The organism is Pediococcus inopinatus (assembly GCF_002982135.1).
Taxonomy (GTDB): domain Bacteria; phylum Bacillota; class Bacilli; order Lactobacillales; family Lactobacillaceae; genus Pediococcus; species Pediococcus inopinatus.
Map to the genome: position 1 here is coordinate 1,036,074 of NZ_CP019981.1, position 461,373 is coordinate 1,497,446.

Sequence of the window (461,373 nt, forward strand, 5' to 3'; positions counted from 1 at the left end):
TACGTAATCTCAGGTGGATTAACAGTTACTTGCGTAGTCTCGTCTTTTGGATCTGTCACTTTTGGTTTGATTGTATAAGTCCCACTCACAAAATCATCATCACTAAATACGTAATTTGGATTTGCGGCAGTAAGCTTATCTTTGCTACCTTCGTTCAAGACCACTTCGTAATTACCAACATCTGACGGAATTCCAACTACAACCTCACCAGTATCTTTATTGATAAACGTGAAATCATCATTTGTGATATTTCCTGGATTTACAACATCTTTTCCAGGCGTCACCACAAATGTAGGTGTTGGATTACCATAAATTGCAGTTGCATCACTAATGACAAATTGTTTGTTTTGATCCCCCAAAGCTGTTTCAACAGGTTTAATGACATAAGTTCCGGCTACAAAGTCGCCATCGGTAAGATCATAATTTGGATTAGCAGCAGATACTTTAGCTTTACCACTGTCGTTCAAACTAACTTGATAATCACCGACATTTGTTGGAACCCCGTCAGTCTCTTTACCTGTGGCTTTATCTACAAAGACAAAGTCAGCGTTTGTTAAGTTGCCTGGTTTCTTAAGATCTGACCCAATTGTGATACTAAAGTCTGGTGAACTTGCGCCATAATTTGATGAAGCGTCATTTACTTTAATTTGTGCATCTTCATTACCAGTCGTTGATGCTGGGGTAATTGTGAACCGGCCATCTACTGGTTTAATCGCGTAGTTAGCGTTATTGCCAACTGTGACGGTTACGAAGTAGCCACCTACATCTTCACCAGCTTCGCGGCTGACTGTGTAGTTCAAAGTATCATTACCAACTAATTGACTCTTGTCATAGTTTGCGGTGAATGTTGGATCATCAGTCCCGTAAACTTTTGTATCACCATTGGCGGTCACTGTAATCTGTTTTTGATTAACTGTAATCGTACCTGCGGTAACATCATCAATTGTGAAGTTCTTGTTGACCGCTTCTAACTTCTTGATGCCATCCGCATTTAACGTAACTTGATACTTACCTGCCGCGAGATATTTACCATCATTCGTGTATTTTGCATCCGTAATCGTAAAGTCCGCATTAGTTAAACCGGCATCCTTGGTTGTCAAATTCTTGCCAACTGTGACACTCAACGTTGGTGTGGTATCACCGTAGGTTATGGTCTTGTCATCCGTTTTTACAGATGCATCTTCATTACCAGTCGTTGATGCTGGGGTAATTGTGAATCGACCTGCTACTGGTTTAATCGCGTAGTTAGCGTTATTGCCAACTGTGACGGTTACGAAGTAGCCACCTACATCTTCACCAGCTTCGCGGCTGACTGTGTAGTTCAAAGTATCATTACCAACTAATTGACTCTTGTCATAGTTTGCGGTGAATGTTGGATCATCAGTCCCGTAAACTTTTGTATCACCATTGGCGGTCACTGTAATCTGTTTTTGATTAACTGTAATCGTACCTGTAATTAACCCAAACGTGTAATCTGGATTTGCGTCCTGTAATTTCTTTAAACCATCAGCATTTAAACTAACTGTATGCGTACCAGCATTGAGATTACCATCGGCTACTGTAACATCATCGGCAGTTAGCTCAACGGTTTTAACACCACTATCAGTTTGAATATCGAAAGAATAACTTGGTGTATCACCATAAATTATATCTGGAGCGGAAAGTGCAATTGTACTATACGTAACTGTGTCAGTGTCCGTTGTTTCTGGATCAGCACCGCTGGCAGTGATTGAAGCACTACTTTGCGTGAATGCACGACCATCTTGTACATTAGGTGTAACCGCGATAACATCACCAGTTACAATATCCGGCAAACTCGTCCCATACGTGCCAGTCAACTTTTCGCCACCGTTTACGGTATAGGTAAACGTGTTGTTTTCCGCACTGTTACCAACTGCTGTCACGTTAACATCCTGAGCTAATGGAGTTAGCACGAAAGATGGATTGAAGGTTTCATCCAATGCCGTGCTAATTGTCCCATCATCAGAAACTCTGAGTGCCAAATCATCAGAGGTTATAATAGCGCCATCAACAGATCCTAACGGAATATACGTCTTATCATCGACATATTTAATTGCTGAATCAACTGGTGTTGCATCATATCCAGCCGGAATTCCAGTGTAGGTAATTTGTTCAGGAACTTCTGCTGATGTTCCTGTAGCTGGAATAGCTGGCGTATACGTGACCGTTCCTGTTCCAACAGTTTTGTACGTGCCATTGTCATTAGCTACAAGAAAATCTGTCTTTAACGTATATGGCTGCATTTCATAGTAAATGACGATTGTTGGGATTCCGTCACCGGCCTTATAAGTCCCGCTGAGAGAATCCCCATATTTTAGACCAGCATAGGTCAGTAAAACAGCATCATTAATTTCATTAACAAGAGTGCCATCGTTGGCCATTCCCTCCATGTAATGGATGTTAAAGCTTGCTGGTGGAGTGGCAATCGTGTAATTATCATCTGTGTGTCCATTTAGTCGAACACTTCCAATAATCTTTCCGGTATTCTTCTCGATTACCTGAACATCCACATATTGAGCATCAGCTTCGTAGGTCACATTTGCCACGTTGTTATCAGCAATTTCACTAACGACAATTGTATTCGTATCTGAATGAATCATATATCCATCTTGTGCGTTAGGAGTAATCGCAACAGTATCACCATAGTGGATACCGGTTAAAGCTGTGCCATAAGATCCCGTCTGAGCATCCCCACCATTTACGGTGTAAGTAAACCCAGTTCCAACTTTATTACCCGTTGCATTTACAGTTACTGGTTCTTCATCAGCACTGTACGTAATGGTAATGTCACCATTAGTTGGATCTACACCATCGAAATTGGTTCCAGCGTTGTCCATCTTGATTGGCAAATAATTTCCATCCGAATCTTTAGCAAGGGTAACATCCGCGCTTGAAGGTGTGTATCCTGTGATTAAAGGAATCACAACTTCTGGTAAAGCGTCCATTAACGAGTAATGTAAGATGCCATCTGCATCTTCGGTTACGCTATAAGTTAACGTCTGGTCAACATCTTGTGGCGTTTGATCACCAGCACCCTCAAAATGGATTGTTCGGTTAAACGCTTTGAAAGCATCCCCTGTAATTGTTAACGCATCTGAAACAACATTAATATCGTAATTTTTATTAACTGCATTTGCTGCATCAAACGTAACGGTGACAGTTTTACTCCCAGGATATGTTAAGCCTTTGGTGCTTATCGTATACGCTAGAGTTTCACCTTCAACGGCGCCAGAAACAGCAACAGTTGGGCTATGCGTAATTGGGTTAGCTTCATCGTACTCATACGTACCACCAGTAACCGTAATTGTGACTGGTTGTTTCTTAATGGTATAAGTGGCTGTTTTACCACTAATATCGCCTAAACTGAAGTTACTAAATGCCTTGGCAATCGTATTAACTCCTTGTTCAGTTAATACAATTGTGTATTCACCAGCATCTTTTGCATTATTTTCAATTGTATAATCGCCAGTTCCAAGTGTGACATCTTTCGGAACCGCAATTCCATCAGCGGAATCAATCAAACTAACAGTTGGTGCATCACTAATTATTTTACCGTCATAAAATTTTGATCCATCATTGACGTTAATTGAAGCCGTGGCGGGTGTAATTATATACGTTCCAGTCGCCGCTGCTAACCCTGGTAAGTAGTAATTGGTGTTCACGCTAAGAAGATTTGTAACGCCAATTGCGCTTAGTTGACTGGTATATGAACCAACCCCAGTTAAATCAGCTGTTCCTGTCGTTGGTGTAAAAACGAAATCAACATTTAGGGTCTTAGATGACCAAATAAGCTGAATTTCTTTTCCATTGCTTAAAGTAGCATAAACATCAGGCCAAGCATTGATTGCCTTGCTGTCATAAACCTTTGTCCCATTTTCAATCCTAATATTGGTAACAGTAGCAGGCGTAATTGTGAAAGTTCCAGTTTTACCAACTGTAATGTCATAGTTTGCGTTTGTTCCGGCGGTTACAGTGATATCGTAAGTACCAGCATCTTCGCCAGAAACTCTAGCTATTGTATAGTCAAGGGTATCTCCAGCAACAATTGGAACGTCCGTTGAAGCAGTTAATTCTGGATCGTCTGCTCCAAAAATTTTGCCGCTATTATTAGCTGTTAGTGTAACTTTCATTTTGTTAATCGTGTAAGTCGATGTTAATTTGGTCAAATCATTCAGCGTGTAATTGCTATTGACCTTTGTGATTTTGTCAATTCCAGCTTGGGTTAGTTGATAGGTATAAGTACCGGCTCCTTTTAAGTCAGCAGTTCCCGTGACTGGTGTAACTGTGTAATCGCCTTGTTCAAGAGCAACTTTAACGGGTGCATCTATGGTTAAATCTGGTACTGTTACACCATCATAAGTTTTTGAACCACCATTTAAAGTTACTGAGCCTGCAGCAGGAGTGATTTCAAACGAACCTGTTGGCTCACCAAATATAACCTTGTAGTTAGTACCGGTTGCAGCGGTAATGGCGGCTTGAATATTTTTTTCACCAGCCGTACTCAACTGAACTTGATAGGTGTCAACATCGGTACCACCGCTGGCTAACTGAATATCATCATTGGTTAACGTGTACTTAACACCAGTTGGCAAAGTAACACTGTAGTGACTAGCGTCAGGCTTTTGTTGTGAGCCATTGTATATTTCGCTTTCACTACCACTTAAGGTAACTGTTGTATCTGCTGGGGTAATTGTTAATTGTGCTGTATCAGTTGCATCAATATTGTAATTATCATTTACAGCACTATCCGTTAAGACAATAGAAACTGTCTGTGATCCAGCATCTGTTCTGGCATTGTTCGTTAGACTGTAACCAAGTTGCTCATCACCAATTACACCCGTAATGGTAACGTTACTATTTGGAAGTGAGTGACTGCTGCCATCATATTGAGATCCACCATCTTCAACCGTAATGATAGCTTTAGCTTTATCAATAGTGAAAGTTGATTCAGTTGGTGTACCAAAAGTAACAGTATAGTTAGTGCCAGTTTTGGCAGTAATTGCTGCTTGAATGTCTGTTTTACCTTTATCACTTAGGACAACATCATATGTGCCATGATCCTTGCCACCACTGACCAATTGAATGTCATCATTGGTTAAGGTGTACTTAACACCAGTTGGCAAAGTGACACTATAGTGACTTGCATCGGGCTTTTGTTGTGCGCCATTGTACGTTTCATTTTCACTACCACTTAAGGTAACTTTCGTATCTGCTGGGGTAATCGTAAACGTTCCCGTTGCGTCACCATACTTAACGGTATAGTTTGTCCCAGTGGCTTTCGTGACTGCGGCTTCAATATTCGTCTTACCCGTTTCACTTAAAACGACACCATATGTTCCTTCATTAATGCCACCACTAGCTAATTCAACGTCTGCATCAGTTAAAGTGTACGTAACACCGGTTGGCAAAGTGACACTGTAGTGACTAGCGTCAGGCTTTTGTTGTGCGCCATTGTACGTTTCAGTTTCACCACCACTTAAGGTAACTGTCGTATCCGCTGCGGTAATCGTATACGTTCCATCATAAACAGGAGTAATAGCAAAGTTCGTTGCAGCAGCTAATTTGGCCTTACCTGCAGCACTAAATTGAATAGAATACGTACCAACATCTTTAGGATTAGTAACCACAACACCGTCTTGTAAATACTCAAAGTCTGCAGCATCCCAGGTAATTTTGTCTTTAGGATTAGTTCCTGTATTCGGCACTATTGCACTTGTGTCATCCGTATCAGTCCGTGAAAAGTCAACAGTCGGCACATAAGAAATCGGTTGTCCATCATAGGCCTTTGTGGCCGTATCATCTGACTCGATGGTTGCGTTCACTGGTGCAGCCGTAATAGTAAAGTCTCCATCCGTCACTGATGACACTTGATATTCGGGATTTTTACTATTTATCATGCCAGTATTGACTAGAATACTACCAGGGTAGACTCCTACGTCTGGAGAAGTATAGTAAATGTTAGAACTATTTATGCCTGAAGTGTCAAGCTTGAAAATGTTACCAGCACCATCCGTAAAGATAAGATACCCAATGTTGACCGGGTCGTCAGGAAAGTCATCATTACCATAATCATAGTCCATACCGTTGTAAACTTTAGTGCCCGTAACTGTTAAATTAATATTCGTCTTGTAATATAATGTGATTTCCGTAACGGCAGCACCAGCTGCGTCTGTCACAACTACGTTACCGTCCGCATCTGGTTTTGAGAAAGTAATTGTCTTGGCAGGACTGTTCTTAGCATCTGCTGCGTTAAATGTGTAACCAGTAGCGGTTGGAGCATCAACTGTTGCTGTGTAGTCACCGTTTAGCGAACTATCAGGTGCAAGTGTATTGCCAAAGTAATCTTGATAATGAACGACAATTGACGTCTGATTTACTGTGTACGTCACCACATCGGCATTATCTGCTGCAGAATCGGTTGCTGTAAATGAAGCATGACTTTGTGTTGCAGCATATCCAGCTACCGTTCCCGGAGTCACGACAACTGCATCACCAACATTGATTCCAGTGAGTGCAGTGCCATAGGTTCCAGTCTGTGACTCGCCACCATTGACGGTGTAAGTGAAAGTTCCACTTTGGTTTGAGCTGACGGTTACTTGTGCGGCTACTTCGGGTACTGTAACGGCGGGATTACCGTTATCATCAACAACCTGACCACCTTGTACCTCATAATGACTCCATTTAGGCGCACTATCACTAGTAGTCTTAATTCCCACAGCAAACTCTGTAATTCCTTCTGCAGGTATAGCAATGACCTTTGTAAAACTGTAGCTTCCATCTTCATTTGGGGAACCAGTTGTACTAGCTTTTAAATATAACCACTCGGAGTAGCACTATTTGGATTAGTTCTCCCAATATACAAACCAGTCACATCAGTACGATCATCTAAAAAAGCAATGGCATTATTCGTAGCTGCGGTTGGGACTCCACCAACAACTCCGTTAACCGCAACAATAACTCCATCTTTGGCATAAATTACCGTATACCCATCCGGAATTGTATGTCCATTAAAAGTCGAAGAGGCTGCAGCAATCGTGATTGTCTGTGCCACTCCTGTTTTAGCATAGACTTCTGCTGCTTCTTTTTTTGCTTGATTAAGCTCGGCTGAAGTTGGGTTAACCAAGGTAGCTGAACTCGTAACAGAACTGCTACTTGCAACATCAGTTTCCAAACCATTTAAACTTGCGCTACTGCTATTCTCAGAACTGTTACTTGCTGCACTTGAATTGTTAGTTTCAGCAACACCACTCGTTGCACTATCTGCCAAACTCGTTGTTGATGCACTCGCGCTAGAGATAGCTGCAGAAGAACTTGCTTTGCTATTTTCTGAAGCAATTGAATTCTCACTGTCAGCAGATGAGCTTACGGCATCTGCTGAATTTGCAATACTCGAAGTACTTTTCTGGTTTTTATTAGTTATTTCGCTCGATGTATTATTTGAAGCTAAGTTTGCAGAACTGCTAGTGGAACTTGCAGAACTCGAAGTTGAACTAACTGCACTACTTGCGCTGCTACTACTTGCAGAACTTACCGTGCTACTTTCACTAGCAGCACTAGAAGTTGCACTGCTGGCAGCCGCTTTACTACCAGAACTCGCTGAAGAAGCGGCACTGCTTGCGACCTCAGTTGTCGGCACTTCTGCTGTAGTGTCCGCATAAGCCATTGGATGACCGAAGAAAATACCCGTACCAAAAAACAGGACGGTTATCCCGGCAAACAACCAACTTTTTCGTACTTTATACATTTTAAAATGCTCTTTAGATTGCCCCATATCTTGTAATAGTTTCAAACGTTTCAATTTTCTTTGACGATTGTTCATATCGCACATCTCCTATTTATAAAGGATATTAATTAACCCTAAATGTAACCAATTTCATTATAGCACCATTAAACCCGAAGTAGTATATAACACTTGACGAAAAATTAAAATTATTCATTTTTTGACTAAAAATTACAGCATTCTGTGAAAATTATATTTTTATAGTTATATTTGAAGCTGTATTTCATAAAAATACCGTTTACTTTCTGAAACCTCATACATAATTGTTTAAAAATAGTGTATGTAAACGAATAAAGAACCACAATCGCGAAAATTAATTTCAGCCATAATTAACGGCCATTTTAAATTGTATTTTTTAAGATTAAAATCAAGAAGTTGAATCGGATTAGTAAGCATTTTTGAAGACACAAAAAAACAGCTAGCTTTCTTAAGCTAACTGTTTCATTTCGGCATTTTTAACTATTTTTCTAATTGATATAACTGTATAATACGTTCCTGAATCTCATCACGAACTTCGCGAAAAACATTCAAAACGGCTTCTTTATCGCCTGTTGCTTGGGCCGGATCTTGTAATGGCCAATGAAGTTTTCTCACGGAAGGCGGTGTGATTGGACAGCGATCGCGGGCGTCCCCACACAGGGTGACGACCAAATCGGCATGCATTAAATAATCCATATCAATCAACTTCGAAGTTTGCTTAGAGATATCAATCCCCTTCTCGGCCATGACCTGAACTGCTAATGGATTTAAACCATGTTTTTCAATTCCGGCGCTTTCTACTTGCCAATCTGATCCTAGTATCTGTTTGGCAAACCCCTCTGCCATTTGGCTACGGCATGAATTGCCAGTACATAAGAAGTATATTTTACGCATTCATTAATCCCTCCTAAGATACAAAAAAGGAAACTCAGACTTGAGTTTCCTTTATTATACCTTATTTATTTCTTTGAAGCAGTCTTACGACGTTTTGCGTCTTTTTCACGTTCATTCGTATTCAAAATTTGTTTACGAAGACGAACATGTTCTGGCGTAATTTCACAGTACTCATCTTCATCGATGAATTCTAGTGATTCTTCAAGTGTCATATGCGTTGGTGTTTTAATTTTAGCCATATCATCAGAACCAGCAGCACGAACGTTGGTTAAGTTCTTACCACGGGTGATATTAACTGAAATATCGTTTTCACGACTGTTTTGACCAACAATCATACCTTCATAAACATCTAAACCGGGATCTACGAAGATCGTTCCACGGTGTTCAACACCCATGATGGCATATGTTGTAACTTTACCAGTATTAATTGAAACCAAAGCCCCATTACGACGGCCAGGATTCCAGTTTCTGATAACTGGTAAGTATTGTGAGAATGTATGGTTCATAATTCCGTATCCACGAGTCATTGATAGGAAGTAAGTTGAGTAACCAATCAAGCCACGAGAAGGAGCTAAGAATGTCAAACGTGTCTGTCCATTATCTGTGGATTCCATGTTCTTCATTTCGCCTTTTCGTTGTGACAAGCTATCAATAATTGAGCCAGTATATTCATCGGGAGTATCAATTTGAACGGATTCGTATGGTTCGCAAAGCTTGCCATCAACTTCCTTATAGATAACTTCTGGACGTGAAGCTTGTAATTCATAGCCTTCACGACGTAAAGTTTCAATCAAGATTGATAAATGTAATTCCCCACGGCCTGAAACAACCCAAGCACCAGGATCATCAGTATCTTCAACTCGTAATGAAACATCTGTATGCAATTCCAACTTCAATCGTTGTTCCAACTGACGAGAAGTCACAAACTTACCTTCACGTCCGGCAAATGGTGAATCATTAGTTCTGAAAGTCATCTGCAAGGTTGGTTCGTCAATACGAAGTAATGGTAAAGCTTCTTGATGAGCTGGATCAGTCACAGTTTCACCGACGAAAATATCTTCCATCCCTGAAACGGCAATCAAATCACCAGCTTTAGCTTCGTTAATTTCCAAACGTTGCAAACCAAAGAAACCAAATAACTTCGTAACCCGGAAGTTCTTAGTGGAGCCATCAAGCTTTAAAACTGTAACTTGGTCTCCAACTTTGATTGTGCCCCGGAAAATACGGCCAATACCCACACGACCAACGAAATCATTGTAATCCAATAAAGCAACTTGGAATTGTAATGGTTCCTCACTGTTATCAACAGGTGCTGGAATCGTTTTAACAATTGTGTCAAATAAAGGTTTCATAGTATGCTCTTGATCAGCAGGATCATCTGAGTAACTAGAAGTTCCGTTTAAAGCACTAGCGTAAACAACTGGGAAATCAAGTTGTTCTTCATCAGCGCCTAATTCGATAAAGAGATCTAACACTTCATCAACAACTTCAGAAGGACGTGCACCTGGGCGATCAATTTTATTGATCACAACAATTGGTGTTAAATGTTGTTCAAGGGCTTTTTTAAGAACAAAACGTGTTTGTGGCATTGTTCCTTCGAGCGCATCAACAACCAACAACACACCATCAACCATGCGCATAATCCGTTCAACTTCACCACCAAAATCCGCATGTCCTGGGGTGTCCAAAATATTAATTTGTCTGTCGCCATACTTAACGGCTGTATTCTTAGAAAGAATCGTAATGCCTCGCTCACGTTCGATCACATTAGTATCCATAGCCCGATCTGCAATCTGGGTATGTTCATCCAATGTATCTGATTGTTTAAGCATTTCGTTCACCAAAGTTGTCTTACCGTGGTCAACATGGGCAATAATTGCGATGTTTCGAATATCATCTCGTCGTTTCAAAAGTGTTTCTCCTTTTCCTGGTGTCTCCATAAAAAAACTGCAACTAGCTGTCACAGTCAGACTACCTAATCATATTGATTATATCTTTTTGTGTATTTCTGGTTGATACTAATACATCATTTGATGATAGCATATCAACCGGTGTGCCGTCAACCTTTGTTACCGAAAGTTCAAGCGTTTCGCTCAATATTTTTCCAGCTGCAAAATCCCATGGCATCAAATGGGAAATGTAACCGTTTTGCTTTCCAGTCAATACCTGAATAAATTCGATTCCGGCACTTCCGATAATTCTCACACCGGAACTAGCCTCATCGATGGCCTGCAAATGATAACGATCATGAACCAGCATTGGACCGCTTACCCCTAACAAACCTTCTCGTAAAGTAAGATTATCCGGAGTTCTCAATTTTTGGGTATCGGTAAACACGCCGATTTCTGGTCCCCCACCATAAATAATGTCATGCATCACATCCATAATGTAGCCCAAGATCCCCTTGCCGTCAATATACAAAGCAATCATAATGGCGAAATTATCGCGCTGTTTGACAAAATTCAGGGTGCCATCCAGGGGATCAATTATCCACACGTGCCCCTTCATGTCTTGAACCACATCGCCTGAGCCCTCTTCGCCTAAGATTCGCGCTTCTGGATCAAACTGGCGAATAAAGTTCACCAACTTTTTTTCATTGCTCTTATCAATATTTGTCACTAAGTCCTTACGGCTTGATTTTTCAGAAATGGCTAACGGATCTTGCATCTCCTTTAATACATCCATCCGAACCTCTTCAAGCCAACCACGAATGACCCGGTCGGTCTCTTGTACTTTTTTCATTTTAATCACCTATTTGTTAATGGTCCAACCCTTTTTTTGTTGGAAGTTTGTGCTGTTTTGATGGCTACATAAATGTCAAACCCTGAAGATTCCAAAAATTTCTTGGTTAATTGTTTTTCTTCAGATTTACTTTTCACGACTTTTTTAAAATCATGATATTGATCGAGTAAAAGCTGCCGATCAATCCCATTTAAGTAGGCTGTTTCAACGGCCGTATACAACGTCACAACCGTAGTTATTTCTTCGATCTGCCATTCTGGCTCTAATGGGTACGCATAATTTTCGCTCATTACCGGCTCTGCCTCTCGTGAATCTAGATTATTTCCATTCTACCGCAAAATAGACCAATTTAAAAACATTCTTCCCCTTTTAATGCTTATTAAGTATGGTAAAATTATTTTGAAGAAACATTTGGAGGTTTTAATAGTGATTAAAATGAATGATATTACCCGCGATGGGAATCCCGTTTTACGTAAACGGGCTGAAAAAGCTACTTTTCCGCTCTCTGCGGATCACAAAGAACTTGGCAACAAAATGATGGAATATTTGATTAATAGTCAAGATCCAGAAATTGCCGAAAAATATAAACTACGAGCTGGCGTTGGACTGGCGGCACCTCAAGTTGGTGTTTCCTTGCAAATGGCCGCCGTTCTTGTACCAGGTGCCAAGGATAAGCCTCCTTTGTTCAAAGAGATTCTTGTTAATCCAGTAATCGTTAGTGAATCTGTCCAGATTGCTGCTTTGGAAGAAGGAGAAGGTTGCCTGTCTGTAGATAAAGAAATTCCCGGATACGTGCCTAGACACGATCGCATCACCATTAAATACCAAACAGTCGATGGTGAAAATAAAAAGATCCGCTTAAAAGATTATCCAGCCATTGTTTGTCAACACGAAATTGATCATTTAAAAGGCACCCTTTTCTACGATCACATCAATCAAAAAGAACCACTTAAAATTGATGATGATGCTGTCCTGATCGGTTAAATTAAAAATAGCTTTAAAACTGAAAATCTCAGTTTTAAGGCTATTTTTTATTCTACCCGATGTAAATCTTCAATATATTCTCTAGTTGGGTCATTAATCACATTGGCCACATCAACATGCAAATTCTCTTGGTATAACCAAATGTCCGTGACGCAAAATACCGGAAATTCGTAGTCACTGTGGATATCATGTTCTTGAGCATATTTTTCAACTAATTCATTAATTTGATGGCGCAAATCTTTTAACTGATCTTTTTGTAATACCGTTTTGCCAAATGAAAATTCAAAAGCTAGCACCCCACGTCCCCAAATATCTGCCACTAACTTGGGCGTTGCTTCAGGTTGTCCGGGCTGAATCATTTTTTTGGCCATTAACATGGCCGCCACACTGACCATGGCAGAGCTGACATTTCTTTGACTAGTCGCTTGTAACATTGTCAGCGCGCGTTTGCGTTTAGAGCGACGCATCGCTACCCAGATTAATAATCCGATCACGATGATAATAAGTAAACCAATCAATATGTTCATAATCAGGCTCCCTTAATTTGTTACCCTCATTTTAGCATAAGTTTAATTCAAACAACGTAATGTCGCCCACCAATTCTATACTTATGAAGGCCAATATGATAGAATTAGCTTGATAGTTATTAGTGACACCTGCATTTAAACAACAGGCCAGCGAAATATTAAACTTTTTTAAAGGAGCACACAAAAATGGTTTTTAAAGTGTTATTTCAGACAGCAGTAGAAGCAACTCCAAAACGTGAAACAACTGAGTCAATCTATCTTGAAGTTCCAACTAAAGAAGATGCCATTCAGCTAGTTGAAACGCACACAGATTATCATATTGAATTTGTAGAACCACTTGAAGGCAAATCTTTGGAGTACGAACAACAAAACCCAGATTACAAGTTAACAACCTTCTAGAACCATTCAAAAAGGATTCATGAGTAGCCAGCTACTTATGAATCCTTTTTTGTGCAATAAAAAAAGGCTCAGACAAAATGTGGGTCTACACTTTCTGGTATTGGTGAATAACTGATACCAGTTTTTATTTTGAAAATTAAAAGGACATCTGTCCTCTTTGTGCTACGATTTAATCGCCAAACAAAATCGAAAAGAGGAAAAACAGATGTCCCTAACTAATTCTATCTTAAGCTTGTTTGAAATGACAGACCCAAATATAACCGTAACTGGTGTTACCAAGAAACGTTGCCCGAATGGACAACGAATTCATGTCGTTCACGCCAACCTTTCTTATCAGCTTGTGAAATGTCCCCATTGTGGCCATAAAAGTCTAATTAAAAACGGTACCCACGTTAGTCATCTAAGGTTGGGAACCTTATCAGGCGGACGTTATGAAATGCAGCTAAGACGACAAAGATATCAATGCCAACATTGTTTAAAAACCTGTGGAGCTAAAACTAACCTCGTTAGACGTAATGAAACTTTTACCCACAATGTTAAACATCAGTTCATTGTGCTAGCTCGTGACATGCTGACCAGTAAAGAAATCGCTAAAATTTGTGGCATTTCACCAAGTAGTGTTCAACGTATTTTAAATGCAAATATTCACTTGGCTTACCGTGTTAAGCAACTTCCGCCAAATCTTTGTTTCGATGAATTTCGGTCCTGTAATCATCTAATGTCCTTTAACTGTTGCGATGCCGTTAGTCATCGCCGCATTGTGACCCTCAAAGATCGTCTCAGTAAGGATATCATTGATTACTTTGAAGCTCGTTATTCAGTTCAAGAACGTGCGAAAGTTCAAACAATTACTATTGATATGAACGCCGAATATGCTAGCTTTATTCATCGTTTATTCCCGAATGCTGTCACGATTATTGACCGTTTCCACATTATTCAGCTTGCTGGTCGCGCACTAGACAATGAACGTACACGCATTATCCGTACTTTTCAAGATAAGCATTCACGCATTTACCGCATTCTTAAATCTCAATGGCGTTTATTTCATTTGGCGGAAGAGAAAATCAATGACACTAAGCTTATCTATTTACGAGGCATTAACGAGTATATGACCCAACAGAACGCCATCGACCTTGCCTTAGATGAATTTCCAGAATTCAAAACTGTGTATCAAACTTATCAAGGCATTCTAACTGCTATCCACCAAAAGAATGCCACGGAATTTAAAAATTTGATTACCAACTACCAAGTAGCTGGTAATCAAATGGACGTCACCATTTCAACCTTCGTTAAGAACGGCTCAGCAGTGCTCAACAGTTGTCGTTATCCGTATTCTAACGGTCCTATTGAAGGACTTAATCGCAAAATCAAGGTATTAAAGCGTAGCTGTTTTGGTTTTCGAAATATTCATAACTTCTTCATTCGTATCAGTTTAATTCATGAGTAAACAAAAAGCACATTCACCGAAGTGAACATGCCTTCAAAAATCTCTACCAATACAGTTTGACAGAGACCCCAAAATGTCTGAGTCTTTACTTGATTTCAATTTATTTAACAGTACCAGCAAAGCTTGGTGCAAAGTAGCTACTGATTGTTTCAATATCTACGTTTTGTCCAGGTTGTGGTGCAGCTACATATTGGTTGTTACCAATGTAGATGGCCACGTGATAAGTTGCGCCCTTAGCACCCCAGAATAAGAGATCACCAGGTTGAGCAGCTGAAACAGATTTTTGAGTTACTGAGCTTTCAAGTGAAACTGTGTAATGAGGTAAACTTACCCCTTCAGCATGTTCAAAGACATAAGCAACTAATCCAGAACAATCCATACCGCTTAAGCTAGAACCACCCCATACGTATGGAATGTTTGCATTAGCAAGTTTAACAGCCAAGCTAACAACTGAACCAGATGTTAATGCTGAACTAGCTGTATTGCTTGTTGAAGTTGAAGCACTGCTTGCTGCAGGTTTGCTACTAGTTGAAGCTGATGAAGTAGCTGCAGAATATGCTGGTTTAGCAACTGAAGCTGTGCTTACTGGCTTAGCAGCTGAACTTGCAGCTACGCTAGTACTTACTGTTGAAGCAACAGATTGTACAGGAGCACTTGATACAGCACCACTTGGTGTTGTAGAAGAAGCTGCACTAGATGAAGCTTGTGAAACAGAATTTGAGCTCTCTGAAGCTACGCTAGAAACAGCTGATGATGAAGCTACACTGCTACTTGCTGAACTAACAGCTGTTGTGCTGCTAGCTGAAGTAGTTGCTTGAGAACTGCTTTGTGTAGAAGAAACGCTGTCACTTGCTGCTGATGTAGAACTTGAAACAGCAGTCTCAGCCTTGCTTGAACTAGAAACTGAAGCTGATGATGGTGTACTTTCTACAGAGCTTGCTGCTGAAGAACTTGCAGTAGTTGCTGATGTAGCTGCACTGTATTGAACAGTAGCTGCAGAACTTGAAGCCTTAGCTGCTGTGCTCCCTGCAACAGGAACCTTTAGTGTTTGACCAACCAAAATCAAATTACTGCTAAGGTTGTTAGCATTCTTAATTGATGCAACTGAAACGCCCTTATCTTGAGCAATTTGCCAGAGGCTGTCACCAGATTTAACGGTAACTTTTATGTATTCTTGCGAACTGGCTTTAACTGCTTTGTGATCAGTTGTTCCAGGAATCTCAACTTTTTGACCAACTAAAATGATATGCGATTTTTGATTAATCTTGTTTAATGTTTCGATACTTTTAATTGAAACATTATACTTTTGCGAAATACCCCAAACTGTATCGTTTTGAGCGACCTTAACAGAATCAGCATTAACACTTTGTGTAGCTCCAGCAACAAACAAACCAGCTGCTCCAGCAACACCTGCGAGAACTATTTTTGTTTTTGTAGAATTACCAATTGACTTAACCATAAGCACAACTCCTTCAAGTTAGTTTCTAAATCATTAAATATTTGTTTTTATACATTCAGAAAAATCTTATTCGAATTACTAGGTGTATTGTAGCATGATATTCTAAAAAAAAATAGCCTTTTTATGCGCATATTTCTTAGTTGTTTTTGGAAGCAACACATGAAAGCTTACCACCAAAGTTGTTAAGGTATCCGTTTTCCTTAAAAAAATCTTAAACTTTTTTTCGGCTTAGTCCTAAACAGAACGCCTGTTTCGTTCACTGTTACAAACACATTACAGATTTCTGGGATTGTTACAGATAGTTGTAACATTGCCAAATTTATTCGCTAAACTATAAAGAACATTTTATGTATAAATATTCCTTTTTAGACGATATTATGTGTATAAATTCATTAACTAGCATGCGCTAATTTAGCCGATTTTTAGGATTGAGCTATTATTTATCCCTCATCCCAGTTACGCTGAACCTCTTTAAAAGCGGTCAGTTTATCTGGTGCCTTCGTAATAGCCCGACCCACAACGATGTAATTGGCACCATATGTATGCGCTTGGCTAGGTGACACCACTCGTTTCTGATCTTGATGATCTTGACCTGGCAGCCGAATACCAGGGGTCACACACAAAAAGTCACGACCAACTGCTTGATGGATTGCATTCACTTCGGTTGCGGCACAAATAACTCCGTCGACACCATTGTTTTTAGCCAACTTTGCCAAATCAAGGACTGACTCTTCCAAACTAAGCCCAATATGTAGTTCCTCATGCAAATCCGTTTCAGATATTGAAGTGAGTTGAGTGACCGCTAATAGCTTTGGAGTTTGTCCAGTGGTCGTTCCGGCAATTAGCCCATCGTGAGCAGCCCGAATCATTTTGGAGCCCCCGGCTGCATGAATCGTCACCATATCGATGCCTAATTGACTTAAAATCTTCATTGCCTGAAACACAGTATTGGGAATATCGTGTAGTTTCAAATCTAAGAAAATCTGACATCCCCGCCTTTTTAATTGCGTTAAAATCTGGGTGCCTTCTCGATAGAATAGTTCCATGCCCACTTTTACGAACAATTGCTGAGAGGTGGAAAATTGATCGACAAACGCTAGTGCCTCTTGACCGGTTTGAAAATCTAAAGCGATAATTATTGGACTCATGCTGATAACCCCTTTCATTTCAAAGATCCTCATCCAGACAAAACGACCAGAAACTTTTCCAATTTCCATGTGCTCTGCTAGATTAATTAAGGACCGAAATTGCAATTTTTATTAAGCCTAAACATTTCTACGGTACCTGTCAACCACTCAAAACGATTTACGAAAAGCCTTGTAATTTATTTTAAAGACGTGCATAATCAACTCTTGAAAAAATAAAGATTGGCAGCGATCAATCATTTTGGAGGAATTATTATGGAATCTACTTTTGAGCACCAAAGCACAACAACTTATCAAAAACAGGTGGTGGCTTCAACAGCCTCTGGTTTTGTCCTTGAAAACATGGACATTATGTTCTTATCATTCACCTTATCCTCCATCATTAGCGAGTTACATATTTCTAGTACCGTAGCTGGCTGGATTGGGACGATCACTAACTTTGGCATGTTAGTTGGTGGCGTAATATTTGGAATTTTAGCAGATCGTATCGGGAGAATTAAGACTTTCTCCCATACGATCTTTATTTTTGCCCTGGCAACTGCAGCGATGTATTTTGCTAACAACCTAACTTTAATCTACGTTTGCCGGTTTCTTGCTGGCATCGGTGCTGGGGGCGAATATGGGATTGGCATGGCCATCATTGCCGAAAGCTTTCCTCGTCATCAAGTTGGTAAAATTACTTCCATTGCGTCCATTGGTGGCCAGGTAGGCGCGCTAGTAGCTGCCTTTTTGGCCGCCTGGATTCTTCCAAGTTTTGGTTGGCATGCCCTTTTTCTCTTCGGCATTGTCCCCGTCATTTTAACCTACTTTGTTAGACGACACTTGAAAGAAAGTCCTAGTTTTCTTAAAACCCTACCAACCAAGAAAACTACCCATAATGGCCTTGGACATGCCTTGAAAATTCTTTTTAACTCACCACAAGCAACCCGCCAAACATTTAGCTTAATGATCATGACCATTGTTCAAATTGCAGGCTACTTCGGTCTCATGACTTGGTTACCCTCAATTATGCAAACTCGGCTACATTTAACGGTCGGTAGTTCTTCTTTATGGATGATCTCAACGATTGTTGGTATGAGTTTAGGCATGGCCGCATTTGGGCTTCTTCTAGATAAATTTGGTCCTCGGCTAACTTTTGGCATTTTTCTCCTTATGGCTGCGGTGTCCGTATACTTACTCTTAGCAGCGCAAAATATGCAGACCTTAGTTCTATTTGGAACCATCGTCGGTTTCTTCTCAAACGGGATGTTCGGCGGCTATGGAGCAGTCATCAGCCAGCTGTATCCCACCGAAATACGGGCTACCGCCAATAACATCATTATGAATGTCGGCCGTTGCGTTGGCGGCTTCTCATCTGTATTGATTGGGATCTTGCTTGATCACTTCTCAATCACCATTGTTATTTTGATGTTATCTATCTTGTACATCATCAGTTTCATCAGCATGTTATCCATCAAAAATCTTAAAAAACTAAACTAATCAGTGAGCACAAAAATAAGCCATTAGGATTAATTTCCCAATGGCTTATTTTTATTGTAAAACTATGCTTTTTCTGTTTGTTTCTTTGCTGGTCGCCAAATTCCAAGAATAACTCCCGCAATGATCGCGCCAATTACAACTGACAAAATGTAGAAGTACCAGTGTGAGGCTAATGGCGTTACCCAGAGGCCACCATGAGGCGCTGGAACACTAACCCGCCAAAATTGCGTCAATCCACCACCAATAGCGGCACCAATGACACTAGAAACAATTACATGAAGCGGATCGGCTGTCGCAAATGGGATTGCACCTTCTGTAATGAAGGAAATTCCCAGTACCCAGTTTGAAATACCGGCTTGCCGTTCTTGTTCCGTAAACTTCTTTGGCCATAAAGTGGTCGCAATTGCTGTAGCTAGTGGTGGAACCATCCCACCAACCATAACAGCTGCCATCAATTTACCATTACCAGTTGACGTATACGCTGCAATTGCAAAGGTATAAGCGGCCTTATTGAAAGGACCGCCCATATCGATTGCCATCATTCCGGCAATAATCGTCCCCAGAAGAACTGCATTCCCGGTTCCCATTCCGTTTAACACATGTGTAATCCACGCGTTAACTGCCGCAAATACGGGATTTATGATGAAGAACATCGCTACCCCAACAATGAGTAAACTCAGAATTGGATATAGCAGCATCGGTTTGAGACCTTCCAAACTCTTGGGAACATTCTTGAAGACTTTCTTTAACCAATTGATCACAATACCAGCTAAGAAACCAGCTAATAATCCACCGATAAATCCGGAAACACTAGTCGTTTTCAAAACATTAGCTGCGGCGGTATTGGCCATAAATCCACCAACAACCCCAGGCATTAACGCTGGTAAATCACCAATTGATTCCGCAATATATCCAGCTAAAATTGGAACTAAGAAAGCAAATGCCCAATTTCCCAATTGATTAAAGAATGTGAAGTACATACTTCCTGAACCAACAAAGCGTTCCAAAATGAATGAGAATGCCATGATAATCCCGCCACCCACAACGAAAGGTAACATGTGGGAAACACCGTTCATCAAATCTTTATATATTTCGTTCCAGAGGCCGCCTTTTTGTTCACCATCATCAGAAGCTGGTTCATCACCCGCCGCTGCATGATAGATTGAGGCATCCCCTGCTTCAATTTTATCCAATAATTCATCTGATTTGTTAATGCCATCAATTACTGGCCGATTTAAAAGCTTCTTACCATTGAAACGACCCATTTCAACTTTTTTATCAGCTGTAATGACTACTCCGTCAGCACGCGCAATGTCGTCTGCCGTTAAAAGATGTTTGACCCCTTCAGAGCCATTTGTTTCTACTTTAATTTCAATATTTTTTTCTTTAGCCGATTTAATCAAAGCTGCTTCGGCCATATACGTATGTGCAATTCCATTTGGACAAGCCGAAACGGCCACGATGTATGGACGTTTACCGGTTGTTTCAACCTCAGTCGCCTTCTTTTCGGCTTCTGCTTTTGCATCTGCTGCTTCCTCAGCTTCTTTTGCTGATTGCGCATCTGCAAACAATTGTTGCACCTCATCTGGCGTTTTAGCTTGTTTTAGGCTCGCTACCAAATCTGGATTAATTAATAAACTTGATAATGCGGCTAACGCCTGCAAATGAGTATTATTAGCCCCTTCTGGAGCCGCAATCATAAAGAACAATTGAACCGGTTGACCATCCAAAGCATCAAAATCAAGGCCTTGTTCACTCTTGGCAAATAACACCGTTGCGCGTTTGACAGCTTTATCTTTGGCATGGGGCATCGCAATGCCGTCCCCAATTCCGGTCGTTGACTCTGCTTCTCGTTTGATAATATCGGCTTTGTAGAGTGATTCATCATCAATCACGCCTTGTTCAAAGTACTTATGGACCATTTCATCAATTGCGTCATTTTTATTCTGCGCCTTCAAATCCATGATCATAACATCTTTAAGCAGTAATTCACGGATATCCATGTGTGTCCTTCCCTTCTAAAAGTTCTCTATTTTAATTTGTGGTAAAATTTCTTCAATTTTTGCTTTCGTGGCAATATCAGCTGAAAAAGCTGTGGCGCTTCCTGACGCAAGCCCATAGCGGAAACTTTCCACTGGATCATGTGTCGCATCTAACGTTCCGGTAAAGCCAGCAAGCATTGAATCACCAGCGCCAACTGAGTTTTGAACAGTGCCTTTAGGAGCCGCGCTTCGATAACAGCCATTTGGTGTGACCAACATGCCGCCATCTCCAGCCATCGAAATCATCACATTTTGAGCACCCATCTTAATAAGCTCTTGCCCATAATGTTTAATTTCAGCTAAACTATTCAACTCAACGCCAAATAAGTCCGCTAATTCATGATTATTAGGCTTTACCACAACTGGATGGGTCGCCAATGTTTTCTTGAGCGCTTCTCCAGTTGTATCCACAGCATATTCAGCCTGGCACGCCTTTACCTTTTGAATTAAGTCAAAATAAAAGGTTTCTGGCAAACTGCTTGGAACACTACCAGAAAAAATAACCATATCGCCCGCTTTTAAATCATCGAATTGATCCACAAAAGCTTGTTTTTCAGACGTTGTGATTTCTGGGCCTGGCGCATTTAACTCGGTTTCCTGATCGGCCTTCAGTTTGACATTTATGCGGGTATCGGCTGCAATTTTGGTAAAATTCGCATCCACCTTTAATCGTTGCAAACTTTGGCTGACAAACTCTCCGGTAAAACCGCCTAAAAATCCCCAAGCCTGATTGGCATAACCTAACTCACTTAAAATTCTAGAAACGTTAATCCCTTTGCCCCCTGGAAATTTATAACTAGTTTTCAACCGATTAACTTCGCCCAGTTCCAATTGTGGAAGCTGAACCACATAATCAATTGAAGGGTTTAGGGTCACTGTATAAATCATTTTTCCGCCTCCATAATTTGTTTTAAATGTTCAAAATCTTTTAAAATATCTTGATCATCTTCATCTGTCAAAAGCACCCCAGCCTCTAAATCAGCCACTTTTGCAAACGAGACTTCGTTCAGCTTACTAGCATCCGCTAGAAAGTAACTAACTTCACTTTGGGCCAAAACAGCCCGTTTTACGGCCGCTTCATTTGGATCCGGGGTGGTAATTCCAAATTTTGGATGCACACCGTTGACGCCCATAAAAACCCGATTAAATCGAAATTTTTTGATGGTTTCAACGACATCTGCACCAATGATAGCTTTAGTTGTGTTTTTTAACTCACCACCAACTAGATACGTTTTAACATTAATATCTGCCAGTTCAGAAGCCAGCTGAACGCCGTTTGTCACAACTAGCACAGAATCCAAATTGCTCATAAATGGAATCATTGCTTCGGTAGACGTTCCCGCATCTATGTACACAACCTCACCCGCTCTAATTTGTTGAACGGCCAATTTTGCAATTTGGCGTTTTGCATGAACGTTTTTGGTTGATTTTTCGACCACACCCGGTTCAGATTGCAACGTCGATATTGCCTTAGCTCCGCCGTGCACCCGCACTAGTTTACCTTGGTCTTCTAATTCCTGTAAATCCCGTCTAATTGTTGAGGTTGAGCTATCTAAATCTTTGACAAGATCTTGTAACTTGATAACGCCATCCCTAGCTAACTGTGCTAAGATCTTTGCTTGTCTTTCTTCTGTAAGCACTTTCAACACACCCATCTTTGATAATATACCACCAAAATCATTCAAATTCAACCACAAAAGGTCATCATTTAAAATTATTCATCAATTTCTGAGTCAATACTTTGTTTTAAGTTCTTAGCACGTCGTTTTCGAATATTCACACCCAAAACTTCAATGAAAAAGGCGACAATCGGGATCCCCACAATTAATCCCCATGTGCCAAATAATTCACCACTCACAATCAGAGTTACAAAGGTGACAAAAATTGGTAAAGCCGTCGCGTTTGCCATCAGCCGTGGATGAAGAAAATACGATTCAAAACCATGGATCAAAACCACCAGAATTAAAACTTCTAAGACCGTCACAAACCCATTTACTGAAAAGCCAATTACTGATAACGGAATCAACGAAATCAAGACTCCTGCCACCGGGATTAACCCCAGAATAAAGACAACTAATCCTAAAACTAGCAGACTTGGCATACCAATAATCCAAAGACCAATTGTCATTAAAACGGTATTGATAGAGCAAATCACTAATTGTGTTTCAATGACTGTTCCAAAAATATGAATGAACATTGCGGCCAATTTATAGATATTATTAAAGAAATGTTTATAACGGCTATTCAAAAATGCGTGTCCAAAAATACGCAGATGATTATAAGTCAAATTAAAAATAAAGCTAAGAAAAATCGCGATCAGCACGTGTTCTATTCCTTGCCCGATGTGACCTAATTTGACCAATCCGGTAATGGCAAGGTTAGAGCCATGTTTCAATATCGAAGAATTGTGAATCGCTTTTTGCGCCCAAGTATACGCTTGTTTATCAAATACGGGATGCTTATTAATGGTCGTTTCTATCAACTTCGGCAATCCGCTGAATTGATCTGCCAGTAACGGTGCCGCTACCACGACAATGGTGACAAACAAGCCAATCACAACTATGTACAATAAAACCGTCGCTACGGCCTGATTCAGGGGCAATAATTTTCTGATCTTTTTTGTTCCCACGTGTCCGAGAAACGAAAAAATTATGACAAATAAAATTAAAGAAAGAAATGGTTTTAATAAAAATAAGACGATGATAATTCCTAATAAAGTGCCATATAATTCGACATCTTCGCGTTTCAAAAAATGAATAATATGTTCCAAAATACATCCCTCCAACCAGCGTTTGTTATTAACATAGCATGAAATCCAACAGAATTAAACCGTCGCTTAATTTGTTTAAGCTAAAAAAATAACATCCTTTCTTTCACCAGTTCGCTTTAAAAACGCTGATTATAGAAAAGATGTTTTAAATTCGTTTTTGGTAATGCTAGTTCACTAATCCTTAATGGAACTTCTAAACAGTGGCTCCAAAGGTTCATTATTAAAGATCATCTTAATGGCATTCCCCACCAAGGGACCAACTGACATTTCAACTAATTTATCAAATTGTTTTTCTTCACCAATTCGAATTGTATCAGTCACAACGACTTTTTCTAATTGAGAGTTTTGCAAAATTTCTGGTGCTTGTTTGGAGAAAATAGCATGGGTTGCACATCCATACACTTTTGTCGCGCCCGCATTTTTTAATGCCGTTGCCGAAATTGTAATTCGCGTTCCTGTATCAATCATATCATCTACGACGACACAGGTCTTGCCTGCAACCTCACCAATTATTTCGGTTGGAATTTCATCGAGTGATTCGCTCGACTCCACATTACGATTATCAATAATGGCGATTGGCGTTCCCAACAAGTCTGCCATTGTCCGTGCTCGAGAAACCCCTGCATGATCAGGGGAAACAACGACCAAGTTTTCTGTAATATTATGATCTGTAAAGTAGCTTGCCAGTAATGGTGCAGCTACTAAATGATCAACTGGAACATCGAAGAAGCCTTGGATTTGGGCAGCATGAAGATCAATTGTGACCACGCGTGTAATTTTATCCATTTCCAATAAATCTGCAATCAACTTAGCCGTAATTGGCTCTCTTGAACGGGCCTTACGATCCTGCCGTGAATACCCATAGTAAGGAATAACGACTGTAATTTGGCTGGCACTAGCTCGCCTAAGCGCATCTACCATAATCATCAATTCGAGTAACATATCATTTACCGGATCCGAAATGGACTGGATAACGTAAACTTGTGCGCCACGAATACTTTCGTCAATATTTACTTGAATTCCACCATCACTAAAATGTTTGACGGTTGCCTTACCTAAGGGAACTCCCACCTCTTGAGCAATCTTTTCAGCTAATGGGTAGTTCGAATTTAGCGCAAAAATTTTCATTCGTTGTTTAGCAGTTTCTGCTGTCATGACATCCTCCATTAAAAACTCTCAAATTAATCTCATTACTATTATTGCAGTCCTCGTTTAAAAGCGCAATACCCTAAGCTGGCATAAAACTTTGAGGTGTAATGCCGTTCATGCCAATCATCGGGTCTATTGCTTGGCTTTGTACCTTAGCTAGCGTTAAGACACCTTCTGTTTCTGTCGTCTGTTTTTCAGGCGTCATAACAGACTTTTCATTATCTTTGTCAATCGCCGGAGCCGGATTTTTTTCAGTTTGTTCGCCTTCAAAAACTGTTATTAATCGTTTTTTTAAGGTCGTTTTTCGATTGGCGGCCAGATTTTGAACACATCTTTCAAAAGCCTGTAGATCACCTAAAAGAATTAAAAGAGACTCAGCCCGCGAAACGGCTGTATATAACAAATTCCGCTGCAGCATACGGGAATATTGCTGAACCATTGGTAAAATCACCATTTTAAACTCACTACCTTGCGATTTATGAATCGATGTACAGTAAGCTAAAGTAATCTGAATCCAATCTTTTCGCCCATAAGTGACTTCAGTTTCATCAAAGTCGATAACCAATTTGTCCTGTTTGTCAGTGTTCCCTTTATCTTTTGCTAAAATTATCCCCTTAACAATCCCCATGTCCCCATTAAAAACATTATTCTCTGGAACATTAACTAGTTGTAAGACTTTATCCCCAATTCGAAAAAGTTGCCCGCGAAACTCTACTTCTTTCGTTCGCTCATTTTTCTTAGGATTTAAGATTTGTTGTAAAGAACTATTTAAACGGTCAATCCCCGCAATTCCGCGATACATTGGTGCCAAAACCTGAATATCTTGGGAAGTAAAGCCTTTTTCTTCAGCTTTTTTTACAACTTGCGTAATCACGCTATCAACCTGATTAGTTGGACACGCTATAAAAGAACGATCCTTTTGATTTTGACTAAAGTCATCTGGTAAACGTCCCTCTTTAATCGCATGTGCTAAGGGAATTATCGAAGACTGATCATCCTGGCGATAAATTTTCGATAATTCAATTTTAGGAATTACTTGGCTTTGGAGCAAGTCGTTGAATATTTGACCGGCACCAACAGATGGTAATTGATCCTTATCACCCACCAGAATAACTTTCATATTATTTGGAATGGCCCGGACAAGGGTTTTAAATAAATACGTATCCACCATGGACATTTCGTCCACTATCAACAAACCGCCCTCTAAATCTTTCGTTTCTTTATCTGGATCGTTCTCGCGACCCGTTAATCCCAATAATCGATGAATGGTTCCAGCAGGTAGTCCAGTCACTTCACTCATCCGTTTGGCTGCCCGACCAGTGGGCGCTGCTAATAAAATTGGAAACGGCGTATCATGATAGTCATTGACATCTAACGATAACTCATTCAACGCCGCATACGTTTTAACAATTCCATTAATAATGGTCGTTTTCCCTGTCCCCGGGCCACCCGTCAGCAAAAACATCTTGGCTTGCATAGCCTCTCTTAAGGCCTGCCGTTGTGAGTCATCATACGTGATCTTAAATTGTTTCTCTGCTAAATCAATGGCACCATCAATTTCGTCGTCTTCAAAATGATGGGTTTCTTTTGCATCTTGTAATCTCTTAAGATGCTCAGAGATTCGCCATTCCGCCTCATATAGCGCCCGTAAATAAATCCGATTCTCATCACCAACAATTTTACTGTCCTTCGCCAACACTAACAATTCATCAGCAACTTTTTGAGGATCAACCGCTGCATTGCGGCTATTCTCTAATAAGGACAAAGTAGCTTTCAACAAGGATTGGGCATCCGTATATGTATCCCCATTTGAATTGCTCAAGTCACTTAAAGAAGTTAAAATGGCCCCGCCAATTCTTGCGGGCGCGTCAAACTCAATGCCGGTAGCTTCAGCAATTTGATCTGCCTTTTTAAATCCAATCCCATCAATATCTTCAATAAGTTGATACGGATTCTTGTGGATAATATCTAGTGTCTGTTCTCGATATTTGTTATAAATACTAGCAGCTAACTGACTTCCGAACCCATAGCCATTAAGCCCAATAATGATTTGTTCCATACCATTATTTTCATTGAGTTTAGTCACTAATTCAGTTTTCAGCGCATCTTTTAGTTTTAGCGGGTCCAATACCTTCGGATCGCGGATAATTTTATTGATGGCATCCGTGCCGAGAAGGGCAACAACCCGCTCGGCTGTTTTTTTGCCGACGCCTTTAAAATCAGAACCAGATAAATAGGTCACCAGCCCCTCTTTAGTCGTTGGCGTTGCATTTTCATAATTGGTTGCTTGAAACTGCATCCCGTATTTGGGATGGGTCACTGATTTGCCAACAAATCGATAGGCTTGTTCTTCTTTAATATCACCAAAACTGCCAGTTACCACAATTTCATCTTCATGCCAGTCAATATTGGTTTCACTAATTTTTACTAAGACAACTTTATAAAAACTATCTGGGCTTTCAAAAAAAATTGCAGAGACTTTTCCGACCACAAATTGTTCTGTGGGTTTCCCTGTAGCTTTAGCATCTTCATCAAATAAGTTAAGCGACTCGTTTTGCATTACTTATCATCCTTTGACTCGTTACGAGTTTGAATAAATTTTTCAATATCTACTAATCGTTGTTGACCCTTTTCAAAATAAGCGGGATCTAATTTTTGGGCTTGTTTAAAGTATTCCGTTTCATCTTCATCTAAAACAAGTGCAATAATGCCCCGCTCAAACTGATATTTACCGTTTTTAGGATCAGCTTTCAGGGCCTCATCATAATAAGTCGCGGCATGCTTGAAATCACCCATCGCCAAGAATATCTCTCCAATTAACCCATTAATCGTGGGATCTTGCTTGTGCTTATCTTGAGCGGTGAGCGCAAACACGAGCGCATTTTTATAATCATCTTGTGCCATATAGGTTTGGGCAATCATCAAATAAGCAGAACTTTTAAGTTCAGTATCTTCTACCACCTTGAATTGGGCGAATGCTTTTTGAAACTCGCCCGCTTCATAATATGCGTTGCCCAGTCCATAATGTAGCAAGTTCTTGGCTTTATCATTTTTTTGAAAGAGACCAAGGGCCTTCATATATAATTCCTCAGCTTGTTCAAAATTGTTAGAAGTCGTTAGAAAAGCACCTAGGTTATAATACCGATGAAAATCATTAGGGTCACTATCAATAGCTTTTACCAGCGCTGAAGCGGCTTCTTGAGCGTTTTGTTTTGCTTGTTTTCTTTGTGAATCTTCCTTTTCAGTCATGTTTTCCCTCAAATCATATCTGTGGCATCTGGTTGACGTTTAATATAACTAGTATCATTCCATTTTATTAATGAAAAAGTCCGTCCCACATCGTTAGTTTCTAGAATCGTTGTGCTTGTGTTTGACAATCCGCCCCGTTTTCTTAAATCGTGGAGATCAGTCCCCAAAAGCGTGTTAACTAACGCATTCAAAGCAGCTCCATGACTCACAATTAAGATATTATCAGTTGGATTTCGATAAATATCTGTAATGCGTTTAATGGTAGGGGTCATCCGCTGAATCAATTGTGGAAACGACTCCCCTTGAATTGTGCTGGGATCATAATGATCAGGATGATTGCGAAAATCATCAAATTCTTGCGGATACCTTTTTTGAACGTCCGTAAACTTCATGCCTTCCATTTTTCCTAAGTTGAACTCCCGGAGGCGACTTGCGATGGTCAACGGAATTGGATAACCTTGAAGTTCATCCATATCATGTTGCAACGTATTTCCAGTCACACGAGCTCGGCGCACAGGACTCACATACATGTGCTGAAACGTAATTGGACTTAAGTGATGCGCTAATGCGTCAATTTCTAAATAACTGTCTTTGAGTAGTGGTGAATCGCCTCTTGCGCCTTGATAACGGCCTTCTAGGTTCCACTGTGTTTTTCCATGGCGAATAAAATATAATTTGGTCACGTTTATCTTCCTTCTCATCTCTATAGCTAAAACTATTATGCCAGTGTCAGGAGAAAAATTCAAAAAATAGTAAAAGAAAAGTGAGCGAAGTGAGACGCCTAAGTCAAAAGATATAAGCACATTGGAGGCGGGATCGCATCCCGTTGGAAGTGTGCTTATATCTTTGGGGTTGTCTCATGCAGCTGTCCTAAAAAGTGAGCGGAATGAGACGCATAAGCCTAAATATATAAGGACATTGGAGGCGGGATCGCATCCCGTCGGAAGTGTGCTTATATTTTTGGCTTGTCTCATGCAGCTGTCCTAAAATCAGCCATTAAACTATTTTTTTTAGAATTAAAAAGCGCCAGTCGTCCAAACGAATTCGGATAACCAACGCCTATGCAAATTTAATGTTTAGATATACTGTAACTCACGGTCCTTGCTGTAAGCAGCATCAATAATTCCGCCGCCCAAGCACTCCTCGCCGTCATACAAAACAACGGCCTGACCAGGTGTGATTGCACGCGCAGGATCGTCAAAATCAACGGTCATCTGTGTGCGGTCTTCATTGAAATGAACGGTAACGTCCACATCCATTGCGCGGTAACGGAACTTAGCTGTACAACGGAATGAATCGCCACGATCAGCAATATCGTTTACGAAATGTAAATCAGATGCAACCAAACGATCAGCATATAAATGCTCATTATGGTAACCCTGACCAACATACAAGATATTCTTCTTTAAATCCTTGCCAATTACAAACCAAGGATCATTGTTCTGACTGCCGCCACCAATGCCAAGGCCACGACGCTGACCAATGGTGTAATACATTAAGCCAGCATGATCGCCCTTAACTTCACCATCAACAGTCATCATCTTACCCGCTTTTGCAGGTAAGTAATTGCCAAGAAACTCCTTGAAATTCTTCTCGCCAATAAAACAGATTCCAACAGAATCCTTCTTATTTGCTACGGCCAATCCAGCCTTCTCAGCAATCTTACGAACCTTAGCTTTTACCATACCACCCAATGGGAACATAACATGGTCTAATTGCTCATGAGTTAATTGATTTAAGAAATATGTTTGGTCCTTATTCATATCCTCTGAACGCAATAAATGCTGGTTACCCTGAGCATCACGCTCAAGTTTTGCATAATGTCCAGTTGCTACATAATCTGCACCCAAACTAATTGAATAGTCTAAAAAGGCTTTGAATTTAATTTCATTATTGCAAATTACGTCTGGGTTTGGAGTCCGACCCTTCTTGTACTCATCCAAAAAGTACGTGAACACACGATCCCAGTACTCTTTTTCAAAATTAACTGAGTAATAAGGAATCCCAATTTTTGCAGCCACTTTCGCTACATCCTTATAATCCTCAGTTGCCGTACAAAAACCATTTTCGTCAGTGTCATCCCAATTCTTCATGAACACACCAACGACATCGTAGCCCTGTTGCTTGAGCAAATAAGCTACTACTGATGAATCAACACCACCACTCATGCCGACAACGACACGGGTCTTGCTATTGTCTGTCATCAAAAATCACCATCATTTCTATCAGATTCTGGAGAATCTACGATTGAAGGTCGCAACATCCAGTAACGCTTATTATATCAAAGTAAGCAAATTGAGCAAGTATTTAGCCAGCTAATCGATTTTTTATTATAAAAAGCAAAAAATAGTAACCCAGTTTATGAGTTACTATCTTATTTATGCGCCAAATTAAGCTTTAACAAAAATCTGCCGTTCAACCATATCATCCAAAATGTAATGATATTGTTCTACTAAGGGTTTGTCGTTTTCTTTGTTGAAAATATTAACCCGTTTTAACCCATTAGCAGTTGTGACTGACATTTTAAAACCACTTAAATCTTTAGCAAACGTCACTTTTAATTTATTACCTTGTTTATATGGTGAAGTTGGATCTAAGGATCGCTCATAAATAAAGTTTCCCCCATTTGATACAGTAAAACCGACATCCCGTAAAGTATATTTCTTTACCTCAGGACTCATTTGATACGTATCACTATCGCCATCAACTTTTACTTCTGTCGTAAATGCCATTATTTTACAGCCTCCTTTGATTTCAAACGCTGAATAATTTGAACCAGATTACTTATCAAATAATCTACGTCATCGCTCGTATTATATTTCCCGAAACTTATCCGGATTGATTCACCGATTCGTGGAGAATCCTCGCCAAACATTGCAATCAGCACATGCGAAGGCTCTAAGCTCCCAGCTGTACAAGCAGACCCGCCTGATACTGCGATCCCATTTAAGTCGAGATTAGTCTGCATCACATATGTTGAAACACCTTTAATCCAAATATTAAAAACATGCTGCAAATTATTAGGATCAAGCGACCCATTAATTTCAAAATCAACGTTAGCATCGGTTAGTCCCTTAATAATTTGTTGTTTAAAACCCATGTATTTTTGTTGCATCGCTGCTTTAACATCAGGAGTTAATAAAGAAACAGCTTTTGCAAATCCAGCGATTCCAGGCACATTTTCAGTTCCCGCACGTCGTTTGTCTTCTTGTTCGCCGCCTTTTAAAAAGCTTGGAAAGTTCACACCGTCACGTTTGTACAAGAAACCGAGAAACTTTGGTCCATTCAGTTTATGGGCAGATGTTGATAATAAATCAATATGGTCGCGTTTAACATCAATATCCAACAAGCCATAAGTCTGAACCGCATCTGTATGAAACCAAGCCTGGTGGTCCTTTAGAATCTCACCAATCTCGTGGATTGGCATATGACTGCCAACTTCATTATTTCCCATCATAATTGTCACTAAAATGGTGTCATCCCGCAAAGCCGCCTTAAAATCATCTAAGCTAATTAGACCATTTTTATCAACTGGCAAATAGGTTACCTCATAACCCGTTTTTTCTAAAGCAGCCAGGGTCTTTAAAACTGCAGGATGTTCAATCGCGGTCGTGATAATATGTTTGCCTAAATTCTTGCGTGCAATCGCCGTTTCCATAATCGCAGTATTATCACTTTCAGTCCCACCGCTAGTAAAAATAATTTCGTCTTCATTAGCATTGATACTGTCTGCAATAATTTGCCGACTTTGGTCTAAAGTCATTCGTGCTTTGCGTCCAAACGCATGGGTACTTGAAGCATTACCGAAATCGTGACTCATTTCTTCAGTCATTTTCTCGACCACTTCAGGAGCCATCGGCGTAGTTGCGGCATTATCAAAATAAACTTGTTTCATGCTAATTCCACTCTCCTTTATGTCTCAACTAAAAATCAATGATCGACTTTTTTACTTATTAAACAATGCCAATAACATTTTTGCGGACTGTTTGCCAGCTTCAATAATAAAGTCGTCAAATGAGACTCCCGCATTTTCGTCACCAACATCAGACATTGCGCGGATAACTACAAAAGGTACCTTAAATTGATGGGCGACTTGTCCAATCGCACTACCTTCCATTTCACAACAAAGTGCATCAGGAAAGTTCTTTAAAATTTCTTGAATTTTTTCAGAACTACTAATAAACTGATCCCCAGTTACAATCAGACCTGTTTTGATATTTAGGCCTGTTTTTTCGCCCGCTAGTGACAATTCACTAATCAAATTTTGGTCTGCATCAAAGCGTGCAGGTTGACCTGGTAATTGGCCTAATTCATAACCAAAGGCTCTTGCATCCACGTCATGGTAAAGGGTTTGGGTTGAAATAACCACATCGCCTACTGATAAACCACTACCAATCCCACCAGCTGAGCCAGAATGAATTAAGGCATCAACTTTAAAATTCGTTACTAATAAAGCGGCTGTAATGCCGGCCTCCACTTTACCAATTCCGGAACGCACCAAGACAACTTCATTATTGTTAATCGTGCCCTCATAAAAAATAATGCCATTAATTTCTGTTTCTTTTTCAATGTCTAACGCGCTGTGCAAACTCTTAATTTCTTCTTCCATTGCACAAATTACACCATACTTCATTATTCATCCTCATTTCACAAAAAATAGTATTAAATAAACAATTACAATTGCCACAACCAGCGCGAAAATAATCCAATTCAGTTTTCTTCCGAGATTACGACTTTTACGTTCCGCGGTATTTCGCACATTTGGTTCTACAACCGTTTCTTCATCGATATTTTCATCATGTGTCCGGGCATACTCTTTTTCTACTTGGACCCGTTTTCGATCCCGTTGGCTAAACTTTTCTTCCTCTGCTTGCTTTTGGCGCTGATAATCTTCACGTGTGAGATTTTCTTGTTGTTCGTCATCCTTCACAGACTTCACCTACTTATTCAAACTTTGCCAATAGTAAATGGCCAAAACGGTTTTTGCATCTTCAATAGAACCATCCGCAACGCCTGCCAATGCTTCTTTTAACGAAAGCTCAAGTAATTGCAAGTTTTCATCTTTATCTTGTGGCAATTCAGTTTTTACAGGTTCTAAATTCGTAGCCATATAAAGCGTCATGTATTCATCTGCAAAACCAGGAGTTGAATAAAAACCTGAAATTCGTTTAAGCTCACCAGCTTGATAACGAGTTTCTTCATTTAATTCTCGAACAGCTGTGACCTCGGTAGTTTCACCAGATTCAACTTTTCCAGCCGGAATTTCGATTGTAACTTTTTTTATTGGTGCCCGCCATTGTTTTTCAAAAAGGGCTTTATTTTCATCTGTAATTGCTAGAACTGCAATTGCATCTTGATGCAAAACAACATCTCGATTAGCTAAATCGCCATTTGGTAATTTCACCGTCTGTTGATAAACATCAATAATTTCTCCGTTATATCGGGGCTCATTTTTTACAACTTTCTCTTCTAATTCCATAAATAACTTCTCTTTCGCTTAATTATTCTACTGACGATTCCGAATCAGTATCAAGGGGAAGCACACTAACTTTGACTGCTTGTAATCCCTTAGCACCTTGAACAACTAGTAAACTAACCTCATCGCCTTCGTGCAAATAACGGAACCCTTCACCTTCAATGGCTGAATAGTGGACGAACACTTCTGTACCATCGTCCAAATTAATGAATCCAAAACCCTTGTCTTTATCAAAACTTTTAACTGTGCCGTGTTCCATACGAAACCTCCCATTAGCCTAATTTTAAAATCTAGGCTACGACCTACTCCTTCTAACATCATACTGATTATTTTGAAAAAAGTAAATTGATTACCGTGCACATTTACTAAAACTGAACAAAAAATCCGATCAAAATTCTGTCAGAGTCAAACTCAAACAAAATTTAAATCGGATTTTTTTTGAACAACCTATTCTTCTAGGCCTGTTTCAATACTTTCTGGATAATTCTCACGAACAATTTTAGCACAACGTGCACAAAGTTCAGGATAGGCATCATCGGCTCCAACATCCGTCTTTGTCATTCGACAACGGGCACAAACAGAACCTTCTGCAACAAGGACCTTAACGGCCATTCCTTTGAATTGTTCAGCATCATCAGGAGCATCTTTCAAGTCATGAATTTCTAATTTTGACACAATCAGAATTAAACGCACATTTGTATTTAATTCATCCAAAAGCTTCTTTGTGTCGGCGTCAGCATACAGATTAACTTGTGCTTCCATTGATTTCCCAATCATCTTACTATCCCGTGCTTCTTCTAACGCTTTTAACACATTAGAACGGACAGTTTTGAATTGTTCCCAATCCTCAAAAATCTGATCTTGATTATCGAATTTTTGAACAACTGGCATTTCTGATAATTGAGCAAAGTCTTCAGGTTCTTTCAAGTACTCCCAGATTTCTTCCATGGTATGTGGCAAGATTGGGGTTAACAGTTTTGTTAAACCAACCAAGATTTCATAGAAAACTGTTTGCATTGATCGCCGTGATTGACTCTTTTCAGGATCAATATACACAACATCCTTAGCAAAATCGAGATAAAAAGCAGACAGATCAGTAATCACAAAGTTCATAACCCGTTTGTAAATATTTAAGGAGTCATAAGCTTCATAATCATCCAGTAAAGCTTGAACCAATTTATTATACTTAATCAACATGTATTGGTCTGCAGATTCTAAATCTTTAAAGGTTACTTTATCAGTTGCTGGTTCATAATCTGTCGTGTTGGCAAGTAAGTAGCGTAACGTATTCCGCAACTTCTTATAACTATCAGAAGTCTTGACAAAGTTATCCATCGAAACGCGTACATCTGACGAAGAATCCACAGAAGCAACCCACCAACGAACAATCTCAGCACCCATTCGTTTAATCACTTCACTTGGCACAATTGTATTGCCAAGTGACTTACTCATCTTATGGCCTTGACCATCAAGGGTAAATCCTTGGGAAACAACTTGCTTGTATGGTGCATGACCCGAAACGGCCACACTAGTAATCAAACTAGAGTTAAACCATCCCCGATACTGATCAGATCCTTCTAAATACAGATCAGCTGGATAAGTAAGGTAATCACGTTCTGCCAGCACACCTTGATGTGACGAACCAGAATCGAACCAAACATCCATAATATCAGTTTCTTTAGTGAATGTGCCCTTTGGTGAATGCTCACTAGTAAACCCTTCTGGAAGAAGATCCTTAGCATCCCAATCAAACCAGATATCAGATCCATGTTCTTCGAATAAATCGGCAACATGATTAATCGTCTCTTGGGTCATGATTGCTTCACCATCTTCGCCATAGAAAATTGGCAATGGCACACCCCAAACACGCTGACGTGAGATAACCCAATCGCCACGATCACGAATCATGTTGTAAAGACGCTTCTTACCCCAATCTGGTGAGAATTTTACATCATCAATGGCACTTAAAATTTGGTCTCGAATTTTATCAACAGAAGCAAACCACTGTGGTGTTGCTCGGAAAATCACTGGCTTCTTAGTCCGCCAATCGAAAGGATAGCTATGCTTGTATGGCATGTAATCTAGTAAAAGATTAGCATCTTTCAGTTTATCTAATGCGATTTGGTTCGCATCTTCATAGAAGACACCTTCGAAATCTTTACCGGCTTCTTCAGTCATGTAGCCCTGATCATTGACTGGTACTAGAATATCTAGTCCGTATTCTTTACCAACTCGGAAATCATCTTCCCCAAATCCAGGAGCAGTATGAACTAATCCAGTTCCGGCATCTAATGTGACAAAGTCGCCTAACATAACAACCAATTTACGATCTGGGTAGAAAGGATGTTGGGTAAGAACCCGATCTAGCTCCTTACCTTTAACAGTTTTAAGAACTTTGACGTTTTCCCAGCCAAATTTTTCAACCACATTATCAACTAATTCAGATGCAATCACAAACTTACGATCATCACCTGCTGGTTGTACAACTGAATAATCAAAACTAGCATCAATTGTTACCCCTTCAGAAGCTGGAATTGTCCACGGCGTGGTTGTCCAAACAACCAAATACGTATCAGTATCTAAAACACCTTTGCCATCAACCACTTGTTCAGCAAAGAATGCTGATGGCGAAGTTACATCATGATATTCAACTTCCGCTTCTGCCATCGCAGATTCAGAGGACCATGACCAAAATACCGGCTTCTTACCTTTAAAAATCAGGCCCTTTTCAGCCATTTTCCCAAAGGTACGGATTTCTTGCGCTTCAAATTCTGGTTTCAAAGTCAAATAAGGATTATCCCATTCGCCAGCTACACCCAAGCGTTTGAAGTCTTCTCTTTGCATATCAACTTGCTTTAAGGCATATTCACGACAAAGTTTGCGGAATTCACTTGTCGACATCTTCTTGCGATCATAGCCTTCTTTGGTCAATTGTTGTTCGATTGGCAAACCATGAGTATCCCATCCTGGCACATAAGGAGCACGGTAGCCAGACATCGATTTATACCGGACAATGATATCTTTAGAAATCTTATTCATTGCGTGACCCATGTGGATATTTCCATTTGCATATGGAGGTCCATCATGTAAAACAAACGAAGGCTTGCCCTCATTTAATTTTTGCCGTGTTTCATAAATCTTGTTTTCTGCCCAAACCTCTTCACGCTTGGCTTCATTAACAGGTAAATTTCCCCGCATTTTAAACTTTGTTTTCCCTAAATTAAGGGTTTCTTTTATACGCATAAGTTTGTCACTCCTCTATTTTTTTGAATATAAAAAGACCTCGTCACAAGGGACGAAGTCTTCGTGGTACCACCCAATTTTAAAAACCTTAACAGTTTTTCTTAATTAAATAACGGCTTTTCAACCGATCGCATCTACAAAAATCGATTCGATAACTCAGAGATGATATCGTAAAGTAGTTCCTGGCTAGCCTCTCATCAATTCGCTAGCTCGCTGACAGGAACCCACTTTCAATGTGTTCTCTTCATAGAAAAATTATTTATTTTTAGCACTGACATGTAAGCCAGAATTCTGATGAGAAGACGTAATTTCTTCATCAGGGAAAACAACGACTGTCTCTCTCTGAGAACGGTCCGTTTCTTCCGATTTTTCATCAGATTCTTCAGCTTTGTCTTTATCTTTTGACTCGGTAGACGTTTGTGGATTCTCAACCAAAGAATTACTTTCAGTAGTTGGCTCTACAGCAGGTGTAATGTCACCAGCGTCTTCCTCATCAACTGAGTTTACACTTGCAGCTTTAATCTTGTCAAGCGTTCCTGTATGCAACATTGCCTCTTTTAAATCACTAACTTGCACGTCTTGGTCCTCTTTTAAGATACTATCCCACTCACTACCATTAATCATCTGAAGTTGTGAATCAACCAAAACCTGCACTCTTTGGCGATACAAGCGCGCGTTCTTTCTCAATTCATTGGTAGCCATAATTAATTTTTTCGCTTTTTCAGCTTGCTCATCAATTACAGCCTCGGCACTAACTTTTGCTTTCTGAACAGCTCCATCTGCTTCTTTTTGGGCTTCTTCCATAGTTAGTTCCGCTTCTCGTTTTGAGCTGCTCTTGACTTTATCAGCCGCATCCTGAGCTACTAAAATAGATTTATTGAGTGCTTCTTTCATATCATCAAAATATTCAAGCTTTGTTTCTGCATTCTCAACTTGCTTTTCCAAATTTGAAATTTTATCTAGAGCCTGCCGATATTCAATGGCAACATGTTGTATGAATTCATCAACTTCAATTGGATTATATCCGCGCATTTTATTCGAAAATTGTTTATTCTGAATATCAACTGGATCTAAAGTCATACTGATTCCTCCATTATTTTTTCTTTTTGCTACTTATGATTGAAAGCAAAACTCGAATTTTGTCTTTCTTAGTTTTACCTTCAATACTATCAAGACGAATTCGACCATAACCACGAACCGATAATAAATCATTTTCAACCAGTTCAAAGTCTGGACGTTGATGCAGTTTCCAGTTCAACTGCACTTTTCGTTCTTCAATCAGTTCCTTGGCATGATTTCGTGAAATATGAAAACCTTCCGCCACGATTGCATCAACTCTAACTGAAGCAACAGTTGTGGTTCCAGATTCCCAATCATTATCTGGTTCAATAGCTTCATTTAACTCTTTTTCGATTAAACGAACCTTAATATTTCCAATTTTTCCAACCTGAGAGAGGAAAAAATCAACCATTTCTGACTTCACAAAAAACTGCCAATCTTCACCATTAGAAATAATATCACCAAACGTATTTCTTTCGATCCCCATGTTTGCGATCGTTCCAAGTACATTTCGATGGTGAATTCTGGCAAATTTAATAGGATACTGAATTTCCAATAACGTGACATTAAAATCTTGTTGTTCAGGAACAAAATAGTCCGGAAAAATGAGTGAACGACTCATTTCGGCACCCGGATATCCCCCAAAACTCTGAATCTTAATTTCATCTAGACGATTTACTAAAGTCGTTAAGATAAACTTCTCTCGTGGATTAAGAAAATTGGTTAAGATAAAACGATTTTGATCACGGACTTCCTGAATCCATCCTGTCGCTTCTTCAACAAATGGAGCTTCTTCAGAACGAAAATGTTGCATAATATTGTCCATTTTTAACTTACCTCTTAGAAAGTACCTAATCTAAATATATCCTCATTAAGGAGCATTCAAATTTATCCCTAATAGAAAAAACTACTAAGCGCAGCAATTCCATATTGTGCCATTTCAAGTAACAGAATAGCCACAATTGGAGAAAAGTCCAATCCAAAAAACGGAGGAATAAATCGGAATATTTTTAGATATGGCATACATAACTTTATTAGCCATTGTCCTAACTTGGTCTGATAAGCTCCTGGAAACCATGACATTAAGACAAAGACAAAAATCAATAACATATATAACTGAATAAGTTTACTTAAAATTGTAAATATAAAGACCAAATGTTTACTCCTTATTTAGATCGTTTTTGCTTAGATCTCCATTTTGAATATTTGTATACAAACTACCATTTATTTCGAAACTATTTGGGGTGCACAAAAAGATTTGTGTTCCCACTTCTTCGATTGAGCCATCGATGGCAAATAATGTACCTGAAAGGAAATCAACAATCCGCTTCGTTTGACTATCATCAATTCGTTCAAAATTTAAAATTACGGCTTGCCCTGAGATTAATTGTTTAGCCGCCTCTTTGGCATCACTAAAAATACGTGGCTCAAATAACGCAATTTGACTTTTAGAACCCGAAATATTGTCCATTGTTTCCACCCTATTATCTGTCGTTGTTGCCACATTGAGATCAGGATCTTCATCTGACGCATGATCTGGATCGTCTATGCCAAACAACTTATTAAATCGATCGCTTAATGCCATACAGAACGCCTCCTAAATTGACGCTGTATCAAAGAACTGGGACAAAACAGCTGTCTTGTTCCCAGTTCCAAATTACTATTTAATTACTTGCGACGACGTTTGAAAAATGGAGGTGTGTCCATACCTTTATCATCGTCATTATCAGAATCATTAAAAACGTTGAAATCTTTCTTTTCAATATCTTTAAATTCGCTATCATCCTCGACAGATGTTGGACGTACACCATTTGAATTAGATTGACGTAACTGCCAGTCTCCAAACGGATCGTCTTTTTTAGTTTCTTTCTCTTCTTGTTTTGGTGCCGCATTGTTAGTCGTTGGTTCACTGAACGATGGTGTTGATACCGTAGAGTTTGTGCTTGCGGGTGTATCAAAACTTGTTCTTGGTGTTGCTCGATGAAGTGGACGCTCGTTCTTCTTATCAATTCCAGTTGCGATAATTGTAACTCGAACTTCATCTTTCATGTTTTCGTCAATTGATGTACCGAAGATGATATTAACGTCATCAGTAGCAGCTTTGGCAACAATTTCTGAAGCAGCTTGTGCTTCAAATAAGGAAAGATCTGGTCCACCAGTAATATTTAACAGAACTTGTTCTGCACCATCGATTGAAACTTCTAATAATGGTGAAGAAATAGCTTTCTTAGTTGCTTCTTCAGTCCGGTTTTCACCGTTTGCAGAACCAATTCCCATTAGAGCTGAGCCTTGATTAGACATAACTGTTTTAACATCGGCAAAATCAAGGTTGACATAACCTGGAGAGGTAATTAAATCAGAAATTCCTTGAACACCTTGGCGAAGAACGTTATCTGCTTCACCAAATGCTTCCATCATTGGAGTCTTCTTATCGACCATTTCTAATAAACGATTATTAGCAATAATGATTAAAGTGTCCACTTGCTCCTTCATTTTGGCAACCCCTTCGGCCGCAAAACGAGCTCGCTTAGGTCCTTCGAAACTGAATGGTCGTGTTACAACTCCAACAGTTAAAGCACCTGTTTCTTTAGCAATCTTAGAAACTAATGGTGCAGCACCAGTACCGGTACCACCACCCATTCCGGCAGTTACAAACACCATGTCGGCGCCTTCAAGTGCAGAAGAAATAGTTTGTTCACTTTCTTGTGCCGCTTTACTCCCAACTTCAGGAGTTGAACCAGCACCTAGTCCTTTAGTTAATTTCGGTCCTAATTGAATTTTAGTATCTGCTTTAGATTGTTTCAAAGCTTGGACATCAGTGTTTGCGACGATAAATTCAACGCCCTTTACACCTTCAGCAATCATCCGATTAACGGCATTACTACCTCCGCCACCGACACCAATTACCTTGATATTTGCGCCAGCATTTTGTTCATCATCCATTGTAAATTCCATCCCGTTTTCCTCCATTATTTTAAAAGTTAATCAAAGAATTCGCTAAACCAACGTTTCAAACTAGCAAACATGTTGCTAAAAGAAAAAGATGTCTCTTTCTTTGGTTTGGTTTTTTTAACTCGTTTAGGAGCTGACTGCGTATTAGGCTCTGACTCTGCTTGGTCAACATCCTCTGTATCATCAAACGTCTGTTGCTCAGGTACTGGCCGTGTGCCCGAAACCATTGCACTTTTAGCCAAGAAATCCACTTCACTCAAGGAAGCTTCATAATTAAGTAATGCAAACGCCTGTGAGAAAGCCGGGTGTCTCAATCCCATTGGTTCTGGAACATATATTTTTACATTTGTTCCAAAAATGTCGGCTGCTAAACTCTGAATTCCAGGAATTGCAGCTGCGCCTCCGGTAATTACAACACCACCTGGCATATCTAATGCATCAATGCTGTCAAGATGATTATAAGCGTTGGTTAAGATTTGTTCTAGTCTTGCTTCAATAACTTCCGCTAAATACTTCTCAGTGACCTGGGTAGGTGCTGATTGCCCCACCACTTCCACTGGAAAGCCATCATCACTGGCACCTTCAGCAAAAGCATAACCATATTCACGTTTAAGCTTTTCAGCATTACTCAGTGAGGTATTTAAAACAACGGAAATATCTTTTGTAACAAACTGACCGCCTTCTTGATCAACATATGTATACTTCAAATGATGGTCATGAATAATTGCCGTTGTCGTTTGGCCCGCGCCCAAATCAATTAAGACAGTTCCGAAATCCTGCTCACCGTCGTTTAGAACGGTTTTTCCTAATGCTAACGGATTCAAGACGAGATCTGTCAAATGTAATCCGGCTTGCTGAATTGCCCGTTTTGTGTTGTGAATAATGGTCTTAGGACCGGTTAAAACAGTTCCGTTCATTTCTAGACGAACGCCAACCATTCCCCGAGGATCCTTAATGCCATCAAAACCATCAACAACAAATTCATCAGGCAAAACATCGATTACTTCTTGTTCTGGAGGCAGACTGTGTACAGAAGCCGCATTAGCCATGTTAACCACATCTTGATTCGTGATTTCCCGAGACGTCTCTGCAATCGCAATCATACCACGACAAGGCTCAATTTTTAATAAATTTGCTGGAATTCCAGCGACTACTTCGTGAATCTTTAAATTTGCTTTATTTTCTGCAACTGATATTGCTCTCTTGATAGCTGCTGACGCCTTGTCAATATCGACAATCACGCCACGATTCATTCCATCAGAGCGTTCGCTTCCCACTCCAATAACACTCATTTGCCCATTTACATGTTCAGCGACAATGACTTTTATTGAGGTGGTCCCTATATCAAGTCCAACATAAATCCCTGAATTATCCATAATAAAGGAACCTCCTAAACATACCCTATTTTAGACTCTTGTATATACTCTCAAGTTTACCATAACTTCAATACATTTAAATAGTGCATTCTTTTAAAAAAATGAGAAAATATGCTAAAAAATCGAATTAAATTCCATTATTTCTCATTTTTATTAATTTGTTGCCTGCACTGTACTTGTAGAACTGCTAGAAACGCTTACTGAACTAGAACTATTTGTCGACGAAGAATTTGCAGTTGAATTCGAACTACTTGGAACCGTAGAAGAAGAACTACTTGAACTAGTGACCAAACCAGAACTGCTAGAGGCTGTCTTACTAGTTAACTCTGAAGACTTGTTTTTAAAGGGATAGGAATACGCACCCACTTCTAAATCAATAATGCCTTTTTGTTTCATATCTGCTGCCATTTGTGGATAATATTTCATTTTAGCTGCAAACGTGGATAAAATTGCGTAAACCTCGTTCCCATCGTTCATATACAAATGGATGCGGTTCGGATTGTTTTTGCTTGGCACATAATCAATTTCAGAAATTCCATTCCGCACAACAGCTGGTAATTGTTTAAACTGAGTTAGCAAAGCATTCAAAACCTTTGTTGTATGAAAATTTTTAAAGATCGGATAATCTCCAGACGGTTGTGTTTTTGATTTTTTAACAACCTTCCCGTTATCTAAAATTGTGTAATATTTTTTATTTCGAAGCACAACTCCGGCAATCATATTTTCTTTGACGGTAATCTTAAGTTTATTTACTCCTTGGCGGCTAATTTTGTAACTCATCAGTTCAGGATTCTTTTTATAGACTTGCTCTGATTTGTCTCGATTGCCTAACAAATATGGAAAAATCCAATCGTTATGATGAACATTTCCAATTTTTTGAATTTCTTCTTTGGAAAAATGGGTATTTCCGGCTACCTTAACTGTCTGAACACGACTCAGTGGTGAACTCAAATAGCCTGCTCCGATCAGAATAAGTAATAATCCGCTAAATAAATAAATTCGTTTTTTGCGTGAATTTAGAAACTTAGGCGAAGATGAATGCTTTTCTTTAGATTTCTTTTCGGTTATCTTTTCAGCTGCTTTTTGTTTTTGTTGAGCTTTTTCCCACGGTGTTAAGTCACGATTAACTTGAGGAGTTTTCGTTTTCTTTTTTCCAAACACGATCGCCACCCCGTTTTCTATTTTTTAACCACAGATTCAAGCACGTTTAAAAGATCTTCGGCAGCATGTGGACGACCCATTTTTCTTGCAGCATCACCCATTTGTTGTCTTAAACTTTGATCATTCATTAATGCGTCAGTCGCTTTTAACAAAGTTTTACCAGTCAGCTCTGATTCTGGTAAAAGCTTTGCTGCCCCTTTTCTAACCAAACTATTTGCATTCTTGGTTTGGTGATCATTGGTTACATAGGGACTTGGCACTAATATTGAAGGAATCCCCAAAGCCGTAATTTCCGCCAAACTAGTTGCCCCAGCACGCCCGAGGATGGCTTCAAAATCTGGCAATAATCTTGGCATTTCTGAAATATATGGTCGCACAACACAATTTTTACCAAGTGTTTCAGGATCAAGCTGCGCCATGATTTTTTTATAGTGCACATTTCCAGTCACAAACAAAACCTGGTAATCCCTTTTCTTTAGCTCGGGGAGTGCCGCAACCATTGCAGAATTAATTTTTTCTGCCCCGCGACTGCCACCGAAAATTAATAACGTTGGAACATCGCTTTTTAAGCCATATTCAGAAAGGGCACTATTAGGTTGCATTTGAGCAACTTGAGTGGCTCTTGGATTTCCTGTAAAAACAACTTTTTTGGCCGGAAAATCTTTACGAGCATCTTCAAACGAAATGCCAATTTTTGTCACAAAATGACTGAGAAATTTGTTGGTCACACCCACCACACTATTTTGCTCGTGAATAACCGTTGGAATATGTTGAAGACTCGCAGCAAAGACCACTGCTCCACTGACGTACCCACCGGTTCCAACCACAACATCTGGACGAAAATCTTTTATCATTTTGTGTGCATCACCAACACTCTTCAAAAACAAACCAATTGTTTTGAGGTTTTCTAAGGACAGTGACCGCTTAAACCCTTGGATTCGAATTGTTTTAAATTCAATGTTTTGTTCAGGGACAATCCGACTTTCTAGTCCCTTTTCGGTCCCCACATATAATATTTCGGAATTGGGCTCACGTTTTTTCAAAGCTTCAATAAGGGCCAAAGCTGGATAAATATGGCCACCGGTTCCACCACCTGAAATCATTAAACGCATAATTAAGCCTTCTTTCCGTTTTGGAGCTTATTAACCGCGTTGATAAATTCATCACCACGAATTTCGAAATTTTTGTACTGATCCCAACTTGCATTTGCCGGCGACAACAATACGATATCACCGGGATTACTCAATTGATACGCAAGTGGTACCGCGTCAGCCACTTTATTGGCAGATTTTATCACTGGTACCTCAGCTTTTTTGGCAGCATCTGCTAATAAATGAGCTGTTTCGCCAATCAGAACTATGGCTTTTACATGATCTTTAAAATCGGGTACCAACTTTTCAAACGTGTATCCTCTGTCTAAACCACCCGCAATCAAAACGATCGGCTGTTTGAAAGAACGCAATGCCACCTGAGTCGCTTCAATATCGGTTGCTTTTGAATCATTATAAAAGACACGTTTTTCAAAAGTGGTGACATATTGCACACGATGTTTCACACCTGAGAATGTTTTCAAAACTTCGATAATCGCTTCAGTAGAACAGCCACTTACTTTAGCAACTGCAATGGCTGCTAATGCATTCTCAATATTTTGAACTCCTGGCACTTTAATATCTTCAGCGGCCATAATTTTTTCGTCGCGAAAATACAAAAATTCACCGCGTTGGTAAGCACCTTTTTCGCTCAAATCTTTTCGTGAGAATGGTACAACCTGAGCCTTCGTCTGCTTACTTAATTGTTGCCATTCAGGATTATCCCAATTGATGACAAAATAATCATCGGCCGTTTGGTTTTTGGTGATGTGCATTTTGTCACGAACATAATTTTCGCGACTTCCATGCCAATCTAAATGGTTAGAAAAAATATTTGTAATTACTGCGATATGTGGTTTCAGGGCTGTCACACTTGCTAACATAAAGCTGGATAGTTCCGTCACCATTGTATCTTCTGCATGCAACTTTTGAACAACTGTTGTTGCAGGAATCCCAATGTTACCAGCAAGAAAAGCGTGCCCAGCTTGACGGTCTTTATCTAACATTAACTGAATAAGCGTGGTTGTGGTGGTCTTTCCATTACTTCCAGTAATTCCAATCATTTCACCACTCAAAGCTTGATAGGCAAGCTCTGGTTCTGAAATAATGGGAATTTCTTTTTCAAGGGCGCCCTTCACAATCGGATTAGTATATGGGATCCCGGGATTTTTTACAATAAGCTCAAACCCCTCATCCAAAAGTGTCAACGGGTGTCCCCCTGTAACAACCTTAATACCATTTTCTAATAATTCCTGTGCATCAGGATTCTCATCAAACGGTTTTGCATCGTTTACTGTCACTAAAGCTCCTAATTTTTGTAAGAGCTTTGCTGCACTTACACCACTTTTGGCCAACCCTAATACTAAGACCTTTTTATCCCGATAATTCGTAATATCTTTCATGATTTTTCCCTTCACCTAAACTTTAATTATCCTAAAATACCGATTAACGCAATTGCAGCACCAATTAGTCCAACAACCCAGAAAACAATATCAACTTTCCACTCGCTCCAACCCATCATTTCAAAATGATGATGAATGGGACTCATCTTAAAAATTCGATGGCCAGTTAACTTGAATGACAATACCTGGAGAATAACGCTCGCCGTTTCACACACAAACACGATTCCAATTAGTAATAAAGCCAATTCATGATGCACTAAAATTGAAACGGCAGCTAATGCGCCACCTAAGGCAAGTGAGCCCATATCACCCATAAATATTTTGGCCGGTTTATGATTAAAAATTAAAAATCCGACCAGCCCGCCAATCACCGCTAAACAAAAGATTAGAACATCAAATTGATGTTGCACCCCAGCAATAATTGCATAGGCACCAAAGGCAATAATAGCCAGTCCACTGACCAAGCCATCTAAACCATCAGACAAGTTGACGGCGTTGGAAAAGCCCACTAACCAAAAAGCTACAAAAATAACGAACCAGGCTCCCATATGCCAAGTGCCCAAGAAAGGAACATTTAGTGATTGGGAAAAACCTTCATTTTGGTAGACAAGGAAGAAAATAACTGCTCCCACGATTTGTCCAAGAAATTTTTGCCAAGCTTTCAGGCCTTCGTTTTGTTTCTTCATTAACTTAATACTATCATCCCAAAAGCCTAAAATTCCATACATAATCAGAATGAAGATTAGGATCAATCCCGTAGCATTCATTTGATGAGTAACAAGATCAAATAAAAGGCTACTTAAACTAATAGCAATAATAAAAATCAAACCACCCATTGTTGGGGTGCCAGACTTCTTTTCATGCCATTTAGGACCCTCTTCGCGAATCATTTGTCCCTCGTTACGATTACGAAAATAATTAATAAATGATGGCATGGCAACTACAGTAATTAAAAAGCTAACAACCGCCGTCCCAATTTGCGCTATCCAATTCATAATAAACTCCATTCTTTTTACTTTTGTTTTAGTTTAACTGTGAGTGTTTGACCGCTTTGAATAACCGCGCCACTCTTCATTGATTGTGATTTTACAAACCCAGTCCCAGAAAATTTCGCTTGTATTCCTACTAGATCGGTTAACTTAAGGACATCGTTTCGTGACCATCCAGATAGATTAGGCATTTTCATCTGACCACTTGTCATTAAAATAACTCGCTGGCCTGCCAGCATTTCTGTATTTGCTAGAGGTGACTGCTGGGTAACAATACTGCCTGTTCCGACAACCGTTGCCGCAATATTTTGTTTACCTAAATCTTTAGCAGCAGTATCAGCCGATTCACCAACCATGTTGGCAATCTTAACTTTCCCAGATACCTGATTTTTGGCAGTTGAGGCATTCTCACCAAGTGCTTGTTTCATAACTGGGCCAAAAATTTCATTTAAGAGCTGGGTGGCCGTTTTGGTGGCTGGCAATGTTGGCTGTTTCATGGTGATGTACATAATATACTTCGGATTATCGGCAGGTACCATCCCCACAACAGAATACAAATAACTATCGTTACCATTCAAGTACGTGCCACCGGAACCAACAACTTGTGCTGTACCAGTTTTAGCAGCAACTTTATAGCCCGAAATTTTGAATTCCTGACCAATTCCATAACTCTTATAAACAACGTCTTCCATCAGTTTTCGAACCTTTTTGGCCGTCGAACTTTTAACTGGTTTTCCAAGACTCTTAGTTTTCATTCGATACGTCACTTTACCAGTTTGACTATCCACAATTTTTTTGATGTATTGTGGTTTGACCATTTTACCGTTATTAGCAATCGCCGTAAATCCTTGGAGCATCTGCATATCAGTCACATCAATTCCCTGACCAAACGCCGTGTCTGCTTGATCAATTGGATAGGTAAATTGCATGCTTCCACTAGCTTCTCCGGACAGCCCTGAATTAGTACTCTTTAAAAAGTTAAACTTCTTAATATACTTTTTCCACGTTTTTGCTCCCATTTTTCGTTCCAAATGGGCCATTGCCACATTACTAGAACGTGCGAATCCTTCTTCATAGGTAATTAATCCCCAACCTGACGTCTGCCAATCAGGTACCACTTGAGTTCCAATTTTATATGTTCCTGACTTATATTTTTCCTTTGCATTGAAGTGACCACTATCAATCGCGGCAGCAGTTGTAAAGACCTTCATTGTTGATCCAGGTTCAAAAGTATCCTGTACCAAGGAATTGCTCCAAGCCTTGCTTATTCCACTTTTAGTTGTGGGATTAAATGATGGTCGTTGGGAAGTCGCCAAAATGGCTCCTGTTTTTGCGTTAATAATTGTCGCTGTCATTGACTTGGCATGAACCTGAGACTGAACCTTCGTCATTTCGGATTCTAACAACGTTTGAAGCCTTGTATCTAAAGTAGTATAAATGTTTTTTCCATCTACAGCCGCTTTTTTCTCTTGAGAAGACGGCAGTTGATAACCAAACTTATCTTTTTGAATGGAACGCTCACCATCTGTTCCGGTTAACTTTTTGTTAAATGCACTTTCAATTCCCATGACACCCTTTAATTGAGTTACATCGGAATTCTTTTTCTGTACTTGAGAGGTAATTCCGATCAAATTAGACGCAAAAGTCCCATTCGGATACAGACGTGCCTCGGATTGAACAAAATTAATTCCCGTTAACTTATATGATTCAATTTTTTCTTTTGTTGCAACAGAGATATTTTTCCCTGCAGTACCGAATTCAACCTGAAAAGTATTTTTATTACTAGGATTCAGAGCCTTCAAAGCTTTTGTCTCACTAATTGGTAAATATTTTGCGAGAATTTTAGCCGTTTTTTCTTTATTAGTCACATAGAGTGCCTTTTTATTTGCACCAACCTGTGTTTTGTTCAAAACAGCATAAACTGAATACGTACTGGTATCTTCTGCAATTGGCTGCCCAGAAGCATCCAATATTGACCCCCGTTGCGCTTTCAAGACTTTATTATCCGTATACAAACGGCGGGCCTGCGAACTCAAATTAATGTGTTCTACAGTCCCGCCAATTGCAATATAGGAAAAACGTAGAATTAAAATTACGAATAAGGCAATCGCTATGAAAAAAAGCCATTGACCGAACGCTCTTCGATTTTGGCTTGATTTGTTGTTGTCCTTTTTTGAACGTTTTTCTTTGTTGTTCATTTATTAACATTCCTTATATTCTGAGTTGTCAGGCTTAAACCATATTGTTTTGCAATTTTGTCCAAGCGTGAGCGACTGGAGAGTTGGTTCACTTCCTGCTTGAGATTACTATTGCTGGAAGTTACCTTTGTCACCTGTCCTTGTGAACTAGAAAGTTCATGTTCAGCACTTGATAATGATATTTTACCAGAAATCACAAAAATCATTAAGCCTGTCAAGATTATACCGCAGAATGTCATTAAAATTTTCTCAAATTTTGAAAATGGTAAAAAATTCGGAATAACGACTGCTTTTGCTTTATGTAAAGTGCCTTCTTTTATATCCGGTATTCGTCGTTTAACCGGTTTGGTAGCTGGAAATGCTTCTGCTAAATTATTTTGTGCCATTATAAATCAGTCCCTATTTTATTTTTTCAATAACTCGGAGTCTTGCGCTATGTGCGCGATGATTATTTTCTAATTCGTCCTTACTAGGTAAAATGGGTTTGCGTGTTGCCAATTTAAAATGTGGTTCGAGTTCTTTAGGAATAACGGGTAGTCCCTGTGGAAGATCCGGAAGATTTGCATTTTCTTTAAAAATGTTTTTGACCAGTCGGTCTTCTAAAGATTGGAATGTAATCACACTAATTCGGCCACCAACCTCTAATATATCTAAAGCCTGTTCTAGCGAAGTTTCTAAAACGCCTAACTCATTGTTAACAGCAATTCGAACAGCCTGGAAAACTCGTTTTGCTGGATGACCACCGGTTCTTCGTGCGGCAGCAGGAATTGCTTTTTTTATGATTTCAACTAATTGTCCAGTCGTTTGAATGGGTGCTACTTCACGCTCCCGTTCAATTTCACGTGCAACTTGTTTTGAATAGCGTTCTTCCCCGTAACGGAAAAAGATTCTGACCAATGCTTCATATGACCACTGGTTCACCACCGTTTGCGCCGTTAATTCCGCGGATTGATCCATGCGCATGTCCAGTGGCGCATCGTGTTGATAACTAAACCCTCGCTTAGCGTCATCCAACTGTGGTGATGAAACACCTAAATCATAGACAATGCCATCAACCTTTTGAATTCCTTGTTCTTCCAAATCTTTTTTAATATTTTTAAAGTTATCTTCAATGAACGTAACCTGATGACTATCCAAATATTTCTTTAAATGAGTTTGATTGTATTCAATTGCTGCAATATCTTGATCAAACGCATATAAATGACCCTTTTGACTCAGTTGGCTCAAAATCAGTTGACTATGACCACCGCCGCCAAGCGTACAATCCACATAAACACCGTCTGGATTAAGATTTAATTCATCAATTGCTTGGTTTAATAAAACAGTTGTATGTTGAAACTCACTCATTTTTCTACTCCTATAAGCCAAAATCAATTAAATTTTCAGCAATATCATCAAAATTCTCTTCCGTATCCGCCGTTACCGCATTCCATTGTGCTTCATCCCAAATTTCGAATCGGCTTGAAACACCAACCAACACACACTTCTTAGTAAGTTTTGCATGTTCACGTAACTGTTTAGGAATATTAATACGACCTTGTTTATCAAAATTACATTGCGTTGCATCTGCGAACAAGAATCGGACAAAGGCCCGGTTATTTCGCTTATTTAACGGCAATGCTTTTAATTTGTCTTGAACCCTTTGCCACTCTTCAAGTGGATAGCCAAACAAACAACCGTCCAACCCACGAGTGATCACAAAATCAGATCCTAAATCTTCTCTAAATTTGGCCGGAACAATTAGTCGTCCCTTAGTGTCAAGTGAATGCTGATATTCGCCCATGAACATACTAATTGCCCCTTTCCTTCTCAATCACAAACTTAGTTTACCACTTTGTCCCACTACCTACCACCAATTTATAAAACATTTTTAAAATGCTTACAAATTATTATAAAAGTGATAATTTAATCACTTTATTTTCCACTCCGGATTCTTTATAAACACTAGTATATCAGTATTTTAAATCGATTTCATTAATTAGTGGAAGGATGGTGGGGATTATTTTTAGTTTTTGTTTAATTTGTCTTAAAATCCACTGAAATCCTGACAGCTTCATAAAAAAATTTGAATTGTTAAAACTTACACGTTAGAATAGTGAGTAATATTTCGGAAAGTGGTGCACCTATGAAAAAAAAGAAAAGTACATTTCAAAAAGTTACAATGGTCGTTGTTTGGATCATGATTATTAGTATGGTTGGTTCAGTTGTTTTAACTGCCCTATCATCCTTAAATCTCTTGGGATAAAAAAGGAACTCCAATTGTTAATTGGCGTTTCTTTTTTATTATTGTGGTAATTCACTCTTTAAGTTTCTTAAACAGCCGGACACCATAGTTCACAACATTCTAATAAAACAAAAATAGCTATGACTTAATAGGATTATCCTCCTAAATCGTCATAGCTATTTTTCTACTTTATCAAACTTTACTCTTTTTTGGTAAACACCTGTCGTGGCTTGCTACCCTCCTGGGGGCCAACCACGCCATTTGCTTCCAACTGATCTACAATTCTTGCAGCGCGGTTATAACCAATCCTAAAACGACGTTGCAACATTGACGTACTAGCTTTCTGCATTTCAGTCACTAAAGCAACCGCTTGATCATATAACTCATCTTTTTCATCATTATTTGATTGATCATCAGCTGCCGCTTCTTCATCCGTTACAACTAACGCTTCATCGTAAGACACCTTTTGTTGATTTTTGACATATTCAACGACAGTTTTCACATCTTTATCCGAAATAAAAGCACCCTGAACTCGTTCTGGTTTACTTTTACCCATAGGATAGTAAAGCATATCTCCACGGCCTAAAAGCTTCTCAGCCCCATTTGAATCAATAATGGTCCGCGAATCTGTTCCACTCGCTACCGCAAAAGCGATTCGTGAAGGAACATTAGCTTTAATTAGTCCAGTTACCACATCCACAGATGGTCGCTGGGTGGCGATGATCATGTGAATTCCAGCCGCCCGAGCCAATTGAGCCAATCTGATAATTGCGTCTTCCACAGCATTTTGTGCCACCATCATCAAATCCGCTAGTTCATCAACAACCACAACAATATATGGCAAATGAGGACGATTCTTACCGTCTTTTTTATTTTCTTCACTGATATATTGATTATAAGTTTTAATATTTCGTTGATTGCTTTCTGCAAACAAGTCATAGCGATGCTGCATTTCAGCAACAACTTTATGTAAAGCTCTCGCTGCCTTTTTAGGCTCAGTGACCACTGGCGTCAAAAGATGCGGAATATCTTTATAAACACCCAACTCAACTTTTTTCGGATCAATTAAAATAAATTTCACTTGGTCTGGTCTGGCATTCATCAACAAACTTGTAATAATGACATTAATCATGACAGATTTCCCACTACCCGTCGCTCCCGCAATTAGTAAATGTTGCATTTTGACCAAGTCTGCTAAAACCAAATTTCCAGAAACGTCTCTTCCAATTGGCACTTGGAGAATTGCGTCTGGATGCTCCGTTTGTGCTTCAACGACATCTCGAAAAGAAACCGTTGAAACTTCCGTGTTGGGTACTTCAATACCAATTAAAGATTTTCCCGGAATTGGCGCCTCAATTCGAATATCTTTTGCAGCCAATGCCAAAGCGATATCATCTGAAAGCCCCACAATTTTACTTACTTTCACACCAATATCGGGGTGTAACTCGTATTCAGTCACTGATGGCCCTAAATTAACACTTTTAACTGTGGCTTTGACACCAAAGCTAGTCAACGTTTGCTGCAAAATTTTGGTGTTTTTTTGAATTGTCTTATATTCTTGGCTCTGATCTGTCTTAGGAATAGTTGTTAAAAGTTCCGTAGATGGCAACTGATAATTAGGATTTTCAAGCTCTTCAGTATTTTGAAAAGCAGATTCTGTGTGAGTTACCTTTTCAGGCCGTTCTTTGGTTTGCGCTTGCTCGTGTTCTGAAGCAATTCTGATTGCAGGCTGTCCGGCTGGGTTTGATTTTTTCATCTGATCATCCATCAAATCTTTGCCCGTAACAGTTGCTTCCACATCTTTTTTCAAAGATACTTGTTTTTCTTCCTTTTGTCCGGTGGAATTACCCTTTTCTCTTTGCTGCCACTTCAGTTTTAGTTGTTGTCCAAAACGCTCACTAGCCTCTCGAATTGAAATGATTAGCTTTCTGAGCGCGACAGCCGTCGTCTGAAGAACTTTATCCATTGGGATTCCAAAGAAGATTGCTGCGCCAAGAATAACCACTAACCACCCTAAAATAAGGCTACCAATTTCAGAAAAACAAAACTCCGTTGCAGAATACAGAATACTTCCGATCATGCCACCACCAACTGGCTCGCCAATCGAAGCATACTTAAATGCATCCGAGAGTGATTGCCAAGTTGTAGCGATAAAATGATTGTGTTGATTCATTTGTTCAAAAAAACGTGTTGTAATTATTAATAGTGCGCCAACATAAACCAAGGCAGTTCCAACCAAAAATCGTAAACGTCCTTTTAGCTTTGGTTCTTTGCCAGTAAACAACAAAATTGCCCCATACAAGCCAAACACTAAAATCAAAATTTGGAAGGCATCCCCGACAAACAAGCGAAAAACATTCGCAAATAAAACACCAATGTATCCCAAAGAAAAATATCCTAATAAAGCTAATAAAACAAAAATTCCGCCATAGAAGTGTTTGGATTGCAGAAAATGCTGCCAATTACTTTTCTTAGTGCGTTTTCGCTTTCGTTTGGTTGTGGTTTTTCTTTTCGTTGCCATTATGTGTCCTCCTTTCAACAAATTTATAAATCGCTCAAATAACTTTATTTAAGCTTGTCATTTTCATAGCGATGGACTCGTTGAAGCCCAGGAAAGGCTTGTTGACGGAGTGCTTCATAAATCACAATTGCCACACTATTAGATAAGTTAAGCGCCCGAATATGGTCATCATCTTGTGGAATTCGGATGGCTTTTTCAGGATATTGACGCATAAAAGGCTCTGGTAAACCCGTCGTTTCTTTACCGAACAAAAAATAATGATCCTGATCATTATCTGTATAGTCCACATCGGTATAATCGTGATCCGCAAATTTGGAAACTAGATAAAGATAATTCAAATCTGGCACGGAAGCAATGAATTCCGGTAAATTTTCATGATAGACAAGTTCAACATCTTTCCAGTAATCAAGCCCAGCTCGCTTAAGATGTTTGTCATCAACAGAGAAACCAAGGGGTTTGATCAGGTGTAAAACAGTATCCGTCCCTGCACAAGTTCGGGCAATATTACCCGTATTTGCAGGCATTAAAGGTTCAAAAAGTACTATATGATTTGTCATTTTTATTCTCACTCTCATAAATTAAATTAAATCGTTATCTAAAAGCTATCATACTGCTACAATTTTTTTCAAACAACAAAAAAAGCGTAGACACTCGGTGTAGGCACGGCGAGCTTCTACGTTAGGTGAAGTACAACTTGCTGACCACCAACGATTTCTCGATGTTGATTAGCAACCGATTTCTTATAAATGTTAACACCATAACTAAAGATGTGCAACCTCTACTGGGCCTAGTGTTCAAGCAATCGTGCCCTTCAACAAAGTTACATCCACCGTAATATGATCTAAATGGGAGTCTTTTGCGTGCTGAATCATTTCTGGACTTGCTCCCCAATGCAAAGGCGTCATTTGGATCAGATCCGGCAACAAAGATTCCGCAAAATTAAACGTGTAGGTAAGTCGTTTAGCCTGTGAATTAGCAAAATGCTTTTCAAATAACTGGACAACCTGATCATTTTGATAGTCAGCATGTTGACTTTTTTCGTCATACAACAAATGGCGTAATTCACCTAAGTAATTGGAATTAGGCACGATTTTTAGAACTTGCCCACCAGGTTTCAAAACACGCTGAAATTCGGCATAGGCAGATGGTGAAAATAAATCCAAAATGGTAGTAAATTTATCTTCAGTAAATGGCAGGTTTGCCAAGTCAGCAATACAAAAAAACGCCTCACTATCCAGTTGAGTGGCTAGATTAATGCCCGCCGTTGAAATGTCAAACCCAATTGCTGTTGCATCATCTACCATCGAGAGTGTTTTTTTCAACGGAGTTCCCTCGCCAGACCCAACATCCAAAATAACTTCTTTTTTCGTCAAATGTTGTGCAAACTCTCGACAAATTGGATCAAACAACCCCGCCGTTAATACCCGTCTTCTTGAGGCTAACATCGCGTCATCATATTCACTTGAGACAGCATGATTCAAAAAATATAGCGTCCCCTTTTTTGAAATGTCGATTGCATGTTGATTTGGACAGACAATACTCCCCGAATCCACGTGATCATAAGTTTCATGACAAACGGGACAGCGGAATAAGGTTAAATTATTTTCAATAAACTGAATGCCTTTTTCTCTTTTTTTCAACTTTTAATCATCCTCATTAAAATTATTCATAAATCCACGTAGTTAAGCATAACATGGCAGCGTTTAGGGTAGTATCCAAAAAACAAAAAATCCCAAGTCTATCTAAGAAATTCTCTTAGTACACTTAGGATTGATAATTTAACCTAATCGGATTTTTCGTAGCCACCATTTTGCTGCTTGTACCAATGGAATAGATGCGTTAACAGGACTTTAGAAACTGCATAAACCGGGATTCCAAAGATAACTCCTAGTACGCCGAACATCCTTCCAGATGCCAGTAAAACGATCAGAATTGTGACCGGATGAATAGCCAAATTGGTTCCCAAAATTAATGGAGAAAGGATTCGTCCTTCAATTGTTTGTTCAATCGCAAATACTATCAGGACCTTAACAAGCATCCAAGGCGATATGAACGCCGCCAATACAAGAGACGGAATCATGGCCAAGAATGAGCCAAGATACGGAATTAAGTTCAAAACGCCCGCTGCAATCCCCAAAGTTAAAGCAAATTTTAAGCCAATTACTAAATACCCAATAAAAAACATAATTGCTACGCAAAAAGCCACAATCAATTGTCCACGGATATAACCACTCACTTTGCCGTTAACTTCATCAAGAATCTGAATAAACCCAGTTCTTTTTCGAATCGGTAAAAAATGAGCTAAGTACTTGGGCAACCGATGACCATCTTTTAAGAGATAAAACAAAATAAATGGCATGGTAATCAGACCAACGACAATTTTTGTAACAGAACTAATCACACCGCCTACCGATGTAAATGTATGATTAGCGGCATTACTAAACCAGCTGGAAAAAGAACTTACCGCCGATTTACTTAATTCTTCGAGTTCTTTTTGAAACTGCCCAAAACGGGGATCATTCAACCACTTATCCATCTGATTAACCAAATGATTCCAATAATCTGGCCAGTTTTTCAAAAAATCGGTTGCTTGATTTCGAATAACTGGAATCAAGGAAACCACAGCTAAAACGATGAGTAACACCACAATCACAAATAAACCAGTAATCGTCCATACCCGGTTAACATGATACTTTCGTTCTAGACGATCAACAAGCGGATTAAATAAATAGAATAATACACCTGCTAACACAACCGGAAAACCTACAATATCGACAAAATCACTGATTGGTTGGAAAAACCAAGTGACTTTTGAAAATACGAAAATAATTAATAAAAATAGTAACACAATCATGAGATTAACAATAAGTCGGTTATTTAAAACTAGTTTTGTGAACCATGAGCGCCACGAATCCTTTTCTGTCTTCAAAAAATCACCACTCAATCATTTAAATGTATAAATTATTTTATCGCCAACTGTAAATCCAGGAAATTTCTCAGGCGACAGATAAATTGCGCTTTCAAGAGGCGTTTCGGGAATTGCGGAAAAACAAAGTGTGACGTGACCCACTCCCTGCAAATTTGCATTAACCAATTTACCACAGAAGGTAACTGTATAAGTATGGTTGCGAATACTAATTTGTGAACCACGTCTTAAATTAAATTCAGGATGACGCACATCAAATTTTTGAATCACAGCAACATCCTTAAGATTGTTCGTTGCCTCTGGACCGAATAAAATGGCGATTGGATCACTTTCTACAATAGCATTTGGCCCTATTTCTGTAACCTCAGATGTAATCATCATAAATACCACTCCTCAAATGAATTCTTGCTTACATTGTAGCATAGCAAGCTTCATCAAATAAAGAAAATGGAAGCGTGCACAGAGATATCCATATTTGTGCTATAATTTTACCTTAGAGAATAGAAGGAGGTTTTTATTTTGAAAGAATCATTTTTCGTTGGTACTTATACAAAAAAAACAAGTCATGGTGTTTATAAAATGTCTTTAGACACCGAAACAAACGCATTAAGCCAAGCTGATTTAGTGGCTGAGATTGGCAATCCGACTTATCTAGCAAAATCTAAACATAATTTTCTCTACACAGTCGATCAAAAAAATGCAGATGGTGGAGTTGCTGTCATCGACCTTAACACCAAACCTGCAATAGTTGTTCAACATGCTGTAACTCCCGGAAATTCACCGGCTTATGTGGCAGTTGATGAGCATCGACAACTTCTTTACAGTTCAAATTACCATTTAGCAACTGTGACTGTTTATAAAATTGCAGCCGATGGTACCCTCAGCCAAACAGATGTGGTTACCCATTCTGGTAAAGGGCCAAAACCGGAACAAGCTGATGGTGCCCATGTCCATTTTAGCGATTTGACACCTGACAATCGATTAGTAGTTTGTGATTTAGGAACCGATGAAGTATATACGTATGACGTTTCTGACGAAGGAAAGCTCACTGAAGTGACCCGCTATAAAACCAAAGCTGGCTTTGGCCCTCGCCACATTGTTTTTTCAAAACATGGCTCAACTGCGTATCTAGCTGGAGAACTCGGCAGTGCTGTTGAGGTTTTAACTTATGACCAACAAAACGGCAAATTCTCACATTTGCAAACAATCAGCACGATTCCTTCCACTTGGGACGCACATAACGGGGCAGCTGCAATCAAAATTAGTCAAGATGATAAATTTCTGTACGTCTCTAATCGTGGTTACAATTCCTTGGCAGTTTTTGCAATCAGCTCAGATGGTTCTTTGAAACTAATTCAAAATATTTCTGTTGAAGGCGATTTTCCGCGTGACTTTGCCTTAGATCCAACGGAAAAATTCATCGTTTGTGCTAACCAAAATACCGATAATTTAACCCTGTTCTCTCGATCAAAAGAAAACGGAAAACTTACCTTATTGGAAAAAGATGTTGCTTTACCCGAAGGCGTTTGTGTTGTGTTTGAATAACTAAATTTTGATAACAGACGGGAGTTATTTATGATAATTAAAGAAGTAGCCTTAGAAAATTTCACGAATGTTCCTAAAGCCATTCATGCTGGCGCCAATCGGATTGAGCTTTGCGATAATCTCGCTGTCGGAGGGACTACGGTCAGCAAAGGCGTTATGGCAGAAACCCAAAAATATGCCAATGAACATCACATCCCCGTAATGGCGATGATCCGCCCCCGTGGTGGAGACTTCGTTTATACGGACACGGAACTAAAGATTATGGAAACTGACGTATTTCAGGCACAAGAACTTGGTATGGATGGCGTTGTCTTTGGAGCTTTAAATGCAGATGGTAGTTTGGATACTGATGCTCTTGAAATGCTGATTGCGGCCGCCGGTGGCATGCAAATTACCTTTCATATGGCGTTTGATGCCATTCCAAAAGCAAAACAAGCCGAATCCATTGACTGGCTTGCTGATGCTGGAATCGATCGGATTTTAACCCATGGGGGCGCCTTAGACACGCCTCTCGCCAGTCATTATGCTGATCTAAAGCAAACCATTGCAAACGCCCATCAACGTTTAATTATATTACCAGGTGGTGGCATTACATCAGATAATTTAACTGAAGTTACTAACGAGTTAGGCGTTTTTGAAGCTCATGGTAGTAAAATAGTCGGTAAACTTGAAAATTAAAAATAGCGGAATAGCTGACAACCAAATTGGTTGAGACTGTTCCGCTATTTTTTTATTTTATAAATAGTTGTAAGAAATATTGAGCAATGTTGAAATAAATTAAAACACTTGTAAGATCACTGAGAGTTGAAATAAACGGACCACTCGCCACAGCCGGATCCACGCCTAATTTTTCCATGCCAATTGGAATTAAGCTACCAGCCAAATTGGCTACAAAAATTGCGCTTGCCATTGCAGTGCCAACCACTGCGCCAAGCAAAAAGTTTTGTTTCCAAACACCAACCATGATAAACACACAAACACCAGTTATCACGCCAATTATAATTCCCGTTGCTATTTCATTTAAAATTAAACGGGCAATTTTTAAGTGGTTATTAGTAGCTAATCGGCGCACTGCCACAGCCAAACTTTGTGTCCCCGCGTTACCAGCCGTCCCTGTAATTAAGGATATGAAAATAGCCAATACACTAACTTGAGAAAGCAATCCTTCAAAATGATTGATCAAGGTTGCTGTTAACATTCCTAAAAAAAGTAAAGTAATTAACCACGGTAATCGTTTTAACGCCGTTTGGAATGGGTTACGCGAAATGGTCTCTGTGTCAACACCAGCCAAATGAGAATAATCTTCGGCAGATTCTTCATCAATAACATCAATAATATCATCAACCGTAATAATTCCAACAATCTCTTCAGAAGCATCCACAACAGGAATAGCCACGAAATTATAATCACGAACCTGTTCGGCAATCGCTTCTTGATCTTCATTAACGTCTACTGCCAAAACCCGGGTTGCCATGACATCAGCCACTTTTTCATCATCAGAATGCGTAATTAAATCTCGAACAGATAAAACACCCACTAACTTATTTGCTTCATCCGTCACATATATATAAGCAATAACTTCGGCTTCCTGCGCTTCTTGCTTAACATGCTGCATGGCCGTGTCCACAGTTTGATTCTTGTCTACTTTAATAAACTCCGTAGTCATTATGGAACCGGCCGTTTCGTCTTCATAATGAATGAGTTCACGAACTTGGTCAGCTTCATCTGATGGCAATAAACCGATATATTTTTTGCGTTTTATTGGTCGAATATCTGTAAAAATATCCACCACGTTATCCATATACATTTCAGATAATAACCGTGATACATATGCATCAGACATTTCATCAAGATACTTCCCCATTTCTCCGGGGTCTTCTTCCGTATCATCAAAAACATTTGCTAATTCCTCTGGAGATAAAAATGTATAAATTAATTTTCTTTGTGCAAAATCAAATTCAGCAAATAATTGACTTTGTTCATATCCATGGAGTCCTAGAAAAAGTTTTCGAAAATTTTTCCGATTTCTTTTGTTTAACGCAGTTGTTAATTGATTATTAAGTTGTTCTAATCCTTCTGTCATACCTGATTCTCCTCAGCCTCATAGCTTACGAGTTTCCTGTTCCAAATACGCCGCTAAGTCTTTTGGTAAAGGAGCCATGACCTTAACTTGACGATTTGTAAATGGGTTAAAAAAAGAAATGGAGGCACAATGTAACGCTTGACGTTGCATATAACCACTGCAGCTCCCACCGTACAACACATCACCAACTAACGGATGGCCGAGTGCTGAAAAATGAACCCGAATCTGATGCGTTCTTCCCGTATGTAACTGCACACGCAATAATGAAGCATCACGCAAAGCTTTAACTACCCAATATTCTGTAACTGAACGGCGCCCATCAGATTCCGCAGAAACCTGGCGTCGAATAAAAGATCCTGGATCACGCGAAATTGGCAGGTCAATTAAACCATGTTTTTGCGGGAGATGTCCCATTACAACTGCTGTATAGATTTTTTTTATCTGATGTTCCTTTAATTCTCTATCCAAAACAGAATGTGCAAAATGATGCTTAGCAAAAATAACCAATCCAGAAGTATCCCGATCTAACCTAGTCACGACATGAGTAACTTGGCTTTCATATTTTTGTCGTTGATAATAACCCTTCACGCGGTTTACAAGGGTATCGTTTGAATAGACATGTGATGGGACAGTCGCCATATAGGCTGGTTTATTAACAACCAAAAAATGATCATCTTCGTAACAAATTTCAATTGGCTCACTGGAAACGGCCACATGATCATTCGTAATTTCAGGTGGTAACGTTAAGGTCAATTCATCCCCAGTCACCACTTCTTCTGAGGCCCGAACTTCATTTTGATTAAGTTCAATATTGCCCCCATGAAATTTGACATCTTTTAGTAGCGTCCGGGAAACCCCTTTTTGATATAAAAAGGTCCAGATCTTCTCCGGACTTTCGACTTTTACCTGCCAACTAATCTTCATTTCCGTCACCAATAAACGCGTTATGAACACGATTCCAGAATCCAATATGCCGATATTTCGCAAAATTAATTTTTTGTTTACCAATACGATATTCAATTTGTTCAATTGGTGAATTCACGACATCCACCTGATCAGCCGTAAAATTAAAATTACCGCCATGCGCTGGTCGAATGGTTACCCATTCATCTGGAGCCATAATAACAGATGCGCCCAAGGTTCTAAAAACTCGATTATTTATTGATGCAATTTCTGCCATCTGTAAAACTTCTAGTTGCGGATGTATAACCGCACCACCAATGGATCGGTTATAGGCTGTGGATCCAGTCGGTGTTGAAATACAAAGTCCATCCCCTCGAAAACGTTCAAACAATTGATCCTTAATATAAACATCGGCAACCAATGTGGACGATATCTTCTTAATTGTAGACTCATTTACCGCCTGATATTGCCTTGGCTTAGACTCCCCGACTAGGGTGACATCAATGTCTAAAATGGGATAACCAACGGACTCACCTGTATCTGCTTTAATCGCTTTGATTAAGTCATCTAACTCATAATCTTGCCAATCAGTATAAAAACCTAGGTGGCCTGTATGGACCCCAATAAAGCGGACATGTGCTAACTGAGCTTTATAATGCTGAAAAGCGGAAAGTAAGGTGCCATCTCCACCAACTGTAATGACAATATCTGGATGCCTATTATCAATACCAATTTGGTTTTCTTTTAATTTTTTTGTTAGTTGATCAGCAACGCTTTTAGAATTATTTGCTTTCGTATTATAAACTGCTACTTTCATCTGATATCAGTCCTTATGTGAGCCGTAATTATTATGATCCGAACGTTCTCTGGAAAATAATTTTTGAGCTTCTTGAATTTCTTCTCGAATTTCCGACATTTCTTCATCCAAGGAAAAGGCCGCCTCTGACGCTCTTTGCAGCCGATCACTTAATTCTTTAGGAAATTCGCCTTGATATTTGTAGTTTAAAGAATGTTCAATCGTGGCCCAAAAATTCATTGCCAAAGTCCGAATCTGAATTTCAGCCAAAATCTTTTTTTCTCCGGATATTAACTGGACTGGATACTCCACTACAATGTGATAAGATCGGTAACCACTTGGTTTTTCGTTGTTAATGTAGTCACGTTCCTCAATAATTGTCAGATCGGTTCGCTTACGAAGCAAATCAACAACTTGATAAATATCTTCAACAAACTGACACATAACCCGGACGCCCGCAATATCTTGCATGTCTTGTTCAAGCCGATCTTCGCGGACCTGACGGCGAACCATTTTTTCTTTAATGCTAGAAACGGGTTTAACTCTTCCAGTTACAAATTCAATTGGACTTTGTTGATCATCATTTTGAAATTGTTTTCGAATTCCCCGTAGTTTTATTTTTAATTCATCAACGGTTTGTTTGTATGGTAATAAGAATTGTTCCCAATTATCAATCACGTAAATTGCCTCACTTTTTTAAAACGCTAACTCTAATTTTAGCATAAAACCTACACTTATTCTTCTCAAACGCTATTCCATTTATTCCATCTTATTCTTGATTCGCTTTCCTTTACCTTAAACGGTTAAATGCGCTAAGATACAGCTGAATCAAAGTTTAATAAAACATTTTATTTGATATTTTTTCAAAGTTTGGTAAAGTCTATATTGTTGTCCTACAAAATATAACTTAAAAAAATAATTAATTTTGAATTTTTGATGGAGGAGAGTTTAATGCTTGATGTCTATTTATTCGTGACACCATGGGGCGAAAAGTGCATGCAATCTGAAAAGGTCATGATGGATTTTGTCCATAATGTTGATCAAAAAGTCAGTTTTCAGATCATCCCCATGCTGAATATGCAAATTGTTCAAGATTACTTGCATAATAATAATAATAAAACTTATGACTCATACAATGAATTGTCAGCTGACATGTACAATATGATTTTAGATTACAAGGCGGCCCTTTTTCAATGTAAGAGACACGGCCGAAATTTTTTGAAATTAATTCAACAAGAAATTAATGGCAATCAACTTTCGTATTCTAAACAACTGGGCTCTAAAATTGCTGAACAAGCTAACCTAGACCTTGAGATGTTTGAAACCGACCGGCGTTCTCAATTAGCCAAAGATGCCTTTAAGGCCGATCAAAAAACCGCTTCGGAAATGAACGTCAATATCTCCCCAGCCGCTGTTATCTTTAATGACGACGATGATAATTGTGGTATTCTCGTGGAAGATTTCAATAATGAAACTTTGCAACAGATTTGCCAAGATGACGAGTGTCCGCTTTCTTCTGCCATCAGTTTTTCACATGCATCAGTTTCATTTCCCCACGTTCTATAATTTTTCTCTATAGATTTAAATAAAGAGTTTCTTAACCATCGCGGTACCTGCCGTTGTTGTTAAGAAGCTCTTTATTTTTTTATAGTAAGGCTTCGAATTCATTCAAGCGCTTTTCAAACACAGCAAACGCGTCTTCTAAATATTGTTTTTCAGCCATATTAACCCCGGCTTTTTTCATCACATTCAAAGGAAAATCAGAACTACCTGACTTCAAATAGTTTAAATAGTTTTCCCTTGCATGTGGTTCTTTTGATGAAATACCGTTAGCCAAAGTTGATGCAGCCGCAAAACCAGTTGCATATTGATAAACATAAAAATTATAGTAAAAGTGCGGGATCCGAGTCCATTCTGATTTAATTTGTGAATCATTTATCACATCATTCCCATAATAACGATGATTTAATTTACCGTAATAATCCGACATCATTTCTGCAGTTAGGGCTTCTCCGCGGGCATCTGTCTCATGAATAAATTGTTCAAATTCGGCAAATTGTGTTTGTCGATAAACTGTCCCTTTAAATCCATCTAGATAATGGTTCAGCACGAACAACTTAATTTGTGGATCATCATACTTATCTAAAAGATACTGTGTCAAAATATTTTCATTAGTTGTCGACGCAATTTCAGCAACAAAAATCGGATAATCACCATATTGATAAGGTTGATTATGGGTTGTGTAGTAGCTGTGCATACTGTGTCCCATCTCATGGACCAATGTAAATAAATTGTCCAAATCATTGTGCCAGTTAAGTAGCATGAACGGATTGGTCCCATACACACCTGAAGAATAAGCACCACTTCTTTTACCTTCATTTTCAACAACATCAATCCACCGGTTCTTAAACGCGTCCTCCACGTGGCCCACATAATCACTACCCATAATTTGAAGGGCTGCTTTAGCTTCTTTTTGTGCTTCCTGATACGTGTAGCTTAAAGGCGATTTTCCTGTAATCGGTGTGTATAAATCATACATATGTAATTCTTTTAAATTAAGAATCTTCTTCCGTAAACCGACATACCTATGAAGTAAATCCAAATGATCATGCACCTCAGTTATCAAATTAGAATAAACCGATTCTGGAATTGCATTTGCACTCATAGCAGCCTGACGGGCATCTTTATACCCTCTAATTTGTGCTTTGAAATTATGAACCTTGACTTCTCCGGCAAGTGTCATGGCAAACGTATTTTTAAACTGCTCATACACTGCGTAAAGCTGTTCAAAGGCTTCTTTACGAACAGACTGCTCAGTTGACTGCAGCAGGGTTGAATACACGCCTTGAGACAATTGGACCGCTTCTCCGGCCTCATCTTTTACGAACGGAAACTTGAGATCAGAATTATCTAAGATTCCAAAAACATTAGAAGAAACTTCAAAAACGGATCCTGCACCAGCCAAAATGGCTTCTTCTTTTGTTGTAAGAACATGATTTTTCTTTAAGTTAAGTACTTCAAAGTAATGCTGATAAGGTTTTAGTTCTGTATTATTTTCTTGATATTTTTCCAGAGTAGCTTTAGGGATTGCTAAAATTTCTGGTTCAAACCAAGCTAATTTTGCAGACACCTTGGCCACTAAACTAGTGACTTGATCTTTTAGTGCTTGATTTTGATTATTTGAAGTATCTTGATCATTTTTTAGTTCTGCATAAACATAAATACGTTCCAGTTGGCTTTCAATTTCAAGCTCGCTTCGAATAGCTGTTAGCAAACTATTGCTGTCCTTGTCCAGACCACCAGCAAGCTTCACTAGCTCATTTACCCGTGGATGTAACTCGGCGATAGCCTTATTAACAGCCTCTTTATTTTTAAAAATTGTTGAAAGATCCCAAGTTAATTCAATTGGTACTTCACTACGTTTTGGTAATTGCTTAATTTCCGACATTTAATTTTCCTCCCATTTTAAATTAACCTTACTTTAACATACTCAAGCCGGTAAGAAATGTAATTTTTGGTTCAAATCATTGTACCAATAAGGTAATTTTTTAATTTGATAGTGTTCATGCTCAATTTGCATAATTCCATTTGAAAGTAAGTCATCTAAAAAATGTTGAAAATTCATTTCAACATCGAATTTCGAGCGAGAAATATTTGGAAATTGTAACTTGTATTCACTAGTTGAATTCTCAAACCATGAAAACAGCATTCGATATGAAAATAGTTGACTTCGTTTAGCTTCCATCAATCTAATTAAAAACCGTACTTTCACCTCGATAGGTATCATGGTTCCCGTTGGAAAATCAAAATCTTCGCCATGAACAAACCACGGACACCCCGCTAAATTTAAATGATGCATGTAGCAATACCTCTGTGCCTTCGCCAACCGCGGATCCGTGTATCTACCCAATAATCTCCTTTGTAATTCGAAAGCTTCTCGATTGGCATTATAATGATTTTCACGAGTCCACCTTCGGGTTTGATGAAATAACTCATTAAAAGTAGTTTTACTAGGCGAAAAGGCGTGGTCAGCCCACTTAATTTTTCCAAACAAATCTTGTGTAAGATGATGTTTAACTATAAATTGCTCAGTTTGCGGATTATAGAAAGAGAGAAATAGATTAAGTGATTTTTGAAAATAAGCGAATTTAGATATTTTTTCTAATGTTAGTTTTCTCGCCAAATAAGTTGGCCCCAAAATCCACCAAACTTTATATCCATGCTCATAATAGCCACGCGTTCTTGCGGAAAGCTTTTCCAAAGAAATGGGGCTACATTGAAACTCAATTGCCGTCCAATGGTGATTCCAATTCACTAAAATATCTGGTCTTTGTTGTAACTCCGGTAAATAAGCTTCTAATTTAACCGCCAGATGATTTTTTCGACACCAATCAAATATTTGTGTTTTTCCTTCTAAATGAGCCTTGGTTTCTCCCTCGCTGAAAACTTCACAATTCGATCCTGCGTGATGGGCAAAATGCGACAACCGCATTTGACCATGCCTTAAAATCACAGCCTCCCCACATCCAGGACAAGTATATTTACTATTACGCCTTGCATCAACTGCCAGCACGCTTTGATTATTCTTATTTGCAACAAACATTTTGCCATCTCCCCCTACTTTTAAAATACGTAAGAAGCTGGTAAAACTTTTTCAAAACAAAAAAACTGATCTAAGCTTAAAAGCTAAGACCAGTATATTTACTTAAAATAGTGGCGCGTAAGTTCAAGGGCGCTCTGACTCATGATTTCTTTACCATGTTCATGCAAAACATCTGCTGTAACCTCAGAAGCATCCGCATATTCATAGGCAATTGCAAGTTCATTTTTGACAGTTTCCGGACTAGATTCGTCAACGAAAAAGATCAAATCTAAATAATACTCATCCCTATATTTAAACAGATTAGATGCTGCACTCTCGAGTCGCAAAACCCGAGCAATCTCAGGCATGCTTTCAAAGTTTGGTAATTTCAAAACAAACTCTTGCGTATTCGTATCTGGATCATTAAGATAGGGATCCAAATCAGCTGGACTAGAATCCTTTGTGGACTCTACCTTCTTTTTGCTTTCGTCATCATGTTGCATTAACTGATGCTTAATGAACTCAGAAACATCATCTTCATTGTTAATATTAAATGTATTACTATCAGCATTTACCTTTGAATTACCCTTCATATCAGAATTTTTACTAATAAAAAGTTCTAACCCATTTTGATTAGGTAACACCTGGAAAGTCACAGCATCATTTTCTTGAAATTGATGATCCGTATCGACCTCTTGTAAAATGCTGTAGAAAAAATCTTCTATCTGCTTATGACTGCCTAACAAATCAAGAACGGTAATGCCACGCTCGCTTAGATCCTCATTACCAATTACAACTCGAATTGTGTCATCATTAATTCGTTCCATTTCCATGGGTCGCACCTCCAGCTTCTCGTTACTTTTATCTGCTGTGTGTCACAACAGAATCTAACTAAAAAAATAGATTCATGGATATTATCCCACAAATCTAACTTTTTGCAATTAACCTGCCCTTAATTCTAAAGATCAGCTAAACGTTGTGCTTCGCGAAGCTCGTATGCCCGAACATCCCGTGGTAAGAATCGACGAATCTCATCTTCATTGTACCCAACTTGAAGACGTTTCTCATCTAAAATAATTGGTCTTCTTAGTAAGCCAGGATTTTTTTGAATTAAATCAAAAAGTTTCTGTAATGGTAATTCATCAAGATTTACGTTTAGTTTTTGAAATACTTTAGAACGTTTTGAAATAATTTCTTCCGTTCCATTTTCTGTCATTCTCAGAATGGATTTAATTTCATCCATTGTCAATGGTTCGGAAAAAATATTACGTTCCTGAAATGGAATGTTATTCTCTTTGAGCCATGCACGCGCTTTTCTGCAAGATGTACAACTCGGTGAAGTATATAAAGTAACCATATTTTTTCCTCCTTAACAAATCGAACCAAATTAAGCTTTTAATAAGCAAGTTCAATCTCTTTACATAAACTATTATAACCCGCCGCGCTTTATAAATCTATAGTTTCTACAAACTTTTTTCTTACTTTTTGTAAATTACTATTGAACACTATCGGATATTCTGTGGATGTAGTATGAATCTATGGACACGATTTAGTATAATGCCATTATAGGAAGGATCGTGTTCTGATGTCTAAACAGAAATACTCAGTTGATTTCAAAAAAATGATCGTTAAACTCTACCAGGATGGCACCTCGGTAGTTGAGCTTACAAATGAATATGGTATTGCAAATGTCACTATTTACAAATGGATCAATTTATACAAAGAGGACAAAGAAACTGGTGCCTCGAAAGCTGATATTTTAGCGCTACAGAAGCGTCTTAATCGGCTTGAAAGTGAGAATGATATCTTAAAAAAAGCCTTAACCATATTCGCCAAAAAGTAAGCTCGGAAGATTGGCAAGCCGCAATCAAACCAAATCTAAAGCAACATCGCATTAAGGAGATCTGTCAGGTACTACAAGTCCCTCGTTCCACGTATTATGATCAACAGAATCATTATATCTCACCACAAGCAGAACATCGAAAGACGCTCTGCCAAGCGATCAAGCGCATTTATTATAATCACCGTCGGGTCTATGGCGCTCCTAAGATTTTAAAGGAATTGAAAAAAGAGGGACTAGCCGCAAGCATCAAGTTAGTTCAGCGTTTAATGCGCCAAATGGAACTTAAATCGATCACCCTAAAGAAGTGGCATTACCAACAAGCAAATAATATCGACGAAGCGAATTATCCGAACCTGCTCGCTCAGGATTTTAGCACGACAGCACCAAATCAAAAATGGTGTGCCGATATCACTTACGTTCACACCAAAGCTGATGGCTGGTGTTATTTATCAAGCATCCAGGATCTGTATTCACGTAAAATCATTGCCCACAAGTTGAGTCGTCACATGACTGCCGATCTAGTGCTCGACACTTTAAAACAAGCTTTTGAAACCAGAAAAGTAACAGACCAGTTGATCATTCATACCGATTTAGGCAGTCAATACCGCAGCACCACCTTTGAAGAACTTCTACGACAACGCCATATCCAGCACTCTTATAGCAAGCGCGGTTGTCCATATGACAATTCAGTTCTGGAGTCATTCCATGCCAGCTTAAAAAAAGAGGAAGTTTATCAGACCCATTACCAAAATTTTGATGAAGCAAATGTGGCTTTATTTAGCTACATTGAGAGCTTTTACAACAATGATCGGATTCATAGTGCCATTGATTATTTAACCCCGAATGAAAAGGAAGAATTAGTCGCTTAAATTATACATAAACGTGTCCGGATTCTTGACTCAGATCCACTGTTTCATACCTAGTTAATATATAACATATTAATCTTTAACGTTAATTTATTCAATAAGTCTTCTTAATTAAATTCTTATTGAAGACAATAATTATACATAATAACAAAAAGCACATAAAAGAACGGTCAAATCGTTTAAATGTAAACTATACCAATTTGCAAATTAGGCGGCTAAATCTGATATGTTCGGAGTTTATGTGCACGTTCCACTTGAACACTTGTTCCCGCACTAGTTTGGGCTTCTTGCACTAATGTGTCTAAGCTACCTTCTTGGGGAAGATGCGTTAAGAGAAGGCGTTTGGAATGTGCTAGTTTTGCTAAGTCTCCAGACTCAGCTGACGTCATGTGCCATTTTTTTCCTGTTTTGTCTGCATAAAAATTTGTGTCTGTCATCAACATATCGGCATTTTGCGCAAAACTTACTAAACCAGAAAAATAAGCTGTATCAGAAGTAAAAACGAGCACTTTCTGCGAAACTTTTTCAACAAGTTTAATTGCAAAAGCCGGAACCGGATGCTGTGTTTTCATAAAAGTTAATTCGAAAGGCCCTAAATCTAAGGTCTGATCTTCACTATAAGCCTTTCCAACCGTTGAGTTTGGCCAGGTTAATGCACCAAAATTTAACGGATCCTGAGTATGTCCATAGATTGGTAAAACTGCTTCCTTTTTTGAACCGTTCTTCAACTGCCAATAATACTGAAGAACACCAACATCCGCCGTATGGTCATGGTGATAATGAGATAACAAAACAGCGTCCAATTGTAAGGGATCAAGAACCTTTTCCAGCGTCAGTAAAGCTTCACTTCCACAGTCTAAGAGGAGATTATAGCCTCCAGATTGGATCAAATATGAACTAGTCCCAACATTGTTCCAAGGATACCCACCATAATAACCTAACACCGTTAATTTCAATTTATACGCCCCTCTCGTTTACTTTTAGATTATGCTTTTCACCTGCGTCCCGCAAGTAATTAACCGTTTCCTATACTTAATTTAACATATCAGGCTCAAAAAAGAAAACCTTTTCATATTTTTTTGCTAACAAGGTATAATGAAAGTGTAAGTTAAGTATTGATGCTTAAATAATTAAGTATGACATAAGAGGAGGGAATTATAATGCTTAAAACAATTTCATCAACTTTCGGAAGCTGGCCGGTTCTTAACCAAATCGAAAAAAATAATCCAGAACATAAATTTATTACCCTTTCTAGTTCAGCAATCAAAAATGATTTTCAATTATTAGACATTTCCGATAAACCATCCGTTTTTGCTAATCCACTAATTTATAATGTGTCATTTCACGTTGGCGATTTCAGTTGGAACGGATTTTATCGTTTTGCATTTATGACCCTTTCAAAAGAGGAAATTAAAGTACTCGATGCTAAAGTCATGAGATTTACGGCATCCGGGCATCTTCCATTAGGTTTAAATGATTTATTTTTGTTACAACCTGACAAAAAACCAAATGCACGCGTTTTACTAACCATTTGGCAATTGGACTCTGACTACTCATTTTGGCGGCGGTCCAAGAGCTACGAACCTTTTAAGATATACAGTGATAGTGGCGCTTATAACTATCACGATACAAATTACAGTGCCTACCAGCTGCATAGTTTGCAACCATAGTACCTTTAGTTTGTATAAAATCATAAAAACACTCCGTAAACTCGAGCTTTTTTAGGGTCTCTGTCAAACTGTATTGGTAGAGATTTTTGAAGGCATGTTCACTTCGGTGAATGTGCTTTTTGTTTACTCATGAATTAAACTGATACGAATGAAGAAGTTATGAATATTTCGAAAACCAAAACAGCTACGCTTTAATACCTTGATTTTGCGATTAAGTCCTTCAATAGGACCGTTAGAATACGGATAACGACAACTGTTGAGCACTGCTGAGCCGTTCTTAACGAAGGTTGAAATGGTGACGTCCATTTGATTACCAGCTACTTGGTAGTTGGTAATCAAATTTTTAAATCCCGTGGCATTCTTTTGGTGGATAGCAGTTAGAATGCCTTGATAAGTTTGATACACAGTTTTGAATTCTGGAAATTCATCTAAGGCAAGGTCGATGGCGTTCTGTTGGGTCATATACTCGTTAATGCCTCGTAAATAGATAAGCTTAGTGTCATTGATTTTCTCTTCTGCCAAATGAAATAAACGCCATTGAGATTTAAGGATGCGGTAAATGCGTGAATGCTTATCTTGAAAAGTACGGATAATGCGTGTACGTACATTGTCTAGTGCACGACCAGCAAGCTGAATAATGTGGAAACGGTCAATAATCGTGACAGCGTTCGGGAATAAACGATGAATAAAGCTGGCATATTCGGCGTTCATATCAATAGTAATTGTTTGAACTTTCGCACGTTCTTGAACTGAATAACGAGCTTCAAAGTAATCAATGATATCCTTACTGAGACGATCTTCGAGGGTCACAATGCGGCGATGACTAACGGCATCGCAACAGTTAAAGGACATTAGATGATTACAGGAACGAAATTCATCGAAACAAAGATTTGGTGGAAGTTGCTTAACACGGTAAGCCAAGTGAATATTTGCATTTAAAATACGTTGCACACTACTTGGTGAAATGCCACAAATTTTAGCGATTTCTTTACTGGTCAGCATGTCACGAGCTAGCACAATGACCTGATGTTTAACATTGTGGGTAAAAGTTTCATTACGTCTAACGAGGTTAGTTTTAGCTCCACAGGTTTTTAAACAATGTTGGCATTGATATCTTTGTCTTCTTAGCTGCATTTCATAACGTCCGCCTGATAAGGTTCCCAACCTTAGATGACTAACGTGGGTACCGTTTTTAATTAGACTTTTATGGCCACAATGGGGACATTTCACAAGCTGATAAGAAAGGTTGGCGTGAACGACATGAATTCGTTGTCCATTCGGGCAACGTTTCTTGGTAACACCAGTTACGGTTATATTTGGGTCTGTCATTTCAAACAAGCTTAAGATAGAATTAGTTAGGGACATCTGTTTTTCCTCTTTTCGATTTTGTTTGGTGATTAAATCGTAGCACAAAGAGGACAGATGTCCTTTTAATTTTCAAAATAAAAACTGGTATCAGTTATTCACCAATACCAGAAAGTGTAGACCCCTTTTTTAAAAAGTCCAAGTGTCCGAAGTGTTTTTATTTATTTTACTTTTAAGGTCATCGCATTGATTGCTACGATAATTGTGCTTAATGACATAATAGCTGCCCCAACCATCGGGTCAAGCATAAACCCAATGGGAGCTAAAACTCCTGCAGCAAGTGGCAATGCAATCAAATTATATCCTGCGCCCCACCATAAATTTTGCATCATTTTTTTATGTGTGTTTTTAGCTAATTTAATGAAACTAACAATATCCATCGGGTCGCTCTTCACTAATATAATATCAGCTGATTCAATGGCGACATCTGTTCCAGAACCAATAGCAATTCCAATATTGGCCTTTGCTAAACTTGGCGCGTCGTTTACGCCATCTCCTACCATCATCACTTGATCTCCTCGTCCCTGATACTCACCAATTATTTTTTGTTTATCTTCTGGATGCAACTGTGCACGATAAGTGGTGATTCCTAGCTGATCCGCTACTACTTTCGCGGTTTCTTCATTATCTCCAGTCAACATAACCGGTTCACTACGCATATCCTTGAATGTTTGAATTGCCTGCTTCGCACTAGGCTTAATCAGATCTCCTTCAGCAACCATTCCCACAACAACCTCTTCAGAAATTAGATAGGCGACTGAATTTCCTTCACTAGCCCACTTTTTAAATGAATCTACGTTGTAACTTAACTTCTGTTCTTCCAAATACATTGCAGAAACAATTTTATAAGTTTGACCTTCAACTGTCCCCTGTAACCCAACGCCAGTCAGCTGGGTCGCATTTTGAGCCTGCGCTACAGTTAATTTCTGTTGCTTTGCTTCATTTAAAATACCAATTGCCATTGGATGACTAGATCCATTTTCTAAACTAGCCATAATTTGAAGCATCTGATTGTCACTTAAATCATTTTGATAACTCTCAAAATGACGAACCTTAAATAATCCTTCAGTTAAAGTGCCAGTTTTGTCCATCAGAACGTACTTAATTTTTTTAATTGATTCCATCGCATCTCGATTGCGTATTAGAAGGCCATGATTGGCCGCCAGTGCCGTGCTACGAGCAGTGACTAGTGGAACTGCTAAACCTAATGAATGTGGACAGGCGATGATTAGAACCGTCACAGTAATGGACAGACCAACAGATAACCCATTAAAAGCGGTCCACACTGTAAAAGCAATAATTCCGATGATTAAAGCTGCATAGAATAGCCATCCTGCTACACGGTCTGCTGTATTTTCAATTTTAGATTTATTTTGTTGGGCGTCGGCAACCATCTTTTGTACTTGCGCAAGATAACTCGTTTCGCCTGTCCCGGTGACTTTAAACTCAAATGTACCATCACCATTAATTGAACCGCCAATGACTTTATCCTTCGCAACTTTTTCGACCTGTTTTGCCTCGCCCGTAACCATTGCTTCATTTATCGTGGATTTCCCTGAAATGATAACCCCGTCTGCAGGAACTTTTTCTCCAGCACGAACCTGTAAAGTTTCTCCATTTTGAATATCCATAATCTTGACATCGCGCAGTTTCTCATTTTCGACAAGATGGGCTTTATCTGGCAATAGCTTTCCTAAGGCATCCACGGCACTACCGGCTCGGCTAACTGTATTCATTTCAATCCAGTGACCTAAAAGCATAATTACGATTAGCGTAGATAATTCCCAAAAGAAACTCTCTTTTTGTGGTTGAATATTCAAAATATCGTTTGCGATAAAAGCATATATACTATATATATATGAAACCGAAATTCCTAAAGCGATCAGCATCATCATTGCCGGTTTACGCTCTTGCAACTCACCTTTTGCACCACTGAAAAATGGTTTTCCTCCATAGAAAAATAAAATCGTAGCTAACCCTGCGACAATCCAGTTGGATCCAGTAAAACTAAATTGAAAAGGTAAATCCATTCCCATCATTGGACTCATTAAAATGATTGGAATCGTCAAAATAAGTGACACCCAGAATTTTTGTTTTAAATTACCCATATGCATCATATGTCCACCATGATTCATGGTATCGTGATCCATATTCATATCCATCATATCGTCATTCATTTTGTTAACTCCTCCTCTGGTATACAGTTACATGCTACTTGGTCAGGTGCCGTTTGCAATTTATCATTAAGAACCTTTTGAAGATTCTGGATATCGGTTTTACTTAATTGAATCTCTTGAATAAGTTGCGCTAAAACTTTTCCGTTCTTCATAGCACACATATTTTGAAAAAGTCTATTTGCTTCTTGTTGCATAGCGTTCCGCTCAGATATTGCACACTGATAAGTATTTGTGTGTCCATCTTTTGTTGCTGTCAACATTCCTTTTTGCACTAACCGACCAATTAAAGTCTTGACCGTTGATGCCTTCCATGGACGTTTTCTAACTAATAATTGAATGATTTCACTGCTAGTTGCTTTTCCTAAGGTCCAAACAATTCGCATTACTTCCCATTCGGAAGTAGTAATAGCTAAATCCTCGGTCATAATATCTCCTTCGTTTACAAATGTAATCTACAAATATAAGATTACATTTGTAAACAAAAAATGTCAAGGCCGTTGTTCATAAATACTTATTTATTTGTGCTATGATTAATTCATTACAATATACAAAGAAAGGTTCAATATGAAAATAAAAATTAGTCGCCCGCTTATTATAAATATGATTCTCGATTTATTATTTGGTATCTTTTTTATTTATTACTTGCAAAGCGATACGGTTAGCTCGTCTTCCGGATATCGCTGGCTGATTACTGCATTTGCTGCTTATGATTTTACGGATATCATTATGAGTATTAGGAAAATAATTCTTGAAAATAAAAAAAATAAGAAGTAGAATTCAGTGCTTGAATTCTACTTCTTTTTCTTTTGTATCGTCTGTACATGCTTGGTTAATAAAATTATTTCTAAACAAAAAAACGATTTCTCCCATTAAAACAGGAAAAATCGTTTTACAACGTATGGTCTAAACCAAGGCGGTAACCGGATTTGAACCGGTGATGAAGGTTTTGCAGACCTCTGCCTTACCACTTGGCTATACCGCCATTACTTTCAGTTGCAAAATTACCAACGCTTAACAGATTATCACAGCGACGGCTTTTTGTAAAGGTATGGTTTGACCAAAGATTACCTATCAGAGCCTTCTTTTAGTTGTCCTTACCTGGTTTACTTGCCTTTTTGATTTTGAGCATACTTTATAAAAAATAATCAAACCTGCTACAATTGTTACCCAGAATATCCATAATGCTATCGAAATTTTATTAAAAAATAATTCCGATTATAAAAGCAAGTGAAACTGCAAAATATGCATTACGAAAAATAAAGCAGGCCAACCGAAAAATCCTAATACCAGAATACCAACTATAATTCCACTGACCATAAAAATGCACTTCTTTCGATTTCATTTTTTATATCTTAATTATACAACTAAGTACTGATGTAAAGGCATTTTAGGTCGATAGAAGAAGAAAAAACGAAATTAAATTACTACCAACATGTGCAAAAATTACGTAACTTACTTTTTTCTCGTTGCAATAAATGAATTGAAGCCACAGGCTCATAACTCACTAAATATACTGAATGTAGTATTGATTATTTAACACCAAATAACAAAAAAGTTAGCCGCTTAAATTAGACATAAACGTGTCCAGATTCTTGACTTAAGCCCATTTATTATACAGCTATAGCAACTGAATATTTTGAAAAGCCCTTAATGTATCAAATCAATCTCTTGCGGAATATAACCAATTACTTGGTTGTGAAAAAATAATTCATTTTAATTTAGTTCCGTAAAACTTTTACTCAGAAAACTAATGTCGCCTTCACAGGAACACGCTATCAATCCCGCAAGTTTTCAGTAATGTCGATTCCACGCTTCCGATTCACCAACAATTATGACGTTTTCTCATCCCTCAACATTTAAATTAAGATCTTTATAAAATGATCTTATCACCATTTGACTTTTTTAATTAAGATATCCAAAACTTTTTTCTCACGCTTACCACTTCGAAAACTTCTTCCTGCTGCTAACTTTATAGGATGAAAATTCAGAAAATTTTGATTCACACAGTGTTTCGTAACTGGAAAAGCATCTTGATCGGTATTCAGGAAACACTTGTATCCCAGTTTTACTATCGAATTTTAATGATGTTATTTGTCCATGAACTAGGATACAAACGTAATAGTTCTTTGCTGTCCCGCTGTCACTTTCAAAACACTGTATACGCTGGATTTCTCCAAGCATTTATCATTGGTCTACCTTCTCGCTCGAGACTCCTGATCATTGCCTGGAAGTTATTGGCATCATCTATGGAATTGGCTATGACGCCAATTAATAATGGTTCACTGTATCGTAATACTAATGAGTCGTCCGCACTTTTTATGGGAGTATCACCTATTCATTACCGTGCGGTATAGACCGCAATTTAAAATTATCCATCACTTCTTGCAAGATGTGGGCGTTTTTTAATCAATTTCATAAAAACTATTCCTATATTCGCATATTATAAGGAATCATTCGAAAAGGATTTAAATCGAAAACATTTTACAAAAAAATGGACACTTATTAAGTCCTTCTACGGAAAAATAAATGTATCATTTTAAAAGTCGCACTTAAAGACTCCAAAATAACATTGCTGACACAAAAGTATATTAAAAAATTCAAAATGTTCACAAAATAGCCACTATTTCAAATTAAGTGAAAATAACAAACATGATGGTGGTATTATGGTCGGTAGTTCTAACTTTTTAAAGGAAGGTGATTTCATTGGTTGAAAGATTAACTGGAGTTGTGGCTTTATTGTTGGCAATATGGCAATTCTATTCTGTTTACAGGACATTTAGGCACTTAAAGCAGCATGGCGGAAAGGAGACCTCTTCATTTATTTTAGTATCCTTATGGAGCGCTGCTTTCTTTGGCCTCATTATGGTTTTTATTGGTTTTATGCTGATGCTAAAGCAATTTTAAATTAATTTAAAATTGCTTGTGAATCTTTATGTGGAAGAGTGTATAACGCGGTTGATGAAGGTAGTGAGCGTCTTAAGAGCACGTTATTTTTGTTGGTGTGTTTTCGAAGTCTATGTAATCGTTTGCATTCAAAGACTTTTACTGTTTTTAGTAATAATAATCTCGATTTTACTATAATTAGTACAGGAGATAAATATTATGAAAAGCTTAGATAAAGTTTCTAAACTGGGTGTAGAATTATCAGAAAATGATTTGAAGACTATCGAAGGTAGAACGAGCTACAAAAATAAATGGTGGTATAAGACTCTTACCGCAATCAGAAAAGTAGCCGAAGAAGGATCCGACCTTTGGCAATTAAAATTTCCGTAGAATTCTGAAGTTGGTAATTTAAAAAAAGACTTTGAGGCGATGAATTGGTTTGTTACTAACAATTTATCGCCTTTTATTTGAATGAATGGTAGTGAAATTATAAACATGATTAAATTTAAAAGGACTCAGGACAGTGAGTACACTGGATTTAAGTCAAGAATCTGGACACGTTTATGTATAATTTAAGCAACTAATTTTTCTTTTTCATTTGGGGTTAAATAATCGATGCTGCTATGAGTCCAATTGCTATTATAAAAGCCCTCAATGTAGCTAAATAAGGCATAAGTTGCTGCTTTAAAGTTTTGATAATGATGCTGATAAACTTCTTTCTTCTTAAGACTGGCATGAAATGATTCTAAAACTGAGTTGTCATATGGACAACCAAGCCTGCTATAAGAATGGCGGATACCACGTTCCGTCAGCAGTTCTTCAAAGCTGGTGCTTCGATATTGGCTCCCTAAATCGGTATGCACAATCAGCTTATCCGTGATTGTTCTAGTTTCAAAAGCTTGTTGTAAAGTATCGTTCACAAGATTGGCAGTCATATGGCGACTCAGTTTGTGGGCAATAATCTTACGTGAATATAGGTCTTGAATGCTTGATAAATAACACCAGCCATCAGCTTTGGTGTGAATATAAGTAATATCAGCCCACCACTTCTGATTGGGAGCTGTTTTACTAAAATCTTGTGAAAGAATATTTGGATAATCAAAGTTATCAAGGTCATTTGCCTGTTGGTAATGCCATTTTTTACGCGTAATTAATTTGAGTTCCATTCTTCGCATCAAACGTTGCACTAATTTAATACTGACGCTTTTACCTTCTTTATGGAGTTCTTTTAGAATTTTAGGATTCCATCCTGATAGAGTTTGACAATCATTTTCTTGAAATCAACTGAGTATTTCTGCTTTGGTCATAAAAACACGATCCTTCCTATAATGGAATTATACTAAATCGTGTCCATGAATTCATACTACATTCAATCCTACTTGAAAAACCAACGTTAACTCCAAAGTGTGCCTAGGATTGAAATTATCCACAATGGTACCAATAATCGCACCAAACATAATTACAGGCAATGTTTGTAAAATTGTCATGATTCCCATATATGAAGCTGATTTTGTAATTGCATAAACAATCATTGGGATCGCAAGGTAATAAAAGTTTTGACCAATACTGTTTAATCCATAAAAGAATATAAATGATTTCTTATTCATTTTTCGACATTTTAAGTTTATCGGATTTGATATGTCTTAACTTTTGAATAAACAACGCGATTAACATTAGAATTACAACCACGCCTCTAAAACTGGCCAACCAAGTCCAAAGGGTTAATATCCCTAATGATTTTAAAAACGGCCAAAGCAGACATCCCAAAAGTGCGAAAAACAATCCTCCTCTCATATTGTTTTTCAGTGCATATGCATTAGGCTGTATAGTTGAAGTTGCAATCATTATTACCAATAAAAAGAGTGACAATCCAACACTATTACTAAGCTTATATTTAGAAAGAACAAATATTAATAACATATACATTCCAAAGAAAATACCATGGAAAACAAATGCACCATACCGTTTTTCTTCATCAATTTTTTGTGCTCTAATCCAACCCTGTAAATCAACGAATGGACTACACATCAGAAGAGCACCTGCATAAAATGACCACGATACATCTTGGCTTTTTCCAAAAAAGTGTTCAACTGTATTGCCTGGTCCTTTGGGAATCAATATGATAATTACCGCGAGAAACACGAATACAATCAACCACTGAACCACATTACTATACAATACAACGTTAAACAGATTATGATATACACTTAAGACAAAAACTGTTCCACATACCATTGTGATAAAAGTAGCCACGGTTGAAGAAATTCCAACTAACGTCCCCATTTGATAAATGGCCTGTAAATTTATTATAATCGAAAAAAACTGAACTATTAGTACAAAATATAACAATAAACGATTTTTTTCTAACATTTTCTTTAGCTCTATTAAGTTTTTAAATAATAACCCAAATACGGGAACTGCAATGGTGTTGAAAAAAGCCCACACTGCAAATGGTACAATGCCTTTTCCTTGTATTAAGGTGTAAGTAAGTAGAAAGGAAACTCCCCACGCCCAACTTGCTGCTGAACTCAATCCTAAGCTAATCGTTCGTCCCATAATCATTCATCTCCAATTCAACTTTTTTTTATCATGAGTAGCTAAGTCTTCTAATTCTGCAGTCCTTCTTTTCATCTCGTATTCTCCAAGAACCATGAAATAGTCAAATGAATCACAATACGCTCTTTTCTTTGAACGTGAAATCGAATAAGGTGCATCATCTTCGATAAATTCAATTCCTAATGAAACACAAGAACGGAGGTTTTCTAACATCAAATAAAAATCCTCTTTTTTGATATGTCCCATTTTTACTAATGCTCGTTTGGGTAAGTCTTTTCCAACGTAATTGTCTAGTACTGCTTCTAAACAGATTGCAACCCCGCCACATTGGGAGGAATATCCAAGAATCTTTGATGAAAATTCACTATCATTACCACCATCTAAAAATGGACTACCAGAAGTATCTAAACACTTATAATATCTGTTTTCAAAAATTTCGGAACCACGAAAATCAAAAAAATTAAACGTTGTGTCTAGTTTCACCCCTAAAATTTTTAAACGCTCTTGCAAATTCTTAAATCTAATAAGAAAAACCGACAAATTATGGACCTGACAATACTCGATTAGTTCATTAGTTGTTAAAGCTTGGTTAAAATATGCAAATTTTAAAAATTCGATAGATTTCTTTGGTAACTTCAATGTTTTTGTTAAATAAGTTAGTGGATCACTTTCCATTCGAATCTTGTAAAGCACTTCTTTGTAATCACCAAAGTCTAGTAAAATATTCTTCCATATCGCAAAGTCATTGACACTAATCTTGTAGTTAGGTTTTATATTATTTATGATTTTATCTAGAATTAACAAAACGTTTATTTCTATGTCCTCTGGACTATTTGCACCAACGATTTCAAAACAATATTGTGAAAACTCTCTTCGTTTTTTATTACGTCGAAAAACTTTTATGTTTGAGCATATTTTTTTTGATTTTCTATAGTACCTTGCATAATAGAAACGCAATATAGACAAAGTCGAGTCAGACGTTAGCGCGATATCTTTCCTTTTTTGACTTTTGATTTCATATATTTTGCCCTTAGCTGCTTTTGCAAACTGGCTAAGTTCACTGTACATAAAAGGAGAGGTCTTAATCATTTCAAAACCACAAGATCTAGCAATACTTTCCAACATATATAAGATTTCTAAATATTTCGTATAATGTTTTTCATCTATGTCATAAGTGCCACGTGGATAATTTAAAATAGCATTTCTAGTGTTTTTTCTCATATGATTTATCTCTTAATCTTTCCAGTAATCGTAGATTCAAAAGCATTTACAAATTTAATTTTTTTCGGTCGATAGTAGGCCGTAAGAGTGCTGTTTATATATTGAACAATACTGTTGTGGTAGTCTGCATTTGCAATAACTTCAAGATTAAAATTTTCTCCGTAGATAACATCTGGAATTCTTTTTGCATACGCTGCTTCTACATGTTCGTCTTCCAAAATAATTTTTTCAATTTCAAATGGATTAATCTTCACCCCCCCTTTATTGATGGTAAGAGTTTTTCGTGAAAGAACATGGAGATCTCCATCGTCGTCAATATACCCTAGATCACCGGTATTGATCCAATGGTCCTCCTGATCTAAAGTTGTTGGATAATATCCATTCATAATTCTGGGCGACGAAATTAATATTTCTCCAATACCATCTATGCTTTTGTTCTTAATTATCACTTGAATATTGTTTAAAGGCTTTCCGACAGAGTCCATCCTATTAAAATCTCTTCCATAGTATAAAGTACAAACTGCCGTGGTTTCCACCATGCCATAAGCATTTGCAATTGAAGTGTTTCGTAGGGTTGACAACAAACGTTTAGTATTGTGCACGTTTAATATTTCACCACCACTAATAATGCACCGTAAATTTCTTAATGGGCGAATTGTCGTACTATATTGCCGTACAATTTTATTCAGCATTGTCGGTACTCCAACAGTCATTGTGGCATTATAGTAGTCTAATTCATCAAAGAAATGTTCATATTCCATTTTCCTTTTCAGTATAATTTTTCCCTTAGAGAATAGTACAATAAGCGCACTCCAAAACGATTGAATAAAAGAAATATGAGTATACATCAAAAGACAATCTAGATTAGAAACTTCTAGAGCCTCCATCATAGTTGAAAAAAGTTGCTCTAATGCCACTTTTTTTAGAACTGCTGCCTTTGATCGACCAGTAGTACCAGAGGTGAAAAATATCATAGGACAGTTCACTAATTGCGCAGAGTACTTTTTATTGATGAGATTGCTTTCCTTTAAATTAGAATATAAGTCATCGATATAAATGATAGGTACTTTTAGTCTGCCACTTTCTAGTTCTTTGTTATCTGTAATAATAAGATCCACGTCTGCTAATGAACATAAATATTCTCTATTTTCTGCTGGCAACTTAGGATGAATTGGCACAACAACCTTATTCGATGCTAATAGATTAAGTATTACATTTAAAACTTGTTCAGTATTTTCACCAATCACGGCAACACGCCTTTGCTTTATTGTAAGCATATTCATTGGAAAAATTTCGCTTTGTTTATTATCAGATAATAATCTTTCAATCTCTTTTTCTAGCTGCATTTTTTTGCCTTCTCCTCAAAATTATGGATTCTCCACATGATCTATAAGAAATTTATTAAAATTTAATTTATAGGGACAATAATCACTAAAACTCAAGATTATTCCTTTTCTTCGAAATTTATCCCGTAACTTTTCAGTTGTGTAAGTTGTGCATCCTTGAATCATCCTTTTTTTTAAGTCAATCACTGTGCCTCCTCTCATTAACGAATCGTGAAGAAGCTTAGTACTACCTTCGAAGAAAACAAGAATACTGTTGAAATTCGGAACTTTTTGACCTTTATAATAATAGTAGTAATAAATATCCTGCTTTCCAGACCAAAAATGATTAAATTTATTAATAGCTTCGCCTCCAACACCTAGTCCTTCAGAAATGGCATTAATGATTAAAGAGGAACGCTGTACTGAATCAAGTCGTATCTTGCTTCTTTTAATCACCCTTGCTGGAATCCCGGCAACCAATGAATCTTTTGCCACATTATGGGTAACTATTGCATTGGCGGCTACAGTAACTCCATTTTGAATAGTGATATTTGGCATAACCATAGCTCTCGTTAAGATAGAAACATTTTTCCCTACCACAACCCCGTGTTGCTCAGCATAATATCCTTCAGTAATCGGCTGACCATTTCCTGCACCGTGCGTATAAATTGCTGTTTCCACACCGAGGCCTCCATACCCTTTAAGTACTACTTTGGAGCTCAAGTTAATGGTCGACCGTGGCCCAATAAATTGATGATCCCCAATGAACAGATTCCCCTGGCTTTGATTCCATCCACCTTCTCCAATTTTCACTTGTTCATTACACCAAAGTTCCTTACCAATTTGAATATTGTTGGCACGAAAAATGCATTGTCGACTAATTTTGGAACGCTTTCCGACTTCAAACAAATAGTTACAAAAAACTATTGTTTCAGCGTAAAACAAACAGTTCTCACCCACTCTAATCTTATTTGCAGTAATTGTGACGTGCCTTCCAATAACCGTATAAGCACCAATATTAATATGTTGTGCAGTAATTCGACAACCAATACACAAAATAACTTTCTTACCGACTTGAGCTCCGTGTATACGTAACCAAATTTTATAGAGAACAGAATAAATATAATCGCTTGCGTTAATTGTTCCTTTTACTTTCATAAGCCAAACCTCTTTACAAAAAAATAGGTACAACATTACTAGTAATGCCATTATCACCAACCGTGTAAACCACTGCATCGTATAATTTTCTTGGTGTATTCTTACTGTAAGAAAAAGAAAATACACTTGGTTCAGTGGGATTATCTATAGCCAAGATTTTATATCTTTCTCCTTCAATGACCCCACAGCCGATTACTGTTTCTGAAGAGGATGATTCCTTATGATTAAGCACAGCTGTCACTTGTATTACTTCATCATGATTCCTAACCTCTCTTTTAATAGTCAAAGATGAAGTATGAGATTCAAAATCAGTAACGGTACCACAGTCATGACACTTATAGCATGTTCTTAGTAGTTTTGTCGGAACAATTTCAAAGCGCTCTTGATATAGTTTTTTCCCACAGTACGGACATTTTTTTTTATTTAAATACATATGATCATACATCTTCGCATCTTCGTGATAGTATTCCGAAAACTGATAGTTTCCAGCATTTGTCTCTTTTACTAATTCAGATGCTACCCTGACAAAAATACTTTTTTTTCGTCGACGCAACTGGAACAAGTTTTCCTTGAGAACTCTCATGTCAAGTTTGTGAATATTTTGAATATTGACAGATCTTAATGCAGAAATATTTTGCTCTCGAAAATTATAAATATAATTTGAAATTTTACGAGCAGTAATTCCGTACCATCTCAAGTTGCTAAGGGAATTGATTATTAAAAAGTTTTTTTCAATTTCCCTCCTAGCTTTGACTAATAGATTGATTCGATCCAGATTGTCTTGAACAGCCCTTTGAATTTTTTCTGGTTTCCGCGTATATAAAGTAAATTCTGGATCTCCTACAATATGGTATGTCCGTGCATCAAATTGGTATACATCTGCCATAAGATTTAATTTCTTTACTGCTTCACCAACTGTACATCCAGAAGTAAACAATTGTTCGAAAAATATATTTTCAATACTATTACCATCTCTAATTAAATTATTACCAATAGTTACAGCAGCATATCCGTTTTTAAATCCTTCAGAAATACTATCACCGAGAGAATATGCTCCACGACCAAGTGTAAACGAAGTACAAGAATTGATTAGCGCTACTTTGCATCGTATTTCATTTGCATAGACAAAGTCCTTCTTTCCGCTGTAATACTCCGGATGCCTTTTCCAGTGAGGAATGTATCCGATTTTATTTTCCTCTTTAGCGGGAAAATTATTTGCACATATGTATCCGTTATAAATGAAGTTGTGTTCTTCTCTTCCATGTCCTTGAAAAGAAAATATATCCATATTGTTTCCATATGGAAACTTTCCAACTGTGGCGTCAAAAAAGTCAAAGTGTTTACTCTCTTTCATACCACTATTGTGAGCAATTAAATAATTACTACAATGTTTCATCTTAGGGTAAGCAATTAACTTAAAGATTTGGAAACTTAGATCAATCCTATTCTCATAGCTGATTACACCATAAGCTGTTAAGTCAGAGCACATGGTGTCAGTTAAAATATCCATTTCCTGAAGATCAGAATCCGACATATTTGAGCCATTAACCACAAAGGTAACATATTTTTTATTTCGTAAGCACTCCGAAAATTCATCAGATTTCAAGTCTGACAACCGAGATACACTAATAAATTTTGACCTTTTATAATAACTGTATGCCTCCGAAATTTCCTTTATGTCCTCTTCTGCTCCAATGTTGACCATTAGAGAGTCTGTTCGAATTAAACTTTTTTTTTCCTGAAATTTACTATCACTTTCATCGATGATTTGAAAGTCCCCTTCTTGACAAATTCTTGTAAATTTAGCGTTAACTAAAGACCCCTTCAAAATTGCAAGATCCCCAGCTTTAAGTGCCTTGAGATAGTTATGGAAATTCTGTGTAAGTAATGCATTCATTTAATCACGGTTCCCTTCTAGTTTGATCCATTAACCATTAATTCTAGTTCCTTTTGACTCTTCTTAATTTCCGAAAATGTTTGAGCTCCTGTGGTTTCCAAAATAAACATGTTTTTAGAACTATGTTTATTTAAAAATTCAATTGCGTCAATAACATCACGGTCCTGATACTCAAAATTAATTCCAAACTCAGTTGCATTAAAATTACGAAATGATACATGAGAAAACAATAATCTTTTCCCCATCACCTTAGCGTATTCTAACGGCGTACTTTTCGCTTTCCATGCCGATTTAAAATCTAGTACAAAGCCCCAATTTTTGAAATTTAAAATTGATCGGAAATTGCAAGAACAAGTTAGCCACCCCGCAGGCGAAGTTGCGGGGCAAGTCAGAATATCTATTGAAGGTCAAGATAATAGCTACGCACTACATGATTTACGAATACGTGCTGCTTCAATTTGAAAAGCTTCTTTTGGGGTTTGATACTTCAAGATACGTCGCGGTAATTGGTTAAGACGACTTTCAACCATTGAAACCGTCTTGGGACCAATCGTATCTAATGAGTGTCCCTTAGGTAAATATCGTCTAATCATGCGGTTATGAGTTTCATTGGTTGCTCTTTCAAAGGAACTATACGGATGGGCATAATAGATGTCAGCTACGCCGTCTAAGACTGCATTCAAGGCTGTGAACTCCGTTCCGTTGTCAGCAGTAACAGATTTAATAAGATCACCAAATTCAGCACAAATTCCCTTAAGTGCATACGATACCGAATCAGCATCTTTGCCTTCAATCAAGCGAACAATATCATAACGAGTTTTACGTTCCGTGAAGGTCAATAATACACTTTCATGTCCACTTCGTTTACCAACTACAGTATCAATCTCAAAGTGGCCAAATTCCTTGCGTTTGTCGACCCTTTTAGGACGTTCCTCAATACTTTTACCAGCTAAACGTCGATGCTTGTTTGACCAGTGATGTTTAGTACGACGGTTAGCCTTCTCCACCAAATCAAGATTACGGATCTCTAACAATTGCGCATCGATATAGTTGTAGAGAGTTTTCGTACAAACCATCTCCGTGCGCTTAAACAGATGTTGTTGGTGGGCGAAGCCGACTGCTGCATCAGGTGACCAATCATCTTGGTGGAAATGATCATCAAAGTAAGCCAGAAAGTTAGTAACAAATTTAAATTTTAGAGGTCGATGACAGCGTTGTCGATTCGTTTGATACCGAACTTGGGCCGTATCAGGCGCATAAACGCTAAAGTACTGTTCTTTACCATTGAGTTTCTTTACCTGTTGAATGCGGCCACGCTTAAGCTCATTATTAATAGTTTGATGACAGACACCAATTTCAGCGGCAATTTAACGAGCAGATTTGCCTGCAGAAAGTAAGCCAGCAATTCTGCCTCGCTCAATTTGAGTTAAATGATGACCCTTTACGTGAGATGTGATAAGCTGTTCTTGCACCAAGACGAAAACCTCTTTCATTGTTTAGTGTGGGAACTTCAATGATACCTGATTTTTTCGTCTTGGTGTCTTTTATTTGGCCACTTTTAAAAGGTGGCTAACTTGATTATAAAATTCGCGTTAGGAATAAAAGTATACGTATCGGCTAATTTTTCACCTGCCGTCGGTACGTGCGCTTTTTCACTGTTAGCTATGGGGGTCGCTGAATCATAATCATTAACTCCCGTGGTATCATTAGTTGAACTAGTGTTAGCCGAAGTTGCGGCTCGCTTCATCACTTTAGGAGTCGTCAAACTTGTCTTAACCTGACTTGTCGAGCTACTCGTAGCTACTTCCGAAGTTGCTTGTTTAGTAACACTACTCGCACTATCAGTTTCATTGCTTGTGGATGAAGACTGTCCTCTCTGATTAGCATTGCTAACACGTGCTTCACTGACCACTGAGGTTGTCTTTTTGGAGGTAACAGCAGCCGTACTTGTCACTTGAGGAGCAGCAGTACTTGATGTTTCTTTGACCGAACTTGAACTAGCCTTTACCGCCGTATTTGGTGTAACCGTATCGGCATGTACAAAAACGGGTTGTGAAAGACCCAATATACCTGCAGTACCAACTACTACTAACGCCGCAACCCAGTTACGGCCAACCTTATAAAGTTTGTAATGTTCCTTTTCTTCATTCATAATTTAACCTCCCTAGCATAATTAAAGTGTCCCATAAAATCGCTTACATTTTTTATAGGGTCATAATAGCACCATTTATTTTCCTTTGCAATACTTTCTTCATATTTTCGTAATATTTCTGTCATTTTAAATTCTAAATTAATTCAAAAACAGAGTCAGAAAGATTTTTCTAACTCTGCTTCATTATATAAGGGAACATAATTTAGATTTATCGTTGCCTTTGTAGCTTTTTTTGTGTCGTATCCTTAACAGTGTCCACGAAACTTTCATAATTAGTACCCAATTGATCTTGTAACCAATTAATTTGATTATGTGGTGGGATCGTAAAGAAACGTCCACGTTCTTCTCGAATGTTCTGTTTAATTTGATTGAAAGTTGTTGTATCAGTATCTATTTGACCCAGTGTACCTAAAAAGGCATCCTCAACAGTTTGCATAAATGCATTTTGATCTAACTGATCATTATTAAATAAAACCGGTTGTCGATTTAAGTCATTGTTCATAGCAATCATTGCATCGTCATCTGTGCCTACATCATAGGCATTATCTGCATCAATGTCCTGTAATTGCGATTCCAGTACTTCATTATAGTCAAAACTGACATCCGCTAAATTCAATCCCAAATGAGGAGTTTCTACTGGAATATCACCCATTGTCATATCGCTTTTAAACGTATGATTCAAGAACATCCATCGCGAAGGAATTAGATATTTTCTTAAAACATTGTAAATCGGTGATGGTTTAACTCGGCGATGATGCTTATCCCGTCTTGTTGTAGCCCTTAGCACCAGCATTTCACCATCTTTGAAATCCATCAATTCATTAGGCTCAAAAATACTTTGACCGATTCGTTGATCCGACAAGTTTCCACGATTTAAGTTCTGTAAATCTCCCGAAAGGTTTTTCACATTAACCGTGCGTTTCCCCACAATTTTACTGATCATTTCTGCGGTTGTCGTTGAGTTGGTCAGAATGTAAAAAATATTTGCACAATTTGACTGAATTGTAGCCGCACCTTCTTTACCATAATTATCAGAAAGTTGTTCCAAGTTTTGAACAATAATTTCAAACAAAATATTTTGTCCAAGCCCAATAGATACTTTAGTAGGCATATTTGGAATTGGAGGCAAATTACCAAACTCATCTAGTAGGAAGTGAATACGATTAAACGTTTTACGACCGCTACTCAACGCCATATCATAGTTTAAATTAAAGGTTTGATCAACCAGAAACGAAACTAATACATTATAGGCCGGATTATGAGGTGGCGTAACTAGGAACAATGCAGTTGGCTGTTCGGAATATTCACACTCTACATTAGAAACTTCAACTCTAACCTGCGTCTTAGCACGCAAAACTAAAGGATTAACTCCGACCAGAATTGGTTTCCCTGTGTACTGATCTCTTACAGGCTTTGATGACAACCCACGTTTTTTATACGACTTGTGGCAGACCACCGTAACAAATTCACTACGCATTTCGGCAGGATTATTACGATTATCAAAGGTTATTCTGACTACAAATTCATCTGGACATTTATTTTCAATTGGATAAACTACGTAACCTTGACGATCAATTTTAACCTGTCGGCTTTCAATTTCTTTACCCTCATTTGTTAAGACATGAACCTTAGCAATCTTTGACAGATAAGGGTTTTGTTTAGGATCATTGCCACCAATTCGCACCCTAAATTGACGCGGAAATCCAATTGTATTTAAATCAATGGAATTCATACTAGTTAGTTGAGCAATATTATCTTGTTGGTAAATTTGCAACCCTTCCAACGCTGACGAATAGATTGATCCAGCCGTTTCTTTACCAGCAAAATTAGACTGCTGAAAAGCATTAAAAGCCATCTTTCGAAATGCTGCATAGGGCATTTTTTGGAAGTTTTCAAAGTATAAAGACAATTTAGATTTTTGTTCCGTTGCCAATTGCGGATCATCGACAATTTCATTATCTGCATTGACCATGACTTGATCCCCACCCATTTCATTAAGCATCAGCTGGGCGTTTCTCAACGTGACTTTTTTCCAAGAATCACTACGTTGAGCAATATCCATTAGTGCCAAAATCAGCGCATTTAACAAACTAATTGAGCTTTTAATCCAAAAGTCGTCATTGCCACCACTTTGGTGACCCGGTTTTGTATAGATGGCATTACTTACTGAGTTAATGTATTGCTGTGCTTTATCGTAGTAACCTCGTTTGGCAAAATCTACAGCAACCGCTAATGGATTATAGGACATTGAACTATTCATATCCTGTAAATTTAAAACTTGCACATTATAGTTACGCTTTCGTAACGCCACATATGCCATCTGAAAAAGCTCACCTTTCGGATCATTAATGACCATGGAAGATTTTTTTCCAGCTCTCGATAAAATGTCTGCCAAAGGATTTACAAACATCTCACCTTTACCAGATCGAGTAATCCCAATAACCAAGCTGTTAACTGTTGATTGATCAATATAATATTTACCTGAGGTTCCTTTAGAGACCAAATCCAAAGTAGTTAATTTACCAAATCTTGAAATTAATTTCGTACTTAAATCTTGAATATTGTTTGGATCCATTTTATCCATCAAGTCCAGACCTGCCGGAGTATGATTGGTCACATGACTAATTGGGACACCACCATATCCCGGGAAACTTTTATTTCGATCAGGGATTGCCTGATATTCACGCCTGATCTCATGTGGGCTTGCCAACGTTGCTTTCCCATATTCATGATAATTAATATGATGATATTTTCGCCAAATTCGGAAATCAATCCAAACCGTCAATCCAACACCAATCGCCAACATACCACGATAAATGGTTTGATACCTTTTAAGTGAATAAGTATCATGAAAAATCTTCATTGTAAATACATCATTAGTTGTCGGTGGCTTAATCCAATGACTAAGTTTAATCCCTGGAGCTAGCCATGGTAGAATCGTATGCAGCATATGAACTGTCCACATTGTAGCTACCCAGGTTAACAACGCACCAATGCCAAAGAAAACCAACAGCATGAACGGACTAGCCAACTCAAAAATACCGCGGTTTTCACTTTTTCCAATTTTATCTTTTCTCATTTCAACACTCCCATCTTCTGATATTCGTGTTAAAAATAGGCAATAAAGTTGAGAACAGAAAAAAATAGAAAGTAGAATAAAAAAACAGCTAGCATTTCAGCTAACTGTTTTAAATTTCACATTAAAGAAATTAATGAACAACTATTTTTTTATATCATTTTTCCAAGAGGTTTTCCATGATTGATTATCTACATAATTATGAACATTTCGTACCTGCTCCAATTCAACTACCACATTATTCTGTGCTTCATTATTTTCTTGAATCACAATTCCTTCATCATTATGGCCCATAACTAAACCGGTGTATGACTCCACTTCTTCATTCCTAAGAGCTAGCAGTTGTACATGGACTATGCGTTTTCTTTTCCATGCTGACAACAATAATGAACTAACCGTCTTCTGATCTTGTTTAGGAAGCAATTTTTCTTCAACCTCCGCCTTCATTTTCTTTAAAGCACTCGTATGATCAGAAAGAAAAAAGCCTCCCCATTTCAACATGCCACGATCTTTATAATCATGTTCAAAAAAATTTTCAGTTACCGACTCATCAACTCGTTCAATTATCATTACTAATCTCCTACTCTTCGAATTCCATTTCTGCCATTGAATCCTCAATATCCAATAAAGCGTCACTATTTTCGAAATATTCAATCCAATTTTCTCGTTTCTTATAAGCATCTTTTTTTAAGACACCTTTTATTTGTTCATACAAATTGTCGACCATTTTATCGTACATTCGATCAACGTCATGTTTGATCACCGCCTCATCTTTTTTCTTAGCCTTGGCACGCTCATCATTTTTTTCGTTTTCATGACCCAAAACTTTCTCATAAAAAAGTTCACTTATTCTTGAATTATGTTCTATGTAATCCTGAAATTCATTTACATTCATATTATCTACCTGTCCTTTCTCTAACGTCTTCATTATACGAACACACGTTTGCATAAGTCAATCAAAATTAACAAAAAATTTCTAAAATAAATGGGGTTTATCTAATCCTTATAAAAATTCGTTTTAAGGCACAACACTTTAATTAAGCGTATTTATACTAAAATGATTTTAAAATCTCTTCCTCGTCACTCTTTATCGTGCCATTTTATATTCGATTTGCTATATTGAAGTATTTAACTTCCCCTCTGAACTGAAATTTGAAAAATAAAACCTTACCAAAAGTTGTATTTTGCCCAGATAAATACAAATCTGCCTGTTGGTTATTTTTCTTGAAAGAAAATGATCCCATGATTTTCGGACTCATTATCATTTTTTTATTGTTGGTTATATCGCAGAACACAACAAATAATTAATCGAATCTGACTTTCTTCCGCTGTTTCCAAATAAACTGGAGCATGCGGGACCTTAACAACTGGTCCAATGCACGAGTGAAACTCATCATTTTACCAACGGAAAAATACTGTAACCAGTCTCGCATCTTTTGATAAATTTAAAAGAATATTTTGTCCGTTGATACTTCTCGACTACGCTTAGTAATATGTTTAAGTTCTTGCCTAATTCTCATCTTGGATTCTGTTGCCGGTCGTGCATAGGCCCACCACGTCCAGCTTCCAATAAGAAACCTAAGAACTTTAGTCGTAAGGGATAACCAACTCGCGTCTTCTTTTGGTTGACCGTTACTTTCAACCGACTTTCCAGAAAACTTTTCAAATTGAACACTCCTTAATTCATTTCGTTGTTAGTGGAAAAATAATCAAACAGATTTTCACCGGCCTCTATCAAATCTAGTATATGTTGTGAATCTAAAACACAAATATTCTTTGAATTCAAAAAATAAATAAATTCTAATAAATTATCCTTTAGATTATTATCTACAGTTACAACCGTATTCGTTCCATTCTTTAACTCAATTTTTAAGGTGAAGTAATCACCTGTAAAGTCAAAGGGACTTAATCTTTTTTTCGATTTATAAATAACAGCTACCTCATTTATTTCTTCATATTTGATGGTCGTAACCTCTCCTTTTTCCAAACCAATTAATTGTGCCGCCTTGATCAAACTATTCTTATGAAAACTATTTAAAATTAGACTCTTATCGGTGACTATCCAGTATGAATTAAAGCAAGTTGGTAATACGAATACCAGTCCAATTAAAAAGACAATCGCAAATAGCCAAAACGGCTGGTAACCAAAACCAGTTAATAGCTCGCTAACAAAGAAAATAACTAATATTACTAAGAGTACCCTAGTCAAAGAAATTCTATTTCCAATTCTAAAAGGTATAATTTTTTTCCAACCTTCTTTAAAGTTTTAACACTTTCATTACCTTCAATCTGGTTAATTTTTGTCAACAAATCAAGGCTGGGAAATATAGTGCCATTTCTTAAGTCCGCAACATTTTCAGGAGAAATATGCAACTTTTTTGCTAGTTCTATGTTATCCACCTTAGATTGTATAAATGCATTTCGACTATCAAACTGTTCTAACTTCATTATACTAGTGCCCCCATTCTGACATTGGCTTACGTTTTGTATCCGAGAGTGTCAAATTTTATGTGTAAATAGAAAAGCCTCTCGTCTTTTTCTTTAAAACATAGATTCTAAAGTGTCTTGAACTAAGTTGAACCCTTTATGCGATCGTTGACCAAACTTATCATTATAATCAAGAATTACGGTCATCAAAGTTCTTTCCAACGATTCTTCGTTTGGAAATTGTTCTCGTTTCTTCGTTTGTCGTTTAAATTTTTTGTTAAATGATTCGATAAGATTAGTGCTGTAAATACTAGACCGGATGGCCGGTGGAAAATCAAAACATACTAGTATTTTTTGATTCTTTAATAACTCTTGCGTAATTTTTGGATATCTTTTACGCCAACGATCAATAAAGTTGGCTAAGCTATGCTCAGCCATTCGTTTATTAGCTGCTTTATGAATTAACTTAAAGTCATTTAACACAGTCTGGCGGTCGTGAACGCGTACATGATGCGAAATATTACGACTTACATGAACTAAACATTGCTGAATTACTGCGGTTGGATAATATTTACCAACCGCGGTTTCTAGGCCAACTAATCCATCAGCGACAAACAGTAAGGTTTGTTGAACCCCACGATGTTTCAAATCTGCCAACACTTCAGACCAAACTGAACTAGACTCTGTGGGAGCTATTTTATAAGATAGAATTTCTTTATACCCATTAGGCTGAATGCCAATTGCAATATGAACTGCTTCTTTGGCAACTGTATCACGTCGTAGGGGGAGATAAGTGGCATCCAAATAAATGACGGCATATCGTTCTGATAGAGTTCGGTTCTTAAAAGCCGTAACCTGTTCATTGACTACCTTAGTCAGATTAGAAACGGTTTGTGGCGTGTAATAGGAACCATACATCTTTTCCATCAAATCTGCGATTTCATGAGTAGTAATTCCCTTTTGATAAAGCTGAATGACAGTTTGTTCTAACTGGTCTGTTCTACGTTGATAGGCCGGTAAAGTATGGTTAACAAATTCTCCGTTCCGATCACGTGGAATCGTAAGATTCAATTCGCCATATTTTGTATTAAAGGTTCTCATATAGTGTCCATTACGTGAATTTCCAGAATTGAAGCCATTTCTATCATATGGTTCATAACCTAAGAATGCAGAAAGTTCATTTTGTAAAAGCTCATTAATGGCTATTTCCAGCTGATCTTTGAAAATGATATCTAGGTCTTGATGCTGTGCTAGTGCTGTGACGATTTCTTTGGTAAACTGATTCATGGGGAAAGCCTCCTGTGATATTTGTTTAGACGCTAACTATCATAAGGGAGAGGCTTCCCTTTTTCAATTCCCAATGAATCATTTACACATAATTATTTAAACCCTCTTGTATCCGTTTACATTATACACTTATATTACAATTAATTTCTATACTTATATAAATTTTATGATATTTAAATAACTATTTTTTGAACGATATTAACCGTCCCCCTTAGAAATTTTTTAGCAAATATCTATCTGAAACTCTGTCATAGCATCCGATGGATTCCCATTGTTTTTAATAAATCTTCCTTTTTATCAGCAAGTTAGCGCTTTTAATTTTGTTAGATATTTACCTTCATGCTTAACCTAGTTAGATGAGAACAGCAAGAATTATTAACTAAAAGAATATTTTGTACTTAGCAAACCTTTCGCGAATTTTATAATCAAGTTAGCCACCTTTTAAAAGTGGCCAAATAAAAGACACCAAGACGAAAAAATCAGGTATCATTGAAGTTCCCACACTAAACAATGAAAGAGGTTTTCGTCTTGGTGCAAGAACAGCTTATCACATCTCACGTAAAGGGTCATCATTTAACTCAAATTGAGCGAGGCAGAATTGCTGGCTTACTTTCTGCAGGCAAATCTGCTCGTCAAATTGCCGCTGAAATTGGTGTCTGTCATCAAACTATTAATAATGAGCTTAAGCGTGGCCGCATTCAACAGGTAAAGAAACTCAATGGTAAAGAACAGTACTTTAGCGTTTATGCGCCTGATACGGCCCAAGTTCGGTATCAAACGAATCGACAACGCTGTCATCGACCTCTAAAATTTAAATTTGTTACTAACTTTCTGGCTTACTTTGATGATCATTTCCACCAAGATGATTGGTCACCTGATGCAGCAGTCGGCTTCGCCCACCAACAACATCTGTTTAAGCGCACGGAGATGGTTTGTACGAAAACTCTCTACAACTATATCGATGCGCAATTGTTAGAGATCCGTAATCTTGATTTGGTGGAGAAGGCTAACCGTCGTACTAAACATCACTGGTCAAACAAGCATCGACGTTTAGCTGGTAAAAGTATTGAGGAACGTCCTAAAAGGGTCGACAAACGCAAGGAATTTGGCCACTTTGAGATTGATACTGTAGTTGGTAAACGAAGTGGACATGAAAGTGTATTATTGACCTTCACGGAACGTAAAACTCGTTATGATATTGTTCGCTTGATTGAAGGCAAAGATGCTGATTCGGTATCGTATGCACTTAAGGGAATTTGTGCTGAATTTGGTGATCTTATTAAATCTGTTACTGCTGACAACGGAACGGAGTTCACAGCCTTGAATGCAGTCTTAGACGGCGTAGCTGACATCTATTATGCCCATCCGTATAGTTCCTTTGAAAGAGCAACCAATGAAACTCATAACCGCATGATTAGACGATATTTACCTAAGGGACACTCATTAGATACGATTGGTTTCAATGGTTGAAAGTCGTCTTAACCAATTACCGCGACGTATCTTGAAGTATCAAACCCCAAAAGAAGCTTTTCAAATTGAAGCAGCACGTATTCGTAAATCATGTAGTGCGTAGCTATTATCTTGACCTTCAATAGATATTCTGACTTGCCCCGCAACTTCGCCTGCGGGGTGGCTAACTTGTTCTTGCAATTTCCGTTAGCAAACCTTTGAAAATAAAATCAAAAAAAGCACTCGATTACAGATTTCCTAATTGTTCATTCATCACTAGCAATTAGAAAGACTGTACCCAGTGCTTTCATTTAAAATAATATTAGTTTTCGTCGTTATATTTTGAAGCTCGGCTTTGATAAGTTACCTTTTGTGTATTAATATCGAGAACTTCACCTTCCTTAATAAAATGAGGCACCCTTTCCTGGTTGGTGATGTTCTGCAGAAAGCACCTTGATTAACTTTCCGATTTGTTAAAATGTCCTACCTGCTTTAAGATTAATTGCTTCAATCATATTATTTCTCTTCGTGTATCTCGAGTTTAACTACTAACAACCTCATTTACCAATCGCTCAGGTTCAGGACTCATATGGCCGATTTTCCTTCGTTTCAGATTCTATATTTCGTTTAACACAAAAACGGCTAAAGCAAAACATCACCTTAAGAAAGTATTTTGGCATAATTAAAAAAAACTGGTAACTGAAGTGAACCCATAAAATTGGACAAATATTTATGCTGCTTTTTGAACGGCGAGTTCTCGGTATTTTACCGGAGACTTGCCATTTAATTTTGTTTTGATTCGACGATTATTATAAAAGCCTATCCATTCGGTCATTGCTTGGATTAAGCTAGCTTTATCTTCAAAATGTTCATCCATCATTTCAGCCTTCATAATGTGAAAGAAAGACTCCATCGCCGCATTATCAAGACAAGTTGCTTTACGTGACATGCTTTGATAAACGTGATGTTTCTTTAAAACCTGCTGCCAGTGTCGATGTTGATACTGAAAGCCTTGGTCAGTATGGACCGTTGTCCGGTAATTTAGTTTTGGTAGTTTTTCTAAAGCCTCCTTAAGTGGTTTAATTGCGAATTTAACTGTTGGATGTTCACTAATATTGAATGCTAGAATTTCTCCAGAAAACAAATCAAGAACTGGTTCGAGATAAACTCGTTCGTTCATTCCCATGCTTCCATATCTGAATTCACTAACGTCTGCGACGAGCTTTTGATAAGGTCTATCGGTTTTGAAGCGTCGCTTTAAGCGATTAGTGGCAATTTTACCCACTAAACCTTTATATGAATTATATTTTTTGGTTTGTCGATTAAAGGCATGACACAACCACCCGTGTTCCTGCATAATTCGTAAAACGCGTTTATGATTAACTTTAAATCCTAAATCATGTAATGCAGTTGTAAGTCTTCGGTAACCGTATTTTTTGGTGTATTTTGGATCTTTTTGGCGAATCTCGTCTATTGCTTGAATAATCTGGTCATCATCAAATTTACGTCTCTTATGACTCTGAGTGTAGTAATAAGTGCTGCGTGGAATTTGGATTACTTTAAGAATCAGCTTGATAGAAGTTTGGAATAGTTGCCTTAACTCGATGGCTATTTCTGAGATTTCTTTTGTACTGATTTTTTCCGAGTTAAGGCCTCTAATTTTTTTAGGTAGGTGTTCTCAATCTTTAACATTTCATTTTCTTTTTGAAGCTGTTTTAAATCCTCTTTGGCTGTATAATTGTCCTTTTGGACAATGGGTTTGCGGCTTTTATTCTTGTGTTTCACCATGTTCTTGGCGTTGCCTCGCTTTCGCTCTAGACCCACAATTCCTAATGCTTTAAACCGGCTTTCCCATTGCCAAATAGTACTCGGCGAGGATAAGTTAAAATGTAAGGCAGTTACTGGAAGCGAGGCCTGATTTTGTTTTCTCCAGTTTAATACATTGACTTTGAACTGGCTAGCATATTCTAAATCCATTGCTTTGCGTTTAAGACCGTTAAGGCCAAATTTCTCATATCTTTGAATCCAATTTAAAACTGTGGCACTACTACCAATCCTGTATTTATGTGCTAATGAATTAACGGTCAGACCACCCAAATATCCAGTTACTACTTTCACTTTGAAATCAAAATTAAATTTAACCATAAAAGAACCCCCAAGATTAGATTTTATCTGTCCAATCTTGGGGGTTCACTTCAAACTTACCAAGCTTTCTAATTTTTAAAATGATTTTTCCACTTTTTCGGCTTCTTGTGCAATAATCTCGCGGTTCTTCACCATACTCTCAGGATTGCGATGTGAATTGCCCTCACAATAGAGACCCTTGATAATCTTTCACACTTGTATTTTCACCAGAGGAGGTACTACGCGCCCCGATATGCTTTTGGTCTTCCAGACCTGCCCATCCATCGGTGGTCAGCTATTTGTTCTGTTTTCTGCGGTTTTTGCCCTGCTTCCACCTCCAATATCAATTACCAGTTATTACTGTTCAGTCCTTCGTTCATTTCGTGGACTACTATGACCTCGGCTGACTCCTGTATTACTCAATCTGTCATCACTGAAAGCCTTGTCTTTGTGGAACATAACGTTCCTCTTGTCGGAAACGTGTAATACAGGTCTCCCCGGGTAAGAACGCTAACTTTCGTACCATCTCACCATTGGCTTTACCATCATAACTTCGAGTAGTAGCGGACTTCAGTTTGTTTGGCAACCTTATCCTGTCATTTCGGCCTTATAGCCACTTCTTGTTCATCGGTGCAGTACTTCGCCTGAGGCTTCCTTCAGATTCCACTTCACAGTGGACACCTTGCCATTGACTCATGGTTCTGACTACTACGGCCATAGCGGACTTTCACCACCTAGTTAGCGTCCATGCCAGGCACGCCAACAAAAACAAATCATACGTATGTATGGTTTGTTTTTTTATTCGTGCGCAGTCGTGCCTTCCCTACCGATCCGGACTGCTCAAGCATCTCATTCGACGCATATCCCTGACGTCTCACAAGCTGTTTTCAGTTACTTCGAGCCATAACTCTAAGCTCTCGGCAACTGCTTGGCGGTCGCAAAAGTTCCCTCTTCAACTCTAAAACCACTTTGGTTAAATTTTTCTTCTGTCGTCCATTCCATAAAAGCTTCCGCTTCTCATTTGACAACCCACAGTTTTCCTAGCTCACTTCGCTTGCAGTCAACTAGGGGTTGAATCCAATGATTCACTTCAGCTCAGTCTTTCCCGAACAGAATAAAAACTCAACCAAAGGAGTTGTTGAGAAAAAAGTTTCGGGTAACACAGATAGCAACGAATACATAAATAAAATTAGGAGTGATGGATTTGAACAAAATATCAAGAACAGAAATTAAATTACCATGTTTTCAGGAAACGATTAATGTGTCAGATAATTATAGAGACTATAAAGAGAATTCACAAATTTTAATTATCGATCAGAACGCTTGTTGGATAAAAAACAAGAAAAAACGAACTCAACAAAGTTTTAATTTTGAAGACTTAAAAACTGACTTTCAACTTTGTGATTACAGTGACGGTTATACAACCACTTGGAGTTTCGACAATAAAAAAGTTTTATCAGCTCTTGGTTTCCAACTAACTATTACAAAAATTAAGAAATGAGGAATTTACTATACGAAAAGCTCTGCAAAGAATCGGTACAAAATAACTAACAAAGCAAATTATTTAACCTAAAAAAGTAGTGTTGACATTCTCATTAATCAAGAATTTCGACACTACCTATTTACTTTAGAATTCATCCTTGCTTCTGTGCTTTGCTCTATTTTTCTAAATACTTAGCTTGAAAGTCTTTAACAGTTTTAGTTGATACTTCCGTCTTGTTAGAAGGAATAGCTGTACCATTAATGACTACAGCAGTGGTATTTGGGATTTGAATCTTACCATCTTTCATGTAATCCACTAGCTGGCTCGTTGTCGCAGATTTTAGATTAGCATTCATAGTCATTGTTACTTTCTTACCCACTAAAGTTGTTGGATTTTTTGCAGTCCATGTAATTTGAGTTGTTTTACCACTTGTTGATTTAGTAACCGTACCATTCGCCGTAATATCTGCTCCAGTACTATCACTCACTTTAAGATTTGAATAGCTCTGAAGATTTTCAAAGTTTTCACGAACTGCAACTGAACTAACAACATCAGAACCATTATGATCACCAACTGTTACTTCAGATTTATAAAAATAATCTTTAGTAAGGTCAGCAATTGTAGCTGTGTTGCCCCATGTCTCGTTATCAGTAGAAACTGTCTTAGTTACACCAGTATCAACCTTAGGGGGAATATGGGTGATAACCTTATTAGAAGTTACTGGTTGCTTATTAATATTCCAACTACCAGTATTAGGAATATCAAGTTTAGTCGTATTCCCACCATTAGGCTTTACACTAGTTTGAACATCGTAATTTTTCCCATAAAAGGTACTATCCTTTAGTGCAGTTGCTGTTGCAGATAATTTCACATTATTCCCAGATGTTTTATTTGTGAAATACTTTGTAGTAACGTCTGTAGAAGTTCCTGCAAGAACTACTTTAACGCCAGTTACTTTAACACGAGAATCGACATTATCAGTGAAATCGGCGTTTGAATAATAGTTTTCTGGAATTTCCTTATTAATAAACTGTTTTACAGAATATGTGTAAGGCTCCACTGAAGAACTCAGCGTGTTATCTGTTACATTGTTTTGATCTGAGTCACTAACACTTTTTGTTGGTGGGGTTGGTGCTGATGGCAATGGCTTTGCAGCGGAATATCCAAAGTACCAGAGCAAATTACTCTGCGCCCTTGTATCAGTAGATTTACCGTCTGCCGTGGGACGTGCTTGCCCATAAGTAAACTCAGTAGCCGATTGTGAATTATACAGTACTGTAAATTCCGCAAACTTATCACTATTTGATGAAAGCGTGGAATCACCGTTCGAAGCACCCAGCGCTGATCCCTTTGAACTGAACTTTTCGGACCCATCGCTACCCTTTGTGTAGCTTAACCAATTTCCATTCTTACCATTTGGTTCTTTACTTGTAGGTACATAGATCTTAGCAATATTAGAAACGGTACTACTTGCCAGTGAAATCCATTGACCATTATCAATATCATTAAATGTGTAGAATCCACTAGTTTTAACCGGTGTCATCGTGCCGCTCTTAACAACTTCTAATTTCATTTTTACATCTAGAATCCCGCTTGCTTGGAAGCCGATACCATTGTCAGACACGGCCAAAATTGGTTTTACTTTGCCCATTTCCGTTGCCATTTTATAGTCCATCATTGTTTCACGCAAGTCGACTTTCTGTGAACCAACGTATCCAACATTGCTAACGGTCCAACCAGCCTTGCCTTTGAGTCCTGTCGATAAAACCATGCCATTAGGAAATCGCTTTAATTCTTCGGCATTTTCCGTGCTACCCCATTTATTCATATAGGCAAGTGCCCCGTCATAAGCAGATACTGCCATTTTTTTAGCCCCAAAAATCTTGGCAGTTGACTTTCCAGCACCATTCCATTGTGCAATAAAGTTATATTTTGCATCTGCCATCATACCCGGCTTAATAGTTGTGGCATTCGGTGCAGTAGTAATGGAGGCTGCCCTGGCTTTATTAGTAAAAGCTGCTAAACTACCCACTAAACTGCTGGTGACCAAAGCTATAACTGTCAATAATACTAATGGTTTTTTCAAGAAACCGGTAAGTTTTGAATTTTTAGAAACATCCATCCTAGTTTCCCCCTCTCTTCTTGCTTCGCCAAAGAGTCACACCAGCAAGCACAATAATTACCGCCCCAATGGCTGCGATCCATGGATGATTTTGAATCATCTGTTTAGTCTGTGGTAATAGTCCTTCTTTTGTTGGTTGTGCAACCTTTGCCTGTTTAGTAACAGTTGGCGTAGGTGTTTTTACAACAGGTTTAAGATTAGCAGGCTTCAATGTTTCAACGTTCACCGTATCAGTTGAAGTTTTCTTTCCATTAATAAGACTATAGCCTTGATTAGGGATCTTGCTAAGATCAATTTGTTTGTTTACCTTTACTTTGACACGCATATCTAGCGTTTGACCAAACCAATCTGAAGCATTGTTAGCTTTCCAATTTGTGGTGTTGGTCTTAGAATCAAAGGCGGCTTTGCCTTCGTCAGTAATATCAACTGTTTGACTATTACCATCAGCGCCAGTTTTATTAAAGAAAACTTTTGTCTTTAAAAATTGAAAGTTGCTATTTAATGGATCAACTAATTCTAACGATTTGCTTGCTTCTTGGTTATTAACCTGGAAAAACAAATCAAACGTAACCACTGAACCACGATTAGCAAACTTACTTTTTACTAATTTAGTAGATTTAGGTAAACTAAAATCCTTACTTAAATCAGTACTGCTAGAACTAGTGGCAACAGAAGATGAACTTGAACTAGCTGTCGTTGCACTAGACGTGCTCGCAAATACTGGTGTCATAAACATCATCGCACTAAGTACGGTTGTAACTCCAGTTGCCAGCCTTCTTCGCATTCCTTTCTTCATTTAATTCACCTCCAATTACTTGCTTGAGCTAGATGTACTTACTGTTTTAGCTGAGCTTGAACTACTTGAACTGCTCGACGCATTTGAGCTAGAATCACTGGACTTGCTTGTTGAACTTGAGCTTGTTGAGCCCGAACTCGAACTAGATGTCGTTGATTGTTCAATATACTTTTGTGCATTATTAGAAATCTTAGGCACTGTAACAGTAACGGTCGGTGTCGTATAGATCTTATCGTTAATGTTCAACGTTGCTTTATTTGGAACAGTTGGGATTCCATCTTTAAGATAGTCCATCAACTTAGCAGTGTTTTGTAATTTACCAGTCACAACAACACTCCAAGTTTTGTTAGCCCATACCGTTGGATCTTTAGGAACCAATGAGTAACTTTCTTTGGTTTTATCAATCTTGATGGTAAATTGATCAGATTCATCTTTGCCTGAGGCTGTAGATCCATCAACGACCTTGACGCTTTCAAGATTGATTACGTCTTCCAAATCATCATCAGATTCAATTTTGCTTAACTTGGTATTAGAACCTGCGTTGTTAGTAATCACATACTGATAATCCTTGTTAAAGTCTACCTGTGTACTTGCCACTAACTTTCCTGAAGCATCAACAATTTTCTTGTCAGTACTTGGTTTAACCGTCTTTGGTGGAATGATTACAGGAGTTGGAGTTGGCTTATCCGTGTCATTCCAAAATTGATGAGCAGTATTAGGAATCTTGATAACCCCATTTGCGTCAGCATACTTGGTTAAGTCAGCTGTTCCATCTGGATCCATTTGAGCAGTTACCATAACAGCATAGCTTTGGCCGAATGTATCAGACGCATTTTTAAAGGTAAACTTAAATCCATTATCCTGTTTATCTGTAGTACCACTGCTTGTAACATCCGTTGCATCTGTTTTAAGATTTAATCCTTTGAGATCATCTGATGAGGAAATAGTTTTATTGAGATGATAAATTTTAACATCTTTATAAGTGATCCCATCTGGTAAATTATCTAAGAAACCAGCTGTTGTCATCTTTTCATTATTAGGAAATGTAAAATACATTGGATACGTAACTGCATTACCATAACTTGAATGTAATTGATTAACCAAATTAATAGTCTTTCCATCAGAATCGGCTGTTGTAGTTACCGCCTTATCATCTGATGAGGTTCCCCAACCGTCATCCGTTGCACCAGTTGCAGCATTTGCTACTTGTGCAACAACAATTGTAGATAATGAACCTGCCAACATGATGAAACCGGTAATCCGATTACGTAATTTTGTTGTTTTACTGATATTTTTCATTCTATTCACTCCTCCGTGGAAACAAGCTTCGTTGATATTGACTGGCCTGTCTCCAACTAATTTTTTTAATTAACTTTCCACGAATTACATAACGCATAGAACCTGTCCAGTTGCACGTTGTTAATGTTATAACCGGATGTTGATTTGTTTCTTTGGTATTAAAGATCACCTGAATATCTGTGGGTGGAATAACATGAGTACTGATTTTTCGATAAACGAAAATTTGTTTTCCATTGGTTACATAGATATTTTCTCCATTACTCATATGAGTGATTGGTGAAAACAAAGTATAATTATCATCCATATTATGCCCGCACAAGGCATAGTTACTTTTTCCCATTACATCTGCTTCATTGTATGGAGATGGCGCATTACTGTCCTTCAACGTTCCAGCGCCAACTGCCAATACTCGGTTAGAATTACCATGATTAATAGGTAACAAGATGTCTCTCGATGGGATTGCAATGTATCCAGCTAGGTACAACGGATAATGATTGGCATGAGCATATTTCCAAATTTGGTAAGGACTAGAAAGTTTATCTTTTTCATTGCCATACGCCAATCTCTTACTCTGCTTTGGACTTGGTTTATGAATATGCCATTTTTGTTTATTTACAACATTGGTACTTTCATGACGCACCACTGCATTACCAATCTTTCGCCAATTACTTCCAGCTACAATCAAACCAATGCCGATAATAATTAGAAAAATCGCAAATATTCTTCTTCTCACTCTATATTGCCTCGCCTCCATGATGATCCAATATTAAAACATGCAATTCATAGTTCTTTATTACTTTTTTGATCAGTCAAAACTCCCCTTTCTTAAATAACTGACGTAAGAATAAGTAAAAATAATTTTTTGGCAAAAAAATAGAAGATCAAGTCTTATGATCTTTTATTTTGCAAATTACTGTCTTTATTTAGCTAAGCAGCACATTCAACATATAAAGCGAGCACCTTTCATTAATGATTAATCTATTTTTGATTTATATTTTGACTTCTTGATAATTTCGAGTAAGTACTTTTCCCATCAGGATTAAGCTATTACCTTGAATAGGATCAATCATGCCGGTTAATGTTTGAACGTTCATATCTTCTTGCTCTTTATTCGACAATTCACGCCATCTCTTTTGAGAATTTTTCTCCAACAAAGTATGGAAAGTAAGAGCTTCATCTAAATTACTCGTATTTTGAATTTTTGGATGAAGTTTAATCTGCCACAAGTTTCTCATCGCTTTTTGCTGGCTCCAGTATGAATTAACATACAACTTTTGTTTTGATGACAGCTGTAGATATAGCTTCTCAAGATCATGTTCAAATTGCTGCTCTTCTTTTAATATTTTAATTGGCATCACTGGAACCTCCGTTCTGTTCACTGCTTGAAGAATTGGTCTTCTTGGCAGATTTCTCGAGTTTTTGAATCTGTTTGTTGGCCTTTGTTAAATCTTCACTTTGTTTTTCGTATTTTTGTTCTGAAGCAGAAGCAGTAGCCTCCGCGTCCGTTCGTTTTGAAGATTCCGTTTTAATTTTACTTTGTAATTGATTATTTCGAGAATGTTCACTTGACTGGTTAGCCTCAATCTTCGCCATACGGATATTATTTTGATCGTTATTATGCACAATGATCCCAGTTCCGCCGCCCACTAGTAATACAAGACCGGCAAGCCCACCAATTAACCAATTTTTTAATCCTTTGTTCTTGCCATGATCAGATTTTTCTTCCGCGTTTTTTTCAGAGGCTGACCCAATTTGCTTAGCAATAGCCAACTGAAGTAGACTCGCCATTTGTTCTTGTTCAGGGGATTTTTGTGCACTGCTTTGCTGTGAAGCCAAAAGTAATTTGGAAATGTCAGCACTATGATCATTGGCCTTGAGTTCAGCATTTTCGCTCTTCAAACGAGCTAATTCAGTAATCGTGGTCGCATCTTTTGCACGTAACTGCCGGTTCTCTTCACTCAACGCGCTATTTTCCTTGAATTTAGCATCAATATCTTTTCCATTATTCTCTGCACGTCGTTTAGCGGCTAATGATTCGTTAGCATTGCTATGTTCATTAACTAACTGAGTCGTAAAACTATCTAAAGAATCTGATAGTTTTTTAAATAATTCACCACCATAATTTGTTCCCTTTGTCTGTCCAGAAAGCGCCAAATCTTCAACATCGGTTTCTTGTGCTTTTTCCAAATCGGCGGCAAAGCTCTTTTGTGATTTCTCCAATGCTTCTGTCTGTTTATTAATTTCTGCATCGATTTCCGTATTGGTCTTATTGGCAATATCCGTCGTTATAGATTTTTCAGCCGCAGCCATATTTTGTTCTGCACTAGTTTTAATTTGGGTCAAAATATCGTTATGTCGCTTATTTTCTGCCGTAATTTTTTTATCACGTTCACTGTCAAGGTCGCTTTGCTTGTCTTTTAGCATTTGTTTCCTGACCGTTTTCATTTTGGTCAAAACTTGATCATGGACTTGGTTGCGACCATCATTTTTTTTAATAAATTCAGCCAACTGCTCATTTAAATAGTTTTGTTGATGTTGACGCAACACCAAGATCTCTCGTTTGAGGTTCGCATTAAGGTGTTTTTCTTTTTTAATCAAGAATTGATTAAACTCAATCTTTTTTTGATTCTGACGGTAAGCAACATATTGATCGTTTTCTGGAGAAACAGATTCCATATCAGATGTTGTAAATTTAGGAAAAGCAATCTGATAATTATTTTCAACTTGATTATTAACATCTTGCCCAAGTGTGACAATATTACCTTTTGCTTCGTTAGCATGTATCATTTCACGCGAAACACTCGATGTAGGATTGCCATCTTTTTTAGTAATGATATTTTTTGTTCTTGAATTTTTTTCACTTGTCTTTTTTACAAATGGAGACTTGGGAAGTTTTGAAGCTCCTTTTTGAGTACCATTTTTATCTGTGCCTAGATTCAATCCCTTTCCTAAACTCAATGAGGGTACTGAGGTCGACACTTTCCCTTTTCCCACCTCAAATTCACTAGGAATTTGTGCAACTGATTGATCGTCCACACCCAATTTTTGCTCATAGGCATTTTGTAAAAAACGTGCGAATTCAACCTTATCTTTATATTCCGTATTTTCTAATTCGTGCTCATTAAACAAAGCATCAATAATGATTTTGGTCAAATTTTGATAGTCAACGCCAATTGTAAAATTGTGGATCGTAAATTCATCAGAATTATCCATTCGATGAACCACGACTTCTGGGATAACAAATGAAGTTACTTTTGGTGCTACCTGTAATTCATAAATTCTTTGGAACAAAATATTGGCCTGCATCAAATCTAGTTTTGGTAGTGTTTCTTGAATACTAAGCTCATTTTTATCGGCCAATATTTTTTCTGCATCTTGCAGTGTGCTGCTACTTACGTTTTCTAAATTATCGATTTGAAGAACTATTAGTTCGTCAGGAAAAACATCTTTATTTTTCTTAAACTTATCGAAAAGTTTCATTCTACGTTCACTCCTTATTTTTTTGACTGAAATTTACCTTCTCAAAATATTCAATTGCTGTGAGTTCACAAACTTATAGAAAATTAGGTAAAGAAAAAGCTTCAATCATCAAGATTGAAGCTCTCGTAAATGCAACTAGAAACTCTTAGTGCTTTGTGCACTTAAGAAAGATAGTACCGAAACGGCTGCATATGCAACTAATACCGCAGTACCAGCGGCAAGCCAACCGTCTTTGGCCTTACGTTTTGCACCTTCACCACCGGTTGAATGTGCAGCAGACCAGATTATTACCATCAATCCAGCGGCAGCAGAAACTAGCAACTTGCCTGGTCCGTCCCAGCCCTTAAATAGTGTTGCAAAGTTACTTAATGGATTACTAGCTAGCAACGCACCAGATTGCAGTTCTGCGGTCTTACTAATAAAAGTGCTTAAAAAAACCATCCCAAAATTTGTGATTCGCGATTCCCCCTATCAATTAAATTTATCAATAGTACATCACTATTAATCGTTCTTAATTTATTTAATAGGGTTCTGATCACCAAGTTTTAGAAACTAGTTTTCAGTGCTTTGATTCTTGTCCTCATTCGACTCGTTAATTCGCTTAATTTGTGTCAAACTTTCTTTAAGATTTAAAGGTTCTAATCCAAATGTTTTACACACTGCCTCCCCAATCTTTTCGTAATTTTTATTTTTCAAACTATTCTTTTTTTCTTTTAATGCAGCTACTTTTTCTTCAGCCTTTTTTAGTTGTTGATCAATATTCATATTTTCATCATTCTCCTAAATTAAACGTTCATCGCCTTTTACTCTGATTTAGAGGATCAAAATGCAATCTACTAACCCCTTTTTCTAATGATGAATCTGGACGTTTGTTGTTTAAATTCATTTCAGTAAATAACTTATTTGTAGCGTCCATTACATCCGAAAAAGACAGATCTTTTGCATAATGATTCTCAGGCTTGCTCACATACTGTTGCCAATATTTATTAACACGCGGGCTATGTTTAATCCTTTCTAATCTTGTCATAATTTGTTTAGATGTAAAATTAGTATTTCTTTTTTTACAAGTGGCCTGAAATGCAACGAATAAGCTCTTATAATCGATCTTCATTTTTTTTTGAATCAAAGTTATATCATAAAAATCTTTTGACCTACTATTATTTTCACTTCTACTTAAAATAGTTTGTAACTTTTCCGCTATCACTTGCTCTATAGGATATGCCAATATTTTCAGACTACGATTATCAAACATTAACTTATGTTCATGTACGATTGGAGAAGGCACGATTGCATCCCCAGTAGTAATATCCATTTTAAATGGAATTCTGGTTTTTCCAATAAAGGCACCTCCTCGTATTCTAAATCCAGGATATTCTGCTTCTTCACGAGTGTCATCTATTTTAAAATCCGAGAAAATAATTCCTTCTTCACTAGTTCCAGATAACGTGTTTTGAATAAAGCTCATCACTTCTTTTTCACTGTTCTTCTTATGAATCAAAGTAGTATCAAGATCTTCAGTTGTCCTAGAGTTTGTGCCTAATAAGGACTGCACATAAAATCCACCTTTAAATACTAGATTATTTCGATATTCTGAATTGGCTATTCTTTTTAAGACTTCATCCAAAATATAATCTCTCTGAACAATGGTAATTGGTGTCTGAGTCTCTTTGGCTCTTTTCTTTGACCAATCTTTAAATTTATTAGGTGTCATTCTCCGTATAATGCCTCCATTGCTGCTTGTAACTCCAATACTGCTTTTTTACCACCATATTCTGTCATTAATTCATTCATCTTTTCCAAATTGATCAAATCAGAATTGAGATACTCTTTAAGAGTTTCCAGGGCAGTGTACCGACTAGCTCCACCTCTCCAAATATCCACTAAACATCTTTCAGGTTCATAAATCTTCACAGAATTTCCACTTGGCGTGTTGTGCCAAATAACATTATGATTAAACTTTTCACTTGCAACATAATGTGGAATAATTTGATCATAGAACTGAATGTTAAAATGATATCCTTGCTTAAAATACATATGAAATTTATAAGGCGTATTGGTAGTCAACCCATACAAATACAAACCCGTTTCGCCTCCAAAAACTCCCTTTGGCAATTTACGTTGCCATAAGAGATAAGGATCTTCAAGTTGATCAGGATCTGAAAAAATCCCCCTCATTGGCTGATCCAATTGTTTCTTTTTTACATAATATTTTAAAGAACTATTCTTTACACCAAAATCATTGGCCTGCTTCGTTGTAAAAATTCCATCAAACTTTTTTAGCAATGTCTCTATTCTTTGATTAATCTTTCTCACCTCTGTATTTTTATGCTTTACATTTTTAATTATAACGCATTAAAGTACAGAAGCAATATTTAAGGACGAGCATGGAAAATAACTTTACGCTCATCCACCAAACTGTTTTCAATTTCATCAGCCGATTTACCTTTGATATCAATAAAAAATGTGTGAAAGTTTCGCGGGTTAGATCGATCAAATCGCAAAACAATATGGGCAATGGGTGCCGTGATCACATTATAAATTGCTCTAGCTAGAGGTCGAGCGCCATTGTCTACGTCAGTCCCAATATCAGCCAAATAATCAATTACTCTGCTGTCTTGCTTATCTTCATCCTGGTAACGTAATTCATATCCTTGATTGTTCAACTTCTGCCGTAGTTCGGCGAGTCGTTTACGAGCAATTACTCGTATGACTGGCTTGTCCAACACATTAAATACAATTATATGATCGATTCGGTTAATAAACTCTGGACGCCGGAAAGCAGTAACCAATTCTGCATTCACATTTTTCTGGAATTGACGATCTTTATTCTTAGCTTCTTCTGTGCCTTTAAAATCCTTAATATCTTTAATAAACTCAGAACCAACATTAGTAGTCATAATAATGATTGTATTTTTAAAATCAATCAAACGTTTGGTGTTATCTCCAGAAGTTAATCTTCCATCATCGAGAATTTGCAGTAGTAAATTCCAAACTTCCGGTATTGCCTTCTCCAATTCATCAAATAGTACCACTGCATATGGCTGATGTTTGACAGCTTCAGTAAGCACCCCCTTGTGATCACCTTTACCGATCAGCTTCTCTACCGCATCTTTACCGGAAAACTCAGACATATCTAACCGAATGTAATTATCCTCACGATCAAACATTGCCTCCGTTAGAGCTTTTGCCATTTCTGTTTTACCAACCCCAGTCGTCCCTAGGAACAAAAATGAAGCGATCGGTTTAGACACATCCTGCAAACCAGCGCTGGCAATAGTCACCGCATCGGCCACTTCGTGTACTGCCTGTGCTTGACCTTTTACACGGTCACTTAATTTTTTCTCTATATTAAGTAACCGAGTTGCTTCATCTTTAAGAATAGTGGTGACCGGAATCCCAGTCCATTCTTTCAAAACTTCAGCAATTTCTCTTGCTCTAATTGTTTTATCCGACTTGTTTTCAGCAATAGAACCAGCCTCATCCAACAAATCAATGGCCTTATCAGGTAAAAAACGATCTGTAATATATCGTTTTGACAACAAGACTGTTTCTTTGATTGCACGATCTGTATACTTTACCCCATGGAACTTTTCGTAATTTTTTTTAATTCCCGAAATAATTTGAATTGCTTCATCTGTAGTTGGTTCTGGTAATTCAATTACTTGGAATCGTCGCTGCAAAGCACGATCCTGTTCAAGATATTTGTGAAACTCGTCAATTGTCGTACAACCAATGATTGAAATTTCGCCACGTGCTAAAGCAGGCTTAAGAATATTGCCAGCATCCAAGGCACTGCCACTACTAGACGCTCCTGTATTGACAATTTCGTGAATCTCATCAATAAACATGATATTACGGCCCTTAGTTTTTTTTAGTTCTTGAATTAGGCCATTAAATTTTTCAGAAAAGGTCCCACTTGAATCACTATTAATTGAAGCCATTTCTAGTACTAGAATGTGGTGGTTCAGTAAACGATCTGGAACATTATTTAACCAGATTTCTTTAGCTAGCCCCTCGACCGTTGCCGTTTTTCCAACTCCTGCCTCACCAATGAGTAAAGGACTATTTTTTGTTTTTCTCGTCAATGAATGAATAAGATCCTTTATTTGTTGTCCTCGTCCAATTGCTTGATATTCGTCTGGTGCCATCATTACTTTGTCCGTCAAATCAGTTGTATATTGATCCAACAATGGCGTTTGAGTTTGTTCAGAAGTCTCCATCGTCATCATCAGCTCCTTCTTGTTCCTCTTTCATAGTTGGATCAGCACTTTCGGAGGAAAATGGATCGTCATTAGTATCAGAATCTGATTCATTGGCGTCGAAATTTTCCTCAAAAGTTTCCTCAGGTATTATGGTTTTAGCAGCACTAACGTCGTTATCTTTGAAATCAAATTCATTTACATGTGCTTTTTTTCGGTCAATTTCTAAATTGGGTTTTGGTACTACTGCTTCCGGTTCCTCCGCCACCGTAAACTCTGGGATTTTTATTTTCTTGGTCAATTTTTCTGGATCAGTCACAACTTCCTCAACCACTTTTAAATTACTTTTATCGTTATCCATCTAAATACCTCATTTCTTATTCACAAAATTCATAATAACTTTGAATGATTTATCTAAACCCAGACTAGCCTGATAAGGTGTTCCTTTTTTACTTTTAAATTTTAAAACTGAGGTTTTACCATTTTCTAATAACTGAGTAACCATTTCTTTAGAAACAGTCGTACCACCCCAAGTTCCAGGAACTCCAAATTTACATTTTTCATTGTCACAAAAATAGCCATGATATTTCCCATTCTGGCTATTCCCGTTAATTTCTTGAATGTGTCCCTTATGACACTTAGGGCATTCACCCATATTGCTCAGAACATCTCTAGTAGGCGTAACCACTTTTTGCTTTTCCATTGCGGTAATGTGAAGTGATCGTTGCGGAAGTTCTTGAACTAACTTAGTAATTAGGTTTTCAGTTTCACCAACAAACTTATTTTCCGTTCCTTTGCCTTCGCCAATTTTTGCCAAATATTTTTCCCAACCAGCAGTTAGCTCTGGCTTAGTAAACATAGTTCCTTCCAAATATTGGCAAAGCACATATGCCTTGACCGTTGGAAGCAGTTCACCTTTCTTATTTTTAATCACATATCCATGCTTTTTAATCAATTCGATCATGTCTGCGCGAGTAGCTGGAGTGCCTATACCTAATTTTGGAAGAATTGGATCAGACAAGTTTGCTTCAGTCACGCGATTTACTGGTTTTGTTTCTTTCTCTACTATTTTTCCAGTAGTCATCACTTGTTGATCAACCTCATATTCGGGAAAATCATTCTTACGTGACTTCGAAACAGACTCTTTTACTAAGGCCATAAAACCCGGATCGACAATCTTTTTATCAGTAGCTACAAACTCATATCCTTGATTTTGCAAAGTGATTTTTCTTTGATTTGAAATTTCATCACCAGCAAACATGAGCAGAGTGTGTTTCACAATCGTTTCATAGATATTTCTTTGCGGTTCGTTTAATTTATCCAGTATGGGTAAAGCAGCCGTTGGAATTAAGGCATAATGTTCCTTAACTTTAGTCCCATCAACGTACTTTTTTCGTGGTTGCGGATTTTTAACGCTAAAATGAAAGTTCAATAAATTTTGATACTGGTTAACATTTTCACTTAAATATTTAAACTCATTTTCTGTGATCATTCGACAATGCGTTCGTGGATATGATATATAGCCATCTTCAACACCTTGGACATCATATAGACTTTGTACTATTTTTAAAGTTTGTTTAGCCGAATATCCCCAACGATTGGCGGCCACCTTACTGATTTGTGCTAAAGCCATTAGTTTTGGTGCTGATTTATGTTGGTCCTTTTTTTCTTCAAAACTCTTGACCAATGAATTAGCAGATAGACTGCTTAAAGCCTTTTGGGCTTCATCAAATGATTTAAATTTCTGTTCACTGTTTTGATAGACAATACCATTATTGTCAGTAAGCTCCAATTCATAGAATTTATGTTTCTTAAAATTTTTAATCAACGTATCATTGTTAACAATATAAGCAACAGTTGCCGTTTGTGCTCGGCCAACAGGATATCCACCCTTTATGTCGAATCCATGAGTCTGCAATTGAATGGTAGTCAAACGACTCATAGTCATACCAACTAACCAATCTGATTTCTGTCGTGCCCGAGCTTCGTAATAATAATTTTTGGTTTCAGAAGCATTCCTTAATTTTTGAAAAGCATCATTGATACCCTTTTTCGTCAAAGAATTAATCCACAATCTTTTGATAATTTTAGAAGTACCATTTGGAATATGGCTTAAAATTGAATAGGCAATATTTTCGCCTTCACGATCTGCATCTGTCCCAATAATCACTCCATCAGCTTTTTCAACTTCTTGTTTGATCGTCTTGAATGCACGTGCTTTTTTTGTGTCCAAATGCCAGACAAATTCTTGAGGGATAATTGGTAAATCTGCCATATTCCATTGTTTCCATTTTTGATTGTAAGTTTCTGGTTCATTCAATTCGAACAAGTGTCCCAGCGCATTCACAATATGGATCTCGCCAAGTTGTGAATCATTGACTATCCATACTCCTTTTTGTTTCTTAGCGTTCTCAAAACTTCGTGCATATTTCTCCGCTTGATCTGGTTTTTCAGCCAATAAAACTTTCATTTCACCACACACTTTCTATATTTTATTTTTCATAATTTCAAAATATACAAAAGCAATTAGCTGGCAAAGATATAGAAAAAGGACACCGACCAACTGATCGGTGTCCTTTATTTCTTATATTATAACTAATTCTTTAATTACCGTATTGGTCCTCTATGGTGTTTTAATCCAATAAAATTATCCAACGACCTGTTCTCACCATTTGGTACAATTGGCGTCATTGACTTTTCCACCGCATGTTGCATCTCCTGACGATCATCATGAACAGCCGCCGACAAATACATCTGGTACGCTTTTCTATCTTTGCCCAGATGTAATCTATATCCCTTCTGTTGAGACAACAACTGCATAAAGATTCTTTGGCTCCTACCGTTACCCTCTCGAAAAGGATGTAATTCATTCAAATCAGATAATAGACCGCCCAAATCAACTGCCAAATAATGTTTATTCACATACTGCTTGTGATTAATATGCTTAATCATATTATTTAAAAAATTCATGCCCTCAGGAAAAGTTTCATACGGCTGGAAAGTGTGTCCATTTTTTTGCATATCATATGTGCGAAACTCTCCTGCCCAGTCATAAACATTTTCAAACAATTGTTTATGAATTTTTTTAAGATCATTCAAACTCTGTATTTCAGGATTATCTTTTAGAATCTTGATTCCTTGAAATTGTGCCTCTTGATACTCTAGCTCTTTTAAAATTTGTTTATCTTTAATGCCAAGTTTATTTCTTTTGGTTCCGTTGGAATATAAGGTGTCTGAAAAATTCATAGCTTCACCTTCGCTTACTTATTAAGATGCATTTTTTTTACCAAATACTGGAAGTGTTCTTCAGAAGACATGTGGGCATTATCACGTAAGTCTGTCACTTGATCTCTAGTAACGTTGCCACCCTCCCAAATACTACTAGTCAAAACGTTTCTAACGTCCCAATAGCTTTTGGCATCCGGAAATTTCACCCCTAAAATAGTCAAATCGTGTAAACTTGTTTCCAACATATCCTCATTATCTGTTAAATCAACCATCTTAGCTACGACCTCTTTGATATCATTATTCTTAATTTCAGCAATTGCTTGAATCTCTTCTAACGATACTTTACCTAATGCCTTTTTAGCTCGTGCTTGAAAAGTACTTGTTGGCATTCTCAACTTTTTGCTAACCTGTATCATTGGTACATTTTCCACTTTTAAATATTGCTGTAATGTATAATCCATAATATCACCTCTACAACTGTATTATACCACAATTTAGTTGTAAAATAGCCAAATATCGTTATAAAAACGTTAGAAAGCAAATCCAACATTAATAAAAACAACAGTTCTCTTATCGATAGATAGTTTGTTTACGCTCCAATGGTTGTGGCCGTTCGATGGTTCTTGGATGCTCATTGATCTGTACCTTTTGTGGTTTTTCCTGAAGTTTGGCAAACTCATCGATTGTTAATTGCTTTTTCCCATGATCACCGGCCACTAATTCTTCATTCCAATCTTTATGGCCATTCTTGGGGATATCAATAAACACGCGCAGATCTTTACTGTCATGTAGCCCCGCATCTGTCCATTTCTTGATGAATCGGCGCCCTGCTTTATCGTTATCAACAGCAAAATGCAGTTCTTTTAATAAATTACCGTTACTCTCAACTAAATCCTTGGTCATTGCCCCTACACCTTCAATTTTAGTGCTGGCTCCAGAAAGTGATGTGTAAGCAACATCTTGCCCTACTAAACCAATATCACGACGGAATAATTGATAGTAACTGATGGTATCGATCGGAGCTTCTGTAACTACCAATTTATCAGTGTTCTTTTTATCGCCTGATTTGAAGTTCCATCCAAAATCATGCTTGGAACCAGTTTGAATTAGCTTGATGTTATCATGTTTACCTTGATGGTTATTGTTCAGATTAGTACCCTGAATATCTGCTCCTACCAGCTTACCGGTATGGTCACGCCATAAAAAGGCTGCGTTATGAAAAATATATTCTTTACCTTCTTTATTGTACTTGCTAACCGTTTCAGTTAATTTTCCGGCCTGAATCAGTTTATTCAAAATTCCAGAATCCAAACGGCGCTTACCATGTAAATATTTCATCAAACGCGTAGTATCTGGTGATTTGACAAGTTCTTTTGGATCAAATTGACGATCCTTGGCTACGTCCAAACTGCGAATCTTTCCTACGCCACGTTCTTTACGAAATTGCTTTATCAGCTTTGTAGCTTCTCGCCGGTTCTTAGCTGGTGTAAAGGTCGAATCATTATATTCTTGCACAAAATCATACAAGTGGCCCCATGTACCTTTCGAATACCAATTGTAATACTCTTTACCTGGTCTTAATGCAATTTTAAGCGAGTCGTGTTCTACCGGCCACGCTTCGGTACGATCATGGTCATATTTAATTCCGGTATAATCCATAAAATCCAAAATTTCATTTGTATTTTTAGCTGTGATCAGCATCTTCCTTTCTTTTAAAGAAACCTTATCCATTTCTGGATAAGGCTTCTTAACTACTCATTATCGTTGAACTCCTGCATTTGATTGGTCTAAACCAACTCGGCTTACTCTGGGTGATCCAGATTTTTCAACTCCAACATTGGGTTGATTTTGCCGTTGCTTTCTTACATTCTCCGCACGTTCTTTTGCACGCTCCTGGTGTACGCCATCAATTTGCTTCTGAACACCACTGGTAACGACCCTTGATGACTTAAAAGCATCATTCATAAACTTAAACTGATCCTTCACATCCAACTTTGACGGATCAAAGTTCAACTTGTCATAATTGGGTTTAGTCGTTTTTTTCCAAAGCCCGAGTTGAATATTGGCGAAATAGTCAGCAGTTCGATTTTTAGCAACTTGTAAATCTTTTTTAGGATCTCCTGTTGCTTTAAAGCTTCGGTGATTACCGTCTTGGTTATAGAAAGCATCTTTAGCAGCTTTCTTCTCTTCATACGAATATCGTTTGTAATCACCAATCGTGGCAGTTGCCATCTTTGCGCGAGCCTTTTTATCAAAATCACTTAAGTCAAATACAGGTTCAACATGTTCAGTGAATTTATCATTTTCATCTTTGTGTGTGACGTTGACGGCACCAACCTGTTTTTTACCTTTGTAAGAGATATAGTTTTTTTCTAAGGCTGAACTGGTTATAATTTGTTTGCCACTTAATCCCTGTGCAGCTAACACATTTGCCTGACCCAAATCGTAATGCTGTTTGTCAGTCTGCGGGTAAGAACCGATCATTTGTGTGTAGTCTCGCAATTTATCAACACTGCTGAATGCCTGCTGCTGATTAGTCTTAGCCTGGGCATATGCTTCCTTTAAGTCTGTTGACGATTTGCTTGGTATTTGTTGATTCTGTTGCTGTTCTTCTAGCATTTTATCATCTCTTCCTTTCTGTCCCTTTAACGCACGCATATCGTTACCTGTTAGCTCCGGATAATCGTTAGCAAGGTGAATAAGCTGTTCTGTGTTAATGTCCTCATGACTAATTTGAACATTTTTAATTCTGTTATCCAGTTCAGTCTTCAAAGTATCAAGTAATTGTGGATCAGTTTGCCTTTCTATAGTCGTATCTAATGTTTGACGTAAATTCACAAATTCCGGACTACGAGGATCATAAGGGGCGTTAACCAGTAGTTCCACATATTTAGTAGCAGCATAGTCATCGTCCCGTTTTCGCATATATGCTGAAAAAGTTTGATATGCTGCATATAATGTGTAGTTATCCAATTGTCTAATTTCTTTATCTGCTAGTTGTACTTCCATTTGAAACCTCCTTATCTTGTTAAATTAGTTTTTAGGCTAATACCGCCAATACCCTGGATACCAGCCTTCAAATCTCGTGTTAAATTTTGTTTGGGAGCTCTAGTTTCCATTTTCCGGATTTTAAGATCATTCGGATTTAACACCACAACCTCATCGTAGTCAGAACGCGACTCATCATGAGGAACAATGGAATGTGTGAAGTGATCAACTTGTCGTAATGCGTGAAGTGCCTCTGGCTGACCACCAACTTCATTAATCACCTCGTTATACAGATCAACATCATTAGAATTGCCTTCCATCAGTTCAGAAACAGCTTCGTTCTTAACTGTTTGACGGCCTTCAAATTCCACGTCTCCCCAATTTTCTAGGTAATTATATTTGCGATCCAAAATAGTGACATACCGGCTAACTTCCTTTTTTGTTAGCGTTAATTTTTTTGCAGAAAGCTCTCGTCCAGGTTTAAAACTAACCTGATAAAGATAACCAGTTTTATCATTTTTACCCGTATATTGATCCGCAAATTTCCTACTGCTAGTAATGTAAATTCCGCGACCACCGGCTACTCCGTTCTTGCCGTAGTTTCTCAGTTCAAACTTTGTAAACTTCTGATCACTGCCATGATAGAATTTAGTACCGTTAATAAGTCTCTCTCTGACCTCCTTTTCATAGTTTTCAGCAACTGTCTTTTCTGTCATTAAATTTGTCATCCTTTCTGGGCGTTAAAAACCTACCCAAAAGAACATATTTAATACAAAAAAAAGCACAAAAAAATAGAAGGCAAAAGCCTTCTTCAAAATTTCTATTTCTCTTGTTAAGTTACTATTGCGGGACCCGGAGTCGAACCGAGATATCCAGGGAATGAACCTGCTATGTTGCCATTACACTATCCCACAACATTAATTTAACTTAATTAAAAAATTCAACCAAGAATTAGAAAAATAATTATCTTATCGTTCTTGCTCCTCACGCTCAATATCTTGTTCCTCAGCCTCTTCAAGTTGTTCATGTTTGGAGAGTGCCCGTACTCTGTCACTTGTTGCAGCCTGCGAAATGTTGCTCAGAGACCTCAAGGACTCATTTCCTGGTCTCGATTTTTTTCGTTTAGGGAGTTTAGCAAGATATCTCTTTTCAATCTGTCTAAGTTTTTGGTTGTTTTCCTGTGAGATTTTTTTATTGTCAACACCAATACGCTTATATAAGTCTTTCAACTCAGAAAAAAGCAATCCATTTTTATGTTTTAGATTCATTTTTTTATTTGCTTTATTTTTGATATCTTGATTGTTGGTAGCAATCTTCCGTTTCAACAACCAACTTTGCAATTCTAGGTCAAGACCTCGTTCAATTTTACCTTTACTAGTTTCACCATATATTTCTTGAAGTATCGCTGGTTGTATTCTCGTTTTTCGAAGTGCTTTAATTTCTCGATTAATTTTACTAACGTACAAATCTGCTTCCATTAACAATCTGGAATTGATAGGTATCTCGATAGGATCTACAAACAGTCGTTGCAATTCTCGTTTCTTATTTTTCTCCTTGGCGGATAATTTATAATTAGGTTGTAACTCAAACTGGTGTAACTTTAATAATTCAGAGAATTCGTTGCTTTTAACAACCAGTAGTTCATCGTCTTTACTAACGGACTTGTTATCAACGGCCAAATTAAGTAAATCCATATTGCTTAATATTGATTTATCCGCAATTTGAATATTTTTCTTTCGAAGTTTACCTCTTCGAGCCCCCAGTTCATAGCGTAATTTTCCTAATTTCTCTTTATTAGCATTAGGAGATTTTTTCAAATCTGCAATTTGACGTTTTAACAACTCAATTGCAAAATTATCTTGTGCCACTGTTGTTTTGTTAGCAGTGTCTAATTGTGTCGTCTCTAAATCTTCTGGTGAGATATCATACAAATTTTTCAATAATTCATTGCCAACTTGTTTTTTTAAAGTTTTGATTTGATTGGCTTCATAATCTTGATTATTTTCACCATATATTTTTTTATACCTCTTGCGTTCAGAGCGAAGTCCCTTAGCCCACTCTTGATATTCCGAATTTTGAATCAGTGTATTATTTATATACTCGTTCAAATATTGTTTTGATTTCTTCAAGCCTTTAGCATTTGAACTAAATCGATATTTCTTATCTGGTAAATTCTGAAAAGCTTTAATAAGCAACTCATCGTCTAACAACTTATGTGTATTTAATTTGGAAGACTCTTTGACTCTTTTCCGAAGCATTCCTTGATGATCCTGTACTTTTTCAATGACTGCCTGTTGATCGGATTGTATTAAATTTCGATAAACCCGGCCTCGTAATTGACGCATGCTGGTTTCATTCAACATTCCCTTTTCTTCTCCATTTCTTACACGTGGTCGAACAGATTTTTTATCTTCAGCAATTCCAAAGTGAATGTGCAAATGATCTGTATTAAGATGAATATCACCCCACCAGGTCGCATTTTCTAAATTATTTTTCTTAAGAAATTCAGGCATAGAACTTTGCAGAGCTTTTTTAATTTTTTTTTGATCAACATGCCCAGTAATTGGATCGTATACTTTTTGTTTGATCATCAAATCGGTTCGAAAACTAATCACGCCTTCGAAAAGTAAATGATCTTGTTTTTCGGCTTCACTTAACTTTTTACGTAGTCCATTTTCATCATTTTTAGTAATATTTAATTTGGTTGCCGTGAACGTAGGTAGCAATTCTTGATTAGTTAACTGACTTTCAAGTTTTGTTGCCTTATTCCTTTTCATATAATCAACATAGCCTGCATACTCTTTTTTTTCTTCAAAACTAGTTTCATCACTTAGATCATAATCATTTTCAACATCAACTGCGCCATCGCGCTGCGTGTAATCAACAAATCCACTAAATCCTGCTCCAGGTTTTGTAAACTTCATAGTTAAAATAACTTCGGCATCATTACGAACATCTTCTTTAAAAACATAACTTGATTTCTTTTTGGCCGTTCAGCACCACTCCAATTTTTATATAAATGCTAATTTTAATTTTTCGTTCAAATCGACTAAATTTTCTTTTGTAAACTGAACTGAAGAAGGGTAGTCACTCTGTTTAAAATATGCAGACCTGAAATAGGAAATCTTTCGATTAGTCAATTCCGCAATTTTTTCATATGACTCTCCAAATCGTCTATAAATTCCAAACAGACTTACAATTCTATCTCGTTGCTCATGAGGATGATATTCATTAAAGCCAATCATTTTTCGAATTTCCAACAGCGTTTTACGCTGCATACGAATTTGATGGATTCTGTTTTGATCAAATAAATTACCATGACCATCGTGCAGTTCGGAGGCATACTTTAAAAATTTTCCATTCACATCTTCACCTACTTCTTCATACCAATGTTCATTTACTGTGTCATATTTTTCTAGATCACTTAAAAGCTCCTCTACACGAGTAATTTTTGTATAATTCGCTAGAATTTGTTCTTGTGTTCTCATTTCATTTGGTCGCTCCTACTTTTATTTTTAAGATTGAAATTTCGATTTTTATCCTGAACAATTTGATTGGTTAGAAGTTTTACCATCTTGAACTCTGGCGAATTCTTAACGAACATGCTTTCCATCTTATCAATTTTATCTTGGTCAAGAACCAAAGCTCGATACAATTCCAACACCATATATAAATTCTGAGTCGTTATAAGATCTAATCGATTCAACTTTTGTGTATTGGGATCTAACTTGCGATCTCGCACACGTAAATACTTAACAAGCTGTTTCCGATAATTATGTTGTGAATCATTTTCAGATTTTAAAAATAACTCATAAAAGTTTTCAATAACTAAGTTCAGAATTTTATTTCTCGAAAGATGGGCCGGAGTTCTCCCAAATTCCATTCCGTTTAATTTTGCATAAGCTTCAATCGCGCTAAACCTCTCTTGATTTTCCTCAGTCAATTTGATTGTTAATCTATCAGTCATCGCTACCACCCATTCCAAAAAACTCAAACATGTCTGTTAAAGCTGATTGAATATTTGCATTCTGTTCAATAATTCTTGTTTGATTTTCAGTCGCTAAATTTAATTTCTTAATAACTTCATTTAAAATTGGCGCCATTACATTTTTCGCGCTCTCCATCTGTTGATCATCAACAAAGTCATCTAATAAATCATAAATAAATTGACTTAAGTTTTGATAACCTTCTTTTTTTGCCATCTCATTTAATTTTTGCTTTACGTTTATATCAACATTGCGAACTCTTATTTCACTTTTTTCGATCATGATGTTTAAAAAATCCTCCTTTTTTAAAACTAATTCACCAGAACCAACTGCAAATTCGCCATCAACTACTTTCCCGCAAGTACTTACGGGTCCTTTTCTTCAATCTTGAAGAAAGAGCATAAGGGAAACAGTCCACAGCTACGCAGTGGAGCCGACAGTGTCGGCGTTTCCAGAGTCCCACAAATTTTCGCGGGTGCCCCCTGTTTGCATACCTTTTTGCACCCTATTTGCATACCTCAATTCTTACACAAGCAATTTGTTCTTCCCACTTTTAGAAAAGAACTACCCTGAATTGACTCAGGATAGTTCTTAACGCAATTCTACAAAAAAATGTTCAACACTTAATGCACTTCTTTCTTTTTTCGAATTGAATGTTTCTGACTTAAAAATTTCATTCGGTCCAAATGTTCACTCGTTTGATTATTCAAGTTGTCTGTCTTTAAATAATCTATATCACATTTGGCAATATTGATTTCTTTACTACCCACACTCAAAGCGTTAAACCAAGTTCTAATTGTTATAAAAATTAAAAGCATTAACATAAAAAAAATACCGATTTGTGCGAGAAACCAATATTCAAGTAACCCTTTGTTGGATAATAAAATAGTTCCAATTTTGAGGATGGTACTTTTATCAAGTTCAAAAACATTAGATACCCCAGCAGCCGTCAACAGTTGTATATTCAAAGCCTGTATAACAAAGGCTGCCTATAATTTCAAGCAAAATAATCACCAAAACAAACACTAAATTAGCCATAAGTGCCGAACCCAAGCCACATTTTTCTGTGATTTTTTGTTGCACCAATTTAAAAATCTTACTCATTCAATCACCTACTTATTTAGCGAAGTTTTGATTCTGAGTACTTTGAATTTCACCAGGTAATTTGTAAACGCCACTTTGAACATCTGCTATCTGTTGTTGTAGCAATTCAATTTTCTGATTATGAATTTTTATAGCATCCTGGTTTGTTTTGATCGTCGCGTTTTGAGAAGCGATGTCACTTTGCAAATTATCAAGAGTATCTTGAGTGGATTTTTTCTCACCCGTTGTATTATATTGATCATCAGATTTTTTCGCTGCAATATTATTTTTATCAATTGAAATTAACTTCTTAGCGGCGATAATTTTCTTTTTGTTACTTGTGATTAAATTTTGTTGATGGTCAATTTCGCGTTTTGTTGTTTGAATAGCAAACGTCTTACGTCCACTATCACGAATCGAACTATTAATCATTTTTTTATTAGTAACCACTCGCAAAGTAACTGTTTTTCCAGCTTTTTTATAGGCTCTTTTTTGTGCTGGTGTATCACTATCATCTCCATCAACGTATGGAGTCGATGTTGGAGTATTGTTGATTACCTTCACTTTTAAAGCTCTATACTTCGGTGTCAAATGACGCACAACCAAAGTGAATTTGTCAGAAGTTGTTGGAATAATTTGCATAGTTGCCTTTTCAGGATTATATGTTTGTAATTTAAATTTCAACTGATTTTGTGGAATCGGTACTGTACTGCCTGCATCCAATTGCCGGGTTGTTTGAATGCTAAGAACCATGATATTTTCTTTAGGGTTATACATTTTACTCAGTAATTTAATTGAGCCACTTTCATTTTCGTAATCTAACGTCTTATTAACTCCGGTCACATTAACTTGGAGTGGCACGGGAGCAAATTTGGTTCCAAGCAACAATAATCCCATAATTGCAACACAACTAATTACGGTCAATATTCTGATTACTGAAACGTGTTCATCATGCCAATCCTGAAAACGACTATACTTATTTTTTAATTTTTTAAAAAAAGAACTGTCTTGAAGTTGTTTGATTAAAACCTCCACCCTTCTTAAAATCTTATTTTGTTTTCTGTTGTTCATTGGCCAAATCTTGAATAATTTGATCACTATTATCGGCGGATAAAACCCACAAAATTTTGCCAACAGGTGAATCAGGTGAATCGCTTTTTTTTTGGCACGATAATAACGATCCTGTATCAACTTTGATAGCACTGACGAATTCAAGATTGGGTATTTCTACCAAGCAAATTATTCCTGGGCTAAAAAGTGTAATCTGATCATGTGGTAGATCAATCGGAACTTCAAAACTATACGCCAAGTTTGTTAAACCATCAGTTTTTAAAAATTTGCCTTTTACTAATAACATAAATTTCACCTCTGGCGTTTAATAGTTGTTCATCCAACTCCAATCACCTTTCATAGCTGACTTAATCGTTTTTGTTTTCACACCAATATTTTTTGGATTGATTTTTTTATTTTGTTTTTTCTTATCGTACGTGATAGAAACCGGGGCAATTTGAACTTTCTTACCTTTTTCTTTATTGATCAGTAAAAAAGTAGGTGTACTTTCGATCGTGTAATCACCAGTTAACTCACGTCCCAATTTTGATCTGGTATTAACCTGTAAATATTTAACGTGATGCTTTGCAGCTAATTTCTTTTCTTTCTGAATCGTTGGCATGGCCTTCTGACAATAAACACATCCACGTTGATAAAACAGCACTACATATTTACCAGATTTCATCGTTGAAGCCTTCGACAATTGTGAAACATTTGGTGTTTGTTGCCAAACTACCGCTCGCTGATGTTTTACAATCGCAAATACCATTAAGTCAATAAGCGAGAATAAAATTACTAATCCAATAACTACAAATTTAAAATGTTCCGTAAATAATTGTTTTATTTTCATAACTAACCTCTTTTTATTTTGTTACTCTCACAATTTTGACCGGATCGTGCAGCACTGTAATGGGCGGTCTAAGGCCGAATTTAAAACGGTGATTATTGGTTTTAACCAGCGTTGGAAATTCCTGTTTTAACCATCTGCTAGCATTAGCTCGACTCGTAAATTCAATAATTTGATCAAACTCATTTTTTAATGGATCTTTCGTAATGGCATTCATAATAATATATTTCAGCACTTAATCACTCTTTTCTTTAAAAAATACTATTTGTTCTCTGTCAATTGTTTTAAAGTAACTATTGGTCTTTCACTATTGTTATCAATCATTCTATATTTTTCTTTATTTTCAACAAGATCCCTTAGATTAGCGTAGCTTGCTAAATCATACTGGATCGTCTAGGTTCTCTTTTTTTAAATAGTGCGTAAATTTCGCCACAAAATCTGCCGTCTGCTTTAACCATCATTAGGAATCAATATCGGCCTCTTTTTTGAATAGTTTGCAGTCTCGATTAAAAACTCGAATATTTCCTTTTTTGGTGTGAATCTCATCAACAATCGTTGGATCATCTTCACTAAGTGCATGATGTCCAATAACAATTCCATCACCTGCTGGATTAACCAAATGTCCCGCAATAATCTGCTTTGGAAAACTAACATGATCATTTAAATCAAAAACATGCTCAGTCTTTGCTTTCCAATTTCCATGTGTACCTTCTACTGGATAGACATTCATAATGATTACCTTCTTATCTTTTTAATTTTCTAACCAGATAATGCTTATTTTGTAACCACACCTGAACCGCAATTTGTTCAACCCCAAGATTACCGTTTACAAATGCAGCCTTAAGAATTTGTTGATAACGATTCTCAGAATCATTACAAAGCTCTTTTGCCAAATCAACGCAAGTAAGTCCCCAAAGTTCCACACCATTTTGCTTAGGATTATCAATCATCAAATCACAAACGGTAAAAAGAGTAGCATCGGCCTGCATATGGACGCGCATCAAATGCCAGAGCAACTCTGGTTTACGCCCGGTCCCCCGCACAAACCTTTTTTCCATGCTGTCTAAAAAAATTTTAATAACGCTCTCGTTTACCTTCTGGTCTTCATATGTTTGATAGCCTTGTTTATTGGCAGTTTTTAGTTCCTTGAGTATCGCTTTCATTTCTTCAAAATAAAATAATTTATCTGAATTCAATAGGCCACTCCTCCCCGTCATTAGAACTTACCTCGGTAATCACAATAAAGATTGGCGACCACTGGCTTGTATTTTCGATCAGTCAATTCAAATTCTTCACGCCAAACCTTCGTTACTACTGCCTGATCATAATTGACGTTTGAATGATTAAGTCTGCCTTGGGAAGCAACTACGACTACTGATCCACTCTCAATTCCTGAAGAACGTAAACTCTTCGGAAGATGGAACACATACCCTTTTTTCTTAAGTAATCTTCCATTAGTTGGATGTGCAATCAAAATTTCTGTAACTGGTTGAAAAAAGTGAACTTCAACGGTATTGAAATATAAAGGATCTATCCATTTCACTTGATCTCCTACTTGAATCATCTTCACCACTCCTTATTTTAAAAATTGTAATTCTCCCAATGTGCTCAGTAAAACGATTAAAATTCCAGAAGCTACTAAAATCGATATCAAATACAACAATGCCATCCCGATCTTTTGTTCACGTTTAGTTTTCAGTCGGAAATTTTGAACCGCTATTTTTGATCGTTTTTGTAACATCTAATTCACCTCATTGTTATTAAAATTACGTATTTGAGCTAACTGCTGATCTAATTTTTTCTTTGCTTCTGGATTAATTGGAGATTCTGTAAGTTTTGTTTGACTATCCCCTTGAGCCCAATCAGGAAGGTGCTCTTTAACTTTGTCCCCTTGTTTTTTTAAAGCTGCTTCAGGTAATGACATATATTGCTTCCAAGTTCTGTAAATGAAGAAGTTGGAGACTAGCTTAATATATGTTTCAGAATAATTTTGAATTTTAACGAATTTCAAATAATTTTTCGTACCTCGACTAATCTCGTTTTCTTTAATGCCTTCGTTTACCGCTTTGATATATGCTTTAAGACCGTCTTCTTTACCTACTCTTCTTGTTACCGGGAACAGATTCCATAATTGCTCGAAGTTATTTTGTAGCTTTTTAAGTTTATCTTTATCTCTAACTCTGTCTCTATCTCTGACTCTAGATGTCGAACATTTTTGAACATTGTTACGTGGGAGGCTGTTGGTATTATTTAGTTTCAAATTTGTATTATTGTTTACTAGTTTTGGATGCCTCATACGTTTTAATCGCATTCTTCGTGCTGCATCTGTTTCGGAACCAGTCATTTCATCAATTCGATCAAAATGAATAATATCTGTTGATTTACCTTCCGAAACTAATTTTTTTGCTTCCAGCCAGCTAAGCAAAATTGATACGGCTTCTTTTTTTTCATCTAATCGAATTGCCAATTCTTCAGCAAAATCACTAGCGATATGTTCGAAATAAATATAACCGCCATCTGGAGCTGAGAGCACCATCATTTCAAGGTAAATCAATGCATAGGTATCACCACCCGGAAGTTTTCTTAGTACCTTTACTTCTGGGCTCTGAAACCAATCAGAACTAACCTTGATCCAGTAGTATCGCTTGTCAGCCATAATTCACCACCTACTTTTTAACGTGCTTATTTGGCCTCTCAGAGCGTGCAATGCTATCCACAAAACTGTCAAATTTATCCATTGCCGCATCGAATTTATCGTCTTCTACACCACTCAAATTATCTAAACTACTCAAGACCTGATCTAATCGATTCATACTACTGGCAGTGTGTTTATTTAATGCATTTAAGAACACCTCCAAAGTTTTACGCTGCTTTGTAGTTAACTTAGGAGACTTCTTTTTTTCAACGCGTGGCCCAGCATTTACAAGCGCGATGTCATCAGAAATATCAGAAGATGGTTGCCAACTCTCCACCAATTCACTAGCACTATCTAAGTCCTTGCGTAATACTTCTTTGGCACTTTTAACCCCGAATCTGCGTGTAACGGCTTTACGTAATTCTCGAGAAATCATGGCATAGGTGTGTCCATCTTGATAAGCATTTGACTGATAGCCACCAACAATATTTGTAGCCCGCTTAACAATTGTTTTGTCCAAGCGACCACCCTCAATGGCGTTAATACTTTCCTGACCTTCTAGTTTTTTTAAACGTGAGTCATGATCAATCAGTTTTTCATCCGTGTTACGTAACCTATGACCAATTTCTTTAAAAACCTTTGGAAGCTTTTCATTAACTGGTTCCGTATTCTTGCTAACTGAAACCTCTTTATCACTATTCATGCTGCTTGCTCCTCTCAAATCACTGTTCATCTATATCACCTTCGATAACATTGTCTTTACCGATATTTATACGTTGTTTTTCACCATGGTGTGGAATCCTTTCATGCAGGGCATTCCCGAAATCAATCATGGAATTAGCAATATCATCGGCCTTCTGTGCCGCTAGTGAGTCAGCATCTACATACTTAAGCGTTCCGGAATACATGATTGGTGCCACCGTTGAAATAAGTTTCGTAGCGGCTTCAAAAACTTTTTGATAATCTTGAACACCAGTTAATTTGTTACTAGCATCGGAGTATTTGGATTGCAGATTTTGCAACTGTTTTTTCATGGTTTTAAATTCTTCGGTACCTTCCTTGGTGTCATCTAATTGCTTTTGAAGGGCCTGAACCTTTGCCATTTGAAACTGTTCAGAATTCTTAGCGGCCTGTACTTGACGAGCCATTTGTTTCTTTTCACTAATCATTTTTTGATTATCCTGTTTAATTTTTTGATAATCAGCTGGTTCAACTTCAACTGGATCACCTGGAACTTCTTTGACTTCTTGCTTTTTACTCAAAAGTTCATTAAATTTTTGACTTTGTTTCGCGATTGTTTCTTCATGAGTCTCAATTTGATTTTGTAATTGTTCATTTTCAGCTGAAACTTGATGTAAATCTCCCTGTGCTTCATGCAACTTTTTCTTAAGATCACGCAATTCACGAACAGTCATCTCATCAGGCTTCTTAATTTCACCAGCGGACGTAACTTGATCCTTATCACGTTCCTCCTCAGGCAAAGAAGCAATCTCATACAAAGCTTTCACACCTAACTGATTCAAATGGTGCCCCGGGGCACCATTTAGCTCCTTTGCAATTTTCATGGCACGTTTAGCAAACGTTTTTTCAATATTTATTGAATCAAGCCAGTTAAGCCATTCACCATGTACTAAATCATTTTCTTTTACCCAACTAAGCCGACGCCCAATTTCAAAAATTGACTGTCCTGCCATTTGCTGGTATCCCTTAATTTCCGACGAAATTACATTAATATCAGTACTTAAACTTGGGACTTTATTACTATCATTTTGTGTTGCTGCTCCGTTCATTTTTCCATCTCCCATTACTTAGACTTATCCCAAGGTAACTCTTCAAAATGGCGTTCAAGGAAGCAAGCCATTGTTGTTGCTTTAAATCTCCAAGGACTACCACTTCCCTTACTAACAATAATTTGTCCATTCTTTTCCATTTTGTTTATTTCCCGACTATATCTTGGATTTTCTATAATGTATTTCTTTATCCATTCTTCTTTTTTTCCACCAGTCCAATCTCTTAAGTCGGCCATTTTCCAACAACGACCTTCAACCGACTCCATTGCCTTTTTATAAAGTGACTCAGAAAAATCAGGAACTGGAAATTCGACAGCTATTGTTTTACTTTGCAAAACTTTTGACCTCCTTTGGTAGTAACAAGCGATAATCCATGTTCAAAAATTCACCAACTTTTTCAACACTACTAATCTTGGGCTGCACCCTATCCCATCTATATATAGACTTTTTACCCACTCCCGATTTTTCACCAACTTGTTCAAGTGTTAAATTTTTTAATGCAGCGGCTTTTCTAATATTTTTGACTAAAGATTCTTTCAATTTTCACTTTTTTCTCCTTTATTTGATATTTTTGTTTACGTTTGGTATCACTTGTGATACTATATAAGCATACAGAAATAAAAGTTAATATCCTATCTAGCCGTGATATTTAATTTCTATTTTTTTCCTTAATATTTCATTGAAATGTAGGAATAACCCCTGACATATCACCAAACTGGAAATATAAACTGTTGATTTATTTCTTATGCTAAATTCAGTTTAGAACCACACGTGGTACTTGTCAAGATTTTTTTATCATTAACGATACTTCTTTTATATAGAAAGGTGACAGCGATGAGTACTGTTTCAAGAATTAAAGAATTAGCCAACAAAAGGAACCTCAACCTAAAACAACTTTCTATCAAGCTTGGTATGGGAGAAAACACAATTTATCGTTGGGATAAAAAACAACCAACCTCTGACCGTTTACAAAAAGTAGCGGACTATTTGGATGTATCTACCGATTACCTCCTTGGTAGATCCAACAAAACTAATTACTACGATTTAAATAAGCAAGATATTGTGGATATCGGTGTTCAAGTCGATCGTATGCTAGAAGGGTTAGATTCCGAGTCCGAAACTAATTTCTATGGAGAACCAATGACAGAGGAAGATAAACAAAAACTTAGAATTGCTATGCAGGCTGCTTTACAGGCTGCTCAGATCGAATCTCGGAAAAAATTCACACCAAAAAAATACCGAAAGTAAAGGATGGCTACTATATGGAAAAAGACAATAAACAAAAATTAAAAAAAAGAGCACAAGAAGTGTTGAATATTCTTAGTAAATGTACAGATTTCAATGATATGAATCCAGAGGACATAACTTTATTAGAGATTGAAAAAGACAAACTTAAAAAAAACTAATTCAACTTTTATCTTATCTTTTTCTCATTCCGAACAATATGCACATAAAACAGGTAGCACAAATGAAACTCGAGGGTGAGTTGATAAACAATGGCATTTGAAAAAAACGAAATTTCAGAAGCTGATCGTATTATGAAAAAATACGATACACATGATCCTTTTTTGATTGCTAAAAAAGCTAATATCACTGTTCTTGAAGCAGATATGGGGAATATCACCTACGCTATTCGAAATCACTATAAAAGAACTGATATAATTACATTGAATCAAACCATTAATTTTGCGTGGAAAAATTTTGTTCTTGCGCATGAGTTAGGACATTGTTATTTACACCATGGCTTCTCCACTACTTTTTATCGCAACACGCCTAGTAGTGGAATGATAAACTGGGCTGAAAAAGAAGCAAGCACTTTTGCAATGGAAATATTGGATTCACAGTTACGAGAAGAAGATAGTTACTATCAACTAACTCCTTTTGAAAAACTAGATCATTTAGGTCTTCCCTATTCTTTAGAAGATTATTTAGTATAACAAAAAACACACTCTCTCCCGCCAAGAAGTTTAGTGTGTTTTATCATAAATATTGGAGCACCCTAATCAGATGTGCCCTTATAAGTTCATTCTAGCATGAGGAACTCCGATTAGAAAGCGAACGGAGGTTCTTTTTATGGCAAGCATTACAAGAAGAAATACTGGATGGCAAGCTCGTCTGAGAGTTAATCAAGGAGGTGTTTTAAAACCAATTAGTAAACAAGGCTTTCGAACAAAAAAGGAAGCTAAAATTTGGGCAAATTCTCAAGAGATAAGTGATTTTAATGGTGATGCCGTCATTCAAAGCATGCAGTCTTTACCAGACTACTTTATTAATTGGTTTCATTTGTATAAAGAAGCTAGTCTACGGTCAGCAACCAAAAAGCGCTATAAAGAAACCTATCGAGTTCTGGTAGGCTACTGGCAGGACACACCACTAAAAGATATTACTTTTGATAAATACCAAAAATTTTTAAAAGATTTCGGTGAAAAACATGCCAAGGCAACTGTGTCTAAGGTTCATTCGCAGACACGAGCAAGTATTCGTGCAGCTGTTCGTACCGGAAAGCTTCATCGGGACTTTACAGAGGCGGCCACGGTATACGGTCAGCCTGGTAAAACAGAAGAAGAAAAATATCTCGAAAAAGATGACATGCTTAAACTTTTAGCATATTGTCGTAAGGACTTGCGTATTTCAGCAGCATCAAAGATCATGATCACTACTGCTCTTTATACTGGTCTACGAATTGAAGAAGTTGGTGCCCTCACTTGGGATAAAATAGACCTAAATGAAAAACGATTAACTGTTTCACGCGCCTGGGATTATGCAAATCATGGCGGATTCATGCCAACAAAAAATGAAAGCTCTCAACGCACAATCGATATCAATCAGGAATTGGTAAAGCAACTTAAAAGTTGGAAATTAATTCAGAGCTCTTATTTTGAAGAAACCGGGTTATCTAATTGTTACGATCTGAAGCAAAATCGATCGACACATTTCAAGAATAATGAAGAAAATCCAACTAATTTAGTTTTTTTAAATGATAGACAAAATATTGTTGGATCTAACGGTGTTGGTAACTTATTAAAAAAATTAGCTGGTCCTAAAAGCCAAGGCGGTTTGGGTATCAAGAAAGTGACTTTTCATGCTTTACGTCACACTCATGCCAGTTTCCTTATTTCTGAGGGTGTATCTATCTACTACATCTCCAAACGATTGGGCCACGCATCAATATCCGTCACCCTAGACACATACTCGCACCTCTTGCGTTCTTTGTCGGATAAAGAAAGTAATAAAACAATTGCAATTCTCGATCATGTCTTTGTAAAAGATCCACAAAACTAAGGTACATTAAAGAAAATGACAAGCGTTAATTAGGTCACGATTACAGAGAACTTTTCTACTTGATGATTTGATTTGCTTGTAGTTTAAATGTGTACGACTTAGTTTTTTGAATGACCCGATATATCCCCTACAACGCCAAGGGATTGGATCAATGAATTACGTACAAAAATAAATACTATGTGTACATTTCCTATTTTAGAGAGGCTCATAAACGCCGGTATAAAGGCATTCTTGAAATAAGAGAAAAATCAAGAGACATGGCGTACACAAAACGTTCACACTTAATGGATTTTTTAGGGCTTTTTAGGGTAATTTAGGAGCCCGCCGTTTCTATCAAATGCCGGTTTAATAGGATTTTAGGGTAAAAAAAAAGCCCCTCAAGGGAGCAATAATGCCGCCGGTGGGGGTCGAACCCACACTCCCGGTAAAGGGAACTGGATTTTGAGTCCAGCGCGTCTGCCAATTCCGCCACAGCGGCATCTTTTTATATTTAATCGGTTTCCTAAGTTCAACTTAATGAGCTTCTAACCTACGGACGATTAAAAATCGCTCAATCATCCTAAGGGCGGTAGGTGGGAATCGAACCCACGCGTGCCGGATCCACAAACCGGTGCGTTAACCACTTCGCCACTACCGCCAACAATGGCAGGGATAGTAGGAGTTGAACCCACATCGACGGTTTTGGAGACCGCAGTTCTACCATTAAACTATATCCCTATTATAAAAATGGAAGGGAGTGGATTCGAACCACCGAACCCGAAGGAGCGGATTTACAGTCCGCCGCGTTTAGCCAGACTTCGCTACCCTTCCATATATGGCGCGAGACAGATTCGAACTGCCGACACACGGAGCTTCAATCCGTTGCTCTACCAACTGAGCTATCGCGCCAAAAAATGACATATAATATTCATTTAACGGTTCCAACGAGACTCGAACTCGTGATCTCCTGCGTGACAGGCAGGCGTCCTAAACCAACTAGACCATGGAACCAATAATTTAAATGGAGAGTACAGGGCTCGAACCTGTGACCCTCTGCTTGTAAGGCAGACGCTCTCCCAACTGAGCTAACTCTCCATAAAAATGACCCGTACGGGATTCGAACCCATGTTACTGCCGTGAAAGGGCAGTGTCTTAAACCACTTGACCAACGGGTCATACTAATTACAACGGAGAGTAAGGGATTCGAACCCTTGAGACGGATAAATCCGTCTACATGATTTCCAGTCATGCTCCTTCGGCCAGCTCGGACAACTCTCCATATCCAAAACTAAACTCCGGCAGGCGGACTCGAACCGTCGACAACCTGATTAACAGTCAGGGGCTCTACCAACTGAGCTATGCCGGAATAAACGCATGGCAACGTCCTACCCTCGCAGGGAGCGATCCCCCAACTACTCTCGGCGTTAAGAAGCTTAACTTCTGTGTTCGACATGGGAACAGGTGTATCCTTCTCACTATCGTCACCACACTTCTCCGATCCACTTCCGCGGCTCGTGTGAAAGAAATTTATTCTCTCAAAACTAAATAATATCGAAATCTTCTCTTTGAGAACACCACTTTGTGGTTAAGTCCTCGACCGATTAGTATTGGTCCGCTCCATGTATCACTACACTTCCACTCCCAACCTATCTACCTGATCATCTCTCAGGGGTCTTACTTCCATAAATGGAATGGGAAATCTCATCTCGAGGCGAGTTTCACACTTAGATGCTTTCAGCGTTTATCTCATCCATACGTAGCTACCCAGCGATGCTCCTGGCGGAACAACTGGTACACCAGCGGTATGTCCATCCCGGTCCTCTCGTACTAAGGACAGATCCTCTCAAATTTCCTACGCCCGCGACGGATAGGGACCGAACTGTCTCACGACGTTCTGAACCCAGCTCGCGTACCGCTTTAATGGGCGAACAGCCCAACCCTTGGGACCGACTACAGCCCCAGGATGCGATGAGCCGACATCGAGGTGCCAAACCTCCCCGTCGATGTGAACTCTTGGGGGAGATAAGCCTGTTATCCCCAGGGTAGCTTTTATCCGTTGAGCGATGGCCCTTCCATACGGTACCACCGGATCACTAAGCCCGACTTTCGTCCCTGCTCGACCTGTCTGTCTCGCAGTCAAGCTCCCTTGTGCCTTTACACTCTGCGAATGATTTCCAACCATTCTGAGGGAACCTTTGGGCGCCTCCGTTACTCTTTAGGAGGCGACCGCCCCAGTCAAACTGCCCACCTGACACTGTCTCCCGCCACGCTTAGTGGCGCGGGTTAGAGGGTTCACACAACGAGGGTAGTATCCCACCAACGCCTCCACCGAAACTAGCGTTCCGGTATCTACGGCTCCTACCTATCCTGTACAAGTTGTACAAACACTCAATATCAAGCTACAGTAAAGCTCCATGGGGTCTTTCCGTCCTGTCGCGGGTAACCCGCATCTTCACGGGTATTATAATTTCACCGAGTCTCTCGTTGAGACAGTGCCCAGATCGTTACACCTTTCGTGCGGGTCGGAACTTACCCGACAAGGAATTTCGCTACCTTAGGACCGTTATAGTTACGGCCGCCGTTTACTGGGGCTTCATTTCAAAGCTTCGCCGAAGCTAACTCATTCACTTAACCTTCCAGCACCGGGCAGGTGTCAGCCCCTATACGTCATCTTACGATTTTGCAGAAACCTGTGTTTTTGATAAACAGTCGCCTGGGCCTATTCACTGCGGCTGATCTTGCGATCAGCACCCCTTCTTCCGAAGTTACGGGGTCATTTTGCCGAGTTCCTTAACGAGAGTTCTCTCGCACACCTTAGGATACTCTCCTCGACTACCTGTGTCGGTTTGCGGTACGGGTAGTTAAACTCTAACTAGAAGCTTTTCTCGGCAGTGTGACATCAGGAACTTCGCTACTTAAATTTCGCTCCCCATCACAACTTGTCCTTAAAAGATAAAGCATTTGACTCTATCTAAGACTTGTTGCTTGGGCACACTTATCCAACTGTGTGCTTTCCTTAGCCTACTGCGTCCCTCCATTGTTCAAACAAGTTTAACTAGTACAGGAATCTCAACCTGTTATCCATCGTCTACGCCTCTCGGCCTCGACTTAGGTCCCGACTAACCCTGGGAGGACGAGCCTTCCCCAGGAAACCTTAGTCATTCGGTGGACAGGATTCTCACCTGTCTTTCGCTACTCATACCGGCATTCTCACTTCTAAGCGCTCCAACAGTCCTCACGGTCTGCCTTCATCGCCCTTAGAACGCTCTCCTATCACGCCACCTTACGGTGGCATCCACAGTCTCGGTAATATGTTTAAGCCCCGGTACATTTTCGGCGCAGAATCACTCGACTAGTGAGCTATTACGCACTCTTTAAATGATGGCTGCTTCTGAGCCAACATCCTAGTTGTCTATGCAACTCCACATCCTTTTCCACTTAACATATATTTAGGGACCTTAACTGGTGGTCTGGGCTGTTCCCCTTTCGACGATGGATCTTATCACTCACCGTCTGACTCCCGGACATAAATCAATGGCATTCGGAGTTTATCTGAATTCAGTAACCCTAGATGGGCCCCTAGTCCAAACAGTGGCTCTACCTCCATGATCCTAAGTCCGAGGCTAGCCCTAAAGCTATTTCGGAGAGAACCAGCTATCTCCAAGTTCGTTTGGAATTTCACCGCTACCCACACCTCATCTCAGCACTTTTCAACGTACACGAGTTCGGTCCTCCAGTGCGTTTTACCGCACCTTCAACCTGGACATGGGTAGGTCACTTGGTTTCGGGTCTACATCTGCATACTCAGTCGCCCTATTCAGACTCGCTTTCGCTACGGCTCCGTTTCTTCAACTTAACCTGGCATGCAAACGTAACTCGCCGGTTCATTCTACAAAAGGCACGCCATCACCCATTAACGGGCTCTGACTTCTTGTAGGCACATGGTTTCAAGAACTGTTTCACTCCCCTTCCGGGGTGCTTTTCACCTTTCCCTCACGGTACTGGTTCACTATCGGTCACTAGGGAGTATTTAGCCTTGGGAGATGGTCCTCCCGGATTCCGACGGAGTTACACGTGTTCCGCCGTACTCAGGATCCTGAACTGAGGGATCTTCATTTTGCCTACGGGGCTATCACCCGCTCTGGCCAGTCTTCCCAGACTGTTCGGCTATGAAAATCTTTGGTAACTCAAATGTTCAGTCCTACAACCCCAGGAAGCAAGCTTCCTGGTTTGGGCTGTTCCCCTTTCGCTCGCCGCTACTCAGGGAATCGATTTTTCTTTCTCTTCCTGTGGGTACTGAGATGTTTCAGTTCCCCACGTCTACCTCCAGCCACGCTATGAATTCACGTAGTGGTAACAACGGATTAATGTTGTTGGGTTTCCCCATTCGGAAATCTCCGGATCAAAGCTTACTTACAGCTCCCCGAAGCATATCGGTGTTAGTCCCGTCCTTCATCGGCTCCTAGTGCCAAGGCATTCACCATGCGCCCTTTATAACTTAACCTAACTTTATCGAAGATAAAGTGGTTTTGAGTTTAGCGATTATTTTAAGAACTAATCTTGTTGTAAAACTCTATAAAACGCAATGTTCTCGGTTTAATTATCTGATAATTAAAATTAGAAAATTTTTCGATATTATTTAGTTTTCAAAGAACAAATTCGACGGCTAAGCCGTCAATGGAGAATAGCGGGATCGAACCGCTGACCTCCTGCGTGCAAGGCAGGCGCTCTCCCAGCTGAGCTAATTCCCCAAAAATGTATCAATGGGCCTAAATGGACTTGAACCATCGACCTCACGCTTATCAGGCGTGCGCTCTAAACCAGCTGAGCTATAGGCCCGTTTCGCGCGGTATACATTTGAGAGTAGACCTCTCAAAACTAAACAAAGTTTCGACATATGTGTAGGTTTCCGTTTCTAAATATCCTTAGAAAGGAGGTGATCCAGCCGCAGGTTCTCCTACGGCTACCTTGTTACGACTTCACCCCAATCATCTGTCCCACCTTAGACGGCTAGCTCCCGAAGGTTACTCCACCGGCTTTGGGTGTTACAAACTCTCATGGTGTGACGGGCGGTGTGTACAAGGCCCGGGAACGTATTCACCGCGGCATGCTGATCCGCGATTACTAGCGATTCCAACTTCGTGCAGGCGAGTTGCAGCCTGCAGTCCGAACTGAGAACGGTTTTAAGAGATTAGCTTAACCTCGCGGTCTCGCAACTCGTTGTACCGTCCATTGTAGCACGTGTGTAGCCCAGGTCATAAGGGGCATGATGATTTGACGTCGTCCCCACCTTCCTCCGGTTTATCACCGGCAGTCTCACTAGAGTGCCCAACTTAATGCTGGCAACTAATAATAGGGGTTGCGCTCGTTGCGGGACTTAACCCAACATCTCACGACACGAGCTGACGACAACCATGCACCACCTGTCATTCTGTCCCCGAAGGGAACGCCTAATCTCTTAGGTTAGCAGAAGATGTCAAGACCTGGTAAGGTTCTTCGCGTAGCTTCGAATTAAACCACATGCTCCACCGCTTGTGCGGGCCCCCGTCAATTCTTTTGAGTTTCAACCTTGCGGTCGTACTCCCCAGGCGGAATGCTTAATGCGTTAGCTGCAGCACTGAAGGGCGGAAACCCTCCAACACTTAGCATTCATCGTTTACGGCATGGACTACCAGGGTATCTAATCCTGTTCGCTACCCATGCTTTCGAGCCTCAGCGTCAGTTACAGACCAGACAGCCGCCTTCGCCACTGGTGTTCTTCCATATATCTACGCATTTCACCGCTACACATGGAGTTCCACTGTCCTCTTCTGCACTCAAGTTTCCCAGTTTCCAATGCACTTCTTCGGTTAAGCCGAAGGCTTTCACATTAGACTTAAGAAACCGCCTGCGCTCGCTTTACGCCCAATAAATCCGGATAACGCTTGCCACCTACGTATTACCGCGGCTGCTGGCACGTAGTTAGCCGTGGCTTTCTGGTTGGATACCGTCACTGCATGAGCAGTTACTCTCACACACGTTCTTCTCCAACAACAGAGTTTTACGACCCTAAAGCCTTCATCACTCACGCGGCGTTGCTCCATCAGACTTTCGTCCATTGTGGAAGATTCCCTACTGCTGCCTCCCGTAGGAGTCTGGGCCGTGTCTCAGTCCCAATGTGGCCGATTACCCTCTCAGGTCGGCTACGTATCACAGCCTTGGTGGGCCTTTATCTCACCAACTAGCTAATACGCCGCGGGTCCATCCAGAAGTGATAGCCGAAGCCATCTTTTAAAAGAAAACCATGCGGTTTACTTTATTATGCGGTATTAGCATCTGTTTCCAGGTGTTATCCCCCACTTCTGGGCAGGTTACCCACGTGTTACTCACCCGTTCGCCACTCACTTTATAGTTAAAATCATCTTCGATGCAAGCATCTCTAAATCATTCAACGAAAGTGCGTCCGACTTGCATGTATTAGGCACGCCGCCAGCGTTCATCCTGAGCCAAGATCAAACTCTCATATTATACTTGAGTTTTTACAAGCTCATTTGTTGTTTCATTGTTTAAAACGAATTGACTTCGCAAATGTTTGCTTCAAAATTTTCATTTGAAGACCCTACACATTTTACTTTGTCGAAACTTTGTTCAGTTTTCAAAGGTCTACTAAGTCACTGTTGGAAGCGTTAAACGCCTCAACGCAACTATTTAACTTTATCATTTCAAATTCTAAAAGTCAACAATCATTTTCAAATACCTTTAACAATTATCTGCTTTCGTTTGAAGCAACATTTAATATAGTACCAAGAATACTTTACTCGGTCAAGGATTTATTTGAAGTTTTCCTTTCGGCTTGCTTAATTCCTAACTACGTATAGAATTTTTATTCATGTGTAGCCTGAATCTTCCAACTCTTTAACTCATCAGCAACACTTTGAAATCCGATGTTATTCTCATTATTGGTCCAATAAAATTTATGATAAACATGAACAGACTCTGGAATTGGATGTCTATGAACATTTACTTTCTGTTTCAGTGCTCGAATCGATAAACTAACGTGGGCATTAGTTGGATCAATATCAACAACCAGACAAGATAGATTCTGACCTATCCTATACAAATCGTTTAAGTCTTTGACAAATTCTTCACTACATTCAGATATATGAACCAGTCCTTTAAAATTCAATTCTTGATTTTCTAAGAAAATTCCATATGTCTTAATACCAGTAATTGTGCCTTGAATAACATCCCCATTCTTTAACATTTTAAACATCTCCTCGTATTATATAATTTGAAACTTTGTTATTTACTATTCCCTACTTAGATGTTGCGTGATATTCTCTAATTGTTCATTGGATTTAGGTCCAACTGGTATAGGCTTTCATCTCCTGTAGATTATCTACGTTATAAGCGCGCCGCCCAGACAATTCGAAACACCGCAAACCACAAGCTGTAGCGATTAATTTGATTCGTGTTCACTCGCGTGACACGCAGCTGAATCTTTTAATCTAGTCTTCTTATATTGCGAGGATGCCCGTTAGAGTTGGAATTAGGGAACATCACGCAGCACCTAAGCTTATCCAATTAATTCAAAGTGAAAGGAGGTCCTATCCTATGAATTTATATTTAGGTATTGATGTTGGTAAAAATAAATTAGACTTTTGTGCTTTAGATTCTGATCAACATTGCCGTTTTCAAGATGAAACTACTAATGATCTTAATGGTGCCGTTAAAATTAAACAGGTAATCTTAACTGAGACTAAAACCCACCATTATGAAAAGATAACTGTTGGTATGGAAGCCACCTCGGTCTATAATTTTCATCCGATGACTTTTTTCGCCGAAGATAGCGAGTTACAAGCCTTAGGCTTATCGGTTATCACCATTAACCCCTATACGTCACATCATTTTAGCCAGTTATTTGATGATGGTAAGACGGATGCGATTGATGCCAAACAATTAGCTGATTTGTTACGGATCAAACCACTGGGAACTTCAGTTGCTCGCCAAGAAAACTATGTGGCTTTGCAACGTCTAACACGGGAACGTTATCACTTGGTTAAACAAATGACTGATTCTAAAAATCATTTTTTGAATAATCTTTATTATCGTTGTAATACGTTAGAACGGGAGCTGCCAACATCCGTTTTTGGTTCAACTATGATGACCCTAATTACTGATGAAGAGTTAACCTTGGACGAGGCAGCGGCGCTACCTCTTGATGAATTAGTCACCCATCTTCAACAGTTAGCTCACGGTAAGTTTGGTGATGCCGAAGCCGTTGCTAAAGCTATTAAGAAAGCAACCCGTTCTTCTTATCGCCTATCAAAAGTCGTAACAGATTCTGTTGATGAAATTTTGGCGGTCTATGCGAATGAAATTCGGATGTTAAAAAAACAAATCCAAGTTTTGGATAAAACAATTACACAGATATCTACTCAAATCACAGATATCAATTGTTTAACTAGTGTTCCCGGTATTGGCCCAGTTTATGCGGCTGGTATTGTGGCAGAAATTGGTCAAATTGAACGTTTTCCCGATGAAAGTCATATTGCCAAGTATGCTGGCCTGGCTTGGTTACCACATGAATCAGGCACAAGCGTTCGTCAAGCTACACCACGAACTCGTAAGGGTAATCAATATCTTCGTTATTATCTAGTTGAAGCTGCCAACTCGATAAGACGTTATGATGTTACTTACCAACGCTATTACCACAAAAAATATGAAGAGGTACCCAAGTATCGTCATCGTCGAGCTATTGTCTTGACGGCACGAAAGCTTGTAAGATTGGTGGAAGTCTTGCTTAGAAACCATCAATTTTATATACCACCCAAAGTGGTATAGCTTTCGAGTTTACGATACTGAGTCCCTTCTTAACCCGCTAAATTAACTGTTTTAGTGGGCTGGGGAAGCTATACTCTCAAGAACTGATTAATAATAAAAACAAAGCTTTTTACATACTTGACTTATTACCACAAGGCTTATAATTTCTTATTCCTTATTTTAGCCAATGTCGAAGTATGATACAATACTCCTGTTTCAAAATAACAGTTGGCTTACTGAACACGGAGGAATATTGTGTCATTTCTTATTGATTTTATTTTACATATTGATACGCATTTAGTTTCTATTGTAAGTGCATTTGGTGATTGGACCTATCTCATCTTGTTTGCGATTATTTTCATTGAAACTGGGGCAGTGATTTTACCTTTTCTACCCGGCGATTCACTATTGTTTGCTGCTGCTGCTCTTTCAGCTAATCCCATGTATGGTCTAAATATTTGGATTTTTGTTTTTTTACTTTTCTTGGCAGCCGTACTTGGCGATTCTACTAATTTTTTCATTGGCCGCTGGGTTGGTAATACACTGACTGAACATCATTTGTTCGGTAAGTTTATCAATGAACAAAAACTCGAAGAATCACGTAATTTTCTCAATCATTATGGTAGCATTTCAATAACATTTGCTCGTTATATGCCAATCATCCGGACCTTCGCCCCATTCGTGGCGGGAGGCAGTCAGTTCAAGTATCGTAAATTTATTGTTTTTAATATGCTTGGTGCTTCGACCTGGGTTGCCTTGTGTTGTGGCGCCGGTTACTTCTTCGGAAATTTTCCGATTGTCAAACAGCATTTCTCAGCTATCGTAATTGGAATTATCCTCATTTCGTTAATTCCTATCCTCATTTCATTTTTAAAAGCACGTAAAAGTGCATAAAAAAATAAGCCTTTATATTCACAACCGAATATAAGGCTTATTTTTTTATCTGCTTTCTTCCAATCCAAATAAAAATTAGATAAAAACATTCAATAAAAATAAATACTAGTACAAAACACTGTAAAAAGAATTCCTCAGGTAGTGCATTTATAATCGGATCTTTTTGGGGGTCAAACATCCAGTCATCATTTCTAAATAACAATTCATGAAAAACTATAAAAAACTGATTAAACGATATACTCATCATAACTGCCACTAATATAGGAACCACAGCGGCAATCTGTAGTGGTCGAATAACTTGCCAAAGAGATTTTGTTTTAATTAATTCACGGATAAAAAAGAAAAAGATTACTCCTGAAATTACTAAAACAACTTCATTAAGCATAAACAAATTTTTTACGTCTGCAAAGTGTTGCAGTCCTGCACTAGAGCTTGGAAAATCAGTCATTTTTAAATGTTTTATCCATGGAAAACTTAAGTAATAGATTAACTGATGGTAATTATGCATTAACTGTATTTTCGACATATTGACTGTTGCCAACACGTGATACCACTTCAAAGTCCAACTATAAAGAAATGTACAGTTAATAACTAAAAAAATTGACAAAGTGATTCCAAATAAATGAAAAGCACACCACTGCCCAAGCCTACGCCATTTCATACTATTACTTCCATTCATCAAACGACTGAATTTCATGAGTCGGTTGAACTTCTTGCTTCTTTACAAATTCACGGGTTGAAACGCCGGTATACACAAGTAACGTGTCAATACCAAAATTAATTCCAGCCGAAATATCAGTCATGTAATTATCCCCAACCATAACCACATCTTCCTTGGCTAAACCAATTTGTCTAACTGCCTTTTGCATGATGATCGTCTCTGGTTTACCAACATACGTGGCTCTTTGTTGGGTAGCTCGTTCTACCATTCCAATTAAAGAACCCGCTCCTGGAACTAATCCTCGCTCATTAGGCAAATTTGTATCTGCATTTGTTCCAATGAATGTCGCACCTCGTTTTATAGCCAAAGTTGCTAATTCAAATTTATGATAAGTAACATCATAGTCCAATCCAACAACCACCCAGTCTGGATGAACCTCATCAAATGTAAATTTTTTGTTCAAAAGTGCTTGCTTTAACCCTAGTTCACCAATGACATAAACTTTACGCTTGTCGCCAGCTATCCCGTCTAAATAATCAGCGGTTGCCAGTCCAGCTGTATAGACTTCATCGGCCGTGACATTAATATTATGATTATCCCGCAGGTTTTTGGCTACATCTTCTGGTAACTTGGTTGTATTGTTCGTCACAAACAAAAAATCAGTATGTGTATCTTGTAATCGTTTGACAAATCTAGCTGCTGCCGGAATTTGGTCACGACCACGATAAATTGTTCCATCTAAATCAATTAAATATCCTTTATAATCTGAAATCATTTTTTCTTCCTCATTTAGTCTCTCTTATTGTGAATGAACGTTTGCCTCTTTTATGAACTTCTGTAATTTTATTTTGTCTATGATTAACTGGCTTAGCTTTTTGTTCAGTTATTTTTTCTTCAACAAAAGGTTTCTGTTTGAACTTACGTACCCGCTTATTTGGACGCTTATTTTTACTAGCATTCTTATTGGTTGGCTTTTTGGTTGTTTCCTTTGTCCTCAAACTACGCTGCTTGGCTGGTTTATTTACACTTAAATTTCTTAAAATAAAATAAGCACAACCAAAATTGCAAAATTCCAATAAATAGTCTTGAATAGCACTTTGCTTTTCAGTGTCCTTGGCATTCCGATCGTCGTTGCTATAAAAGCCACGAAGCCGCAGCTGTTCATAACCAATATCACCAACAATATAGTCATACTTGCTTAAAACCGGGCTAAAGCGTTCAGCCAACTGTTCACGATCAAAAGCGCTTCGCTCATCACTAACGAGTTGATACTGGTGACCATTTATCAAAATATTGGCATCGTCTAAAAGATCAACGGTATTAATTACAGGCCGTCTATTTGTTTTTTCGTCACTATCGTCCTTACTCTGAGCATTAGTCATGCGTCTGCCTCCTTTTTCTTTATATTAGCTTATATTTTGTTTCTAACCACGTTTGCCAAAATCCTCAAACTTTCCTTGAACCATTTGCTCAATATCCGTTTCCGAGAATGGTGTTCCAAAGGGAATTTTGTAATTCAAATAATCTTTTTCCGGAGTATCAATACCCACATTTATGTCTTCCTTGATATTTACACTATAATGATGAATATGGCCATGTAAATTAATGATTTGTTTGACAATCCCCATCATCATTGGATAGTGTGTCATATAATATTGCCGATGATTAAACTTAATTAACACTCCCACATCATGAAACTCAAATTTGGGCTTCCCATCTACCATAAAGTTATGACTAGCCAAATATTTGAAAAAAGCACGACTATCATGATTTCCCTTAATTAAAACAAGATGACCATTTAAAGACTTCAATACACTAAAAACTGCTTCGTTTGAAAGTCCTGCTGGATGGGTAAAATAAAGCGCAATATCACCCAAATGATACACCGTATCTGTCGACTTCACTTTGGCATTCCAATTTTTAATAATTCTTTGATTCATAGTTTCAACATCTGGAAATGGGCGCGGGGCAAAATCATTATCACCCAACAAATCCTTATGAAAAAAATGTGTATCAGCTGTAAAAAAATTCAAAACAATCCCTCATTTTCAATGTGTTCCATTCCAGTATATAACACTCGGCTAAAAACTGGTTAATTTTTCTTTATTATGCTTAATTTACAATAAAAAACGAGAAAAATTTACTTTCTCCCGTTTTATTGATCCCTTTTAATTGTATGTTTCTTCTTTTTCCTCATAATGTAAATACAGTTCAGAACCGCAAACCAAAGTAACGAACCAATCAATGCGATCAGTGTATCAACCTTTAATATCAACACAAAACCAACAAAGGTTAAAAAAATCAATACAATATAATCACTATATGGATACCAAGGCATCTTAAACTTCACATCAGTATGCGTTGTATTTTTTAATTGCTTACGGTACTTCAGGTGTGCTAGCACAATTGCGCCCCAAATAAATAGAAAACAAGTTGTAGCAACACTAGATATAAATGTAAAGACTTTTCCAGGAACAAAAATATTTAAAATAACTGCTAAAGCGATTACTAGCGCCGAAACCAATATAGCATTAGCCGGTACTTGAGTATGCGATAACCGACCTAATTTCTTACCTACTTTTGACTTACTCCCGTAACTTAACGAAAATAACATTCTTCCTGTCGTAAATAACGCACTATTACAAGCAGATGCTGCTGCAGTTAATACTACAAAATTTATAATTGCCGCTGTCCCTTTAATGCCAATGTTTTGAAAAACTTGGACAAAGGGACTAGAGGTTGGTGAGATATATTTCCATGGAAATATGGCCATCAAGAAAAATAAGGCTCCCACATAAAACAATCCAATTCGCATTGGAATATCATTTATTGCCTCAGGAATTACCTTGCGAGGATCTTGTGTTTCTGCCGCTGTCATGCCAACCATTTCAACACCAACAAAAGCAAAAACTACCATTTGAAATGACAAAATAAACCCTTTAATCCCTTTAGGAAAGAAGCCACCAAAGGCCACTAAATTTGAAAGTGAAGCATGTCCGACAGAAGTTTTGTAATGTATAAAGACTAGTACGATTCCAGTTATTATGAGCATTAAAATTGCTGCAATTTTAATGATGGAAAACCAAAACTCCGTCTCACCAAAAAGTTCTACAGTAATTAGATTCATGACTAATAAAACTAACAAAATCACAAATCCTGGAATCCACTGTGGTAAGTTTGGAAACCAAAAATGCATGTATAATCCAGCAGCAGTGATCTCAGCCATTGCAATCGTGACCCAACAGACCCAATAAGTCCAACCTGTCACGAATCCCACTTGTTTGCCTAAATATTTTGTAACAAAATCCACAAAAGAAGTTGAATACAAATCGGAAAGAAGCAGCTCTCCCAATGCTCTCATTAACCAGAAACAAACTATTCCGGTAATCGCATAAGCCAACAAAATTGATGGCCCAGCTAAGTGAATGGATTGCCCAGCCCCCAAGAAAAGTCCTGTCCCAATTGTCCCACCAATTGCAATTAGCTGAACATGTCGGCTTTTTAAACCCCTTGATAAATTTTGATCTTCATTTTCACTCATAGTGCCTCCATAAATCCCATTATATGCATATAATTGCCATATACTTTTAATTAATCATATCGGAATTATCGAATTAAGTAAAACCTAGATCAAAAATTTTGACGATGCCATTGTTTAATTTCAGCTAAAAACTTTTTCATTTCTTTTTGTTTTTTAAACGATGGAAAATCTCCTAACAAAACCTGTGGGACCTGTTTGGCCTGTTCCCCATAATTTTGCATTATAAGAATTGATTTCTGCAAACTCGCATTAGTAAATAGGTCCTTTGGTAAGTTCAAAAAGCCTTGTAAATAAACTTTATTCTTAAAGAATTTCAATAGATTAGCCGCTTGCTCTGTTTGAAACAGGTTACTTGGTACCAGGAAGATTCCAAAGCCTCCTGGGACAACATGATTCATTGCTTGTTCAATTAACAAATGATGTACATAAGAGTGTCCTTCAGTACTGTGGGTTTCATAATTTTTCACACGATGATCAATTGGATAGTATCCAACCGGTAAATCAGAAACTGCCACATCTGCAGCATTAAATACCAATTGGTCTAAGGCATCTTGATGATATAAATCAATATCAAGTCCCTGCAGTCTAGAATTAATATCTGCCATGGCTAACATTGAATCATCATTATCAACACCGATCCCAGTTATTTTAGTATCTGCATGATTACGATAAATATCATTTATGATTGTCGTAAGTAAATTTGCCGTTCCAACTGCAGGATCAAACACCGTCAGTACATCACTAGTCTGCAATAATTCTTGCAATAAATAAGCAAATAGCATCCCTATTGTATCTGGTGTCATCTGATGATTTGCTTGAATATGATCTTGTTGTGATGCTTTCAAAATTGCTAATTGAATAGCTTGCCGGATAACTTCTGGATCAAGCTGTTTAATGTTGGCCTCGCTATAAAAATGCTCTAAATTATTTTTTTCTATTGTACTAGGTTTCCCATTCTCAGTCCGAACCTCACCAGAAATCAAATTATCTCCCGTTTCAATTAAGGCATCCAAATAAGACGTATCGAGTTCTCGCATCAGAGTTTCTGTGCTTTCGTCAATTATATTAAATAGTTGTTCAATTTCACCATTATTCGTAATCTTTCACCTCGTCATTAACTTAAACTACTCAAATAGTTTAACACGAAAACAACTACTTTGGCATTTATAGCGGTTGCACTCCTAACGAAAAACAAAAACGATCCTGATTTTTTAATATAACCACAATTTGCTTACCATCTACCTTTGCAATCCCCATGTTCGATACGATGCTTTGTTTCGTTTTATCAGTTTTTCTTTTTAAAATCAAAATATTACACAACGTGCGCCCTTCATTCGCAGCTATTATTTTTGATTGAGTTGCAATATTTGCCTGTCGATTTTTCTCGATTTGAAAAACCATGCCGCTATAGATGGTTAATAAAATAATCGCACTCAACAAAACATAACCAGACTTATTTTTTTGGAATATATACATTCTCTTTTTTTATTTCTCCGTTTTTAAATTTTATTTGAAGTTTCAAAAAAGGTTCTTGATAATCAAAATTAACTATTTCCACATGAGCGATTAACGGAACGTACCCTGGCGAAAATCGTAATTCATCTTGGTATTTTTCTAATTTATAAACTTTATTTTCGGTAACACTATCTAAATAAACATAGTTGTTTTTACTACTTTTGTATTTAAAACCGTGCTTTGCCGATTCCAATTCACTTACCAATAATTGCCAATTTGCTGAATTACTTTGTTGTGAAATTGAGACATTCATCAACCTACTACCAAACGATATAAGCTGATAAATCATTCCCAACACGACCAATGAAGCCAGTACTTCAATTAGCGTAAATCCTGCTTTTTTATTCAAAATTTATTTTCCTTACGACAATATTTTCAGAATTTCTGAGAATAAATAAATTTGGTTTTTGTTCAATTACACTATGACCAACTTGAATCTTTTTAGACTCATTCTTTTTAAACAGTCGACTCCCTTCTAACATTTGGCGACTTATCTCAACTTGTTTTTCCAGTTGCTTTTCTATTTGTTTTTCCCTTTGAACACAATTGTGTAAAAGTACCAAAGAAATACTGATCAATCCCAACGCAACAAGTGCCTCACTAAAAATAAAACCATTTTTATTCCTTTTTAACATGGTAAACGCCCCATCCCAATTGAACAGTCATTCGATACGTACATTTATCAAGGTCAGAACTGAAAGCAATAGTTTGCGGTTTAACATAGCCATCACTGCCAATTTTTACCTCACGATTACTGAATAATGAAAGAGTTACTGGTAATTTAACCTCACAACTTTTTTTATCAAATGTTTTCAAAGGCCTGAAACTAACTTTGTTTCTACTTTTATCAAAAGAAATATAAGTAACCACACCTTCTAAATTGGCGAACTGTTCATACTTTTTCCATTCTCTATCAAATGTCACCCAAAATTCTTTTTCTTGTTGTTTAGCAAGTACCCTTTTAAAACTCACGGTTCCGGCCGATAGTAGTAAAGAAACTACTGTTAAAACAACTAACGATTCAATTAGAGTGAAGCCTCTCTTTACTTTGCTCATAGTTAGAACTAATTAACTGCTTTATTGTCTTTAATCGTAATATTGTTTTCTTTTGCCTGATCTACTTGTTTATCGGTTAAATAACCCTTTTCTTCTAATTCTTCAAGCGAAGCCGGTAATTTTTGATGTTCATTTTCATATAGATCAACCTGGGTTTGAACCACTTCAACCATGGCATTTCCATGAATCTTTTTTGCATTATTTCGTTGTTGGGCAATGTTTGGCAGCACAATTAAAATTAAAAGCGAAATAATAAATAGGACCACAGTCATTTCAATCAAAGTAAAGCCTTTTTTAAAACGTTGTTCTTTTTTCATTTATAAACACCCTCCATTGAGTGATACATTGGCAGTAACATACTTAAATACATTAAAACAATTACCAGGCCAATCAGCAAAAACATAAGTGGTTGAATCAACCCAATTAACCTTTCAATCTGTTTTGTCAGCTTTTGATACTTAATTTTAGAAAACATCACTAATTCTTGTCCTAGACCCTCCGCCGTATTTCCTTTATTCATTAAAACATTGAGTTCCTCAGGGATAAACGGATAACGTTTAACAAAGGATGAAGTTTTTCTTCCTTCTGATAACTGTTTTTCAAGGGCCGTCCCAATTTGATAAAGTAATGATGTCGAAGAAAAATTTGCTAACATCGCACAGATACTTTTAATTCCTAGACCACTTTTTAGCAACATGGCCAAGTTCAAAGACAAATAGTAATGACAATAAGTTCGATACACATTACCAACGATCGGAATACGACAAATAACCTCAACTCGTTTCACAATTGGTTTCTTTAAAAATCTTTTTATATAAATATAAAGACACCCAATTAAAGTAACCAAATCTATAAAAATAAGGACATTGGAAAACTTGATTTTGTGCACTTGCGTCGCAGAATTCCATAAACTAAGCTCCGGGAAAATATAGATTTTCATCCCTACTAGTAATGCTCCCAAAAACGTAAGTAATAAAAACGGATATTCAAGCAACTGAAGCAACTTAGTTTGTTGTTTTTGTTTCGCAGTTAGATAAGTTCCCAGCGCTTGTAAGCTCACCGACAAATCACCATGTTTCTCCGAAATTAAAACTTGGTAGTAGATATTCTCGTTCAAGAACGGCTTAATCGCCATTGAAAAAGGATCTCCATGTTCTAAAGTGGCTATTATTTGGTCAATTTGTTTTGCTTTGCGTGGAATTATAACTTTTATAAAATTTAGTGCTTCACCTAAACTAAAACCAACTCTCAACAAATCAGCTAGCAACATAAAAAACTTAGCTTGAGTTTTAATCGAAAATTTACCCTTCTTGATATTCCAATAGTGTTTCCTCTGAAATATTATGCTCTTGATATTCTTTTTCAAGACAATCTCCCCATGTTGACGTCATTTTTTGATTAGGCTCTCCAGAAAAAGCTTCTTTTAGTTCTTCACCCTCCATAATGTCGAAAAGGGCCGCAACTTCTCCTTTCCGAACAGGGATCAGTCGTTGATATGCAATTCCGCTCAAAGCCTGCTGTAACATATCGGCATCCACGTTTAGTTGCTGCAATCGTCTAATAACCCCAAATGCATTTTGTGCATGAACTGTACTTAAAACTAAATGACCGCTTAACGCTGCCTTTACCGCTACATTTGCAGTATGCTCATCTCGAATTTCACCAATGATAAAAATATCTGGTCGATGCCTCAAACCAACTTTCAAAAGCTGCTCATATGTCATTTCCGCACGATTATTAACTTGAAGCTGTAAAAATTTTTCTTCCAGAATTTCAACCGGATCTTCAATAGTCATAACTACTTTTTCTTGGGCCAAGTAACGCGCCAATTGGTAAATTGAAGTTGTTTTTCCAGAACCCATTGGACCCGAAAACAAAAGCAATCCTTTCTTATTGGATAATTCAACCAGTTTTTCCCACTGAAAGGGCTCTAGGTGCTGAATATGGGCACCTTCAACAGGATAGATGAATCGGATGACCATCGACTCGCGATTTAAAAAATCGCCAACTGACGAGAGTCGCAGATGAACCACAGAATCTTTTTGATGCCAATAATATGCCCCTGTTTGGGGTCTCCTTTTTTCGCTCAAAGCCATATCTGCTTGAAACTTAAAAAATGCAATTAATTGTTCTCCTGTTTGCTGTGAAACCTCTTGAATAATGTGACATTGATTTAAATGTTTATACATAATCTGGTATTCATCCAACCTAGGTAACATGTACAAATAAGTTGCTCGTTTTTCAATACAAGTTGTCATAAATTTCTGAACGTAGTCCTCTAGTTTCATAACTATCTCCCCCACACAATTAAGATACGTAAAAACTAGTTATTTTTTTATTTTTTTGCAAAAAAAAATCAAGTTCATTATGAACTTGATTTAACAAACCTATTTAGTTAACTACTCTTCTTCAGGAAGCTCCGCTGCTTCGTAAACTTCAGAAACATCATCATCGTCTTCCAGCTCATCGATCAAACCTTGATATTGAGTAATTTTCTCCTCGGGAACTGGGGTCTCGTTTTCAGGGATCATGGTTAGTTCGGCAGTTGCCAACTTATATCCTGCTTTTTCCAACGCATCCCTAACTTGTGCCAATGCCTTAGAGTCAGTGTAAATCTCAAATGCATCATCAGACGTTTGAATGTCATCGGCACCAGCGTCTAAAGCATCCATCATCATCGTATCTTCATCGGTATCATTGTCCTCGCGAGAAATAACAATGTATCCCTTCCGATCAAACATGTAAGAAACTGAACCACTTGCGCCCAAAGCACCACCATGATGAGTAAATGCTGAACGAATTGCAGCTGCTGTTCGGTTCTTATTATCAGTTAAGGTTTCCACGATAATTGCTGTACCACCAGGCCCATATCCTTCATACGTAATTTCTTCGTACGCAGCACCGCCGACACCAGAACCTTTGTCCACAGCACGTTTAATATTTTCTTTTGGCATGTTTGCAGCCCGTGCTTTATCCATCATCAAACGTAATTGAGGATTTCCGGAAGGGTCAGGACCCCCAGCTTTGACTGCCATATAAATTTCACGCGAAATTCTTTGAAAGATTTTTCCACGTTTTGAATCCTGAGCGTTTTTACGACCCTGAATATTGTGCCACTTAGAATGTCCTGACATTTCCAAACTCCTCTTTTCTATATATTGAATTTTTATTGTTAGTAAAACCTTATCTAGTATAGTAAACAACAGTGTTTTTGGCAAGCTCTTTTAATCACCTTGTTAGGCCATTGCGCCATCTTTTAACCTATTTTGGTTAAGAATGCATACGTTACCACATTTATTAGTCTTTTTTTAGTTCGATCTTTTAATATCTATTTGTTCAAACTAATAATTATAAAAAATCGATATCTCGCACTAAATATCATGCTGGTATCGATCCGTTATTTTAAACTATATTAATTAAAGGCTCGTTTAACCCCGGCAATTGATGTATGCGAATTAGAACGAATCCCGGAAACTTGAATATGGTTCGGCCAGGATTCAATAATTCGATTACCACCAAGATAAATTGCAACGTGGTAAATAGAACGGGTGCCTGGTTCATAGTAGAAAATCAAATCTCCTCGTTTACGACCAGCATACGAAACTCGTCTCAATTTCGATGTTGACCAAAGATTGCGGCTATTCCATTCATTACCTGGGTAAGCATGGTGAATCGATGAAACAACAGAATTCATATTCAAACCACCTGCATATAGCGACTGCATAACCAACCCCGAACAATCCGTCCCATATGTCGGTGTGGATGAAGCTCCAACGATGTAAGCTCGTCCTAAATAGCGATACGCTTGCTTGATTTCAGCATTTACATGGGCACTTCGCCCCTGCCATGTACGGGCATAAAGTGGCGCTGCATACGAATCAATAGATTTCCATGAGGATTTACTAAAACCTAATTTTTCCCAGGTTGCCAAATTAACATCCCCAGTTGCACTTAAGCGATGTCCCCGTTGAAACCTTTTAACTGCAGAAACTGTCGTACTATTATAAGTGGCATATTCATACCAACTACGACCGCCAATTCCTAATTGACGTTTTACTTTCCAGGTTTTTACCCCTTCATACCCTCGTTTTAAAGTATAACCAATTGTACCGGCGGGTTTAATTTTTGAATTTTGGACCTGAAAATATTTTTTTGGATTTTGATAGCCCTTAGAATTCGCCACCCATTCTCGATTAGAAGTAATATATTCTCCATTGCTAGTTTTAAGCATTGGTCTTCCCGCTTTAGTATAAGCAACACTAAGAATATGTGCATAATTTCCTTTGGATAAATATTTGTTAACTTTGGTAGCTATTGGCGAACGATAATATCCAACTTTATGCAAAACCTTGATAATCGACATTGATGGTTTCACATAGTAATACTTTTTATAGGTCGAAATTAATTTTTGAACACTGGCAGTATCTGCCGTTATATATTTACCGGTTGATAATTGGAATCGATATAATCCTTTTGTATTTTTCGTTAAAGATTTAATTTCGGAAATTGCAAGAACAAGTTAGCCACCCCGCAGGCGAAGTTGCGGGGCAAGTCAGAATATCTATTGAAGGTCAAGATAATAGCTACGCACTACATGATTTACGAATACGTGCTGCTTCAATTTGAAAAGCTTCTTTTGGGGTTTGATACTTCAAGATACGTCGCGGTAATTGGTTAAGACGACTTTCAACCATTGAAACCGTCTTGGGACCAATCGTATCTAATGAGTGTCCCTTAGGTAAATATCGTCTAATCATGCGGTTATGAGTTTCATTGGTTGCTCTTTCAAAGGAACTATACGGATGGGCATAATAGATGTCAGCTACGCCGTCTAAGACTGCATTCAAGGCTGTGAACTCCGTTCCGTTGTCAGCAGTAACAGATTTAATAAGATCACCAAATTCAGCACAAATTCCCTTAAGTGCATACGATACCGAATCAGCATCTTTGCCTTCAATCAAGCGAACAATATCATAACGAGTTTTACGTTCCGTGAAGGTCAATAATACACTTTCATGTCCACTTCGTTTACCAACTACAGTATCAATCTCAAAGTGGCCAAATTCCTTGCGTTTGTCGACCCTTTTAGGACGTTCCTCAATACTTTTACCAGCTAAACGTAGATGCTTGTTTGACCAGTGATGTTTAGTACGACGGTTAGCCTTCTCCACCAAATCAAGATTACGGATCTCTAACAATTGCGCATCGATATAGTTGTAGAGAGTTTTCGTACAAACCATCTCCGTGCGCTTAAACAGATGTTGTTGGTGGGCGAAGCCGACTGCTGCATCAGGTGACCAATCATCTTGGTGGAAATGATCATCAAAGTAAGCCAGAAAGTTAGTAACAAATTTAAATTTTAGAGGTCGATGACAGCGTTGTCGATTCGTTTGATACCGAACTTGGGCCGTATCAGGCGCATAAACGCTAAAGTACTGTTCTTTACCATTGAGTTTCTTTACCTGTTGAATGCGGCCACGCTTAAGCTCATTATTAATAGTTTGATGACAGACACCAATTTCAGCGGCAATTTGACGAGCAGATTTGCCTGCAGAAAGTAAGCCAGCAATTCTGCCTCGCTCAATTTGAGTTAAATGATGACCCTTTACGTGAGATGTGATAAGCTGTTCTTGCACCAAGACGAAAACCTCTTTCATTGTTTAGTGTGGGAACTTCAATGATACCTGATTTTTTCGTCTTGGTGTCTTTTATTTGGCCACTTTTAAAAGGTGGCTAACTTGATTATAAAATTCGCGAAAGATTTAATTTTTACAACTTTATTTTTTTTTAAAATGGCAACTTTTGTTGTACTATCTAAATCTCCGTATTCATTAGTCGTTTTCTTAATTAAACCTGTACTAAATTTTGGATTTAGGTCAAGAATCTGGACACATTTTATGTATAATTTAAGCGACTAATTTTTCCTTTTCATTTGGAGTTAAATAATCAATGCTACTGTGAATTCGAGCACTGTTATAAAAGCTCTCAATGTAGCTGAATATTGCAGCATTTGCTTCTTCAAAATCCTGATAATGGTGTTGGTAAACCTCTTCTTTTTTCAAACTGGCGTGAAATGATTCCAAACATGAATTGTCATAGGGACAGCCACGCTTGCTATAAGAATGGCGAATATGGTGTTGCGCTAAGATCTGTTCAAAGCCAGCACTGCGGTACTGGCTACCCAGATCGGTATGCACAATTAAGTTATTAGTCGTCTTTCTAGTTTCAAAGGCTTGTTGAAAAGTGCTGATCACAAGATCAGCAGTCATATGACGGCTGATTTTATGGGCAATGATTTTACGTGAATATAAATCCTGAATGCTTGATAAATAACACCAGCCATTGGCTTTGGTGTGAATATAAGTTATGTCTGCACACCACTTTTGATTTGGACTGGTTGTACGAAAATCTTGCGCGAGTATATTTGAATAATCAGTCGCATCAATATCATTAGTTTGTTGATAATGCCACTTCTTGCGCGTGATTGATTTTAACCCCATTTGGCGCATTAATCGTTGAACTAGCTTAATACTGGCAGTCTTACCTTCTTTTTGTAACGCTTTTAGAATTTTAGGTGCCCCGTAGATACGTCTAGAATTAAAGTAAATGCGTTTAATCGACTGGCTAAGTGTCTTACGACGCTTGGCTTGTGGCGATACATGATTCTGCTGATGTTCATAGTAAGTTGAGCGTGGAACTGAGAGTACTTTACAGGTTTCTTTGATACTATGGTGCTTCAAATTAATATCAACGGCTGTCTGCCAGTCATCTGGGTTTACTTTTTGGCGAATATGGTTAAGGCTTTTTTTAAGATGTCATTCTCACTTTCTAGCTGTTTCAAACGTTTTTGCAACGCTAAAACATCTGATTTGGAAATTCCACTTCCTTTGTCTTCTTTATATAGATTAATCCATTTGTAAATAGTTACATTTGATACACCATATTCGTCTGTAAGATCAGCTACCGGGGCGCCATCCTGGTACAGCTTGACAATCATTTTTCTAAAATCTACTGAGTACTTTTTCTTGGTCATAAAAACACAATCCTTCCTATTATGGAATTATACTAAATCGTGTCCATGATTTCATACTACCTTCATTTGCTTGTAATTACTTTTGCTTGTACTGATTTTTCATTGACACTACTAATTGTTAACAAACTCAACACCACTGCACTCCCCAGTGCAATTTTTCTAATATCCATTTTCTATCCCCCAAAAATTAACTTATATAAAAACTTAATAACTAATTGCGCGGTAAGCATCCCGTTTACGATAACTATGTAACTTACTAACCGTCATACTCAACTGTTTGCCCGTCCACGGATCATTAAAATAAACAAGTGAAGAACTGTACCCAATAATTGTAATGGCATGATTAATCTTAGTGTTTATGCCTCCATAGCCACTAATCCAAACCACAACAGGATGTTTTTTATTAATTTGCTTTTTTATTGAATTAAAACTAGACCCTGTCATATTTATCACTGACTTTGTGTATTTCTTAACCGTCTTCATCAAAGCAGGAGGATAAACCCACCAACCACTTTTGGAATAAGGACTACCAATAAATCCTTTATTTCCATCTTTTGTTTTGGTTCGAGGCATCTCTTTTGCTAACTTCATCTTACTGACCTTGGCCCCGGCATAATTAACCATCATCGTAACTGCTGTTATTTCACAACCCGTGGGTAATTGCGGATTCTGTGAAATGCGTTTAACATTCAACATAACTTTCTTAGTCAGGTAGCCGCTCCAAATCCACCCAGCATGTTTCTTGCTATCCTGAATATAATAATAAGTAACTCGATGCTTTTTGGTATTTACCACATTCTTTTTCTTGGTTACGTACCAAGTAGTATTAGGATAATTTTTCAAAGCATGCGTTGCTTTAAATTTAGCATCATAACTTGGTCCGGAAATATGATAAGTTTTCCCGGATGTCGATTTACGATAATAGATAGCTTTCTTCATGTTCGAGGTAGAACCTATGGTTTGAACCGCTTTTTCATTTAAATACCCATGCCAAACCCAGCCACTCTGCGAACCAGTTTCAGATCTAACAAAAAAATATAAAGCTGTTTTCTGATCAGCTTTAACTACATAGCGGTACTGATTAACTACCCATGTGGTTTTCATATAGTTCTTTAGTTGATGAGTTGCCTTGCTAAATTGCCCATGTGTCCCACTACCGGCCAGGTTATATGTGGCACCTGCTTGAGATTTATTTACATACGCCTTAGCCTTTACCTTAGTTACTTTTTTTAAAGTAACATATTTTTTTGCTTTTGTTACCGGCCGACTTGAAACTGACACTTTAGCTGAAGTAGTACTAGCTTGAGAATTACTTTCTGGTACAGCCTTTCTCTCTTTAAATGTTGGGATTTTTGGGTGCGATTTGATAGAAGCTGGCTTGGAAACACTAGCTACAGAACTGGCAGAACTCGTTGGGTTCTTGCTTACCATCGAATCGCTCGAACTCGATTCTTCTGTGCTTACTTGACTGGGATTCCTACTTTGAGCGCTATAACCGTTTGTGCTAATCCGAGAATTTTCAGAAGAGCTTACAGCCGTATCAGCATAAATGGCCTGACCACTTACCCCAAATGACGCAAAAATAATACTGAATAATACGACTTTTTTTAATATATTAGCCATCTCCTTATGGTTTATAAACAAATTGATTATAATCTACTGTTTTCTTAAATACAACTGGACTCACGTAAAAATCATGTTCCTACTTTTAAAAAAAAATCACCGTTTGCCTACAGCTTTTTCACCCAGCCCTACCACTGTTTCAGCTTTCTGTAAAAAAAGATTCCTCTAAAGGAATCCCAACACTTATCATACTTGCTTGAATATAAAATTTTATTAGCCTTTTTTGTACAGTTTTTCATCAAATAAACGCGTGTTCTATTGCTTGCTTCAAATCACCAACCAAATCATCAACGTCTTCCAATCCAATTGACAATCGTAAAACTTGATCATTCAGACCCTGCTGTTCACGAATTGCTGCAGGAATTTCACGATGAGTCGTCCTCGTCGGATTAACAATTAATGAACGTGAATCGCCGATATTTGGTAAATAACTAAAGACTTGCACATGGTCAATTAATTTAGCGACATTGTTTGTATCACCTTTCAATTCAAAAGATAAGATCCCCCCCACTCCCTTAGGAAAGTATTTTTCTACCAAAGGATTGTCTGACTCAATTCCTGAATAAAAAACCTTTTCAACATGCGGATTAGCTACTAAGAATTTCGCAATTTTTGTTGCACTGGCAACTTCACGATCCAAACGTTCAGAAATTGTTTCGAGTCCTAATAAAATTAGATAGGCATCCACAGGCTCTAAAACAGCTCCCAGCAAACGTAAATATTTAATGCGAACTCGATTAATAAATGCCTGATCACCAAACTTGCTGACAAAACTCTCTTGGTCGCCGGTTTCCTCATTACCTAAAGTAAACTCAATTTCAGAAAACTGTGGAAATTTTGGGCTGTCCCAATCAAAACTCCCATGATCCACAACCACACCAGAAACTACATTTCCATGCCCATTGATTCCCTTTGTTGAAGAATAAACATCAATATCTGCACCATGCTCAAACGGTCTCAATAAATATGGCGTCGGAAAAGTATTGTCTACAATCAAAGGAATTCCAGCAGCGTGCGCAATTTCTGCCAGTTTATCCAGGTCAGCAATTTCTGTACTTGGATTTGCGACACTCTCAACATAGATAGCTTTAGTTTCTGAGCCGATCAAATGGCGCACAGCGTCAAAATCATTAATATCATCTACAAAATCAAAATCGATGCCAAATTTAGGGAAGAAAGTTCGAAACTCATCGAGACTGGATCCGTATATATTACTTGGCGCGATAATTCGGCCACCGTTTTCAGCCACGTTAAGAATTGTATATGAAATGGCAGCCATTCCAGATCCAACCGCTACCGCATCCACTCCTCCATCTAATTCAGCCATTCGTTTTTCAAACACGCGAACAGTATGATTACCATCTCTGGAATAATCATATCGATTAGGTAACTTGCCTGCCACAATTTGATCAGCAACTTTAGTATTTTCAAGTCCAAACGCTGCAGTTTGATAAATTGGCACAGAGGAAGCAAATTGATGATCTTTTGGGTCATACCCTGCATGAATTCTTAGAGTATCAAATTTATTTTTCGTCATTATCATTAAACCGTCCTTTTATATTTTCTGTTTTTCGACTGGGTGAGCTACCGCAAAAGCAATGGCCTGCTTCAAATCTGCAATTAAATCTGTGCTATCTTCAATACCCACTGCTAACCGAATTAATTGAGTGCTAATACCTGCCTTTAATCTTTCGGCTGGTGGTAACTCAGCGTGGCTCATCTCATAAGGTAATTCTGCCAAACTTTCAACTGCTCCCAAACTAACCGCTAAACAAATTAACTGCAATTGATTAACAAAAGCCGCTGCATTGATTTGTGGCGCCAATTCAAAAGAAAGGACTCCGCCAAATCCGTGGCACTCTGTAGATGCAATCAAATAATCTTTTGTTCCCTTTATGCCAGGATAATAAATTTTCGAGATTTCAGATTGTTTCTCTAAAAATGAATAATTTCAAAGGCGTTTTGCTGTTGCCGATCCATCCGGACTGAAAGGGTTTGAATCCCACGTCTTACCAAACTGGCACTTTCTGGTGATAATACGCCACCCAAAGCATTTTGAACAAAATAAATCTTTTTTCCTAATTCTTCACTGTTTGTAACCACCAACCCGGCGACCACATCAGAATGACCGCTAAGGTACTTTGTTGCCGAATGCAACACAATATCTGCACCTAAGTTAAGCGGCTTTTGCAAATAGGGAGTTAAAAAAGTATTATCTACGATTGTTAGCAAATGATGTTGTTTAGCAATTTTTGCAACTTCTGTCACGCTAGAAACACGTAATAACGGATTCGTAACCGGCTCAAAATAAATTGCTTTCGTATTTTCTTTAATAGCAGGCTCGATCGTGGCTAAGTTAGTCGTATCAACCACTGCAAACTCAATTCCACGTTCTTTAAAATACTGGTTTAAAATTCGAAATGTGCCCCCGTAGATTTGATTACCAACCAAAATATGATCGCCCGGTTTGAAAATTGCAAAAACAGCATGAATAGCCGCCATTCCAGAAGCGAATGCAAATCCATTTTTACCATTTTCCAACAAAGTTATTTGTTTTTCTAAATATTCACGAGTCGGATTGCCTGACCGTTCATAATCCCATCTCACTTTACTTGTCGCACTAGGATATGCATATGTAGATGAATTATAGATAGGAATATTTATTGCACCAGTTTGATTATCATGAATATTTTGACCGTGTACTAATTCTGTATTAAATCCCGTCATTATTATTACCTCCAAATAAAAAAAGCACGTTCTCATCCCCGCCTATTTCTAGACAAGGACGGAAACATGCTTTTCCGCGGTACCACCTTAATTCAAATAACCTTCACAGATTATTCCTCTTCAGGTACGTGATTCAAATTTTATTTACTCAGATACCCTAACCCTATAACGGGAGTTCCCGCTTTTAGTCTTACACCTGAATGCTCGACCAAAGAAATTGCAATTAGACCATCTTCAACCAGTTTTTATTATCGTTTTCCACCAGATAACGACTCTCTGTAAATAATTGCTTGTTTACTCATCTATACATTTTTTATTTATTAAAGTTATTATTCATCTCTAAATTAAAAAAGTCAACCGTTTTTTAATCTTTTTTTCATCTCACATTAATCTTTTTCATAAAAAAGCAGCCTTGATGACACTCAAGACTGCTTTGCATGATTCTATTCACTAGCTAACTTATTTTTTGGTTGTCTGACGACTGTCCAAACCATAAGGTAATGTAATCGTTGGTTCTTCGATCTCTTCTTTGTTCATCAACTTAGTCAATAAACGCATTGAAACTGCCCCAATATCATAAAGTGGCTGAGTAATTGATGTTAATTGTGGACGAACAAGTTGGGCAACTTGTGTATCGTTGCTTGTGATTAAAGCAAATTCATCAGGTACCTTAACACCCTGATCGGTTAAACCATTTAAAACTCCTGCGGCCAATCGATCATCACCAACAAATGCCGCACTGATATCTGTCCCCTTAAGCTGGCTTGCTAACTTTATTCCAGCTTCATAACTGTAATCAGTTTCAAAAATTAGCTTTTCATCGAATTTGTATCCAGCTTTTTTGAGAGCTTCTTTATAACCTGCTAATCGATACTGACCATTAATTGGTTCACTCAATGAACCACTAATAAATGCAACCTTTTTGTTTCCCTCAGCAATTAGTTTAGAAACCGCTTCTTCAGTTGATTTAACATAATCAATACTTACAGATGGTACACTTTCTTGGTCATCCACAGAACCGGCAAAAACAATCGGAGTTCTTGAATGTGAAAACTCTTCACGTAATTTATCATTAACCCGATTACCCATAAAAATAATACCATCAACTTGTTTTGCAAGTAGTGTATTTAAAACCATCATTTCTTTTTGATCGTTTTCGTCAGAATTTTCCATAATAATGTTGTACTTATACATTGAAGCAACATCATCAATTCCTCGTGCTAACGAAGCAAAATACCCGTTAGTTACATCTGGGATAATGACCCCAATGGTTGTCGACTTCTTGCTTGCTAATCCTCGTGCTACAGCGTTAGGACGGTAATCGAGTTTATCAATAACATCGTTAACTCGTTGTCTAGTAGCTGGTTTTACATTTTGATTACCATTCACCACTCGTGAAACCGTGGCCATTGAAACTCCAGCCTCTCGTGCCACATCATAAATCGTTACAGTTTGTTTTTCCATTTGAATAAAGTCTCCTTTGTGCGTTATTATACGTTTTCACATGTTTTCATTGCCTTGTCAACGTTACCAAAAAAAGTAAGTCTCTGCAAGTGTAGGAAACGCTTTCATGAAAAATATACCTCTTTTTTAGTTTTATTTCAAGGGAAACCTGTATGATATAATATTAATAACACAAAAAGAAAGAAGACGATTACATGACACAGCTAGATAAAGTTCGTACGTGGGTCAATGATCATAAGATAGATATTGCTTATATTAGCGATCCTAAGTCAATTGAGTACCTAACCGGATTCGCAAGTGATCCAGTGGAACGCATTCTTGGCTTGTTTGTTTTTCCAAATGCTGATCCATTCCTGTTCGCGCCAGCGCTTGAAGTGGAAGCCATTCGCGACACTGGTTGGAAATTTCCAGTTTATGGTTACCTAGATCATGAGCAGCCGTTTGAAATGATCGCTACCCAAATTAAAAAACGCGCAGCCGCCCCTACTCATTGGGCCATTGAAAAAAACAATCTTACAATTGCTCATTTCAATGCGATGAAAGCTCAATTCCCAACGGCCAATTTTGATCTAGATTTAACCCCTTCGATTGAAAAACTCCGTTTAATTAAAACAGCAGACGAAATTGAAAAATTAGACGCGGCCGGTCGTGAAGCGGACCTAGCATTTAAAATTGGCTTTGAAGCGGTTCAAACTGGCCGTCCCGAAGCAGAAATTTCAGCAGAATTAGAATATGTCCTTAAGAAAAAAGGTGTCATGCAAATGAGTTTTGACACTTTAATTCAGGCTGGTGCCCACGCTGCTGAGCCTCATGGCGCGACTGCAATGAATAAGATCCAAAACAATGAATTAGTCTTATTCGATTTAGGAACCATTCACCAAGGATATATTAGTGATGCGTCTCGAACAGTTGCCGTTGGGAAACCAAACGAAAAATCCATGGATATTTATAAAGTATGTTTAGAAGCACAATTAACCGCACAAGCACAAGCTAAACCAGGTATGATTGCAGAGGATTTAGATAAAATTGCTCGTGATATCATCACAAAAGCTGGTTACGGTGAATACTTTATTCATCGTCTTGGCCACGGGATGGGCATGGGCGAACATGAATTTCCGTCTATCATGGAAGGAAATAAAATGGCTCTTGAAGAAGGCATGTGTTTCTCAATTGAACCTGGGATTTACATTCCCGGAGTTGCCGGTGTTCGGATTGAAGACTGCGTACACATTACCAAAAATGGTTGTGAACCTTTCACACATACTTCAAAAGAACTCACATATGTTGGTTAATTTCATATTTTCGATAAATTAAAAGACCCTTTCGTTTTTATGCGAAAGAGCCTTTTTGTTTGTTTAGAGTTGCCATTTACTTTGAATCAGCGTGCGGCATAAAGACTTCCGTTGGTGCTTCGTACGCACCATCGCCATCAACAAAGATATCGTCCTCTTGATCTAATTCATCTCGAAGTTCATCGGTTGATGCCTGAAAGCTATCAGACGCGGATTCAAAAAGATCGCTTTTACCCTCAAGAACCTTTTCCTTAAGATCCGCGGCAGAATCAAAAATACGGTCTTTTAATTCGCTTTCCCAATCGTCGCCCTCAAGATTATTATCTGCTCTGAATTGGTTAACTTTTTCCTGCGCGCCTTCAATCAAATCCTCTTTTGTTGTACCAGTTAATTTCAAGGTTGCATAAACTGCAGCAGAGCCACCTAATAAAGCTCCTAATAAAAATTTAGCTTTTCCCATTTCTAAAACCTCCAACTTTTTATTTGTTTTTATGTTCTCTATACATATTTACAGCACTCTTGCCAACTTTGAAAGCTGTCGAAACTTTGCCAGATTTCTTACCTGGATTTGTCAATTTTGTTGTCAAATTACGAGTTGCCTCATTTAAATCAGAAGTGCTCTGACCTAGATCAGCCATTGCTTGAAATACTGGATCAATCGTTGCTACCTTACCATTCACATCAGCCAATAAATCATTTGCATTAGCCATAATGTCTTCGGCTTCTTTAGAAAGTAAATCCACATCTTTTGTAACTACCGCTAAACTTCGGTTAATTTCCACTAGAATCTTTGAAGCACGGATCAAAACAACTCCAATAAATAATACTAATACTAATAAAGCTACTGCTGCGATAATCGCTGCAATTCCGCCACCTGTCATAATTCAACCTCCTCGTTAACTTGAATATCTTAAGCATATCATTACAAATTACCCACTGCAATTAAAAAAGAAGTAAAATCCTTTTTTTATGAAACTGATTACAAATTTTTTTTAGTCTGTTAAAATCAATATATAAGGAGATGGTCAATATTAACTTTTTTATCGGTGCCACAAGCTCCCCTCTTTCACTAATCAAAGCCTTTCAAAAGTATTTTACTTCCTTTGACTGGGAAAAGATCGCGACAGGTTTAATTAATCATCTATTTGAAATTATTCTGATCTCTATATTTTTTTGGTTGCTAAATTCAATTGGTAAACGTTTATTAACTCGTGGATTACATAAATACCACCACTTAAATGACGCTATGCCTAGCCGAGCAATGACGTTATTAGCTCTAGTCATTAATATTTTTCACTATGTTGTTTTATTCTTCTATCTTTATGCCTTGCTTTCCATTATTGGTGTTCCGATTGGCACGCTCGTTGCTGGGGCCGGTATTATTAGTATCGCAGTTGGCCTTGGTGCGCAGGGCTTAGTCAGCGATATTGTAAATGGCTTATTCATTTTGTTGGATGGTCAATTGGATGTTGGTGATCAAGTTACTATCCAAAACATTAATGGAAAAGTAACCGAAATTGGTTTACGTTCTACTCAGATTCTTTCTGATGATGGTACCACAAATTTCATTCCTAATCGATCAATTACAGCAATTGCTAATCATTCACGTAACGATCAAGTTGTGACTATTTTTCTTGCTTTCACAGATTTGTCTGAATTAGAAAACGGAAAAAAAATTATTGAAAAAATAAATCCTACCTTAACCGCAACCCTTAATGATGTCACAACTGATCCTGTATTAACAGGCCCCGTTCAGGATCATCAAGGAAATATCGGATTGCGGGTTAAAATGTACGTGGCTAACGGAACAGTAGATACAATTCAAACAATTTATTTACAAAAATACCTAACAGAGCTTTCTGCTAATAAGATTCATGTTATCAACAATCAATTGCTCAAAACCAACAAATAAAAAATGTCCTTGAAATGCAAAACTAAAATTTGCATCTCAAGGACATTTTTAGATAATTTATTCGTTATTACCACCACTGATCGAAAAGCTTAAGAAGCTTTTCACTGGCTCTTCCGCGATGACTAATTTGATTCTTCTCAGCCGCTGACATCTCTGCTAAAGATTTTTCTTTTTCTGGTACCCAAAACAAAGGATCATAACCAAATCCATTGTTTCCCCTAGGTACTAACAGGATTAGGCCTCGTAATTCACCATCGACTACCAGCTTATCTTCATTAGGTTTCATCAACACCAATGTTGTATGGAAAGTGGCCGTTCTTTTCTCCAATGGCACTCCTGCAAGCTCACTCAATATTTTTGCATTATTGGCGGCATCATCATGATCACCTGCATACCGAGCAGAGAAGATTCCCGGACGCCCATTTAGTTCATCTATTTCGAGACCCGAATCATCTGCTAAAACTGGCAACTTAGTTTGTTTGGCAACTGCCCTAGCTTTTAAAGTGGCATTTTCTTCAAACGTGAGACCTGTCTCTTTAATTTCTCCAATTTGTGGATAATCTTTTAACGAGGAAACCTCAATATGTTTGGGGGCAAATAACTTCTTAAATTCCGCAAGTTTGCCTAAATTATTGGTAGCGATGACGATATGATTATTTGCAGTCATTTTTCTATCCTCAATTCTAGTTCATCAATTTGCGCTTTTTTTGATTGAATATCAATCTCTAACCATTGGCTAGCAATCTGATTAAAGCTTAAGGGGGAAGCTGTTGTAAAGTATGCATTCTTAGTTTGATCACCTGCTGCATCTTTGGCAATCTCAAAATAATCCAACAACGCAGAAACGGTTCCCACAGTTTCAGCACCCGAATCGATTAGCTTAACTTGTTCACCCATCACATCTTGTATAATTGGTCTTAAAAGCGGATAGTGTGTACATCCCAAAATCAATGTATCCACATCTTTATTCTCGAAAAACTGTAACGTCTCGGCAACGACCTTTTTAGCAATTGGTGAATCATACTCATTGCTCTCAACGAGGGGCACAAACTTGGGACACGCTAAACTAAAGACCTCAACAGAATTGTCTTTAGACAGAATTGCCCTTTCATAGGCCTGACTCTTAATTGTGCCTTCCGTTCCAATAACGCCAATTCGACGATTACGAGTGGCTTTTAATGCGGCTCTGCTTCCTGGAGAAATCACCCCAATTACTGGAATCGGCAGCTTTTCTTGGAGATCTTCTAACGCAGCCGCTGTTGCAGTATTGCAAGCAATGACTAACATTTTAATATCCCGCTGCATTAAAAAAGAGGCCATTTGTTCAGAGAAATGACGAACCTCATCACTAGAACGAGGCCCATAAGGCAATCTAGCTTGGTCCCCAATAAAGTAAACAGATTCAAGCGGTAATTGCCGTAAAGCCTCTCGCACGACCGTCAAACCACCTACTCCTGAATCCATAAATCCAATTGCACGGTTATCCATTTTATTCATCCTTTTCACGTGATCTGAAACTCCATTATCTCTTTTAAAAAAAATAAAATCAAGCATGACCTCTGGATAAAAAATAAAACAACAGCTAACCTGTTGTTTTATTAAGTGTAGAAAATTTTTAATTAGCAGCCATTTTAGGAACAGTCTTCAAATTCTGCCAATCCTTTGAATAGAACCTCGAATTAATCTGATAATGGGGTGTTTTTTGTTTGGTAGTCAAAAATGGATCAACTGCCTGATCAACCGCCAACCAACCACGCCAACCTAAATGGATCGTGTCTTGCATAAAGTACGGTACGTTACCTTTATCACTCAAGTCGCAAATGTTGGTAAAACCTTGCGATGTTAATTGATACCGAATTTTTTGATCAAATTCTTTCAGCATCTTTGGTGATAATCCCGTATACTCACTCCACTTTTGATTAACTGGTGGAATAACAAATTCAACATTAGTATGCAAACTTGCAAATTGGTTTAAAACCAGTTCAAAATCACTAAATTCTGGGGATTGCGTATAGTTCCAATTGCGCTCGAAATTTTTGAATTTATTTTTCTTTTTCTCTAACCGCCGTTGATAAAAATGATTATCAATCCCAAATTTATTATTAGTTGTATGCAATTTTCCTTGCTCCACTGCCAACTTATCTAACGTTTTTATTTGATAGTTGGCTGGCAATTGCTTAGCAAAATGATCAATTCGTTTTTGATTATTTTTTAGTTTAAGCGATGAAAAAAGTTGATCTTCATGCTGCAAAAGCCTTTTTTCATAGGTTAGGTAGGTCCTTTGCCCTGTCGTAATGCTTTTACCAGCAGCAACTCTTTTCAAAGCACTCGCAATTACATGATTGGCCTTTCCAGAAGGCATCTCAAGTAAACGTTTCGCCGCATAACGGTCCATCTTTTGATCTTCGCGCTGATTTAAAAGCCACACGATTGACTGCAGTGGTGAGTAATAGAATGAAAATGCATCCTTACGTGCTCCCTTGTGTACAAACCACTGAGGAGAGATCACAAAAACGGCCTTCCGATTCTTCAATTGGGGATCCACAAGCTGCATTTGAAAATAATGAGTCAAAGATTGGGTCCCCGGTGCACCCATCAGAAACGGGGTATAAGGCCGCTTATATTTTGTCGCCAGTACTGATGGATGAGAAAAGCTAAATCTTGAAAACTCTGAAGAGCCAAAAAATGGGACAAATTTCTTGTGTGAAAGGGCTGATTCCTTGATCACTTGACCCTTGAGAACATTTGGCGATAACGATACTGCCGCCTGGCGTTCCGTTTTGGAATTGATATGACTCAACTTAAATGGGGAAAACAGAATTGCCAGTAACAGTACCCCGGCTAAAACCACTGGTCCAAAGATTAGAAAAAGTTTCTTAGCCACTAGTCTTGTAGTTCCTTAACTTGAGCAATAATTTTATTAGGCGTATCCCATTCACTGCGCTCAAATTCAGATACTGGTACAGCAATTCCAAGCTCACTTTGGAGTTGCAAAAGGAGTTGAACAGTCCCCATTGAGTCCAACAATCCAGCATCAAAAAGGTTGCTATCCATATCTGTACTTACGTCATTACCCGTTAGATCCTCTAAAATATTTAAAACTGTTTCTTTTGTGTCCATTATATTTACTCCCTTCAAAAATTAACTTACTTCACGAAAAACATTGTGTTTAAAAAGCCTGAAAATAGTAAAAATGTAAAACAAACAAAGTTGAAAGTTATAAATGTTGCAAAAACTTCTGTAAACTTATTGTGTGGTAATTGGGCTTGGTGTTTTTTCTTGTATCTTAGCCACCAATCATTCACAACGAGTGCGACCCCGTGTAAAATACCATAAGTAATATAATACCAAGTCACCCCATGCCAGAAACCCATAATTGTCATATTGATAATATAGGTGACGTTAGCCGTTGTTTTTGGGCTCTTAAAAACTTTATGTTTCATTAAAAAGAAAACTAACCGCATATAAATGAAATCACGGAACCAAAATGATAAAGTCATGTGCCAACGATTCCAGAACTCTTTGATATTATGGGATTTAAACGGTGCATTAAAGTTAATCGGTGTTTCAACACCCATAAAATAACTTGTACCAATCGCAAACAAACTGTAACCCGCGAAATCAAAGAATAGATACATACTGTAAACATACATCACACCGACAAGCGACCAAGAAAGGCCATGAGCCATTAAAGCTTGATGCTGCAATTTAGGTAGTAACAGCGTCCCAAAAATGTAGGCCAACATATATTTATAAATAAATCCCATAAAAATATTGTGCAGCCCTTTTTGTAAAAGTTTCAAGTATTTATCTTGTTTAGGAACATTGTCGTAATCACGTTTGAACCGTCGATAGCGATCAATTGGTCCCGAAGAAATGGTTGGAAAGAAAACTAGAAACTGTAGAAAGAACCACGGATCAAATTTTTTTAAAACCCCGTCACGAGATTCCATGATGGTCTGAACAACTTTGAACGTTAAATAACTAATCCCTAAGAACCCAATAATGGATTGCGTACCATTTTGAATAGCCGGGGTAATTTTAACAACTACCAATGGCAAAATTGCCAGAATCACAACTCCCACGAAGATACCGGTCTGATTTTTCTTTTTTCGATACTCGATATATCCCCAAACCAACAGCACTTCATAGACTAGATACGCAATTAAAGCAATTCCTTGTGACAACTTGGAGCCACCAAAAATGAGAACTAAAAAGAAGAACGAAATTAAAGTTTCATACCAGTGAAATCTTCTGCCGCAAAGCAGGCCAATTACAATTGGTAAGAGTCCAAGCGCTAATATAGCGAAGTAGGTGGGGTTTTCATACGGTGTAAATGTTAACATTACGAATTAACCTCACTCATAATTGATTTCAAATCTATTTTGCCATTAGCAGTCAGCGGCAGGCTCGTTTTGAAAACAAGTCGATTTGGGACCATATATGCCATCATGGTAGCCTGCAAGTCTTTTTTTATAGCCATTGTTAAGGCCATTTTCGATTCAAAATCGTTGTCTTCTGCAATCACATACGCAATTAATTGGGCCACTTTATGATTGGCGTCGTATTTTGGAACTGCCACTGCTTGTTTAATAAATCTTTGTGCATTCAAAAAATGATTGACTTCTTCTAATTCTATTCGATATCCATGTAATTTTATTTGAAAATCCAGCCGACCTAAGTAGTGCAAAATATTATTTTTATCCTTTGTACCTAAATCACCTGAATGATAAACACGGTGATTATCAGTCTGCTTGAAGGCTTGAGCTGTTTTAGTTGGATTATTCAAGTACCCTTTAGAAACACTAGGACCAGAAATAACTAGTTCGCCTGTTTCACCAGGTGTAACACGCTGCCCAACTTGATCAACCACTTCAATTTCCATATCTGATTTAATCTTACCAATTGGTAACCGCTGGTAATCCTTTAAGACTTCTTGTGTAATTTCAATTGACGTTACCGCAACCGTAGCCTCAGTTGGACCATAAGTATTATAGATTTTAGCTTGCGGGAATCGTTCTTTCAATTGAGTAGCTGTGCGGTGCGTTAACTCTTCACCACAAAACAGAAATCGGCTCAAGATTGGGTAATGTGTCGCATCAAACTCTGGCTGTAACAAACAAATATCAACAAATGACGGCGTTGACACCCATACATTCAGTTTCATATGTGGTAAATATTCAAAAAGTTGTTTAAAGTTATCTGTAATTTTTTTAGGTAAAACTCGTAAAGTTCCGCCACTCACCAACGTTGGGTAAAGGCTCATCACTGATAGATCAAAGGAATATGGTGCTTGAGCTAAACTTACTGGGGCTTTTGGTAAATCAAAATCTGTTAACATCCAATTGACGAAACTTGTTAAATTCTGATGGCTAATTTGAACCCCTTTTGGTTTTCCAGTTGTACCAGATGTAAAGATAATATAATAATTTTGATCATCTGAAACTGCCAGACTTGGATCATAATTCCCAGTTGTTTTGAAAATTTGCGCCAACTTATCAGGCCCAATTACCGGAATTTCTTTGATTGAAACTGGCAGTGGTTCCACCGCAATGCAAGCAGCAGGGTCGGCAATTTCTTGAATCATTTCTATTCGATCGTTTGGTGAATGTTGATCAATTGGAATGTAAGCATGTCCACTTTTTACAATTCCTAAAAATGTCGCCACCATTTCAAAACTTTGTTCACCAAACACCATAATTGGAGCTCCAACGGTTAACTTCATTTGGCAAATTTTACTAGCCAATGCGTCTGAATAACATTTCAATTCATGATAGGTATGCGTCTCACCCAAATAATCATAAGCAATACGATTTGGTGTAAGCTCACTATTTTTATCAATTGCATTAATCACGTTCGTAATTTGCATTGTTTCCCCCCTAATACTTTTCAAATCACTTAAAACTCATTGTAGATAAATGTGCCACCGCTAATTCCGCTGTAACCATATAAATATACCAAAATTAAAAAAACAAAAAAATAAAAAAACATACGCCCCAGAAACTTCACCCATTCCCGCTGCCATAATGTTTTTAACTGATTTTTCATGTTTCGCCCCCCTCGAATGCACGTCTGCACCTTTCACAGTATCTCATGAATTAATTGACGTGTAAATATGTTTCAGTATAATCAATTAATCTTCTCGTAACAATCCATTAACATAACTGTTAACTAATTCTTTATATACTTTAAGAAACAATAAAAAACCACGGTATAAATATGGCTAAAATGAAGTGAACCCTTAAAATTGGACAAATTATTAAGCTGCTTTTTGAACAGCGAGTTCTCGGTATTTTACCGGGGGCTTGCCGTTTAATTTTGTTTTGATACGACGGTTGTTATAGAAGTCTATCCAATCTTTCATTGCTTGAATTAGGCTAGTTTTATCTTCAAAATGTTCATCCATCATTTCTGCTTTCATAATATGAAAGAATGACTCCATTACTGCATTATCAAGGCAAGTCGCTTTACGAGACATACTTTGGAATGCATGATGTTCTTTCAAGAGCGTTCGCCATTGGCGATGTTGATACTGAAAGCCTTGGTCAGTATGAACTGTTGTCCGATAATTTAGTGCCGGAAGTCCTTCTAAAGCTTCTTTGAGCGGTTTAATGGCGAATTCAACTGTTGGATGTTCACTTATATTAAATGCTAAAATTTCTCCAGAGAATAAATCTAGTACCGGTTCCAAATAAACGCGTTCATTTGTTCCCATAGATCCATATCGAAATTCACTGACGTCTGCTACAAGTTTTTGATAGGGTCTGTCGGTCTTAAAGCGACGCTTTAACCGATTAGGGGCAATCCTACCAACTAATCCTTTATACGAGTTATATTTACGAGTTTGGCGATTAAAGGCATGACATATCCAGGCATGTTCTTGCATAATACGTAAAACCCGCTTGTGATTTATCTGAAATCCTAAATCATGCAGAGCACTTGTAATTCGACGGTACCCGTACTTCTTTGTGTATTTTAAATCTTGTTGTCGAATTTCATCAATTGCTTGAATAACTTGATCGTCATTGAATTTTCGACCTTCATGATTTCGAGTGTAGTAATACGTGCTACGCGGTATTTTAATTACTTTGAGAATCAATTTAATTGATACTTGGAATATTTGCCTCAACACAGTCGCTATTTTCGAGATTTCCTTTGTGCTGATTTTTTCCGAGCTAAGGCTTCTAATTTTTTTAAGTATTCATTCTCAATCTTCAACATTTGATTCTCTTTTTGGAGTTGCTTTAAAGTATCTTTTGTTGTTGAGTTGTCCTTTTGGACAACTGGTTTAGCGTTCTCATTCTTGTGTTTTGCCATATTTTTCGAGTTGCCTCGCTTTCGCTCAAGCCCTTCAATTCCTAATGTCTCAAATCGCTTTTCCCATTGCCAAATTGTACTTGGCGAGGATAAATTAAAGTGTAAGGCGGTTACTGAAAGTGAGGCCTGATTTTGTTTCCTCCAGTTTAATACATCAACTTTAAACTGACTAGTGTATTCTAAGTCCATGGCTTTTGGCTGAAGTCCTTTAATACCAAATCTTTCAAATCGCTGAATCCAAATTGAAACGGTAGCCTTGCTGCCAATCCCATACTTTCTCGCTAGTGAATAAGCTGCCTGACCGCTTAAATACTCGGTGACAATCTTAACTTTAAAATCGAAATTAAATTTACTCATAAATGAAACCCCCAAAATTGGATTTTTCTGTCCAACCTTGGGGGTTCACTTTAAAACAAGCCAGATTTATACCGTGGTTGCTATTATTTAACTCTAATTAAGCGTACTGCTCTAAAACTTTTTCGATCTGTTCTTTTGAGTGATAGCCCACCAATGTATCCACAACAGCGCCATCTTTTTTAACCATCAATGTAGGAATACTCATAATCCCAAAGCTTTGAGCAGTTTCAGGATTGGCATCTACATCCATCTTTGTAAACTTAACTTTATCGTTCATTTCACTCTCAAGCTGTTCAACAACTGGAGATTGCATCCGACAAGGTCCACACCATGTTGCCCAAAAGTCAGTCAATGTTACACCCTGACCAGTTTTTTCTTTGAAATCATCATCTGTAATTGTTTCTACCATCTTGATAGCCCTCTTTCTCAATATCTGTTACTAGTTTATCAAAGAATTATCTAATTACCAAAAATTTTGCTTACAAAAAATTAGTTATTTAAATTGAACCACTGTTGCCCCATTACCACCGGCATTTGGAGTAGCATATTCAAAATGTTTAACTTGACGATTTCTTTGCAAATATTCCGTAATTCCCTTTCGCAAAGCCCCAGTTCCTTTACCATGCACAATCGTGACCATTGGATAACCTGCCAATAACGCTGAATCAACATAACGATCAACTTCCGTCATCGCTTCTTCATAACGTTTACCACGCAAATCCAGCGTTGGTTTAACAGATGAACTGGAACGCCGAATAGTTGTATGATTCTTTTGCGGTTGTTCTTTTTCAGGCGCGAGTTTTTCAATCTCATCCGTTGGCACTTTCATCTTAATAATGCCCATTTGGACTTCCCAATGCTTTTTATCTGTTTGCCGTAAGAGCGACCCACGTTGTCCGTAACTAGTCACCATGACATCATCATTAGGTTTTAGGGCCTGTTTTGCTTTAGCCCGTTGCAAAACCCGATTCTTTTTCAAATTTGGTGCTTGGTGGAGCGCATTTAACTCACTTTTAGAATCAATGAGTTGATTTTCCTTAATCGCTGCTCCACCTTGCATTTCCATTTTTCTTAGTCGTTTGATAATAACATCCGTTTTTTCTTCGGTATCTTCAACTAACTTGTTAGCTTCTAATTTTGCCTTTTCTAGATACTGATCTTTGGAATTACGTAATTTCTGATACTCATTAGCTAGATCTTTGTGCAGTGATTCTGCTTCCGCTACTTCCACCTTTAATTTTGCAGCTCGATCGGCGGCTTCTTTTTGGCGCGCAGATAGATCAGCTATCATCGCACTCAAATCCTGACTGTCCTGATCAATTAAAGATCTTGCCTGCATAATCACACCAGGTTCGATCCCCAAACGAGTCGCAATATCAAACGCATTACTACTCCCAGGAATACCAACTAACAACTTATATGTTGGTTCTAAAGATTCTGTATCAAATTCCATACTGGCGTTCATTGTCTCTGGACGATTATAACCGTACGCCTTTAACTCTGGATAATGCGTTGTCGCCATCACGTAACTACCAGAACTACCAACCCGATCTAAAATAGCAATCGCGAGAGCAGCCCCTTCTTTTGGATCGGTACCCCCGCCAAGTTCATCAAACAAAACCAAGCTACGTTCATCAATTTGATCTAAAATTTTCACAATATTATCCATGTGTGAAGAAAAAGTACTCAAATTTTGTTCAATTGATTGTTCGTCACCAATGTCGGCAAATATTTCAGTAAAGATTCCCATCTGACTATTTTCCGAAACTGGAATAAATAAACCTGATTGCGCCATTAGTTGCAATAATCCAAAAGTTTTTAAAGTAATTGTTTTTCCACCGGTATTTGGTCCGGTGATAATTAAAGCTTTATAATCTTCTCCAAGATCAATGTCATTTGGCACAATCTTTTTTGGATCAACTAGAGGATGTCGAGCTTGTCGAAAATGCACTTGATTTTGCTCTGAAATAGTTGGTTCCGTAGCCTTAATTTCAGCCGCATAACGAGCCTTGGCATTGATAAAATCCAAATGTCCTAAAATTTTTGCATTATTTAACAAGTCTTCTCGATAAGGAATTAGCGATTCTGATAATTCAGTTAAGATTCGTTCTTCCTCAGTTTTTTCTTCAACTTGATTTTGCCGTAAACGATTATTAAGTTCCATCACCGCTTGGGGCTCAATGTACATCGTTTGACCAGAAGCACTTTGATCGTGCACTACCCCACCAAAATGGCTTCGGTACTGGGCCATGACCGGAATAACATACCGACCATCTCGCATTGTAATAATCGAGTCACTTAAATACTTGGCATCTTTTCCACGGGTATAGCCGTCCATCTTCGCTCTAATTTCTGATTCGGTAGATGAAATTCGATTACGAATTCCAAATAACTTATCGGAAGCTTCGTTGGTGATATGGCCATCGCCCTCAATAGATTTCATTAACCGTTTCGATATTTCTGGTAGCGCCTGTAATTTATCGACAGTCGTATATAAGGTCCGAAATTCAATTTTTTCTTCTTGGAGTTTCTTAAAAAAATTAAGCACATCTTGCGTAGTTCGTAACATCTTTGTCACTTGTGATAATTCAAGCCCACTTAAAGTTGCGCCTATTTCAAGGCGTTTCATCTGTGGAGAAATATTAGCAAGCCTTGCAATTGGAATTCCACCCTTTAATCGGTAGGCATCCGCTCCATCTAATGTCTCGGTAAGTGCTCGTTGAATTTGATCTTGGTTTACCATTGGTTCTAGATTAGCTAGTTCTTGTTTTCCATTATCAGAAGTCAAATATGGTTTCAGTTTGTCTTTAACTTTTTGATATTCTAGTGTTTCAAAAATTTTTTTATTCATCACTTATAGTCCTTTGTTCATCTAATCGTACTTGACGTGTTTATTACCTAATTTTATCTTAACCCAAACAACAAGTTTATCAAACAAAAAACGATCAGATCTGAATATTGAGTCTTCTCAGATTCGATCGTTTACTTATTCTGTAACTGTAGATTAATCTTCGTCATTGTCACCTAAAAAGGTGTTCAAAACTTCTTCAGCCATCTTCCATTCATCGTCTGATTCAATTTCGTTTAACTGACCCTCGTCTGCATTACCATCCGCATCAGGAATGTATGAGTATGCCTGAATATCTACTTCTGCATCGTCCTCTGCGTCAGATGGATACAAAAACATATATGACTTACCATAATCTTCAGAATCGAATGTAAATAAAACGTTGTAAAGTTCTTCATTTCCGTGTTCGTCAACGAGTGTAATTTGTTGTTCTTTATCTGCTTCTTCGCTCATTAGAAATCCTCACTTCAATTTATTTAGTAGTTTACCTTGGCGATTTAAATAGTTTTCAAGAATCAAGCTAGCTGCTAATTTATCAATAACTTTTTTTCGCTTTTTTCGAGAAGTATCAGCCTGCTCGATTAACATTCGTTGCGCCTCAACGGTTGTTAATCGCTCATCTTCATAATCAACTGGTAAATCAAATGTATCAATCATCAGTTGGCCATATGCTTTTGCAGCATCAACCCGAGGGCCAGACGTATTATTCATATTTTTAGGCAGTCCAACCACAATTCCAGCCACTTCGTATTGAGCAACTAATTCTTTCATGCGGTCTAAACCAAATTCTTTTTGTGCTTCATTGATTGGTACGATCTCCACGCCCTGTGCAGTCCATCCCAAGGCATCACTGACCGCGATTCCGACCGTTTTTGAGCCAACATCTAATCCCATTAATCTCATTTGACAGGACCAGCTGACTGACCAGACTTATTTAAGTCATCACGATCTTTAGAAAGATAATTACGAACCAATTCTTCGATAATTTCATCACGTTGATGTTTACGAATTAAATTTCGCGCATCGTTTAATCTCGGAATATAAGCTGGGTCTCCCGAGAGTAAATAGCCAACAATTTGATCAATCGGATTATATCCCTTTTCTTCCAAAGCATCATAAACTGTTTTCAAAGTTTCATGTAAGTCATTAGGTGCATCGTTACTGAAATCAAAAAACATTGTCTTATCTAATTTACTCATCGAAAGCACCTCCTGTATTGTTTATCAAGATAATTTTACCTGATACCCCACAAAAGTACAAACAATGCAGTCCATTGTAATCAACTCGTAACACGCTATTAGTCAAGCCGAAACATTTTATTACTTTTCTGCTAACCATGAAATTCCGTTGGCCAATGCTTGTTTCAGTCCTGATGGGTTACTACCCCCAGCTTGTGCTAGGTTAGGTCGACCACCGCCGCCACCATTTATTTCCTTAGAAATTGCTTTGATTAGGTCGCCAGCTTTTAGACCAGCCTTAACCTGTGCATCTGAAACAGCAACTAATAAATTAGCTTTTTCACCGACAGCAGCACCCAGAATTAAAACATCTGAAGCTTTGCGTTGTTTCCAGTCGTCAGCTAGATCTCTTAATTGAGCCATCCCGGTAACATTCACGACACTTGCCACTACGGAATATTGCCCGGCGTGTTTCACATCATCAAAAATTCCGGCCGCTTCTTCTTTAGCCATCTTGTTTTCTAGATTCGTTACTTTTTGTGTAAGTGCTTTAACAGTTTCTTGCAATTGAGCTACTTTTTGCGGTGTATCTTTGACCTGAACAGCTTTCACTTTTTGAGCTGTTTGGGTTAAAAGTTCATCATGGCTCAATAAATATTCGTAGGCTTCAGCTGAAGTAACGGCCTCAATTCGACGTACACCAGCTCCGACTCCTGACTCCGAAACAATTTTAAACAAACCTAACTCGTTTGTATTTTTAACGTGATCGCCACCACAAAATTCAACTGAATAATCACCGACACTCACCACGCGGACTTTTTTGCCATATTTTTCACTGAATAAGGCGATTGCTCCAAGCTTTTTAGCAGATTCAATGTCAGTCTCCACTGTTTTAACTGGAATTTCAGCAAATATCTTTTCGTTAACAATGCTTTCTACTTTTTGCAAATCAGCCTGCGTGACTTGACCAAAATGAGTGAAGTCAAAACGCAGATAATCCGGTTCAACTAAAGAGCCCGCCTGTTTAGTATGTTCACCGAAAACGTCTCGTAAAGCCTGGTCCAACAAATGAGTTCCTGTATGATTTTTTTCAACCTTACTGTGGAAATGACGGTCTACACTTAATACGTATGCTTGTTCCGTTTGCAAAGGTCGTAGTACTTTAACGGTATGCAAATTCTGACCATTTGGTGCATGCTGCACATCTTTTACTTCCGCGACCACATTACCATCAACATCAGTAATCGTCCCTTTGTCAGCAACCTGGCCCCCCATTTCTGCATAAAATGGTGTGACATCAAAAATTAATTGGGCTTCACCTTTTTTTGCATCTGACACAAGTTGGTCATCTTGAATGATATCTTTGAGAACCGCATGATCTACAGTTAATTCAGTATACCCAACGTAACGACTTGGGGTTTGAATTCCTGTGAGTAATCCTGATTGCACACCCATGGAAACTTGATTACCACGTGCTGCACGAGCACGTTGTTTTTGTTGCTGCATTTCAGCTTCGAAGCCTTTTTGATCTACTTCTAGCCCTTCATCATGAGCATACTCAGTAGTCAAATCTAAAGGAAAGCCATAAGTATCGAAAAGTTTGAAGGCATCTGATCCATTAATTTCTTTAACGTTATTTTCTTTATTCTTTTTGATGATTTGATCAAGCAATTGAACACCATCGTTTAAAGTTTCATTAAAACGACTCTCTTCTGATGAAACGACTTCAGCGATATAATCACTTTGTTCAAGCACTTCTGGATAATAAGATTGCATAATCTTCCCAACAACTGGGACCAATTTAAATAAAAAGCTTTCTTCAATACCAAGCTTTTGACCATACATCACAGCTCGCCGAATCAAACGGCGAATCACGTAGCCCCGACCTTCATTCGAAGGAAGAGCGCCATCCCCAATTGCAAATGTAATTGCCCGCGCATGATCTGCAATTACCTTAAAGGCAACATCTTGTTCTTTATCCTCATTATATTTTTTACCACTAAATTTTTCAGTCTCATGGATCAATGGCAAGAATAAATCAGTTTCAAAGTTTGTAGGCGCATTTTGGAAAATGGAAACTACTCGTTCAAGCCCCATCCCCGTATCAATGTTCTTGTTAGGTAATGGCTCATATGAACCATCCGGTTGATGATTAAATTGTGAGAAAACAATATTCCAAATCTCTAAGTAACGTTCATTTTCGCCACCAGGATAATTTTCCGGATCGTCATCAGCTAAATTATTAAACGATTCGCCACGATCATAGAAAATTTCTGAATCTGGACCACTTGGGCCCTCGCCAATATCCCAAAAGTTATCTTCCACGGGAATAATATGGTCTGCTGGCACACCAACTGATTCCCAATCATGTTTAGCATCCGTATCTTTTGGATAAACCGTAATAAAGAGTTTCTCTGGATCCATTGCAAACCAGTCTGGACTAGTCAATAATTCCCAAGCCCATGTAATTGCTTCTTCCTTAAAATAATCTCCTACCGAAAAATTTCCTAACATCTCAAATAACGTATGATGACGCGCAGTATGACCAACGTTTTCAATATCATTTGTTCGAATACTTTTTTGTGAACTAGTTAGCCGTGGCACATCTGGCACCACACTGCCATCAAAATACTTTTTCATTGTGGCTACCCCAGAATTAATCCACAATAACGTTGGATCATCGTGTGGTACTAATGGTGCACTTGGTTCTACAATATGACCTTTAGACTTAAAAAAGTCCAAAAACATTTTTCTAACTTCACTACTTGATTTTCTCTCCATGATTTTCTTCCCTTCTAATTGCACAAAAAGACCGTTGCTAGTAAAGACGCTTCTGCGCGGTACCACTTTACTTGCAACGATCTTACTCGTTAACCTCTTGACCTCTTTAACGCAGAGTCGCGAAACACTTCCGGGGTAGCATCAAAACTCTAAACTCGTTTTTCACAGCATCCAAAACGTTTCTGAAAGTTTATTCGTTTTAATATGTCCTCAATCAAAAATTATTATATTGCAAAAAATATCGACTTGTCAATCCTCGCCATGATCTCTTTTTGCTCTATGTTGCTTAATTCTTTGCCGTTTCGTTCTCAAGAACTCTGTGTGTTGTGCTTTACGACGATCACTTTGATCTTTGATTTCGATCGCTTTTCTAATTTGACGTTTATAGCCAGGTTTAACCTTACGTTTCTTCTTCTTAACCATTCCCACCATCGTTGGATCCAACTTATGGTGATCTCTAACGCGCGTTGTCCGGCGGTTACGATCATATGAATCAACGACTTCGCCATTCTTGATTGCTTTAGGCTGAAATTTAACCCCTAATTTTTCAATTTCAGAAACTTTTTCTTCTTCACCTGGTTCGTAGAGCGTAATGGCTGTTCCTGACATCCCGTTACGCCCAGTTCGCCCAACTCGATGAATAAAGAAGTCGAGATCATCAGGAATCCCGTCATTGATGACCATTGAAACACCTTCAATATCAATCCCACGTGATGCTAAATCAGTGGCAACGACAAATTGAAAATCAAGATTATGAATTTCTTTCATAATTCGTTTACGTTCACGCGGTTTAACGCCACCATGAACTTTGGCAACTTTCAACCCTTGTTGTTTCAAGTAATCTGTTAACTCATCAGCACGCTCTTTTGTGTTACAGAAAATCAACACTAAATAAGGTTCACCAATTGTTAACAACTGATGAATGACATTATTCTTACCTTTACTTTTTGTAGAAATTAACCAGTTATCAATTGTGGGACTAATGATACTCTGAACAGGAATCTCTTCAATCACTGGATTTGACATATACTTCTTTAAAAAGATGTTCAATGACTTAGGAATAGTGGCCGAAAAGACCATCATTTGCAAATCTTTTGGTAAACTTGCGGCAATCTTGTCTACCTCATTCAAAAATCCCATATCCAAGGTCATATCAGCTTCATCAACGACAAATTGTGAAGCCAGATGCACATCTAAAGCTTGACTATGAATTAAGTCCCAAATTCTTCCTGGTGTTCCAATAACAATTTGTGGCTGTCGATGCTTTAACTTGTCCATCTGCCGTTTTTTATCAGTTCCCCCAACGTAATTACCAATTTCAATGTTAATTTCATCAGAGCCCACTAATTGACGGGCAGCTGCATTAATCTGATAAGCAAGTTCTCGACTAGGGGTTGTAATGACAACCTGAACTTGTTTTTTGGACGGATTGATTTGATTGATCAGTGGTAACAAAAAGGTATGTGTTTTTCCACTACCTGTTTGTGACTGACCAATCACACTTCTGCCAGCCAGAATAACTGGAATTAGTTTTTCTTGAACTGGTGTTGGCTGAGTGAAATTAATCTCATCTAAGGCGCTCATCAAAAATGGTTGTAAATTAAATTCTAAAAAACCGTTTTTCATTAATTACTCCTTCTCGCTCTTCTTATAAGCTGTTGCGATTGCTGCTAATTCAGTTTGAATCGTTTGAACTTCATCAAGATCCTTAGCTTTTGCACCGCTAGCAAGGGCATGTCCCCCACCATCATGTTTCTTAGCTAATTCATTAATTGTTGGCCCTTTAGAACGCAGGCGAACTCGATAACTACCATCTCTTTGGATTACAAAAATTGCCCAACAAACAACAGAGTCAATTTTTCCGGGTAGGGGCACAACACCTGCTGTACCAGCATCTTTTAAATCAAATTGGTCTAATACTTCCCCTGTTAAACAAACTGAGGCAGCGCCATCTTCTGTGATCTGTAAATTTTGGTAAACGTAGGCAGAAAGATGCGCAACAGATAATGGCATACTATCTAATTTTTGATTGACAGCAGTGACATCAAAGCCTGTTGCCATCAAAGAAGCAGCCACTCGTAGCGTATGCGGTGTAGTATCTGAATATAAGAATCTACCCGTATCACCAATAATTCCGGTGTAAAGTGCCTGAGCAGCCTTCGCATTTAAAGTCAGCTCATGTTTAAATTGATGGTAAAGATCAAAAATCATTTCTGAACTGCTTGAAGCACTTGGAACCACCCAAGCCAAATCACCATATGGATCATCATTGGGATGATGGTCAATTTTAATTAATTCCTGCCCATTGGTATACCGATTATCATCAACCCGTGGTGGATTAGCAGTATCTGTGACGATTACTAAAGCATCATCATAATCATCATCGTCGGCCGTATCCATCTCACCAATCCATGATAAGCCACCTACTTGTTTTCCAACTGCTAAAACAGTCTTCATTGGAAAAGAAGCATGAATAATTTCTGCCAAACCAATTTGAGAACCAATTGCATCTGGATCTGGCCGTTGATGGCGATGAATAATAATGCGTTGATGTTTTTTTATTTGTTCAAATATTTCCTGTTGCAGAGTCATAATTTCTTCTTTCTATCCTTGACTAGTTTTTTGAGATTTGCCAAGTTTTCACTTCTTCCCAGTATACTAGCTTTTGCGGTTAAACACAAAGCCGAAAATCAATCTGATTTAAATAACGGTAAAGTAATGTTTTCAAAATTTATACTAGCCAAATTTGTCATTGTTATACCCAACAATCTGATTCCTCGCTGACTGTCACCAAACTCCTCAAAAAGCTGACGTGCGTAAAATAGATACGCTTCCTCACTATTCTCAATAAATTCCGTCAAAGTCTGTCGCTTAGTGATGGTCTCAAAATCCGCATAGCGCAACTTGAGAACTAAGGTTTTACCGTGCTTTTGCCTTTTTTTCATTGCAATGGCGACGTTTCTTGCCAAATTACTAAGTTCATTTTCTACCTCATTATCCGTTGTTAAATTCGGATTATAGGTACTTTCCTTACCGATCGATTTTCGTTCCCGTAAATATTCAATTGGGCGGTCATCAGAACCTCGCACGTGGTGATATAACGCATCCCCGAATCTTCCAAAATTATGAATCAAATATAATTCACTTTTTTGATACATGTCTTTACCGTTGAAGATTTTCAATTCATGCATTTTGGGGACCGTTTTTTTACCAACCCCACGGAACTTTTCAATTGGTAACTTATCTAGAAACTCTCGGACATCTTCTGGTAAGACGACTGCAACGCCGACCGGTTTCTGATATTCAGAAGCCAGCTTAGCAAGAAACTTGTTGTACGAAATTCCCGTTGAGCAAGTCAGTTTAGTCTTGGCAAAAATTTCGCTTTGAATCTGATGAGCAACTTCCACTGCACTCTCAATATCCTTCTTATTATCCGTTACGTCTAGATAAGCTTCATCGAAGGCAATCGGTTCAATCTTGTCAGTATATTCATGAAAGATTTCATGGATTTGATCAGAGACGGCCCGATATAATGTGAAATTGGGAGTTTGAAAAACTGCTTTTGGACATAATTCCAACGCTTTTTGAGCACTCATTGCGGAATGAACACCTGATTGCCGCGCTAAATAATTTGCCGTTGCAACTACCCCTTTACCCCCAGTTTTACGAGGATCTCGAGCTATGATAAGTGGCTTTTTTCGAAGTTCTGGTTGTTCCCGTTCTTCTATTGAAGCATAAAAAGCATCCATATCAACATGAATGACTTTACGAGAAGTATTAATATTAATGGGAAGAATTGCGTCGTTTTGAGCCATTTCATCACCTAATTTTAAGTCTTAACACTTTGCTTTTTCCTTAAACAATAAATTTGGTTTCTTATTTAGTTTAATCGAACGTACGTTTGAAAACAAGCTAAACAAAACAAAAAACGATCAATCAACTGCTTGTTGATTAATCGTTCCAATTTTTTAATGTTTGGTTGCACCAAAAATCCAGGTTCGATGATCTCGTGCCAATAATTCTTGCGAAGCCTTTGGTCCCATTGTGCCACTAATGTAATTAGGAAAATCAGCTTTTTGACTATCCCAATTTTGACGAACGACATCAACAATTCGCCAAGCTTGGGCAACTTCATGCCAATGAGCAAAATTAGTGCGATTACCATCTAAAGCATCGTGAATGAGTTTTTCATATGCTTCCGGTACCTTTGCTTTCTCAGCAGCTGTCTTATGATATTCCAAATGAATTGGCATTATCCCATAACCTTGATTACCATTTTTTACATTGAGATCAAGTTGATAGCCTTGGTCCGGTTCAACATAAAGCGTAAGAACGTTTTGGACAAGATTTGTATCTTGATCCCCCACAGCCTTAAAAATATTGTCAGTAGTGTCTTTGAAAACAATATTAATTTGTGTTAATTTTCGTGCAAGACGTTTCCCAGTTCTGATGTAAATTGGAACCCCAGATAAATCGCCATTAGTAGTTTCCAACTTCCCAGCCACAAATGTTTCAATCTGTGATTGTTCATCGGTTCCTTCTTCATGTCGGTAATCTGATTGTTCATGATCGGCATCTTCATCATACTGACCACGAACAAAGTTTTTTGAAGCCTCTTCTGGTGAATAAACCTTGATATTTTCCAAAGCTTCCACCTTTCGATCTCGTAACTCTTTAGCTGTGTATTCACTAGGCTTTTGCATAGTAAGTAATGAAATGATTTGCAGAATATGATTTTGTACCATATCTCGCAGTGCACCAGCCGTTTCATAATATCCAGCCCGTTCCTCAACACCTAACGATTCTGCCAATGTTATCTGAATATTATCAATATGTTCCTTATTCCAAAGCGATTCAATAATTGAATTTCCAAATCTCAGTGCTGCAATACTTTGAACAGCCTCTTTACCCAAATAATGATCAATTCGATAAATTTGATCTTCAGAAAATGCAGATGAGATGTCGTCATTAAGTTCTTTAGCCGTTTTAAAATCACGACCAAATGGTTTTTCAATGATCAAGCGATTATAGCCATGATCCGTAATTAACTTTTCAGACTTTAAATGACCTGCAATTGTTCCAAAAAATCTAGGAGCCATTGCTAAGTAATAAATTCGATTTCCATTGAGATCGTACTTCTCATCTAATTTGTCAGCCAATTTTCGTAGGGCCACATAATGTTCTGTATCATTGACATTATGAGATTGATAATAAAAGTGGCTGGCAAATTTTCGGGCAATCTCACTGTTTGTCCGTTCAGACTCATGCCCATCATCTGCGATGGCATTCATAACAACTTCATGATAATGATCATTGGTCCAAGGACGACGTGCCGTCCCGATCACAGCAAAATTATCTTTTAAATAGCCTTTTTCATACAAACGAAATAATGAAGGATATAATTTACGATAGGCTAAATCACCCGTTCCTCCAAAAATTATAAACAACGCTTGCTGTGTCATTTCATTTGCCTCTCTTTCACAATATGATTCCGCTTTAATTATGAAACTTTCGTTTTAAATACACAACTTTTTACACCTAAAAAAAAAGATTTGAAACAAATATGTCTCAATCCCTTTTAAATGGGTCTACACTTTCTGGTATTGGTGAATAACTGATACCAGTTTTTATTTTGAAAATTAAAAGGACATCTGTCCTCTTTGTGCTACGATTTAATCGCCAAACAAAATCGAAAAGAGGAAAAACAGATGTCCCTAACTAATTCTATCTTAAGCTTGTTTGAAATGACAGACCCAAATATAACCGTAACTGGTGTTACCAAGAAACGTTGCCCGAATGGACAACGAATTCATGTCGTTCACGCCAACCTTTCTTATCAGCTTGTGAAATGTCCCCATTGTGGCCATAAAAGTCTAATTAAAAACGGTACCCACGTTAGTCATCTAAGGTTGGGAACCTTATCAGGCGGACGTTATGAAATGCAGCTAAGAAGACAAAGATATCAATGCCAACATTGTTTAAAAACCTGTGGAGCTAAAACTAACCTCGTTAGACGTAATGAAACTTTTACCCACAATGTTAAACATCAGGTCATTGTGCTAGCTCGTGACATGCTGACCAGTAAAGAAATCGCTAAAATTTGTGGCATTTCACCAAGTAGTGTGCAACGTATTTTAAATGCAAATATTCACTTGGCTTACCGTGTTAAGCAACTTCCACCAAATCTTTGTTTCGATGAATTTCGTTCCTGTAATCATCTAATGTCCTTTAACTGTTGCGATGCCGTTAGTCATCGCCGCATTGTGACCCTCGAAGATCGTCTCAGGAAGGATATCATTGATTACTTTGAAGCTCGTTATTCAGTTCAAGAACGTGCGAAAGTTCAAACAATTACTATTGATATGAACGCCGAATATGCCAGCTTTATTCATCGTTTATTCCCGAACGCTGTCACGATTATTGACCGTTTCCACATTATTCAGCTTGCTGGTCGTGCACTAGACAATGTACGTACACGCATTATCCGTACTTTTCAAGATAAGCATTCACGCATTTACCGCATCCTTAAATCTCAATGGCGTTTATTTCATTTGGCAGAAGAGAAAATCAATGACACTAAGCTTATCTATTTACGAGGCATTAACGAGTATATGACCCAACAGAACGCCATCGACCTTGCCTTAGATGAATTTCCAGAATTCAAAACTGTGTATCAAACTTATCAAGGCATTCTAACTGCTATCCACCAAAAGAATGCCACGGGATTTAAAAATTTGATTACCAACTACCAAGTAGCTGGTAATCAAATGGACGTCACCATTTCAACCTTCGTTAAGAACGGCTCAGCAGTGCTCAACAGTTGTCGTTATCCGTATTCTAACGGTCCTATTGAAGGACTTAATCGCAAAATCAAGGTATTAAAGCGTAGCTGTTTTGGTTTTCGAAATATTCATAACTTCTTCATTCGTATCAGTTTAATTCATGAGTAAACAAAAAGCACATTCACCGAAGTGAACATGCCTTCAAAAATCTCTACCAATACAGTTTGACAGAGACCCTTTTAAATTAACTAATTATTCTTTATTTGCTGCTTCATCAGTTGACTTCTGAGCATCATCAGCGTCTGGAGCTTCTTTAACATCTGGTGTTGCTTCAGCTTCTGAAGTAGAAGTAGCTTCCTTGGCTGCTGGTTGCACAGCTTCAACATGATCTACACGCATAATAGCGCTACGGTCAAAAACCAAGTAAATGCCATCACAGTCTAAAGTAACTGTTTTTGCATCTTCATCAATTGAATCAACAACGCCATGTAAACGACCGATTGTGACAATTTTGTCACCAACTTGAAGTTTGCTCATCATATCTTGATGTTTTTGTTGTTGTTTCTTTTGTGGACGAATCATCATGAAATACATTAATCCAAAAATCAAAATAATGAAGACAATTGTACCTGCGCCTCCACCTAAACCTGCATTTGCTGCTAATAACAATATAAACACCTCATTTTCTTTATCTTAACTGTATCAAATATTAGCGTTTACTTCCAGTATATTTAAAAATTCTTTGCATCTTCTTTATTGTACCCATATTCTTCAAAAAAGTTTTCTCTGAATTCAAGCAAGTTATCATCCATAATCGCTTGGCGAACCTGTTTCATAAGGTGCACCAAAAAGTAAGTATTATGAATACTTGTCAACCGAATTCCAAATGATTCATTTGTTTTTATCAAATGACGGACGTAAGCACGCGTATAATTTTTGCAAGTATAACACTGACAGTTATCATCTAGCGGTGTGAAATCACGAGCATATATTGCATTTTTGACAACTAGTCGCCCATGCGAGGTCATACAGGTGCCATTGCGGGCAATCCTTGTAGGAAGGACGCAATCAAACATGTCAATGCCACGCATTACTCCGTCAATTAAGGCGTCAGGAGAACCAACACCCATTAGATAACGAGGTTTATTTTCAGGCAGCATGGGGGTTGTAAAATTTAAAACTCGATTCATTTCATCTTTGGATTCCCCAACTGATAAACCACCAATGGAATATCCCGGAAAATCCATACTGACAAGATCTTTGGCACTTTGCTCACGTAAGGCTTTAAAACCGGCTCCTTGAACAATTCCAAACAAGGCCTGCCAATCAGGATTTTGATGGGCTTTTAAGCCCCGTTCTGCCCAGCGACTAGTTCGTTCTACCGAATGTTTTACATATTCATAACTTTCGAAGAACGGTGGACACTCGTCAAAACTCATCATGATATCCGGTCCCAGATCGTTTTCAATCTGAATTGCCTTTTCTGGGCTCAAAAACATTTTAGCACCGCTAATCTCATTCCGAAAATGAACACCTTCTTCAGAAATATCTCTCAAATTAGCAAGTGAAAAAACTTGAAATCCACCTGAATCAGTCAGGATTCCTCTCTTCCAATTCATAAACTTATGCAGTCCACCAGCTTCTTTAACGATATCTTCTCCGGGACGAACCCACAGATGATACGTGTTAGAAAGAATAATATCAGCCCCAATATCTTCAAGCTCTTCAGGAGACATTGACTTAACGGTTGCTTGGGTTCCGACTGGCATAAAAATTGGCGTTGGAAACGTACCGTGGGGAGTTTCAATCTCGCCTAAACGAGCCCCCGTATGTTTTTCTTTTTTAATTAAATGATATTTGATTGCAGGTTCCACGCAAATTCTCCATTCTTAATGCTTACTTGTTTATTTTTGTTAAATATATAGTTTCAAAAATTAGCCTCTTGTGCCTAATTTTGTTGTGGTGCTGACAAACCAAGATGTTCATAGCCCTTCTCAGTAACTACTCGCCCACGAGGGGTCCGGTTCAAATAACCAATTTGCATCAAATAAGGTTCGTACATTTCGGCAATTGTATCAGACTCTTCCCCAATATTCGCGGCAATGGTTCCCAAACCAACTGGTCCCCCGTGATAGTATTCAACCATTGTTTTTAAAATTTTATTATCGATTTCATCTAAACCTTCTTCATCAACACGCAAGAAACGTAGTGACTTCGCCACAATCTCATCATCAATTGCTTGTTTATCAGAAACTTCCATAAAATCACGCACTCGTTTAAGTAATCGATTGGCAATTCTAGGCGTTCCTCGCGACCTTCTTGCCAGTTCGTGGGCCCCTTGATCAGTAATTTTCGTGTTAAATATGTCAGCGGATCGTTTCACAATTTCTGTAAGATCCTCAATCGTGTAATAACTCATGTGTGACACAATTCCGAAACGGTCTCTTAATGGTGCGGATAACAAACCGGCTCGCGTTGTTGCGCCAATTAATGTGAAAGGTGGAAGCGGAAAATGAATAGGATGCGCAGTAGGGCCTTGGCCGACCACGATATCAACAAAGAAATCTTCCATCGCGGAGTAAAGCATTTCTTCAACAATTTTGGGCAATCGATGAATTTCATCGATAAATAAGATATCACCTGGTTGTAACTCGTTTAGTAAAGCCACCAAATCACCGGGCTTTTCTATTGCCGGTCCACTTGTTGTGCGAATGTGTACAGCCATTTCATTGGCAATCACCATCGCCAAGGTTGTTTTACCTAAGCCAGGTGGTCCATAAAGTAACACGTGATCGAGCGATTCCTCACGTTGTTTAGTCGCCTGGATATAAACTGATAACTCATGTTTGACCCGGTCCTGACCAATATATTGATCTAATGTCGCCGGACGCAAAGATTTTTCAATTGAGGCTTCCTCGTTATCTGTTGCTTCATTTGAAACAAGTCGATCTTCATCAGAATCGTCCATTCATTTCACCTTCTTCCCTATTTTTTCATTAATAGCTTAAGTCCAAAACTCAAATAATGATCTGTAGTCATTGATTCTTGATCTTCTAGCTCTGGTTTGATTTTTGCAATAACTTTTGAGGAATATCCTAAAGCAGACAACGCATCCAAAGCATCTGCTAAATTACGATTAGCTATTGGTTGGACTACGGGTTCTGTGGAACTACTAGAAAGTAAGGTCATTTTTCCTTTTAAGTCCAAAATAATCTGTTGAGCGGCCTTGGGCCCAATTTTTGGAAACTTCTTTAAGTAAGCTACATCATCTTGATTAATTGCATTAACTAGACCAGAATGATCTTCGTTTGCAAGAATTGCTAAGGCACTCTTAGGTCCAATCCCCTTAACCAAAATTAATTTTTCAAATAGTTCTTTATCTTCAGCATCATACAACCCATAAAGACTAATTTCTGTTTCCGAAACAGCCTCGTGCACAAAGATTTTCACTAGTTTATTTTTATCAATTTCATACCGATATGGATTTCCCACAAAGAGTTTGTATCCTACACCTTGCACTTCCAGCACCAAAAACTCCGGTGTGATTTGGGTCACATAACCAATTAAATATTCATACATTCAAATTCTCTCCATCATCTTAAAATAAACATACGTTTGCTTTTATCCATTGTACCATATCTCTTTTTTATTCTTGTTCTTCCAACGGACGGTGAGGATCTTGAATACGTTTAAACATTTTTTTCATGTCTGAGTTAGAGAAATGCACTAACACAGGCCGTCCATGAGGACAATTAAAGGGATTTTCCGTTTTAGCTAAATCTTGAATCAGCTGACGGGCTTGCTGATCATCCAAATGATGATTAGCTTTTATTGCCCGTTTACAACTCATCATAATGGCAGTTTTTTCACGGAATTTGGCTACCGTCATGCGTGAATCATTCAAAACATAGTCGATCATCTCACGAACAGTATCCTCTTCTTGTCCCGCTTTAAACCAAGTGGGATGCTGACGAACCACAAAACTATTGGGACCAAAAGATTCCAGTTGAATGCCGCAACTGGCCAAAACATCTTCTTTTTCCTGAATTTTCAACACATCACTTGTGGCGTAATCAAGCACGATTGGCACGAGTAGGCTTTGCGAATCCGTTGAAACTTTTCCAATTTCTTCCCGATAGTACTCATAATTAATCCGTTCTTGTGCAGCATGCTGATCTAAAATATATAACCCCTCTTCAGATTCTGCGAATAGAAAAGTCCCATGCATTTGGCCAACATACTGTAAAATTGGAAAACGCTTTGTTTCGGCCTCTTGTTCAATCTGGCCTTCTGAAACCTCAGCTGTCTCCACCTGTCTATCTTCATCAAAAGGAGCTACCTGTGCTTCTTCAGTATACTTCTGTTGAAAACTAGTTAGTGCTGCACTCTTTAAATCAGTTTCATGCTTTATAACAATTGGTTGGGTTCCATTGCTTGGTAATGCTTGAAACAACTCAGCTAATGAAGCCGTCTGTTGCTCTGTTACATTTGCTACTCCGCTTGCGGGCTTTGTAAATTCCGAATACTTCGCTGAAGCCTCATTTAAATTAAATTGTAGCTGGTCCGTATTGACCTTACGATTAGTACTAAGATTTTTAACTGCAGATGGAATTAAATTTTCTTTAGCAAGTTCTTTATAAATCACCTTTGTAATGAGCTCTTGTAATTGTGGTTCCTGACTAATTCGGACCTCTTGTTTAGCCGGGTGTACATTAACATCAACTAGCAAAGGATCCATTTTTATATTTAAAACTGCGACAGGATAGCGTCCAACCATTAATTTTGAGCCGTATCCTTCAATAATCGCCTTAGTTACTTGAAAATTCTTGACATATCGCCCATTGATTAACACAGAAATATATTGTCGTGAAGCCCTCGTAAATTCAGGCAAACTCGTATATCCCGAGATTTCAAAATCAACATTTTCACCTTTAAATTGCACCATCTTTCGAGCATTTTGCACACCATAAATTCCCGCAATTACTTGCAGTAAATCGCCTCGTCCCGAAGTTCGGATCAGTTCTCGTCCTTCATGACTTAATGTAAAGGCAATCTCAGGGTAGCTTAAAGCCAACCGATTCACAATATCACTGATATTTGCCAATTCAGTTTGTGGAGATTTCATATATTTCAAACGGGCCGGTGTGTTAAAGAAGAGGTCTTTGACGCTGATATCTGTTCCCTTCCTAACAGCTGCCAATGAGTGGTCTACTACTTGTCCACCTTTAATATGGATCTGGGTTCCCGTCTCATCGCCAGTAGAGGTCTCTAGAACCACATCTGCCACCGAGGCAATACTTGGTAAGGCCTCACCACGAAAACCAAGAGAACGTACTTTAAACAGATCTTCACGAGTGGTAATCTTGCTTGTTGCATGCCGCTCAAAAGCCAGTGGCACATCTTCAGTTGCAATGCCATCCCCGTTATCCACAATTTCGATAGATTTCAATCCTGCTTCTTCAACCAAAATATCAATTTGCGTACTATGGGCGTCGATTGCATTTTCGACTAATTCTTTTACCACTGAAGCTGGTCGTTCAACGACTTCTCCAGCCGCAATTTGATCGGCAAGAACATCAGAAAGTTCATGAATTTTTGCCATATTATCTCAACCTTCTATTTATTTGTTAGTTTTTTCTGCCACTTATACAGTTGATTCATGACATCCATGGGGGTCATAGACATCAGATTAAGGTTCCGAATTTGGGAAACGACTTCTGCATTTTCAGGATCTACCGGTTCCGTTTTAAACAAAGCTAGTTGTTCATCAACTTCGCTCTTCTCAACGGACTGAGTTAACTCACTGTCTTGTTCAGTAGGCACCGTTTTAGATGGATGCGCCACTTCGTCCGTAATCACCTGATCTGTATCTTTATTCTGAATTTCAAGTCGTTTTAAAATTTTGTCGGCTCTGCCCAACAATTCAGTTGGCATCCCCGCTAGTTTAGCCACGTGAATCCCATAAGACTTATCAGCAGGACCATCCTCCATTTTGTGCAAAAAGACCAGATCACCATCTTTTTCAACTGCCCCAACATGGACGTTTTTTAATTTAGTTAATGTTTTATCTAAAGCCGTAAGCTCATGGTAATGAGTAGAGAACAACGTTTTGGCGTGAACATGATTATGCACAAATTCAATAATTGCTTGCGCAAGAGCCATGCCATCATAGGTAGCCGTTCCTCGACCAATTTCATCAAACAAAATCAAGCTCTGGGGGGTCGCATTCTGAATGGCCCGATTAGCTTCTTGCATCTCCACCATAAAGGTACTTTGTCCAGCAATTAAATCATCAGCCGCGCCAATTCGAGTGAAAATTTGATCAAAAATTGGCAAAGTAGCCGACTCAGCAGGAACAGAACACCCCATTTGTGCCAGAACAACCGTTAAAGCTAATTGACGCATGTACGTACTTTTACCAGACATATTAGGCCCCGTAATCAGCAAAATATCAACATCCTTTGACATTTTGACATCATTTGGCACATAACTTTGGCGTCCCATAACTTTTTCGACAACCGGATGACGGCCACCGACAATATCAATGCTATGATTTTTTTTCAGAGTAGGTTTTACAAAATGATAGTTCTCACTAACAACTGCAAAGCTCTGTAAAACATCAAGCGTAGCAACCTGTTTAGCCAGTTTTTGCAGTCGTTCAATAACTTGTTTGATTTGCTCACGGATTTTACTGAACAGCTCATATTCAAGTGTAGTAGATTTTTCTTCGGCCTCTAGAATCAAGCTTTCTTTCTCTTTTAAGGCTGGCGTGATAAAGCGCTCAGCATTTGTTAAAGTTTGCTTGCGTTCGTAACGCCCTTCTGGAACCGTACTCAAATTCGATTTTGTGATTTCGATGTAATATCCAAAAACTTTATTGTAACCAACTTTTAAATTCTTGATACCGGTCGCTTGGCGTTCGGAGGCCTGCAGTTCAGCCATCCACTTTTTTCCATTCGTCATTGCATCTCGATACTTATCAAGTTGAGTATCATAACCATCTTTAATTACATTACCTTCAGTGACTGAAATGGGTGGCTCATCCACAATTGCCCGGTCAATAAGATCCGCAATATCATCAACTGGATCAAGTTTAGCCAGCATAGCGCCAAAAACTTTGTTGTCCAGTTCTCCCAAAACATACTTAATTTTAGGAATTTGACGTAGTGATGTCTTTAACTGGATAAGATCCCTACCGTTAACATTGCCAAATGCCACACGACCAGCTAAACGCTCCAAATCATAAACTTTTACTAATTCCTCTTGTAAACTACTGCGTTCAAAATAATGATCCAGTAACTCGGCCACTTTTGTTTGCCGATCTTCAATTTCCACTTGCCGAATTAGTGGCCGATCTAACCATTGTTTCAGTAATCGACCACCCATTGCGGTTCGAGTTTCGTCTAATAACCACAAAAGTGTACCCTGTTTCTTGCCTGAGCGGATAGATCTTGTCAATTCCAAATTATATTTAGAATAATGGTCCATCCGTAAATAGTAAGAAGGCTCATAGGCCACCGCTTTTTGCAAATGTGCGAGGCTTCGTTTTTGCGTTACCGTGATGTACGTCAGTAATGTTTCAACAACGGTCTTTTCCAAATTTTCAGTTAGGGCTTGCGTTAAATAACTTAATTCGGCCTTCACTTCAATTTTATTTTGGTGTGAAACCATAATATTCAATTTTTTAAACTGTTCTTGCATATCATCTGTAACAGATGCATCTACCACGATTTCCTTCGACTGTAGATTAACAACCTCGTTAATTACAGCTTCAAAAGACTCCAAATTACTAGTTTTCAGTTCACCAGTCGATAAATCTGCATAGGCAAAACCAAACTTGTTGTCCTCGGTCGTGGTCAAAGCAGTTAAATAATTATTGGATTTGGCTTCATTGACGTTAGAATCCGTAACTGTTCCAGGTGTTATCAATTGAATAACTTCACGTTTGACCATGCCTTTAGCCAAACGAGGGTCTTCCATTTGTTCACAAATAGCTACTTTATATCCCTTTTCAATTAAAATATCAACGTAATTTTGAACAGCATGATGAGGCATTCCACACATCGGAATGGGATCTGTCGCGTTATGACTACGAGAAGTTAGTGTTAGTTCAAGAATTTGAGCACCCTTGATCGCATCATCGTAGAAAAGTTCATAAAAATCACCAATTCGATAAAATAAAAAAGCATCTGGATAATCTTTTTTAATCGCCATATATTGCTGCATCATTGGCGTATCACTCGTTTTTTGTGGCAAATTCTCTCCTGCTTTCTACTTTTTATCTAATTCGAACATTTAAAACTATCTGTCCTATTTTAACATTTAACCTTTAGAGTGCCTACTAACTGTGCTGGCTTTTCCAAGGTAGTGTCATTAAAAATGATTTCAACTATTTTAAAAATAAAAAAGTCTGGCAACAGATACTTGCCAAACCTTCTTAATATTCTATTTATTTAGCATAATTTACAGCGCGAACTTCACGAATTACGGTAACTTTAACTTTTCCAGAATACTCTAACTGTTTTTCAATTGCAGTTCTAATATCATGAGTCAATGTGGTTGCCTGTAAGTCAGAAATCTTTGAAGGTTTTACGATTACCCGTATCTCTCGACCGGCTTGAATCGCATAACTCTTCTTAACGCCTTTAAACCCATCAGCCAAATTTTCTAGCTTCTCGAGTCTATGAATATAATTTTCTAGAGAATCACTGCGGGCTCCTGGCCGAGCAGCTGAAATTGAATCTGCTGCTGCAACCAATACTGAAGTCACATATTCGGCACCGACATCTCCATCATGGGAAGCAATGGCGTTAATTACCACTGGACTTTCCTTATACTTCTTTGCAAATTCTACGCCGATTGTCACATGGGATCCTTCAACCTCATGGTCAACCGCTTTTCCAATATCGTGTAATAATCCTGCGCGTTTAGCTAAAGTAACATCCTCACCTAATTCAGCTGCTAAAATACCTGTTAATTTAGCAACTTCAATTGAATGGTCCAAAACATTTTGTCCGTAACTAGTGCGGAACCTTAAGCGACCAACTAACTTGATCAACTCAGGATTCATCGAGTGAATACCAAGATCAAAAATGGTTTGTTCCCCAACTTCACGGATCTTATCATCCATGTCTTTGCGAGCTTTTTCAACCATTTCCTCAATTCGAGCTGGATGAATCCGACCATCCTGAATTAACCGTTCAAGTGCCATTTTGGCAATCTCACGACGAATTGGGTCAAATCCACTTAGCACAACTGCTTCTGGTGTATCGTCAATGATTAAATCAATACCAGTCAAAGTCTCTAAAGTTCTAATGTTTCGACCTTCGCGACCAATAATTCGACCTTTCATGTCATCACTGGGGAGATTCACAACAGTAACAGTTGATTCCGTAGCCACATCGGCTGCACTTCTTTCAATAGCTTGGGCAATCAGATCGGTTGCCACTTTTTTAGCATCTGTTTGTGCCTTTTCTTCACTTTCGCGAATCATTTTAGCACGTTCGTCTGCCAAGCCATCACGAACCTCGTTCAGAATCAAAGATTGCGCGTCTTCTTGTGACATTGCCGCAACCCGTTCTAACTCTTCTGTACGTTTTGTAACTAATGAGGATGCTTCTTGTTGTTGTTCGTCAATCCGCTTTTGCTCAGAACTTAGTTTTTCTTCCTTACGTTCCAAACTATCTTCACGTTTTTCAAAAGTGTTATCTTTATGATCCAAAACCTCTTCTCGCTGTAACAAACGTTCCTCTTGCTTCTGTGCTTCTGCACGTCGTTGCTTAAGTTCGTTTTCTACCCGAGTTCGATAGCGGTGACTTTCGTCTTTAGCTTCTAAAAGGGCTTCCTTTTTTTCAGTTGCCGCCTGTTTCTTAGCATTGTCTAAAATACCACTAGCTGTATCCTGCGCATCATGCACATTTTTCTCTTGAATGAGTTTGTGTACATAATAACCGATGATATAGCCAACAACAATAGCGATGATTGCGAGGATTATATTGAAAACAATCATGTTTCCACCTCCGAATCATAAATAGTTGGTTAATTTTCTAACCGAATTTTATGATGCTATTTTGATTATTCACACAATACTTAGTTTAGCATTCCGAAGGCAGTTTAATCAAGCTATCTCACTATTTATATTTGTTCAATCACACAATTTTTATAAAAATATGTTAAAAATTTTCTAAAAAAATAATTCACTGCATTTAAACAGTAAATTATTCTTTCAAAATATTTTATTTCTTTTTAGATGTTTTAAGATCTAGTGTAGAAGGATCTTTCTCTTCTTTTGATTTTTCTTGTGCTGCATCTTTTTCTTCGGGTGTTTCATCCATTCCAAACGCGACACGAACTTTTTTATAAATTTCTTCTCGCTTTTCCGGATTGTCTTCTAAATACTGCTTAGCGTTTTCTCGACCTTGTCCAATGCGTTCCTCAGCATATGAATACCAAGAACCACTCTTTTGGATAATGTCCTTTTCAGCAGCCATATCAATAATCTCACCAGTTTGAGAAATTCCGTGACCGTACATGATGTCAACTTCGGCACGCTTAAATGGAGGTGCAACCTTGTTCTTAACGACTTTAATCCGAACTCGGTTTCCGATAATATCAGTACCGTCTTTAATTTGTTCTGCACGTCGAACCTCTAAACGGATGGTTGCATAAAACTTCAGAGCACGACCACCAGGTGTGATTTCGGGATTACCAAACATAACACCGACTTTTTCACGAATCTGATTAATAAAAATGGCAATTGTTTTAGTTTTATTAATTGAACCAGAAAGTTTCCGAAGTGCCTGTGACATAAGCCGTGCTTGAAGGCCAACATGGGCATCACCCATTTCACCTTCAATTTCTGCACGTGGAACTAAGGCAGCAACCGAGTCCACAACAACTAAATCAACAGCCCCACTTGATACCAAGGCATCTGTAATTTCTAGACCTTCTTCACCTGTATCTGGCTGAGACAACAGCAAGTCATCAATATTAACACCCAAGTGTTCTGCGTACACTGGATCTAATGCATTTTCTGCATCAATATAGGCAGCTGTTCCGCCCTCTTTTTGAACCTGCGCAACCGCATGCAGAGCAACCGTTGTCTTACCAGAACTTTCTGGTCCATAGACTTCAACGATTCTTCCACGAGGATAGCCACCAACACCCAGTGCATCATCTAATGCTAAAGAACCGGTAGAAATGGTAGAGATTTGAGTTTGAGCAGAATCCCCCATTCGCATAATAGAGCCCTTACCAAAATTTTTTTCAATTTTTTTTAACGCAGCGTCTAACGCTACTTTTCTTTGATCATCAGCCAATTTGTTTCCTCCTTAACGGGAATACCTAACATTCATAATAATACTGATTTTCTACTCAAATTGCAAGTAAAAACGAACAAAAGTTCGCATTATTTAAAAACTTTCTTAATTCACTTAATACGCCCACAATGATTTGCCTTCTCGAAGAAAATTAAGCCGTTGAAAACATAATTTTTCATCATCTTTAGTAAAAACTGCCGCTTCCTTAATTCATCCCCCTATATAAGTAAATACGCTTTTCGTACTCAAAAATTCTTTTAATAAAAAAAGAGCCTGACAATTTTGCCAAAACTCAATTTATATTTATTAGTTAAATCCGTCTGAAAAAACATTCCGATTTTGTACGAAATAATCGATTCCTGAATAAATTGTAAAAAATAAACAAATGTAAAGCATAATTGCAGCCATGGGAATGCTTAATGCGGCAAACAACACATTATTTAAAATTAATAAAATAATGGCAATCATTTGCGAAGTTGTTTTTATTTTTCCAGGCATGGCAGCAGCCATCACTTGGCCATCATTTTCGACAATCAATAACCTTAGACCTGTAACTGCCAACTCGCGGCAGACAATAATAGCAGCTACCCATGCTGGTACTTTAGCAAACGAAACTAAAATAATAAAAGCCGACATAACTAACATTTTATCTGCCAATGGATCCGCAAATTTTCCGAAATTAGTTACTAAATGCCTCTTACGGGCAATTTTTCCATCAGCCAAATCAGTCAAAGACGCCACAGCAAATATAATTGCCCCAACGACCTTTGTAATGGCAATCGATGTCCCAACCCAGGTGACTGTCCCCCAGGTAAATGGCATAACCATAATAATAATAAAAATTGGAATTAAAATAATCCGAAATACTGTTAATTTATTTGGTAAATTCAAAAGTTGTCCTCCTGCTTAATCCTTAATATTTAAGGTGATTGTTTTTGTTTGGGTAGTATCATTTTGAGGATTAAAGTTGAAACTCTTGCCATTCACTTTAACGGTGGTTTGTGGCGCGTTTCCTAGGCTAATCGAAACCTTAGAAATACCCTTAGCAATCTTCACAGTGTGTGAAGTCCCTGTTGGTAAAGTAGCAGCCCAACTCTGTGTGCCATCACTTGAAACCGAGACCCACGCATTACTTGTTCCCGCCGTAATGCTCAAACTTGATCCATCAGAAGGGGCATTTTTTAAATCATATTCTGTTGTTGAAGTCCCAACCTGAGTGATTTTTTGAGCTTTTTCTTTAGATGACGAATTGGAAGATTCACTAGAACTTGATTCTTTCTTTTTTGAACTGCTTGCATCATTTGTAACACTCACCTTGCTACTTGTGAGATGTGGTTGAGCTGTATTTCCTGAATGGCTCATCCCCCAGATAGTTCCTAAAACTAAAACCACAATGACAATAACTACTACAGTCGGCACATAGGCTGCGTACTTTCCGTACCGTCTGGAAAACTCGCTTTCTTTTACAACTTGTTTGTGTTGGGTTGTCCTAGAAGGCAAAGGTCCAATAGGCGTTGGGTTTCTTCGCTGGCCATCACCAGTAGTTTCTTGTAGCTCGCCAGCCAGCAATTGGTGGGAATCAAGCCCAACCACATTTGCATATTGGCTAACAAACGATTGCACGTAATAATCTCCTGGCAGATCATTCATTTGACCGGCCTCAATGGCCATCAAGTAACGCTTTTGAATCTTGGTTTTCTCTTGAATATAATCAATTGTTAAGCCTTGATCCATTCTTGCGTCCTGAAGCCTTTTTCCGATCTCTTTATTTTGTTTCTCACTCATCACTTTTCACCCACTATTAAATTAGTCCGCTACTAGTATAGCATATCCAAATCCACTAAAATTTTGTTCTTACTTTAACCAGCCACCATCTACATAAATGGTTTGACCCGTCATGTAACCAGCATCTTGATTTGTTAATTGAACAATCCAAAATGCAATATCAGCTGGTGTGGCGAATTTTCCAGTTGGTATATCATCCGTAATTGCTTGGCGTTCATTCTTCGCTAAAAATTGATTCATATGCGTGTCCACCGCTCCAGGTGCTACCACATTTACTGTAATACCAAGAGAAGCCACCTCTTTCGCATAAGCGTTGGCAAAAGCAGTTTGTGCACCTTTAACCATACTATAACTAACTTCCATCGCACTCCCTACAGCTCCATAAACAGAACCAACAAATATGATTCTCCCATGGGTCGATTTAGCCAGTTTTTCTTGTAACGCTTTGATGATTTCGATTGGTACAGCAACTTGCATACTCCATAAATGTTGAATTTCTTCCTTGGTTGTTTGGACTAATAGTTTGTAAGTCGTGGTCCCTTGCGCAAAAATAATTGTATCCAACTCAAAGATGTTTTCCAAAAATTTGTCCAGATTTGTAGCCGTACTCATATCAAAAGAAAAACTTAAAAAATCTTGTTTTGGATACTTGGCGTGTAACTTTGTAATCAATTCGGTAATTTTTTCGTTTTGCTGATTATAGTGTAAATATAACGACCACCCTTGAGCAGCCAACTGTTTTGCAGTCTCAATACCAATATCGCCAGAAGCTCCTACAATTAAAGCATGTTTCATGGTTTCACTCCCATTGGCATAATTTGGAAGGTACTCAATCCTTTTGCATTAAACAGATCTTTGGCGACTTGTTCTAGATCTGTCAATGTGATCTGCTCGTAAATGGTTTCTTGATCAAACACAGTCGCCTGATCAAACAATTGTCCTTCATATCCATTTGCGATTGCTTCAACTGAGTCCATACGTGCCACTAAACGTCCCATCATTTCCTTTTTTGCAAGTTCAAACTGATCCGTTAATGTTGGCAATATTTGTTGTGCGTTCGTCAAAATGTTTTCAATCTGGTCATTAAATTGATCTGGATGGTCGGTATCACCACTAAAGCTAACATAGTGAAATGACCGGGCAAGATCAAATTCATATGAAAAAGTATCATCAATGACGCCTGAATCATATAACTTTAAATATTGTTGAGAAGATTCGCCAAATAATAAGTAAAGTAATAAATTTACCTTCAATTTATATGCTAATCCAGCTCGTCCTGCAGGGACTGGATCCAAACCTTTAAGACCCACAATACTTTTTGGGCGATTAACAGCCATTTGGACTTCTGCATGCTTAATAATGTCCTTACCATTTGGATCCTCCAACGGAAGCTTGGCATTAGGCGTTTTAAACTGTGGGAAAGTTTTCGTGTTTTGATTTTGAATAACCCAGTTAAGTGTCTCTTGAGGATCAATATTGCCGACGATAAATAAATCCATGTTTGCTGGATGATAAAACGTTTTGTACGCCAGATACAGATCTTCAGTCGTGATTTTAGCAATTGAATCTACAGTTCCAGCAATATCAATATGAACCGGATGCTTAGGATAAAGGTTATTTAATATCCCCATGTATAATTTCCAATCCGGATCATCATCATACATTTGAATTTCTTGTCCAATAATTCCCTTTTCTTTTTCAACAGACTTGTCTGTAAAGTATGGTTCTTGCACAAAGTTAAGCAAAATTTCTAAATTTTCCTTGATGTTTTGTGTTGCAGAAAATAAATAACTAGTTCTTGTAAAACTTGTGAATGCATTTGAATCCGCACCATATTTTCCAAACAGGTCAAAAGCATCGTATCCTTTTTTATCAAACATTTTGTGTTCCAAAAAATGGGCAATCCCATCAGGCTGCGTGACATACTCAGTTTTACCCTGGGGAATGAAGGTTCGATCAATTGAGCCAAAATTGGTGGTAAAAACAGCATAAGTTTTATGAAATCCTTTTTTAGGTAAGAGGTTAACTGTTAACCCATTGCTTAGAGTTTCTGTGTAAAGATTTTCGCCAAATTGCTTATATGTTTGTTTACGCATGTATTTTTACCCCCGAACTCAAGAAATAAACGGCCTGTAAACTAACTTGCTTAGCAACTTTCATAATCGCTTCCCGTGACACTTTTTGGATTTGTTCTTCCCAGTCCTCAGCAGAAACTTGACTACCGACCAGATCGTTGGTAAGTTCTCGACTCGCATAAACACGTTCTAAATCCAACGAAGAAACGTAATTTGAAACTAAACCTTTTTTAATTTGTCCAAGTTGTTCATCGCTAAACTCACCATTTTGCATGTCGGTTAATTGTTCAGCAATAATCGTCAGAACCTGTTCTTTGTCTTTGGCATTAATTCCTGCTTGCACCACCATTAAGCCATTAAATACATCCACACTACTATTTGCATAATATGCCAAACTAGCTTTTTCACGGACATTCATAAATAGTTTTGATAACGGGGAGCCACCAAACAACGCATTAAAAACGATTCCAGCGTAATAATTTTTATTTCGAAAATCGGTTGGAAATTGATACGCTAAATCTAATTTTGCTTGAACAACGTTTTGATTTTCACTCCGCGTTTGAAAAGTTCTCATAGGTTGTTTAATCGTTGTTAACCCAACCAAATTAGATGTTCGCTCTGCTAATGGCCATTGACGAATTTGATCGGCAACTTGCTCGGCATTCACATTTCCGACTACATATATTTCAACCCGATCTTGTGCTAAGACTGATTGATAATAGTCATATAATTCATGATTTTCTATTTTTGCTAGGCTTTCAACATCGCCAAAAGCAGGCACCCGTTGAACTTCATCCTCATTAAAAACTAATTTTTGTAACTGAAGTGCAGCGTATGACTGTTTATCATCTCGAAGCGCTTTAATATACGCGATTAAATTAGCTTGCTGTCTTTGAAAAGTTTGATCATGAAAGTTACCAGCTTTTGCCAATGGATTAAAAATCATCTCCTGCAAAAATTGAATTCCTTCTGATAGCAGGTCTTCCGATGAATTCAAAAAATGATCATTTGGCAGCGATAATGAAAAAGTAAGATCATGAATATTTTGTTTTCGCATCACGGTTGTTCCAAACCCAGCCCCATAAAGCTTTGATAATGCTTGGGATACTAAGATCTGTGTCACATATTTCTTGGAACTAGTCTCTAAAATATTGGCTAATAATGAACGATAACTAGTTTGCTGTTTTGTTGCATTTTCTAAAAAATGAACCGATATTTGGGTATTCTTGAATTGAGATACCGGAATAACCGTTAACGCAATTCCTTGTTTGATTTGTATTCGCACTAAATTACCTCATTTAAAAATTATTTACTATCTTTTATTATACGCGATTTTCAATGACTATGAATCCCTAAAAAACATTTTAAATAAAACAAAAATATTGATCTAGATTAGCTTTTTTATTACTAATCCAAATCAATATTTTTTGAACTCTATTTAACTTTTTGGCTGTTTTTCAACTGGAGCAGTATTACCAAACCATTTTTCGTTAATTTTTTTCAAAGTTCCATTTTTATACAGCACATACAATCCATGATTAATTTTCTTCCGTAAGGTAACATCCCCTTTGCGAATACCCACCGCAAATTGTTCCTTTGGAAAATCACCTTGAATTTCTCGATAACTATTTGGATTACTCTCTTTCTTGATATAATAACCCGCATAAACATCATCAATCAGTAATCCTTGAATTCGGTTCGCTCCTAAATCAATAAACGCATCGTTAAACGAGTCATATAAAATGGGCGTTTTGTTTTTAATCTTATTTTTAAGCAACTGGGGTTCTTTTTCTACGTCCTCTGCACCTGAAGAACCACTTTGAACCCCTAAGATCTTCCCAGTCATTTTTTGAAAACTCGTAATATTTTGATTGCGTTTGCTGACTAGGACTTGTTGATTAGCTAAATACGTGTGACTAAAGCTAACAACTTTGGCGCGTGCTGGGGTGACTGTGAACCCATTCCAAATCAAATCAATTGTTCGATTGCGTAACTCAGTCGTGTTCATAGACCAATCAATACTTTGAAAATCCACTTTGATTCCGTATAGCTTAAATACTGCTTTAGCTAGATCAATATCATAGCCCGTTAACTTACCATTCTTTTCACGGAAGCCCATTGGTACAAAGCTGTCATCCAGCCCGACAACAACTTTCCCACGTTTTTTAATTGTTTGCCAATAATCAGTAGTATTTGCGCGTTTTGTTGCATTTTCACAGCCGCTCAAACTAGGAAGTAAAACCAGGCAAACTGCCATCATGAGAAAAACTAATCTTAACTTTTTTTTCATGTTATTAACCTTCCGTTTCCTTATTTGATAGGTGATACGTGTAACTGCTTATCAGCAACTTCATTAGCAAAATCCATATCATGGGTAACCACAATCTGGGTCATGCCATCCCGTTTTAAGCCTTTAATAATTTCACTAACTTCACCACGTAATTCAGGATCCAACGCGGAGGTAGGCTCGTCATAGCAAAGGATTTGAGGGTGCATCGCTAAAGCTCTCGCAATTGCTACCCGCTGCTTTTGACCACCAGACAATTGATAAGGATAAAGATTTTCCTTACTATCTAGTTGCAACCTCGCAAGACTAGCTTCAGCTTCTTTTTTTGCAGTTACCACGTTTTTTTTCAAAACCATTTGCGGCGCCAATGTTACATTATCCATAACCGTTAGATTAGGGAATAATTGAAAATCCTGAAAAACGACGCCGATCACACTCTCATTCCCGCTATTTTCATAAGGATCAAACTTTTGGTCATTGATATAAAAACTCCCACTATCGATCTTTTCTAGTCCACTTATACAACGGAGCAAAGTTGTTTTACCAGCTCCAGAAGGCCCTACGATGGTTAGGATTTCACTATCTGGAACTTCAAAAGATAGCTTATCAATAATAACTCGTCCATTAAATGTTTTGGTTAAATCATTAATTTTCAACATATTTAAACCTCCTAGCGCCAATAAGCATAGTGTTTTTCGACTCGTCGTAAGATATAAGTACAAACGGCTGTTAACAGTAGATAAATAATTCCAACCAACAGGAGTGGAACTAAGGTTACATCTCGAGATGAAGCGACATTTCCGGCTCGCAATAGATCCCCAATACCAATGACGTAGACTAATGAAGAATCCTTAACCAAATTAATAACTTCGTTTCCGATAGATGGTAAGACAATCTTGGCTACTTGAGGAATAACAATTTTCCGAATCGTTTGCCAATAAGATAATCGTAATACCTTTGCTGCCTCGTATTGCCCTCGATCAACCGACTGAAGACCACCACGAAAGATTTCTGCAAAATAGGCTGAATAGTTAAGAATAAAAGCAAATAGCGCTGCATCATATCTTTGAAAAACAATCCCCACGATTGGTAATCCATAAAAAACAAAAATTAACTGCAATAATAAAGGGGTCCCTCGCATCAACCAAACGTAAAAGTTCAAAATATATCTTATCGGTCGAATTTTGGAAACTAGCCCTAATCCAAAAATCATTCCGATTGGTAATGCTCCGATTAAAGTCCAACAAAAGATCTTCAATGTCATGGTAGTCCCTGATAATAAGGATGGTAATATTTGTGATATATAATTTAACGAAAACATGCTTATCCCCTCCAATTTTATGTATAAAAAAAGCCTCTTGAACTATAAATAATAATTCAAGAGGACGAGTTAGCGCGGTTCCACCCCTGTTTGTAATTGCTTCACAACAATTACCTCAGTAAGTTGAACCTACAAAAAAATCCCCTCAGGTATAAAATACCCAAGAGGACGCATCAACGTGGTTCCACCTCATGTTTCTGATAATTTCACAATTACCAGCTCAACAAGTTATAAGTTCAACTTTAGGAGATAACGATCACCCGTGCCTTCCTAATTAACTCAGAAGACAAACTCGCAGATGTGTTTCGAACAAAGTACATGCTTTAATCTCACCACTTAAAGCTCTCTGAAATGATTCTTTGTTCTACTCTTCCGTTCATTGTTTTTAAATATTGTATTGAATATAAGTCTTTTTTTTATTCTCGTCAAGGGCTTTTCAAAATTAATTTTCTAAAATTGTTGTTCGCCAGTGATAATGTCTTAACTAATTGGTCAGCAAAAATGTCTCGCAAATATGTTTCACCTCCGGCAAAATAGTTAATGGAGGTGGACAACATGAGAAAGGTTGTTTTAACAGTGAAAGAAGACCACAAATATCAAGTAATTCAGCAAGTAGTTAATGAACGAAAGAATCGTTGTCGAGCTAGTATTGAATTAAATCTATCATTACGACAAATTGATCGATTAATAATCAAATATCGAACTAAGGGTAAATCTAGCTTTGTGCATGGCAATACTGGCAAAAAGCCACAGAATAAGATCTCAACCAAACAAATCAATCGAATTATTAAGCTGTATGAAACTGATTACCAAGGCTTCAATATTTCCCATTTCTATGAGTTTTTATTAAGTAGAGAAGGTATTCAAGTTTCTGAATCAACTTTACGACGAATACTTAGAACCCATCGGGTTCTGTCACCCAAAGCTAATCACAATACCAAAAGACAAATACGCAAAGAATTAAAGCTCAAGGAACAACGGCAGGCTTTGTCTAAACGTGACGAAAAGACCTTACAAGTTGTTGAACCAGTGGAAGCAATAAAGGCTCATCCGTCACGTGCTAGGAAAAAATTTGCCGGTGAACTTATTCAGATGGATGCCTCGGTTGAGCTCTGGTTCGGCAATACAAAGACTTATCTACATGCCGCGATTGATGATTATAGTGGTGCGATTGTTGGCGCCTACTTTGATACCGAAGAAACGTTAAACGCTTATTATCAAGTTATGGCTCAAATATTGACTTCTTTTGGAATCCCGTATGAGATTTTAACAGACCGAAGAACGGTTTTTAACTCAAACAAAAAAGCAGATTCTCCAACGAAGGAAAACCCACTCACTCAATTCGGTTATGCGTGTAAGTCACTGGGAACCAAACTCTCAGTGACTAGCATACCGCAAACCAAAGGCAGAATTGAACGCCTTTTTGAAACACTACAAAGCCGACTTTTAAATGAACTTAAACTAGCAAATACAACGACAATTGAGCAAGCTAACGACTTCCTCAACCCATTTGTAAAAGAATTCAATCAAAAGTTTGCTTTACCTATTAAAATTAACACGAGTGGCTTTGACAAACAACTTACATCTTCAGAAATTGATCAGATTTTAATCACAACTCGAGAGCGCTCAATTTCATCTGGTCACACGGTCAAATTAAATAATCAGGAATATCAATTATTTGAATCAGATAAGCTAGTTTGTTTAAAACCACGAACTAAGGTCTTAATCGTTAAAACTTTAACTGGTAAGCTTTACGCTACTACAGATGCAGATCAAATATTTGATTTACATCCGCTTGCAGATCATGACTTAGTTTCGCCAGCTTTCGAGGTTATTATTGAAAAACCATCTAATATGGCCCCAAAGAACAAGAAGCCCAAGGCTTCTATGAACCACCCATGGAGGAGAGCCAATTATCGCGACTATTTGCGTACAATTGGGTATTCCGAAAAAGGAGCAAATCATATGGCATATGAGATTTAAATTTGACAAGGATGTTCAATGATTATTGAGACATTTTTCCTTACCGATTGACAGGCTTTTCAAAATTAATTTTCTAAAATCTTAATCTATACTTCTAAAATTAGCTCCCCGCGTATGCCGGAAAAGACTTTTGATTGGCAAATACAAGATTACAAAAAAGCATAAATTTAATGCCAATGTGGGGGCAAGATTATACGCCACAAAAACCGATGATGTAATAGTTGTATAGTGAACCATTTCAAAAACGATATAAAAAGCACTTTCATACAAGGTCAAGGCTAAAAAGAAAGTTAACAGAATCGAAAGAAACGTGGGCTTATAGAAAACTTTGACCCACTGAATAAGAAGTACCATCACTGGCAGAATGAACATGTTCACGCCAAACACACCAGTATAATACCAATCAAACACAAGCCCTACACCAGCTGCCCATGTGGCAATCGGGAGGTTAGTCTCTCCTTCAAAAAAGATGCCCAACACCAACCATAAAATGGTCAAATTGCTCACCATTGAGTAGGGATAAGCAAAAAGCGATCCTGAAAAAATTAAATTAATTGAACCATCCAAAAATAATGAAAGAAAAAATCCAATTGGGAAAATATATTTTAATTTTGCACTTTGTAACATTGCAGTATCCTCCATCCCAATTGATTACTTCAGTTCCGCAACTGAGACCACATTAATACTACTCATATCAGCAGCGGGTTTGATGTACACCTCAGTAGCTAAACCGCTGCTATTTTTCTTCGTATCAACAACTTTACCAACATATAATCCCTTGGGTGTAACGCCACCTAACCCTGAGGTTGTCACTAAAGTGCCTTTTGAAATCTTAGCTTTTGACGTGACCTGTCCCATCACAATTTCATTTGTTTCTTTATCAAAACTTGTAACGATCCCATTAACCGAATTTCCAGTTTCATCTTGCACTTGAATTGCGAAGCGGTTTGCTGAGTCACTACTATCACTAATTAGTTCAACCTTACTGGTCGAATAGCTAGCTTCGATTACTCGTCCAACCAGACCTTCACCTGCCACTACGGATTGGTTTTTCTTAATGCCAGATAAAGTTCCTTTATTGATCACTACAATGTTCTGCCAAGAAGAAGGCGCACGTGAAATAACAGTAGCCGCAACTAATTTATAGTCAGTCATTGTTTTCTTCAAACTTACTTGTTGCTTTAACTGTTTATTTTCTTGTTTTAAAGCTTGATCTCGTGAACGCACTGCTTCTAGCTGATCCACTTTTCCTTTTAATCGTTCATTTTCTTGATAAGTATTAATCATCGAGTTTAATGCTTTTGAAGTGTTACTAATCGCATTCATTGGATAAGCAACTACTCGATCAACCACTGCAACTGCATCATTACCCACTTTTTGGATAATTGGTGTCGTAGACTTTTTTCGAGTCGTTACAGATAGGGTCACTAAACCAACCGCGATAATCACACAGATTACAGCGATTACTAACTTTCGATTCGAAAAAAACTTTTGCATGGATAGACCCTCCGAAGATTATTTGGATACATAATGACGCTTAAACACAATCTGTATTATACCACAGAAAAAAACACCTTAGAATATTGTTCTGCACCATTTAACACACCTTAAGAAATTAAATTACGCTGATTTTTCAAGGCTTAAATTAAATGTTGTTCCGCAAAACTATAATAATTATCACTACCAGTAATTATATGGTTCAACACTTCAATGCCCATTAAGATGCCACATTCCTTTAGACGTTTAGTAAATTTAATATCCTGTTTAGAGGGGCTAATTTCTCCACTTGGATGGTTGTGCGTAACCATAATTTTATTGGTTCCCACTCTTAAAGCCTCAAAAAAGATTTCCCGTGGGTGAACCGTTGCAGAGTTTAAGCTTCCTTTAAAAATTACCTTTTCAAAAATAATCTTATTCTTGGTATTTAAACATAGCAATATAAGCTGCTCTTGCCGATATCTGCGCTGAATACTGATAAGCTTTTCACCAATTTGGCGACTACCAAAAATCTCACCAACTATCTTTTGCGGAGCTAATTCAATTCTTCGGCCCAGTTCAACTGCCGCCAAAAACTGCCGATTAACTTCTGGATAATCAGAAAAAATCGTCTTTTTTTCTGAATTATATAATAACGAAAATAACGACAAATCCGGCACTGCATCCCAAAATTGGCCAATCTCATCAGCAATTTTATTTACACCAATCTGATTTTGCAAAAAAATTTGTAGCAATTCCTCGTTCGTAAATTGATTCATTTCATCATACTCTTTACGAGACTCTGTAATCTGTCTAAACTTTTCCATCCTATTCACTCTCCCCTAAAAGAAAGTACGCATAGATTGAATTATTCCACGAATAATTTACGAACATCTGAAATGAAGTACAGCGACCCAGTAATTAAAAGAAGATCATCACTCGACATTTCACGAGTTGCGTGCGCAATAGCCAGTTGCCAATTCTCCTCTGTTTGAATCGGGTTCACCGTTTTAACACTAGTTTTCAACTCTACCAAACTTGCAGCGTGCCGCTTTCCTGGCCCTTCAAAAGTTGTGGCAATGATGTGGACATTGTTTAATTCTCCGAGAATTTGAATCATTTTATGAAATTGCTTATCCTCTAGGATGGCAATAACAACATAGATATCCATTTGTTTAAAATGGGTGGCCAAAAGATTTGTCAGTCCTTGCATAGCTGGTTCATTATGAGCGCCGTCCAGAACAACCAGAGGCCGGTCATTTACGTGTTCAAATCTGCCAGCCCAAAATGCCTTGTCCAAACCATTTTTAACATTTTTTTCAAGAACCGGAATGCTTTTTTGTCCCATAAATATTAAGTACGCTTGGACGGCCGTCGCTGCGTTGTTAATCTGATAATCCCCTAGCATTCGGATTCGTAATTCCTTAAATTGAAATGTATCAGTCGCGAAGTTAAATCGTTGAGACCATAAATCCTGATATTGTCGTTTGCTAACTTGGTAATCACGATCAAAACATAACAAAGGACTGTGCTCTCTTGAAGCGACTTTCTCAATTGCGTTTAAAGCTTCTTCATCCATTTTGCCAATCACTGCTGGAATTCCTTTTTTGATAATTCCTGCTTTTTGTGTCGCAATTTCTGTTAACGTATTACCTAATAATTTCATGTGATCAAAACCAATATTCGTAATCACAGAGACTGCTGGCATCACCACATTTGTTGAATCAAATAAGCCACCAATGCCAACCTCCACCAGCACGATATCGGCATGTCCTTCTGAAAAATAAGTAAACATCATGGCAGTTATAATTTCAAACTCAGTAGGCCCACCTTCGGGTAACTGCTCATCTAGTTGCATAATTACAGGATATAATTTCTGGACTAGTCTTAAGATTTCTGAATCGGCAATTGGCTGACCATCCACACTAATGCGTTCATTGAAACGTACTAAAAACGGTGATGTAAACGTGCCGACTTTATAGCCGGTTTCTTGAAGTATTCCTCGCAAAAAAGTCAGCGTTGAACCCTTACCATTTGTACCAGCAATATGAATAGCTGTGATTTTGTCTTGCGGATTTCCAAGCACTTTCATAAAGGTACGCATTCGTTTTAAGGTCGGAATTTTTTTAAATTTTGTTCTTCCATGAATAAATGACACTGCTTCTTCATAAGTACTTATTTCTGCCATTTTAATACCTCCTGAAAAATAAAAAAGAGACCGAACAAACGGTTAAGTTTTGATCGCGTCTCTTTTTTTAAAAATTTCTTAGTACAACCCTACTCTGCGTTTTGGACTGTTTCCAGTCTTTCCTGAGTTGCTGCCAATTTAGATTGATAATCGGCTTGTTTTTGACGTTCGCTTTCAACAACGTCATCAGGAGCATTAGCAACAAAGCGTTCGTTGCTTAGTTTTTTGACAGAGCGGTTAACTTCGTTCATATACTTTTCGACTTCTTTTTGAAGACGAGCGGCCTCTTCTTTTAGATCAACTAATTCTGCTAAAGGAATATAAACCTCAGCATCCGTAATCACAGCTGACATTGCTAACTTAGGAATGTCTAAATTAGCACCCACTTCAAACTTAGCTGGATGACAGAACCGTTCAATATAGTCCTGATTATTTTCAAATAAAGCCTTCAAATTAGCGTTATCGGTCTTTACAAGCAGATCTACAGAACTAGACATTGGTGCATTTGCATCAGCGCGAATATTGCGGACCGCTTTGATTAGATCAATCAAATGCCCCATATCGTCTTCAGCTTTAGCATTACTCATTTCCTCATGCACAGTTGGATAAGCAGCTGTCACAATTGATTTACCTTTGTGTGGCATTGCTTGCCAAAGTTCTTCGGTTACGAATGGCATAATTGGGTGCAAAAGTCGTAACGTTTGATCTAAAATATAAGCCAAAATATTTCGTGTGTTTGCTTTGGCCGTTTCATCATCACCCGTCAAAACCTCTTTACTCATTTCGATATACCAATCACAGAAATCATCCCAAATAAAGGTATAAAGGGCACGACCGGCTTCACCGAATTCATACGTATCAAAGAAATGCGTAACTTGTTGAACTGTAGTATTCAAACGACTCAAAATCCACCTGTCAGTTAGGTTCCATTCTTTTTCATCAGGAAGGACAGGTTCAGTCATTTCACCCAGATTCATAATAACGTAACGGCTGGCATTCCAAATTTTATTAATAAAGTTCCAGGCAGCATCCATCTTATCGTAACTAAACCGAATATCCTGTCCAGCTGTTGATCCCTGTGACAGGAACCAACGTAAGGCGTCTGCCCCGTATTTATCAATCACATCCATTGGATCAATTCCATTGCCCACCGATTTACTCATTTTACGACCTTGTTCATCACGAATCAGGCCATGCAATAAGACGTCCTTAAATGGTGCTTTTCCGGTAAACTCAAGACTTTGGAAAATCATTCTAGAAACCCAGAAGAAAATAATATCATAACCAGTTACTAGTGTACTTGTTGGGAAATAGCGTTTATAATCCGGTGCATCCTCATCTGGCCAACCCATCGTTGAAAATGGCCAAAGAGCACTAGAGAACCAAGTATCCAAGACATCGGAATCCTGTTCCCAATTTTCGATATCTTTAGGAGCTGTTTCACCAACGTAAGTTTCACCAGTCTCCTTGTTATACCACGCTGGAATCTGATGACCCCACCACAACTGACGAGAAATAACCCAGTCATGCGCATTTTCCATCCACTGCGTAAAGGTATGTTCAAACCGTTCTGGAACAAAGTTAATTTTTTGATCGGATTTTTGGTTATCCAAAGCTAATTTGGATAAATCTTTCATTTTAACGAACCATTGCGTAGATAAACGAGCTTCAACTTGCACACCAGTCCGTTCTGAATGGCCAACACTATGCACAATTGGATCAATCGATATTAAATAACCTTGATCATCTAAATCTTTCACCATTGCTTTACGTGCAGTAAAACGATCCATCCCTTCGTACTTACCGGCGTTACTATTCATTGTAGCGTCTTCATTCATTGTATTAATTCGTGCCAAGTCATGACGATTACCGACATTAAAATCGTTAGGGTCATGAGCAGGCGTAATTTTTACCATTCCAGTTCCAAATTCTGGATCTACATATTGGTCAGCAATAATGGGAATATGACGCCCTTGCAAAGGCAAAACGAGCTCTTTACCAACAAGATCTTTATAACGTTCGTCACTCGGATGAACCGCAACAGCCGTATCACCCATCATGGTTTCGGGCCGAGTAGTCGCAATTTCGATGTAATGTTTGCCATTGAATGTATCATCAGGATTAACAAATGGATATTTTACATGATAAAAAGCACCCTTGTCATCCTTATGAATAACCTCAATATCAGAAAGGGCTGTTCTAGCTTGTGGATCCCAGTTGATAATATACTCACCACGATAAATCAGGCCTTTATTATACAAAGTAACAAAAACTTTGCGAACTGCTTTAGAGAGCCCTTCATCAAGGGTAAAGCGTTCACGCGCATAGTCTAGGGACAGACCCATTTTTGCCCACTGCTTATGAATAACATCAGCATATTCATCTTTCCATTCCCATACTTGTTTAATGAACTTTTCACGACCTAAATCGTACCGAGTAATCCCTTGTTCTCGCAATTTAGCTTCAACTTTAGCCTGTGTGGCAATTCCGGCGTGATCCATTCCGGGCATCCATAAAGTATCATATCCTTGCATCCGTTTTTGCCGAATTAACATGTCTTGTAAAGTTGTATCCCAAGCATGGCCCAGATGCAATTTTCCTGTCACATTTGGCGGTGGAATAACAATTGAATATGGTTTAGCTTTTTTATCGCCGCTTGGCTTAAACAGTCCTTGGTCTAACCATTGTTGGTACTTTCCCTGCTCAACAGCCTTGGGATCATACTTAGTTGACATTTCTTTTTTTTCTGTCATTGTATCGTCCTTTCTACACAAAAAAACATACCCATCCTTAACAAAAGGACGAATATGTTTCGCGGTACCACCTAATTTGGGTATTTAACCCCACTCAGTTTTTTCTTAACGGAATTAAAAAATTTCCGGCTACTCTTACTAACTATTTCAGAGTAGCAGCTCACAATCTACAAGGTCTCTCGTTGAAAACTCTCAGCTTACATTTTCTCTCTGTTTTAACTCAAGATTCCCCTATTGTTCTTTGCCTGTATAAGCATTTTAGCCAATAATTACGAATTAGTCAACGTCGGTCGCATATTTTTTCACAACTTCTAAAGCTTCAATATAATTTGGTTCGTCATGAATTTCTGGCACAATTTGACGATACACAATTTTACCTTCAGCATCAATTATGAAAATTGATCGTGCTAAGAAGCCATCATTTGGAATATAAAGATTCATCTCATAGCCTAAAGACAACTCTTCATCCGATAAAACTTCCAAATTTTGAACGCCTTCAGCTGCACACCATGCTTTTTGTTCAGCAATTGAATTATTTGAAACCGTCACAAAACGAACGGATGGATAATGATCTGCTTGCTGATTGAATTTTTTGGTTTCAATTTTGCAAACGCGGGTATTTAAATCCGGAACTGTACTAATTAATGTTGGTTTACCGATGAAATCTTTAGTCTTAATTTTTTGATTTTCACCGTTAAATAATTTGAACTTAGGTAATGGTTCACCAACTTCAGGAGGATTACCAACAAGGGCAACCTTTTCTCCGCCATTTAAAACATCCACACTCATCACTCCTCAAATTTCGTAAATTGACTATCAAAAGATTAAGTTAAACATAACCCATTCGAGAAAAACAATCAATCAAAAAAAGCTAATTTTAAAGCAATTCTGCAAAAACATCTTCATTCTTGTTTAAGAAGTTTTGATCTGGCTTAATTTCACTTACTTGAATTCCATCAAGAGCCTCTTGCATTAAGGCATCAACATCAATTCGCTTTTCATAATAACGAGTCCGCTCAGTATCTGGTCTTGTTTTTGGTGCTGGTGGTGCAAAAATTGTACAACAATCTTCAAATGGCAAAATCGATAAATCATAAGTACCAATCTCTTTTGCTTGTTTAATAATTTCAGTTTTGTCTAAAGAGACCACTGGGCGCAAAATTGGCATATTGGTCACATCATTTATGGCTTCCATACTCTCCATTGTCTGGGAAGCAACTTGGCCTAATGATTCCCCATTAAAAATTGCCTTTCCCCCACGCTTCTTCGCAATTGCCACAGCAATTCTCAACATCATCCGGCGTTGAACGGTCATCAAGTAACCCTCTGGCACTTTTTCTTTAATTTCTTCTTGAATTTTTGTAAATGGTACCTGAATGAATTGTAAGCTTCCTGAATAAGCAGCTAATTTGGAGGTTAACTCCTTGGCCTTGGCCAGTGCTTGTTCACTTGTGTATGGCGGACTAAAGAAATGAACCATTTCCATATCCACACCACGTTTCATCCCCAGATAGCTAGCAACTGGAGAATCAATCCCGCCAGACAGCATCATCATTCCTTTGCCTGCGGTTCCAACTGGCAATCCACCAGCACCTTGAATCGTCTCACTAGAAAGAAACACACCGTTATTTCTCACTTCGACTCGTAAAATCAAGTCTGGTTGATGCATTTTAACTATTCCTTTGGGAAAATGGTCTAACACAAATCCTCCTAAATCATCATTAAGCGTATTTGTGTCCATTTCGAAATTATGATCTGAACGGCGTGTATTAATTTTAAACGTCATCCCAGGTTTTAACTGTTCATTCATCATTTCCAACACGCCATTATGAATGGCCTCAAGGTTTCGCTCTACTTTGAGGGCTGGAGAAAAATTTTGAATTCCAAAAACTTGTTTTAAACGTTCAATAACGGCTGCTGAATCTTCACCATTTAAGGTAACGTGCGTACGATCACGCTTAGGATAAATTTCAAGATTCGGAAAGTTATGAAGGCTCTTGCGGATATTTCCACCCAAGCGGCTAACAAAATCTTTTTGATTTTTCCCCTTTGTGGACAGTTCGCCGTAACGAACCATGATTTCTGAATACTGCATATTGTGAGTAGCTCCTTTTCAATTTCATCAATGATTATTTTGCTCTCGCAAAATCCTATCTTCAACACGGATGTCCATCCGATCTACGCCATTATCATGGCTTGTCGGACTGGCTCCTTTTCAATTTCAACGGCTATTTTGCTCTCGCAAAATCCTATTTTCAACACGGATGTCCATCCGATCTACGCCATTACCATGGCTTGTCGGACTGGCCCTTTTCATTCCTATTAACCCTTATTCAGCTTCGAAAACTCTGCATACAATTTATCAAATACTCGATTAAATTCCTGAGCCTCTACCACCGTATTATCAGCATCCAAACTTACTCGAATTGCACTTGTGGCAATATCTTCAGGTGTTTTCATTGCAGCGAGTGTGCTAGATTCAACCTGTTTTTTGGAAGAACAAGCACTCGTTGTTGAAATGAAAATATTGTTTTTTTCGAACGCATGCACAACTGTTTCGCCCCGAACTCCTTTAATTGCAAAACAAAGAATATGAGGTGCAAAACCGTCATTTCGATGACTAAACATTGTGACGTTTTCAAATTTGCTCACATGATCATAAATTGCTTCTTTAACCGTTTGTTGCTGTTGAACATTTTTCTTCTCATCTTGGAGAAGGAGGCGCAATGCTTTTGCCATTCCAGCAATAGCAGGCAAGTTTTCTGTGCCACTCCGTTGATTCTTTTCCTGACCACCACCGGTCATTAATGGCGCTATGCGACGGCCTTCACGTGCGTAAATAAAACCAATTCCCCGTGGCGCATGAAATTTATGTCCTGAAAAGGTAATAAAATCAACCCGATCATTAAAAATCTGAGATTGAAGCCCTTTTCCGATACCTTGCACAGCATCAATATGAAAATGAATCTTTGGATATTTTTTTAAGACTTCCGCCGCTTCTTGAATTGGTTGCAAAGTTCCTATTTCGTTATTCACAGCCATGATTGAAACCAGGATTGTATCCGGTCTAATGGCATCCTTTAAATCTTGAATAGAAATACGGCCCTCTTTGTCCACGGGTAAATAAGTAATCTCGTAGCCTAACTGTTTAAGCTGTTCCATACTGTTAGTAATTGCAGGATGTTCAACTGCCGTCGTAATCAGGTGCTTACCAAAAGCACGTTTTTCAATAGCAGTTCCCTTCACTACCCAGTTGTCTCCTTCTGTGCCGCCACTTGTAAAAAATATCTCGTGCGGTTTAACATTTAAGAGATCAGCAATTTGTTTTCGTGACTGTTCTAGCAAATTAAATGCAAGTTCACCCATATTGTGTAAACTTGAAGGGTTCCCCCATATTTTTTCACTCACAGTTTGGTAAGTCTGTAAAACTTCAGGAGCAACTTTAGTTGTTGCACTATTATCAAAATAAATCATTCTATTTCTCCCACTATTATTGAGCTTGATGCCCGTCAAAACCATTTCTAATTATAACAATCCATTCAGTGTTGAACAAGATCATTACAACGACCTTATCTATGATACTCAATAACTGGCTTAAACACAAAAAATTCGTATATAACCAACTTAAAACAAAAAAAACGGTAATGAGAATTAAATCTGATTCTCATTACCGTTTTTATTTTTATTTATTCCTAAAACTGGGTACTCTTTTGATTTTGATAACTCTCAGTTAATTTTTCTACCATGCCAGGTTCAACAGCTTCTAATGCCCGACTAATCACACTCAAGCTCTGGGCATAATCATGATCCTCATCAAATAACTTTTGGGCCCGCGTACTGGCATTATCAACGGCTTCATTACTGTGACGATAACGATTCGTGTACTGAATAATCTGTTCGCTCAAGGCCGCATTGTCTGTAAGTTCTGTCGTCTTCTTTGCTAATGACTGCATATCCTTATCAATCATACCTAGTTGCTGATCAATTTGTTTCATATCAATCTTAACTTGATTCATACTTGACGAAAGCTTTTCAATTTCATCACTAACAACAAAAAAGTAATCCATGTAGCTTGGTGAAATTCCAGGCAAATTAAGGTTTTCAATATGTCGCTTTATTTCATGGATCTCTAGGTCAAACTGACGTAATGTTCTTCTAGCATCTTTTTCTTCTTCGATTAATTTTTGAATACTGTCATTAATCGCTGTTTGTTTGGATTCAATATCATCTAACTGATCATTTTCTTCATGCATTCTTTGAAGAATTTCTGAATAAATAACAGGCTGATTCGTAATTGCTTCCGCATCCTGATCATGTTCGTTACGAATATCTTGTAACTGCGTTTCGAGATCATGTGCTTGATCATCTTCGCTACCATTTAAAACGTAGCTTTGGCTTAGACGATCGATTTCAATTAGTAAGGTATGACTTTGCTTTTCAGCATGTTCAATATATTCAGCAATTTTTTGAAAGCCACTGTCAACATCGGTACGTGCATCGATTTCAGTCTGCATAACATCATAAAGATTATCAATTCGATTGGAAATAGTTTCGTTATTGCCTTTTACGGCATCCAAACGTAAATTGCCAAGTGTGTCCAGGTTTTCAGCAATCTTTTGAGAAATGTCATCTATATCATCAGGGATTTTTTCATCAGAGAACGCATAATTATGGTTAATTAGCTGGGTATACGCATTTTTGATTTCGTCCAACTGACCAGGAAAGTTCTCATTTAATTGAATGTATAGATCTGGAATTGCGGTTAATTCACTCTCTAAATTCTTTGTATTACTTTGTAATTGTTGTAACTGTCCTTCAGCTTTTTTATGATCGCCACTTTCAACAGTTTGCGCAAAATTTTCAAAAGCACTTTCCAAACGTTGCAAGTTATCATTTAACATATCAATGCTTGGTCCATAGGTCATATTTTTGGCTAAAAGTGTCTTTCTTAATTCTTGATACTTGTGACGTAAGACTTTCACTTCATTTTGTTGGTCTTCACTCTCCTGCTTGATTTGATCCAAAGCAGCCTGAATTCGATCTGATTCAGATTGAATAACTTGAATAGCATCTTTAACTCCCGCAACATCAGAGCGCGCATCAAAGATCTTCATGTCATTCACATTTTGTTGTCCAGTTTCAGCTAACTCATCAATTTCAGGAAACTTGTTATTCTTGACGTTACGATAATCATCTTGCAGATTTTGGTATTCTTCTAAGGAAGAACCCGCCAAATTTAAGTTGCCAACTTCATCAAGATCACTTGCAACGGGTAAATCCATTAAATCATTTTTCTTATTTAAAAGATCCGTGATTTGTTTTAATAAATATCGCTGATAGAGAACAATTCCTACATATATAAGAATTGCGACCACGATTATACCAATTAATACACCCAACATGAGAACCCCATCCTTTTACGTCATTTTTCATTTAAAAATGAATTTTGTTGCTTTCTTGTTTTTTTCAATATAAAATAAGACCCAAGTTAAATTATAGCATAGGATTTCGCTGTTTCACTATGTGATTTTTATATTTCTAGTTCAATATGGAGGAATTTCTCATGACACAAAAAACACTTTCGTTAATGAATCAACAGTTAGACGCTCTTTTATATGGTGAAACTAATTTAATCGCTAACATGTCCAACGCGACCGCCCTCTTAAAATCTAGTTACTCAGATATTAATTGGGCCGGATTTTATCAATATGATAAATCAGCTGATGAGTTAGTCCTCGGACCCTTCCAAGGAAACGTAGCCTGCATGCACATTGCCAATGGTAGTGGTGTATGTGGGACAGCCATCTCAACTGAAGAAGTTCAACGCGTAGCTAACGTCCATGAATTCGCTGGTCACATTGCCTGCGACAGCGCTAGCAACTCTGAAATTGTCATTCCATTGATCAAAGATGGTAAGAAAATTGGCGTTTTAGATATTGACTCCCAATCTTTGGACCGTTTTTCGGCTGATAATCAAGAAGAATTAGAAAGTTTTGCTGCTGTCTTCTTGTCTCACGTTGACATGCCTGCTTAACTTGTTGTAAACTGTTCATTGTGTAAAATAATGCAGCGGCGAGTGGTAAGCTCGTCAACAGACTGGTGCCATTTATTTGGTTCAATTAGTAACCTGCGGCTGCAAAGGTGAGAATTGCAAAACAGTCTGCACGAATACTAAACTCGCAATCGGATTATTTTACTCCAACAAAAATATTGGAGGATATACTTTATGTCTCGTTATACAGGTCCAAGTTGGAAAATTTCTCGCCGCTTAGGTATTTCTTTAAGTGGTACTGGTAAAGAATTAGCTCGTCGCCCATATGCACCTGGTGATCACGGCCAAAACAATCGTCGTAACATTTCAGAGTATGGTCAACAACTTCACGAAAAACAAAAGTTGCGTATGATGTACGGTTTAACTGAACGTCAATTCTCAAACTTATTCAAACGTGCTGGTAAGATCAATGAAGGTAAACATGGTGTTAACTTCATGATTATGCTCGAACGTCGTCTTGATAACGTTGTTTATCGTTTAGGTTTGGCTACAACTCGTCGTCAAGCACGTCAGTTAGTTAACCATGGTCATATCACGGTTGATGGCAAACGTGTTGACATCCCTTCTTATGAAGTTGAAGTTGGACAAGTTGTTAGTGTTCGTGAAAAATCAAAAGATTTGAAGATTATTGGCGAAGCTGTTGAAGCTGTTGTTGGTCGTCCTCAATTCGTTCAATTTGATGCTGATAAGTTGGAAGGTTCATTAACTCGTCTCCCAGAACGTGACGAATTAGAAGCTGATATCGACGAATCATTAATCGTTGAATACTACAACAAACTTTAATTTTTCAATTATGGTTTGTTTAAAAAAAGCATTCGGAATTTTTCCGAACGCTTTTTTATTTGTCCCAGATTTCTGTCAGAGACTGAATAGTTTTGTTGATAAAATCTGTAATTTCTTGCTTATTCATTAAACGTAACTCTTCTTTTGAAATCCACCGACCAATCAAAAATTCAGATTGTTTTTTATTCTCATAGCTAGACAGTAGATTCTTGTAATTCGTACTGGTTAACTGCATCTGGTTTTTGGTCATGTGATTATTTGATAACACAAACACTTGCCCTAATTGAAGAAAACTACTTTGCGTTTGTTTTAACTTTCCAATTATCTCTTTACGCTCTTTAATGTTGGTTTCAAAGGCCAGCCACACAAATAACCGGTCATCCCAAACTCCCACTTCATAATGCGGAATCATTTTATAACCCCGCTTTCGTTCGGCAAACGCTACCCAAGTATTCATTGGCGGATTAATATGACGCCGCGCGTGTTTGGCTATAAAGGCACGATATTCATGTCCATCTTGATTTAAAATAGGCATAACTTGCTGCCCAATTTCTTCAAAATACGGATCAACCTGTTCACGAATTAATGCAAGGCGTTTTTCTACATCTGACTCATCAAAAACAGAAAATAACTGATCACTAAACATTTCTAGTCTCCCACTTTCCTTGTGTTCCTTTAAACTTAATACAAGATTGAATCTCCCCAAAATGCTATACTTATTATACTATCTAGAAAGGATTGTGAGCGCAATGACTAATAATTCCAATGACGTTAATACACGTCTACAAGATGCTACTCATGGCACCCCCAAGCTCAATCCGGATGAGCAACGCAAATATCTGGGAACTTTTAGAGAGCGTGTCGCCATAACCATGTCAGTTGGGCAAATTAAATCAACCCAATACCAAGATACATTTATCCAGGAGCTTAAAAAACATCCTGATTACCAATTATTAATTAACGGTAATGTCTCGCAGGAATTGATAGGCCCTTATATGAAGGTGGCCAGTCAGATTTCTTTAAAGTTTACGATAAAAACTGATGATATATACACAACTACCGACGAAGGATTAGCTTTGGTTCTAGCCGCAAAAGAATCAATAAATATTCAGGATGTAGACGTTGCTAGTTTCCAACCATCAAAAGCAGCAGACGACAAACCAGAAAAATCAGAATCTTTGTTAGATAAATTGAAAAATAGTTTTCTTAAATAGGAGTTTATCATGCAACAACCTTTAGCGTACCGAATGCGTCCTAAAAAAATTGAAGATGTCGTGGGCCAACAACAATTAGTTGGCTCGGGCAAAATAATCTCACGAATGGTCAAAGCAAAATTACTTTCTTCGATGATCTTATATGGACCACCAGGCACTGGGAAAACTAGTATTGCCAGCGCAATTGCTGGCTCTACACAGTATGCTTTTCGTAAACTTAATGCGGCTACAGATTCAAAAAAGGACCTGCAAATTGTGGCTGAAGAAGCAAAAATGAGCGGTACAGTAATTTTACTGCTTGATGAAATACACCGTCTCGATAAAACTAAGCAAGATTTCCTGTTACCTCATCTAGAAAGTGGTCGCATCATTTTAATTGGAGCAACCACTGAGAATCCTTACATTTCAATTAATCCAGCCATTAGAAGTCGAACTCAAATCTTTGAAGTCCATCCTTTAGCAGCTGATGACATTAAACAAGCCATTGATCGTGCGTTAACTGATTCAGAAAATGGCCTTGGAAAATTAAAAGTTACGGTTACAAAACCTGCAATGAATTTTTTGATTCATTCAACTAATGGTGACTTGAGAAGCGCTCTAAATGGTTTAGAACTCGCTGTTAAGTCAACAACGGCCGACAAAAATGGGAGTATCAAAATCTCCCTTGCCATCATTGAAGAATGTTTGCAAAAAAAGGCTCTTACTCAAGATAAAAACGGCGATGCTCATTATGATGTCATTTCTGCCTTCCAAAAATCTATTCGAGGTAGTGATGTTAATGCAGCTCTCCATTACATGGCCCGTCTGGTCGAGGCTGGTGATCTTCCAAGTATCACGCGCCGACTAATGGTTATCGCTTATGAAGACATTGGACTAGCCAATCCCTCTGCTTGTGCGCGCACCGTTACTGCTGTGCAGGCTGCGGAAAAGTTAGGCTTTCCAGAGGCCAGAATTCCTTTGGCTGACGCCGTTATCGAACTTTGTTTGTCGCCAAAATCTAATTCCGGAATTTCCGCGATGGATGCCGCTTTGGAAGAGGTAAAAACTGGCAATTATGGTGACATTCCGGCTGATTTAAAAGACGCGCACTACAAAGGTGCTGCTAAGCTTGGACATGGAAATAATTATAAATATGCGCATGCCTACCCAAATGATTGGGTCAAACAACAGTATTTACCAGACAATATAAAATCTGCAAATTACTATGAACCTAAGCAAAATGGTAAATTTGAACAGGCTTTAGGCGCTCAGTATGAGCGTTTGCTTCATGCCCAACGGGATTAATTTGATTACTTAAAAATTGAATTCTTTAATCACTCATGCTAGAATAAGAGTGAAATTTCTTTGGTGTACGCGTTGTTTCATTTATGTACTGCCGTTCAAATAATTTGTATAGGGACTGAGGGTATTTGATGGCATGTAGGCCTTTAATTAGGAAACTTAAAGTCAGATCAATCGGTCCCACCGCTAATATACTTGCGGGCTTTCACTGAGAAACGATTAACGGCACCACAAAGGGTTTCGGGATTAGGACATTACGTGCTAATCCCTTTTTGTTTAGTTTAAATAAATCCATAAAAATCATTCTATTGAGAGGAGGAATGCTCATGATAATTTCAATCCTTATGGTCCTTTTTGCAATCCTATTAGGCACAATTGGTGTTTACCTTTATCGGCATCAGCAACGACCGTTTTTACTCTTCGATCCAACAAACCAGCCTGCCCTTCAAGAGCTTTTACGCATTGGCGGCATTGCTCTTTGCTTAATGGCAATTATTGCTTTTGTCGTAGCCTGGACGCATGTAATTATCTTAATCTGCATTATCTTACTCCTTGGCTGTTGTACATCCACTGGTATTTTGCTGGGTTTAACCCATTTTATGCCTTAGCAAAAAAGGAAACGCTCTTTTTTCTTTTTATTTTAGTGAATTTAACGTAAAATGAAGTTATAAAGTTGGAGAGGTGATTTATATGACACAACAATATAAACATATTTTGGTTCCAGTAGATGGATCACAAGAAGCTGAATTGGCTTTTGAAAAAGCCGTGGCTGTGGCCAGACGAAACGACGGTGCCGAATTACATTTGGTGCACGTTGTCGATACCCGTGCTTTTCAAAACATTTCGAGCTTTGATACAGCCATGGTAGAACAAGTCACAGAAACAGCAAAGACAACCCTTGATAAATATATTTCAGAAGCAAAAGATAAGGGTTTGCAAAACGTTGACTATTCGATTGAATACGGCGCACCAAAAGTTGTGATCGCAAACGACATGCCTAAACAGTTGCACACCGATCTTATTATGATTGGTGCAACCGGTCTGAATGCCGTGGAACGTCTCCTAATTGGCTCAGTAACCGAGTATGTCACCCGAACTGCAATTTGTGACGTCTTGGTTGTGCGATCCGATTTAGAAAACCAACCCGTTAAGCTCACCAAGTAAAATTTTATAAGTAAATAAAGAGTGATCAGCCACTAAAATGGTTGATCACTCTTTATTTACTTATAAAATTGCCAGATCATGATAACGAAAACAAGAAACTTCGTGATCATTTATCAACCCCGCTGCTTGTAAAAAAGCATATATATTCTTAGGCCCTACGAAAACAAATCCGTCCTGTTTCATTTGGCGAACAACTCGTTTGGCTAACAACATCTGAGCCTCTTCACTATTCATAAAAGTACTTGGACAACGGATTGGCTCGAAATCCACAAAATGCCACATGTAATCCGAAAAAGTCGTAGGCAATTGCGCTACCACATTCGCATTATGAAAAACGGCATGAATCTTCCGTGGATTACGAATTACCGCAGAATCCGCTATTACCTGCTGAATTTCGGTATCCGAATACTCACAAAGACAAAATGGATCAAAACTCGATAAAGTATTCCGCAAATCTTCTCGCCGTTTTAGAACAGTCGACCAATTTAAACCAGCTTGAAAGATTTCTAAAGCAAAACATTCAAATAACTTCTTTGACTCCAAAACGGGAATGCCCCACTCAAGATCGTGATATTGCATTAACTGGGCATTCTTGGTACTCCATAAACAGCGAATCATATTTGGTCCCCTTTCTTGGTATAAATAAGATTCGCCTTTTTACCACAACTCGATTAAATTATTTAGAACTTCATACTGCATGAGTTGCTGCCAATTTTTAGTTTTAAGAATATATTGTAACCGGCTTAGGTGATTAGTAATGATTCCATCTACTCGAAGGGCCAGCATTCGTTTTATTGAAGACGTCCCATCCGCTGGCCAAACAAATACTTGTTTGTGTTTGGCCCAAGCCTGCTGAACAAACTGTCGATTTAGCGTGTGAAACTCCAATGAGTAAAAATTAGCTGAATTCTTAGGAATCCTTGCAATGTTGAATGGTGTAATAATTCCTGTCTTTAATTTTGGACTTTTATCTTTAAGCTGCATCATAAAATCGGCATCAAGCGAATGAACCTTGTCACCGTGTTGTTGCAAACTTTTCCCATAAACCTTGTTAAATCTTTCCACTAAATCCGCGGAATCTCCATGACTTGGCTTAATTTCCACAATTAGTGGTTGATGAATCCGATGAGCTACTTTAAGATACTCGGAAAAGCTACTAACCTTAGTTTGATACCCATTTTCGCGCAATGTGGTGTGCGTTAATTCTTTTAAAGTAAGGTCACTTACGGCCACATTTCTGCCAGCTAAATGTTTTAAATTCGAATCATGCATCGCCACAAACTGATTGTCTTTTGTTTCACGTATATCCATTTCAACATAATCCGGATGCAACCGATGGGTTTTTCTCAAAGCCATCACAGTATTTTGCACACCATTTCGATCGCTTACTCCCCGATGAGAAATCGTAAGCATCTTTAAAGGATGACTATCATTTATATGAATTGAAAAGTAAGCATAGGTTGGCGTGATTAGTAATAAAAGCCCTAATAATGATAATCCAATTTGTTGGATTTGTTTCAGCTCCCATTTTCGATAAACATGGGCTTTTTTTTGAAAAACAGGCACTTTCGAAAGCGGCAAATTTGCATCTGTCACCCACTTATTCAACTCAGACAAAAATCCGGTTGAAAATACCAAAAACCACCAGACAAATAAAAGTTCTGCAAACGAAATTGCCAAAACCATTAACATTATCCCGATTGGAATCGATTGTATCCGTTGATTTAATTGAGATAATCCCCACAATCCAATGCCACCAAAAATAGCAATTGGTATCGAAACACGAATGGCAATTAACAGAATTTTGCCTAACATTTTAACTGCTTTTCGTTTGGTTAACTGCCAACTAAGGCGAATTCCTTGTGTTAAGGAACATCTGCGACTCACCATGGCTGGCAAGGCCAAAATTAAACGTAACGCTACCCAACACAATCCTATATAAAGCAACCCAAATATTGATCCCATTATCCATCGATTGGCAAAAATAAAGTTTTGAAGAGTCATCGTTGTTGGAAGATGCGCAAGAATCACTGTTGAAAAACCAAATCCGCCCAAAGGTATGGTGATCACTGCATAAAACAAAAAATAGGCCACCGTCATAAACCAATTTTTTTCAAACAACCGCTTTAATAAATGACGTAAATGTTCAAAACTAACCGGTCGATTTAATTGAAAACCAATAATCATTAGTAAAACTGCCAATAGTCCCGAGAAGAATCCCCAAATAATCGCAATCGCTAAAAGAATTTTTAAAGGAATCAACAGAAAATTCTCTGACAAAAAAAGTGCATGTTCAAGTAAGATGCCAGCAACTACCCCGACCAACACGGTCAAAGTTGTGTAATATAAATTTTCATCTGAGTTAATTATGTATGTAACTAATTGTTTGATGCGTCGATAATCTTGAAAAAAGAACTTTTTCATTTTTGCTCCTCCCCTACGATTTCAATTTTACCACCGCCGTTACGTGAACTAAACGTCCAAATAAAATTTTACCAAATAAAAAGCCGCCAAAAAGGCGGTTTTTATTATTCTGCATCAAGTGGCGTGAAATCATAATGAATCTTTGAACGCCGTTGAAATTCTTCGAACGCTAAATCAATCAGTTGATCAATTAGTTTCTCATAACTAATCCCTGAAACTTCCCATAACTGAGGATATAAACTAATGTTGGTAAATCCTGGCAACGTATTAATTTCGCTCAAGTAAGGTACTTGATCATGATCAACTAGGAAATCAATTCGAGCCAATCCACAACACCCAAGAACTCGAAAGGCATCAAGCGCCATTTGTTGAACTTCTTGAGCAAGCTCTGGCGAAATGCTAGCTGGTAATTCAAAATGAACCCCACTAGCATCCACAAATTTATTGTTATAATCATAGAACGTATCTGACTTAGGAACCACAATTCGACCCACTTTAGAAGCCTTAGGCGCACGATTTCCTAAAATTGAAACCTCAACTTCTTCTGGTTGCTCAATAGATTGCTCGACCAAAACCTTAAAATCATATCGGAAAGCATCATCTAAGCCATCTTCAAATTCCTGTGCATTAGTAGCCTTGTGAATTCCGACTGAAGATCCTTGGTTAGCAGGCTTTAGAAACATAAGCTCGCCCAATAAGTCACGACACACCTCATAGGAATATTCTGTCCGGTTTTCAGGTGTAATGACCACATACTTTGTGTTCCGGATACCATTATGTGTCAAAATCTGTTTCGTTGTATCCTTATCAAACGAGATTGCTGACCCTAAAATACCACTTCCTACGTAAGGCTTCTTCAACAAACGTAAAAGACCTTGAATAGTTCCGTCTTCCCCCAAATTACCATGAATAATTGGAAAATATACGTCAATATCGCGTTGTTCACCTAAGTTTAAAATAGGTGACAACGGATTGCCTTCATCGACCGTTTGAATAGCCTCTTTGACAACCTTTTCTTCTGATTCGCCATCAAAAATTCTTCTTGATGAAGCATCACTTAATAAATAGCCATCCTTGGTAAACATGAACAAACTGATCTCGTAACGATCTTTATCCATTGCATCATAAATGTTATGTGCAGATCGTTTCGAAACATCATGTTCAGATGAATTACCACCAAATAGCAAGCCAACGTGAATCTTTTTTTCCGTCCTCATAAAATCTCATCCTATCATATAGATTTTGTCTTGAATCTAAATTGTACCATGGATTTCTACAGAAAAAAACTTTGATACCCAATTTATTTCGTATTAAAACCGCCTGTCACCACAATTTTTCCGATCATCTTGTTACTTTCTACTAACTCATGCGCTCTTCTTAAGGTTTGTGCATTGATTCCTTTTAAGGTCAGGGTGAGTGTTGACCGCACTTCTTTTTGATCCAGGAGTTTCGCAACTTGATGTAAAATTTTACCTTGTGAATCCATATCATCAGTTTGGTAAATACTTTTGGTAAACATAAACTCCCAAACAAATGTAATGCTCTTTGCCTTCAATAATCCGCCCATTGGTAAAGGCTTCTCATTTTCTACAATCGCTGTAATATAGCCCTCAGGTGCAATTAAGTTAGCAAGCTGGGGCAAATACACGTCAGGTGATTGCAAAATTAATCCAAATTTGATCGTATGCACGTTTTGCGCTTTTAATTGCTCTTCAAGTGATTGATGATAATCCAGCACAATATCTGCGCCCATCTTCTTGACCCATTCCACTGTTTCAGGTCGAGATGCTGTTGTGACAACAGTCAATCCAGCCCATTTTGCTAGCTGAATTGCAATCGATCCGACTCCACCAGCGCCATTAATAATCAAAACCGTTTGCCCACGATTGGCATCCTTTTTGGCAATAAGCGGCATTCGTTCAAACAAGGCTTCCCATGCCGTTAGACTAGTTAACGGCATTGCCGCTGCTTCTTCTCCACTAATTTTCTGTGGTGCATGTGCAACCAAACGGGAATCCACTAACTGATAAGCTTGATTACTTCCTGGACGTTGATTGGTTCCGGCATAATAAACGGAATCTCCAACTGAAAATCCAGTGACTTGATCACCAACTTCTTCAATTGTTCCATATGCATCAAAACCAATGATTGTGGGTTCCTTTGTTTCTGGATGATGTTGGCGGGTTTTTGTATCAACGGGATTAACAGAGACCGCTTCAACTTTGACCAATATATCACGGCCAGTTGCTTTCTGTTGAGGTACTTTTAAATCAATTAAGCTATTTGAATCTTCAATCGGTAATCCTTTGTAAAAACCAATTGCTTGTCTCTGTTCATTCATTGTTTCTTTGCTCCTTTAGAATCGAAAATCATTTTCTTCGTTTAAATAAGTAGTTATTTCTTTTGGCATTTCGGGATTCAAAACCAATGATTGCAACAAATGCTGGCGATTATATAAACGTGTCCACATTTGTTCATCTTCTTTAGTTTGAATCGAAACTAGTTCATGACGCCAATTTTTTAAAATCAATAAAAGAAAATCACTATACAATTTATTTTGCTTTGTTAAATCAGCAATATATCCCGCCAAGCGTTCTGGCTCACCAAAAATTAAAGGAGTACCCAGTTGTTTATACCGGCCAATTAAGACTGTCAGCATTAAAAGTTTATCTGCCCGGACTAAGCTTTTATCGACAGCTAATTCATCTAAAACATTGCCAATGTGCGTGTAGGCGTGTGCCCAGCCGTTTTCACCTACATAACCACGTGTGTCTGTTTCCATTGCAATGTAGGTAAGCAACTGATCAACCAGTGAATTTTTACTCTCATCATCAATAAAATCAGAACCCGCACGATCGATATAAAGTAAAGTCGACAAAAACATCACACTAAATGAGCGCTGAAAAACAGCATCATTTTGCGGTTCTGTAATGTGTGGAAACAAACTTTCATCCCTGATTAAGTATTTAAAAATCATTTTAAGTTGTTTTTTAGATGTAATTTGTTGCTGGATAATATCACTGAATAAAAAATAAATGCCCTTATCTCTAATAAACAAATTTGGTGACCCAATATGTTGAAACAGTTGGGTTAAATCAGAATCACTAATTTCTTCTAATTTGTGTGAACTTAATTGCTCTCTTAGTGATTCAATGAGATCTTGAATACCATCTTGATCGTCCGGTAAAATGACCTCAGTCGGTTCCGTAGGTTTAATGGATTTAATGACATTATCCACTTCAGAAATCAATGACTGATAGATCTCACCACTTTGCAATTTTGCGCGTAGCCCTTGAAGCTGCGTACGAACTGATTCAACTTCTTTCATAGCACCATTCTCCTCGTAAGTAATAACTCATTTTACCACGCCTTAAGATGGAATCCCTAACAAAGCTATCTTACAATTATTGTCAAACTAACCATTAATGTTAGAATAGATAAAAAGAGAAGGAGCAAACAACATGTCAAACCATCAAATTCGCCGTCAATTAAAACGCGAAGTGAAACAAACTTTTAAAGGACATTGGGGTCAGGCCTCTTTGACTGCCCTTGTCCCTATAATTCTTCAAGCCCTTGCCGGATTTATCGTTTCCATTTTTATTTTAACTTTTCTCTACTTAGTAAGTAAACATCCTGATATTTTCAATCCGAGTTCATGGGGCAATAATTCTGCTGGTTCCAAATTCTACGATGAAATGACTTCCTCTGGTACCCACAGTGAAGTTTGGAATTTTCTACGTGGTGCATTGCTGACCTTTATTGGCGTTGGAATTAACTACACGTTTCTTGATTGGCTAAGGAAACCTGAACTACAGTTTTCCCCTATTAAAGGAGCCTTTCAAGTATTTACCAAGCGTTATTTCATTCCAACATTAGCCATTTTTATTTTACAATTTATTTTTCAGTTCCTGTGGACCTTATTATTTATCATTCCAGGAATCGTTAAATACTTTGCCTACTCTCAATCCTATTTAATTTATAAGGACCAGTTAGCTTCTGGAAATGGTGATCGCATTGAATACATCGATTGTATTACAATGAGCCGAAAATTGATGATGGGTCATAAATTTGAGCTTTTCACTCTAAAACTAAGCCTAATTGGTTGGTATCTCTTATGCTGGGTCAGTTTTGGAATTGGCTTTATCTGGTACGTTCCTTACTCTCAAGGTGTTTACAGTGCCTTTTACAAACATTTGGTTGAAGCCTAATATGAAATTAAAAAAAGTGTAGCTTGAATTGCCTGATATTCATAAAGCAATTCGAGCCACACTTTTTTATTTTCTACTGATTTTTTAAAACTATTTTCTGTTGAATCCAGTAATTAATGCCAGTACCAATAATTATTCCGACTGCCATTGTGCCAATCGGGTGAAAGGGATTCCACATTCCTTCTCCATCTGTTTTTGTGTAGCCAGCCACAAATTTAACAACACTTTCCATCCAATCTAAGTTCATTCCGGTATGAAATTGCATTAAGAAACGGATGATCACAACAACACCAATAAAAATTGTGAGCCAAATGATTAGACGGGTTCTCTTTTTAAAAAGAGCTGACAAACTGCCAAAGAACATGGCAATAACCGCAAAGGACCATAATAACAGCCATTCATAGACAATTTGAGCTGGGCCATTCCAAAAATTGTGGAACCCTAAGAATTGTCCAAAGAGTTGGCTATAAAATGTGTTATTAACGATTCCTGTAACGGGCACGACAATGGCATAATAATAACCGTAATTGATCAAACTCATTAGAAGGCTACACAATCCAACCACGCCAATCGTAGCCTTCCAGACTGTGCGTCGTGAAATACCGTTTTGAATATAAAATTTAAAAGGCTTATACACACGGTAAGAAGAAATAAGTAAAAATAAAATGGAAATAAAGGGTAATAAATTATTTTTCAACAAATTATGTATCGAAACTCCCCTAAGACTTCCTGTAAATAATAAGGCAAAGACAACTGGCAAAACAAACATAACCGCGAGGGTCAGAAGATAGGTATAACCTACTCCCTTCAAATAATACTTAAATTTGTTTTTAAAAATTGATTTAGTTTTCATTCGACTGTGCTCCCCTCACTTGTTAAATGAATAAACAACTTTTGTAAATCCATGCGAGAAATCTGAATCGTATCAGGAATTTCACGATCATCATTTAAACTGCCAAAAACATAATTACCTTTGAGATTTCCTAAAGATTCAGACCCAATGATATTCAAACCTTCTGTATAGCTATCCACCGTTTCTCCAGGACCCGTAATTACATATGCCTGCGACAACATATGATCCACGTCATCATCTACCAGAATTTCACCCTTTTCAAGGACAAAGACATGCTCAATCATGTTGGCAATTTCTTCAATCATGTGAGTCGAGATCACGAAGGTTCGTGGATGCTGGCTATAACTATCTAATAATTCTTTATAAAATAACTCTCGGTGGTTAGCATCGAGGCCTAAAATAGGTTCGTCTAAAAACACGAAATCTACAGGTAAACTAAGCGCAATAATCAACTTAAAAATCGTCCGATAACCAGTTGATAATTGGCCAAACCTTAATTTAGGATTTAACCCAAAAGCGTCACATAGATGTTTTGCATAAACATCGTCAAAGCCGCCGTACATTAATCGCGTAGCTTTAAAAAGATCTTGCAGGCGTGAGCGCTTTTGATATAAGTTAACTTCACTCATCAAATACATTTTTCCGAGTAATTCATCGCTTTCATGGATGGTCTCCCCATCGACAGTCACTGATCCCCCATTTGGAAAAATTCGATCAGTCAAAATATTTAGTAGCGTACTTTTCCCTGCACCGTTTCTTCCTAACAAACCATAAATTCGATTTGGCTCTATTTCTAAATTGATACTCTTTAAAATTTGTTTGTTACCAAATTGCTTTGAAATCCCATCAACTTTAATCTTCATTTGCCTGAAACCCCCTTTTAATCAGTTGAACAAGATCAACTTCAGTTAATTTTAAATTTTTTGCCTCCGACACAATTTTTCTGACGTAATCTTCAAAAAAAGCCCCTTTTCGTTTTTCCAAAATTAAATCATAGGCACCCTTACAAACAAACATGCCAAGGCCTCGGCGTTTTTCAACTAGTTTCTCATTCACTAAAATATTTATTCCTTTTAAAACCGTCGCGGGATTAATGTGAAACTCTCGTGACATCTCGGTTGTTGAAGGCACCTGGGTTTCTTCTTTAAAGGCCCCCGTAAAGATCCCTTCTTCAATTTGATTGGCTACCTGTAGATAGATGGGTTCTTGCCCACTAAAATCAAATTGCATATTATTCACCACCTCAAAACTGCATTCTGACAGTTGGAACCACTAATTTTTCATAGATAAAAACTGTTACCAAATAGTATATCAAATATAAACCGATAAAAATCGTAAATGGTGTTGCTAAATTGATGTACGGATCCCTCATCAATGGGACAAACATTTGAAGTCCAAATAAAACATGCACAACTCCTAAAATCCCTGGTAATAGAAATAAAGCTCCGATTTCTCGACGAATAGATTTCCGAATGAGACTTTGTCTAGTTCCTAACCGATTTAACATGTGGTACCGTCGTTTATCTAGCTGAGCCCCAGACAAAATCTTAAACATCAAGCAACTTGCTAACATAGTCAGAAATGCCATTCCAAGGAAGAATCCAACAAATTCAAGTCCCCCAAACAACACGTTTGCTGCTTGGTAAATTGGATATGCACCACCTAAGGATTGAACCGTTATTTGCGGATCTTTTATTGCTTGAACTTGATTTTCAGCGATTCGATTCAAATTTTCAGCATTTTTTGCAAGGCTAGTCGTTTGGACTAGTACTAACTTTGAAGACTTAGCTTGAACAGCTTGAAACACCTGTGGTGAAACAAATTTCACTTGCCGCAATGAAAAATAGTTCATTTGCAAAGTTAACAACTGCTGTTGCCCACGCTCACTATGCTTCAACTGATTTAGGCTTAATGTTCGGTTAGAAACTTTTTCTTTATGCAATGTTGCCACTTCAAATGGCTGTCTTTGAAAATCGTCGGCTACAAAATAAATTGTCGATCCCTTAATTTTTTGCCGATACGCCTGCTTTTTTTGCAGGTCAAGCCGGTTGACCAGTTTGGTCGCTTGAGGCGTTTGTTTATACACAGCCAAATCATAGGCCGTGTTACTTTTGGCCATCATTGGAATAATCCGATGATATCCCATACCAACCGTGATTGCTCCCAAAGCTAGTGCAAACAAGATACTCACGACAGATAGCATTTTAGTGTAATCTCGAATTCTGAAATTAAGTTGTCCAAGGGTAAAGCAATTGAGCCCTTTGAATGCCATATTTATCTTCTTGAGCCCTTGAATTAACAATTGAAAAAACGCATTAAACAAAAAATAAGTTCCCAGAACAATTGTCACCAGTGCAATCGGAATGGTCATGATTTGTAATACTTCGAGCTTTGCCATTGCCCAATAACCAACAGCTAAAAATCCAATTCCAACTACTCCCTCAGCATAACGCCACACTGTGACTTTAATTGGCTTGTCTGCTTTAGAATCTCCTCTTAATAGTTTTAAAACCGGCCGATGAAGTAATTTATATTGATTAATCAACGATGCCATTAAAAATAAGATGGCAAAAAATAGGATAGTACTTAGGCAGGCTGTAATGTTTACTGCCGAAAATTTTGTAATCTGAACGCCAAGTTGTGACATAAGCAGTTTGGATAATCCTTGTGTCAAACCAATTCCCACCAAAACTCCGATCCCTGTTGAAACCAGTCCAATCAGTAAAGTCTCAGTAAAAATCAAAAACCCTAAGCGAGATTTTTTACCACCTAACATCATGAATAAACCGTAATCATGCTCACGCATTGTCATTAGAAATGAGTTAGCATACACAATATATACCAGAGTAATTATACCTAAAAGGACAGAACCAAATTGAAAAACAATCGCAGCTAGTTTAAATGAAATATTTGCTTGGATTAAAGCTTTGTTCGTCGCGATTGCTTCAAACATGTAAAAGATAGCTGCTGAAATAATTAAACCAGAAAATAAAACGAGATAATCTCGCCAACGATCACGTACATTTACAAATGCTAACTTAAATAACATCGGTACCCTCCTCTTGATCATCAAAGGTACCTAATTTATTCAAAATTGTTTGATAAAATTCGCTTCGTTTCTGATCTCCTACTTCGATCTCTTCACCGATTTTGCCATCTTTGATAAATAAAATTCGTTCACAATAACTTGCTGAAAATGGATCATGTGTCACCATTAAGACCGAAACTTGTTCTTCATCATTTACTTGTTTTAGAGTCTCCAATAATTCACGGGCATTTTTTGAATCTAATGCTCCCGTAGGTTCATCAGCAAATAAAATTTGAGGCCGTGAAATGAGTCCACGAGCTGCGGCTACCCGCTGTTTTTGTCCACCTGAAATTTCAACCGGGTATTTATCTAAAAGATCATTAATTCCTAATTGACTGGCAACTTGATGAACCAGTTCGTTAGCCTTTCGCTTCTTCACGCCTTGCAATGTTAGTGGTAACCCAATATTTTCCGCATTCGATAAACTTTCTAGAAGATTGAAATCCTGAAAAATAAAACCAATTTGTTTGACGCGAAAATCAGAAATCTGGTTCCTATCTAATTTTGTAACATCTTGACCACTCACCAAGACTTGACCTTCTGTTGGTTTATCCATCGTTGCCAAAATATTAAGTAACGTTGTTTTCCCAGAACCTGAGGCTCCCATAATCCCCACAAATTCTCCTTGTCGCACTTTAAAATTAACGTCCTTTAAGGCCCTATACTGTTTTTCGTTCTTTTCCCCATACACCTTAGTGATATGCTGAACATCAATTACCGTTTTCTGATTCATTTAGTTTCCCCCATCGGTTAATTACTTACGTAACTAACTATATATGAAGGCCTCTTTTATGTCAAGCATCAAAATAGCCTTTAAACGTGAACCGTGTCCCATCGGGATTTGGTTTCAGTTTAAAGGCTAGTAGAAAGTAATTATCAAGAATTTAGTTCAATTTTGCGACACTATTATGAATCATTTGAGCAGAATTAGCAAACTTGGCCTGTTCATCTGTATTTAAAGGCAATGTGACTGTTGATTCAATTCCATTCTTGCCCACAATGGCAGGAATGCCCACATACGTATCGTATAAGCTACTATAACCAGAAACAGGGCAAACGATCCGCGCATCTGATAACACAGCCTGTCCAAGGCTTACAGCGCAAGTGGCAATTGCATCGGAAGTAAATCCTTTTCCAGAGGCAACTTCCCAGGCACCTTGTTTAGCAGCATCAGCCAAGGCATCAAAATCAAAATCTTTGGCTTCAGGTAAATCTTTAATAGCTTTTCCTTGAACCCGTACACTTGACCAGGCAACGAACTGCGTATTCCCATGTTCGCCAAGCACATACCCTTCCACGCTGCGTGGATTAATATTTAACTTTTCGCCAACCACCCGCTGCATCCGAGCGGTATCGAGGAAGGTTCCTGTTCCAAAAACACGTTGCTTGGAGAAACCAGTGAGTTTTTGTAAATAACTTGTCACGGCATCACATGGATTCATTATATCGATAATGATCCCCTTAAACCCAGAAGCCACAATCTTTGGTGCAATTTCTTTCACAACTGCTGCTGTAAATTTAAACTCATCAAAACGATCGCCACCATTTGTTGAAATTGAAATGTCTCCCGCTGAAATATACAAAATTTCAACATCTTTCAAATCATCATAGTTTTGAATTGAAACTTGCGTGGTTGTAGATAATCTTGCTTGTGCATCTTGTAAGTCCAATTGTTCCGCACGAGCCTTTTTTTGATCTTTATCAATCAAAACCAATGAATCAGCAATCCCTTTGGTCACCAAAGTATATGCTACCGTTCGTCCAACGTTTCCTAAGCCAATAATTCCAAATTTACGCATACTAACACCCTTTTCTCTTTATTAAGTTTATCGTACCCTTTTACAGCTTTTGGTCAACATGAAAAAAGGACCGCGAAATAATTAACTTCGCTGGTCCCTTTAAACACTTGTATACTGTTTTATTTGGCTGGTAAAACAGCACCCTTGTAATGTTTCTTAATCCAATCTTGTGTACTCTTTGATTGTAAAGCTTTAACTAATTTCTTGATAGCCTTATTGTTTTTTTCGTTTGGACGAATAGCAATAATATTCTTGTATGGTGATGATGATTTTTCAATCGCAATTGATTTTGTGATTGGGTTCAAGCCACTTTGAACAGCGTAGTTTGCGTTAATCACAACGGCATCGCCTTGATCATTTTTGTACAATTGAGGCATCAACTTTGGTTCGTAGCTATGCTTGAACTGCAGATTCTTTGGGTTAGAGGCAATATCACTAAATGTTGCACTTGTAATATCAACGCCCTTCTTAATTGTAATTAAGCCTGCATCCTTAAAGATTGTCAAAACTCGACCGTAGTCAGGTGTGTTACTACTTACAAGGACAGTTGCGTTCTTTGGTAAATCTTTCAAACTCTTATATTTCTTTGAAAAAACTGAAATTGGTTCCAAATGAACAGCACCAGCATTAATCAAGTTACCTTTATTCTTGGCATTCCATTGTTTTAAGAAAGGAATGTGTTGGAAATAATTGGCATCGATATCGCCACCTGCTAACGCTTTGTTAGGGAGTACGTAATCTTGGAATACTTTGATCTTTAAATTAACGCCCTCTTTTTTCAACTCAGGTTGAACATGCTTCAAAATCTGAGCATGTGGCACCGCAGAAGCCCCAACAGTAATTGTGGTTGTTTTTGAACCTGTACTTGATTTCTTACCACAAGAAACCAATAAGAACGCAGTTGCGACGACTGCTAGCAAACTAAAAATCTTTCCTTTTTTCATAATCAAACTCCTCCTATAAATTAATGGTTATTTTACATTCGTAAAATCTACCTGCCATACAAATTTGTTTAAAGCACCCGTTTGTCAACTTTCTTTGTTGCAAAATCGCCGACAAACTGGAATGCAAAAACAATTAAAACAATAATAACTGTGGAAACCAGTGTGACCGTATTGTTACTACTTTCGAAACCTTCTTGATAAGCCAAGTTTCCAAGGCCTCCAGCACCAATTGCTCCGGCCATTGCGGTATAACCAATCAGTGAAATAGCTGTTACTGTAATTCCCGAAATTAGGGCCGGCAAGCTTTCTGGTAACAAAACTTTTGTAATGATTTGCCACTGGCTTGCACCCATCGCATCGGAGGCTTCTAAAACTCCACGATCGATTTCGTGAAATGCAAGCTCTACCATTCGGCCATAGAATGGCGCCGCAGAAATAATTAATGAAGGTAACGCGGCAACCGGTCCAATAATTGTTCCCACCACTTGTTTTGTGAAAGGCAGCAACAAAACAATCAAAATGATGAAAGGAATTGATCGGAAGACATTGACAAAAAGAGCCACCAACCAATTGATTGCACGGACAATGAAACTTTGACTCCCACTCGTTTCAAAGAGTAACAATCCAATAAAGTAACCTAAAATGGCAACCGCCACGATGGAGACCACGGTCATCCAAATGGTTTCCCAAGTAGCACTACCCATCTGGTTCCAATCCACGTTTTTAAAGTCGAAATATCCTGTATTACCGTCCATTTTCAATCACCTCGGTTTCAACACGCATGGTTTTCAGATAATCCAATGCCCCTTCGATATCAGGCTGATCTCCAATCAATTGTAGGAAGAGTGATCCAATCGCCCCTTCTTGGGTTTGATGGATATTTCCTTCAATAATACTGATTCGTAACTTAGGAAACTTATGAATAATTTCGGAAACAATCGGCAAATTGGCCTGATTACCATGGAAGGTTAATTGGATTATCTTACCGTTTGGATATTCTTTAAGTAATTGTTCCACAACCACATTGGTATCTTCTGGTGAAGGTGCTGCTTCAGAATAAACAAATCGTTTTGTAATAGCTTGTTGTGGATGCTTAAACACTTCCAAAACCTGACCTGATTCAATAATACCGCCACCGTCTAAAACAGCTACATGGTCACAAATTTTACGAATTACGTGCATTTCGTGAGTGATTAAGACGATGGTGATTCCTAATCGTTTATTAATATCTCGTAAAAGGTCCAAAACTTCATCTGTTGTTTGTGGATCCAAAGCACTAGTTGCTTCATCAGATAACAAAATCTCTGGATCATTGGCTAAAGCGCGAGCGACGCCAACCCGTTGCTTCTGGCCACCTGACAACTCAGAAGGATATGCATCTTCCTTACCCTCCAAACCAACTAGCTTAATGAGTTCCTCAGCTTTTTTGTGACGTTCAGCTTTTGAAATTTTTGCAATTTCCAATGGAAACTCAATATTCTTCTGGACTGTGCGTGACCAAAGTAAATTAAAATGCTGAAAAATCATACCAATCTTATGACGTTTCTTACGTAAATCGCCTCGCTTAAGATTCGAAATTTCTGTCCCATTTACGGTAACTACCCCAGTTGTCGGAGTTTCCAAACCATTGAGCATGCGGATTAACGTGGTTTTACCAGCACCAGAATAACCCACGATCCCAAAAATTTCACCATCTTCAATTTTCATATTCACATCTTTAATTGCTGGAACAGTACCTTTATCTGTGGTGAAGGTTTTAGAAACATCTTTAAACTCTATCAAAAAATCAACCTCCTCTTTCTTTTAACAAAACAAAAAAGTCTTCCGCCCTGCTGAAATAAATCAACCAGGACGAAAGACTTCTCTTCCGTGTTACCACCCAAATTTACTAACTTCTCACAAAGCTAGCCTTAACGAGTCAAACAACTCTGACGCTATAAGGGGCGCACCCAGCACTTACTCACAAAATGCTCGTAAATACCTGTTTTACCAAGACCATCTTCAATTGAACTTACTGTTCCGTTTCACCCTTAGGAACTCTCTTAAAGTAAGGATTCAATCTACTCATCTTGTTCTAATGTTTTGCTGTTAAATGAAGTATACTCACTCATTTTTAATCTGTCAACTGTTAATTTTAATTTTTAAACTAAAAATCGGTCCGTTGTAATCTGCTGTAGGAATCATGGTGGAACCGCATGGACATGATTAGTCCAATTCCAATCATATTCCCGATCAATGCTGATCCCCCTTGGCTAACAAACGGAAGTGGAATCCCAGTTAGTGGCAATAAACCGATGTTCATCCCAATGTTTTCAAAAACATGGAAAAGAATCATCATGATTGTACCAGACGCAATATAGGCATAGAATGCATTTTTTGTATCAAAGGTTACCCGAATCATTTGATAAATTAAAAGCATATACAGCAGAATTAAAACCACACTACCAATGAAGCCAAAATTTTCACCAATAACGGAAAAAATCATATCTGATTCTCGAACGGGAACATAAACATTAGACACATTAAATCCTTTACCGAAAAATTGCCCAGAACCAATGGCCTTAATGCTCTGCCATAATTGATATCCTGAATTAGTTGTATCTGTTGCTGGATGTAACCAAGTATCAATTCGGTCAAACTGATAACTTTCAAACCCGACATGAGACAGAAGACTCCGGCCCCAGTCACTCACCACCAACATTAAGGTCCCGCTAGCCACAATTGTCGCCGTCACAAACGTTGGCACAAGAATTCTCCAAGTTACGCCAGATACAATTACTAATCCGGCAAAAATTGCAATAAACACGAGCATCGTTCCAAAATCATGTTGCAAAATTAGCAAAATTGGCACTGGTAAAGTCCATAAAATCATTTGACCAATTAAACGCCAATCTGAACGCATCGTATGTTTTTTGTGTTCAGCATTAAAATCAGTAATGACCTTTGACATCATTAAAATGTATGCGGGCTTCATAACCTCAGAAGGCTGAAATGTAAATGATCCAATGGCAAACCAACTTTTGGCACCGGTACTTGCCGCATAAGATCTACTATACAAAAACAGCACTGCCACAAGGAGAAAAATTCCAAACCAGTAGGCATAAGGTGCCAATCGCCACAGTTGTTTTGAATCAAACTGCATAATAACAACAACCAGGGTTACCCCCAAAACGTACCAAATCAACTGGGACACTACCTGGCTTCTGACACTTACCCCACTAGTATCATGCGTGGCCGCCACGTAGATAGAAGCTAACCCAATTAAAGCTAGCATTAAAACAGAAAAAATAATACCGTAATCAATTCGGGAATCGCCTTCCCGTCTTCGAATTCGTGAATCGTTTTCCAAAACAAAGATCCTTCCTTAGGCCAATTTCCATTTATTGATGTAAATTATATTCCTGTAACACCCATTCAACTGCATCATCAAGTGACTTAGCCACGAAATCTCCGCCACCAATCAGATGGGTGGCAAATTCATTTTGCTGTGGTGTAATCTCCCCAACCAAATTTTTAGCAATAAAAACCTGTTGGATAGTTTGTCCCTGAACTTCTTTTTCTTCTAATTGTACTTTTACACTTTGTTGTTTTTTTGACATGTTTTCCTCCACAATAATTAATTTAATATTTTCTCATCTGGATGCGGATTTCGTTTTAAGGTGAAATAATCCGGCACCGGATCATAGCCACCCTTTACAAAAGGATTGCAACGCAAAATTCTGGCTGTCCCCATCAAGCTACCTTTTATAGCTCCCTGTTTTTGAAGAGCTACAATCATGTAATTAGAACAAGTTGGATAATACCGACAGCTCGGTGGAAACAAAGGTGATATTAATTTTTGATATAATCGAACTACCATTAAAAAGACATGTTTCATTCTGCTGTCCCCCTTGACCAATCCAAAAGCCTATTATAGCATATTACCGCCACACTCAAAAACACAATTAGCGTTATTTTGTCTAAAATTAACGGTCAATTAACCATGCAAATTTCGCATTTTTAATCGACCGCAAATTTAATTTTTAACTGTCAAAGTTGTACTAGTGTCCGAAACGCGTTTAACTTCGGCTCCTAATGCACTCAACTTACCATGGAAATTATAATATCCACGATCTAAGTACTTCAAATTTGTAACCTGTGTATAACCCTTAGCCACAAGACCGGCAATCACAAGAGCAGCACCGGCCCGTAAATCAGTCGCTGCAACTTCCGCACCACTAAAGTTCGTTGGTCCATGCATAATCACAGACGATCCTTCAATCTTATATTGAGCATTCATTCGACGAAGTTCTTCTAAGTGCATAAATCGATTTTCAAAAACCGTTTCTGTCAGTGTACTCGTCCCCTGTGCCAGCAACTGAAGAACAGAAACTTGTGGTTGCATGTCCGTTGGAAAACCAGGATGTGGCAATGTTTTTATTGAAACAGGATTAAGTTTTTTAGGTCCGATAACTCGAATTCCATCGTCGCCATCAATCACCTTCACGCCCATCTCACGCATTTTAGAAATCAATGGTTTATTGTGCTCAGAAATTGCATCCTGAATTAGCACGTCCCCTTGTGTTGCAGCAGTGGCCACCATGAAAGTACCGGCTTCAATTCGGTCTTGAACAACAGCATGAGTCGTTCCATGAAGGTGTTCGACACCAACAATTCGAATCGTTTCTGTTCCGGCACCCGTAACATGTGCCCCCATCTTGTTTAGAACCATCGCTAAATCAACAATCTCAGGCTCACAAGCAGCATTTTCAATTGTTGTTGTGCCTTCTGCCAAGGTTGCGGCCATCATTATATTTTGAGTGGCGCCGACACTTGGAAAATCCAAATAGATGTTAGTACCAACTAATTTATACGCACTCGCTTCTATGTATCCATCGTTTTGAGTGATATGCGCTCCTAAAGCAGTGAGACCCTTTAAATGAAGGTCAATTGGTCTCGTACCAATTGCACAGCCTCCAGGCATCGCTACTTTTGCATGACCTGTTCTTGCCAGTAGTGGTCCCATAACAACTACAGACGCCCGCATCTTAGAAACGTATTCAAATGGAGCTTCTGTAGAGATTTTTTTAGTGGCATCCATTTTGATTTCATGTTGGTCCTCTAAAAATTCCACATCAATATTTAGAAAACGTAAAACATTGTTCATTGTATAAACGTCTGAAAGAATCGGCACATTGCTTAGCTCTAGTTGTCCCTCACTAGCCAAAATACTGGCTGCCAAAATTGGGAGGACAGCATTTTTAGCTCCCTCAATTTTAACGACACCTTTAAGACGATTGCCGCCCTTAACAATAATTTTATCCACGACTGAAACCTCCACTATTTTAATAAGTATCCTAAATTTCTGATGTTATTAATTAACTCTAAGAAAAACGAACTGCTTAAATACCCTAGTCCAATCGAAAACAAGACAATCAGAACCTTATACTGACTTGGATTAGAAACATGTAAAATTCTTTCCAAGTGAATTCCCTGAATTGCCCAAAAAGAAATAAAGGTAAAGAAAAAATAGCAGATCAACGTTAGTAATGATTGAATTCCAAATAAATTCATAATTGCCTCTTTAACTTATGATTTATTACAATAGTATCATATCTAGGCTTAAAATTCGCGTCAGACTCTCACTTTAATAAATTAATAAACAATAAAAAAAGCCATACAACATATCGTTGTATGACTTCTAAATTTCTAATGTTAATGTTTCGAAACATTAATTCGGTTAACAGCCCGTCGCAAGGAAATCTGCGCACGCCGCAACTGTGAATTATCATGGGCATCTTGAGCTTTTCGAATGGTTTCTTGAGCTCTTTGACGCGCACTTTCTGCTCGAGCAACATCAATATCAGACTCATTTTCAGCAGTATCAGCCACAATCGTAGCAGTATTGTTCGAGAACTCAACAAAACCACCATTAACAGCTACTGCATCTTCTTTAGTAGAATCCTCATGTTGAATCCGGACTTCATCAATTGCTAGCGACGCAATAATGGGAACATGGTTAGGCATGATTCCTAGCTGACCATCTTTAGTTTTGACAACCAACATGGTGGAAGTTCCATCATATACTTGACCATCAGGAGTCACGATACTAACGGTTAATTCTGCTTTATCAGCCAATTAGAATTCCCCCTTATTTACTAGCGGCACTAGTTAATTTCTTAGCCTTCTCAACAACTTCCTCGATTTTACCAACCTGACGGAAGGCATCCTCTGGAAGATCATCATATTTTCCTTCAAGAATTTCTTTGAAACCTTTTACTGTGTCTTCAACTGAAACATAAGATCCAGGTTGACCAGTAAACTGTTCAGCAACAGAGAAGTTCTGTGATAAGAAGAATTGAATTCTACGTGCACGAGCAACAATTGTCTTCTCTTCATCAGACAATTCGTCCATTCCTAAAATAGAAATGATATCTTGCAACTCACGATAGCGTTGTAAAACATGCTGAACATCAGTAGCGACTTTATAATGTTCCTCGCCTACAACTGATGGATCCAAGGCACTTGAAGTTGAAGCTAAAGGATCAACGGCAGGATAAATTCCTTGTTGAGTTAAGCTTCGTTCCAAGTTGGTTGTTGCATCCAAATGGGCGAATGTTGTTGCAGGAGCAGGATCAGTATAATCATCGGCAGGAACATATACAGCTTGGATAGAGGTAATTGACCCCTTCTTCGTTGAAGTGATTCGTTCCTGAAGTTGACCCATTTCAGTAGCTAAAGTTGGTTGATAACCAACGGCTGATGGAATTCGGCCAAGTAACGCGGATACTTCAGAACCAGCTTGGGTGAATCGGAAAATGTTATCAATGAATAACAACACATCTTGACCCTCAACATCGCGGAAGTATTCCGCAATGGTTAAACCAGTTAAAGCAACCCGCATACGAGCACCAGGCGGCTCGTTCATCTGACCATACACCATGGCAGTTTTTTCAAGAACACCCGATGCCTTCATTTCGAAGTACAAATCATTTCCTTCACGAGTTCGTTCACCGACACCCGTAAATACAGAAATACCATTGTGTTCTTGTGCAATATTATGAATTAGTTCCTGAATTAGAACAGTTTTTCCAACACCGGCACCACCAAACAATCCGACTTTACCACCACGGATATAAGGAGCAAGCAAATCAATAACTTTGATTCCTGTTTCCAAAATTTCCATGCTGGGGTTCAAATCATCATAACTAGGTGGATCCCGATGAATAGGATTACGTTTTATTTCTGGTCCAAATTTTTCACCATTATCAATTGTTTCTCCAAGGACGTTGAAAACCCGACCTAATGTTTTATCACCAACGGGAACTGTAATTGAAGAACCTGTGTCTTCAACTTCCATCCCACGCTGTAAACCATCAGTACCATCCATAGCAATTGTCCGAACAACGCCATCACCAAGTTCAAGTGCAACTTCGGCAACTAGGATACTACCATCAAGTTTTTTGATGTTCAAAGCATTATTAATATCAGGTAAATTACCATCCAGAGGAAATTCAACGTCAATAACAGGTCCGATAACTTGGACAACTTTACCAGTACTCATTATTAGTTAATTCCTCCCATCTAAATTTATTCTTGTGCAGCTTGGCCACCAGTAATTTCAGTAATTTCGGTGGTGATCGCACTTTGTCGTGCACGATTATATTGCAATTGTAGTGAAGATATTAAATCTTTAGCATTATCAGAAGCGGTCTGCATCGCTGTTGAACTTGAAGCATGTTCAGCAGTTTTGGCATCAAGAATAGCACCATAAACTAAGCTTTCAGCATATTGAGGTAAAATATCCTGCAACAAAACAGCCTCTGAAGGTTCTGTTTCGTATTCTGGCATTAATTCTTTTTTACCCTGCTCTTCTTTTTCGTCCTGACTTTTTACCAAAGCATCACTAATTGGCAACATTTTAATTGAATGAAATCTATTTGTTATGCGATTTACAAAATGATTATAACAAACATAAAGCTCATCAAAAACCTGGTTTGAATACATTGAAGTAGCGGTTTGAACAATTTCACGAACTTCGTTAAAAGTCGGCACATCGCTCACACCTCTGAATTCATAAACAACGTTCATATCGCGTCCTTTATAAAAATCAGCACCAGTACCACCCACAGCTAAAATCACACTATCTTCAGCAGAATGACCAGTAGCTTTAATAAAATCTTCAGTCTGTTTAAGGACTGAACTATTATAACTACCAACTAAACCACGATCTGATGTAATTACTAAAAAACCAACTTTTTTTACTGGTCTTTGTTGTAACAAATCAGTGGCCGATATACTGTCTGAAGAATCAGAACTTTTCTCTCCAGCAGCTGCATTAGCACTAATCAAGTGTGACTTAGCAAGATGAGCAACAATGCTCTCAACCTTTTCTGCATAAACCTGATACCCGAAAGTATGCTTTTGAATCTGATTCAACTTTGCAGTCGAAACCATTTGCATCGCAGTGGTAATTTGACTGGTCTTCTTAGTGGAATCAATTCGTCTGAGAACGTCTTGTTCTGAAGCTGCCATTTATACTCACCACTTTCTGTCAATTAAAGCATATGTTTTATTTAGAAGCACTTTCGTCTTCTACTTTTGTAGGTTGAAATTGATCTGCAAATTCTTGAATTGCAGCATCAAATTTGTCAGTATCTGGTAAGTCGCCAGTTTTACGAATAACATCTAGCAAATCATCATGTGAACCATCGATGTAATCAAATAATTCATCCTGGAAACGCAAAACATCATCAATAGCAACCTTATCCAAGAATCCATGAGTCAACGCATACAAAACTAAAACTTGATGTTCAACAGCAAGTGGTTTGTGTAATGGTTGTTTCAAAACTTCTACGGTCCGACTACCACGGGCTAATTTAGCTTTTGTGGCATCATCCAAATCAGAACCAAATTGTGCAAATGATTCCAATTCACGATAAGAAGCAAGATCCAAACGTAATGTACCAGCTACACGCTTCATAGCCTTGATCTGAGCATCCCCACCAACTCGGGATACAGAAGATCCGGCATCAATCGCTGGACGTGTTCCTGAATAGAATAGATCACTATCCAAGAAAATCTGTCCATCAGTAATAGAAATTACGTTTGTTGGAATATAAGCGGCAATATCTCCAGCCTTTGTTTCAACGAATGGTAAAGCTGTCATTGAACCAGCCCCAAGTTCGTCATTTAATTTAGCTGCACGTTCTAGTAAACGTGAATGAGTATAGAAGATATCACCAGGATAAGCTTCACGACCAGGCGGACGTCTCAAAATCAAGGAAAGTTCACGATAAGCATCTGCTTGTTTTGAAAGATCATCATACACAATCAAAACATGCTTGCCGTTAAACATGAACTCCTCACCCATTGCTGCACCAGCATATGGTGCCAAGTACAACATTGGAGCTGGTTCAGATGGGCCAGCACTTAAAACGATTGTGTAGTCCATAGCACCATACTTTTCGAGGGTATCAACCTGCGTACGCACAGTTGATTCCTTTTGGCCGATCGCCACATAGATACAAATTATATTTTGATCTTTTTGATTCAAAATTGTATCGATTGCTAAAGATGTTTTACCAGTTTTACGGTCCCCAATGATCAACTCACGCTGACCACGACCAATTGGAACTAAGGCATCAATGGCCTTGATCCCAGTTTGTAAAGGTTCGCTAACTGATTGACGTTCCATGACGCCAGGTGCTTTTCGTTCAACTGGCCGTGTGTGGTCCGTTTTAATTTCGCCTTTACCATCAATCGGTTGTCCAAGTGTATTCACAACTCGACCAACTAAGGCGTCACCAACTGGAACTTCCATGATCCGTCCAGTTCTCTTAACAGTATCGCCTTCACGAATATCATCGTAACCGCCAAGAATAACAATTCCGACGTCATTTGATTCAAGGTTCTGAACCATTCCGTAGACACCATTAGAAAACTCTAGAAGTTCACCAGCCAATGCATTATCCAGGCCGTGAGCACGGGCAATACCATCACCAACATATGTAACAGTACCTGTTTCTTCGACATTAAGCTCGTCTTGATAGCCTTCTAATTGTTGTTTAATTAGAGCACTGATTTCCTCAGATTTAATGCTCATAAAAGTTTCACCTCTTTACAAAATCTTATTTAAGTAGCATTTTTTTAATCTTCGCCATTTTCGAACTGATACTGCCATCATATACTAAACCGTTTGATTTTAGTACAGCCCCGCCAATAATGCTTGGATCAAGTTCACTGTTAATGATTACTTGCTTGGCACCTATTTTTTCGGCAAACTTATCTGCTAAACGTTTCTTTTGATCTGCATCAATTTCAACAGCAGTAGACAAATCTGCATAAACAATCCGATTATATTCAGCGTAAAGCCCGTTAAACTGTTCAATAATATCAGCAATATTGCTGATGCGTCCGTAATCGTAAAGCATTTGAACCAAGTTTTTGACGTAAACAGAGGCATCCTTCTTTAAATTGTTAACGATGGCTGATTTCTGTTCACCATTTAAACGAACATCATCTAAGATCTGATTTAGATCTGGAATGTCAGTAAAAACTTGATCAATCTGTTGCAATTCTTCATGAATTGCCTCAAGCTGATCTTTTTCAACAGCTAAATCAAACAGGGCTTTTGAATATCGTTTGGCAATTGTCATCTTATCTAGACTCATTTTGCTTCCCCAACCCTTCAATATAAGAATCAATCAACTGCTTTTGATCCTGCGCGTTTAATTCTTTTTGAATGATCTTAGAAGCAATTTCAATAGATAGACTAGCCACATCATCTTGAGCACCCTTAAGTGCATCTTTTCGCTCTTGTTCAATACTCTTTTGAGCATTTTGCTTAAGTGTCTGTACCTCTTGTTGAGCGCCTGAAACGATCTGCTCACGTTGTTTATTCCCATTATCCTTTGCGTCACTTACAATCGTAGAGGCTTCAGCATGAGAATTTTTCAACGCTGCTTCTCGTTGTTCAGCTAGTTTTGCTGCATCTTGACGTGATTTTTCTGCAGAATCAATATCATTAGCAATTCGATCTGCACGTTCTTTCATCATTTTAGTAACTGGTCCCCATGCGACGATCTTAATAAGCCACATAAGAATGATGAATACAATTGCATAAAATAACATATCACCAAGATACAACGAGTTTGAAGAACCCAACACTAAATGTGAGAGCATCTATTGACACCTCCTTCTACCCTATTAATTATGTTCTTACGTTCCATTGGGCTACTTGTTCATTACTAACAATGCCACAACGAAAGCAATAATAGGCATAGCTTCAACAAGACCAACACCGATAAACATAGTCGTTCTTAATTGACCAGATAATTCTGGTTGGCGTGCCATTCCTTCAAGTGTTTTTGAAATAACAATGGCATCACCGATACCACCACCAATAGCGGCTCCGAACATAATGATTCCTGCTGCAATAGCTCCCATAATTTTAAATCCTCCTAAAATATTAGTTATTCCTCAATCTGTACCTGTTGAGAAATATAAACCGACGTTAATGTGACGAACACATATGCTTGAATACTGCCTAAGAATACTGAGAAGCCTTGCCAAATTAATGAAATTGGTACGGCTGCAATAGTCATTAAAGGTCCACCAGAGAACGCCATGCCTCCGATAATTTTCAATAACATTTCTCCTGAAAAGATAACTCCATAAATACGTAAACCTAACGTAAGAAAGTCAATTAATTCAGTAAAAACACTAATCGGTAACCAGAACACAAAGGGAGTTAAGTAAACATGCTTAAAGTACCCTTTAAATCCAAACTTTTGAACTCCAGAATAGTGTGCAAACATCAACGTCATCAATGACAGCGTTAAAGTTATAACTGGATCTGAAGTTGGACTCCGTACATAGGTTACACCGTTCCAACCAATCTGTAAGAACATTCCCAGTTGGTTAGAGACGAAAATAAACAGAAACAAAGTAAATGCATACAACCCAAATTTTGGCGCATCACCATTTGTAACCGATCCACGCACAATATTATTTGTGAAATCTATCATCCACTCTAAAACATTTTGTTTTCCAGTAGGCTTCAATTGCAGCTTTCTAGAAAGTACATAAACTACGACAAAAACGACTATCGCCGCCAGCAACCCAGAAATAATATTGGTTGTATTAAAAGTTAACCCCAAAAATTGGAAAGTAGAAACAGAGTCTCCACTCACAGAAGATCACCTCTTTTCATAGCCTTAATGAATTATTGAGAATTCCCAGGTAAACTGCCCTAAAACATCAACAATTATATATAAACAGACAGTAATGTCTATTCGAAATACAAATGAAATAATACCACCAATTCAAGAAAAACACAAAAAAACGGGTAATTATTTTATTTTAAAAAACCTTCCCTCATCCCTTGGTAAATCAAGGATCTCGTTAAAGCGCTTTCCATTTTAATGCATTATCATACCAATTCTCATTTGTTTCAAATAAATGGAATTTTAAACCCAAAAAAGCAAAAAATCGACATCAATTTTCTTTTGAAAATAGCATGCCTATTTTTTGCTTTTTATCTGTTCAAAACTCGGTCGTTGCGCACTAAACTACTTAGTTCCAAACAACCGATCACCTGCATCGCCCAAGCCAGGAACAATGTATCCATCTTCATTCAGTTCATCATCTAATGCTGCTGTATAAATATCAACATCTGGATGTGCTTCTTGTAAAGCCTTAACCCCTTGTGGAGCTGCAACTAAACAAACTAAACGTAAATCTTTTGCACCACGTTTTTTCAAAGCATCCATCGCCATAATTGCTGAACCACCAGTGGCTAACATTGGATCCACAACAAAAATTTGTCGCTCACTAATATCACTTGGTAATTTAACAAAATACTCAACTGGCTTAAGTGTCTCTTCATCCCGGTACATACCTATATGACCAACTTTAGCTGCTGGAATTAATTCCAACATTCCGTCAACCATTCCTAGTCCTGCTCGAAGAATTGGCACAATAGCTACTTTTTTACCCGAAAGTGTCTTTTTGGTTGTCCAACCAATTGGCGTCTCGACTTTAACATCCTCTAATGGCATATCTCGTGAAACTTCATAAGCCATGAGCTCAGAGATTTCATTAACAACTTCTCTAAATACTTTTGTACCACAATTCTTATCTCTAATAATTGTTAACTTGTGCTGAATCAATGGATGGTCAAGAACTTGGAACTTACCCATAAATTACACTCTCCCTTCAATATCTTTATCAATTGTAGCTAACTTAGCACAAAAAAACTAGGGGTAATTTGATTAATTTACCTCAATTGGATGTTTTGCTGTCAATCCAAACACTTGAGCTTTAAGTTCAGCTAATTTTTCGGGAGAATTATGATTCTTCAGAGCCGCTAGAATAATTTCTGCGACAGTTTGACAATCATCTTCATTAAATCCACGTGTCGTAATTGCGGGTGTCCCGATCCGTAAACCACTAGTTTTAAATGGACTCAACTTTTCATTTGGAATTGCTTCCTTATTAGTTGTGATAAAAATAGAATCCAGAAGATCTTGAACTTGTTGACCATTCATATCGGTCTTCGTTAAGTCAAGTGTCATTAAATGATTATCTGTACCACCGGAAACGACTCGAACAAGCTGTGAATCGTTAAATGTAGTAGCCATTTTCGCCGCATTATTTTTAACGTGTTGCATATACGTTTTAAACTCTGGTTTCAAAGCTTCCCCAAACGCTACTGCCTTAGCAGCAATTACGTGTTCTAATGGACCACCTTGCGTTGTGGGAAAAACAGCCGAATTAATTTTCTTTGCATATTTTTCTTGGGAAAGAATCATTCCTCCACGAGGGCCTCGCAATGTTTTATGCGTTGTGGTCGTAACCACATCGGCAATCCCAACTGGTGATGGATGCAAGCCTGTCGCTACTAATCCAGCGATGTGGGCCATATCAACCATTAAATAAGCACCTACTTCATCAGCAATCTCTCTAAAAGCCTGCCAGTCAATAATCCGGCTGTATGCAGATGCCCCGGCCACAATAATCTGAGGCTTTTCTTTGTGAGCTATCTTACGAATTGCTTCATAATCTAAGCGTTCCGTTTCTAAATCAATCCCATAGCTTGCTGATTGATAGAATTTTCCACTAAAACTTACTTTAGCGCCATGCGTAAGGTGTCCACCCGCATTGAGATCCATTCCTAAAATCTTGTCTCCGGGTTTGATAAATGCCGCATAGGCAGCTTCGTTGGCTTGCGAACCAGAATGTGGTTGTACGTTGGCATATTCAGCTCCGAATAACTCTTTGGCCCGATCAATCGCTAATTGTTCAACTTGATCAATATACTGACAGCCACCGTAGTACCGCTTACCTGGATAGCCTTCCGCATATTTATTTGTTAAAACGGAACCTTGAGCCGCCCTAACTGCCTGAGAAACGATATTTTCCGAAGCGATCAACTCAATGTTGTGTTGCTGCCGATTTTGTTCACCAGCGATTGCATTCCATAATTCAGGATCTTCTTTTTGATAGTTCATTTAAAACGCCTCCTATTATTTAGGTGTTTGAAAGTATTGCTGTCCTGCTGATTTTTTTAGACGATTCATATAAGCCTCGCCTAGCCCTAATTCATCGAATTCTTGAGCCAAAATGTATGAAACCGAACTCTCTGTATCAAAGTGACGTAATCCTGCAAATAAGTTGTGACTCGCTGATTGGACATTGTCTCCTAAAGAAAACCACTCTCCATTCTCAGGAATTTGATTTTCAGCTTTGACTTGCTGAGTGGTCATAATGCCAACTTGAGTTGCTTGTGTAGCAGCCCATTGCAACGCCTCTGGCCATAGTTTATCAGAAACAATCAAAACTTGCGCATTTGGTGCATAGTGCTTATATTTCATTCCCGGCGCCTTAGGGACTTCATCTTTGCCAACTTTGTGGTGATCAGATCTGACTGTCCCAATGACTGCTTCTAGCTTTTCCTCACTTACACCACCTGGCCGTAAAACCGTTGGTACATCACCAGACATGTCTAAGACCGTCGATTCCACCCCAATTTGCGTAGGGCCATCATCTAAAATTCCTGCAATTTTGCCTTGTAAATCATGGTAAATATGTTTTGCTTCTGTTGGACTAGGTTTTCCGGATGTATTCGCCGAAGGTCCCACAATTGGTACTCCCGCTTTCCGAATCAAATCAAGAGTTGCTTGGTTACGCGGATTTCGAAACGCCGCTGTTGCTAATCCACCAGTGACGCTTTTAGACAAGGCATCTGGTTTCAATTGTAAGATAATGGTTAACGGTCCAGGCCAAAATGTCTTCATCAATAAACGTGTCTTTTCAGAAAGTGGCTGAGCATATTTCTCCACCGTCTCAACATCTGCAACATGAACAATTAACGGATTGTCGCTTGGGCGCCCTTTTGCAACATAAACTTGTTTAACTGCCACTTCGTTGGTGGCATCAGCACCTAATCCGTAAACCGTTTCAGTTGGAAACGCAATTAACTGGCCGGCTTGAATTTGCTTTGCAGCCTCATTTATAGTATCTGCATGATATATTTCAGTTTTCATCTTGTGACTTCCCTTCACTAGCGATCGTCACACGCATCATCCGATCATGATTCGTGATATCTTTTTTGAATTTTACTTGATAGCTTGTTTTAGCCGTTTTAAATAATTCTTCAAGCGCCTTTTTTTGATGGTAGCCGAATTCACAGTACAGTTTACCTCCACCATTTAGGTGCACTCCAACTTGCTGGCTCAGTTGATCATAAATGGCCAACCCTTGCTGTTTTGCAAACAGGGCTTGTCCTGGTTCGTGATCGACCACGTTTGGATCCATAACAGCTCTTTCAGACTCTGCAATGTATGGCGGGTTGGATACAATAATATCAAATTTATGCGTTTTTAAGTTTTGAAACAAATCGCTTTTGACCAGCGAAATTGCAGCTTTCTGTGAATCCACATTTTGTTTAGCCACTTGCAGGGCCTCTTCAGAAATATCTGATCCCATCACTTGCCAATTTGGTCGTTGCTTTTTTAGCGCAATCGCAATGGCCCCCGAGCCTGTTCCAAGATCTAGAACTGTGCGGGCCGCCTCATCATTCTCATTCAAAACCCACTCCACCAATTCTTCGGTTTCAAAACGTGGGATTAGGACGCGTGAATCGACAAACAACTTGCTGCCATAAAAAGTAGCCTGCTTAGTAATATATTGCACAGGAATGCCATCAGCATATTGGCGAATATTTTCTTGATAATCTTGCCAGACGCTCTCCGTTAATTGATCGCGATGATGCAAAATTAATTGAGTATTATCCCAGTGCATCATATTAGCCAATAATAACCTAGCACCCTCATTATCAATCCCATTTTGTTTGTGGGGTTTTAAATACAAAAAAGCCCAGTTAAGGGCCTCTAGGTAAGTAGGATTATTCATTGCGAAGATTCTCCATTTTCTTTGCTTGATCATCCAAGATCAAGGCATCAATGATTTCATCTAATTCGCCGTTCATAATTCGGTCTAATTTGTTTAAGCTTAACCCAATGCGATGATCCGTTACTCGGTTTTGGGGATAATTATAAGTTCGGATTCGTTCAGAACGATCACCAGTCCCGACCGCGCTCTTTCGCTCAGCATCGTAAGCATCCTGTTCACGAGTTTGGTAATAGTCATAAACACGAGCCTTTAAAATCGTCATCGCCTTAACTCGGTTTTGTTGCTGCGAACGCTCATCTTGCATTGCAACGACAATTCCAGTTGGTAAATGAGTCATTCGCACAGCAGAAGACGTCTTATTGATATGCTGACCACCAGCACCAGAAGAACGATAAACATCCGTCCGAATATCTTTCGGATCAATCTCGATATTGACATCCTCTGCTTCAGGCATCACCCCAACAGTAGCCGTTGACGTATGAACTCGTCCAGCTGATTCAGTTGAAGGAATTCGTTGTACTCGGTGCGCGCCATTTTCGTATTTAAGTTTCGAATAAACACTCTCACCAGAAATCATCAAAACAATTTCCTTAAAGCCACCAACTTCGGTGGCATTTTCATCCACAACTTGAACTTTCCAATTTTGATTTTCTGCATAACGAGAATACATATTAAAAAGGTCCGCCGCAAATAGACTAGCTTCATCCCCACCAGCAGCACCGTGAATTTCCATAATGATATTCTTATCATCATTTGGATCCGTTGGTAACATCAAAACTTTGATTTGGTCTTCCAAATCGGTTTTCTGAGCGCGTTGGGTACTCAGTTCAGATTTCACAAGTTCATCCATTTCAGGATCTAATTTTTCACGTTGCATCTCTTCATTTTCAGAAATCTGTTTAATTACTTTTTTGTATTCCCGAAACTTAGCCACCGTTTCGCGGATACTTGCTTCTTCTTTAGATAATTCTGTAAATTTTTGTGAGTCAGAAATCACATCAGGATCAGCTAAAAGTTCATTTAACTCATCATATCGGTCCTCAACTGACTGCAACTTATCAATAAAATCATTCATTACTTACTTTCCCTCGTTTCATCCAAAGGTGGATTAAAGTAATGACGACGACAAACTGGATAATATGCCTCATTGCCGCCAATCAAAACCTGTTCACCTTCATACACTGGTTTACCATCTGCAAAACGTAAATTCATAATTGCCTTATGTTTACAAAACCAGCAAATCGTCTTCATTTCTTCAATTTTGTCCGCATAGATTAATAAATATTTAGAGCCTTCAAAAAGTTCATTTCGAAAATCATTTTTTAATCCAAATGTCATGACTGGAATATTTAGATCATCCACAACCTTGGCCAGTTCCTCAATGTGGTGTTTTTTTAAAAATTGCGCTTCATCAATTAAGACACAAGCTGCATCAGGATTTAACTCTAAAACTCGTTGATAAACATTGGTCTCATCAAAGATAGGCTCCGCAGTTCGATGCAACCCAATCCGGCTTGCAATCTCACCCACTTTTTCTCGCGTATCAATGCCACTAGTCATTAAAACAACTGACTTATGCTGCTCTTCGTAGTTATGAGCAACTTTCAAAATTTCGATCGACTTACCACTATTCATTGCGCCGTAGTGAAAAAATAACTGTGCCAAAGCAGTCTCTCCCTTTGTATTGACTTCCTATTCAGTATAGCTGATAACCAAGAAAATTTCATCTCCAATCAGAGCCAAAAATTCATCTCTGATTTAATTCTTAGTTTTCTTTTTCTAGATAACTTTCTTTTTTTCGCCATTGGGCTTAAAATTAACTTTTAGTATTGAGGGTATCACGCCCTTTTATCAATTTTATGGAGGAGTCATATGTCACTCAAAAGTTCATTTGCAATGGCCACTGGAAAATCCGCTTACTGGTTCTTGCATAAATTTCGTAACGGTGGAAGTTCGCTCCCCGGAAAACTAACCACAAAAATCGATCCTGATATTTTGAAAGTTTTGGGTAAAAATTACGATGTGATTGTTATTACCGGTACAAACGGAAAAACTTTAACAACGGCCCTGACTGTAAAAGTCCTTAACCAAAAATTCGATCAGGTTTTAACGAATCCAAGTGGTTCCAATATGGAACAAGGAATCGTGACAACCTTTTTAACCGCGAAAAAATCAAAAAATGGCCGTCAAATTGCTGTTTTGGAAGTTGACGAAGCCAATGTCATTAAAGTGACTAAGTATATTAAGCCCCTTGCATTTGTATTTACAAATATTTTTCGGGATCAGATGGATCGCTATGGCGAAATTTACACCACTTATCAAAAAATCTTAGATGGTGTGGCTCTGGCTCCGGAGGCAACCATTATTGCTAATGGTGATGCTTCTATTTTTCATTCAAAAGAGCTACCCAATCCTATTCAATATTATGGATTTAATAATCAAACGGACGGCGAAAAGCTTGCCGATGTTAATACGGATGGAATTTTATGTCCAGTCTGTCAAAATATCCTCCACTATAAATTTATTATTTACAGTAACCTTGGTAAATATTATTGCCCTCACTGTGGATTTGAACGTCCTGAACTTAATTATCAACTAACAAGTGTCGACAAATTAACGCCTGCGACTTCAGCTTTTCAAATTGATGGCACTCAGTTCAATCTGCATATTGGTGGCCTTTATAATGTTTACAACGCTCTGGCAGCCTATTCAGTCGGAAAATTCATGGGAGTTTCTGATGAGGACATCGCAAAAGCTTTAAACGATCCTGACGAACGTGTTTTTGGTCGGCAGGAACAAATTCAAGTTGGCGATAAAGAAATTACCATTGTTTTAGTCAAAAATCCAGTTGGTTTAAACCAAGTTATTGACATGGTCGGGACCGAACCTCAGCCATTTTCGTTAGTTGGCCTATTAAATGCCAACTATGCCGACGGAATCGATACAAGTTGGATTTGGGACGGCGAGTTTGAAAAATTACCCAAGATGAACATTCAGCAATTCATGACCGGTGGCGAACGCTACAAAGATATCACCTTCCGTTTGAAAGTGGCTGGTGTTCCCGATGAAAAATTATGGATTGAGCCTGATTTGCACGCAGCGGTTGATAAGTTTAAAGAATTACCTACAAAACGAGTTTACGTTTTTGCAACTTATACAGCCATGTTACAATTACGCAAACAACTGGCCGATGACGGCTACATTAAGGAGGGAATTTAATTGAATTATTCCTTAAACGTTGCCCATTTGTATGGCAACCTCTTGAATACCTATGGTGATAATGGTAACTTACTGGCGCTTAAGTACTACGCCAAACAAATGGATACAGATCTTAACATCAAAGTGATTAGTCTAGATGACGATTTTAAGGCTGCTAATTTTGATTTAGTTTTCTTTGGTGGCGGCCAAGATTATGAACAATTAATTGTTTCTAAAGATATTCCTTCCAAAAAAGAAGAACTTACTAAATATATTGATGATGGTGGCCCTTTGTTGGCCATTTGTGGCGGTTATCAACTTTTAGGCCACTATTATATTGGTGCAAATGGTGAAAAGATCCCGGGAATTGGTGCCTTAGACCACTACACACTTAGCCAAGATAATAATCGTTTTATTGGTAACATTTTAATTAAAAATAAACAAACTCAAGAAGAATATCACGGCTTTGAAAATCATAATGGTATGACCTTTTTAGGTAAAGGTGAAGAACCTCTCGGAGTGGTTGAAAATGGCCATGGTAATAATGGTAAAGATAAAACTGAAGGCGTAATTTATAAAAACGTTTATGGTTCTTACTTTCATGGACCAATTTTGACCCGCAATGGAAGCTTAGCAAAGCATTTATTAATTACAGCTTTAGAACGCAAATATCCAGATAGCGACTTTAGCCAGCAAAAAGCTTTGAAAATACCGGCAACATTCTAAATATATAAAAATAACGGTTAGTTACGAATTCTAAATTCATAGCTAACCGTTATTTTAATTGTAGACCTTATTCTTCTCCTGGCTCACTGGCAATAATCTGTAAATCACCAGTCAACGTCCACTCTTTGACTTGATAAGGTAAAACAAAATGCACACCTTTTTTAATTTCATAACTTTGGCCGTCAACTGTAATTTCACCCTCACCTTTCAATACAGAAACTAAGGTATAAGGCGCAGCTTGACGTTTAAAAGTTGCGGTACCATTCTTTAACAACCATTGATAAACAGAGAAATGTGGTGAAACTGGTGGCTTAACATAAGTTGTCACTTCTGCATCACCAACCGTTGTCTTTTCAATATTTAATTGCGGATCAACATGAGGCACTGTGGTCACATCAATTGATTGTTGCAAATGAAGTTCACGTTTCTCACCAGTTGTTTTATCTACCCGGTCAAAATCGTATAAACGGTATGTTGTATCACTACTCTGTTGAGTCTCTAAGACCATAATTCCTTTACCCAACGCATGAATTGTGCCACTAGGGACATAATAGAATTCACCTGGTTTAACAGGAACTCGGCGGAACAATTTATCCCACTTACCGTTGTTAATCCAATCAGCTAACTCTTCGTGCGTTTTAGCGTTGTGGCCATAATAAAGTTCTGCCCCTGGCTCGGCCGAAATAATATACCAGCATTCCGTTTTTCCTAGTTCATGTTCATGCTCTGCAGCGTATGCATCATCCGGATGAACCTGCACAGATAAATCATCATTGGCATCTAAAATTTTGGTTAGCAATGGGAAAACATCCCCCTTTGCATTTCCAAATGCCTCGCGATGCTGATCCCAAACTTGATCCAATGTTAAACCTTTGTAAGGTCCATTAGTGACCATAGCTGGACCATGAGGATGAGCCGAAATTGCCCAGCACTCACCGGTTGTGTCACTTGGGATTTTATATCCAAACTCAGTAGCTAATTTCTTGCCACCCCAAATTTTTTCATGAAATACAGGTTTCAAAAATAATGGTTCACTCAAAACGATCTCTCCTTTGTCTTTAACGACTATTCTTAAGCTATTTTCGCTATTACATTAACAGTTTACCATAAAACAAAACCGCTTTCAGTAAGCGTTTGATTATTTTTGGCCTTCTTTCAAAAAAGCTTCAATTACAAGTTGGCGATATTTAAAATATATTTGGTTATCTGAAGTCGGATGCACGCGATTAGAAAGAAACACTAATCCCCGCTTTCTTGCCCTATCTACCAATAGCATTGTGCCAGTAAACCCACTGTGTTTTAAGACCCAATGCTTTTGTGATTCATCTTCTTTTGCGATCAGTCCCCAACCAAAAGAACGAACTAACTGAGAGTTTGCAGTCTGATTTTCAAACAATTGATCAATTGTCTGCGAGTTTAAGACATCAGGATTTCTTTTTGGTTCCAGTAACCAGCCAACAAATTTAGTTAGATCTGTTAACGTCGAAAAAAGCCCCGCAGAGCCGCAATGTGCTCCTAGAATTCTGGCTTTCGGATCATGCACAACTCCTCGAATCAGCCCCATCTGTGCGGTCCATTCCGTTGGGACACAATCCAAAGGATCGGGTTGAAAAGTCGTTTGGCTTAACCCAAGCGGTTTTAGTATGCGCTCTGTGATGGCATTTTGAATTGGTCGATGACAAATTTTTTCTACAATTAGCCCTAGAAAAATATAATTTAGATCTGAATAAACGACTTCTCGATTAAAACCAGATCCAATTTTTAATGTGAATAAGGCCTTCAAAAGAGCTGCTTCGCTTAGTTCGTTGCGATGAGGAATATAGCCTGTAATTCCGGAAGTGTGAGTTAACAAATGACGTAAGGTAACCCGAGAATCAAAGAAATTGGGTAAATATGTGCAAACTGGCTCATCATATGAAAGCAACCCTTCGTCCACTAATTGGGCAATTACAATTTCTGTTCCAACAACTTTCGTTAAAGAAGCAATATCATAAACCATCCCGACCCGTAACTTTTGCTGTTTCGGCACCAATTCGGCCTGTCCTAAAACATGTTGAATAATTTGCTCATGATCAATAATGGCATAAGAGACTCCGGGAACAATCCTCTCTTTAACCATTTTTGCGATTTGTTTTTCCGTATTTTTATAAGTTACCATTTGTTTTCTCCTTGACTTAAAAGCACAAAAAATCCACTACCCAATTATTGTCTCATATTTAAGGATGAAACAACTTTTGAATAATGGATTTTTTATTTTTAAAATTAAGGTTTAAATAACTTCATTACCAGAAAACTGACTGTTATATAGATCCGCATAAAAACCATTTTGTTCCATTAAGCTATCATGATTTCCGGTTTCCATAATTTGACCATGGTTCACAACCACGATATTTTGGGCATTCCGAATTGTTGATAGTCGATGGGCAACCACGAAACTTGTCCGGTTCTTAAGCAATTTATTCATCGCTTTTTGAATCAAGACTTCTGTACGGGTATCAACCGAACTAGTCGCTTCATCTAAGATAAGAACTTTAGGGTCTGCCAAGAATGCTCGTGCAATTGTTAATAATTGCCGCTGTCCTTGGGAAATATTTGTTGCAGATTCGTTAAGCACAGTATCATAACCATCTGGTAACTGACGAATAAAGGAATCGGCATGTGCTGCCTTCGCAGACTCAACCATATCGTCATCAGTTGCATCTTCGCGACCATACTTGATGTTTTCACGAATGGTACCTGTGAACAACCAGGTATCCTGAAGAACCATTGCAAATTCAGAACGTAACTGAGCACGACTCAAATTTCGAGTATCCACACTGTCTAATTTAATGGAACCGTCTTTAATATCATAAAAACGTTCAAGTAAATTAATGATCGTTGTTTTTCCGGCTCCAGTTGGTCCAACAATGGCCACCATTTCTCCAGAATTGACATCCAGATTAAAGTCCTGAATTAAAGGTGTATCTTCAACATATTGAAAATCAACATGATCAAAGACAACTTCTGCCTTTGGATTCTTAACATCGGCAATGTCGACGTGGGTTTCTTCCATTTCAGGTTCATCAATCACGGCAAAAATTCGTTCCGCAGAAGCAATTGTCAACTGAATCGTATTTGTTAAGTTGGCAATCTGGGTTATTGGTTGTGAAAACTGTTGTGTGTACTGTAAGAATGCCTGTACATTACCTAATGTGATCTGACCATTAGCAACCTCAACACCACCAACAACCGCAACGAAAACATAACCTAAGTTTTTAATAAAGTTCATTAACGGCATAATTAAACCAGAAACAAATTGTGCCTTCCAAGCATAGTTTAAATACTGATCATTTTCTTTTTTGAAATCTTGGATTGCTTTGTCTTCATGATTAAAACTCTTTACCACAGTATGTCCGGCATAAGTTTCTTCAATTTGATCATTTAACAAGCCAAGATGCTTTTGCTGACCACTAAAGAATTTTTGTGACTTTGGTGCCACAACTGCGACCACAATTAAACTTAGGGGTACCGTCAAAACGGCAATCAGCGTTAGTTTCCAACTAATCGTCAACATCATGTAGAGCACACCAACAAATTGGAAAACACTCGTAACTAACTGCGTCAAACTTTGCTGCAAAGTTCCAGAGATGTTATCCATATCATTAGACATTCGACTCATGACATCCCCATTAGAATGGGTATCATAATATGAAACAGGTACACGTTGTAACTTAGCTTTGAAATCTTTCCGCATTTGATAAACGGCTCGTTGTGACACTTGGGTCATAATGGCCTGTTGTGCAAAACTAAACAGGGCTGATAAACCATATAAAATACCAACTGTGGCCAAAATATGGATAATTTTTGTGAAGTTGATTGGCAGTGTATGAAGCGCAATGCCGGCCTTCATTTGGGCCTGGCCCTTCATAACACCTGCAAATATCTCAGTTGTCGCTTTTCCTAAAACCTTAGGGGCATTAATCTGAAGCACAACAGAAACACCAGCCATAATCAAAACTAGCACAACCATTACCATCCAAGGAGAGAGATAGCGAAGTAAGCGACCAGTCGTTTTCCAAAAATGTTGTGGCTTTTCAACTGCCATACCCATTCCTGGACCATGGCCACCGTGACCACCAGTACGTTGTGGCGCTCGTTCATTATTTTTAGCCATTTACCTGATCTCCCTTCTTGATTTGTGAGTCAATAATCTCTCGATAAGTATCATTATTGGCTTTTAGTTCTTGATGCGTCCCTTGGCCTACAATCTTACCCTTGTCGATAACCAAGATTAGATCAGCATCAGCCACTGTCGCGATTCGTTGAGCAACAATTACAACCACACTCTTTTGGATTTGACTATCCTCACGCAAAGAATGCCGTAATTCAGCATCGGTTTTGAAATCAAGCGCTGAGAATGAATCGTCAAAGACGTATACTGGAGCTTGTTTAACTAATGTCCTAGCAATCGTCAACCGTTGTTTTTGACCACCAGAGAAGTTATCTCCATCTTGTTCTACCCAAGCATCCAAACCATCCTCATCTTTATGAATAAATTCAGTTGCTTGAGCAATTTCCATTGCATGCCAAATTTCGTCATCCGTTGCATCAGGATTACCAAATTGCATGTTTTCTCTAATTGTTCCTCGGAAAAGGACGGATTTTTGCTGTGCTAATGAAACCTGAGCATGCACATCTTTTTGACTCAATGTTTTAACGTCAGTTCCGTTAATTAAGATTTCCCCTTTTTCGGGATCAAAGAAACGAGGAATTAAACTCACAAGGGTTGATTTACCAGAACCAGTACCTCCGATAATAGCAACTGTTTGCCCAGCTGTAGCTTTAAAGTTTGCCCCATCAATTGCTAAATCTTCTGCACCTTTATATCGAAAATCAACATTCTGAAATTCTAACGAAGCCGCCTTTGTTTCGTCTTTAGTTGAAACAGGTTGCTCCGGATCCTTGACACTATTTTTCATTTCCAAAACTTCATTAATTCGTTTTGCGGATGCTGAAGCACGAGGAACCAAAACAAAGACCATGGAAAGCATCATAAAACTCATTAAAATCTGAGCTGCGTAAGTCATGAATGCAACCAAATTTCCCACTTGCATAGTTTGATTAGAGATTAACTTGGCTCCATACCAGATAATTCCCATATTAGTTCCGCTCATAATTAAAGTCATGATTGGGAACATAAAGGAAACAATCGTAAAGACTTTGATTGCGGTATGCGTATAATCTTTGTTGGCATCCCCAAAACGATCTTGTTCGAACTTGTCCCGATTAAAGGCTCGAATAACCCGAACCCCTGTTAACCCTTCCCGGAAGACCAGGTTAATTCGGTCAATCTTCTTTTGCATCCCTTGAAAAAGCGGTACTGCAAAATACATAATAATTCCAACAAAAAAGACAAGCACTGGGATAGCTACCAAGAAAACAGCAGTTAATGCTGGTTGTTTGTTGTACGCCATAATCCCGGCACCAACCAACATTATTGGTGACTGAAGCATCATTCGTAAGATCATAACCATCACATTTTGAATTTGAATAACATCATTGGTTGTCCGTGTAATTAAAGATGCGTCCCCAAATTTTTCAAATTCATGATTTGATAAAAATGAAACTTTCTTAAAAAGAGCGTCACGAATTTTACTACCCATTTTCTGGGATTGCGTTGCTGCAAAATAGACGTTTACTGCCGCTGCTAATACCCCTAAAAATGAGATTGCTAACATTTTATAACCTGAGTTCCAAATATATGAGATATCACTTTTGGCAACTCCGTTATTAATAATATCTGAAGTGATATTCGGTAACCACAAATCACATATGACCTGAACAATTAAAAATACGGTCCCAATGACTACTGCCCACCAGGCCAAGTATTTTCGTGATAATTTAAGCATTTAACCAAGCTCCTTTTTTGATTTTAGTGCGCCATTTGCAATCCAATCCAATGTCGTTGCAAATTCGGCTTTGGCATCGGCAATTGTTTCGGGTGACTCTTCTTTTTGAGAACGAAAATAATGACCAATCGCGTGAACAAAAACAGTGAAGATTAATCGTTGCAATGCCTTTAACTCTGCATCGTTATTAATGCGAAGTTTAGACCGATCAACCATTTTGCTAATCTTGTCCTCAACTGCCTGCATACTTTGGAAAAATGGATGTTTATGATGATCCTTTCCAAAATGCTTCGAATGATGATCGCGCTGAAAATCGTTTGATCCAACATTCTTAAAAATATCCGCATTTGGTCCTTCAGTAATTTCTCCTACCGCAAAATCAAAGAAATACTTCATTGATTTAAATATGTCGCCATGCGTTTTTTCCAACATATCGAAAAAATGTTGCTCCATATCCGTCATCAAGTTTCCTAGAAAATAAAAATAAAGATCCTCTTTATTTTCAAAATACTGATAAAAACTGCCTCGCGGAATTTGCGCATCTTCAACAATTGCACTAACTGATACTTCTTCAAGTGATGCACGAGAAAATTCATGCTGTGCAGCTTGCATCAATCGTGCTTTTTTCTCTTTGTTCAGATTGAAATACGTTGCTTTTGGCATCTCTTCCTCCTCAAAATGACACACTGTCATAATTGATGATTATACGCTTAATCCATGCTTTTGCAACACGAAATTTATGAACATTCCTGTTTAAATTTCTAAGATTAAATTTTGTTATCTAAATCAAAAAGCCACCTGAATGACCTTTTATTAAGATCGTTCAGGTGTGCCGTAAATAAACTTACTTGTAAATTTGAATTGTCTTTTTACCTAAATCTGTTGTTGCGTGCAAGTATTCAAAATCGACCTGTAATTGAAGTTGACTTAGATTTAATTTTTTTAATCCTGATTTTTTATTTAAATTAAATGTTGCTTCATACTCATGATTTTTGGCACTAATTAATCAGTGTTTACTTTTATCAAGATAATCCTTACCGAAAACACTGTCATTACCGTTATCCTGGTAAGTCTTTGCCATAATTGCAAATCCTGAAACAACATTATTATTCTTCAAAAAATCATGAACAGATCCATCCATACCAGTAAACTCATAGCGGACGGTTAATTTACCATTTTGTAAAACTGCTTTTTTAAATTTATATACAGAATTACTTCGTTTTGCCTTAACAGTCATCGGAATCTTTTTAAGAGATGTTCTTGAGGTAACCTCAGGCTTATCCAAGCTTGACTCAATTGTTAAATCCTTAATTTGTTTAGGCATTTTTTTTATTTTATATCCAACAATTTGATTTTTTCCGTTCCCGCTAATAGAGACTGCATTCGCATCCAGTAGATAATCCTTTTTACTTTTGTTAACCAAGATTTTAAATATTGCTAATTGATCTTTGCTGTATCTTTGTGCTAACCGAAACTTTATTAAACCGGTTCCACCGACGTATTCATCAATCCCAAGAACTCTTAATTTAACATCACCGTTTGCCAAAGTTAACCTACCGTTCAATTTGCGTGAAGTAACTTTGCTAGGGGAAAGATGTAGGTTAAATGCCCAGCGACCAAAGTTTCTCTTGAAGCTCGTAAATACAATCGGAAAATTAATCGTTCTTTTAGGAACTGCTCCTTTAATCTGCCTGCTCCATCATAATTTCAGTAAATGCTTGTTGATTTCCATGCATAGCTCGTTTGACAATTCTAATTTTGACTTTGTTCACGTGGCTTACCCCCTTTCACCTATTAGTGGTATAAACACTGGAAAAAGTTGCACTTTTATTTAATGAATCAAAAAAAGCTGCTATACAACATTTTAACGTCATATAACAGCTTCAATATTTAAAATTATTGGGCATACTGGGATCGAACCAGTAAATTACGGATTCAGAGTCCGAGGCCTTACCATTTGGCGAATGCCCACTAAATTACCTCTATAATATTACCGTCTTTCCGCCAAACTGTCAATAAGTCTTCTTTTATTTTGCCGATTTTCATTGAAAGTTGTGAACATCTGACAACTACCTTGGTTTTTGCTACAATAAAGGTAATGTTACGAGGTGAAAATATGGCTACAAATTCTGATTCAATTTATAATGTTTTATCACAAGTTTATAATCATCCAGACCGTGCCGCTGTCAATACGCTGGGATATACAAATGTGGTGCAATTAAATATAAACGACACAATGCATGTAGCAAATCCAGAAATCTATTTTCCAGATGAAACGTTACTTGTCGACCGTCTATCTGATGATTTTGTTGCTAAATACCGTACTTTGCTTGATCATTTTAATACCTATACTACTAGGCCAACAAAAACTTATCACGAAGTTTGGGTAACGACTGCTCATATCCTAAAACAAAAAGCCTATATGCTTGAGTTGACTTATGAGTAAGAAGGAACTTAAAGCAGCCCTCGCCGACACCAAACAAAAACTGGTCATCTGGGCAGTAATCGCGATTCTTTGCTTGGTCAGCGAAAGTTTATTGCCCTATTCGTTCATTCCATACATTCTTATCGCAATATTCGTTTATTGGATGTACTTATTTATCAGCTTAATTTATCTGACTTTTCTGGCACGAAAAAAGTGAATTAACAGCTAAGGTATTGACTTTAAGTCCCAAATACGATAAATTAGAAAAGTACTAATTGACTAATTGCCCGCTGGTCAAATTGGTTTAAGACGTCGCCCTCTCAAGGCGGAGCTACGGGTTCGATCCCCGTGCGGGCTATAATTAAGCAAAAAATAAGCCTCAAAGCATTGTTAAATCAGTGTTTTGAGGCTTATTTTTCTTTTTAAAAATACGTCATTTCGACATTGTCACTAATATAGTTTACAAACTGGAGTAAAGCATGCCGATTTTCTAATTTATTGAAGGTTTTAATCTTGTTATGTCCATCTTCCCGATAGGTGATCACCATGACGTTTTGACTTTTAATTCCAGTCTTCTTGATGAATGCAAGATATTTTTTTGAGCCTAATTTGGTACGAATATTTTTCAAATCAATGCTATAGAAGTCCTCTTGTGCACTCAATGAATAACGCCGAATTTCCTTACGTACCTTGGGATAATGTTTGCTGTCCGAATTATAAAAATATATTTCCGTGTCATAAGAGCTATATCTTTTTTTCTGAATTTCTTGAACGGCTTTGGTTGCAGAGATCGGAATTGGTGTTACATGATTCTTTGTATAATCCGGTTGATTGATAAATTGAAAAACGACGCCCAATCCCACAATCAATAAGGCTCCTGCTAACCCAATATGTTTAGCAGAATAAGAACGATCCCCATAAAAGAAAAACAGAACCATAATTACAACTACTAAAACAGATAAAATCCACAAGGAACCAATATAAAAATGTAACCCCATCGAATACGTAGTTACCCGTCTTCGTGTAAGCTGATAGTAATTGGTAATTCTCATGTAAAGCAGGATCAACAAAATAACCCCTACGGCTCTTTCGATAAAATTAACTACAGCCTGTTTGCGCACAATGATCTCCTACCATTTTGACAAACCTATTCATACATCGGTACTATAATACCGCTTTCTAACTATTTTTAATAATATTCCGTAAATAAAAAAAGTTACTCCTTATACACCTCAGAGTAACTCTATTCTTATGAAATTTTATAACGTCGTATTTTTATCGTCTTTCGTACCAAGTAATTTTCCGACCACTGGCAGTTTACCAAATTCTTCCGCACTATCTGAAGGCACAACCACCAAATTTGTATCAGACTTTGCTAAATCAGAAAAAGCATTGATAGATTGATTTTGGAAATATTTTTCGGTAGCTTCTGCTAATCCAGCTTGAACGGTATCAATCCGGTAACGCTCAGCATTGGCACGTGTTTTAGTTGCATCCGCTTCTGCTTTGGCAGTCGCCATTAGCGCATCATTCTTAGCTTTAGTAGTCAATTCAATAGATTTGGCTTCCCCTTCTGCTTTAGCGATGGTTGCCACTCGTTCACGATCAGCCGTCAATTGTTTATCCATTGCTTCTTGAATGGCACGAGAAGGTGTTAATTCATCAATATTAATTCGATCCACATTAATTCCGTATGTGTTCGTCAAATCGCCAATTGCCAATGTCAATTCCTGGTTAATTTTGGCAGTCGACCCTAAGGCCTCATTCAAGTCCATCCGTCCGATGATATCTCGTAAATGCCCACGAACAAGTTGGGCCATCGATTCAACGGAATCTGTATTTTCATATTGATACTTCACTGGATCGGTAATATGGAAGTTCAACGTTAAACTAGCTGAAACGTCCGCATTATCCTTTGTAATAATTGAATAGTTTGGTAGTGCTAAAGGTTCCATCGCTAAACTCACATTTTTAATTTTTTGAAAAAATGGAAAATAAAAATGAAATCCAGGATCAACGCTCCGTTTGTATTTTCCTAATGTTTCTACTAGACCACGATTATTTTGTGGCACAATTCTTAATCCAAATGGCATATTTAAACCCCTCCGTTTTTCTGGTACTCGTGCATGAACTGTTCTTTCTGGTTTATCATGATTAGCTCGTCGATCTCGCTTATCTGGTTTGGATATCGCATGCTGCCTACTCTGAATAGCTTTTAATTGCGCTTTTTGATACTGATTCGCGTACTCACCATTCATTGCCGCCTGCATTTGGCCCCAAAATCCCGCTTGATGTTTTTGCTGATTTGCCATCCTTATCTCCCCCAAAATGGCTAAATTTTTTGTAACGTTAATATGTTTCCATTTGCCTCAATAACCGCATACTTTGCAGTTGTATCGACATCCCCGTTATCATTAATTAAATAACGGTAATAAATACCTGAAACAAAGGCAAGTCCATGGTCAACGTTTAAGTCCTTTCCTAAAACGGTCTGGCCAATAATTTGCCGATTCTCAAAACTTTTTGTCCCATGATTATCTGATAGCAAACTCACAATGTACATATTGACACTCTGATTTGCTCGATTGGCTTCCTCGGCCAATCGATCGTAAAGCTCCTGGTCCAAACGCAATAAAAACCGCTTGTCCTTTTTATCATTCGCCATGAACTGATCGCCTCTTCTCAATATCATTCTGATATCAAACCCATTGTAAGCGATTTACGTACCAGAGTCAATATAAAAAAGCCTATTCCAAATAAAAATCTGAAACAGGCCATCCTAATTTTATTAGTTTTCGAATTGAGCCATTTTTTTACCTGCTTGTAACCATTCAAGGCGCTGTTGTTCGTTGGCTTTCCACGAACGACTGCGTGTTACCCCTTGCGACAACGGTTTGCCATTTTCAAGCATTTTTAGCAGTTCAGTATCAGAGAGTTGTTCAAGTTCATTTTTGTGACTTGTTTTAATGATCGTACAAAGCCGATTGCCATCTTCCGCAGGTTTTCCATAATCATTAAATGTCCCACACACTCTAAATGCTGGTAAATTCTGTTTAAGCTCCCCGGCCGCTATCTCTCGATCAAAATATTCTTTAACCATGGTAACAATTAAACTATCTAAATTGCGTTCATCATAGGTCACATAATTTTCCTGATCAACAGTAAACACATCTTTATCGTAAGCATACTTGGCTGATTTTTTGAGCGCGTTACTTTTAGCTTCAAGTGCTGTAAAACCGCTTTGCAAAATATAATAACAATTATTTTCTGCGTCAACAGCTTCCGTCAATTGAACAGAGTTTTCTGAAGAACGATTTCCGACCCCTTCCAAGAATTCTGCACCAACTGCTGTGATATTAAATTCCTGCTTAAATAATTGTTCCAGCCATTCTTTGGCCTGAGTCACATCTACTAAATACTTTGATTCATCTTGCCAAAATTGCTTGTTTGAGTAGTTCTCACCAAGATTGAATTTTTGATATAAATCTGACCAATTCTGAATTGTATCGATCGTTGGTACTAAAGCAATTTTCGTATAATTTGATTTCTGAATATTATTGTCTAAAAAAGTCCCTGCTGCATAATTTCCGTTAAACTTTAAATAATCAGCGCGTTTTTTCTCGAACATTTCACTATCTGCCATTTGAATTTTCCTTTCGACTTTTAAATAACTCGTGCTTTCACGTTACTAAAAAAATGAACCGATTACAAGTACATAATTTTAAACAAAAAAATAAGCCTAGTTTTAAAACAGAAAATTTTCATTTACCGCTTCTCACTAGACTTATTCTTTATTCACTAAAACCCTAACAAGTCTTATTTGCCAAGACGTTCGTTGAGTTCTTTTGTTTGTGCTTCATAGCCAGGACGGCCAAGCAAGGCAAACATATTATTTTTGTAAGCTTCAACACCTGGTTGGTTGAATGGGTTGATTCCGTTCAAGTAGCCAGAAATACCAACAGCAGCTTCAAAGAAGTAAATCATGTAACCCAATGTATAAGCATCCTGTTGAGGAATGTTAACATTCATAACTGGCACACCACCATCGTTATGAGCCAAGGTAACCCCTTGATGAGCCTTCTTGTTAACTTCATCCATTGTCCGGCCTTCCAAGTACTTAAGACCATCCAAGTTTTTCTCTTCCTTTGGTACATTCAAATCATGGTTAGGTTTGTCAACATTGACAACTGTTTCCATGAGGTTACGACGACCTTCTTGAATGTATTGGCCAAGTGAATGTAAATCAGTTGAGAAGTTAGCTGATGAAGGATAGATACCCTTCTGATCTTTTCCTTCTGATTCACCCATCAATTGTTTCCACCATTCGCCAAAGTATTGTAACGTTGGTTCGAAGTTTTCTAACAATTCAGTTGTGTAACCTTTACGATATAAAATGTTACGTAAAGCAGCATATTTATAAGCATCGTTCTTTGTTACATCAGGATTTGCATATGCATCACGGCCATCTGCAGCACCCTTCATTAATTGGTCAATGTCACCGCCAGCAACAGCGATTGGTAACAAACCAACAGCAGAAAGAACTGAGAAGCGGCCACCAATGTCATCAGGCACAACGAATTCTTCGTAACCTTCAGCATCAGATTCTACCTTCAAGGCACCCTTTGCTTTGTCAGTTGTAGCGAAGATACGTTCTTTAGCACCATCTTTACCATATTTAGCAATTAATTTTTCCTTCAAAACACGGAATGCAATTGAAGGTTCTGTAGTTGTTCCTGATTTTGAAATGACATTAATAGAAAAGTCACGATCGCCAATCAAGTTTACTAAGTCAGTCAAGTAAGTTGAGCTAATTGAATTTCCGGCAAAAAATACTTGAGGGATACCACCACGTTGTTCTTTAGGAAGCAAATTGTAGAAAGTATTGCCAAGAAAATCAATTGCTGCACGAGCGCCCAAGTATGAGCCACCAATACCGATTGCTACGAAAACTTCAGAGTTATTCTGAATCTTCTTAGCTGATTCCTTGATACGTGCAAATTCTTTCTTGTCGTAGTCAACTGGCAAGTCAATGAATCCACGGAAATCTTTACCAGCACCGGTTCCTTCACGTAATTCTTTGTCTGCAGCAGTAACAAGTGGTTGCATTTCAGCAAGCTCATTATCATGAACAAACTCAGAAACTGCTGAGCTATCAAACGAAATATGTGCCATTATTTAATTACCTCACTTAATATTTTTATTATTTCACTAACTTATTATACACCCGATTACTAAAATTTGAAGCGTGACCAAAAGTTCATTTAATGAATAGAAAGTAAACAAAAAACCGAAAGCTAGATGCCATCGGTTTCTTCTAGTGAAATTTTAAAAATTATTGCATCATTCCTAATAAAGTTGAACCCACAATAATTAAAATCGATCCAAAAATAACATATTGCATTTCACGATGAGTTTTATGTTCGCCCAATAGCCAAATGCTACCGAATGTCGAAATTACAATTCCGGCTTGAGCAAGTGAGTAGCTGATCGCAAGGCCAACACTTGGAATTGCCAAGAACATGAAGATATTTCCGACTCCCCAGATAATTCCAGTAATCATATTAGCCCAAGTATGACGATTCTTAAATGCTGTCACGGCCGCTTTAGAAATAAAAACAAAAATAACAGCACCGGCAAACATCCCAATCGCTTGCGGCAAAATAACAGCTTTAGCATTCACGTTGGCAAAACGCACAATAACTGTATAGCCGATGTACCCAATTGTAGAAATAATTAGCGCACGAATTCCAGCTCCCATATCTTCATCTTTATTGTGTTCTTTGTCATTCTTATCTCGTAAGGATGTGAAAGTAGCACCAACGATCAATGCGATAACGGCAATGGTCCCCATTGTAATGGTTTTTCCAGTTGCCCATTCATGCCAAATTAAAACCCCAGCCAAAGCGTTTCCGGCAAGTTGTAAGCCAGTTGATAATGGGACTGTTTTTGAAACACCGATTTTTTTCATTGATGTAAACTGCATTCCTTGACCAACGGCCCAGAATAAACCAGACACAACTCCTGCGATCCATACTTTAGATGTTAGTGTTGGTTGATATAGGAACCAAGTAAATACAGCAAATACAATGGCTCCCATGGTCATCCCTAATGTTTGTTGTGGGGCTGTTCCACCTAGACGTCCAGACACAAGCCCAATACTACCCCAAGCAATCGCTGGAATCAGTGCAATTATAATACCCATTTTAAAATTCTCCTTATTCTCTCTAAAATTAATGTCCATACCAAGACAAAGAAACATTTTAACAGTAAAGTAACCGTTTTTACAAGTGGTAAATTATTAAATTTAATTGATATACCAATTTCATTATACTGCAATGCTTGATATTTCAGGGATTCAGCGTCCTTATTTTTCGTTCATAAAAATATTGGACTAGTCCAAAAATAGTCACATTATTCGTGTTTAAAAATTAAATTCCATTTTTTGTTTCACTTCTTTGGCTTATCATCTAGACTTTCCTTCCATAGATTAGTCATATAAAAATGAGTCTGCATTTTCATAATCAAATGTGTTAAAATAGAAATGTTCGTTTAACGCAACCTTTTACACATCGTTGTAATATATTTTGGGAGGATTTTATTTATGTCATTAGTTAACGGTAACGAAATCTTTGCTGAAGCTCGCAAAGGTCATTATGCAGTTGGTGCTTTTAACACTAACAACTTGGAATGGACTCGTGCTATTCTTGGCGCTGCTCAAGAAAAAGGTACACCTGTTTTGATCCAAACTTCTATGGGAGCTGCTAAGTACATGGGCGGTTACGAACTTTGTTTAAACTTAGTTCAACAAACCATCAAGTCAATGAACATCACAGTTCCAGTTATCATGCATTTAGACCATGGTAACTACGAAGCTGCTAAAGAATGTATCGAAGTTGGTTACAACTCTGTTATGTTTGATGGTCATGATTTACCATTCGCAGAAAACTTAGAAAAAACTAAGGAAATCGTTAAGTTGGCTCATGCTAAGGGCATCTCTGTTGAAGCCGAAGTTGGTTCAATTGGTGGAGAAGAAGATGGTGTCATTGGTGAAGGTGAATTAGCTGATGTTGATGAAGCTAAACAAATCGCTGCAACTGGCGTTGATTACCTTGCTTGTGGAATTGGTAACATTCATGGTGAATACCCTGACAACTGGACTGGTTTGAAGTTCGAACGTCTCCAAGAATTAGCTGACGTAATTTCTACACCACTTGTTTTACATGGTGGTTCAGGAATTCCTAAGGAACAAATCCAAAAAGCTATTTCAATGGGTGTTTCAAAGGTTAACGTTAACACAGAATGCCAGATTGCTTTTGCTAAAGCAACCCGTAAGTACATTGAAGAAGGACATGACCAAAATGATATTAAAGGTTATGACCCTCGTAAGATGCTTGCACCTGGTACAAAAGCAATTGAAGATATCGTTACAAGTCGTATTGACTGGTTCGGTACTCCATCTGCTAAATAATTATTATAATTAAAAGCCATCATTCAAATTTGAATGATGGTTTTTTTTATTATTCAGTTTTTTGCGGCGGTAAAGTCACCGTAAAGGTTGTTCCCTTTCCAAATGTACTATCAACTACAATTTCACCACCATGTGCCTTCACCAACTGGTGCACAATGGCCATCCCTAAACCAGATTCACCATATTTGGTGTTCTTTCGAGAAGGATCCGCTTTATAGTACCGTTCCCAAATGTTCTTCATTTGTGACTCAGACATGCCAATTCCAGTATCGCTAATTGAAATCACACAATTCTTATCCTTATCATTGTGAGCCTCAATTGTAATTGTCCCGTCGTTTGTAAACTGAATCGCATTTTGCATAATATTAAACAGGATCTGAACAAACCGATCGTAGTCCGCATATACAATTACATCATCACCAACCTGCACCACAAATTTATCTTTGGCCTCAGTAGCCTTTTTCTGCAATTGCTCCATTAAATTTTCCACGATATGACTCACTGGAATGCTGTGACACGCCAACACAATTTGATTAGTCCGAATTTTTTCATAATCTAAATTATCATTTACTAATCGAATTAGTCGCTTCGTTTCATTACTCATCAACTGCAAGCTTTCTTCACGGCTCTCTTCTGGGATCGCATCGTAGGTCAGCCCTTCTAGTAAACCGTTGATCGTTGTTAATGGCGTTCGCATCTCGTGAGCGGCATCCGCCAAAAATTCCCGCCGTCTTTGTTCTTGGCGTTTAATTTCTTCGTCTGACTTCTTTAACGAAATAGCCATGTGATTAAAGTCAGTTGCTAAACCATCAATTTCATCATTACCCTTTGTAGGAACCTTAATATCAAAGTTACCTTTTCCAATTTTGTGGGCAGCCTTTCGAATCCGATCGATTCTAGAAACAGAATATTTAGCCAAACCATAGGCAATGATAATTGAAACCAGCCCTGAGATCAGAAAAGCGATCAGTAAATTATACCGGATTTTACGCATATTTAATTCAACATTAGAAACAGGCGACCCTACTGAGATCACGGCGATCAAATCTCCCTTTTGATTCCGGTAGGGTTTAATAATATCGGTGGTCGGACGATGATTTTTACTAGACGCTTGATTAAGACGTCGGTCTGACTTCCTGGTTATGGTTTCACCATTTTTCAACTTCTTCCACTGTGCAGCACTTATCGTTGGTGAAAAATTAGCCTTTGGATACGCAATTGTATTTTGCTTATTGTAAATTGTAAAATGCACAGATTGGTTTTCTAACAATCGCTCACTATTTTCCAATCCCGCAATTTGAATCCCCTCAAACTCGCCGCTGGTGCTAACCACTACAGATTGTTGAAAAACACTGTCTGCATAGCCTTCAAGCTGTTTCCAAGTATCTTGGTAAATCATTCGGCTAGAAAACTGACTGAATGCAATTCCGAAAACAATTAGTGTTGTAAAAATAACGGCAAAAAATGCCAACATTTGTTGATATAGGAGTTTCAGTTTCATACTTAATCCCCCGCTTTGCTATCATCGAACTTATAGCCAACTCCCCAAACTGTTTGAATGACTTGTGGGCCAACTTTTTCAATCTTTTGACGCAGTTTTTTGATATGGGCATCAACCGTACGCTCGTCACCGTGGAATTCATAATCCCAAACAAGTTGCAGTAGCTGTTCTCGTGAAAAAACTTGTTTTGGTTTTTGAGCCAATGTTTTAAGCAAATCAAACTCTTTAGGAGTTAGATCCGGAATTAATTTATCATCTAAGTAAGCCTCTCGTGTTGAGGAACTTAATTTAAAATTATTTGTTTCCACATCAAAGTCTTCAGCTTGATCACCATTCTGTTGAGTATTATCGCCGATTGTATTCATCTGAGCACGACGATAAAGGGCCTTAATCCGCGCAATTAGTGTAATTGGACTAAACGGTTTTGTCACATAATCGTCGGCACCCATTTCTAGTCCTAATACTTGATCACTTTCTGAATCACGAGCCGTCAACATAATAATCGGGACTGTTTGAGAAATCTGACGAATTTCGAAACTAACCGTCATCCCATCTTTACCAGGTAAGTTTAAATCTAATGTAATCATATCCCAGTCGTGGGGAGTAGCCTTAAACATATCAATTGCTTCATTGCCGTCATACGCAAAATGTGCATCCCATTGTTCTTTCTTAAAAAACATCCCCATCATTTCGGATACCGATTTATTATCTTCAATCATTAAAATTTTCATTGTGGTCCCTCTTCCCTAAGTTATCCATATCACTAGTATAATTCAAACGTTCGTGTAAACCTAGAAACGTTTGGATTATTTTCTTCAGTAGCATATCAGCCTTAGATTAAGTCTACATAAAAGTTTTTGATAAGCAAGATAGTTAAAAAGTCTAATTGCACATGTTAAACTCTTTTTATAGTTGCTATCTAGGCATTTCGAAAGGAGAAATTTTATGTTACTACGAGTTCAGACCACCGATGATGAGGTACTTTATGTAAACGAAAATCAGATCGCTTATGTCAAAAAAATTGATACCCGCTTGTTGGACGAGGAAAGTAATTGGCAAGTTTTCCTTATGGATGCTGCAGAAACTAGCTTTATTATCCCACATAGCGAGTTGAAACGGCAGGAACAAGTTGTATAATATGGCTATAAGTCAAGCTAGGAAGTGATAGTTTGGAACGCGAATCCGACGACATTTGTTTCTCAGATAATAATCACGAATTTAATTTGCGAGCAGCCGGGATAATTGAAAGAAAAAATCAACTATTAGTCTGTGAAACTACCAGTCCTTCTGCCGATTTTGTTTTTATTGGCGGTCGGGTTAAGTTTGGTGAATCATCTAAAGCAGCCATCCAACGGGAGTTCAGTGAAGAACTCCACGTTAATGTTCAAATCAAACGGTTACTATGGGTAATTGAACATCAGGTCCATTTAGAAACAGAAAGTTTTCAACAAGTTATCTTGTTATACCTATTAGCTGCTGATGACTCGATTCCCGATCAGACAAATAAAGGGACTCTGACTGCTTGGAAATCTCTTTCTGAGCTCCAACAAACCAAGTTGCAACCACCTATTTTTAAATTTTTGAAGGAGCTTCCCAAAACTACGCAATATTGGCAAGATATTTCTTAACAATCATCCTTGTGTTTAATAACTTGGTTTCTCAAGTACTTTCCAATCTGAGAAGATTTGATCTGCTTTATCAAAAAATAAATCATGTTCCAGAAACGCTTTTGCCTTAAGTAATAAGGGAGAGGCGTTTTTTTCGTTTAATTCTGCTAATGGAAGGCTTAATGCGCCAAATGAATCTTGGCCACTAAAATGAACACCATTTTGCTCATTCCTCCACATTTTTTTAGAATACTAATTTTAACAAACCAGTAATTTTATGTTTAAACCACCAAAACGTTACATCAAATTCGCAAAACTCGTTGTAGGTTTCCCTTATTTTCGGTTTTAGATTATCAAATAAGCACGAGAGTTGCGAGCGCTGTCAATCAACCTATATAGTAAAATAGTACCCAAAAAAACTAACTAAGGATGTGATTTATATGCATGATGATAAGATCAAAGACGTTTTTAAACAAGATGAAAATCGCCGCGGGGCCCCCGACAGTAATATGAGTTACGATGAGCAAAATGACAATCCAATGGAACCAGGTGAAAAATCTCCTAAAGAAACACCAGACACGATTCCAAACGAAAACAACGATCAAGAAGGAAAGTACTTGCTTCATGATGAATCAAAAGATGAGGAGTAATTGAACTAAATTCGTACTTGTAATACACCAAATTTAAATCTTTAGAAATCTCATAATTTATATCTAAAAACATTTAAGGAGAACTAACATGAAAACAACAAAATTAGTGATTGGCATTCTTATGATCGTCTTAGCCGCATTTATTCTGTTCCAATCCATGTTTGCGGGAGTTGGTAACGCCATAGAAGGTAATAATCATACATCTGGTACAAGTGGCGTTTTAGTCGCCCTCTTATACATCGTTATGGGCATCGTTTATCTTGCTACCCGAAAGGCTAGAAAACTGGCCGAAAAAACTCCGGTACAATACCGAAACCTATCCGACCAGTTGGTTGCTTAAAATTCACTCCAAATTATGGGGTTCAGTTCAAATTGCTTTTTGTACGTCAATTTATTTAATTTCCACAAAAAAATAGGTTTGAGATTTTCAGCAAAACGAAAATCTCAAACCTATTTTTTTTAAAGAATTAGTTTTTCTGGCCTACTATTTACACTTTCAACAATCCGATCAACAAATATCTGAATGTGAGAACTTCTTATTTAACTTTGGAGATCTAACCTTTGCTTTAATTCTTAAAATAGTACACTATTCATATTTACTACTAATCAAAAGCGCTTCCTACTATATAAAACATTCATCACAATTATTTTTTTCGCTTACTAATATATATTGCTATACATGCAACTATTATGATTACTAAAAATGTGGTTAATACATTCAGCACCCTTTTCATCCCTCCTTAATTTCTATTATTTTTCCAAGTACCAACTTTCGTGCAATTTCATGTTTTTATTAGTTTTGCTCCAACTAGTTATTTTCACAGCACCATGTACATAATCTATTGCACCAGCTGGCGTTGATAGAATTCCGCTACAAGTAAACTTGGCATAAGCATTGACATTAGCTCCTACATGAGTTGCTGAAAAGTCTGTTGTTTTGCATGACGTAGATAATCCCGAAACATAACTATAAGAACCGGCAGTGTTCGAATATCGCATTTTGATACCACTGTTACTTAAAGTATAGTGCATATTAAGTCGTTGAGAATAAAAACCAAGCCCTTTCCAATTAACTCCGGCAGTTATTATATATTCTCGGTTCCCATAAGCCTTCGTGATATCATAGTGTCCACTTGTGGAAGATCTAAGAAGCGGTTCATTGTTTCCTATTGCTTGGTTTTCAGAGACATCTTGAGACTGTACTTGAACAGTAAATCCATTTCCTAAATTTGCCTCTTCTAAAATATAACCAGTATCATTACCTTCTGTGGTTGCTTTTTTTATCACGGACTGTGTTTCATTTAATAAAACTTCTTTTTGCTGATCTGTTAATTCAGATACTGCCCTTTCAACAGTAGTCTGGCTATTATCGCCAGCAGTTTTCTTTACTAAACTGTCATTAATTGTAGATAAATCATTTTCGGTTGAACTATCCGCATGCACTTTCATGGAGTAACCAAATATCAAAACTAAAACAGTTGACATCAATAACATTATTTTTTTCATGATATACACTCCCCCTACTGACCGGTTGTTTGAAAACGCTTTCTACAATTTATTATACACCTTAAATCATGCAATCAACCACCTTTTTTTAATGATTAATTACACATTTTATTAAAAAATCTATTTTGCGAATTTTGAGTGTTTGAATAATTATGTGTAAATGATTCATTGGGAATTAAAAAATATGTACATCAAACCGAAAACGGACACATTAGAACCGAATAAGTTTGGAATAATAAAATAAAGTTCTAAAACAGCCAAATACAAAAGGTACTTTGAATTGGTATACCTTCTCAGCCCATGAACCCGTTCACTTTAACCATCTTTTGTGCAAAAGGTTTGGATGCAAAACAGTGCATAATATTGAAAATAGCCTTCAAGATAAACCGCATAAAACCGGCATTCTGAAGGCTATTGACAGGTATTAAATTGATAAAATGGAGTCGGCGGGGATCGAACCCGCGTCCAAGCATATTGCCACCTAGATATCTACGCTCATAGTCATACTATTTAAGTTTCACTAGCCAAAACACCGTATGGCATGGTTCTCTTGACTAGCTAATCTGATTAGTCTCTTCAACTCACTTCAGATGGGAGTGCGTTGCGTAAGTCCACTTAATTTAAGACCTGTATCTAACACATGGACGATGCCAGGCAGATCTACACTAAGCTGTAATTAAGCAGCTAAAGCGTAAGAATTGTTATTATTTTTTGCAGTTATAATAAACTGAGCGTTTTAACGTAGACGCAACCTACGAAGCGCAATCCAGACTCAACCTATACCTGTCGAATCCATAACGACCCCATAACACTATTCACTATAACACAAGCATAAAAAAATCCCTACTTGCGTGGTTGTGAAGCTGAATTAGTTGCTGGAACCAGGGCAATTTGACCACGAGAAACCATTGTGACCAATAACTTATTAACAAGATCAGCATTCTGGACATTCTTAAGCAAATATTCTAACAACGCATTTTTGGTTTTTCTCATTGTAAATTCCTCCGCGATTCTTCGCATTTAATATCTAATCTAGGTACCAATGATAAGGGTTCGCTCCATAATTGTCAACCAAAAAACATCTATTTAAACCCACAATTTTACGAAAAATTAAAAATTAATGGGATCGTTTTCAATTTATTGTGGAAATTAGAATCATTTTAAATTAGAATAGAAGTATCAACAATAATATGGAGGTTCAACTATGACTGGCAATTCAAAACTAACCGCAATTCTATTCTTTATTTTCTATTTAGTTCTAACCTACTTCGTTTTTGTCCACCAAAACATGATCGCAATGTACATGATGGCCATTGGCATGTTGCTAGAGGCAACAATCAATTTATGGCACATGCTCACTCATAAATAAGTCAGGTTGGCATAGATCGCTCCGACAGTGTAAACTTAAGGTATTAGAAAACGTGGGGGTAACGGCATGTCACAAATCAGCGAATTACATCGTATCGAACTAAACACATTGAAAAAAGTGGCCGAAATTTGTGATACAAACCACATCAAATACTTTTTAATTGGTGGCTCTCTTTTGGGTGCCATCCGGCATGATGGCTTTATTCCTTGGGATGACGATGTAGATATTGGTATGCGCCGCGACGATTACGATCGGTTTGCCTCGCTAACACCTGCCCTTCTCCAAAATACGCATTACTTCATGCAGACCGCCGATACAGATCCTAATTTTGCGTTTAGCTATATGAAAATTCTTGACACTGATACCTATATCAAAGAACGAAACAACGTTAACGACGCCCGAAAAGGTGTGTTTGTAGATATCTTTCCTTTTGATAAAGTGCCCCGTCAGCCAGAAATTCGGCGGGCTGTGTATAGTCGTTTTCGCTATTTTGATGCGCGAATTTTAATCCGACTTGGCTACAACATTATCAAAACGCCCTTCCGAAAAGATCCAGAAACAAATGACCTTGATCATTATATGTCAGTTGCTAAGCTCAAAGAAAAACGCGAAAACATCATGCGTTTGTATAATAAGGAGCCTTTCCATCATTACAAAAATTATGCCTCCCAATATGCCTATGATAAGGAAGTTTTGAATCAGGCCGAAATTTCAGAACTAGTAACTCACCAATTTGAAAATATTCAGGTCAAGATTCCCGAGGCTTATGATCGCATTTTAAAACGCATGTATGATGACTACATGACATTGCCACCAGACCGTGATCAAAAAGAAAAACATGTGGATACTTTAATCGTAAACGGAAAAAACATCGAATAAAAAGAGTTATGACCTTCACAGATCATAACTCTTTTAGTTTGCAAGAATTTATCTAAACATCGTCTTAGTTGCTTTTGCCAACACTTTTGGCTGCTTTTCATAATGATGTAATGGGGTTAATTCACTGTCTGGAAGTCCCATAAAGTGGTAGACGGCCACTTGTGCACATCTGAATGAGTACTGTTCCGTAAATACCATATCAAAAGGCATTTCTGCAAATTGACTGATAAACGCTAAGTTCTTTGAGTTCTTTGGCACAACGGCTGGTCGATCTCCAACTGCTCGTCGATTGAACAACGCGCTTGCATAAGGCATGTACGCTGGAATAACATTCACAACACTAGCCATGATTTCTTCAGTATGATCGGCAATGTTGTCTCGGGCAGGATCAACCGCTGCTAAGTGGCCTAATAGCTCTTCTAGCATCTCTTTACCTGTCATCTCGATAAACGGCTTATCTACATAGTCACCGTTACGTCGTGGATACATAACGTATCCCCAGAAAACAGTTTCATTTTCTTTTTGTGCATGGAAATGGGGCTGATGATGGGCAACAATTGATAACAAATTACTGCTGTCAATCCAGGTGTTCAATGCATTCCCGGGTTCTTGTTGAGTAATTCGAGAAATTTCATTTAATAAGAAATGATTATCGGTTGTAACTGTAAAACTTAACCATTCACTCTGTTTACGATCCGCAAAGAATTTATCTGGATTTCCTAAATTATAGAAGTGCTCTGTAGCTTGCTTCCAAAGAGCAGCGCTAGGGGCGTATTCCATATTTTCTTTGATTGGGGTATCAAGATCTCCAATTGATGAACTATCCGTAATTGATCCATTGGTATCAAAAACAAAGTCGTTTTCACCGATTTCAATTTCACCGGCCTTATTATCATTATCCACTTCTTCGTACTTCAAGCCGGTCACTACAATGTCATCACGCAACGGCGTATCTTTAAAAATAAATTCCGTAATTTTACGATTATCTACAAAGTTAACCCCGTGGTCTTCCAGGTATTTACGCATTGGGAGAATAATGCTTTCATACTGGTTATAAGGTGTTCGCGTCACACCCTCTAATGTATTGATCCGACTAAACTCTAAGATCATTCGGTTCATATAGCGTCGTAACTCCATAGCAGAGCTTTCCTTCTTAAAAGCAAAAGTGGTTTGCCACATGTACCAGAAGTTAGTTGTGAAAATGTGAGGGCTCTTCGCAAACCACTGTTCGATACTAATGTCATTCAGCTGTGGTTCCTTTGATTCTGGCATCATCATGAGTTTGGTTAACAACATGCGATCCTGGTTATTAAACTGCATATGATTGTAGTCTTTTTGATCGCCCTTATTGCGAATTCCGTCAACTCGGTCCATCAAACGGGCCACATCATGAGTTGGATGTGCATGGTCAAAATTTAAAATATCATCTGTAACTGACTGCCCTGGGTTATCCAGAGAAGGAACTGTCCTTAAAACATCCCACAGATTTTCATAAGTTTCCTCGTTGAGCATCCGGCCGCCCTTAGCAAGAAAACCTTTATTATTTTTTAACGCCGGATTACCATACTCACTTTCATAATCTGCAACCTTTGCGCCATCATTTGCTCCGTGTTTTTCAAGCCCAAACATCGTAATTTGGTCGCCACTCCAGCCACCATCACGAATTAAATAAATACCAGCTGCTAAATTACCAATTCCGGTTCCGATCATATATGCTTTTGCCATTATATCATCTCCTATTCGTTGTTAATATTTAAGTTTCTAAACACTTGAACACCTAACCCGGTTGGCCCGAGTGTTTATACCTCTAAGTTACGCATTTGATTCTCTAATTAATTTTACAATTCTTTCCAAACGGTCTAACGTATCATCCAAAGTTAAAAAATAATTGTTTTCCAGGCCATTTCGCATTGAGTCCACGATATGAACTGCCCACAAAATTTTTAAATGGTGGGAAACTGCCGGTTGTGAGATGTCCAACTGAGATGTTAACTCACTAACCGTCATTCCCTGTTTCAAACGAGATCCCAATAAAATAATGATTCGTTGCCGATGTTTGTCAGCCAACGCATTTAAAATATCCAGATCATTAATAAATTCATCCAAAGCCGCCTTTTGTTTTGGTTCCATTAGTACCTCTTCCATAGGCTCACCTCTATCTATATATTCAAATATTTAAATTCATGAATATAGTAACATGTATTCAAATCTTTAGCAACCGCTTACAACCAATTAAAAAATAAAAACCGCTAGCCGCTCGACTAACAGTTTCAACTCAAAATCAGGCATCGGTTGCTTCTTGTTTATCTAGGAATATGGTTGCTAACGTCCCTACCACAATAAAGATCACAAGCGACACAATCACACCAGCCCATGAGCCGCCACTTTGGACGTTACCCATGGCTCCTTTAATTGCAAGTTCCATTAAAATCCAAATTCCGGCCCCAATAATCCCCAAGACCGCACAATAAACTTGATGGGCATAACGATTTAATAAAAAATGTAAAACTTTCGCCATGAGAATCACGCCAATGACAGCACCAATGATAAACGGTAGCAAAATCATGACTGACGAAAATGCTGATTTTGCCTGATCAAACTTACCAACCAATAAAAACATCACTGTATCTAAGAGTTTGGCGACTGAATTATAGATTGTACCGTACTGGTTCACCATCATTAACATAACCGCACCAGAAATTCCGGGAATCATCATCATCGAAACCGCGAAGAATCCGGCAAATATTATTGTTGCCCAATCCGACAAACCATTTAGGTTTGTCAGAGCAACAAATTCACTAGTCCCCTCTGTTCCTTGATGACTAATGACCATGATAAAGGCAAACCCCAAAATAATAAGGGCAAGGTCCCACACTTTTAAATGTTGTTGCCGAATTTTCTTATATACAAACGGTAAAACGCCAATAACTAACCCGATAAAGAATCCATAACTCATTACTGGAAACTGTTCACACAACCACAAGACCAGTTTAGTGGATGCTAAAACCCCGACTACTGCCCCCAACATAATGGGAAGTAAAAATTTTATATTCTTACTTGGCTTGCTGCGAAATGTAGAAACTTCTTCAATCATTTTTTCGTATAACCCAACGACAACTGCAAACATGCTTCCTGAAAGCCCCGGAATTACAAGAGCAATTCCAATTAGAAAGCCTTTCATTGTGTTGATATATGCTTTTGTTTTTATTTGCTTTACCTCTTTCCTATTCTGCGTCCATTGAAGCGATATATGCTTGCTTTTGTGCTTCCCATTTTTGTTTGTCATCATCATTGATCTCACGTAAGATGTGGCACGGATTACCCACCGCAATCACGTTGTCTGGAATATTATGGGTCACAATTGATCCCGAACCAATAACGACATTATTTCCAATTGTCACGCCCGGATTAACCACCACGTTTCCGCCAATCCAAACATTATTTCCAATTGTAATTGGATAACCATACTCATATCCTTCAACTCGAACAGTCGCGTCAATCGGATGCCCGGCAGTATATAAACTTACTCGCGGTCCAAACATCACGTTATCGCCAATCGTAATTTTACCAACGTCAATAAAAATACAATCATAATTAGCATAAAAATTCTCACCAATTGTTGTGTTCAAGCCGTAATCAATATGAAATGGCGGTTCCATAAAAATATGTTCTCCGACTTCACCGAATAATTTTCCTAATAATTCTTTTCGATAAGTCATTTGCTCTTCAGTTGTCTTATTAAATAATCGGGTCAGCACCCGCCCGTGTTTAAAATCTTTCTTTAACTCCGGATCATTTGCCACGTACAGTTGGCTATTTAGCATTCTTTCTTTGTTGGTCATGAAATTTCCTCCGCATATTTAACTTGATTATATCGAAGTTTGAAACGAGTGTCATTTGAAATACTGTTTAAGTTTTTCTAAATATTTAAATTCAAAAAAACCATTATCAAAGATAATAGTTTTTAATTTAATTTACAGCATTTCACTTTTTTATACTTCGCTAAAATCAATATCCAAATCTGCCGATGCTGCCTTTTCTTCTTGTAAATATTGATTGTCCAACATCTTAATAAATGGATAGTAAATAATGATTCCAAGAATGATTTCAAACAACTGTAACACAGAACCTGTCCAACTTCCCGTAGAGAGCCAGCCAGAAATAATTGGTGGCGTTGTCCAAGGAAGCAGGACCCCATTTGTATGTGGCACCCATCCCCAAGTCATTACTAAACCTGATATAATCGTGTTTAACGTTGGAATAATAATAAAAGGAATCGCAATAATGGGATTCAAAACCACTGGTAGTCCAAAAATAATTGGTTCATTAATTCCAAAGATACCCGGAATAATGGCTAACTTCCCTAACTGACGAACTCGATTCGATTTACAAATGACTAACATGACAATTAATAAGGATAAAGTACTTCCTCCACCACCATAAGTGGTAAAGATATCAATAAATGGTTGCGTAAAAATATGAGGTAAGGCTAAATGATTTTGAAAAGCCTGTAAATTATCTTGCGTCAAAACAAAGAAGATCGGTGACCAAACCGCATTTGTGATGGTTGGTCCATTGATTCCAAAACACCATAGCAAGCTGGCCAAGAAATTATACAAGATTACTGAAGGCATTGAATTTCCGACATTTTTTAAAGGAGCCTGAAGCATTGTATAAATAAAATTATAAACAGTATCAAAATCAGTTAAACTAAACAGAATTCGAATAACGAAAAAAGTAAAAATAACTAACGCACTTGGCAGTAAGGCATCAAATGATTGCGAAACTGCGGGAGGTACTCCTTCTGGCATTTTAATCGTCCAGTGTCGTTTAATTGCAAAACGATATAATTCAACACTAATCAGCGCAATGAAAATTCCGAGGAAAATCCCATTTGGTCCTAAGTACATGGTCTCAACAGCACCATAAGTTGTTTTTCCAACCTTTAATGTTGTGGGTGTCAAAATCAAGAAAGAAATAATTGCCACTGCACTTGCATTTACAGCCTGAAGTCCACGATTTTTGCCATAAGCATAAGCAATCCCAAAACAACCGAGTAACCCAGTAAAACTAAATACTGAATTGGATACGGAACTAAACCATTCACTCCAATGAGGTCCCAAAATTCCCGTCCAAAAATTACTCCAACCAGGAATTGGAAAGTTTCCAATCAACAGGAAAAATGAGGTCACAATAATTAAAGGGGTAATGATTAAAAATCCGTCACGTAACGAACGTAACACAACATTATTGCCTAATTTAGTTGCAATTGGCATTAAGATCTTTTCAGCTCTATTTTGCATTAGTCTCACTCCATTCTATTGATAACAGTACTGTTGTTTGAACTCTGTCATATCTACTTTTTTTGAAGCTAACTGACAGCCTTTTGTAATATTTTTCAACGCATCGGACAATCCGGTCCCCCCTTTTTTGGGGACCTTAACAATGGTCAAATTCTGTTTGTATTGTGCAATCAAGTCGGCATTTTTCTCAATCGCTGTCGCCACTAAAACTGGAATGATTGTTTTTTCTTGAAAAGCTTGCGCCAACTCGCAACCCATCGTTGAAAACTCGGGATAGTCATAGGTTGGTCCAATGACAACCACATCAGCATCCATCTTTTCAGCCATTTTAGTAAATTTACTTTGAACCAGATCTTTATTTTCCTGATAATAATCAGTTCCACAATAAAATGTTCCTAACACTTCACCGTCAACTTTTTTCAAACTTTTCTCTAACGTATCCGCACTGCCCATGGCAATTCTCTTTCCTCCAAATACAGTGTCTGCACGTTCTTTACCGCCTAATCCTGATTGAATCTGATCTAATATGATAATGACTTTCATATCAAAACCTCCTCGAATTTTTATTCAACAGGCGCTTTAATTCTTTTTTCATAAGCATCTAACCACGCTTGTGTGATCGGCTCAATAATTGTCGTTTGATCTGATCCTGGGTTAGCCATTAGAATCCGAGATGCCTTTTGCTCGTTACCAACACTAAAAGTAAATTCGACGTTGGTAGCTACACCCCACTCCCCCTTATGGTTCATTGCAACTAATGAAAATTCTCCAGCTTTACCATAGCGTTTCTTTAGTTTTTCAATGAATGGATAAACCGCTTGGTCACAAGCCTCTTGAGGAGTTTTGCCATCAGCCATTAGTCTCACAATTTCATAAGAAAGACAGCCCTTCATAATGTCTTCCCCTAACCCAGTTGCAGCAGCACCGCCAACTTCGCTATCGACATAAAATCCTGATCCAGATAAAGGTGAATCACCTATTCGTCCAGCTTTTTTCATGAATAATCCTGATGTTGAAGTTGCGGCGGCCATTGATCCTTGCAAATCTAAGGTAATTGCACCGACTGTATCATGGCCATCATATGGATTAAGATTCTTTTCTCGCATCTCTTTCAACCGATTTTGCCAAATCTTTCTTGCGCGCGGTGTTAACATATTTACAATTTCAAAATCATTTTGCATTGCATATTGTGTGGCTCCTGATCCGACCCTAAAACTGTTGAAATGATCGTGACTCAGGCTACGGGCTACCGAAACAGCATGTTTCACATTTTGAATGCCGGCCACAGCACCAATCGCAAAACTGTCACCGTTCATAAATGCAGCATCCATTTCAACGACCCCTTGTTCATTGGGTAATCCGCCATAACCAACTGATTTGTAATATGTATACGCTTCGACCGTATTAATTAATGCTTCCACTGCATCCCCTGCTGTGCCTTGTTTTTTTAACAACTCATTCGCTTTAATTACGCCCTCATGAGCCATCCGCCAAGTGGCGATTGTTCCATATGTCATCTAATCATCCTTTCCCTGTCCTAGTGCCACCATTGCGTTCATATAAATTTCCATATTTGCCAATAAATCTTGTTCGTCCATATATTCATCTTGCTTATGGGCAATCCCTTTTTGACCCGGAAACGAAGGCCCGAAAGCAATAATATTGGGCACTTCTCGCGCATATGTTGCACCAGTGGTCGTAACTGGAGTCCCATCTAAACCAGTAGCTTGTTCATACGCAACTGAAAGCTGTTTGATCCAAAACTGGTCTTTTGAATGCATAACTCCTGGCATTGACCGCACAATTTCAATGGTACTTTTGGGTAAAACATGTTTTTGAATTCCTTTTGTAACTTGATCCTCCGTTACAGAGACTGGATAGCGAATAGCGATAAACAAAACCAAACTATCTGATTGGATTTCCAGTTTGTAAGGCGTCATAATCAACCTGCCACTGTCTTCATCCGCAAATTCAACTCCGAGTCCAATTCCATAATGTTCACCATGCAAACTCGCTAACCAGTGGAAGTAGTCGCCTAGTTGACCTTTAAACGATTGATTATCATCAAGCTCCTTAGCTAATAAAGTTAAAGCATTTTCTCCCATTTCTGGCGCATTAGAAGGTGAACGTTTACCATTTATCATCATTTCTTTTTGATTAATCAATGCCTTTACTGAATCCGGGACATGATCAGAGGATTGTGCTTCTGGATTAAGTATTTTAAATTGTTTAAGTTCATCCTTGTTAATTGGCGTTTTAATAGCATAATTCACAATTCCTCGTTCTCCATACACGGCGGGATACTTGCAATCAGGTGTAAAACCATACATGGGTGCCGATTCCTCAGCTAAATACTTGCTCATGTCTGCGCTTCCATTTTCTTCGTCAGATCCAAATACTAACCGAATTGTATGGTCCATCGTGACGCCCATATCCTTCAATAGTTTCATTCCGTACAAGCATGCCATACTAGGCCCTTTATTATCTAAGATTCCTCGTCCATAAAATCGATCACCACGCTTAGTCAAATCAAACGGTGGCATTGACCAGTTCGTACCTGCTGGCACAACATCCAAATGTCCAAAAATACCAATGTAATGGTCATCGTCATCCCCCCACTGTACATAGGCGGCTGCATCATTAATAATTCCGGTCTTGAAACCATAACTGCGACCCACTTTAACCACTAATTCCAAGGCTTGTTTTGGCCCCTTGCCAAACGGTGCATTGTCACTTGGATTACTCTTGACACTCTGAACTTGCATCATTTTCTGGAGCATTTGCAAAAAATCAGGTTCCTGACTAGTAATAACTGATCGAAATTTATTTTCCATCTGATCAGATTCCTCCCATCAAAGTTTGTTACGTACTAATGTTGTTTTGAAACGGTATTTATCAGCACGATAATAAGAATTATCAAAAAATATTGGTTTAGCATCCGCAGTATAAGTTATGGATTGTACTTTTAGTAATGGACTATCGACTGGAATCTTCATGAGTTCTCCAATTCTCTTATCAGTCAACATTGCCTCAATTTCTTGATTCGAATACATGATTGGCTCATGCTGTTCAATAATGGCAAATAAAGATCCAGTAAAATCATCTGCCGATTTACCTGCCACTAAAGTTTCTGGAATATAGATTTGCTCTATTGTCATTGGATCATCATTCCAATAACGCCGCCGAACTAATTCATAAATAGATTCTTTAGTCGCTGTTTTCATTTGCAACGCCTGTAGGACCTCATCACTAGGATGGAGAACCTTTTGAAATAACAGGACCTCAGTATGGCTCTTCTTTCCATAGGCTTCAGAAGCCTCGGTGAATCCTTGCAAACCCAAACGCCCACTCTCAACTTTGGGAGTGTCCATGACATACGTCCCTTTCCCGCGACTTTTAACCAAGATATGTGCTTCTATTAATGATTCAATTGCCTTTCTAACTGTTAAACGACTCACTTTAAACTCATCGGCAAGGTCATATTCAGAGGGTAACTTCTGTTTAGTGCCATAAATGCCATCCTCAACTCGCTGTTTAAGTACCGCAGCAACTCGTTTAAATTTTGCTTCTTGCATAGCATCGTTCCTCTCCGTCAGATAGTATGTACTGTTTAGTATATACTATCACGTTAGGTACATAATTTCACGAAATATGATAGCGATACCATGTGTTTATTTTTAGATCTGAACTTAAGCAAAAAAAGCCTATAAACATGATACAATGTATGTAAGCGCTAAAATTAGCTAACTAGTATGGTGCTTTAAAAATCAAAAAGAGGTTACTTATATGCCAATTCGTTTAATAGCTTTAGATGTCGATGATACTCTCCTAAATTCCAAGGGTGAGCTTTTACCCAGCACCATTACAGCAGTTAAGGCAGCTATTGCTCAAGGAATTAAAGTCGTGCTCTGTACTGGCCGTCCCCTTGTCGGCGTTGCTCATTTTCTTCAACAATTAGAAATCTATGGTGATGATCAATATGTAATTACTTATAATGGTGCTGTCATTGAATCTGTAGCTGGAAAAGTAATCGCAAAGCACCTTGTTGAAAATAACTATTATCGAAAAATGACCGAATTCGGCCAACAACATCAAATTCCTTTTAATGTTTTGGATGAGGACGGTACAATTTATACCGCCGATCATGATGTAAATGCCATTACCGTCGTGCAGGCTTGGGAAAACAGTGCGGGGATTTTGATCCGCAAACCCGAAGAATTGCCGGCTAATTTCCAGATTGCCAAAGGTTTGTTTGTCGGGGACGAAAAGTTATTAGACAATATCCAACCATTGGTCACAAAAACATTCGGTGATGAACTCTCTGTCATACGTGCGGCAAAACCCTTTTTAGAGTTAATGCATCCAGGTGTGAATAAAGGTCAAGCATTAAAAAACCTGGCATCTATTTTAAAACTTGATGCAAACGACGTGATGGTCGCCGGTGATGAAGGAAATGATATCGCAATGTTCGACTATGCTGGAACCGCGGTGGCAATGGGCAACGGTAGTGACCTTGCAAAATCACATGCTAATTTCGTGACAGGTACCAATGATGACGGTGGATTGGCCAATGCCATTAAGAAATTTGCACTAGTCTAGTTTTTTCAATCAAAACAATGCTAAAAAAACTATGCCCTCTCTGAGAAGACATAGTTTTTTTAGCATAAACACAAATTTATTTGTATATTACTTTAAGTCCTTCAATATCTGCTGCCGATAAAGTTGTTTTCCCTTGATCAACCGGATACATAACTGAGTCCTTACTACCACTGTGAGCCAAGCCCAATGCATGGCCCAGTTCATGGACTGCAACTGAAAGGTGAACAGCTGATGAATAATGGGTATTCAAACTAGCACTAGCATGATTAACTGTATAAGCATTCAAACCAGTTTGTTGAATTATTTCTGGGCCACCAAGCCCTAATTCAATTACACCTTGTTGAGAAGAGGTCATGGTTTTACTATAAACAGAAAATTTAATTTGATTTTGTCTCTGTGTACCAGTACCCGCAACCAGCTTTACCAATCCCGTCTGATTATAAATTTTAACTGCTTCTAAAAAAGCATTTCGCACATTTTTAGGTACGTTAGTTGCAAAATGATAATAATAAACGTTTGACAACTTATGACCTTGAATAACATTTTCTGTCGCCGTTGCGTTTTGCGTGGTAGTGTTGGCGCTAGAACTATTTGAAGCGTTACTATTCGGATCAACTTTAATTTCATTGGTTATTGGCTGTGAATTTATAGCAGAGATAACCTTGCTAATTTCTTGCTTGCTATCGGCATATAGGTTTTTTGCTGTCTCTTGAATATTTGTTTTTGTCGAGAAATACAATCCGGCAATAATAATTATTATCCATACAAAAGCTCTACGTCTCACGATTATCCCCCACTTTGAATTTGTGTTCACTGTTCAGTCCAAAAAGTATAGCACGTCTGGATTGTTTTTCCCGCAATCTCATTTAACTTAAAAAAATCCTAATTTTTATAGAAAACAAAAAAGCTGCTATACCAGCGTTTTAACGCTGTATAACAACTTTTAGTCATTCAATACTGCTCCGGCTGGGATCGAACCAGCGACCTCTTGATTAACAGTCAATTATTCTACCGCTGAACTACGGAGCAATTACTTAATTACCATGTATATATTTATATCATGGAACCCACAGACTTGTCAACTAAATTCTAATAATTGCCTAATTATTTCTAGATTTTTGCGCCATGTAATTATGATATATGATTTTCCTTCAAAACAGCGTTAAAATCAATCATTATTTTTTCGTCTTTTTTCCACTCTTCCCAGTGATCCATATCTTCATCTGGAATTTCATAACGCTCGTTTATATAATCCTCATAGTTCACCACATGGGCTGAATGGGGAATATTCAGCTGTAAAATTCGAACTTCCTTAATAAAGTTACGTTCTGAAGCCAATTCGGCACGGCCATTCATAACCATGTCTGCAATTTCCAAATATTTAGAATTATCATTTCGCGTAATTTCTTCAATCAACGTAAAAGTTTGTTTACTCACAGCTATCACTCCTCATATTCAGTATAAGGGTAATTCCCTTTGGTAAGCAAGGCGTTTTACGTTAAAGTTCACAAAAAAAGGATGTGTCTAAGCTTTATAGCTTAAACACACCTTTTTGGCATAAGAGAGAAAGAGAATTGATTAAAGGTAGAGGAGATGCTCTACTACCTTTCAGAAGTAATGATACCTCTATATGTAAGCGGTGTCAAACAAATTTTTAAATTTAATCTTAATTCCACAAAAAAAATCGGAAAATTAATTCCGATCCTCACCATCTGGCGTATACACCAACTAGAGATGTCCTCCACTGTGTTCATTTGGGGTAAACAGGAAGAGGAAGTAAGTAAATGGTAAATTAAATATACCTCTTTTTCTCATTTTAGTCTAGTGAATTTTAATTATTTGTTCATAATTTCTTAATTAAGCACTCAAAGCACTTCCGTAAATCCAACCCAATAATTGACCATTGTAATAACAGCGGTAATATGGCGTTTTTGTTCCTTCAATAACGCCTGTCATATCTACTTGGACAGTTTTGCCTGCGTATGACTTACCAGTATACCTGCGTTTAGACGCATAGTTACTTTTAGGAATATGTGTGTAAAAATCATGCCCAGGCACAGCCTTGACTGTTCTGTCAGAGTTTGACTTGTATACGTAGTATTTAGATAACGAACACCTGTCAAAGCTCCGCCATAAACCCAGCCAATTAGCTTTCCGTTGTAATAGCAACGATAATATGGTGTCTTTGTGCCAGCACGAACAGCTTGATTATCAATCGTCACATTTTTACCGCGATAAGTTGTGCCATAATGTGTGCGTTTTGTAGAATAAACACTGGAAGTTACATGATTGTAAAAATCGTTCTTTGGTGAATTACTCACTGTAGCAACTTTATATGTGGAAGTATATTTTGTCACATTTACAACTGCCGTCGAATAAATCCAGCCAATAAGTTTTCCTTTGTAATAACAACGATAGTACGGCGTTTTGGTACCCTTTTTAACACCCGAATTATCAATTGTTATCGTTTTACCCTTATAAGTCGTCCCATAATGGGTAAGTTTAGAACTGTAAGTACTTCCGGGAATATGATTATAAAAATTATGCCCCGGACTTAGCTTAACTTGCTTCGACATATTTTGCTTAGTGTATTTGACGCTCACACCATCAATCAAATTGTGTAAATTATAACCCTTAATAATGCTAATTAAACTTTTCGCATAAGAAGGCGCTGTTGCATACCGACCCGTTAGGTAATTAGCCGCTGCTTCAGGCGTTTTAGCATTCTCTTTCCAAGTTCCCTTGTAATAAGAAGAGTTCCAAGCCGTTCCATTTCGTAAAACTTTTCCATTGTCATTTAAGGAAGCTTTGACATTAGGATATTTACGAAAGGCTGCATTTGTATAATATAATTTTCCAGCTGAAGTGTATTCTGCTGTCCGCATCGTTATCGATTTACCGTTATATGTACCTTTGATCCCAAAATAATTATTACCTTTAATAGCCAATTGGCTCTGACCCCAGGCACTCTCACAAGCCGCCTGTGCCATCATCAAAGAACCATACAAATTGTACTTTGATGAAACGCTTTGAACATCAGGCTTTAGTCGCGAAATAAAAGCTTGTGGTGAATCTGCGTGAACGGTCTTTGAGTTTGAACCCAAAACAGCAACTGTCGAAAGTAATATTAAGAATGAAATAAATGGTAACCACCGTTTATGCATACTGTTTCCCCCGTATCGTAATGATCTTAACTATTAGTATATAACTTTCGCCGGTAAATCTTAATGCATTTAATCATTTTGAAATATACGTAAATTAACCACATTTTATAAATCCCTATATAACAGGCTTCTTCAAGATGTGCCAGATGAATGTAACAAAAATTTAACAATTAAATTAGCCTAATGGACAAAAAAACCTGTTGAATACCACTCAACAGGTTAGTTCGCACTATTTGTAATTTTTTATTCAACAGTGACACTTTTTGCCAAATTTCTAGGTTGATCAACATTATATCCGCGCTCCAAACTCGCGTAATAAGCCAATAATTGTGCAGGAACCACACTCACAAGGGGCAATAACAATTCTGAAAGACTCGGAATCACTATATCATCCCCAGGTTTAGCTAAATTTTTGGAAACAATTATTGAAACTTGCGCACCACGTGATTTAACTTCTTGAATATTGCTTCTTGTATGACTGGCAGTCTTTTCTTGTGTCACAATTGCAATCACTGGTGTCTTATCTTCAATTAATGCAATTGTGCCATGTTTCAATTCACCAGAAGCAAAGCCTTCAGCTTGAATATACGAAATTTCTTTTAATTTCAAAGCTGCTTCTAAGGCAACAAAGTAATCAACCCCACGTCCAATATAAAAGGCATTTCGGGTGGTTTCCAAGTCTCGATGTGCGATGGCCTTAATGGTTGCCTTCTCGTCCACAATGGCTTGAATCGCATTTGCCGCTAAGCTCAATTCATGATTCAGTTTAAAATCTTGTGCTGTTGAAATCTTTAGAGCCACGCCTAATGCTTTAGCCACTACTGCTTCAACTGCAATTTGTGCTGTATAAGCTTTGGTTGAGGCCACCGCAATTTCAGGACCTGCATTTAATAACAACTGGTAGGTTGCTTCCCTGTACAATGTAGAATTTTCGACATTAGTAATTGTCAAACTCGGTGCATGCCACTCTTCATTAGCCCGGACCAATACCTGGCGGCTATCTGCTGTTTCACCACTTTGGGTTAAGAAAATGAAAAATGGATGCTTTGACAGCATTGGGTCAGCATAGGCAAACTCAGATGCAAGAACAACTTCTGTTGGAATTTTGGTAAGCTTTTCAAATAGGCGTTGCCCGACTAACCCCGCGTGGTAGCTTGTTCCGGCTCCGACAATATAAAGTCGATCGGCCTTTTGCATTTCTGCTAATAAATTGGCTGGCAAAAGTGGCATATCATCTGTATCAAAATAAGCATTTTGAATCCGATGTAACACTGCCGGCTGCTCGTCGACCTCTTTGAGCATATAGTATGGATAAGTGCCCCGATCAGCCTCTTTGGGATCTAAATCAACGTGGAAAGATTTCCGTTGGATCGTGTCTCCATTTTGATTTGTAATCTCAACTTTTTTTGGTGTCACAACGACCATTTCACCATCATGTAACTCCAAAAAATCTTTTGTCACATTCAGCATCGCCAGAGCATCACTACAAACCACATTAAAATTCTTACCAATTCCGATCAAAAGTGGGCTTTTGTTCTTAGCTACATATAGTGTTTCTGGATCTTCGTAATCCATTAACAAGAATGCATAAGAAGATCCCTTTAACAAACTCAAAGTTTTTTTAAACGCTTCTTTGGTTGTGAGCCCATCCCGTACCACGAACCGATCTACTAATTGCACAACAACTTCTGTATCTGTTTGACTAACAAAGGTCAGGTCACTCAAATACTCTGCTTTTAATTCTTCATAATTTTCAATAACTCCATTATGCACTAAATAAAAACGTTCATCTGTGGAAAATTGTGGGTGAGCATTTTCAATACTTGGAACACCATTTGTTGCCCATCTGGTATGTCCAATCCCAGTTGTCCCTTGAATCTCGGGAGTCAGCTTTTTCTTTAGATCTGCAATTTTTCCTCTGGCCTTAACTAAATGAGCCTGTTTCTGGGCATCATTCACATAAATTCCAGCCGAATCATAACCACGATATTCAAGCTTTTCTAAACCAGAAACCAGGATTTCCACTGAATCTTTTCTTCCTGTAACACCAACAATTCCGCACATAATCAACATCCTTTACAAATAGGTTATAATTGGTCTATATAAATATCCAATATTGGTATATCCTTAATGACTATAAGAATACCGCAGTTTGCAGGTAGTGTCAACACATATATTTAATTTGGTCTTAGTCATATATTAAATTGGTCTAACTGATAAAAGCGACTAAAAAAACTGTTTGCATTGATTAGGCAAATACTACCCTCTCAACACAAACAGTTACTTATCTTTATTATTCAGTTACGCCGACCTCAGCACGTACAACATCAACAATCCGATCCACGTAAGCTGAAACCTCTTCTTTTGTAGCTGCCTCTGCCATAACTCGCAACAAGTCCTCAGTTCCACTAGGACGAACTAAGACGCGACCTTCACCAGCCATCTCATCTTCAACAGTTTTGATAATTGCTAGGATTTTTTCGTTTTTTAATGCAGCTTTTTTATCTTGGACTCTTACATTAACCAACTTTTGTGGATAAGTTTTCACTTCGTCAGCTAACTCGGATAGTTTCTTACCTGTTTGTTTAACAATGTTCATAAGTTGTAAGGCAGTTAACATGCCATCACCAGTGGTATTAAAATCAAGAAATACAACGTGCCCTGATTGTTCACCACCAACGTTATACCCATTCTTTAGCATCTCTTCAACCACGTAACGGTCTCCAACTTGTGTTTGGACTGAGTGGAGATCATTTGCTTCAAGAGCCTTATACAAGCCCAGATTACTCATAACAGTCGTGACAACCGTGTCCTTCTTTAAACGTCCCCGTTTACTAAGATATTTTCCACAGATGTACATGATTTTATCGCCATCAACAATATTTCCCTTTTCATCGACTGCAATACAACGATCACCATCACCATCGAAGGCAACACCAATGTCAGCGCCTTTTTCTACAACAAATTTTTGTAAGCCCTCTGGATGCGTTGATCCCACATTGGCATTAATATTTAATCCATTTGGTGAAGTAGCCATTGTGTCAAATTCAGCACCCAAATCAGCAAAGATTTGAGAGACAAATCCACTGGTTGCCCCATTTGCGGAATCTACGCAGATGTGCAAGCCATCTAAATCATCTGGAATTGTTTGCTCTAAAAATTGTGTATACTTAAGAGCTCCTTCTGGATAATCATTTTCCGTACCCAGTCCTTCAGCTGAAGGGCGTGGCAATTCATCAGTTTCTTTATCAATTAAAACCTCAATTTCGCCTTCTAATTCATCTGATAATTTGTAACCATCTGAACCAAAAAACTTAATCCCGTTATCCTGAACAGGGTTATGTGAGGCTGTAATCATAACGCCTGCATCGGCCTCTTGTTTACGAACTAAATAAGCAACTCCTGGTGTTGTGACAACTCCCATATCCAAAACTTCAATGCCCACGGAAAGCAACCCAGAAATTAAAGCTGTTTCTAATAATTGTCCTGAAATTCTCGTGTCTCGAGAAACTAAAACTCTTGGTTGTGAGTCCGTATTTTCAGCATGTTCTGTTAAAACATAACCACCAGTCCGGCCTAATTGAAAAGCCATTTCTGGGGTTAAGCTCTCGTTTGCGATTCCTCGTACACCATCTGTTCCAAAATATTTCAAAGCCATAATTTTTCCTCTTTCTATTCTTAATTTAGTTTGAACTCGAAGAATCTGAAGCACTAGTGCTACTTGAAGTGCTTGCCGAACTGGATGAAGACGAAGAACTTGTCTTACTACTCCCGCTAGTCGACCCATTTCGTTTGTTATCTGCTGAAGTACTAAATGATTCCGCTGACGATTCGTCACTGCTATCTGATGAGCTTGCCGATTTTTGTACCGGTACAGTGACGCTGACCGCTTGTGGATCCAAAATAACATTCACTGTATTCCCATTATTATCTAACGCCTGAAGTAGAACCTGAGTAGTAATTTCTTTTTTTGTATTATTAGGTAAATTAATTTTTGCAATTACCTGTGTAATTCGATTAATTTCTGAAACAGATCCCGTTGCTGTGACCGTTTGTGATCGCAGAATTGCCGCTTTAGCTTCGTAGCCTTTGGCAATAACATCTTTATTGACTTCTGGTTGAATGGCAAAAGTTTTTGTTTTTCGATTAGCAATCGTCACATTGATAGACTGCGGATCAAAACTATAGGCTAGTTCTTTATTCAAACCCTCTTCTTTGATCTGCACTTTATGTTTGCCAACGCCTAGTTTTCGCAATGACACATAAGCTTTAAAATTCTGTGTATTTGTCGTCGTGGTTACCAAAGCACTAGGCCCTGTAATCTTAACTTTAACCTTTGAAGGATAACCACTAACTAAATATTTAGAACTATTTACATCCAATTCGAGCGGTACCGTCAAAGTTTTTGTTTTGTTGGCCATTAGCGTCGCATCACTAGAGCTTCCATTTGAAGCCGTGTTGTTTAAACTTGTCTGATCCGACTTTACGTATGTAAAGAGGAGAACTGCTAGGATCAGGGCCAAGATCCGGTAAACCCATCGTTCTTTCCAAAAAGCTTTCATTTTTTAGGACCCCCTTTGAAGAATGTCACCAATCCTTCTACAAAGTCTTGAACAATGTTGCGACTTTCTGGCTCTTCATCACTAAGAAATTGATCTCTAAAGTAACGGAGATAATCTTCTTGTGTCATACTCCGTAGCAGCTCATTATCTTTTGTAATAGAAACCTCGCCAGTTTCTTCAGAAACGACAACCGTTACTGAATCCGTCACTTCACTAATGCCAACTGCTGCTCGATGACGCGTCCCGAGCTCTTTTGGAATCATTGTGCTCTGTGAAAGTGGCAAATAAGCTGCCGCAACAGCTATTTTATTATCTTTAATAATAACTGCCCCATCATGCAATGGTGTGTTAGGAATAAAGATATTGATCAGAAGTTCTCCTGTGATATCAGCATCCAAAGCAATCCCTGTTTCAATATATTCTTCCAACCCGGTATCCATTTGGATCGTAATCAAAGCCCCGATTCGGCGTTTAGACATGTATTGAATGGCCTTGTCTAAAGCCGCAATCATGCGTGTTTCGGCTTCGTTTTTAGTCTTATTTTTTACAAACATAGACCCTCGGCCGAGATGTTCCAAGCCACGGCGGATTTCTGGTTGAAAAATCACAACCATTGCGATGACTCCCCAATTAATCACCTGGTCCATAATCCATGAAACTGTACTTAATCCTAGGAGAACGCTGACTACCTTAATTAAGATAATAACTACAATTCCTCGAAAGAGTTGAACAGCCTTTGTTCCTCTTACCAACATGATTAATTCATAGATCACAAACCACACCACAAGAATGTCGACTAGGTTCATAAAATTATGTAGGGTAATCAGTTGATTCCAAGCAAAATTCATTTGGTTTTCCTCCCAACCAGTACAAAAATAATTATAGCACAGACCATGTTTCTTGCGGCTTGAATTTAAGCCACAAGAATGGTTACCGGCCGAAGCATATAAAATTATTAGCGGGTTTGGCTAATAATTACCTTAGTGCGGAGAAGGACCATGTTTCTTGCGGCTTGAATTTAGGCCACAAGAATGGTTACCGGCCGGAGCATATAAATTAGAGTTGATTTATGGAAAAAGTTTCCTATATTCTGCTACAATAAAATCAGCGAGGAAAACATGATGACAACAAAAACTAAATGGTTTATTCGAATTTGCTATGGCTTGGGTTTAATATACATTGCTTTGTTTGTTCACCCACCCTACCATTTCTTACTTCTCAATACATTTTTAGCCTACATTCCAATCGAGATTGCATTTCATATCCGTCCTAATTTTCCGAGAAACACAGGCTTATTTTGGCTGGGAATCTTACTCTGGTTGCTTTTTTATCCGAATGCTCCTTACCTATTGACTGATTTATTTCACTTAAGTTTGCTACATCCCTATGCGGATACTGGACTAATTCGATTATCAATTTCAATGTGGATTTATTATATTTACATGTTATTGGCGGTTATCCCCAGTGTCATACTTGGTATGGGGAGCATGATGCAAGTCACACGGTCAATCGTTAAACGTTACAGTATTCATAATCAGCTTGTTGAAATGGGAATTGTGCTAGTTTTTACCACTTTATCTTCAATTGGAATTTTCATCGGAAGGTTTTTAAGACTTCATACAATATATCTTCTGATTAGTCCCGAATGGGTTTTAAAACCAATCTTTAATATGTGGTCCTGGCAAAAGCTAGCATTCGTTTTCTTGATGACATTATTGCAAGGAACTATCTACGTTGTTTTACGTGTTATTCGCAATACAAACTAAACAAAAGGGTTGAAGTCATTACCGACTTCAACCCTTTTGTTTATGATACAGATCTTTTTGATTAGATAAAAATTGTTTTATAAATAAATGTCGCTAAAACACCAGCTAAAATAGGCGCTACAACCGGAACCCATGAATACCCCCAATGCGAACCACCCTTATTTTTCATTGGATATAAAGCATGTACAATTCGTGGCCCCAAATCACGAACTGGATTCAAGGCAGGCCCCGTGGCTCCACCCATCGAAATAACTAGAGTTGCCACTAAAAATCCGACTGAAAAGTTGGCTAATCCAATATTTTGTTTAAAAGCGATATCTTTTGTCATGGCAAGGGCACCAAAAACCAAAATGAAAGTTCCAACAAACTCATTCACAAAGCCGTCACGATAAGAACGGGCGGCATCAATTGTTGAAAACGTTCCAAGAATAGCGATGGGGTCTTCTGTTTGATTGTAATAAGGTTTGTAACACCAAACAACAACTAATTGGCCAAAGATGGCTCCCGTAAGTTGAGCTATAAGATAAGGAATCACATTGCTCCATGGAAACATTCCGTTAATTGCTAAACCTAAGGTAAAAGCCGGATTAATTTGATTTCCAGAAACATTTCCAAACATCATTGCAGGAATTAATACACCAGCCCCGTACCCTAGTCCAATTAAGATCCACCCACCTTTAGAACCCTTCGTTCCTTTAAGTTCGACGTTGGCGACGGATCCGTTACCCAAAATGACTAGAAATGCTGTCCCGATAAACTCAGCTACAGCACGAATTAATAAGCTATAATGCATTATGTTTCCCACTTTCTTTCCAAAGAATTATATTTTTCACACTGTTTACCACTATACGCTATTTCAAAAACTTATCAAAGGATAATTTAGGTTTGTGTTTAATTCATAAATAATTTTATTCTTATTTGATCTGGCTCAAATGCGGCTTTTTGGTGCTTACTCCCTAAATTAATAGCTCCTACTCACCGCTTGGGATAGATCACAAAAAAAGCATTAGAAGTCGCTAAACTTCTAATGCTTTCTAAAAGACGCTCAATCAATAAAACTTTTATTTTTCCCCAATGATTCTAACCTCAGTTTGTAAATGCACCCCAAACTTTTCAAAAACAACTCCTTGAACATGATGGATGACATCCAAATAGTCCGTTGCCGTCGCACCACCTACATTAATGATAAAGCCAGCATGCTTTTGTGAAACTTGTGCTCCGCCAATTTGAAATCCTTGTAACCCAGATTCGTGAATTAATTTGCCAGTAAAATATCCAGTTGGCCGTTTAAACACACTCCCACAAGAGGGATATTCTAAGGGCTGTTTTGAGGCCCGGAGGCGATTTAACTCATCCATCCGATTTCGAATTTGATCCGCATTTCCTGGAGCTAAATTAAAAGTTGCGGATAAAACAATATCTTCATAATCCTGAATACTGCTATGCCGGTATGCGAAATCTAGCTCATGATTTGTTAACGTTTTGATCTGCCCTTTACGAGTCAAAACCTGTGCTTCGCTAACCACTTCACTAATTTCACCACCATAAGCTCCTGCATTCATAAATACTGCGCCACCAACGCTGCCAGGAATGCCGGCTGCAAACTCAATACCAGTTAAACCAGCTTGATATGCAGCTTCAGTTGTCGCAATCAACGCCGCTCCAGCCTGGGCCACGACTTGGCTCCCAGATACTTTAATTTCTTTCATCTGCGTTAGGATAATCGTTAGTCCGCGAATACCACCATCGCGCACAATCAAATTACTCGCATTTCCCACAATTGTTAAAGGCATCTGTTGCTGGTTTGCCCAGGTTAGTAATTCATTAACCTGCACCACAGTTTTTGGAAAAGCAAGATAATCGGCCGGACCTCCTGTTTTAGTATTTGTATACTTTGACAGCGGTTCATGGCTCATGATTTTGATTCCTGGAAATGTTTCATTTATCGTTTGCAAGATCTTACGGTTCCTTTCAGATTTATAATTAATTTCTAGTTTAACACTTCAAAGGCTTTAACGGCATCCCGACAAATTTTGTGACTTTCTATTGATGATTCTGCGGAAACTGGATTTGCTTGTTTTCCTTCGACTGCCGCCAAAAATTGGCGAGTCAAAGGATCAAATCCACGCGTCACCAATGTGGGTTGCCAATCTGGCGCTGTAATAATTTGTTTCCCGGCGGGCGTTTTTTTTATGAAAGTTTGACAATTTTCAACCGTTGCAATCCCGCCAGCTGTTTCAACAGTTATTTCTTCTTGATTGACGCCGCCTACTAAATTAATCTCCGCCGTTGCTGAAGAATGTTTTGTTTTTAAGGTTACGAGAGCCTGTTTTAAATTTTCACCTGTGGTAAACAATTGTGTTTGCTGAGATTGAATCGGCTCATCTAATAAATAACGAACCGTATCAACCACATGAATAAGTAAGTCATAAATTGCAAATTTAGTCTCTTGAACAGCATCCTCTCGTAGTTTGATACCCCGAATAATTTGCTTATCTGGTAGGGCCTTCAACTTTTGATTTAAAGGAACAAATCGCCGATTAAAACCACACGTTAAAATTACCTGCTTTTGAGCCGCCAACCGATAGAGTTCTTCCACCTCTTCCAGGTTTTCGGAGATCGGTTTATCCACGTAAACATTAATATTATTTGCTAACAACTTCTTAATGATCTGGTAATGGGTTGCAGTTGGCGTATGGACGAACACTGCCAGTGGCTTCTCCGCGATCAACTCTTCAATATTTGATTCCCCATGAGTAACCCCATACTGGGCTTGCAATTTTCGCCGTTTTTCATCATTACGTGTACAAAAATGCCATTCATACTGATCCTGCAAGCTTGCCATGACTGGTAAATAAGCTTTTTGTGCAATGTTACCTAATCCCATAACGTCAATTTTTTTCATTTGTTTTGCCTTCTCATGATTTTGATTTTAAAACTCTCTACTATCTTTCTAACTTCCTTCAGATTATAATAGTACCAATCAGAAAGTTAGAAAGGATTTTTAAATTATGAATTTTGTGGCAATGGATTTTGAAACAGCATCCCCAAAACGTTACAGTGCATGTTCGCTTGCACTCACCATTGTGCGGGAGAATCAGATTGCTGATGAATTTTACTCTCTCATCAAGCCTGATACTGAATTTAGCTGGCGCAACGTGCAAATTCATGGTATTCATGAAGATGATGTTGCCGATGCACCAACATTTCCAGAGGTTTGGCAAGTTATCAATCCTCTTTTTCAATCTAATCAGCTTGTTGTCGCACACAATGCCCCATTTGATAATGGTGTTTTAAAGAGCTGCCTTGAGCATTATGACTTGCAACGGACCCACTATCTGACGCTTGATACCGTTCGGACAAGCCGTAAACTTTTCCCAGATTTTGAAAATCATAAGTTGGATACAGTCTGCCAGCATCTTGGCATTGAACTGGATCATCATCATAACGCTTTGGATGATAGCTTAGCATGTGCAAATATCCTGCTGTACGAAGCAAATAACTTTGGGACTGAACAATTAAAGCCCCTGATTCGAATGGCTAACTAAACGTTAATTTCATATCAATCGTTTCAAATGAGGCGCCGTTTTTATCACGGAAGCCTTTTTTGTTACGGTCAATTTCTTCAAATCCGAGTTTCTTATAAATATGTTCTGCACTCAGATTGCGCGCCTGGACCGTTAGTACCAACCCTGAGAGCCAGCTAAATGATTCTCCCCACGTGAGGGTTTCTTCCATCAACGCGGTCCCTAATCCTTGGCCCCAAAATTCAGATAACACAGCCACTCCTACTTCACCAAATTCGTCAGTTTCGCTTTTCATGACAGTCGCTAAACCAATTGCCTCATCTTGATACATGGCAAGTAAGATAAGATTTTCGCGGCTTTGTTGAATCAGTTCCAGTTGTTTTGCTTCAGTGTCTACCGTTAAATTGGCCAGATCATCTTCAACTGTAAAAGTTTCCGTTTCTTTATCTAGTTGTTTGAGTAACGTCAAGACCTGTTGGGAATCCTCAGCCCCAGCTTCCACGATTCTAACTTCATCACTCATTTTAAGTCCTCTTTCAAATCATTTAAAAGAGTTGTGTATCGCTCCCCTTGAGCATCAAAGGCTAATGTGCGCTGATTATCGCTTTCGTCATTTCGTTTAAGGGTAATTCTTAAATAATCTTCCGGTAAATAATCCTGAATAAACTGAGACCACTCAATTACCGAGACCCCATCACCATAAAAATATTCATCCCAACCAAGATCATCACCACCACCGTCCTCAAGACGATACACGTCCATATGGAAAAGTGGCATGCGCCCTTCCCGGTATTCATGAATAATGGTAAAAGTTGGGCTCTTTACATAACGTTTGATCCCCAATCCTTTAGCTAATCCTTTGGTAAAAGTCGTTTTTCCAGCCCCAAGGTCGCCATCTAGTAAAATCACATCATTAGGCTTAAGACTGTTGGCGAGTTGTTCGCCAATTTTTTCGGTTTGCTCTGCTTGCTTTGTTTTCATTGTAAACATAATTTACCTCGTTTGTTGAGACTGATTCTCAGGCTTTTCGGACAAATCTACATGTTCTGGTAATTGCCAATCAATCGGTGTTTCACCTAACGCCTCTAAAGCTGCATTCGTCTTTGAAAACGGATGAGATCCAAAAAATCCGTGATAGGCAGAAAATGGGCTCGGATGCGCCGATTTAATGACAATATTTTTATCTGTATCAATCAATTCAATCTTAGCTTGAGCAGCTTTTCCCCAAAGTATGAATACCACTGGCGTTTCTCGTGCAGAAAGCTTTTCGATAGCTGCATCGGTTAGTTGTTCCCATCCTTTTCCCTTATGAGAAAATGCCTGTCCGTTACGCACCGTCAAGACGGTATTAAGCATTAGAATTCCTTGTTTAGCCCACTTTTCTAGGTAGCCATGAGAAACTGGTTTGATCCCTAAATCATCTTGTAGCTCCTTATAAATATTTTGCAAAGATGGTGGAATTTTGACCCCAGGTAGGACAGAAAAACTTAACCCGTGTGCCTGATTCGGTTCATGATAGGGATCCTGTCCTAAAATAACCACTTTAACTTCACTAAACGGCGTCCACTCAAACGCTTCAAAGATATGAAACATGTCTGGATGAATTAATTGAGTTTTATATTCGGTTTTTAAAAAATCGTGTAAATCTTTGTAATAGGCCTTTTCAAATTCTGGTCCCAGAACTTCTTGCCAGTCATTATGAATAAACGTTTTCATTTTCGCACCTCTCCTCATATTCTAGCATAGCCTAAAATGTTTTAATAACATTAAATGTCGTTATCTTATGACTAAAAAAAACCGGGGGAACATGTTAAACTGAAGATATAAAAACCTGATAAGGACGTGGAAATATGATTTCAATAATTGCTTCTGATATGGATGGAACGTTACTCAATGAAAAAATGGAAGTTTCTGAAGGAAATGCCGCTGCCATTAAACAAGCCCAAAGTGAAGGTGTTCATTTTGTTATCGCAACAGGACGCCAGCTTTCAGAGGCCAAGCCCCTAATTGAAAAATTCGGAATTCAAGCACCAATGATTACATTAAATGGCGCTGCCGTTTACGATGTGGACGGAAAAGCTTTGGATATGGTGCCTCTCCATCGTGCTTCAGTTACCCAAATCATGCGCGAATTAAATTTAGCACACTTATATTATGAAATTGTCACAATTGACGGGGTCATTTCTAATAGCCGTGCCATGCATATTCAAAATTTGGCAGATCTACTTTCAAATCTTAATCCTGATACCCCATTTAAATTAGCCGTTTCTTTAGCCTCGGCACGAGTTGAACTAATGGATATCACGTATGTTGATGATTACCAAGAATTGATTGATGACAAAAATGTCCGAATCTTAAAAATCATTGCCTTTTCAAATGATGGTCAAGACGAACTACAGCCCGTAGCTGATAAGATTAATCAAAAGGTTGATGTGGCCATTACATCATCTTCTCGCTCGAATATTGAAATTAATAACGTCCGTGCTCAAAAAGGTATCGCGTTGCAACATTATGCTGACGAATTAAACATTCCCATGTCGCAAGTCATGGCAATTGGGGATAATTTAAACGACGCTTCCATGCTGAAAATTGCGGACACTAGTTACGCAATGGAAAATGCTCATACCGAAATCAAAAAAATTGCGAATCACTTAACCGTTTCGAATAACGAAGATGGGGTTGGAAAAGCCATCTTGGAACAACTCAAAACCAATCGTCAATAATGGTTTTGCTGCTATAGGAGTGAGTACTTATGCGCAAGCTTTATGTGAAACATCAAGATGCAAATAATAAAGGTGCCACGATCGTCCATGATGATTTCAACAATTCATGTTATCTGATGGTTGGTAAATGGGGGATCCGGCATGATGCACTCTCTGTTTACAGTACAGACGGACAGTTATTGGCAGAAATCAAACAAACATCAGTAGGAATTTTTCCTAAATTTGATATTTTTTTTAATGGTCAAAAAATCGGCTCAATTTCAAAGACCTTTGGCTTAATTCATGAATTTATGTATGTTAGTAAATTAAAATGGTTTATCACTGGAAACCTCCGAACCGGTTTGCATCACGTTTATAGTGGCCGTAAACCCATCATGAAGCTGGTATGCGGCACTACTTACAATGAGCTGACAATTACTACGGAAGCCACCGAACCAGTTTGCATTTGCATAGCAGCAATTCTGGATCATTGGTCAAAGAAAAATAGCAAATCAAACATTAAGCGTGGATCTGCTGTTCCAGGATGGCAACTACCAAGTGGTGAGACTAGTTTTAACAATATCCAAAAACATAAAAAACACAAAAATAAATTAATCGAATAAATGGAGGAGTAAATTTGCAAATTCAAACCGCTCAAATAAAAGATGTCCCTCAAATCGTCACTTTAGTTAAGGTCATTTTAGAAGAAATGGAACTTCCTGCTCTCCATGAATTAAGTGATGAACAGCTGACTAAACTCTTTGAAAAAACATTTTCATCACCCGAATATCAAGGTGATCTGGCTAATTTGATTGTCGCTAAAGATCAAGATGAAGTGCTTGGTATGATGTTTGGCTATATAGGAAAAAACGAGCAACAACTCTTTAATGTTTTTTCTCGCTACTACACCGAATTAGGAATTCCTGAAAAAACTGTTATCTTTTCAGATCGGGAAGCCGATGCGGATGAATGGTACCTTAACACGCTTTGTGTCGATGCTCATCATCGTGGTGAAGGCATTGGTACTCAGCTCTTAAATTACCTCCCAACAGTTGCTAAACAGGTTCACACCAATGAAGTCGGTTTACTAGTCGACTTTGAAAATCCTCAAGCTGCAAAATTATATCAGCGAATCGGATTTAAAAAAGATCGTGTTCAAATCGTTGCCGGGCATAATTACAATCATCTTAAAATGACTGTCTAGCGTCGAAATAATTGAATAAGTAACCATCTTTAAAACTTGAAGTAGAAAATTTAATTTTGCTTCAAGTTTTTGTAGCGCTTAGGTTTAAATCTATGCTAAAATTAAATGATTTTTTAGATGGGAATTGGAATATGAAAAACACAAAATATATTAGCTGGCCGGTCCTCGGACTGATGGCCTTTGTTAATGTTATCGGCTTTGATGACATTATTTATAACTTTAAGAACCAAGGATTAGGGGTGATTACTACTTGGGTAATTCTATTCGCCTTATACGTTGTCCCCTATGGTTTAATGGTCGGTCAATTAGGATCCACTTTCAGTAAATCTGGTGGTGGCCTAAGTTCCTGGGTTCGTGAAACCAGTGGTGACACACTTGGCTACTTTACAGCTTGGACATATTGGGCAGCTTCCATTCCGTATGTAGTGGACACCGCAAATTCTGTAGTTGTGGCCTTTGGCTGGTTAATCAATGGCAATAATTCAATGGAAGAACATATGTCAAACGCCATGTTTGCCTTACTTACCTTTTTAGTATTTGTCATTTTTATTTTGATTCAGAATCGAATCAAAAATTCTTTGCAGCTCCTTAACGTCTTGGGTGGTGGTGCAATGTTTATTATGACCATCCTATTCGTTGTTTTAACGGTCGTTAATCTGACTAACGGACACGCAATCGCTTCAGCACCACTACACATATCCACCTTTACACCGAAAATTAACTTACACTTTTTCTCGACATTAGGTCTGTTAATTTATGCGACGAGTGGCTCTGAATTAGTCGCTCCGTACGTCACGCGGATGCGCAACGCCAAACGTGACTTTCCAAAATCAATTATTATGTTGACAGTAATGGCCGGCTTTCTCACTATTTTTGGTTCGTTTTCATTGGGGGTTTTCTTTAATGATCATCATTTACCTGTCGATTTAAAAATGAATGGTAGTTATTACGCCTTTGATTATGTGGGCAGTCACATTGGCTTAGGTCACTCAATGCTGTTCCTATTTTCAATTGCCCAGCTGTTATATATGTTTGCACTACTCGCATTGTTGTTAGATGCAATGACGCGAATGTTGATCTTAGACACTGGTAAACGATTCATGCCAAAACAGCTCTTAAAGCTCGATCATCATGGCCGCCCCATCAATGGCTATATTCTCACTTCAGCATTATCTGCTGGAATTCTTTTGATGGGTGTTTTTCTTCCCGACATGAATGAAATTTTTAACTGGTTACTTAATCTAAATGGGATTGTGTCTCCTTACGTTACTTGTTGGATATTCTTTGCCTTCATGCAAGTTCGAAAAAACTCCCAAAAATTCAAATCTGATTATGTCTTTATTAAAAATGATCGTGCTGCTTACCTTGTGGCTTTGTGGTGCTTCATTGTTACATTTATTGCGGCAACTTTCGGCATTTTACCCCAAGATGTCCCGCCAACCTCCTTTACGTATTGGCAAGAGTTGATTATGAACATTGCAACCCCAGGGCTTCTCTTAGCGTTGGGTTGGGTCATGCCCACAATTGCGCGTAGACAACGTAAAAAAGAACAATAACCTATACAAAAAAGCGGGTCTACACTTTCTGGTATTGGTGAATAACTGATACCAGTTTTTATTTTGAAAATTAAAAGGACATCTGTCCTCTTTGTGCTACGATTTAATCGCCAAACAAAATCGAAAAGAGGAAAAACAGATGTCCCTAACTAATTCTATCTTAATCTTGTTTGAAATGACAGACCCAAATATAACCGTAACTGGTGTTACCAAGAAACGTTGCCCGAATGGACAACGAATTTATGTCGTTCACGCCAACCTTTCTTATCAGCTTGTGAAATGTCCCCATTGTGGCCATAAAAGTCTAATTAAAAACGGTACCCACGTTAGTCATCTAAGGTTGGGAACCTTATCAGGCGGACGTTATGAAATGCAGCTAAGACGACAAAGATATCAATGCCAACATTGTTTAAAAACCTGTGGAGCTAAAACTAACCTCGTTAGACGTAATGAAACTTTTACCCACAATGTTAAACATCAGGTCATTGTGCTAGCTCGTGACATGCTGACCAGTAAAGAAATCGCTAAAATTTGTGGCATTTCACCAAGTAGTGTTCAACGTATTTTAAATGCAAATATTCACTTGGCTTACCGTGTTAAGCAACTTCCGCCAAATCTTTGTTTCGATGAATTTCGTTCCTGTAATCATCTAATGTCCTTTAACTGTTGCGATGCCGTTAGTCATCGCCGCATTGTGACCCTCAAAGATCGTCTCAGTAAGGATATCATTGATTACTTTGAAGCTCGTTATTCAGTTCAAGAACGTGCGAAAGTTCAAACAATTACTATTGATATGAACGCCGAATATGCTAGCTTTATTCATCGTTTATTCCCGAATGCTGTCACGATTATTGACCGTTTCCACATTATTCAGCTTGCTGGTCGTGCACTAGACAATGAACGTACACGTATTATCCGTACTTTTCAAGATAAGCATTCACGCATTTACCGCATCCTTAAATCTCAATGGCGTTTATTTCATTTGGCAGAAGAGAAAATCAATGACACTAAGCTTATCTATTTACGAGGCATTAACGAGTATATGACCCAACAGAACGCCATCGACCTTGCCTTAGATGAATTTCCAGAATTCAAAACTGTGTATCAAACTTATCAAGGCATTCTAACCGCTATTCACCAAAAGGATGCCACGGAATTTAAAAATTTGATTACCAACTACCAAGTAGCTGGTAATCAAATGGACGTCACCATTTCAACCTTCGTTAAGAACGGCTCAGCAGTGCTCAACAGTTGTCGTTATCCGTATTCTAACGGTCCTATTGAAGGACTTAATCGTAAAATCAAGGTATTAAAGCGTAGCTGTTTTGGTTTTCGAAATATTCATAACTTCTTCATTCGTATCAGTTTAATTCATGAGTAAACAAAAAGCACATTCACCGAAGTGAACATGCCTTCAAAAATCTCTACCAATACAGTTTGACAGAGACCCAAAAAAGCGAGGAAAACTACTGTATGAAAGTAGTTTTCCTCGCTTTTTGATTATCACAGCTTACCGATAACGCTTGACTGCTTTCGCAATTTCACGTTCTTGGTCACGTCGTTTTAAAGTTTCACGTTTATCGTATTCATGCTTACCTTTTGCAACTCCAATCAGAACCTTTGCAAACCCATGTTTTAAATAAACTTTTAAGGGCACAATTGTAATTCCCTTATTTTGTGTTTGCTCAGCTAATTCCGCAATTTGTTTTTTATGCAACAACAATTTTCGGTTTCGCAATGGGTCATGATTAAACTGATTGCCTTCTGTATACTCACTAATGTGAATATTCATGAGGATGGCCTCACCATTACGGATTTGTACATAGCCATCTTTTAAGTTGATTCGACTGGCACGGACAGATTTAATTTCTGTGCCCGTCAGTACCATCCCAGCTTCAAAAGTTTCTGAAATTAAATAATCATGACGTGCTTTTTTATTTTGAGCTAAGGCTGGATCTCGTTGCTTTGTTTTTGCCTTTGCCATTTAAACCTCACTCCTACTTTTTCCGACCATACGGTTTTGAAGATGATGGCTTACCATGTGAGTTTGTTGCATGTGAGTTTTTAGCAGAATTATTTCGATAATTACTTGATGATTTTTTATTGAAATTCTTGTTGTGACTACCTTGTCGATTGCCACCTTTGTAATTGCCACTATTACGGAATTGACGTGGTGGTAATTGAATTTCACTAGTCGGCGTCTTTTCTGGGTGCAAGAGATCAAAATCAACTTCTCTTTGATCCTTGTCCACCCGAATTAACTTAACTTCAATTTCTTGACCAATTTGGTATGTTCGGTGCGTATTCCGTCCAACCAAAGCCATTTGGTTTTCAACGTATTCATAATAGTCGTCTTTCATTTGACTGATATGAACAAGTCCTTCAACAGTATTATCTAATTCAACAAACAACCCGAACTTCATTACCGAGCTCACAACAGCCTTAAATTCTTCGCCAACGTGATCGCCCATAAATTCAGCTTTCTTCATCCCATCAACGTCACGTTCTGTATCAATACCTCGCCGTTCCAATTTAGAAGTATGAGCCGCAACTTCAGGAACCTTTTCAACAAATTGAGCTTGTGATTCTTCACTAAGGCCGTCCTCTTCGTAATGACGGATTAAACGATGCACAAACATATCTGGATAACGTCGAATTGGTGACGTGAAATGCGTATAGTATTCTGCAGCAAGGCCGAAATGTCCCAAAGAATCCTCAGAATATTTGGCCTGCTTCATACTACGAAGCATCATGATCGAAATCATGGGTTCTTCTTTACTTCCCGAAACCTGTTTCAAAACGCTTTGTAACATTTTGGGTTTGATATCCTTTGGACTACCCTTAACTGTATAACCAAAGTTTGTCAAAAATTCAAAGAATTTCAACATTCTGTCACTGTCAGGCGTTTCATGGACACGGTACAAGAATGTCACTTTGAGCTCTGAATAATGTTGAGCCACGGTTTCGTTAGCTGCCAACATAAACGATTCGATCATCCGTTCAGAAGTTCCCCGAACGCGAACTTTAATATCAATTGGATGACCAGTTTCATCTACAATAATTTCAGCTTCGTTATCATCAAATTCAATTGCTCCACGACGCTTCCGACGTTTCAGCAAGATTTTATGCAATTCGCCCATTGTTTCAAACATTGGCACTAAATCAGCATAGCGTTCCCGCGTTTTTTCGTCGTGAGCTTCAAGAATCTTATTAACATTTGAATAAGTCATTCGCGCATTAGATTTGATCACACTTGGATAAATCCGGTGATTGACTACTTTACCATTTTCGTCCATTTCCATTTCACAAGTCATGGTCAAACGCTCCACATCAGGATTCAAAGAACAAATTCCGTTAGAGAGCTTCCGCGGTAACATTGGCACCACACGGTCAGTCAAGTAAACACTGGTACTCCGCCGATAAGCTTCGTGGTCCAGAGGTGACCCCTCTTTAACATAATGACTCACATCAGCAATGTTGACGCTCAAATGATAATGTCCATTAGCCATTTTATAAACACCAACAGCATCATCAAAATCTTTAGACCCGTCCCCATCAATTGTCACAACTGTTTCATCAGTCAAGTCTTTACGACCGACTTTTTCTTCATCTGTCACGAATTCTGGGATCGCTTTGATTTCCTCTTTAACATCATCAGGAAATTCATATGGTAATTCGTGTTGATAAATAACCTGAAGAATATCAACCCCAGGGTCATCTTTAAATCCAATGGTCTCAACAGCGAGGCCTGCCATCAGTTTAGGATGTTTCAAATTAGGATACTGAGTCACTTCAGCAGTGATCACAGCCCCTTCTTGTGGCTTGATTCCTGAAGCTAAAACATCAAAATGATATGAAGCTAATTTTTTATCTTTTAATGCAATTTCACCGATAACGCCATTTTCAGGATCTGCACCTGAAGTTTGAAAAACCCCAACAGCCTGCGTAAAATGACGCTCCGTAATCTTAGTAACGACCCCTTCAGGCCCTTTATCATCGCCAGGTTTAGCCTGACGTGTGATCCGAACATCAACTTCATCCTGATTCAATGCAAAAGCTGTATGATCTTCACTAATATAAACATCTGGAATTTCCGGATCGATGGCTACGAAACCAAAGCCACGGTCGTTGGCATGGAACACACCGTGAACGATTTGTTGATCTGGTTGAATGGGCAAGGTGAATTTCCCCTGCTCTGTGATATGAACACGATTTGACCGTTCCATCACAGCAAGTTCTTTAACTAAAATATTAAAAACACTTGCTCCTTCAAGTTTTAATTGTTGAAAAATTTCTTCAGCTGTAAAATTTTCCTTAGGATGTTGACTTAATAAACTGCTGACAGCAGCTTGAATTTTATTTGTTTCCATTTTTTACCTCAAATTTTAAATTTGTTTTTTAACTTAATAAAAGCCTCCTGCAAAACACAGGAGGCTCAATCATTAGTGAGAAGAAACATAGACCATCGCAATTGCAACGGCAAAGAAAATAATTCCTAATCCTAATGTGACTTTTTGCATAAACGCTTCAAATCCACGCGGTTTTGAGTGGGCAAAAAGGTCATCTGCCCCACCTGAGAAAGACGACAACGCGTTATCTGTCTTTGCTGGCTGCATCATTACCGAAATGATAATCAAAACTGAAACAATTAATAGTATTGTCATTAATAAATTATACAAGTAGCGACCTCCTACCTAAGCTTGTAGTATATCCTCTATATTTTATCATAGTTTAGCTTTTTTTCCAGTGTTATGGATAACTTTTCCTATTGAACACGGAATTACTAAATAAAAATCCTGACCGAATTCTTTTTAATCAATTCGATTGGATAGGCAGTTTTCTTAATTGGCGTGCAATATTCCCCCGGTTTTGATGACTAGTTGTCACAATTAAGGTGTCTCCCGCTTGAAGTAGCGTATCTCCATGGGGAATGATTTCAAGTTCACCCCGACGAATGGCAATTAGTAAACTGTTCCCCGGCCACTTAAAATCACGCACTTGATGTCCCGCTAAATACGAACCAGCAAAAACCGGAAATTCTACCCGATCCAATTTACCACCCACACGTGGCATTTTAGGTTTCACAATTTTGTGAAGTAATGATTCATAAATTGGGGCACCACCTAGCAAATCAACTACCAAATAGGCGGTAATTGAAACAATTGCGAGTGGCATTAAATGATGCAGCGTCCCGACCATTTCGGTAATTAACAAGATGGCAGTAAACGGGGCTTTTCCAATTCCGGCAAAATAGCCCGCCATTGCAATAATAATAAAGTTAACCAAATATGCGGATGGCATCATTCCTAACTGAATCATGACTTTTCCATATATAGCACCAAGAATGGCACCTAACGACAAAATTGGCAAAAAAATGCCACCAGGAAGCCCAGATCCATAAGAAATCATGGAAAAAATAAATCTTAAAAGAAAGATCCCAATCAATATAATTAGGGCCGGAGAATGCGCAGCAATGGCTAAGATAATATTATTCCCACCACCTAATAAGTTAGGTACCAACATGCCAATCGGGATAATCAACACAAATGGCACAACCCCAAATAACCAGCTCGGTAATTTGGTCAGATAGGCATACCAATCACCCATTTTAAGTAAGACACGTTGATAAATGAACCCCATTAGCCCAAGGAAAATACCTAGCAGAATTAGATGCGGATACATTGTAAGCGGTAGTGTGCTTGCGTAAACAATATGTAAAACTGGTGTTAAGCCAAAAAAGATTGTAGAAACAAAGTTTGAAACAATAGCACTAGCTAGCGCTGTCGTCCAAATCAGTGGTGAAAAATTATGATAAACCTCTTCAAGCACAAATAATGTACTAGCGATTGGTGCATTAAACGCGGCAGACAATCCAGCCGCTGCTCCACTTGCAATGAGTACCCGGCGTTTTAACTCTGTCTTGTGAGTTAGTTCGGCATACCCCTGTGCGATTGTAGCGCCTAACTGAATTGATGGCCCCTCGCGGCCTAGAAATAGTCCTGAACCAATTGCCAGTATGCCACCCACAAATTTTCGCCATAAGATTGGCCACCAAGCATATTCTAAGTTGCCAGAGAGTTGCCCTTCTACTTGGGGGATACCAGATCCCTTTATTTCAGGATATTGGCGACCCATATAACCAACCACAACGGCAACCAGGAGCATAATAATCAGCCAAACTGGAATTAATTCCCAGTGCATTGAAAGTTGTTTATAAACGATCATCATCAGTTTCAGGCCATTTACAATCGCTAATCGAAAAATACTGACGACGAACCCGGCAATAGCACCCGTAATGCATCCTTGCAAAATATAAGTTAACCGAGTCCGATCAGGAACCCTTTGCTTTTTTGTTGGTTGTCCTTGCCACTGCATATTATTTCACTTCTTAATTTTATAATTTTTAAACGTCACTATTTAGTTTAGCACGAAAATACTTGAAATAAAAAAACCGGACAAATTAATTATCCGGCCCTTAACTCTTAAATTAGTGAATCTATTTCTTTCGATATGGTTGATGCTTAAACATTCGCGCTGCTTGAACGGCCTCTTGCCACCCGGAGTATAAGTTTTCGCGCTCTTCTCCATTCATATTTGGCAAAAAGCTCTGGCCAGATTGATAGATTGTTTTAATATCTTCTATATTTTTCCAAAAACCGACACCAAGGCCAGCCAAAAATGCTGCCCCAAGCGCTGTTGTTTCTAAATCAGCAGCTCGGTCAATTTCAATTCCAAGAATATCTGCCTGGAACTGCATCAAGTAATTGTTATGAGAGGCTCCTCCGTCCACTTTAAGCGTTGGAATCTCGATTCCTGCATCTTGCTTCATCGTATCCACAACATCCCGTGATTGATACGCTAACGATTGTAACGTTGCTTTGACAAAATCATTCTTTGTTGTTCCGCGGGTTATTCCGAAAATCGATCCGCGCGTAACTGAATCCCAGTAAGGTGCCCCCAAACCAGTAAACGCCGGTACCACATATATTTCATTATGATCCGTTGAATTAAAGGCATCTTCCTCAGATTCTGCGGAAGTTTTCAACAACTGCATGCCATCTCGTAACCACTGGATGGCTGAACCAGCAACAAAAATACTTCCTTCCAGCGCGTAATAGACTTGACCATTAATCCCATAAGCAACGGTTGTCAATAAATTATGATCCGATAATTGCGGCTCGGTCCCCGTATTCATCACGACAAAGGCTCCGGTTCCGTATGTATTCTTGATCATCCCTGGCTCAAAGGCCATTTGCCCAAACAGTGCCGCTTGTTGATCCCCTGCCATCCCTGAAATTGGTACTTCACTACCGTAAAAATGATAATCCTTCGTATATCCATAAATTTCAGAATTTGACTTTGTTTCTGGTAACATGGCCTTGGGAATGTTGAGGAGTTTTAAAATATCTGTATCCCATTTGAGTTCGTGAATGTTAAATAACATCGTCCGACTTGCATTTGAATAGTCCGTCACATGTACATCCCCGCCGGTAAGCTTCCAAACTAACCAGGTATCAATCGTGCCAAACAGCAACTCACCGTTTTCTGCCCGCTTTTGAGCATTGGGAACTTGGTCCAGAATCCAACGAATTTTTGTTGCCGAGAAATAGGCATCCACAATCAAGCCAGTTTTTTGATGAATCTCTTTTTGATAGCCTGCCAAAATTAATTGATTCGCAATATCTGCTGTTTGGCGGGATTGCCAAACAATGGCATTATAAATTGGTAAGCCAGTTTTCTTATCCCAAATCACCGTCGTTTCCCGCTGGTTTGTAATACCAATTCCTTTAATTTGAGAAGGCCTTATTCGTGACTTAATTAAAGCGTCAGCAATCGTGGACAATACAGCGTCCCAAATTTCATTGGCGTCGTGTTCAACCCAGCCGGGATTAGGAAAAATTTGTGTGATCTCTCGTTGTGCATCAGCAACCTTTTGACCAGCATGATCAAAAATAATGGCCCTCGTGCTTGTTGTCCCTTCATCAATGGACAAAATATAACTTTCTGGCATTTTTATAACCTCATTTTATTTTTAAACAAGTTCTGTAACCAACTGGGCAGCAAGTTCAATCGCTTGCTCATGAGCACCCTCACCCCAATCCCGTTCTTGGTGTTGATTTAAATTAGCCAGTGAATCAGCTGTAAAAAATAACTGTCCAAATTGAACATTGCGAAATTGGGCACAAGCAGCTAAAGCAGCACATTCCATTTCAACAACTGTGCAGCCCTGTTGCTTACGCTTTCTTACTAAAGCGGCAGTCTCACGAAAAAAGCCATCCGTTGTCCAAGTTTCCACTTCTCGAAACTCAAGCTTATTTTTAGTTAAACCTTTTTCCATACTAGCAACTACTTCCGGATTCAAGGCAATAACATCAGATCTCAAAACATAATGGAAAGAAGTCCCTTCATCCCTTAGGGCAACCGTTGGAATTAAAAATCTGTCCTCAGCAATATCCGTCAATACGCCACAGCTCCCCACACTAATAACTTGCTTAACACCAAACCAAATTAAGAATTCCAGAAATTGTACCGCAGCTGGGGCACCCAACGGCGCTTGAGCCACCGTAATCCATTCATTCTGGTATCGACACTCGTAAACAGGGTAAGTTTTGGTAATTGTTTCAAACTTGCCAATCTGTTTGCCACCATTTTGTTCAACAAATTGTAAAATCTCTTCATCACGTAAAAATGGAAACACGGCCTTCTCGTGAAAAGAGAATGGACCATCATGACCCGGCATCAATACGGCTTGACGATGCGCATCAAAATCAAAAAGTGGCAAACTATTTAACATTCTGCATTCCTACTTCCTACTATCAATTACCATCATTTTACTCTTTTTGTAGCAAAAATTCAGTACAAAAAAGAGCCATCCGGAATAATCCAGATGGCTCTTAACGAACCCGTTTGCAAACGTTAAATTACTTATTTGTAATAGCGTCGCGTGCTTGTTCGCTCAAGTTATAGAAGGCTTTAATACCTTTGTAATCGCCAACTTCACCTAATTGATCTTCGATACGCATCAATTGGTTGTACTTAGCAATACGTTCTGTACGGCTCATTGAACCAGTCTTAATTTGACCAGCATTCAAAGCAACAACTAAGTCAGCAATTGTTGTATCTTCTGTTTCACCAGAACGATGAGAAACGATTGCTGTATAGCCAGCTTCCTTAGCCATTTCGATAGCATTAACAGTTTCTGTTAATGTACCAATTTGGTTCAACTTGATCAAGATAGCATTGCCAACGCCCATCTTGATACCTTTAGCAAGGTAGTCTGTGTTTGTAACGAACAAGTCATCACCAACGATTTGAACTTTCTTGCCAAGTTTGTCAGTAGCCATCTTCCAGTCTTCCCATTCGTTTTCATCCAAAGGATCTTCGATAGAAACAACTGGGTACTTGTCAACAATACCATCAAGTAAGTCAACAAATTCAGAAGCGGTATATGACTTGCCGTCACCCTTTAAGTCGTACTTCTTTGTTTCTGAGTTATAGAATTCAGAAGCAGCACAGTCAAAGGCAATTGCAATGTCTTTACCAGGTTTGTAGCCAGCACGTGTGATAGCTTCAACAAGGATTTCAAATGGTTCCTCATTGTTCTTCAAATCAGGTGCAAATCCACCTTCATCACCAACAGCTGTTGAGTAACCTTTTTCGTTCAAAAGATTCTTTAAGTTGTGGAATGTTTCTGATGACCAACGAATTGCTTCTGTAATTGTTGGAGCACCAACAGGCATGATCATGAATTCTTGGAAGTCAACATCATTATTAGCATGTTTCCCACCATTGATAACGTTCAACATTGGTGTTGGCAATGTATGAGCGTTGAATCCGCCTAAGTAGTTGTACAAAGGAATTTGGAGCTCATCAGCAGCAGCACGAGCAGCAGCCAAAGATACACCAAGAATTGCGTTTGCGCCCAACTTAGCTTTGTTAGGAGTACCATCAAGTTCGATCATAGCTTTATCAATTGCTAATTGGTCAGTTACTTCATAACCAACAATTTTCTTAGCAATTAACTTGTTAACATTTTCAACAGCCTTTGTAACACCTTGGCCCATGAATTTGCTCTTGTCGCCATCACGAAGTTCAACAGCTTCATGTTCACCAGTTGAAGCACCAGAAGGAACGATTCCACGGCCGAAACCGCCATCTTCTGTATATAATTCAACTTCAACAGTTGGGTTACCACGTGAATCTAAAACCTGACGTGCATAAATATCAGTAATAAGTGACATATTGTAATTTCTCCTCACTAAATTTAGTAAATTCTGTTACAAATCAATTGTATTACAAATCGACTTGAAAATTAAGCATTAAAGTTAACTAATTCCAAGAATGATTCAGGAACCATACTTGCACCACCGACTAAACCGCCATCGATGTCTTCTTTGCCCATTAATTCTTTAACGTTAGCAGGTTTAACACTACCACCGTATTGAATACGAACTTTAGAAGCAGTTGTTTGGTCGTATAACTTAGCAACAGTTTCACGAAGGACGTGAACAACTTCTTGTGCTTGATCACTTGAAGCTGTCTTACCAGTACCAATTGCCCAGATTGGTTCGTATGCAATCACAAGTGAAGCCACTTGATCTGCAGATAAACCTTTAAGTGCATTAGTAATTTGGCCTGAAACCCACTCATTTGTTTGACCAGCTTCACGTTGATCTAAAGTTTCACCACAGCAAATGATTGGTAACATATTGTTAGCAAAAACTGCTTTAGCTTTTTTGTTAATATCTTCATCAGTTTCGCCGAAATATTGACGACGTTCTGAATGACCAATAATAACATAGTCAACACCCATTTCAGAAAGAACTTTAGGTGAAGTTTCACCAGTAAAAGCACCTTCATCTTCAAAGTAACAATTTTCAGCAGCTACTTTAAGGTTTGTACCTTTAGCAGCATCTAACAAAGCTTGTAAATCAACGGCAGGAGCACCGATAACGGATTCAACTTTGTCAGTTGCAGGAAGTTGATCCTTGACAGCATTAACAAATTCAGTTGTTTCTTTAGGGTTCTTGTTCATTTTCCAATTTCCAGCAATAATTGGTGTACGCAAAATAATACTTCCTTTCATCTATAACAAATTATATTTTAAACAGCAGAAAAGAATTGAATTTCAATTCAATCCCGTTATAAAACTTATTTGTTTGAAATTGCAGCAATTCCTGGTAATTCCTTACCTTCGAGGTACTCAAGTGAAGCACCACCACCAGTAGAAATATGTGTTAACTTATCGCCAACACCAAGTTGTTTAACAGCAGCAGTTGAATCACCACCACCAACAATTGTTGTAGCATCAGTTAATGTACCCAAGAACTTACCAACTTCAAGAGTTCCTTCAGCATAGTTGCTCATTTCGAATACACCCATTGGTCCATTCCAAACAACCGTCTTAGCATCTTTAAGAACATCTTTGAATTCTTTGATTGACTTAGGTCCGATATCAAGTGCCATATAGCCATCAGGAATATCTCCTTCAACTACCTTATGAGGTACATCATTATCGAATTTTTCAGCAACAACACTGTCTGAAGGAAGCACAATCTTGTCTCCAGCCTTATCTAAGATTTCTTTAGCTAAAGCAACCTTGTCTTTTTCAACAAGTGAAGTACCAATCTTCATGCCTTTAGCAGCATAGAATGTATATGTCATACCACCACCGATAATAACTTTGTCAGCTTTATCGAGCAAATGATCAATGACACCAATCTTGTCAGAAACCTTAGCACCACCCAAGATAGCAACGAATGGATGCTTTGGATTATCAACAGCATTTCCAAGGAATTTGATTTCCTTTTCCATTAAGAATCCAGCAGCAACTGGTTTGTTAGCTGCCTTCATAGCTGTAGCAACTCCAACGTTAGAAGCGTGTGAACGATGTGCTGTACCAAAAGCATCGTTTACAAACTCGTCGCCAAGTGAAGCCCAGTATTGGCCAAGTTCTTGGTCGTTACCGCTTTCCTTCTTGCCATCAAGATCTTCAAAACGAGTGTTTTCGAATAAGAGAACATCGCCATCTTTCATGTCAGCAATTGCATCTTCTAATTGTTTGCCACGTGTTGCAGGTACAAATGTGACAGGTTTGCCTAATAAATCTGACAAACGTTGAGCAACTGGACGCATTGTTAATGCTTTCTTGTCGTCTTCAGTCTTAATACGGCCAAGATGTGAGAACAAGATTGCTTTACCATCATGTTCGATGATGTATTTGATAGTTGGTAATGCAGCAACGATACGGTTATCATCACCGATTACACCATTTTTTACGGGAACATTAAAGTCCACACGCATTAAAACTTTTTTGTCTTTAACATCTAAATCAGAAACTGTTAATTTAGCCAAAGTTATTCCTCCTAATTTAAGAAATTAATGTATTATCAATAAAAAAAGACGGAGGAAGTTTGCCTCCCTCCGCCTTAAACCGTTAGACGGTTTTGAAACCTGCAAACTTAAAAGATTAAATTAATTTAATCCTAGAGAGTAGCAAACTTCAATAAAGTACGTACCATTTGGCAAGTGAAGCCGTATTCGTTGTCGTACCAAGCAACAGTTTTAACTAATTGATTGTCTCCAGCGCTTGTAACTTCAGTTTGTGTTGGGTCAAAGATTGAACCGTATGTTGTGCCGATAACGTCACTAGATACGATTTCGTCTTCGTTGTAACCAAATGATTCGTTGTTTTCTGTATGTTTCTTGATTGCAGCATTAACTTCGTCAGCTGTAACGTTCTTGCCTAAGATTGCAACTAATTCAGTTAATGAACCATCAACAACACCAACACGTTGTGCATGTCCTTGTAATTTACCAACTAATTCTGGGATTACAAGACCAATAGCTTTAGCAGCACCAGTTGAATGAGGAATAGTGTTAACACCAGCAGCACGAGCTGCACGTAAGTTACCACCACGAACTGGTCCATCAAGTAACATTTGTGTACTTGTGTAAGCATGGATTGTTGTCATTGTACCTACTTTGATACCAAATTCTTGGTTCAAGAAGTAAGCCATAGGTGCTAAACAGTTTGTTGTACATGAGCCAGCAGAAACAATCTTGTCATCTGCAGTTAAAACGTCATCATTAACGTTGTAAACAACAGTTTTAAGATCATTACCAGCAGGAGCAGAAATCAGAACACGTTTTGCGCCGGCATCCAAATGAGCTTGTGCCTTTGCTTTTGATGTATAGAAACCTGTACATTCAAGAACAAAGTCAACGCCATCATCTTTAACCCATGGAATATCCTGTGCTTTAGGTTCTGCGTAAACACGGTATTTCTTGCCATCAACAATGATGGAGTCATCTGTCGCGCTAACCTCACCAGGGAAAGTGCCATGTGTTGAGTCATACTTCAATAAATGTGCCAACATTGCTGGACTTGTCAAATCATTGATAGCCACAACTTCAATATCATTTGACTTTGCGCCTAATTCATAGATGCGACGGAAAGCTAAACGACCGATACGTCCAAAACCATTAATACCAATCTTTACAGTCATACTAAGATTTCCTCCTTTAGGAATCAAAAAAAATAATTTTTATTTTAAAAAGTGATGTTTAAAAACATTACTTTTTTAAAATCAAGTTTGCGGCACCTTCATCAGTAACCAAATACGTCTGGTGAGGTGCTAATTTCATGTAAGAACGGATTGCCTGAGCTTTTGTATGCCCACCTGCAACCGCCAAAACATGATCGATTGAATTGATGCGTTCGAACTGTAAACCAATTCGAGGCACCCGATAAACGATCTCACCCTGCTGATTATAAAAACAACCAAAAGCTTCTCCAACTGCTTCCTTTTTTTGTAAAAGGTGCAAAATCTTCGGATCAACTTCTCGGCGTTCAGCCATTTCATCGGCGCGACCAATTCCGTGAATCACAACATTACTTTGCTCAATCAGTTGTAAGACCAATTGAACACTCGGTTCTTCCAGTAATGGCTGGTAACTCTTTTCACTCAATTTTTCTGGGACATACATTGATTGGCTTTCACCATGTGTACGTTCCGCCATGATTGAACAAACTGTGTTTGCTTGCATAGCAATTGATTGACCCATACCACCACGACCAGGAACGAAGGTAAGTTGTCGTTTAGTGGATAATTCTGGAGAAAATTCTTTAGCAACTTGTGCCATTGTATTTCCGCCCATCACCACTATTACATTATTACCCTCTGGTAACATTTTTGCAAGTGTATCGTTAAGAATTGTTCCCATTCCATCAAGAACGCGATCTTGATGATCACTATCTCCAGAAATAATAAAACAACGATCAATATTAAGAATCTGTGCTAGTTCCCGTTCCGATTGTTGTAAACCTAACATGCCATCGACCATATTACTTAAACCGTTTAAAGCAGAACGGCCTTCCTTAGTCAATGTCATCCCTGCTGGGGAAGCTTGAATCATCCCCAACTGTCTCAACATATCAGTATGTGTTCGTAAGACTCGTTCACTCATATTAAGATGAATGGCCAATCCACGGCGACCAATTGGAGCCATCAGGGCAATTGATCGTAAGACTGAGAAACGTTTTAAAAAAACGTCTATCATGTCTGGTGCGATTGCTTCTAGCCATTTTAGCTCATTTTGCATGATCTCTCTGCTCCCAATCGGGACGTAAGTCGTCCATACGTGTCATTGAACGACCCGACAAATTCAAAATAATTGGCATACACCTAATCAAATTATTTTTCGGTTGTATACCACTCACTTACATATTGAATTATATCAGGAGCCGCTCTTCATTGCAACTCAAACCCCTATGCAATCTTAAACGTTTTCTTAACCAACCCTCTAATCTGCTTCATACCGCTTTCGTGCCGATGATGACGGAATATTCAGACTTTCTCGATATTTTGCAACTGTCCGTCTAGAAACCTCAATCTTACGTTCTGCCAATTGTTTAACAATTTTTGCATCAGACAATGGTTTACGCTTATCCTCTTCATGAATAAACTTCTGCAATAACTGCTTCACTGTATCAACCGATAAGCCTTCTGGTGATGCATCTGTTTTAGCCACGGCGCTACTAAAAAATGATTTAAGTTCAAAAGTACCAAAGCGCGTTTGTAAATACTTGCCATTGACTGCCCGACTAATTGTGGATTCATGTAAACCCAATTTCAAGGCCACATCTTGTAACAGCAGCGGCCTCAATTCTTTGGTCTTTTCAAGGAAGAAAGCCTGTTGATGTTCAACTAAAACTCTTCCAACCCGTAAAATTGTGTTTTCTCTTTGTTGTAAGCTTCGAGAAATCCAATCGTACTCTTTCTTTTTCCCTTTGACATAGTCCGTTACTTCACTATCTTTTCGTTGTAACATCTTTTGAAAATAACGTTGTTGGAAATGCACGGCAGGTTTAGCCGATCGCGACATTCGAATACTAAGTTCTCCCTCCTCATTTTCCACAATCAAATCTGGAAAAATATATTGAGGACCCTCGTCATTAAAACGAGCGCCTGGCTTCGGGGTTAAGGTCCGGATATAATCAAAAATTTCTTGAATCTCTGCCAAAGTCATTTCTTGCTGCTTAGCAATTAAGGCCCATTTTTTATTTGCTAACTCCTCAAAATTTTCCTTTAAAAGCGTGATCGCATTTTTTGGTGCCCAATCATCGCTCTCAGCCTGAAGTAAAAGACTCTCTTGCAAATTTCTCGCCCCAACGCCCGGCGGATCCAGTTGCTGAATTAACGTTACAGCATCCACCATATCAACCTTGTTACTCCCGGTTTTTTCCATCGCGTCTTCAAGTGAAATGTCCAAGTAGCCATCTTGATCAATATACTCAAGTAAAAATAAAACTAAATTCCGTAAGGGAGTATCTCGCAGTGTGAGATGAATCTGATCAAGTAAATATTCAAACAAGGATTGATGACTGTCATTTGGAATTTGATTCATATAATTTTCATCAACTGATTGTGAAGATGATCTGGACTGCGAACTAATTGGTAGATCTTCTCGACTAGTTGACACATTAATTAATGGATTTTCCAACGCCTTTTGGTTCAAAAAATTTTGTAATTCTTCAACATTATATTGTAGAACTTGAATCGATTGCTGCAACGTCTGGGTCATTGCTAACCATTGAGCTTGTTTTTGATGTTGATGTAGGCCCTGTTGAATAGCCAAGTAGATCACCTCTTTTTAAATAGCTTGTTTTTTTAAAGTGAATACAGTAAAATTAAAAGGTAGTTTGCGCCGTTAGTGTAGTGGATCGCACGTGAGATTCCGGTTCTTGAGACGCGGGTTCGACTCCCGCATGGCGCATTTTTTTGTACCCAAAATTATTTTAGCCTTTTCAAAAATGTTGTTTCGTCACTGTTGAAAGGGTGTTCATAGTCTTCTAATTATTAAACACTAGTTATTAGATGTCAAACAAAATCATTTAAAAACAATAGTTGCCCACATTTTACAAAATAAAGATAAACCTTATTTAGAGCTGATTATCTTCAGCTCTTTTTTAGAACAAATCACTACCTTTACCATCCACCACACAAAAGTGAAAAAGATTAGAAACATGTTCTCAGGCCTTGTATCATGCCACTGTGATGCTTGATGGAAGCTAGTATTAAGGGGATTAATCAAAAAAAGATTCAAAGCGAGTAAAATTGTTTGACCTTTTTTGACCTTGGCGTTAAGCTATTACTATATTAGTGATGAACTAATAAAATAAAAAATTAAATTTAAAGGGAGGCTACTAAGTTATGAACTTAGTTCCAACAGTTATTGAACAATCATCACGTGGCGAACGTGCTTATGATATCTATTCCCGTTTGTTGAAGGATCGAATCATTATGCTTTCCGGTGCTATCGATGATGACGTTGCTAACTCAATTATTGCCCAGCTTTTGTTTCTTGATGCCCAAGACTCTGAGAAAGATATTTACCTATATATCAACTCTCCCGGTGGTGTTGTAACTGCCGGCCTTGCAATTTACGATACAATGAACTTCATCAAATCTGATGTTCAAACAATCGTAATGGGGATGGCTGCATCTATGGCTAGTGTATTGGCATCGTCTGGTACAAAGGGCAAGCGTTTTGCTTTACCTCATTCAGAAGTGTTGATTCATCAGCCATCTGGTGGTGCTCAAGGACAACAAACTGAAATTGAAATTGTCGCAGAAGAAATTCTAAAGACACGTAAACAATTGAACCAAATCTTGGCTGACAATTCTGGTCAACCATTGAAAGTTATTAATCGTGATACCGAGCGTGATCATTACTTTACAGCTCAAGAAGCTGTTGATTACGGCTTGATTGACGGAATTATGGCCAATAACGAAGATTTAAAGAAGTAACATTTCAGATATTCAAAAAAAGACACTGAGTTTTTATAACTCGGTGTCTTTTTTTGTTTACAGACTCTACGCACGTAATTTATCTGCATATTCATTTAATTTTCGTAGTCGATGGTTAATCCCCGATTTTGAAATTGCACCACTTGGAATCAACTCGCCCAATTCCTTTAAACTGACTTCTTGATTATCCAATCTAACTCGCGCAACCTCTTGAAGTTTTGGTGGTAATTTATTAATTCCTACCATTTCATCAATATATTTAATGTTATTGATTTGTTTACTCGAAGCGTTAGCAACTTTCGTCAAATTAGCATTTTCGCAATTTACAAGCCGATTAACAGAATTGCGCATATCACGAAGAATCCGAACGTCCTCAAATTTCAGCATCGAATTGGTTGCTCCAATTAAAGATAGGAAGTCCGCAATTCGTTCCGCTTCCTTCAAATAGACAATATATCCGCTACGTCGCTCAGTCGAACGCGCATTTAAATGATATCGATTCATCCATTCAGTCAACATTGCGTTGTGTGTTTCATATAAAGAATAAATTTCCAAGTGATATCGACTTGTTTCAGGATTATTAACTGATCCTCCAGCCAAAAATGCACCTCTTAAATAAGAACGGATTTCACCCTCAGTTGTCAGTAAATCATCAGGCACTTTCTCATTAATCTGAAAACCATTCGTTAAAATAGATAAATCTTCCAGAATAGCTTGGGCATTTGTCATCAAACGGACAATATAAAGATTATTTTTCTTGAGCTTCATTTTGCGACGAACAATTAATTCCCCTTCAACAGAGTAAAAATCCTTTAATAGTGTGTAAATTCGTCGCGCAATTGCGGGATTTTCGGTTTGCACACTTAACACTAACTGATGATGAACCAAATTAATTGAACCATTCATGCGAATAAGAGCCATCAATTCAGCTTTTGCATTTTCAGGATGGACTTCAATCCCAGTTAGCTCTTTTTTTACTTCACTTGCATACGACACGAAAATCCCTTCCTTCTAAATTATAATTTTTCTTGCTAACAATTCTTCAAAACACACTGTTTAGTCACAGGCTTTAGGATTTCCTGCCATATTAAACAATTCTTCGGCCACCCGATCACCATCATGAAAAGCTCCGTGGTCGCGCAAACTAAGAAAGTTATTGGAAACCACCCGACAGTTTTGAGCTCTTAAGCCTTTAAAATCGGATCCAACTTGAGTAGAATACTCGTCGTAACGATCATAATCCATGTAGTCATCAGGTACCTTAGCTGTATTTACGAGCACAGTATCGACGAAATTTTGTCCCAAGTGCTCATTCAACACCCGAACATGATCGGAGTCCGTGAAGTTATCCGTTTCGCCTTTTTGAGTCATAATGTTACAAATGTACACAACCTCTGCTGTGGTTTTTAAAACCGCATCCCCAATGTTTGAAATCATCAGATTAGGGAGAATGCTCGTGAATAAGCTTCCGGGTCCAAGCACGATTTCATCCGCATCTAAAATAGCGTCAATGGCCTCTTGAACAGCATGTGGCTTTTCATTCGCCTTCCAAGAGGTTGGCTCTACCCAAATTCGTTTAATTGTTTTATGGGCGGCAGTAATTTCAGACTCTCCTGCCAATTGACTGCCATCACTAAATTCGGCATGAAGCACAAGCGGTTCATCTGAGGCTGGGTAAATATGACCATCAACCTTCATCATTTCGGAAAGTTCCTGGACCGCAGTAAAAATTCCCGATTTCATTTCCGATAAAGCCGCAATAATTAGGTTCCCAATTGCATGTCCAGATAAGAAACTATCATTACTTTTAAATCGATATTGAAAAATATCGAGTTCTAGTTTTGGCAAATCAGAAAGCGCCACAATCACATTACGAATGTCGCCAGGGGGCACAACGTTGACGTAGTTTCGAATGACGCCTGAGGACCCCCCATCATCAGCGACTGTAACAATGGCTGTGATGTCTGCATTTTGTTTTTTTAAGCTTTTTAAGATGACCGGTAAACCAGTCCCACCACCAATCACCACAAATTTAGGGCGATTTTTTGCCGCATGTTTCTTTGTCATGATCGATTCACAGTTTCCTTTCGCTTGTTCATATCACGATGTTGAATATGAACAGTATAGTCGGACTCCAAATCTTCAGCAACACGCTTTGCAATCGCCACAGACCGGTGTTGACCGCCTGTACAGCCAATTGCAATTGTGACTGTCGACTTGCCTTCTTTTTGATAACCAGGCATTACATATTTTAATAATGAAATAAAATGATTATAGAATTTTTCAGTAACAGGTTGTTCCATCACATACTTGTACACAGCATCGTCTAAGCCAGACTTACTCTTTAGCTCTGGCACATAATAAGGGTTAGGTAAGAATCGAACGTCCATCACGATATCTGCATCAATTGGGAGCCCATATTTAAAACCAAAAGAAACCACTTCGATATGGAATTTCCCTGTTGCACCTTCTGTACCAAAATTCTCAAAAATCTGTTCTCGTAATTCACGCGGTGTCATTGAAGTGGTGTCAATCACATATTGCGCATTTGAACGGATTGGGGCCAAAAGTTCTCGTTCCTTACGCACACCATCAATCACACGGCCATCCATTGCTAGCGGATGCGAACGACGTGTTTCTTTATAGCGAGAAATTAATTCCTTATCGGATGTGTCTAGAAAAAGAATTTGAGAATCAATTGTAGCTGGCTCTGAATCCTCATCCGTAAGCATGTGTAAAATTTGGTCATAAAAAGCACGTGACCTTAAATCCACAACCAAGGCAACCTTGTTAATCTTCCCAGACTCTTTAACCAATTCCCAAAACTTAGGTAAGAGTGCGGGTGGCATGTTATCCACACAGAAAAAGCCAAGGTCTTCAAAGCTTTGCATGGCAACTGTTTTCCCAGCTCCACTCATTCCGGTTACAATGACTAATTGCATTTTTTCATCTGTCATTTAAATATCCCCCGTTCATGATAGCTCATTATAACACACCGGGTGTTTCATTTTAAGCTTCGCGCCAAATTTAAAGCTGTCTTAAGTTATGACAGGTAATTAAATTTACGCCTTGCTCTATGAAAAAATCCTCCATGCCATTTAAATTACAAAAAAATCGAAACACCTTCTTTAATAGTCGAGGTGATTTCGATTTTTTTATTAGGCTTTTGCGTCAGTCAAAGAAACTTCTGTAGTCCGTTTCTTATCACGTTTTAAAATCGGCTTTAAATACTGCCCAGTATAACTTTCCTTTACTTCAGCAACTTGTTCAGGTGTACCTGTTGCGACAATTGAACCACCGCCGGCCCCGCCTTCTGGTCCAAGGTCAATTAAATAGTCAGCCGTTTTAATGACATCCAGATTATGTTCGATAACCAAAACGGTATTGCCTTTATCTACTAATCGCTGCAAAACTTCCAATAAACGTTTGATATCGTCAGTATGCAAACCAGTAGTTGGTTCGTCCAAAATGTAGAAACTCTTCCCTGCAGATTGTTTATGCAGTTCAGAAGCAAGCTTCATCCGTTGCGCTTCCCCACCAGATAATGTCGTTGCAGACTGACCCATTTGGACATAACCAAGGCCGACATCCACAATGGTTTGCAGTTTACGCCGAATTTTAGGAATTGGTTCGAAGAAGTTCAAAGCTTCTTCAACGGTCATTTCTAAAACATCCGCAATGCTCTTTCCTTTGTATTTCACTTCAAGGGTTTCTGAATTATACCGCTTTCCCTTGCAAACCTCACAAGGAACATAAACATCTGGTAAAAAGTTCATTTCAATTTTAAGAATTCCATCGCCTTTACATGCTTCACAGCGGCCACCTTTGATATTGAAACTAAAACGACCTTTTTGATACCCACGTAATTTGGCTTCATTGGTTTGCGCAAATAACCCACGAATATCATCAAAGACACTTGTATACGTTGCCGGATTACTTCTTGGAGTCCGCCCAATTGGGCTTTGGTCAATGTTAATAATTTTTTCAATGTTTTTTACACCAGAAATTGATCGATACTTGCCTGGCTTTTCAGAATTACGATTTAATTTTTGTGCTAAAGCGCGTTTTAAAACCATATTAACAAGTGTCGACTTTCCCGATCCGGAAACACCGGTTACAGCTACAAATTTGCCAAGGGGAAAATCCACATTAATATTCTTTAAATTGTTTTCAGACGCACCTTTAATTGTAATCTTCTTACCATTACCTTTACGCCTTTTTAAAGGAACTGGCACAAATTTTTTACCAGCTAAGTATTGGCCAGTTAGCGAAGCCGGGTTCTTTTCAACTTCTTCAGGTGTTCCAGCAGCCATAATTTTGCCACCATTATCACCAGCACCGGGACCAACATCAATTAAGTAATCCGCCGCTCGCATGGTATCTTCATCATGTTCGACAATAATTAATGTGTTCCCAAGATCACGCATCTTCTTTAATGATCCAATTAACCGGTCGTTATCTCGTTGATGTAGTCCAATTGAAGGCTCATCCAAAATATACAAAACACCAGATAAATTAGATCCGATTTGAGTAGCCAATCGAATTCGTTGAGCTTCTCCACCCGATAAAGTCCGGGACGCGCGACTTAAAGTTAAGTATTCTAAACCAACATTTTTAAGAAAAGTTAGCCGATCACGAATTTCTTTTAAAATTGGTTTGGCAATGGCACTTTCTTGTTCAGATAAAACGACATGATTAAAAAAGTCCATCGCATCATTAATTGGCAAACTGGAAACTTCACCAATATGCTGATCCATAACTTTAACACTTCGCGCTTTGCGGTTTAAACGATAACCGTGACACGTTTGACAGGTCAATTCACGCATGTAACCACGCATTACGTCACGTGTGAAATCACTGTTAGTCTCTCGATAACGACGATCCACGTTTTCAATCACGCCCTCAAACTCGGCATCAACATCGCGAACACCACCAAAATCATTTTCATAATGAAAATGAAATGTTTTACCTTTTGATCCATAAAGGACAAAATCTTTATCCGCTTTGCTAAGTTTTTCGAACGGCGTATCCATATCAATTCCAAAAGCATCACAAGCTTGTTCTAATAAGCTTGGATAATATTGTGAACTAATTGGATTCCAAGGCGCCAAGGCACCTTCTCGTAAAGTTTTACTTGTGTCTGGCACAACCAGATCCATATCAACTTCAAGCTTTACACCTAATCCATCACAATCAGGACAGGCTCCAAATGGTGCATTGAAGGAGAATAACCGCGGTTCTAATTCGCCCACTGTGAACCCACAAACTGGGCAAGAATAGTGCTCAGAAAACAAGATTGGTTCACCATTGATCAAATCAGCAGTGGCATACCCACCACTCAAACGCAAAGCAGCTTCAAATGAGTCAAATAAACGGGAGCGAATTCCGTCCTTAACCACAATTCGATCAATCACAATTTCAATGGTATGCATTTTGCTTTTGTTGAGATCAAGCTCTTCTTCAATATCATGAATTTCGCCATCGACCCGAACGCGCACAAAGCCTTCGCGTTTAATTTTTTCAAAGATTTTCTTGTGCTGTCCCTTTTTAGCACGCACAATTGGTGACATAATTTGGAGCTTGGTGCGTTCTGGGAGCGACAATACCTTATCAACCATCTGTTCCACAGATTGACTCGTAATCAGTGTCCCATCATTGGGACAAATAGGATGACCAACCCGGGCCCACAAAAGACGTAAGTAATCATTAATTTCCGTCACAGTTCCCACCGTGGAACGGGGATTTTTAGAGGTCGTTTTTTGGTCAATCGAAATTGCCGGACTTAATCCATCAATTGAATCAACATCTGGCTTATCCATCTGTCCCAAAAACTGACGCGCATATGCTGATAAACTCTCAACATACCGTCGTTGGCCTTCAGCGTACAAGGTATCAAAGGCTAACGAACTTTTTCCTGAACCTGATAAGCCTGTGATTACAACCATTTTATTTTTTGGAATGGTTACATCAATATCTTTTAAATTATGTGCTCGTGCACCATGAATGACAATTTTATCGTTTGCCAAATCCGTTCCCCCTAACCCATTTCGGTCTTTAATTCCATTATTGTATCACGTAATGTCGCAGCCGTTTCAAAGTCCAACTTCTTAGCAGCTGATCGCATTTGATCCGTTAAACTCGCGATCATCTTCTTTTGATCTTCCCGTGACATATCACCAAAATCACTTTCCAAGAAGTCGTCTTTTTTACCAGTATCTTCGTTTTCTTTAGTTGGCGCAATTAAATCACGAATCGATTTTTTAATGGTATGTGGTGTAATATGATGCTCTTCGTTATAAGCTTCCTGAATTTTTCGACGGCGATTAGTCTCATCCATTGTTGCTTGCATTGAATCGGTCACTTTATCCGCATACATGATTACCCGACCATTTTCATTCCGCGCTGCTCGCCCAGAAACCTGAATCAGTGATCGTGTATTACGCAAGAAGCCTTCCTTGTCAGCATCCAAAATTGCAACTAAGGACACCTCTGGCACATCGATTCCTTCACGAAGTAAATTAATTCCAATCAAAGCATCATACTTACCCGTCCGCAAATCACGAATAATTCGGGTTCGCTCAAGCGTCTTAATATCACTATGCAGATAAGCAACCTTGATGCCTAATTCTTTCAGATAATCCGTTAAATCTTCAGCCATTTTTTTCGTCAAAGTAGTGACAAATACCCGTTCGTTACGTTCGGCACGCTTATTAATTTCCCCGACCAAATCATCCATTTGTCCCATAATTGGTCGAACTTCAATTTCAGGATCCAATAACCCAGTCGGCCGAATAATTTGTTCAACCACATGATTAGTTTGTTCCTCTTCATAAGGACCTGGCGTTGCTGACATATAAATAATGTTTTTTACGTGCTTTTCAAATTCCTGTAAAGTTAACGGACGATTGTCCAACGCACTTGGCAAACGAAAACCATAATCAATTAATTGCTGTTTTCGCGAGCGGTCGCCATTGTACATTCCCCGAACTTGCGGCATCGTCACATGAGATTCATCGACAACCATCAGAAAGTCTTTGGGAAAAAAATCTAGTAGGGTATATGGTGGTTCACCTGGTTTGCGACCATCCATAAACCGGGAATAGTTTTCAATCCCGTTCGTATAACCCATTTCACGCAACATTTCGACATCATAGGTCGTTCGTTGTTTCAAGCGTTGGGCTTCCAACAACTTTCCTTCACCCTCTAAAACTTTCAAACGATCTTTTAACTCAGCTTCAATCCCGGCAATGGCACCTTCCATTTGATCATCATTCGTCATAAAATGAGTCGCTGGAAAAATCGCCACATGCTCACGATCGCCTACGACTTCACCAGTCAAGGCATCTACTTCACGAATTCGGTCAATCTCATCTCCGAAAAACTCAACTCTTAATGCTTTTTCATCATGTGAAGCCGGAAAAATTTCTACAACATCTCCATGAACTCGAAAACGGCCTCGCTGAAAATCAATATCATTTCGTTCGAACTGAATATCCACAAGTTTTCGTAATAGCTGGTTACGCTCGATCTGTTGGCCTACTCGCAGTGACACCGTGTGGTTCTTATATTCGGTTGGATCTCCTAAACCAAAAATGCTTGAAATTGAAGCAACAACAATCACGTCATTTCGTTCTAGTAAAGAACTCGTGGCAGAATGTCGAAGCTTATCAATTTCGTCATTAATAGCTGAATCCTTTTCAATATACGTATCACTTGAAGGTACATAGGCTTCGGGCTGATAATAATCGTAATAACTCACAAAATACTCAACAGCATTATTCGGGAAAAATTGTTTGAACTCGCCATAGAGTTGTCCCGCTAAAGTTTTGTTATGTGACAAAATCAATGTTGGTTTATTAATTTGTTGAATCACATTTGAAATCGTAAACGTTTTTCCAGTTCCAGTTGCTCCCAACAGAATCTGTGCTTTTTCGTCAGCATTAACACCGGAAACCAGTTGTTTGATAGCTTTAGGCTGATCCCCAGTTGGCTTGTAATCCGATACCAATTCAAATTTATTATTATCAGTTCGATCAATCATTTGCGAAAGCCCTCCATTTCGTTCACACAAAAAAAGGAAAGCTATTGCCTTCCTTTACAACAGTGTCCTTAATTTTAACATACCGAACATACTTTCGCTATAATACTGTTTAACTAATAATATGTCTCGTAATTTCCTCTAATTTGGCTTGATCTGTAAACTTCTCCCGCAGCAGATCTGGGAGAACTTCATTTAAGAAATACTGCACAGAAGCCATCGATTGAAACTTCACAATTGTGGTTAAGCTTTCTTTGTAGATCTCTTCATATGTTAATTCAGGGTTTCCCTTTTGAATTTCACCAAATGACTCATACAACAAATCAATTTTATCCGCTACCGACAGAATTTTACCTTCCAGAGTTGAATCTTTTCCTTCTGACAAACGGCGACGGTAAGCAGCGCGAAACTCACTTGGAATTTCAGTATTTACAAAACTTTCTGAAAGTGAATCTTCCACATCAGCTAACATGGCACGCAATTTAGGTGTCGCATACTTAACCGGCGTTTTAATATCGCCAATAAAACGTTCGTTGTAATCGTGATTCAAGGCCTTTTCATAAAGTGATTGCCAGTTTATTGTTTGACCACTATTTTCTTCAACATCACCTAAGAATTGCGCAATCTGGGCGACCTTAAAGGAATGCTCAGCAACAGAATGCTTCTGATATTTAAAAATACCGGGTGCCCGAACTAATGTCTCTAGATTACTCAAACTCTGAATATACTGATGAATTCCCATATGCGATCTCTCCTTTTTAGCTGCAAAAATTTGATTTTCTTTAAGCTACAATAAAACGATCGATTGCTTTTTCAAAGTCAGCAACCTTTTGTTGAGCTGCTTCATTATTATCTGCTGAAGTTCCAATATAGAACTTAATTTTAGGTTCGGTTCCAGATGGACGAATCGCAATCCACGTCCCGTCCTTAAGTTGATACTTTAAAACATTTGAGGTTGGTAAGGCAATTTTTTCGCTCGTACCATCTGAATAAGTGGTTAATTGTTTTTCAAAATCTTCTAATGCCACAACCGGTTGGTCAGCAAATGCGGCTGGCTGTTCTTCTCGGAATTTCGTCATTAGGTTAGCCATTTGCGTTTTGCCATCTACACCAGGAAAATCCTTTGAAATTGTCTTTTCGGCGTAGTAACCGTAAGTCTTAAAGAGATCTTGAATACCGTCGTACAAGGTTTTTCCTTGCTTGCGATAGTACGCCGCAATCTCAGCCAACATGACAATTCCTTGAATGGCATCTTTGTCACGAACAAACGGCTTAATTAAGTATCCGTAACTTTCTTCAAAACCAAACATGAAGGTATGTGCCTTCGTTGTTTCATAACTTTGAATTTGATCAGCAATAAACTTGAACCCGGTTAGGACATTTACCATTTTAGTCTCATGAGCTTCAGCAATTTTAGTTGCTAATTCACTAGATACAATGGATTTCACCGCCACAGCATTCGCTGGTAAAGTGCCATTTTCTTCGCGAGCCGTTAAAATATAATTTAGCATCAAGGCTGCCATCTGGTTACCTGTCAACAATTGGTATTCACCATCAGGTTGACGAACGGCCGCCCCTAAACGATCAGCATCAGGATCGGTAGCCACCAACAAGTCCGCTTTTTGCTTCTTGCCTAATTTAATTGCTAGGTCAAAGGTTTGCGCAAATTCTGGATTTGGAAATGGTGTTGTAATAAATTCAGGATCAGCCGTAGCTTGTTCTGGCACCATTGTAAAATCACTAAACCCGGCATTTTGAAGGGCCCGATTCCCCAATACTTTTCCCGTTCCATGCAGCGGTGTATAAATTAACTTCATATCCGCCCCATACTCGCGGATTAATTCCGGGTTAATCGTAATTTGTTTAACTTCATCAAGATATGCTTCATCAACATTTTCACCAATTAAAGTCATCAATCCATTTTGACGAAGAACTTGTTCTTTAGCTACTGGCACATCAAAGATATCCGTCACTTTACGAATATAATCTGTTATTTTATCAGATTCTGTCGGTGGCATTTGACCACCATCAGGTCCGTAAATTTTGTATCCATTATATTGTTTCGGGTTATGACTAGCGGTAATCATAATTCCGGCATAAGTTTTCAAATGACGGACTGTGTAAGAAAGTTCTGGCGTGGGACGCATGTCGTCAAACACAAAACTTGGAATATGATGGGCTCCTAAAACATGGGCGGCTTCGTGAGCGAATTCCTTTGAGTGATAGCGTGAATCAAAACTAATTGCCACTCCCCGTTGCTTGGTTTTATCATCCAACTCATCCATGAAGTTTGCAAGTCCTTCTGTAGCCTGGCGAACTGTGTATATATTCATGCGGTTAATTCCAGGTCCCATGACCCCCCGCATACCAGCCGTTCCAAATTCCATAGGTGCATAAAAAGCTTCTTCTAATTTTGAATCCTGTCCTTCTAGCTCAGTTAATTCTTCTTTTAAACTTGGCTCTAAATCATCACGTTTTATCCATGATTGATAGGTTTCTTTCCAACTCAAGTTGTTTACCCCCAACTATTTGGCATATTTGTTAATCACTCTAAGTATACAACATTTACACCCAAACTTTGAACCGTTTTCTTTGGTATAGACTGATTCTTAATTTTTACTTTTGCTTCGGCCTTGCCAACTTATCTAGTCATAAAAAAAGCTTTGAGAATATCTCTTCTCAAAGCTCATCAAAAACATTCAAAATTTTATAAAACAATCTCTTATTTTACCGTGGCCTTAGCCTTTAAATCCTGGATATAAGAGAATACTTGCTGACCGGCAATACCACCTTCACCAACTGCAGTAGCAATTTGGCGGAGATCTTTTTGACGCACATCACCAACCGCAAAAATTCCAGGAACTTTGGTACGCATATGATCATCAGTTGGAATCCAACCATTTTCATCAAGAATTGGTAAGTTGTGTAAATTGTCAGTCATTGCATGATTACCAACATAAATAAACACACCAGAAGCTTCAATAAAGCTATCTTCGCCGGTTTTATTATTATTGACCTTCACACCAGTCACTTTTTGATCATCACCAACAATTTCAGTCACATTACTATCCCAAACAAATTCCATTTTTGGATTAGCAAAAGCCCGTTCTTGAGTAATTTTTTGTGCTCTTAATTCACCACGACGATGAATAACAGTTACCTTAGAAGCTAATTGAGTCAGATAGATTCCTTCCTCAATTGCAGAATCTCCACCGCCAACAACAACAAGATGTAATCCCTTAAAGAACGCGCCATCACAGACCGCACAGTACGAAACACCACGGCCACTGTAGGTATCTTCACCAGAAACCCCTAATTTTTTATATTCAGAGCCCGTTCCAATCACAATTGATTTCGTTGTAAATTCGTCAGTATCTGTTTTGACTATCTTTAAATCGCCTTGATCTTCAATGCTTTGAACACTGCCATAAGCGTATTCTGCACCAAATTGAACTGAGCTATCATACATGTCCTTCGCTAGATCTGGGCCTAAAACTGATTTGAATCCAGTATAATTTTCAATTTCTGCCGTATTATTCATTTGACCGCCGTAAATTCCACGATCTAACATTAAGACAGATAAGTTTGCCCGTGAAGCATAAAGCGCGGTTGTCATTCCCGCTGGTCCAGCTCCAATAATAATGACATCATACTCTTTTGCCAAATGCTTGCACCTTCTCTTCCATGTTTTAACATAATATACTATTTTATTTTCTAAATGTCTAATAATTAGCTTACAAAAAGTTAGTTAATTTATTTTTATGTCATATAAGCAAACTGGCAACATCAGAAAAATATTCTGATAATTGCCAGTTTAAAATCATTCACACGATTCATAAATTATTTAGATTTTTTTGCGGTTTTGTCCGTTTTATCTTCCTCAGTCAGTTCAGCACCCAATTGCTTGATGTATGTTCGCAATTCATCACGAACCTCTGGATGATTTAAACCATATTGAATGTTTGTCTTTAAGAAACCAAATTTATTTCCAACGTCAAATCGTTTTCCCGTAAAGACATGGGCAAATACCCGTTGAGTTTTGTTAAGTTCGTTAATTGCATCGGTTAGTTGAACCTCATTACCCTTACCAGGCTTTTGATGTTCCAAAACGCCAAAAATTTCTGGAGTCAACAGATAGCGGCCAATAATTGCATAATCACTTGGAGCATCTTCAGGGCTTGGTTTTTCAACAAAGTTTTCAACGTTAAACAAATCAGGTTTAATTTTAGCTTGAGGTTTAATTACTCCATACTTCGAAACTTCTTTATGAGGAACCTGCATAACTGCCAAAGTAGAAGCATGGGTTTCTTCATAAGAGTTCATCAGCTGCTTAGTTAGTGGAACTTTGTCTTCCATTAAATCATCGCCAAGCATGACCACGAAAGGTTCATCGCCCACAAAATCCTTAGCCATCAAGACAGCGTCACCTAAGCCACGAGGATGTGACTGGCGGATAAAGTACAAATTAATATCAGTGGTTTCTTCAACTAATTTTAAAAGGTTGTCTTTATGCTTAGTTTTCAAGTTGTTTTCCAACTCAGGAACAGAATCAAAATGATCCTCAATTGCGCGTTTACCTTTACCGGTTACAATTAAAATATCTTCAATTCCAGATTTTTTTGCTTCTTCAACTATGAATTGAATCGTTGGTTTATCAACAATTGGCAACATTTCTTTTGGCGAAGCTTTAGTTGCTGGTAAAAATCTTGTTCCCAATCCTGCTGCTGGAATAATCGCTTTTCTAACTCTATCTGACATAAGTAACTCCCCTTTTAACTAAAAATTTTTTATTCAATTTCTGGTTTTCCTTCACGATCCATCAACTCATCAATGGCCGTTTTGACATCCTTATCGTTATACAAAACATCGTAAATAGCATTTGTAATTGGCATATCAATATGATTTTGAGCCGCTAATTCATAAGCAGCCTGAGTTGAAGGAATTCCTTCAATAACCATTCCCATCGTATCAATAACTTCTTTCAAGGGCATCCCTTGTCCAAGCTCGTTACCAGCGCGCCAGTTCCGTGAATGGACACTTGTGGCAGTTACAATTAAATCACCGACCCCAGACAACCCGATGAAAGTTAGAGGCTTCGCGCCCAACGCGACACCGAGCCGACTAATCTCAGCTAATCCTCGGGTCATCAGAGCTGCTTTTGCATCATCTCCATAGCCCAAACCATGTAAGGCACCGGCACCGATGGCAATGATATTTTTAAGGGCAGCACCAGTTTCGACACCAACCACATCATCATTTGTATAAACTCTGAAATATTTATTCATAAACAATTTTTGAATTTTCTTTGCAGCTTTTTCATTAGAGCTAGCTGCCGTAACCAAAGTAATATCTTTTTTAGCTACTTCTTCAGCATGACTTGGACCTGACAGAACGACGGTTGCTTCTCGATTACGTTCTGGAATTTCTTCTTCCAAAACTTGAGAAAGTCGTTTGTGTGTTCCCTGTTCCAGGCCTTTACTTGCATGCACAATAATTGGCTTGTTGCCAGTTTTTTCCAAAACCTCAACCATCTCATTAGCAACCAAGCGCATAACCTTAGTTGGCACTACAAACAACACGACTGCAACACCATCAAGTGCTGCTTCAAGATCATCATAAGCAACTAACTTATCCGAATACTTAAATCCCGGAACATAATGTTCATTAGTGTGCTTCTCGTTTAATTCTTTAACTTGTTCAGATGCGTTTGACCAAACGCGAACGTCATTTCCGTTCTCTGTTAACAGATTGGCCAAAATACTACCCCATGAACCAGCACCTAATACCGCAATTTTCTCAGACATCAATATAACTCCTTATAGTTAATCATTCTTAGTTACTTTACCATTATCTAACACTCTATCGTATTACTCAACTTTTCTGCGGATTTAATTCGTTTCCATCCAAGTACCAGGGGTTATCAGGCGACTTCTTTCGTCGAATTGCCCAAAGTGACAAACCACCCACAAATAAAACAATTGATAAAACTTGTGATACTCTAATGACGTTTCCAATCATCAAACTGTCCGTTCGCATGCCTTCAATGAAGAAGCGCCCAAACGAATACCAGATAACATAACTTAAGAAGACTTCACCTTGCTTAAAAAGTCCCTTACGATGACGCAAACTTATCAACAGAATAAATCCGAGTATATCCCAAAGTGATTCATACAAGAATGTTGGTTGGCGATAGGCACCGTCGATAAACATTTGTTGCACGATAAAATGGGGAATATGTAAATTTTGTAAAAACTGAAGCGATGTGATTCTTCCAAACGCCTCTTGATTCATGAAATTTCCCCAGCGTCCAATCCCTTGAGCCATTAAAACAACTGGGCCTGCGACATCTAACATCAACCAGACTGGAATCCACTTTGCACGACAGAAGAAGAAAACGACCAATCCGGCTCCAATTAAAGATCCATAGATGGCGATTCCGCCATCCCAAATGGCAATGATTTGATCTAAATGTTGTGAATAATATGACCATTCAAACACCACATAGTAAGCCCGCGCAAAGATCAACGCAAAAGGTAATGCCCATAAAATCATATCGTAAATATCATCCGAATTGATGCGCCGTTTTGTGCCTTCCCGCACAGCTAAGAATGTTGCAAGTACAACAGCACTGGCAATAATGACACCATACCAGTGAACTTCAATCGGTCCCAATTTTAAAGCAATTGGGTTTAATGCCCCTAACAATAAATTCACGCTGCCATCTCCTGCTTAATTCTTTTTTGAATTGTCTTTAATAAGTTCATTTAAATTGTCATCGAAGACTTTTGTAGCATCATATCCCATATTGCGGGCCCGGAAGTTCATCGCTGCCGATTCAATAATAACCGCTAAATTGCGACCCGTACGAACTGGAATCGCGATCCGTGGGATTTCAACATCAAAAAACTTACGTGTTTCTTGCCCGTTGCCCAGGCGATCAAATTGCTTGTCATCATCCCAATTTTCGAGATGGACAATCAAATTAATATCGGTTTCCGTCCGCACTGCACCGGCACCAAACAGATTCATAACATCGATAATACCGACCCCACGAATCTCTAACAAATGACGTAAAATTTTGGGTGCTTCACCAACAAGTGTTTGTTCATCTTGTTGATAAACATCAACTCGATCATCTGCAATCAAGCGATGTCCTCTTTTAACCAACTCAAGTGCTGTTTCACTTTTACCTACACCAGAATCCCCGGTAATTAAGACACCAAGCCCATAAATATCAACCAGTTCACCATGGACAGACTGACGTTCAGCTAATTTTCCTTCAAGAAAATTCGTCATATTACTCAACAACCGGGATGTGGGCAAAGCGGATCCTAAAACCGGAATATTATTTGCTTTGGCTGCATTGGTTAACTCTTGCGGGATTGGTAATCCCCGAGAGATGACGAATGCCGGCGTATCTTCATGCGCCATCCGTTGATAAATATCTTGGCGTTCTTCACTCGTCATACTCCCTTTTGCATAAGAAATTTCTGTTCGCCCAAATAATTGAACTCGTTCATGTGGATAAAAATTAAAATACCCGGTTAATTCCAAACCGGGACGTGAAATATCACTGACAGTAATATTTTTCTTATCTAAAAAATCTTTACCTGAATACACATCAAGCCGGATCGCTTCCACAAGTTCCGCTACCGTTACGCTGTCTGCCAAATTATTACCCCCTGTCATTTTTACCCTTAAAATCTAGTTTCGATTGAAAAAGTAGTTTGAAATAATTGCATTTAAGATAGACATCAGCAATGCAATCCACATGGTCATTCCAAACGATGAAAAATAAAAGCTTGCAGAGCCCACTAGCACCGAAGTCAACTGCAGAATAAGTGCATTAATGACAATGCTAAACAAGCCAAGCGTTAGAATCGTAATCGGTAAAGATATCAGCTGTAAAAAAGGCTTTATCGAAGCATTTAGAAATGCCAAAACCAAGCTAGCCCCAAGCGCTACCCAAACATTTGAGACCACAAAACTACCACTGTTCCGATAAAACCCTGCCAATGCGATAAACAGGATGGCATCAACGAGTACTCTTTGCCAAAATTTCATTCTTGAATTCACTCCTTAATTAATCTCGGTGTTTAGTTTTCGGATCGTCTTCTTCTTGGACATTTTTAATCACTTTTCTTTTACGTGATTGTGGTTGCGAGCCTTGTTGGGTCTGTCCAAAACCAGAAAAAAAGTTCTCACTAAATCCACTTGGCCGTTGCTCCTGGCTTTCTGGCATCAACCATGCCAACAGCGCGTAAATAAGGACCCCAGGAATAAAATGGGTGACAAGCGTGATTAAGACGAACACTAATCGGACAATCGATGCGTCAATGGAAAAATAGTTAGCGATTCCACCAAGAACACCAGAGATCATGCGTCGATTAGATTTTGCAAATTTTCTTTTTGAATTTGATTTCATGAATTATCCACCTCGTAAGTTGTTAATTACTTATATTCTACTGCTTGTGAAGCCTTCTTGGCAAACTTAACCCCTAAATAAAACTTACCAATCTTCGCTCCTCATGGCTTTCTTTAATACTTGTATTGATAAAGCCTGTATCTTGTGACAATCCAACTGAAATATATTTAAACTTAACTCAAAAGTATACACAGTTTTGCGTATAAATTCTACAGAAACGCAAAAACTTGATAGATTCTTAAATTCACCTATCAAGCAATTTTTCTATGTTTTTATTAACATTTTTTTAAAGATATTTTTTAATTATTTAGCCTCAGGATGTTGGTCAGGGGTCAATTCTGCAATATGACCAGTCTTATTATAAACCACCCATTCTGCAACGTTACCGATGTGATCACCAATTCGTTCTAGATAACTGGCAACCATCAAATAACTCGTGCTTCCCGTGATGACCTTGGCATCTTGTTTCATAGTTGCAATTGTTTTTTCGCGAACCTCTACATACGCATCGTCAATTTTTTGATTTGCATCGGCAATTCGCTTAGCTTCCATTGCATCTTCTTTAACGTACGCATCCAAAACTTCTTCCAACATGGCCCGCACGTTATTAGTCATTTCCGCAATATCATCTTCAATCTCTGCAACTCGATGTTCCCCTTTTAACTCAATGGATTCTCTGGCAATGCCCACCGCATGATCACCAATTCGCTCTAAATCAGAGCTTGCTTTCAACACAATAATAATTCTTCGAAAATCAGTTGCCACCGGCTGCTGTAAAGCGATTAACATTAATGCCTGATCTTCTAAATTAACTTCTTCTTCATTAATTTGTTCATCATGATCAATCACCTGCTGAGCAAGCACCTTATCATGGTCAATAAAGGACTTTGAAGCGCGATAAATGGCCTCACTGACATTAATTCCCATTTCCGTGAACTTTCCGTGTAATTTTTTCAACTCATCTTCAAAAATTCCGCGCATATGAATAGCCTCCTTGTGTTAACCAAATTTACCGTTCAAATAGTCACTAGTCTCTTCTTTTTTGGGTGCAATAAACAACTCTTTTGTTAATCCAGTTTCAACAAGTCTTCCATCCAAGAAAAATGCCGTACGATCAGATATTCTAGAGGCTTGCTGCATATTATGGGTCACAATTGCGATTGTAAACTTGTCTTGAATATCCAGCAAGAGATCCTCAATTTTAGCCGCCGAAACTGGGTCTAAAGCGCTTGTCGGTTCATCCATCAAGATAATTTCTGGTTGGACGGCCAAAACTCTGGCAATACAAATCCGTTGTTGCTGCCCACCTGAAAAAGATAGGGCGTTTTCATTTAATTTATCCTTTACTTCATCCCAGACAGCGGCCTGTTTCAAACTAGTTTCGACTCTTTCTTGAATAAGCTTGCGGTCTCGCACTCCTGCCAGCCTTAATCCAAAAGCAACATTTTCAAATACCGAGAATGGAAACGGATTGGGCTGTTGAAAAACCATCCCGACTTTTTTTCTTAAATCCACCACATCAGTTTTAGGACTATAGATGTCTTTTCCATCTAATTTGAAGCTTCCTGTAATCGTAACCCCGGGCGTTAAATCATTCATCCGATTCAAGCAACGTAAAAAAGTCGATTTTCCACTACCAGACGGGCCAATCAAAGCTGTAATTTTACGTTTTGGAAAATCTAAATCAATCCCATGTAATGCTTCTTTCCGTCCATAGTATAAACGAACGTTATGCGTAGTAATGACATTTTCCATGCTTTTTCTCCCTCCTATCCGAAGTTTCCCGAAATATAGTCCTCAGTTGCTTGAATTCGTGGTCTCGTAAAAATGTTTTCTGTTCGATCAAACTCCAAGATGTGGCCCATATGAAAAAACGCTGTATAATCACTAATTCGCGACGCTTGTTGCAGGCTGTGCGTGACCATAATTATCGTATAGTGCTGTTGTAATTCTTGTAATGCCTGCTCCAACTTTCCAGTTGAAATGGGATCCAACGCGCTGGCTGGTTCATCTAAGAGCAAGACGTCCGGATCCATCGCCAAGGCCCGTGCAATACAAAGTCGTTGCTGTTGACCGCCTGAAAGGGCTAAGGCACTCCGGTTCAAATCATCTTTCACTTCATCCCAAAGTGCCGCTTGCCGCAAACTTTTTTCGACTCGCTCGGCAATAATTTTTTTATCTTTAATACCGGATTTTTGTAGTGGATAAGCAATATTTTTAAAAATTGATTTAGCAAAGGGATTAGGCCTTTGAAATACCATTCCTACATGTTTTCTCATTTCATAAACGTTAATCTCCGGAGCATTAATATCAAGATCTTGATAGTAAATCTTTCCTTCTACCGTGGCAATATCATCATTCATCCGATTCAGGCAACGTAGAAAAGTCGATTTTCCTGATCCAGATGCGCCGATCATTGCCGTAATTGAATTCTTGCGAAACTGTAAGGTCCCATCAAATATGGCATGGTTTTCACCATAGAATACCTGAAGATTTTCTGTGGATAACCCAATGTCAGTCTTTTCGGAATCAAATTTATGCACATAATTATCTGTTAATGAGTAAGTCTTCATCTGAATCACCTCGTTTTATTTAGATGCCGTTACTTTCCGATAAATTCTGTTGCCTAACCAGCGAGCAGAAAAGTTAAAAATTAAAACTGCTAAAATCAAGACTGCGGACGCTCCTGCAGAAACTGCACTAGCATCTGGCATGATCCCTTCAGAATTAATTTTCCAAATATGCACCGCTAAAGTTTCTGCTGGTCGCATGGGATTTAACGGGCTGCTTGGACTTAACGGATTCCAGTTGGCAAAGTTTAAAATTGGTGCGCTCTGCCCAGCTGTGTAAATCAAGGCAGCAGCTTCTCCAAAAATTCGACCTGCACTCAAAATTATGGCCGTTAAAATGCCAGGTAACGCTTCTGGAAAAATGACTCCAAGGACCGTTTGCCACCTTGAAAATCCCAAGGCTAGACCAGCCTCTCTTTGTAGCTTAGGAACTGCTGCCAAAGAGTTTTCCACACTTCTTGTTAACAACGGTAGATTGAAGAAAGTTAACGCAATCGCACCAGACAAAATCGAGAATCCTAATTTAAACTCAACAACGAACAATAAAAATCCGAAAAGTCCTACGACTACAGAGGGCAATGAACTTAAAACTTCAATGGCCACTCGAATTGTACTTGTTATCCAATTTTTTGGAGCATATTCAAACAGATAAATGCCGGCACCAAGCGCAATGGGAAACGAAATTAGCAAGGTTAAAACGAGCAGATATAGTGAGTTGAACAGTTGATCACCAATTCCCCCGCCCTTTAAAAATGATTGCGACGGAGAAGTTAAAAAATGCCACGAAACGTGAGGAAGCCCGGTAACTAAAATATAACCAATTAAGGAAACTAAGATTAAGACAACTACTGCGACTAAAAGACCAATAATAGTCGTAGCCAACTTATCTATTTTTTTAGCGTTCATTTGGCCATCCTCCCTTTTTTACCGATATAACGAATAATCAAATTGAAGCACAATGACATCAGCAACAGGATCAAAGCTAGTGACCAAAGTGCGTTGTTTGGCAAGGTCCCCATCACTGTATTTCCCATTCCCGTCGTCAACACACTCGTTAATGTGGAGGCTGGCGAGATAAGATTGTGTGGTAACAGTGAAGCATTTCCAATCACCATTTGAACGGCCAACGCTTCACCAAAAGCCCGTGCCATTCCAAAGATAATTGCTGTGAGCAGCCCAGGAATCGAGGCCCTTAGAACAACCTTATAAGTAGTTTGCCAACGGGTCGCCCCAAGCGCTAACGAGGCCTCTCTATAAAAGCGCGGAACTGCTCGTAAACTGTCGACATACATAGATGTAATTGTAGGCAATACCATCACGAACAAAACTAACGTTCCAGAAAGGATTCCAAAGCCAGTCCCTCCGACTAGTGCTCGAACGACTGGCACCACAATTGTCAGGCCCACAAATCCGTAGACAACCGATGGAATTCCAACGAGTAGTTCAATCACAGGCTGAAGAAATTTGGTTCCCCGACGAGGGGCGATTTCTGTCATGAAAAGGGCCATGGCAATTGCAAATGGCGTCGCTAAAACTGCGGATAAAACTGTCACAGAAAAAGAACCCACAATCATTGGAAGAGCTCCCACTAAGGCAGCACCGTTTTTGTCAACCTGGCCTGGATTCCAGTTTTGTTTCGTTAAAAAATCCCAGACAGATACATGATTCTTAAAGAAAGTTGCTAAACCCCTGGAGGTAACTAAGTATAAAATTGAGGCCACCAACAAACCAATTAAAAACGTACACAGAAATGCAATTAATTTGCCATAGCGATCCTGTCTCGTTGCCTTTGAGGAATGCGTTAATTGCCGTTTAATGTCTTCCAAATTTATTACACTCCTTTCTGGAAATCATGAACCTTACCATTTCGATCCCGGGTAACTTTCATGTCATGTGTTGAAATATACCCTAAATCTGTAATCAATTGTTTTTGCATTTTTTTAGATTGAATGTAATCTAAAAATTGTCGTGTTTGCTGATTTGGCTTTCCCTTTGTGTACATGTGCTCGTAGGACCAAATCTGCCAACGATTATCGATCACATTCTTTGCTTCAGGTTTAATGCCATTCAAATTTAACGCCCTAACTTGATCGTTCACATAAGAAAATGATGTATAACTAATGGCCCCTGGAGTTGCGGCCACAATCTTTTGAACCGTCCCATTAGAATCCTGTTCTTGAGAGCGAACGGCTTCTTTTCCATCTAAAACACTCGTTTCAAAGGAACTCCGAATGCCGCTTCCTTGGGCCCGATTAATCACCGTTATTTTTTGGTTTTTTCCGCCTACTTGTTTCCAATTTGTAAGCTTGCCACTAAAAATTTGCGCAAGTTGACGAGTACTTAAGTTTTGCACAGTAACTTTTTTATTAACAATTGGTGTAATTCCTACCACGGCCACTTTATGGTCAACCAATGCAGACGCCTTAATGCCATCTTGATCTTCTGCAAAAACATCTGAATTGCCAATCGTTACCGCACCAGCCTGAACTTGGCTCAATCCGGTTCCCGATCCGCCACCTTGGACAGTAATTGTCACTTTAGGTTGTCTAATCTGGTAATTATTAGCTGCCCGTTCTACCAACGGTTGCAAAGCCGTTGACCCCACAATGGTGATTGTCTGGTCCTTTTTTGATCCACAACCTGCTAATCCAATCAAACTAACTAATAAAGTGAGAACTAATCCCGTAACTCGTTTCATTTTCTCAACTCCTCTATTTCAACCTCAATGTCATAATTAACGCCTTAACATGAGTTTAACAATTGCATGTTTAGCTATCGTATTGGTTGTGTAAAGATTGTGTAAAGATTAAAAAAAGCATTCCTACTCAAAATGAGTACGAATGCTAACGGTTGCTTTTTATTTGATTTACATCTTATTTATTCTCTAAAATTCTATGATTGGTTGCCAAACTTTAGGAAACGTCAAAATAAACTGTGAGCCCTTACCAGGTTCAGAATTGAGTCTGATTTCTCCACCTAAGTTTTTGACACTTTCTGCTACAATTGGTAATCCCAACCCAGTTCCACTAACTAACTCACCAGGTCGGTTAGAGTTTACCCGATAAAAGCGTTCAAAGACTTTATGTTGATTTTCTGGAGCAATTCCAATCCCATCATCTTGAACGATCAGTTTCCAACGATTGTGAGTTTCCTGGTACGAAATTGTCACCTTACCCTGAGGACGATTGTAGCGAATTCCATTAGCGACTAAGTTTTTAATAATCTGTCCTAATTGCTCTGCATCAGTTTGCACTTTTGTACCCTCAGGAATCTGATTTGAAACCTGTACTTGATGTAGCTGTACACCTCGATGCAAGACATTAATCTCTTCTTGGCTCAAAGCCGCGAGATCACAATCCTCAATCTTTAAGGACTGCTGATCATCAGACTGCGTTCGTGAAATTGATAAGATATCTTCACTCAAATGAACTAATTTACGACTTTCTTTTTGAATAATTCGTAAAAACTCATCCAGTTTGTCGGGATCATCTTTAGCACCATTCATCAGTGTCTCTGCAAAGCCTGAAATAGCAGTGATTGGTGTCCTTAGTTCATGGCTGGCGTTGCTAACAAAGTTTAATTGCATTTGTTCAACAGTCCATGCTTCTGTAATGTCATAAAGTAAAACAATGACTTCAAAACGATGATGCACTCGTTTGTTATAAACAACTGAGGCTTCGACCACTTTTTCACTTGGTTCCCGTTTTAAATGAATTGTTCGGTGGTGATCTCGTTTCGTTTCAAACGTTCGCTCAATCAAAGCTTGCAGCTTACCTTCTTTAATGTCCATCGTATAAGGATGCGGATCCGTCTTAATTTGTAACTGTAACAAATCCACTGTCGCTGGATTAGCCAGCTGAACTTCTCGATGCCGGTTGATAACCAAAACCCCAACAGGTAGGTTATTCACAATCGCTTTTAACTCGTTGCCTTGATTAGTCAAATTGTGAATTTGATGACGATCGTGAGATTCAATCTTATTAACTGTCATCGTTAATTCATAAAACGGATCATCGGTTGGCAAAACAATTTGACTAGCTTTTTTACCTTTTAAAACTTCTTGAAGCTTTTCATTCAAAGCATCCTGACGTAACTGAGTCTGCCGTAAATTACTGTAATAGACCACAACCTCAATTGCTGTTACAAAAATCGTAATTGCAAACAACAAAAAGTAGTTTATTTCTTGAGCACTAAAACTGTGTTGTCCCTTTTGAACCGCTTTTAAAACTAAAAACGCCATCAAAACATTTCCAATTAAACTCGTTAGGAAAAAGCGTAGGGTTCTATTCACCATTCTTTTTTGTGTTGAATTCATAACCAAAGCCTCTCACTGTTAAAATTAATTTTGCATTTTTAGGATCATCTTCAATTTTATCACGTAAATGACTCACGTGAATATCAACCATGCGCGTTTGCCCAGCATAATCATAACCCCACACAGCATTTAAGATTGTATCCCGATTCAAAACATGATTCGCGTGTTTCCACAAATAGGCCAATAATTTAAACTCATTCGGCGTTAAAGCCACTTTCTTATTTGCTTTAAAGACTTCAAAACGATCTTCATCAATAACTAAGGACCCTACCGCTTTTAACTGCCTTTCCGGTTCTGGAGTAGGCACATCACGATGGCCATTTTGAGTTCGTCTTAATATGGCTTTGATTCGGGCAACCAATTCTCGTGGACTAAAAGGTTTGGTGAGATAATCATCCGCGCCTATTTCAAAGCCGACAATCTTATCCAGCTCGTTATTTTTAGCTGTTAAAATCAAAACAGGTAGGTCTGGTTGGGTTGAACGAATACGTTTAATCGTTTCTAGCCCATCAATTCCTGGTAACATTAAATCCATGACTACTAAATTGGCCTGATTTTTCTGTAGCCAATCCAACGCCTGCAACCCCGAAGAAGCACTATCAGTTTCAAAACCCGCCTCGTTAAGATTATACGTAATTAATGTCACAATTGAGGGCTCATCGTCAACCACTAAAATTTTCTCACTCATTAACTTTGCCTCCGTTCATTTGCAAAGTCCAACTACTGTGGATTCTCTTGTTGTAATTTCCACTGTAAGTATGCATCGATAAATCCATCCAAATCGCCATCCATCACGCCTTGCACATTGGCAGTCTCAAAGTTAGTACGGTGATCTTTGACCATGGAATAAGGATGAAAAACATAAGAACGAATCTGAGATCCCCAGCCAATTTCTAACTGTTGCCCCTCAATCGCCGCACGTTGTTCCGCCTTTTTTTGTTCTTCACGTTCATAAAGTTTAGCCCGCAATATGGACATTGCTGTCTGCCGATTTTGTAATTGCGAACGCTGGGCCTGACTGGCCACTACAATCCCCGTAGGCAAATGTGTAATTCGGACAGCAGAAGATGTTTTGTTGATATGTTGGCCGCCAGCACCACTTGAGCGGTAGACATCAACTCGTAAGTCATCTGGATTAATATTAATTTCCACTGAATCATCTAGTTCTGGCATGACATCAACAGAGGCAAATGATGTATGACGGCGACCAGCTGAATCAAACGGCGAAATCCGAACGAGGCGATGAACGCCTTTTTCCGCATGCAAATACCCATAAGCATTGTGTCCACTAATCACGACACTCACACTGTTCAGTCCTGCCACGTCTCCAGCCTGATAATCCTCAATCGAAACTGTAAACTGATGTTTTTCAGCCCATCGTGTGTACATTCTTAACAACATGGCTCCCCAATCCTGAGATTCGGTGCCACCGGCCCCTGGATGAATTTCCAAAATGGCATTGTTTGCATCGTATTTTCCGTTAAGCAGCAACCCCAATCGATACTGTCTTAATGCCTGTTGAGTTGTATCAAAGTTTTGTTCAAACTCCTTTTGCATGTCTGCATCAGCTTCCATTTCAAGCAGTTCTTCTGTCACAGATAAATTTTCCACTTGAGACTGTAAATTATGAAACTGATCGTATTTTTGCTTTAAAATATTTGTTTCATCAATAAGTTTTTGAGCCTGCTCCTGATTATTCCAAAATTCAGGTTCGCCCATTTTTGATTCATTGATTGAAATGTTTTCGCTTAGTTTATCGAAGTCAAAGTGACCTCCTAAAGTCATTGACTTCTTCTTGCATTTGTTTAATTTGTTTTTTTGCTTCACTTAATTCCATTTTATCAAACTCCTTAAAACATTCTTTCTGCAAAAAAAGATTGGCCAAAACATAGTGTTTTGATTCCAATCCTTTCTTTAGTATACGTCTAAATTAACGTTGGATATTTTGACGAATTTCAGACTTTAAGAATAATCTGGTTGCATCATATTCAATATCTGACACCATTTCTTCGAACATCCGGTAACCATCCTGTTGATATTCAACCAACGGATTCAGTTGTCCATATCCACGAAGACCGATTGATTGACGTAATTGATCCATCGCATCAATGTGTTCAGTCCAATGAGCATCAACCACTCGTAAGATAACAACTTTTTCGAATTCCAACATTTGTGCAGGATCATAGAGTTGTTTTTCTTTTTGAGTGTATATTTCTTTAGCCCGATCTAATAAATAACCTTTAACTTCATCTGCTGTTTTACCTGTAAGGTCATCTAACGAAATCGTATCTTCATTAACCATATTAGACTTTGCAAAATCTAGAATCGTCTCTAAATCCCACTTATCTTTTTCAGTTCCTTGCATGTGAACATCTACAACTTGATTAACTGTCCGCTGAATCATTGGAACCATTACGTTTTTCAATGAGTCTTTGGCCAAAATAACTTGTTGTCGTTCTCCGTAAATCACTTCACGTTGTGCCCGCATCACGTCATCGTATTGCAAAACATTTTTACGTGAGTCGTAGTTATTTCCTTCTACTCGTTTTTGAGCAGATTCCACTTGTTTAGTAATCATGCGGCTTTGAATAACGGCATCATCATCGGAAACCTTCATACGTTGCAACAAATTCTTGATTCGCTCTGAACCAAAACGAATCATTAAGTCATCTTCTAATGATAAATAGAATTGTGACATACCAGGATCACCTTGACGACCAGAACGTCCTCGCAACTGATTATCAATACGTCGTGACTCATGTCGTTCAGTTCCGATTACAGCTAGTCCGCCTAGCTCTTTAACACCAGGTCCTAACTTAATATCAGTTCCTCGACCAGCCATATTAGTCGCAATTGTAACGGCGCCTTTTTGACCAGCATTGGTAATGATTTCAGCTTCTTTAGCATGATTTTTCGCATTCAAAACAACATGGGGAATTTTTTCATCATCTAATAGATGGGAAAGATGTTCAGAAGTTTCAACAGCTACCGTACCAATTAACATAGGCTGCTCTTTGGCATGCAATTGTTTGATTTCTTTGATAACTGCTCCGAACTTGCTTTCCAACGTTGGATATAACAAGTCTGCACGATCGTCACGAATCATTGGGCGGTTAGTTGGAATTGTGATAACTTCCATATTGTAAATTTCGCGGAATTCTTCCTGCTCTGTTCTAGCCGTACCAGTCATCCCAGATAATTTATGATACATCCGGAACAAGTTTTGATAAGTGATGTTAGCCATGGTCTTTGTTTCTTCTTGAATCTCAACATTTTCCTTGGCTTCAATCGCTTGATGCAATCCGTCAGAGAAACGACGACCTTCCATTACTCGACCAGTAAACTGATCCACGATGAGTGCTTCCCCATCTTGAACCACATAATCCTTATCTTTTAACATAATGTAGTTAGCACGTAAGGCCTGATCAAGATGATGAGTTAATGAAGCATTATCAACATCATACAAATTCTTTAGGTTGAAATATTTCTCAGCTTTTTCGATTCCGTTATCGTTTAAAGAAATTGATTTCGATTCCCAATCAATTTTGTAATCTGTGTCAGCTGTTAACGTCTTTGCAAACCGATCTGCCCGCTTATACATGTGGGTCCCATTTTCGGATTGTCCGGAAATAATCAATGGTGTTCGGGCTTCATCAATTAAAATTGAATCTACTTCATCAATGATAGCAAAGCTAAGGGGACGTTGAACCATATCCTCTTTATAGACCACCATGTTATCCCGTAAATAATCAAACCCGATTTCACTATTAGTTGAATAAGTAATATCAGCCAGATAAGCAGCTCGTTTTTCCTCAGGTGATTTTTCAGCGGTATTTAGGCCAACACTTAGACCTAACCAATTATATAACTCACCCATTTCTGTAGCATCACGACCAGATAAGTATTCATTAACGGTAACAACATGAACCCCTTTGCCGCCAAGCGCATTCAAATAAACCGGCATTGTTGCTGTTAAAGTTTTACCTTCACCAGTTTTCATCTCGGCAATGTTACCTTCATGCAGAACAATTCCACCCATAATTTGAACATGGAATGGGAATAATCCAAGAACCCGTTTTGCACCTTCACGAGCAACAGCAAAAGCCTCAGGCAAAATATCATCAAGCGTTTCGCCATCCTGTAAACGTGCCTTAAGGGCTGGAGTTTTGGCCTGTAAATCAGCATCGGTTAACTTACTATATTCATCTTTGTATGCTTCAACTTTATTTGCTAAACGATCCAAACGTTTTTGATCACGTTTGTCACTTTCAACCCATTTCTTTAATAAATTAGCCATTCAATTGTTCCTCTCTTAAATCTAGACTCTTTTAATTTTTTAAATTACATATTTGTTATTTTTGAAAATTTGTAGACTATATAACATTTTAACATTATTGAAACGATTTTTAAACAAAATAGTTAAGAACCCATGTTGTGATAGTTTTTTAGTTAATTCTACGCCACAAAAAAAGAATCAAACCAGCTTTCACAATGACAGCTCTACATACAATCTGTCATCACAAACTGGTTTAATTCTTACTTGAATCCCATGTTCATTTTAAATTTAGTTTTAATTAATTTTCACAAAAGCTACTTACTTTTACGTTGCTTAGTCGTCTGATTCGATCAAGCCATATCGCCCGTCATTACGACGATAAACAATGTTAACCGCATCAGTTTCAGCATCTTGATAAATAAAGAAGTCATGATTCAACATATCCATTTGCAAAACAGCTTCTTCACTATCCATTGGTTTTAGTGAAACTCGTTTAGTCCGAACAATATCAAATTTAGTGTCTTTTGAATCAGGCTCGTCACTGTCATCTACGTCAAGCTCAGCACCTGGTACTTCAACACCCTTAAATCCTTTTTCACGAGATTTACGATTGATTTTTGTTTTATATTTGCGGATTTGGCGCTCCAATTTATCAGTTACCAAATCAACGCTTGCATACAGATCAGGTGATGTTTCTTCAGCTCTCAGTACCAAATATGGAAGCGGGATCGTAACCTCAACCTTTGCTGTCTTATCCGGATGAACCTTGAGGTTTACATGCGCCTTAGCATTCATACTATTATCAAAATATTTTTCTAGTTTGCTAATACGTTTTTCCACATAGTTTCTAATTGCTTCTGTCACTTCAATATTTTCGCCACGTACATTAAAATCAAGCATAAATTATCTCTCCCTTCAGTAGCAAGCATTTACGCTCGCCCAAACACGATATCGAAAGGACCACTCTTCTAATATCTTGCTTAACTTCATTATAAATGAAAACGCTCTTTTAAACAAATGAAAAACAAAAGAATTTTGGATACTACCGGCAAAGCGTCACACTTTCTACACACCCGCAGCCCTGATCATATAAAGTCTCGGCTGCATGACGCAGCGTTCTACCGGCTGTATAAACATCGTCGATCAAAAGAACTCTTTTGTTTTCAATCTGTTGCCGATATTCTACATCAACCTGAAAATGATTACCAGTTTTCAGACGTTCTTGACGCTTTTTTTGCGATTGGCGTTTTTCTTCTTGAGCTCTGTTCATTTGAAGAATGGCACTGTTCTTTAACGAGCCCATCAAACCTAAAACCTGATTAAATCCACGGGTTGTCCAAGTGGTGGGATCAATTGGCAAAGCAACAACTAAATCGAATCCTTGAAAACTTTCAATAAAGTGCGGAAACTCGGTATCAAACACATGCCTTAACTGATAGTCCCCTTGAAATTTATACGTATGCATGTAGGCTTTCATTGCTTCATTGTATTGATACAAAGCATGGTTTGCATAGTGATAGGTACTATGAAGTTGCCATTTTTCACAATCACTACACACTTTCAAAGAAGCCTGTCTTCTTCCACATTTTGGACAAGCCACGGCTGTAGTAATTTTATAAAAACCAGACTGACAATCCTCACAAATTGGAGGAATTTCCTTTCTGCTTGGCAGCATCAAATAACTCAATGGCCATGTCACGCGGATGGCTTTATGACAAATGAGACACTGCATGCGATTCCTCCTTTGCTTTGTGATTCACAAATCTGATTTGATGAATTGCTTCATTGACCGCCTTTGAAATGCCATCACAAATAAACAATACGGTCCCCGTTGGACGTTGTGGGTTCCGCCCCACCCTTCCAGCAATCTGCACTAAGGCTGCCGAAGAAAAGGTTCCATCATCTGCACCCAACACGCAAACATCAATTTTAGGAAAAGTTACCCCCCGTTCTAGGATGGTCGTCGTTATTAGACCGTCCACTTTGCCATCCCGCATTAATTGCACTTTTTCTAAACGTTGTTCATCTGCAGAAAAAACAGTTGTTAGTTTCAAGGTTGGAAAGTTTTGGGCAATTGCGTTTAAAACCACCTTTAATTGATTAATATGTGACACAAAAACTAAAAATTGTCGCCCCGTCTGTTGGCATTCAGCAAGAAATCTCTTTAAAGCTTTGGGTAATTTTTTGTTTTGTACCTTTTTCCACCAATTAAAAACCAACTTGGGCTTTATTTCCGGTAATGGAAATCCGTGGAAACGCTGGGGTAAGTAACTCACGCCGATCTGTTTTTGTTTAACTTTTTGCATTAAGGCTTTCCCAGGAGTGGCTGTTAAGTATAGACACATTCCGGTTGGCTTCTTAGCCTGTTTTGTCGCATACATTAACTTTTCATTTTGTGCGTACGGAAAAGCATCAACTTCATCAATAATCAAAACATCAAATGCGTGGTAAAATCTTAATAGCTGATGAGTTGTGGCAATTGTGAGTTGGGCGTAATGGTACGGATCAGTTTGATGCCCGTGTAATAACGCAATATCGACATTTTGAAAGGCATCTTGTAAACGTGGAAAAAGCTCCAAACACACATCCACTCTTGGAGAAGCCAAACAAACCCGTTTTCCCTTTTGAAGGGCATCGGTAATTCCTGGAAAAAGCATTTCTGTTTTTCCGGCTCCGGTCACCGCCCATAAAAGATGATCTCGACTATGCTCAAAGGCCTGTAAAACTTCCTTTGAACACCGTTTTTGACTATTTGTGAGCTCACCATGCCAAGTTAAATAAGTCTCTAAAGGTTTAAAATGGTTCGGTTCCGTTGCGGTTACAAAATTTTCTAATGTCGAAACACGACCCAATTGAAGACAGCTTGGACAATAAAACTCATTTCTTGGTAGTGAAACGGCTTGTTTCAAATGCCACGTGTGACAACGCAAACAACGTACCCGATTCTCGCTAATTTGCATTGTCGGCAACTTTTGTAAGTTTGCATCTGTTATTGCCCAGTCACGGGGCATCAAAACTAGTCTCCCAAAGAATTCTGATTTTTCCATTTCCTATCACCCAATTTTAAAATACGCAAAAGAAAGGAAATATTTTTTATGGAAAACAATTTAATCACCATTGCCAAAAATGGTAGCCATGAGCTTGATATTAAAAAATCTCGCTTTATTGCTGATATATTTCGTATTCAAACTGAAGAAGATGCTTTGCAATTTATTCAAGAAATTAAATCCCATCATCACAAAGCTAATCATCATTGTTTTGCATATTTGCTGGGGAAGGATGATCACATCCAAAGAGCAAGTGATGATGGTGAACCTTCGGGAACAGCCGGTGTTCCCATCTTAGAAGTTCTTCAAAAAAATCATGTTCACAATGTTTTGATCGTGGTAACTCGTTACTTTGGCGGTATAAAGCTCGGGGCGGGCGGGCTAATCCGGGCTTACAGTAACTCTGCCTCCCAAGTACTTACAGAAATTGGTTTAGTTGAACTCGTTTCACAAACTAACCTAAAACTCACTGTTACTTACGCTCAGCATGATTCTTTAATCCACTGGCTGGCCGCTAATCACTATGAAGTATTAGATAGCCAATTCGGCGAATATGTAGCAATTCAGGTTCCAGTGGCTGAATCTGAAGTTGAATCCTTCAAAACTGCTCTCATAAATCTTTTCAGCGGCAAAATTACTTTTCAAATTATTGGGACGCAGTTTAGTGAAATTCCTCTACAAAAATAATCGTATTTAAGCTACTCAGCGTCTTTGCTGAATAACTGAATACGATTATTTTTTTGGTTATTTTTTATCTTTTTCAGGTTTTGATGTCTCACTTTTAGCTTGCTCATCAGTTTTTTTCTGAGCTGTCCTAATTTTTTCCACACGCTCTTTTTCTTCTCTTTCGTCTTCTAACTGATTGCTAGTTTCTTTAGACGTAGTGGAAGTCACAACTTTTTGAATCCAATTTAACAATGGCCGCCTATCCTTGCCAACCAGCCCGATAGCTTCGACGAACAGCTCCAAACCAATTAAGATGCCAATTGTTAGCAGCACAGATCCCCATATGGTGGAGATTGGATAAAGTAAAGCAATAAAAGAAAAAATTAGCGAAATTCCATAGATGACAAAAACGGTTTGACGATGGGTTAACCCCATCTGCATCAATCGATGATGCAGATGCCGTTTATCTGCATGAGAAATTGGTTCTTTGTTTAAAATCCGCCGTAACATCGCAAAAACCGTATCGGTAATTGGTACTCCCAAAATCATTACCGGAATAATTACCGAAATAAAAGTTGCGTTCTTTAAGCCCGATAATGAAAAAACTGAAATCATAAAGCCAATAAACAGTGCACCCGTATCACCCAGATAAATTCGGGCCGGGAAGAAATTATAAGGTAAAAAACCAATTTCGGCCGCAACGAGCGTAAAAATCATAATTACGACATACACATTAGTTGTCGGCAAAAAGAATAATCCAGTAATCCCAGTTGTGAATAGGGCAATGATCGAAACCCCAGTAGCTAGACCATCAAGGCCATCTAGTAGGTTAATCGCGTTTGTAATTCCTGCAATCCACAGATAAGTAATCGGAAAACTTAGCACGCCTAGCCCAACTGTTCCCAAAAATGGAATCGTTAGTGTCGTCATTCGCACATTAGCAAATACAAACACCTCGATAGCAGCTAAAGAAATACCAATCATTTTCTGATAAGGCTTAAGGACAAAAATATCATCAATTACACCGGTTAGGATAATGATACATTCTCCCCCAAATATCCCCCACAGTTGTCTGGTTGGAATTTGCGCTCTCAAAAGGAAAAATGTAGCGAAGTTAAAGGCCAGAAAAATAGCTAGCCCGCCCATTGTTGGCATTGGAACTTTGTTTACCCGTCGCGCGGAGGGTTCATCAACTGCCCCCACCTTAAAAGCGAGTCGTCTAACAAACGGCGTTAAGACAGCAGAGATAATTGCTGTTGCAAACAAACTGACAATAATTTCAAATCGCATGTTAGACCTCTTTTCTAGAACGTGTTTAAAAACATTTTGCTTGTGGGCAGGTTCTCTCCACAAATTTGAAGTTTAAAATAACAAAAAATATTCAACTACCCCAAAAATGAAAGAAACGATCTTTTTAAACACATTTAAGCTAGAACAATTATAAAAGTATTGAAAACATTCACAATATGAACTAGTCACTATAATTATTATACAAACCCCACAACCGTAACACAAGTGTAATCAATGTTACCACTTACACATTAAGTCAAAATAAAAACTGGCTGTGTCATAATTCTCAACACTGCCAGTTTAAAAATAATTAGAAATTAAGCCATCGTTGATTATTCATTTAAGTGATAATGATATGTCGAAACGATGATGTTTTCCCGTGAATTCAATGCTGCTCTTAACCGCAACCCCGTTTGATTATGCAAAATATTTTGCCAAGGTTTGCGCGGTACAAATTGTGGCACAAGTACTGTCGTTGTGTAATTTCGTTCCGATGCTCGACGCGCAATTACATCACAGAAACGTAAGGTTGGATTTGCAATCGAACGGTATGAGGAATGAATATCAACAAACCGAACATCAGGATATTCTGCCTTAAATTCAACGGCCGTTTTATGTTCTTTTTTAGGATCTGCATCAAAAGAGACGTGCATTGCAATCACGTAGTCCCCGATTGAACGTGCATAATTAATTGCGCCTGCAGTCACTCGAGTTACATTACTAACCAAAACAATCACTGTTGAGCCATCGTAATCATGTAACTGAACTTTACCCTTGGCTGCAATTCGCAACTGTTTAGCAACTTTTACATAATGTTGATGAATTTTATAAAACAGTCTTAATAAGACCGGCATGATAATAAGGTATGGCCAAACATTTCCAAAATGTAAGAAGAACAAACAGATTACTAAACCAAAAGACAGTGCCGCTCCTAAAAGATTGGCAGAAGATTTTAATAACCAGTGGCCCGTTCGTTCACGGAACCAGTGAATAATCATCCCTGATTGAGAAAGTGTAAAAGGTACAAACACCCCGACCGCATACAATGGAATCAACAAACTAGTTTGTCCATGGAAAATTAAGATCAAAACGATCGCACCGACTGCTAATGAAATAATCCCGTTTGAATAGCCTAACCGATCGCCGCGATCCATGTATGCGTGAGGCATAAACTTATCTTTAGCTAGATTATAAGCTAACATTGGGAAAGCTGAAAATCCGGTGTTTGCGGCTACCGCCAAAATAAGAGCAGTAGATAGTTGTAACAGGTAGAACAATAAACCGTGTCCAAACACACTTTCTCCGACTTGTGAAAGAACTGTTTGCTGAGCATTAGGTAAAATTCCACTGAAATAACTCAAAACTGTGATTCCAGCAAAGAAGACTGCCAAAATCAGTGCCATGATGGTTAAGGTTCCAGCAGCATTCTTCCGTCGTGGTCGTTTAAAGTTTGGGACAGCATTACTAATTGCTTCTACACCAGTTAATGATGAGGATCCTGAAGATAGAGCCTTTAAAAATAGGACCATCGTCATTCCAGGAACGGCCGTCCCAATGCCGGCTGCGGCATGGGCAACGACTCTACCGGTGACAATGTTGAAAAAACCAACACCAATCATGATCGTAATCATGACAATAAATAAATAAACCGGTAAGGTTAAAAATGAAGCCGAATCACGCAAGCCACGTAAGTTCAAAGCCATGATCCCAATGACAATTAAAATTGCCAAGGGAACGGCAAAGGGATGAATGCTTGGAATGGCCGAAGTAATGGCTTCAGTTGCAGAAGTCACACTAACCGCCACGGTCAACATGTAATCAACCAGTAACGATCCCCCAGCAACTAGTCCTGCTGATTGTCCCCAATTGGTACTAGCAACCACATAGGCGCCACCGCCTGAAGGATACGCATGAATAATCTGCCGATAAGAAATCGTAATCGCAAATAATAGAATTAAAACAATTCCTGCAACAGGTAATGCATACCACGTTGCTGCAGCTGAAAGAACCAGCAAAACGGAAAGAATTTGCTCTGTCCCGTAAGCAATTGATGATAAAGCATCCGAAGATAACAAAGCCAAAGCTTTAAACTTGGTTAATGCTTGTCCACCTTCATCTAAGGTTTTAAGCGGTTTACCAATTAAAAGTCTTTTTAGATAATGCCACATTATAATGCTCCTCCACAAAAATAAATTAACCCGAGTCAATAACCCGGGCAATGCAAATCAAAAGTAAGTTTACTACAAATGAGCATGTTATTCTACATCAAGTTTTCATTATTTCAGTAATCTGCTCGCTGTCCATTCAAACACATAAACAAATGAAGTGCAACCTTTAAATTCACCGTTTTATACACACTTCTTTCAAAAATTTTCAGAAAACAAAAAGAGCTTTCAAAACTAGGCTTACACCTAATCTCAAAAGCTCTCGACTATACTAAATTAGCCGTTTTTTGTTTACATCATGCCGCCCATGCCAACTGGTTGTGGTTGAGCTGCAGCTGCTGCATCATCTTTTGCTTCTGGCTTGTCAGCAACAACTGCTTCGGTTGTTAATAACAAGGCAGAAACACTGGCTGCGTTCTGTAATGCTGAACGAACAACCTTAGTAGGGTCGACAATTCCTGCGCCTACCATGTTTTCCCATTTGCTAGTTGCTGCATTGTAACCAACGCCTGGTTCTTGTTTCTTTAAGTTTTCTACGATTACTGAACCTTCAGCACCCGCATTTTTTGCGATCTGACGAACAGGTTCTTCAAGAGCACGTTTTACAATGTTGATACCAGTTTGTTCATCGCCTTCTGCTTTAAGGTCAGCAATAGAAGGAATGACATTAACTAATGCTGTTCCACCACCGGAAACAAAGCCTTCTTCAACAGCAGCACGTGTTGCATTCAAAGCATCTTCAATTCGATACTTCTTTTCTTTCAATTCAGTTTCTGTTGCAGCACCAACTCTAACAACAGCAACACCGCCAGCTAATTTAGCTAAACGTTCTTGCAATTTTTCTTTGTCAAAGTCTGAAGTTGTTTCAGAAATCTGTTGTCTGAGTGTCGCAACTCGTTCTGAGATTTGGTCTTTATTACCAGCACCTTCAACGATTGTTGTATCGTCTTTTGTAACTGTAACCTTGTTAGCTTGGCCTAATTGATCAATTGTGGCATCTTTTAAGTTCAAACCTAAATCATCTGTGATGACTGTTCCGCCTGTCAAGGTTGCGATATCTTCAAGTTGGGCTTTACGACGATCGCCAAAACCAGGTGCTTTAACAGCCACAACGTTGAATGTACCACGCATCTTGTTCAAAACAAGGGTTGGCAAAGCTTCACCAGTAATATCATCGGCAATAATTAACAATGAACGACTTTGTTCTACAACTGATTGAAGTAATGGCAAAATATCTTGAATATTACCAATTTTCTTATCAGTAATTAAAATGTATGGATTGTCTAAATCAGCTTCCATTTTGTCGTTGTCAGTAACCATGTATTGTGACATATAGCCACGATCGAATTGCATTCCTTCAACAACATCAAGTGTTGTATCCACACCACGTGACTCTTCGATTGTAATGACGCCATCATTACCAACTTTTTCCATTGCATCAGCGATTAGTTGGCCAACTTCTTCGTTTGCAGCTGAGATAGAAGCAACTTGGGCAATATCATCTTTTGTTTTAACTTCATGAGACATCTTGTGTAAGCCTTCAACAGCGGCTTTTGTTGCGCGTTCAATTCCGCGACGGATACCAACTGGATTTGCACCGGCAGTAACGTTCTTCATACCTTCATTTACAATTGCTTGTGTTAAAACAGTTGCAGTGGTTGTTCCGTCACCAGCAATATCGTTAGTTTTTGAAGCAACTTCAGAAACTAACTTAGCACCCATATTTTCAAAATGGTCTTCAAGATCAATTGACTTAGCAATTGTCACACCATCATTTGTAATTGTAGGCGAACCATATGATTGTTCCAAAACAACGTTACGACCTTTTGGACCAATTGTTGATTTAACTGTGTCAGCTAATTTGTCGACACCTTTTAACATTTTTGTTCTTGCATCTTCGGAAAATTTAATTTCTTTTGCCATAAAATTTTCACCTCATTGAATTTATTTTTTTAATTAGTCAGTAATTGCAACGATATCTTTTTCGTGCAAAACCAAATATTTTTTGTCTTCGTATGAAACTTCGGTACCTGCATACTTGTCAAAAATAACGGTGTCACCTGTCTTAACAGCGGGGGCAACTTTTTCTCCGTTATCTAATACGCGTCCTTCACCCACAGCAATAACTTTACCGCTTTGTGATTTTTCCTTAGCATTACTTGCAAGGACAATTCCACCAACGGTTTGTTCTTCTTCCTGTGCTTCTAATATCACGCGATCTCCTAATGGTTTTAACAATATGAATCCCTCCATTTATTTTATACTTTTTACTGTTTTTAGCACTCTTGACGTTCAAGTGCTAACAACAATATTTACTATATCATTCTCCCCACAGAATGCAAGTATTTTACTGACCTTTTTTGACAAATAAATTCAAGTATCTTGCAAAAATGCTATACTATAGGAACAAATATGAGGTGAGCAAATGAAATTAGAAAAGAAATCCATCTATATATTAATTACGTATTTAATCGTTTATTTGTTGCCCGGTGTCTTAAATAGTTTCTTTAAATTAACACACATGGAAATTTTTAACATTCAAATTGTTGACTATTTAATCGGTGCTTGCTTGTTAGGCTATTTTGCCTTTCATAACATGCCGACTAATCTGCCTGAAAAAAAGCGCCGTTCTGTGGGCCAAACCATTTTGTGGGGTGTTTTAGGATTCATCGTGGTCATTATTCTCCAATCGGTAATTTTACGCCTGACCATTCAAACGGGTGGCAATGCTAATTCTCAAAATACGAGCGCCCTTTTATCAATTGTAAAGAGCTATCCCATTTATGCTTTGGTTATTATTGTGGCAGCCCCAATTATGGAAGAAATTGTTTTTCGCAAAGTACTTTTCGGCAATCTTGCCAATCTGCTAAGTTTCATTAATCCTAAAATTGCCCAGTTGCTTACCGCCTTTATTTCTAGTGGCTTGTTCGCCTTAGCACATTCAGACGGCCATTTAATTCTATACGCCGCAATTGGCCTCTGGTTTTCGTGGCTCTACCATCATACCGGCCGTATTCAAACTTCAATGATGGCGCATATTTTAATGAACTCGTTAGTTGTATTGCCAATATTAGGCTTGTAACTAATCATGCCGAATTGCATAGATTAGTGATTGCAGCTCATTGGTCAGATCAATATTTTGAATTCGGACCTCCGCCGGCACTGAAACGCGAACCGTTGTAAAATTCATGATGCCTTTAATTCCGGATTGCACGAGTTCATCAGTAACTTTTTGGGCAATAGCTGCCGGAATAGTAATAATGGCAATTTTAATTTGTTGTTCCTGCAGCTGTTCTCGTAACTGGGCCATTCCATATACAGGAACGTTACTTTGCACGGAACCAATCATGGTCGGATCAATGTCAAAGGCAGCACCGATTCGGACATTACTGTTTTTATGAAAATTGAAATTCAACAGGGCATGCCCTAAGTTTCCAACCCCAATCAATGCGACATTAGTGAGTGTGTCTTGATCAAGAATTTTTTTGAAAAAATCAATTAATTTGTGGACATCATACCCATACCCACGTTTCCCTAATGTACCAAAATAAGAGAAATCGCGGCGAATGGTTGCCGCATCAACTTGAATCGCTTCAGCTAGCTCAGTTGAAGAAACCCGTAGTTTATTTGCATTTAATAAATTATTTAAATAGCGATAATATAAAGGTAACCGTTTGGCAGTAGCTTCCGGAATTTTGGTTTCCATTTTGAACCTCCAATAAACTTTGTGAATAATTAACAAAGTTAGTTTACCACTTCCCTCACTGGGAACCAAGAACCACCCAAACTTAGATATTTTATAAACTGATTTACGAAAGGACAAAAGATTGTGATTTTACTACAAGCCCAAAATGTCAGCCGAGAATTTAATGGAGAGCGGTTGTTCTCACAGATCACTTTTGATATTCAGGAACAAGATCGCATTGGTCTTGTCGGTCGAAATGGGGCCGGTAAAACAACGCTTCTCAAAATGTTAATTGGTCAAACACAACCTGATGAAGGTCAGATCATTACCAAAAAAGACCTTTCGATTGGTTATCTTGCCCAAAATCAAGGCTTAAATACGGATAATACCGTCTGGAATGAATTATTAACCGTTTTTGCTGACGTTATTGCTTTAGAACAAGAAATTCATCAGCTCGAAAGCCAATTAGGCGATCCTGAAATCATCGCTAACTCCGAAAAGTTTAAGTCTTTATCTAATTTGTACGATCAAAAACAGCAGACCTTTAAAACCAAAAACGGTTTTGGTTATCAAGCAGAAATTCGTGGTGTCCTTAACGGTTTTAGTTTTGGTGAAGAATTTTATGACCGCTCAGTTAACTCCCTATCTGGGGGCCAAAAAACTAAATTAGCTTTGGCGAAATTGCTGTTGGAACAACATGACCTCCTTGTGTTAGATGAGCCTACCAATCATTTGGATATGGACACTTTGGCTTGGCTAGAAGAATACATTAAGTCATACAAAGGCGCATTGTTAATTGTGTCACATGATCGCTACTTTCTAGATCATGTAGTTTCAAGAGTTCTTGACTTAGATCAGCACACGCTATTTCCTTACACTGGAAATTATTCGGATTATATCGACAAGAAAGCTGCTCGTCTCAAAAGTGAATGGAAAACTTACGAAAAACAACAAACTCAGATTGATAAACTTCAAGATTTTGTTAATAAAAATATTGTCCGTGCTTCAACCACTAAACGCGCTCAGAGTAGGCGCAAGCAGCTCGAAAAAATGACCGTCCTGGAACGACCCAATACAGATGATGCTGAAATGCATTTCCATTTTGCGGCAAAACAGTCTAGTGGTAATGTCGTTTTAACGGTCAAGGATGCTGCAATCGGTTACGAAACGGACCATGTTTTGTCGGCCCCAATCAACATTAATTTAACTAAACATCATGTTTTAGGAATCGTGGGCCCAAATGGGGTTGGTAAATCAACCCTGTTGAAAAGTATCTTAGGTCAAATTCCATTGCTTAGTGGCACCGCTAAACTAGGTACTGGCGTAGAAGTCGGCTATTATGATCAGGAACAACATAACTTAGACGACCATAAAACAGTTTTAAATGAACTTTGGGATGAGCATCCACTCGTCCCAGAAAAAGATATTCGCTCTCTGTTAGGTAGCTTTTTGTTTTCCGGAGATGACGTATTAAAACCTGTGAAAAACTTAAGCGGTGGAGAACGAGCTCGCCTACTTCTAACTAAATTAACCATGCAGGCTGACAACTTCTTAATTTTGGATGAGCCAACCAATCATCTAGACATTGATAGCCGTGAAGTTCTTGAAAATGCCTTAAATGAATTTGATGGTACCGTCCTTTTCGTCTCTCATGATCGTTACTTCATTAATCGAGTAGCAACAGAAATTTTGGAAATCTCTGCGGCTGGAAGTCAACTATTTCTGGGTGATTATGATTACTATTTAGCTAAAAAAGAGGCTCAGGACCAAACACCAAATTCAGCTGTTAATGACGAGACCGAAGATATTGAGATTTCAAAAAAGCAAACTTACTTAGCCTCTAAAGAAACCCAAAAGGTCCAAAGAAAGTTGCAACGTGAAGTTGAACACCTTGAAGAACAACTCGATACATTGTCAGAAACCGAGGCTCGGATTCAAAACCAAATGGCTGATCCGCAAAACTTTAACGATCATTTAAAATTGGAAGAACTTCAAAAAAGTTTGGACGCAACTCAAACCCAAATTACCCAAACTGAAAATGACTGGACAACAAAGAGTGAGCAACTTGAAGACCAAGATTAGTATTTAAATTCACAAAAAGAGAGTAAGTTCAGTTAATGAACTTACTCTCTTTTTATGTTATTTATTAATTTGAAAAAAACATTTTAATCAATTGATCCCGATCCTGATTCCAACGTTCATTGTCACGAGTTGGATAGATTCGATTTGTCAGGCACACAAAGCCTTGTTTATTAACGGGGTCAAATGCCAAAATTGTCCCAGTATAGCCAGTTTGCACATATTGCTCTTGATGATTGACTCTTTGCCAACCTAAAGTCCGCCCATTCTCATCGTAACTGGCCATCAAATCAAACAAATTAGGATCCAGAATTTCTTTTTTCTGGTATTTTCCCCGATTAATCATCATCTCAGTAAAGACAGTTAAATCACTAAGAGTCGAAAACAGGCCTGAATGGCCACTTTCGCCATTTAAGAGTAACGCCTTATAGTCATGGACCTGTCCTTGAATTTGACCACGTTGCGCATCAACTTCAGTAGGAACAAATCGTGACTTAGGACGATTCAAATTATACCCCGTATTTGTCATAGCCAGTGGATACCATATGTGATCCTGAACACTGCGGTCAATCGAACCATTTAATGTCCGAATAATTAAACCTAATAAAATAAATCCTAAATCAGAATAAACCGTTTTTTCACCCGGTTTGCTAATTAATGGATCCTCATAAATTTTTTTTACAAGCTCAACACCAGTTAAATTAGGAATGTTATCCACATCCGCTGGTAACCCACTGTTGTGTAGCAACAAATTTTCAATCGTCACTTCTGGATGCGAAAAACCTGGTAAATATGCAGTAACTGAATCTTGTAATCCCAATTCATGAATAGATAACAACTGAAATACCCGTGTTGTTGTTGCCACAACCTTCGTTAAAGAAGACAAGTCATAGATCATAGAAGGATCCAATCTTTCAGCAAAAACATCCTTACCTTGAAATCCATGATAAAAACTATCAATTTTATTTTCGTTTATAAAGCTGAAAGAAGCACCATAAATATCGCCACGATCAATTGCTGCATCAATTTCATTCCTCATTTTAGTGAACTTATTTTCTGTCATACATTCGTCCCCGCTTCATCTTATTTGACGGCATCTGGTACCCAATCAAATTCCAAACTCGGTTCAGCATTCAAACTAGCATCAGCAAAAACATTATGCTTCATTGCCACATAGCCAGCTGCCCCAATCATGGCTGCGTTATCACCACAATACTTCAGAGGTGCTTTTACAAAATCTAGATCCGGCTCCTTCACACTAAGTTGCTCAGATAAGGTTTCTCTAAGTCCTTGGTTTGCAGCAACCCCTCCTGCTAAAATAAGTTGTTTGATCTGAAATTTTTCACAAGCCAATAAAGTTTTTTTAACAATCACATCGACCACGCTTTGTTGGAAACTCGCGGCAAGATCGGCGCGATTCAACGTTTCATTAATCTGATCAGCATGATGAACCGTGTTAATAAAAGCACTTTTTAGGCCACTAAAACTAAAGTCGAAATTATCTTCATGAACCATTGCCCGTGGAAAGTGAAAGGTATCTTTTCCTTGATGAGCTAATTCATCAATTGGTTTCCCAGCCGGATAAGTCATTCCCAAAACGCGCCCGATCTTATCATAAGCTTCCCCAGCCGCATCGTCACGTGTTTCACCAATAATTTGAAATTCATTTTCATATGGCATATAAACAAGCTCTGTATGACCGCCAGAAACTAATAGCGCCATTGAAGGAAATACAATCGGTTTTACAAAGCGAGCCGCATAAATATGGCCTGCCATGTGATTTACTGGGACAATTGGTAATTCATTGGCATAGGCAAATGCTTTAGCAGCAGCCACACCTACCAACAATGCCCCTACAAGTCCAGGACCATAAGTAACGGCCACCGCAGTCAAATCACTAGTTTTAACTTGTGCTTTTTCTAACGCCTCATCAATACAAATTGTGATTTGCTCAATGTGGTGACGGCTAGCCACTTCTGGCACAACTCCGCCGAATCTTTTATGACTATTAATTTGAGTTGCAACCACATTTGACAGGATTTTCTCACCATCTTCAATAACGGCAACACTTGTTTCATCACAACTTGATTCAAATGCTAAAATTAAGTTCTTTTTAGTCATAATTCTCCTAATCCTTTTGGGTCAATGTTAAGGTCATATCAATCGCATCTTCATGATCACCAAAATAATAGTGTGCTTTCACGCCTGTTTTTTCAAAGCCCATCTTTAGATAAAGGGCCTGTGCACGTACATTACTTCTTCTAACTTCAAGCGTCATCTTTTTGTATCCAATGTATTCAGCTTTTCCAATCATTGTCTTAAGCAAGTAAGCACCAATGCCTCGATTCTGTTTGTCTGGGACCACAGCCACATTTGTAATATGTGCAGTCGCAGTCCGATCATCGAACGATGCACCGATAAAACCAAGCATCCGATCGTGATATCGGATAACTAAATAAAGCCGATCAAATTTACGGCGAAGTTCCGTAGCAAAAGCGGCTCGATCCCAAGGCGTTTGGCCTTCATAAACAGATCGCTCCACATTCAAAATTTTCGGGATATCCGGAATCATCGCCTTGGCAATGAAATACGTGTCCGTTTCAATTTGGATAACATGGTCATGAATTTCAAATGCTTGTTCTCTCAACTGTTTTGTTCGATTAAAAAAACGATCTTTAATTAATGCTTTAATTTCTTTCAACATAAGGCTTTGTTTCCTCTTGTGGATGACGTTTTTTCCATTCAACTTCCGCTTCAGTCAAACGCAAATATCGGGGCACAAAATTAAATGGATGGGCTACAGGTTCGGCGTGTAATCCTAATTTTCCAAGTACATAAGCATTAGGAAGATTCATTGCATCTGAAACTTGATGAAAATATGGCCCCAACTGATCCTGAAGAAAGGCTGCATAAACAGATACATCTTGGCCCACAAACCAAACAGGCTTGTGCATTTCCAGTAATTTTGCGGCCAATTCTTTAATAGCTAAATGTTGGTCCTCCAAAACCGCCACCAAGCCATCAGCAGTTTGTTGATAGATGCCTGCAAATACATTTTCTCGGCGCGCATCAAATAAAGGCACGATTAAACGATCTTCATCGCCTACATTTGCCGCTAATGTCCGTAAGCTGGACACCGCCACTAAATCAATATTTAAGGTATATGCCAGTGTCTTCGCAGTCGTTGTTGCAATCCGCAATCCAGTATATGAACCCGGTCCGTCTGCCACCACAATTCGTTTGAAGTCCTGCATCTTAAGTCCAACCTGCTTAACCAATGTTTCAATAATTGGCTGCAACTGAATACTATGATTTTTACGAATATTTGTGGTCGTCATTGCTAGTAACTGGCCATCATCTAAAATCGCCACACTTAAAGGCCGATTTGAAGTATCTAACGCCAATATTTTCATAACCAATTTCCTTTTCTCGTTCTATTCTTTAAATATCTTATCACAATTTTTCTATAGCGGGATAATTCATAAAAAAGAACTCGCAAATCTTTACCGATTGTCGAGTTCTCTAAATTTATTTTTGATCTTCAAACCCGTTTGGATGTTTTTGTGTCCAGTTCCACGCAGTCCTGATGATTTCATGGATATCATCATATTGAGGCTGCCAATTTAGGATTTTACGTGCCTTATCGCTTTTAGCAACTAAAGTATCTGGGTCTCCAGGACGCCGAGCAGTAATTCTTGCAGGAATTTCTTTGCCGGTCGCAACACGAGCAGCTTCCAAAATTTGCTTCACGGAAAATCCCGTCGAAGAACCCAAATTAAATGCATTGCTTTCGTTACCAGCTTGGAGATACTTCATCGCTAAAATATGCGCATCTGCTAAATCTGTAACGTGCACATAGTCACGAATATTGGTGCCATCTGCAGTTTTATAATCATCCCCAAAAATCTGTAATTCGTCACGTTTTCCAGAAGCAACCTGCAAAACAATCGGAATGAGGTGAGTTTCAGGATGATGATCTTCGCCAATGGTTCCATCCGCAGCAGCTCCCGCAACATTAAAGTAACGCAGTGCCACAAACTTAATACCATAAGCAATATCAGACCAGTGCATAATCTTTTCCATCATGAGTTTGCTCTCACCGTACGGGTTGATGGGATTTTGTAAATCAGTTTCTTTAATTGTATCATTCTCAGGATTACCATAAGTAGCGGCCGTTGAAGAAAAGACAATTCGACTTACATGATTGGCGTGCATAGCTTCAAGCAAAGTGATCACACCGCCAGTATTGTTATCAAAATACTTCAACGGATCCTTCATTGATTCTGGAACAATCGAAAAAGCTGCAAAATGGATAACTGTATCAATACTTTCTTCAGCAAAGACTTTGTCCAAAAAATCCCGATCTCGAACATCCCCCTGGTAAAAACGAGCTTGCTTCGAAACTGCTTGTCGGTGTCCGGTAACTAAATTATCAATCACCACTACATCTTCATTTTGTTCAATCAATCTTTTTACTGTGTGCGAGCCAATATACCCTGCACCACCAAGTACTAAAATTGCCATTTTACGCCTCTCCGTTTTCCTGAAATTTTAACGTAATTATACCATAAAACCGTTTCACTTGTTTGTTAGTTAGCTATTGAGCTCCAAGTACAATCCGCTTCACAATAGACTTCGCCATTAACTGACATCCTATGTAGCGTCTTTGTTTCACCATTTTCACCAGTTGTTTTTCCCACTTCACTCACTACCGTATGTCCATACTGAATTTCTTTATGATATTGAATATTTAAATTAGTTGGCATGTGAGTTTGCAAAAAATCAGCCGGTAAAACATCCAAAAGCCACTCAAAATAATGTGAGTTGTTTACGTGGCCGTTGGTATCTAAATCAAAATAACGAACAGAATATTGTTTGGTTAGCAGTTCTTGTCCATCCGTAATCTTTTGAACCCGTGGTAACCGAGCTAATCGTTTAACCTCATCACTTCCGTATGGGTCAATCAATGCCGGAATTAATTTCCCCATCTTACGTGTTTCATGGTTCATTTGGACAAAATTACTGTTAGCAGTGATAAGTGGTTGGCCTGCTTCGTCTTCAATGCCAAAATGACGCTCGCAAAAAAACTTATTGTGGGCAGTGGCTTCGGTTGACAAACGAATTGTCGTCCCAATCTCAGGTAAAGCATTTATTTGGATCGAATACTGCGTAACTACCCAACCCACGCCATATTTTAAGACTTCTGATGTTCCAACTCCCAAAAGTTCACTTTGGTCTTCTGAAGCTAAAACCATTAAGTTGATTAGCATTGGCATTGATGCTCGCGAGGTTCGATCACCATCGTAATAAACCAATCTATGTTCTTCGCTAAATTTTTTTCCTGCCATGCCAATCTCCTCTCACATTACTTACATTATTTCTTTTTTATAATTCATTTCGTGATCGAAACCAAAAAAGTTTTACCACTCACTACCATCCTCTTAAACTAACTATTTTTCGAATTGTCATTGTTTAAATGGTGGTATGTTGCATAAACATCTTGCTTTTTCAGCCCGCGTAATTTAGCAACCTTTTTTATTGCTACGGTTGGTTTCTCACCCGCGCTAATCAAATTAGTGATTTGATCTTCAACAGGAATTTCTGGTAATTCTTCACCTGCTACAACTGCATGGCTGTTACCTTCCACAATCACAACAAATTCGCCGCGAATTTCATTATTACTAGCCCATTCCAACAGTTCTGCCAAAGTTCCACGAAGAAACTCTTCAAATTTTTTAGTTAGCTCTCGACACAATACTGCCGAACGATCTGTACCCAAGATACCAGCCATATTGGTCAGCGTCTTTTTCAAACGGTGTGGAGCTTCATAAAAAATAAGCGTTTCTTCTTTATTTGCAAGCTTTTCCAATTGACGTTTTTGGTCAACCGGTTTTCGATTTAGAAAGCCAAAGAAATAAAATGGTTGCGGAACTAATCCGGAGGCAATCAAGGCGGTCAACGCTGCGTTAGCTCCTGGCAAAGGAACAACTGTAATGTCTTGTTCAATACAGGCCACTACCAAATCATGCCCAGGATCACTAATTGATGGCATTCCTGCATCACTCACTTGCGCAATGGTCTCCCCTTTTTTTAAACGTTCAACTAATTCAGGGACACGTTCATGGGTGTTATATTCATGAAAACTAATTTGTTTCGTTTCAATTTCAAAATGATTTAATAACTTTTGGGTATTCCGCGTATCTTCAGAAGCAATAACATCTACTTCCTTCAATATTTCAACTGCCCGATAGGTCATATCTCCAAGATTGCCAATTGGGGTGGGCACTAAATACAGCGTTCCACTAGCCTGATTTTTTGCAAAGCTTTTTTGTGATTGCACTTTTCAATCTCCTTACCGATCACCGTAAATAACATCAAGGCAAAAAGCACACGGTTCGTTATTTTCACGGTGTCTGCCAAACCATTCATTGCACACGTGATATCCGCGACCATATAATTTTTCTAAGTTTTTTCGAGATTTAGAAAGACCGTGCTTAGTACTTTTGGGATCTTCGTTTTTTGACGATTGCTCATATTTGCTTAATTGCTCACGCAAATGCTCATTTTCGATAACCAATTCAGCATTTTCTTCAAGAATCTCCGTCAAACCATTTTGTAATTCCTGAATCTGGTCTGACATTTTTTGTGATTCTTCTTGAAGACCATCGAAGCTTTCGTATATCTCTCGTTTGTTCACAGTTTCACCTCATTCACAGTCCTTAATCTCAGAATGACTCAATAAATACGACATAATCTAATGGTTAGTGCTTCCAAGACATTTTGAAAACTTACATTACGATTCATTAAATTCTTAGCCTGTAAAGCTTGCTCAGTTGCTGCCATTAAACTGCTTTCTGATTTGTTGGTAAGTCCCTGCTTTATTTGTTCATCTTGATTTGGAAAACTTAACCGTAAATTGTTGGGGTTTACTTTTAAAATTAAAGCTTCACGACAATATAACATGACGATATCTAAAATTAACTGCTGACTTTCTTTAGTTTTTGCTAATCCCATGATTTTCGCCTGAACCTCGACGAAGGACCGCATATCTTTTTGAAAAGCCAATAGAAACCAGCGACTAACCGCTGATTGAACTTGTGATAACCAATCATCGGCTAACCAATTTTTAACTTCAACCACACTGTTAGTTAGATTCATCGCCATGGCTATTAAACTTGGCGTAATCTCCTCTTTTTGCAATTGGGCCTTAAATTGAGCTGGTATCAATGGTTTCAATTCTACTACTTCTGTTCGTGAGATGATGGTTGGTAGCATCAGGTTCTTATTGGTTGTCAAAAGAAAAGCAGTCACATTTGGGCTTGGTTCCTCAATAAATTTTAAGAGGCTATTTGCTGCACCTGCAGTCATTTTATCAGCATCAGAAATAATAAATATCTTTTGATTACCTTCAACCGCACTTTTTGTAAACTCAGATTTCAAAAATCGGACTTGATCAACCTTTATACTTTGACCATCTGGTTTCACAACCACCACATCCGGATGCTGGTTTGTACTGATCCTTCGACATTCCTGACACTTTCCACAGGGCATGTTGTTTTGTACATTTAAACAAAAAAGACGCATCGCAATCCAGGTTGCTAACTCGTCTTTTCCAATGCCCGATTCACCAGCAAACAAATAAGCATGGGCCAGCTTTCGTGACGCGATGACCTGTGCAAAATGTTCAACTAATTCTGGTTGCTTTTCTTTAACCGCAATTTGGATTCCATCTTCTTCAGCCATCGTTACTCCTCCGCCAACTTTTTAGAATTGTTGAAATTGCTCAATTGGCATGACAAACACCGTTGCTCCACCAACTTGAACCTTCACAGGATAAGCAGTTGTGCCTTCCATACTAGCATCCAAATTGACCGGTGGTGTCATGAATTCCTCACGACTATGGGAAGCCTCTTTGACCATTGCCAATACTTCATCAACTCGTTTTTCATCAATCGCAATCATGTAAGTTGTATTTCCTGATTTTAGAAAACCACCTGTTGTTGATAATTTTGTTGCCCGAATATTTGCATCGATAAATTCATCGCTTAATTGATTGGCATCCTTATCTTGAACAATTGCAATAATTAATTTCATATTTGTCACTCTCCTGACTCATTGAAAAACTCTGAATTAGATTGCCGAATAATTGTTTCAACTTCTGAAACAACTTTTTCTTTACTTTGCGTTGCGTCTATCACTTTGATACGCTCAGGATTTTCTTTGGCAATTTTTAAATAAGACGCTCGAACCCGTTTATGAAAAGATAATTTTTCAACATCTAAACGATTAATTTCATCCGTCCGGTGCGTCATAATGCGTTTCAGACCAATCTCTGAAGGAATGTCAAAGTAAATCGTCAAATCAGGAAGTAAACCAGCCGTGGCAAAAAGGTTCATTTGATAGACTTCCTGTTCACCAATCTCGCGACCAGCTCCTTGATACGCCACCGAACTGTCAATGTAGCGATCGCATAAAATTAGCTTGTTGGCTTTTAATGCCGGCTCAATCGTCTCTACAATGTGTTGTCGCCGAGCGGCCGCATAAAGTAATGCCTCTGTACGGTCATCCATTTCTGTATTCTGGCGATCCAAAATAACACTACGAATGGCTTCAGAGATTCGGTTACCGCCTGGTTCACGAGTCACAACCAGCTGCGTTTTTAACTGAGGTTTTAAGTCTGCCACAATCGTATTCAAAGCTGTTGTTTTTCCTGCGCCATCTGGGCCTTCAAATGAAATAAATTTTCCTGTCACCATGCCATCTCGCTTTTTCATAAGTATAAGTTTGTTTACATCTCTGTACGGCCTTCTACAGCTTTGAACAAAGTCATCTGATCCGCATATTCAATATCACTACCAACCGATAAACCATGCGCTAATCTGGTTACTTTAATTCCAGCTGGCTTGATAAGTCGTGACAAGTACATCGCTGTCGCTTCACCCTCTGGAGTTGCATTAGTTGCTACAATAACTTCTTTGACCGCTTTATTTGTTTGAAGCCGTTTAAGCAAACTTGAAATATTCAAATCTTCTGGTCCTTTGCCTTCCATAGGTGAAAGGACTCCCTGAAGGACATGGTAAAGGCCATGATACTCTTTCATTTCTTCCATTGACATCACATCTTTAGGATCCTCAACTACCAATAAGGTCCCTTGATCACGCGATTTATCTCGACAGATTTCACAAGGATCATCTTCGGTAATATTTCCACAAATACTGCAAAAATGAAGATCACGTTTTGCCGAAACCAATGCCTTAGCGAACTCTGTCACATCATCTTGATCCATATTAATCGTGAAGAATGCTAATCTAGTTGCACTCTTTTCGCCGATTCCTGGCAGCTTCATATAACTATCAATTAATTTCGCAATTGGCTCTGGATATTGCATTATAGGCCCTCACTCTTACATTTTTGGCAAACCTTTAGTGTATTTGCCCATCGTTTTGTTTGTTTCATCAGTAATCTTAGTCATCGCATCATTTACAGCGGCAACAACCAAGTCTTGTAACATATCCACATCATCTGGATCAACTGCTTCAGGCTTAATGGCGATGTCTTTCATAGTCTTATCACCCGTAAAAGTGACCTTAACCATGTCGTCTGGTGCAACACCAGTAAATTCCGTTGTATCTAAGCTTTCTTGTTCCTCAGTAACTTTTTTCTGCATCTTTTGCATTTGACGCATCATGTTTTGCATATTTCCCATTCCACCGCGCATCTTAATTCCGCCTTTCTTAACTAATCGTTTCTAATTTCGACTGCTTCTGACCCAAATAAGGCTTCAGCTTGAGTAACTACTGGGTCTTGTTCAGACTGGGAAGCTGGAGAATCCTCATCTGTCGGCATCCCTTCAGCATTTTCCTCATTTGAATCAGCTTCATTATTCTGTAAATCATCTTTATGTTGCTGAATATAACTTGTTCGAATTTCTGGCCATTGCTCAGCATCAACATAAGCAATTTTTAAATCATGACCTACTAGTTTGTCAATATCTTCGCTCAAAAGTTGACGTAAATCTCCATCATCCGCTGCTTGTTCATACAAGAAAGCGTAGTTAAAGGCGATTACAGCTCCTTTTTCACTAGCTGCCACTGGTTGAGCCACATGCATCAAGGCTCTCTGTGTGACACTCAACATTGCCATAAGATCTGGCCATATCTCTTTTAATTGTACCAAATTTTGTTTCGTTGCGTTGGCTAAAACTGGATAAATCTTTGTTAAATTAGGTTTCACAGCCTGCTTTCGCTTGCCAGTAGTCCCGCGTGCTGCCCCATTTGGTTTAGCCTCTTTTGCTGGCGCCTGACTTTGTCCCTCTAACTTCTTAACTTGATCCGTTAATTTTTTAATTTCTTCTTGTAAATGATCCAATTCACCTTCAGTAGCTGTCTTTGGTTGCCGATTCTCATTTTCAGGCATTTGGATGTTCTGCTTTGCTGGCTCTGCCAATTTAATCGTTAAAACTTCCATATAAACATCTGGATGAGTGGTAAACCGCATTTGTTGCTGAGTATCGTTTAAATGATCAATCATTTGATAGATACGCTCAGCAGTTAGTGAGGCCGCAAATGACTTGAATTGGTCATCTACATCACCTAACGCTTGATCAACTATCAGCGACGGATCTTGTTGATATAGCAAAAGGTTTCGACAGAAATTGATGAGATCTTCAATAAACCGATTAGCATCCTTGCCTTCCGCCAGCACTTTTTCAAGGGTATTCAGAGCCGAAGTAACCTCCTGATCAGAAACATTTTGAACATATGAATTCAAGAGATCATGATTGACGCTCCCTGTCACTTGCAAGGCATTTTTCAGGGTGATTTCATTATCACCAAACGACAGGGTCTGATCCAAGATGCTAAGTGCATCCCGCATACCGCCTTCTGCTGCTTTAGCAATAACCATCAACGCTTTCTCATCAAATGTAATCTTTTTTTGTTGCAAAATGTAAACCATTCGGTCGTAGCTATCTTTAGTTGAGATTCTTCGGAAATCAAACCGTTGTGTTCTGGAGATGATCGTTAGCGGAATCTTTTGTGGCTCCGTTGTTGCTAAAATAAACACGACATTAGCTGGCGGTTCTTCCAAAGTTTTTAACAAAGCATTGAAAGCCCCCGTGGACAGCATATGGACTTCATCAATAATGTAAATTTTGTAGTCTGCTTCAGTAGGCGCATACTTGGCTTTATCACGAATATCTCGAATTTCTTCCACGCCATTATTGGAAGCAGCATCGATTTCAATGACATCGTTTAAGCGCCCTTGCGTAATTGCTTTACAAGTTGCACATTCATTACAGGGCTCACCATCTTTTAAATAACGGCAGTTAATTGCCTTGGCAAAAATCTTGGCAGCCGAAGTTTTCCCAGTTCCACGCGGACCCGTAAACAAATAAGCGTGACTAGTTTGATCAGTAATTAAAGCATTTTTTAATGTTTGCGTAATCACTTGCTGTCCCACAATTTCGTCAAACCGTTGTGGACGCCAAACGCGATATAAAGCCTGATAGCTCATTTTTGAATTCCTCTCAATTGTTTACCTATATAAAAAACTCTTAGCCATGTTGACTAAGAGTCTTACCAATTTCCTAATAACTTAAGGCACAAGACAGAGCAGACTTAGTGCTGCTTCCTTCCGGATCTGACACAATTCGTGAGTCCATCCTTGCCTTAAGGCCTCTCGGCACTATTAATAATACTCGAAATCACTAAAAATTTCTACTAATTTGTTTACTTTTTTTAAGCTTTTTTCTTCGAAGCCGAATTTCACGAAAAAAATCTTGCATAATTTGGCTTGATTCTCTTTGAAAAAGTCCTTCATAAACCCGTACTTGATGGTTTAAGCGTTGATCATTCAAAAGCTGATACAAGCTTTGAACTGTGCCAGCTTTTGGATCTCGGGTTCCAAAATAAATTTCTGGCAGCTGTGAATTAATGATTGCTCCACTGCACATCATGCACGGCTCAACAGTAACAAACAATTGACAATCCCATAACCGCCAACTTTTTAAGGTTCGGCAAGCATCTTGAATTGCCAAAACTTCTGCATGCGCAGTTGCGTCTTGATTCTGTTCTCTTAAGTTGTGACCACGGCCAACAATTTGATTTTTGTGGACAATGATTGCCCCAATTGGCACCTCACCCATGAATTTTGCCTTGCGTGCTTCTTCCAACGCCAAGCTCATAAAATAAAGCTCTTGGTTTGGCGACAGTTTATTCTGCATTGTCTTCCTGCTCTTTCACGCTCTTAATAATGTAGTAACCTTTTTGTTTTAAAACAATCTCTGCATTGCCAAATACGTGGGTCATCGTTTTTTTTGCTGAAGGTGCGCCTTGCTTTTTTTGCAAAACGATCATTAATGAGCCTCCCACCTGCAAATGTGCAAAAGCATCCGTTAAGATTTTGGTTACAACTGTTTTACCTGCCCGCACCGGTGGATTGGATAATATCGTGTGATAATCTTTTTTAGAAACTGCTTCATAAGTATCTGATTCCCAGATTGTGACATTTTGAATGCCATTTTGCTCAGCGTTTTGTTTGCATAAATCAAGTGCCCTTAAATTTACATCAACAAGATCAACGTGAATTTCTGGCACCGCCTTCGCGATTGCTAATCCAATTGGCCCATAACCACAACCAACATCCAAGACATCTCCATGACTCAGATCTTTCAAATCAACCGCATCCAATAACGTTCGGGTTCCAAAATCGATGGTTCGTTTAGAAAAAACGCCACTGTCTGAATTGAAAGTTAAATTTTGAGAAAGCAATTTAAATTGCCATTGTGTTTTTTCATGTAAAGCATCCGGATTTTGTGTATAATAATAATCAGTCATTTAATTATTTCCTTTTCATTTTAAAATCTATTATTTTTAAAGTTAATTTCTATTATAAAGGAATATCCACCGAAATTCACAACTAACTTAGCGTTGGGTCGTCCCTAAATAAGTTGCACGCAACCTGAACAAAAAAACTTTTTCTTCAAAACCTTGTCGGGCCACCATATTTAGTGCTCGTAACATAATTGACACTAAATATGGTGGTTTTTTCATTGAATTTTACATTAGATGTTGTATACTGAGGATATTCAAAAAACACAAAAGTAACAAGAAATCGAGGGTGGGCAACATGAGTGAAGTAACTATTTATACAAAAAACAACTGTATGCAATGTAAGATGACAAAACGTTTCTTAAGTGAACACAATATTCCCTTTAAAGAACGGAACATTAATACAAATCCTGATTACATTGATTATTTAAAATCTCGCGGATTTCAAGCCGTTCCCGTAGTTGAATCCAATGGTAACGAACCAATTGCCGGATTTCGACCTGATGTTTTAAAACAACTTGCTATCTAACAGATCGACATATTTGTTAGGCCATTAAAACGCACCATGCTGCTTGTCACAGCTAGGCGTTTTTTTATTTATCCCATTTTTAGGCAGGATCCCAGAAAGGCGTGTAAATTATGAGTCTTAAGAACCTTAAAGATGTCACATACTACGATTTAAATAACGAAATAAATATTCCAGTTAACAATCAAATTCCCTTGAACAAGGACCATGAAGCTCTAGCTGCATTCTTAAAAGAAAACGTCAATCCTAACACCAAGCAATTTGATTCATTACAAGACCGATTCGACTATCTAATTAAAAATGACTACATAGAGGAGGACTCAATTAAGAAATATTCTCCTGAATTTCTGCAAAAGCTTTACGATTTTTTGAATTCCCAAAATTTTCATTTTCAATCTTTTATGGCTGCTTACAAGTTCTACGCTCAGTATGCCTTAAAAACTAACGACAACAGCTATTATTTGGAACACTTCGTAGATCGAGTTGCCATGAACGCAACCTACTTTGCGGACGGTGACGAAGATCTAGCTATGTCAATCGCTGATGAGATTATTCACCAACGTTATCAACCTGCTACGCCAAGTTTCTTAAATGCTGGTAGAAAACAACGGGGCGAACTTGTTTCTTGTTTCTTAATTCAAGCAACTGATGATATGAATGCTATTGGCCGAACAATTAACTCTGCACTGCAACTTTCCAAACTCGGTGGTGGTGTCGGAATCAACTTAAGTAATTTGCGAGAAGCTGGTGCCCCTATTAAAGGTATTGAAGGCGCTGCTAGTGGCGTTGTCCCTGTTATGAAACTGTTAGAAGATAGTTTTTCCTACGCAAATCAACTAGGCCAACGTCAAGGTGCCGGCGTTGTTTATCTCAATATTTTCCATCCTGATATTATTTCCTTTTTGTCTGCTAAAAAAGAAAACGCTGATGAAAAAATCCGTGTCAAAACCCTTTCCCTGGGTGTTGTGGTGCCTGATAAGTTCTATGACCTCGCGCGTCATGATGAGGACATGTACTTATTCAGTCCTTACTCTGTTGAAAAAGTTTACGGAAAACCTTTCTCTTATGTAGATATTTCTGCCGAATATGACAATATGGTAGCTAATCCAGCAATCACTAAAACAAAGATGAAAGCCCGTGATCTGGAAAACGAGCTTTCTAAATTACAACAAGAATCAGGCTATCCTTACGTAGTGAACGTTGATACAGCCAATCGCGACAACCCAATTTACGGGAAAATTGTGATGAGTAATCTGTGTTCTGAAATCATGCAGGTTCAATCGCCATCTGAAATCAATGACAAACAAGAATACACAACAATGGGAACCGACATTAGCTGTAACCTTGGTTCCACAAATATTGTTAATATGATGAATACCCCTAACTTTGGTCATTCTGTTGAGACAATGGTCCGCGCCTTAACTTTTGTTACCGATCATTCTAATATCAGTGTTGTCCCTTCCATTCAAAATGGAAACGCACTTGCTCACACAATTGGCCTTGGCGCCATGGGCTTACATGGTTATTTAGCTAAGAACCACATGTACTATGGAAATGTAGACTCTCTTGATTTTACAAGTGTTTATTTCATGCTCCTTAACTACTGGACCTTAAAAGCTTCCAACGAAATTGCACGCGAACGTCATGAAACTTTCCACAATTTTGAAAAAAGTAAATATGCAGACGGTAGTTACTTTGATAAATATGTTTCCAAAGATTGGGGTCCAAAGACTGAAAAGGCAAAGGCTTTATTTGAAACAATTGATATCCCAACTCAAGCCGATTGGCAAGCACTAAAAGAAGCTGTTATGAAAGATGGCCTCTATCACCAAAATCGGATGGCGGTTGCACCAACTGGCTCGATTTCTTACATTAACGACGCCACCGCTAGTCTCCAACCAATTGTTAACCGAGTTGAAGAACGTCAAGAAAAGAAAATTGGTAAAATTTATTTTCCAGCTCCATATCTTGATAACAGCACTTTAAAATATTATCAATCCGCTTATGATATCGACATGCGTAAAGTTGTTGACATTTATGCTGCAGCTCAACAACACGTAGATCAAGGGATGAGCATGACTTTCTTCATGCGTTCAACCATTCCAGAGGGTATGTATGAATGGAAAGATGGCCGGACAAATAAAATGACCACGAGAGATTTGAACATTCTCCGAAACTATGCTTATAATAAGGGAATTAAATCAATTTATTATATTCGGACTTTCACTGACAACGACGGTGAAGTCGGAGTTAACCAATGTGAAAGTTGCTCAATCTAATTTAGTTCAGAAAGGAACAAAAAAATGGCAGACTCTTCAAAATTAGATCCTATCAAATGGACTCAAGATGGTAATTACAAGGCAATCAACTGGAATCAAGTTTCCGATGAGATTGATAAAGCTACTTGGGAAAAATTAACCGAACAGTTTTGGCTCGATACCCGAATTCCAATTTCCAATGACTTGGATGATTGGCGCACCCTTGATGAAGATCATAAATGGGTTGTGGGACACGTCTTTGGTGGCCTTACCCTTCTTGACACCCTTCAATCACAAGACGGTATGGCAGCACTACGAAAAGATATTCGTACGCCCCACGAAACAGCCGTTTTTAATAACATTCAGTTCATGGAATCTGTTCATTCAAAGAGTTATTCATCAATCTTTGAAACGTTAAATACACCAGGAGAAATTGACGAGATCTTCTCATGGAGTGATAGCGAAGAATTCCTTCAAAACAAAACTAAGAAAATTTATACTCTCTATCATGATGATGGTGATCCACTAAAGAAAAAGATTTCAAGCGTCTTTTTGGAAACTTTCTTGTTCTACTCTGGTTTCTTTACACCACTCTATTACCTTGGTCACAACAAATTAACTAACGTTGCAGAAATCATTAAGTTAATTCTTCGTGACGAATCTGTTCATGGTACTTACATTGGTTACAAATTCCAATTGGCTATGAAAGAATTATCAGAAAACAAACAGCAAGAACTCAAAGACTGGATGTTTAACTTCTTATACGAACTTTATGATAACGAAGAAAAATATGTCCACGTTTTATATGATCAAGTCGGTTGGACGGACCAAGTCTTAACGTTTACGCGCTATAACGCAAACAAGGCCTTAATGAATTTGGGTCAAAATCCCCTCTTCCCTGACACAGAAGCTGACGTGAACCCAATTGTGATGAACGGAATCTCTACAGGAACTGCTAATCACGATTTCTTCTCACAAGTTGGTAATGGTTATCGTTTAGGAAAGCTAGAAACTATGTCTGATAAAGATTACAATATTGGCGAACCCAAAGACCAAAAATAGTATTAAAAAGACGTCACTGGTTAGTAACTAACTGCACTAGGCCCTGTCAAGTTGACAGATGAAATAATATAAATTTAAGTTTGTTTCTAAATGGCTTCATTCCAGTATTCATCTGGAGTGAGGCCATTTCTTATTGCTGAACGGTTATGGTGGTTAAAATAATATATTCCATCTTCTACAAGTTTTACTAGTTCTTCATAAGTTTTTGCCAACGGATGGCGAGCCATCCAACGAAGTTTAAATTCATTCCACCAACGTTCCATCGGAGCGTTGTCGTATGGAGTGCCTGGTCTTGACATGCTACGTGTCACGTTATAACGAGCCAAATAATTATTGAAAGCTCCAGAAGTATAAGCAGATCCTCGATCTGTGTGAATTAATGGATGAGCATTACTAAATTGATTGAAAGCTCGCTGAAATACTTGAATTTCGGCTGCACTAGTCTCCGTCAGGCTTAGATTGTAGGCTAACAGTTTTCGCCCGTATAAATCTAAGACACCACTTAAACGTACCTTGTGCTCACCATTTACACCGTAGGTTAATTCAGTTGAGTCTGATAACCAAACTTGATTAGGTGCCGTAACTTTGAAGCTTTGATTTAAAGTGTTATCCAGGATATATTGATCAGACTGTTTAACCCGATTATGTTTCTTAACCTTGATTTCACAGCGTAATCCGAGTTCACGCATAATTCGTTTCACTTGTTTAAGTGTCACAGCAAAAGTGACTTGGTTATCTTTTTCTAGGTTAGTAAGAAGATTCCCAGCTCCTATTCCTTGAAAATGAAAATCAAACCAGTATTGGACACGCTCCTTAAGTACTTTATCTTGTCTTTCCCAAGATGTTATTTGGCGATTAATTCCTTTGTAATAAGCTTGACGGCTTACGCCGACAACTTTAAGTAGTTTGGTGACCGCTCCTTGTTTCCCCTGACTGACTTCACTTATGGCCTGATATGCCAGTCGATGCTGTTTATTCACTCCCTGCGCTGAATTTCTTGAAATTTTTTTATGAAGGCTTCCATAAGTTCTTTATCTTTCAACTCTGATTCTAGTTGTCGGATTCGCAAATTAGCTTTTTCTAAATCAGTTAGTTCACTTAGTTGTTTATGATGTCCACGATTATCAATCAGAGCTTCATAGCCAGCTTGTTTTGTTTTAAGTACCCATGAGCGTGCTTGCTGATAAGAAACAGCGAAATGTTCGGCTGCTTCAGCATAACTATGTTTGTGTCTTGTCACATATTCGACAACCTCAATACGTTCCTTAAAGTTGGTTTTACGACTCATAATAGGGACCTGCTTTCTAAACGGCGAGGCCGTTATTTGTTTATCCCTATTATACCTGGAAACCCAATTGAGTATCTGAGTCGTTGATCGTAATCCATACTTTATAGCTATTTCACGATACGTGCCTTCACCATTCAAAAAATCACTAATGGCTTCCCGTTTTAACTCCTTAGAGTAATGCTTGTTATGATGGGCTTCGGAAAGCTCTTCGGTCCCGCCACTTTGATACTTTACTTGCCAATCTTTCACAGTTTGGGTTGCAACCTTATTGTGTTTGGCAAAGTTACCTAAAGATAAGTTTGACTGTTTAAATTCCGTCAATATCGCTAATTTTTCAGCCGCTGTATATTTAGATCTAGGCATAGAAAAATCCCTCCATGATAATCAGATGAATTATATTGGGTCTACACTTTCTGGTATTGGTGAATAACTGATACCAGTTTTTATTTTGAAAATTAAAAGGACATCTGTCCTCTTTGTGCTACGATTTAATCACCAAACAAAATCGAAAAGAGGAAAAACAGATGTCCCTAACTAATTCTATCTTAAGCTTGTTTGAAATGACAGACCCAAATATAACCGTAACTGGTGTTACCAAGAAACGTTGCCCGAATGGACAACGAATTCATGTCGTTCACGCCAACCTTTCTTATCAGCTTGTGAAATGTCCCCATTGTGGCCATAAAAGTCTAATTAAAAACGGTACCCACGTTAGTCATCTAAGGTTGGGAACCTTATCAGGCGGACGTTATGAAATGCAGCTAAGAAGACAAAGATATCAATGCCAACATTGTTTAAAAACCTGTGGAGCTAAAACTAACCTCGTTAGACGTAATGAAACTTTTACCCACAATGTTAAACATCAGGTCATTGTGCTAGCTCGTGACATGCTGACCAGTAAAGAAATCGCTAAAATTTGTGGCATTTCACCAAGTAGTGTTCAACGTATTTTAAATGCAAATATTCACTTGGCTTACCGTGTTAAGCAACTTCCGCCAAATCTTTGTTTCGATGAATTTCGTTCCTGTAATCATCTAATGTCCTTTAACTGTTGCGATGCCGTTAGTCATCGCCGCATTGTGACCCTCAAAGATCGTCTCAGTAAGGATATCATTGATTACTTTGAAGCTCGTTATTCAGTTCAAGAACGTGCGAAAGTTCAAACAATTACTATTGATATGAACGCCGAATATGCTAGCTTTATTCATCGTTTATTCCCGAATGCTGTCACGATTATTGACCGTTTCCACATTATTCAGCTTGCTGGTCGTGCACTAGACAATGAACGTACATGTATTATCCGTACTTTTCAAGATAAGCATTCACGCATTTACCGCATCCTTAAATCTCAATGGCGTTTATTTCATTTGGCAGAAGAGAAAATCAATGACACTAAGCTTATCTATTTACGAGGCATTAACGAGTATATGACCCAACAGAACGCCATCGACCTTGCCTTAGATGAATTTCCAGAATTCAAAACTGTGTATCAAACTTATCAAGGCATTCTAACCGCTATTCACCAAAAGGATGCCACGGAATTTAAAAATTTGATTACCAACTACCAAGTAGCTGGTAATCAAATGGACGTCACCATTTCAACCTTCGTTAAGAACGGCTCAGCAGTGCTCAACAGTTGTCGTTATCCGTATTCTAACGGTCCTATTGAAGGACTTAATCGTAAAATCAAGGTATTAAAGCGTAGCTGTTTTGGTTTTCGAAATATTCATAACTTCTTCATTCGTATCAGTTTAATTCATGAGTAAACAAAAAGCACATTCACCGAAGTGAACATGCCTTCAAAAATCTCTACCAATACAGTTTGACAGAGACCCAAGATTATGGGGCGAAGACTTCGCGGTGCCACCCATTTTTTAATATTTTCCATACTAAACTTAGCAAACACTCCTCACCACAAAACGGGCAAAAGAATGTTCCGTAAGGTATCGGTTACTACCGGGAAACCAGCCAGATAACGACCACTTTCCAATTTCGAGATCATCTTCAAGCTTTTAAACAACGCCCTTTTTCATCAACAAAGGCTCTCTTTTAGAAGTTGTTCAGCTCTACTCTTCTCATCAACACTTAATATTTTTAACTTTTACTTAATTTAACATTCACTTCTGGTAAAGTCAATAACAGATTATGAATGTTGTTCGCCAGTGTGTTGTTCGCCAGTGATAATGTCTTAACTAATTGGTCAGCAAAAATGTCTCGCAAATATGTTTCACCTCCGGCAAAATAGTTAATGGAGGTGGACAACATGAGAAAGGTTGTTTTAACAGTGAAAGAAGACCACAAATATCAAGTAATTCAGCAAGTAGTTAATGAACGAAAGAATCGTTGTCGAGCTAGTATTGAATTAAATCTATCATTACGACAAATTGATCGATTAATAATCAAATATCGAACTAAGGGTAAATCTAGCTTTGTGCATGGCAATACTGGCAAAAAGCCACAGAATAAGATCTCAACCAAACAAATCAATCGAATTATTAAGCTGTATGAAACTGATTACCAAGGCTTCAATATTTCCCATTTCTATGAGTTTTTATTAAGTAGAGAAGGTATTCAAGTTTCTGAATCAACTTTACGACGAATACTTAGAACCCATCGGGTTCTGTCACCCAAAGCTCATCACAATACCAAAAGACAAATACGCAAAGAATTAAAGCTCAAGGAACAACGGCAGGCTTTGTCTAAACGTGACGAAAAGACCTTACAAGTTGTTGAACCAGTGGAAGCAATAAAGGCTCATCCGTCACGCGCTAGGAAAAAATTTGCCGGTGAACTTATTCAGATGGATGCCTCGGTTGAGCTCTGGTTCGGCAATACAAAGACTTATCTACATGCCGCGATTGATGATTATAGTGGTGCGATTGTTGGCGCCTACTTTGATACCGAAGAAACGTTAAACGCTTATTATCAAGTTATGGCTCAAATATTGACTTCTTTTGGAATCCCGTATGAGATTTTAACAGACCGAAGAACGGTTTTTAACTCAAACAAAAAAGCAGATTCTCCAACGAAGGAAAACCCACTCACTCAATTCGGTTATGCGTGTAAGTCACTGGGAACCAAACTCTCAGTGACTAGCATACCGCAAACCAAAGGCAGAATTGAACGCCTTTTTGAAACACTACAAAGCCGACTTTTAAATGAACTTAAACTAGCAAATACAACGACAATTGAGCAAGCTAACGACTTCCTCAACCCATTTGTAAAAGAATTCAATCAAAAGTTTGCTTTACCTATTAAAATTAACACGAGTGGCTTTGACAAACAACTTACATCTTCAGAAATTGATCAGATTTTAATCACAACTCGAGAGCGCTCAATTTCATCTGGTCACACTGTCAAATTAAATAATCAGGAATATCAATTATTTGAATCAGATAAGCTAGTTTGTTTAAAACCACGAACTAAGGTCTTAATCGTTAAAACTTTAACTGGTAAGCTTTACGCTACTACAGATGCAGATCAAATATTTGATTTACATCCGCTTGCAGATCATGACTTAGTTTCGCCAGCTTTCGAGGTTATTATTGAAAAACCATCTAATATGGCCCCAAAGAACAAGAAGCCCAAGGCTTCTATGAACCACCCATGGAGGAGAGCCAATTATCGCGACTATTTGCGTACAATTGGGTATTCCGAAAAAGGAGCAAATCATATGGCATATGAGATTTAAATTTGACAAGGATGTTCAATGATTATTGAGACATTTTTCCTTACCGATTGACATAACAGATTATGAATGTTGTTCGCCAGTGATAATGTCTTAACTAATTGGTCAGCAAAAATGTCTCGCAAATATGTTTCACCTCCGGCAAAATAGTTAATGGAGGTGGACAACATGAGAAAGGTTGTTTTAACAGTGAAAGAAGACCACAAATATCAAGTAATTCAGCAAGTAGTTAATGAACGAAAGAATCGTTGTCGAGCTAGTATTGAATTAAATCTATCATTACGACAAATTGATCGATTAATAATCAAATATCGAACTAAGGGTAAATCTAGCTTTGTGCATGGCAATACTGGCAAAAAGCCACAGAATAAGATCTCAACCAAACAAATCAATCGAATTATTAAGCTGTATGAAACTGATTACCAAGGCTTCAATATTTCCCATTTCTATGAGTTTTTATTAAGTAGAGAAGGTATTCAAGTTTCTGAATCAACTTTACGACGAATACTTAGAACCCATCGGGTTCTGTCACCCAAAGCTCATCACAATACCAAAAGACAAATACGCAAAGAATTAAAGCTCAAGGAACAACGGCAGGCTTTGTCTAAACGTGACGAAAAGACCTTACAAGTTGTTGAACCAGTGGAAGCAATAAAGGCTCATCCGTCACGCGCTAGGAAAAAATTTGCCGGTGAACTTATTCAGATGGATGCCTCGGTTGAGCTCTGGTTCGGCAATACAAAGACTTATCTACATGCCGCGATTGATGATTATAGTGGTGCGATTGTTGGCCCCTACTTTGATACCGAAGAAACGTTAAACGCTTATTATCAAGTTATGGCTCAAATATTGACTTCTTTTGGAATCCCGTATGAGATTTTAACAGACCGAAGAACGGTTTTTAACTCAAACAAAAAAGCAGATTCTCCAACGAAGGAAAACCCACTCACTCAATTCGGTTATGCGTGTAAGTCACTGGGAACCAAACTCTCAGTGACTAGCATACCGCAAACCAAAGGCAGAATTGAACGCCTTTTTGAAACACTACAAAGCCGACTTTTAAATGAACTTAAACTAGCAAATACAACGACAATTGAGCAAGCTAACGACTTCCTCAACCCATTTGTAAAAGAATTCAATCAAAAGTTTGCTTTACCTATTAAAATTAACACGAGTGGCTTTGACAAACAACTTACATCTTCAGAAATTGATCAGATTTTAATCACAACTCGAGAGCGCTCAATTTCATCTGGTCACACTGTCAAATTAAATAATCAGGAATATCAATTATTTGAATCAGATAAGCTAGTTTGTTTAAAACCACGAACTAAGGTCTTAATCGTTAAAACTTTAACTGGTAAGCTTTACGCTACTACAGATGCAGATCAAATATTTGATTTACATCCGCTTGCAGATCATGACTTAGTTTCGCCAGCTTTCGAGGTTATTATTGAAAAACCATCTAATATGGCCCCAAAGAACAAGAAGCCCAAGGCTTCTATGAACCACCCATGGAGGAGAGCCAATTATCGCGACTATTTGCGTACAATTGGGTATTCCGAAAAAGGAGCAAATCATATGGCATATGAGATTTAAATTTGACAAGGATGTTCAATGATTATTGAGACATTTTTCCTTACCGATTGACATAACAGATTATGAATTAATTTTATACAAAAACCGGAGCCTTAATTACTTTTTTCTGAACAGTACCAACCATGGAGCTTACAATTCCAACAAAAAAGAAGCCCGCAAAATGTGAGCTTCTTCGATATAGCAAGTATTATTATTTAACTGTAACAACAGCGCCAGCTTCTTCAAGCTTAGCTTTAACATCGTTTGCTTCATCTTCTGAAACGTCTTCTTTGATAGCTGAAGGTGCCTTGTCAACAAGGTCCTTAGCATCTTTCAAGCCAAGTCCAGTGATTTCACGAACAGCCTTGATTGCTTTAACCTTAGCTGAACCTGCTTCTGTTAATTCAACAGTGAATGTTGATTTAGCAGCAGCACCGTCGCCACCAGCAGCGCCTGCAGCAGCAACTGGAGCAGCAGCTGAAACACCGAATTCGTCTTCGATAGCTTTAACTAAATCGTTTAAGTCAGTAATTGAAGCACCTTTTAAGTCTTCAATAAATTGGTCTTTGTCTAATGCCATTTTTGTTTCCTCCATTTTTTGTATGTCTAATTTTAATTAAAATTAAGCAGCGTCTTCTTCAGACTTCTTGTCTGAAACAGCTTTAACAGCGTATGCCACATTGCGTACAGGTGCTTGTAATACATTAGCAAGCATGCTGAGCAAGTCATCACGACTAGGCATTGAAGCGTAAACTCCAATTTCTTCAATTGAAGCTACCTTACCTTCGATCATACCACCCTTAAGTTCAAGAGCGTCATGTTCATCAGCAAACTTCTTCAAAATCTTAGCAGGTGCAACTGGATCCTCATCAGAAAATGCAACAGCACTTGGTCCAACAAAGATATCGTTTAAATCAGAAAAACCAGCTTTTTCAGCGGCACGTGTTAAGATCTTGTTCTTAATTACATGCAACGTAACGCCAGCCTCACGTAATTCCTTACGTAATTCTGTATCTTCAGCAACTGTTAATCCACGAGAATCAACAACGATTGCAGAAGCAGCATTATTGAAATACTCAGTAGCTTGATCAACAACAACAGCTTTTTTAGCGATTGCTTCTTTACTCATTAATTTTCACCTCCAGCAAGTTTTTAAACCATAAAAAATCCGCACCCAGACTTCGGATGCGGAAATTTACATTTCTACGTTCCTCGGCAGGCAGTTTGAGACGAAATCGTCACCTGAGTCTTAGGCAAATTTTATTATAATTTACTAATCCAAGTTACCATAGAAACAAGTTCCATGTCAACATTCAATTCAAATTAGAATTGAGAAAGATCAACATGAACCCCAGGGCCAAATGTTGAAGTAACAGATACGTTCTTAACATAAGTTCCCTTAACGGAAGCTGGACGTGAACGTACAATTGTATCCTCAATAACATCTAAGTTACCTAATAACTTATCAGCATCGAATGATACCTTACCAATTGGCACATGAACGTTACCGTCACGGTCAGTTCTGTAAGTTACTTTACCAGCTTTAGACTCTTCAACGGCCTTTTTAACATCCATTGTGACAGTCCCTGTCTTAGGGTTAGGCATTAAACCTTTAGGTCCAAGTACACGACCTAAACGTCCAACTTGTGCCATCATATCAGGAGTTGCAACAGCAACATCGAAATCAAGCCAGCCACCCTGAATCCGTTGTACCAAATCATCGTCACCGACAACATCAGCACCAGCAGCTTCAGCATCTTTAGCTTTTTCACCCTTAGCAAAAACGATAACTGTTTGTTCTTTACCAGTTCCGTTTGGCAAAACAACGGCACCACGCAATTGTTGGTCAGCCTGTTTTGTATCTACATTTAATTTGAATACCGTTTCAACGGTTGCATCAAACTTAGCGAAATCAATCTTTTTGATTAACTCCAAAGCTTCCTTTGGTGCATATGCTTTTGTAATATCAACCTGCTTTAAAGCATCTTGATACTTTTTACCTCTTTTTGCCATCTGTGTTTTCCTCCTTGCAAATGTGGTTTTATCGGATTTTCCTCCCACTTGATACATCCATGTTAATGGAGTATCCGACTACAACAACTTAGTCTTTAACTTCAAAGCCCATGCTGCGTGCAGTACCTTCGACCATGCGCATTGCAGACTCAACGTTTGCAGCGTTTAGATCTTGCATTTTTGTTTCGGCGATTTCCTTAACCTGATCCTTGGTTACAGTAGCAACCTTGTTTGTGTTAGGTTCACCGGAACCATGTTCAACACCGGCAGCTTTCTTCAAGAGAACAGAAGCAGGTGGAGTCTTTGTAATGAAATCGAATGAACGATCCTCATATACCGTGATTACAACAGGAATTAACATGCCAGCCTGATCAGCTGTACGTGCATTGAATTCCTTTGTGAATCCCATAATATTGATACCTGCTTGACCTAATGCAGGACCAACTGGTGGAGCTGGAGTTGCTTTTCCGGCAGGAATCTGTAATTTAACTAAATTTGCGACTTTTTTTGCCACGAGACATACCTCCTTATAAGTCCGTGTGTGGTTATGATGAGGATTTAAATTTCCTCTCCCACGCGTTTCTATATGCAAAGCATACTTTCAAAGTATACCATGCAAACATCAAAAGAACAATCTTGAATTTATGATAACTTAAACCTGGATTGCCAGATTCAACTAATCTAACTTATCAATTTGCTCCATATCAAGTTCGGTACTTGTTTCACGACCAAACATATTGATATTAACTTTTAGCGTCATATTCTTGTTATCAACTTCAGTAATCTTACCTGTTAAACCAGAGAACGCGCCATCAACAATTTTCACGGTCTCGCCTACTTCAACATCAATTGTGGCGTGACGAACAGACATCCCTAAATGACGAAGAATCTGTTCTGCTTCATCAGGTAGTAATGGTGATGGCTTGCTACCCGAACCATGAGAACCAACAAAACCAGTGACACCTGGTGTGTTTCGAACAATATACCAAGCCTGATCAGACATGACCATTTCCACTAAAACATATCCAGGAAATTCTTTTTTCATGGTAACTTTGTCTTTACCATTCTTATTTTCATGCTCTTCTTCTTCGGGAACGACAACACGGAAAATATTGTCTTCCATTCCCATAGAAAGTGAACGGGATTCCAAGTTAGCCTTTACTTTGTTTTCATAACCTGAATAAGTATGCAGAACGTACCAGTTTTTCTCTGTTGTTTCCAATGTTATTTCTCCTTTTAAAATCTAATCGCATCTAATTTCTATTTTTAAAACAAAATAAAAAAACTCCGTCTACACGAAGTTCCAACAAGTACATTGTATCAAAAAAACACAACTAACGCCATACCTTACTGAAGTAATCCTAAGAGTAATTGAACTACCCAATCTACCAAAGCAAAGAAAGCAATGAAGAATACTGATAATCCAATGACCGAAGAGGAATCTTTACGAAGTTGGCGACCATTTGGCCATGTGACTTCATGCATCTCTTGGATAACACTTTTAATAAATTTCATTGAAATTTTCCTCCTAGCGTGTTTCTCGATGTACTGTGTGTTTGTTGCAGTGTTTACAATATTTTTTAACTTCTAATCTTGTTGTTCGGTTAGGATTAGCAGCCACCGTATAGTTTCGCGATCCACAAACTGAACAGGCTAAAGCAATTTGTTTTTGTGACATAGTTTATCTCCCTAATTAATCAGACTTAACTTTATCATTTGCAACCCGTCATGTCAATTTCAAGCAAACATCTGTCAAGTATTTTTAAAGAAATAAAAAAATAGGGTTCACACCCCATTTTAATTTATTTTGAAACCCGTTTTGAAAGTTTATTCCGACAACGACTGACTGCATTTAACACCCGCGAACTGTCACAATTCAACAGTTTTGCAATTTCAACTGGGCTTTTGCCTCTGTAGTAATGGTTAAAAACTTGTACTTCGAATCCGGAAAGATCGGAACGATAACGTTCACAGTCTTCTTTTAGTACCACCATTTCGTCTGGACCGCCATGTTTTGTCATAAACAGCTGTTCGTATTCACCGCTCTCATCTTTCATCGCTTCCAGTGAATTACAGAACAAATCTGAACGTCGTTTAAATGCCATCTCACGGCGAATTAAACTGTAGACGCGATTTTGAAAGTTAGATTGAAAATACTTTCCCAATGTAATATGCCGGTTTGCATCATAGTTTGCTAGTGTATTAAAAAACACAAAACGGCCTTCTTGCATCCAGTCATCGACATCATAGGTGCGTAAAAAATATTTATCTTTGATATGAATCACGATGGGACAATACTTTTTGAACAAGATTTCAAAACTAGCTGAGTCCCCCATTTTGCTGTTATTAATTAGCTCAGCCTCTTGGGTTGCGTCAACTTGCTGATTAAAATTTACCATTAGTTACTCCTAACCAGCCTCCTCAAGAAAATAATATATCAAACTATGCCGTGTATCGACAAGCGAACGTGTGTTTAAACTTATTTTATAATAAAAAAAACGATTGGCAGCCACTTTACATGCCTGACAATCGTTATTATTAAATAATTTATTTACAGTGGATGCCGTGTAGAAAAGCCTTGATAAATTAACAGACTGGCAGCCACACTGGCATTTAGACTTTGCACCTGTCCAATCATTGGAATCGCCAGAGTTTCATCAACTTGTTTTTTCAACAGTGGCGAAATTCCTTTTCCTTCATTTCCAATAATCAAGCCAACGGAACCTTTTGCATCCCATTTTCGATAATCGGTACCATCCATATCGGTCCCAAAAATCCACATCCCCTGTTTTTTTAACTCTTTGACAGTATTTACAAGATTAACCACGCGCACAACTGGTACATGCTCAATGGCTCCTGCAGAGGTTTTAGCAACTGTACTGGTTAATCCAACCGCGCGATGTTTAGGAATAATTACGCCATGCACACCCGCCGCATCAGCCGTTCTCAAAATCGAGCCTAAATTATGGGGATCCTCAATATTATCTAAAATCAAGATAAAAGGTGCTTCATCTTGATCCTTAGCCTTTTGAAAGACCTCATCAATCGTAGCATATTCAAAAGCAGCAATTGCTAAGACCACCCCTTGATGATTTTCGCCATCAGCTAAATGATCTAGCTTACGTTTAGGGACGATTGAGACAATCAGTTTCCGCTTTTCAGCTAACTTGACAATGTCATGAATCGCATCTGATTTTAAATTTTCCTGAATAAAAACTTTGTTAATTGTTTGTTGCGATCTTAATGCTGCGACTGCAGGGTGACGGCCAATAATAAAATCACCTTGGGCCTCACTAGATTCATTGCTAGGTTGATTCTCGTTACGGTTATTTTGTGGCATGTGTTATTTTTCCTTCCTCAACTTGCGTGATACACCAATTTGCGAGCCAATCCAAACGTTCTTGCTGACCACTTAATGAAAGATAACCCATTAAGGCTTCAAACCCGGTAGAAATTCTGTAGGTTAAAACTGAAGTGTTCTTCGCAGACGTGTGGCTCTTAGAATTACGTCCCCGTTTGAAATACTCAGTTTCGGTTTCGCTTAAAATTTCTTGTTCCTTCATTGCATCGATCAGGGCTGCCTGAGCTTTTGCAGAAACAAAATTAGTCGCTGTATGATGCAGCTTGGTGGGTTTGGTGATCCCTTTATTAATAAGATGTCGCCTAATGTAAACTTCATAAACAGCATCGCCTAAATAGGCAAGCGCAATGCCGTTTAGTTGTTTATACGTATCATTTTCTGTCATTCTTTATGCTCTCTTCCACCGAGTTCCTTGGGGAGTATCCTCCAAGTTAATACCCTGTTCTTTTAATTGATCGCGAATCTCATCACTACGCTTAAAATCTTTATTATCACGAGCTGTATCTCGCTCTACAATAAGCTGTTTGATGGTTTCGTCTTCTAATTGTCCTTCTTCTAATTGGATCCCAAAAATGCTGACCAATTGGATAAAAGTGTTTTTTAACAACTCTAAAGTATCCAGCTTAACGGTTTCTTTTTCACTGTAGACATTTAAAACCTTTGCCAACTCATAGACAACCGCAATTCCATTTTGCGCATTGAAATCGTCATCCATAGCGTCTGTAAACTGCTTAATAAGTTCCTCAACTCGTCTGTCAGTATCACCATCAGAACCAGATTCAGCATTTTTAAAACGATAATTAAGATTAGCAAAGGCATTTTTCAGCTTAGCTAAATTATTACCAGCTTCTTCTAAATTCTCACGTGTATATTGAATTGGTCGGCGGTATTGGGTTGTCGCCATAAACAAACGTAAAATCTGCGGATCCATTTTATCAACAATATCATGAACCGTCACAAAGTTTCCAAGAGATTTACTCATCTTTTCATTTTCGTCACCAACCGTTACAAACCCATTATGCATCCAGTAGTTAGCAAACTTTTTGCCTGTTTTGGCTTCGCTTTGCGCAATTTCATTTTCATGATGGGGAAACTCCAGATCCTCACCACCTGCATGAATATCAATGGTCTCACCTAAATACTTAGTTGCCATGACTGAACATTCAATATGCCAGCCAGGTCGACCCTTGCCCCAAGGTGCATCCCACGATATTTCATCACCTTTGGCACCTTTCCACAATGCAAAATCAATTGGATCTTCCTTACGTGCTGTTTCTTCATCATTAATATGCTCACTAGCACCCTGCTCAAGTTCATCAATATTTTGACCGGATAATTCACCATAGTTAGCAAATTTGCGGGTTCGGTAATACACATCTCCATAAGAAACATAGGCATAACCCTTATCGATCAAAACCTGAATAAAGCCCACAATTTCGGGCACGTTTTGTGTCGCCCGCGGATTCATTGTTGCCGGCTCCACATTGATGGCTTTGCTGTCTTGCATAAATGCTTGGATAAACTTTTCAGCTAATTCAGGAACAGTAATTCCATCTTTTTTAGCAGTATTAATCATTTTATCATCAACATCGGTGAAATTAGAAACAAATTTCACTTTAAATCCGCGATACTCAAAATAACGACGGATTGTATCAAATGCAATGATACTCCGTGCATTACCGATATGAATGTAATTATATACAGTGGGGCCACAGACGTACATATTCACTACCCCAGGCGTAATCGGCTGAAACGGCTCTTTTTGTCGTGTCATTGTATTATAAAGATTAATCATTCAAACGGCCTCTTTTCCTTTTTTTATCTGCTTTGATTTTATCACATATCCTGTTTTCAACCCAGAAAACCAAAAAATAACCTCACCAAATAAAAAAAGTGACACACAATTTATAAAAAACTGCGTGTCACTTTAGCTTTTTGCTTAAATAACTTAGGCCATTTCGTCAATCATAGCTTTTAGGTGTGACATTGCAGTCTTTTGACCTAACAACTCGATTGTTTCTGGCAATTCTGGTCCGTGCATTTCATGCGTAATCGCAATTCGAATTGGCATCCATAAAGCACGTCCTTTGACACCAGTTTCTTTTTGGACAGTTTTGATCGATGCCAAAATTTCAACCGTATCAAAGATTTCCATTTTTTCAAATTGAGCATAAATTGCTTTTAATACTGGTAAAGCAGTATCTGCAGCCATTTCTTGCTTAGATTCTTCATCAATTTCATCTGGTCCGTTAAAGAATAAATCAGCCATCTCGTTAATTTGGGCGGTGTAACTCATTTGACGTTTGTACAGATTAATTAACTTTCGAGCCCATTCAATACGTTCTGGTGAGGCACCTTTTTCAATGTTTCCTGCTTTAATTAATTGCTTCAATGCAGAATCCATTACCCGGTCCTCATCAGCAGCCTTGACGTATTGGTTGTTAATCCATTCCAATTTCTTACCGTCAAATGCAGCTGGTGACTTACTCAAGCGTTTTTCATCGTACATTTTGATTAATTCACGCTGGGTAAAAATTTCGCTCTCCCCAACAGGAGACCAACCAAGGAGCACGATAAAGTTCATCATGGCATCTGGTAAGTAGCCTAGTGAACGATACTGTTCGATAAACTGAAGGACACTTTCGTCACGTTTACTTAATTTCTTACCAGTTTCACTGTTAATAATTAAGCTCATATGCCCAAACTTAGGTGGTTCCCAACCAAATGCTTCGTAGATCATCAACTGTTTTGGTGTATTAGCAACATGGTCATCGCCACGGAATACGTGGGAAATTTCCATCTTGTGATCATCGACAACCACTGCAAAGTTATAGGTAGGCATCCCATCACGTTTTTGAATGACAAAATCGCCACCAATTGTACTTGAGTCAAATGAGATTTCACCCTTAACGACATCATCCCATGCGTAAGTTTTATGCTCAGGAACCCGGAAACGAATAACTGGTTCTAAACCGGCTGCCTTAGATTCAGCAATCTTGGCTTGTTTTTCGTCTTCAGACATTCCAGCATATTCATATTCATAATGAGGCATTTCGCCACGAGCTTTTTGAGCTTCGCGTTGTGCCTGAAGTTCTTCTTCAGTTTCATAAGATTCATAAGCTAAATCTTTATCAATCAGTTCCTGAATCAAAGGTAAGTAAATTGCCTTTCGTTCAGATTGACGATAAGGACCATAATCGCCAGGTTTATCTGGACCTTCATCCCAGTCCAAACCGAGCCACTTGAGGTTTTCAAGCTGACTACGTTCACCATCTTTGATATTACGACTGGTATCAGTATCCTCAATTCGAATAATAAACTTGCCTTTGTAATGACGAGCAAATAAATAGTTAAATAGTGCTGTTCGCGCATTACCAATATGCAAATGACCAGTAGGACTTGGTGCATAACGAACACGAATCTTACTTTTTGCCAAAATTAACGCCTCTTTCTAAGTTTTTCACATTTTATTGCTTAATCAATTGTACAATTGCCGCCTGAATAAATAAAGGCACAATCCCTCTAGTGACCAAAAAGCTTTCTTTTTGGGTCTTACTTTTATTACTTGCCTGATTTTTTTTGATCTGGTTTCCGATCTGAAATACCACGAGTTGAATGCAATGGCTTGGCAAAGATCATCCGTCCAGCATCTGTTTGAAGCGCACTTGTAACAACAACATCGAGTTCCTGATTGATAAAGTATTTTCCTTCTTCAACCACGACCATGGTCCCGTCATCCAAATATGCGACCCCTTGTTGACGTTCAGTTCCGTTTTTCACAACCATTACATGCATGTTTTCTCCTGGTATTACCCGAGGCTTTAACGCATTAGCAAGCGCGTTGATATTTAAAACTTGCACATTCTGGAATTGACTGACCTTATTTAAATTGTAATCATTGGTCACAATCACCGCGTCTTTATCCTTAGCTAAACGAATCAGCTTGCTATCAACCTCATCGATTTCTGGGTAATCCCCTTCATACATTTCAACGGGAATTATATGTTCGTTTTGAAGTTTGTTTAAAATATCTAATCCGCGTCGTCCACGAACCCGCTTAATGCTATCAGAAGAATCAGCAATGTATTGTAATTCATATAACACAAAATTTGGAACTAGTAGCGTGCCCTCAATGAAACCTGTTTTGATCAGATCATAAATTCGTCCATCAATCAAAATATTGGTATCAAGAATTTTATAGTGATGGAAATTATCCTCATATTTCCGTTCTAAGACATTCTTTGCTCCTTCAGGTTCTTTCCGTCGCGTAAACAATTTCCGCCATTCATCAGCCTGGGTCGTTCCAATTCGAAAACCTAAGTATCCCAACGTTAGCATCAAAATAATTGGAATCACTGTATTTAAGAAGAAAATTGGTTGACGATAAAACAAAGTCGAAATCAAAATTGCCAAAATTAATCCCACTACCGTTGATAAACTACCGTAAAGCAGTCGAACTGGTGGAATATTAGCAATTTGTTTTTCTAACCTCTTAACTAATTTTTCAACATAGCCAGCTAAAAATAGTGAAATAATGAAGAAAATAATTGCACCTATCAAGAAATTTATCACTGAATTATTTAGCCACCAATGATTGCCTAGCGAGGCTAATTCCCATAGTGGCGGCAAGAGCATTATGCCCAACGCTCCACCTGCTAGTGCAAACACAGCTTTAATAATATTTTTTTTCATATCAACATCCCTCCTTTTCGAAATTAATGACTATTTTGCATTCGCAAAATCTTGTTTTCAATACGGATGTCCATCCTCACTTCACCGCTAAACCGGTTAGTCGGACTGGCTCCTTTTCGATATTAATGACTATTTTGCATTCGCAAAATCTTGTTCTCAATACGGATGTCCATCCTCGCTTTACCGCTAAACCGGTTAGTCGGACTGGCTCCTTTTCGATATTAATGACTATTTTGCATTCGCAAAATCTTAACTTCCTTGCGTTCGAAAAACTTACTAGTGGAACACCCGCTTCAACGCATCACTCAACGTTGCCACACCAACGACCTGAATCCCCTTTGGTGGTGTCCATCCTTGCAGGTTATTCTTTGGTACGTAAATCCTTTTGAAACCAAGCTTTTGAGCCTCTGCCACCCGTTGCTCAATCCGGCTTACCCGTCGCACCTCACCGGTCAGCCCAATTTCGCCCACAAAAGCATCCATAGGGTCCGTTCCGATATTTCGATAACTGGAAGCAATACTAATTGCAATCGCCAAATCAATCGCTGGTTCATCCAATTTCACCCCGCCAGCTGCCTTCAGATAAGCATCTTGGTTTTGCAGCAAGAAGTTTGCCCGCTTTTCCAAAACAGCCATAATCAATGAAACTCGATTGTGGTCTAATCCACTTGCCGTCCGCTTAGCATTTCCATAGGTTGTGGGCGTCATAAGCGCTTGAACCTCAACCAAAATGGGCCGTGTACCTTCCATTGATACTACAATTGCCGAACCAGTTGCATCTTTCAAACGCTCTTCAAGGAAAATCTCTGAAGGGTTGGCCACTTCGTTCAAACCAGATTCACGCATTTCAAAAATTCCCAGTTCATTTGTCGAACCAAACCGGTTTTTTACTGCCCGTAAAATCCGATAAGTATGATGCAGATCACCTTCAAAGTACAGCACAGTATCCACCATATGTTCGAGGATTTTTGGCCCTGCAATCGCACCGCCTTTAGTCACGTGTCCAACAATAAAAATCGTGATGTTATTGGTTTTGGCAATCTGCATTAATTCAGCCGTGACTTCGCGAACCTGTGCCACACTTCCGACTGCCGACTGAATATCAGGTTCCTGCATGGTCTGAATCGAATCAATAATCACAAAACTAGGCTTGATTTTCTTGATAGCATCCTGAATGTTTGTCATATCTGTTTCTGGAAATAGATAGAAATTTTCGCTAGCTACATGCAGACGCTCGGCGCGCATTTTTATTTGTGCGGCACTTTCTTCCCCAGAAACATATAAAACGCGGCGCTTGGTCTCACTTAATTGACCTGAAATTTGAAGCATCAAAGTGGATTTTCCAATTCCTGGATCACCACCAATTAGGACTAAAGACCCAGAAACAATCCCACCACCTAAAACACGATTAAATTCTTTTAATCCAGTCTTTACTCGTGGTGCTTCAGTCATATCAACTTCGCTAAGGATTTGTGGTTTAGCCCGTTTACCTTCAAAACTAACCCGAGCCTTATGATTTTCTTTCTCGGCTCCCATTCGTTCTTCAACCAAAGTATTCCATTGTCCGCAGCTTGGACAACGACCCAAGAAACGAGGTGAAACGTACCCGCAGTTTTGACAAACAAACTGAGTTTTTGCTTTTGCCATTGTGGTATTGGCCCCCTTCAATTTTAGCATAATCACAAAGAAACAATTAATCTTAAAATAACTTTACTAATCCTTAAGCTTTTACTTGCCAGATGAACCAAAACCGCCTTTACGGACTTGAGCTCGTTCGTCTTTGCCATCAGCCTGAAGATAGGGCATAAAAATCCCCTGTCCAATTCGTTCCCCTTTTTTAATCGTGACATCTCGTAAACCCATATTAATTAACTGAAAATAAATTTCACCCTCGTTGCCTTCATTGTTGTAGTAATCGGCATCGATTATTCCAACCCCATTAGGTAAAATAATACTGCGCTTCAACGGACTACTTGAGCGATTTGCAAGTAACAGATATTCATCGTTTTGCATGTAGGCTTTAATTCCCGTAGGTACTAAAAAAGGTTTAAGTTCTTTGCTTCCCTTCGCCAAATCATCTTCCGTAACTGGCTTGTTGTGATGAAGAGACCAGAGAACCTTCAAGAAATCCAGTTTCCAGATTGAAGGCAAAATAAAATCCTTCGATGCTTCAAAATCATATCCTGCTGCATTAGTAGTGGAACGGTATGGCAAATTTAAAGCCTGTTCTGTATATTTTGAGACAATTTCAAATCCACGCTTCATTTTAAAAATTCCTCTCTTATTTCGTCTAATAAATAAGTTCGCATTAAAAGGTTCAATCTTTGTATATTATCCGTTTGTAGACGCGTTTTGTAAACTAATTCATTCGAAAATTAAGTTTATAATTGACTTTATAAAAAGAGCAAGGGACAATTAGTGAGAAACCGTTGATTTTATTAGGAGGAGTGACCGTATGGAATTTATAAACGATGGCAAGCAAATCAGTTTTAAACATCAAAATAAACTTGGTGGAGATGTCACTTATTTTCCCATTCGTGAGGGACAAACATTGGTGATCGAGCAAGTCTTTGTCGATCCAACTTTACGTGGGCATGGCTTAGCACAACAATTAATGGTCGAAATGTTAACTTATGCGCAAACTCAACACAAGACGATTTACCCATTATGTCCTTACGCGCAGTCCTATCTAAAACATCATCCAGAATATCAAGCTTTAATTGATCCACAAATTCCCAATAATCAAACTGCGGATAGCTTACAAGAAATGGAGCATAATAATGGAACAAAATGAGTTAAAAAAATTAGTTGGTCAAGAAGCTGTTAAATTCATTAAAAACAACATGGTGGTGGGGCTTGGAACAGGCTCAACCGTAAAATTTATGGTGGATGCCCTGGGCGACCGTGTCAAAAATGAAAATCTTCACATCATTGGTGTCCCTACCTCAAACCGGACAGCTGCTCAGGCTAAATCATTGGGCATTACGGTTAAATCAGTCGACGAAGTGGATCACATTGATTTAACGATTGATGGTGCTGATGAAATTAGCGCTGATTATCAGGGTATCAAAGGCGGGGGTGCTGCTCACCTCTTCGAAAAAATTGTCGCCACCAATTCAACTAAAGTCATGTGGATTGTGGATGAATCAAAGATGGTGACCACGCTTGGCAAATTTCCACTCCCCTTGGAAGTCATTCCTTATGGAAGCAAACAAGTTTTTAAAAAGCTAGAAGCAAAGAATCTTCATCCTGAATTTCGTTTAAATGAAAACGGCGATCACGTCTTAACCGATTCAAAAAATTATGTCATTGATTTACACTTAGGTGAGATTAAACACCCTCATCAACTAGCCGATTACTTGATCAAACAAGTCGGAATCATTGAGCAAGGTCTCTTTTTGGATATGGTCAATACAATCATCGTCGGACGGCAAAATGGTCCCGAGGTTATTCAAGCCCGTCCCTAAATCGTTTTTTAATCAAGATTTAAGCATTTACTAATTATTCTTTTTCGACTACAATGTTTATATATCATAGGTTAGGAGTGAACACATTGAGTAATAATAGTATTTCTAAAGAACAAATTGCTCGTTACGCAAAGAATTATAACGAACAAAACAAATCAAAAGTCCTTGAACGCGCGGTTACAAAGAACGGTATTTTAGCTACTAGTGAAGGCCTTCGTGGCGGAGCTGATTTTAGTCCCGTTTTCTCAATTGACTTAAAGACAGGTGCTGTTGCTAACCAAAAGCAAAGTGGCCGTTGTTGGATGTTTGCTGCATTAAACACAATGCGTCATCATTTATCAGATGAATTTAAGTTAAAAGATTTCGAACTCTCACAAAACTACACTTTCTTCTGGGACAAGTTTGAGAAATCAAACTGGTTCTACGAAAATGTGATTGCTACAGCCGACAAACCAACTTCAGACCGTAAAGTTTCATGGTTAACTAACGAACCTCAAGGTGATGGTGGCCAATGGGACATGTTATGTGCCCTCATTGACAAGTATGGTATCGTTCCTGAATCAGTTTATCCAGAAACTTACAACAGTAACAAATCAAACGAATTCAACACCCTCTTAAACGAAAAGCTTCGTAAAGATGCTGTTGAACTTCGTGAACTTGTAAATGATGACAAAACATCAGATGAACAGGTTCAATCACGTAAAGAGAAAATGTTAGGCGAAGTTTACCGGATGGCTTCATACAGTTTCGGCGAACCTCCTGCAACATTTGACTGGGAATATCGTGATGATGACAAAAACTACCATCGTAAAGCTGGTTTAACACCCAAATCATTCTATGAAAAATTTGTTGGTTGGGACCTTAAGGAGTACGTTTCAATCATCAATGCTCCTACAGATGACAAACCATTCAACCATACTTACTCAATTGAAATGTTGGGAAATGTCGTTGGTGGCCGTCAGGTTAAACATTTAAACTTAACAATGCACGACTTCAAGCAAGCTGCTATTAACCAACTTAAAGCTGGTCAAAGCGTTTGGTTTGGTTGTGATGTAGGTCAGCATTCAGAACCAAGAACCCGTGGATTATTGGATCTTGGCGTTTACGATGAAGAAGCCCTCTTCGATATTGATTTATCAATGTCTAAGGCAGAACGCTTGGATTACAGCGAAAGCTTAATGACACATGCAATGGTTATTACAGGTGTTGATTTGGTTGACGGCGAACCTAAGAAATGGAAAGTCGAAAACAGCTGGGGCGAAAAAGTTGGCTCAAAGGGTTACATGGTCATGACAGACGATTGGATGAGCGAGTATTGCTACCAAGTTGTTGTGAACAAACAATTCTTAACAGAAGCCCAACGTAAGGCACAAGCTGAGGAACCAACTCAATTATTACCATGGGATCCAATGGGTGCTTTGGCATATAAAGATTAGTGAACGGAACAACACGTTAAAGTTCAAATAAATAGGGGCGCTGTCAGCAGGAGAAATCCTGCTGTAGGCGTTCCTATTTTTTTGGACTTGTGTTGTGCAGTTGTCCTAAGATTAGTGAACGAAACAAATCGTTAGTCCCACAAAAATAAGTAAGGCGAAAGTCAGGAGAATTCCTGGCTGGGAGCTTTGCTTATTTTTTGTGGGACTGATTTGTGCAGTTGTCCTAAAATTAGTGAACTAAACAACACGTTAAAGTTCAAATAAATAGGAGCGCTGTAAGCAGGAGAAATCCTGCTGTAGGCGTTCCTATTTTTTTGGACTTGTGTTGTGTAGTTGTCCTTAATTAACTAAATAACTCAAATACAAAAAAAGAGCCACCCAAGTTTGAAAAAACAGATCAAACTTGAAGCAACTCTTTATTTTTAATCTAAGAACTTCTTACTAATAATTTTCAACTGGTCATCAAACTGGTAAACAATTGGTTCCCCGTTTGCCACTTCAACCCCATCAATACCTTCGTCACTAATTTCTTCCAAGTATTTGATCAACGCACGCAAAGTACTCCCGTGTGCTACAACCAATTGATTCTGTCCATTTAGCAAACGTGGTGCAATTTCATCTATCCAATACGGTAATAATCGCTTATAAGCCATCTCAAGGCTCTCACCGCGTGGTTCGATGTCTCCAAGCTCAACGTATCGCCGATCTGATTCAGTCGCTTCTAGCAACGGCGGAACAGCCTTAAAGCTCCGGCGCCACAAAGCAACTTGACGAACACCGTAAATTTCTCGCGTTTTATCCTTATTTTGGCCACGTAAAGCGCCATAGTGACGTTCATTTAAGCGCCAGGCCTTGTGAATCGGTAACCAGTTCTGATGAATCTGATCCATGACAATGTCTGCCGTTGTAATTGCGCGCTTTAAAAGTGAAGTATGCACATCTGTAAACTGAATCTGTGTTTGTTCAATCAGTTGGCCTGCCCTTTTAGCTTCAGCTCTTCCCTGCTGAGTTAGCGGGACATCGCTCCAACCAGTGTAAACATTATCACGATTTGCTTCACTTTGACCATGCCGCAATAAGACTAAGTAAGTCATTTTTAATCCTCGTCTTCAAAATTTGAATTTAAACCTTTCACTTTATCTTCCAAGTGACTTTTGACTTTATTTCCTAATTGACTCTGAATTTCCGATTGATCTTTTTCAGGATACACAGGTTGACCCATTTCTGAACGAACTGATTTGGAACGGTTTCCCATAAATGTGACGACCGATCCTAACAAAATAATCACAATTCCCACAATCGTTGGTAACGAAATTGTTTCACTTAAAATTAAAGCAGCTAAAACTGGTGCCAAGGCTGGCTTGATGAAGAAGACCAACGAAGCCGTTGAAACATCGGAAGTTTCCATTGCCAAGAAGTAGAAAGCAAAACCACCACCCGTTACACAGACACCGATGAAGAATAGCAGTGGTAAATATTGCCAACTGATGTTGTGAACAACTGGGATACTGACAAATTGTTTAAGGAAACTAACTTGTCCCATTGCACGTCCAATCATAGGGACATGCGTTAACATGATAATTACAAACAATTCAACAGTACCTGTTAAAAAGGTGAAACAAGTCATCACAATCCCGTTTAAATCTCGTTTTTGTGATCCATAACGGGAAATAATACTATAAAGACCAAATGTTAACGCCGATGTAACAGCTAAAGTTAAGCCGACTATGTTTTTAATATGCGTTGGGTTAACAATGACTAACAATCCAATTACTGACACAATAACAGAAATTAAATTAGCCCGGCCCAAACGCTCATGGAGAATTAAATATGAGAAAATCAAGGCAAAAACTGGATTACAGCTGAACAACACCGCAACGGTTGCTGCTGGAGAATACACAATGGCCAACTGATAAAGCGTCATACTGATGATGACACAGACAAATCCGGTTAAACCAAACAGTCTTAAATCCTGCCAGTTTAGTTGCCGATGCTGCTTTTTCAAGGCGCTCAAGGCAATTGGTAGTAAAACTAATCCACCCACTGCGAAACGAATGAGATTCAATTGAATTGGATCAAATGCCCCACCCGCTAATTTAAGTGCAATTTCCATTAAACTAAACATTAAAGTTGAAAAACTAATATACCCAACTGTTTTTCTCAATTTCCTTATTATCTCCTTAATTTTGACAAACTTATCTTTCAATTTCAAGCAAAAGCACTACTTGCTGCCACTAACATCCGTGTCGATGCCGAATCGGACTATCCCGCAGCTTTCGAGGCCTCTTTTTTTATTTAATTAATCCTGATTTAACAAACATCATTAATAATGGAATAATTATTAAACTTAACAGGGTCGTTTCTGTCACCATAATAGCGGCATAGCGCTCATCTGCTTGATATAACTTGGCTACCACAGGCGCATTTGTCATCACTGGCATCGCTGACTGCAAAATAAACACTTGCTTCATTAGAACTGGAACTGGCATCGGCAACACAAGAATTGTCATCAGTAACGGCGCAAAAATAAACCGACCGGACAAGACCCCCAAGCTTTCACGATTCAACGTCATATTTTTAATTCCTGCTCGTTGAATCGCAATTCCAATGAAGAACATGGAAAGCGGGATCGTTAACCCACCAATATATTGACAATCCGATAAAATAAACTGCGGCAATTGAATGTGAAAAAGCACTAAAAAAACGCCCACGATAAAACCAAGTAATGGCGGTGAAAAAATTTTTCCGAGCGTCGTTTTTAAATTAAATTGATGAGCTTGGGTACCGTCTCGCTGAATAAGCCAGACACCCAGTGTCCAAAAGATTGTGGTGTTGGCCATGTAATAAACCAACACATATGGAAGACTACTAGTCCCAAACAAAGCCATATTAACGGGTAGACCAATAAAAACTGTGTTTGAATTTAAAAACATCGATTCAAACAATCCCTTATGCTGCTCCTTAATTCGCAGTACCCGTACTAACACCATAGATAATGCAAATAGAATCAACATAGACAAAACTGGAAACCGTAAATCTGGAAGTGTACTTAATAGTGTTTTTGCAGTAAAATCATGAGTAATCGTACTAACCATATAGGCTGGCAATGCAATTTGCGTCACTAGTTTGGCGATGAGTCGTGATGACCCTTCATCAAACCATTTTCGCCAGGATAGAATGTAGCCAATGGCGATCATGACAATGATGATCACAACACCTTGGATACTATGTAAAAAAATTGTGATATTATCCCTTCTTCAAGTGGTGTATGATGTTAAAATACCGAAACAATGATTACAGTATAGCATATTTTCATAGACCATTTTCACAAAAAGCCTGGTAAATATGGTGTAATCATTATGAAAACGCACACATTATTACAATCGAAATTAACTGAAAAGAGGACTACGTTAGTGAGCGAGAAAAAAGAAAAACACATGAAAAGCACAAAAAAATCATCCAAAAAAATTTGGTGGGGGGCAGCCATCGTTGTATTACTTTTATTAATCGGTGGTGGTATCAAAGCTTACACCATGTACCTGAGTGCCCAAAAAACAATTAACCAATCTTATCAAAAGGCAAAAACGCCTACCGCCCGGAATGTGGCCAAAGTTATTAAGAATAAAAAACCTTTAAATATTTTAATTTTAGGTACGGACACTGGTGCATTAGGCCGAAAAACAACTGGTTTGAGTGACACGATGATCGTTGCATCCCTAAATGCTCAAAAGAAAACCACTTACATGACTAGTATTCCGCGCGATACAGAGGTGACTATCAAAGGGACAACAGAAAAAATAAACTCCGCCTACGCAATTGGAGGCGCCACACAGTCCATAAAAACTGTCCAAAACCTCCTCGATGTTCCTGTTGATTTTTATGTCGTGATGAACATGGGCGGTTTAGAAGATCTCGTAAAATCTGTTGGTGGCGTCGATGTCACTCCACCATTAACTTTTAAGTATGGCTCAGCTAATGTTAAAAAAGGCGTCAAAACCCATTTGACTGGTAAAGAGGCTCTCTCATACTCACGCATGCGCTACGATGATCCCGATGGCGACTATGGTAGACAAAAACGCCAACGCCAAGTAATTTTAGCAATTGTTAAAAAAGCTCTTTCCATTTCTTCAGTAACTAGGTTCCAAACTATTTTAAATTCTGTAAAGAAAAATATGAAGACCAACCTAACGTTCAATGATATGTTGGCACTTCGTTTTAGTTATAAGAATGCTTCCCATCATATAAAATCAACTACTTTGAAAGGCGAAAGCGAAATGATTGACGGGTTATCCTATCAAGTAGCCTCAATGTCAGAACGCCGCCGCGTGTCAAATAAAATCCGTAAAGAACTGGGCTTAGCTGCGACAACCACGCTTAAAGAAAGCGAAGAAAGCTCCAGCACAACTAGCTCATCTACTGATCAAACAACAAGTAGCAGTGCCGCTACCACTTATAATTACGACTCATCGACGTATGCATCTAGTTCAGATGTCACTACGCAAACGGCGCCTTATTAATAGAAAAAGGATTTGGAAAAATTCCAAATCCTTTTTCTTTACATTTAATTCAGTTTTAGCACATGTTCAAATTTAGTTTGCCGCTGTTTTTTTAGTTGGTCCGCATTTAAACCTTCAAAAGATTGTAAGGTGGCTACCAATTCATCATCAATTCGTTGAACCAGTGCGTTGGTTGGCGTTTCATCGATTATATCATCCACCAGTCCAATTTTTTTAAGTTGTTGAGCCATCATTGGTAAAAATTCGCTAGCCTCACGGGTGTCATCGTGGTTTTTTAAAATAGCCTGAACCGCCTCTGGGGAAGCCACTGAAAATAACGCATTTTCTAACATCAAAATAGCATTCGCATTGCTAAATGCTAAAGCACCACCGCTATGTCCCTCACCTAAAAATAGTGCCACATTAACGACCTTTAACTGCCCCATTTTTAAGATCAAATCAGCAATCGCTTCACTTTGCCCATGCTGTTCAGAAAAGACACTGGCGTCTGCCCCAGGCATATTAATGAAACTAATAACTGGCCGATCAAACTTTTCGGCAGCTTCAATTACTCGTAAGGCTTTGCGATAGCCAGTTACACGGACTGCCCCACCATTGAATTCGCGTCGTTGTTGAATATTAGTTCCCCGATTGATCCCAATAATCGTAACTGGATGATGATGAAATAATCCGACGCCGGCCGTCACCGCTGGATCATCTCCTAGTTGCCGATCACCATGAACCTCAAAAAAGTGTGTCACTAACTGACTGATAAGTTGTTGGGAGGTTAATCGTTTAGGCGAACGCACTAACTTAATTCTTTCTTCTAAAGTTTTCTCACTCATGGTTACCTCCAGAATGAAGTCGCAACAAATTAATTAGTTGATTGCGCATATTTTCTCGCTGGACAACTTGATCAACTAACCCATGAACCAGTAAATCTTCAGCCGTTTGAAACGTATCAGAAAGTTGCTCGTGGGTTGTTTGGGCAATCACGCCTTTTCCAGCAAACCCAATTTGAGCGTGATCTTCAGCCAAAACATAATCTGCTTCAAATCCAAAACTAGCCGAGGCGCCACCCATGGTCGGATCCGTCAAGATATTCACAACCAGATTTTTACTATCTGCCAATTTTGTCCACTGATTCAAGATCGTGTTCATCTGCAACAATGAAAAAATTCCTTCTTGCATCCGGGCCCCACCTGAAGTAATGAAAAAAATCAGTGGTAAATGCCGCGTAACCGCCTCAGCCATTGCCTGTTTAATTACAGCTCCCACCGTAGTGTTTAAGGTTCCCAGCATGAAATGGCTATCCATCACAGCCAGAACCGTTGAAAAACCACCAATCTTAGCAGTGCCCGCTTTAATTGCTTCTTCTGTGCCACTGGTAGCTCGGGCTTTTTTTAATTTCTCCGAGTAACCGGGGAAATCTAAAAAATTAGTACTAACTTCAACGTTTTCAAACGCTTGCCAGCTATCAGGATCAATTGTAATTTTTAACCGCTGGACACTAGTCAATCGCTGCAAGTAACCACAAAAGGGGCATAGATAATTTGGATACCACTGAAGTTCGTGCACATGTTCTCCACAATGCCGGCAAGCTTGCCAACTATTCTTTTCAGGCATATGACTCATGTGATTGTTCCTCCATTAGTTTCCCTACAGAATGAATGTGATAGTGATTCTCGGCAAATTGACTACTGTTAATTAATTGCTTTAATTGCTTTAAATTAGTGCCAACTCCTGTAACTTCAACTTGTTTTAAAGCAGTCTTCATTTTTTCAATTGCTGCCTCACGCGTTTTACCAGATACGATTATCTTTGCCAACAGCCGATCATAAAATGGCGTAATCACATCACCTTTTTGGAGGCCTGTATCCACACGCACTCCTGATGGCAGCTTAAATTGCGTAAGCTGGCCTGTCTCAAACTGATGATGAGACGCCTCATTTTCAGAATTTAAGCGGCATTCAATTGCATGTCCTGTAAACTCGACTTGCTGAATGGATAGCTTTTTACCTGCCGCCACCTGAATTTGGGCCTGCACAATGTCAATCCCACTCGTTTCCTCTGTAACGCCATGTTCCACTTGCAAACGTGTATTCATTTCTAAAAAATAAAATTGGTGGTGCACAAATAAAAACTCAACGGTTCCCAAGCTTTGGTAATGGGATTTATCCAACAATTGGTGCACCAGCTTATACAAGATGGTTCGTTCCGCTTTCGTTAAAATTTGCGCATTACTCTCTTCAATAATTTTTTGCCGATTTTTCTGCAAGCTACAGTCACGATCACCTAAAATCAGTAATTGATCGGGCATCCCCAGCACTTGCACTTCCATGTGCCGAGCATCTTCAAACGCGCGCTCCAAATAAATAGCCCCGTCCAAAAAAGACGCCCCTGCCTCCTCTTTGACAAGCTGATACTTATCAAAAAGTTCTTTTGCAGAGTGAACAAGCCGGATGCCTTTGCCGCCGCCGCCATGACTGGCCTTCAATAAAACTGGATACCCTAGCGCATTGGCCTTGGCATACAGTTGGGGCTCACTTGTGATCATTCCTGAGCCCGGAATAATCGGTAATCCACATTTCTCAGCAAGTGTGCGCGAATTGGTTTTATCAGAAAAATCATGAATCAAAGCAGGTTGTGGACCAATCCAGGTTATCCCACATTCCGCACACATTTTGGCAAACAAGTCATCTTCAGACAAAAATCCATAGCCAGGATGCACTGCATCAGCATTGGTATTAACGCCAGCCATTAAAATTGCCTCTCGATTAAGGTAAGAATCCATCGCATTTGCTGGACCAATACAGACAGCTTCATCCGCTTGTTGCACAAATAACGCTTCTCGATCAGCCTCTGAATACACGGCAACCGTCGCAATTCCTAGTTTCTGACAAGCGCTAATAATCCGTACGGCAATTTCGCCCCGGTTAGCAATTAAAACTTTCCTAAACATTTTGAGTACCTTTTAACGTGATTAAGGATTGATGATACTCAACTGGATCTCCATTTTTTACATGGAGTTCACTAATCACGCCTGATTGAGGACTAGTTACATCATTAAACAATTTCATGCTTTCAATCTGAGCAACCACGTCGCCTGCTGCAACTTTCTGCCCAACTTTTAATTGTTTTTCCAAATGAACAACGCCTACCATCGGGCTGCTGATTACCAAATTAGCAGATTTCGCTTCTTGGCTTGTATGGTTAGGCGTTGGCTCTGAAGAAGTTTCATTCATTACTTTTTTTACATGAATTTTAGTTTGGTCGATTTCGATCTCTACTTCACTGAAGTTCATTTGATCTAGTTTATCTAATAATTTATTGATATCTTCTAAATTCAAATTAAGTAACCTCCTAGAAGTTAATTAGCATACTAGCATAGTCTAAACCAGCACCAAAACCAGTTAACAACACTTTTTTAGGCTGGCCTTTAACCCTTGCCAGTTCGTCTAGCGCCATCGGAATTCCAGCTGATGAGGTATTCCCATAATGCGTGACATTTACCGGAAACTTTTCAATCGGAATCATCAGTGTCTCACTAATTTTTTCAATAATCCGAAGATTGGCTTGATGACAAATAACCGTATCAATGGTTTGCGCATTTAATTGGTTATTTTCTAAAATTTGCTTCATTTGTGTAGGAACCGTTTCTGTAGCAAAAGCAAAAACTGATCGGCCATCCTGATAAAATGCATCTGTTTTTGGATAATTGTCTGCCGAGATTGTTTGAATCGGCTGAATTCTACCACTATGAATCGTTTGATTCGCGCTCCCCATTGATTGCAATTTCTCATCAATAAAAAATTCTTCACGCGCATCATCTGTTGTTTCTAGTAAGGCGCCACCAGCCCCGTCTCCAAAAAACACAGCGGAGGTTCGATCCTTAAAATCCATCATCTTAGAATTAGTTTCGCCACTAATGACTAAAGCTTTATGATACCGTCCAGACCGTAAAAACTTCTCTGCAGTACTCAAACCAAATACAAACCCCGCACACGCAGCGGAAATATCCATGGCAAAGGCATTTTTAGCACCTAGTTTATCTTGCACAATGCAGGCCGTCGCGGGCGTTAAGCTGTCTGGGGTGATAGTAGAGACTAAGATTAGGTCAATTTCATCAGCTTGGACACCACTCTTAGTTAAAAGTTGTTTGCCAACTTCCGCACATAAATCTGAGGTGTTTTCATCATTCATCGCAAAATGACGTGTCTTGATCCCGGTATGTGATTGGATCCAGTCATCATTTGTATCCATGATTTTACTTAACTCAAAATTATCGACAATGCGCTCCGGTACATAGTGACCCGTAGCCGCAATTTTGATGTTTACCGTCATTTTCCGTTCCTCGGTTACAACTGTTTTCTTTATTTTAACAATTTTTTCTGTGATTGGGTAATTTAACCTTATTTCTAATCAAAACTTTAACTCTTTTTGTTGAAATATTCCTTTTTCTAGTATAAAAAATAGAACTAAAGTATGGACTTAATTTGGTCAGCGTTCGCCAACTAAATCATTCTATTCTTTAGTTCTATATTAAGTTTTATAACTTATTTTTTGCTAACATCGTGATCATGTCTTTTTTACCATCATTTGGAATCTTTTGTGCAAACACCTGTAACCCCGCATCATGTAAAGAACGAATCGTGCTAATTTCTTCTGGTCCAACCGCAATTGAATCGTTGAGCATCGTCATTCCTTCAGAAAAAGCCAGACTGCCAATATCAATTCCTAGCTCTTTGAAATCCATCCCACCATGCACAAGTCTCAACATATCTTGCACGGTTTCGGTTAACAAAAGGACCTTGAAGGCATCGAAACGATCATCTGCATAAATTCGAAGCATTTTATCAATTGTTAAAACGTTGGTATTGACCCCAAGCGGTGCGGCTTGAACAATCAGCATCTTTCGCAATTCATCATTGGCCACACTGTCTGACACCACTAATATTCGATTCGGTTTAACACTTTTAGCCCATCCGGTTGCAATTTGACCATGAAGTAAACGACTATCAACCCTTGCCAAACAAATCTTCATTGTCAAAACTACTCGTCTCCCTCATCTTCTGGCAATTGCAAATGGCGAACACCAGATTTGGCACTTTCTTCTAGACGAGAAATTGCATCACTCAATGATTGCTCACGCACCACGTAAGCCTCACTTAACATTGCTAAATTTAAACCAGTAATCAGGCCCATTTGATTCGCGTGTTTTGCCACAATTTGACCGGCCACATTAAATGGCGTACCGCCAAACAAATCAACTAAAAATATAACCTGATCGCTTGGATCAAAACTACTCAAAGCAACTTGATAGTCATTCAATAATTTCTTGGGATCTTCATCAGGTTCCAAGGTTACTGGCACAACCTTTTCTTGCTTACCAAATATTTCCCAAGATGACTTCATAATACTCTTAGCAAAATCTCCGTGGCTCGCTACAACGTATGCAATCATTACTGTTACTCCTCCTTTGAAGCTAAGTTATTACTTTTTTAGAAGATCTGTAAAACTATGACGAAGCCGATCGAACATATCTTTTTCATAGACTAATTGTTTGGCATCTAGGTAGCTTCGCATAGCCTTTAAAACCTTTTGAGGATCCTTGGTTGTGAATACATACCCAATATTTCGATTAGTTTGAACAGAGAAACGCACAATCTTACCCTTTCGAATGCCCCGCGATGCCACAACATGGCTAATTTCATTCCAGGGTATAAAAACAAAGTTTCGATTTTTTTGGTTGTTAATAAATTCAAATCCTTTATCACCAATCACAATTTTTCCACGTTGATTAGCCCCCACAAATAAATCCGCAGAAACTTTTAAATCAATTTTTGTGTTCTTTGTTTCATTCATTGACTATTACTTTCCTTTAGCTATTTTGACTTAGTCTGCCTGTGTCCCCCAACTTTGTTCTTAATCTTCTTAAAGATATTACTTGAACCCCGTGTGATAACTTGAAAGAACGTTAAAGAACGTACCATGTTTTTAGGCTCAACATAGACTCGAATTGCTCGTAAAGTTTTTTTGGCATCCCGAGCGGCAAAAGAATAGGTCCCGTTTGATTTTGTCTTGATAGCAAAACGAGGAATCCATTTACCTTTAAAAATAACCGAAGCCACCACATAGCTAACTTCAGTCCAAGGAATCTGAACATAATCCTTAACATTTCGGGCACTATAAAATTCAAACCCTTTATCACCAATCATAATTTGTCCATAACTGCCTAGTCCGATATATGAAGTTCCCTTCATCACTAGATCAACTTTTGTATTGATAGATTCAACCATTTGCTCAACTCCATTCTCTTGTTATTACTGCCATTATACGGCGACTTTATCATTTGGGCAAAGTTAGTCACCATCTTATTAATCTACCTAATTAATAAAAAAAGCCCGGGAACTAAATCCCAGACTAATTCTATACTTATTACATAACGTGTAAGACATGTAAGATGATACCAACGAAGAATAAACCAAAGATAATAACGATTGGTGAAACACCCTTCTTAAGTAACCACATACAGAATAATGTAAGAAGTAATCCTGCTAAACCTGGAATCAATTGATCCAAGTTATCTTGTAAAGTTGTCACTTTATATTTATCCAAAGATAAACCAGCAGCCTGTTGTGTCAAAGCTTCTTTGATCCCAGCAGCACCCTTTGGAAGATGAGCCCAATCAATGAAGGCACCCTTAGCTTGTTCAACTTTTGAAACAACTGGGGTGAACTTAACAACAACCCAACGGTTAATTAAGGCTCCTAAGATAAACATACCTAGAATTGAAGCACCTTTAGTAACTTTTTGTAGTAAACCGCCAGACATATCTTTTGAAATTGCAGAACCGGCTTTATAACCAAATTCTTGTGTATACCAAGTAAATGCCATTCGAATAATATTCCAAGCAATAAAGAAGATGATTGGTCCCATGATATTACCACTCATGGCTAATGAAGCACCCAAAGCACCTAAAATTGGACGAACAGTAAACCAGAACACTGGATCACCAACACCAGCCAAAGGACCCATCATACCAACTTTAACACCTTGAATAGCTACATCATCAATTGGTGCACCATTAGCACGATCTTCTTCAAGGGCCATTGTAACCCCGAGAATTGGAGAGGCTAAGTAAGGATGAGTGTTAAAGAACACTAAATGCCGTTTCAGAGCTTCTGCACGATCTTCTTTTGTTTTATATAATCTTTTAAGAGCTGGGACTAAAGAATAAGCCCAACCACCATTTTGCATACGTTCATAGTTCCAAGAACCTTGAAGGAAAGTTGAACGCCACCAAACGGAAACACGATCTCTTTTTGTTAATTTCAATTTTGTATCTGCCATTTTTTGTTTGCTCCCTTCATTAATAGTTGTCTATGACATCGCCGAGTGGGTCACCAGAATTATTGGCTCCCGTATCATTACTTGATCCACTGCCACTGTTACTTGATAAGTTCAAGTAAATTAAGGCGAATGAAACACCAATTGCACCTAAACCAATCAAAGTTAATGATGGAATTGTTGCCATTACAAAACCAATGGCAAAGAATGGCCATACTTCAGCAGTTGCCATCATGTTGATAACCATTGCATATCCAACGGCAACAACCATACCACCACCAATGGAAAGACCACCGGTTAACCATGAAGGCATTGCGTTCAATAATGCACGAACAGGAGTAGCACCAACAGCTAAGATTAATGCTGCAGGGATAGCAATACGGATACCTTGTAAACAGATATCAATCCATTGCCACATGTCTAACTTAGCAAAACTACCTTCTTCAGCAGCTCTATCCATAATATGAACAATCATAGTTGAAATTGTCCGAACAAGAATTGTAAGTAACAATCCAGCAACAGCTAAAGGTACAGCAATGGCAATCGCAGAAGCAACTCCTGCTCTACCTTGGCCACCTAAAACTAAAATAATTGCAGAAGCAACACCAGCTAAAGCAGCATCGGGTGCAACAGCAGCTCCAACGTTAGCCCAGCCTAAAGCGATCATTTGTAACGTACCACCTAAAATTAAGCATGGCATCAAATTTCCAGTAACTAAGCCGATCAACGTACATGAGATAACTGGTTGGTGAAATTGGAATTGATCCAAGATACCTTCCATACCAGCTAAGAACGCAATGAGAACGACTAAAATCATCTGAATAGCGTTTAAATTCATAACGATTAATCCTCCGTTTTCTTTATTTTAAATTATTCTTGTTTTTGTAACTGAGTCTCTGCTTTTTTAAGAATTTCATCCATATTGTCTTTTGAGTCGGTTGGGACTTTACGAACATCGAATGTAATTCCATCAGCCTTCAATTTAGCAAATGTATCAATATCTTTTTGATCAAAAGCTAAAACCTTGTTAGGTTGAACTTTACCAACTGAATGTGACATAGAACCTACGTTGATAGTCTTCAGTGGAACGCCACCTTCAACGGCTCTAAGGGCATCTTGTGGTGTTTCAAAAAGCAATAATGCTCGTTGACCACCGAAATGCTTGTCATCCTTAGATAACTTGATCATCTGATCGATTGGCACAACATGTGCCTTCACACCTGAAGGAGCAGCCTGTTTGATCATGGTTGTCCGTAACTCATCTTTGGCAACACTGTCAGAAACAACAATAATTCGAGTTGGATTAGTAGCTTTTGACCAACCAGTTGCAACTTGTCCATGTAGTAAACGTGAATCAATTCGCGCCAAAACATATTCAAGCTTTCCAGGCTTACCAGCAGCAGCCCCTGTATTTGCAGGTTTTGCAGATGCTTCTTTGACCTGTAATTCCTCTGGTCGAACCTTAACACCTTCAATGGCAGTCTCTTGGATATGAGCCGCGATATCACGTGCACTATCCATAGACATTCTTGAAGAATATGCCTCAATCAACATTGGTAAGTTCAAACCGGCAACAATCGCCCATTTGTCTTTGTGAGCTTCAAACAAGTTATTAACTTGATTAAATGGTGTTCCGCCCCAAAGATCAACTAAGAACAACACCTCATCTTGGTTCTTGAAAGTAGCAACAGCTGCTTCCAATTTTCCTTTAATGTCGTCAGGTCCTTCGCTGGGCTTTAATGTAACAGCTTTTACGTCTTCTTGATCTCCAAAGATCATTGATCCGGATTGCAAGATTCCGTTAGCGAATTCACCATGACTAGCAATGATAATCCCTACCATTTCTATACCTCCTATTATGATTGTTACAGTAAATAAAAATAAACAAATAATTTCTCAATCGCCTGTAACGAAATTTGATCCTTACAAGTACAAGACCATCTTTTTTGCACTCACTTATATATAAGCAAAAACCGTGCCAAAGTACACTAAATGAAAACGCCTACTTTAAAGCGTTTTAAAATAACACACAAAGCTGATACAGTGTTGTGTATCAGCTTTGTGTGTTATTTGTGAATCAATTTTGTGTATTTAGTTAGTTAAACTGACCGTTTCATCTTTAACTTGCCAGCTTTCAAGGAGTTTCACAATGTAATAAACTTCTTCTGGTGGTAATTCAATTCTAATTCGGTGAAGATACATATCATCCACTGCCTTCACTGCTGAATACCACTTAGAATTGACCATCTCTTTTAATTCTGCATCGCTGGCCGATATTTCACCATTCGTCAACGAGCGTTCGATGGCTCCTGCGATATGCATGATGAGATTAATTTTGAACGGTTCGCTGAATTTTTTATTTGTATCAGCCTGAAGTTGATCAATGTACTGCCATAAAACATCGGTAATTTTATGTGGATTAATAAAAGTATAAAATTCATCCAAGTATTGTGCACAAACTTCTTTGGTTAGTTTCATATCCTGATGGCTATCAAAAGAACTGAGGGAATCGCGCTCTAACACTTTATCAAGGAACCGTTCGCCGCCACCTTCCAAAAGATTTTGTAGGGGCATGAATGGCACTTGAATGCCAGGATGCGTAACACCAGTTGTCGCAATAATTTGATACTCCGTTTGGAGGCTGTGGATATGTTCATCCATATTAACTAAAGATATTGGAATTACCTTAATATCTTCAATTAAGTTTTCCACTAATAATTGGTCCAACATCGATTGAATTTTCTTGGCCGTTCCTTCACCTGTTGAACAAATTGCCACAATTGCCTTTGGACGGACTGACGTTGAATTTGTTTCCTTTGAACTATTCGGCAATTCTTCTTTTTTCGTACTGGCATTCACACGAGAATAGCCACGGAATTCGCGGAGCTCTGAATAAATAGCTGCTAAATCCGTTTCAATAAAGGAAGCCTTTCGAGCTGCCTCCAAGACCATCGCCGTTGTGACCATATCAATGGTCTTAACCGGGATATGCGTTTCTTCCGTAATCTTGGTGCCAAAAGTACTTAACGATCCCATATCAACAAGTAGTAAAACGCCATTACCTTCATCAGCACGATTAACACACTCCACAATATCCTTATAAGCCGTTTTAGGATTCATGTCTAGAGGCATATCAAACGATTGAATGGTGTTATCAGATAGTAATTGAGACACAACCTGAACCATGGATGTCGCCGTGCTGCTTCCATGTGCGGCCACCACAATACCAACTTTCCCAGAGGTTGGTGCCACTTTTAGTGAAACAAGCAAGATTGCTAAATAATAGCTTTCAGATTCAGGAATCGGCACATTATAACGATTTTCCAACTGGGCCTTAATTTTTTGTGCCACCTTCATCTCGTCAGGATACTCTTCCACCATGGCAATCAAATCACGACTCATTGTTCGCATTGGTTTCCCAGACTGAATTCTTTTAATGAAGGAACTAATATGCAAACTCATAGCATACAAGAAATTATCGCGAAAATTATAGTCTAAGATTTTTTCGATTTTAACTTGCGTTTCCTTGGTGAAATCAATGATATCTTGATTCACAATTTCTGCAAGTTTTGACTCACCGCGTGTATCATCTTCATCTGGCGAAAAAGTTTTTAAATGAAGATTAATATCAGTCGTAATGAAATGATTGATATGCTCTTGGTCTAATCCTTGCTGACGAAGCAAAGTCGCCTTATCACCAATAATTTCATACAGATTATATGGCAATTCATAACTATCATTTCGGTTCGTTAACACGTGGGTATCAGAATCCGGCTGAATGGTCATGTAAGGCTCTAATAACTTAGAAATTTCGCCTGAATCACGACGATTAGCCGCAAGATGAACTAACCCATCCTTAATATTCGGTGGCAAGTCATCCACTGTAATCACAATTTCGTTTTCGTTTTCAATGCTATTTAAAAAACCACGTGCGCAAACCAGTTGGATGTTTGATTTCAACTGACCAACGTTTCCGTAAGTCACACTACCTAAAAGCGACTGGACAACATCTTCTGTTAGCGTAATTTGCTTGTGAGTCCGATTGGCTTCAAGGCTTAACAGCACCTTTAACAATTCAACTCGTTCTTTTGCACTCCGTTTATTAAATGCAGGTAATTGGATGGTAATCGGAATTCGGCGAACGAAAGTTTTTAATAGAGAACTTTCTGGATCTTCCGTTGTTGCACAAACTAAACGCACATTAGCATGGTGAATCTTAGAAGTCTCACCCAATTTGCTGTAGGTGCCGTGGTCCATGAAATAAAAGATCATTTCTTGGCCTTCGGGAGGTAACCGATGCACTTCATCCAAAAATAGCATCCCGTTATCAGCCTCTTGAATCAGCCCATCTTTCTCTTCGTCTGCACCCGTGAAAGCACCCTTTACGTACCCAAACAAATGTGACATTAACAGCTCTGGATTATGCGAATAATCCGCACAATTAAAGGTAATTAGTTGATCGTCTTTTTTTATTAAATCCTGATTTTGAGCAAACTGAAACATGGCATTAGCAAAGTATGTTTTACCAGATCCGGTCGGGCCAATCACGAGGGTATTCAAGCCACGTGGTGGATACAAAATTGCAGCCTTGGCCTGTTCAATCTGATTACGCATACTAGAGCTATTCCCAATCATGTGCTCAAAAACATCACTGATACCTGCTGATTTTTTTGGTTTTTCAGTGTGCTCTAAGCCACTATGAATACGGCGTTTGCCTGCCGAAAGTGGTGATGTAATTACTTCTTTTTCGGGCTCTTGAGCTGCGCCGCGACGACAATAACGAACTGGTCGTCCCGCCAATTTAGTTAGTTTTTCTTCACGGACCAGTTGATTCAATTCTTTGCTGACATTGGAGCGGATCAAATCTAACTCATCAGCCACTTGTTCTGTAGTAAAAGTTTCTGCACCGGTTAACTGATTTGTTTCATCCGGAGTTGTTTTTTCGACAATATATTGGTAAATCCGATCTTTTCTCTTCATATTAGTTGTTCCTCAGTTTTGTGCGTTCATTTTTGATACACTTAATAATACAGTATCATTTTAGCACACCGGGTTAATTAATACAGAATTTAATCCTTAGTAGCTCGCCATCCTTGATGCTTTGGCTTTTAAAGCAGGCTTGGTTATTGAATACATTATCTAAACGCCCATTGTGTATCATCTGATTAAACAAAAAAGTCCATGGATTTGCACTAGGCCCTGTCAAGTTGACAGATGAAATAATATAAATTTAAGTTTGTTTCTAAATGGCTTCATTCCAGTATTCATCTGGAGTGAGGCCATTTCTTATTGCTGAACGGTTATGGTGGTTAAAATAATATATTCCATCTTCTACAAGTTTTACTAGTTCTTCATAAGTTTTTGCCAACGGATGGCGAGCCATCCAACGAAGTTTAAATTCATTCCACCAACGTTCCATCGGAGCGTTGTCGTATGGAGTGCCTGGTCTTGACATGCTACGTGTCACGTTATAACGAGCCAAATAATTATTGAAAGCTCCAGAAGTATAAGCAGATCCTCGATCTGTGTGAATTAATGGATGAGCATTACTAAATTGATTGAAAGCTCGCTGAAATACTTGAATTTCGGCTGCACTAGTCTCCGTCAGGCTTAGATTGTAGGCTAACAGTTTTCGCCCGTATAAATCTAAGACACCACTTAAACGTACCTTGTGCTCACCATTTACACCGTAGGTTAATTCAGTTGAGTCTGATAACCAAACTTGATTAGGTGCCGTAACTTTGAAGCTTTGATTTAAAGTGTTATCCAGGATATATTGATCAGACTGTTTAACCCGATTATGTTTCTTAACCTTGATTTCACAGCGTAATCCGAGTTCACGCATAATTCGTTTCACTTGTTTAAGTGTCACAGCAAAAGTGACTTGGTTATCTTTTTCTAGGTTAGTAAGAAGATTCCCAGCTCCTATTCCTTGAAAATGAAAATCAAACCAGTATTGGACACGCTCCTTAAGTACTTTATCTTGTCTTTCCCAAGATGTTATTTGGCGATTAATTCCTTTGTAATAAGCTTGACGGCTTACGCCGACAACTTTAAGTAGTTTGGTGACCGCTCCTTGTTTCCCCTGACTGACTTCACTTATGGCCTGATATGCCAGTCGATGCTGTTTATTCACTCCCTGCGCTGAATTTCTTGAAATTTTTTTATGAAGGCTTCCATAAGTTCTTTATCTTTCAACTCTGATTCTAGTTGTCGGATTCGCAAATTAGCTTTTTCTAAATCAGTTAGTTCACTTAGTTGTTTATGATGTCCACGATTATCAATCAGAGCTTCATAGCCAGCTTGTTTTGTTTTAAGTACCCATGAGCGTGCTTGCTGATAAGAAACAGCGAAATGTTCGGCTGCTTCAGCATAACTATGTTTGTGTCTTGTCACATATTCGACAACCTCAATACGTTCCTTAAAGTTGGTTTTACGACTCATAATAGGGACCTGCTTTCTAAACGGCGAGGCCGTTATTTGTTTATCCCTATTATACCTGGAAACCCAATTGAGTATCTGAGTCGTTGATCGTAATCCATACTTTATAGCTATTTCACGATACGTGCCTTCACCATTCAAAAAATCACTAATGGCTTCCCGTTTTAACTCCTTAGAGTAATGCTTGTTATGATGGGCTTCGGAAAGCTCTTCGGTCCCGCCACTTTGATACTTTACTTGCCAATCTTTCACAGTTTGGGTTGCAACCTTATTGTGTTTGGCAAAGTTACCTAAAGATAAGTTTGACTGTTTAAATTCCGTCAATATCGCTAATTTTTCAGCCGCTGTATATTTAGATCTAGGCATAGAAAAATCCCTCCATGATAATCAGATGAATTATATTATTTCATCTGACAACCATAAAGGGATTATTGCAATTCTCAAAAATGAGAACTCATGAACTTTATTTTATGCACCCAAGAAGGGTTGATCATAATCAGTTTAGAATGCCTATGTACAGGCGTTTATAGCACATACGATAATTTTTGACTATCCTTTTGACTGTCCCCTAAAAATATACTGACCGAGGTAAGCACCCACTAGCTAGAATCTAGTGGGATTTTTTTATGTATGTGGTGGTATCTCTACCACCAATATCAATTAAAGGTGAAGCCTAAAATTGGAATAAATGAACATTTCAAAGTTGCAAAATAAATATCGCTTAAAAGCGAAAAATACAGAAATGATGATACCAACTATTGTTAGTTACGATCTACCCTATATTTTTAGTCTACAATCGCATTAATTACCGTCAAGATTGCTCTCACAGTAAACCGACCTACAAATAACGTTCTCCCACAGAATTTTTATTTGTACCTATATTATATCATCTAATAGACATATTTTCATTAATTGTCATTTATCTTTCCTCTTAATTGTTGGATCATAGAAACCACTTGGTATGGTGTTTCTTTCATATCTGTATCACGATTGCTATACCAAAATTGAACCAATAGAGACACAGCAAAGTTAAACTGTGGATATGTTTCCAATTGCTCTACTGTATGTGTACTGTCCACGGCGTTTTGAATATACGCTACTGCTGTATCTATATATGTTTGAATTAAAGCACCATCATCTGTTAAATCAATTCTTAAACTTCTTTCGATATCCTGAACTGTTACACTCAAAAAAATCACTTCCTGTTTTTATAAAATTTATATTATATGTATAGGCGGTTGCCCGCCTGATTAAATTATTTAGCTGGTGTAGCTGCGCTTGCTGGTGCTAAGGCAAGATATACCATGGCTTTATCATCAATAACAGAGTAGCAGTTACGGACTACTACAGCCAAGCCTTGTGAATAGCTGTCAAATTGTTGCCAGTTAGTAGTTACTTGGTTACGTTTGAAGATTGCAAGGTATTGTGACAAGTCACCCACAAATAATGGAAAACTGCCGTCTGTCTCATCTGGTAATAAGGTACTTGGTACTACCACGATTGGAGCACCTAACAATGCAGAACCTGTAGGAGCTGTGGGGTCAGTTTGTAGCATGTAACGCCCTTCACTATCCTTCAATTGGTCAAGGTAGTTATAACCGCCTTGGTTGGTAATAATAATCTTATTTAAAGCGGGGTCTAAATCAACGTTAAAGGCTTTCTTGATTCCGTCAACACTAGTAATGGCTGACTTGGTAGCTTTCTTTAGTAATGCCACAATATTGCTGTTATCAGTGTTATTAACTAGCTTTTGTAATTGTGCCTGAACTTCGTTTACGATTGGTACCTCTGAATCGTCTACAATTTCTTGAGATAAATAGATCTTGCCTGCTCGTGTTGCAACCTTAAAATTAACACCAGTAATGCCAGCGTCAACGTCTGCAATAGTAGCTAGCTCGTCTTTAGTTGCTAAAATAGCATTTGAGTTAGTAGAAATAGGATAAACACCTGATGGAGCTGAAACAGTCTTAACAGTTGCGAAGCGCCCTAAATTAGCGTCATTTTGCTTATATTCAAAAATTGGCGTAACTACTTCACTAGGAACAACAGCAGTGTTGCCTTCGGTTGTTAAGCCGTCCCGTTGCTCGCCCTCACTTCGGATATAGTTCTCAAATGATCGTGTTTCTGTTTTTTCTTTTGTATTATCAATAATAGTTTTTTCCATGTTTGTATTCTCCTCTTTTGTTTGGTTCATAAATTTTTCATAGCTACGTGAATCTACTGCAACACTTGTAGAATCGTAAGCAGGTACTGCTACCACACTCACATCAAACAGGGACTTAACACTATTAATTGTGCGTGTAACGTTGCCTGAATCGTCTTTCGTGAATGTGTCGCCATCTTGTGCAACTGCAAAGCTAAAACTAGCACTATCCACATTGCCACTTGATACTTCTTCATAAACGTCATTAGCAAAGCTTGTGTTAGGCAAGGTAGCGTCAAAATGAAGTCCTTTATCATCTACCGCTAGCTTTAAAGTACCGGCCTTAACGCTAGCTAAAACTTGGCTGTAATCATGGTTAGCTAACATTAAAACGTTACTCAAGTCCACACCGTCAAATGCCTTAGGGCTAACCACCTCTGTGAAGCCGCCTAAGTCTTTGCTAGGGCTGTTAAATACGACTGCATAACCGCTTAAGGTTTTACCTTTGCTATCGTTGTCATTGGTATCTGTATCAGTGTTATCTGTGGACGTATCAGCTGTTTCATTGTCTGTTGGTTCGTCTGCTCTTAACTCTGCTTTAGTTGTGAATCTTTTTTCTTTCAATTTGTAACCTCCTCATTACTGTTTAAGTCCTCAATAGGAACATAATTTTTATTAAATAAAATCTGATCGCCATTATCCACGGGTGCCAGTCCAATTTTTGAACGAGCTTCATTAACCGTTAGCAAACCACCTTGCAAGCCTTTTAAAGCTAAATCTTGGTTAGTTGCTGGGTCTGCACTGAAAAGTTTATCCGTGTTAAATGTGTACGTGCCAGCCAGTTTACTGTTAATCTCGCTAGTAAAAACTGCAAAATAATTTGATAGTGAATTTTGTAAGTAAAGAATATTACTTTGTTCATTACTTGAATGGCTATTTTCTACGCCTAATCTTTCGATAGGAATACCGAAAGCCTCTGCAATCTGCCGACTACTCCAGTCATTGGAATTAATGAATTTCAGAACGTCCGTATTCACTTCTAAATTACTCAAGTCCATTGAAGAATCAAGCACTACAGTTTTTAAGGCATTGTTGCCACTGTTGGCTTTTTCAAATTGCGCTCGTAAGTTTTCTTTTGAAGCTTCACTCAAATCAGACTGATTAACCTTTAAAACGCTTGTGCCATTAATTCCATTTTTAAAGAAGCTATTCAGCAAACTATTGCCTGATTTTTGTACTTGGATCTGATCTTTCAACGCATATAGCGGACTAACTCCCACAATGCCATCTTGTGTGAAATACTTAAAATGTAGCATGTTGACAGGCGCAATCTGACGCGAGTTAAATCTGTTTTGCTTATAGTTATAGGTAACTATTCCGCTCTGATCGTCCTGTTTTACAGTCATTTGACTGTTCTTAATAAAATTAAGCTGTGTCGGTCGTCCGTTATTATCTCTAATAATTTCAGCAAATGAATTGCCATTTAAAAGTAAATTAACGGCTAACGCAAACTTAAAATTAAATCCGTTCATTAATGAATTAGGATTATCATTCAAAAGCTTAGCAGTTTTATCGTTACTGCCTTGAATTGGATTGCTTGCAATATCAGATGCAATTACTCGAATGGCAGTAAACACATCTGCATTTCTTAAAGATCCTGCACCTACATACACAGAACTATCATCACTACTCATAGAAACAAGTGCATCAAGAAATGCCGTATCTTTGTCTGGTTCAATATCACTCTTATTACTTCCCATAAAAAAACTCATGTTTAACCTCCTTTCTCGTAGTTAATCAATAATGCAATTACTACCATGGCAACGCCTAAAACAATCAAACCAATCTGATAGCCTAGCCATAGCCACAAGCCAACCACGATTAACAACAAACCAACAACCAGCAGAACAGTTTGAAGATTAAAGATTGAATGAATAGTTTTCATAATATTCATTGTCTGCTTTCTCTCCTTCCTGTTTATCGTAGTATTCATATCCCACAACATAAGCATTTATTAATGAAGCAATCTCATCAATTCGATTAGCGTGTCTTGCTTTATCAATCATGGGGTTATTATTTGAATCATATTTTAAAATGGCATTATTCACGTTGTAAGCTAGTAACTTATTTTCCGTATGAACAATATTGCCTTTAAACAATTCTTCTTTAAATCGTTTTGTAGAAATACTCAATGTCTTTGGCCCTTGACGTATTTCAATCAATGGATAACCTGAACTTTCAAATTTAGGTAGCAAATAGTCAAAACTCCACGGATCATAACAGATACCTTTTACAGTCCAGTTATATTTACCAATCATTTCACGAATATAGTTAAACACCTGATCATAATCAATCACACCACTATCGAGTTTGGTTATATCGCACTCACCTAATCCCTCTAAAGAACGATAATCAATTCCATCTGTTTTAATTTTTTGATCTAGTCCATATTTAGTGGCAACAAAGGCATGCGAATCAACATAGAATTTACTGTTACCAATTGGAACTAACCAACTAACTGCGGTAAGGTCTGAACTTTTACTTAGATCCACACCTATAAACACATCACGATTATTTAAATCTGGTTTGTTCTCAATCTCGCCAGCTTGCCAGTCATCACTAGCAATGTAAGAATTTTCACTTGCCTGTTTCCAAACGTTGAAATTTTTAGTCAGCAATGAATTTAAAGAGTTTTGTTTGATTGCTATATCAAGATCTGATTGAATTTGTTCAGTCATTGTCTTAGCAATTAACTTGTTACTCATCAATGGATTAGCCTTGATCCAATTAGCTTGGTCAAATACTTCTTTGTCCTCATCAAGTTCATAAATTAAAGCAAAATAGCGTTCAGACTTTTCTTTACCAGCGAGTACTTTACTTAAGTACTCATAATCTTCATGCATTGGACTGTTAAGCTCCAAACCACTGGTAGAAATAACGGCAATTAATGAATTAGGTTGTTGAATTGTCCCACTCTTCAAAACGTCATAAACAGCCCGTGTCTTAGCTTTGTGGTACTCATCAATAATTCCTAACGTTGGATTATAACCGTCTAAACTGGAAGTATCTGTTGCCAGTGGTACGGCCTTGCTATCACTATCTAAATCATCAATTTCACTATTAAGAATCTTTAAACGTCTACGCATATAAGGTGACTTGCTTGCCACCTGCTTTAGTCCGTTTTGCAATTGGTCAAAGGCTAGATGTGCTTGTTTTGAAGAGTTTGCAGTAAAGAGGATTTGTCTTCCACGGGCTGGTGCGCTTTCCATTAATAAAGCAACCGCACCAATTGCAGAGATTAGAAAACTTTTACCATTCTTTCTAGCAATACTTATAAACGCCCGATTAAAACGCCTATAACCTGTATCATCTTCACGCCAGCCATATAATGAACCAATTACAAAACACTGAAATAATTCAAGATGTAATTCTTTGCCGTCCGTCGTGGGTAGCATTCCCACAAAATTAATAGCTTTTTCAGCTATCTCATTATCAAAGTAGTAAGGAAAATTTTTTGTTCGTTGTCGCTTAAGATCGTTTAAGTGACGTTGACAAGCTTGCTTAACTTTTTTGCCTGCTAAGATATCGCCTGATAGAATCTTGTTGCAATACTCTTTAGTTCTATCCACCACTTAGCACCCTCTCGAACGGGTCGCTTGGCTTATCGGTTTTAGCATTATTCAATTCAAGCTTGGCTCTCGCATTTACTGACAAACCTAATTCAGTGGCCGTTACCTTAATTGTCTTAATAGCCTCATGCTCTTCCATAATGTATGGATTGCGTACCTTAGTACCAGTAGTAGAGGTAACTACAACACCGTCATGGTTTACTTCTTGTTCGCAAAGCTTGTACTGGGCAAAAGCATTACAATAAATTTCAATCAAGGTTCTATCCAACTCACTTACTGGAGTATTTTCAGCCAGCAAAGGAACAATTCTATTCCATTCCTCCACAGCTTCCCTCTTCATTCCTTGAGGTGGTTCAAAATTTAACTTTGGATATCTTTTTAATGCCTTTTCAGCGTCTTTATGTTGAGAAAGCTGCTCTTTTGTCATGTGCCCCTTGATGTTTTCAACCTTTTTTATCTTTCCCAAAATTGTTCATTTCCTTTTTCTTATTTAAACTAATTATACACCAATACACGAACGATTACACGAAATTTCATCTTTATAGTTCGTATTTCATTGGATTTTTATAAAATGAAAAGTTGTGTGTCGCTTCACTTAATCAAAAATATAGCCCCCATATTGCCGTTTTAGCAGGCTTTGAGAGCTATAAAAAAATAATTTATTCAATTTTAAATTTCAACTGTCACTTTTTGTTTATACAATTCCCCGAACAGAACACGAACATTAATTTGACTTTTTGCTTAATTGTTCGGATTCTGTCTTATCGTTGTGGCAATATTGGCAAAGACTTTCTAAATTGCTGTAATCTAGGCGTTTAGTCCAGTCTTGTTTGATCGGTACAATATGGTCAGCTATATTAACTTCTCGTATAATACCACGTTTTAAACATGCTTCACACATGGGGTTTGCTAACTTATATTGATAACTTAACTTCTTCCATGCTGTGGAATGATAAAATGCTTCATATTTACCACCTGAATGTTTGCGGTGGAAGTATACGCGTGAACTTTCTTCATGCTTGTGCTTACTGCAATAGCGTTCAGTTAATGGTATGAGATTCCTACAACCAGCATGAGAGCAGAACTTCATGGCTTGTGTCATAGTCCTTTGCTCTCTTGCAACGTGATCACATCAAACGTATTGACGCCTTTATCTGAATCAATAGTAATAATCTTGTATTCAGTATCATCAAGATGTACTAACTGTTCACTCGTTACCTTGTCGTTATGTCTTATGACTATCTCACGATTATTCTCAATATTTAACCCTAACAATGTTACTGCCTGCGCCATGCTTATTGAGTAGTCACCACAATAGACTGTGAAGTCTGGTTGATACACATCTACTGTTTGGCCAAACGAGTTCTCTTTGCCAGCCACATATGTTCCAAACTCACAACGCTTATTCATTCTAGACAACTTATAGTTTTTCATTAGTCATTACCTCCTTACTTAATCGCCAAGCGACTTCAACATATCTATTAAACTATCATCATTAGCAACGGCAATTGTAGTTAGTACATATTCATGATTAATATATTGAACTTTGATATGTGCAACCTCATAGCCACTAGGAATGCTGTGTGCTTTGCTAACAATCTTGTCTAAGTCTGTGCCATGTAAAACTTCCCACACAACTTTATTATCATTCATCTTTAGCCATCTCTACTATCTCTAAATAAGGCGCTACAATGGTTTGTTTAAAATTAATATCAGGCGGATATACTCCAGTAATGTACGCCTTGTGATCATCATTAGGATCTAATCGAATTTCTTGGTTAACTTCATCTACTCCAATAGTTTCAATCTTCACACCATTGAAATACTTTAAAAATTTATATCTTGTCATAATATTTATTTCTCCTTTTTATTTTGTATTACCTGTAATATTAATCGTTGTTCCATTTTTAACCAATAAAAAAAGTGGAACAGCATCTATGCTATAACCGTTGATATAACGGCATTCTTGATTTTTATTGTTCCTTTTTTGTTCCATTTCTTAAAACTGACCTAACCATTGATATAACGGCGATACCAGCTGTTTTGTTCCATTTGTTCCAACTTTTTTCCGGGGTTGGCACACACATACACATACACACCTATATCTTTTTATATTTTTATTTTTTTATATATTAGTAGGAAAAAAAGTGGAACAATTGGAACAAAATGCTCTGTATCGTTGCTGTACCAACGTTTATATAGCATTTCAAAAGTGGAACAAAATTGCATGCTCAAAGTCCTATAAACGTTGGTACATAAGCGCTAAAAGCTGTTCCATTTTTTATTTAGCTTTTTGGAACAAAACTGGAACAAAGAACCAATTTTTATTTTTCTCTTCGCCATTATAATTTTTACGTTCTTTGTGGCGGTTAAAGCCTTGATTTTCTAATGCGTTAAAAAACTTATTTTTGCCTAATGCGTTGAAACCTGAATCCTCACACCACTCTTTATATTGGCGGTAACACTTGTTTGGATCAGCAAAACCGTCTGCAAACAATGGTGTAGAATCATCTCCAATGACTTGATCTTGTACCCACAAATAAACGTTATCATTCTCATCAATCCATTTGTTGGTAGCAGTCGCAATCACTTTGTTATCAAGCCCCCATGTTAAGCCGTCAACATTCTTTTTTACGTTTGCAAAACTTCTCAAACATTTATAAACAAAAGCACTTTGCTCTGCTTTGATCTTATCCGCTGGGTGGCGGTCTCTAAAAGCTTTATCAGCCTTTGCAGCCATAACTGGTACTACTCGTATTCTACGGTTCACCCCTGAATCATCTGGTTTAAAGGCTGGCAGTTTATTAGCACTAAACAGCAATTTAGCATGGTTGTGAAAGTTGAATGCGTCACTACCTTTAAACTGAATACTTAGGTCATCATCACCGCTAAGACTTTTAACTAATTCAGTAGACTTCATAAAATCGTCTCCAATATCAGCAAAATAATTAAGGTCTTTTTGGTAGAGTGCACTACTATTAAATTCACTACCGCCAGTCAATTGTTTAATTGACATGTTAGAGTAATTTCCCTCGCCTATCATTTCTTTAACCCGGTTTAAAAAAAAGCTTTTTCCATGCCCGCCATCAGACTGTAAAATAACAATTAAATTGCTGTAATCATATGAACGATAAAACATATAACCAATAAACGGAACAATAAAATCGTAACGGTCGCCAAACAACTCTTTTAACCAATCATCTGTATATGGTGTTTTTTGACCAGTGGTCACTAAATCATAATCATGTGCATTGATAATGTAATTTTCCAACCTTTTTTCATGTAACTTATCGTCTCTTAAATCATAAGTACCGTTAGCAAAGGCAACTAAGTTAGGATCTGAATGGTCAAATGGTGAAATGATTTTTTTATCATCATATAAAATTGTTTTTGTATACAGTAAAGTTTCACTATAATCATGCCTATTCCACACGTCATATTTATTTAGCTCCGAAGTTATCACATGACTAATATACTTGCCTAGTTCGTCTTTAGTTCCTTTAAGGATCCGCCAGCAACCTAGACGAGGAACATATACAGCACCCTGCAAAATTTCTGGATAAACAGCGAAGTGATACTTTTTAACAATTGCATTGCCTAATTTTACGGGTACTACTCTAGTTGCAATTTTTTGTTTCACTGTTCCTTCATTTTGTAATGCAAAATATATCCATTCTGGTGTGGTCTTATTAAGATACTCAACATAATTATTACCAAGCTCCGCCCATTCGGCACTTTCGTCTGCAATATTACTAAGATCCTTAAAATATAGTGACTTATCTAAAGTTCTAAAATCCTTAGGCGCTTGTTTTTTAAAATCTATAGGCTTCGGAATTTTGCTTACTATCCTTTTTGCTTCTGTAGTTAATTGTTGCTTCGGCATTTACTCAACCCCCTAAAAGCTAAATTGTGGCTGCGAATCACGCCTTAGAATTGATTCAAAAATTGCATTTATTTCCCGTTTCCGTAACGGAGGCGTTAGAAAATTTGTGTTGATTACCAGTAGCATGTTATAAACGGTATCGGCCTCCGCACCGACTGCAAACATTTTTCCTGCAATACGAGCAATAAAAGCATTGCGATTCCCTGTACTAGCGCCATTTACAAGCTCATCTAAAAATTTACCAGTATACATTTTGTTTCTATATCTAGCAGTTATAAACGGTTTTTTAGTATTGTCATCATGATTAACAATATAATTGACCAGCCACTGTGGTGCTAGCTTAATATCAGCCAATGTTCGTCCGTCCAATGGTTCGTATTGCTTACCGTCAATCTCGCTTGGATAAACAGAAGAAAAACGGGTATGAATCTCAACACCTGAATTTTCACTAAATGCCTTTGAAATATCGTGTATAGGTACCTCTGCTTTGAAGTAATAATGCAAGCCATCATGTGGTGTACTTTCAATATAAGTATCATCTGGTAGCTTCATGCCTTTCTTATTCAATTCAGTGAGTGTTTTAAACCCGTTTGCTTGATCTGTGTGTAAATCAACGTCAACCATAATTAGGTGGCTGGTATCAAGCCTTAAACACAAATTAGCTTGTGGACAATTAGAAAACATTTTATTAAGAATAGCCTTATCACTGGTAGCGTCTAAATATCCGTTTCCACCCTTTAATAAGGGAATTTTTGAGTTTGGTGCTAGCGGGCTGGTTTCAAGTTCAATGCTGGCCAATTTTAATGCTTGTTTTAATGAACTAAAGTCCTTCAATTTTGAACGCCCCTTTCGCTACTATTAGCGTGGGCAGCGTGCGAGTTTATATTTTTTTGATTTCTACGTAACTTAAAAATGCCTAAATCAACTAAATGATCTATAGATTTTTGAATTGAATCACCCGTTAAAACCTGAATTTCTTTACCACTTACTAAATCTTTTATTAATTTAGCTTCTTGATAAGAAATATCATTCTGAAAGTGGTCGCCTAATTGAGTAACGTTAATTTTAACTAGGCGATTAACAGGCTTTACAGTGTCATTTGTTGGCTGTACAATGAAGTTACAATTAGTTTTGTCCTGTTTGCTTTGGTAGGTATCAGGGCTTTTTTTGTATACTTTTTTCATCATTTTCGAACTCCTTTCAATAAATAATTTTGGTGATCTCTTGCCTGTTGAACTCGTCCTATCTGTATACCCACTTGAATACCCACAGTTAAAGCCAATATCATTACTAAAATCAAAAATATAAAATAATCCATCTTAATTTACTTCCTTTGCTTAAATTTCAAAGAGTTTTCATAGTTAGCACATTTCAAAATTTTGCTTGCCTCGGTCGGTATTTTTTTTTATTAAATTTCGTGTTCTAAATAAAAATCATCAATAGCCTTTTTAGAGATTCTTTGCATACCTGCGATGGTAGAAACACGTAAATCCATTGCAATCCATTTTTTAAGAGTGTTAAAAGATACTCCTGCGTACTCACCTGCCTGTTTCATGTTCATATACTCTGGTAAGGCCTCACGCTTGCCGGCTAATTTATAGGCCTCAACTGCTGTTTTTAACATTTCTTCCTTAATGTGTTCTTCAAATTCTGGTGGCACTTGCATTTTTACTTCCATAAGAGAACCATTCCTTTCTTTGGTTTACTTTCGCAACCAAGACTAAATAAAAAAAATATCATCAACATTTTTGTTTAGTTTTTGTGAAATTTGCTTAGCTAATTTTGGTGATGGCGTTCTTTTCCCATTGAGAATACTTATAAGATAGCCATAATTAATTTCTGTTTCTTTTGCAAATTCCTTTACGGTTAAGCCTTGTATTAAAATGTTTTTACGTAGTTTGTTCAAATTTTTTACTTTAATTTTATAAGTCATTTTTTTCACCTCCTTAAGAACAAATTCATTATAATGTTTTTGCATTACTTTTGCAACCATAAATTCAAATATTTGTTTTTATGGTATACTAATCACATACAAAAGGAGGTCATCAAATTGGACACAACAAAAGTTTTTGGTAATATAGTTAAATTACTTAGAAACAATGTTACATATAACGGCTCACTTGGTATGTCATTGCGATTATTATCAGAAAAGTCCGGTATTTCGCATTCGTTTATTTCTCAAATTGAAAATAATAAAAGGGCTATTCCGAGACCAAAGACAATTAAAGCACTCAGTCAAGGCTTAGCTTCTGATTATCCAAAAGGCTATGATCTATTTTTCTATCAGTATTTAATGTCTATGGCTGGCTATTGGGAAAAAGATGCCCATAATGTAAGAATTATTTCAAACATTTTGAACATTCCCTTTCAAAAATTCTTAGTTTCGTCTGGATATTCCGGTATGGTTGATTTAGACGCTTCTGATGAAACAAATGAAAAAACGGCTCAGCAAACATGGAAAACTTTTGACAAAATTGATGAACAGTCTTTACAATTTCAAAAAGAAATAACTGATCAAACTATTTATCTGGATGAACTTTATGATAAAAATAAACGACTTGTATTAGCTAACAAAGAACTATCAAGCAATGAACGAAGAATCTTACTTAAAGATTTAGATATTTTCAAATCGTATCGAAGCTAAACAAATTTAGTAAGTTTTAAATTAATCTCCTCATACATAGCTTGCCTTGGTCGGTCAACTATGGAGGAATTTACAAATGAAATTATAAAAGATTTTACAAATAGTATTAAGAAAAACTAAATGGTGCCCCGGGGCACCATTTGATCAAATACGACCACGGTGTCGCATTTAAATTAGTCTCCTCATACATAGCTTGCCTTGGTCGGTCAACTATGGAGGAATTTACAATGACACAAATTAACAAATATCAATTGAAAAATGGCAGCACACGTTACATGTTCAAACTCTACACGGGTATCAATCCAGCGACTGGCAAAAAATCAAATACCACTCGGCGTGGTTTCAAGACGCAAAAAGAAGCTACCCTCGCCTTATCTCGTTTGGAACTTGAGATAAATGACAAAGGTAGCTTACCAAAGGAAAACAATATTTTATTTAGTGATGTCTATAAAGAATGGCACGCGCAACATATTAACCGAATTGAAGAAAGTACAGATGATAAAATTGTGAGTTTATTCAAGAATCACGTTTTACCAGCGTTTGGAAACAAGCGAGTACGTTTAATTACTACACACGAGTGTCAACGCGTCCTTAATAGGTGGTTTAAAGAGGTTACGTTAAACTATAAGCGTTGGTTCACATACACCAAAAAGGTGCTTAATTTTGCGGTTAAACAGGGCTACATTCAACAAAATCCAGCGAGCTTGGTTACAATGCCACTTAAAAGAGCTGACACAGGCGACAAGCCCGAAAATTTCTGGGATAAAGAAGAATTAACTGCTTTCTTCAAGTGTTTAGATCCGAAACAACAACCTGAACAATTCGCATGGTTTAGAGTGCTTGCATTTACTGGACTGCGCAAGGGCGAGGCTCTCGCTCTCACGTGGGAAGATATTGACTTTAGTAACGGCACCTTGCGTGTTAATAAGAACTTAGGCAAGGGCTATCATGGTCACTTATATCTCAAGGCGCCTAAAACACGTGCCAGCAGGCGCACAATTGAGTTAGACCCAATTACACTAGGCATACTAAAAAAGTGGCGTATGGAACAAAGAGAGCTGTATCTAATGCGCGGAATTAACACCCTACATGATAAACAGTTACTTTTTGCTACCAATAAAAACACTTTCTTATCTGAAAACACACCTAGAATGTGGTTAGTAAGAGTGATTGAAGCTAACAATTTGAAACCTATCACTACTCACGGTTTTAGGCATACACATTGTTCCGCCCTATTCTCTGCGGGTGCCACCCTAAAAGAAGTACAGGTAAGACTTGGCCATTCTGATATTCAAACTACAATGAACGTATACGCACATGTAACTAAAGATCAAAATGTGGAGGCAGTTAGCAAGTTAGCCAGCTATTTAGATTTCTAATTTGACTGACTTTTGACTATCCCTTGATTAAATATAGGGGTGTTTTATGAAACGAGTGCAAAATAAAAAGCCAGTATTCATAGGCTTTTGAAGCTCTATGAACACTAGCTTAATACCATCAATGCACCCAAGAAGATTCGAACTTCCACCGGGAGAACTCCCGACAAGATCCTTAATCTTGCGCGTCTGCCAATTCCGCCATGGGTGCAACAAAACTATTACCTAAACTATCTTAGCAAATATCGGTAATAGTTACAACCTTTTTTCTCGAAATCACTTGCGTAAGGTTTGAATTAGCCGCAATTGACCGCCACATTTACCACATCGATATTTTTTTAAATCAATATGCCGTTTCCGATGATATTGCAGCCCACACTGTTGGCAACGATACACTAGTTGCATCCTACTCCGTGAGCTGGCCTGCACTGCTGGCGCAAACCGAGACCCATGCACCTGTGCCAATAACTGTCTAAAATCTGAATCCCGGTGTTGATACCCATGATGGGTCAGGTGAAGATGATAATGACACAATTCGTGTCTTATAATTCCCACGAGTGTAGACAAATCATGTTCGGATAACATTTTGGGATTGATATCAATATCATGTGTCTGTAATTGATAGCGTCCCCCGGTTGTCCTTAATCGCTGATTAAAAAAAGCATGATGTTTAAATTGGCGATGAAAATCTGACAATGAAATTTTTTCCACCAATTGTTGCAATTCAGTATCTGTCATCGCACTGCTTATTCGTTTGGATCAAGCATTGTGAGTTGGATTCGGTGGCGATCTAAATCAACACTCTCCACCCAAACAGTCACAACATCTCCAACCGAAACAACTTCACCTGGATTCTTAATGAATTTCTTCGTCAATTTTGACACATGAACAAGACCATCTTGTTTCACACCGATATCCACAAACGCTCCAAAATCAACAACGTTGCGCACCGTTCCTTGGAGTTTCATGTTAACTTTCAAATCTTGTAAAGTTAAGACGTCACTTCGCAGTAATGGTGCTGGCATGCCGTCTCGCAAATCACGGCCTGGCTTTTTCAAACCAGCGATAATATCTTCTAAAGTTTCTGGGCCCACTTCTAATTCTTGGGCAGTCTCGGATACGTTTAAACGATTCAAGGCTTGGACTGCTTCATCGGTACCGATCTGGTCTAATTTCAATCCAACCATCCCTAGTAACTTTTTAGCGACTTTATAACTTTCGGGATGAATATCCGTATTGTCCAAACCATTTTTCCCTTGCACAATCCGTAAAAAACCAACCGATTGTTCATAAGCTTTCGGTCCTAAGCGAGGAACTTTCTTCAACTGATTTCGGGCTTCATAACTCCCGTTTTCATCCCGCCATGTCACGATATTTTGAGCTGTCGTTTTGGTCAAACCAGAAATATGTTCTAACAGTTGTGGACTGGCTGTGTTTAAATTAACTCCCACTTGGTTAACGGCTGTTTCGATGACCGTATCCAATTGATTGGTTAATTCTTTTTGAGGCACATCGTGTTGATACTGACCAACCCCGACCGCTTTTGGATCAATTTTGATTAGTTCAGCAAGTGGATCTTGTAACCGACGGCCAATACTAATGGCACTTCGTTCTTCAACATGTAACTCCGGAAAAGCATCGCGAGCCGCTTTACTAGCAGAATAAACCGAAGCACCAGCCTCATTAACAATCACATAATAAATTTTACGGGGCATTTCTTTTAAGATATCTGCCACAAATTCCTCTGACTCCCGACTAGCGGTTCCATTACCAATGGCGATCATCTCAACTTGGTAGTCTTCCAAGAATTTTTTAAACTCGCCTGCAGCCGCCTGCCGTTTGGTTGCGGAAGCTGGTTTATGTGGATAAATCACCTTTTTAGCCAAGAATTTACCATTGGGATCCATAATTGCTAATTTACAACCTGTTCGATAAGCGGGATCAAATCCCAGCACAACTTTTCCTTTAATCGGTGCTTGCATCAACAAGTGATACAAATTTTCGCCAAAGACATTGATTGCCTGGGTATTGGCCTCTTCACTTAGCTCATTTCGCAACTCACGCTCGATTGCGGGTCCCATAAACCGCTTGTAGGCGTCTTCGTAAGCTGCCTGCAAATAAGTTGTTGCAGGCCCTTCATGACTACCAATAATACGAAAATGAAGATATCGCATAATCGCAGCTTCGTCCACTTTGATTTGAGCCTTCAAAACGCCCTCTTTTTCACCACGGTTAATCGCCAAAACTCGATGAGACACCATGTTTTCAAGCGATTCATCAAAATCATAATAAAGTTGATAAACACCTTGCTCGTCTTTTTCTTTTCCTTTAGATTTTACTTGTGAACTAAAACGACCATTTTTACGTGTATAGTTTCGAATCCAATCCCGAAATCCGGCGCTATCACCAAAAGCCTCAGCTAAGATTTCATGGGCCCCAGCAAATACATCGTCTTCCGTTTCTACTTCTTGATCGGCGTTAATAAATTCACTGGCTTTTTGTTTTAAGTCAGTTTGTGGGAAGGTTAATAGCCAAAAAGCAAAGGGTTCTAGTCCTTGCTCTTTGGCGATTGTCGCCTTGGTTCGTCGTTTTTGTTTGTAAGGTAAGTAAAGATCTTCAACCGTCTGAATCTTGTCAGCGGCCTTAATCTGTTTTTCCAAAGTAGTGGTTAATTTATCTTGTTCAGCGATTAGCTTTAAAACATCATCGCGTCGTTTTTCCAAAGTTTCTGCGCGGTTATAACTGCTTTGAATTTCACGAATCTGAACCTCATCTAAGCTGCCGGTCCGCTCCTTACGGTAACGCGCAATAAAAGGAACCGTGTCCCCTTCATCAAGTAATCCCAAGGCAGCATGAATTTGCTTGGGACGGATATCTGTTAGTTGTTTTTCAATGATCTTTACAATTCTATCTTCCAAAAAATTTCCACTCCAAACTAAAACTTTAAATTCTCCATCAACGTTAAATACATACAGGTTCAAGTATATCATGAAGTACGCAAGGGAACGAAAACAAGTCAATCAAAACATAAAAAGTCTCCACTGATTTTAGGCTGATTCTCTTCAAAAACAATGGGCTCAGCCGCGAAATTTTTGTTGGTGCTTTAGCACTTACAAAAAGACCAGCCTTTAAGACGCTTTGTGGCTTAAAGCTGTGTCCGCAGCGTTCCAGCCCAATTGTTTTTGAAGAGAACCAGCAAAACCACAACCAAAAAGAGATTCAAAAACGGCAAGCCGTTTTTAAATCTCTTAATCGATTTTTTTTAAATTGTACCCTAACCAACCATTAAATTCATGATCCGCTCAAAACTCTTTGAAACAGCATCTGTATCTTTATCCTGATCTTGTTCGGATTGAGCAAACGCAGCCGAATCCAAACTGCGATTTTCTTCATCAATGCTTTCTAACATTTTTGCGCAATCATCTGCATACGTTTGATAAGCAGAAACGAATTGCTTGTGACGCCCTAAAACTTGAACAGGTGGTTTGGCATTTTTTAAGGTTTGTGCATTTTTTTGATACAGATCGACAGCTTCCTTAAAATTGCTCACAATTTCATGTAGGTCTCGTTCGCCCAATGAATCAATTCCTTTTAAAGCCTGGGTTTTCTTTAAATTTTGGAAGTAAGGATCAACTTGACCGCCCATTTCTTCTGTTGAATCCATAACTTTTCCAATCAGGTTCACATATCCTTGTGGATTTACTTTTCGCACGCTATTTCTCTCCAATCTTATTTAGCAAAACGACGTTGAAACCATTTGACAATTTCAACAATCACTATAATTGATACGGACGCACCACCAACGATTGCCCACTGGTGAACATCTAAATGACTTACGTGGAAAATATCATTTAATCCTGGCACAACAATTGTAGCTGCTAATAGTATAAACGATAACACAATTGACCAGTTAAAGAATTTATTTTTTAAGGTTGTCGCACTGAAAATTGATCCATGAATCGATTTTGAGTTAAACGCATGGAAAAGTTGAATTAATCCTAAGGTTGCAAATGCCATGGTTAAGGCATCCGCATGTGCCTGTGCTTCAGAAGCGTGAACTGGGAACCAAATAGCAATTCCGTACACAGCTAAGGTAATAATACCTTCCAAAAGTCCTTGATAGATGACGTTTGTGGCAACCCCACCGGACAAGAAATTACTCTGACGGCCGCGCGGTTTTTGTTTCATGACATTTTTTTCAGAAGGCTCTAATCCTAACGCAATTGCTGGGAAAGTATCTGTGACCAAGTTAATCCACAAGATATGCACAGGTGCCAAGATTTGCCAACCCATCATGGTCATCACGAACAGCGTCAAAACTTCTCCAAGGTTAGCTGACAGCAAGTACTGGACCGCTTTTTGAATATTGGCAAAAACTTTACGGCCTTCTTCAACAGCAATAACGATGGTTGAAAAGTTATCATCAGCGAGGATCATATCACTGGCACCCTTGGAAACTTCAGTCCCGGTAATTCCCATTGCAATTCCGATATCAGCTTGTTTCAAGGATGGCGCATCATTCACACCATCACCAGTCATCGCCACAACTTTACCTTGTTTCTGCCAAGCGTTCACAATGCGCACTTTATGTTCAGGCGCAACTCGGGCATAGACGGAATATTGTTTTACCTTTTTCGCAAAAGTTTCATCATCCATCGCGTCTAAATCTGATCCAGAAATCACAGCATCTTCTTGACCTTCTTCGATAATTCCCAGACGTTTGGCAATGGCCGAGGCCGTATCGCGGTGATCTCCAGTGATCATCAAAGGACGAATTCCGGCTTGTTTTGCTTCTTCAACCGCTTGTGCCACTTCTGGTCGCTCGGGATCAATCATCCCGATCAAACCAGCAAAAATTAGTTCTTGTTCAACCACTTCAGATTTCAAAGTTTCAGGAATTTCGTCGACAACTTGATAAGCAAACCCTAGAACTCGAATGGCTTGGGTTGCAAGTTCATGATTAGTATCCAAAACCAGCTTTCGTTCTTTGTCGTCCATTGGCTTGATTTCTTCGCCAGATTCAAACAAAGCCGCTCGTTGTAGTAATTCATCAGGAGCTCCTTTGACCGTTTGTAAATAACGGCCATCTGCTAGCTTATTATAGGTAGACATTAATTTTCGTTCTGAATCAAATGGCACTTCCGCCACACGTTCTTCAGATTGAACTAATTGGTCCACATCTTCTTCTTTATCCAAATTAAACTGAATCAAAGCTGTTTCTGTTGGATCACCAATTAAACCATCGTCAGTTTGTTTTGTATCATTATTTAATACCATCAACTCAAACAAATGATTATAAGGATAATCCTTAATCTGTAAATCATGAGCATCATGCAATTCATTATTTACAAAAACTTTTTCAACGGTCATTTTGTTTTGGGTTAATGTTCCTGTTTTATCAGAAGCAATAATTTCAGTGCCACCCAAGGTTTCAACTGCTGGCAGTTTTCGAATGATGGCATGTCTTTTTGCCATGCGCTGTGTTCCTAACGCTAAGGTGATTGTCACAATCGCAGGTAACCCTTCTGGAATTGCCGCAACTGCCAAAGAAATAGCGGTCAACAACATATTAATTAAGGTCTCTTCCCCACGGACCATTCCGACAATAAACACAATCACGGCAATGACTAAAATTAAACCAGTAAGAACTTTACTTAATTGATTTAAATTCTCCTGCAGAGGTGTGGTGTTTTCTTCGGCGTTATTAATCATGTTTGCAATTTGGCCAACCTGGGTTTGCATCCCTGTTGCCACGACAACCCCACTACCACGGCCGTATGTCACGTTACTATTCATAAACGCCATATTGAGTTGATCCCCAATTGGCAATTTTTCATCAGTTAAAACGGCAGTCTTTTTTTCAACTGGCACAGATTCACCAGTTAAAGCTGATTCTTCCATCTTTAAACCCGCTGATTCGAGTAAACGTAAATCTGCAGGAATAATGTCGCCAGCTTCTAAAAGGACAATATCGCCCGGTACGACATCTTCGCTTTTGATGGTCACCACTTTACCGTTGCGCTTCACATGTGCTTGGGGAGCGGATAATTCTTTTAAGGCATCAATGGCTTGCTCAGCCTTGGCTTCTTGAAAAACACCAAAGATCGCATTTAGCACAACCACCAGCAAAATAATAATGGCATCTACACCTTCACCTACGAACACCGAAACCAGCGCCGCGGCAAGTAAGACGATAATCATTAAATCTTTAAACTGCGCAATAAATTTTTGCAGCAAATTCGTGTTTTTTTTGGCCTCTAGTTGGTTTTTTCCGTGCTCTTCCAAGCTTTTTGAAACTTGAGCATCACTTAAACCCTCTTGAGAACTATTTAACGTTTTTAAAACGCCCTCAGTTTGCTGATTATAAAAATTACGCTTTGTGTCCTTCATATGTTTCCTCCTTATATTTTCGGCATACCCGAATCTTTAAAAAAAGACCCGTGCATGCCCACACTAAAATGTGAACATCCACGAGTCTCACTTTTTCAGGCAACACCAGATTTATTCTTGCTGATGACGTTGCCGCAGAAATAACTGCTAGTTACTCCCTCATGATTTGTTGTAAATTTATTATAACTATAAGCACAGGTAATAGCAAGAGATTATCTCTCATAATTACATTAGTCTTAAAATTATTTAAAACTGATCATAGACCGTATATGGTAAATGACGTTTATGAGCGGTCTTTTGATACCAATTTTCGATCTTTTCAGCTGCTTTCTCATCAATATCATGACCTTCGAGATAGTTATCAATATCATTGTAAGTCACGCCCAAAGCTACTTCATCAGGTAAGGCTGGTCGATCATCTTCCAAATCAGCCGTTGGCACTTTTTCATAAAGATGTTTAGGAGCTTCCAAAGCCGCTAAAAGTGATTTGCCTTGCCGTTTATCTAATCGCCAGATTGGCGTCACATCAGCCCCACCATCACCAAACTTAGTATAAAAACCTGTAATGGCTTCGGCGGCGTGATCGGTACCAATCACAATCCCGTTGTTTGCGCCGGCAACCCCATACTGAGCGATCATTCGTTGGCGAGCTTTAATATTACCTTTATTAAAATCAGTAATGGTTAGATCGTTAGCTTCAAGCGCAGTTACCATGGCATCTGCAGCGTCTTTAATATCGACTCGTTTCACCTGATCAGCTTGCATAAATTCGATAGCTTCCATAGCATCAGACTCATCCGCTTGGACGCCATATGGTAACCGAACCGCGATAAACTGATAACTATCATTACCAGTTTCAGCACGCATTTCTGTGATTGCCATTTGAGCTAGTTTGCCGGCGAGAGTTGAATCCTGGCCACCAGAAATGCCTAACACCAAACTTTTAATAAATGTATTTTTCTTTAGGTAAGCCTTCAAGAAATCGATGCTGCGACGAATTTCGACCTCCGGATCAATTTCTGGCTGAACCTTTAAGCTTTTAATTATTTCTTGTTGTAATTCGCGCATCTCTTAGCCTCTCTATTCATTAATCTTTGACGAATTGACAAAATCTCGAACGCCTTTGATACTTGCCATTTTGTGATCATAGCATTCTTGTGATAAATCAACTGGATAGTCCTGAGGATTTAAATCACGTTTATACTCATCCCAAAGTGAATCTAGCATGTCGCGAGAATAAGCCTTAATATCTTTTAATTCTGGTAATTTATAAACTAACTCACCATCTTTAAAAATTTCATGTAATAATGGCCGTGCATTAAAGTCACTGACCGTTTTATTAATGTATGTGTAATTAGGATGGAACATATAAATAGAATCTTGTTCCTGCGGCTTTTCATCCCATAAGGTAATATAATCACCTTCTGATTTGCCATCCCCATTTTTAGAAATTCGCCAGACCTGTTTTTTACCAGGAGTAGAAACTTTTTCAACGTTATTCGAAAGCTTAATGGTATCCACCATCTTACCATCTTCACCTTCAATAGAAACCATTTTATAAACGGCTCCTAAGGCTGGCTGGTCATAGGCTGTAATGAGTTTGGTTCCGACTCCCCAAACGTCAATTTTAGCACCTTGCATCTTTAAATTTTGAATGGTTTTTTCATCTAAATCATTAGAAGCATAGACCTTCGCGTTTGGAAAACCAGCTTCATCTAGCTGCTCACGCACTCGTTTTGAAAGGTAGGCCATATCACCACTATCAATTCGCACGCCTAAGAAATTGTTCTTATCGCCACGTTCTTTAGCAACCTTAATCGCATTCGGCACACCGCTTTTTAATGTGTCATAGGTATCAACCAAGAAAACACAATCATGATGGGTTTCGGCGTATGCCTTAAATGCGTCGTAGTCGTTGCGATAGTATTGAACCAACGCATGGGCATGGGTTCCACTAATTGGAATTCCAAATATTTTTCCTGCCCGCACGTTACTAGTCGCATCAAAACCGCCAATATAAGCGGCCCGGGTTCCCCAAACAGCCGCACTCATCTCTTGAGCACGCCGAGTACCAAATTCTAGCAACGCATCACTGCCAACCACGGATTTAATCCGGGAAGCTTTGGTTGCAATCAAAGTTTGATAATTTACAACATTTAAAATGGCTGTTTCGACTAATTGACAATCTGCCAAAGGTCCTTCAACTTGCATGATTGGCTCGCCGTTAAAAACCAAATCACCCTCTACAGCTGAACGAATGGTCCCTTTGAATTTAAAGTCCTTTAAATAAGCCAAAAAATCATCTGGATAATGTTCCGATTCCTTCAAATAAGCGATATCGGAATCCGTAAAATGAAGATTTTGAATATACTTCACTACGCGTTCCAAACCGGCAAAAATTGCATAGCCATTTTTAAAAGGCATATCACGGAAAAAAACTTCAAAAACGGCATTCTTATTATGAATTCCTTGTTCCCAATAAGTTTGAATCATGTTGATCTGATAGGCATCCGTATGTAACGTTAAACTGTCATCCGGATATTTTTTAGTCATGACGAGTGTACTCCTCAGTTATTTAATGTTTTAATTATATTAACAACGGTTGCACCTATTTTATCATTTTTTCACAGGTGCGTCATTTTCAATACCCGAAAGGATTAATTTTATTATGAATAAGCCATTTTCTAGCATCGAAATTCTAGGCATTCCATTCGCAAACACCACCCGTGATCAATTTGTGAATCAGTTACAAAAGCGAATTAATCACCACGAAAACACGTTCGTAGTTACCGCGAATCCCGAAATTGTGATGTACGCACAAAAAGAACCAAATTATCAAAAATTGATTTTAACGGCTGATTATATCTCACCAGATGGTATCGGCATTGTGAGGGCTTCTCATACGTTAAAGACTCCCCTCTCAGAACGGATTCCGGGCTACGACATTTTTATGGACCTTTTGAATTGGGCAAGTCAGAATCAAAAAAAGGTTTACTTTCTGGGAGCAAAGCCACAGGTTATTCAACAACTTAAATTAAAATTGACGAAAGATTTCCCTGGATTGAAACTCGTTGGCGCGCATGATGGCTATTTTAAATCAGAAACAGAAATCGTTGCGACAATCGAAAAGCAACAACCAGACATTATTTTTGTGGCCACAGGATTTCCTAATCAAGAAAAATTTATTGCTCGCAATCGCCATCTAACTAAGGGATTATGGATGGGTGTGGGTGGTAGTTTTGACGTCTTCGTGGGGGCCGTCAAACGTGCTCCAAAATGGTGGCAAACTCATCACTTAGAATGGTTTTACCGTTTAGTGACAGATCCGCGCCGTTTGAAACGCCAGCTTATCATTCCCCAGTTTATGTGGAAAATTCATCAACTTAAAAAATAACAAAAAATCGTGATCAACTTGGCATCCTAATTCAGGAATGCTAAGCTGACCACGATTTTTTGTTTTAATTAACGATTTAAGTAGAATTCGAAACGTTCGCCCACATATTGGGTACGCACGTACTCAAACGGTTTACCATCTTGTAAATAAGAAACTTGACGCAACCGTAAGATCGCATCCCCACGTTTGACCGAGAGATACTCAGAAATCTTTTCTGAAGCTAACATTGCCGATACCGTTTGCGTAGCTTTCCCCGGAACTAACCCAGCTTTTTTCTCCAAGGTTCCATAAAGCGAGCTTGTCACTTCTGCTTTACTGAAATCCTTAACCAGCTTTTCTGGGACTGTCGCTGTTTCAAAACAAATTGGTAACCCATCAGCATAGCGAATTCGTTCCATTCGCAAAACTAACTCACCGTCGCCTAATTCCAGCTTCTCGCTCTCGCTCATAGAAGGCTGGCTGGCATGGTATGAAATTGTCTTACTAGAAGGCTTTTTCCCCTGGGCGAGCATTAAGTCCGTGAAACTTGTGACACCAGACATTTTTTCTTGCACCTTTTGATTAGCCACAAATGTCCCTGAACCCACACGGCGTTCTAAAATACCTTCGTCCACCAAGGTTTGAATGGCCTGTCGTAAGGTCATCCGGCTCACGCCAAACTGATCAGATAGGTCACGCTCTGCTGGAATTCGATCGCCAACGGCCCATTTTCCAGCCTCAATTGATCGTTTTATTTCATTATGAATTTGAATATAAATGGGAGATCCCACGTCTCCACCTCCTATAAACGAGCTAATAATCCTATTATACCAACAAATTAAGCCGTTCGAAAATTATTTATCTGAATTTGAAAATTCGCGTCCATAACTGTAAGTTGCTAATTTGTTCAAGTTATCGTCAAACAAGTTTAAATCAGCATCCTTACCAACTTCAAGGGTTCCCTTACTGTCCAAACCAAATTCATTAGCTTGGTTTACAGAACTCATTTGAACGGCGTCTTCAATACTGCATCCCATGAATTTCATTGCGTTCTTGAAAGCATCCGTAAATTCAAGGACAGATCCTGCTAAAGTGCCATCAGCTAAACGAGCCTGCTTGTCTTTAACATAAACTTTTTGACCGCCAAGTTCACTTTCGCCTTCTGGCATGCCTTTTGACCGCATTGAATCTGTAACCAATTCAATTCGCTCTGGTCCCTTAACTTCGTATGCTAAACGCAACATGTCAGGAACAATATGGAATCCATCACAAATTAATTCTGCATAGATGTTATCTTCTAACATTACATGACCAGTCACACCTGGTTCACGATGTTTCCACTCACGTTGGGCATTGTATAAATGAGTTCCGTGACTGACTTTACTATTTAATAAATCTGCTCGTTTGGCATTACTATGACCAACTGATGGCACAATGCCATGTGCTAAACAGTAAGATTCAAATTCATCAGCACCCTTATCTTCAGGAGCCATAGTGATTAATTTAACTAAGCCATTTGCTGACTTGTTCCATTGTTCTAATAACTTAGTATCAGGATCTTTAATGTATTGTTCTGGTTGAGCGCCTTTGAAAGTAGCTGAAATGAATGGGCCTTCCAAATGCACACCTTTGATAACGGGATTAACCGCAGCAGCCTTGGTCACCCCTTTCATCGCATGATCAATATTTTCATTAGATTGCGTCATGGTTGTACAGAAATAAGTGGTAATTCCTTCTGTGCGTGTCATCTTAGTAACCATTTCATTAATTTGGTCTGCGTCACCATCCATGGCATCGAAACCATAGCCACCATGACTGTGAACATCGATAAATCCAGGTGTCACAATCGTTTCTGCAGCAAAATGGATTTCATCATCTGGCAATGGTCGGAATTCGCTCATTGGTCCAACGGCTTCAATTTGTTTGTTAAAACGAATGAATCCATCATCAATTTTTTCTAAACCAGTATAAATTGTGGCATGTTTCAATACAGTACTCATTAGTTAAAAATCTCCCTCGCCTTTATTTAAGTTCATTATAATCGGTATAGACCACAACTGCAAGTAGAAACTTTAACTTCACCCATTTTCCAGCAAATAATGACTATCAATCATATTCTTTCGTTTTAAAGTTAAAAACAATTGCTTTTTAGACCCAGATATAATACTATGATTGCAACAACTTACAAAAAGTAAGCAAAAAAATAAATAGAGGTGGACAACTTATGGTAGACGTAAATAAATTAGAATTCGGTATTGAAACTTTTGGCGATATCGTTGCCAATGAAGATGGTAGTTTAAAGTCAGCAGCAGAGTCAATTCGACAAATTATTCACGAAGGTGAAATTGCCGATCAGTACGGCATCAACGTAATCGGTGTTGGTGAACATCATCGCCCAGATTACAGTGTCTCTAGTCCTGAAACAGTACTCGCAGCCATTGCATCAGTTACTAAAAATATTAAATTAGCCACTGCCGTTACTGTATTAAGTTCCGATGATCCAGTTCGCGTTTATGAGCGTTTTGCCACATTAGATGGGTTGTCCAATGGTCGCGCACAGGTTATGCTCGGTCGTGGTTCATTTACTGAGTCGTTTCCTTTATTTGGTTATGATTTAACCGACTACGATGATCTTTTCAATGAAAAACTAGAACTCTATAAACAATTACGAACAGAAAAAGCCGTGACTTGGTCTGGTAAATTCCGTCCTGCTTTAAAAGATCAGGAAGTTTATCCAAAAACTGAACATGGCGAATTAGAAACCTATATCGGAATTGGCGGTTCCCCAGAGTCAATTATCCGAGCAGCTCGTTTCGGCTATAAAGTTATTCTGGCCATTATCGGTGGGCAAGCCGATCGCTTCAAACCTTATATTGATCTTTACCACGAAGCAGCTAAAAAACTCAATATGCCAGAATATCCAGTTGCCGTTCATTCTCACGGCTTTATTGCTGACGACGAAGATGAAGCTGTCGAAGTCGCTTTTGAAAACATCAAAGCTAATTTTGATCGGATTGGTTTAACCCACGGATGGGCCCCAATGAGTCGCGAACAGTTTGATGGTGAAACTAAAAATGGTTCGTTTTATGTTGGCACCCCTGAAGTGGTTGCACAACGAATCGCTAGGACAATTGATTTACTTGGTTTAGGCCGCTTCGATTTGGTTTATGGTGCCGGTAATCAGACCGTGGCCCAACGAGAACGAATGATTGAACTCTTTGGTACTAAAGTTATTCCGCGAGTTAAAGAAATCTTGCTCGAAAAGGAGGCCGCAAAATCATGACAATCAAACGAGTTGGTATTATTGGTGCCGGTAAAGTCGGGATTGTTCTAGCCGTACTTGCTTTAAACGCCGGTTATGAGGTCCGAATTTCTGGTTCCGGATCAGTCGAAAAAATTGCGCTCACAATTAAAACACTGGTTCCTGGTGCGATTGCTTCGGAAAATAAAGATGTGGTTGCTAACAGCGACATTATTATCTTGGCCATTCCCCTAAGCCGATATAAAAATATTGATGCTGATCTGCTTAAAGATAAATTAGTTATCGATGCCACAAACTACTGGTGGGAAACTGATGGGATTCGTGAGGAAGTTTTGGATGCTGATTCAACTTCCAGTGAACAAGTCCAGGCTTATTTTAAGCATGCAACCATCGTCAAAACTTTTAATCACATGGGCTATCATAATCTGCAAGAAGAAGCTGCTTCGAAAAATTCTTCTAAACGCAAAGCTTTATTTGTAACCGGAAATAATCACGAAGCGGTTGACAAAGTTGCTCAATTTGTTGAATCCATGGGTTTTGATCAAGTTGTCCATTATAACCTTGCTGATGGTATTATGACCGAGCCCGGCAGTCCCTTGTTTGGGGCTAGTTTAACCTATCAAGATCTCAAACAAACTATTGACCATTTTGATCAAACTGAATTCGGTAAAAAAATTGCCGCATCAAAATTAAATTAAGCATAATTAAAACACCTCTACGCATTTTGCATAGAGGTGTTTTTGTTTAAAACCTTATTCTTCGGTTTCTTTAGCAATCGTGGCATCAATCCCCTTCACAACGGAGGTCATAAACCCAGCTTCTTCCATTGCTAAGAAACCCGCCACTGTGGTTCCACCAGGCGAAGATACTTTATCAATTAATGCGGCTGGATTTTCATCGGCCGCCAACACCATTTTGGCACTGCCGTTAACCACCTGAGCGGCAATTTCAGTAGCTGCCTGTTTAGTTAGCCCGTATTTAACGCCTGCTCGCGATAAAGCATCAATAAAGAAATAGGCGTATGCCGGCGCACTTCCGGCAATTGCACCAAATGTGCTGAAATCGGCTTCCGAAATCTCCATCACTTTCCCGACCAATTCAAAGATATATTTTCCATTTTTTATAGGTGCCAGATTTAGATTGAGATTGCCGCTAGCAGCGAGTCCCGTCATCCCTTCACCAATTTCAACATTCACATTAGGCATGACCCGTAAAACCGGCCAATTTCCGATAATCGCCTGCATTTGTGCAATGCTTAATCCAGAAACCACTGATGCCAAGAGCTTCTTATCAGTTTGTAATTCTGCTTTGATTGATCGCAAAACTGCTTCCGCAATGGTTGGCTTAACTGCCAACACCACAACATCCGCTTTTTTAGCTACGGCTTCATTACTAGCTTCGATCACTAATTGATTTTGTTTCGCAAATGCCTCGTAGTGTTCAAGATGTCCACTATGCACAAGAATGTCTTCACCAGAAAAACCGGCTTTAACCATCCCTGTAATAATTGCTTTTGCCATGTTTCCAACACCTATAAATCCAACTTTCATTTTGACACGCTCACTTTCGTTTTCTATATCTGTATTTTATCATGTTTTTTGTATATGTACCCTTCCATACTTGGCTTCGCACAACTTTTGGCAGATTTTAAACTTGATTTAATCTGTTTCCTTTATAGTTTTAGCATAGCTCCTATAGAAAAATCTTTACTTACAATTAGGAAATTATATATATTTGATGACATCCAACAATCACAAGGCGTAAAATTAGGTTAAAAATAGGGGAGGTAACTTTTATGTGTGGATTCGCAGGTTGTTTAACAGACCGTTCTCTAACTGAAAAAGCTACTTATGATCAAACTGTCCATACCATGACAAAGATGTTGGTACATCGTGGACCGGATGACAGTGGTTATTTTTCAGATGATCACATTACCATGGGCTTTCGTCGCCTAAGTATTATCGATTTGGATGGTGGTCATCAGCCACTTTCTTACGATGACGAACGTTACTGGTTAACTTTTAATGGCGAAATTTATAATTTTATCGAATTACGTGAAAACCTCATTAAAGAGGGTTACTCATTTAAAACAAAATCAGATTCAGAAGTTATCTTAGCTTTATACGCAAAATACCATTCTGATGCGACTAAATATTTACGAGGCATGTTTGCCTTTGTCATCTGGGATAAAAAGGAACAAACCCTTTTTGCAGCCCGAGATCAATTTGGCATTAAACCTTTCTACTACGCTATTCAAGATGATAACTTTTTCTACGCGTCCGAAAGTAAAGCCATTTACAAAATTTTGAAATCAAAAACATTTGATGAGGATGCGCTACAAGATTACATGACTTTCCAATTTGTTCCCGAACCAGAAACGCTTACTCATGAAATTCAGATGTTAGCTCCAGGTTGTACGCTAACTAAAAAATTAGGCGAAGCACCTGTTATTAACCGCTATTTCCACCGCGAGTTTCATCCTGTAATTAAGCCGGAAGCGGATTATGTCAAAAGTGTCCGTGATGTGCTGATCGATTCCGTTAAAATGCATATGCGTTCCGATGTGCCAGTCGGCTCCTTTTTATCCGGTGGAATCGATTCTTCAATCATTGTGGCCATCGCCAAAAATTTCAATCCCCACTTGGAAACCATCTCAGTTGGCTTTGAACGAGAAGGTTACAGTGAATTAGATGTTGCCCAAGAAACAGCCGAAAAATTGGATGTAAAAAATTACAGCATGATCATTACGCCGGAAGAATTTATGAAGATCTTTCCTAACTTTGTCTTTAGTATGGATGATCCGTTGGCTGATCCGGCTGCTGTCCCTCAATATTTCTTGGCCAAAGAAGCCGTTAAACACGTTAAAGTTGCTCTAACTGGTGAAGGCGCTGATGAGTTATTTGGTGGCTATACTATTTATCACGAGCCAGAATCTCTGCGGGCATTCAAATATACACGCCCCATCAATTCCGCCCTCAACCATTTGGCAAGATTAATTCCTGAAGGTGTTAAAGGTCGCTCATTTCTGATGCGGGGAACCACCCCACTGGAAGATCGGTACGTGGGCAATGCATTTATTTTTAATGAAACGGAAAAACATGCTTTCTTTAAAAATTATGACAACAAACACCCATTTCAGACAATTACGAAACCTTTCTATGCGGAATCTAAAGCATATGATCCCATCACCCAAATGCAGTTCATTGATATGCACACGTGGCTAAATGGTGATTTGTTGCACAATGCCGATCGGACCACGATGGCTCACAGCTTGGAATTGCGGACACCTTTCGTTGATCGTGAGGTTTACAAAGTCGCTTCAACCATCCCTGCTGATTTACGAATTGCCCACGGCACGACCAAGTACATTTTACGAAAAGCGGCCGAAGGAATCGTTCCTGACCACGTTTTAAACCGTAAAAAACTCGGCTTTCCAGTTCCTATTCGCTTTTGGTTAAAAGACGAAATGTACGACTGGGCACGTTCAATTATCAATGAATCACAAACTGGCCAATACCTTAATAAAGATTATTTCTTGAAATTATTAGAAGACCATCGTAATGGCGTTCGCGATAATTCACGGAAATTATGGGCTGTTTTAACCTTCATGACCTGGTACCGCCTTTATGTGGAAGCCCCCGTATTTGAACAACCTAAGGAGTTGTTAAAGTAAAAATGGATATAGATATAATCGTACAAAAATTTGGTGGGTCCTCTGTTAAAGACGAGTCAGCCAGACTCAAAGCGTTAAAACATGTGAAAGCAGCTGTCCAACAAGGCAATAAAGTTATTGTGGTTGTCTCTGCGTTTAGAAGTCACGAGACTCCTTATGCCACTGACGCGCTTTTAAACTTGGTTCATGCTGAACAAACTAACCTTACAAATCGGGAACTCGACATGTTAATGTCCGTTGGTGAAACTATTTCTGCGACTGTCTTTACCGAACTCGCCTTAGAACAAGGGCTAAAAGCGATGACGCTGACGGGCCATGATGCGGGAATTATCACAAATGATGAATTTCAGAATGCCAAGATTTTAAAAGTTGATCCCCAACCTATTCAGGGCGCGTTTCAAACCGCGGATGTTGTGGTCGTTACTGGTTTTCAGGGTGCGACAAAGGACGGCCGCATCACAACGATTGGTCGCGGGGGCTCTGATGTATCTGCTACAATTTTAGGTGCTGCCTTAAATGCCACTCGAGTTGATATTTTTACAGATGTTGACGGGATTATGACGGCTGACCCGCGCTTGGTCACCCATGCTCGCTGTCTTAAAACCATCAGCTACGAAGAGCTTGCCAACATGGCAGTGAACGGTGCGCGTGTGATTCATCCCCGGGCTGTTGAAATTGCAAAACAAGCTAACTTAACCATGCGGATTCGTGCTACTTATCAGCAGCCGACTGAATTAGGAACTTTAGTGACTAACCACGCTGCATCTGTAAAACACTACCGTTCTGTGACTGGGATTGCCCATCAAACCGATCTCACGCAATTTTCCGTTTCAACTGACAAAGTTTCATCTGCCGAAATTTTTCAACTGCTCGCAGCTCACCAATTAAGTATCGATTTTATCAATATTTCCAATCATCAAGTTGTGTTCAACTTAGTCAACGGTGATGCCCCGCTTGCAGAAACTGTCTTTAAAAAGTCAGAGATTATCTATCAGATCGTTTCAGATTGTGCAAAGGTGGCGGTGGTTGGGGCTGGAATATCTGGCACACCAGGAATTACTGCTCGCATTGTAACGACTTTGGCCGCCAACCATATTCATATTTTGCAATCTACCGATAGCTACACGACCATTTGGATACTAGTCAAACAAACAGATCTAAAAACGGCCTTAAACGTTCTCCACGATGAATTTTTAGGCGCTTATCAACAAGGAAAAGTTTAAAACAAAAATCCGAGGAGGGTTTACTCAATGAAAGTTACCAAATTAATTAACAGTTTAAAATTCAAACAGGTTAAGCCAGCAATTACCAGTGATTTCGACGTCACTATGCTGACACAAGATACCCGTGAAGTGCAACCCGGCGCAATGTTTATCGCCGTGGATGGCTATCATGTGGACGGCCACAAACTAGCTCCTCAAGCTGTTGAAAAAGGTGCTGCAATCATTGTTGCCCAAAAACGGATCGACGTTTCTGTTCCTGTTATTTACGTTCAAAATACCGAACGGGCCATGGCAATTCTAGCGGATGTCTTTTATCAAGCTCCTAGTCAGTCAATGCGTATGATTGGTGTGACCGGTACAAACGGCAAAACAACCGTTACCCACTTGATCGAACAAATTTATCGCGACCAGCACCAAGCAACCGGTCTTATTGGGACAATGTATCGTAAAATTAAGGATGAAGTTCTTCCAACCAATAATACAACTCCGGATGCAATTACCACACAACGTACCTTAGCCAAGATGCACCAAGCAAATGTTGAAACGGTCGCAATGGAAGTTTCCTCAATTGCGTTAGATCTTGGGCGCGTGTGGGGCATTGATTTTGACATCGCAGTGTTCACTAATCTTACTCGTGATCATCTGGATTTTCACAAAACTATGGAAAATTACATTCACGCCAAAAGTCTCTTATTTTCCCAGTTAGGAAATAAGTATACTGCTGATGGTACAAGCAAAGTGGCTGTTTTGAACACAGATGATCCTGTAGGCCGGGAGTTTGAACAGTATACGGCGGCTCACGTGTTAACCTATGGCTTAAATTCTGACGCGATGATTCACGCTCAAAATGTGCAGATTTTCAGGCACGGTACGGAATTTGACCTAGTAGTTTTTGGTGAAATTACGCATGTCACAATGAAATTAATTGGACAGTTTAACGTTTATAATATGTTGGCTGCATTTGCGGCTGCTTATGCTAGTGGTTTGCCTAAGGATCAGATTATCCAGTCTCTAGAAAAAGTTACTGGCGTCAAAGGCCGTTTTCAATCCATCCCCTCAGATACGGGTGTGCGAGTAATTGTAGACTACTCGCACACCCCAGACAGTCTTTTAAACGCGCTGAAAACTATTAATACGTTTGCTGAAAAAGATGTTTATTGCATCATCGGTTGCGGTGGTGATCGGGACCATGGCAAACGTGAACAGATGGCAAAAATTGCGGTTCAGGATAGTACCAAACCAATATTCACTTCTGATAATCCCCGAACAGAGGACCCAGAAGCCATTCTTAAGGATATGATTGCCGGGGTTCCTGATGCCAATGTCCCAGTGTATGTAGATCGTCGTGAAGCCATTCAAGAGGCTGTTAAGGATGCTAAACCTGGCGATGTTATTTTAATTGCTGGAAAAGGCCACGAAGATTATCAAATTATTGGTAACACCAAGCACCACTTTGACGATAGCGAGGAAGCTGCAAAAGCCCTCGCGTTGAAACCAGTGTTGACTAAAAAATTAGTTTAATCTAAAAAAAGACTACGGATAGCAAACGTGTATGTTTTCACGATGCTATCCGTAGTCTTTTTCTAGTAAAGATCGTTAAAACTCAGTTTAAGTTGATGATCAGTAGGAATGGTAATTTGCTTATCTTGAACAAGCAGGGTTCCACCCTTTTTCGTTGCTTGAATCAGTAAATACTTATTTTTAGATTCAAGAGATACATAATCTCCTTTTTCACTAAGGGGAAACTTCGCGTTAAAATCACCTAACAGAGAGAGTTGGGGCTCAATTTCAAACGTTTTGTAACCCGCCTGAGTGGGTCTTAAACCCACCAAATACCGACCAATTAAGTAAATTGGACTTGCGCCCCATGCATGGCATAAACTTTTTCCATATTTATCCCCGTACATCGCATATCGAGCTGCTCCTTTTTCTTTTGGATCAAAGTATTCCCAAAACGTGGTTGCTCCGTTGTCTAACATACCACCCCAATAAGTTTTAATTGTATCCAGCACATCTTGGTAACTCCCGACTTTGGCTAACGCCTCTAGTTCCCAAAATTTAAAATAAGGCGTATTGATGGTCGCAATTAAGGGATTTCGTAATACCTTCTTTACAATTGTTTGTGTTCTTTTTTCATCCACATAATCAAACAAAATGGCAAAGATATTCGCGTGTCTGGTGACGTGTCGTTTTCCTGACTCATAACTATCAATATAGGCTTGCTTTCCTTCATCCCAAAAATATTTATCAATATTTACTCGTAGTCGTTGATAAGTAGCTTCATACTCTTGAGCGTCTTGATTTAACAGCTTAGAAATTTTAATCACACTTTGTAAAGCTCGCGCCAAGACCATTTGTTCTGCACATAGGGTCCCTTCATGATCAAAATCAGCCCAATCAATATAAATCCAATCGCCTTTACGTTCATGAATAAATCCTAGTTTATCCGTTGCTTCAAGTGAAAAATCAATTAATTGTTTCATTTTTGGATAAACAACCTCCACAAATGTTTTATCCGCAAATGTTTCATAATATAACTCAATACTAATTAACCAGTACATGGAATAATCCACAATGGTATCCAAGTGTTGCTTGATATCGAGCTCCCCGCGTAAACCTAGCACTGTCCGTTCGACAATTTCTTTATCAAAAAAGTCATACCGATTCATGTAAAAACACTGAAAAGCATCACCGGCCCAGACCCAACGATCGCGTTTAATTCCATCAATAAAAAAGATTCCGGAACACAGACGCAAGGTACGGTCCGAGACTCGCCAAATCTGATTTAGTTTAGAATCATGTGACTCAAAAGCCCCGATTTTCGGAAATTTAACAAATTCAAAATTCACAAATATTGTCCCAATATCATCCAAACTGGAAATATCAGGAACGTAGATGTAACGAAAGGCACGTAATTTAGTCGTAAATGTTTTGTTGCTTTCATCATAGGAACCATCTGGATCGTCGTGCATCCTAATTTCATGTTTTAAGTAAGCATCTGCAACATCCAAAGCTTCGGTGCGGCTTTCCCCATAACACAATACCATCGTTTGAAATTGTTCGAAAAATTGAATCATAGTTTTAGCAGTTAGGTCATGCCCAAAATCTAATAAAGTCCCGCCATTAACAATTTCAATCCTTTTGGCATTCTGGATTTTATGTGAATATTCAAAATGCATTGGATTCTGTTTGCTATTCGTGAAAAACTGACTTGTTCCGGCAATTACATCGTCACCCAGAAAATTAGAAGCCTTCCAACTATGATCACTATAAATTTCCTTACCTTCAATAAATGCGCATGGCAACCCTGAAAGATTTCCAACGTAAATTTCGATCCGAAAATGGCCAGCCGGACATGTCATTTGACTGCCCAAAATAAACTTCGTTTCCTGACTATCCTCCAGATTAATCAGCTTGCCATATCCCTTACCTTGAATGATAGTTGAAAACGTTTGTGCGTGATCAAACTGGAATTCTTTCCAAAAATAAACGTTATGATTCCAACCCGAAGTATACCAGTAAGCGGGCCAATTCATCCCCCGCTCTTCACGATCAAAGTTTTGTTTCATTGCTTGATAGATTGCAAAATCTCCATGATACCAGATCCAACTTGCCATATTTTTACCTTTCATATAAGTGACCTATTCACAATTTTAGACCACCTAATCCTATTTATCCGCTTACATATATTAAACCACTTTCTACAAATCTCTGTATAAAAAAACTGCTATATGACTAATCTAATGTCATATAGCAGTTTTTATTAATTTATTGGGCTAGATGGGATCGAACCATCGCATCTCGGGATCAAAACCCGATGCCTTACCGCTTGGCTATAGCCCATTCATAAAATGGAAGGGAGTGGATTCGAACCACCGAACCCGAAGGAGCGGATTTACAGTCCGCCGCGTTTAGCCAGACTTCGCTACCCTTCCCTATGAATTGCTTCAACGTTTGAAACGCATCCGACTAAAATATAATACCGAAAATCCAGACAAATATCAAGTCTTTTTAGCAAATTCGTTTAAAAAATCTTCAAAAATCATAATTCAAAGTAAGCTAATCGTGCTTGCCACTCTTCTAAAAACGTATTATGCTGCCATTCGTTGATCCTCTTATTATGATACCCCACTGCTTGGTCATAGTACACCGTTTCCGAAAATTTCTTTGGCTTAGGATGAATATGCATATGGCCAAACACCACAATTTCAGTCTTGAATTTTTCCAATAACTTTCCTAATCGTGCGCTACCCATATACGCATTAGCCATGTTCCAAACATTTCCCTCTGGGGCATACCGAATATAGTCACGCCGCGGAACAAAATGTGTATAGTATAAAACCCGTTTATGAGCCTTCTCAGCCATTTTAAACTGTTTGGTACTCTCATCCAAAACCAAGTCCATTCGTTCACCATCGGTCATTGTTTGCTGAATAGCACCATCTATCCAGTACGCTCGTTTCCAAGTTTCAAAATTGGCGATGGTTTTATCTGGAAGATTATCAGCAAATCCATAATCATACCAGCCATTATTCCCGATCAGACGCCAATTTGTGCCAGGAATATCTAAAAATTGATTATGCATATAGCTAACATCTATTGTACTTTCAAGTTCAGCAAAAGTAACTCCTTGAACCATATCGTGATTGCCAGCAATAAATTTTACTAATGTCTGTGATCCCAATTCCGCCTGCAAACTTCGCACGTAGGCTAGGCTTTTGCCAAAATCATTAAACAAATCTCCAGCAATCAAGTAAATTTCAACATTTTCATTGGCCAAATAGTCAGCCTGTGCTTTGATTGTTTCACTTACATCAAGCCGATTCACATCAAAATGGTTGTCACTAGTAACTGCAATTTTCATAATTTCACCTGTGCTTTTCAAAAACTGATTAATATTTAATTTTACGCTTAATTTTAACTAAAATCCCCTAAAAGACCTTGCCAAATAAAAAAGACCAGTCCTGTAAAACAGAAACTGATCTAGCTTTTTAAAATTTAATTGATTCCAACCATCTTTGAAGAGATCCATCGCGACATAAGTAGCAACAAAAAGCCTACAACGATGCTCACAGCCCCAACAATTAAGAAGTAAGGAACTTCTGTGGCACTGGTGTAAAAACGCACAATCTGCGAATTAATGGCCTGTCCTGCAGCATCAGCTAAGAACCACATACTCATCATCTGAGAACTAAATGCTTTTGGTGCGAGTTTAGTCGTTACTGACAATCCAATTGGTGAAATCAACATTTCCCCAATTTCTACAATTGCCCAACTACCAACCAACCAAAGTGGATTAATTTTTCCAGCCGTTCCAAATAACATTCCTGGAAGGGCAATGAATAAATATGATAGTCCTGAAAAACCAAGTCCATAAGCAAACTTTCGTGGTGATGAAGGTTGTTTATTACCCATTTTAATCCACATCCATGCAAAGAATGGTGTGTAAAGCATAATGAATAGCGGATTTAAAGATTGAAATTGCGAAGCAGATAACGTTATGAAGCCCAAATGTAGCTGAGTTCTTTGAGCCGCAAATAAGGCAAGAACAACTGACCCTTGTTCTTCAATAGCCCAAAAAATGACAGCCGCAATGAATAAGGGAATATAAGCCAAAAGTCTTGAACGTTCGATTTTAGTAACTTTATTACTAGAAAACATTAAAACAAAATAGACAATCGGGGTTGCGACAGCAATTATACTCAGCAATAAGACTACATTATCAATGTTCATAATGTTAGCAAGTTTCATTGCAACCAGAACTAATGCAAAAATCACTACACCAATTGCAACAGACCACTCAATCTTGCGGGCATCTTTAGGTTCAATCGGATCTGATGGGTACAAACTATCTTTACTTAAGTATTTTTTACCACCTAAGTAATACTGTAGTAACCCAAAAAACATTCCGATGGCTGCAAGAGAAAATCCTGCATGAAAGTTAACTTGTGCACCAACCCAACCAACTAATAATGGTGCAATCAAGGCTCCTAAATTAATTCCGAAAACAAAAATACTAAATCCAGAATCACGACGAATATCATCCTCTGTATACAGGCCCCCAACCATTTCAGAAACATTAGGTTTTAGCAACCCAGTCCCAATTACAATTAAACCAATTGAAATAAATAACCCGGGAGCCCCAAATGGTAACGCAAGAGCAATGTGTCCAAACATAATGAAGATTCCGCCTAAAAATACGGTTCTTCTTGGTCCAAGAATTCGGTCACTCACAAATCCACCGATCACACTTGTAAGGTAAACTAATGAACCATAAATGGACATAACCGAAGCAGCTGTTACCTGACTAAAACCTAAACCACCCTTGGAAACTGCGT

At 38.3% G+C, this 461,373-nt stretch carries 450 protein-coding genes, 21 tRNA genes, 3 rRNA genes, 3 other RNA genes, 3 pseudogenes and 5 other annotated features (2 of these 485 running past the window's edge); of the genes and pseudogenes, 77 read left to right on the top strand and 403 right to left on the bottom strand.

Translation table 11 applies throughout. The features are described from left to right. From PI20285_RS05250 to PI20285_RS05275, 6 genes are all read right to left on the bottom strand, one after another. A protein-coding gene (locus tag PI20285_RS05250; RefSeq protein ID WP_105782196.1) for an MBG domain-containing protein crosses the window boundary here: on the bottom strand, positions 1 to 6,737 show its 5' portion. 1,762 nt of this gene lie to the left of the window's left edge; only the first 6,737 of its 8,499 coding nucleotides appear in the window; it begins with the start codon at positions 6,735 to 6,737; its stop codon lies off the left edge, out of view. Between the two features lie 92 nt (positions 6,738 to 6,829). After that, a complete protein-coding gene (locus tag PI20285_RS05255) occupies positions 6,830 to 7,840 on the bottom strand; it encodes a KxYKxGKxW signal peptide domain-containing protein (protein ID WP_057775379.1) in 1,011 nt (336 codons plus the stop codon). 420 nt (positions 7,841 to 8,260) lie between these two features. Beyond that, a complete protein-coding gene (arsC, locus tag PI20285_RS05260; RefSeq protein ID WP_057775377.1) occupies positions 8,261 to 8,674 on the bottom strand; it encodes an arsenate reductase (thioredoxin) in 414 nt (137 codons plus the stop codon). A 65-nt stretch (positions 8,675 to 8,739) separates the two neighbouring features. Beyond that, the gene (gene typA, locus PI20285_RS05265) at positions 8,740 to 10,584 is read right to left on the bottom strand and encodes a translational GTPase TypA (protein WP_057775375.1); all 1,845 of its coding nucleotides are present in this window, start codon (positions 10,582 to 10,584) and stop codon (positions 8,740 to 8,742) included. A gap of 61 nt (positions 10,585 to 10,645) precedes the next feature. After that, on the bottom strand, positions 10,646 to 11,416 hold the full coding sequence (locus PI20285_RS05270; RefSeq protein ID WP_179947334.1) for an inositol monophosphatase family protein: 771 nt from the start codon (positions 11,414 to 11,416) through the stop codon (positions 10,646 to 10,648). Between the two features lie 5 nt (positions 11,417 to 11,421). After that, positions 11,422 to 11,706: a UPF0223 family protein gene (locus PI20285_RS05275; protein ID WP_057775373.1), complete on the bottom strand. Its 285-nt coding sequence runs from the start codon at positions 11,704 to 11,706 to the stop codon at positions 11,422 to 11,424. Positions 11,707 to 11,842: 136 nt separating this feature from the next. Here PI20285_RS05275 and def point away from each other — a divergent pair, with 136 nt between their 5' ends. Continuing rightward, a complete protein-coding gene (gene def / locus PI20285_RS05280; RefSeq protein ID WP_105782197.1) occupies positions 11,843 to 12,400 on the top strand; it encodes a peptide deformylase in 558 nt (185 codons plus the stop codon). Positions 12,401 to 12,447: 47 nt separating this feature from the next. Here the strand turns inward: def and PI20285_RS05285 are convergent, their stop codons facing one another. Then, positions 12,448 to 12,927 carry a hypothetical protein gene (locus PI20285_RS05285; protein ID WP_057775371.1) on the bottom strand — a complete coding sequence of 160 codons (480 nt, stop codon included), beginning with the start codon at positions 12,925 to 12,927 and terminating at the stop codon, positions 12,448 to 12,450. Between the two features lie 186 nt (positions 12,928 to 13,113). Between PI20285_RS05285 and PI20285_RS05290 the strand changes: the two genes are divergently transcribed. Together PI20285_RS05290 and PI20285_RS05295 are read left to right on the top strand one after the other, a co-directional pair. Further along, entirely contained in the window at positions 13,114 to 13,326 is a 213-nt protein-coding gene (locus PI20285_RS05290) for a DNA-directed RNA polymerase subunit epsilon (RefSeq protein WP_057775369.1), read from the top strand. Between the two features lie 157 nt (positions 13,327 to 13,483). Then, positions 13,484 to 14,773: an ISL3 family transposase gene (locus PI20285_RS05295; RefSeq protein ID WP_245080634.1), complete on the top strand. Its 1,290-nt coding sequence runs from the start codon at positions 13,484 to 13,486 to the stop codon at positions 14,771 to 14,773. A 100-nt stretch (positions 14,774 to 14,873) separates the two neighbouring features. Here PI20285_RS05295 and PI20285_RS05300 read toward each other — a convergent pair whose 3' ends face one another. Both PI20285_RS05300 and pyrF read right to left on the bottom strand, forming a co-directional pair. Then, on the bottom strand, positions 14,874 to 16,232 hold the full coding sequence (locus tag PI20285_RS05300; protein ID WP_057773095.1) for a C40 family peptidase: 1,359 nt from the start codon (positions 16,230 to 16,232) through the stop codon (positions 14,874 to 14,876). 440 nt (positions 16,233 to 16,672) lie between these two features. Further along, positions 16,673 to 17,380, bottom strand: a complete 708-nt coding sequence (pyrF, locus tag PI20285_RS05305) for an orotidine-5'-phosphate decarboxylase (RefSeq protein WP_057773105.1) — start codon at positions 17,378 to 17,380, stop codon at positions 16,673 to 16,675. A 252-nt stretch (positions 17,381 to 17,632) separates the two neighbouring features. Between pyrF and PI20285_RS05310 the strand changes: the two genes are divergently transcribed. Then, complete coding sequence (locus PI20285_RS05310) at positions 17,633 to 18,856, top strand: MFS transporter (RefSeq protein ID WP_057773093.1); 1,224 nt, start codon at positions 17,633 to 17,635, stop codon at positions 18,854 to 18,856. A 62-nt stretch (positions 18,857 to 18,918) separates the two neighbouring features. On the opposite strand, the gene PI20285_RS05315 is transcribed toward PI20285_RS05310, so the two are convergent. The 30 genes from PI20285_RS05315 to mraZ all read right to left on the bottom strand — a co-directional run bounded on the left by PI20285_RS05315 (position 18,919) and on the right by mraZ (position 50,800). Further along, the gene (locus tag PI20285_RS05315; protein WP_057773091.1) at positions 18,919 to 20,859 is read right to left on the bottom strand and encodes a PTS fructose transporter subunit IIABC; all 1,941 of its coding nucleotides are present in this window, start codon (positions 20,857 to 20,859) and stop codon (positions 18,919 to 18,921) included. A 15-nt stretch (positions 20,860 to 20,874) separates the two neighbouring features. Continuing rightward, complete coding sequence (gene pfkB / locus PI20285_RS05320) at positions 20,875 to 21,786, bottom strand: 1-phosphofructokinase (protein ID WP_057773089.1); 912 nt, start codon at positions 21,784 to 21,786, stop codon at positions 20,875 to 20,877. Continuing rightward, on the bottom strand, positions 21,783 to 22,583 hold the full coding sequence (locus PI20285_RS05325) for a DeoR/GlpR family DNA-binding transcription regulator (protein WP_245080637.1): 801 nt from the start codon (positions 22,581 to 22,583) through the stop codon (positions 21,783 to 21,785). Before PI20285_RS05325 ends, pfkB begins: the two co-directional genes overlap by 4 nt. 29 nt (positions 22,584 to 22,612) lie before the next feature. Then, positions 22,613 to 23,668 (bottom strand): AI-2E family transporter, encoded by a 1,056-nt coding sequence (locus tag PI20285_RS05330; protein WP_057773087.1) that lies wholly within the window; start codon positions 23,666 to 23,668, stop codon positions 22,613 to 22,615. A 174-nt stretch (positions 23,669 to 23,842) separates the two neighbouring features. Continuing rightward, positions 23,843 to 24,823 carry a ribose-phosphate diphosphokinase gene (locus tag PI20285_RS05335; protein ID WP_057773086.1) on the bottom strand — a complete coding sequence of 327 codons (981 nt, stop codon included), beginning with the start codon at positions 24,821 to 24,823 and terminating at the stop codon, positions 23,843 to 23,845. Between the two features lie 73 nt (positions 24,824 to 24,896). Further along, positions 24,897 to 27,377: an SF1B family DNA helicase RecD2 gene (gene recD2 / locus PI20285_RS05340; protein ID WP_057773084.1), complete on the bottom strand. Its 2,481-nt coding sequence runs from the start codon at positions 27,375 to 27,377 to the stop codon at positions 24,897 to 24,899. Then, positions 27,377 to 28,066, bottom strand: coding sequence for a tetratricopeptide repeat protein (locus PI20285_RS05345; RefSeq protein ID WP_057773082.1), 690 nt, complete (start codon positions 28,064 to 28,066; stop codon positions 27,377 to 27,379). Before PI20285_RS05345 ends, recD2 begins: the two co-directional genes overlap by 1 nt. Positions 28,067 to 28,074: 8 nt before the next feature. After that, complete coding sequence (locus PI20285_RS05350) at positions 28,075 to 28,749, bottom strand: histidine phosphatase family protein (RefSeq protein WP_057773078.1); 675 nt, start codon at positions 28,747 to 28,749, stop codon at positions 28,075 to 28,077. A gap of 393 nt (positions 28,750 to 29,142) precedes the next feature. Next, positions 29,143 to 30,270, bottom strand: coding sequence for a tRNA 2-thiouridine(34) synthase MnmA (gene mnmA, locus PI20285_RS05355; RefSeq protein ID WP_057773076.1), 1,128 nt, complete (start codon positions 30,268 to 30,270; stop codon positions 29,143 to 29,145). Between the two features lie 186 nt (positions 30,271 to 30,456). Beyond that, positions 30,457 to 30,798: a DUF1831 domain-containing protein gene (locus tag PI20285_RS05360; protein ID WP_057773074.1), complete on the bottom strand. Its 342-nt coding sequence runs from the start codon at positions 30,796 to 30,798 to the stop codon at positions 30,457 to 30,459. Then, positions 30,798 to 31,961 carry a cysteine desulfurase family protein gene (locus tag PI20285_RS05365; RefSeq protein ID WP_057773073.1) on the bottom strand — a complete coding sequence of 388 codons (1,164 nt, stop codon included), beginning with the start codon at positions 31,959 to 31,961 and terminating at the stop codon, positions 30,798 to 30,800. Before PI20285_RS05365 ends, PI20285_RS05360 begins: the two co-directional genes overlap by 1 nt. A gap of 51 nt (positions 31,962 to 32,012) precedes the next feature. Continuing rightward, positions 32,013 to 32,699 carry a 5'-methylthioadenosine/adenosylhomocysteine nucleosidase gene (locus tag PI20285_RS05370; RefSeq protein ID WP_057773071.1) on the bottom strand — a complete coding sequence of 229 codons (687 nt, stop codon included), beginning with the start codon at positions 32,697 to 32,699 and terminating at the stop codon, positions 32,013 to 32,015. A 9-nt stretch (positions 32,700 to 32,708) separates the two neighbouring features. Further along, positions 32,709 to 32,996 (bottom strand): hypothetical protein, encoded by a 288-nt coding sequence (locus PI20285_RS05375; protein WP_057773069.1) that lies wholly within the window; start codon positions 32,994 to 32,996, stop codon positions 32,709 to 32,711. A gap of 9 nt (positions 32,997 to 33,005) precedes the next feature. Beyond that, positions 33,006 to 33,545, bottom strand: coding sequence for an NUDIX hydrolase (locus PI20285_RS05380; RefSeq protein ID WP_057773067.1), 540 nt, complete (start codon positions 33,543 to 33,545; stop codon positions 33,006 to 33,008). Between the two features lie 22 nt (positions 33,546 to 33,567). Beyond that, positions 33,568 to 33,801 carry a cold-shock protein gene (locus PI20285_RS05385; RefSeq protein ID WP_057773066.1) on the bottom strand — a complete coding sequence of 78 codons (234 nt, stop codon included), beginning with the start codon at positions 33,799 to 33,801 and terminating at the stop codon, positions 33,568 to 33,570. A 188-nt stretch (positions 33,802 to 33,989) separates the two neighbouring features. After that, on the bottom strand, positions 33,990 to 36,785 hold the full coding sequence (ileS, locus tag PI20285_RS05390) for an isoleucine--tRNA ligase (protein ID WP_057773064.1): 2,796 nt from the start codon (positions 36,783 to 36,785) through the stop codon (positions 33,990 to 33,992). A gap of 45 nt (positions 36,786 to 36,830) precedes the next feature. Continuing rightward, positions 36,831 to 37,042 (bottom strand) — a binding site (T-box leader). Beyond that, a complete protein-coding gene (locus PI20285_RS05395) occupies positions 37,041 to 37,865 on the bottom strand; it encodes a DivIVA domain-containing protein (protein WP_082623252.1) in 825 nt (274 codons plus the stop codon). (Overlaps the previous feature by 2 nt.) Positions 37,866 to 37,878: 13 nt before the next feature. Continuing rightward, on the bottom strand, positions 37,879 to 38,670 hold the full coding sequence (locus PI20285_RS05400; RefSeq protein ID WP_057773062.1) for a YlmH family RNA-binding protein: 792 nt from the start codon (positions 38,668 to 38,670) through the stop codon (positions 37,879 to 37,881). Between the two features lie 68 nt (positions 38,671 to 38,738). Next, a complete protein-coding gene (locus tag PI20285_RS05405; RefSeq protein ID WP_269084003.1) occupies positions 38,739 to 38,990 on the bottom strand; it encodes a YggT family protein in 252 nt (83 codons plus the stop codon). 13 nt (positions 38,991 to 39,003) lie between these two features. Continuing rightward, entirely contained in the window at positions 39,004 to 39,429 is a 426-nt protein-coding gene (locus PI20285_RS05410) for a cell division protein SepF (protein WP_057773060.1), read from the bottom strand. Positions 39,430 to 39,512: 83 nt separating this feature from the next. Beyond that, positions 39,513 to 40,799, bottom strand: a complete 1,287-nt coding sequence (gene ftsZ / locus PI20285_RS05415; RefSeq protein ID WP_057773058.1) for a cell division protein FtsZ — start codon at positions 40,797 to 40,799, stop codon at positions 39,513 to 39,515. Between the two features lie 26 nt (positions 40,800 to 40,825). Further along, positions 40,826 to 42,172, bottom strand: a complete 1,347-nt coding sequence (ftsA, locus tag PI20285_RS05420; protein WP_057773056.1) for a cell division protein FtsA — start codon at positions 42,170 to 42,172, stop codon at positions 40,826 to 40,828. A gap of 153 nt (positions 42,173 to 42,325) precedes the next feature. Beyond that, positions 42,326 to 43,333: a cell division protein FtsQ/DivIB gene (locus PI20285_RS05425; RefSeq protein ID WP_057773054.1), complete on the bottom strand. Its 1,008-nt coding sequence runs from the start codon at positions 43,331 to 43,333 to the stop codon at positions 42,326 to 42,328. Positions 43,334 to 43,350: 17 nt separating this feature from the next. Then, positions 43,351 to 44,445, bottom strand: coding sequence for an undecaprenyldiphospho-muramoylpentapeptide beta-N-acetylglucosaminyltransferase (murG, locus tag PI20285_RS05430; RefSeq protein ID WP_057773052.1), 1,095 nt, complete (start codon positions 44,443 to 44,445; stop codon positions 43,351 to 43,353). 2 nt (positions 44,446 to 44,447) lie between these two features. Further along, a complete protein-coding gene (gene murD / locus PI20285_RS05435) occupies positions 44,448 to 45,824 on the bottom strand; it encodes a UDP-N-acetylmuramoyl-L-alanine--D-glutamate ligase (protein WP_057773050.1) in 1,377 nt (458 codons plus the stop codon). A 26-nt stretch (positions 45,825 to 45,850) separates the two neighbouring features. Beyond that, positions 45,851 to 46,819 (bottom strand): phospho-N-acetylmuramoyl-pentapeptide-transferase, encoded by a 969-nt coding sequence (mraY, locus tag PI20285_RS05440; protein WP_231908600.1) that lies wholly within the window; start codon positions 46,817 to 46,819, stop codon positions 45,851 to 45,853. A 17-nt stretch (positions 46,820 to 46,836) separates the two neighbouring features. Continuing rightward, a complete protein-coding gene (locus PI20285_RS05445; protein ID WP_057773046.1) occupies positions 46,837 to 49,011 on the bottom strand; it encodes a penicillin-binding transpeptidase domain-containing protein in 2,175 nt (724 codons plus the stop codon). Then, entirely contained in the window at positions 49,008 to 49,397 is a 390-nt protein-coding gene (gene ftsL / locus PI20285_RS05450) for a cell division protein FtsL (RefSeq protein WP_057773044.1), read from the bottom strand. The genes PI20285_RS05445 and ftsL overlap by 4 nt, the downstream gene beginning before the upstream one ends. A 13-nt stretch (positions 49,398 to 49,410) precedes the next feature. Then, positions 49,411 to 50,358 carry a 16S rRNA (cytosine(1402)-N(4))-methyltransferase RsmH gene (gene rsmH / locus PI20285_RS05455; protein ID WP_057773041.1) on the bottom strand — a complete coding sequence of 316 codons (948 nt, stop codon included), beginning with the start codon at positions 50,356 to 50,358 and terminating at the stop codon, positions 49,411 to 49,413. A 10-nt stretch (positions 50,359 to 50,368) separates the two neighbouring features. Next, positions 50,369 to 50,800, bottom strand: a complete 432-nt coding sequence (mraZ, locus tag PI20285_RS05460) for a division/cell wall cluster transcriptional repressor MraZ (RefSeq protein WP_057773039.1) — start codon at positions 50,798 to 50,800, stop codon at positions 50,369 to 50,371. A gap of 336 nt (positions 50,801 to 51,136) precedes the next feature. Here mraZ and PI20285_RS05465 point away from each other — a divergent pair, with 336 nt between their 5' ends. Beyond that, positions 51,137 to 51,256, top strand: coding sequence for a DUF4044 domain-containing protein (locus PI20285_RS05465; protein WP_082623250.1), 120 nt, complete (start codon positions 51,137 to 51,139; stop codon positions 51,254 to 51,256). 178 nt (positions 51,257 to 51,434) lie between these two features. Here PI20285_RS05465 and PI20285_RS05470 read toward each other — a convergent pair whose 3' ends face one another. The 5 genes from PI20285_RS05470 to PI20285_RS05490 form a co-directional block, all read right to left on the bottom strand. Continuing rightward, complete coding sequence (locus tag PI20285_RS05470) at positions 51,435 to 53,756, bottom strand: FtsK/SpoIIIE family DNA translocase (protein WP_057773037.1); 2,322 nt, start codon at positions 53,754 to 53,756, stop codon at positions 51,435 to 51,437. 44 nt (positions 53,757 to 53,800) lie between these two features. Then, on the bottom strand, positions 53,801 to 54,313 hold the full coding sequence (locus PI20285_RS05475; RefSeq protein WP_057773035.1) for a tRNA (cytidine(34)-2'-O)-methyltransferase: 513 nt from the start codon (positions 54,311 to 54,313) through the stop codon (positions 53,801 to 53,803). Positions 54,314 to 54,550: 237 nt separating this feature from the next. Then, on the bottom strand, positions 54,551 to 55,396 hold the full coding sequence (locus PI20285_RS05480) for a methyltransferase domain-containing protein (RefSeq protein ID WP_057773033.1): 846 nt from the start codon (positions 55,394 to 55,396) through the stop codon (positions 54,551 to 54,553). Between the two features lie 143 nt (positions 55,397 to 55,539). Then, the gene (locus tag PI20285_RS05485) at positions 55,540 to 56,685 is read right to left on the bottom strand and encodes an AI-2E family transporter (RefSeq protein WP_057773031.1); all 1,146 of its coding nucleotides are present in this window, start codon (positions 56,683 to 56,685) and stop codon (positions 55,540 to 55,542) included. A 15-nt stretch (positions 56,686 to 56,700) separates the two neighbouring features. Beyond that, positions 56,701 to 57,063 carry a PTS glucitol/sorbitol transporter subunit IIA gene (locus PI20285_RS05490; RefSeq protein WP_063697832.1) on the bottom strand — a complete coding sequence of 121 codons (363 nt, stop codon included), beginning with the start codon at positions 57,061 to 57,063 and terminating at the stop codon, positions 56,701 to 56,703. 138 nt (positions 57,064 to 57,201) lie between these two features. Between PI20285_RS05490 and PI20285_RS05495 the strand changes: the two genes are divergently transcribed. Both PI20285_RS05495 and PI20285_RS05500 read left to right on the top strand, forming a co-directional pair. Continuing rightward, positions 57,202 to 58,227, top strand: coding sequence for a lactonase family protein (locus tag PI20285_RS05495; protein WP_057773029.1), 1,026 nt, complete (start codon positions 57,202 to 57,204; stop codon positions 58,225 to 58,227). A gap of 30 nt (positions 58,228 to 58,257) precedes the next feature. Continuing rightward, complete coding sequence (locus PI20285_RS05500; RefSeq protein WP_105782200.1) at positions 58,258 to 58,905, top strand: copper homeostasis protein CutC; 648 nt, start codon at positions 58,258 to 58,260, stop codon at positions 58,903 to 58,905. Between the two features lie 52 nt (positions 58,906 to 58,957). On the opposite strand, the gene mgtE is transcribed toward PI20285_RS05500, so the two are convergent. The 4 genes from mgtE to yjbM are packed head-to-tail and all read right to left on the bottom strand — an operon-like array spanning position 58,958 to position 62,687. Beyond that, complete coding sequence (mgtE, locus tag PI20285_RS05505) at positions 58,958 to 60,310, bottom strand: magnesium transporter (protein WP_057773027.1); 1,353 nt, start codon at positions 60,308 to 60,310, stop codon at positions 58,958 to 58,960. Positions 60,311 to 60,328: 18 nt separating this feature from the next. Beyond that, positions 60,329 to 61,234, bottom strand: a complete 906-nt coding sequence (locus PI20285_RS05510) for an RluA family pseudouridine synthase (RefSeq protein ID WP_057773025.1) — start codon at positions 61,232 to 61,234, stop codon at positions 60,329 to 60,331. Continuing rightward, positions 61,224 to 62,030, bottom strand: a complete 807-nt coding sequence (locus tag PI20285_RS05515) for an NAD kinase (protein WP_057773022.1) — start codon at positions 62,028 to 62,030, stop codon at positions 61,224 to 61,226. The genes PI20285_RS05510 and PI20285_RS05515 overlap by 11 nt, the downstream gene beginning before the upstream one ends. A 6-nt stretch (positions 62,031 to 62,036) precedes the next feature. Further along, positions 62,037 to 62,687 carry a GTP diphosphokinase gene (yjbM, locus tag PI20285_RS05520; protein ID WP_057773020.1) on the bottom strand — a complete coding sequence of 217 codons (651 nt, stop codon included), beginning with the start codon at positions 62,685 to 62,687 and terminating at the stop codon, positions 62,037 to 62,039. 273 nt (positions 62,688 to 62,960) lie between these two features. Here yjbM and PI20285_RS05525 point away from each other — a divergent pair, with 273 nt between their 5' ends. Continuing rightward, on the top strand, positions 62,961 to 63,575 hold the full coding sequence (locus tag PI20285_RS05525; RefSeq protein ID WP_057773018.1) for a DsbA family protein: 615 nt from the start codon (positions 62,961 to 62,963) through the stop codon (positions 63,573 to 63,575). Between the two features lie 79 nt (positions 63,576 to 63,654). Here PI20285_RS05525 and pepF read toward each other — a convergent pair whose 3' ends face one another. From pepF to spxA, 4 genes are all read right to left on the bottom strand, one after another. Then, positions 63,655 to 65,457 carry an oligoendopeptidase F gene (pepF, locus tag PI20285_RS05530; RefSeq protein WP_057773016.1) on the bottom strand — a complete coding sequence of 601 codons (1,803 nt, stop codon included), beginning with the start codon at positions 65,455 to 65,457 and terminating at the stop codon, positions 63,655 to 63,657. Between the two features lie 42 nt (positions 65,458 to 65,499). Further along, on the bottom strand, positions 65,500 to 66,612 hold the full coding sequence (locus PI20285_RS05535; RefSeq protein ID WP_057773014.1) for a competence protein CoiA: 1,113 nt from the start codon (positions 66,610 to 66,612) through the stop codon (positions 65,500 to 65,502). A 98-nt stretch (positions 66,613 to 66,710) separates the two neighbouring features. After that, positions 66,711 to 67,424: an adaptor protein MecA gene (locus tag PI20285_RS05540; RefSeq protein ID WP_057773012.1), complete on the bottom strand. Its 714-nt coding sequence runs from the start codon at positions 67,422 to 67,424 to the stop codon at positions 66,711 to 66,713. Positions 67,425 to 67,549: 125 nt separating this feature from the next. Continuing rightward, on the bottom strand, positions 67,550 to 67,948 hold the full coding sequence (gene spxA, locus PI20285_RS05545) for a transcriptional regulator SpxA (RefSeq protein ID WP_057773010.1): 399 nt from the start codon (positions 67,946 to 67,948) through the stop codon (positions 67,550 to 67,552). 228 nt (positions 67,949 to 68,176) lie between these two features. Here spxA and PI20285_RS05550 point away from each other — a divergent pair, with 228 nt between their 5' ends. Then, the gene (locus PI20285_RS05550; RefSeq protein ID WP_063698079.1) at positions 68,177 to 68,434 is read left to right on the top strand and encodes a transposase; all 258 of its coding nucleotides are present in this window, start codon (positions 68,177 to 68,179) and stop codon (positions 68,432 to 68,434) included. Next, on the top strand, positions 68,419 to 69,303 hold the full coding sequence (locus PI20285_RS05555; protein ID WP_105782154.1) for an IS3 family transposase: 885 nt from the start codon (positions 68,419 to 68,421) through the stop codon (positions 69,301 to 69,303). Before PI20285_RS05550 ends, PI20285_RS05555 begins: the two co-directional genes overlap by 16 nt. A 212-nt stretch (positions 69,304 to 69,515) precedes the next feature. Here PI20285_RS05555 and PI20285_RS05560 read toward each other — a convergent pair whose 3' ends face one another. Continuing rightward, positions 69,516 to 70,256 carry an MBL fold metallo-hydrolase gene (locus tag PI20285_RS05560; RefSeq protein ID WP_057775608.1) on the bottom strand — a complete coding sequence of 247 codons (741 nt, stop codon included), beginning with the start codon at positions 70,254 to 70,256 and terminating at the stop codon, positions 69,516 to 69,518. Positions 70,257 to 70,460: 204 nt separating this feature from the next. Here PI20285_RS05560 and PI20285_RS05565 point away from each other — a divergent pair, with 204 nt between their 5' ends. Continuing rightward, complete coding sequence (locus tag PI20285_RS05565; RefSeq protein WP_057775610.1) at positions 70,461 to 70,970, top strand: hypothetical protein; 510 nt, start codon at positions 70,461 to 70,463, stop codon at positions 70,968 to 70,970. 123 nt (positions 70,971 to 71,093) lie between these two features. On the opposite strand, the gene PI20285_RS05570 is transcribed toward PI20285_RS05565, so the two are convergent. From PI20285_RS05570 to PI20285_RS05580, 3 genes are all read right to left on the bottom strand, one after another. Then, positions 71,094 to 72,383, bottom strand: a complete 1,290-nt coding sequence (locus tag PI20285_RS05570; protein WP_245080531.1) for an ISL3 family transposase — start codon at positions 72,381 to 72,383, stop codon at positions 71,094 to 71,096. A 113-nt stretch (positions 72,384 to 72,496) separates the two neighbouring features. Continuing rightward, entirely contained in the window at positions 72,497 to 74,512 is a 2,016-nt protein-coding gene (locus PI20285_RS05575) for a heavy metal translocating P-type ATPase (protein WP_105782201.1), read from the bottom strand. After that, on the bottom strand, positions 74,509 to 74,937 hold the full coding sequence (locus PI20285_RS05580) for a CopY/TcrY family copper transport repressor (protein ID WP_057775515.1): 429 nt from the start codon (positions 74,935 to 74,937) through the stop codon (positions 74,509 to 74,511). Before PI20285_RS05580 ends, PI20285_RS05575 begins: the two co-directional genes overlap by 4 nt. Positions 74,938 to 75,076: 139 nt before the next feature. Here PI20285_RS05580 and PI20285_RS05585 point away from each other — a divergent pair, with 139 nt between their 5' ends. Beyond that, on the top strand, positions 75,077 to 75,286 hold the full coding sequence (locus PI20285_RS05585; protein WP_057775513.1) for a hypothetical protein: 210 nt from the start codon (positions 75,077 to 75,079) through the stop codon (positions 75,284 to 75,286). A 137-nt stretch (positions 75,287 to 75,423) separates the two neighbouring features. On the opposite strand, the gene PI20285_RS05590 is transcribed toward PI20285_RS05585, so the two are convergent. Then, positions 75,424 to 75,494: transfer RNA gene (locus PI20285_RS05590), tRNA-Cys, on the bottom strand. Positions 75,495 to 76,488: 994 nt separating this feature from the next. On the opposite strand from PI20285_RS05590, the gene PI20285_RS11605 reads away from it, so the two are divergent. The 3 genes from PI20285_RS11605 to PI20285_RS05600 all read left to right on the top strand — a co-directional run bounded on the left by PI20285_RS11605 (position 76,489) and on the right by PI20285_RS05600 (position 77,785). Then, positions 76,489 to 76,866 (top strand): hypothetical protein, encoded by a 378-nt coding sequence (locus tag PI20285_RS11605; protein ID WP_156406545.1) that lies wholly within the window; start codon positions 76,489 to 76,491, stop codon positions 76,864 to 76,866. Positions 76,867 to 77,215: 349 nt separating this feature from the next. Beyond that, positions 77,216 to 77,416 carry a hypothetical protein gene (locus PI20285_RS05595; RefSeq protein WP_057773259.1) on the top strand — a complete coding sequence of 67 codons (201 nt, stop codon included), beginning with the start codon at positions 77,216 to 77,218 and terminating at the stop codon, positions 77,414 to 77,416. 198 nt (positions 77,417 to 77,614) lie between these two features. Beyond that, positions 77,615 to 77,785, top strand: coding sequence for a hypothetical protein (locus PI20285_RS05600; protein ID WP_057775338.1), 171 nt, complete (start codon positions 77,615 to 77,617; stop codon positions 77,783 to 77,785). Between the two features lie 182 nt (positions 77,786 to 77,967). On the opposite strand, the gene PI20285_RS05605 is transcribed toward PI20285_RS05600, so the two are convergent. The 18 genes and pseudogenes from PI20285_RS05605 to PI20285_RS05685 form a co-directional block, all read right to left on the bottom strand. Next, entirely contained in the window at positions 77,968 to 78,630 is a 663-nt protein-coding gene (locus PI20285_RS05605; RefSeq protein WP_105782202.1) for an IS3 family transposase, read from the bottom strand. Between the two features lie 123 nt (positions 78,631 to 78,753). Further along, entirely contained in the window at positions 78,754 to 78,927 is a 174-nt protein-coding gene (locus tag PI20285_RS05610) for a hypothetical protein (RefSeq protein ID WP_156406542.1), read from the bottom strand. A gap of 67 nt (positions 78,928 to 78,994) precedes the next feature. Beyond that, a complete protein-coding gene (locus PI20285_RS05615; protein ID WP_057775332.1) occupies positions 78,995 to 79,951 on the bottom strand; it encodes a hypothetical protein in 957 nt (318 codons plus the stop codon). 6 nt (positions 79,952 to 79,957) lie between these two features. After that, positions 79,958 to 81,172 (bottom strand): ATP phosphoribosyltransferase regulatory subunit, encoded by a 1,215-nt coding sequence (locus PI20285_RS05620; RefSeq protein ID WP_057775331.1) that lies wholly within the window; start codon positions 81,170 to 81,172, stop codon positions 79,958 to 79,960. Between the two features lie 5 nt (positions 81,173 to 81,177). Beyond that, on the bottom strand, positions 81,178 to 82,518 hold the full coding sequence (locus PI20285_RS05625) for an AMP-binding protein (RefSeq protein ID WP_057775329.1): 1,341 nt from the start codon (positions 82,516 to 82,518) through the stop codon (positions 81,178 to 81,180). Between the two features lie 21 nt (positions 82,519 to 82,539). Next, entirely contained in the window at positions 82,540 to 83,655 is a 1,116-nt protein-coding gene (locus PI20285_RS05630) for an acyltransferase (protein ID WP_057775326.1), read from the bottom strand. A 13-nt stretch (positions 83,656 to 83,668) separates the two neighbouring features. Continuing rightward, on the bottom strand, positions 83,669 to 85,552 hold the full coding sequence (locus PI20285_RS05635; protein ID WP_057775324.1) for a hypothetical protein: 1,884 nt from the start codon (positions 85,550 to 85,552) through the stop codon (positions 83,669 to 83,671). A gap of 17 nt (positions 85,553 to 85,569) precedes the next feature. Then, positions 85,570 to 85,797 (bottom strand): hypothetical protein, encoded by a 228-nt coding sequence (locus PI20285_RS05640; RefSeq protein WP_156406541.1) that lies wholly within the window; start codon positions 85,795 to 85,797, stop codon positions 85,570 to 85,572. Between the two features lie 174 nt (positions 85,798 to 85,971). Next, positions 85,972 to 87,045, bottom strand: a pseudogene (locus tag PI20285_RS05645) (IS30 family transposase). 65 nt (positions 87,046 to 87,110) lie between these two features. After that, positions 87,111 to 87,704: a KxYKxGKxW signal peptide domain-containing protein gene (locus PI20285_RS05650; RefSeq protein ID WP_105782204.1), complete on the bottom strand. Its 594-nt coding sequence runs from the start codon at positions 87,702 to 87,704 to the stop codon at positions 87,111 to 87,113. A gap of 208 nt (positions 87,705 to 87,912) precedes the next feature. Next, positions 87,913 to 90,783: a VirD4-like conjugal transfer protein, CD1115 family gene (locus PI20285_RS05655; RefSeq protein ID WP_057775393.1), complete on the bottom strand. Its 2,871-nt coding sequence runs from the start codon at positions 90,781 to 90,783 to the stop codon at positions 87,913 to 87,915. 141 nt (positions 90,784 to 90,924) lie between these two features. Beyond that, positions 90,925 to 91,350 carry a hypothetical protein gene (locus PI20285_RS05660; protein ID WP_057775391.1) on the bottom strand — a complete coding sequence of 142 codons (426 nt, stop codon included), beginning with the start codon at positions 91,348 to 91,350 and terminating at the stop codon, positions 90,925 to 90,927. Positions 91,351 to 91,360: 10 nt separating this feature from the next. Continuing rightward, a complete protein-coding gene (locus tag PI20285_RS05665; RefSeq protein ID WP_100077788.1) occupies positions 91,361 to 91,708 on the bottom strand; it encodes a hypothetical protein in 348 nt (115 codons plus the stop codon). Positions 91,709 to 92,084: 376 nt separating this feature from the next. Then, positions 92,085 to 92,213, bottom strand: coding sequence for a group II intron maturase-specific domain-containing protein (locus tag PI20285_RS12075; RefSeq protein ID WP_082623334.1), 129 nt, complete (start codon positions 92,211 to 92,213; stop codon positions 92,085 to 92,087). An 83-nt stretch (positions 92,214 to 92,296) separates the two neighbouring features. Further along, complete coding sequence (locus PI20285_RS11610) at positions 92,297 to 92,446, bottom strand: hypothetical protein (RefSeq protein WP_156406544.1); 150 nt, start codon at positions 92,444 to 92,446, stop codon at positions 92,297 to 92,299. A gap of 12 nt (positions 92,447 to 92,458) precedes the next feature. Further along, the gene (locus tag PI20285_RS05675) at positions 92,459 to 92,989 is read right to left on the bottom strand and encodes a hypothetical protein (RefSeq protein ID WP_057775387.1); all 531 of its coding nucleotides are present in this window, start codon (positions 92,987 to 92,989) and stop codon (positions 92,459 to 92,461) included. Next, positions 92,986 to 93,228 carry a helix-turn-helix domain-containing protein gene (locus tag PI20285_RS05680; protein ID WP_057775385.1) on the bottom strand — a complete coding sequence of 81 codons (243 nt, stop codon included), beginning with the start codon at positions 93,226 to 93,228 and terminating at the stop codon, positions 92,986 to 92,988. Before PI20285_RS05680 ends, PI20285_RS05675 begins: the two co-directional genes overlap by 4 nt. 93 nt (positions 93,229 to 93,321) lie before the next feature. Then, on the bottom strand, positions 93,322 to 94,494 hold the full coding sequence (locus PI20285_RS05685) for an IS256 family transposase (protein WP_056986907.1): 1,173 nt from the start codon (positions 94,492 to 94,494) through the stop codon (positions 93,322 to 93,324). Positions 94,495 to 95,004: 510 nt separating this feature from the next. On the opposite strand from PI20285_RS05685, the pseudogene PI20285_RS05690 reads away from it, so the two are divergent. After that, positions 95,005 to 96,067 (top strand): annotated as a pseudogene (locus tag PI20285_RS05690) (IS30 family transposase). Between the two features lie 277 nt (positions 96,068 to 96,344). On the opposite strand, the gene PI20285_RS12080 reads toward PI20285_RS05690, so the two are convergent. From PI20285_RS12080 to PI20285_RS05705, 3 genes are all read right to left on the bottom strand, one after another. Further along, on the bottom strand, positions 96,345 to 96,413 hold the full coding sequence (locus tag PI20285_RS12080; protein WP_082623355.1) for a hypothetical protein: 69 nt from the start codon (positions 96,411 to 96,413) through the stop codon (positions 96,345 to 96,347). A gap of 260 nt (positions 96,414 to 96,673) precedes the next feature. Then, the gene (locus tag PI20285_RS05700) at positions 96,674 to 97,603 is read right to left on the bottom strand and encodes an IS3 family transposase (protein ID WP_105782205.1); all 930 of its coding nucleotides are present in this window, start codon (positions 97,601 to 97,603) and stop codon (positions 96,674 to 96,676) included. Beyond that, positions 97,552 to 98,088: a helix-turn-helix domain-containing protein gene (locus PI20285_RS05705; protein WP_063696809.1), complete on the bottom strand. Its 537-nt coding sequence runs from the start codon at positions 98,086 to 98,088 to the stop codon at positions 97,552 to 97,554. The genes PI20285_RS05700 and PI20285_RS05705 overlap by 52 nt, the downstream gene beginning before the upstream one ends. 1,183 nt (positions 98,089 to 99,271) lie before the next feature. Here PI20285_RS05705 and PI20285_RS05710 point away from each other — a divergent pair. Further along, positions 99,272 to 99,568, top strand: a complete 297-nt coding sequence (locus PI20285_RS05710; RefSeq protein ID WP_057773718.1) for a hypothetical protein — start codon at positions 99,272 to 99,274, stop codon at positions 99,566 to 99,568. Between the two features lie 157 nt (positions 99,569 to 99,725). Here PI20285_RS05710 and PI20285_RS05715 read toward each other — a convergent pair whose 3' ends face one another. The 38 genes from PI20285_RS05715 to PI20285_RS05890 form a co-directional block, all read right to left on the bottom strand. Beyond that, a complete protein-coding gene (locus PI20285_RS05715; protein WP_057773716.1) occupies positions 99,726 to 101,672 on the bottom strand; it encodes an isopeptide-forming domain-containing fimbrial protein in 1,947 nt (648 codons plus the stop codon). A 1-nt stretch (position 101,673) separates the two neighbouring features. Next, positions 101,674 to 102,468, bottom strand: a complete 795-nt coding sequence (locus tag PI20285_RS05720; protein ID WP_057773714.1) for an isopeptide-forming domain-containing fimbrial protein — start codon at positions 102,466 to 102,468, stop codon at positions 101,674 to 101,676. Positions 102,469 to 102,483: 15 nt separating this feature from the next. Next, positions 102,484 to 103,767, bottom strand: coding sequence for a hypothetical protein (locus tag PI20285_RS05725; RefSeq protein WP_057773713.1), 1,284 nt, complete (start codon positions 103,765 to 103,767; stop codon positions 102,484 to 102,486). Between the two features lies 1 nt (position 103,768). Then, the gene (locus tag PI20285_RS05730; protein ID WP_057773711.1) at positions 103,769 to 104,500 is read right to left on the bottom strand and encodes a class A sortase; all 732 of its coding nucleotides are present in this window, start codon (positions 104,498 to 104,500) and stop codon (positions 103,769 to 103,771) included. 256 nt (positions 104,501 to 104,756) lie between these two features. After that, on the bottom strand, positions 104,757 to 105,122 hold the full coding sequence (locus PI20285_RS05735; RefSeq protein ID WP_057773709.1) for a hypothetical protein: 366 nt from the start codon (positions 105,120 to 105,122) through the stop codon (positions 104,757 to 104,759). Further along, positions 105,112 to 107,247 (bottom strand): coiled-coil domain-containing protein, encoded by a 2,136-nt coding sequence (locus PI20285_RS05740; protein WP_057773707.1) that lies wholly within the window; start codon positions 107,245 to 107,247, stop codon positions 105,112 to 105,114. Before PI20285_RS05740 ends, PI20285_RS05735 begins: the two co-directional genes overlap by 11 nt. A 135-nt stretch (positions 107,248 to 107,382) precedes the next feature. Then, on the bottom strand, positions 107,383 to 107,688 hold the full coding sequence (locus PI20285_RS05745; protein ID WP_057773706.1) for a hypothetical protein: 306 nt from the start codon (positions 107,686 to 107,688) through the stop codon (positions 107,383 to 107,385). Between the two features lie 111 nt (positions 107,689 to 107,799). After that, complete coding sequence (locus PI20285_RS05750; RefSeq protein ID WP_057773704.1) at positions 107,800 to 108,012, bottom strand: hypothetical protein; 213 nt, start codon at positions 108,010 to 108,012, stop codon at positions 107,800 to 107,802. A 28-nt stretch (positions 108,013 to 108,040) separates the two neighbouring features. After that, positions 108,041 to 108,958: a nucleotidyl transferase AbiEii/AbiGii toxin family protein gene (locus PI20285_RS05755; protein WP_057773702.1), complete on the bottom strand. Its 918-nt coding sequence runs from the start codon at positions 108,956 to 108,958 to the stop codon at positions 108,041 to 108,043. Next, positions 108,955 to 109,560 (bottom strand): type IV toxin-antitoxin system AbiEi family antitoxin domain-containing protein, encoded by a 606-nt coding sequence (locus tag PI20285_RS05760; RefSeq protein WP_158694977.1) that lies wholly within the window; start codon positions 109,558 to 109,560, stop codon positions 108,955 to 108,957. The genes PI20285_RS05755 and PI20285_RS05760 overlap by 4 nt, the downstream gene beginning before the upstream one ends. A 59-nt stretch (positions 109,561 to 109,619) precedes the next feature. Further along, positions 109,620 to 111,476, bottom strand: a complete 1,857-nt coding sequence (locus tag PI20285_RS05765) for an AAA family ATPase (protein ID WP_236698830.1) — start codon at positions 111,474 to 111,476, stop codon at positions 109,620 to 109,622. Further along, positions 111,454 to 111,807, bottom strand: a complete 354-nt coding sequence (locus PI20285_RS05770; protein WP_057773696.1) for a hypothetical protein — start codon at positions 111,805 to 111,807, stop codon at positions 111,454 to 111,456. The genes PI20285_RS05765 and PI20285_RS05770 overlap by 23 nt, the downstream gene beginning before the upstream one ends. 9 nt (positions 111,808 to 111,816) lie before the next feature. After that, positions 111,817 to 113,916, bottom strand: coding sequence for a type IA DNA topoisomerase (locus PI20285_RS05775; protein ID WP_057773694.1), 2,100 nt, complete (start codon positions 113,914 to 113,916; stop codon positions 111,817 to 111,819). 137 nt (positions 113,917 to 114,053) lie between these two features. After that, the gene (locus tag PI20285_RS05780; protein WP_057773692.1) at positions 114,054 to 114,692 is read right to left on the bottom strand and encodes a Fic/DOC family protein; all 639 of its coding nucleotides are present in this window, start codon (positions 114,690 to 114,692) and stop codon (positions 114,054 to 114,056) included. Positions 114,693 to 114,706: 14 nt separating this feature from the next. Then, a complete protein-coding gene (locus tag PI20285_RS05785) occupies positions 114,707 to 115,135 on the bottom strand; it encodes a hypothetical protein (RefSeq protein WP_057773690.1) in 429 nt (142 codons plus the stop codon). Between the two features lie 109 nt (positions 115,136 to 115,244). Further along, positions 115,245 to 116,405: a toprim domain-containing protein gene (locus tag PI20285_RS05790; RefSeq protein ID WP_057773688.1), complete on the bottom strand. Its 1,161-nt coding sequence runs from the start codon at positions 116,403 to 116,405 to the stop codon at positions 115,245 to 115,247. Between the two features lie 27 nt (positions 116,406 to 116,432). Continuing rightward, complete coding sequence (locus tag PI20285_RS05795; RefSeq protein WP_057773686.1) at positions 116,433 to 117,683, bottom strand: hypothetical protein; 1,251 nt, start codon at positions 117,681 to 117,683, stop codon at positions 116,433 to 116,435. 11 nt (positions 117,684 to 117,694) lie between these two features. Further along, positions 117,695 to 118,378 (bottom strand): ADP-ribosyltransferase-containing protein, encoded by a 684-nt coding sequence (locus PI20285_RS05800; RefSeq protein WP_057773684.1) that lies wholly within the window; start codon positions 118,376 to 118,378, stop codon positions 117,695 to 117,697. A 127-nt stretch (positions 118,379 to 118,505) separates the two neighbouring features. Next, positions 118,506 to 118,576: transfer RNA gene (locus PI20285_RS05805), tRNA-Met, on the bottom strand. 54 nt (positions 118,577 to 118,630) lie between these two features. Further along, a complete protein-coding gene (gene mobP2 / locus PI20285_RS05810; protein ID WP_269084005.1) occupies positions 118,631 to 120,595 on the bottom strand; it encodes a MobP2 family relaxase in 1,965 nt (654 codons plus the stop codon). A 78-nt stretch (positions 120,596 to 120,673) separates the two neighbouring features. Further along, entirely contained in the window at positions 120,674 to 121,150 is a 477-nt protein-coding gene (locus PI20285_RS05815) for a hypothetical protein (protein WP_057773678.1), read from the bottom strand. Next, positions 121,147 to 121,629 (bottom strand): hypothetical protein, encoded by a 483-nt coding sequence (locus PI20285_RS05820; RefSeq protein ID WP_057773676.1) that lies wholly within the window; start codon positions 121,627 to 121,629, stop codon positions 121,147 to 121,149. Before PI20285_RS05820 ends, PI20285_RS05815 begins: the two co-directional genes overlap by 4 nt. Then, positions 121,622 to 121,930 (bottom strand): hypothetical protein, encoded by a 309-nt coding sequence (locus PI20285_RS05825; protein ID WP_057773674.1) that lies wholly within the window; start codon positions 121,928 to 121,930, stop codon positions 121,622 to 121,624. The genes PI20285_RS05820 and PI20285_RS05825 overlap by 8 nt, the downstream gene beginning before the upstream one ends. A gap of 341 nt (positions 121,931 to 122,271) precedes the next feature. Continuing rightward, on the bottom strand, positions 122,272 to 122,601 hold the full coding sequence (locus PI20285_RS05830) for a hypothetical protein (RefSeq protein WP_057773672.1): 330 nt from the start codon (positions 122,599 to 122,601) through the stop codon (positions 122,272 to 122,274). After that, the gene (locus PI20285_RS11615) at positions 122,579 to 122,752 is read right to left on the bottom strand and encodes a hypothetical protein (protein ID WP_156406519.1); all 174 of its coding nucleotides are present in this window, start codon (positions 122,750 to 122,752) and stop codon (positions 122,579 to 122,581) included. Before PI20285_RS11615 ends, PI20285_RS05830 begins: the two co-directional genes overlap by 23 nt. A 12-nt stretch (positions 122,753 to 122,764) precedes the next feature. Then, complete coding sequence (locus PI20285_RS05835) at positions 122,765 to 123,802, bottom strand: hypothetical protein (RefSeq protein WP_144010366.1); 1,038 nt, start codon at positions 123,800 to 123,802, stop codon at positions 122,765 to 122,767. Then, the gene (locus PI20285_RS05840; protein WP_057773668.1) at positions 123,780 to 124,088 is read right to left on the bottom strand and encodes a hypothetical protein; all 309 of its coding nucleotides are present in this window, start codon (positions 124,086 to 124,088) and stop codon (positions 123,780 to 123,782) included. Before PI20285_RS05840 ends, PI20285_RS05835 begins: the two co-directional genes overlap by 23 nt. Positions 124,089 to 124,106: 18 nt before the next feature. After that, the gene (locus PI20285_RS05845) at positions 124,107 to 124,631 is read right to left on the bottom strand and encodes a thioredoxin domain-containing protein (protein ID WP_057773666.1); all 525 of its coding nucleotides are present in this window, start codon (positions 124,629 to 124,631) and stop codon (positions 124,107 to 124,109) included. A 13-nt stretch (positions 124,632 to 124,644) separates the two neighbouring features. Beyond that, positions 124,645 to 124,863 (bottom strand): hypothetical protein, encoded by a 219-nt coding sequence (locus PI20285_RS05850; RefSeq protein WP_057773664.1) that lies wholly within the window; start codon positions 124,861 to 124,863, stop codon positions 124,645 to 124,647. Positions 124,864 to 125,088: 225 nt separating this feature from the next. Further along, entirely contained in the window at positions 125,089 to 125,358 is a 270-nt protein-coding gene (locus PI20285_RS05855; RefSeq protein WP_057773662.1) for a hypothetical protein, read from the bottom strand. Between the two features lie 13 nt (positions 125,359 to 125,371). Continuing rightward, the gene (locus PI20285_RS05860) at positions 125,372 to 125,824 is read right to left on the bottom strand and encodes a hypothetical protein (RefSeq protein ID WP_057773660.1); all 453 of its coding nucleotides are present in this window, start codon (positions 125,822 to 125,824) and stop codon (positions 125,372 to 125,374) included. A 20-nt stretch (positions 125,825 to 125,844) separates the two neighbouring features. After that, positions 125,845 to 126,192: a DUF5839 family protein gene (locus PI20285_RS05865; RefSeq protein ID WP_057773658.1), complete on the bottom strand. Its 348-nt coding sequence runs from the start codon at positions 126,190 to 126,192 to the stop codon at positions 125,845 to 125,847. A gap of 12 nt (positions 126,193 to 126,204) precedes the next feature. Continuing rightward, positions 126,205 to 126,369, bottom strand: a complete 165-nt coding sequence (locus tag PI20285_RS11620) for a hypothetical protein (RefSeq protein WP_156406517.1) — start codon at positions 126,367 to 126,369, stop codon at positions 126,205 to 126,207. Continuing rightward, positions 126,370 to 127,284 carry a phage replisome organizer N-terminal domain-containing protein gene (locus PI20285_RS05870; RefSeq protein ID WP_057773656.1) on the bottom strand — a complete coding sequence of 305 codons (915 nt, stop codon included), beginning with the start codon at positions 127,282 to 127,284 and terminating at the stop codon, positions 126,370 to 126,372. A gap of 10 nt (positions 127,285 to 127,294) precedes the next feature. Continuing rightward, complete coding sequence (locus PI20285_RS05875) at positions 127,295 to 127,966, bottom strand: ORF6C domain-containing protein (RefSeq protein ID WP_057773654.1); 672 nt, start codon at positions 127,964 to 127,966, stop codon at positions 127,295 to 127,297. Between the two features lie 19 nt (positions 127,967 to 127,985). Next, complete coding sequence (locus PI20285_RS05880; protein WP_057773652.1) at positions 127,986 to 129,053, bottom strand: DUF3102 domain-containing protein; 1,068 nt, start codon at positions 129,051 to 129,053, stop codon at positions 127,986 to 127,988. Positions 129,054 to 129,067: 14 nt separating this feature from the next. Next, positions 129,068 to 129,388 carry a DUF771 domain-containing protein gene (locus PI20285_RS05885; protein ID WP_057773650.1) on the bottom strand — a complete coding sequence of 107 codons (321 nt, stop codon included), beginning with the start codon at positions 129,386 to 129,388 and terminating at the stop codon, positions 129,068 to 129,070. After that, on the bottom strand, positions 129,378 to 129,593 hold the full coding sequence (locus tag PI20285_RS05890) for a helix-turn-helix domain-containing protein (RefSeq protein WP_057773647.1): 216 nt from the start codon (positions 129,591 to 129,593) through the stop codon (positions 129,378 to 129,380). Before PI20285_RS05890 ends, PI20285_RS05885 begins: the two co-directional genes overlap by 11 nt. Positions 129,594 to 129,887: 294 nt before the next feature. Between PI20285_RS05890 and PI20285_RS05895 the strand changes: the two genes are divergently transcribed. The 4 genes from PI20285_RS05895 (at position 129,888) to PI20285_RS05905 (ending at position 132,335) form a co-directional block, all read left to right on the top strand. Next, positions 129,888 to 130,301, top strand: a complete 414-nt coding sequence (locus PI20285_RS05895) for a helix-turn-helix domain-containing protein (protein ID WP_057773646.1) — start codon at positions 129,888 to 129,890, stop codon at positions 130,299 to 130,301. 14 nt (positions 130,302 to 130,315) lie between these two features. Beyond that, positions 130,316 to 130,459, top strand: a complete 144-nt coding sequence (locus tag PI20285_RS11625) for a hypothetical protein (RefSeq protein ID WP_156406516.1) — start codon at positions 130,316 to 130,318, stop codon at positions 130,457 to 130,459. 90 nt (positions 130,460 to 130,549) lie between these two features. Further along, positions 130,550 to 130,990, top strand: coding sequence for an ImmA/IrrE family metallo-endopeptidase (locus PI20285_RS05900; protein ID WP_057773644.1), 441 nt, complete (start codon positions 130,550 to 130,552; stop codon positions 130,988 to 130,990). A gap of 136 nt (positions 130,991 to 131,126) precedes the next feature. Continuing rightward, on the top strand, positions 131,127 to 132,335 hold the full coding sequence (locus PI20285_RS05905; RefSeq protein ID WP_057773643.1) for a site-specific integrase: 1,209 nt from the start codon (positions 131,127 to 131,129) through the stop codon (positions 132,333 to 132,335). A 392-nt stretch (positions 132,336 to 132,727) separates the two neighbouring features. On the opposite strand, the gene PI20285_RS05910 is transcribed toward PI20285_RS05905, so the two are convergent. From PI20285_RS05910 to PI20285_RS05985, 16 genes are all read right to left on the bottom strand, one after another. Next, positions 132,728 to 132,813: transfer RNA gene (locus PI20285_RS05910), tRNA-Leu, on the bottom strand. Positions 132,814 to 132,899: 86 nt separating this feature from the next. Next, positions 132,900 to 132,972: transfer RNA gene (locus PI20285_RS05915), tRNA-His, on the bottom strand. A gap of 6 nt (positions 132,973 to 132,978) precedes the next feature. Next, a tRNA-Trp gene (locus tag PI20285_RS05920) sits at positions 132,979 to 133,052 on the bottom strand. A gap of 10 nt (positions 133,053 to 133,062) precedes the next feature. Next, a tRNA-Tyr gene (locus PI20285_RS05925) sits at positions 133,063 to 133,145 on the bottom strand. Between the two features lie 5 nt (positions 133,146 to 133,150). After that, a tRNA-Phe gene (locus PI20285_RS05930) sits at positions 133,151 to 133,223 on the bottom strand. 27 nt (positions 133,224 to 133,250) lie between these two features. Next, positions 133,251 to 133,325, bottom strand: a tRNA-Asp gene (locus PI20285_RS05935). A gap of 11 nt (positions 133,326 to 133,336) precedes the next feature. Beyond that, a tRNA-Val gene (locus PI20285_RS05940) sits at positions 133,337 to 133,409 on the bottom strand. A gap of 7 nt (positions 133,410 to 133,416) precedes the next feature. Continuing rightward, positions 133,417 to 133,489, bottom strand: a tRNA-Glu gene (locus PI20285_RS05945). Between the two features lie 13 nt (positions 133,490 to 133,502). Continuing rightward, positions 133,503 to 133,592: transfer RNA gene (locus tag PI20285_RS05950), tRNA-Ser, on the bottom strand. Positions 133,593 to 133,607: 15 nt separating this feature from the next. Beyond that, positions 133,608 to 133,680: transfer RNA gene (locus PI20285_RS05955), tRNA-Asn, on the bottom strand. Positions 133,681 to 133,686: 6 nt separating this feature from the next. Then, positions 133,687 to 133,803 (bottom strand): 5S ribosomal RNA (rrf, locus tag PI20285_RS05960). 92 nt (positions 133,804 to 133,895) lie between these two features. Beyond that, positions 133,896 to 136,818, bottom strand: a 23S ribosomal RNA gene (locus PI20285_RS05965). 174 nt (positions 136,819 to 136,992) lie between these two features. After that, positions 136,993 to 137,065, bottom strand: a tRNA-Ala gene (locus PI20285_RS05970). A gap of 13 nt (positions 137,066 to 137,078) precedes the next feature. Further along, a tRNA-Ile gene (locus tag PI20285_RS05975) sits at positions 137,079 to 137,153 on the bottom strand. Positions 137,154 to 137,243: 90 nt separating this feature from the next. Beyond that, positions 137,244 to 138,821: ribosomal RNA gene (locus tag PI20285_RS05980) — 16S ribosomal RNA — on the bottom strand. Together the 16S, 23S and 5S rRNA genes with 12 tRNA genes alongside form the textbook arrangement of a ribosomal RNA operon. A gap of 355 nt (positions 138,822 to 139,176) precedes the next feature. Beyond that, complete coding sequence (locus PI20285_RS05985; protein ID WP_063696521.1) at positions 139,177 to 139,557, bottom strand: S1 RNA-binding domain-containing protein; 381 nt, start codon at positions 139,555 to 139,557, stop codon at positions 139,177 to 139,179. A 350-nt stretch (positions 139,558 to 139,907) separates the two neighbouring features. Between PI20285_RS05985 and PI20285_RS05990 the strand changes: the two genes are divergently transcribed. After that, positions 139,908 to 141,137 (top strand): IS110 family RNA-guided transposase, encoded by a 1,230-nt coding sequence (locus PI20285_RS05990; RefSeq protein ID WP_057775612.1) that lies wholly within the window; start codon positions 139,908 to 139,910, stop codon positions 141,135 to 141,137. A gap of 234 nt (positions 141,138 to 141,371) precedes the next feature. Beyond that, the gene (locus tag PI20285_RS05995; protein ID WP_057775152.1) at positions 141,372 to 142,010 is read left to right on the top strand and encodes a VTT domain-containing protein; all 639 of its coding nucleotides are present in this window, start codon (positions 141,372 to 141,374) and stop codon (positions 142,008 to 142,010) included. A gap of 37 nt (positions 142,011 to 142,047) precedes the next feature. On the opposite strand, the gene PI20285_RS06000 is transcribed toward PI20285_RS05995, so the two are convergent. From PI20285_RS06000 to ccpA, 22 genes and pseudogenes are all read right to left on the bottom strand, one after another. Continuing rightward, the gene (locus PI20285_RS06000; RefSeq protein ID WP_082623317.1) at positions 142,048 to 142,707 is read right to left on the bottom strand and encodes a TIGR01906 family membrane protein; all 660 of its coding nucleotides are present in this window, start codon (positions 142,705 to 142,707) and stop codon (positions 142,048 to 142,050) included. Continuing rightward, positions 142,676 to 143,446, bottom strand: coding sequence for a TIGR01457 family HAD-type hydrolase (locus PI20285_RS06005; RefSeq protein WP_057775147.1), 771 nt, complete (start codon positions 143,444 to 143,446; stop codon positions 142,676 to 142,678). The genes PI20285_RS06000 and PI20285_RS06005 overlap by 32 nt, the downstream gene beginning before the upstream one ends. Positions 143,447 to 143,456: 10 nt before the next feature. Then, positions 143,457 to 144,053 carry a YutD family protein gene (locus PI20285_RS06010; protein ID WP_057775144.1) on the bottom strand — a complete coding sequence of 199 codons (597 nt, stop codon included), beginning with the start codon at positions 144,051 to 144,053 and terminating at the stop codon, positions 143,457 to 143,459. A gap of 42 nt (positions 144,054 to 144,095) precedes the next feature. Further along, a complete protein-coding gene (locus tag PI20285_RS06015; RefSeq protein WP_057775141.1) occupies positions 144,096 to 144,704 on the bottom strand; it encodes a metallophosphoesterase family protein in 609 nt (202 codons plus the stop codon). Between the two features lie 122 nt (positions 144,705 to 144,826). Further along, complete coding sequence (locus tag PI20285_RS06020; RefSeq protein ID WP_057775138.1) at positions 144,827 to 146,212, bottom strand: amino acid permease; 1,386 nt, start codon at positions 146,210 to 146,212, stop codon at positions 144,827 to 144,829. A gap of 89 nt (positions 146,213 to 146,301) precedes the next feature. Next, on the bottom strand, positions 146,302 to 147,312 hold the full coding sequence (locus tag PI20285_RS06025; RefSeq protein ID WP_323709140.1) for a class I SAM-dependent methyltransferase: 1,011 nt from the start codon (positions 147,310 to 147,312) through the stop codon (positions 146,302 to 146,304). Positions 147,313 to 147,376: 64 nt separating this feature from the next. After that, a complete protein-coding gene (locus PI20285_RS06030; RefSeq protein WP_156406538.1) occupies positions 147,377 to 147,649 on the bottom strand; it encodes a hypothetical protein in 273 nt (90 codons plus the stop codon). A gap of 16 nt (positions 147,650 to 147,665) precedes the next feature. Continuing rightward, on the bottom strand, positions 147,666 to 148,076 hold the full coding sequence (locus PI20285_RS06035; protein ID WP_057775128.1) for a competence type IV pilus minor pilin ComGF: 411 nt from the start codon (positions 148,074 to 148,076) through the stop codon (positions 147,666 to 147,668). Then, positions 148,069 to 148,362, bottom strand: a complete 294-nt coding sequence (locus PI20285_RS06040; protein ID WP_057775125.1) for a hypothetical protein — start codon at positions 148,360 to 148,362, stop codon at positions 148,069 to 148,071. Before PI20285_RS06040 ends, PI20285_RS06035 begins: the two co-directional genes overlap by 8 nt. Next, a complete protein-coding gene (locus tag PI20285_RS06045) occupies positions 148,346 to 148,783 on the bottom strand; it encodes a prepilin-type N-terminal cleavage/methylation domain-containing protein (RefSeq protein WP_057775124.1) in 438 nt (145 codons plus the stop codon). The genes PI20285_RS06040 and PI20285_RS06045 overlap by 17 nt, the downstream gene beginning before the upstream one ends. A gap of 8 nt (positions 148,784 to 148,791) precedes the next feature. Then, a complete protein-coding gene (comGC, locus tag PI20285_RS06050) occupies positions 148,792 to 149,100 on the bottom strand; it encodes a competence type IV pilus major pilin ComGC (RefSeq protein WP_057775121.1) in 309 nt (102 codons plus the stop codon). Beyond that, complete coding sequence (gene comGB / locus PI20285_RS06055) at positions 149,097 to 150,149, bottom strand: competence type IV pilus assembly protein ComGB (protein WP_162260860.1); 1,053 nt, start codon at positions 150,147 to 150,149, stop codon at positions 149,097 to 149,099. The genes comGC and comGB overlap by 4 nt, the downstream gene beginning before the upstream one ends. Then, positions 150,085 to 151,071, bottom strand: a complete 987-nt coding sequence (comGA, locus tag PI20285_RS06060; protein ID WP_057775116.1) for a competence type IV pilus ATPase ComGA — start codon at positions 151,069 to 151,071, stop codon at positions 150,085 to 150,087. The genes comGB and comGA overlap by 65 nt, the downstream gene beginning before the upstream one ends. 111 nt (positions 151,072 to 151,182) lie before the next feature. Next, positions 151,183 to 151,917, bottom strand: a complete 735-nt coding sequence (locus PI20285_RS06065; RefSeq protein ID WP_057775114.1) for a YebC/PmpR family DNA-binding transcriptional regulator — start codon at positions 151,915 to 151,917, stop codon at positions 151,183 to 151,185. Between the two features lie 278 nt (positions 151,918 to 152,195). Beyond that, entirely contained in the window at positions 152,196 to 153,290 is a 1,095-nt protein-coding gene (locus PI20285_RS06070; protein WP_425325080.1) for a DUF5776 domain-containing protein, read from the bottom strand. Between the two features lie 76 nt (positions 153,291 to 153,366). After that, positions 153,367 to 154,440 (bottom strand): IS30 family transposase, encoded by a 1,074-nt coding sequence (locus PI20285_RS06075; protein ID WP_105782206.1) that lies wholly within the window; start codon positions 154,438 to 154,440, stop codon positions 153,367 to 153,369. Positions 154,441 to 154,689: 249 nt separating this feature from the next. Continuing rightward, complete coding sequence (locus PI20285_RS06080) at positions 154,690 to 155,574, bottom strand: IS3 family transposase (RefSeq protein ID WP_105782191.1); 885 nt, start codon at positions 155,572 to 155,574, stop codon at positions 154,690 to 154,692. After that, positions 155,559 to 155,816, bottom strand: coding sequence for a transposase (locus PI20285_RS06085; RefSeq protein ID WP_017866964.1), 258 nt, complete (start codon positions 155,814 to 155,816; stop codon positions 155,559 to 155,561). The genes PI20285_RS06080 and PI20285_RS06085 overlap by 16 nt, the downstream gene beginning before the upstream one ends. A 204-nt stretch (positions 155,817 to 156,020) precedes the next feature. Next, complete coding sequence (locus PI20285_RS11835; RefSeq protein WP_057774880.1) at positions 156,021 to 157,439, bottom strand: C39 family peptidase; 1,419 nt, start codon at positions 157,437 to 157,439, stop codon at positions 156,021 to 156,023. Between the two features lie 238 nt (positions 157,440 to 157,677). Further along, a complete protein-coding gene (locus PI20285_RS06095) occupies positions 157,678 to 158,976 on the bottom strand; it encodes an O-acetylhomoserine aminocarboxypropyltransferase/cysteine synthase family protein (RefSeq protein WP_057774883.1) in 1,299 nt (432 codons plus the stop codon). Between the two features lie 18 nt (positions 158,977 to 158,994). Beyond that, a pseudogene (locus tag PI20285_RS06100) lies at positions 158,995 to 160,166 on the bottom strand (trans-sulfuration enzyme family protein). Between the two features lie 51 nt (positions 160,167 to 160,217). Further along, positions 160,218 to 160,480 (bottom strand) — a binding site (T-box leader). 145 nt (positions 160,481 to 160,625) lie between these two features. Continuing rightward, a complete protein-coding gene (gene ccpA, locus PI20285_RS06105; RefSeq protein ID WP_057774885.1) occupies positions 160,626 to 161,630 on the bottom strand; it encodes a catabolite control protein A in 1,005 nt (334 codons plus the stop codon). 194 nt (positions 161,631 to 161,824) lie between these two features. Between ccpA and PI20285_RS06110 the strand changes: the two genes are divergently transcribed. Beyond that, positions 161,825 to 162,922 carry a M24 family metallopeptidase gene (locus tag PI20285_RS06110; RefSeq protein WP_057774888.1) on the top strand — a complete coding sequence of 366 codons (1,098 nt, stop codon included), beginning with the start codon at positions 161,825 to 161,827 and terminating at the stop codon, positions 162,920 to 162,922. 76 nt (positions 162,923 to 162,998) lie between these two features. Here the strand turns inward: PI20285_RS06110 and PI20285_RS06115 are convergent, their stop codons facing one another. Together PI20285_RS06115 and PI20285_RS06120 are read right to left on the bottom strand one after the other, a co-directional pair. After that, positions 162,999 to 163,382 carry a hypothetical protein gene (locus PI20285_RS06115; protein WP_057774891.1) on the bottom strand — a complete coding sequence of 128 codons (384 nt, stop codon included), beginning with the start codon at positions 163,380 to 163,382 and terminating at the stop codon, positions 162,999 to 163,001. A 19-nt stretch (positions 163,383 to 163,401) separates the two neighbouring features. Next, on the bottom strand, positions 163,402 to 163,803 hold the full coding sequence (locus PI20285_RS06120; RefSeq protein ID WP_057774893.1) for a DUF948 domain-containing protein: 402 nt from the start codon (positions 163,801 to 163,803) through the stop codon (positions 163,402 to 163,404). A 296-nt stretch (positions 163,804 to 164,099) separates the two neighbouring features. Between PI20285_RS06120 and PI20285_RS06125 the strand changes: the two genes are divergently transcribed. Then, complete coding sequence (locus PI20285_RS06125) at positions 164,100 to 164,834, top strand: mechanosensitive ion channel family protein (RefSeq protein ID WP_158694978.1); 735 nt, start codon at positions 164,100 to 164,102, stop codon at positions 164,832 to 164,834. Positions 164,835 to 164,901: 67 nt separating this feature from the next. On the opposite strand, the gene PI20285_RS06130 is transcribed toward PI20285_RS06125, so the two are convergent. The 19 genes from PI20285_RS06130 to zwf all read right to left on the bottom strand — a co-directional run bounded on the left by PI20285_RS06130 (position 164,902) and on the right by zwf (position 184,777). Next, a complete protein-coding gene (locus PI20285_RS06130; RefSeq protein WP_057774899.1) occupies positions 164,902 to 165,501 on the bottom strand; it encodes an XTP/dITP diphosphatase in 600 nt (199 codons plus the stop codon). Next, positions 165,498 to 166,322 (bottom strand): glutamate racemase, encoded by an 825-nt coding sequence (gene racE, locus PI20285_RS06135; protein ID WP_057774918.1) that lies wholly within the window; start codon positions 166,320 to 166,322, stop codon positions 165,498 to 165,500. The genes PI20285_RS06130 and racE overlap by 4 nt, the downstream gene beginning before the upstream one ends. Before the next feature lie 127 nt (positions 166,323 to 166,449). Further along, the gene (dltD, locus tag PI20285_RS06140; protein WP_057774902.1) at positions 166,450 to 167,718 is read right to left on the bottom strand and encodes a D-alanyl-lipoteichoic acid biosynthesis protein DltD; all 1,269 of its coding nucleotides are present in this window, start codon (positions 167,716 to 167,718) and stop codon (positions 166,450 to 166,452) included. Next, positions 167,718 to 167,954, bottom strand: a complete 237-nt coding sequence (gene dltC, locus PI20285_RS06145; protein WP_057774905.1) for a D-alanine--poly(phosphoribitol) ligase subunit DltC — start codon at positions 167,952 to 167,954, stop codon at positions 167,718 to 167,720. Before dltC ends, dltD begins: the two co-directional genes overlap by 1 nt. Positions 167,955 to 167,980: 26 nt before the next feature. Continuing rightward, positions 167,981 to 169,180: a D-alanyl-lipoteichoic acid biosynthesis protein DltB gene (dltB, locus tag PI20285_RS06150; protein ID WP_057774909.1), complete on the bottom strand. Its 1,200-nt coding sequence runs from the start codon at positions 169,178 to 169,180 to the stop codon at positions 167,981 to 167,983. After that, positions 169,180 to 170,703, bottom strand: coding sequence for a D-alanine--poly(phosphoribitol) ligase subunit DltA (dltA, locus tag PI20285_RS06155; RefSeq protein ID WP_057774911.1), 1,524 nt, complete (start codon positions 170,701 to 170,703; stop codon positions 169,180 to 169,182). The genes dltB and dltA overlap by 1 nt, the downstream gene beginning before the upstream one ends. Before the next feature lie 29 nt (positions 170,704 to 170,732). Further along, positions 170,733 to 170,882: a teichoic acid D-Ala incorporation-associated protein DltX gene (locus tag PI20285_RS06160; protein ID WP_057774915.1), complete on the bottom strand. Its 150-nt coding sequence runs from the start codon at positions 170,880 to 170,882 to the stop codon at positions 170,733 to 170,735. A gap of 211 nt (positions 170,883 to 171,093) precedes the next feature. Continuing rightward, positions 171,094 to 172,035 (bottom strand): IS3 family transposase, encoded by a 942-nt coding sequence (locus PI20285_RS11840; RefSeq protein ID WP_323707589.1) that lies wholly within the window; start codon positions 172,033 to 172,035, stop codon positions 171,094 to 171,096. Continuing rightward, a complete protein-coding gene (locus PI20285_RS11845) occupies positions 171,972 to 172,508 on the bottom strand; it encodes a helix-turn-helix domain-containing protein (RefSeq protein WP_245080538.1) in 537 nt (178 codons plus the stop codon). The genes PI20285_RS11840 and PI20285_RS11845 overlap by 64 nt, the downstream gene beginning before the upstream one ends. A 97-nt stretch (positions 172,509 to 172,605) precedes the next feature. Further along, positions 172,606 to 172,917, bottom strand: a complete 312-nt coding sequence (gene trxA / locus PI20285_RS06170) for a thioredoxin (protein WP_057775081.1) — start codon at positions 172,915 to 172,917, stop codon at positions 172,606 to 172,608. Between the two features lie 84 nt (positions 172,918 to 173,001). After that, entirely contained in the window at positions 173,002 to 175,359 is a 2,358-nt protein-coding gene (locus PI20285_RS06175) for an endonuclease MutS2 (protein WP_057775084.1), read from the bottom strand. Positions 175,360 to 175,512: 153 nt separating this feature from the next. Continuing rightward, positions 175,513 to 175,809 (bottom strand): DUF1292 domain-containing protein, encoded by a 297-nt coding sequence (locus PI20285_RS06180; protein WP_057775087.1) that lies wholly within the window; start codon positions 175,807 to 175,809, stop codon positions 175,513 to 175,515. Between the two features lie 9 nt (positions 175,810 to 175,818). Further along, the gene (gene ruvX / locus PI20285_RS06185; protein WP_057775090.1) at positions 175,819 to 176,259 is read right to left on the bottom strand and encodes a Holliday junction resolvase RuvX; all 441 of its coding nucleotides are present in this window, start codon (positions 176,257 to 176,259) and stop codon (positions 175,819 to 175,821) included. After that, positions 176,256 to 176,555 (bottom strand): IreB family regulatory phosphoprotein, encoded by a 300-nt coding sequence (locus PI20285_RS06190; RefSeq protein WP_057775094.1) that lies wholly within the window; start codon positions 176,553 to 176,555, stop codon positions 176,256 to 176,258. The genes ruvX and PI20285_RS06190 overlap by 4 nt, the downstream gene beginning before the upstream one ends. Positions 176,556 to 176,675: 120 nt before the next feature. Next, entirely contained in the window at positions 176,676 to 179,315 is a 2,640-nt protein-coding gene (alaS, locus tag PI20285_RS06195; protein ID WP_057775097.1) for an alanine--tRNA ligase, read from the bottom strand. Between the two features lie 249 nt (positions 179,316 to 179,564). Continuing rightward, positions 179,565 to 180,941, bottom strand: a complete 1,377-nt coding sequence (locus tag PI20285_RS06200; RefSeq protein ID WP_057775099.1) for a DEAD/DEAH box helicase — start codon at positions 180,939 to 180,941, stop codon at positions 179,565 to 179,567. A gap of 3 nt (positions 180,942 to 180,944) precedes the next feature. Further along, positions 180,945 to 181,907, bottom strand: a complete 963-nt coding sequence (locus PI20285_RS06205) for a DHH family phosphoesterase (protein WP_057775102.1) — start codon at positions 181,905 to 181,907, stop codon at positions 180,945 to 180,947. A gap of 98 nt (positions 181,908 to 182,005) precedes the next feature. Further along, positions 182,006 to 183,130: a DNA polymerase IV gene (gene dinB / locus PI20285_RS06210; RefSeq protein WP_057775107.1), complete on the bottom strand. Its 1,125-nt coding sequence runs from the start codon at positions 183,128 to 183,130 to the stop codon at positions 182,006 to 182,008. A 153-nt stretch (positions 183,131 to 183,283) separates the two neighbouring features. Then, positions 183,284 to 184,777, bottom strand: coding sequence for a glucose-6-phosphate dehydrogenase (zwf, locus tag PI20285_RS06215; RefSeq protein ID WP_057775110.1), 1,494 nt, complete (start codon positions 184,775 to 184,777; stop codon positions 183,284 to 183,286). 198 nt (positions 184,778 to 184,975) lie between these two features. Between zwf and PI20285_RS06220 the strand changes: the two genes are divergently transcribed. Continuing rightward, positions 184,976 to 186,265: an ISL3 family transposase gene (locus PI20285_RS06220; protein WP_245080541.1), complete on the top strand. Its 1,290-nt coding sequence runs from the start codon at positions 184,976 to 184,978 to the stop codon at positions 186,263 to 186,265. 84 nt (positions 186,266 to 186,349) lie between these two features. Here PI20285_RS06220 and yajC read toward each other — a convergent pair whose 3' ends face one another. From yajC to PI20285_RS06300, 16 genes are all read right to left on the bottom strand, one after another. Continuing rightward, positions 186,350 to 186,769, bottom strand: coding sequence for a preprotein translocase subunit YajC (yajC, locus tag PI20285_RS06225; RefSeq protein WP_057774700.1), 420 nt, complete (start codon positions 186,767 to 186,769; stop codon positions 186,350 to 186,352). Between the two features lie 59 nt (positions 186,770 to 186,828). Continuing rightward, the gene (tgt, locus tag PI20285_RS06230; protein ID WP_057774697.1) at positions 186,829 to 187,971 is read right to left on the bottom strand and encodes a tRNA guanosine(34) transglycosylase Tgt; all 1,143 of its coding nucleotides are present in this window, start codon (positions 187,969 to 187,971) and stop codon (positions 186,829 to 186,831) included. 74 nt (positions 187,972 to 188,045) lie between these two features. Beyond that, entirely contained in the window at positions 188,046 to 189,065 is a 1,020-nt protein-coding gene (ruvB, locus tag PI20285_RS06235; RefSeq protein ID WP_057774693.1) for a Holliday junction branch migration DNA helicase RuvB, read from the bottom strand. Between the two features lie 17 nt (positions 189,066 to 189,082). Continuing rightward, entirely contained in the window at positions 189,083 to 189,676 is a 594-nt protein-coding gene (gene ruvA, locus PI20285_RS06240) for a Holliday junction branch migration protein RuvA (RefSeq protein WP_057774690.1), read from the bottom strand. Positions 189,677 to 189,743: 67 nt separating this feature from the next. Continuing rightward, positions 189,744 to 191,699 carry a DNA mismatch repair endonuclease MutL gene (gene mutL, locus PI20285_RS06245; protein WP_057774687.1) on the bottom strand — a complete coding sequence of 652 codons (1,956 nt, stop codon included), beginning with the start codon at positions 191,697 to 191,699 and terminating at the stop codon, positions 189,744 to 189,746. A gap of 14 nt (positions 191,700 to 191,713) precedes the next feature. Continuing rightward, positions 191,714 to 194,353 carry a DNA mismatch repair protein MutS gene (mutS, locus tag PI20285_RS06250; RefSeq protein ID WP_057774684.1) on the bottom strand — a complete coding sequence of 880 codons (2,640 nt, stop codon included), beginning with the start codon at positions 194,351 to 194,353 and terminating at the stop codon, positions 191,714 to 191,716. A 193-nt stretch (positions 194,354 to 194,546) separates the two neighbouring features. Continuing rightward, entirely contained in the window at positions 194,547 to 196,106 is a 1,560-nt protein-coding gene (rny, locus tag PI20285_RS06255; RefSeq protein ID WP_057774682.1) for a ribonuclease Y, read from the bottom strand. Between the two features lie 226 nt (positions 196,107 to 196,332). Continuing rightward, entirely contained in the window at positions 196,333 to 197,415 is a 1,083-nt protein-coding gene (gene recA / locus PI20285_RS06260) for a recombinase RecA (protein WP_057774679.1), read from the bottom strand. A 306-nt stretch (positions 197,416 to 197,721) separates the two neighbouring features. Continuing rightward, positions 197,722 to 198,306, bottom strand: coding sequence for a CDP-diacylglycerol--glycerol-3-phosphate 3-phosphatidyltransferase (pgsA, locus tag PI20285_RS06265; RefSeq protein ID WP_057774676.1), 585 nt, complete (start codon positions 198,304 to 198,306; stop codon positions 197,722 to 197,724). Between the two features lie 15 nt (positions 198,307 to 198,321). Further along, positions 198,322 to 199,200, bottom strand: coding sequence for a helix-turn-helix domain-containing protein (locus tag PI20285_RS06270; protein ID WP_057774674.1), 879 nt, complete (start codon positions 199,198 to 199,200; stop codon positions 198,322 to 198,324). 69 nt (positions 199,201 to 199,269) lie between these two features. Then, positions 199,270 to 199,995 (bottom strand): elongation factor P 5-aminopentanone reductase, encoded by a 726-nt coding sequence (gene ymfI / locus PI20285_RS06275; RefSeq protein WP_057774671.1) that lies wholly within the window; start codon positions 199,993 to 199,995, stop codon positions 199,270 to 199,272. Then, on the bottom strand, positions 199,992 to 201,296 hold the full coding sequence (gene yfmH, locus PI20285_RS06280) for an EF-P 5-aminopentanol modification-associated protein YfmH (RefSeq protein ID WP_057774666.1): 1,305 nt from the start codon (positions 201,294 to 201,296) through the stop codon (positions 199,992 to 199,994). The genes ymfI and yfmH overlap by 4 nt, the downstream gene beginning before the upstream one ends. Next, entirely contained in the window at positions 201,289 to 202,560 is a 1,272-nt protein-coding gene (gene yfmF, locus PI20285_RS06285) for an EF-P 5-aminopentanol modification-associated protein YfmF (RefSeq protein ID WP_057774663.1), read from the bottom strand. The genes yfmH and yfmF overlap by 8 nt, the downstream gene beginning before the upstream one ends. A 153-nt stretch (positions 202,561 to 202,713) precedes the next feature. Continuing rightward, entirely contained in the window at positions 202,714 to 203,565 is an 852-nt protein-coding gene (locus PI20285_RS06290; protein WP_057774660.1) for an amino acid ABC transporter substrate-binding protein, read from the bottom strand. 20 nt (positions 203,566 to 203,585) lie between these two features. Continuing rightward, positions 203,586 to 204,221, bottom strand: a complete 636-nt coding sequence (locus tag PI20285_RS06295) for an amino acid ABC transporter ATP-binding protein (protein ID WP_057774658.1) — start codon at positions 204,219 to 204,221, stop codon at positions 203,586 to 203,588. A gap of 11 nt (positions 204,222 to 204,232) precedes the next feature. Continuing rightward, a complete protein-coding gene (locus PI20285_RS06300; protein ID WP_057774655.1) occupies positions 204,233 to 204,883 on the bottom strand; it encodes an amino acid ABC transporter permease in 651 nt (216 codons plus the stop codon). A gap of 161 nt (positions 204,884 to 205,044) precedes the next feature. Further along, positions 205,045 to 205,272, bottom strand: a binding site (T-box leader). Positions 205,273 to 205,438: 166 nt separating this feature from the next. Between PI20285_RS06300 and PI20285_RS06305 the strand changes: the two genes are divergently transcribed. After that, a complete protein-coding gene (locus PI20285_RS06305) occupies positions 205,439 to 206,866 on the top strand; it encodes an ISNCY family transposase (protein ID WP_158694979.1) in 1,428 nt (475 codons plus the stop codon). Positions 206,867 to 206,947: 81 nt separating this feature from the next. Here the strand turns inward: PI20285_RS06305 and mreD are convergent, their stop codons facing one another. The 9 genes from mreD to ezrA all read right to left on the bottom strand — a co-directional run bounded on the left by mreD (position 206,948) and on the right by ezrA (position 218,685). Continuing rightward, positions 206,948 to 207,493, bottom strand: coding sequence for a rod shape-determining protein MreD (gene mreD / locus PI20285_RS06310; RefSeq protein WP_057772409.1), 546 nt, complete (start codon positions 207,491 to 207,493; stop codon positions 206,948 to 206,950). A 24-nt stretch (positions 207,494 to 207,517) separates the two neighbouring features. Then, positions 207,518 to 208,363, bottom strand: a complete 846-nt coding sequence (gene mreC, locus PI20285_RS06315) for a rod shape-determining protein MreC (RefSeq protein ID WP_057772408.1) — start codon at positions 208,361 to 208,363, stop codon at positions 207,518 to 207,520. Between the two features lie 143 nt (positions 208,364 to 208,506). Next, positions 208,507 to 209,169 (bottom strand): RadC family protein, encoded by a 663-nt coding sequence (gene radC, locus PI20285_RS06320; protein WP_057772406.1) that lies wholly within the window; start codon positions 209,167 to 209,169, stop codon positions 208,507 to 208,509. Between the two features lie 41 nt (positions 209,170 to 209,210). Beyond that, positions 209,211 to 210,530, bottom strand: coding sequence for a bifunctional folylpolyglutamate synthase/dihydrofolate synthase (locus PI20285_RS06325; protein ID WP_057772404.1), 1,320 nt, complete (start codon positions 210,528 to 210,530; stop codon positions 209,211 to 209,213). 89 nt (positions 210,531 to 210,619) lie between these two features. Beyond that, on the bottom strand, positions 210,620 to 213,283 hold the full coding sequence (locus tag PI20285_RS06330; protein ID WP_057772401.1) for a valine--tRNA ligase: 2,664 nt from the start codon (positions 213,281 to 213,283) through the stop codon (positions 210,620 to 210,622). A 41-nt stretch (positions 213,284 to 213,324) separates the two neighbouring features. Continuing rightward, positions 213,325 to 213,534 (bottom strand) — a binding site (T-box leader). 25 nt (positions 213,535 to 213,559) lie between these two features. Beyond that, complete coding sequence (locus PI20285_RS06335; protein WP_057772400.1) at positions 213,560 to 214,066, bottom strand: peroxiredoxin; 507 nt, start codon at positions 214,064 to 214,066, stop codon at positions 213,560 to 213,562. A gap of 94 nt (positions 214,067 to 214,160) precedes the next feature. Next, positions 214,161 to 215,378: a tRNA uracil 4-sulfurtransferase ThiI gene (gene thiI, locus PI20285_RS06340; RefSeq protein ID WP_057772398.1), complete on the bottom strand. Its 1,218-nt coding sequence runs from the start codon at positions 215,376 to 215,378 to the stop codon at positions 214,161 to 214,163. 227 nt (positions 215,379 to 215,605) lie between these two features. Next, a complete protein-coding gene (locus tag PI20285_RS06345; RefSeq protein ID WP_057772396.1) occupies positions 215,606 to 216,757 on the bottom strand; it encodes a cysteine desulfurase family protein in 1,152 nt (383 codons plus the stop codon). A 218-nt stretch (positions 216,758 to 216,975) separates the two neighbouring features. Then, entirely contained in the window at positions 216,976 to 218,685 is a 1,710-nt protein-coding gene (gene ezrA / locus PI20285_RS06350; protein ID WP_057772394.1) for a septation ring formation regulator EzrA, read from the bottom strand. Positions 218,686 to 218,846: 161 nt separating this feature from the next. Here ezrA and PI20285_RS06355 point away from each other — a divergent pair, with 161 nt between their 5' ends. After that, positions 218,847 to 219,317, top strand: coding sequence for a GAF domain-containing protein (locus tag PI20285_RS06355; RefSeq protein WP_057772392.1), 471 nt, complete (start codon positions 218,847 to 218,849; stop codon positions 219,315 to 219,317). A 192-nt stretch (positions 219,318 to 219,509) separates the two neighbouring features. Further along, positions 219,510 to 220,118, top strand: a complete 609-nt coding sequence (gene rpsD / locus PI20285_RS06360) for a 30S ribosomal protein S4 (RefSeq protein ID WP_057772391.1) — start codon at positions 219,510 to 219,512, stop codon at positions 220,116 to 220,118. A 55-nt stretch (positions 220,119 to 220,173) separates the two neighbouring features. Here the strand turns inward: rpsD and PI20285_RS06365 are convergent, their stop codons facing one another. After that, the gene (locus tag PI20285_RS06365) at positions 220,174 to 220,764 is read right to left on the bottom strand and encodes a DUF1054 family protein (RefSeq protein ID WP_057772389.1); all 591 of its coding nucleotides are present in this window, start codon (positions 220,762 to 220,764) and stop codon (positions 220,174 to 220,176) included. Positions 220,765 to 220,825: 61 nt separating this feature from the next. Here PI20285_RS06365 and PI20285_RS06370 point away from each other — a divergent pair, with 61 nt between their 5' ends. From PI20285_RS06370 to PI20285_RS06390, 5 genes are all read left to right on the top strand, one after another. Next, a complete protein-coding gene (locus tag PI20285_RS06370; RefSeq protein WP_245080544.1) occupies positions 220,826 to 221,332 on the top strand; it encodes a YueI family protein in 507 nt (168 codons plus the stop codon). 9 nt (positions 221,333 to 221,341) lie between these two features. Continuing rightward, positions 221,342 to 222,616: a replication-associated recombination protein A gene (locus PI20285_RS06375; RefSeq protein ID WP_057772385.1), complete on the top strand. Its 1,275-nt coding sequence runs from the start codon at positions 221,342 to 221,344 to the stop codon at positions 222,614 to 222,616. 52 nt (positions 222,617 to 222,668) lie between these two features. Next, positions 222,669 to 222,856, top strand: a non-coding RNA gene (ssrS, locus tag PI20285_RS06380) — 6S RNA. An 83-nt stretch (positions 222,857 to 222,939) separates the two neighbouring features. Continuing rightward, positions 222,940 to 223,221: a hypothetical protein gene (locus PI20285_RS06385; protein WP_057772383.1), complete on the top strand. Its 282-nt coding sequence runs from the start codon at positions 222,940 to 222,942 to the stop codon at positions 223,219 to 223,221. 82 nt (positions 223,222 to 223,303) lie between these two features. Beyond that, positions 223,304 to 223,777 (top strand): universal stress protein, encoded by a 474-nt coding sequence (locus tag PI20285_RS06390; RefSeq protein ID WP_057772381.1) that lies wholly within the window; start codon positions 223,304 to 223,306, stop codon positions 223,775 to 223,777. A 60-nt stretch (positions 223,778 to 223,837) separates the two neighbouring features. Here PI20285_RS06390 and PI20285_RS06395 read toward each other — a convergent pair whose 3' ends face one another. The 5 genes from PI20285_RS06395 to PI20285_RS06415 form a co-directional block, all read right to left on the bottom strand. Then, a complete protein-coding gene (locus tag PI20285_RS06395) occupies positions 223,838 to 224,395 on the bottom strand; it encodes a DNA-3-methyladenine glycosylase I (RefSeq protein WP_057772379.1) in 558 nt (185 codons plus the stop codon). A 39-nt stretch (positions 224,396 to 224,434) separates the two neighbouring features. Beyond that, on the bottom strand, positions 224,435 to 226,201 hold the full coding sequence (locus PI20285_RS06400) for a glycerophosphodiester phosphodiesterase (RefSeq protein ID WP_057772377.1): 1,767 nt from the start codon (positions 226,199 to 226,201) through the stop codon (positions 224,435 to 224,437). Between the two features lie 104 nt (positions 226,202 to 226,305). After that, positions 226,306 to 227,418, bottom strand: a complete 1,113-nt coding sequence (locus tag PI20285_RS06405; RefSeq protein ID WP_057772375.1) for a D-alanine--D-alanine ligase family protein — start codon at positions 227,416 to 227,418, stop codon at positions 226,306 to 226,308. Positions 227,419 to 227,501: 83 nt separating this feature from the next. After that, positions 227,502 to 228,542 carry a zinc-binding alcohol dehydrogenase family protein gene (locus PI20285_RS06410; protein ID WP_057772373.1) on the bottom strand — a complete coding sequence of 347 codons (1,041 nt, stop codon included), beginning with the start codon at positions 228,540 to 228,542 and terminating at the stop codon, positions 227,502 to 227,504. A 15-nt stretch (positions 228,543 to 228,557) separates the two neighbouring features. Next, positions 228,558 to 229,529, bottom strand: a complete 972-nt coding sequence (locus PI20285_RS06415) for a DUF2785 domain-containing protein (RefSeq protein WP_057772371.1) — start codon at positions 229,527 to 229,529, stop codon at positions 228,558 to 228,560. 133 nt (positions 229,530 to 229,662) lie between these two features. Between PI20285_RS06415 and PI20285_RS06420 the strand changes: the two genes are divergently transcribed. Continuing rightward, positions 229,663 to 230,409: a DUF975 family protein gene (locus PI20285_RS06420; protein ID WP_057772370.1), complete on the top strand. Its 747-nt coding sequence runs from the start codon at positions 229,663 to 229,665 to the stop codon at positions 230,407 to 230,409. Between the two features lie 73 nt (positions 230,410 to 230,482). On the opposite strand, the gene PI20285_RS06425 is transcribed toward PI20285_RS06420, so the two are convergent. The 28 genes from PI20285_RS06425 to PI20285_RS06560 form a co-directional block, all read right to left on the bottom strand. Continuing rightward, on the bottom strand, positions 230,483 to 231,262 hold the full coding sequence (locus tag PI20285_RS06425; RefSeq protein ID WP_057772368.1) for a hypothetical protein: 780 nt from the start codon (positions 231,260 to 231,262) through the stop codon (positions 230,483 to 230,485). Next, positions 231,259 to 232,125, bottom strand: coding sequence for an ATP-binding cassette domain-containing protein (locus PI20285_RS06430; protein WP_057772366.1), 867 nt, complete (start codon positions 232,123 to 232,125; stop codon positions 231,259 to 231,261). Before PI20285_RS06430 ends, PI20285_RS06425 begins: the two co-directional genes overlap by 4 nt. Then, complete coding sequence (locus tag PI20285_RS06435) at positions 232,115 to 232,492, bottom strand: GntR family transcriptional regulator (protein WP_057772364.1); 378 nt, start codon at positions 232,490 to 232,492, stop codon at positions 232,115 to 232,117. The genes PI20285_RS06430 and PI20285_RS06435 overlap by 11 nt, the downstream gene beginning before the upstream one ends. A gap of 13 nt (positions 232,493 to 232,505) precedes the next feature. Then, a complete protein-coding gene (locus PI20285_RS06440) occupies positions 232,506 to 234,311 on the bottom strand; it encodes an FtsX-like permease family protein (RefSeq protein ID WP_057772362.1) in 1,806 nt (601 codons plus the stop codon). Continuing rightward, positions 234,301 to 235,083 carry an ABC transporter ATP-binding protein gene (locus tag PI20285_RS06445; RefSeq protein WP_057772360.1) on the bottom strand — a complete coding sequence of 261 codons (783 nt, stop codon included), beginning with the start codon at positions 235,081 to 235,083 and terminating at the stop codon, positions 234,301 to 234,303. The genes PI20285_RS06440 and PI20285_RS06445 overlap by 11 nt, the downstream gene beginning before the upstream one ends. A gap of 151 nt (positions 235,084 to 235,234) precedes the next feature. After that, the gene (locus PI20285_RS06450; RefSeq protein ID WP_057772359.1) at positions 235,235 to 236,149 is read right to left on the bottom strand and encodes an L-lactate dehydrogenase; all 915 of its coding nucleotides are present in this window, start codon (positions 236,147 to 236,149) and stop codon (positions 235,235 to 235,237) included. 119 nt (positions 236,150 to 236,268) lie between these two features. Continuing rightward, positions 236,269 to 237,093 carry a MetQ/NlpA family ABC transporter substrate-binding protein gene (locus tag PI20285_RS06455; RefSeq protein WP_057772358.1) on the bottom strand — a complete coding sequence of 275 codons (825 nt, stop codon included), beginning with the start codon at positions 237,091 to 237,093 and terminating at the stop codon, positions 236,269 to 236,271. Positions 237,094 to 237,161: 68 nt separating this feature from the next. Continuing rightward, positions 237,162 to 237,848 (bottom strand): methionine ABC transporter permease, encoded by a 687-nt coding sequence (locus PI20285_RS06460; protein ID WP_057772356.1) that lies wholly within the window; start codon positions 237,846 to 237,848, stop codon positions 237,162 to 237,164. Continuing rightward, positions 237,838 to 238,875 carry a methionine ABC transporter ATP-binding protein gene (locus tag PI20285_RS06465; protein WP_057772354.1) on the bottom strand — a complete coding sequence of 346 codons (1,038 nt, stop codon included), beginning with the start codon at positions 238,873 to 238,875 and terminating at the stop codon, positions 237,838 to 237,840. Before PI20285_RS06465 ends, PI20285_RS06460 begins: the two co-directional genes overlap by 11 nt. A gap of 364 nt (positions 238,876 to 239,239) precedes the next feature. Further along, positions 239,240 to 240,442 (bottom strand): FtsW/RodA/SpoVE family cell cycle protein, encoded by a 1,203-nt coding sequence (locus PI20285_RS06470; protein ID WP_057772353.1) that lies wholly within the window; start codon positions 240,440 to 240,442, stop codon positions 239,240 to 239,242. Positions 240,443 to 240,473: 31 nt separating this feature from the next. After that, positions 240,474 to 240,692: a DUF2969 domain-containing protein gene (locus PI20285_RS06475; protein WP_057772351.1), complete on the bottom strand. Its 219-nt coding sequence runs from the start codon at positions 240,690 to 240,692 to the stop codon at positions 240,474 to 240,476. A 17-nt stretch (positions 240,693 to 240,709) separates the two neighbouring features. Then, a complete protein-coding gene (yidD, locus tag PI20285_RS06480; RefSeq protein WP_057772349.1) occupies positions 240,710 to 240,970 on the bottom strand; it encodes a membrane protein insertion efficiency factor YidD in 261 nt (86 codons plus the stop codon). Positions 240,971 to 241,108: 138 nt separating this feature from the next. Beyond that, complete coding sequence (gene murA / locus PI20285_RS06485) at positions 241,109 to 242,398, bottom strand: UDP-N-acetylglucosamine 1-carboxyvinyltransferase (RefSeq protein ID WP_057772346.1); 1,290 nt, start codon at positions 242,396 to 242,398, stop codon at positions 241,109 to 241,111. Between the two features lie 14 nt (positions 242,399 to 242,412). Then, on the bottom strand, positions 242,413 to 242,646 hold the full coding sequence (locus PI20285_RS06490; protein ID WP_057772344.1) for a DUF1146 family protein: 234 nt from the start codon (positions 242,644 to 242,646) through the stop codon (positions 242,413 to 242,415). 141 nt (positions 242,647 to 242,787) lie between these two features. Then, positions 242,788 to 243,210, bottom strand: a complete 423-nt coding sequence (locus PI20285_RS06495; protein WP_057772342.1) for a F0F1 ATP synthase subunit epsilon — start codon at positions 243,208 to 243,210, stop codon at positions 242,788 to 242,790. Between the two features lie 13 nt (positions 243,211 to 243,223). Then, positions 243,224 to 244,636 (bottom strand): F0F1 ATP synthase subunit beta, encoded by a 1,413-nt coding sequence (atpD, locus tag PI20285_RS06500; RefSeq protein ID WP_057772340.1) that lies wholly within the window; start codon positions 244,634 to 244,636, stop codon positions 243,224 to 243,226. 26 nt (positions 244,637 to 244,662) lie between these two features. Beyond that, entirely contained in the window at positions 244,663 to 245,607 is a 945-nt protein-coding gene (locus tag PI20285_RS06505; protein ID WP_057772338.1) for a F0F1 ATP synthase subunit gamma, read from the bottom strand. A gap of 37 nt (positions 245,608 to 245,644) precedes the next feature. Further along, on the bottom strand, positions 245,645 to 247,177 hold the full coding sequence (gene atpA / locus PI20285_RS06510) for a F0F1 ATP synthase subunit alpha (protein WP_057772337.1): 1,533 nt from the start codon (positions 247,175 to 247,177) through the stop codon (positions 245,645 to 245,647). A 25-nt stretch (positions 247,178 to 247,202) separates the two neighbouring features. Continuing rightward, positions 247,203 to 247,745, bottom strand: coding sequence for an ATP synthase F1 subunit delta (gene atpH, locus PI20285_RS06515; RefSeq protein ID WP_057772335.1), 543 nt, complete (start codon positions 247,743 to 247,745; stop codon positions 247,203 to 247,205). After that, complete coding sequence (gene atpF / locus PI20285_RS06520) at positions 247,732 to 248,256, bottom strand: F0F1 ATP synthase subunit B (protein ID WP_057772333.1); 525 nt, start codon at positions 248,254 to 248,256, stop codon at positions 247,732 to 247,734. The genes atpH and atpF overlap by 14 nt, the downstream gene beginning before the upstream one ends. Positions 248,257 to 248,307: 51 nt before the next feature. Beyond that, on the bottom strand, positions 248,308 to 248,520 hold the full coding sequence (gene atpE, locus PI20285_RS06525; protein ID WP_046872489.1) for a F0F1 ATP synthase subunit C: 213 nt from the start codon (positions 248,518 to 248,520) through the stop codon (positions 248,308 to 248,310). 26 nt (positions 248,521 to 248,546) lie between these two features. Beyond that, positions 248,547 to 249,266 (bottom strand): F0F1 ATP synthase subunit A, encoded by a 720-nt coding sequence (atpB, locus tag PI20285_RS06530; protein ID WP_057772331.1) that lies wholly within the window; start codon positions 249,264 to 249,266, stop codon positions 248,547 to 248,549. 378 nt (positions 249,267 to 249,644) lie between these two features. Continuing rightward, a complete protein-coding gene (upp, locus tag PI20285_RS06535; protein WP_057772329.1) occupies positions 249,645 to 250,274 on the bottom strand; it encodes a uracil phosphoribosyltransferase in 630 nt (209 codons plus the stop codon). A gap of 72 nt (positions 250,275 to 250,346) precedes the next feature. After that, positions 250,347 to 251,585 carry a serine hydroxymethyltransferase gene (gene glyA / locus PI20285_RS06540; RefSeq protein ID WP_057772326.1) on the bottom strand — a complete coding sequence of 413 codons (1,239 nt, stop codon included), beginning with the start codon at positions 251,583 to 251,585 and terminating at the stop codon, positions 250,347 to 250,349. A 15-nt stretch (positions 251,586 to 251,600) separates the two neighbouring features. Next, positions 251,601 to 252,620 carry an L-threonylcarbamoyladenylate synthase gene (locus PI20285_RS06545; RefSeq protein WP_057772324.1) on the bottom strand — a complete coding sequence of 340 codons (1,020 nt, stop codon included), beginning with the start codon at positions 252,618 to 252,620 and terminating at the stop codon, positions 251,601 to 251,603. Continuing rightward, positions 252,610 to 253,488: a peptide chain release factor N(5)-glutamine methyltransferase gene (prmC, locus tag PI20285_RS06550; RefSeq protein ID WP_057772323.1), complete on the bottom strand. Its 879-nt coding sequence runs from the start codon at positions 253,486 to 253,488 to the stop codon at positions 252,610 to 252,612. The genes PI20285_RS06545 and prmC overlap by 11 nt, the downstream gene beginning before the upstream one ends. After that, positions 253,481 to 254,563: a peptide chain release factor 1 gene (prfA, locus tag PI20285_RS06555; protein ID WP_057772321.1), complete on the bottom strand. Its 1,083-nt coding sequence runs from the start codon at positions 254,561 to 254,563 to the stop codon at positions 253,481 to 253,483. The genes prmC and prfA overlap by 8 nt, the downstream gene beginning before the upstream one ends. Beyond that, positions 254,563 to 255,153 (bottom strand): thymidine kinase, encoded by a 591-nt coding sequence (locus PI20285_RS06560; RefSeq protein WP_057772319.1) that lies wholly within the window; start codon positions 255,151 to 255,153, stop codon positions 254,563 to 254,565. The genes prfA and PI20285_RS06560 overlap by 1 nt, the downstream gene beginning before the upstream one ends. 207 nt (positions 255,154 to 255,360) lie before the next feature. Here PI20285_RS06560 and PI20285_RS06565 point away from each other — a divergent pair, with 207 nt between their 5' ends. Then, complete coding sequence (locus tag PI20285_RS06565; protein WP_057772317.1) at positions 255,361 to 256,707, top strand: Mur ligase family protein; 1,347 nt, start codon at positions 255,361 to 255,363, stop codon at positions 256,705 to 256,707. After that, positions 256,708 to 257,412, top strand: a complete 705-nt coding sequence (locus PI20285_RS06570) for a type 1 glutamine amidotransferase (protein WP_057772315.1) — start codon at positions 256,708 to 256,710, stop codon at positions 257,410 to 257,412. A 67-nt stretch (positions 257,413 to 257,479) separates the two neighbouring features. Here PI20285_RS06570 and manA read toward each other — a convergent pair whose 3' ends face one another. From manA to PI20285_RS06605, 7 genes are all read right to left on the bottom strand, one after another. Then, positions 257,480 to 258,451 carry a mannose-6-phosphate isomerase, class I gene (gene manA / locus PI20285_RS06575; protein WP_057772313.1) on the bottom strand — a complete coding sequence of 324 codons (972 nt, stop codon included), beginning with the start codon at positions 258,449 to 258,451 and terminating at the stop codon, positions 257,480 to 257,482. Between the two features lie 99 nt (positions 258,452 to 258,550). Next, positions 258,551 to 259,570, bottom strand: coding sequence for a serine hydrolase domain-containing protein (locus PI20285_RS06580; protein ID WP_057772311.1), 1,020 nt, complete (start codon positions 259,568 to 259,570; stop codon positions 258,551 to 258,553). 111 nt (positions 259,571 to 259,681) lie between these two features. Beyond that, positions 259,682 to 261,565 (bottom strand): ABC transporter ATP-binding protein, encoded by a 1,884-nt coding sequence (locus PI20285_RS06585; RefSeq protein WP_057772309.1) that lies wholly within the window; start codon positions 261,563 to 261,565, stop codon positions 259,682 to 259,684. Next, positions 261,558 to 263,300 carry an ABC transporter ATP-binding protein gene (locus PI20285_RS06590; RefSeq protein WP_057772307.1) on the bottom strand — a complete coding sequence of 581 codons (1,743 nt, stop codon included), beginning with the start codon at positions 263,298 to 263,300 and terminating at the stop codon, positions 261,558 to 261,560. The genes PI20285_RS06585 and PI20285_RS06590 overlap by 8 nt, the downstream gene beginning before the upstream one ends. Continuing rightward, positions 263,301 to 263,963 carry a TetR/AcrR family transcriptional regulator gene (locus tag PI20285_RS06595; RefSeq protein ID WP_057772305.1) on the bottom strand — a complete coding sequence of 221 codons (663 nt, stop codon included), beginning with the start codon at positions 263,961 to 263,963 and terminating at the stop codon, positions 263,301 to 263,303. A gap of 343 nt (positions 263,964 to 264,306) precedes the next feature. Next, positions 264,307 to 264,846: a hypothetical protein gene (locus tag PI20285_RS06600; protein ID WP_057772303.1), complete on the bottom strand. Its 540-nt coding sequence runs from the start codon at positions 264,844 to 264,846 to the stop codon at positions 264,307 to 264,309. Positions 264,847 to 265,199: 353 nt separating this feature from the next. After that, positions 265,200 to 265,271, bottom strand: a tRNA-Gln gene (locus PI20285_RS06605). Between the two features lie 145 nt (positions 265,272 to 265,416). Here PI20285_RS06605 and PI20285_RS06610 point away from each other — a divergent pair. Together PI20285_RS06610 and PI20285_RS06620 are read left to right on the top strand one after the other, a co-directional pair. Beyond that, positions 265,417 to 265,746 carry a hypothetical protein gene (locus tag PI20285_RS06610; protein ID WP_057772301.1) on the top strand — a complete coding sequence of 110 codons (330 nt, stop codon included), beginning with the start codon at positions 265,417 to 265,419 and terminating at the stop codon, positions 265,744 to 265,746. Between the two features lie 264 nt (positions 265,747 to 266,010). Beyond that, positions 266,011 to 266,083: transfer RNA gene (locus PI20285_RS06620), tRNA-Glu, on the top strand. 64 nt (positions 266,084 to 266,147) lie between these two features. Here the strand turns inward: PI20285_RS06620 and PI20285_RS06625 are convergent. The 6 genes from PI20285_RS06625 to PI20285_RS06650 all read right to left on the bottom strand — a co-directional run bounded on the left by PI20285_RS06625 (position 266,148) and on the right by PI20285_RS06650 (position 271,927). Next, complete coding sequence (locus PI20285_RS06625; RefSeq protein ID WP_057772296.1) at positions 266,148 to 266,846, bottom strand: hypothetical protein; 699 nt, start codon at positions 266,844 to 266,846, stop codon at positions 266,148 to 266,150. A gap of 138 nt (positions 266,847 to 266,984) precedes the next feature. Continuing rightward, entirely contained in the window at positions 266,985 to 267,818 is an 834-nt protein-coding gene (locus tag PI20285_RS06630; protein ID WP_057772425.1) for an SPFH domain-containing protein, read from the bottom strand. Positions 267,819 to 268,057: 239 nt separating this feature from the next. Beyond that, positions 268,058 to 268,390: a toxin-antitoxin system HicB family antitoxin gene (locus PI20285_RS06635; RefSeq protein WP_057772294.1), complete on the bottom strand. Its 333-nt coding sequence runs from the start codon at positions 268,388 to 268,390 to the stop codon at positions 268,058 to 268,060. Positions 268,391 to 268,513: 123 nt separating this feature from the next. Continuing rightward, on the bottom strand, positions 268,514 to 269,368 hold the full coding sequence (locus PI20285_RS06640) for a hypothetical protein (protein ID WP_057772292.1): 855 nt from the start codon (positions 269,366 to 269,368) through the stop codon (positions 268,514 to 268,516). A 173-nt stretch (positions 269,369 to 269,541) separates the two neighbouring features. Continuing rightward, the gene (locus tag PI20285_RS06645) at positions 269,542 to 270,897 is read right to left on the bottom strand and encodes a glucose-6-phosphate isomerase (RefSeq protein WP_057772290.1); all 1,356 of its coding nucleotides are present in this window, start codon (positions 270,895 to 270,897) and stop codon (positions 269,542 to 269,544) included. A gap of 160 nt (positions 270,898 to 271,057) precedes the next feature. Further along, complete coding sequence (locus PI20285_RS06650) at positions 271,058 to 271,927, bottom strand: GRP family sugar transporter (RefSeq protein WP_057772288.1); 870 nt, start codon at positions 271,925 to 271,927, stop codon at positions 271,058 to 271,060. Between the two features lie 399 nt (positions 271,928 to 272,326). On the opposite strand from PI20285_RS06650, the gene PI20285_RS06655 reads away from it, so the two are divergent. After that, positions 272,327 to 273,193 (top strand): class II fructose-bisphosphate aldolase, encoded by an 867-nt coding sequence (locus tag PI20285_RS06655; RefSeq protein WP_057772286.1) that lies wholly within the window; start codon positions 272,327 to 272,329, stop codon positions 273,191 to 273,193. Between the two features lie 49 nt (positions 273,194 to 273,242). On the opposite strand, the gene PI20285_RS06660 is transcribed toward PI20285_RS06655, so the two are convergent. Both PI20285_RS06660 and PI20285_RS06665 read right to left on the bottom strand, forming a co-directional pair. Then, positions 273,243 to 274,688, bottom strand: a complete 1,446-nt coding sequence (locus tag PI20285_RS06660; protein ID WP_057772415.1) for a sensor histidine kinase — start codon at positions 274,686 to 274,688, stop codon at positions 273,243 to 273,245. Between the two features lie 8 nt (positions 274,689 to 274,696). Next, complete coding sequence (locus PI20285_RS06665; RefSeq protein ID WP_057772284.1) at positions 274,697 to 275,425, bottom strand: response regulator transcription factor; 729 nt, start codon at positions 275,423 to 275,425, stop codon at positions 274,697 to 274,699. Between the two features lie 214 nt (positions 275,426 to 275,639). On the opposite strand from PI20285_RS06665, the gene PI20285_RS06670 reads away from it, so the two are divergent. From PI20285_RS06670 to PI20285_RS06690, 4 genes are all read left to right on the top strand, one after another. Then, on the top strand, positions 275,640 to 275,831 hold the full coding sequence (locus tag PI20285_RS06670; RefSeq protein ID WP_057772282.1) for a hypothetical protein: 192 nt from the start codon (positions 275,640 to 275,642) through the stop codon (positions 275,829 to 275,831). Positions 275,832 to 275,863: 32 nt separating this feature from the next. After that, positions 275,864 to 276,322 carry an NUDIX hydrolase gene (locus PI20285_RS06675; RefSeq protein ID WP_057772279.1) on the top strand — a complete coding sequence of 153 codons (459 nt, stop codon included), beginning with the start codon at positions 275,864 to 275,866 and terminating at the stop codon, positions 276,320 to 276,322. Positions 276,323 to 276,741: 419 nt separating this feature from the next. After that, positions 276,742 to 276,951: a hypothetical protein gene (locus PI20285_RS06685; protein ID WP_057772275.1), complete on the top strand. Its 210-nt coding sequence runs from the start codon at positions 276,742 to 276,744 to the stop codon at positions 276,949 to 276,951. Between the two features lie 88 nt (positions 276,952 to 277,039). Continuing rightward, entirely contained in the window at positions 277,040 to 277,291 is a 252-nt protein-coding gene (locus PI20285_RS06690) for a hypothetical protein (RefSeq protein ID WP_057772273.1), read from the top strand. A gap of 410 nt (positions 277,292 to 277,701) precedes the next feature. Here the strand turns inward: PI20285_RS06690 and PI20285_RS06695 are convergent, their stop codons facing one another. The 3 genes from PI20285_RS06695 to PI20285_RS11700 form a co-directional block, all read right to left on the bottom strand. Next, the gene (locus PI20285_RS06695) at positions 277,702 to 278,457 is read right to left on the bottom strand and encodes a hypothetical protein (protein WP_057772271.1); all 756 of its coding nucleotides are present in this window, start codon (positions 278,455 to 278,457) and stop codon (positions 277,702 to 277,704) included. 435 nt (positions 278,458 to 278,892) lie between these two features. Continuing rightward, positions 278,893 to 279,262: a transfer-messenger RNA gene (gene ssrA, locus PI20285_RS06700) on the bottom strand. A 38-nt stretch (positions 279,263 to 279,300) separates the two neighbouring features. After that, positions 279,301 to 279,450: a hypothetical protein gene (locus tag PI20285_RS11700; protein ID WP_162841290.1), complete on the bottom strand. Its 150-nt coding sequence runs from the start codon at positions 279,448 to 279,450 to the stop codon at positions 279,301 to 279,303. Positions 279,451 to 279,661: 211 nt separating this feature from the next. Between PI20285_RS11700 and PI20285_RS11705 the strand changes: the two genes are divergently transcribed. Both PI20285_RS11705 and PI20285_RS06705 read left to right on the top strand, forming a co-directional pair. After that, on the top strand, positions 279,662 to 279,826 hold the full coding sequence (locus tag PI20285_RS11705) for a hypothetical protein (RefSeq protein ID WP_169790700.1): 165 nt from the start codon (positions 279,662 to 279,664) through the stop codon (positions 279,824 to 279,826). Between the two features lie 66 nt (positions 279,827 to 279,892). Beyond that, positions 279,893 to 280,705: a LicD family protein gene (locus PI20285_RS06705; protein ID WP_057772267.1), complete on the top strand. Its 813-nt coding sequence runs from the start codon at positions 279,893 to 279,895 to the stop codon at positions 280,703 to 280,705. 48 nt (positions 280,706 to 280,753) lie between these two features. On the opposite strand, the gene PI20285_RS06710 is transcribed toward PI20285_RS06705, so the two are convergent. From PI20285_RS06710 to PI20285_RS06750, 9 genes are all read right to left on the bottom strand, one after another. Next, positions 280,754 to 282,430 carry an oleate hydratase gene (locus PI20285_RS06710; RefSeq protein WP_057772265.1) on the bottom strand — a complete coding sequence of 559 codons (1,677 nt, stop codon included), beginning with the start codon at positions 282,428 to 282,430 and terminating at the stop codon, positions 280,754 to 280,756. Positions 282,431 to 282,517: 87 nt separating this feature from the next. Then, complete coding sequence (locus tag PI20285_RS06715; protein WP_057772263.1) at positions 282,518 to 282,850, bottom strand: ArsR/SmtB family transcription factor; 333 nt, start codon at positions 282,848 to 282,850, stop codon at positions 282,518 to 282,520. Between the two features lie 136 nt (positions 282,851 to 282,986). Continuing rightward, positions 282,987 to 283,886, bottom strand: a complete 900-nt coding sequence (locus PI20285_RS06720) for a DUF368 domain-containing protein (RefSeq protein ID WP_158694980.1) — start codon at positions 283,884 to 283,886, stop codon at positions 282,987 to 282,989. A gap of 43 nt (positions 283,887 to 283,929) precedes the next feature. Continuing rightward, entirely contained in the window at positions 283,930 to 284,547 is a 618-nt protein-coding gene (locus PI20285_RS06725; RefSeq protein WP_057772259.1) for a sugar O-acetyltransferase, read from the bottom strand. Between the two features lie 150 nt (positions 284,548 to 284,697). Next, the gene (locus tag PI20285_RS06730) at positions 284,698 to 286,008 is read right to left on the bottom strand and encodes a PTS sugar transporter subunit IIC (RefSeq protein ID WP_057772257.1); all 1,311 of its coding nucleotides are present in this window, start codon (positions 286,006 to 286,008) and stop codon (positions 284,698 to 284,700) included. 15 nt (positions 286,009 to 286,023) lie between these two features. Next, positions 286,024 to 286,551 (bottom strand): GrdB-related putative oxidoreductase, encoded by a 528-nt coding sequence (locus tag PI20285_RS06735; RefSeq protein ID WP_057772255.1) that lies wholly within the window; start codon positions 286,549 to 286,551, stop codon positions 286,024 to 286,026. A 20-nt stretch (positions 286,552 to 286,571) separates the two neighbouring features. After that, positions 286,572 to 287,525 carry a glycosylasparaginase gene (locus tag PI20285_RS06740; RefSeq protein WP_057772253.1) on the bottom strand — a complete coding sequence of 318 codons (954 nt, stop codon included), beginning with the start codon at positions 287,523 to 287,525 and terminating at the stop codon, positions 286,572 to 286,574. Continuing rightward, a complete protein-coding gene (locus PI20285_RS06745; RefSeq protein ID WP_057772251.1) occupies positions 287,526 to 288,842 on the bottom strand; it encodes a Sapep family Mn(2+)-dependent dipeptidase in 1,317 nt (438 codons plus the stop codon). An 18-nt stretch (positions 288,843 to 288,860) separates the two neighbouring features. Next, entirely contained in the window at positions 288,861 to 289,583 is a 723-nt protein-coding gene (locus PI20285_RS06750) for a GntR family transcriptional regulator, LSA1692 subfamily (protein ID WP_057772249.1), read from the bottom strand. A gap of 211 nt (positions 289,584 to 289,794) precedes the next feature. Here PI20285_RS06750 and PI20285_RS06755 point away from each other — a divergent pair, with 211 nt between their 5' ends. Continuing rightward, positions 289,795 to 290,607: a Cof-type HAD-IIB family hydrolase gene (locus tag PI20285_RS06755; RefSeq protein WP_057772247.1), complete on the top strand. Its 813-nt coding sequence runs from the start codon at positions 289,795 to 289,797 to the stop codon at positions 290,605 to 290,607. 76 nt (positions 290,608 to 290,683) lie between these two features. Here PI20285_RS06755 and PI20285_RS06760 read toward each other — a convergent pair whose 3' ends face one another. The 9 genes from PI20285_RS06760 to cdaA all read right to left on the bottom strand — a co-directional run bounded on the left by PI20285_RS06760 (position 290,684) and on the right by cdaA (position 299,181). Next, positions 290,684 to 291,391, bottom strand: coding sequence for a matrixin family metalloprotease (locus tag PI20285_RS06760; protein WP_236698812.1), 708 nt, complete (start codon positions 291,389 to 291,391; stop codon positions 290,684 to 290,686). 173 nt (positions 291,392 to 291,564) lie between these two features. Continuing rightward, a tRNA-Asn gene (locus tag PI20285_RS06765) sits at positions 291,565 to 291,636 on the bottom strand. A 102-nt stretch (positions 291,637 to 291,738) separates the two neighbouring features. Next, entirely contained in the window at positions 291,739 to 292,044 is a 306-nt protein-coding gene (locus PI20285_RS06770; RefSeq protein ID WP_057772246.1) for a hypothetical protein, read from the bottom strand. A gap of 420 nt (positions 292,045 to 292,464) precedes the next feature. Next, entirely contained in the window at positions 292,465 to 292,638 is a 174-nt protein-coding gene (locus PI20285_RS12085) for a GW dipeptide domain-containing protein (RefSeq protein WP_236698813.1), read from the bottom strand. After that, positions 292,566 to 293,771, bottom strand: a complete 1,206-nt coding sequence (locus PI20285_RS06785; RefSeq protein WP_057772244.1) for a glucosaminidase domain-containing protein — start codon at positions 293,769 to 293,771, stop codon at positions 292,566 to 292,568. Before PI20285_RS06785 ends, PI20285_RS12085 begins: the two co-directional genes overlap by 73 nt. Positions 293,772 to 294,014: 243 nt before the next feature. Then, complete coding sequence (gene glmS / locus PI20285_RS06790) at positions 294,015 to 295,835, bottom strand: glutamine--fructose-6-phosphate transaminase (isomerizing) (RefSeq protein ID WP_057772242.1); 1,821 nt, start codon at positions 295,833 to 295,835, stop codon at positions 294,015 to 294,017. A 229-nt stretch (positions 295,836 to 296,064) separates the two neighbouring features. Next, complete coding sequence (gene glmM / locus PI20285_RS06795; protein WP_057772240.1) at positions 296,065 to 297,429, bottom strand: phosphoglucosamine mutase; 1,365 nt, start codon at positions 297,427 to 297,429, stop codon at positions 296,065 to 296,067. Between the two features lie 25 nt (positions 297,430 to 297,454). Continuing rightward, entirely contained in the window at positions 297,455 to 298,333 is an 879-nt protein-coding gene (locus PI20285_RS06800) for a CdaR family protein (RefSeq protein ID WP_057772239.1), read from the bottom strand. After that, complete coding sequence (cdaA, locus tag PI20285_RS06805; protein WP_057772237.1) at positions 298,330 to 299,181, bottom strand: diadenylate cyclase CdaA; 852 nt, start codon at positions 299,179 to 299,181, stop codon at positions 298,330 to 298,332. Before cdaA ends, PI20285_RS06800 begins: the two co-directional genes overlap by 4 nt. A 270-nt stretch (positions 299,182 to 299,451) precedes the next feature. On the opposite strand from cdaA, the gene PI20285_RS06810 reads away from it, so the two are divergent. Further along, positions 299,452 to 300,099, top strand: a complete 648-nt coding sequence (locus PI20285_RS06810) for a DUF1361 domain-containing protein (protein ID WP_236698811.1) — start codon at positions 299,452 to 299,454, stop codon at positions 300,097 to 300,099. Positions 300,100 to 300,160: 61 nt separating this feature from the next. Here the strand turns inward: PI20285_RS06810 and PI20285_RS06815 are convergent, their stop codons facing one another. From PI20285_RS06815 to PI20285_RS06825, 3 genes are all read right to left on the bottom strand, one after another. Beyond that, positions 300,161 to 300,892: an MIP/aquaporin family protein gene (locus tag PI20285_RS06815; protein ID WP_057772233.1), complete on the bottom strand. Its 732-nt coding sequence runs from the start codon at positions 300,890 to 300,892 to the stop codon at positions 300,161 to 300,163. 268 nt (positions 300,893 to 301,160) lie between these two features. Continuing rightward, positions 301,161 to 302,015, bottom strand: a complete 855-nt coding sequence (gene murB, locus PI20285_RS06820) for a UDP-N-acetylmuramate dehydrogenase (protein WP_057772411.1) — start codon at positions 302,013 to 302,015, stop codon at positions 301,161 to 301,163. A gap of 74 nt (positions 302,016 to 302,089) precedes the next feature. After that, complete coding sequence (locus tag PI20285_RS06825; RefSeq protein WP_057772230.1) at positions 302,090 to 303,004, bottom strand: Gfo/Idh/MocA family protein; 915 nt, start codon at positions 303,002 to 303,004, stop codon at positions 302,090 to 302,092. 106 nt (positions 303,005 to 303,110) lie between these two features. Here PI20285_RS06825 and PI20285_RS06830 point away from each other — a divergent pair, with 106 nt between their 5' ends. Further along, a complete protein-coding gene (locus tag PI20285_RS06830; RefSeq protein ID WP_057772229.1) occupies positions 303,111 to 303,647 on the top strand; it encodes a 3'-5' exonuclease in 537 nt (178 codons plus the stop codon). Here PI20285_RS06830 and PI20285_RS06835 read toward each other — a convergent pair. The 3 genes from PI20285_RS06835 to PI20285_RS06845 are packed head-to-tail and all read right to left on the bottom strand — an operon-like array spanning position 303,640 to position 305,342. Beyond that, a complete protein-coding gene (locus tag PI20285_RS06835; RefSeq protein WP_057772226.1) occupies positions 303,640 to 304,149 on the bottom strand; it encodes a GNAT family N-acetyltransferase in 510 nt (169 codons plus the stop codon). The two genes, PI20285_RS06830 and PI20285_RS06835, sit on opposite strands and share 8 nt — an antisense overlap. Beyond that, positions 304,146 to 304,616, bottom strand: coding sequence for a tRNA (adenosine(37)-N6)-threonylcarbamoyltransferase complex ATPase subunit type 1 TsaE (gene tsaE, locus PI20285_RS06840; protein ID WP_057772224.1), 471 nt, complete (start codon positions 304,614 to 304,616; stop codon positions 304,146 to 304,148). Before tsaE ends, PI20285_RS06835 begins: the two co-directional genes overlap by 4 nt. A 3-nt stretch (positions 304,617 to 304,619) precedes the next feature. Continuing rightward, positions 304,620 to 305,342, bottom strand: a complete 723-nt coding sequence (locus PI20285_RS06845) for a uracil-DNA glycosylase (RefSeq protein WP_057772222.1) — start codon at positions 305,340 to 305,342, stop codon at positions 304,620 to 304,622. Between the two features lie 134 nt (positions 305,343 to 305,476). Here PI20285_RS06845 and PI20285_RS06850 point away from each other — a divergent pair, with 134 nt between their 5' ends. The 5 genes from PI20285_RS06850 to PI20285_RS06870 all read left to right on the top strand — a co-directional run bounded on the left by PI20285_RS06850 (position 305,477) and on the right by PI20285_RS06870 (position 310,469). Further along, on the top strand, positions 305,477 to 306,349 hold the full coding sequence (locus tag PI20285_RS06850; RefSeq protein WP_057772220.1) for a Cof-type HAD-IIB family hydrolase: 873 nt from the start codon (positions 305,477 to 305,479) through the stop codon (positions 306,347 to 306,349). 29 nt (positions 306,350 to 306,378) lie between these two features. Then, positions 306,379 to 306,951, top strand: coding sequence for an LURP-one-related/scramblase family protein (locus PI20285_RS06855; RefSeq protein WP_057772218.1), 573 nt, complete (start codon positions 306,379 to 306,381; stop codon positions 306,949 to 306,951). Between the two features lie 14 nt (positions 306,952 to 306,965). Continuing rightward, on the top strand, positions 306,966 to 307,532 hold the full coding sequence (locus PI20285_RS06860) for a GNAT family N-acetyltransferase (RefSeq protein ID WP_057772216.1): 567 nt from the start codon (positions 306,966 to 306,968) through the stop codon (positions 307,530 to 307,532). 131 nt (positions 307,533 to 307,663) lie between these two features. Next, positions 307,664 to 309,088, top strand: coding sequence for an APC family permease (locus tag PI20285_RS06865; RefSeq protein WP_057772214.1), 1,425 nt, complete (start codon positions 307,664 to 307,666; stop codon positions 309,086 to 309,088). Between the two features lie 91 nt (positions 309,089 to 309,179). Then, entirely contained in the window at positions 309,180 to 310,469 is a 1,290-nt protein-coding gene (locus tag PI20285_RS06870; protein WP_245080547.1) for an ISL3 family transposase, read from the top strand. Between the two features lie 129 nt (positions 310,470 to 310,598). On the opposite strand, the gene smpB is transcribed toward PI20285_RS06870, so the two are convergent. The 12 genes from smpB to rpoN all read right to left on the bottom strand — a co-directional run bounded on the left by smpB (position 310,599) and on the right by rpoN (position 325,228). Next, positions 310,599 to 311,072: an SsrA-binding protein SmpB gene (gene smpB / locus PI20285_RS06875; RefSeq protein ID WP_057772882.1), complete on the bottom strand. Its 474-nt coding sequence runs from the start codon at positions 311,070 to 311,072 to the stop codon at positions 310,599 to 310,601. Positions 311,073 to 311,085: 13 nt separating this feature from the next. Then, positions 311,086 to 313,458: a ribonuclease R gene (gene rnr / locus PI20285_RS06880; protein ID WP_057772880.1), complete on the bottom strand. Its 2,373-nt coding sequence runs from the start codon at positions 313,456 to 313,458 to the stop codon at positions 311,086 to 311,088. Positions 313,459 to 313,530: 72 nt separating this feature from the next. Next, positions 313,531 to 313,767, bottom strand: a complete 237-nt coding sequence (gene secG / locus PI20285_RS06885) for a preprotein translocase subunit SecG (protein ID WP_057772878.1) — start codon at positions 313,765 to 313,767, stop codon at positions 313,531 to 313,533. 136 nt (positions 313,768 to 313,903) lie between these two features. Next, complete coding sequence (locus tag PI20285_RS06890) at positions 313,904 to 315,463, bottom strand: ClC family H(+)/Cl(-) exchange transporter (RefSeq protein ID WP_057772876.1); 1,560 nt, start codon at positions 315,461 to 315,463, stop codon at positions 313,904 to 313,906. Between the two features lie 121 nt (positions 315,464 to 315,584). After that, complete coding sequence (glpK, locus tag PI20285_RS06895; RefSeq protein ID WP_057772874.1) at positions 315,585 to 317,099, bottom strand: glycerol kinase GlpK; 1,515 nt, start codon at positions 317,097 to 317,099, stop codon at positions 315,585 to 315,587. Positions 317,100 to 317,120: 21 nt separating this feature from the next. Then, positions 317,121 to 317,882 (bottom strand): nucleoside phosphorylase, encoded by a 762-nt coding sequence (locus PI20285_RS06900; RefSeq protein ID WP_057772872.1) that lies wholly within the window; start codon positions 317,880 to 317,882, stop codon positions 317,121 to 317,123. A 127-nt stretch (positions 317,883 to 318,009) separates the two neighbouring features. Continuing rightward, positions 318,010 to 319,329, bottom strand: coding sequence for a phosphopyruvate hydratase (gene eno / locus PI20285_RS06905; RefSeq protein ID WP_057772870.1), 1,320 nt, complete (start codon positions 319,327 to 319,329; stop codon positions 318,010 to 318,012). Between the two features lie 71 nt (positions 319,330 to 319,400). Continuing rightward, positions 319,401 to 320,156, bottom strand: a complete 756-nt coding sequence (gene tpiA / locus PI20285_RS06910) for a triose-phosphate isomerase (RefSeq protein ID WP_057772867.1) — start codon at positions 320,154 to 320,156, stop codon at positions 319,401 to 319,403. Between the two features lie 83 nt (positions 320,157 to 320,239). After that, positions 320,240 to 321,442: a phosphoglycerate kinase gene (locus PI20285_RS06915; protein ID WP_057772865.1), complete on the bottom strand. Its 1,203-nt coding sequence runs from the start codon at positions 321,440 to 321,442 to the stop codon at positions 320,240 to 320,242. Positions 321,443 to 321,573: 131 nt separating this feature from the next. Then, the gene (gene gap, locus PI20285_RS06920; protein WP_057772863.1) at positions 321,574 to 322,596 is read right to left on the bottom strand and encodes a type I glyceraldehyde-3-phosphate dehydrogenase; all 1,023 of its coding nucleotides are present in this window, start codon (positions 322,594 to 322,596) and stop codon (positions 321,574 to 321,576) included. Between the two features lie 67 nt (positions 322,597 to 322,663). Next, complete coding sequence (locus PI20285_RS06925; protein WP_057772861.1) at positions 322,664 to 323,692, bottom strand: sugar-binding transcriptional regulator; 1,029 nt, start codon at positions 323,690 to 323,692, stop codon at positions 322,664 to 322,666. 201 nt (positions 323,693 to 323,893) lie between these two features. After that, complete coding sequence (gene rpoN / locus PI20285_RS06930) at positions 323,894 to 325,228, bottom strand: RNA polymerase factor sigma-54 (RefSeq protein WP_057772859.1); 1,335 nt, start codon at positions 325,226 to 325,228, stop codon at positions 323,894 to 323,896. 66 nt (positions 325,229 to 325,294) lie between these two features. On the opposite strand from rpoN, the gene PI20285_RS06935 reads away from it, so the two are divergent. Continuing rightward, a tRNA-Arg gene (locus PI20285_RS06935) sits at positions 325,295 to 325,366 on the top strand. A gap of 437 nt (positions 325,367 to 325,803) precedes the next feature. Further along, positions 325,804 to 326,400, top strand: coding sequence for an ATP-dependent Clp endopeptidase proteolytic subunit ClpP (gene clpP / locus PI20285_RS06940; protein ID WP_057772857.1), 597 nt, complete (start codon positions 325,804 to 325,806; stop codon positions 326,398 to 326,400). Between the two features lie 66 nt (positions 326,401 to 326,466). Here clpP and whiA read toward each other — a convergent pair whose 3' ends face one another. The 27 genes from whiA to PI20285_RS07075 all read right to left on the bottom strand — a co-directional run bounded on the left by whiA (position 326,467) and on the right by PI20285_RS07075 (position 357,071). After that, positions 326,467 to 327,396, bottom strand: a complete 930-nt coding sequence (gene whiA / locus PI20285_RS06945) for a DNA-binding protein WhiA (protein WP_057772855.1) — start codon at positions 327,394 to 327,396, stop codon at positions 326,467 to 326,469. A 60-nt stretch (positions 327,397 to 327,456) separates the two neighbouring features. Beyond that, positions 327,457 to 328,467: a gluconeogenesis factor YvcK family protein gene (locus PI20285_RS06950; protein ID WP_057772853.1), complete on the bottom strand. Its 1,011-nt coding sequence runs from the start codon at positions 328,465 to 328,467 to the stop codon at positions 327,457 to 327,459. Further along, positions 328,464 to 329,357, bottom strand: coding sequence for an RNase adapter RapZ (gene rapZ, locus PI20285_RS06955; protein WP_057772851.1), 894 nt, complete (start codon positions 329,355 to 329,357; stop codon positions 328,464 to 328,466). Before rapZ ends, PI20285_RS06950 begins: the two co-directional genes overlap by 4 nt. A 201-nt stretch (positions 329,358 to 329,558) precedes the next feature. Continuing rightward, entirely contained in the window at positions 329,559 to 332,426 is a 2,868-nt protein-coding gene (gene uvrA, locus PI20285_RS06960) for an excinuclease ABC subunit UvrA (protein ID WP_057772849.1), read from the bottom strand. 11 nt (positions 332,427 to 332,437) lie between these two features. Further along, complete coding sequence (gene uvrB / locus PI20285_RS06965) at positions 332,438 to 334,441, bottom strand: excinuclease ABC subunit UvrB (protein ID WP_057772847.1); 2,004 nt, start codon at positions 334,439 to 334,441, stop codon at positions 332,438 to 332,440. 109 nt (positions 334,442 to 334,550) lie between these two features. Beyond that, positions 334,551 to 335,180, bottom strand: a complete 630-nt coding sequence (locus PI20285_RS06970; protein WP_057772845.1) for an HD domain-containing protein — start codon at positions 335,178 to 335,180, stop codon at positions 334,551 to 334,553. Positions 335,181 to 335,220: 40 nt separating this feature from the next. Continuing rightward, positions 335,221 to 336,948, bottom strand: coding sequence for a phospho-sugar mutase (locus tag PI20285_RS06975; RefSeq protein ID WP_057772843.1), 1,728 nt, complete (start codon positions 336,946 to 336,948; stop codon positions 335,221 to 335,223). A 212-nt stretch (positions 336,949 to 337,160) separates the two neighbouring features. Beyond that, a complete protein-coding gene (gene trxB / locus PI20285_RS06980; protein ID WP_057772840.1) occupies positions 337,161 to 338,102 on the bottom strand; it encodes a thioredoxin-disulfide reductase in 942 nt (313 codons plus the stop codon). Between the two features lie 176 nt (positions 338,103 to 338,278). Then, on the bottom strand, positions 338,279 to 339,196 hold the full coding sequence (gene galU / locus PI20285_RS06985) for a UTP--glucose-1-phosphate uridylyltransferase GalU (RefSeq protein ID WP_057772838.1): 918 nt from the start codon (positions 339,194 to 339,196) through the stop codon (positions 338,279 to 338,281). A 29-nt stretch (positions 339,197 to 339,225) separates the two neighbouring features. Further along, positions 339,226 to 340,242, bottom strand: a complete 1,017-nt coding sequence (locus PI20285_RS06990; protein ID WP_057772836.1) for an NAD(P)H-dependent glycerol-3-phosphate dehydrogenase — start codon at positions 340,240 to 340,242, stop codon at positions 339,226 to 339,228. Between the two features lie 67 nt (positions 340,243 to 340,309). Beyond that, positions 340,310 to 341,152, bottom strand: a complete 843-nt coding sequence (gene lgt, locus PI20285_RS06995; RefSeq protein ID WP_057772834.1) for a prolipoprotein diacylglyceryl transferase — start codon at positions 341,150 to 341,152, stop codon at positions 340,310 to 340,312. A gap of 15 nt (positions 341,153 to 341,167) precedes the next feature. Further along, positions 341,168 to 342,109, bottom strand: a complete 942-nt coding sequence (gene hprK / locus PI20285_RS07000) for an HPr(Ser) kinase/phosphatase (RefSeq protein ID WP_057772832.1) — start codon at positions 342,107 to 342,109, stop codon at positions 341,168 to 341,170. Positions 342,110 to 342,142: 33 nt separating this feature from the next. Continuing rightward, entirely contained in the window at positions 342,143 to 342,502 is a 360-nt protein-coding gene (locus tag PI20285_RS07005; RefSeq protein ID WP_057772830.1) for a phage holin family protein, read from the bottom strand. A gap of 19 nt (positions 342,503 to 342,521) precedes the next feature. Further along, positions 342,522 to 342,863: a PspC domain-containing protein gene (locus tag PI20285_RS07010; RefSeq protein WP_057772828.1), complete on the bottom strand. Its 342-nt coding sequence runs from the start codon at positions 342,861 to 342,863 to the stop codon at positions 342,522 to 342,524. A 303-nt stretch (positions 342,864 to 343,166) separates the two neighbouring features. Then, a complete protein-coding gene (gene phoU, locus PI20285_RS07015; protein WP_057772826.1) occupies positions 343,167 to 343,844 on the bottom strand; it encodes a phosphate signaling complex protein PhoU in 678 nt (225 codons plus the stop codon). Between the two features lie 18 nt (positions 343,845 to 343,862). Next, a complete protein-coding gene (gene pstB, locus PI20285_RS07020) occupies positions 343,863 to 344,618 on the bottom strand; it encodes a phosphate ABC transporter ATP-binding protein PstB (protein WP_057772824.1) in 756 nt (251 codons plus the stop codon). 14 nt (positions 344,619 to 344,632) lie between these two features. After that, on the bottom strand, positions 344,633 to 345,436 hold the full coding sequence (gene pstB, locus PI20285_RS07025) for a phosphate ABC transporter ATP-binding protein PstB (protein WP_082623245.1): 804 nt from the start codon (positions 345,434 to 345,436) through the stop codon (positions 344,633 to 344,635). A gap of 15 nt (positions 345,437 to 345,451) precedes the next feature. Then, entirely contained in the window at positions 345,452 to 346,339 is an 888-nt protein-coding gene (gene pstA / locus PI20285_RS07030; protein WP_057772823.1) for a phosphate ABC transporter permease PstA, read from the bottom strand. Beyond that, positions 346,336 to 347,259, bottom strand: coding sequence for a phosphate ABC transporter permease subunit PstC (gene pstC, locus PI20285_RS07035; RefSeq protein ID WP_057772820.1), 924 nt, complete (start codon positions 347,257 to 347,259; stop codon positions 346,336 to 346,338). Before pstC ends, pstA begins: the two co-directional genes overlap by 4 nt. A 5-nt stretch (positions 347,260 to 347,264) precedes the next feature. Continuing rightward, positions 347,265 to 348,131, bottom strand: a complete 867-nt coding sequence (locus PI20285_RS07040) for a phosphate ABC transporter substrate-binding protein PstS family protein (RefSeq protein WP_057772818.1) — start codon at positions 348,129 to 348,131, stop codon at positions 347,265 to 347,267. 186 nt (positions 348,132 to 348,317) lie between these two features. Next, the gene (locus tag PI20285_RS07045; protein WP_057772817.1) at positions 348,318 to 349,748 is read right to left on the bottom strand and encodes an ATP-binding protein; all 1,431 of its coding nucleotides are present in this window, start codon (positions 349,746 to 349,748) and stop codon (positions 348,318 to 348,320) included. Beyond that, positions 349,717 to 350,436, bottom strand: coding sequence for a response regulator transcription factor (locus tag PI20285_RS07050; protein WP_057772815.1), 720 nt, complete (start codon positions 350,434 to 350,436; stop codon positions 349,717 to 349,719). Before PI20285_RS07050 ends, PI20285_RS07045 begins: the two co-directional genes overlap by 32 nt. A gap of 32 nt (positions 350,437 to 350,468) precedes the next feature. Then, a protein-coding gene (prfB, locus tag PI20285_RS07055) for a peptide chain release factor 2 (RefSeq protein WP_179947329.1) occupies positions 350,469 to 351,585 on the bottom strand; the annotation gives its coding sequence in 2 pieces (ribosomal slippage) (positions 350,469 to 351,512 and positions 351,514 to 351,585; 1,116 coding nt in all). Between the two features lie 93 nt (positions 351,586 to 351,678). Then, positions 351,679 to 354,045 (bottom strand): preprotein translocase subunit SecA, encoded by a 2,367-nt coding sequence (gene secA / locus PI20285_RS07060; RefSeq protein ID WP_057772811.1) that lies wholly within the window; start codon positions 354,043 to 354,045, stop codon positions 351,679 to 351,681. A 312-nt stretch (positions 354,046 to 354,357) separates the two neighbouring features. Next, on the bottom strand, positions 354,358 to 354,924 hold the full coding sequence (hpf, locus tag PI20285_RS07065; RefSeq protein ID WP_057772808.1) for a ribosome hibernation-promoting factor, HPF/YfiA family: 567 nt from the start codon (positions 354,922 to 354,924) through the stop codon (positions 354,358 to 354,360). A 142-nt stretch (positions 354,925 to 355,066) separates the two neighbouring features. Continuing rightward, positions 355,067 to 355,756, bottom strand: a complete 690-nt coding sequence (locus PI20285_RS07070) for a ComF family protein (RefSeq protein WP_057772806.1) — start codon at positions 355,754 to 355,756, stop codon at positions 355,067 to 355,069. Next, positions 355,734 to 357,071, bottom strand: coding sequence for an ATP-dependent helicase ComFA (locus PI20285_RS07075; protein ID WP_057772804.1), 1,338 nt, complete (start codon positions 357,069 to 357,071; stop codon positions 355,734 to 355,736). The genes PI20285_RS07070 and PI20285_RS07075 overlap by 23 nt, the downstream gene beginning before the upstream one ends. Before the next feature lie 48 nt (positions 357,072 to 357,119). Here PI20285_RS07075 and PI20285_RS07080 point away from each other — a divergent pair, with 48 nt between their 5' ends. Beyond that, entirely contained in the window at positions 357,120 to 357,758 is a 639-nt protein-coding gene (locus PI20285_RS07080) for a YigZ family protein (protein WP_057772802.1), read from the top strand. 57 nt (positions 357,759 to 357,815) lie between these two features. On the opposite strand, the gene PI20285_RS07085 is transcribed toward PI20285_RS07080, so the two are convergent. From PI20285_RS07085 to groES, 4 genes are all read right to left on the bottom strand, one after another. Beyond that, the gene (locus PI20285_RS07085; protein ID WP_082623243.1) at positions 357,816 to 359,027 is read right to left on the bottom strand and encodes a glycosyltransferase family 4 protein; all 1,212 of its coding nucleotides are present in this window, start codon (positions 359,025 to 359,027) and stop codon (positions 357,816 to 357,818) included. A 332-nt stretch (positions 359,028 to 359,359) separates the two neighbouring features. Continuing rightward, entirely contained in the window at positions 359,360 to 361,195 is a 1,836-nt protein-coding gene (locus PI20285_RS07090; RefSeq protein ID WP_057772800.1) for an APC family permease, read from the bottom strand. Positions 361,196 to 361,483: 288 nt separating this feature from the next. Then, complete coding sequence (gene groL / locus PI20285_RS07095) at positions 361,484 to 363,115, bottom strand: chaperonin GroEL (protein WP_057772798.1); 1,632 nt, start codon at positions 363,113 to 363,115, stop codon at positions 361,484 to 361,486. A gap of 33 nt (positions 363,116 to 363,148) precedes the next feature. After that, positions 363,149 to 363,430, bottom strand: a complete 282-nt coding sequence (groES, locus tag PI20285_RS07100; protein ID WP_057772796.1) for a co-chaperone GroES — start codon at positions 363,428 to 363,430, stop codon at positions 363,149 to 363,151. Positions 363,431 to 363,617: 187 nt separating this feature from the next. Between groES and PI20285_RS07105 the strand changes: the two genes are divergently transcribed. Beyond that, entirely contained in the window at positions 363,618 to 364,274 is a 657-nt protein-coding gene (locus PI20285_RS07105) for a CPBP family intramembrane glutamic endopeptidase (RefSeq protein ID WP_057772795.1), read from the top strand. On the opposite strand, the gene PI20285_RS07110 is transcribed toward PI20285_RS07105, so the two are convergent. Beyond that, the gene (locus PI20285_RS07110) at positions 364,275 to 364,898 is read right to left on the bottom strand and encodes a redox-sensing transcriptional repressor Rex (RefSeq protein WP_057772790.1); all 624 of its coding nucleotides are present in this window, start codon (positions 364,896 to 364,898) and stop codon (positions 364,275 to 364,277) included. Positions 364,899 to 365,021: 123 nt separating this feature from the next. Here PI20285_RS07110 and PI20285_RS07115 point away from each other — a divergent pair, with 123 nt between their 5' ends. Further along, positions 365,022 to 366,959, top strand: a complete 1,938-nt coding sequence (locus PI20285_RS07115; RefSeq protein WP_057772789.1) for an ABC-F family ATP-binding cassette domain-containing protein — start codon at positions 365,022 to 365,024, stop codon at positions 366,957 to 366,959. Between the two features lie 64 nt (positions 366,960 to 367,023). On the opposite strand, the gene PI20285_RS07120 is transcribed toward PI20285_RS07115, so the two are convergent. The 18 genes from PI20285_RS07120 to PI20285_RS12010 all read right to left on the bottom strand — a co-directional run bounded on the left by PI20285_RS07120 (position 367,024) and on the right by PI20285_RS12010 (position 380,008). Then, a complete protein-coding gene (locus tag PI20285_RS07120) occupies positions 367,024 to 368,019 on the bottom strand; it encodes a serine hydrolase domain-containing protein (RefSeq protein WP_057772787.1) in 996 nt (331 codons plus the stop codon). A gap of 20 nt (positions 368,020 to 368,039) precedes the next feature. Next, positions 368,040 to 369,077: a tRNA (adenosine(37)-N6)-threonylcarbamoyltransferase complex transferase subunit TsaD gene (tsaD, locus tag PI20285_RS07125; protein ID WP_057772785.1), complete on the bottom strand. Its 1,038-nt coding sequence runs from the start codon at positions 369,075 to 369,077 to the stop codon at positions 368,040 to 368,042. A gap of 7 nt (positions 369,078 to 369,084) precedes the next feature. Beyond that, entirely contained in the window at positions 369,085 to 369,660 is a 576-nt protein-coding gene (gene rimI / locus PI20285_RS07130; RefSeq protein WP_057772783.1) for a ribosomal protein S18-alanine N-acetyltransferase, read from the bottom strand. Next, complete coding sequence (gene tsaB, locus PI20285_RS07135; RefSeq protein ID WP_057772782.1) at positions 369,644 to 370,369, bottom strand: tRNA (adenosine(37)-N6)-threonylcarbamoyltransferase complex dimerization subunit type 1 TsaB; 726 nt, start codon at positions 370,367 to 370,369, stop codon at positions 369,644 to 369,646. The genes rimI and tsaB overlap by 17 nt, the downstream gene beginning before the upstream one ends. 115 nt (positions 370,370 to 370,484) lie before the next feature. Further along, positions 370,485 to 371,480 (bottom strand): UDP-glucose 4-epimerase GalE, encoded by a 996-nt coding sequence (gene galE / locus PI20285_RS07140; RefSeq protein WP_057772780.1) that lies wholly within the window; start codon positions 371,478 to 371,480, stop codon positions 370,485 to 370,487. Between the two features lie 65 nt (positions 371,481 to 371,545). Then, a complete protein-coding gene (locus PI20285_RS07145) occupies positions 371,546 to 372,304 on the bottom strand; it encodes an acyl-[acyl-carrier-protein] thioesterase (protein WP_057772778.1) in 759 nt (252 codons plus the stop codon). A 98-nt stretch (positions 372,305 to 372,402) separates the two neighbouring features. Continuing rightward, positions 372,403 to 373,296, bottom strand: a complete 894-nt coding sequence (rsmI, locus tag PI20285_RS07150) for a 16S rRNA (cytidine(1402)-2'-O)-methyltransferase (protein ID WP_057772776.1) — start codon at positions 373,294 to 373,296, stop codon at positions 372,403 to 372,405. A gap of 12 nt (positions 373,297 to 373,308) precedes the next feature. Beyond that, complete coding sequence (locus PI20285_RS07155) at positions 373,309 to 373,653, bottom strand: DNA replication initiation control protein YabA (RefSeq protein ID WP_057772775.1); 345 nt, start codon at positions 373,651 to 373,653, stop codon at positions 373,309 to 373,311. A 38-nt stretch (positions 373,654 to 373,691) separates the two neighbouring features. Next, positions 373,692 to 374,699: a DNA polymerase III subunit delta' gene (gene holB / locus PI20285_RS07160; RefSeq protein WP_057772772.1), complete on the bottom strand. Its 1,008-nt coding sequence runs from the start codon at positions 374,697 to 374,699 to the stop codon at positions 373,692 to 373,694. Positions 374,700 to 374,720: 21 nt separating this feature from the next. Further along, complete coding sequence (locus PI20285_RS07165; RefSeq protein WP_057772770.1) at positions 374,721 to 375,050, bottom strand: cyclic-di-AMP receptor; 330 nt, start codon at positions 375,048 to 375,050, stop codon at positions 374,721 to 374,723. A 5-nt stretch (positions 375,051 to 375,055) separates the two neighbouring features. Next, on the bottom strand, positions 375,056 to 375,709 hold the full coding sequence (tmk, locus tag PI20285_RS07170; protein ID WP_179947341.1) for a dTMP kinase: 654 nt from the start codon (positions 375,707 to 375,709) through the stop codon (positions 375,056 to 375,058). Between the two features lie 35 nt (positions 375,710 to 375,744). Beyond that, a complete protein-coding gene (gene recR, locus PI20285_RS07175; protein ID WP_057772768.1) occupies positions 375,745 to 376,344 on the bottom strand; it encodes a recombination mediator RecR in 600 nt (199 codons plus the stop codon). Positions 376,345 to 376,359: 15 nt separating this feature from the next. Beyond that, complete coding sequence (locus tag PI20285_RS07180) at positions 376,360 to 376,674, bottom strand: YbaB/EbfC family nucleoid-associated protein (RefSeq protein ID WP_057772767.1); 315 nt, start codon at positions 376,672 to 376,674, stop codon at positions 376,360 to 376,362. A 20-nt stretch (positions 376,675 to 376,694) separates the two neighbouring features. After that, positions 376,695 to 378,470, bottom strand: a complete 1,776-nt coding sequence (gene dnaX, locus PI20285_RS07185; RefSeq protein WP_057772764.1) for a DNA polymerase III subunit gamma/tau — start codon at positions 378,468 to 378,470, stop codon at positions 376,695 to 376,697. Positions 378,471 to 378,545: 75 nt separating this feature from the next. After that, an RNA gene (gene ffs / locus PI20285_RS07190) (signal recognition particle sRNA small type) lies at positions 378,546 to 378,632 on the bottom strand. A 31-nt stretch (positions 378,633 to 378,663) separates the two neighbouring features. Next, complete coding sequence (gene tadA, locus PI20285_RS07195) at positions 378,664 to 379,179, bottom strand: tRNA adenosine(34) deaminase TadA (protein WP_057772762.1); 516 nt, start codon at positions 379,177 to 379,179, stop codon at positions 378,664 to 378,666. Then, positions 379,169 to 379,792: a class I SAM-dependent methyltransferase gene (locus PI20285_RS07200; RefSeq protein WP_057772761.1), complete on the bottom strand. Its 624-nt coding sequence runs from the start codon at positions 379,790 to 379,792 to the stop codon at positions 379,169 to 379,171. Before PI20285_RS07200 ends, tadA begins: the two co-directional genes overlap by 11 nt. A gap of 87 nt (positions 379,793 to 379,879) precedes the next feature. Then, complete coding sequence (locus PI20285_RS12010) at positions 379,880 to 380,008, bottom strand: hypothetical protein (RefSeq protein WP_280523929.1); 129 nt, start codon at positions 380,006 to 380,008, stop codon at positions 379,880 to 379,882. Between the two features lie 76 nt (positions 380,009 to 380,084). Here PI20285_RS12010 and PI20285_RS07205 point away from each other — a divergent pair, with 76 nt between their 5' ends. The 3 genes from PI20285_RS07205 to nrdF all read left to right on the top strand — a co-directional run bounded on the left by PI20285_RS07205 (position 380,085) and on the right by nrdF (position 383,632). After that, positions 380,085 to 380,315, top strand: coding sequence for a redoxin NrdH (locus PI20285_RS07205; RefSeq protein ID WP_046871054.1), 231 nt, complete (start codon positions 380,085 to 380,087; stop codon positions 380,313 to 380,315). 110 nt (positions 380,316 to 380,425) lie between these two features. Continuing rightward, complete coding sequence (gene nrdE / locus PI20285_RS07210) at positions 380,426 to 382,591, top strand: class 1b ribonucleoside-diphosphate reductase subunit alpha (protein ID WP_057772759.1); 2,166 nt, start codon at positions 380,426 to 380,428, stop codon at positions 382,589 to 382,591. Between the two features lie 24 nt (positions 382,592 to 382,615). After that, positions 382,616 to 383,632: a class 1b ribonucleoside-diphosphate reductase subunit beta gene (nrdF, locus tag PI20285_RS07215; protein ID WP_057772757.1), complete on the top strand. Its 1,017-nt coding sequence runs from the start codon at positions 382,616 to 382,618 to the stop codon at positions 383,630 to 383,632. An 86-nt stretch (positions 383,633 to 383,718) separates the two neighbouring features. On the opposite strand, the gene PI20285_RS07220 is transcribed toward nrdF, so the two are convergent. Beyond that, entirely contained in the window at positions 383,719 to 384,612 is an 894-nt protein-coding gene (locus PI20285_RS07220; RefSeq protein ID WP_063696711.1) for an IS3 family transposase, read from the bottom strand. Continuing rightward, on the bottom strand, positions 384,609 to 385,283 hold the full coding sequence (locus tag PI20285_RS07225) for a helix-turn-helix domain-containing protein (protein ID WP_057775631.1): 675 nt from the start codon (positions 385,281 to 385,283) through the stop codon (positions 384,609 to 384,611). Before PI20285_RS07225 ends, PI20285_RS07220 begins: the two co-directional genes overlap by 4 nt. 113 nt (positions 385,284 to 385,396) lie before the next feature. Between PI20285_RS07225 and PI20285_RS07230 the strand changes: the two genes are divergently transcribed. The 3 genes from PI20285_RS07230 to PI20285_RS07240 all read left to right on the top strand — a co-directional run bounded on the left by PI20285_RS07230 (position 385,397) and on the right by PI20285_RS07240 (position 390,204). Next, positions 385,397 to 386,686, top strand: a complete 1,290-nt coding sequence (locus PI20285_RS07230; protein ID WP_245080550.1) for an ISL3 family transposase — start codon at positions 385,397 to 385,399, stop codon at positions 386,684 to 386,686. Positions 386,687 to 387,183: 497 nt separating this feature from the next. Further along, positions 387,184 to 388,611, top strand: coding sequence for an ISNCY family transposase (locus PI20285_RS07235; protein WP_057775614.1), 1,428 nt, complete (start codon positions 387,184 to 387,186; stop codon positions 388,609 to 388,611). 165 nt (positions 388,612 to 388,776) lie between these two features. After that, positions 388,777 to 390,204, top strand: a complete 1,428-nt coding sequence (locus PI20285_RS07240; RefSeq protein WP_158694982.1) for an ISNCY family transposase — start codon at positions 388,777 to 388,779, stop codon at positions 390,202 to 390,204. 190 nt (positions 390,205 to 390,394) lie between these two features. Here the strand turns inward: PI20285_RS07240 and rplL are convergent, their stop codons facing one another. The 15 genes from rplL to PI20285_RS07315 all read right to left on the bottom strand — a co-directional run bounded on the left by rplL (position 390,395) and on the right by PI20285_RS07315 (position 402,514). After that, positions 390,395 to 390,763 carry a 50S ribosomal protein L7/L12 gene (gene rplL / locus PI20285_RS07245; RefSeq protein WP_057773828.1) on the bottom strand — a complete coding sequence of 123 codons (369 nt, stop codon included), beginning with the start codon at positions 390,761 to 390,763 and terminating at the stop codon, positions 390,395 to 390,397. A 42-nt stretch (positions 390,764 to 390,805) separates the two neighbouring features. Next, on the bottom strand, positions 390,806 to 391,312 hold the full coding sequence (gene rplJ, locus PI20285_RS07250; RefSeq protein ID WP_057773831.1) for a 50S ribosomal protein L10: 507 nt from the start codon (positions 391,310 to 391,312) through the stop codon (positions 390,806 to 390,808). A 23-nt stretch (positions 391,313 to 391,335) separates the two neighbouring features. Next, positions 391,336 to 391,455, bottom strand: a sequence feature (ribosomal protein L10 leader region). Between the two features lie 51 nt (positions 391,456 to 391,506). Next, positions 391,507 to 392,196, bottom strand: coding sequence for a 50S ribosomal protein L1 (gene rplA, locus PI20285_RS07255; protein WP_057773833.1), 690 nt, complete (start codon positions 392,194 to 392,196; stop codon positions 391,507 to 391,509). An 88-nt stretch (positions 392,197 to 392,284) separates the two neighbouring features. After that, a complete protein-coding gene (gene rplK, locus PI20285_RS07260; RefSeq protein WP_057773835.1) occupies positions 392,285 to 392,710 on the bottom strand; it encodes a 50S ribosomal protein L11 in 426 nt (141 codons plus the stop codon). Between the two features lie 162 nt (positions 392,711 to 392,872). Next, positions 392,873 to 393,418 (bottom strand): transcription termination/antitermination protein NusG, encoded by a 546-nt coding sequence (gene nusG, locus PI20285_RS07265; protein WP_057773837.1) that lies wholly within the window; start codon positions 393,416 to 393,418, stop codon positions 392,873 to 392,875. A 125-nt stretch (positions 393,419 to 393,543) separates the two neighbouring features. Then, complete coding sequence (secE, locus tag PI20285_RS07270; protein ID WP_057773839.1) at positions 393,544 to 393,711, bottom strand: preprotein translocase subunit SecE; 168 nt, start codon at positions 393,709 to 393,711, stop codon at positions 393,544 to 393,546. A 13-nt stretch (positions 393,712 to 393,724) separates the two neighbouring features. Next, positions 393,725 to 393,874, bottom strand: a complete 150-nt coding sequence (gene rpmG, locus PI20285_RS07275) for a 50S ribosomal protein L33 (protein ID WP_082623284.1) — start codon at positions 393,872 to 393,874, stop codon at positions 393,725 to 393,727. A 124-nt stretch (positions 393,875 to 393,998) separates the two neighbouring features. After that, positions 393,999 to 394,595, bottom strand: a complete 597-nt coding sequence (locus PI20285_RS07280) for a sigma-70 family RNA polymerase sigma factor (RefSeq protein WP_057773841.1) — start codon at positions 394,593 to 394,595, stop codon at positions 393,999 to 394,001. Between the two features lie 152 nt (positions 394,596 to 394,747). Beyond that, positions 394,748 to 395,536, bottom strand: coding sequence for a 23S rRNA (guanosine(2251)-2'-O)-methyltransferase RlmB (gene rlmB, locus PI20285_RS07285; RefSeq protein WP_057773843.1), 789 nt, complete (start codon positions 395,534 to 395,536; stop codon positions 394,748 to 394,750). Further along, positions 395,523 to 395,942 carry a Mini-ribonuclease 3 gene (locus PI20285_RS07290; RefSeq protein WP_057773845.1) on the bottom strand — a complete coding sequence of 140 codons (420 nt, stop codon included), beginning with the start codon at positions 395,940 to 395,942 and terminating at the stop codon, positions 395,523 to 395,525. The genes rlmB and PI20285_RS07290 overlap by 14 nt, the downstream gene beginning before the upstream one ends. A gap of 3 nt (positions 395,943 to 395,945) precedes the next feature. Continuing rightward, positions 395,946 to 397,352, bottom strand: a complete 1,407-nt coding sequence (cysS, locus tag PI20285_RS07295; RefSeq protein WP_057773846.1) for a cysteine--tRNA ligase — start codon at positions 397,350 to 397,352, stop codon at positions 395,946 to 395,948. Between the two features lie 153 nt (positions 397,353 to 397,505). Continuing rightward, positions 397,506 to 398,993, bottom strand: coding sequence for a glutamate--tRNA ligase (gene gltX, locus PI20285_RS07300; RefSeq protein WP_057773848.1), 1,488 nt, complete (start codon positions 398,991 to 398,993; stop codon positions 397,506 to 397,508). 125 nt (positions 398,994 to 399,118) lie between these two features. Further along, a complete protein-coding gene (locus PI20285_RS07305) occupies positions 399,119 to 400,249 on the bottom strand; it encodes a PIN/TRAM domain-containing protein (RefSeq protein ID WP_057773850.1) in 1,131 nt (376 codons plus the stop codon). A 276-nt stretch (positions 400,250 to 400,525) separates the two neighbouring features. Continuing rightward, complete coding sequence (gene radA / locus PI20285_RS07310; protein ID WP_057773852.1) at positions 400,526 to 401,896, bottom strand: DNA repair protein RadA; 1,371 nt, start codon at positions 401,894 to 401,896, stop codon at positions 400,526 to 400,528. Positions 401,897 to 401,977: 81 nt separating this feature from the next. Next, complete coding sequence (locus PI20285_RS07315; RefSeq protein ID WP_057773854.1) at positions 401,978 to 402,514, bottom strand: dCTP deaminase/dUTPase family protein; 537 nt, start codon at positions 402,512 to 402,514, stop codon at positions 401,978 to 401,980. A gap of 190 nt (positions 402,515 to 402,704) precedes the next feature. On the opposite strand from PI20285_RS07315, the gene PI20285_RS07320 reads away from it, so the two are divergent. From PI20285_RS07320 to PI20285_RS07330, 3 genes are read left to right on the top strand one after another with little or no spacing between them, the layout of a single operon-like run. Then, entirely contained in the window at positions 402,705 to 403,043 is a 339-nt protein-coding gene (locus PI20285_RS07320; RefSeq protein ID WP_057773856.1) for a GNAT family N-acetyltransferase, read from the top strand. Further along, on the top strand, positions 403,030 to 403,716 hold the full coding sequence (gene rpiA / locus PI20285_RS07325) for a ribose-5-phosphate isomerase RpiA (RefSeq protein WP_057773858.1): 687 nt from the start codon (positions 403,030 to 403,032) through the stop codon (positions 403,714 to 403,716). Before PI20285_RS07320 ends, rpiA begins: the two co-directional genes overlap by 14 nt. 53 nt (positions 403,717 to 403,769) lie before the next feature. Next, positions 403,770 to 405,152 carry a C1 family peptidase gene (locus PI20285_RS07330; RefSeq protein ID WP_057773859.1) on the top strand — a complete coding sequence of 461 codons (1,383 nt, stop codon included), beginning with the start codon at positions 403,770 to 403,772 and terminating at the stop codon, positions 405,150 to 405,152. Between the two features lie 422 nt (positions 405,153 to 405,574). On the opposite strand, the gene PI20285_RS07335 is transcribed toward PI20285_RS07330, so the two are convergent. The 3 genes from PI20285_RS07335 to PI20285_RS07345 all read right to left on the bottom strand — a co-directional run bounded on the left by PI20285_RS07335 (position 405,575) and on the right by PI20285_RS07345 (position 408,397). Then, complete coding sequence (locus PI20285_RS07335; RefSeq protein WP_057773862.1) at positions 405,575 to 406,246, bottom strand: 2,3-bisphosphoglycerate-dependent phosphoglycerate mutase; 672 nt, start codon at positions 406,244 to 406,246, stop codon at positions 405,575 to 405,577. 2 nt (positions 406,247 to 406,248) lie between these two features. After that, entirely contained in the window at positions 406,249 to 407,316 is a 1,068-nt protein-coding gene (locus PI20285_RS07340) for a DMT family transporter (RefSeq protein ID WP_057773863.1), read from the bottom strand. A 127-nt stretch (positions 407,317 to 407,443) separates the two neighbouring features. Then, complete coding sequence (locus PI20285_RS07345) at positions 407,444 to 408,397, bottom strand: AEC family transporter (protein ID WP_057773866.1); 954 nt, start codon at positions 408,395 to 408,397, stop codon at positions 407,444 to 407,446. A gap of 192 nt (positions 408,398 to 408,589) precedes the next feature. Between PI20285_RS07345 and PI20285_RS07350 the strand changes: the two genes are divergently transcribed. Further along, entirely contained in the window at positions 408,590 to 409,669 is a 1,080-nt protein-coding gene (locus tag PI20285_RS07350) for an LCP family glycopolymer transferase (protein ID WP_105782263.1), read from the top strand. Between the two features lie 44 nt (positions 409,670 to 409,713). Here the strand turns inward: PI20285_RS07350 and accA are convergent, their stop codons facing one another. The 30 genes from accA to PI20285_RS07500 form a co-directional block, all read right to left on the bottom strand. Continuing rightward, positions 409,714 to 410,493, bottom strand: a complete 780-nt coding sequence (gene accA, locus PI20285_RS07355; RefSeq protein WP_057773869.1) for a carboxyltransferase subunit alpha — start codon at positions 410,491 to 410,493, stop codon at positions 409,714 to 409,716. After that, positions 410,486 to 411,283 (bottom strand): acetyl-CoA carboxylase carboxyltransferase subunit beta, encoded by a 798-nt coding sequence (locus PI20285_RS07360; RefSeq protein WP_057773871.1) that lies wholly within the window; start codon positions 411,281 to 411,283, stop codon positions 410,486 to 410,488. The genes accA and PI20285_RS07360 overlap by 8 nt, the downstream gene beginning before the upstream one ends. Then, a complete protein-coding gene (locus tag PI20285_RS07365) occupies positions 411,267 to 412,610 on the bottom strand; it encodes an acetyl-CoA carboxylase biotin carboxylase subunit (RefSeq protein WP_057773873.1) in 1,344 nt (447 codons plus the stop codon). Before PI20285_RS07365 ends, PI20285_RS07360 begins: the two co-directional genes overlap by 17 nt. Further along, positions 412,603 to 412,998 carry an acetyl-CoA carboxylase biotin carboxyl carrier protein gene (locus PI20285_RS11850; protein WP_057773875.1) on the bottom strand — a complete coding sequence of 132 codons (396 nt, stop codon included), beginning with the start codon at positions 412,996 to 412,998 and terminating at the stop codon, positions 412,603 to 412,605. Before PI20285_RS11850 ends, PI20285_RS07365 begins: the two co-directional genes overlap by 8 nt. 13 nt (positions 412,999 to 413,011) lie before the next feature. Then, on the bottom strand, positions 413,012 to 413,992 hold the full coding sequence (locus PI20285_RS07375; protein WP_057773879.1) for a beta-ketoacyl-ACP synthase III: 981 nt from the start codon (positions 413,990 to 413,992) through the stop codon (positions 413,012 to 413,014). Between the two features lie 205 nt (positions 413,993 to 414,197). Beyond that, complete coding sequence (locus PI20285_RS07380) at positions 414,198 to 414,698, bottom strand: PTS sugar transporter subunit IIB (protein WP_057773881.1); 501 nt, start codon at positions 414,696 to 414,698, stop codon at positions 414,198 to 414,200. Positions 414,699 to 414,700: 2 nt separating this feature from the next. Then, positions 414,701 to 415,111 carry a PTS sugar transporter subunit IIA gene (locus PI20285_RS07385; RefSeq protein ID WP_057773883.1) on the bottom strand — a complete coding sequence of 137 codons (411 nt, stop codon included), beginning with the start codon at positions 415,109 to 415,111 and terminating at the stop codon, positions 414,701 to 414,703. 30 nt (positions 415,112 to 415,141) lie between these two features. Continuing rightward, the gene (locus PI20285_RS07390) at positions 415,142 to 415,513 is read right to left on the bottom strand and encodes a DUF956 family protein (protein WP_057773885.1); all 372 of its coding nucleotides are present in this window, start codon (positions 415,511 to 415,513) and stop codon (positions 415,142 to 415,144) included. Between the two features lie 20 nt (positions 415,514 to 415,533). After that, positions 415,534 to 415,947: a DUF956 family protein gene (locus PI20285_RS07395; protein ID WP_057773887.1), complete on the bottom strand. Its 414-nt coding sequence runs from the start codon at positions 415,945 to 415,947 to the stop codon at positions 415,534 to 415,536. 139 nt (positions 415,948 to 416,086) lie between these two features. Then, the gene (locus PI20285_RS07400; RefSeq protein WP_057773888.1) at positions 416,087 to 417,001 is read right to left on the bottom strand and encodes a PTS system mannose/fructose/sorbose family transporter subunit IID; all 915 of its coding nucleotides are present in this window, start codon (positions 416,999 to 417,001) and stop codon (positions 416,087 to 416,089) included. 19 nt (positions 417,002 to 417,020) lie between these two features. Continuing rightward, the gene (locus PI20285_RS07405; protein WP_057773889.1) at positions 417,021 to 417,836 is read right to left on the bottom strand and encodes a PTS mannose/fructose/sorbose transporter subunit IIC; all 816 of its coding nucleotides are present in this window, start codon (positions 417,834 to 417,836) and stop codon (positions 417,021 to 417,023) included. 32 nt (positions 417,837 to 417,868) lie between these two features. Beyond that, positions 417,869 to 418,840: a mannose/fructose/sorbose PTS transporter subunit IIA gene (locus tag PI20285_RS07410; RefSeq protein WP_057773890.1), complete on the bottom strand. Its 972-nt coding sequence runs from the start codon at positions 418,838 to 418,840 to the stop codon at positions 417,869 to 417,871. A gap of 249 nt (positions 418,841 to 419,089) precedes the next feature. Beyond that, positions 419,090 to 421,978, bottom strand: coding sequence for a sigma-54-dependent transcriptional regulator (locus tag PI20285_RS07415; RefSeq protein ID WP_057773892.1), 2,889 nt, complete (start codon positions 421,976 to 421,978; stop codon positions 419,090 to 419,092). 262 nt (positions 421,979 to 422,240) lie between these two features. Further along, positions 422,241 to 423,134, bottom strand: coding sequence for an IS3 family transposase (locus tag PI20285_RS07420; RefSeq protein ID WP_063696711.1), 894 nt, complete (start codon positions 423,132 to 423,134; stop codon positions 422,241 to 422,243). Next, the gene (locus tag PI20285_RS07425; protein ID WP_057775631.1) at positions 423,131 to 423,805 is read right to left on the bottom strand and encodes a helix-turn-helix domain-containing protein; all 675 of its coding nucleotides are present in this window, start codon (positions 423,803 to 423,805) and stop codon (positions 423,131 to 423,133) included. Before PI20285_RS07425 ends, PI20285_RS07420 begins: the two co-directional genes overlap by 4 nt. 542 nt (positions 423,806 to 424,347) lie before the next feature. Beyond that, positions 424,348 to 424,629, bottom strand: a complete 282-nt coding sequence (locus PI20285_RS07430; protein WP_057773514.1) for a head-tail connector protein — start codon at positions 424,627 to 424,629, stop codon at positions 424,348 to 424,350. A gap of 65 nt (positions 424,630 to 424,694) precedes the next feature. Beyond that, positions 424,695 to 426,206 carry a phage major capsid protein gene (locus PI20285_RS07435; RefSeq protein WP_057773516.1) on the bottom strand — a complete coding sequence of 504 codons (1,512 nt, stop codon included), beginning with the start codon at positions 426,204 to 426,206 and terminating at the stop codon, positions 424,695 to 424,697. Further along, positions 426,203 to 427,354 (bottom strand): phage portal protein, encoded by a 1,152-nt coding sequence (locus PI20285_RS07440; RefSeq protein WP_057773518.1) that lies wholly within the window; start codon positions 427,352 to 427,354, stop codon positions 426,203 to 426,205. The genes PI20285_RS07435 and PI20285_RS07440 overlap by 4 nt, the downstream gene beginning before the upstream one ends. Positions 427,355 to 427,356: 2 nt before the next feature. Next, on the bottom strand, positions 427,357 to 427,527 hold the full coding sequence (locus tag PI20285_RS07445) for a hypothetical protein (protein WP_245080555.1): 171 nt from the start codon (positions 427,525 to 427,527) through the stop codon (positions 427,357 to 427,359). Continuing rightward, positions 427,502 to 429,211, bottom strand: a complete 1,710-nt coding sequence (locus tag PI20285_RS07450) for a terminase large subunit (protein ID WP_057773574.1) — start codon at positions 429,209 to 429,211, stop codon at positions 427,502 to 427,504. Before PI20285_RS07450 ends, PI20285_RS07445 begins: the two co-directional genes overlap by 26 nt. Continuing rightward, the gene (locus PI20285_RS07455; protein ID WP_057773522.1) at positions 429,204 to 429,677 is read right to left on the bottom strand and encodes a phage terminase small subunit P27 family; all 474 of its coding nucleotides are present in this window, start codon (positions 429,675 to 429,677) and stop codon (positions 429,204 to 429,206) included. The genes PI20285_RS07450 and PI20285_RS07455 overlap by 8 nt, the downstream gene beginning before the upstream one ends. A gap of 258 nt (positions 429,678 to 429,935) precedes the next feature. Continuing rightward, positions 429,936 to 430,313, bottom strand: coding sequence for an HNH endonuclease signature motif containing protein (locus tag PI20285_RS07460; RefSeq protein ID WP_082623265.1), 378 nt, complete (start codon positions 430,311 to 430,313; stop codon positions 429,936 to 429,938). Further along, on the bottom strand, positions 430,310 to 430,621 hold the full coding sequence (locus PI20285_RS07465; RefSeq protein WP_158694983.1) for a phage head closure protein: 312 nt from the start codon (positions 430,619 to 430,621) through the stop codon (positions 430,310 to 430,312). The genes PI20285_RS07460 and PI20285_RS07465 overlap by 4 nt, the downstream gene beginning before the upstream one ends. A 42-nt stretch (positions 430,622 to 430,663) precedes the next feature. Further along, positions 430,664 to 430,864: a hypothetical protein gene (locus tag PI20285_RS07470; RefSeq protein WP_057773525.1), complete on the bottom strand. Its 201-nt coding sequence runs from the start codon at positions 430,862 to 430,864 to the stop codon at positions 430,664 to 430,666. Beyond that, positions 430,857 to 431,060 carry a hypothetical protein gene (locus PI20285_RS07475; RefSeq protein WP_057773527.1) on the bottom strand — a complete coding sequence of 68 codons (204 nt, stop codon included), beginning with the start codon at positions 431,058 to 431,060 and terminating at the stop codon, positions 430,857 to 430,859. Before PI20285_RS07475 ends, PI20285_RS07470 begins: the two co-directional genes overlap by 8 nt. A gap of 432 nt (positions 431,061 to 431,492) precedes the next feature. Beyond that, positions 431,493 to 433,094 carry a DNA primase family protein gene (locus PI20285_RS07480; protein WP_057773529.1) on the bottom strand — a complete coding sequence of 534 codons (1,602 nt, stop codon included), beginning with the start codon at positions 433,092 to 433,094 and terminating at the stop codon, positions 431,493 to 431,495. 12 nt (positions 433,095 to 433,106) lie between these two features. Beyond that, positions 433,107 to 433,928 carry a bifunctional DNA primase/polymerase gene (locus tag PI20285_RS07485; protein ID WP_057773531.1) on the bottom strand — a complete coding sequence of 274 codons (822 nt, stop codon included), beginning with the start codon at positions 433,926 to 433,928 and terminating at the stop codon, positions 433,107 to 433,109. Continuing rightward, the gene (locus PI20285_RS07490) at positions 433,925 to 434,281 is read right to left on the bottom strand and encodes a hypothetical protein (RefSeq protein ID WP_057773532.1); all 357 of its coding nucleotides are present in this window, start codon (positions 434,279 to 434,281) and stop codon (positions 433,925 to 433,927) included. The genes PI20285_RS07485 and PI20285_RS07490 overlap by 4 nt, the downstream gene beginning before the upstream one ends. Before the next feature lie 221 nt (positions 434,282 to 434,502). Beyond that, positions 434,503 to 434,772, bottom strand: a complete 270-nt coding sequence (locus tag PI20285_RS07495) for a hypothetical protein (RefSeq protein WP_057773534.1) — start codon at positions 434,770 to 434,772, stop codon at positions 434,503 to 434,505. Between the two features lie 42 nt (positions 434,773 to 434,814). Continuing rightward, positions 434,815 to 435,027: a helix-turn-helix transcriptional regulator gene (locus PI20285_RS07500; protein ID WP_057773536.1), complete on the bottom strand. Its 213-nt coding sequence runs from the start codon at positions 435,025 to 435,027 to the stop codon at positions 434,815 to 434,817. A 117-nt stretch (positions 435,028 to 435,144) separates the two neighbouring features. On the opposite strand from PI20285_RS07500, the gene PI20285_RS07505 reads away from it, so the two are divergent. Further along, complete coding sequence (locus PI20285_RS07505; protein WP_057773538.1) at positions 435,145 to 435,738, top strand: helix-turn-helix domain-containing protein; 594 nt, start codon at positions 435,145 to 435,147, stop codon at positions 435,736 to 435,738. Positions 435,739 to 435,965: 227 nt separating this feature from the next. Continuing rightward, positions 435,966 to 437,117 carry a site-specific integrase gene (locus PI20285_RS07510; protein ID WP_057773540.1) on the top strand — a complete coding sequence of 384 codons (1,152 nt, stop codon included), beginning with the start codon at positions 435,966 to 435,968 and terminating at the stop codon, positions 437,115 to 437,117. Between the two features lie 122 nt (positions 437,118 to 437,239). On the opposite strand, the gene PI20285_RS07515 is transcribed toward PI20285_RS07510, so the two are convergent. From PI20285_RS07515 to PI20285_RS07545, 7 genes are all read right to left on the bottom strand, one after another. Further along, positions 437,240 to 437,325: transfer RNA gene (locus PI20285_RS07515), tRNA-Leu, on the bottom strand. Between the two features lie 65 nt (positions 437,326 to 437,390). Further along, complete coding sequence (locus PI20285_RS07520; RefSeq protein WP_057773543.1) at positions 437,391 to 437,852, bottom strand: SprT family protein; 462 nt, start codon at positions 437,850 to 437,852, stop codon at positions 437,391 to 437,393. A gap of 8 nt (positions 437,853 to 437,860) precedes the next feature. After that, positions 437,861 to 440,032 carry a Tex family protein gene (locus tag PI20285_RS07525; RefSeq protein ID WP_057773545.1) on the bottom strand — a complete coding sequence of 724 codons (2,172 nt, stop codon included), beginning with the start codon at positions 440,030 to 440,032 and terminating at the stop codon, positions 437,861 to 437,863. Between the two features lie 356 nt (positions 440,033 to 440,388). Continuing rightward, positions 440,389 to 440,826: a hypothetical protein gene (locus PI20285_RS07530; RefSeq protein ID WP_057773547.1), complete on the bottom strand. Its 438-nt coding sequence runs from the start codon at positions 440,824 to 440,826 to the stop codon at positions 440,389 to 440,391. Between the two features lie 17 nt (positions 440,827 to 440,843). Then, positions 440,844 to 443,504: a cation-translocating P-type ATPase gene (locus PI20285_RS07535; RefSeq protein ID WP_057773548.1), complete on the bottom strand. Its 2,661-nt coding sequence runs from the start codon at positions 443,502 to 443,504 to the stop codon at positions 440,844 to 440,846. Between the two features lie 246 nt (positions 443,505 to 443,750). Continuing rightward, entirely contained in the window at positions 443,751 to 444,572 is an 822-nt protein-coding gene (gene nadE, locus PI20285_RS07540) for an ammonia-dependent NAD(+) synthetase (RefSeq protein WP_057773550.1), read from the bottom strand. 12 nt (positions 444,573 to 444,584) lie between these two features. After that, positions 444,585 to 446,057 (bottom strand): nicotinate phosphoribosyltransferase, encoded by a 1,473-nt coding sequence (locus PI20285_RS07545; protein WP_057773552.1) that lies wholly within the window; start codon positions 446,055 to 446,057, stop codon positions 444,585 to 444,587. Positions 446,058 to 446,172: 115 nt separating this feature from the next. On the opposite strand from PI20285_RS07545, the gene PI20285_RS07550 reads away from it, so the two are divergent. Next, complete coding sequence (locus PI20285_RS07550) at positions 446,173 to 446,898, top strand: WecB/TagA/CpsF family glycosyltransferase (protein ID WP_057773554.1); 726 nt, start codon at positions 446,173 to 446,175, stop codon at positions 446,896 to 446,898. 68 nt (positions 446,899 to 446,966) lie between these two features. Here the strand turns inward: PI20285_RS07550 and PI20285_RS07555 are convergent, their stop codons facing one another. After that, positions 446,967 to 447,668, bottom strand: coding sequence for a GntR family transcriptional regulator (locus tag PI20285_RS07555; RefSeq protein ID WP_057773556.1), 702 nt, complete (start codon positions 447,666 to 447,668; stop codon positions 446,967 to 446,969). 63 nt (positions 447,669 to 447,731) lie between these two features. After that, positions 447,732 to 448,877 (bottom strand): N-acetylglucosamine-6-phosphate deacetylase, encoded by a 1,146-nt coding sequence (gene nagA / locus PI20285_RS07560; RefSeq protein WP_057773557.1) that lies wholly within the window; start codon positions 448,875 to 448,877, stop codon positions 447,732 to 447,734. A 224-nt stretch (positions 448,878 to 449,101) separates the two neighbouring features. Between nagA and PI20285_RS07565 the strand changes: the two genes are divergently transcribed. Both PI20285_RS07565 and PI20285_RS07570 read left to right on the top strand, forming a co-directional pair. After that, the gene (locus PI20285_RS07565) at positions 449,102 to 450,160 is read left to right on the top strand and encodes an LLM class flavin-dependent oxidoreductase (RefSeq protein ID WP_057773559.1); all 1,059 of its coding nucleotides are present in this window, start codon (positions 449,102 to 449,104) and stop codon (positions 450,158 to 450,160) included. After that, positions 450,154 to 450,837, top strand: coding sequence for an NADPH-dependent F420 reductase (locus tag PI20285_RS07570; protein WP_105782214.1), 684 nt, complete (start codon positions 450,154 to 450,156; stop codon positions 450,835 to 450,837). Before PI20285_RS07565 ends, PI20285_RS07570 begins: the two co-directional genes overlap by 7 nt. A 54-nt stretch (positions 450,838 to 450,891) precedes the next feature. Here PI20285_RS07570 and proC read toward each other — a convergent pair whose 3' ends face one another. Next, positions 450,892 to 451,689 (bottom strand): pyrroline-5-carboxylate reductase, encoded by a 798-nt coding sequence (proC, locus tag PI20285_RS07575; protein ID WP_057773564.1) that lies wholly within the window; start codon positions 451,687 to 451,689, stop codon positions 450,892 to 450,894. Positions 451,690 to 451,934: 245 nt separating this feature from the next. Between proC and asnB the strand changes: the two genes are divergently transcribed. Genes asnB through PI20285_RS07590 form a run of 3 tightly spaced genes read left to right on the top strand, consistent with a single transcriptional unit; the run spans position 451,935 to position 456,556 of the window. Beyond that, a complete protein-coding gene (asnB, locus tag PI20285_RS07580) occupies positions 451,935 to 453,812 on the top strand; it encodes an asparagine synthase (glutamine-hydrolyzing) (protein WP_057773567.1) in 1,878 nt (625 codons plus the stop codon). Positions 453,813 to 453,820: 8 nt separating this feature from the next. After that, the gene (dapG, locus tag PI20285_RS07585; RefSeq protein WP_057773578.1) at positions 453,821 to 455,035 is read left to right on the top strand and encodes an aspartate kinase; all 1,215 of its coding nucleotides are present in this window, start codon (positions 453,821 to 453,823) and stop codon (positions 455,033 to 455,035) included. 27 nt (positions 455,036 to 455,062) lie between these two features. Continuing rightward, entirely contained in the window at positions 455,063 to 456,556 is a 1,494-nt protein-coding gene (locus PI20285_RS07590; protein ID WP_057773568.1) for a UDP-N-acetylmuramoyl-L-alanyl-D-glutamate--2,6-diaminopimelate ligase, read from the top strand. 62 nt (positions 456,557 to 456,618) lie between these two features. Here PI20285_RS07590 and PI20285_RS07595 read toward each other — a convergent pair whose 3' ends face one another. The 5 genes from PI20285_RS07595 to PI20285_RS07615 form a co-directional block, all read right to left on the bottom strand. Beyond that, the gene (locus PI20285_RS07595; protein ID WP_158694984.1) at positions 456,619 to 458,652 is read right to left on the bottom strand and encodes an alpha-L-rhamnosidase-related protein; all 2,034 of its coding nucleotides are present in this window, start codon (positions 458,650 to 458,652) and stop codon (positions 456,619 to 456,621) included. 154 nt (positions 458,653 to 458,806) lie between these two features. Continuing rightward, a tRNA-Gln gene (locus PI20285_RS07600) sits at positions 458,807 to 458,878 on the bottom strand. 9 nt (positions 458,879 to 458,887) lie between these two features. Continuing rightward, a tRNA-Tyr gene (locus PI20285_RS07605) sits at positions 458,888 to 458,970 on the bottom strand. Between the two features lie 107 nt (positions 458,971 to 459,077). Beyond that, positions 459,078 to 459,899, bottom strand: coding sequence for a metallophosphoesterase (locus PI20285_RS07610; protein ID WP_057773572.1), 822 nt, complete (start codon positions 459,897 to 459,899; stop codon positions 459,078 to 459,080). 134 nt (positions 459,900 to 460,033) lie between these two features. Then, on the bottom strand, positions 460,034 to 461,373 hold the 3' portion of the coding sequence (locus tag PI20285_RS07615) for a peptide MFS transporter (protein ID WP_236698829.1). It continues 139 nt past the right edge of the window; the window shows 1,340 of its 1,479 coding nt (coding positions 140–1,479); its start codon lies beyond the right edge, outside the window — the gene reads right to left on this strand; its stop codon occupies positions 460,034 to 460,036.

Excerpts from the sequence above, each read along its gene's own strand:
- PI20285_RS05255 (WP_057775379.1), bottom strand. The coding sequence starts at position 7,840 with ATGAACAATCGTCAAAGAAAATTGAAACGTTTGAAACTATTACAAGAT.
- arsC (WP_057775377.1), bottom strand. The coding sequence starts at position 8,674 with ATGCGTAAAATATACTTCTTATGTACTGGCAATTCATGCCGTAGCCAA.
- PI20285_RS05270 (WP_179947334.1), bottom strand. The coding sequence starts at position 11,416 with ATGAAAAAAGTACAAGAGACCGACCGGGTCATTCGTGGTTGGCTTGAA.
- PI20285_RS05275 (WP_057775373.1), bottom strand. The coding sequence starts at position 11,706 with ATGAGCGAAAATTATGCGTACCCATTAGAGCCAGAATGGCAGATCGAA.
- PI20285_RS05285 (WP_057775371.1), bottom strand. The coding sequence starts at position 12,927 with ATGAACATATTGATTGGTTTACTTATTATCATCGTGATCGGATTATTA.
- PI20285_RS05290 (WP_057775369.1), top strand. The coding sequence starts at position 13,114 with ATGGTTTTTAAAGTGTTATTTCAGACAGCAGTAGAAGCAACTCCAAAA.
- PI20285_RS05300 (WP_057773095.1), bottom strand. The coding sequence starts at position 16,232 with ATGGTTAAGTCAATTGGTAATTCTACAAAAACAAAAATAGTTCTCGCA.
- pyrF (WP_057773105.1), bottom strand. The coding sequence starts at position 17,380 with ATGAGTCCAATAATTATCGCTTTAGATTTTCAAACCGGTCAAGAGGCA.
- PI20285_RS05310 (WP_057773093.1), top strand. The coding sequence starts at position 17,633 with ATGGAATCTACTTTTGAGCACCAAAGCACAACAACTTATCAAAAACAG.
- PI20285_RS05315 (WP_057773091.1), bottom strand. The coding sequence starts at position 20,859 with ATGGATATCCGTGAATTACTGCTTAAAGATGTTATGATCATGGATTTG.
- pfkB (WP_057773089.1), bottom strand. The coding sequence starts at position 21,786 with ATGATTTATACAGTGACCCTAAACCCTTCAATTGATTATGTGGTTCAG.
- PI20285_RS05335 (WP_057773086.1), bottom strand. The coding sequence starts at position 24,823 with ATGACAGCAGAAACTGCTAAACAACGAATGAAAATTTTTGCGCTAAAT.
- recD2 (WP_057773084.1), bottom strand. The coding sequence starts at position 27,377 with ATGCAAAACGAGTCGCTTAACTTATTTGATGAAGATGCTAAAGCTACA.
- PI20285_RS05345 (WP_057773082.1), bottom strand. The coding sequence starts at position 28,066 with ATGACTGAAAAGGAAGATTCACAAAGAAAACAAGCAAAACAAAACGCT.
- mnmA (WP_057773076.1), bottom strand. The coding sequence starts at position 30,270 with ATGACAGACAATAGCAAGACCCGTGTCGTTGTCGGCATGAGTGGTGGT.
- PI20285_RS05360 (WP_057773074.1), bottom strand. The coding sequence starts at position 30,798 with ATGGCATTTACGACAGAAGTAAAAGTTGATGGCGATAGTGATACGTAT.
- PI20285_RS05365 (WP_057773073.1), bottom strand. The coding sequence starts at position 31,961 with ATGAAACAAGTTTATTTTGATAATGCCGCAACTACGCCGATGGCTCCT.
- PI20285_RS05370 (WP_057773071.1), bottom strand. The coding sequence starts at position 32,699 with ATGAAGTATGGTGTAATTTGTGCAATGGAAGAAGAAATTAAGAGTTTG.
- PI20285_RS05380 (WP_057773067.1), bottom strand. The coding sequence starts at position 33,545 with ATGGAATTAGAAGAGAAAGTTGTAAAAAATGAGCCCCGATATAACGGA.
- PI20285_RS05385 (WP_057773066.1), bottom strand. The coding sequence starts at position 33,801 with ATGGAACACGGCACAGTTAAAAGTTTTGATAAAGACAAGGGTTTTGGA.
- ileS (WP_057773064.1), bottom strand. The coding sequence starts at position 36,785 with ATGCGTATAAAAGAAACCCTTAATTTAGGGAAAACAAAGTTTAAAATG.
- PI20285_RS05395 (WP_082623252.1), bottom strand. The coding sequence starts at position 37,865 with ATGACTTTAGATCCAGTTGATATTCAGAATAAACAATTTTCGAATAAA.
- PI20285_RS05400 (WP_057773062.1), bottom strand. The coding sequence starts at position 38,670 with ATGGACAATATTATGCAACATTTTCGTTCTGAAGAAGCTCCATTTGTT.
- PI20285_RS05410 (WP_057773060.1), bottom strand. The coding sequence starts at position 39,429 with ATGGCATTAAGCGATCGATTTAATAAGTTGTTTGGCATAGACGATCCA.
- ftsZ (WP_057773058.1), bottom strand. The coding sequence starts at position 40,799 with ATGGAATTTACAATGGATGATGAACAAAATGCTGGCGCAAATATCAAG.
- ftsA (WP_057773056.1), bottom strand. The coding sequence starts at position 42,172 with ATGGATAATTCAGGGATTTATGTTGGACTTGATATAGGGACCACCTCA.
- murG (WP_057773052.1), bottom strand. The coding sequence starts at position 44,445 with ATGCGTTTAATGATTTCAGGTGGTGGAACCGGTGGCCATATTTATCCA.
- murD (WP_057773050.1), bottom strand. The coding sequence starts at position 45,824 with ATGAAAGATATTACGAATTATCGGGATAAAAAGGTCTTAGTATTAGGG.
- mraY (WP_231908600.1), bottom strand. The coding sequence starts at position 46,819 with ATGAATTGGATAGCGCAAATTGGGACGGCGGTTGTTAGCTTTTTAATT.
- PI20285_RS05445 (WP_057773046.1), bottom strand. The coding sequence starts at position 49,011 with ATGAACAACAAAGAAAAACGTTCAAAAAAGGACAACAACAAATCAAGC.
- ftsL (WP_057773044.1), bottom strand. The coding sequence starts at position 49,397 with ATGGCACAAAATAATTTAGCAGAAGCATTTCCAGCTACCAAACCGGTT.
- rsmH (WP_057773041.1), bottom strand. The coding sequence starts at position 50,358 with ATGAGTGAGTTTCAACATACAACTGTTTTATTAAACCAAGCAATTGAT.
- mraZ (WP_057773039.1), bottom strand. The coding sequence starts at position 50,800 with ATGTTCATGGGCGAATATCAGCATTCACTTGACACTAAGGGACGACTA.
- PI20285_RS05465 (WP_082623250.1), top strand. The coding sequence starts at position 51,137 with ATGAAAAAAAAGAAAAGTACATTTCAAAAAGTTACAATGGTCGTTGTT.
- PI20285_RS05470 (WP_057773037.1), bottom strand. The coding sequence starts at position 53,756 with ATGGCAACGAAAAGAAAAACCACAACCAAACGAAAGCGAAAACGCACT.
- PI20285_RS05475 (WP_057773035.1), bottom strand. The coding sequence starts at position 54,313 with ATGACAAATCATATAGTACTTTTTGAACCTTTAATGCCTGCAAATACG.
- PI20285_RS05490 (WP_063697832.1), bottom strand. The coding sequence starts at position 57,063 with ATGATGATTACATCTGAGGTTACAGAAATAGGGCCAAATGCTATTGTA.
- PI20285_RS05500 (WP_105782200.1), top strand. The coding sequence starts at position 58,258 with ATGATAATTAAAGAAGTAGCCTTAGAAAATTTCACGAATGTTCCTAAA.
- mgtE (WP_057773027.1), bottom strand. The coding sequence starts at position 60,310 with ATGACAGAAGGATTAGAACAACTTAATAATCAATTAACAACTGCGTTA.
- PI20285_RS05510 (WP_057773025.1), bottom strand. The coding sequence starts at position 61,234 with ATGAAGATTAGTTGGCAGGTAAAAGTCGAAAGTCCGGAGAAGATCTGG.
- PI20285_RS05515 (WP_057773022.1), bottom strand. The coding sequence starts at position 62,030 with ATGAAAGTAGCAGTTTATAATACGAAAGCAAATAATTCTAAAAGCGTT.
- PI20285_RS05525 (WP_057773018.1), top strand. The coding sequence starts at position 62,961 with ATGCTTGATGTCTATTTATTCGTGACACCATGGGGCGAAAAGTGCATG.
- pepF (WP_057773016.1), bottom strand. The coding sequence starts at position 65,457 with ATGTCGGAAATTAAGCAATTACCAAAACGTAGTGAAGTACCAATTGAA.
- PI20285_RS05535 (WP_057773014.1), bottom strand. The coding sequence starts at position 66,612 with ATGTTTGTTGCAAATAAGAATAATCAAAGCGTGCTGGCAGTTGATGCA.
- PI20285_RS05540 (WP_057773012.1), bottom strand. The coding sequence starts at position 67,424 with ATGGAAATGGAACGAATTAATGATGACACAATTCGAGTTGTAATTGGT.
- spxA (WP_057773010.1), bottom strand. The coding sequence starts at position 67,948 with ATGGTTACTTTATATACTTCACCGAGTTGTACATCTTGCAGAAAAGCG.
- PI20285_RS05550 (WP_063698079.1), top strand. The coding sequence starts at position 68,177 with ATGTCTAAACAGAAATACTCAGTTGATTTCAAAAAAATGATCGTTAAA.
- PI20285_RS05565 (WP_057775610.1), top strand. The coding sequence starts at position 70,461 with ATGCTTAAAACAATTTCATCAACTTTCGGAAGCTGGCCGGTTCTTAAC.
- PI20285_RS05575 (WP_105782201.1), bottom strand. The coding sequence starts at position 74,512 with ATGAATGACGATATGATGGATATGAATATGGATCACGATACCATGAAT.
- PI20285_RS05580 (WP_057775515.1), bottom strand. The coding sequence starts at position 74,937 with ATGACCGAGGATTTAGCTATTACTACTTCCGAATGGGAAGTAATGCGA.
- PI20285_RS05585 (WP_057775513.1), top strand. The coding sequence starts at position 75,077 with ATGAAAATAAAAATTAGTCGCCCGCTTATTATAAATATGATTCTCGAT.
- PI20285_RS11605 (WP_156406545.1), top strand. The coding sequence starts at position 76,489 with ATGAAAATTCAGAAAATTTTGATTCACACAGTGTTTCGTAACTGGAAA.
- PI20285_RS05600 (WP_057775338.1), top strand. The coding sequence starts at position 77,615 with ATGAAAAGCTTAGATAAAGTTTCTAAACTGGGTGTAGAATTATCAGAA.
- PI20285_RS05610 (WP_156406542.1), bottom strand. The coding sequence starts at position 78,927 with ATGATTGTTTATGCAATTACAAAATCAGCTTCATATATGGGAATCATG.
- PI20285_RS05615 (WP_057775332.1), bottom strand. The coding sequence starts at position 79,951 with ATGGGACGAACGATTAGCTTAGGATTGAGTTCAGCAGCAAGTTGGGCG.
- PI20285_RS05620 (WP_057775331.1), bottom strand. The coding sequence starts at position 81,172 with ATGAGAAAAAACACTAGAAATGCTATTTTAAATTATCCACGTGGCACT.
- PI20285_RS05625 (WP_057775329.1), bottom strand. The coding sequence starts at position 82,518 with ATGCAGCTAGAAAAAGAGATTGAAAGATTATTATCTGATAATAAACAA.
- PI20285_RS05630 (WP_057775326.1), bottom strand. The coding sequence starts at position 83,655 with ATGAAAGTAAAAGGAACAATTAACGCAAGCGATTATATTTATTCTGTT.
- PI20285_RS05635 (WP_057775324.1), bottom strand. The coding sequence starts at position 85,552 with ATGAATGCATTACTTACACAGAATTTCCATAACTATCTCAAGGCACTT.
- PI20285_RS05640 (WP_156406541.1), bottom strand. The coding sequence starts at position 85,797 with ATGGGGAAAAGATTATTGTTTTCTCATGTATCATTTCGTAATTTTAAT.
- PI20285_RS05650 (WP_105782204.1), bottom strand. The coding sequence starts at position 87,704 with ATGAATGAAGAAAAGGAACATTACAAACTTTATAAGGTTGGCCGTAAC.
- PI20285_RS05655 (WP_057775393.1), bottom strand. The coding sequence starts at position 90,783 with ATGAGAAAAGATAAAATTGGAAAAAGTGAAAACCGCGGTATTTTTGAG.
- PI20285_RS05660 (WP_057775391.1), bottom strand. The coding sequence starts at position 91,350 with ATGATAATTGAACGAGTTGATGAGTCGGTAACTGAAAATTTTTTTGAA.
- PI20285_RS05665 (WP_100077788.1), bottom strand. The coding sequence starts at position 91,708 with ATGAAGACGTTAGAGAAAGGACAGGTAGATAATATGAATGTAAATGAA.
- PI20285_RS12075 (WP_082623334.1), bottom strand. The coding sequence starts at position 92,213 with ATGCGAGACTGGTTACAGTATTTTTCCGTTGGTAAAATGATGAGTTTC.
- PI20285_RS05680 (WP_057775385.1), bottom strand. The coding sequence starts at position 93,228 with ATGAAGTTAGAACAGTTTGATAGTCGAAATGCATTTATACAATCTAAG.
- PI20285_RS05685 (WP_056986907.1), bottom strand. The coding sequence starts at position 94,494 with ATGAATCAGTTTACCAAAGAAATCGTCACAGCACTAGCACAGCATCAA.
- PI20285_RS05705 (WP_063696809.1), bottom strand. The coding sequence starts at position 98,088 with ATGGTTAAATTTAATTTTGATTTCAAAGTGAAAGTAGTAACTGGATAT.
- PI20285_RS05715 (WP_057773716.1), bottom strand. The coding sequence starts at position 101,672 with ATGGATGTTTCTAAAAATTCAAAACTTACCGGTTTCTTGAAAAAACCA.
- PI20285_RS05720 (WP_057773714.1), bottom strand. The coding sequence starts at position 102,468 with ATGAAGAAAGGAATGCGAAGAAGGCTGGCAACTGGAGTTACAACCGTA.
- PI20285_RS05725 (WP_057773713.1), bottom strand. The coding sequence starts at position 103,767 with ATGAAAAATATCAGTAAAACAACAAAATTACGTAATCGGATTACCGGT.
- PI20285_RS05735 (WP_057773709.1), bottom strand. The coding sequence starts at position 105,122 with ATGCCAATTAAAATATTAAAAGAAGAGCAGCAATTTGAACATGATCTT.
- PI20285_RS05740 (WP_057773707.1), bottom strand. The coding sequence starts at position 107,247 with ATGAAACTTTTCGATAAGTTTAAGAAAAATAAAGATGTTTTTCCTGAC.
- PI20285_RS05745 (WP_057773706.1), bottom strand. The coding sequence starts at position 107,688 with ATGGTTTTTTTAAGCACTTTTATTAGTAAGACCGCAGAACTGCAATCT.
- PI20285_RS05750 (WP_057773704.1), bottom strand. The coding sequence starts at position 108,012 with ATGAATATTGATCAACAACTAAAAAAGGCTGAAGAAAAAGTAGCTGCA.
- PI20285_RS05755 (WP_057773702.1), bottom strand. The coding sequence starts at position 108,958 with ATGACACCTAATAAATTTAAAGATTGGTCAAAGAAAAGAGCCAAAGAG.
- PI20285_RS05765 (WP_236698830.1), bottom strand. The coding sequence starts at position 111,476 with ATGATGACGATGGAGACTTCTGAACAAACTCAAACGCCATTGTTGGAT.
- PI20285_RS05770 (WP_057773696.1), bottom strand. The coding sequence starts at position 111,807 with ATGGATAACGATAAAAGTAATTTAAAAGTGGTTGAGGAAGTTGTGACT.
- PI20285_RS05775 (WP_057773694.1), bottom strand. The coding sequence starts at position 113,916 with ATGAAAGTTTTATTGGCTGAAAAACCAGATCAAGCGGAGAAATATGCA.
- PI20285_RS05780 (WP_057773692.1), bottom strand. The coding sequence starts at position 114,692 with ATGAATTTTTCAGACACCTTATATTCCAACGGAACCAAAAGAAATAAA.
- PI20285_RS05785 (WP_057773690.1), bottom strand. The coding sequence starts at position 115,135 with ATGGATTATACATTACAGCAATATTTAAAAGTGGAAAATGTACCAATG.
- PI20285_RS05790 (WP_057773688.1), bottom strand. The coding sequence starts at position 116,405 with ATGGATAAGGTTTCTTTAAAAGAAAGGAAGATGCTGATCACAGCTAAA.
- PI20285_RS05795 (WP_057773686.1), bottom strand. The coding sequence starts at position 117,683 with ATGGAAGTACAACTAGCAGATAAAGAAATTAGACAATTGGATAACTAC.
- PI20285_RS05800 (WP_057773684.1), bottom strand. The coding sequence starts at position 118,378 with ATGACAGAAAAGACAGTTGCTGAAAACTATGAAAAGGAGGTCAGAGAG.
- PI20285_RS05815 (WP_057773678.1), bottom strand. The coding sequence starts at position 121,150 with ATGAGAACACAAGAACAAATTCTAGCGAATTATACAAAAATTACTCGT.
- PI20285_RS05820 (WP_057773676.1), bottom strand. The coding sequence starts at position 121,629 with ATGACTGATAGATTAACAATCAAATTGACTGAGGAAAATCAAGAGAGG.
- PI20285_RS05825 (WP_057773674.1), bottom strand. The coding sequence starts at position 121,930 with ATGATCGAAAAAAGTGAAATAAGAGTTCGCAATGTTGATATAAACGTA.
- PI20285_RS11615 (WP_156406519.1), bottom strand. The coding sequence starts at position 122,752 with ATGAGTAAGATTTTTAAATTGGTGCAACAAAAAATCACAGAAAAATGT.
- PI20285_RS05835 (WP_144010366.1), bottom strand. The coding sequence starts at position 123,802 with ATGAACAACAGAAAACAAAATAAGATTTTAAGAAGGGTGGAGGTTTTA.
- PI20285_RS05840 (WP_057773668.1), bottom strand. The coding sequence starts at position 124,088 with ATGTTATTAGTAAAAGGCAAATTTTTAAAAACTGATGGTTTAACAAAC.
- PI20285_RS05845 (WP_057773666.1), bottom strand. The coding sequence starts at position 124,631 with ATGAAAATAAAACAATTATTTACGGAACATTTTAAATTTGTAGTTATT.
- PI20285_RS05855 (WP_057773662.1), bottom strand. The coding sequence starts at position 125,358 with ATGAATGTCTATCCAGTAGAAGGTACACATGGAAATTGGAAAGCAAAG.
- PI20285_RS05865 (WP_057773658.1), bottom strand. The coding sequence starts at position 126,192 with ATGATTCAAGTAGGAGATCAAGTGAAATGGATAGATCCTTTATATTTC.
- PI20285_RS11620 (WP_156406517.1), bottom strand. The coding sequence starts at position 126,369 with ATGTTACAAAAACGATCAAAAATAGCGGTTCAAAATTTCCGACTGAAA.
- PI20285_RS05870 (WP_057773656.1), bottom strand. The coding sequence starts at position 127,284 with ATGGCTGACAAGCGATACTACTGGATCAAGGTTAGTTCTGATTGGTTT.
- PI20285_RS05875 (WP_057773654.1), bottom strand. The coding sequence starts at position 127,966 with ATGAATAGTGATAAAGAGGTTTCAGTTAGCAAGAATACGGAACCAGTT.
- PI20285_RS05880 (WP_057773652.1), bottom strand. The coding sequence starts at position 129,053 with ATGAACGGAGCAGCAACACAAAATGATAGTAATAAAGTCCCAAGTTTA.
- PI20285_RS05895 (WP_057773646.1), top strand. The coding sequence starts at position 129,888 with ATGAGTACTGTTTCAAGAATTAAAGAATTAGCCAACAAAAGGAACCTC.
- PI20285_RS11625 (WP_156406516.1), top strand. The coding sequence starts at position 130,316 with ATGGAAAAAGACAATAAACAAAAATTAAAAAAAAGAGCACAAGAAGTG.
- PI20285_RS05900 (WP_057773644.1), top strand. The coding sequence starts at position 130,550 with ATGGCATTTGAAAAAAACGAAATTTCAGAAGCTGATCGTATTATGAAA.
- PI20285_RS05905 (WP_057773643.1), top strand. The coding sequence starts at position 131,127 with ATGGCAAGCATTACAAGAAGAAATACTGGATGGCAAGCTCGTCTGAGA.
- PI20285_RS05985 (WP_063696521.1), bottom strand. The coding sequence starts at position 139,557 with ATGTTAAAGAATGGGGATGTTATTCAAGGCACAATTACTGGTATTAAG.
- PI20285_RS05990 (WP_057775612.1), top strand. The coding sequence starts at position 139,908 with ATGAATTTATATTTAGGTATTGATGTTGGTAAAAATAAATTAGACTTT.
- PI20285_RS06000 (WP_082623317.1), bottom strand. The coding sequence starts at position 142,707 with ATGAAATTCAGTCGTTTGATGAATGGAAGTAATAGTATGAAATGGCGT.
- PI20285_RS06005 (WP_057775147.1), bottom strand. The coding sequence starts at position 143,446 with ATGATTTCAGATTATAAAGGATATTTAATTGATTTAGATGGAACAATT.
- PI20285_RS06010 (WP_057775144.1), bottom strand. The coding sequence starts at position 144,053 with ATGACTAATGCTCAGAGTAAGGACGATAGTGACGAAAAAACAAATAGA.
- PI20285_RS06020 (WP_057775138.1), bottom strand. The coding sequence starts at position 146,212 with ATGAGTGAAAATGAAGATCAAAATTTATCAAGGGGTTTAAAAAGCCGA.
- PI20285_RS06040 (WP_057775125.1), bottom strand. The coding sequence starts at position 148,362 with ATGTTAAAAAGGAATAAAAATGGTTTTATTTTTAGTGAGGCACTTGTT.
- PI20285_RS06045 (WP_057775124.1), bottom strand. The coding sequence starts at position 148,783 with ATGAGCAAAGTAAAGAGAGGCTTCACTCTAATTGAATCGTTAGTTGTT.
- comGC (WP_057775121.1), bottom strand. The coding sequence starts at position 149,100 with ATGAAAAAAGAACAACGTTTTAAAAAAGGCTTTACTTTGATTGAAATG.
- comGA (WP_057775116.1), bottom strand. The coding sequence starts at position 151,071 with ATGAAACTAGAGGACTACGTTCAGAAATTTATGACAACTTGTATTGAA.
- PI20285_RS06065 (WP_057775114.1), bottom strand. The coding sequence starts at position 151,917 with ATGTCAGGACATTCTAAGTGGCACAATATTCAGGGTCGTAAAAACGCT.
- PI20285_RS06075 (WP_105782206.1), bottom strand. The coding sequence starts at position 154,440 with ATGAAAGAGGTTTTCGTCTTGGTGCAAGAACAGCTTATCACATCTCAC.
- PI20285_RS06085 (WP_017866964.1), bottom strand. The coding sequence starts at position 155,816 with ATGACCAAGAAAAAGTACTCAGTAGATTTTAGAAAAATGATTGTCAAG.
- PI20285_RS11835 (WP_057774880.1), bottom strand. The coding sequence starts at position 157,439 with ATGGCTAATATATTAAAAAAAGTCGTATTATTCAGTATTATTTTTGCG.
- PI20285_RS06095 (WP_057774883.1), bottom strand. The coding sequence starts at position 158,976 with ATGACGAAAAATAAATTTGATACTCTAAGAATTCATGCAGGGTATGAC.
- ccpA (WP_057774885.1), bottom strand. The coding sequence starts at position 161,630 with ATGGAAAAACAAACTGTAACGATTTATGATGTGGCACGAGAGGCTGGA.
- PI20285_RS06110 (WP_057774888.1), top strand. The coding sequence starts at position 161,825 with ATGACACAGCTAGATAAAGTTCGTACGTGGGTCAATGATCATAAGATA.
- PI20285_RS06115 (WP_057774891.1), bottom strand. The coding sequence starts at position 163,382 with ATGGGAAAAGCTAAATTTTTATTAGGAGCTTTATTAGGTGGCTCTGCT.
- PI20285_RS06120 (WP_057774893.1), bottom strand. The coding sequence starts at position 163,803 with ATGACAGGTGGCGGAATTGCAGCGATTATCGCAGCAGTAGCTTTATTA.
- PI20285_RS06130 (WP_057774899.1), bottom strand. The coding sequence starts at position 165,501 with ATGACTGCAAATAATCATATCGTCATCGCTACCAATAATTTAGGCAAA.
- racE (WP_057774918.1), bottom strand. The coding sequence starts at position 166,322 with ATGGATAACCGTGCAATTGGATTTATGGATTCAGGAGTAGGTGGTTTG.
- dltC (WP_057774905.1), bottom strand. The coding sequence starts at position 167,954 with ATGGACACAAAAGAAACAGTTTTAAATATTTTAGAGGATCTAACGGGT.
- dltB (WP_057774909.1), bottom strand. The coding sequence starts at position 169,180 with ATGTTAACATTTACACCGTATGAAAACCCCACCTACTTCGCTATATTA.
- dltA (WP_057774911.1), bottom strand. The coding sequence starts at position 170,703 with ATGCAAATTACGAACGTGATTAATGCAATTGATAAAAATAGTGAGCTT.
- PI20285_RS06160 (WP_057774915.1), bottom strand. The coding sequence starts at position 170,882 with ATGAAAAATCAGTTAAAAACATTATGGCAGCGGGAATGGGTGAAGTTT.
- PI20285_RS11845 (WP_245080538.1), bottom strand. The coding sequence starts at position 172,508 with ATGAGTAAATTTAATTTCGATTTTAAAGTTAAGATTGTCACCGAGTAT.
- trxA (WP_057775081.1), bottom strand. The coding sequence starts at position 172,917 with ATGGTAGAAACAATTACAGATGATGATTTCAAAGAAAAAACTGGTCAG.
- PI20285_RS06175 (WP_057775084.1), bottom strand. The coding sequence starts at position 175,359 with ATGAATAAAAAAATTTTTGAAACACTAGAATATCAAAAAGTTAAAGAC.
- PI20285_RS06180 (WP_057775087.1), bottom strand. The coding sequence starts at position 175,809 with ATGAGCGAAGAAGCAGATAAAGAACAACAAATTACACTCGTTGACGAA.
- ruvX (WP_057775090.1), bottom strand. The coding sequence starts at position 176,259 with ATGAGATTAATGGGATTAGATGTTGGCTCAAAAACGGTCGGAATCGCG.
- PI20285_RS06190 (WP_057775094.1), bottom strand. The coding sequence starts at position 176,555 with ATGAGTAAATTAGATAAGACAATGTTTTTTGATTTCAGTAACGATGCA.
- alaS (WP_057775097.1), bottom strand. The coding sequence starts at position 179,315 with ATGGAGAGAAAATCAAGTAGTGAAGTTAGAAAAATGTTTTTGGACTTT.
- PI20285_RS06200 (WP_057775099.1), bottom strand. The coding sequence starts at position 180,941 with ATGAAAAACGGTTTTTTAGAATTTAATTTACAACCATTTTTGATGAGC.
- PI20285_RS06205 (WP_057775102.1), bottom strand. The coding sequence starts at position 181,907 with ATGACTCTGCAACAGGAAATATTTGAACAAATAAAAAAACATCAACGC.
- dinB (WP_057775107.1), bottom strand. The coding sequence starts at position 183,130 with ATGGCTCAAAACGACGCAATTCTTCCCATTAATATTAATACTTCTCGT.
- zwf (WP_057775110.1), bottom strand. The coding sequence starts at position 184,777 with ATGACACAGCAAGCGTTGTTTATAATTTTTGGAGGAACGGGTGATTTA.
- ruvB (WP_057774693.1), bottom strand. The coding sequence starts at position 189,065 with ATGGACGATTCTGATGAAGATCGACTTGTTTCAAATGAAGCAACAGAT.
- ruvA (WP_057774690.1), bottom strand. The coding sequence starts at position 189,676 with ATGTATGAATATTTAATTGGTTATGTGACCCAAATCACACCGGAGTTT.
- mutL (WP_057774687.1), bottom strand. The coding sequence starts at position 191,699 with ATGGCAAAAATTCATGAACTTTCTGATGTTCTTGCCGATCAAATTGCG.
- rny (WP_057774682.1), bottom strand. The coding sequence starts at position 196,106 with ATGATTGTTTTCAATATAATCCTCGCAATCATCGCTATTGTTGTTGGC.
- PI20285_RS06270 (WP_057774674.1), bottom strand. The coding sequence starts at position 199,200 with ATGAGTGAGAAACAAAATAAAGAGATCGGAAAAAGGCTTCAGGACGCA.
- ymfI (WP_057774671.1), bottom strand. The coding sequence starts at position 199,995 with ATGAAACATGCTTTAATTGTAGGAGCTTCTGGCGATATTGGTATTGAG.
- yfmH (WP_057774666.1), bottom strand. The coding sequence starts at position 201,296 with ATGCGTAAACAAACATATAAGCAATTTGGCGAAAATCTTTACACAGAA.
- PI20285_RS06290 (WP_057774660.1), bottom strand. The coding sequence starts at position 203,565 with ATGAAAAAAAAGTTAAGATTAGTTTTTCTCATGATGGCAGTTTGCCTG.
- PI20285_RS06295 (WP_057774658.1), bottom strand. The coding sequence starts at position 204,221 with ATGTTGAAAATTAATGATTTAACCAAAACATTTAATGGACGAGTTATT.
- PI20285_RS06300 (WP_057774655.1), bottom strand. The coding sequence starts at position 204,883 with ATGTTTTCGTTAAATTATATATCACAAATATTACCATCCTTATTATCA.
- PI20285_RS06305 (WP_158694979.1), top strand. The coding sequence starts at position 205,439 with ATGAGAAAGGTTGTTTTAACAGTGAAAGAAGACCACAAATATCAAGTA.
- mreD (WP_057772409.1), bottom strand. The coding sequence starts at position 207,493 with ATGTTACAAAGTGCAAAATTAAAATATATTTTCCCAATTGGATTTTTT.
- mreC (WP_057772408.1), bottom strand. The coding sequence starts at position 208,363 with ATGCAAAAGTTTTTTTCGAATCGAAAGTTAGTAATCGCTGTAATCTGT.
- radC (WP_057772406.1), bottom strand. The coding sequence starts at position 209,169 with ATGGAAAAGTTTAGACAGATTACAGAGTCTCGTAAAGAGTATGATGAA.
- PI20285_RS06325 (WP_057772404.1), bottom strand. The coding sequence starts at position 210,530 with ATGGCAGAAATAAGTACTTATGAAGAAGCAGTGTCATTTATTCATGGA.
- PI20285_RS06330 (WP_057772401.1), bottom strand. The coding sequence starts at position 213,283 with ATGACAGAAAAAAAAGAAATGTCAACTAAGTATGATCCCAAGGCTGTT.
- thiI (WP_057772398.1), bottom strand. The coding sequence starts at position 215,378 with ATGCAGTATTCAGAAATCATGGTTCGTTACGGCGAACTGTCCACAAAG.
- PI20285_RS06345 (WP_057772396.1), bottom strand. The coding sequence starts at position 216,757 with ATGATTTATTTTGATAATAGTGCAACAACTAAAGTTGCTCCTGAAGTT.
- ezrA (WP_057772394.1), bottom strand. The coding sequence starts at position 218,685 with ATGTTGGGTGTATTAATTGGTATAATCGTGGTCGCAATTCTTATATAT.
- PI20285_RS06355 (WP_057772392.1), top strand. The coding sequence starts at position 218,847 with ATGACACAAAAAACACTTTCGTTAATGAATCAACAGTTAGACGCTCTT.
- rpsD (WP_057772391.1), top strand. The coding sequence starts at position 219,510 with ATGTCTCGTTATACAGGTCCAAGTTGGAAAATTTCTCGCCGCTTAGGT.
- PI20285_RS06365 (WP_057772389.1), bottom strand. The coding sequence starts at position 220,764 with ATGTTTAGTGATCAGTTATTTTCTGTTTTTGATGAGTCAGATGTAGAA.
- PI20285_RS06370 (WP_245080544.1), top strand. The coding sequence starts at position 220,826 with ATGCTATACTTATTATACTATCTAGAAAGGATTGTGAGCGCAATGACT.
- PI20285_RS06375 (WP_057772385.1), top strand. The coding sequence starts at position 221,342 with ATGCAACAACCTTTAGCGTACCGAATGCGTCCTAAAAAAATTGAAGAT.
- PI20285_RS06385 (WP_057772383.1), top strand. The coding sequence starts at position 222,940 with ATGATAATTTCAATCCTTATGGTCCTTTTTGCAATCCTATTAGGCACA.
- PI20285_RS06390 (WP_057772381.1), top strand. The coding sequence starts at position 223,304 with ATGACACAACAATATAAACATATTTTGGTTCCAGTAGATGGATCACAA.
- PI20285_RS06395 (WP_057772379.1), bottom strand. The coding sequence starts at position 224,395 with ATGATTCGCTGTTTATGGAGTACCAAGAATGCCCAGTTAATGCAATAT.
- PI20285_RS06400 (WP_057772377.1), bottom strand. The coding sequence starts at position 226,201 with ATGAAAAAGTTCTTTTTTCAAGATTATCGACGCATCAAACAATTAGTT.
- PI20285_RS06405 (WP_057772375.1), bottom strand. The coding sequence starts at position 227,418 with ATGAGGACGGAAAAAAAGATTCACGTTGGCTTGCTATTTGGTGGTAAT.
- PI20285_RS06410 (WP_057772373.1), bottom strand. The coding sequence starts at position 228,542 with ATGAATGAACAGAGACAAGCAATTGGTTTTTACAAAGGATTACCGATT.
- PI20285_RS06415 (WP_057772371.1), bottom strand. The coding sequence starts at position 229,529 with ATGAAAGAAGTTGAATCAGTTCGTACGCAGCTTCAAGGGCTACGCGCA.
- PI20285_RS06420 (WP_057772370.1), top strand. The coding sequence starts at position 229,663 with ATGTCAAACCATCAAATTCGCCGTCAATTAAAACGCGAAGTGAAACAA.
- PI20285_RS06425 (WP_057772368.1), bottom strand. The coding sequence starts at position 231,262 with ATGAAAACTAAATCAATTTTTAAAAACAAATTTAAGTATTATTTGAAG.
- PI20285_RS06430 (WP_057772366.1), bottom strand. The coding sequence starts at position 232,125 with ATGAAGATTAAAGTTGATGGGATTTCAAAGCAATTTGGTAACAAACAA.
- PI20285_RS06435 (WP_057772364.1), bottom strand. The coding sequence starts at position 232,492 with ATGCAATTTGATTTTAGTGGGCAAGAACCCATCTATCTACAGGTAGCC.
- PI20285_RS06440 (WP_057772362.1), bottom strand. The coding sequence starts at position 234,311 with ATGTTATTTAAGTTAGCATTTGTAAATGTACGTGATCGTTGGCGAGAT.
- PI20285_RS06445 (WP_057772360.1), bottom strand. The coding sequence starts at position 235,083 with ATGAATCAGAAAACGGTAATTGATGTTCAGCATATCACTAAGGTGTAT.
- PI20285_RS06450 (WP_057772359.1), bottom strand. The coding sequence starts at position 236,149 with ATGCGTAAATTTGGAATTATTGGCTTAGGAAACGTTGGACGAACGGTA.
- PI20285_RS06455 (WP_057772358.1), bottom strand. The coding sequence starts at position 237,093 with ATGAAAAAAGGAAAGATTTTTAGTTTGCTAGCAGTCGTCGCAACTGCG.
- PI20285_RS06460 (WP_057772356.1), bottom strand. The coding sequence starts at position 237,848 with ATGGACGGTAATACAGGATATTTCGACTTTAAAAACGTGGATTGGAAC.
- PI20285_RS06475 (WP_057772351.1), bottom strand. The coding sequence starts at position 240,692 with ATGTCAAAAAAACAACAAAGTGTAAAAGTACAATTAGAAGAAAAAGAA.
- yidD (WP_057772349.1), bottom strand. The coding sequence starts at position 240,970 with ATGAAACATGTCTTTTTAATGGTAGTTCGATTATATCAAAAATTAATA.
- PI20285_RS06490 (WP_057772344.1), bottom strand. The coding sequence starts at position 242,646 with ATGAATTTATTTGGAATTCAATCATTACTAACGTTGATCTGCTATTTT.
- atpD (WP_057772340.1), bottom strand. The coding sequence starts at position 244,636 with ATGAGTACTGGTAAAGTTGTCCAAGTTATCGGACCTGTTATTGACGTT.
- PI20285_RS06505 (WP_057772338.1), bottom strand. The coding sequence starts at position 245,607 with ATGGCAGCTTCAGAACAAGACGTTCTCAGACGAATTGATTCCACTAAG.
- atpA (WP_057772337.1), bottom strand. The coding sequence starts at position 247,177 with ATGAGCATTAAATCTGAGGAAATCAGTGCTCTAATTAAACAACAATTA.
- atpH (WP_057772335.1), bottom strand. The coding sequence starts at position 247,745 with ATGAGTCTAGATAAGATGACAATTGCCAAACGATATTCAAAAGCCCTG.
- atpF (WP_057772333.1), bottom strand. The coding sequence starts at position 248,256 with ATGCTCTCACATTTAGTGTTGGGTTCTTCAAACTCGTTGTATCTTGGT.
- atpE (WP_046872489.1), bottom strand. The coding sequence starts at position 248,520 with ATGGGAGCTATTGCAGCAGGAATCATTATGTTCGGAGCCGCTATTGGT.
- upp (WP_057772329.1), bottom strand. The coding sequence starts at position 250,274 with ATGGGTAAGTTCCAAGTTCTTGACCATCCATTGATTCAGCACAAGTTA.
- glyA (WP_057772326.1), bottom strand. The coding sequence starts at position 251,585 with ATGAACTATCAAAAAGAAGATCCTGAATTATGGAATGCAATCGCTGGT.
- PI20285_RS06545 (WP_057772324.1), bottom strand. The coding sequence starts at position 252,620 with ATGAAAACTGAAATATATCATGCAGATACTATAAATGAGGCTGCAAAG.
- prmC (WP_057772323.1), bottom strand. The coding sequence starts at position 253,488 with ATGAATAATCCTACTTACCTAGAGGCCCTTAACTGGGCTTTTTTGTAT.
- prfA (WP_057772321.1), bottom strand. The coding sequence starts at position 254,563 with ATGAATGATTTTATTGATAAGTTGCAGTCAGTTGAGGACCGATATGAT.
- PI20285_RS06565 (WP_057772317.1), top strand. The coding sequence starts at position 255,361 with ATGTCACTCAAAAGTTCATTTGCAATGGCCACTGGAAAATCCGCTTAC.
- PI20285_RS06580 (WP_057772311.1), bottom strand. The coding sequence starts at position 259,570 with ATGGTAACTTATAAAAATACGGAAAAACAAATCGCAAAAATGGTTAAA.
- PI20285_RS06585 (WP_057772309.1), bottom strand. The coding sequence starts at position 261,565 with ATGGCTAAAAATAATGAACGAGCGCCACAACGTACTGGTGGTCACGGT.
- PI20285_RS06590 (WP_057772307.1), bottom strand. The coding sequence starts at position 263,300 with ATGCTTAAATTATCACGAAAATACTTGGCCTGGTGGGCAGTAGTCATT.
- PI20285_RS06595 (WP_057772305.1), bottom strand. The coding sequence starts at position 263,963 with ATGCCAAAAGCAACGTATTTCAATCTGAACAAAGAGAAAAAAGCACGA.
- PI20285_RS06610 (WP_057772301.1), top strand. The coding sequence starts at position 265,417 with ATGGCTACAAATTCTGATTCAATTTATAATGTTTTATCACAAGTTTAT.
- PI20285_RS06630 (WP_057772425.1), bottom strand. The coding sequence starts at position 267,818 with ATGCCATTTGGATTAAGAATTGTGCCACAAAATAATCGTGGTCTAGTA.
- PI20285_RS06635 (WP_057772294.1), bottom strand. The coding sequence starts at position 268,390 with ATGGCGAATGATAAAAAGGACAAGCGGTTTTTATTGCGTTTGGACCAG.
- PI20285_RS06640 (WP_057772292.1), bottom strand. The coding sequence starts at position 269,368 with ATGGCAGATAGTGAAATGTTCGAGAAAAAACGCGCTGATTATTTAAAG.
- PI20285_RS06645 (WP_057772290.1), bottom strand. The coding sequence starts at position 270,897 with ATGGCACATATTTCGTTTGATAGCTCAGCAGTTTCTGAGTTTGTTCAT.
- PI20285_RS06650 (WP_057772288.1), bottom strand. The coding sequence starts at position 271,927 with ATGGGTATTATAATTGCACTGATTCCAGCGATTGCTTGGGGTAGTATT.
- PI20285_RS06655 (WP_057772286.1), top strand. The coding sequence starts at position 272,327 with ATGTCATTAGTTAACGGTAACGAAATCTTTGCTGAAGCTCGCAAAGGT.
- PI20285_RS06665 (WP_057772284.1), bottom strand. The coding sequence starts at position 275,425 with ATGAAAATTTTAATGATTGAAGATAATAAATCGGTATCCGAAATGATG.
- PI20285_RS06670 (WP_057772282.1), top strand. The coding sequence starts at position 275,640 with ATGTTACTACGAGTTCAGACCACCGATGATGAGGTACTTTATGTAAAC.
- PI20285_RS06685 (WP_057772275.1), top strand. The coding sequence starts at position 276,742 with ATGCATGATGATAAGATCAAAGACGTTTTTAAACAAGATGAAAATCGC.
- PI20285_RS06690 (WP_057772273.1), top strand. The coding sequence starts at position 277,040 with ATGAAAACAACAAAATTAGTGATTGGCATTCTTATGATCGTCTTAGCC.
- PI20285_RS06695 (WP_057772271.1), bottom strand. The coding sequence starts at position 278,457 with ATGAAAAAAATAATGTTATTGATGTCAACTGTTTTAGTTTTGATATTT.
- PI20285_RS11700 (WP_162841290.1), bottom strand. The coding sequence starts at position 279,450 with ATGAGAAAAACCAAAAATGCGTTGTTAGAATATTTGCTTAAGAATGTC.
- PI20285_RS11705 (WP_169790700.1), top strand. The coding sequence starts at position 279,662 with ATGACTGGCAATTCAAAACTAACCGCAATTCTATTCTTTATTTTCTAT.
- PI20285_RS06705 (WP_057772267.1), top strand. The coding sequence starts at position 279,893 with ATGTCACAAATCAGCGAATTACATCGTATCGAACTAAACACATTGAAA.
- PI20285_RS06710 (WP_057772265.1), bottom strand. The coding sequence starts at position 282,430 with ATGGCAAAAGCATATATGATCGGAACCGGAATTGGTAATTTAGCAGCT.
- PI20285_RS06715 (WP_057772263.1), bottom strand. The coding sequence starts at position 282,850 with ATGGAAGAGGTACTAATGGAACCAAAACAAAAGGCGGCTTTGGATGAA.
- PI20285_RS06720 (WP_158694980.1), bottom strand. The coding sequence starts at position 283,886 with ATGAAAGGCTTTCTAATTGGAATTGCTCTTGTAATTCCGGGGCTTTCA.
- PI20285_RS06725 (WP_057772259.1), bottom strand. The coding sequence starts at position 284,547 with ATGACCAACAAAGAAAGAATGCTAAATAGCCAACTGTACGTGGCAAAT.
- PI20285_RS06730 (WP_057772257.1), bottom strand. The coding sequence starts at position 286,008 with ATGCAAAATAGAGCTGAAAAGATCTTAATGCCAATTGCAACTAAATTA.
- PI20285_RS06735 (WP_057772255.1), bottom strand. The coding sequence starts at position 286,551 with ATGAAAGTCATTATCATATTAGATCAGATTCAATCAGGATTAGGCGGT.
- PI20285_RS06740 (WP_057772253.1), bottom strand. The coding sequence starts at position 287,525 with ATGACATATGGAACAATCGCCACTTGGCGGATGGCTCATGAGGGCGTA.
- PI20285_RS06745 (WP_057772251.1), bottom strand. The coding sequence starts at position 288,842 with ATGGAAAATAAATTTCGATCAGTTATTACTAGTCAGGAACCTGATTTT.
- PI20285_RS06750 (WP_057772249.1), bottom strand. The coding sequence starts at position 289,583 with ATGCAAGAAGCAAAATTTAAACGAGTTGCTGCGGTACTTAAACAGCGA.
- PI20285_RS06755 (WP_057772247.1), top strand. The coding sequence starts at position 289,795 with ATGCCAATTCGTTTAATAGCTTTAGATGTCGATGATACTCTCCTAAAT.
- PI20285_RS06785 (WP_057772244.1), bottom strand. The coding sequence starts at position 293,771 with ATGCATAAACGGTGGTTACCATTTATTTCATTCTTAATATTACTTTCG.
- glmS (WP_057772242.1), bottom strand. The coding sequence starts at position 295,835 with ATGTGCGGAATTGTTGGTGTTACAGGAAGAAAAGATTCAGTGGAAATC.
- glmM (WP_057772240.1), bottom strand. The coding sequence starts at position 297,429 with ATGGCTTTGAAATATTTTGGAACAGATGGTGTACGAGGAATCGCAAAC.
- PI20285_RS06800 (WP_057772239.1), bottom strand. The coding sequence starts at position 298,333 with ATGAAAGCTTTTTGGAAAGAACGATGGGTTTACCGGATCTTGGCCCTG.
- cdaA (WP_057772237.1), bottom strand. The coding sequence starts at position 299,181 with ATGAATTTTGCTTGGAATCAACTGATTACCCTACATAATTTTATGAAC.
- PI20285_RS06810 (WP_236698811.1), top strand. The coding sequence starts at position 299,452 with ATGATGACAACAAAAACTAAATGGTTTATTCGAATTTGCTATGGCTTG.
- PI20285_RS06815 (WP_057772233.1), bottom strand. The coding sequence starts at position 300,892 with ATGCATTATAGCTTATTAATTCGTGCTGTAGCTGAGTTTATCGGGACA.
- murB (WP_057772411.1), bottom strand. The coding sequence starts at position 302,015 with ATGAGCCATGAACCGCTGTCAAAGTATACAAATACTAAAACAGGAGGT.
- PI20285_RS06825 (WP_057772230.1), bottom strand. The coding sequence starts at position 303,004 with ATGAAAAAAATTGACGTTATGGGATTAGGTAACATTGCACAAAAAGCT.
- PI20285_RS06830 (WP_057772229.1), top strand. The coding sequence starts at position 303,111 with ATGAATTTTGTGGCAATGGATTTTGAAACAGCATCCCCAAAACGTTAC.
- PI20285_RS06835 (WP_057772226.1), bottom strand. The coding sequence starts at position 304,149 with ATGAGTGATGAAGTTAGAATCGTGGAAGCTGGGGCTGAGGATTCCCAA.
- tsaE (WP_057772224.1), bottom strand. The coding sequence starts at position 304,616 with ATGTTTACAATGAAAACAAAGCAAGCAGAGCAAACCGAAAAAATTGGC.
- PI20285_RS06845 (WP_057772222.1), bottom strand. The coding sequence starts at position 305,342 with ATGAAAACGTTTATTCATAATGACTGGCAAGAAGTTCTGGGACCAGAA.
- PI20285_RS06850 (WP_057772220.1), top strand. The coding sequence starts at position 305,477 with ATGATTTCAATAATTGCTTCTGATATGGATGGAACGTTACTCAATGAA.
- PI20285_RS06855 (WP_057772218.1), top strand. The coding sequence starts at position 306,379 with ATGCGCAAGCTTTATGTGAAACATCAAGATGCAAATAATAAAGGTGCC.
- PI20285_RS06865 (WP_057772214.1), top strand. The coding sequence starts at position 307,664 with ATGAAAAACACAAAATATATTAGCTGGCCGGTCCTCGGACTGATGGCC.
- smpB (WP_057772882.1), bottom strand. The coding sequence starts at position 311,072 with ATGGCAAAGGCAAAAACAAAGCAACGAGATCCAGCCTTAGCTCAAAAT.
- rnr (WP_057772880.1), bottom strand. The coding sequence starts at position 313,458 with ATGGAAACAAATAAAATTCAAGCTGCTGTCAGCAGTTTATTAAGTCAA.
- PI20285_RS06890 (WP_057772876.1), bottom strand. The coding sequence starts at position 315,463 with ATGCAGTGGCAAGGACAACCAACAAAAAAGCAAAGGGTTCCTGATCGG.
- glpK (WP_057772874.1), bottom strand. The coding sequence starts at position 317,099 with ATGCCAGAAAGTTATATTTTGTCCATTGATGAAGGGACAACAAGCACG.
- PI20285_RS06900 (WP_057772872.1), bottom strand. The coding sequence starts at position 317,882 with ATGTTAAATAGTTTGCCACTTTTTGATTTTGATGCGCATCGTCAAGCC.
- eno (WP_057772870.1), bottom strand. The coding sequence starts at position 319,329 with ATGTCACTTATTACTGATATTTATGCACGTCAGGTTTTAGATTCACGT.
- gap (WP_057772863.1), bottom strand. The coding sequence starts at position 322,596 with ATGACTGTAAAGATTGGTATTAATGGTTTTGGACGTATCGGTCGTTTA.
- PI20285_RS06925 (WP_057772861.1), bottom strand. The coding sequence starts at position 323,692 with ATGCAAAATGAGCTAAAATGGCTAGAAGCAATCGCACCAGACATGATA.
- clpP (WP_057772857.1), top strand. The coding sequence starts at position 325,804 with ATGAACTTAGTTCCAACAGTTATTGAACAATCATCACGTGGCGAACGT.
- PI20285_RS06950 (WP_057772853.1), bottom strand. The coding sequence starts at position 328,467 with ATGACAAAGAAACATGCGGCAAAAAATCGCCCTAAATTTGTGGTGATT.
- rapZ (WP_057772851.1), bottom strand. The coding sequence starts at position 329,357 with ATGACAGATGAAAAAATGCAATTAGTCATTGTAACCGGAATGAGTGGA.
- uvrB (WP_057772847.1), bottom strand. The coding sequence starts at position 334,441 with ATGATTGATCGAACTGATAATAATAAATTTGAATTGGTATCGGATTAC.
- PI20285_RS06970 (WP_057772845.1), bottom strand. The coding sequence starts at position 335,180 with ATGGGAATTCATCAGTATATTCAGAGTTTGAGTAATCTAGAGACATTA.
- galU (WP_057772838.1), bottom strand. The coding sequence starts at position 339,196 with ATGTCAGATAGAGTTAGAAAAGCGATTATTCCAGCAGCAGGATTGGGA.
- PI20285_RS06990 (WP_057772836.1), bottom strand. The coding sequence starts at position 340,242 with ATGTCTGAGAAAATTGCGGTATTAGGTGCTGGTTCATGGGGTAGTATT.
- PI20285_RS07005 (WP_057772830.1), bottom strand. The coding sequence starts at position 342,502 with ATGAAATTTTGGCAAAGAGTACTCGTTGATGCCATCCTGTTTATCGCA.
- PI20285_RS07010 (WP_057772828.1), bottom strand. The coding sequence starts at position 342,863 with ATGAAATCAAATTCAAAAAGAAAATTTGCAAAATCTAATCGACGCATG.
- phoU (WP_057772826.1), bottom strand. The coding sequence starts at position 343,844 with ATGCGCGGAATTTTTGAAGATGAGTTGAAAAAATTACACGGAAAGTTC.
- pstB (WP_057772824.1), bottom strand. The coding sequence starts at position 344,618 with ATGGAAAATGTCATTACTACGCATAACGTTCGTTTATACTATGGACGG.
- pstB (WP_082623245.1), bottom strand. The coding sequence starts at position 345,436 with ATGAAGACTTACTCATTAACAGATAATTATGTGCATAAATTTGATTCC.
- pstA (WP_057772823.1), bottom strand. The coding sequence starts at position 346,339 with ATGAACGCTAAAAAAATAGATAAGTTGGCTACGACTATTATTGGTCTT.
- PI20285_RS07040 (WP_057772818.1), bottom strand. The coding sequence starts at position 348,131 with ATGAAACGAGTTACGGGATTAGTTCTCACTTTATTAGTTAGTTTGATT.
- PI20285_RS07045 (WP_057772817.1), bottom strand. The coding sequence starts at position 349,748 with ATGAATTCAACACAAAAAAGAATGGTGAATAGAACCCTACGCTTTTTC.
- PI20285_RS07050 (WP_057772815.1), bottom strand. The coding sequence starts at position 350,436 with ATGAGTGAGAAAATTTTAGTGGTTGACGATGAGCCCTCAATTGTGACA.
- secA (WP_057772811.1), bottom strand. The coding sequence starts at position 354,045 with ATGGCTAATTTATTAAAGAAATGGGTTGAAAGTGACAAACGTGATCAA.
- hpf (WP_057772808.1), bottom strand. The coding sequence starts at position 354,924 with ATGCTTGATTTTAATGTACGTGGCGAAAATATTGAAGTGACAGAAGCA.
- PI20285_RS07070 (WP_057772806.1), bottom strand. The coding sequence starts at position 355,756 with ATGCAGTGTCTCATTTGTCATAAAGCCATCCGCGTGACATGGCCATTG.
- PI20285_RS07075 (WP_057772804.1), bottom strand. The coding sequence starts at position 357,071 with ATGGAAAAATCAGAATTCTTTGGGAGACTAGTTTTGATGCCCCGTGAC.
- PI20285_RS07080 (WP_057772802.1), top strand. The coding sequence starts at position 357,120 with ATGGAAAACAATTTAATCACCATTGCCAAAAATGGTAGCCATGAGCTT.
- PI20285_RS07085 (WP_082623243.1), bottom strand. The coding sequence starts at position 359,027 with ATGCGATTTGAAATTATTGTCAGTTTGTTTGCAACAGCAATTATCTCT.
- PI20285_RS07090 (WP_057772800.1), bottom strand. The coding sequence starts at position 361,195 with ATGTGGCATTATCTAAAAAGACTTTTAATTGGTAAACCGCTTAAAACC.
- groL (WP_057772798.1), bottom strand. The coding sequence starts at position 363,115 with ATGGCAAAAGAAATTAAATTTTCCGAAGATGCAAGAACAAAAATGTTA.
- PI20285_RS07105 (WP_057772795.1), top strand. The coding sequence starts at position 363,618 with ATGAAATTAGAAAAGAAATCCATCTATATATTAATTACGTATTTAATC.
- PI20285_RS07110 (WP_057772790.1), bottom strand. The coding sequence starts at position 364,898 with ATGGAAACCAAAATTCCGGAAGCTACTGCCAAACGGTTACCTTTATAT.
- PI20285_RS07120 (WP_057772787.1), bottom strand. The coding sequence starts at position 368,019 with ATGACAGAAAATAAGTTCACTAAAATGAGGAATGAAATTGATGCAGCA.
- tsaD (WP_057772785.1), bottom strand. The coding sequence starts at position 369,077 with ATGACTAAAAAGAACTTAATTTTAGCATTTGAATCAAGTTGTGATGAA.
- rimI (WP_057772783.1), bottom strand. The coding sequence starts at position 369,660 with ATGTTGAAAGAAATTAAAGCATTAATTAAAGATCGTTTTTTTAATCGA.
- tsaB (WP_057772782.1), bottom strand. The coding sequence starts at position 370,369 with ATGAAAATATTGGCGTTAGATACTTCAAATCGGCCTTTAAGTGTGGCG.
- galE (WP_057772780.1), bottom strand. The coding sequence starts at position 371,480 with ATGGCAATTTTAGTACTTGGTGGTGCAGGGTATATTGGCTCGCACACA.
- PI20285_RS07145 (WP_057772778.1), bottom strand. The coding sequence starts at position 372,304 with ATGGCAGGAAAAAAATTTAGCGAAGAACATAGATTGGTTTATTACGAT.
- holB (WP_057772772.1), bottom strand. The coding sequence starts at position 374,699 with ATGGCTGAAGAAGATGGAATCCAAATTGCGGTTAAAGAAAAGCAACCA.
- PI20285_RS07165 (WP_057772770.1), bottom strand. The coding sequence starts at position 375,050 with ATGAAATTAATTATTGCAATTGTTCAAGATAAGGATGCCAATCAATTA.
- recR (WP_057772768.1), bottom strand. The coding sequence starts at position 376,344 with ATGCAATATCCAGAGCCAATTGCGAAATTAATTGATAGTTATATGAAG.
- PI20285_RS07180 (WP_057772767.1), bottom strand. The coding sequence starts at position 376,674 with ATGCGCGGTGGAATGGGAAATATGCAAAACATGATGCGTCAAATGCAA.
- dnaX (WP_057772764.1), bottom strand. The coding sequence starts at position 378,470 with ATGAGCTATCAGGCTTTATATCGCGTTTGGCGTCCACAACGGTTTGAC.
- tadA (WP_057772762.1), bottom strand. The coding sequence starts at position 379,179 with ATGCAGAATAAACTGTCGCCAAACCAAGAGCTTTATTTTATGAGCTTG.
- PI20285_RS07200 (WP_057772761.1), bottom strand. The coding sequence starts at position 379,792 with ATGACTGATTATTATTATACACAAAATCCGGATGCTTTACATGAAAAA.
- PI20285_RS12010 (WP_280523929.1), bottom strand. The coding sequence starts at position 380,008 with ATGAAAAAACCACCATATTTAGTGTCAATTATGTTACGAGCACTAAAT.
- PI20285_RS07205 (WP_046871054.1), top strand. The coding sequence starts at position 380,085 with ATGAGTGAAGTAACTATTTATACAAAAAACAACTGTATGCAATGTAAG.
- nrdE (WP_057772759.1), top strand. The coding sequence starts at position 380,426 with ATGAGTCTTAAGAACCTTAAAGATGTCACATACTACGATTTAAATAAC.
- nrdF (WP_057772757.1), top strand. The coding sequence starts at position 382,616 with ATGGCAGACTCTTCAAAATTAGATCCTATCAAATGGACTCAAGATGGT.
- PI20285_RS07225 (WP_057775631.1), bottom strand. The coding sequence starts at position 385,283 with ATGCCTAGATCTAAATATACAGCGGCTGAAAAATTAGCGATATTGACG.
- PI20285_RS07235 (WP_057775614.1), top strand. The coding sequence starts at position 387,184 with ATGAGAAAGGTTGTTTTAACAGTGAAAGAAGACCACAAATATCAAGTA.
- PI20285_RS07240 (WP_158694982.1), top strand. The coding sequence starts at position 388,777 with ATGAGAAAGGTTGTTTTAACAGTGAAAGAAGACCACAAATATCAAGTA.
- rplL (WP_057773828.1), bottom strand. The coding sequence starts at position 390,763 with ATGGCATTAGACAAAGACCAATTTATTGAAGACTTAAAAGGTGCTTCA.
- rplJ (WP_057773831.1), bottom strand. The coding sequence starts at position 391,312 with ATGAGTAAAGAAGCAATCGCTAAAAAAGCTGTTGTTGTTGATCAAGCT.
- rplA (WP_057773833.1), bottom strand. The coding sequence starts at position 392,196 with ATGGCAAAAAGAGGTAAAAAGTATCAAGATGCTTTAAAGCAGGTTGAT.
- secE (WP_057773839.1), bottom strand. The coding sequence starts at position 393,711 with ATGAAATTTATTAAAAGTGTTATCCAAGAGATGCATGAAGTCACATGG.
- rpmG (WP_082623284.1), bottom strand. The coding sequence starts at position 393,874 with ATGTCACAAAAACAAATTGCTTTAGCCTGTTCAGTTTGTGGATCGCGA.
- PI20285_RS07280 (WP_057773841.1), bottom strand. The coding sequence starts at position 394,595 with ATGGTAAATTTTAATCAGCAAGTTGACGCAACCCAAGAGGCTGAGCTA.
- rlmB (WP_057773843.1), bottom strand. The coding sequence starts at position 395,536 with ATGCCACAAAATAACCGTAACGAGAATCAACCTAGCAATGAATCTAGT.
- PI20285_RS07290 (WP_057773845.1), bottom strand. The coding sequence starts at position 395,942 with ATGACAGAAAATGATACGTATAAACAACTAAACGGCATTGCGCTTGCC.
- cysS (WP_057773846.1), bottom strand. The coding sequence starts at position 397,352 with ATGATTAATCTTTATAATACAATGACACGACAAAAAGAGCCGTTTCAG.
- PI20285_RS07305 (WP_057773850.1), bottom strand. The coding sequence starts at position 400,249 with ATGAAAAAAAATATTATTAAAGCTGTGTTTGCACTAGCAGGTGGAGCG.
- radA (WP_057773852.1), bottom strand. The coding sequence starts at position 401,896 with ATGGCAAAAGCAAAAACTCAGTTTGTTTGTCAAAACTGCGGGTACGTT.
- PI20285_RS07315 (WP_057773854.1), bottom strand. The coding sequence starts at position 402,514 with ATGAAGCGTGGATTTGAAATTGTCTCAAAATATACAGAACAGGCTTTA.
- PI20285_RS07320 (WP_057773856.1), top strand. The coding sequence starts at position 402,705 with ATGGAATTTATAAACGATGGCAAGCAAATCAGTTTTAAACATCAAAAT.
- rpiA (WP_057773858.1), top strand. The coding sequence starts at position 403,030 with ATGGAACAAAATGAGTTAAAAAAATTAGTTGGTCAAGAAGCTGTTAAA.
- PI20285_RS07330 (WP_057773859.1), top strand. The coding sequence starts at position 403,770 with ATGTTTATATATCATAGGTTAGGAGTGAACACATTGAGTAATAATAGT.
- PI20285_RS07335 (WP_057773862.1), bottom strand. The coding sequence starts at position 406,246 with ATGACTTACTTAGTCTTATTGCGGCATGGTCAAAGTGAAGCAAATCGT.
- PI20285_RS07350 (WP_105782263.1), top strand. The coding sequence starts at position 408,590 with ATGAAAAGCACAAAAAAATCATCCAAAAAAATTTGGTGGGGGGCAGCC.
- accA (WP_057773869.1), bottom strand. The coding sequence starts at position 410,493 with ATGAGTGAGAAAACTTTAGAAGAAAGAATTAAGTTAGTGCGTTCGCCT.
- PI20285_RS07360 (WP_057773871.1), bottom strand. The coding sequence starts at position 411,283 with ATGAGTCATATGCCTGAAAAGAATAGTTGGCAAGCTTGCCGGCATTGT.
- PI20285_RS07365 (WP_057773873.1), bottom strand. The coding sequence starts at position 412,610 with ATGTTTAGGAAAGTTTTAATTGCTAACCGGGGCGAAATTGCCGTACGG.
- PI20285_RS07375 (WP_057773879.1), bottom strand. The coding sequence starts at position 413,992 with ATGACGGTAAACATCAAAATTGCGGCTACGGGTCACTATGTACCGGAG.
- PI20285_RS07385 (WP_057773883.1), bottom strand. The coding sequence starts at position 415,111 with ATGATTGCATACGTTGTAGCGAGCCACGGAGATTTTGCTAAGAGTATT.
- PI20285_RS07390 (WP_057773885.1), bottom strand. The coding sequence starts at position 415,513 with ATGAATGAAACAAAGAACACAAAAATTGATTTAAAAGTTTCTGCGGAT.
- PI20285_RS07395 (WP_057773887.1), bottom strand. The coding sequence starts at position 415,947 with ATGGTTGAATCTATCAATACAAAAGTTGATCTAGTGATGAAGGGAACT.
- PI20285_RS07400 (WP_057773888.1), bottom strand. The coding sequence starts at position 417,001 with ATGGCAGATACAAAATTGAAATTAACAAAAAGAGATCGTGTTTCCGTT.
- PI20285_RS07405 (WP_057773889.1), bottom strand. The coding sequence starts at position 417,836 with ATGAATTTAAACGCTATTCAGATGATTTTAGTCGTTCTCATTGCGTTC.
- PI20285_RS07410 (WP_057773890.1), bottom strand. The coding sequence starts at position 418,840 with ATGGTAGGGATTATCATTGCTAGTCATGGTGAATTCGCTAACGGAATC.
- PI20285_RS07415 (WP_057773892.1), bottom strand. The coding sequence starts at position 421,978 with ATGAAGAGAAAAGATCGGATTTACCAATATATTGTCGAAAAAACAACT.
- PI20285_RS07425 (WP_057775631.1), bottom strand. The coding sequence starts at position 423,805 with ATGCCTAGATCTAAATATACAGCGGCTGAAAAATTAGCGATATTGACG.
- PI20285_RS07440 (WP_057773518.1), bottom strand. The coding sequence starts at position 427,354 with ATGAGTTTTTTTATGGGAAGTAATAAGAGTGATATTGAACCAGACAAA.
- PI20285_RS07445 (WP_245080555.1), bottom strand. The coding sequence starts at position 427,527 with ATGAAAACTATTCATTCAATCTTTAATCTTCAAACTGTTCTGCTGGTT.
- PI20285_RS07460 (WP_082623265.1), bottom strand. The coding sequence starts at position 430,313 with ATGACACAAGCCATGAAGTTCTGCTCTCATGCTGGTTGTAGGAATCTC.
- PI20285_RS07465 (WP_158694983.1), bottom strand. The coding sequence starts at position 430,621 with ATGAATAAGCGTTGTGAGTTTGGAACATATGTGGCTGGCAAAGAGAAC.
- PI20285_RS07470 (WP_057773525.1), bottom strand. The coding sequence starts at position 430,864 with ATGAATGATAATAAAGTTGTGTGGGAAGTTTTACATGGCACAGACTTA.
- PI20285_RS07475 (WP_057773527.1), bottom strand. The coding sequence starts at position 431,060 with ATGACAAGATATAAATTTTTAAAGTATTTCAATGGTGTGAAGATTGAA.
- PI20285_RS07480 (WP_057773529.1), bottom strand. The coding sequence starts at position 433,094 with ATGCCGAAGCAACAATTAACTACAGAAGCAAAAAGGATAGTAAGCAAA.
- PI20285_RS07490 (WP_057773532.1), bottom strand. The coding sequence starts at position 434,281 with ATGATGAAAAAAGTATACAAAAAAAGCCCTGATACCTACCAAAGCAAA.
- PI20285_RS07495 (WP_057773534.1), bottom strand. The coding sequence starts at position 434,772 with ATGGAAGTAAAAATGCAAGTGCCACCAGAATTTGAAGAACACATTAAG.
- PI20285_RS07500 (WP_057773536.1), bottom strand. The coding sequence starts at position 435,027 with ATGACTTATAAAATTAAAGTAAAAAATTTGAACAAACTACGTAAAAAC.
- PI20285_RS07510 (WP_057773540.1), top strand. The coding sequence starts at position 435,966 with ATGACACAAATTAACAAATATCAATTGAAAAATGGCAGCACACGTTAC.
- PI20285_RS07520 (WP_057773543.1), bottom strand. The coding sequence starts at position 437,852 with ATGACAGATACTGAATTGCAACAATTGGTGGAAAAAATTTCATTGTCA.
- PI20285_RS07535 (WP_057773548.1), bottom strand. The coding sequence starts at position 443,504 with ATGAAGGACACAAAGCGTAATTTTTATAATCAGCAAACTGAGGGCGTT.
- nadE (WP_057773550.1), bottom strand. The coding sequence starts at position 444,572 with ATGCGCGAATTACAACAAGAAATAATTAAAAGCTTAAAGGTTCAGCCA.
- PI20285_RS07545 (WP_057773552.1), bottom strand. The coding sequence starts at position 446,057 with ATGACTAAAAAATATCCGGATGACAGTTTAACGTTACATACGGATGCC.
- PI20285_RS07550 (WP_057773554.1), top strand. The coding sequence starts at position 446,173 with ATGAATAAGCCATTTTCTAGCATCGAAATTCTAGGCATTCCATTCGCA.
- nagA (WP_057773557.1), bottom strand. The coding sequence starts at position 448,877 with ATGAGTACTGTATTGAAACATGCCACAATTTATACTGGTTTAGAAAAA.
- PI20285_RS07565 (WP_057773559.1), top strand. The coding sequence starts at position 449,102 with ATGGTAGACGTAAATAAATTAGAATTCGGTATTGAAACTTTTGGCGAT.
- proC (WP_057773564.1), bottom strand. The coding sequence starts at position 451,689 with ATGAAAGTTGGATTTATAGGTGTTGGAAACATGGCAAAAGCAATTATT.
- asnB (WP_057773567.1), top strand. The coding sequence starts at position 451,935 with ATGTGTGGATTCGCAGGTTGTTTAACAGACCGTTCTCTAACTGAAAAA.
- PI20285_RS07590 (WP_057773568.1), top strand. The coding sequence starts at position 455,063 with ATGAAAGTTACCAAATTAATTAACAGTTTAAAATTCAAACAGGTTAAG.
- PI20285_RS07595 (WP_158694984.1), bottom strand. The coding sequence starts at position 458,652 with ATGGCAAGTTGGATCTGGTATCATGGAGATTTTGCAATCTATCAAGCA.
- PI20285_RS07610 (WP_057773572.1), bottom strand. The coding sequence starts at position 459,899 with ATGAAAATTGCAGTTACTAGTGACAACCATTTTGATGTGAATCGGCTT.